Here is a 461,373-nt window from a genome sequence, read left to right as displayed (position 1 = left end):
GCTGTTGCTGGCGCTGGCCAAGTCGATGGTCCCGGCATTGTTCAGGGTGGCCAACTGGCCTGCGGTGTAGGGCCGGATACTGCCTTGGGTCACCGCCAGCACACTGCTGTTATCGATGGACAACACCCCGGTGCCGCTGGTGTTGTCCCCCAGGAACAGATCCTGCGTCAGGTCCAGGCGCGAGCCATTGTTGAGGTCGAAGGTTTCCCAGCCGATATAGCGGCCAGCATTGCCTGAGGTGGTGTTGTCGAAGGCCAAGCGATCATTGCCCAGGCCACCGTCAATCGAGGGGGTGCTGCCAAGCAGGGTTTCGTTGAGGTTGGCCAGCAATGCCGTGTCGTCACCGTCGCCCATCAGCACCGCAGACTTGATCACGCCGCCCGAACGCCACTCGAAGGTGTCGTTGCCGAGGCTGGCGCGGATCTCGCCGTTGATCACGCCGCCGCTGACGAGAAGGGTGTCGTTGCCGCCACTGACACTGATGTTGCCGCCAATGGTGCCGCCGGACACGCTGATCCGGTCGGTGCCAAAGCCAGTCACCAGGTTGCCGAGGATTGCGCCACCGGACAGGTCATAGATGTTGTTGTCCAGCTTCATGTCCACCCGGCCGATGGTCCCGGCGCTCTGGCTGGCCACATCGCCGTCTTCAAAGGCGCCGACGATGGTGCCGCCGGTCATGGTGAAGGTGTCGCGCCCATCGCCCTGGGCCAGGGACTGGATCTGCCCGCCGCCCATCACAAAGTCATCGATGCCGTTGCCCTGGGAGACTGCCCCGGTGACGGTCCCGGCGTTGATCTGGAAGCGATCGGCGCCGTCGCCCTGGGTCACCGAGCCGACGATGCTGCCGGAGTTCATCTGGACCCCATCGACGCCCGGCCCGAACAGCACATTGCCATTGACGGTGCCGGAGCCCCCCGTGGGCAGCGTCAGGCTGTTGTTGCCGGATACGTCGGTCAGGCCGCCTGCCGAGGTGCCGCTGTCGCAGGTATAGCTGTCGTCGCCACTGCCTGGGGTGAGGACGCATGCGGCCTGGGCAGGAGTCTGGAGTGAAAGAATGCCGACTACAAAAACGGCTGGCTTGAAAAAAGTCCGTTCATTGCTCATCGATCATCCCTGCCCATGTAGGAAAAATATACGTAACTAGGGTCTAGTACAGCCTGGGATGAATCGCAATGTTTAAGGCAAGGCTGAAAGCCACGAAATCCGTGGCCTGCAGTGATGGCACTGTGCAGTTATGCCTGTATCTAAGCGTTTAATTGCTGGCGATAGGGCAGGTCTGGCCCGGTCTTGCCACAGGTCAGCGCGGCGGCGCGAATGGCGAACTTGAGCATGCTGTCGATCTGTTCCCGGGCCAGCCCCTGCACCCCCTCAACCGAATCCAACTGCTGCTCGGTAAGCCAGGCGATCAAGGCCGCCTGGAAGGTATCGCCAGCGCCCACGGTATCGACCATCACCACTTTGACGGCCGGTGCCGACCAACTGCCATGCTGGCGGCTGAACACGCTCGCGCCATCGCCGCCACGGGTCAGGAACACCAGTTGGCAGCGCTGCTGCAACCAGCCTTGCAGCACGCTTTCGGGGGCCTGGCCTGGGTAGAGCAGGTGCAGGTCTTCATCGCTGACCTTGATCAGGTCGGCATGCTGCACCCACTCGGCCACGCGCTGGCGCCATACCTCGATATCCGGCTCGGGATTCAGGCGTACATTCGGGTCGAGACTGATCAGGCGCTTGCCGCTTTCCCGGCGGGCCAGGGCCAGCAGGCTATCGGCGACCGGCTGCACCACCAACGAAAACGAACCAAAATGCAGGCCGCGTACCTGCGCATCGAGGGCGGGCAAATGCTCGATCTGCAACTGCCGGTCGGCACAGCCTTCGCCCCGAAAGCTGTACTGCGGCGAGCCGTTGGCACCCACGGCGACCATCGCCAGGGTGGTCGGCGCGGCAAACTCCAACAGGTACTCGTCGCATACCCCTTCATCCTCGAGCACCTGGCGCAGGCGCTGGCCCAGGTAGTCGCTGGACAACCCGGCGAACAGCCCGGCCTCGATCCCCAAACGGCGCAGCCCCACCGCCACGTTGAACGGCGAACCACCCGCAAGCGCCTTGAAATTGACTTTGGAGGCCTGCCCGCTGGGATCCTCCTGGCTGAAAAAATCAAACAGCGCTTCGCCACACACCAGATACATAGTTATTCGCTCTTAAAGGGTTGCCACATGCTGTTGATAGCGTTCATAGGCCTGCTGGTACGCCCTGACGCTGGCGGCGACGGGCTGGGTGCGACTGGCCGGGTCGACACTCACGCAGCGCGTGCACAGCCCCTCCAGGCTTTCGCCGGACTGGCACCACGCGGCCTGGATCGCCGCGCCCAGGGCCGCCGCTTCGCTTTGTTCGGTACAGATCACTTCGGTGTCCATGATATCGGCGACCATCTGCCGCCACACCGGGCTTTTCGAGCCGCCGCCGATCAGGCGGATACTGTGGCTTTGCAGGCCGGTCTGGCGCAACAGGTCCAGGCCTTGGCGCAAGCCAAAGGTGGTGCCTTCGACCACCGCGCGGCACAGGTTGCCACGGGTCAGGTTGGTCATGGTCAGGCCGTGCAGGCTGCCGGTGGCGTGGGGCAGGGCGGGTACGCGCTCGCCATTGAGAAACGGCAGCATGCAGACGCCCTCGGCGCCAATCGGCGCCTGGGCCACCAGGGCGTTGAACGCCACCAGGTCCAGCTCGAACAGCTCACGGATGACCCCGGTGGCATTGGTCAGGTTCATGGTGCAGATCAGCGGCAGCCAGCCGCCGCTGGAGGAACAGAATGTCGCCACCGCGGCCTGGGCGCTGACAGTCGGCTGATCGGCAAACGCATACAGGGTGCCCGACGAACCGAGGCTCATGGTAAACACTCCAGGCTTGATATTGCCGGTGCCGATCGCCCCCATCATATTGTCGCCGCCGCCACTGGACACAATGGCCCCGGGGTTGATCCCCAGGCGCTTGGCGATGGCCGGCAGCACAGTGCCCAGCGCCTGATTGGCTTCTATCAGGGTTGGCAGCGCCGCTTCCAGGCGCCCGCTGGGGTCGATATGCCGCAGCAATGGCAGGTCCCATTGCCGGGTGCGGACATTGAAATAGCCGGTGCCCGAGGCGTCGCCATACTCGGCGCAGGCTCGGCCGGTGAGCCAATAATTGAGGTAGTCGTGGGGCAACAGGATATGGGCGACGCGTGCGAACACATCCGGGTGTTGCTCCAGGGTCCATAACAGCTTGGACACGGTGTAGCCCGGCGCAATCGCCACCCCGAGGCGCTCCAGGGAGCCGCTTTCACCGCCCAGGTAGTGCAACAATCGCAGGTTTTCGGCGCTGGTCTCGGTGTCGCACCACAGCTTGGCCGGGCGCAGCACCTGGCCCTGCTCATCGAGCAGCACCAGGCCATGTTGCTGGCCGGACACGCCGATGCCGAGAATGTCCTGGCCGTCCACACAGGCTTGCTGCAAGGCGCGGTGGGTGGCTTGGGTAAAGGCGTCCAGCCATTGCGTGGTGTCTTGCTCGCGCCGGCCATTGGCGCCGCTGATCAGGCTGTGGGTCGCGGCGCCCAGGCCCAGCACCCGGCCGCTGGCGGCGTCGAGGACGATGGCCTTGGTGCCTTGGGTGCCGCAGTCGATACCAAGAAACAGAGATTGGCGGGGCATGGTGGTTACTCAGCAGAAAACAGGGTGAAAACCCGAGCAATGTGGGGTTCTTCAGTCGGTAAGTCGTTTCAAGGTCTTTGTGACACCGTTATCGCGCAAACTGACAAAACACCGCTCGAACGCTGCCACAAACTCAGGCGAATTGGGAATCGCCGTGCCAAAAATCTCTTCCACACCCAACAAGCGCTGGCTGATCGAGGCGTCATCCGCCACCAGCGCCCGGCAGAAGTCGGCGCGGGGGTCGGGGATGCGGTAGCGCACGCCGTTCTCGTCGACGCCTTGCAGGTACAAAGCCCAGGCTGCCACCACCAGTGCCGCCCGCTCGGTGTCGCGGCCCTCGGCAATCAGGCGGTTGATGGTTGGCACGGTGAACTTGGGAAACTTCGAGGAGCCATCGGAACACACCCGCTCCAACTGGTCGGCAATCGCCTGGTTGGAGAAGCGGTCCACCAGGGTCTGCTTGTACTCGCCCAGGTCAATGCCCGGCACCGGCGCCAGGTTGGGGGTCACGTCCAGGTCCATATAGGCGCGCATATACGCGACAAACAGCGGGTCGTTCATGGTCTCGTGGACAAACCGGTAGCCCTTGAGAAACCCCAGGTAAGTCAGGGCCAGGTGGCTGCCGTTGAGCAGGCCGATCTTCATTTCTTCATACGGCGTGACGTCGTCGGTGAATTGCACACCCACCTGTTCCCAGGCCGGGCGGCCGTTGACGAACTTGTCTTCCAGCACCCATTGCACAAAGGGTTCGCACACCACCGGCCAGGCATCGTCGATGCCGTGTTCATCATGCAGTTGCAAACGGTGCGCGGTGCTGGTCATCGGTGTGATGCGGTCGACCATGGCGTTGGGGAAACTCACATGGTCCTTGATCCAGTCATGCAGCTCGGCATCGCGCAATGCGGCGAACGCCAGCAGCGCCTTGCGAGTCACGGCGCCGTTGTGCGGCAGGTTATCGCAGGACATCACGGTAAAGGCAGGCACGCCCGCCGCCCGGCGCTGGGTCAGGGCCGCGCAGATAAAACCGAACACGGTTTGGGGTGCGTCGGGGTGGGCCAGGTCATGCTGGATCTGCGGCAGGTGGGCCATGAACTCACCGTTGCTATCGTCGATGCAGTAGCCGCCCTCGGTGATGGTCAGCGAGACGATGCGGATTGCAGGGCTGGCCAGCTTGTCGATCAAGGCCTGGGCGCCGTCCTGTGCCAGCAGCATGTCGCTGATGGCACCGATCACTCGTACTTCGGTGTCGTCGGTATCGCCCAATTCGTAGAGGGTAAACAGATAATCCTGGCCGGCCAGGTCATCGCGCGCCTTGCGGTCTTCGGCCCGCAGGCCGATGCCGCAGATGCTCCAGTCCAGGCCGTCGCCGGTGTTCATCAGGGCGTCGGTGTAGTACGCCTGGTGCGCACGGTGGAAACCGCCGACGCCGATATGGGCGATGCCCTGGCGCGTATCGGCGATGGTGTAGGCGGGCAGGCGCACTTCGGGCGACAGCTGCGTGAGGTTTTGCTTATTGAGTTTCATCAGAAAATCTCGCGAAATCAGGCGGCAGCGCGCAGTGGGCGGGCCACGGCCACACCGTCGGTGTCAAACAGATGGCAGTGCGCCGGGTCCAGGTGCAGTTGCAGGGTCTCGCCATACTGGCTGGCCATGTCGCCACGGATCCGCATGGTCAGCGGCTCGCCGCTGGTGGTGAGCACATGGCAGAACGTGTCGCTGCCCAGGCGTTCGCCCACGTCGGCGGTGACGGTCAGGGTGGTATCGCCCGGCGCGGCCAGTTCCAGGTGCTCGGGGCGGATGCCCAGGGTCACCGCACTGCCCACGCGCAAGCTGGCGCTGCTCAAGGGCAGGCTGATCAGGGTGCCGGCGTCCAGTTGCACGTCGCAGCCCTGGCCCTCGATCCGGGTGACCTGGCCCTTGAGAAAGCCCATTTTCGGCGTACCCAGAAAGCCTGCGACAAACAGGTTGGCCGGCTGGTGATACAGCTCCAGCGGCGAGCCGACCTGTTCGATGCGCCCGCTGTTGAGTACCACCACCTTGTCGGCCAGGGTCATGGCTTCGACCTGGTCGTGGGTCACGTAAATCATGGTGGCTTGCAGTTCTTTATGCAGGCGCGCCAGTTCCAGGCGCATTTGCACGCGCAGGGCGGCGTCGAGGTTGGACAGCGGCTCGTCGAACAGGAAGATTTTCGGGTTACGCACAATCGCCCGGCCAATGGCCACGCGCTGGCGCTGGCCGCCAGACAGCTGCTTGGGCTTGCGCTCCAGCAGCGGGCCCAGCTCCAGGATGCGTGCCGCTTCACTGACTTTACTGTCGACGATTGTTTTGTCGACGCCGGCCAGGTCCAGGGCAAACGACATGTTCTTGCGCACGCTCATATGCGGGTACAGGGCGTAGGTCTGGAACACCATCGCCAGGTCGCGCTTGGCCGGGGTCACTTCGGTGATATCGCGGCCATCCAGTTCGATGGTGCCCTCAGTCACTTCCTCAAGGCCGGCAATCAGGCGCAGCAGGGTCGACTTGCCACAGCCCGACGGCCCGACGAATACCACGAACTCCTTGTCGTTCACTTGCAGGTCGATGCCCTTGATGATGGAGAAACCTTCGAAGCCTTTTTGCAGATTGGTGATTTTCAGGTTGGCCATGATGGGCCTCCTTTTTATAAGGGGTCGTTATTTCACTGCGCCAAAGGACAAGCCGCGCACCAGTTGCTTCTGGCTGATCCAGCCGAAGATCAGGATCGGCGCGCAGGCCAGGGTCGAGACGGCAGATAATTTGGCCCAGAACAAACCTTCGGGGCTGGAGTAGGAGGCGATCAGCGCGGTCAACGGTGCGGCATTCGAGGAGGTCAGGTTCAGCGACCAGAACGCCTCGTTCCAGCACAGGATCAGCGACAGCAACACGGTGGACGCCAGGCCGCCCTTGGCGATGGGCAGCAGCACCCGCAGCATTTCCTGCAACAAGGTGGCGCCATCCAGGCGCGCGGCTTCGAGGATGTCCTTGGGGATGTCCTTGAAGTAGGTGTAAACCATCCACACCACAATCGGCAGGTTGATCAGGGTGTAGATGATGATCAGCGCGATGCGCGTATCCAAAAGGCCCATGCTCTTGGCCAGCAGGTAAATGGGCATCAGCACGCCCACCGGTGGCAGCATCTTGGTCGACAGCATCCACAGCAACGTGCCCTTGGTGCGCTGGGTTTCGTAGAACGCCATGGAGTAGGCCGCCGGCACTGCAATCAGCAGGCACAAGGCGGTGGCGCTGAAGGAAATCACCACGGAGTTCCAGGCGAAGCTTAGGTAATTGCTGCGCTCATTGATGTGCAGGTAGTTCTCCAGGGTGGGCGTGAAAATGAACTGCGGCGGCGTGGCAAACGCGTCGATTTCGGTCTTGAAACTGGTGAGCACCATCCAGAAGATCGGGAAGAAAATCACGATCGCGATGGCCCAGGCCAGGGTGCCGAGCAACAGGCTTTGCAGGCGGCGGGATTGTTGAAGCGTCATGGCGCGGCCCTCAAGGCTTGTCAGTCAGGTTTTTGCCGAGCATCCGCACCAGGATGATCGCCGCGATATTGGCAATGACCACGGCAATCAAGCCGCCGGCCGAGGCCATGCCCACGTCGAACTGCACCAGCGCCTGGTTGTAGATCAGGTAGGCGAGGTTGGTCGAGGCGTAGCCGGGGCCGCCGTTGGTGGTGGTGAAGATTTCAGCGAATACCGAGAGCAGGAAGATGGTCTCGATCATCACCACCACGGCAATGGGCCGGGCCAGGTGCGGTAGGGTCAGGTGCCAGAAGATCGCAATCGGGCCGGCACCGTCCAGGCGCGCGGCTTCTTTCTGTTCCTGGTCCAGGGACTGCATGGCGGTCATCAGGATCAGGATCGCGAAGGGCAGCCATTGCCAGGACACAATGATGATGATCGACAGCAGCGGGTAGTGCGCCAGCCAGTCCACCGGCTGCGCGCCAAACAACTTCCACACCGCCGCCAGTACGCCGGACACCGGGTGGAAAATCAGGTTCTTCCAGATCAGCGCACCGACCGTGGGCATGATGAAGAACGGCGAGATCAACAACACCCGCACCAGCCCCCGGCCGAAAAACTCGCTGGCCTCCAGCAAGGCACTGATCAACACCCCCAGCACCACACTGATCAGCAGCACGCTGCCGACCAGCAACAGGGTGTTGGTGGCACCGGGCAAAAAGCCGGAATCGGTGACGAAGTAGGTGAAGTTCTCCAGGCCCACGAATTGGTTTTCGCCGGGGTAGAGCAGGTTGTAGCGGATCAGCGAAAAATACAGGGTCATGCCCAGCGGCACGATCATCCACAGCAGCAACAGGGCCACCGAGGGGCTGACGAGGAACCAGCCGGGGTTGAGCAGGCGGCTTTTAGACGTATTCATGACAATCAGAACCCATTGGAGGCAAACAGAATCAGCCTTGGAGTGCGGTCAATGTAGGAGCTGGCTTGCCTGCGATGGCGGCCTGTCAGTGGATAAATCAGTTAACTGATCGACCGCTATCGCAGGCAAGCCAGCTCCTACATTTACGAGGGTGAGCCTGGGCTATTTGGGGTAGCCGGCACGCTTCATTTCCCGCTCGGTGGTGGTTTGCGCGGCAGCCAGGGCCTGGTCGACTGTCTGCTGGCCGGTCAGGGCGCCGGCGAAGAACTTGCCCACCTGGGTGCCAATGGCCTGGAACTCGGGAATGGTCACCAACTGGATGCCGACATAGGGCACGGGCTTGAGGGTCGGTTTGGTCGGGTCTGCGACTTTCAACGACTCCAGCGTCATCTTGGCAAAGGGCGCGGCCTGCATGTATTGCTCGCTGTAGGTCGAGGCGCGGGTGCCTGGCGGTACGTTGGCGATGCCATCGGTCTTGGCCACCAGCGCGCCGTACTCCTTGGACGTCGCCCAGGCACTGAAGACCTTGGCCGCGTCCTTGGCCTTGGAACTGGTGGGGATCGCCAGCGACCAGGAATACAGCCACGAAGTGCCCTTGTCGGTGACCTGTTGCGGGGCAAAGGTGAAGCCGACATGCTCGGCGACCTTGCTCTGGGTCTTGTCGGTGACAAACGAACCGGCGACGCTGGCGTCCACCCAGATCGCGCACTTGCCGCTGTTGAACAGCGCCAGGTTTTCATTGAAACCGTTGCTGGAAGCGCCCGGTGGGCCGGACTTCTTCATGTTGTCGACGTAGAAATTCAGCGCATCCTTCCACTCAGGGCCATTGAATTCGGGTTGCCATTTCTCATCGAACCAGCGCGCGCCATAGCCATTGGCCAGGGTGCTGATCAGCGCCATGTTCTCCCCCCAACCGGCCTTGCCGCGCAGGCACAGGCCGTATTGCTCCTTGCTCTTGTCGGTGAGTTTTTCGGCAAACTGGCCAATCTGCACCCAGGTCGGATGCTCCGGCATGCTCAGCCCGGCGGCCTTGAACAGGTCGCTGCGGTAGTAGGTAATGGAGCTTTCGGCATAGAACGGCAGGGCGTACAGCGTGCCCTTGACGGACAGGCCGTCGCGCACTGATGGGAACACATCGTCCAGGTCGTAGGACGCCGGCAGGTCCTTCATCGGCTCCAGCCAGCCCTTGGCGCCCCAGAGTGCAGCTTCGTACATGCCGATGGTCAGCACATCGAACTGCCCGCCCTGGGTGGCGATGTCGGTGGTCAGGCGTTGGCGCAGCACGTTTTCTTCGAGCACCACCCAGTTCAACTTGATGTCCGGATGCTCGGCCTCGAAGGTTTTCGAGAGCTTTTGCATGCGGATCATGTCGCTGTTGTTGACGGTGGCAATGGTCAGGGTTTGTGCACCAAGGCTCACGGCGCTGAGGGTCATGCAGGTACAGGCAAGCAGGGCTTTTGCTGGGAACTTCATCGCGCACTCCGTATCTGCGCCCAGAGGGCTGCAGAAGGACAGTTATTGTTGTTGTGTCTTCCAGGGCAGCAGGAAGAGTGTGCATTGATTACAGCCTTGTGCAGGCCCGGTGACAAATCCTTGGACACACTTGCACTGATACTTTTTTGCACTGGTTGATAGGTGCCATGGGCGACCTGTTACTTTTGACAGTAGACGATCTAAAGGAATCAAGGGTTAATTGTTGTGCACAACCAACCGAGGATATGTTCATGAACTATTCCACCGTAAGACCCGACATTAACTGGCTCTACAAAGTTGCTCTTGGCATGGTCGTCGCACTGTTTGTCAGTGCATGCACAGGGCAGTCACCTTCTTCCGGTAATTTTGATGAATGCGTGCGTGAGGGTTATTTCAAAAGTGTCGAAATCGCCGGTGGGTATTACCGCTGCGTGTATAATTCAAGCACTAAGAAATATACGCTTTATCGCTACACTTGCCCGGCCGGCAAAGAGTTCAACGAAGCGACCAGACAATGTGAGTGAGCCCGTGTAAACCCACAAGGCCCCCAGTGTTTTCACTGGGGGCCTTGTGTTTTCAGGGGGTGAGTAGTAGATCAGTCGACCCCGTCTTCCTGCTCCAGGGTTATTTGACTTGGATAAGGCCGCTGCTGGATGATGATGTCGTCAAAATCGTAGATACCCTCGGTTGACGGATTCGTTATGGCAATTGACGCCTCAAATGGCTGGCCTGGCAAATATCCCATATACACATCGGCATACAACCACGTATTGATGCTGGGTATCGCCACGTTCTTGGTCAAGTTGCCTATATGAATAAACACACTGGTCGGCCCGCCGATATCCGCGAACTTGCTGATCCTGAAGCGCAAACTTACCCGATAGTAGCCCACTGCGGCGGGGGTGAAGGTTTTGTAAATCCTCACACCACTGCCGGGGTAGGGGGCGGCTTGCAGGTAGTAATTGCCGTTTGCCTCGCGGCGGATCCCGGTATTGGGCCACTGGCTGAGCCAACCATTGAGGAAGGAGCCGGTAAAGGTCGTCTCGTCGGTGATCATCCTGCTGCGGATGGTGTAAATGACCGGCGGGAACTCAATTGCCCGCGACTCTTCGGTGCTGTTGTTGAACGCCACCTTAAATTGCAGGGTCAGTTGGCTGTTGTTGCCCAGGTCCGACAGGTAGCTATTGAGGATGGTTTGCTGGTGATACCCAAGGCTCAACCAGCCAGAGGTCACCCGGTCGCCGTAGGAACCGTCCAACAGGGTCAGGTTGTGGGCCGCACCGTTGGGCCGGTTGCCGAGCAAGCGCAGCCAGACGGGCTGGTCCCTGGCAATAAGTGGCCAGGTACCTACGGTTGCCGTGGCGTTGCCGGCCAGTTCGCCCACATCCAGTACACCGCTGACGGCCTCGTCGATCCGCAGCACGGTTTTTTTCAGCTCAGTCACCGGAATGGCTTTGAGGGTCACGCTCAACACCGTTGACGAACGGCGCACGCCGTTGCGCAAGACGGAATACTGCACGGTGAACACGCTGTCGCGATTGTCCAGATTGGCGGCAATCAACGCGGCCGGCAGGCTGAAAGTCACCGTGCCATCGGCTTCGCCATTTTTCGGCCCCAGTTGCACCGACCCTGGCCCGCTGGCACCCAGTACCTCCAGGGTGAGGCTGTCGGTGGTGTACATCGGGCTGTAGGCCACCTCTACCGTCGCCCCGTTTTGCGCATTGAGCGGTGTCAGGGTTACCGCGGCTCCCGAACCCGTGGCCTCGAGCACTCGGGGCACTGGAAATTCGGCGGGAATGGCCTGCACGGTGTAACGGCGTTCCGGGAACCACAGTGCATTGGCCTGTTCGGTCGATTGGTCAAACGTCACCCCAAAGCGCATCACAAGTTGTGAGCCGTCCTTGAGCTGGCGCAATTGCGCCACCGGCGCCTGGGGGCGGATCCCGATCTGTTCGCCGTTGTAGGTCACCAGGTCACCGTCGTAGAGCACGGCAACAAAGGGCGTGTCATTGGCAGAGGTGCCGCGCAGTTCAAACCACATGCGTTGATTGCGGTTGATAAAGTTCCAGCGATCAACCATGGCGCGCTCGGAGCCGACCAGGTTGCTGAGATTCAGCACGCTGCTGGTATGGCCTTCGATATAGGGCAGGGGCAGTACCGGCGCCAACAGATTCAGGCTCAATACCGGCGAAGGTTTTTGGTGGGCACCCAGCAATACAAAGTACTGCACCTGAATGTAACGCCCGTATTCGCTGAGGTTGGCCCCGATGACCTCTGCCGGCACCTCGAAATGCAGGGTCCTGGAGGTGTTGCCATCCTTGGTTTCGCAATAGGTGCCCAATTGCGGGATACCGCTCCAGCAGGCCTGGATACGGTGGCTAGGCAGCATTTGCGGGTAGGTGACAGTGATGGTGGCACCGTTCAGCGCCGCCTCCGGCAACAGTTGGTCGGGGTAGCGCTGGGCTTGCAATACCTCTGGGCGCAACAGGTCCAGGGCCGCACCCACCGTGACCACTAACACGTCCGAGTAGAGCGTGGCGCCACCGCTTGCAGGCACCAGCGAATAGCTCAGGCGCAGCTCGCCATTTTCGCTGGCACGGATCAACGCCTCTTCCAGGGTGAATACCACCGGCTTGCCCGCTGTTGCATTGTTGAGGCGTATCTCATCGCCGGCAGTGCCGTTGCTGGTCGCGCCCAACAATGTCCAGCGCAGAATGTCGCCATTGGCGGTGCGCGTGTAGGGTAGGGTTACCTGCAACTGACCACCTTTGATGCGCGCCGGGTCCAGGTTGTTGAACTCATCGACATATTGCATCAGGGGCGATGGCAGATCGGCATAGCGGGGGCCAAAGGTGACTTCCAGCACCTCTGACATGCGCACTGTCTGAATGCTGGGGTTCAGGATGCCCAGGGTGCCGGTGTCGACCAGGTAGTACACCCGTACGGTGCCCAGCCCGACGAAGCGATCGAAATTTTCCTTGAGCACAATGCGAAAACGCTCCGGAGGCGGCTCGGCGCCGGCCAACAGGGTTTCTTCGTAGACCACCAGGCCGCCGCCTGGGCGCACGGCTTCCATGCGCAGGGTCACGCTGTAGTTGCGGTCGTATGGGGTATAACGCGGGAAAATCGCCTTGATAAAAGGATGGTCCGGGACAATGTTGCCGCCCTCGTTTTGCTCGATGATCATCGGCGGCATCGAGCTCCTGGTGCCGAACACCGTGATATTCAGGCGTCGGGAGGAGGCGAGGAACACGCCCGTGGCCGTGGTCAGCTTGTACTCGATTTGCAGGTGGCCGTTGAGCACCGCCTGCAGGTATTGGGGGTCCACGGCGACGGACGACGACAGGCCGATGCGTGCTGGAAACGCGGGCAGGGTCCTTTCGAACGGCAGGCCATCGGCATCGGCGCCTCGCAACGTCACTACGATCAACGCGCCTGCTGGGGTCGAGGTGCCATTGGGCAGGCGCCGCGGTACCACCATTTCGATATCGAAGTCGTTGTGGATGTCGAGGTTGACGTCGATAACGGAGTCCCCGTCCACTACAAAATGCGGAGCGTCGAGCAGGTAAGGGTCCAGGTCGCTGTCGACCGTGACCGCCTTCGACCATTGCTGGGTTTCCCCGGAGAAGTTGAACACCTTGTCGTAGGCCCGGAAGCGAATAGTCACTACCCCACTGCCGCCCAGCAGGATGATTGATTCCGGGACCAATACGGTGATCGGCTTGATGCCGGCGACATGCTCGGCATCAAGCCTCAAGGAAATGGGGTAACCGTTCCAATACACCTCGACGGTGTCGCCTTCGGTCAGGTTGGGGTAAGGGTCGATCGTCATTTCCACCCCTTCGGCGGCGCGATGGGGGTCTATCACGCCGCCTTCCAGGTCGGGTGGCAGGTGTATCACCAGTTCCGTGTGATACGCCAGCCCGGGATCTTTACTGACCCCGCCGGGGCGAGTGCGCTTGACATACCAGGTTTCGTAGGGCGAGCTGCTGGTGGTGCCGCTGCCCCTGCGGATGACCTCGTAAAAACACGGGTAGGTATAACCCAGTGGCACCAATGGCGGGAGAATCACCAACGCCACCGACGTCTTGTCCAGATCCTCATCGCGGATTTCCGTCGACACAAGGGCAAAGCGGTTGCTGCCCATGAAGAAGTTCAACCTATCGCCGACAGTCAATTGGGTCCAGCGCGGGAAATGCACGGTCAGCCACGGCTCGGTGTGGCGTATCCCCAGGCCGAGCACCGCGTCTGGCAGCGTGCGCACCGCATCGCTGACGTCAGGCGGGTCCAGGTCGTCGATAACGCTTGGGTCCGGGAGGCAGGGCAAAGTGCTCGGGTTGGATGACTCGGTGTTCTTCATCATGGGTGCTCCGTGTGCAGAGGTAACTGGCCACGGACATCACACACCCAAGGTGCTGCTGCATATAACTGTCAAAATTGACAGTGGCGACGAGTGGTCGCTGTCAGGCCAGGTTCTGTTCCGTCAGGCGCTGCACTGCCAAGCGCCGGTAGTGTGAGGGCGTCATGCCTTTGAGCTGCTGGAAGCGCCGGTTGAAATTGGAGATGTTGTTGAACCCCGACTCAAAGCACACATCGGTCACGGCCTTGTCGCCCACGGCCAGCAACTCGCAGGATTTGCTGATGCGCAGGCGGTTGACGAACTCGACGAAGGTGCGCCCGGTGGCCTGTTTGAACACCCGGGAGAAGTAGGTGGGTTTCATCCCCAGGTACTGCGCGACTTCTTCCAGGGACAGTTCGCGGGCGTAGTGGGCAAAGATGTAGTCCACCGCGCGGTTGGTCCGGTCGATGCTGTGTTCATCGGCCAACTGCGCTGTAGTCCCTCCTGACAGCACCAGGTAGTCCTCACAGGCACAGAGTGCTTCCAGCAATACAAAGAAGTGCCCCAGCCGCGCCATGCCCTGGGCATCCTCGATGCGTTGCATCAGGGTCATGGCCTGGGCGATGGTGTTCTTGCAGCGAAATTCGATGCCGTACTGCGCGCGCTCCAGCAAGGGCGCCAGGCTCTTGAACTCGGTGAAGACCTGGCTGCCGTCCTCCAGCAACTGATCGGTGAAATTCACCAGCATGTCGCGCTTGGTGATCACTTCGCCTTCCTCCACCTGGCTGATCCAGTTGTGGGGCAGGTTTGGACCGGTGAGGAACAGGCTTTGCGGGTAGAAGTTGCCGATATAGTCGCCGATAAACACCTTGCCGGAACTGGCGACAATCAAGTGCAGCTCATACTCCTTATGAAAGTGCCAGCGCACCAGGGGGCAGGGGAAACCATGCTGGCGATAGATGATGGACAGGCCGTTGTGGTCGTCCATCAACTCGTAGGAAGGGTCGGTGATGCGCGTTGCTCGGCTCATGCTGGCGTCGCTTTTATTGTGGTTGCGCAGCCGATAATGCCCCGTTGCACGTCACCTCGCCAGCGCCGCTGTTTAAACGGGGCGGTTTTTTGCCTCGATCCACTGCGCCATGTATTGGGTACTTTTGTGCAGATGGTGGCGCAGCATGCTGCCGGTAAAGTTGTCGCGCCGATGTTGCGCCAGCTCGCCCAGGCAGTGTTGCAGGCGCTCGACCAAGGCCGGGCCGTGGTTGTGCGGGGCATAGCGACGGGCCAGCAGTTGCTCGCCATGTGCCTGGGCCTCGGTCCAGGCTTGCCGATTTGCGTACAGGGCCACGGCAGCAGCGGCCAAGGCCGAGGCGCTCTGGGCGATCATCCCCGGCCAGGGTTGCCCGTCGCCCATGCCTTCGGCGCCGATGGGAGTGGTGATACTGGGGGTGCCGCAGAGCATGGCATCGGCCAGTTTGCCCTTGATCCCGGCGCCGAAGCGCAGCGGGGCCAGGCAGATGCGCGCCGCCGACATCACTTGCAGCGCGTCCTCGGCCCAGTTCATCACATGGAAGCCTTGCGCCGGGTTATGCAGCGCAGTGGCCTTGGGCGGCGTGTAGGCCCCATAGATATGCAGTTGGGCGCCGGGGAGCTGCTGGCGAATCAACGGCCAGAGGCTGTTTTTCATCCAGAGCACGGCATCCCAGTTGGGTGCGTGGCGAAAGTTGCCGATACTCAGGAAGTGCGCGCGGTCTTCATAAGGAATAAACGCCTGGCTGGGCGCCTCGATCATCAACGGGCACCAGTGGAGCAGGGCGGCCGGCACCTTGAAGTGCTCGGTGAGCAGTTGGATCTCGACGTCGGAAATCATCAGGCTGATATCGCAGCGGTAGATCGCGGCGATCTCGCGCTTGGCCAGGTCGGTGTCGGCCATCCTCTGGAACTCTTCGTCCAGAACCTGGGCGAATAGCGGGCTGAAATCGTCAGCATCCGGCTGATGCTTGAGGTAGTCCTTGAGGCGCTGCTGGCGGGCATCGCGCAGGCTCTGCAAATCCGAAGTCTCCAGCACGCGCAAGGCCTGCGGGCAATGCTTCTCTACGCGCCAGCCGAACTGCTCCTCCATCATGAAACGATCGAACAGCACGATATCCGGGGCCAGTTCACGGATAAAGTCGTCGAAACTGCGGTTATTGAGCTCGATAGCGCATTCGCGAATACCCAGTGCCGCGAGGTCGGCCTTGTGTTCACCGATAGCGGCTGGGCTGCTGAAGGTTACTTCCCAGCCTTGCGAAAGAAAGCTCTGCAAAATCTGCATCATATGTCCGCCAGCTGCCGAGGAGCGGGGCTCCGGCCAGACGTAACCGATGACCAGGACTTGGGTGGCAGGCTGATTCTTCAACGACGAACTCCTTCAAGGGCAGGGCAAAAGCGGCGCAATTAAACCACAGCCGTCGGCCCAGGCGCTGTCATGACAATTTGTGACGGCCATAGGTGTAAATCGAACTTTGTGGTTAACTTCTGCCTCTCGAATTCGTTTCATCCAACCCAGCATAAGGATTCCGTTCATGGCTCAAGTCACCCTCAAAGGCAACCCAGTCCAGGTTGAAGGCGAGTTGCCGCAAATCGGTACCCAGGCCCTCGACTTTTCCCTGACCGCAGGCGATCTGTCGGACGTCACCCTGGCGACTTTCGCCGGCAAGCGCAAAGTACTGAACATCTTCCCAAGCGTTGACACCCCGACCTGCGCCACGTCGGTGCGCAAGTTCAACGCCCAGGCCAACGAGCTGAACAACACCGTTGTACTGTGCATCTCCACCGACCTGCCATTCGCCCAGGCCCGTTTTTGCGGTGCCGAAGGCCTGGAAAACGTGAAGAACCTGTCGGACTTTCGCAGCGCCGATTTTGCCGTTGACTACGGTGTTTCCATTGCCGACGGCGCCCTCAAGGGCCTGACCGCCCGCGCCGTGGTGGTACTGGACGAAAACGACAAGGTGCTGCACAGCGAGCTGGTTGGCGAAATCGCCCACGAGCCAAACTACGAAGCGGCGCTGGCTGTACTGAAGTAATTGCGGCTGCGCGTTACTGTCGCTTTGCAGTAACACGTATGATGCATGCTTGCGGCCTGGCCTAGTCCAGGCCGTTTTTATTTGTGCTTCAGCGGTTTAGCTCAAATTGCTGACATTTCACTTCGAAAAGTAAATGTTTGTAAGCGCGAAGGTAAATAGCCGGTAAAGGCGCTTTTCTAAACGCGCCCCAGTGCTTATCTTTCAGCCTCCCACAGTAGAAGCCCTCGCATCCAATGGTTGATCAATCCATGCAATCGTCCCCCCGTAGTTCCCGCCGCTGGCTGTTTGGCTTGCTCGTCCTGTTGGTTGTTGCCGTGCTGTGCTGGAAGTTCTGGCCGACCGGCGCCGCCCAGAAAGAGGCCCCGGCAGCCCGGACCAGCAAGACGGGGATGATGCGTCCCGGCTTCGGCGGCTCAGGTGCTGCGGTGCCCGTGCGTGTCGCGCCCGCGATCACTGGGGATTTCCCGGTGTACTACAAGGCGCTGGGCACTGTGACGGCGCTGAACACCATCAATGTGCGCAGCCGGGTGGGGGGAGAGCTGGTCAAGATCGCCTTTGAAGAGGGGCAGATGGTCAAGGCCGGCGACCTGCTGGCAGAAATCGACCCGCGCAGCTACCAGAACGCCTTGCTCCAGGCCCAGGGCACGCTGCTGCAAAACCAGGCCCAATTGAAGAACGCCCAGGTCGACCTCGAGCGTTATCGCGGCCTGTATGAACAGGACAGTATCGCCAAGCAGACTTTGGACACCGCCGCTGCGCTGGTCCTGCAATACCAGGGCACGGTCAAGACCAACCAGGGCGCGGTGGATGACGCCAAGCTCAACCTGGAATTCACCAAGATCCGCGCACCGATTTCCGGGCGTGTCGGCCTGCGCCAGCTGGACGTCGGCAACCTGGTGGCGGCCAATGACACCACCGCCCTGGCGATCATCACCCAGACCCAGCCGATCAGCGTGGCATTCACCTTGCCGGAGAACAGCCTGCAAACCGTCCTGGCCCGCTACCGCAGCGGCAACAAGCTACCGGTGCAGGCCTGGGACCGTGGCGACCTGCAACTGCAAGCCACCGGCGTATTGCAGAGCCTGGACAACCAGATCGATGTCGCCACCGGCACCCTGAAATTCAAGGCCCGCTTCGATAACCAGGACCAGGTGCTGTTCCCCAACCAATTCGTCAATGTGCGCCTGTTGGCCGACACCCTGAAAAACGTGGTGCTGGTTCCCTCGGCGGCGATCCAGTTCGGCACCAACGGCACCTTTGTCTATGCCCTGGACGGTGACAAGAAAGTCAAGATCCGCACCCTGGTGATTGGGGAGACCGATGGCCAGAACACCGTGGTCAAGGAAGGCCTGGCCGCAGGCGATCGCGTGGTGCTCGAAGGCACCGACCGCCTGAAGGACGGCACCGACATCGAAGTGGTCAACGACAGCAACCTGGTCCCGACCACCCCAACCGAACATTTGCAGGGCAAACCCGCGGCGAAAGGCGAAGGCAGCCCGGCGGCTGACGCCGGCAAGGCGCAAAAGGCCGGCGCATGAACCTGTCACGGCTGTTCATCCTCAGGCCCGTCGCCACCACCCTGAGCATGCTGGCCATTGTCCTGGCCGGCCTGATTGCCTATCGCCTGATGCCGGTGTCGGCCTTGCCCCAGGTGGATTACCCGACCATCCGCGTCATGACCTTGTACCCCGGCGCCAGCCCGGACGTGATGACCAGCGCGGTCACCGCGCCCCTGGAGCGCCAGTTCGGGCAAATGCCCGGCCTCACGCAGATGGCGTCCACCAGTTCCGGCGGGGCCTCGGTGCTGACCCTGCGCTTTAACCTCGACGTCAATATGGACGTGGCCGAGCAACAGGTGCAGGCGGCGATCAACGCGGCCAGTAACCTGCTGCCCTCGGACCTGCCGGCGCCACCGGTGTACAACAAGGTCAACCCGGCCGATACCCCGGTCCTGACCCTGGCCATCACCTCCAAGACCATGCTGTTGCCCAAGCTCAACGACCTGGTCGATACGCGCATGGCGCAAAAAATCGCGCAGATCAGTGGCGTGGGCATGGTCAGCATCGCCGGCGGCCAGCGCCAGGCGGTGCGGATCAAGGTCAACCCCGAGGCCCTGGCCGCCAATGGCTTGAACCTGGCGGACGTGCGCAGCCTGATCGCCGCCTCCAACGTCAACCAGCCCAAGGGTAACTTCGACGGCCCGACCCGGGTGTCGATGCTCGATGCCAACGACCAGTTGGTATCGCCCGAGCAGTATGCCGAACTGATCCTGGCCTACAGCAATGGCGCACCGCTGCGCCTTAAAGACATCGCGCAAATCGTCGATGGCGCAGAAAACGAACGCCTCGCCGCCTGGGCCAATGAAAACCAGGCGGTGCTGCTGAACATCCAGCGCCAGCCGGGGGCCAACGTGATTGAGGTGGTGGACCGGATCAAGGCGCTGCTGCCAAGCATCACCGACAACCTGCCGGCTGGCCTTGACGTGACGGTACTCACCGACCGCACCCAGACCATCCGCGCCTCGGTCACCGATGTGCAGCATGAATTGCTGATCGCCATTGCCCTGGTGGTGATGGTCACGTTCCTGTTCCTGCGCCGTTTCAGCGCCACCATCATCCCGTCGATTGCCGTGCCGTTGTCCCTGGTCGGCACCTTTGGCGTGATGTACCTGGCCGGCTTCTCCATCAATAACCTGACCCTGATGGCCCTGACCATCGCCACCGGGTTTGTGGTGGACGATGCCATCGTGATGCTGGAGAACATCTCCCGCTATATCGAGGAAGGCGAGACGCCGCTGGCCGCCGCGCTCAAGGGCGCCAAGCAGATCGGCTTCACCCTGGTTTCCCTGACCCTATCGCTGATTGCGGTATTGATCCCGTTGCTGTTCATGGCCGATGTGGTCGGGCGCTTGTTCCGCGAATTTGCCATCACCCTGGCCGTGGCGATCCTGATTTCCCTGGTGGTGTCCCTGACCCTGACGCCAATGATGTGCGCGCGCCTGCTCAAGCGCGAACCCAAGGAAGAAGAACAGGGGCGCTTCTACAAGGCCAGCGGCGCCTGGATCGACTGGCTGGTCGCCGCCTACGGCCGCAAGCTGCAGTGGGTGCTCAAGCACCAGCCGCTGACCCTGCTGGTGGCCATCGCCACCCTGGGCCTGACGGTGGTGCTGTACCTGGTAGTGCCCAAGGGTTTCTTCCCGGTGCAGGACACCGGGGTGATCCAGGGCATTTCCGAGGCGCCGCAGTCGATTTCCTTCGCGGCCATGAGCCAGCGCCAGCAGGAACTGGCGAAGATCATCCTCGAAGATCCTGCGGTGGAAAGCCTGTCTTCCTACATTGGCGTCGATGGCGATAACGCCACCCTCAACAGTGGCCGCCTGCTGATCAACCTCAAGCCCCATAAAGAGCGGGACTTGAGCGCTGTCGAGGTGATTGCACGCCTGCAACCGACGCTGGACAAACTGGTAGGCATCCGCCTGTTCATGCAGCCGGTGCAGGACCTGACCATCGAAGACCGTGTCAGCCGCACCCAATACCAGTTCAGCATGTCCTCCCCGGATGCCGAGCTACTGGCCCTGTGGAGCGCCAAGCTGGTGCAGGCCCTGAGCCAGTACCCGGAACTCACCGATGTGGCCAGCGACCTGCAGGACAAAGGCTTGCAGGTGTACATGGTGATCGACCGCGATGCGGCCTCGCGCCTGGGGGTGTCGGTGGCCAATATCACCGACGCGCTGTATGACGCCTTCGGCCAGCGGCAGATTTCCACGATCTACACCCAGGCCAGCCAGTACCGCGTGGTGTTGCAGGCCCAATCCGGCGAAAGCCTGGGGCCGGACGCGCTGAACCAGATCCACGTGAAGACCACCGATGGCGGCCAGGTGCGCCTGTCGAGCCTGGCCCGCATCGAGCAGCGCCAGGCGCAGTTGGCGATTACCCATATCGGCCAGTTCCCGGCGGTGATGATGTCGTTCAACCTGGCACCCGGTGTGGCCCTGGGCAAGGGCGTAGAGCTGATCAACCAGGTACAGAAGGACATCGGCATGCCGGTCGGCGTGCAGACCCAGTTCCAAGGGGCTGCCCAGGCGTTCGAAGCGTCGCTGTCGAGCACCTTGCTGCTGATCCTCGCGGCGGTGGTGACCATGTACATCGTGCTTGGCGTGCTGTACGAGAGCTACATCCACCCGATCACCATCCTCTCGACCTTGCCGTCGGCAGCGGTGGGGGCCCTGTTGGCGCTGCTGCTCACGGGCAATGACCTGGGGATGATTGCGATCATCGGCATCATCCTGCTGATCGGCATCGTGAAAAAGAACGCGATCATGATGATCGACTTCGCCCTCGACGCCGAACGCAACCAGGGCCTGGACCCGCAGACCGCGATCTACCAGGCGGCGCTGCTGCGCTTCAGGCCGATCCTGATGACCACCCTGGCGGCATTGTTCGGTGCCGTGCCGTTGATGCTGGCCACCGGCTCCGGCGCCGAGTTGCGCCAGCCCCTGGGCCTGGTGATGGTCGGCGGCTTGCTGCTGAGCCAGATCCTCACGCTGTTTACCACGCCGGTGATCTATCTGTACTTCGACCGCCTTGGCCGTCGCTGGCGCAAGACCCCGGACGCGCTGGAGCCGGTTGAGCCATGAACCTGTCCGGACCTTTTATTCGCCGGCCGGTAGCCACCATGTTGCTGAGCCTGGCGATCATGTTGCTGGGCGGTGTCAGTTTCAGCCTGCTGCCGGTGTCGCCATTGCCGCAGATCGACTTCCCGGTGATTGTGGTCTCTGCCAGCCTGCCTGGCGCCAGCCCGGAAGTGATGGCGTCTACCGTGGCCACGCCGCTGGAGCGCTCATTCGGTGCGATTGCCGGGGTCACCACCCTGAGCAGTTCGTCCAGCCAGGGCTCGACCCGGGTGATCCTGGCATTCGACTCCGACCGCGATATCAACGGCGCGGCGCGAGAAGTGCAGGCCGCGATCAATGCCTCGCGCAACCTGTTGCCCAGCGGCATGCGCAGCATGCCCACCTACCGCAAGATCAACCCGTCCCAGGCACCGATCATGGTGCTGTCGCTGACCTCGGACGTATTGCCCAAGGGCCAGCTCTACGACTTGGCGTCCACCATCCTCTCGCAAAGCCTGTCCCAGGTGCCGGGTGTGGGCGAAGTGCAGATCGGCGGCAGCTCCCTGCCGGCGGTGCGTATCGAACTGGAGCCCAAGGCCCTCGACCAGTACGGCGTGTCCCTGGACGAGGTGCGCGACACCATCGCCAACGCCAACGTACGCAGGCCCAAGGGCTCGGTGGAAGATGGCGAGCGCAACTGGCAGATCCAGGCCAATGACCAGTTGGAAAAAGCCAAGGACTATGAGCCGCTGTTGATCCGCTACCAGGACGGCGCGGCGTTGCGCCTCAGTGACGTGGCCAAGATCAGCGACGGCGTCGAAGACCGCTACAACAGTGGCTTCTTCAACAACGACTCGGCGGTATTGCTGGTGATCAACCGCCAGTCCGGCGCCAACATCATCGAGACCGTCAAGCAGATCAAGGCCCAGTTGCCGGCGTTGCAGGCGGTATTGCCGTCCAGCGTCAAGCTCAACCTGGCCATGGACCGCTCGCCGGTGATCACCGCCACCCTGCATGAAGCGGAAATGACCCTGCTGATTGCCGTGGCCCTGGTGATCCTGGTGGTGTACCTGTTCCTCGGTAACTTCCGTGCCTCACTGATCCCGACCCTGGCGGTGCCGGTGTCGCTGGTGGGCACCTTTGCGATCATGTACCTGTATGGGTTTTCCCTGAACAACCTGTCGCTGATGGCCCTGATCCTCGCCACCGGCCTGGTGGTGGACGATGCCATCGTGGTGCTGGAGAACATCTCGCGGCATATCGACGACGGCATCGCGCCGATGAAAGCGGCGTACCTGGGAGCCAAGGAGGTCGGCTTCACCCTGTTGTCGATGAACGTGTCGCTGGTGGCGGTGTTCCTGTCGATCCTGTTTATGGGCGGGATTGTCACCAGCCTGTTCCGTGAGTTTTCCATCACCCTGGCGGCGGCGATCATCGTGTCGCTGGTGGTCTCGCTGACCCTGACCCCGATGCTCTGCGCGCGCTGGCTCAAGCCCCATGCCAAAGGCCAGCAGACCGGCTTGCAGCGCTGGAGCCAGAAGGTCAACGACCATATGGTTTCGGGTTATGCCAAAAGCCTCGACTGGGTGCTGCGGCACAAGCGCCTGACCCTGCTCAGCCTGTTCGTCACCATCGGGGTGAATATCGCGCTGTATGTGGTGGTGCCCAAAACCTTCATGCCGCAACAGGACACCGGGCAACTGATCGGTTTTGTACGCGGCGATGATGGCCTGTCATTCAGTGTCATGCAGCCGAAGATGGAGATCTTCCGCAAAGCCGTGTTGCAAGACCCGGCGGTGGAAAGCGTGGCCGGCTTCATCGGTGGCAGCAACGGTACCAACAACGCGGTGATGCTGGTGCGCCTCAAGCCGATCAAGGAACGCAAGTTGTCGGCCCAGGCGGTGATCGAGCGCCTGCGCAAAACCGTGCCGCTGGTACCCGGCGGCCGCTTGATGCTGATGGCCGACCAGGACCTGCAATTTGGCGGCGGCCGCGACCAGACGTCCTCGCAATATTCCTACATCCTGCAAAGTGGCGACCTGGCCGCCTTGCGCCTGTGGTACCCGAAAGTGGTCGCCGCGCTGCGCGAGCTGCCGGAACTGACCGCCATCGACGCCCGTGAAGGGCGCGGGGCGCAGCAGGTGACGCTGATTGTCGATCGCGACCAGGCCAAGCGCCTGGGCGTGGACATGAACATGGTCACCTCGGTGCTGAACAACGCCTACAGCCAGCGGCAGATTTCCACCATCTATGACAGCCTCAACCAGTATCGGGTGGTGATGGAGGTCAATCCGAAATACGCCCAGGACCCGATCACCCTTAACCAGGTGCAGGTGATTACCGCTGATGGCGCGCGAATTCCACTGTCGACCATCGCCCACTACGAAAACAGCCTGGCCGACGACCGCGTCAGCCACGAGGGGCAATTTGCCTCCGAAGACATCGCCTTCGATATGGCCCCCGGGGTCACGGTAGAGCAGGGCACGGCTGCCATCGAGCGGGCGATCGCCAAGGTCGGCTTACCGGAAGACGTGATCGCCAAGATGGCCGGCACCGCCGACGCCTTTGCCGCCACCCAGAAAAGCCAGCCGTTCATGATCCTCGGCGCGTTGGTGGCGGTGTACCTGGTGCTGGGGATTCTGTATGAGAGCTACATCCACCCACTGACCATTCTCTCGACCCTGCCGTCGGCCGGGGTCGGCGCGCTGTTGTCGATCTACGTGCTGGGCGGCGAGTTCAGCCTGATCTCGCTGCTGGGCCTGTTCTTGCTGATCGGTGTGGTGAAGAAAAACGCGATCCTGATGATCGACCTGGCGCTTCAACTGGAGCGCAAGGAAGGCATGCAGCCCCTGGAATCGATTCGCAGCGCTTGCTTGCTGCGCTTGCGGCCGATCCTGATGACCACCCTGGCGGCAATCCTCGGGGCCTTGCCCTTGTTGCTGAGCACCGCCGAAGGCGCGGAAATGCGCCAGCCCCTGGGCCTGACCATTATCGGCGGCCTGGTCTTCAGCCAGATCCTGACCCTTTACACCACCCCGGTGGTTTACCTCTATCTCGACCGCCTGCGCCACCGTTTCAACGGCTGGCGCGGGGTGCGTACCGATGCTGCCCTGGACACTCCGTTATGACCAACCCAACCTTTTGTAGCGGCCTGCGGTTTTTCGCGAGCAAGCTTGCGCCTACAGTTGTGTGCGCCATGCTCCTCAGCGCCTGTGCCATCGGCCCCGATTACCAACGCCCGCCAGTCGCCGAGCCTGCGCAGTACAAAGAAGCCCAGGGCTGGCGCCAGGCCGCGCCCAGCGATGCCCTGGCCCGTGGCGCCTGGTGGGAGTTGTATGGCGACCCACAACTCAACAGCCTGGTGGATAAGCTCAACAACGCCAACCAGACCGTGGCCCAGGCCGAAGCTCGCTACCGCCAGGCCCAGGCCACCGCCCGCAGTTCCCGTGGCGCATTCTTCCCCACCGTCGACCTGAGCGCCGGGAAAACCCGCGCCAGCCAGGGCACCGGCAGCAGCAATGCGAGCTTGAGCAGCTCCAGCAGCGGTATCCGCGACACCCTCAACACCCAGTTGGGCGTGAGCTGGGAAGCCGATATCTGGGGCAAACTGCGCCGTGGCCTGGAGGCCAGCAACGCCAGCGAGCAAGCTAGCGCCGCCGACCTGGCCGCCATGCGCCTGAGCCAGCAGTCGGAGTTGGTACAGAACTACCTGCAACTGCGGGTCATGGACGAACAGACGCGCTTGCTGCAATCCACCGTCGAGACCTACCAGCGCTCGCTGCAAATGACCCAGAACCAGTACCGCGCCGGCGTCTCCGGCAAGGACGCGGTGGCCCAGGCGCAGACCCAGCTCAAAAGCACCCAGGCCAGCCTGATCGACCTGATCTGGCAGCGCGCGCAGCTGGAAAACGCCATCGCGGTATTGATCGGCGAAGCGCCGGCCACGTTTAACCTTGCGGTGAGCAAGGACATCCCCGCCTTGCCGCAGATCCCCGCCAACCTGCCATCGCAACTGCTGGAGCGCCGCCCGGACATCGCCTCGGCCGAACGCGCGGTGATCGCCGCCAACGCCAATATCGGCGTGGCGAAAACCGCCTACTACCCGGACCTGACCCTGAGCCTGGCCGGTGGTTATTCCAGCAGCACCTACGCCGACTGGATCAGCCTGCCGAACCGTTTCTGGTCGGTGGGGCCGAAACTGGCGATGACCCTGTTCGACGGCGGGCAGCGCTCGGCCGAAGTCGACCGCGCCGAAGCGTCCTACGACGAAACCGTGGCCAAGTACCGCCAGACCGTGCTCGACGGTTTCCGCGAGGTGGAAAACTACATGGTCCAGCTCAAGGTCCTGGAAGATGAGGCGGGCGTGAGCAACGAAGCCCTGGAGTCGGCACGCGAATCCCTGCGCCTGACCCAGAACCAGTACAAGGCGGGCCTGATTGCCTACCTGGATGTGGTAAACGTCCAGGCCACGGCATTGAGCAACGAACGCACCGTGCTGACCTTGCTGCAGACCCGCCTGGTGGCCAGTGTGCAACTGATCGCAGCGCTGGGCGGCGGCTGGGATGGCCAGTTGGAGCCGCAAGAGAAACCCTGACCCTGTAGGCGATGGTCGTCAACGATAACGGATGAACAGCTGATAAACCCTCAGTTGTTATTACTGACGCCATCGCGGGCAAGCCCTAGTGCCAGTCAGTTAAGCGCAGATCCCTTGTGGGAGCGGGCTTGCTCGCGAAAGCAGTGGTTCAGTCAACATCAATGTTTGCTGGGCCGACGTCTTCGCGGCGATGCGGCGATCCGACAAGCCCGCTCCCACAGGGCGTAGTTTTGCCCCCCCAGGCCATACATTTTCAGTAATGGCCTTGTGACAATATTCCACCTGTACAAGAATTATTCTCGCTACAATCTGCGACTTTTCCACGGCATGGACGCCGTTCGTATCGTCAGCCACGAGAAGTCCCATGCTTACCGGCAGTTATTCCCCCGCACTGGTCCTGATCTCCCTGTTAGTGGCGATCCTCGCTTCCTATACTGCCCTGGACCTGAGCGGCCGTATCGCCACGGCCAAAGGTCGGACCGTGTACCTGTGGATGAGCGGCGGCGCCCTGGCCATGGGGATTGGTGTGTGGTCGATGCACTTTATCGGAATGCTGGCGTTTCGCCTGCCCATTACCCTGGGCTACGACATCGGCATAACGGCGCTGTCGCTGTTGATCGCCGTCCTGTCCAGTGGCTTCGCCCTGTGGCTGGTCAACCAACCGCGCCTGCCAGCCTGGCAACTGGGCTTTGGCGCCCTGATCATGGGCGCGGGTATCAGCACCATGCACTACACCGGCATGGCCGCCTTGCGCATGATGCCGGGGATCGACTACGACCCAACCCTGTTCGGCGTCTCGCTGCTGATCGCCGTCGGCGCTTCGGCGGCCGCCTTGTGGATTGCCTTCAACCTGCGGCGCAACACCCCCTATGTGCGCCTGGCACGGGGCGGGGCGGCGGTGGTAATGGGCGTGGCCATCGTCGGCATGCATTACACCGGCATGGCGGCGGCACGTTTTGCCGATGGCAGTTTCTGCGGGGCGGCGGTGGACGGCCTGAGCGGTAGCGGCCTGGATAATCTGGTGCTGGTGACCACCCTGGCAGTGCTGGCCATTGCCCTGTTGACCTCGTTGCTTGACGCCCGCCTGGAGGCGCGCACCGCGATATTGGCCGACTCCCTGACCCTGGCCAACCAGGAACTCACCCACCTGGCCCTGCACGACACACTCACCGGCCTGCCCAACCGCACGCTGCTGGCTGATCGCATTCAGCAGGCCACGCAACTGGTGGCGGAGCAGGGCGGCTGTTTTGCCCTGATGTTTATCGACCTGGACGGTTTCAAGCCAGTCAACGATGCCTTTGGCCACCATCTGGGCGACCAGTTGTTGCGCGAGGTGGGCCTGCGCCTGCGGGAAGACCTGCGCAGCCAGGACACCCTGGCGCGGATCGGCGGCGATGAGTTCGTGCTGCTGGTGCAATTGAGCCAACCCGACGATGCGCTGCGCCTGGCCGAGCGCCAGGTGGGGCTGATCAACCAATCGTTCCGGGTGGCCGAGCATGACTTGAACATCTCCGCCAGCGTCGGCATTGCCCTGTTTCCTGGAAACGGCGCAACCCCCCAGGAACTGTTGATGAATGCCGATGCGGCGATGTATCACGCCAAGAGCATGGGCAAGAACGGCTACAGCTTTTTCGATATGTCGATGAACACCAACGCACGCCGCCAACTGCAACTGTTGCAGGATCTGCGCAATGCGGTGGAAAAACAGCAACTGCGCCTGTTTTACCAACCCAAGTTCGACGCGCTCAGCGGCCGCGCCATCGGGGCCGAGGCCCTGTTGCGCTGGGAACACCCGCAACATGGGCTGTTGCTGCCGGACAAGTTCATCGAACTTGCGGAAAAGACCGGGGTGATCATCGCCATCGGCGACTGGGTGCTCAACGAAGCGTGCCGGCAAATGCAGGTGTGGTTTGCCCAGGGTTATCGTGACTGGCGCATCGCGGTCAACCTGTCCGCCCTGCAGTTCTGCCACGCGGGGCTGGTCGCCAGTGTGGCGAACGCCCTGCAACGCCACCAGTTGCCGGCCAATAGCCTGACCCTGGAAATCACCGAAACCACGGCCATGAGCGATGCCGATGCCAGCATGACGGTGTTGCAGCAGCTCTCGGAAATGGGCGTGGACCTGTCCATCGACGACTTTGGTACCGGCTACTCGAGCCTGATGTACCTCAAGCGCCTGCCGGCCAACGAGCTGAAAATCGACCGCGGTTTTGTGCGGGACCTGGAGCATGACAGTGACGATGCCGCCATCGTCTCGGCCATTGTCGCCCTGGGCCAGGCCCTCGGCCTGCGCATCGTCGCCGAAGGAGTGGAGACCGATGTGCAGCAGACCTTCCTCACGCGCCTGGGCTGCGACTCGTTGCAAGGCTACCACCTGGGCCACCCGCTGCCGCCGGATACCTTCATGAGCGCGATCGAGGCCAAGGAACGGCTCACCCGACCCTGAGATCAATTGACCCCGGTCCATGCAAAACCTGGCAGGCACAGGTATTCTTGGATCCAACAGCTCACGTTGAATGGGGAGTCAGCACACATGGACAAAGTCGTCATCATTACCGGCGGCAGTCGTGGGATCGGGGCCGCCACGGCCTTGTTGGCGGCCCGGCAGGGCTATCGCATCTGCATCAACTTCCAATCCGATGAACAAGCCGCGCTGGGCGTGCTGGAGCAGGTGCGCGCCTTGGGCGCCCAGGCCATTGCGGTGCGCGCCGACGTGAGCATCGAAGACGAAGTGATCAGCCTGTTCAATCGCGTCGACGCCGAGTTGGGTCGTGTCACCGCGCTGGTCAACAACGCCGGCACGGTGGGGCATAAGTCGCGGGTCGAGGAGATGTCCGAGTTCCGCATCCTGAAAACCCTCAGGACCAATGTGCTGGGGCCGATCCTGTGTGCCAAGCATGCGCTGCTGCGCATGTCGCCCAAGCATGGCGGGCAGGGCGGTAGCATCGTCAATGTCTCGTCGGTAGCCTCGCGCATTGGTGCCCCCGGCGAGTATGTCGACTACGCAGCGTCCAAGGGTGCGCTGGACAGCTTCACCATTGGCCTGTCCAAGGAAGTGGCGGGCGAGGGGATTCGGGTCAATGCGGTACGCCCTGGCTACATCTTCACCGACTTCCATGCCTTGAGCGGCGATCCGGATCGGGTCAGCAAGCTTGAATCGGGAATTCCCATGGCCCGTGGCGGGCGCCCGGATGAAGTGGCGGAAGCGATTGTCTGGCTGCTATCGGACAAGGCGTCCTATGCCACCGGGACCTTTGTTGACCTTGGCGGCGGCCGCTAACCGACGCCGTTGTTGGCAGGACGCCTCTGGCAAGCGGGGCGTCAATGCACCAGCCGCAACGTATTGCGCCCCAGGCCCTTGGCCTCGTACAGCGCGGCATCGGCCCTGGCAAGCAGGCTGGCGGTGGTATCAGCGTGCTCTGGCACTACACAACAAACCCCGATACTGATACGCAGTTCAATGCTTGCCCCCCCAAAATGCGCCGGCGCCTCGGCCAGGGAGGCGCGCAGTTGATCGAGGACACTGATGGCTCCTTCGGGGCTGGTGCCTGGCAGCAATAGCAAAAACTCCTCGCCGCCATACCGACCAATACTGTCGGAATGCCGAAGGCGCTGGGTCAGATGGCAGACACAGTGGCGAATCATCTCATCACCGGCCAGATGCCCATATACATCGTTGATCTGTTTGAAGTGATCTATGTCGACCATCGCCACCGCCAGGTAGGCATTGCCCAGGCGCGCACGTTCCAGTTCGGTGGAAAACTGCTCAAGGATGGCGCGACGATTGAGAATACCTGTCAGCACATCGCGCTGGGCCAGATGCTGAAGCAGTGACTCGCTGCGTTCTTTGGCCAGTAGCACCAACCCCAGAGAAATCATCATTGCGGTGAACGTGCCGATGCTGACCGAGATGGTTTGCTTGAGGTTGCTGACGTCATAACGCATCTGGGCAGCACCTCCGCCGAGCACAGCCACCACGCGCATGCCCAAGCCAATCAGGCTGATGCTCGAACCAATGATCAGCAACATCCTTGCACGGCCATGGGCCGGGATGTAGCGGCGCGTCCAGTGGATGATCAACGCGCACTGCACCATCAAAACCAGCGTGGCAGCGAGCATGCGCGGTTCCAGGGTTTCGATCAGGCTTGCCATCAGCACCAGCATCAACCCAGCGGGGGCGAATACCCGCCACCAGGGCACTGGCAGCTCAACGATGCGAAATAAACTCGCCCCATAAAAAGCCAGCGCCACCGCCAACAATGTATTGGCGGCACCGTAGGTAAACCACAATGGGGCATGCCCGTAGGAGCTGTAGCCAATGTAGGCCAAGGCATGGGCCAACAAACCGACGCCAATGGTGAGCAAGCCATCACGCTGGTTGAACTGGCCGACCAGAATCAGACAAAACGCCATGATCGTCGCCACTAACGCGACACAGGCAAAAAGCGTGGGGGTATGAGCGACCATGGAATCTCACACAGCGTTTCTAGAAGTGACTCTGTGCGCAAGTCTAGCTGAGCTGGCCGGCTGCCACTATGCGTTTGTCTCTGAAGTGCGCAAGTCCCGGCCAGCGCCTCAATAGCGGGCCACCCTTAGAAGGAGTGCAACACCGGGTAGCCTTTGCGGGCAAACTGGTCCAGGCGGTCAGCCTCCGAGTTGGGCAGGATGACCACACCCAAGTCGGAAAAACCGTCGATCTTGCCGTTGCGCTCCTCGCTGCCTTTGAGCTTGCACTCGTCCAGGTTGTCGATAAAGCGCAGCACCTTGTCCAGATCATAGGCTGCATTGGCGCGCGCATCCGGGTTGGGATTGGCGTGCGTCCAGTCACCCACGTGCCGTTTGAGGTCAAGCTCCAGTTGCCAGCGGTCGTTCCCCTCGATGTAGCACCTGAGCACCGAACTCTGTTCAATAATCCTCTCTGCCGAGCGGTGATCCCCGGCAGGGCGTCCCATTGGCGCAGTCAATTGGCGAACTTCGCGCTGCTCTGCGACACGCATGTAATGGGGCGGGATGGGCAGTGGAAAAGAAAAAAATGGCAGTAGGGTATTTTTCATGGCGCCTCTGTTCTTCAGGAAAAAGAGGCTGATCCTAAACTGCCGGAGGGTGCCTTCCTACGGCAGCGGCTGGCTGATCTATTTCAAGGTGTCTTTCAAAACGAACGGACAATCCGCCCTAGCGTCTCCATGGCCTTTTCCGCCGACTCGTCCCAAGGGCTGCCGTAGTTCAGACGGATGCAGTTACGAAAACGCTGGGTCGGTGAAAAGATCGGCCCCGGCGCAATGCTGATGCCCTGGGCCAGGGCCATCTGGAACAGCTTCAACGAGTCGGTCTGCTCCGGCAATTCCAGCCACAGGAAGTAGCCGCCGGCGGGTTGGCTGACCCGGGTCTGCGCCGGGAAGTAACGGCCGATGGCGGCGAGCATCGCGCTTTGCTGTTCTTCCAGGGCATAGCGCAGTTTGCGCAGGTGCCGGTCGTAGCCGCCGTGTTGCAAGTAGTCGGCAATCGCCGCCTGGGCCGGCATCGAGGCACACAGCGAGGTCATCAATTTCAAGCGTTCGATCTTCTGCGCATAGCGGCCCGCGGCCACCCAGCCGACGCGGTAGCCGGGTGCCAGGCTCTTGGCGAAGGAGCCGCAGTGCATCACCAGGCCTTCTGTGTCGAAGGCCTTGGCGGGTTTGGGCGCCTGTTGGCCGTAGTACAACTCGGCGTACACATCGTCTTCGATCAGCGGCACCTGATGCCCACGCAGTAACTCGACCAACTCCTGCTTCTTGGCCTCGGGCATGGTGGCGCCCATGGGGTTCTGGAAGCTGGTCATGCACCAGCACGCCTTGATCGGGTAGCGTTCCAGGGTCTGGGCCAGCACCTTGAGGTCAATGCCATCGCGCGGATGCACGGGGATTTCCACCGCCTTGAGCTTCAGGCGTTCCAGCACTTGCAGGCAGGCATAAAACGCCGGGGCCTCGATGGCTACCAGGTCGCCCGGTTCGGTAACGGCTTGCAGGCACAGGTTCAGCGCTTCGAGGGCGCCGTTGGTGATCAGCAGTTCTTCCATGGGCAGCATCAGGCCACCGACCATGTAGCGCAGGGCGATTTGCCGGCGCAGTTGCGGGTTGCCCGGCGACATATCGGTGACCACCATGCGCGGGTCCATCTCGCGGCTGGCGCTGGCCAGGGAGCGGGCCAGGCGTTGCAGGGGGAACAGCGTCGGGCTGGGGAAGGCCGAGCCAAAGGGCACGGTTTGCGGATCCTTGATCGAATCGAGCACCGAAAACACCAGCTCACTGACGTCCACCTCGGTGGATTCATGGACATGGGCGCTGACCGCCGGCTCCGAGAACGGGCTGGGCGCATGGGTATTGACGAAATACCCTGAACGCGGCCGCGCCCGGATCAGGCCACGGCGCTCCAGCAGGTAATAGGCCTGGAACACCGTGGACGGGCTGACGCCGTAAGTCTGGCTGGCATAGCGCACCGACGGCACGCGCTGGCCCGGTCCGAGGACGCCGGAGCGGATCAGTTCAGCGATGTCGTCGGCAAATTTCTCGTAGCGTTTCATCGTGATCCTAGGTTCTACACAGGTCAAAACGTGGGAGCGGGCTTGCCCGCGATGGCGGTGTGTCAGTAGCAGATAGTTTGACTGACACAGCGTAATCGCGGGCAAGCCCGCTCCCACAGGGGGGGCTTGCGGGCTCAGCGGTTCAGCGGCGCCACAAAACGGCTGTCGGCGACACTATAAACACTTGGTTCATCCCTATCCGTCACCTTGAAGCGGATGGTTTGCGAGCTGCTGGTCGGTTTGTCACTGGTCAGCGCCACCGACACCGGCACATCGGTGATTTCCCCGGGCGCCAGGCTGACTTCGGTCTTGCCTTGCAGCTCAAAGCCCTCGCCATCCACCAGTTCCAGGCGGTAGTCCTGGCGCTGTTGGGTCTTGTTGATGATCTTCAGGCTGTAGATGTTCTCGATCAGCCCCTGGCTGTTCTCGCGGAACATCCCGCGGTCCTTGGTCACGTCCAGCGACACCATCGGCCGCTGCACCAATGCCATCACCAGGGCCGCAATCATCACCAGCAGCACCGCACTGTAGCCGATCAAGCGTGGCCGCAGCAGGTGGGTCTTGCCGCCTTGCAACTGATGCTCGGAGGTATAGCCCACCAAGCCTCGCGCATAGCCCATCTTGTCCATGATCGAATCACAGGCATCGATACACGCCGCGCAGCCGATGCATTCCATTTGCAGGCCGTCGCGGATATCGATGCCGGTAGGGCAGACCTGCACGCACAACTGGCAGTCGATGCAGTCGCCCAGGCCAACGTCCGCCGGGTTCACCTCGCGCTTGCGCGGGCCACGGCTTTCGCCACGGGCAGCGTCGTAGGAAATGGTCAGGGTGTCCTTGTCGAACATCACGCTCTGAAACCGCGCATAGGGGCACATGTGCATGCACACCGCCTCGCGCAGCCAGCCGGCATTGATGTAAGTGGCGCCGGTAAAAAACAGCACCCAGAACAGGCTGACACCGCCCATCTGCCAGGTCAGCAGCTCTTCGGCCAAGGGCCTGATCGGCGTGAAGTAGCCGACAAAGGTCAGGCCGGTCAGCACACTGATCGCCAGCCACAGCGTGTGCTTGGCGGCCCGGCGCGCCAGTTTGTTCACGCCCCAGGGCGCGGCCTGCAGCTTGATCCTTTGGTTTCGCTCGCCTTCGGTGACCTTCTCGCACCACATGAACAGCCAGGTAAACGAACTTTGCGGGCAGGTGTAGCCACACCAGACGCGGCCGGCAAACACGGTGATCGCAAACAGGCCAAAGGCACAGATGATCAACAGCGCCGACAACAGGATGAAGTCCTGGGGCCAGAAGGTCGCGCCAAAAATATGGAACTTGCTTTCAGCCAAGTCCCACAGCACGGCCTGGCGTGAGTCCCAGTTCAACCACACAGTGCCGAAAAACGCGAGGAACAGAAAGCCTGCACCGCTTATGCGCAAGGTGCGGAACAGGCCGGTGAAACTGCGGGTATGGATCTGGTTGTCGCTGGATTTGGCCTTCATCTTCTTTGGATGTGCAGGCTCGAAATGTTCTACTAATCGGACGGGGATTCTATCGCTCATGGTCTTTCGCTCATCAGCCTCCATCAGGCAGATGAACTATGCGACGCGATCTGTTTGCATAACAGACTCAGGTAAATCGATAAAAAGCGGATCAGATGGGTTTTTGCGCCGGCGCTGCGACAATGTGCAGCACCCCGCAAGCCGTGGGGCCGGTGCCTGGATCAACAGTGCACGCGGCATGCTGATCCAGATCAATCAAATCACCGAATCACCCGCGCTGGCCTTGAGGTGCTTGCGCCCGTCAATGGCGCCGGCGACGGTCAGGGCGTCGGCTTGTGCCTCGGTGATGTAGATGCGCTGGCCGTCGATTTCGACTGCCGACATCGATTTTTCGCTGTCGGTAATCACCGTCACCTCCAGCACGCTTAGGCGTTGCTCTTCACCGCTGTCGTCGATCTTGAAGTAGCAGGTCTGGTTTTCGATACGTACGGGCATGGTCTTCTCCTGGTTGATCGGTGCTGTTCGTTAGGTGACGCACACGGGCCAATGGTTCGGCGCAACTGACTGGCGGTCGTTGCTGTCCATCCTTTATCCCCCCTACGAAAAGGACAGGACCATGGACGCCTGGTGGCAAGAAGTCTGGCAAACCCTGCAAAGCGAATTCGCCGATATCGGCGATGCGCGGCAACTCACGCAAATCACCGTGCGCCTGCTGATTGCCGCGATTCTGGGGGGCATCCTGGGGTTTGAGCGCGAACAAAAAGGCAAGGCCGCCGGCGTGCGCACCCATATGCTGGTGGCGATGGGTGCGGCCTTGTTTGTGCTGGTGCCGCAGATGGGCGGTTCCCAGGCCGACGCCATGAGCCGGGTGGTGCAGGGGGTGATCGCCGGCATCGGCTTCCTGGGCGCAGGGACGATCCTCAAGGGCAAGGAGGAAGAGGCCGGCCAGCACGTCAAGGGCCTGACCACCGCAGCCGGCTTGTGGATGACCGCCGCCATCGGGGTGGCGGCGGGGCTGGGCAAGGAGTCCACCGCAGTACTGAGCACCGTGCTGGCGCTCGCGGTGTTCAGCGTGATGCCAAGGATTGTGAAGCTGCTGGACAAGCCCTAGCTGCGGGCGCCTACACGATAACCGGCGGTATCGTTGTCGGCGGTTCTTCCTTTGCCGCAGGCACGCTTTGCGGCGGCTCCTGCTGAGGAATCGGCTCTGGCTCGGTCGGCGGCAAGGTAGGGTTATCAATGTTCGGGTCAGGGGTTTGGGCAGGAATCGGGATATTCATCGTGGTGGCCTCGTTTGTGCTTTGCTCAATCGGTGGACAACCGCCATGGCCGATTGATTCCCGCCCGGTGGCGGCACATCCATCTGAACTTTCCGTCGGCCACCGGGCTCGGACCTTATACGGCCCGCCCGGGAAGAGCCCGCCTGCTGCACAGACAATCAAGCACAAGAGCGTCCATGGGGCGTAAGGGGAGATGCTCGATGACGGCTGAAATACCCGTATTACCGCTGTCCCAGGCACTGTTGCTGCCCAGGATCGCCATTGAAGACACCATGCCGGTGATTGATGCCGGTGCATTCGCGGTCAAGGCCGTGCAAGGGCAAGCCATCCACGTTACCAGCAAGGTATTCGCCGACGGGCATGACCAGTTGGCCGTGTTGATTCGCTGGCGGTCGTTGAGTGAAGACAACTGGCACAGCGCGGTCATGGCAGACAAGGGCAACAACACCTGGGAAGGCACCTTTGGTGTAAGCCAGCAGGGCCCGCACCACTATTGCATCGAGGCCTGGATCGATCATTTCGCCAGTTTCTGCTATGAACTGGGTAAAAAACACACCGCCGGGGTTCCCGTCAGCCTGGAGCTGCAGGAAGGCCGCCAGCAGGTCCTGCAAGCGGCTGAACGCAGTGAAGGTGAGCTGCAGGAGCACTTGCAGCAACTGCATCACCAACTGTCCGGGCTGTTGGAAACCGAGCAGGTCGCGCTGTTTTTGCACGAACACAGTGCACAGCTGATGGCTCAGGCCGATTTGCGCCCCTACTTGAGTATCAGCCCGGTGTATCCACTGGATGTGGAGCGCCCCCAAGCGCTGTTTGCCAGTTGGTACGAGCTGTTCCCGCGCTCGATCACCGATGACCCGACGCGCCACGGCACGTTCAATGACGTGCATTCGCGCCTGGCGATGATCCACGACATGGGCTTTGACGTGCTGTACTTCCCGCCGATCCACCCCATCGGCCGCAGCCACCGCAAGGGCAAGAACAACTCCCTGAGCGCCGGCCCCGAGGATCCCGGCAGTCCCTATGCGATTGGCAGCGAGGAGGGCGGCCACGACGCGATCCATTCGCAACTGGGCACCCGCGAAGATTTCCGCCGCCTGGTAGCGGCCGCCGCCGAGCATGGCCTGGAGATCGCCCTGGACTTTGCCATCCAGTGCTCCCAGGACCACCCGTGGCTCAAGCAACACCCAGGTTGGTTCAACTGGCGCCCGGACGGCACGATCAAATACGCGGAAAACCCGCCGAAAAAATACCAGGACATCGTCAACGTTGACTTCTATGCCGCCGATGCGATCCCCAGCCTGTGGTTGGAGTTGCGCGATATCGTGCTGGGCTGGGTCGAGGAGGGGGTCAAGACCTTCCGCGTCGACAACCCCCACACCAAGCCGCTGCCATTTTGGCAATGGCTGATCAGCGATGTACGGGCCCAGCATCCCGAGGTGATCTTCCTTGCCGAGGCCTTTACCACCCCGGCGATGATGGCGCGCCTGGGCAAGGTCGGTTACTCCCAGAGCTACACCTACTTCACCTGGCGCAACACCAAGGCCGAACTCAGCGAGTACTTCACCCAACTCAACCAGTCGCCCTGGCGTGAGTGCTACCGGCCGAACTTTTTCGTCAATACACCGGACATCAACCCAGGCTTTCTGCATGAATCCGGGCGCCCGGGCTTTTTGATCCGCGCTGCACTGGCCACCATGGGCTCGGGCCTGTGGGGGATGTACTCGGGCTTTGAACTGTGTGAAAGCGCGCCAGTGCCGGGCAAGGAGGAATACCTGGACTCGGAAAAGTACGAGATCCGCCCCCGGGACTTCAGCGCCCCCGGCAACATCATCGCCGAGATCGCCCAGCTCAACCGCATCCGCCGGCAAAACCCGGCGCTGCAGACACACCTGAGCCTGACGCTCTACAACGCCTTCAACGACAACATCCTGTACTTCGGCAAGCGCAGCGAGGATGGCAGCAACTTCATCCTGATCGCCGTCAGCCTCGACCCGTTCAACCCCCAGGAGGCGCATTTTGAGTTGCCGCTGTGGGAGATGGGCCTGCCGGACGACGCCCAGGTGCAGGGCGAAGACCTGATGAATGGCCATCGCTGGACCTGGTACGGCAAGACCCAATGGATGCGCATCGAGCCCCATATGCCGTTTGGCATCTGGCGCGTCACCCAGTCTTGAGTCGGATGCAGATCAACTGTGGGAGCGGGCTTGCCCGCGATAGCAGTGTGTCAGTCACGTATCCATCAACTGATCCAGCGCTATCGCGGGCAAGCCCGCTCCCACATTGACCACGTCCTGTCTGTCAATTTTTTTGAATTTTCCAGGAGTTTCCAATGGCGAAGAAACCCAAGGCTGCCACCTTTATCAAAGACCCGCTCTGGTACAAAGATGCGGTGATTTACCAGGTTCACGTCAAATCCTATTTCGACTCCAATAACGACGGCATCGGTGACTTCCCCGGGCTGATCGCCAAACTCGACTACATCGCCGACCTGGGCGTGAACACCATCTGGCTGCTGCCGTTCTATCCCTCGCCACGCCGTGACGATGGCTATGACATCGCCGAATACCGTGGCGTGCACAGCGACTACGGGACCATGGCCGACGCCAAGCGCTTTATCGCCGAGGCGCACAAGCGCGGCCTGCGGGTGATCACGGAACTGGTGATCAACCACACCTCCGACCAGCACCCGTGGTTCCAGCGCGCGCGCAAGGCCAAGCCCGGCTCCAGCGCGCGGGATTTCTACGTGTGGTCTGACGACGAGCAGAAATACGACGGCACCCGCATCATTTTCCTCGACACCGAAAAGTCCAACTGGACCTGGGACCCGGTCGCCGGCCAGTACTTCTGGCACCGCTTCTATTCCCACCAGCCGGACCTCAACTTCGACAACCCGCAAGTCATGAAGGCCGTGCTGTCGGTGATGCGCTACTGGTTGGACATGGGCATCGACGGCCTGCGCCTGGACGCGATTCCTTACCTGATCGAGCGCGACGGCACCAACAACGAAAACCTCCCCGAAACCCACGATGTACTCAAGCAGATCCGTGCCGAGATCGACGCCAACTACCCCGACCGCATGCTGCTCGCCGAAGCCAACCAATGGCCGGAAGATACCCAGCTGTACTTTGGCGACCAGAAGGGCGACGACGGCGATGAATGCCACATGGCCTTCCACTTCCCGCTGATGCCGCGCATGTACATGGCTCTGGCCCAGGAAGATCGCTTCCCGATCACCGATATCCTGCGCCAGACCCCGGAAATTCCCGCCAACTGCCAATGGGCGATTTTCCTGCGCAACCATGATGAGCTGACCCTGGAAATGGTCACCGACAAGGAGCGCGACTATCTGTGGAACTACTACGCCGCCGACCGCCGCGCGCGCATCAACCTGGGGATTCGCCGGCGCCTGGCGCCACTGATGGAACGCGACCGGCGCCGCATCGAGCTGCTCAACAGCCTGCTGCTGTCGATGCCCGGCACACCGACCCTGTATTACGGTGATGAAATCGGCATGGGCGACAACATCTACCTCGGCGACCGCGACGGCGTGCGTACGCCGATGCAATGGTCCATCGACCGCAACGGCGGGTTTTCCCGTGCCGACCCGGCCAGCCTGGTGCTGCCACCGATCATGGACCCGCTCTACGGCTACCAGTCGGTCAACGTCGAAACCCAGGCCCAGGACCCCCATTCGCTGCTGAACTGGACCCGGCGCATGCTGGCGATCCGCAAGCAGTCCAAGGCCTTCGGGCGCGGCAGCCTGAAAATGCTCTCGCCGAGCAACCGCCGGATCCTGGCCTACACCCGCGAGTACACCGGCGTCGATGGCAAGCACGAAATCATCCTGTGCGTGGCCAACGTGTCGCGCACGGCCCAGGCGGCGGAGCTGGACCTGTCAGCCTTTGCCGGCATGGTTCCGGTGGAAATGCTCGGCGGCAACGCCTTCCCGCCCATTGGCCAGCTGAATTTTCTCCTGACCCTGCCTCCTTATGGCTTCTACTGGTTCGTGCTGGCTACCGAAAACCAGATGCCCAGCTGGCATGTGGAACCGGCCCAAAGCCTGCCGGACTTCACAACCCTGGTCCTGAAAAAACGCCTCGAAGAGTTGCTCGAAACGCCGTGCCGCACCACCCTGGAGCAGACCTCGTTGCCCAGCTGGCTGCCCAACCGGCGCTGGTTTGCCAATAAAGACTCGGCCATCGACCGCGTGCATATCGCCTATGGCGTGCGCTTTGGCGATGCCCAGCATCCGGTATTGCTCAGCGAGATTGAAGTGACCAGCGGCGGGCAGACCAGCCGTTACCAACTGCCATTCGGCTTGCTCGGCGAAGACCAGTTCACCAGTGCCTTGCCGCAACAACTGGCCCTGGCCCGGGTGCGCCGGGTGCGCCAGGTGGGCCTGATCACCGATGCCTTCAGCCTCGACAGCTATATCCGTGCCGTCATCGACGGCCTGCGCGCCCAAACGGTGCTCAGCAGTAGCGACGGCGAGATTCGTTTCGAACCCACCCCGCACTTGGCCGACTTGCCGGTAGGCGATGAGTTGCAAGTGCGTTACCTGGCGGCCGAGCAGTCCAACAGTTCAGTGGTGGTCGGCGAAAGCCTGGTGCTCAAGTTGATCCGCAAAGTCAGCGCCGGGGTTCACCCGGAACTGGAAATGGGCGCCTACCTGACCGCCGCCGGCTACAGGCATATCTCGCCATTGCTGGGCTCGGTGATCCGGCGCGATGCCGCGGGTGAGGACAATCTGTTGATGATTGCCCAAGGCTATCTCAGTAACCAGGGCGACGCCTGGGCCTGGACCCAGAACAACCTCGAGCGGGCGATCCGCGACGAGCTGGCCGAAGCGATCTCCGAGCAGGAGCAGCACTACAACGCCCTGGGTGAACTGGCAGATTTCGCCGGGTTGCTCGGCCAGCGGCTTGGGGAAATGCACCAGGTGCTGGCCGCGCCAACGGCCAACCCGGACTTCAAGCCTGAAGTCACCTCGGTCAAGGACAGCCAGGGCTGGGCCAAACAAGTGGGGGCGCAGATTGAACGCGCCTTGCAGTTGCTCAAACAGCATCAAACCCAATTGAACCCCGCCGACCAGGCGTTGGTCCCTCAACTGCTGGGGCAAAAAAAGGCGATTGCCAACCATGTGCAGGACCTGGCGAAAGCCACGGTGGGTGGTCTGCGCATCCGGGTCCATGGTGATTTGCATCTGGGCCAGGTGCTGGTGGTCAAGGGCGATGCCTACCTGATCGACTTCGAAGGCGAACCTGCACGGCCGCTGCACGAGCGCCGGGGCAAGCACAGCCCGTACAAGGACGTCAGCGGCGTACTGCGCTCGTTCGACTATGCCGGCGCCATGGCCCTGAATGTGCAAGGGCAGGGGCTGGATCACTCGGCCGACGCCGATGCGGCACGCCAGCGTGTCGCCGATCGTTACCTGAGTGAAGCGCGCCAGGCATTTATCCAGGCGTATCAACAGGCTACGTCTACACTGGCGCATGGCTGGCAGGATGCCAAAGGGGCGGATGCGGCACTGGCACTGTTCAGCCTGGAGAAGGCTGCGTATGAAGTGGCCTACGAGGCAGAGAACCGCCCGACCTGGTTGGCGGTGCCCTTACGCGGATTGCACGGGTTATTGCAAGGTTATTAATGACGTTCAGTCCAAGCGCGCGAACGTCAAGGTGGGAGAAACCATGAGCTTTACACATAAAGAACCGCTGCAATCGAAGTTCGCTGTCATGCCTGCGCCCAAGGATATCGAAGCCCTGGTGCGTGCCGAACATCCGGATCCTTTTGCGATCCTCGGCCCCCATGACGATGAGCAGGGCGGCCAGGTTATCCGTGCATTCCTGCCGGAAGCCTTGAGCGTCCTGGTGCTGGCCCGCGACAGCGGCGATGTGCTCGGCAGCCTCGACGCGACCCCAGTCCCTGGCTTGTTTATCGGGCATTTCTCCACGCGCCAGGGCTACCTGCTGAAGATCCAATGGGCCGGCGGCGAGCAGATCACCGAAGACCCCTACAGCTTCGGCCAGTTGCTCGGCGAGATGGACCTGTACCTGTTTGCCGAGGGCAATCACCGCGACCTGAGCAGTTGCCTGGGCGCCCAGGTAATGAGTGTCGAGGGTATCCAGGGCGTGCGTTTTGCCGTGTGGGCACCCAATGCCCGCAGGGTTTCGGTGGTCGGCGACTTCAATATCTGGGACGGGCGCCGCCACCCGATGCGCCTGCGGCATCCCGCCGGGGTCTGGGAGATCTTTATCCCGCGCCTGCAACCGGGCGCCGCCTACAAATACGAAATCCTCGGCGCCAGCGGCATCCTGCCGCTCAAGGCCGACCCCATGGCCCTGGCCACGCAGTTGCCGCCCGACACGGCGTCGAAAGTCGCCGCGCCGTTGCAAGTGGACTGGGCAGATGAAGCCTGGATGCGAACCCGTGGCGAACGCCAGGCGCCCAGTGCGCCGTTGTCGATCTATGAACTGCACGTGGGTTCCTGGCAGTGCGAGCTCGACGAATTGGGCGAAGTGTCACTCCAATACGGCTGGCGCGAGCTGGGCGAGCGGCTGATCCCCTATGTGCAGCAACTGGGGTTTACCCATATCGAACTGATGCCGATCATGGAGCATCCCTTCGGTGGTTCCTGGGGCTACCAGCCGCTGTCGCAATTTGCGCCCAGCGCGCGCTTCGGCTCACCGGATGAGTTTGGCGCCTTCGTCAACGCCTGCCACCAGGCAGGCATCGGCATCATTCTCGACTGGGTGCCGGCGCATTTTCCCACCGATACCCACGGCCTGGCCCAGTTCGACGGCACTGCGCTGTACGAGTACGGCAACCCGCTGGAAGGTTTCCACCAGGATTGGGACACGCTGATCTACAACCTGGGGCGCACCGAAGTCCACGGTTTTATGCTGGCCTCGGCGCTGCACTGGCTCAAGCATTTCCATATCGATGGGCTGCGGGTGGATGCGGTGGCGTCGATGCTGTATCGCGACTATTCACGCAAGGCCGGCGAGTGGGTGCCCAACCGCCACGGTGGGCGCGAGAACCTCGAAGCCATCGACTTCCTGCGGCATTTGAATGACGTGGTGGCCCTGGAAGCCCCCGGCGCCCTGGTGATCGCCGAGGAGTCCACGGCCTGGCCGGGCGTCAGCCAGCCGACCCAGCAGGGCGGCCTGGGCTTCAACTACAAATGGAACATGGGCTGGATGCACGATTCGCTGCATTACATCCAGCAAGACCCGGTGTACCGCGCCCATCACCACAATGAGCTGAGTTTCGGCCTGGTGTACGCCTGGTCCGAACGTTTTGTGCTGCCCATTTCCCACGATGAAGTGGTGCACGGCAAACACTCGTTGATCGACAAGATGCCCGGCGACCGCTGGCAGAAATTCGCCAACCTGCGGGCCTACCTGAGCTTCATGTGGATGCACCCCGGCAAAAAGCTATTGTTCATGGGCTGTGAATTCGGCCAGTGGCGCGAGTGGAACCACGACCAGCAACTGGACTGGTACCTGCTGCAATACCCGGAGCACCGCGGCGTGCAAAAACTGGTGGGCGATCTCAACCGCCTGTACCGCGAAGAGCCGGCGCTGCACGAGCAGGACGCCGCGCCCCAGGGCTTCCAGTGGCTGATTGGCGACGATGCGATCAACAGCGTCTATGCCTGGCTGCGCTGGAGCAAGGACGGCAAGGCGGTGCTGGTGGTGGCCAACTTCACCCCGGTGCCCCGCGAGGCGTACACGGTGGGCGTGCCCTTTGCCGGCACTTGGAAAGAGCTGATCAACAGTGATGCCGACACCTATTCCGGCTCCAACTACGGCAATGGCGGTGAAGTCTTTACCCAGGACGAGCCGCGCCATGGGCAGCCGGTGTCACTGGCGTTGAATCTACCGCCACTGGGGGTGCTGATCCTGGGCCAGGAATGAAACCCAAGGAGCCGGCCAGCCGGCTCCTTGGGATGATCTGACGAATGTTGTTACCAATCCTCTGGAGCATCTTCTTACAGGCGCTCCACACAAGGGTGTCTGTGTATCCTTGCCAGAGGCGAAAGGCCATGACGTCTGTCCACCTGAATGCCCCACCTCCCGCTGTCGCTCTTTCTCACGTGCAGCCGGCCAACGCCCAGGCCAGTTCCGGCCTGGCGCTAGTGCAGCCGACCACGCAAACAGCCGATTCTTACCAGGCGCAACTGCGCGGAAAACTGGCGGATCTGGACGAAATATCTCGGGTGCTACACCAACTCAAAACATCGGACGGCCCCGGCGACGGTCTGAATAAAAGCCTGTTCCTCAACAAAGATTCACCGTTGATCCCGCCCAACGGCTCCACCCAGCCAGGCACCAATCGGCTGGACAACATGCTCAGGTTCTATGGGGTTGTGCCGGCCGATCCGAAGACGCCTGCGCAAGTGCAGGCGGCGCTTGATGCCACGCAAGATGCCCGCAGCGAAATTGCCCTGGGCCTGGATGATGGGGCCACTGATGTGGACGGTTTACTGCAACCGAGCACTGAGCCCGCTATCGCGGCATGGGTCGCCAAGCAGGAGGCCACGTCTAAAAAGCCCCTGCTCAGCCTGTTGACCGAGGGCCTCTCGCCACAGGCCCTGGCCAAAGCCGAGGGCACGCCGGCCGCCGTGCTCGAGCTAATACTCAAATCCCCCCAGGCCAAGGCGCTGCTTGAACAGTTGTTGAGGCACCTGGGCGGTGCGCCGTTTCCCCTCGATGGGGTGATTGCTCCCCAGGTAAAGGTCAAGTTGCTGGTGAAGGCCCTGACCTTGAGCCTGGACCCATTGCACGGGCGCAAACCTGGGCATATTGCCGGTTTTGATCTGGCTTCACGTGACCTGGCGAACCAAAGCTATCCGGCGATCAAGACGCAATTTCGCCAGCACCTGGTCGACTCCAGGCAGTTGTCCGCCGACCAGGCGCATCTGGCGGCCTACGTTCTGCGCGCCCGGTTCCCGGCCGATTTTTCCGTACGTGATGTGCCCGCCGACCTTGCGTATCAGGGATCGGCAGTGTGGGTGAATTTCCAGCACGGCGTCAGTTTGGCGGAGGCGATCCGGCCCGGTTCGTCGCGCAGCATGGGCTTCCAGGAGTTGGTTGACCTGCCGGGCAAGTTCAGCGAACAAGCCACCACCGACGCCCAGTGGGCGCTTATCACATCGACCCGTATCCCGGCGACCCTGGATTGGGCGGTGGTGCAGGGGGTAATCGCGCACAAAGACAGCTATTTGCAGGAGGACATCAACAAGGCGGTCACGGCGTTTGATGCCCATCTTGATCGGGTGGTCGCGGCAACCCAGCAAATGGCAGCCGATGTGCCGATGCGCAAGGATTATTTCGAGCGCATGGAGAAGGGCACCTCGCGTACCGAACTGCTGAGCATGATCAGCCCGATTTTTGCCCTGTACCGGCACATGAGCGGTGAGAAAATCACCCCCTCGGACATCCGCTATCAATACCCTGTGTATGACGAAGACCAGTTCCAGGGCAAGTTTGACCAATACCTGGCCGACACCAAGGTTGCCTATTCACAACTTATCGGCAGCCAACTGACCCAGTTGCCCATAAAGGATCGCACAGCGCTTGAGCAGGGTGACGTCACGGTGTTTGCCCTGCGCACAAAGCCCGGCCCCGGCCATGAGACGGATGAAGAGAAACGGGCCGCCGTGACACGCCCGGCGTTTATTCTCAAGGCCGTGCATGACGGCCAGACAAACTACTACGAAATCAATCCGCTCAAGGGCATCGCCCGGCGCCGCGACGACTTGCAGCCGATCCTGGAGGCCTACAATCCTGCGGACAAAAGCTATGGCAAGGACTTCATCTCTGTTGAGCACGCCGCAGACGGCGTGCCTAGCGAAGAGTTGGTGGTGCGCAATACCCGCCCCGACAGCCGGGCCGAGTTCAAGCAGCAGTGGGCCGCCTACACGGCAGGCAAGGGGCCTAGACCCAAGAGTTTTTCGATCGTGGTGCCGCAACAGCTTGCGCACTTCGCCGCGACGGGAAACCCATCCAAAAGTTTGGTGCCGCGCACCTTTGACTCCGAGCGTTCGGTCGCCATTGCCAAGGCCATTACCACGGATCTGTTTTATGTCGATGAGGACACGCTCAAGCAATGGGCCGCGTCGGACCCCGCCCGGGAAAGCGCAGCGCATAAAAACGATGAAGCATTCTGGGAGCGGGTCAAAGGCGTCGGCCAAATGGTTATTCCGTTCTGGAGTGGTATTGAGAACCTGGTCAACGGCAACACCAAGCAGGGCATCATGGAGCTGGTGGTCGATGGGCTACTGACCTTCGCCAGCCCGGCGGGCAAGCTGGCAGCAGGCTCGGTGCGCCTGCTATCCCAGGCCGGCAAGATCGGCGTGCGCGCACTGCTGCCAAAATTTGCGCCGCTGGTGAAGAAGTTCGCGGTTTCCGTGGCGCGCAATCTCAACCCCCTGGACCCGGTGATGCCCGCGCTGAACAGCGTCGGGAGCCGTCTGATGAAGCACGGGAGCCTCCAACTCAAGGAGGTCCAGGCCGGCATTGCGAAATTCAGACAATCGGCCGCCCTTGAACTGCCTGGCAGAGGCCGTTACGACATCACCCAGCAAATCCCCCTGACCGCCAGGCCCCTGGCGCCAGGCCAGACTGTACGGGTGGCCGAAGGCATCACCAGTGACCAGGCCCGCGTCCTGCATCGGCGCACGCACAGTGATGTGGTGGTCGGTGATGACGTCTATCGTTATCGCCCGAAAAACCCCGAGAGCCTGATCAAACTGGGCGGCCCCAGCGATACCGAGCCCTTTGAAGGCTTCGTATTGACCTGTGGTGTCGGGGGCCGGCGTTTCAAGCGCGATCTGGGTGACCTGTGCTACACCAAGCAAATCGAACCTGGCGGCACTCCGATATTTCAGGACGCCCAGGCCCTGGAGCATCGCCGCCTGATTCCCGGCGCGGGCCCGGTGAAAGGGCCACGCACGGTGATTCACGAACACCGTCGCTACCGCGTCAACGAAGCAGGCAACCAGGAACTGCTGCCGATGGCCAGCACCCAGCCTGTCACCTACAAAAACCGTACCTCTGGCACCGTGGTCAATGAGCCGGACTTTGGTTACGACGACTTCGGCGTGCCCCGGGCGCTCAATCAGGAAACGCTGGTGATCAAAATGGATGCCATCAGCGATTTGAGCAACGATCAGCGCGTCGTCAGAGGGCTCAAGATCGACCATGCTGGCCAGCAATACGTGATGGTCGAGGGCGATACCGGGGTGTATTTCTTCGCGCCGCTGGACGGCACCGGCAAGCTGGACTTTCATCGCCTGACCCGCAGTGGCCCACTGGACCTGGAGTTCATCCGCCGGTACGACCACTACAAGGATGTCTACAGTTTTGTGGCGCAGGGACTGCCGGATAACCCGCTAGTGGTACTGCCCAGCCTTGAGACCCTGATCAAGAAAATTGTCGCGGACGAGCCCATGTCGCCTGCGGAAATCGACCACTTGGTCCAGGTCCTGCGCGCACTTCCCCCCGAAAAGCAGCGTGAAGTCTTGATGGGGGTGTATGCCGCCGGGAGCAACCCTGGGCATGTGGTGGTTGCGGCAAAACCGGTGCGGCTCTCGCCGATCAACAAACCCGCGGACTTCGCCCTGTTGCCGACCGAACAGCAGAACCATTTATATGCACAGGGCGGCAGCAAAGCGGTTGAGGAGCAGTTCCAGGCCACGGGCATAAGGTCGGCCAATCAACAGGTTCCCGGCCTTCCCGCAGAGGTCGTTCGCAGCCAGACAGCCACGGAGATGGTGGGCTGGCTCTACACCCGCACTGGGGCGCCCAACTATTCGCAAATGGTCCTCAAGACCGGTGCCGGCAATTGCGACCAGATGGCCAAGGTGGCGGTGGATACGATCAACGCCAGTGGCGGCAATGCGCGGATCGCCCAGGTCAAGGGGCATACATTCGCCGTGGTCGGCGGGCCGCCCGGCCAGCCGCGCAGCAAAGGCTTCACGGGGCCGGAATGGGACGAGGCGTGGGTGGTCGACCCGTGGGCCGGCATTTCGTGCAAGGCCGCGGACTATCCGGCCCAATTCAAGGCGCGGATGCAGGAGTGGAGCCAGTCGGGCCGGCGCATCCTGATCAGCGACGGGGGCACGCCGCCGCGCTCGGTGTGGAGCGACCCCATGGAGCCACGCTGGATCCGCGCCACCGTCGATGGCGAGGCGCAGGTGTTTCAATAGGACTGCGTAACGCCGTGTGGCGTGGTGCTCCAAGGCATTACAGAAACACAATCTCGTAGGGTACGCGCATGCGCTCCAGCAGCACCGGGGGCAGCATCGGCGCCAGGCCGATCAAAGGGTCGCCGAGCAACTGGCTGGCGTAGGCATGGGCCGCGTGGCGTTTGCGCGCCACGCTCCAGGTGTCGAGGCGTATCTTGCGCGCGCACTGCCAGGGCATGCGCCCGGCTTCGCGGGCGGGCCAGTGCCAGGCCCAGATCGGCAGCTCCAGCAGGCGCGCGCCGGTCAGCGCGCAGGCGATGGCGGTGGCACGGCCGACGGCATCGTGGTCGTCATTGCCATCATTGCGCCAGGTGGTGAATACGACGTCACCGGGTTGCAGGTAGCGGGCGATAAATTGGCTCAAGAGCTGTTCGCGGCCCGCCAGGGCGTTGTCGCAAAAGCCCCCGCGAATCCACTTCAAGCTATGCATGGGCAAGCCGAGGCGGCGCAGGGCCTCGACACTCTCCTGGGGCCGGAACACGCTCAAGCGCTGTGCCGACCACTGGTTGGAGCCCGGATGGCTGGCGCTGCCGTCGGTGATCGAGATCAGTTTCAAGGGATAGTCGAGGGCGCTGAGCAGTTGCAGCAAACCGCCACAGGCCAGCACTTCGTCACCCGGATGCGGCGCCACCACCACCACTCGCGAGCCAGGAGGCACCAGTAGGGAAGGGCTGATGGTGGGGATTTGCGCCAATTGCGGCGCGCTGTTCCAGATTTGCGCCGGCGTGCGGCGAACGTCGTTCAAAGTGGCGGGATTGATCAATGTTACGTCCTTGTCCTGGTAATGCAGGTCGTGCCCCGTGGCCGGGTCGACTCTCCTTTTTGTCGCGCCGGCCTCATGGCCGGTGCGGCACGCTGGCATTCCGAATCCTAAGATTGCCGTGCTTGAGTATTGTTCATCACCCGGATTTCGCCGGGCAAAGTTGTAAGTTTTTCAAGATGGCAACATCAGGCCTTTCAAATAGTCGCCAAAGCCTCCCTGTGCGCGGCAGTCCAAGCGGGCGCTGGTGATGACTTGTGGGGCATGGCTCCAGGCTATGGTTGCGCCGCAACGCTCCAGTTGGCGCACCAGTTGCACGTCCTCATGGCAGGCCAGGGGCTCAAACCCGCCAGCGCGCACGTAGGCGCCGGCGCTGACGCCGAGGTTGGCCCCATGAATGTGCCGGTGCCCGTCACTGGCCTGATAGGCCTGGTGGTAGCGGATCTGCGCCGCCTCGTCGAAACCGTCGCTCCAGGCATCCACCGTGACCGTGCCACAGACTGCATCCACCCCCAGGGCCAGTTGCGCCACCAGCCAATCGCCCGCCACGCGGCTGTCGGCATCGGTGCAGGAAATCCAGCGCGCGCCCTGGTTCAACAGATGCCGCGCACCGATTCCACGCACCTGGCCGACATTGCGTGCCGCAACGCTCAGGCTGTGTACCCCGAACGCCTCGGCAATGGCGGCGCTGCCATCGGTACAACTGTCGAGCACCACCAGTATCTGTACCTGCTCACCGAGCAGTCCCGGATGGCTGGCGGCGATCATCGCGGCTTTCAGGCACTCGGCCAGCAGCGCCTCTTCGTTATGCACCGGAATCAGAATGCCGATCATCGCAGCCCCTCAAGATGGGCGACCGAGGCGCTTTCGCGAGACCACAGGTCGAGTAGGAAATCGCTGTCAGCCACCTGCGCCACGCGCGACATGCCCAGGCGTTGGTGCAGCAGTTGGTGGACCTGTTCGGCGGTTTGCGGGCAACCGTCGATGGGCGCTCGCCAGTGGCAGGCCAGGACCTGGCCATCCGGGCTGAGTGCGCCCAGGGCCTGATCGATCAGCACGCACAAATCGTCATGATCAAGGTAGTAGCACCACTCGCTGAGGACGATCAGTTCGAACGAGCCGTGCGGCCACTGTGCAGGCAATCGCAGCCGCTCGACCTGGGCGTGGCCAAACTCCTGCAGGCGCGCTTGCGCGAGGGCTACCGCCGCCGTAGCGGTATCGCAGCACAGCAGGCGCTCACAGCGCGTTGCCAGTTCGGCGCTCAATTCGCCATTGGCGCAGCCGGGTTCGAAAATCGAGGCGTAGCGCGGCCGAGTCAGCAGCGCCAGGGTCAAGGCGCGCTTGCGCTGCTCGTACCAGCGCTGGCGGAAGGCCCAGGGGTCGTCGTTGTCGACAAACAGTTGGTCGAAGTAAGCCGTGGCCACACTCATAGAAACACCACTTCAAAAGGTTGCAACAGCCGCTCCAGCACATGGGGCGGCAAGACGGGCGGCAGGTCGACCTGCGGGTCGCCTTCCAGTTGGCTGGTGAACGCGTGCAGGGCGTGGCGTTTGCGGGCCACGGCCGCGGGTGCCAGGGCAATCTTGTGCGCGCGGTGCCAGGGTACCCGTGGGTCCTCGGGGGTTGCCCAGTGCCAGGTCCACACCGGTAGCTCGATCAGGCGCGCGCCGACTGCCCGGGCCGCCTGGGCGCTGGCGCGGCCAACCGCTTCGTGGTCGCAATGGCCGTCTTCGCGCCAGGTGGTGAACACCACGTCTTCGGGTTGCAGGTGCTGCTGGATAAACGCCGTCAGCGCAGGTTCGCGCGCCTGCACCTGGCTGTCGGAAAAACCGCCGCGCAACCAGCTCAGGCGTTGCTGCGGCCAACCCAGGCGCTGCAGGGCCTCGGCCGACTCACGGGGACGAACCTCGCGCAGGCGTTGCCTTGGCCAACGGGTTGAGCCCGGATGGCTGGCGCAACCGTCCGTGACTGAAACCAGCAGCAACTCGCGGCCCAACGCCGCCAAGCCTTGTAACAAACCGCCGCAGCCCAGTACTTCATCATCCGGATGGGGCGCGATGATCACCGCGCGGCAACCTTCAGGCACCAGTTGCGCCACGCTGATCAGAGGCAGGCCGGCGACACGGGCAGAGCCTTGCCAGGCGCGCAGGGGCGTGCCTTGGCCGACAATCGGGTTGGCTTTCATAGTTGCCATGTCCCGCCAGCTGCGCTCGACAGTTGCTCGCCGAGCGCTGCCAGGTCCCGCTCGGCATGGCTTTGGCGCAAGTACACCGGCAGGTCTGCGATCAATTGCGCGAAGTGCCGGTCCTGGCAATAGGGCCCGGCTCCCATGGCCCTGCCGACGTGATGGATGACTTCGTTGGCCGCCGCTTCAATCACTGCCCGCGTCCGGCGCGCCAGCAACTGGGCGTTGGCCTGGGGTTGCTCGTCGATCTGCCGCGCAGCGCTGCGCAGCACCGTGGCGGCGGCGAACAAGGCCATGTCCACCGCACCCAGATGGGCCAGGGCATGGGGTTCTGCACGACGGTCACAGTGTTCGCGCAGGGCCTCGGCCAAGCGCTGCGCCGCGCCGTACCAGCAGGCGGCGATGCCAACCCCTCCTTGCCAGAACCCTGGGCGTTGCAGGTAATCCCCTGGCTCGCCCACGGCCAGCGCCACGGCATTCTCGAACCGCACTTCGACACTGGCGCACGCGCCCATGCCCACGGCTTGCCAGCCTTCACCGGTGACCTGGACACCCGGCTGGTCCATCGACACTGCAACCAACTGCTGGCGCGCCTGTTCATCCCAGGCAGTCAACAACCCGTGGCTGACCACCGCCGCCCCGGAGCACCAGGCCTTGCGCCCATGCAGCAGCCACTGCGAGCCCTCACGCCGAACCTGCACCCGTGCCGTCGGCGGCTCGGCGGCCCACATGCCCCAGGTGCTACCGGCAGGTGGGGCCGGGCTGTCGAGCTCGGCCATGATCGCCAGTGCATCGGTGTGCCCTTCAAACAGCTTGCACAGGCTCAGGTCGTGGCCGGCCACCTGGGCCAGTTCGCTGAAGCGCAGCAGCGTCTGCCCGCTACCGGGGCGCGGCAATTGGTCGAGGCCCGCATCCACCAGGGCCCTCAGGGTCTGGCCAAGGCCTTGGGTGTCGGCCAGTCCCTGGGGATTGCGTTGCAAAAACCCGTGTAGAGCCATTTCACACCTCTTGCTCATGTTGCAGTTCAAATAGCAGCAACGAGCGCCCGGTCACCGCATATTCGTGGTCAAAATCGAAACGTTCCTGGCCGCGTACGGCCGGTTGGTTGGTGTCGACCATGCAGGTCCAGAAGCCGCCATCCGGTACCCGGGGCAAGCGGAAATTCACCAGGTCGTGGTGCGCATTCACCACCAGCAACAAGGTGGCGTCGGACCCGGGCCGGCGGATCCCGGTTTCCTGGGCGCGCCCATCCATCAACATGCCCAGGCAGCGGCCCTGGCTGTCTTCCCACTGTTCGATGGTCATTTCGTTGCCGTCGGGAGCCAGCCAGGTCACGTCCTTGACCCCGATGTCTTCGTTGTAGTCACCCACCAGGAAGCGCCCGCGCCGCAGGATAGGGTAGGCCAGGCGCAGCTTGATCAGGCGCTTGACGAACTTGAGCAGGGATTTGCCATCTTCATCCAGCTCCCAGTTGACCCAGCCGATTTCGCTGTCCTGGCAGTAGGCATTGTTGTTGCCGTGCTGGGTGCGGGCGAACTCATCCCCGGCCACCAGCATTGGCGTGCCCTGGGCCAGCAACAGGGTGGCGAAGAAGTTGCGCATCTGGCGCAGGCGCAGCGCGTTGATCTCGGGGTCTTCGGTCGGGCCTTCGACGCCGTGGTTCCACGACAGGTTGTTATTGCTGCCGTCCTGATTGTTCTCGTCGTTGGCCTCATTGTGCTTGTCGTTGTAGGACACCAGGTCGTGCAGGGTGAAACCGTCATGGGCGGTGATGAAATTCACCGAGCTGTAGGGCCGGCGCCCGCGCTGGTTGAACATCTCGCCGGAAGCGGTCATGCGCCCGGCAAAGTCGGCCAACTGGCCGTCATCGCCTTTCCAGAAGGCGCGCACGGTGTCGCGGAAACGGTCATTCCATTCCACCCAGCCCGGCGGGAAGTTGCCCACCTGATAACCGCCTGGGCCCACATCCCAAGGCTCGGCGATCATTTTTACCTGGCGCAGCACCGGGTCCTGGCGGCAGGCGACAAGGAAGCTGTGACGCTCATCAAAACCATCGTGATAACGCCCCAGAATGGTCGCCAGGTCAAAGCGGAAACCATCCACATGCATCTCCGTGGCCCAGTAGCGCAAGGAGTCGGTGACCATTTGCAGTACGCAAGGGTGGCTCAGGTCCAAGGTGTTGCCGGTGCCGGAATCGTTGATATAGAAGCGTTTGTCATCGGGCATCAACCGGTAGTAGGAGGCATTGTCGATGCCGCGCATCGACAGGGTCGGGCCCTGCTCGTTGCCTTCGGCGGTGTGGTTGTAGACCACATCGAGGATCACCTCCAGCTTGGCTTCGTGCAGGTGCGCGACCATTTCCTTGAACTCGGCGATCTTGCCGCTGGCCAGGTAGCGCGGGTCGGGGGCAAAGAAGGCGATGCTGTTGTAGCCCCAGTAGTTGGTCATGCCTTTTTGCAGCAGGTGCTGGTCATTGACGAAGGCGTGGATCGGCAGCAGTTCCACCGATGACACACCCAGTTGGCGGATGTGCTTGAGCACATCGTCGACCATCAACCCGGCGCAGGTGCCGCGCACCGCCTCGGGCACGGACGGATGGCGCATGCTGATACCGCGCAGATGGGTTTCGTAGATGATCGTGCGGTCCCACGGCGTGCGTACCGGCTGGTCGTTGCCCCAGGTATGGGCCGGGTCGATGACTTTGCATTTGGGCACGAAGGGCGCGCTGTCGCGTTCATCGAAACTGAGGTCGGCATCCGGGTGGCCGATGGTGTAGCCAAACAGCGCTTCGGACCACTTGAGTTCGCCCACCAACTGCTTGGCATAGGGGTCGATCAGCAATTTATGGTGGTTGAAGCGATGGCCATTGGCCGGGTCGTAGGCACCGTATACGCGGTAGCCATAAATCAGCCCCGGGTGGGCGTCGGGCAAGTAGCCGTGGAATGTCTCGTCGGTGTACTCCGGCAGTTCGATACGCTCCAGCTCGACTTCACCGGTATCGTCGAACAGACACAGCTCGACCTTGGTGGCGTTGGCCGAGAACAGTGCGAAATTGACCCCCAGACCGTCCCAGGTCGCGCCAAGGGGGAAGGGCAGCCCTTCACGAATCCGCGATGGCTCGGTATCGGGTGTCTTGCTCATGGTGTTGCTCCTGCAAAGTTTTTCCGGGCCGAACGGGGCCGTGCTGACATCAGGTCAGATCAATAATCGAGCATTTTTTGTAGCAGCCGGGTGGCCGGGGATAGCGTCTCGGGTGGTGCTTGATGGAGACCTATCGCCGGCAAGCCGGCTCCTACAGGTGGGGTCAGCCGGCGGGTTTGCGTGGGGCTCGAGGCTTTTTCGCGGCGGCGGGTTTTTCCGCTGGCGGCTTGGCCTTGGCCTTGGCGCCGGCCTTGGGTTTACTAGGCGTCAGAGCCTCGGCTTCAGCCAACTTGCGGGCCATTTCCCAATGGCGGGCTTCCTGGCCTTCGGGCTTACCTTCGGACTCCCAGATCTGATACGCGAATTCACGAACGCGCTTGTCTTCGGTGCTCATCGCAATGCTCCTCACAGAAAATTTCAGCTTTCTTGATCGTCAGAATGGATAAAGACATTCACCGGGAGATCCCCCAGGGCAGCGCTGATCAGTAGCTCCTTGTTGGGTGTGACTGCGCCTGTTTGCAAAAGTCCCTTCCAATTTCGCAGCGTGGCGTCGAACGGTAATGTGATCCGGGTATCGCCCCAAACCTGCGCATCCACCCGGGGCTGGGCGCTGTTTTCAAGCAGGGCGTGAGTCCAGCGCGGTACCACCACCAACAGCCATTGGCCCTGGTACTCACGGCTGAAGGCGACAACCCGTTGGGCGTGCCGGCCCAGCACTTGCAGCGGTACATAGCGCCCCCTGGCAAACAGCAGCGGGTGGGCCTTGCGCAGGTTCAAGACCTGGGCAATCAACGCCTGCTTGAGGTGGCCGTCACGCCAGTGCTCAAGCAAGGCATCGGGCGTTGCCGCCAGTGCCTGTTGCCGGGCACTGAAATCCACCGCCCGGCGGTTGTCCGGGTCCACCAGGCTCAAGTCCCAGAATTCGTCGCCCTGATACAGGTCTGGCACGCCTGGCACGGTGTTGCGCAGCAAGGATTGCGCCAGCCCGTTCAACGCGCCGGCAGGGGCGATGGCCTCGGCTGCCGCGTGGATCGCCGTGCGCAAGGTCAGACCGGCGGGATCGAGCAGCAAGCGGCTGAGGAAGGCTTCGACACCTTGCTCATAAACATCGTTGGGGGCGCTCCAGCTGCTGTGCAGCTTGGCTTCGCGCAGGGCCTTTTGTTGCCACTGCCAGAGGCGCTGCTGATAGTTGCCGGTGTTCTCAATGCCCAGGTCCAGGGGCCAACTGCCCAGCAGCACCTGATACAGGATCAGCTCATCGCCGGCCGAGGGGATGGCCGGATCGTCGCGCAGGGGCGCCGCCAGCCTGCGCCACTGCTGCACCTGCTCGGCATACCACGGTGCGCACTCGCTGAGCACCGCCAGGCGCGCGCGGCTGTCTTCGCCGCGCTTGTGATCGTGGGTGGCGGTGGCCAGCAGGTTATCGGGGAAGGTGTGCAGGCGCTGCTGGTTGGCGGCATGGAAGTCGGCCAGGGGCGCGCTGAACTGTTCGGTACTGAAGCCCACGTCATTGCGTGAGAGCAACACTGCCGAGCGGTAGAAGGCCGTGTCTTCCACCGCCTTGGCGGCTGCCGGCGAGGTCAGTTGCTGGAAGCGCACGCAGGCGTGCTTGAGGATCTTGCGCGGTTGCCCCACCGGGCGCTCGCGCCAGGGTTGCCCGCCGAGCCACTGTTGCAGGTAGTCGAGCACCGGCCAGTCAGCTTCGCTCAAGGTCCCACGGGCGCCGGCCAGGGCCTGTTGGAACACGCGCTCGTCCGGGGCGCTACGGCCACCTGCGCTGATATAGGTACGGTACACCGGGAAATGTACGACCAGTTCCTGCAAGGCGCGGCGGATTGCGCCCAGGGTCAGGTCGCGACTCATCACATCCGCGCGGGCCACTTGCAGCAGGGCCTGGGCCACGCTTTCAAAATCCCCGGCGAGGGAGCCGTTGAGGATTTGTTGCCGGGCCAGCCAGGCTTCCTCGATAAACGCCGAAGGCCGCTCGGTAGCCTCGCTCCAGAGCTGGGCCAAGGCCTCGAATCCCTGGGGATCGTGCTGCATCAGCGACACCTGGTTCATGAACTCGTAGCCGGTGGTGCCATCGACCCGCCAGTCTTCGCGCAGGGTTTCGCCGGCGCCGAGGATCTTCTCGACAAAAATCGGCAAGTGTCGGGTCGGCGACAATCCATCCACCCGGCGCCGCAACTTGCGGCAATAGCCCCGTGGATCGGCCAGGCCGTCGATATGGTCGATGCGCAGGCCATCCACCAGGCCTTCGCTGATCAGCTGGAAAATCTTGCTGTGGGTGGCCTCGAATACGGTGGTCCGTTCCACCCGCAGGCCACCGAGCTCGTTGACGTCGAAAAAGCGCCGCCAGTTGATGTCATCCGCCGCCGTGCGCCAACTGGCCAGGCGATAGGCTTGCTGTTCCAGCAGTTGATGCAGGCGCAAAAAACCTGCGCGCTGGCGCCCGTCAAACCATTGCAGGGCGTGCTCGATGGCTGCCAGGGTCAGTGGGTCGCGGGCCTGTTGTGCCAGTTGCTGTTTAAGCTCGCCCGCCAGGGGCCAGGCATCGGCCTGATAGGCCAGGGCGCTGAAGCGGTCGGCCAGCGCTTTGAGCGGGGCATGGGCGCGCAGGATATCGCCGTAGTCACTGGGGCAGATCGGGAAGCGGTGTTCGTAGTGCTCGACAAAAAAGCTGCCCTGGGCCGGGTCAAACCGCAGGGGCAGGTTGCCACTTTGCAAGGCTTCGCCGTAGTCGCTGCCAAGGAAGGGCATCAGCAGTTGGCCCTTGAGCAGCGGGTCCGGTGAATGCCACTGGATGTCGAAGAATTCGCTGTAGGGGCTCAGGCGCCCCCATTCCAGCAAGTCCAGCCACCAGGGGTTGTCGCTGCCGCCGACGGCCATATGGTTGGACACGATGTCCAGAATCAGGCCCATGCCGTGCGCGCGCAGGGCCGCTACCAGGCGACGCAAGGCGGGTTCGCCGCCCAGTTCCGGGTTGACGGTGGTCGGGTCGACCACATCGTAGCCATGCATCGAGCCGGCACGGGCCTTGAGCAGGGGCGAAGCGTACAGGTGGCTGATGCCCAGGCTGGCGAAATACGGCACCAGCGGCACCGCATCATCCAGGGTAAAACCCTTGTGAAATTGCAGGCGTTGGGTGGCCCGGAGCAAGACGGCGCTCATCGGTCACGCTCCAGGGCCTGATTGCGCGCCACCGCCAGCAACTCCAGGCGGCGCGCGGCGTTTTCATCGTCGAGCAGCTGCGCGGCGTCCCCCGGCAGGCGTCGGCGCCAGTTGGGGTGGGTGTCGATGGTGCCGGGCAGGTTGGCCTGTTCCTCGACGCCCAGGGCATCCTCCAGAGGCAGCAGTACCAGGGGCGCACGGGCGTGACCGAGGTAGCGCACGCTGGCATCGAGTATGTGGTCAGTTTCGTTGCGCAGCTCATCGCGAAAGTTCTGCGGGTCTTGCACCAAGGCCTGGCGCAGTGACTCGCGCTCGCGCTGGCGGTGCTCGCTCCATTGCTCCACCGTGGGCACGTCGATCAGCCCCAGTTGCACATTCCAGTCGATATCGCGGCTGTGCCACCAACCATTGAGTGTCGGCAGGTCGTGAGTGCTGGTGGTAGCCAGGGCGTTGTCCGGCCAGTCGAGGATCGGCGTGAAGCGCCCGCCATGGTCCTGCTCGAACAACAGCACGCGCATGCCGAGCATGGCACGGGCGCTGAGTTTTTCCCGCAGGCCCTCGGGCACCGTGCCCAGGTCTTCGCCCAGCACAATCGCCTGGTGGCGGCTGGACTCCAAGGCCAGCAGGCGCAGCAGGTCGTCTACCGGGTAATACAGGTACGCGCCTTGTTTGGGTGAAGCATCCCGGGGGATGACCCACAGCCGTTGCAGGCCCATCACATGGTCGATCCGCAGGCCGCCGGCATGGGCGAAGTTGGCCCGCAGCATTTCGATAAATGCGCGAAAGCCGTTGCGCTTCAGGCCTTCAGGAGAAAACGCGGAGATGCCCCAGCCCTGGCCGGCACGGTTGAGGATATCCGGTGGCGCGCCCACGGTCAGGTCGGCCAACAGCTCATCCTGACGGCTCCAGGCCTGGCTGCCGGCGCCATCGGCACCCACGGCCAGGTCGGCAATCAGGCCGATGCCCATGCCACTGCCGCGGGCGGCCTGTTGGGCGCGCGCCAGGCAGCGGGCGATCAGCCATTGGTTGAAGGCATAGAAACCGATCGCTTCGCCCTGTTCGGCGGCGAATTGCGCCAGCGCAGCGCTGGCGGGGTCGCGCCAGTCCTCGGGCCACTGGCGCCAGTCGAGGCTTTCACCGTTGGCGGCGCGCGCGGCCTGCAAGGCTTCGAAGCGGCAGTGGTTTTCCAGGGCCTCGCCACCGGCCTCGCGAAAACTGAGAAAGTCCGCCTGTTGCGGGTGCTCGCCCTGGCGAAAATCCTCGTACAGGGCGCGCAGCAGGCGTTGCTTGGCCTTGGCGGCGGCGGGCCAGTCGATCAGGCTTTGTTGTTCCAGTTCGTGCAGCTCGTCGGCCAGTCCCGTGGCCTCGATGGCGCTGTGCACGGCGCGTTCGCCGAGGATGCAACCGGGGGACGCATACAGGCTATTGAGAAACAGGCGGCTGGACGGCGAATAAGGGCTATAGCGCTCGGTATCGGCACTGAACATGGCATGCAGCGGGCTGATCGCCAGGGCGTCGACACCCCGCTCAGCGGCAGCGCGAGCCAGTTGTTCCAGGGCCTGGGTGTCGCCAAACCCACCGTCGCCACTGCGGCGCAGGGCATACAACTGGGCACTCAGGCCCCAGGCGCGGGCAGGCTGGCTGTCCACCGCCTCGGCGACAGTGAAACAACGTTCAGGGGCCACGGCCAGGGTGAAGGATTGATCGGCGATCTGCACCCGGTGATAGCCCACGGGCAACACGCCAGGCAGCGTGGCCTGGGCATCCAGCGCAAGGTCCCGGGTACTGCCGTCCTCCAGATGAGCCTGGCACGGCGTACCCGGAGCAAAGTAGGCGGCCAGGTCCAGGCCTGCGCCCACGTCCACGGTCAACAGCGGCGCCAGGTGCCGATCCTGCTGCACGCGCTCCAGCTCTTGCAGGCTGGCGGCGATGGCGGCGTCGGTGTCGGCGGGGTGGCCAAGGCCATGGAGCACGGCACGCAGCGCGTCGGCGCTGACATGTTGCGGCCGGCCGTTGGCGTCGATCCAGTCCACCGCCAGGCCCGCACGGCTGGCGAGTATTTCCAATTGCGCTTCGCTCAAGAGTGCTCTCCAACAGATGATGAGGTGTCACCCGGCGCCAAGCTGACGCGGGCAGAGAAGGGCGTGAGTAACGCGGGGTCGTTGCTGGTGCTGAACAGTTGGCCGATAGCGGCCGGGGGCTGCAGGGTGGCCGGCCCCAGGTTGAGGTCGATCTGCAATACGCTGCCATTGCCCAGGCGCCAGCGTGCAGACACCGCGCCCTGGCCCAGGACCTGGGCGCCGAGGGCGGTGCTGCCGGGCAGGTGCGGCACGATATGCTGCTGGCGCAGGCCCAGCAGTTGCCGGTATAGCGCAGCAGGTGCCTGGGTAAACCGGGGTATGGAGCGTTCGAAAGTCTGTAGCGCGTTGGGGTCGGGAATCTGCGCGCGGCGCTGGGGATCACTGAAGGCGGCAAAATCAGCAAATTCGTTGCGCCGGCCTTCGCGCACCGCCTCGGCCAGCTCGCCGTGATGGTCGGTAAAGAACAGGAAGGGCTGCTCGGCGTTGACTTCATCCCCCATGAACAACAGCGGGATCATCGGCGACATCAATAGCAGCACGGTCGCTGCCTGCAACGCCTGGGGCGAACACAACTGGTGCAGGCGCTCGCCGAGCGCACGGTTGCCGATCTGGTCGTGATTCTGCAAAAACAGCACAAAGGCACTGGGGGGCAAATGCCCGCTGGGCTCGCCGCGTCGGGTACCGTGGCGCGTGGTCTGGCCTTGGTAGATAAACCCTTCGCCCAGGCAGCGGGCCAGCTTGGCGGTGGGGTCGTCGGCAAAATCGGCGTAGTAGGCGTCGGTCTCGCCGGTCAACAGCACATGCAAGGCGTTATGCCCGTCATCGTTCCATTGCGCATCGAAGCCTTGCTGCAACAGGCTGGCCTGATTGAATTCGTTTTCCAGGACCAGCCATACATGGCGCGCCGGGTCGACCTGCTCACGCACCCGTTGGGCCAGCTCTTTTAGGAACGAGGGGTCGTTGATGGCATGCACCGCATCCAGGCGCAGGCCATCGAAGCGGTATTCGAGGAGCCACATCAGGGCGTTGTCGATAAAGAAGTCGCGCACTTCGCGGCGGCCAAAGTCGATCCCGGCGCCCCAGGGGGTGTGGGTGTCTTCGTGGAAAAAGCCCTTGGCGTACTGGCCCAGGTAATTGCCGTCGGGGCCGAAGTGGTTGTAGACCACATCGAGGATCACCGCCAGGCCATGCTCGTGGGCACTGTCGATCAGCTGTTTCAACTGCTCCGGCGTGCCCAGGGACGCTTGCGGTGCATAGGGCAGTACCCCGTCGTAACCCCAATTGCGCTCGCCGGGATACTGCGCCAAGGGCATCAGTTCGATGGCGGTGACGCCCAGTTCCGCCAGGCGCGGCAAGTGCTGCTCCACCGCGGCGTAGCCCCCGAGTATCCCCACATGCAGCTCGTAGATCACCGCTTCATGCCAGGGCCGGCCTTGCCAGGCGCCGTGGCGCCAGGGGTAGGCCAGGGGGTCGACCACCACGCTGTCACCCTGCACACCTGCGTATTGGAGGCGCGAGGCCGGGTCCGGCACATCCAGCTCGCCATCGATGTTGTAGTGGTAGCGGGTGCCAGCCCCACAGCGCACGTAGGCGACAAACCAGCCCTCTGCCTGGGGCAGCATGGGCACCGACTGACCCTCGTGCAGCTCGACGCTGACATAAAACGCGTCAGGTGCCCATAGGGCGAAGCGGGTGTGTTGCGCATCCTGCATGATCGCGCCGTGGGGCCATGTTTCCAGAGTCCGTAACGGCATCTATCCTGACCTCTTTATACTTTCCCTGATTTTCCCAGCGCTTTCGCTACCAGTTGCTCGTAAAGTTCGGCATAGGGTTCCACCGCCTGGCACCAGTTGAACGGCGCGGCCATGGCCCGGCAGCGCATGGCGTTGAGGAGGCCTGGGAAGGCAAACACCTTGAAGGCACGGGCGAGGGCGGCTTCGTAGCTTTGTACGGTGGATTCGTCGAACAGAAAGCCGGTCACGCCGTCTTCAATAGTGTCTGCCAGGCCACCGGTATTGCGCGCCACCGGCAGCGAGCCGAAACGCTGGGCGTACATCTGGCTCAAGCCGCAGGGCTCGTAGCGCGAGGGCATCAACAAGAAGTCGCTGCCGGCAAACATGCGGCGCGCGTCGGTTTCGTTGAAGCCGATGCGTACACCGATGCGGCCGGGGAATCGCAGGGCCAGGGCGCGCATGGCCTGTTCTTCTTCCGGCTCGCCGCGGCCGATAATGGCAATTTGCCCGCCGTTTTCCACGATAAACCCGGCGACGGCTTCGGTCAGGTCCAGGCCTTTCTGGTACACCAGGCGCGAGACCACGGCAAACAGGGGGCCGGTGGACTCGTCCAGGCCAAACAGCTTGCGCACATGGCTGGCGTTGACCGCCTTGCCTTGCCAGTCGCCGATATTGAATGGGTGATCCAGATGCGGGTCGGTGGACGATTCCCAGCTTTCATCGATGCCGTTGGGGATACCACTGAGCAGGCCTTGCTGGGTCTTGCTGGCGAGAAAGCCATCCAGGCCGCAGCCGAACTCGGGCGTGGTGATTTCCCGGGCATAGGTGGCGCTGACCGTGGTGATGTGACTGGAATACGCCATGCCGGCCTTGAGAAACGACATCTTGCCGTAGAATTCCATGCCTTCTTGTTGCAAGGCATGTTCGGGAATCCCCAGCTCCGGGCACGAGGCCAGGCTGACCACACCCTGGTAGGCCAGGTTATGGATGGTAAACAGCGTAGGGGTGCGTGACCCACGCCAGTGCATGTACGCCGGGGCCAGGCCGGCTGGCCAGTCATGGGCGTGCACCAGGTCCGGGCACCAATGGATTTGCGCAAGGTTGGCGGCAATATCGGCGGCGGCCAGGCCCAGGCGGGCGAAGCGGATGTGGTTGTCGGGCCAGTCGCGACCATTGTTGGCGCCATAGGGCGTGCCTTCACGCTCGTACAGTTCGGGGCAGATCAGTACATAGATGACCAGGCCGTCCTTGAGGTCCATGCGCCCGATCTTGCACGGTGGTAGCGCGGCATGCCCGCCCAGTTCGCCGATGATGTGGATCGGGTTGTCGCTGTCCAGCACCTGGCGGTAGCCCGGAATCAGCACCCGCACATCGTGCAGGTGGGCCATGGCACGGGGCAGGGCAGCGGACACATCGCCCAGGCCACCGGTTTTCACCAGGTCGGCCAACTCCGAGGTCACAAACAGCACTTTCTTGCGATTGGGGTTTTGAGACGAGACCGGCCGCACTGCGCCGGGCAGGTCAACCAAGGCGGTTGGCCCATCGACCGGCTGACTGAAACGCTGTCCCTGAATTCCCGAAGCGGCACTGATCATAGTTCTCTCCCATGTGGTGGTCAGCCGAGAGCCTGGCGCCCTCAGCGAAAGTCAACCGCGTCCTGCGGTCACGCGCACTAGCACTGCACAGACTGGCAAGGCTTATGCCAATTGCACCGAACTGATAAATAGATTGGATGGGCGGACGTCCGGCTGGCGCCGGTGGCGTGCGTCCTACCTTAAACCTGACCTACGGCAGAGTTGGAAAGTTTCGATTTATTGCGGGGGCTTTTGTTCTGATCGTGACCGATCGGTCATCAGTCTAGGACACAGCCCAGAGCCTGCAAGGCTTGTAGGATAATTTTGTAGGACAATATTATTTTTCAGGCAGGCGCCTCCCTTGCAGGAGCCGGCTTGCCGGTGATGGCGACCTTGGGGAGTGCGTCGCTGCTGAGGGCTTCATCGCCGGCAAGCCGGCTCCTACGGGGGGATCGCCTCTTGATGGGGCATCGGGGTTGGGCTGCTCGATAGTGGTGCGGGATGCTACTTAAAGTGATTTGTTAAGAGTTAATACCCATATAAATCAATATCTTGATGTATATATGTGAAGCTATTTATCATGTCAGGCTGCGCAAGACCCGCCCACTGGCCCACGCCTGGATATCCTCGATCATCTGCCCATAGAACTGCCGGTAGTTGCGCGCGCTGACATAACCCACATGGGGGGTGGCCAACACGTTGGGCAGATGGCGAAACGGGTGGTCGACCGGCAAGGGCTCCTGCTCGAACACATCCAGTGCCGCGCCCGCCAGTCGCCCATCGCGCAGCGCATCGATCAGGGCCGCCTCATCGACGATCGGCCCGCGCGCCGTGTTCACCAGGCGTGCGCCGGGTTTCATCCAGCCCAGGGCCTGGGCATCCACCATGCCGCGGCTGCGCTCGCTGAGTACCAGGTGAATCGACAGCACGTCGGCCTGTTCGAACAGTTCGCGCTTGCTGACCCAGGTCACGCCTACATCGGCGGCGCGTTGCGCAGTGAGGTTTTCACTCCAGGCGATCACGCGCATGCCAAACACCTGGCCAAACTGCGCGACACGCTGGCCGATACTGCCCAGCCCGAGGATACCCAGGGTCTGGCCATGCAGATCGCCGCCCAGCCCTTGCTGCCACTGGCCGGCACGCAAGGAGCTCGCTTCGGCCAGCAGATTGCGGGTGGAGGCCATGATCAGGGCCCAGGTCAGCTCCGGTGCCGCGTGTTTGTAGCTGTCGGTGCCACACACCTGGATACCCAGGGCCTTGGCGGCGCCAAGGTCGATGGCGGCATTGCGCATGCCGCCGGTGACCAGCAACTTGAGCCCCGGCAGCCCTTGCAGCAGCGCCTGGTCAAACACTGTGCGCTCGCGCATCACGCAAATCACCGCAAAACCCTGCAAGCGTGCGATCAAGGTGGCGGTGTCGGCAGGGTAGTCGTGAAGGAAACGCACTTGGCCGATCGCCTCCAGGGCGGACCAGTCCACCACGTCGCGGGCCACATCTTGCCAATCATCAATGACTGCGATCTGAACTGACATGCACGGTGCCTCGCTTAGTGGGAATTAGAGCGCCTTGAGCCCTTGCAGCAGCGCCTGGTGGAAGCGCGCGGGTTCTTCCATTTGTGGTGCGTGGCCCAGGCCCGGGAACTCCACCAGGGTCGAGTGGGGAATGAGCTTGGCCACTTGCTTGCCCAGTTCGTTGTACCGGCCGATCTTGGCCTTGACCTCGGGCGGCGCGCTATCACTGCCGATGGCGGTGATATCGGACGTACCGATCAGTAGCAGGGTCGGGACCTGCAGGTCCTTGAACTCGTAGTACACCGGCTGGGTGAAGATCATGTCGTAAATCAACGCCGAATTCCACGCCACCCGCTTATGGCCCGGGCCCTGGTTCAGGCCGACGAGCATGTCCACCCAACGCTCGTATTCAGGCTTCCAGCGCCCGTCGTAGTAGGTCTTGCGCTCGTACTCGCGCACGCCGTCGGCGCTCAGTTTCAGTTCGCGCTCATACCATTGGTCGACGCTGCGATAGGGCACGCCCAGGGCTTTCCAGTCTTCCAGGCCGATCGGGTTGACCAGCGCCAGTTGCTCGGTCTGTGTGGGGTAAAGCAGGGCATAGCGTGTAGCCAGCATGCCACCGGTGGAATGGCCGACCAGGGTCGCCTTGGGAATGCCGAGTTTTTGCAGGAGTTGATGGGTGTTGATTGCCAACTGCTGGAAGCTGTACTGGTAGTGCTCAGGCTTGGTGGAGGTGCAGAAGCCGATCTGGTCCGGTGCGATCACCCGGTAGCCGGCCTCGCTCAGGGCCTTGATCGACGCCTCCCAGGTCGCGCCGCAGAAGTTCTTGCCATGCATCAACACCACGCTGCGGCCATTGGCGGGGCCTTTGGCCGGCACGTCCATATAGCCCATTTGCACTGCTTGGCCCTGGGACTGGAAATCGAAATGTTCGACCGGGTAGGGGTATTGGAAACCTTGCAACTGCGGGCCGTAGCTTGGGTTTTGCGTGGCTGCCAAGGCAGGGAGGGCGCAGGTGGCCAGCAGGCCGGCAAGGAGAAACGAACGTGTCAGCGGCATGGGAAAGCTCCAGGGACGATGCTCCCGGATGCTGTGGCGGGGGGATTAAGCGGGGATTAACCCGCCGCCGCAGGCCCAGTGCAGCAACGCACATTGCTTACATCCAATGCAACGTAAGCATTGCCACCACCGCATACCGGGCCGCCTTGGCCAGGCTGACGATCAGCACAAAACGCCACAGCGGCTCCTTCATTACCCCGGCCACCAGGGTCAGCGGGTCGCCGATGATCGGCACCCAACTGAGCAGCAGTGACCAATGCCCCCAGCGGCGATAATGGCCGCGGGACTTTTCCAACTGCGCGGCGCTTAGTGGGAACCAGCGTCGATCCTTGAACAGCTCGACCGAGCGGCCCAGCAGCCAGTTGACCAGCGAACCCAGGACGTTGCCCAGGGTCGCGATCCCGAGCAGCAACCACACCGCGTAGTTGCCGTTGAGCAGCAGCGCGACCAGTACCGCTTCCGATTGCAGTGGTAACAGCGTAGCCGCGCCAAAGGCGCTGAAAAACAGCCCGGCATACCCAGCGAGCATTGATCAGTGGGCCGGGTATTGGGCTACCACTACATCTTTGCCTTCGCGGGTCAGGCCGATGACTTGATAGGCGTCGCTCATACCATCCATTTCCATGCCCGGCGAGCCCATGGGCATGCCTGGGGCGGCGATGCCCAACAAGTCGTCACGTTTGCGCAGGGCCAGCACCTGATCAGCAGGCACGTGGCCTTCGACGAATTTGCCGTCGATCACGGCGGTATGGCAGGACGCCAGGCGCGGCGCCACGCCCAGGCGCTGCTTGACCGAACTCATGTCCGCTTCCACATGGTCGTTGACCTTGAATCCGTTGCTTTCAAGGTGGCTGATCCATTTCTTGCAGCAACCGCAGTTGGCATCGCGGTGCACGTCAATCGGGATCAGTTCGGCGGCCTGGGCCAGGGTGGTCATGAACAGGGCGGACAGCAAAGTCAGGCGCAGGGTGGTTTTCATAGACAGGTCCCATCGGTTACGGAGTGCGCAAAGAGGGCGCATTGTCCGCGCTTTTGCGAATCAGGTGAGGTGGTTATGTTTCGAAATTATACGGACACGCGACAACCCCGCAGCTTAAGGTGCGCAGCTGTCAGCCAACTGAGGCAAAGATGACAATTTTGTCAGTTCAGGACGATTCCAGGCGCTGTTTGAGCTGGTCCATGGCCTGCTCCGACAGCTCTACCATGCGCGTTTGCAAGGTGCGCAGCTGCAGTTCGGTCTCATAGCTCAGCACCCGAGTGAACAAAGTGCCGCTACCTTGAGGCTGGAGTAAGTAATGAATGCTGCCATCGACCGCAAGGGAGGTGAACACGGTCTTGAATTCCCGGGGCGGCACGGCGATTTGCACCCGGTAGCTCATGGGTACACGTACCCCCAGTAGGTCGATCGTCTCGGTGAAGCGCTGACCGGCAGGCAGTGAACCGCTGGTGCCGGTGTCCGCGCCCAGGGACGTGGGATGCCATTCATGCCAGCGATCCGGCTGGGTCACGTAGTCGTAGACGGCTTCGATAGGGGCTTGGATGTAGCGTTCCTGGCTGATTCGCTCGACGCGGAGCGGGTGCTCGACTGCATTCATGACACACCTCCTGTGTGGCTAGGAACTGTCAGAATAGTCGCACTCCCGTACAACGCACGGGAGTCTTCAGGCTTTTTCGAAGGGTTCGCAGCAAGGCCTATAGCTGATAGTTCTTCAGCTCCCGAGCAATCACCAGGCGCTGGATCTCACTGGTGCCCTCATAAATCTGCGTAATCCGCGCATCCCGGTAGTAACGCTCCACCGGGTAGTCTTCCAGGTAGCCATAGCCGCCATGGATCTGCATCGCAGATGAGCAGACCTTCTCGGCCATTTCCGACGCGAATAGCTTGGCCTGGGAGGCTTCGGACAGGCACGGCTTGCCGGCACTGCGCAAGCGCGCGGCATGCAGGATCAGCAGCCGTGCGGCATTGAGGCGGGTCTGCATGTCAGCCAGCAGGTTGGCCACGCTCTGGTGCTCGATGATGGCCTTGTCGAACTGCACCCGGTCACGGGCGTAGGCCAATGCGGCTTCAAAGGCTGCACGGGCGATGCCCAGGGCCTGGGCGGCGATGCCGATGCGTCCACCTTCGAGGTTGGACAGGGCAATGGCCAGGCCCTTGCCGCGCTCGCCGAGCAGGTTGGCCTCGGGCACGCTGCACTGGCTGAGGGTTACCGCGCAGGTGTCCGAGGCACGGATGCCCATCTTGTGTTCGGTACGGTCCACGGTGAAGCCTGGGGTAGCGGTGGGCACCAGGAACGCCGAAATGCCTTTCTTGCCCAGCTCCGGGTCGGTCACGGCAAACACAATCGCCAGCTTGGCGCGTTTGCCGTTGCTAACGAACTGTTTAGCGCCGTTGATCACCCACTGGCCATCGCGCAGTTCGGCGCGAGTGCGCAGGTTGTGGGCTTCGGAGCCGGCCTGGGGTTCGGTCAGGCAGAAACAACCGATGGCCTGGCCGCTGGCCAGCTCGGCCAACCAAGTCTCTTTTTGCGCAGGTGTGCCGTAGTTGAGGATTGGGCCGCAACCCACTGAATTATGGATACTCATCAGTGCGCCTACTGCACCGTCACCCGCAGAAATCTCCTCGACGGCCAGGGCATAGGCCACGTAGTCCACATAAGTGCCGCCCCATTCTTCCGGCACCACCATGCCCAACAGTCCCAGTTCGCCCATCTTGGCTACCAGGCCGTCGTCGATCCAGCCGGCTTTTTCCCAGGCCTGGGCATGGGGGGCGATTTCGCCACGGGCAAAGTCGCGCGCCATGTCGCGGATCATGACTTGTTCTTCTGTAAATTCAATATCTTGCATGAGTTAGTTCCCGTTCTTCGCGAAGTCTTGGAAGAAGCTGTCGACATGGCGCTGGTCCAGTGCCGCCAACGTTGGCGGGTTCCAGCGCGGGGCTTTGTCCTTGTCGATCAACAATGCGCGTACACCTTCGATCAGGTCGCCACGGGCGAACCACTGGCGGTCCAGGTGCAGTTCCAGGGCAAAGCAGTCTTCCAGCGCCAGGTGCCGTCCCCGTCGCAGCATCTGCAGGGTCACCGCCATGGCCAATGGCGAGCGGGTGTGCATCAGTTGCGCTGTGCTCACGGCCCATTCATGGCTGTCGGCGACGGTGACTTGTTGCAGCTGTTCGACAATGCTCGGTACGTCGGGCTGGGCAAAGAAGTGGTCGATGGCCGGGCGCAGGGCCGCCAGCGGCGCATCCGGCAATTGTTGTACGGCGAGCTTGGCCAGCAGGCCTTGCAGGTCCTTGAGTGGCGAGTCGTGCCATTGCAGGTGGTCGAGTTTGTGGTCCAGCTCCGCCAGCCTGGCGCTGTCCAGGTACCAATCAGCCAGCCCGCAATACAAAGCGTCGGCGGCGCGGATCTGCACCCCGGTCACGCCCAGGTAAATCCCCAGTTCGCCGGGAATGCGCGGCAGGAAGTAGCTGCCGCCCACATCCGGGAAATAACCGATGGCCACTTCCGGCATGGCCAGGCGGCTGCGCTCGGTGACTACCCGCAGGTCGGCACCCTGGACCAGGCCCATGCCGCCGCCCAGGACAAAGCCGTCCATCAGGGCGAGGATCGGCTTGCGGTAGTGATGGATGGCCAGGTCGAGGGCATATTCCTCGACGAAGAAGTCTTCGTGCAGGGTGTCGCCGCTCTTGAAGCTGTCGTACAGCGAGCGGATATCGCCACCGGCGCAGAAGGCCTTTTCACCGGCGCCGCGCAACACCACGGCGTGCACCTCGGGCGCATCGGCCCAGGCGCGCAAATGCGCCGAGAGGCTGCGGACCATGTCCAGGGTGATGGCGTTGAGGCCGGCGGGGCGGTTGAGGGTCAGGTGGCCGATGTGGTTGCGTACTTCGGCCAGGACGCTGTCCTGGGAGGACTCGGTGCTGCGTGTCGCCTGGGACTGAGCCTGAGCAGTCATCTGTAACTCCCTGCTTTTATTGTTCTTTATCAAAGTGTTCGCGGGCGAACCATCTCCGGATCGTACCAGTGCAAATTTGCCCAGTACAAGCCGGAATCCTGCAGGTCATCTTTGCATTTATGCAGCGAGGCATTCGATAAAAAACTGGGCAGGCTTGGCTAGACCCGGCTGGCCAGCACCTGGCTGATACTGCGGCGGCGGGCATGGTCTTCGGCGATATGGATCAGTTCCTCCAGTTCGCTGGGGGTAACGTCAAAAAACTGCTCCATTTGCGCCAACGCTTGTTCCAGGTCTGCGGCGGTGATTTTTGCATCCACCTCTGGGGACGGCGTCGGCACCACCACTGGGGTTTCAGCCGGGCCCTTGGGGTAACGGGTGCGGGTCAGGTTGTTGTAGGCCAGGGCCGACAGCAGCAAGGTGCCAGCGCCGAGCATGACCGGGCCGACTTCCTGCCAGCCCAGGGCGATGGTGGCCGGGTCGGCCAGCACCAGGGTCATCGCCAATCCACCGGAAGGCGGGTGCAGGCAACGCAGCCAGCACATCAGGATCAACGCCATGCCCGCCGCGAGACAGGCGCTGCCCAGGGTCCGGCCCAAGACGCGGGCCACCAGCAAGGCCACCACACTGGCGCATAGATAGCTGCCAATAATCGACCATGGCTGGGCGAGGGCCCCCGATGACACCGCAAACAACAGCACGGCGGAGGCGCCCAGCGGGCCCAGCAGGTGCATGGCCACTTCCAGGCCATACACCTGGGCACAGAGCCATACGGTAAACAGGGTGCCCAGGGCCATGCCGATGGCGGCACGACTCCATTCGGCGGGACGGGTATTGATGGCAGCGGGGAACCAGCGAGCGAGCATTGCGGGGCAGTCCGATCTTGAAAGGCAAAAAAAGGGCTTTGCGGTTTCCCGTAAAGCCCTTCGAAAGTTCCAACATTTGGGGGAGGAACCGGCGCAGTGTGCCGATCAATTAACACTGGCGCCAATGCATATTAATGCAGGTTAAGTGCAGTAATTTTGCATCAAGCCCACCGGGGCCCTGAGCAGACCTTGCCCAGGACACGCTCGTGGTTCTCGGCATTGATCAGCGATTTGTGCACGCTTTCCCGCAACTGTGGGTCGCTGGCCAACGGCCCCTTGAGTGCGACCAGGGCGTCGCGCAGTTCCATCAGGCGGTCGAGGGTGGGCAGCGGGATATAGCCGACGTGTACAGGCTCGGCAGCAACAGGCAATTGCTCGTCAGGCACGGCAGCGGTCCTCTGAGGGCAGTAACGATGTGGCGCGAATGGTGGCGCAAATGTAAAACGAGTTTACCGGTGGGGTCAGAGAGCCGGTAGGGGAACCGCTACCGGCATTTACGGATACAAACGTAGGAGCTTTCTTGATGACTCACACTCAAGGCGCAAGCGGCTCCAGATGCAGCAGCACATAGGGGTTTTTATCGAACTGCCCGACAAGCACCGGCGTTAATCCGCGCCAGCGCGGCTCCTCCAGGCCATCGAATTGCGCCTTGTCCATCACCAGCCACGCCGGCGCCGGCAGCGCTGCGAGGTCGGCAGGTGCCTGGGTGAACAGCGGCACCCGGTCACACTCCACATTGACCATGAATTTGATGGCCTTGGCGTCTTTGCCCAGGCCATGCAACACCAGCGGCGCGGGGTCCTGGCGAATCAGCGCCTGCGCCTCGCGGGCAAAGGTGCGGGTGTCATACAGGCGGCGTTCCAGGGGTTCGACCACCAGGATGTACACGCTCCACACCGCCAGCACCGCGCAAAACGCCGGCCCCACAGGGCGCCAGCGCCACTTCACAAGCATCGCGACGGCAACGACCTGCAAGCCGATCAACAGGCCCAGCGCGCCCTGGAAATGCTCCACCTGCGCGCCAAAACGATGCCGGGCCACCAGCAGCGCGCCGACCAGTAAACCCGGAGCCAGTGCCCATAACCCCAGCATCAAGCGCCGTAGCCCCTTGAACAGGCGCCCATCCGCCCGATGAAACGGATACGCGGCGATGATCGCCACCATGGGCATCATCGGTAACACATAGCGGGCTTTCTTCGCCTCGGGGATCGACAGGCCCAGCATCACGATCAACCCCGCTGCGATGCATCCCAGCAGCAATTGCCAGCCGCTATCGGACGCGCGCCGGCCTCTTTGCAGCACCGCCAGCAGCGTCAACAGGGCCAGCGGGTACGCCGGGGCGTAATTGCCCAGGGAACTGCTGAAGTAATACAGCACGCTGCTGGAGCCTTCGCGGCCATCCATGCGTCCGAGGAACTGCATGCGGATCACGTCCTGCATAAAGGCCTCGCCGCCACTGAGCTTGGCCAGCAACAGCAGCAAGCCCACGCACGCCACCAGCAACGCCAGGGCCAGCAGGCCGAAGCTGAACAACGGCCGCCATTGGCGGTTGAGCAGGTAATAGCTGCACAACACCCCAGTGGGGATCACCAGGCCGATGGGCCCGCGAATGGCAAACCCCAGCAGCAACAGGAGCAACAGCCACGGCAGGCGCCGGGGGCTGGCGAAATGATCATGGGCATAGCCCAGGTAAAACACCGCCAGGGTCACCGCCGCCAGCATCTGGTCCAGGGAAACCGAGCGGGTTTCGCTGATAAACGTGCTGCTGAGCAACAGCAACGCGATGCTCAGCAGCGCCCAACGCCGGGAGTAGGGCGCCGTCAGGCGGTAGACCAGGGCAACGATGACCGCCGTAGCGATGGCCGTCGGCAGCCACGCACTAAGGCTGGTGACGCGCCCCAGGGGCAGCGACAACAGCCAGGTCAGCAGGGTCGAGGTCGAGAGGTAATCGGCATATGGCTGGCCATAGGTGGTGGGGAAAAACCCCGGCCCGTGGCGCAGCATTTCCTGGGCGAACAGCACGAAGCGCGAGTCGAAACCGATAATTGCCTGGTCCCAGTTACCGGCGACAAACAGCAACAGGGCCAGCAGCCCGACGCCCCAGGACTGGCGACGCAAGGCAGGCGCGAGTAGCGTGTCCACGCCTCAGGCCTCCAGCAACCGCGGCACCCACTGTTGCTGGGGGATCGGCAACTCGCAGGACTGCCCACGGCCCATGGGGAAGTAGTCAAAGCCCTTGCGCGCCAGGCGCTCGGCGTCATACAGGTTGCGCCCGTCAAAGATCACCGGCGCCTTGAGGCGCGCGTGCAGCAGGTCGAAATCCGGTGCCTTGAACTGCTGCCACTCGGTGCAGACGATCAAGGCGTCGGCGCCGCCCAGGGTCGATTCCGGGGTGCCCATCAGCATCAGGCGCGGGTCATCGCCGTAGAGCTTCTGGGTTTCCTGCATGGCCTCGGGGTCGAAGGCCCGTACGTTGGCCCCGGCGGCCCAGAGCGACTCCATCAGTACCCGGCTCGGCGCGTCGCGCATGTCGTCGGTGTTGGGCTTGAACGCCAGGCCCCACAAGGCAAACGTCTTGCCGCGCAACTCGCCCTTGTAGAACGCCCGGATACGCTCGAACAGTTTGCTTTTCTGGCGCTGGTTGATGGCTTCCACCGCTTCGAGCAGGTCGCTGGAGCAGTTGGCCTGGCGGGCACTGTGGATCAGCGCGCGCATGTCCTTGGGAAAGCACGAGCCGCCGTAGCCGCAACCAGGGTAGATAAAGTGGTAGCCGATCCGCGAATCGGCACCGATGCCCAGGCGCACCGACTCGATATCGGCCCCCAGGTGCTCGGCCAGTTCGGCGATCTGGTTGATAAAGCTGATCTTGGTGGCCAGCATGCAGTTGGCGGCGTACTTGGTCAGCTCGGCGCTGCGCACGTCCATGAAGATGATGCGGTCGTGGTTGCGGTTGAACGGCGCGTACAGGTCACGCATCACCTCGCGCACTTCCTCGCGCTCGCAGCCGATGATGATCCGGTCGGGGCGCCGGCAGTCAGCCACGGCAGAGCCTTCCTTGAGGAATTCCGGGTTGGAGACGATATCGAACACCAGGCTGCGCCCAGCCAGGGCCTTGTCGATATGGGCCCGCAGGGTGTCGCCGGTGCCCACCGGGACCGTGGATTTCTCCACCAGGATCACCGGCTCGACACGATGCCGGGCCACCGCATCACCCACCGACAGTACGTACTTCAAGTCTGCCGAGCCGTCCTCGTCCGAGGGCGTGCCGACCGCGATAAACAACACTTCACCATGCTCGACCGCGAGTTTTTCCTGGCTGGTAAAGGTCAATCGGCCGTTTTCCAGGTTTTCCCGGACCAGGCTGGCAAGCCCCGGCTCGAAAATGCTCACATGGCCCTGTTGCAGCAGACGCACCTTGTTTTCGTCAACGTCCATGCAGATCACATCGTGACCGACCTCGGCCAATACGGTGGCCTGTACCAGGCCAACGTAACCACTACCAAATACGCTGATTTTCATGGGGCATTCCTGGGGCTTGTATTGCCGATACGACGGGAGTTGATGGTCAAAACGCCGAGGATGACCAGTGCCACCCCCAAGGTCCGTGACAGGGAAAAGGGTTCGTTGAAGCCGGGCAGGCTGGCGGCCAGCAGGTACACCAGGACGTAGCTGATACTCAGCAACGAATAGGCGCGGCTCAGGGGCAGATGCGCCAGCGCACCGAGCCAGCACAGCATCGACAGGGCGTAGGCCACGATGGCCAGGGCCACCACGCCCAAGGCCACGGGATCAACCATGGGCGCGGTGAGCCAGTCGGCGGGCAATGGCAGGCGCGTCATGCTCCAGCGCATGCCCAGTTGGGCCGCGCTGACCAGCACCACGCTGGACAACGCCAGGGTGAAACCGCGCAACCGGCTCATACCTGGCCTCCCAGCAGCAGCACGCCGCCCATCACCAGGGCCACGCCGACCCAGTGGCGGCGGTCTACCGGCTCATGGAACACAAAGCGCGCCACCAGGGTGATCAGTACAAAATTCAGGCTGAGCATCGGGTAGGCAATTCCCACTTCCAGGCGTTGCAGCACCAGCAGCCACACCAGCAGGCCCAGGCCCAGGCACAGCAGCGCCAGCCACAGCCAGGGCGAGTGCAGTTTCACGCCCCAGCCCGCAGGCTGGTCCCGCCAGCCTTCCACGGCATACTTTTGCGCGATCTGGCCCATGCAGGTCAGCAGGCACGCGGCCAGGAGCAGCAGCAGGCTGATCAAGGCGCCACCTGCGGGAACACCAGGATCACCATGTTGCCTTGCTCGTAGCGCTGGCCATCGCTGGGCAGCAACTCGACTTCACGCACTTCACTCTCGCCCTTGACGCGCATCACCACGCCCACCGAGCCCTGTTTGCGGGCCTCGGTCATCCATTGCTGGACTTGTGTGGTGTCGACCCGGCGCGCGGCGCTGTCAGGGTAGGCCAGGCCGTATTTGACTTCGCCCAGGGTGTCGTAAAGCGTCACATCCGGGCGCTTGAGCCGCCACGCCAGGGCGGCCGCTGCGCCCAGGTCGTTGCTCAGCAAACGATTGGTACCTGCCAGTTCCTGGGCGTGATCAATAATGAACTGGTCCGGGGTCTTGTTATTCACCACCGAGTGCGGCAACGCCGCAGGCACCAGGGCCACCAGCAACCAACTGCCCAGGGCCGGCGCCGCCCACAGGCGCAGCGGGCGCGCCGCCTGTAGCAGATTGACGATAATCCAGCCCAGCAACACGATAAACACCAGCACCAGGCTCGACAGTTCCTGCTGGTGGGCATAGATCGGCTTTTTCAGCTGGAAATACACAATTGCCAGCAGGCCCAGCACCCCGAGGATCAGGTTGAGCCAGCCATTGACTTGCAACACCCGGCCACGGGCCTGGGCCAGTTTGTCGGCCAGGGTATGGCCCATCAGCAATGCCAAAGGCAGCAGGCACGGCAGGATGTAAGCCGGCAGCTTGCCCTTGCTCAGGCTGAAAAACGCCAGGGGCATCAGCAACCACAACAACAGGAAGCCAGTGGTGTGCGCACGTTTTTCCTGCCACGCCTGTTTCAGGGTGGAGGGCAACAGGGCCAGCCATGGCAGGCTGAATGCGGCCAGCAACGGCAGGTAGTACCACCAGGCTTCTTCGTGCTGGGCATCTTCACCGGCAAAGCGCTGAATGTGTTCGTGCCAGAAAAAGAAGTTCCAGTAGTCGGGCTCCTGGGCATGCACCATCAGCGCCCAGGGCAGGCTGACCACAATCGCCACAGCCACCGCCACCAGGCCGTAGGCCAGCAGCTCACGCAAGCGCTTTTGCCAGATCATGTAGGGCAGGGCGATCAATACCGGCAGCAGCCAGGCCAAAAAGCCCTTGGTCATGAAGCCCATGGCGCAGGCAAACCCCAACAGGGCCCAGGCGCCTAGGCGCGCCCGCCGGCTGTGGCTGTCGATGCACAGCCATAAGGCCACGCCGCTGAGGTTGACCCAGAAGCTGAACTGCGGGTCGAGGTTGGCGTAGCCCCCCGACATCGCCACGCTGACAAAACTCATGTAAAGCACGCTGCTGACCAGGCTCTTGCGTGGATCGTTCCACAGGCGCCGGGCCATGAAGTACACCAAAAGGATGCTCAAGCCCGTGGCCAGCGCAGAGGCCACGCGCACACCGAACAGGTTTTGCCCGAACAGGGCCTGGCCGAGGGCGATCATCCAGTAACCGGCCGCCGGTTTTTCGAAATAGCGGATGCCCATGAAGTGCGGCGACGCCCATTTGCCGGTCAGCAGCATTTCCTGGCTGATCTGCGCATAGCGGGTTTCGTCCGGGATCCACAGGCCATGGGTGACCATCGGCAGCAGGTAACACAGGCCGAAGGCCAGTAGGAGCAGGGGCAGGGCCCAACGTCGGATCATGCCTGTTGCACTCCCAGCCAGCCTTCGCGGCCACTGAGTACGCCGCGTGTCAGATGCGCCAGGGGCAAGCTCGCCGGATCGGCCGGCAACAGGTTGCCCAAGGGCTGGAATTGGATGCCGCGCTGCCCTGCCTGGGCAAGCAACTGGCGAAATTCATTAGCCATAAGAATCCCTTCGACTTCTGCGTGGATCGTATAGACGTTGAGTGTCGATTCGGTGAATCGATCAAGAATGAAGCCGTTGAAGTCCTTGGCCGCGACCTGAGGCCCGACCACTTCGTCGAAGGTCGGCAGGTCTACCGGGATCTGCGGCGTGCCGGCGCGGCCATCGGCGAGGATCGGACGGAACAGGCCGGTGCCGCGACAATCGCTGTTGTAACGCAAGCCAAAGCCTTGCTTGGCCTGCACCACCCGCTCATCGGCACGCCAGCCGGCGGCGGCGGAACACTGCACCGGGGCGCCGAGAATATCGCCCAACGTGTCGAGCCCACGGCGTACCTGCTCCACCAACTGCGCATCGCTCCAGCGCCCGGCATTGGCCTGCCAGCCATGGTGATCCCAGGCATGCAGGCCTACTTCGTGCCCGGCGGCCTTGGCCTGGCGCATCAGGTGCCCCAGGTCGCGGCCAATCGGCTTGCCCGGCCAGGCAGTGCCGGCCAGCAGGATGTCCCAGCCGTACAACCCGGCCGCGTTGGAGCGCAGCATCTTCCACAGGAACTGCGGGCGGATCAGGCGCCACAAATGCCGCCCCATATTGTCCGGACCGACACTGAAGAAAAACGTCGCCTTGATCCCGGCCTCATCCAGCAACTCCAGCAACCGTGGCACGCCATCACGGGTGCCGCGGTAGGTGTCGACGTCGATGCGCAGACCTGCCTTCATTATTTGCCTGCTTCGCTGGACTGGGCGATTTCCAGCATCGCTTCACGCAGGAAGAAGTCCAGGGTGTTGCCGATGGTCTCGCTCATCTGCACGCTCGGCTCCCAGTCCAGCAGGCGCTTGGCGTTGGCAATGCTCGGCTTGCGGTGCGCCACGTCCTGATAGCCAGTGCCATAGAACGCCTTGCTTTCGACATCACGGAACCCGGCGAATGGCGGGAAGTTACCGCGCAACGGGTGGGCCTCGAACTGACGCAGCAGTTCTTCGCCCAACTGGCGGATGCTCGCTTCGTTGTCCGGGTTGCCGATGTTGATGATCTGGCCGTTGCACGCGTCGTTATCGTTGTCGATGATCCGCGCCAGGGCCTCGATGCCGTCGGCAATGTCGGTAAAGCAGCGTTTCTGCTCGCCACCGTCAAACAGGCGGATTGGCGTGCCTTCCACCAGGTTGAGGATCAACTGGGTGATCGCCCGGGAGCTGCCGATACGCGCCGAATCCAGGCGATCCAGACGCGGGCCCATCCAGTTGAAGGGGCGAAACAGGGTGAAATTCAGGCCTTTGGCGCCATAGGCCCAGATCACCCGGTCCAGCAGTTGCTTGGAGACCGAGTAGATCCAGCGCTGCTTGTTGATCGGCCCCACCACCAGGTTGGAGGTGTCTTCGTCGAAATTCTGGTCCTGGCACATGCCATAGACTTCAGAGGTCGACGGGAAAATCACGCGTTTGTTGTACTTGACGCAGTAGCGCACCAGCTTGAGGTTTTCTTCAAAATCCAGCTCGAACACACGCAACGGGTTGCGGGTGTATTCGATTGGCGTGGCGATGGCCACCAGCGGCAGGACCACGTCGCATTTTTTGATGTGGTACTCGATCCACTCGGAGTGAATGCTGATATCGCCTTCCACATAGTGGAAGTTGGGGTGGCTGCGCAGGCGTTCGATGGCGTCGGAGCCGATGTCCAGGCCGTAGACCTCGTAGCGATCATCGCGCAGCAGGCGCTCGGACAGGTGGTTGCCGATAAAGCCGTTGACCCCCAGGATCAGCACGCGGGTGCGCCGTGGTTTACCGCCCGACTCGGCGCCGCGCAGGATCGAGCCGTCCACCAGGCCCAGTTCATCGGCCAGGGCCGGGCCGGTCAGGTACAGGCCGTGGTCATTGCGCTGGCCGAAGTTGATGACCAGGGAATCTTCACCGCAGGCAATGCGCAGCGGGTTGACGCTGATCACGCGACCCGGCGCCTGGCCTTCATTGCCCTTGAGCACTTCGGCTTGCCACACGATCAGCTTGTGCTCGCCCACCGCACAGAACGCGCCGGGGTACGGTTGGGTCACGGCACGCACCAGGTTGAACAATTCTTCTGCGGGCTTGCTCCATACGAGCTTGCCGTCTGCCGGGGTGCGGCGGCCAAAGCAGGTGGCCTGGCTTTCGTCCTGGGCGGTTTCGCTCAACTTGCCCTGGGCCAGTTGCGGCAGCGCGTCACGCAGCAACTGGGTGGCGGCCTCGCGCAGCTTGGCGTGGAGTGTCAGGCCGGTGTCGCTGCGTTCGATCATGACTTTTTGCTGGGCAAGAATCGCGCCGGCGTCGGCACGCTTGACCATGCGGTGCAGGGTCACACCGGTTTCGGTTTCGCCATTGACCAGCACCCAGTTGGCCGGCGCGCGGCCACGGTACTTGGGCAGCAGCGAACCGTGCAGGTTGAATGCGCCCTGGCGCGCGGTGGCCAACAGCGCTTCGCCCAGCAGGTTGCGGTAGTAGAACGAGAAAATGAAGTCTGGGTTCAGCTTCGCCACACGCTCGACCCACAGCGGGTGGTTGGCATCTTCCGGCGCGTGCACCGGGATGCCGTGGCGCGCGCACAGCTGGGCGACCGAGCCGTAGAAGGTGTTTTCCTTGGGATCATCGGCATGGGTGAACACGGCAGCAATCTGGTAGCCCGTGGCGAGCAGGGCTTCGATGCCTGCACAGCCAATGTCGTGGTACGCGAAGACAACAGCTTTTGAACTCATGACGAAACCTGACTGGAAGAGGAAGTGGACGATTGGGAAGAGGGCAGGCCATCAACGATGACCGCTGGCGCAGGGGCTGTCGGCTCGTTGCGCAGCACCTTTTCAATAAAGAAGCGTGGGCGGGCGCGCACATCGCTGTACATGCGCCCCAGGTATTCACCCAGCAGGCCCATGCCGATGAACTGCCCGCCAGTAAACACAAACAGCACGGCGAACAGCACGAACAGGCCATCGCCGGCCCAATCGGCACCAAAGACCAGGCGCATGACGATCAGGGCAAAGGCAAACAGCATGCCCAGGGCCGCCAGGCTGAAACCGACGATGGACAGCAGGCGCAGGGGCGTGGTGGTCATGCACGTCAGCAGGTCGAACATCAGGCTGATCAGGCGCATGGCGCTGTATTTGGATTCGCCGTGTTCGCGCTCGGCGTGGTGCACCAGGATTTCCGTGGTATGGCGCGCGAAGCCGTTGGCCAGGATCGGGATAAAGGTGCTGCGCTCACGGCAGGCGAGCATGGCGTCGACGATGGTGCGCCGGTAGGCACGCAGCATGCAGCCGTAGTCGGTCATGGCCACGCCGGTCGAGCGCTGCACGGCCAGGTTGATCAGGCGCGAAGGCCAGCGGCGAAAGGCCGAGTCCTGGCGATTGTTGCGCACGGTCGCGACCACGTCGTAACCCAGGGCGGCTTGCTCGACCAGGCGTGGAATCTCTTCGGGCGGGTTTTGCAGGTCGGCATCGAGGGTAATCACCACCTCGCCCCGGCATTGTTCAAACCCGGCCATGATCGCGGCGTGCTGGCCGTAGTTGCGATTGAGGATCACCGCTACCACATGGCTGCCGGGCTCGCTTGCCGCGTCTTCCAGCAGTTGGGCGGAACTGTCGCGGCTGCCGTCGTCCACCAGGATGATTTCGTACGCATAGGCCAACTGCTCGCATGCCGCACGGGTACGGCGCAGCAGTTCGGGCAGGCTCTGTTCTTCGTTGTAGACCGGGATAACGATCGACACGCAATGAATAGGGTAGGGTTTCAAAGATTCATGACCTCGGGTTAGAGCAACTTTGAGCGTAGAGATGACAACAAACAGCGGATGAAAGTGCAGGCAGTTCAATAAAAAAGAGCCGCGTGCAGAGCCACCCTGAGTAAAGCCCATAACGGCCAAAGGTAAAGCATTATCAAGGAGTTAGTCAGCAAAACCCGGCTTGCCCCAAGTATTGCGGCCAAGATTAAGCGCAAATTTGTCCAGCGAATATGAAAGGCAGATGAAAAACTCGTTTATTTGGTGGGCAGACAGCTAGTGTTCAGCTAGACAATAAAGAACGCAGACAAACGATAACTGTTTACACGTAGTCCTAATCCGTAAGTGCTTTAGTGCGTATTCGCGCTGATTTAACCGGGTTGGCAATCCATGGCGATTGAACAATCTTCTCAGCAACACCCTGCAAGTGCCGGTAAAGTAGGCGGTCTCTTGCCAGGGTAGTCGGATGAATAGCGTGCAGTTTTTACGGGGCCAGTTAAGGCCGGTGTTGATAGTGATGTGGATGACCCTGGGGGCTGCCCAGACTGCGGGCGCTGCCGAGCAAGTGAGCCTGACGCCGCTGGCCCAGGTTCCGCCCGGGGTCGAGGTGCAGGGCAAGCAAGTGGCAGCGTACAGCTGGGATGACCGCCAGGGTCATAACCTGCTGGTACTGGCCGAGCAGGAAGCAGGCGAGCGCGATGACGACGGCACGCAATCGGCGTCGATCTATGCCGCGCAGTACCTGTTGGAGGGGGATCGCCCCAAGCGCCTGTGGATGCTGCATGACGATGTGCAGCGCTGCGAGTTCGACGCCGGCCTGCACTTCGATAACGCCGCGACCCGCGTCACCGACCTGCTGGGTGACGGTCTGAGCCAGGTGACCGTGGGCTATTCACGCACCTGCACCAGTGATGTCAGCCCCCGTGAGTTCAAGCTGATCATGCACATCGGCAAGGCGCACAAGTACGGGCTGCGTGGGGTCGACCGCTATGGCGCCAGTTGGTGGGACGAGGAGGCCGGCGCGCTGCGCGGTATGCCGCTGCCCACCGATTGCACAGTTGCCGCGCAGCAGGCCCTGGTCAGTCAATACCAGGAGCAGGGCACCGACCTGCCATTGCCAGGCTGCTACAACGACGAGCAAGACTTCGCCAAGGCGCCCGCCAAGCTGCTGGTTTTCATGCGCCAGCAGTGGTTTGCGCTGATGCAAAAACAGGACGCCGACTGGAGCCAGCAGCAGAGCCCGGCACCGGCCGAGGATGAGCCCTAGTTTGGTATGCAGCGCCGACCTGCGTTAGACTCGGCGCTCGCCAAACCAATAAATACCGAGATTAAACATAGGCTTAGTCTCGATATTTAATCTCAAGGCTGATCTATTTTGACTGAGATTTCCCGCAACCCCCTGACCCTTTATCTCGCGCGCCTGGCGCCCTCCAGCCAATTGACCATGCGCTACGTGCTGCAAGACGCCGCCGACCGCCTGGGTTTCGAAGAGATCAACCTGGAAGATATCGACTGGCATCTGTTGCAACCCGAACACGTGATGGCCCTGGTCGCCGTGTTACGTGAAGACGGGTACGCGCCCAACACCTCATCGCTGTATGTCAACGCCGTGCGCGGGGTGATGAACGAAGCCTGGCGCATCAGCCTGATCAGCCAGGAACACCTGCTGAAGATGCGCTCGGTCAAAGCCACCGCCGGCACGCGCCTGAGCCAGGGACGCAACCTGCGCCGCACCTTGATCCGCGAACTGATGGACGTCTGCGCTGCCGATCCAAGGCCCCAGGGCCTGCGGGATGCGGCAGTGATCGCAATCCTCTATGGCTCGGGGATGCGCAAGTCAGAGTCGGTCAACCTCGACCTGGCCCAGGTGAACTTTGCAGAGCGCAGCCTGCGGGTGATCGGCAAGGGCAACAAGGAACTGGTCAAGTACGCGCCAGCCTGGGCGTTTGCCAAGTTGCAGGCCTGGCTGGAATTTCGCCGCGAGCATCTAAAGGACGGGGAACAGGACGATAGCTTCCTGTTCAACCGCATCCGCCGTGGCAGCCACATCACCCGCGAACGCATTACCAAACATGCGATTTACTACATCGCCCGCCAACGCGGCGAGCAGGTGGGCGTGAAGATCATGCCCCATGATTTCCGGCGATCATTCATTACCCGGGTGATCGAGGAGCATGACTTGTCGATTGCGCAGAAACTGGCGCACCACACCAATATCCAGACCACCGCCAGCTACGACGTGCGCGATGACAACGAGCGGCGGCGGGCGATTGATCGATTTGATCTTTGATTTTTCAGACTCAGGAAGTAAGCATGACTACAAGCATTAATGATTTCTGGTGGGCGACCCTGCTTGCACTGAGCGGCTGGGGTGCGATCGCCTTTTTGATCGGGTGGCGGGTACGTTCCGGCAAGGTCTTTAAGGGCATCACGGCGGCGAAACAGAATATCTACCTGGGGTTGATTCTGGTGGTTGTTTCTATGGTCCCGCCTGGTGTTTCGTGGTTCAAATACATGGATTTCAAAGAGCAGCGGCAAGCTGAGTCCCAAGAAACAGCGCAAATGAACCAGCGCCTGCAAGCCGATACCGACGAAAAAAAATGCGCTGCGCTCAAGGCTCAGAACCAGGAATGCGCGCAAAAAAAAGACCAGCAGAGGCAAGAGGATGATGGCGAAACGCTATACACCATCATGGCTAAAATTGTCGATATGATCGGCGTGTTTGTGGGCTTTCTCGGGGGTGCGCTGGGGGTCAATATCTTGTCTGAAGGCCTGTTCAGGAGAGACAAGACACTGCCTGAGCCCCTGGAGCCTTCGCCGATGTATGTGAAGCGAACCATCACCTACGAAGGCGGCAAAATACACCATGAGACCATCATGGAATATCGCCCATCCAAACCAGAGTAGGGGATAGGCACAACCCCGCAGATCAAGTGCAGGCGCTGTCGAGCCGCTATCGCAGATTTGAGCGGTGTCGCCCTCGACAAGGGCTACGGCTTATTGGCATGTCAATGCCTGGCGCTCGTAGTTCAACGCCCTGTTTTGCGCGGGCAGGGCGTACGGCGCCGTACATTGCTGGTCACCCCACTTGATCGTCAGGCTGCCCTGGTCTTCTTCAACCAGCACCAAGGCATTGCCGCTGGGGTCGGCGATGGCCAATTGCTTGCCGCTGGCGTCTTCCAGGGAGGCGCCAAACGTCATGCGCTGGTGCTGTGCATCAAACAGTTCAAACAGCACGCGCCGCCCGCTTTTGCCGCTGTAGCGGGCCAATACTACGGCCCCACGGCGTGGCACCAGTTGCTGCGTGGCTTGGGTGATTTCGATGTCGCCGCCCAGGTCGCGGGTGTCGAGGCTGATCCAGTTCACTCGATAAGGTTGTGTCGAGGGGATAACTGCATAGCCGTTGCGCCCGGTTTCAACCCCGCTGTAGCTGCTGATCTTTGCCCCGCTGATGCCCGGCACCTGGGCCAGGGCGAAGGTTTCGCTGACAGTCTGCCCAAGGTTGATACCACCGGCGTGGGCCACCACTGAACCGGCAACGTTAAGGTTTTGCGAGTCGTAACCGCGCCCCTGGCTGTACCCCAGGCTGATATCGGCCATGGAGGTGCGGCTGTTGATGTTGGCTGATCCCGATTGGCCGCCCGTACTGCTATGGCCGGCCTGCACCGAATAGAACACATCGCTGGTATCGGCCACATAACCGTTGATACCGGCCTGGGTGCTGGTATCGCCTCGCTGGGTGCTGCTGGTGACGAACGCGCGCGGCGCCCGGGGCTGGCTGCCCAAGGGGAACGAAACAGACAGGTTGAACTGCGTGTCGGAGTCGGGTGCGCCCCAACTGGCGATCTGTTTGGTGCGGGTCACGCCCAGGTTGTAGCTCAGGTCGCCCCAGTTGTTGTTGTAGCCAGCTGAAAAGCTCTGGGAGCCGCCACGGTTCCAATAGCGTTGGTCAGTGGCGTTCACGTAGAGGCTGCCGAACTCACGGTTGCGCCCCAGACTCTGGTTGATGGTCAGGTCGGTACGGGTTTTCGAGTTGCCGGTGCGCTTGACGGCCTCTTCGCTGGTGTCCTCGACGTGGTCGGTCAGGGTGCGGTAACCCTCGGTCGAGTAACGATACGCGGCGAGGGTGAAGTTGGTGTCGGTGCCGGCAAAGGTCTTGGCATACAACGCACGCACACTGTTGCCCTGGGTCGTTTGCCCTTGGGCGGCGCTCGACGAGTGAGTGACGTCCATGGACACGGCGCCCAGCGATGTGTTGCGGCCCACTCCCAGGGAGAACGCCTTGTAGTCTTCACTGGCTTGCAGGCCGACAATCGCGCTCAGGTTGCTGGTGAGGCCGTAGGCGAGGGTGCTGCTGACAAATTGCGGGCTCGCCAAGCCGTCAGCATTGCTGCTGAATTTACCGGCCGACACGCTGTATTTGACCTGGCCTTCACGCACCATGATCGGCAGGCTGGAGAACGCCTGGGTGCTCACGTGACGACGGCCGTCGGCCTCGATGATGGTGATTTCCAGGTCGCCGTTCGAGCCGCTGGGGTAGATGTCGTTGATCTCGAAGGGGCCGGGCGCGACGTTGGCGGTGTACAGGATGTAGTCGTTCTGGCGGATTTCTACGGTGGCGTTGGTTTGCGCTACACCACGGATCACCGGCGCATAACCGCGCTCGCTGTCGGCGCGCATGCCTTCGTCGGACGCCAGTTTCAGGCCACGGTAGCGCACGCTGTCGAACAGGTCGGTATCGGAAAAAATCTCGCCGGCACTGAACTGCCCCTTGAGCACAGTCACGTCATGCTGCACATAGCTGCGGTTGTTGGTGAAATTGCTCGGGCGCCCGGTACCGCTGCTCAGGTTCGACTCGTTACGCAGCCGCCAGCCCCCCACGTTGATGCCATTGCGCAGCCCCAGGTTGTTGTTGATGCGCGTTTCATAGTCGCCGCCTGTGCGGCTGCTGTTGAGTTGATAGTTGATAAACGCCGCCGGCACGCCGTCGTCCCAAAGCTCTGGGTCGACATAACCGCGCATGCCCCGTTGCATCGCGACCTGCGGAATGCTCGCCGCCAGGCGCAGGCGACTGGCGTCATAGCGCAAGGTCGCCTGGTCGATCAGCGTCGGCAGGTCGTAGCAGTCCTGGGGCTGGTTGGGGTCGAGCTTGCCCTGGGCCTGCAAGAGGGGCATGTCGATGCCCAGTTGCTTGAGCAGATCCAGGGTCAGGCAGGGATCGACCCGGCCGGTCTGCGGGTTGCGTTTGAAGTCGATGTCACGCCGGCCCACCAACACCTCATTGCTGTACAGGTCGACCCGGTAGTTGCCAGGCAGCACGCTGTTGGCCGAGAGCAGTTGCTGCAGGTCGACCGACGATTGTGCACCTTGCAAAAAAGTGGTGTTGAACACTTCCAGGGACGGTTCATCGGCAACGGCCCAAGCGGGCGAACCGGCAAGAATGGCCAGTGACAGCGTGCAAGTTGTCGACGCGCGTAAAGTGCGCTCGCTTGATATGTAATGATTGGGCCTGCTGCCTAAAAGAAAAAACATGCAATCATCCCTGCTTATCGGACAGGCGAGGCACGCGAGTACGCACTCGAATCGAACCTGAAGGGTTTAAGGGAAATGCTTATTGCTTGGTGCGCGCCTCAATGGCCTTGGCTGTCAGACGCGTGGAAAGTTGTGCGGTGTATTTATCTTGTGCGCCATAGTCGTTAATACTGGAAAAAGACAACTGCACAGCATCGTGACTATTGAGTTGTTTAACGCTGAACTGTTTTTCGGCACCCGGCGCAATCATTGTCGAGTCGGCAGCCAGTTCTGTTTGTTTACCGGCCTGCAGTTGTATGTCGGCCATGGACACGTGATACAGCGTCGGGTTCTTGACCGTCAGCAGCGAGTCAGCGCTGCGCTTTTGCAATTGCCACTGCAGTTGCGCGGGCGCCGACAGCGCGCTACCTGGCAACCCCGCTGGGCGGAAAAATACCTTGATGCGCTGGCGTACCGCCAACTGCAACGTGTTGTCGGAGGCGGCGGCCTGGGGAATCTCTTGCACATTGAGCCAGACCACGGACTCACGATCCGTTGGCATCCCGGCACCCTGGTAGAGGATTCGCAGCAACTGCTGCTCCTTGGCAAATATGCGTGCCAGTGGCGGGGTTACCGCGAAGGGTGCAGCACTGGCTTGCGCATCGTTGGTGTCGACCCAGGATTGAATCAATACGTCCTGGTTACCGTTGCGCACGGTGATATTGGCCTCCTTGTGATCGCCATCGAAGACGATACGGGTGGCACTCAGTGAAATGCTCGCGGCAGCCTGGGTCGCCATAAGCAGGGTCAGCAGCCCGAGGCATGCTGCAATGGAACGAGGCAACATGATGTCTACCGTTTGGTGGTCGAATAAATGGCGAGGCCCGAAGGCCTCGCGCGTGACAGGCGATGCGTGTCGTTTATTCGTATTGCAGGATGAACGGCAGGGTGGCGTCACCACGACCCGCGGTAGAGGCACCGGCTGCACCGGTGGTCACATAGGCTGCGGCAAAGCTCAAGGTTGCGTCGCCGCCTACGGCACCTTGGCCGTGCATGGCGCTTTCGATACGAGCGGTGGCCGGGGAGCTGAGGTCGATCAGCGCGCCGGTGCTGTCGAGTAGTGCGATACCGACGTTGCTTGCGCTGCCGTTACCAGGGGTCAGGGCGAGGACTTTTTTACCAGTCACCAGGCCTGAACCACCACTTTTGGCGTCAAAGATCATCGCCACTTTAGTGCCCAGGTTGCAGTTAACGCTGAGGTTGAAGTCCTTGGCGGTCACACGGCCCGAGGCCGGGTTTTCAGCGGTGCCCATGTCTTTGATGGAGACGGTGCCCATGTCGACGGAGATCACGCGATCAGCGTTGGCACCGTCAACCGAGCAAGCGTCGTTGTTGATCAAACCGGTGAAGGTGATTTTGCCGCCGCCGCCCGGGGTACCCGTACCCGGGGTAGTTTCGGCAAACGCACTGCCGCTGGCGGCAATAACTGACACAGCGATAAGGGCCAGGGAAAACTTCTTCATGATGATGTCCGTTAGTGTTGGTTGTAGAGACGGGTTGAAACTGCCAACGAACAATAGTGAATTTGTGCCTTAGAGAGAATAAGACGATTCTTATAAAGCACTACAGCGCGAGTTAGTTAAAAATGGCACTACTTGATAAAGTGCGAACTAGTTGAAAATATTCTGCTCCAGGCAATAAGTTAATAAATCCTGATCGCTGCTGACTTCAAGTTTGCGCATGGCCGAAATTTTTTGCGCACTGATAGTCTTTGAGCTTCTATTCTGGCTGCGCGCGATATCACTGACACTTTTGCCCGAAATGAATAAACGCAATATCTCGTACTCCTTCGGCGATAGCGTCGAGAAGCGTGCATCAATGGCAGTCATTGACTCGATCACCGAGGTCTTGGCCGGCTCCAGGCTGCGATACAGCGCCTGTTGCGCAATGGACTTGAGGGCGACCTGGATTTCGGTGTGCAACTGGCTTTTCTGGATCACCCCCACCACCCCCAACTCTTGCAGGCGGGTCAGGATCAGATGGTTGGAAATCATGGTCAGGATCAGAATCTGCACCTCGGGGAAGTGTCGCTTGAGGTACTCCACCAGTTTCAAGCCATCACCGTAGGGCGAATCGCCGGGCATGTTGTAATCGGTAATCACGATGTCGACAGGCTGCTGCTCAAGCAGGCCGATGAGGCCCGCCGAACAGATCGCTTCACCAACGACTTCAAAGCGCTCGTCTCGCTCGACGAGTTCTCGCACCCCCAGGAGCACGATGGGGTGATCGTCTGCAATAACCACAGTGAATGTTTTCATAAGGCGGGCCCGTAATGCTGGTTCAGTAAGTGAGGTGGTCCCACGCGCTTGCGCGCCAGGCGGTGCAATGCGCTCATAGCTGTGCCCCGAGCAAGGCTGACAGCCGAGTCATGACCTGTTTTGTCTCAAGCTCCAGCGTGGTACTGAGCCGGCCGCCGGCCAACTGGCTTTCCAGTTCGATACACGCCTGGGCCAGGTCGAGTGCCTGCACCGCCCCCAAGGCGCCGGCCACCGAATGCAAGGTTTCGGCCAGGCCCCGGCAATCACGTTGCTCGAGTGCGGCGCTGATGCGCTGCAGATCGTGCTGCACACTGCTGATAAACAGCGGGCGCATTTTGTCTGACATCTGCACCGTGTCAATTACCGCCGGCTCGGCGCGTACCGTGGGTTTGCACAGTTTGATCAACTGCGCACGCAGGGTTTGCAGGCTCAAGGGCTTGACCAGCCAGGCATTCATCCCGACCGCCAGGCAACGCTGGCCTTCCTCGCGCATGGCATTGGCGGTGACACCGATGATCGGCAGTTGCGGATCGTGCTCCCTGAGGGTGCGGGCCAGTTCATAGCCATTCATCAACGGCATATTGACGTCCGTCAGCACCAGGTCGAAGGCCTGGGGTTGCCATAGGTGCATGGCCTGCTCGCCGTTGTCCGCCAGGGTTACCGTGCAGCCCAACGCTTGCAGCTGTTCCTGGATGATGGCCTGGTTCACCGGGTTGTCCTCAGCCACCAGGATGCGCAGCTGCAACTGCCCGGCACTCTGTTGTTCGGCGTGCAGCACGGCCTCCTGTTTACCCCGTTGCGCCAGTGAAACCACCGCCGCAATGGCGCGCACGTCATGCATATCCACTTCCCAGCCTTGGGCGGTGTGCAGCGGCGGGCTGTGTGCCCCCGGCACACACAACACCCTTGGCCCGGACCAGGGCCGCGGCGGGCCTGCGGGCAGCATCTCGACCAGCACCGCTCGCTCGCTTTGTTGGGCCAGGGGCAGCGCTGCCACCGAGGCCTGGATGCCCAGGCGGCTGAGCCAGTCGCACAGCGACTCGGCCAACTCGCGCACGGGCGCCAGCACCTGCACCGGTGTGGTGCTTGGTTCAATGGGCGGCAGCCCCGGCAGCTCGCCACGGCCTGTCGGCAAGCTCATCTTCAGGGTGAAGCTGCTGCCCAGGCCGGGTTCGCTGACCACCTTGATCTGGCCATCCATCATCTCGGCCAGCCAGCGGCAAATCGGCAGGCCAAGCCCGGCGCCGCCTTGGCCGGCGGTGTCCGGGGCCTGGTAGAACAAGTCGAACAGCTTGGCCTGCTGCGCCTGGCTGATGCCCACGCCGGAGTCGGTCACTTGCCACTCCAGGTCGACGCGATCGTTGCCCCGGCGCAGCGCCCTGGCACGAATCACCACGCGGCCTATGTCGGTAAACTTGATGGCGTTGCTCACCAGATTGTTGAGGATCTGGCGGATACGCATCGGGTCGCCGACCACGCAATCGGGTAACTGCGCATCGATGCAGCCGTACAGTTGCAGGCCCTTGCGCTGGGCGAAGGCTGCGTAGGTGTGCAGGGTGTCTTCGAGCATGTCCAGTGGGCAAAACTCGATGGATTCGATTGCCATCTGCCCGGATTCGATTTTCGACACGTCGAGCACATCACTGATCAGTTGGAACAGCGTGGCAGACGAGCGCTGGATGGTGTGCAGGTAGGTTTTCTGGCGCGGGTCCAGGGGCGTCAACCCGAGCAGTTCCAGGGTGCCGAGCACCCCGTACAAAGGCGTGCGGATTTCATGGCTCATGGTGGCCAGGAACAGCGTCTTGGCTTCATTGGCCGCATCGGCGGCGCGCCGGGCGTCTTCCAGGGCCAGGGCGTCCTCGATGTGCCGGGTGACGTCGTTGAATGCATACAGGCGCACATCCTGGCCCTGGTAACGGGTGGAGACGAAGCCCACCTGCAAGTGCCGGCCCTCGATTTCCAGGTGGGTTTCGCCACTGTCGGAGCTGTCGTGGGAACGGCTGAGGGCCGCCACCAGCCTGGCGGTGCCGGGCCATTGCTGGGCGCGCTGGTTCTCGATCAATACCTGGCCATCCGCGCGGCCCACCACACACAGGCCGGTGGGCGCGGTGTCAATGATCACCCGGCTGAACGCCACGCTTTCGGCAATGCGCTCATGGGCTTGGCGCGCCGGGCGAATCACGTGCTTGCGGTACCAGCGGTTGCCCGCCCAGGCAATCGCCAGTACCGCACACACAAATAGCGCAAGGCTCGTCAGTGGCCACAGGGCATAGCGGAAAAAATGCTTGTAGCTGATCCCGTAGATCGCCGTCCACTGCGACTCAGCGTTGTGGGTGATCTTGAACTCCAGGCCTTCAGCACGAAAATTCAGCCCTTCGCCCAGGGACGACGCCATGGCCTGGGGGCCAGTCAGCGTCTGACCGGCCGGGGAGATCAGGGTGAACCGGTCATAGATGGACGACTCCATGGTGCGTTCCACATCGTTGACGTGCGCCATGTCCAGCAGGGTGGCAACCATCACCGGGTTATCGCCTTGACCGGCGCGCAATAGCTGAGGGTTGAGGGTCACCGCCACATACGCCAATAACTGAGGGGCCGCAGGGGGCGTGCCGGATGGGGTGTAGGCCTCCCAGTAAAGGCGCTCGTCCACTCGGTGCAACTGGCCGAGCCTTTGCCGCATGGCCTCGGCCTGCTCGGGGGACGGGCCGTTGAATGGGGTTTTGCCGCCTCGCTGGTAGCCGACCGCAGGCACCGCCATGTCGTAGTTGACCAGGCGGTTGAAGATAAAGACATGGGGCGAAGCGTAGGGCGACGATGACCAGAACGCACTGTAGTAGCTGGCCAGGTGCACGCCGAGGGCAAAGATCTTCTGCTGCTCGACGGGCGTGACCCGTTGTGCCTCGAACCGCGCGCTGAAGGGCACCGAAAACGCGAACTCGCGGCCTTCATAACGGGTGGTGTGGGCGTCCAGGCGTTGGCTCTGGAGGCTGGCCTGGACGTTCTTGTCGCTGGTCAACTCGCGTTGGATAGCCGGCTGCGCCAGGGTCCGGAGGAAGACTTCCTGTTCCTGGATGTTTTCCATCAGCCGCGCAAAATGAAAACCCACGGCAGCGTACTGTGCATCGATGATCCGCTGCAGTGCCCAGTAACTGGTGCCTGCCAGCAGCAACGCGACGCCGAGCACCACCATCAGCCCTTTGTTCAAGCGCAGTGAGCTGCGGGTGAATGCTTCGAGGATCGCGTTGTTGTGCTTCATGGAAGGTTTTCGCAGGCGGATGAAGAATCGGCGCTGGATGGAGTTTACTCCTTATACAGGTTAGACAAATCCAGGCCGCGGGCTAATGAGATGTCGCAGGGCCATCATTGTTCAACAGTTGCTGAAATTGTTCTGACGACACCGCGTGAGAGATCAGGAAGCCCTGGACCTGGGTGCAGTCGATTTTGCGCAGCAGCGCCAGTTGCTGGGGTGTTTCGACTCCTTCGGCGACGACGGTCAGCCCCAGTTTGCGGCCCAGTGCGATGATGCTGGCCAGGGCCGAAGCCATGCCCTCGTTATCATGGCAACCCTGCACCAGCGCCTGGTCGATCTTCAGTTCGGTAAACGGGGTCGAGACCAGGTTCAGGTAAGAGCTGTAGCCTTTGCCGAAATCGTCCTGGGACAGGCCAAATCCCTTGATCCGCAGGCGGCAGGCACCGGCGTAGAAGTTGCTGATGTCCTGGGGCACCGAGCATTCCATCAGCTCGAAGCAGATCATCCCCGGGATGCCCTGGTGCTCCAGGACAAACGCCAGCAGGCGGTCTGCCAAGTCATGGCTGTTGAGCAGGTGCGTCGGCAAGTTGATCGATACCGGAATCTCATACCCGCGCTGGCGCCAGCGCTCCTGGGCATGGATCGCTTGCTTGAGCACCAGCCACAACAGGCGCTCCTCCAGGTCGAAGGCCTTGATCGCCGGCAAAAACGCCGCGGGCAACAGTACCCCTTGTGCGGGGTGCATCCAGCGCACCAGCGCTTCGGCAGCGACGATCCGGCCGTTGGCCAGGGATTTTTTCGGTTGGAACCAGGCCTGGACTTGCCCGTTGCCCATGGCCTGGATGAGCGTATGCCGGTCAATCGCCGGGGCCGTCGCGGCCGGTGGGGAAGGGCTGCGGTCCTTGTGGTTGAGCTGGCTGACCAGGCTGCGCAGCGCATCAGCGGCGACCGGCTTGGAAATCAGCCCGATGACTTTCACATCGAGATTTTTCGCCACCAGGCTGGCCGCCATCAACATCCGCCGGGACGCGGCACTCATGATAGCCAGGGCGGGCTTGCAACGCAGGGTCGCCAGGCTCTGGATAAACTGCACACCGTCCATGCCCGGCATCAGCAGATCCGTCAGTACCAGGTCGAAATCACGCTGGCGCAGGCGCTCCAGCGCCTCGTTCCCATCCTGGGCAGCCTCCAGCAGGAAGTCACCCAATTCATTGAGCAGGTTCTGCAGGTACAGGTGCTGCAGGGGATGGTCCTCGACGATCAAAATACTATAGGGCTTCATGGGGGATCCGTGCGTAAGGCTCCAGGTAGTTGAAGAGGGCCCGCAACGCAAAGGGTTTGACCAGGCAATGGTTCATTCCGGCGGCCAGGCACAGGTCGGCCTCGCCGCGCATGGCGTTGGCAGTCGCGCCGATGATGGGCAGCGCGCAACCTTGGCTGCGCAACTGCCTGGCTAATTCGTAACCGTTGACTCTGGGCATATTCACATCCGTCAGTACCACATCGAAGTGTGAGGCCTTGCACAGCTGCAGCGCTTCATGACCATCGCAGGCCAATTCCACGGTGCACCCAAGTTCCTCAAGCTGATCGCGCAAAATCAATTGATTGATAACGTTGTCCTCGGCCACCAGCACATGCAGGTTGAGCTTGCGCAGTTCACGCTTTTGCGCCTGCTCATCGACCCGGGCGACCCACAATCCCTGGGCCTGGCTGACCGCCTGGTGAATCGCACTCAATTGGTTGAGGTTGGCGTGCCACGTACCGGTCTCGGGTTGCTGGCCATTGCCGCTGTTGCTACTGACCAGGATTACCGGCCCCGGCCAATCGGGCACCAGGGGTTGTTCGATGGCGCCGGGGTGCAGCTCCAGCAGCAGTTGGCCATCGGGGTGGGTCGGCTGGCCGGTCTGGGCCCGGGCGCCCCAGCGGCGCAGCCAGCCGCTGATCGATTGAGCGAGTTCGGGAATCGGCGAGACCACATAGACAGTCTCGGCAAGCAAGCTGCTCATGGGCGCACAGTGCGCAACTTCCAGTGGCAGGGTCAGGCTGAAACTGCTGCCCAGGCCCAGCTCGCTGACCATGCGGATATGCCCGTTCATCAATTGCGTCAGGCGCTGGCATATCGGCAGGCCAAGCCCGGTGCCGGCCACCACGTTGGTATTGCCTTCGCTTTGATAGAACGGCTCGAAAATCATCGCCTGGTCTTCCTGGGCAATGCCTTTGCCGGTGTCGGACACTTGCCACAGCACGCTGGAGCGCTCGTCATCGCGGTCAAGCAACTTGACCCGCAGAACCACGCGCCCGTAGTCGGTGAATTTCACCGCGTTGTTCAACAGGTTGTTGAGGATCTGCCGCAGGCGTGTGACATCGCCCATCAGCCGCTCGGGCAGCTTGGGGTCAAAGCAGGCGTAGAGCTGCAAACCCTTGCCCCTGGCGGCCGCGGCATAGCCCTGGATGATTTCATTGACCAGGTCCAGGGGCGAGAACTCGCTCAGCTCCAACGCCAACTGCCCGGCCTCGATCTTCGACACATCCAGCACATCGCAGATCAGTTGCAGCAACGTGGCCGAAGAACCCTCTATGGCATGCAGGTAGTCTTTTTGCTGGGCATCGAGCTGAGTGCGGGCCAGCAGCTCCAGGGTGCCCAGCACGCCGTACAGCGGTGTGCGGATCTCGTGGCTCATGGTCGCCAGGAACAGGGTTTTCGCGGCATTCGCCGCATCCGCTGATTGCCGCGCTTCTTCCAGGGCCGCTTCCACTTGTTTGCGCGCACTGATGTCGCTGAATGCACAAAACAGCACGTCCTCACCTCTATAGCGGGTGGGCGCGCTGCTGAGGTAAAGGTGGCGGCCGTCGAGGGTCTCGAAGTAATCCGAATGCCCGCAGGAGGTGCCATCGAAGGCCTGACGGATCCAGCCGGCGCACAGCGCTTCACGCTCCAGGCCGGTGCCCAGCCACTGCTGGGCCAGGGTGTTTTCCAGCACCACCTGGCCGTCGGTGCGACGCAGCACGCACAACGCCACCGGCGCGGTCTGGATCACGTCGCGCCCGAAGGCCTCGCTTTCGATCAGCGCCTGGATGCCATTGATCGACGGGATGATGAAGCGTTGATTGACCCGGCGCATCACCAGCCAGATCAGGGTCACGCTGAACAGGCAGAACACCAGCGAGCCAAGCAGTTCGCGCCATAATCCGCGCACCACATCACGCAAGTTGATCGAATACATCAGTTGCCAGTCCGACGACTTCAGTTGCTTGCGAATCACCAGGTGATCCGGCACCAGGCCACCGCCGACAAAACCGAAAAAATTCTCGCCCTTGGGCTTGAGCAGGGACTGATCCAGCCGTGGGTCGTGGCTATTGGTAAACACCAGCATGCCCTGGGAGTTGAGCATCATGAATTCGCCCGCACTCTGGTCATTGAGGGTCGTGGACACTTCATGGCTTTCCATCTCCAGGCCCAGCCAGCCGGAGTCGGGGTCGCGCTCATCCAGCAGAATGAACAGGTAGAGGTGGGAATGGCCTTCGGTCTGGTCGCTGAGCCAGAGTTCGCCGGGGTCCAACGGGTTGTGCTTCTTCAGCGCCCGCAGGCGATTGAGCATGCACTGGGAAAACGGCAGTACCTGAGGCGTGGAGTCGTAGAGCCGGGTCAGTTGCGGATCGGGGCCGGCGGTCACGTAGAGCAGGTTGACCTGCTTGGACTTCAGGTAACTGCGCATGCGCGAGGTCAGCCAGATGCTCCACTGATGGCTTGGCGTGTTGCCCAGCAGCAGGCGCTGCTCTTCGCCCACGGCCGGGTAGACCTGGGCCTTGGCCTGCGCGGATTTGCGCACCGCCGACAGGCTCAGGCTTTCAAGCAGCGCTTCACGGGTGGTGAAGAAGGTATGCGCCTCGGCAATGGCGCTGCTCATATAGCCGCGCCGCTGGGAGATGTCATTGTTGAAGGTGGAGAGCAGAAACGTATAGACACCGCTCAAGATGCCAACCAGCAATACGGTGGCGAAAAGACGAAGCAGCCTTCTGGCTGCTTCGGGTCGGGACAGGACGGGATTGATCTGCAACAGATAACTTTTAAATCGCATCGGCGGATTTTAATCGGCCGCCCAGCGCCTGGGCATAAGACGATCCTTAAAAGCGCCGGTGCCGTTACTTGTAGAACATATCGACCACGACCGCCGCATCGAACGCGCCGGGAATGGGCAGGCTGCGCCACTTCAAGTCCGCCCTGAAGTCTTGGCGGAAGGTCTGATTAGCACCATTCATTCGGGCCAGGGGGAACCATTCATTAAAGGGCAGATGCTGATTGGTATAGTCCCAGGCCAACGAAATGCCCACGGAACTGTTATTGGCCGGCACCAACAGGCCATTGATCACGTTCCCGCCGCCCGGGGTGGTGGCGAAGCGCGCGCTCACCGTATACGGGGTGTCGCAGGCTTTGCGCAGGCTCAAGCTGAAGGTGGCGGTGCTTGCCACCTCGCCGATCTGCGCCTTGCGCGAGGGCTTGGGAAAGTTCACCACGTTGGGCGTGATCGTCAGGTCTGGCGTGCAGGGCACGAAGCGGATGTCGTTGACGCCGGTGACGATGTAATTGAGGTTGCTGTTGGGGCGGTTGTTGAGCCCCGTAATACCGTCCAGTTGAAAGACCCGGTATTGCGACAGGGTACTGGCCTGGCCGTTTTGCGGCGTGGTACCAAATTTCTCGATAAACACGCTGAAGTTGAGGGTGAACCGGGCCTTGTCCCAACCGACGCAGTTTGACAAGTTGCAACCGCGGTCGGAGTAGAACCCAGTACCGTACTTGCCACTGCTTTGGGTGATCGGCACCGAGTTATAGCGAATCCCGGCACGAATGCCCTGACCGATACTGACGCTTGCCGGGTTCAGGTAAAAAAACACTTCTTCGCGGCCATGGTCAAAGTCATCCTTGCAAATCACGTTCACCGAGCGTGGGCCCGACTCCCAGATAATCGTGCCATCCGGCGCATCGGCCGCTACTGCCAATGCCGTGCCCAGGGGCGCGGTGTCAGCGACAGAACCGCTACCGTCCACCCGACAGGCCAGCGCATAGCTGGTAGCGGGGAGGGCGGCGCAGGCAAGCAAGGTGGCCAGGAGCAGGTATTTAAGGTGTGACATAGGTCGGTGTTCCCCACGAACCATCACTTGAGGGCCGCACGATGGCGGGCCTGCAAGCCGATATCGGTGATTTCGGTAAAGTTGATTTGGCTCCCGGCGCTGATGGGGGCCTTGGCACTGAAGACTTTGCGTTCCCCGGGCTTGAGCAATGCGTAGTCATCCAGCGCCTGAACCTGGCCGCCGGCGTCGATTTGCACATCGATCAGGGACAGGTGAAACGCACTCGGATTGGTGACCGCTATGGACTGCCCATCGGTGCGCTCCCACATCAAGCGGGGCACCGCCTCTGACGAGCTGCCGGCAAGCCCAGGCGGGCGATAGAACAGCTTGAGACGCTGGCGCACGGCAAATTGCACGCTGTCGGTGGCGTGCGGCTTCAGCGGGATTTCCATGACGTTGAGCAAGAACATCGATTCCACGTCGTCGGGCAAGCCTTCGCCGGCATACAGAATACGCAGCAGGTGATGCTGTTGAGCATCCAGGCGAACCAGCGGCTGAACCACGGCAAAGGGCACCGGCGAAGTTGCATCATCGTCCTCGCGGGTGACCCAGCTTTGCACCACCAGTTCGCCGGGGGACTGATTGACGATGTTGATGCTGGCTTCTTTATATTGGCCAAAGTAGATCAGGCGCGTGCCTTCAATCTTGACCGTCGCCTGCGCGCAGGGCGCCAGGGCCAGCAGCGCTGCAAGCAGCGCACTGATCCAGAGCAGGGACCGGCAGAATGGCAAATGCTTGAGTGGTGACATGAGGGCCCGCAGCTTCCCTGGATAGGTTTGGAATGGCTTCGGGGCTCATGTTAGGAGGTGGGCGCTGGGGATTCTCTCAGGCGATTCTTAAAAGCCACATTTGCAGGCTCAGGGCTGGGGCACGTTCTGCTTGTCTGCGCCGAAAGTGACGCTCTTGTTTGGGCGTGCCTGCCAATCGCGCAGCCATTGCAGGCCCTTGGATGTGTTGCCGCGCGGCCGGTATTCGCAACCCACCCAGCCGGTATAGCCCAGTTGGTCGATCAGTTCGAACAGATAGGGATAGTTCAGCTCGTTATGCAGGTCCGGCTCGTGGCGATCCGGCACGCCCGCGATCTGGATGTGGCCGATACCGGCGAAGTCCTGGCGCAGCTTCGTCACCACGTCGCCCTCGACAATCTGGCAATGGTAGATATCGAACTGGACTTTCAGGTTGGCATGGCCGACGGCTTTACAGATGGCGTGCGCCTGATGCTGGTGATTGAGGAAAAACCCCGGTATGTCCCGGGTGTTGATCGGCTCCAGCAACACGGTGACGCCGCTCTTGGCGGCTTGTGTGGCCGCGTAGCCGAGGTTTTCCAGGTAGGTTTGCTGGTGCCTGGCGCGATCCGCTTCGTTTGCCAGCAGCCCGGCCATTACGTGAATGCGGTCGTTGCCCAGGACGGCGGCATATTCCAGGGCCTGGTCGAAACCTGAGCGAAACTCCGATTCACGACCAGGCAGGGACACGGTGCCTTTCTCGCCCGCCGCAACATCGCCGGGCGGCGCGTTGAACAGGGCCTGGACCAGGCCATTGTCGTCGAGCCGTTGTTTCAACTGTTGCGCGGGGTAGGCGTAGGGGAACATGTATTCCACGGCCTGGAAACCATCGGCAGCGGCGGCGGCAAAACGGTCGAGAAAATCATGTTCGGGGTAAAGCATGCTGAGGTTGGCAGCGAAACGAGGCATGAAGACTCCAGGGGTGAACAATCAATCGTATGGCCGGTGTTACCACTGAACACCAAAGGCCGCGTGCAACTCATCCAGTGCCGACTGGGGCAGGGGAGCGGGGCGCGGATCGGTCATCAGCCACAGGCGTGCGGTTTCTTCCAATTCTTCCAGGGCATAGCTGGCTTTGGACACCGAGCTTTCCCAGATCACCGGCCCGAGGCGCTCAAGCATCACCCCGCGCACACGGTTGGCCAGCTGCGCCACCCGCTCGGCCACCTTGGGAGAGCCGGGCCGCTCATAGGCGATCTGCGGGATGCGCCCGACTTTCATCACTTGGTAAGGGGTCAACGGCGGCAGGATTGTATCCTCCTGCCAGACCCCGGCCAGCGTCAACGCCACCAGATGGGTCGAGTGGGTGTGGACCACGCCGCCCACCCCAGGGTTGCGATCGTAGACCTGACGGTGCAGGGCCAGGGTCTTGGACGGTTTGTCGCCGCTGACCCATTCCCCGGCCAGGTTGACCTTGGCAATCGCCGCCGGGTCGAGACGCCCCAGGCATGCGTCCGTGGGCGTGATCAACCAGCCGTCCTCCAGGCGCGCGCTGATATTGCCGGCGCTGCCCACCGTGTAGCCACGGGTGTACAACGAAGCGCCGACGTCACAGATCTCTTCACGCAGGGTATTTTCGTTGCTCATGTCCGAACTCCTGCCAGTTGCTTGAGGGCCTTGTCGAAGAAATCCACACCGCCGAAGTTACCCGACTTGAGCGCCAGTGCCAGGGGTTCCCCGGGCGTGCTGACGCAGGCGGGCACCCCTGGGTCGATTTGCGCGCCGATCTGCAATAGCTGGATATTCAGCGCCTGGACCACGGCGCCCGAGGTTTCCCCGCCGGCGACCACAAAGCGCCGCACACCGGCCTCGCGCAGCCCGCTGGCGATCCGCCCCATGGCTTGCTCCACCAGGTGCCCCGCACGCTCGGCGCCTAATTCGCGCTGGACCGCCTTGACCTCATCGGCCGTGTTGGTGGCGTAGATCAGCACAGTTTGCGCATGGTCGGCGGCGAAGGCCAGCGCCTCCTCGACCACCGGTTTTCCCGCCGCCAATGCCAGCGGGTCGATACGCAAGGCCGGGCGACCTGCCTGCAACCAATTCGCGACCTGCCCCCTGGTGGCCTGGGAAGCGCTGCCCGCAAGCACCACCTCAGCGCCTTTGACGGCGGGCACTTGTGTAGCGTCCAGCGTGCGCAATTTGCCGGCACGCCGAAAGTTGCCCGGCAAGCCCAGGGCCAACCCGGAACCGCCAGTGAGCAGCGGCAACTGCGCACAGGCCTCGCCCAGCAGATAGAGATCGGTATCGCACAGGGCATCGGCGACAGCCATGCTGACCCCGTCGGCGCGCAACTGAGCGATGCGCGCGCGGATGCTCTCGACGCCGCCGGCCACGCTGTCATAGCGCAACAGGCCGACCTTGCCTTGGGTCTGCGCCTGCAACACGCGAACCAGGTTGGCGTCAGTCATTGGCGTCAGCGGGTGATGCTGCATGCCCGACTCGCTGAGCAATTGGTCTTGCACGAACAAGTGCCCGCGAAACACCGTGCGCCCGTTTTCCGGGAACGCCGGGCAGGCGAGGGTGAAATCGCTACCCAGCGCGTCCTGCAAGGCGTCGCTGACCTGGCCGATATTGCCGGCCGCCGTGGAGTCGAAGGTCGAGCAGTATTTGAAAAATATCTGCTCGCAGCCACGCTCGCGCAGCCAGTGCAGCGCTTCGAGGGACTGGGCGACGGCATCGGCGGCCGGCACCGTGCGTGACTTGAGGGCAATGACGATTGCATCGGCGTCGAGCTGGCTGGCGACATCGGCAGCGGGTATGCCGATGCTCTGCACAGTACGCATGCCGCCGCGCACCAGCATGTTGGCCAGGTCCGTGGCTCCGGTGAAATCGTCGGCAATGCAGCCCAGCAGCGGCCGGGCAGGGGCGTTCAACATGGTGCGCTCCTCAATCGGGTTTAGCCGGGCTGGTATTCATGGATGAATTGCTCGATCACATCAGTGAAATGCTCGTCTGCGGTAAAGCCCAGGTCCCGGGAGTAGGTGGCGCAAAAGGCGCCGGGCCAGGAGCCGACAATGCGCTCGATCGCCTGGTTGGGCTCCATGCGAATCCGTTCGGCCACTTGCGCACCGGCGGTCTGGCGCAGGGCATCGATCATGCGTTCAACGGTGATCGACAGGCCCGGCATGTTGATCACCCGGCCCTGGACCAGTTGCTCGCCACCCAGTTCATGGCCATGAATCAGGTTGTCAATGGCCTGTGCCGGCGACATCAGCCACAGGCGGGTGTCGAGTGGTACCGGACACACGCTGGGTTGGCCGTTGAGCGGCTCGCGGATAATCCCGCTGGCGAAGCTGGAGGCCGCCAGGTTGGGTTTGCCTGGGCGCACCACGATGGTCGGCATGCGCAGGCTGCGACCATCGACGAAGGCGCGCCGGCTGTAGTCGGCGAGCAGCAAGTCGTTCATGGCTTTTTGCGTGCCGTAGGAGCTTTGCGGCGCCCAGACCTGATTATCCGGCACCTGTTCCGGCAACTGTCCGCCGAACACCGCGACAGAGCTGGTCATCACCCATTTGGGGCACGTACCGAGCTGGCGCACGCGCTCCAGCATGTTCTGGGTTGCGCTGAAGTTGATGCGCATGCCCAATTCAAAGTCGCCTTCGGCCTGGCTGGAAACCACCGCAGCCAGATGGAAGATGCTGTCTGTGTTGGCATCGATCAGGCTTTCCAGCACTTGCGCGTTGGCGATATCGCCACACACCACTTTGACCCGGGGATCAGCGATCCCTGTGAGTTCGACCATGTCGAAGGCGACGATCTGCCCGATGGGCCGCGACTGGCCAGTGCGGTCGGTGAGCGAACCACGCAGCAGCAGCGCTTCGATCAGGCGCCGGCCGAGGAAGCCGGCTGCACCGGTCACGAGAATATTCATGAGTTACTCCAAACGTCAGCGGTTGACGAGTTTTCCGGGAATTCTGAAGACCAGCAGGGCGCCGAGGAACAGGGCGCTCGCCATCACGTACATGCCGATTGTGGTGCTGTGGGTCAGGTCCTTGAGGAAGCCCATCAGGTACGGCGAGACAAAGCCCGCCAGGTTGCCCCAGGAGTTGATCAGCGCAATGCCGGCAGCGGCAGCCGTACCGCCGAGGAAGGCTGTCGGCAGGCTCCAGAACAAGGGCAGGGTGCTCATGGCCCCCATCGAGCCCAGGGTCAGGCCGATCATCGACACGGTAAAGTTGTCGCTCCAGGTGGCGGAGATGAACAGGCCGATACCCCCGAGCACGGCGGTCAGCGCCAGGTGCCAGCGCCGTTCGCGCAGCCGGTCGGCACTGCGTGAAACCACGATCATGGTGACTGCCGCGGCGGCGTACGGGATGGCGGTGAGCATGCCCACCTCAAACACATCGCTGACGCCGGCCTGGCGGATAAGGGTCGGCAACCAGAAACCGACGGTGTAGAACCCGGCGATCATGCAGAAGTAGATGGCCGTCAACAGCCAGATACGCGGTTGCAGGAACACCTCTTTAAGGCTGTGTTTCTGGTGGCCGACGGCTTCGGCGTCAATGCGTGCCTGTAGCAGGGTTTTCTCTTCGCGGGTGAGCCAGCCGGCGCTGGAGATCCGGTCGCTGAGGCAGAACACCACAAGGAAACCGACGGCAATCGAGGGCAGCCCTTCAAGGAAGAACAGCCATTGCCAGCCGGCATATCCATGCATACCGTTGAACGCGCTCATGATCCAGCCGGACAGCGGCGCGCCAATCAGCCCGGACAGCGGCACAGCGGTGGCAAACAGGGCATACATCTTGCCGCGGCGGTGGGTCGGGAACCAATAGGACAGATACAGGATGACACCCGGATAGAACCCGGCCTCGGCAATCCCCAGCAGGAAACGCATGATGTAGAAGGATGTCGGCGTGGTCACCAGGGCCATGGCCGAGGAGATGATGCCCCAGGTGATCATGATGCGGGCGATCCACAAGCGCGCGCCGACGCGATGCAGGATCAGGTTGCTGGGCACCTCGACGAGGAAGTAGGCAATGAAGAAGATCCCTGCACCAAGGCCGTAGACGGCTTCGGAAAACTGCAAATCGTCAGACATCTGCAACTTGGCGAAACCGACGTTCACCCGGTCCAGGTAGGCGACCAGATAGCACAGCAGCAACAGCGGCATGATCCGCCACGCCACTTTGCGATACGCCAGGTTCTCGAAGCGATCTGCGGGTACGGCAGTACTGGTTTGAATCACTGACTCAGTCATGTGTTTCCCCCATCCTTATTTTTATAGTGGGTGGCGTTGTGTGTGTCGGATTACATGATGGGGCGTTTTTTATCATAATACGTCATACGAATTCAACGACTAAATCCCCAGGGGACGCCGGGCATAAAATGCAGTACCTTTCACAGATTTGAGCCAGAGCTTTCTATGCCCACTGCTGACAAGTCTTCCTGTAGTGCCGATGCGCTGGGCATCCTCAAGGACGCCGCCAAGGGCACACTGTCCGACCAGGTGACGGCGGCCCTCAAGGCCTACATCGCCAACGGTGAAGCACTGCCGGGCGATCGCCTGCCCACCGAGCCCGTACTCGCCGAGCGCTTCGGCGTGAGCCGGACGGTTATCCGTGAGGCCATTTCGCGCCTCAAGTCAGCCGGCCTGGTGGAGGTGCGCCAGGGCAGCGGCACGGTGGTCAGCGAAGGTGCGCACATCAAGGCGTTCACCATTGACCTGGATGTGGGCGGGTCGATCGAGGCGGTGTTGCGCGTCACCGAACTACGCCGTGGCATCGAAGGCGAAGCGGCGGCACTGGCGGCGCAACGGCACTCACCGGCGCAACTGGAAGCGATCCACCAGGCGCTGAAGGCCATTGATACGGCCGAACAGGGGAGTCGCGACGGGGTTGAGGAGGACTTGGCGTTCCATCACTCCATTTCCAAGGCGACCGGCAATCCGCTGTATCCGTCATTGCACGAATTCATCGCGCAGTTCATCAAAGAAGCGATCCGCATCACCCGCTCCAACGAAGAGCGCCGCCGCGACCTGGCCAAGACCGTCCGGGCCGAGCACTTTGCGGTGTACGCCGCCATTGCCGCACGCGACCCGCAAGCCGCGCGCCAGGCGGCGCTGGAGCATATCAATAATGCGGTTGAGCGGCTCAAGAGTGCTGATCCTGCGTTTTGGCAGAGTCCGGGGGCGAGGAAGGGTTAGCATTTTAGCTTAGGAGTGTGAGTGGATTATTATAACTAAACTAAACAGTCATTTAGTTTAGTTATAGTCAAGAGCATAGCTAAACGTTTGGCATCATATAGGGACGATCTATATGCGGGGAAGGCTTACGTCAGGTCTGTGGGTGGCATGTTTCGTGATCAGTGCTACAGCGCTGGCGGATGAACTACCGCGTAGCGAGCAGTTGAAAGCATTCCGCGCTGCTGGATTTAACCAAGAGACGTCGGAGTGCGAAATCGAGACAACAGGTAGCTACACGCCGGTAACCATGGAATTGGTTGAGGACCTGAACGGTGACGGCCGGCCGGATGCGTTGATTACCGAAGGCAGCACTTACTGTTATGGGCAAGCGGGTACTGGATTTTATCTAGTCAGTCAGCAGTCTGACGGCCACTGGAAACTCATGCTCAAAGAAAGCGGCGCCGCTGAGTTTCTCGCTAGCAAAGGCAATAATGGTTGGCCTGATGTCAAGGTCGGCGGCCCGGGCTCTTGTTTCCCAGTACTGCGTTACGACGGGCAACGATATCGATTTCATCACAGTGTTGGTGAACGGTGTGCTGACTCGCCATAAACGTCAGATGGCCCAAGGCTCAAACGAAGGCAGGTCAACGCCGGCGACGGAGGCTGCTTTTGAATCTGGCACGCAGTGGTTCTAGGTCGCTTAGTGAAAAGCAGCCTCCAGAGCCCCCCAGGTCCGCATAGGACAGCGCTGAGAGAAGGTGACTTCGGAGCATGTTGCGTCAAGAAGTGCCCATGGAAATTGGGTTAGGTTGATAGTGCGATTAGAAGGTGTTGCTCAAATATGAGAAGGCATTTTGTTGCTGGAGTGCTGTTTCGAATACGCAACAGCACTAGCCTCTAAACACGACGCAACCGTCCGCCAGCGAGGACTATTGTTGCGTAAGAAATGTGGGAGATCTATGTCTTCTAAGGACATGGTGACGCACTCAATCTTGGTTCTGTCCATGATCCAGACCAAACGACGTTTTCCCAAATCATTCGAGTCGATGACCAAGTCGGCATCAGTCCCGGAGGATATCGTCGATTAGGCGGGTATTAAGGCTGCCCCAACGGCGGAGATAGGGATCTTTGCAGCGATTGGCACATCACTATCTGGTGCTTCTGGAAGGGCGTGTCTTCCATGCAGTTCCTTCAGACCCGGGGTCCGCCTATCATCGTGCTCTTCGGTTTCTGCCTTTACCAACGGACTCACAACGACTATGTCGTAATGCCAAATGACTGGAAACCGAAAGGAGAGGTGAATTCCGCTGCCTTCCTGCCAGTCATGGCTCTGACGGCCGTCGTTTTCACTATTATTTCCCAATTACGTATAAATGCACTGAACCTCTACTTGGGATCGATCGTCCCGTCCAACACCATGGACATTACCTCCAATGTATTCATTGCGCTTGCCAGAAGCGTAAAGAACAGCGAATATATGTGTCAAATGGCCAGCACGACGGATGTCCGAATGCATCATCGATGCTGGATCGGAATATGCGAGGCGTACAAAGGCATTTAAAATAATTTAATTATGCCCGTGAATTTAGAATCACTAATCAAGCCTCTGGTTCTCCAAATGAAACAAGGAAGTAAAAGTGAATATTGAAAGCCTGAGATTGGCGATACTTAATTATCAACAACTTATCGCCGAGTATCAGCTAGAGAGGCAGAAGCTTCTGTTCAAGTCGGCAGAAACCGAGCAAGAATTCGCGAGGCAAATTGAGCTCGCGACACGCGCCGAAGATGGCGGGCTTGCAGCTGGCCGAAAAATTGAGCTGCTTTCTGAAATGTTATCACGGAACCAGGGGGAGATTTCTGATTTCGACAAAAAAATACACACGGAGTCAGCTAAGTTATCCGGCCTTCAAAAAGAACTCGACTTATATTTAAAACAAAAACACCTTGAGGCACTGGGAGATGAGAGGGAGGCTCTTTCCTTGCAGGATAAACTCTTGAAAAAGAATTTCGAGAGCATTACGGCTATGCGAGAGGCTCGTAGCCATATAAGCCAGGGTGGTTTACTTGAAACATATGACGGTTACTCTATGCTGCCGCATCGGGGTAAGTTCCATATAATTACTGGCGTTAATGGCCTGGGGAAGTCTCGATATCTCAGGTTTCTCGCGCGCAACCGTGAAGTCCAAAATTACTGCCAGCGTATCATATGTCTATCCGGAACCATGTATGACCGTTTCCCGAGGGTAAGCGAGGCTAGTAAATATCTTTGCGAATATTTTTACTTTGGCAATAGAGTAAATAGTAATATCCTGTCCGAAAAAGCGCCCTTTCGTATACTTTCCTCTTTCATGCTGGGGGAGGGGTGCAATGGCCTTGCAGGCTCGATGGCGGGGAATATTCTCGAGGAAATGGGGTTCGCACGCCAAATCAGATTGATTTTTTCTCCACGATCTAAAACTAATACATTATCGGGAACCATTGCGCGCGCCGAAAGGACCGGATTAACTTTAGAGCTGACAAATACATTGGAACAATCCAGCGCGACAGAGGAGAACCTTGCAAAGCTACGGAATAAGGAAATACAGCTCCATGACATTGTATTTGAGAAGGGGCTCCGGAAGCTTGGGTTATCTGATTTAAGCTCGGGGGAGAGGCTCTATCTTCTTAGTACGCTGGCTCTCTGCTTTTGTGTGACGGAGCGTACGCTGGTTTTATTTGATGAGCCAGAGAACTCCCTGCATCCACAATGGCAAGCAAAAATCATCAAGGATATGGTAAGCATAGTCCGGAATATGGCTGATGAATGCACAGTAGTGATTGCTACGCACTCGCCGCTCATAGTTTCAAGCGCGCCAAATGATATTAGTTTTATTCGCGACCTTCCATCAGTTGAACCTTGGATGAAATCGGAGCTCTATGGTCGTAACGCTGATACAATCCTATCAGAGCAATTCGGTCTAACCTCTCCTCGATCCTTGACGGTTGCCTCTCTTATCCAAGACTGCCTCACGACACTAACAGATGTTAACAGTGAGCCAGAAAAATTCTTGGCAGCTGCAGATAATCTACTCGATCACAACATACAGCTGGACGCGGATGACCCTCTGTACGATACGATTAAACGTATCGCTGACTTGAGGGAGATGTATGCATGAGTTTCGGCCCTACTAGGCTTCAGCCATTGCATCGCGATATACTTAACCAGTACCCGGATCAAATCGCCAGTTTCGAGCGGGGAGATTTGGAATGGAGCAGCAATGAATTTACTGAGCTAAAGAAGTCATTGCGTCTATCTCTCAGGGCACAGCAAGAAGGGCGATGCATATATTGCAGACGAAAGATAACCGTTGAGCGAAGAAATGCCACGGAGGATATAGAGCATTTCCTCGACAAGTCCAAGGGCAAGTACAAGAAATGGGCTTTCACAGCTGTAAATTTGGCGCTTTCCTGCCATCCATGCAATATGCAAAAGTCCACCAGGGATATGGGGGATGCGGGTGTGTCGGGCGCTGTCGAGCTCACAGAGGCGTGCGGTGAATATTCATGGATACATCCATATTTTGATGATTATTTTGAGAATATAGAGATCATGGATGCTTGGCTTTATATAATTAAAAAAGATGCCCCGAAGCCCGAGCGCGCTAGAAAATTGATTCAAGATTGCCTGTTGGATCAAATAAAAACAATTGAGGCTGACAAGGTTGCGATAATGCATCGAATTGGTCGGCTACATAATTTGGCAGCACGGTGTGTACTGAAAAATCCAGAGCGAGCAAAAAAGATCTTGGATTACACCGGGAATTTTGTAAAAAATGGCTGGAAGTATGTTTAGTTTTGCTGACAAGGGCCTACACATCGCTACTACAAGTAGGAAACTTCGCTTTTGGGGCAGGACTCCGTCACTTCTGAGTGATTGACGCTTATCTCAAAAGTGCGCAGGATTGAAAGTAACGTGTGGTGTTGATAGTTGGTCTATTGTGGGCAAAAACAGGAAAAATTATAGCGTTCGATTTACCAGCAATAGCATAGGCCACCCGGCCTTGCGCCTGGCAATTTATCACATATCCGATTTTGGTTGTGGCGGTATCGGGAATGGGCACATTGATTTCAAGGCGCAATACGAAGTACTCATGGTTGGAGGCTCCCCTGGCGAGATAGCTATCGAGCCAGTTCTTCCTTTACTCAATCCGAGCACCGCGCCTAAGACGGATACCGATAAGCATGTGCGTGTCGCTAAGTGAAATGGATATGGGTGGGACCTGCTGGAATGCAAGAAGGTTAGCGCAGTGCCGAGCTATCGCCTCGGTGAGATGCCCTCAGCATTATGTCAAAGGGCATCAACAAGGAGGCTAGGCTACGACGCTCGAAGAGTGGCGGAGACGCTAGCTCAGTTGAATGGGTATTCTAAATTGGGAAAAACCGGCTCGGTTGATTACATCGTCGAGTGTGAGCATATAACATGCGGCCTCCAGTTTTGGGGTGATACTCACATGAAGCCCCAGGATATCTGACGCCATAAGGTAATGACCTTTAATAGCTTCTTCGACTGTTCCAGCAACGGTCCACTTCATTCTCTTGGCAAGTGTCTCGATGCTGGCCAGAGAAATACCAAGCCGAATATTGGCAGCAGGGTGACGGAAGTCGTCGTGCCCATTTGCCAGCATGTGCATCAAATGAAAAGCCGCGGAAGCCATTGCCCCATGGTGGTGCATGATTGCCTGGGGCTTGAGTTGATTCCACCAAACGTTAGTATTTATATAGCGGAACGTTACCACTGAAGCGTTAATCGCATAGGCGTCCGCTTCGCTCTCCAATGCCCTCCAAAAGCGCTTAGACTCTTCTTGGTCGGTATGCAAATGGATCAGCGGCGTTCGCTGATTGTTCACTTCGTGATAATCATTGCTGCCATTGCTCTTAATGTATTCCAGATGTCCATGGGTGACATGCGCTACCTCATGGAGCAGGATTAGCCAGCTTATGTAGTTGAAGGTGTATCCTATCGTTTCCGATTCACTGCAACCCGTCATTTCTTTTTGAAGACATGGGGCAATCGAGCTGGCTAAATTGAAGATCGCCCCGGTTAGAGTACGACCGAATGTGATTTTATAGGTGCTCTTCCCCGTGATCTTTGCTCGAGCAAGTATGGGACTGTATGAACATTCGAAATCTAACGACTCAATGGCAAAACCCTTCTTTACCACCTCGTCTATGAACTTTTCGGCGCTTTTTGCCAGGTGACATTCGAGCTCGTCTAACAGCACTAGATCGTTTGGGGGCCCCATCAGGAAGTCGAAGGTAATGGGCGATATCATGTCAGCGGCGTGCTCCTAAAATGCTAAAAAGTATCCGATACCGGACTCAGGACTTGCACCAGATTACGGCGCCATTGGTTATCCAAAAGTGGCATTTGCAGGCATTATGTTGGTGCACTGACGGTGCAATCGTTGGGCGTCCCCAGAAGTCCTGCTCTACAACCCAGCGAGGTCTCCGATCAGGACTCAAAGAAAGCGAGATGCTGGAATTGCATCCTCCTGGACATGTGAAGCAAGCCCATTTCCTCACCCCGTCATCGATTACCAACCACAGCTCGCCGACGGGGATCACGGTCTTGCCGGGGTGGCGAGGAACAAGCCTTATCAAGAAGTCGGACTTTAACCACCCAAGCCAACGCAATGTTTTAGTAAATAAGCTCCGCATATCATCACCCTATAACGCCCAAAAACGGATTGACGTCGCCGCGCCCCCAGATGGCACTGGTTGAGCACACCGGGCATCCTTGAATAGGTCTACAGGTCATGGAGCGATCCTCTACGCGATCAAACCGGCGAATCCGGTTGTGAACCATACCGTCACCACCCCGGAATCCCGTAAGTCCCTGGATTAGTTCATCCACAGCGGCGCACGCGATACTTGTGGTAAATGTCACAACAGCTGGGGCTGGATCGCCCCCACCGTCAACGTATGCTTCGGCCTTACGACGCTCATACTCGGCGGAATCATTACGCTGCAGCCCCTCTGCGGCTGCTCGTTGTACATTCACGACCCCAAGACACATTAGGCAGGGGACGCCAGGCCTAACTGTGGTAACCCGTCCTGTCATTTCATAATCGGCCGCACTTTTTGCTGACCGCATACGCAACCCCAAATCAACGAGTGGAATACCGTAAAAATGAGCGATGCGGTTCATTGTGAGCCGGCCTTGATTGTCGTCTGTGCATCCGAAGAGCACGTCACAGGATCTCAATACATCACGCAGCGATGGATCGCCTACCCATGCTTTCCGGGTAATCACGTGCGTACCTAGCCCCCACATCTCAATTTCACGAGCGAGAATGTCCACCTTGGCCAACTTCGCCGATACGTCGTCTGCTCGTGATCCATGAACGCGATTGAGATTGGTTGTGTCGATAGTGTCATTGTCGATTAGCGCGAGAAACCCGACACCCAAGCGCGCCAAAAGTGAAACCACCGCACTGCCTGTGCCCCCGCAGCCTATTACGCCAATACGTAGTGCTCGAACGATGGGGTTGAAGCTCGTACCAAAAAGTGCCGCTTGCCGATCAAGGATCTCAGACTTTTCATCGTGTTCCTGACGCTGCAGAATTTCGATTTTACTGCCAATGATGGAGATAGACGACGCGTCTGTAGTTGTAGTTACTGATGTCCAAAGGCGTCCAGCGATGGCTTCGTTCTCCCCGAACACCAAGCTTGCGAGACCCGCGCTCCGCTTGTTAAAGGCCGTGCGTGCCAACTCAGCCTCATTGCGATCATCTTGGTCAGAAAAAAAGGCGCCTGCGCGAGGATGGGTGTGGACCAAAGCGGGGATCAGATTACGCTCTTGTGCGATACCTAATAGCCGCATAAATCCCTTAGTGGACCACGTCACATGGACAGAAGAGGAGGAAATCACCTCGTCTGGAAGGATAGGAACTACTTCGTGTGAGATCAAACGGATGCGAGATTGTTTTGACCAAGGATCCTCATTGATTTCTGCCTTACCGAAAAGGACGTAGGCGGCAGCCTCTGAACCGTCCTCTCGGTAAAGCAGCGCGCGAAGCGCCGCTTCGTGAGAAGTAAGCAACGTAATATCTAGCGCTATGTTGGACATCACTTGGCCTCCATTAACGCATGCTCGATACGTTTGATCATGGTATGTAGGCCATCGACGCCAGGCCGCCAAGCACTATTGTGCCGGGACCACCGCTGCCAATTGCGCCCAGAGAATGCGTGTGGCTGATCTGCACACGTCGCGTAACGACCAACTGTCGTCAACTTCAACCACGGGTCGCAGAAGAACATGTCAGGCGCAACGTCAGGGTAGCCGGGTGGCAAGATCACAAGGATGTCTGCAGTAGAGTGGTCGAATTTATTCTCTGGAAGCTGTACCTGTTGCAGCACTACTCCTGTATGGGGTCCCTCGCAGACTACTTGCGCAGAAATTCCATGGCGTTGGAGATAGCGTTGGTCAACTTCCGGCAGAGAAGTCAGGCCCTCGGTGGTGTCGCGGATAAGAGTAATGAATCGCTCAATGCCGGGTTTACTCAAGTCAACCAGGTCAGAATCACGAATCAGCAAATCTTGCCCGCCGCGTACCTCAAGGTAAACATCATATGTTTCGGCTGGGACGCCGGACAAAGCCTTCAAAACCTTTCCACTGATTGAGGGTTTGCCCCACTCCATCGACTTCTCGTCGATGCTGAACTTGAACGAGCGATCTGTCTGAAAAATGATGAATTTCTCAGCGCCTCGCTCGCGCAGGTCATAGGTTTCGTCAAGCCGCAAATCCTCGAATTCACCGGACGGAAGAATCGCGTAAATACTGTATTCGTTTACCTGACGGATACCCGCGGCGGTGAGGATTTGGCGGCCTGTTGGCACTGGGTCACTCAGCTCCAAATAGCGCTCGTTGAGCTGGTCATCAGCAACAAGAATACTGTAAAGGTGGGCAGGTTTGAGGGGGCGCCCCTCACGGATTGCAGCGGCGACGTCTTCTACGGGAACACGATTTTCACTGTCTGGGTGTTGAGATTGCATATGGATTACCTCGGATAGCCGCTCGCATTTTGCGAGTTTTCTTGGCCTTCACTAGGTCAATCGCAGCATTGGAAGAAACCGGAAAGCCGATTTAATTATTTTTTCCAACGACAGTCCCATCTGGTAAATCACCACAGATGAAAAAATTGGGGCAAGAGGGGCAAACCCTCGCTTCACGCCTAGGGGCGAAGGCTCCCGACCTGATTTCGCTCAGCATCCGGGTGGTGTTTTCCCTTCGCGTGTTTAGCTTTCGGTCCGTGATGGACATCAGATCGGTAGTCTCGCTTGTGAGGTAAGTGACCTCAACTTTGGCCGAACTGCCATAGTTTTGAGTGACGGCCATGTGGAGCAGGGTGTACTCAATGTCGTCAAACTCATTGGATTTTGGCTTCCCTGTTTTCACTCGCCTTACGATGATCTGGCCACTATCGCTACGCGCAACGCTGTCTGGCTTAACGACGATGTCACCATGCACGCCGTCGATTGAAATCGGGACTGCGTGGATCAGAGTACCCTCGCTTCGGCTTTTGACGAGGTAGTCTACGAGCCGCCGTGCAATGACTCGGTAGTCCTCAGCGTAACCATGATCGACTGCACCTTCAGCCAACCATGCTGTATCGAAGGCTGCATCAATCTGGCTCTGACTCGGAGTTATACATTCACAGTCGGTTTTCAACCAATTCGAGACGGTCCTGACAGCATTGTGCATTTTGAGGAAAGCCGTTTCAGTGCGGCGCCCTCCAAGCCCCAGGACGTGTGAGTAAAGAAATCTACGCGGACAACGCTCAAACTGCGCAATCTGACTGTCATCCCAAATGGGCTTTTCCTCCCATAAGATATCCAGTCGAGGTTTAGGATGAACATCCGCCGCCAAAAGCGGTGGGTTGGTTGGTTGCGTTAAATGTTGTCGGATTGGGTCTATAAATTTAGATTGATTACGTTTTTTACCATCAGCTTGAAATGACGATGCGTATAGGAACAACTTGTCACGGGATCGGGAAAGGGCAACGAAGAAAAGACACTCTTCCTCTTCCTCGTGCCCGGATTTCACTGCCTCAAGGCCTGAAAGCCCTTCAGAACCATAGATTAGGCCGTCTGGAGGTACGCATCGTGGTGGCCTATTGTTGCGGGGTAAGCTTGCGGCCACCATCCCTGGCAGATGAACAGTCGGGAACTCTAGCCCTTTACTGCCGTGAATGGTCATCAGACGCACAGCATCGATTCCGCCAGCCGCCTTTGGCAGATGCCGAAGGCCACGATCACCAGAAATCAAAACCAATCGGCGAATCCGGTCGAGTAGACGAATGCACGGTAGCCCAGAACCAGAGGGTTGTTTGAGGCAAAAATTAAGGAATTGCCAAAGAGCCAGCCCTCTCATTTTGCTTTGCGCATCTGCTGCCAAATGAAGATTTTTTGCGAGGCCTAGACGGTCAATAACCCAATAGGCCAGGATATTCCACGGGTTTCCCCTCGGATTTAGCCCCTCAAAGAGCTGAGCGATAGATGACAATTTTACCTTGCTGTCCTCGGAGTATAGGGAAGGCCAACTCTCCTCACTCAGCCAATCTAAAGGTGCAGATTTACTTGCGCGAAGATGCCGGATTAGGTTGACGGTTTCCGGCATGGGCATCTCATAACCCGCCATCGCCGATACTCGGATCAGACCAATGGCTGAAGCGTCATTGAGTACGGAAAGCATTGCCAACAAGGTTTTTATCTCAGGCCGCTCAAAGATGCTTCCAAGGTGAAGCACAGGGATCCCTCTTGCCTCCAGACCTTCGGCAATTTCGCTCAACCGTGTATTTGACGCACATAAAAGTGCTTGCTCGCGATACGCAGTACCTGACTCACGCTGCTCCCGGATTGATGCGGCGACCGCAGCAATCTCATCCTCGGCTGATCCTACAACTCTATATTCAGGCTTGGCCCCGGCACTTCCTCGGTTAGCAGTTAGCGCCAAAGGTATCGCGCCCATCGACGCTTTCATCGTCGTAGAAAAAGTTGAGAAGGTATCGACTATCTCTTGCCTCGAGCGATAGTTGACGCCTAATTGTTCGGCTACTGCACCCGGGAAATCTGTACCAAACTGTGCCATATTAGAAGTCGAGGCACCGCGGAAGCGATATATGGATTGTCGAGCGTCACCAACCACCCAGAGGTTTTCGCCTTCTCCCACGATGGCTTTTAAGAGCCTTACCGACGATCGATTGACATCCTGGTACTCGTCGACCAGTACGTGCTTATGCCGCGTCTTTAAGGCATCCCGAACCTCTGAGTCAGCTTCAGCCAAGCGCACGGGAAGTGAAACAAGATCGCCAAAATCAACGAGTTGGCTGTCTCTCATCAAACGCTCATAGGTCTCATAAACGAGCGCGACTTCGAGGCATTTTTCGGCTCGGAGTGATGCATCTGTATCGCCTGAAGCGTTGATTACCATTGACTCGGCCAATGCGCGGTATCCGGCTGAGTCTATTGCCTCATCCTTCGCTCGCGAAATAGCGTTCAGAATGTCATTCAGATCGAGCGTCGGGTCCCACAAGTTTCGGTAGTGATGAAGTGAAAGTCGAGATACCTCGATTTCGAGTAACTCAATGCCTTCGACCCGGTCAATGAGGCGGGGGTCTGGCGGTAACTCCAGCTTCTGATGGAAACGCCGAATAATATCGAGACCAAAGGCATGGAACGTCCCGATCCACATTGCTGCTGCGGCCAATGGGTTAGTAGCTGCGATTCGCTCACTCAACTCATTTGCTGCTTTGTTCGAAAACGTCAACACTAAAATTGAGGTAGGGTCTACGCCATCCTGGATGAGACTTTCAACGCGCTGCACCAAGGTCCTAGTTTTCCCGGTACCAGGGCCGGCCTGTAACTGAAAGGGTGTATCGCGATGCGATGCGGCTACTTGCTGTGACGGATCGGAGCTAAAAACAGCCTGCTCAGTAACACGATCGTTGCCAACCGCCGAATGACTTGGCAGCAATAGAGCGTCTAGCAGTTGCTGTTGAACGATTGGGAGAGGCGCGCCTGTGCGCTGAGCAATTTCTGAAGAAGAACAGCCATTTTCGACATGAAGAGCACGCGCTACTGAACGCGGTAACAGGAACTCGCGTGCAAATAAGTCCATTTTAATTTCACGGCGTTCTCGGGCCCCATAATCCATCAAGCTTTCGGCACCGACTGGAGCATCCTCAATCGACCGTCCGGGTTGCGCATCGACCGTTACAACATCATCTTGGCCTCCTTCAAGCACTAAGTGTCCGAGTTCGTGGGCGACAAGAAATGCGCGATCAAACGCGGTCCCGAGATCCTGGTATAAAATTGCTCCTGCTTGGCTGTCGTATACCGCCTGGCCTCCTTTCAGCGCGGGATCACCCTTGGGCAGAGCATAAACATCAAGTTGGCGTCTATCCGCTTCTTTAATCGCAAATTCAAGCGGTCGCCATGGATCGCTGCCTTCCGCGACTGCCGCCAGATGAATTTTTTCAGCTTCTAATCGTGCCGCGTCCGTTGCGTCCATGTTTAGTCTCGAAGCGCTGCTAGCGCCTCCTCTTGAGCACGAGATAGCTGTGAAATTTCCGCTGCATGATCAAATGATATTTGCTCGCTTACCGTTGGCTTCACACTAGATCTAAAACTTTGGCTAGAAACTATAGTCGGAGGTCTCGCTAAGTACTCGAGCATACTATCAACTGAAGTTCCAAGCTCGCACGCAATTTTCTGAACAAATTTAATCGGATAAGTACTAGATTCAATCGTGCGATCCCTTACTCTTCCCAGAAACAAACTATTTACATTTAGTTTTTTTGCGACCTCTCGAAAGGCAGTAGAGCTTAGCTGCACGAAAGGGTTTACAAAGGATTTTTCTCTTGTGTCGCAAGGCATAGTGGCCTCGAATTGCTTCCAGGCTCGATCTACTGCGGTGTCAGATGAAAGTTTGTTATCTGATTCGGAATGTTCGGAGTCGAGAAAAAATTCGATAGAACAATCCACTAGTGCAGTTGTGTATTGCGGATACTGTTTAATGTACCGCTCCAACATTAAATGGTTATGCTGTTCTTCTACTGCGAAAGCTAATAAGACTTCCTCTTCAGTAGATATTGACTTGTCAGTACTCATTTTCCAACCTCCTCTTCAAGAGCGGCCTTGAGAGATTTAAGCGCACGGGCGCTTCTGTTTCGCACCGTACGGTCGTCACACTGAAGCATTCGTGCGATTGTCATGACGGAAGGGTCATTGGACTGTACGGGAATACCCTTCAGTCGAAGCCCGATAACCTGCCTCTGATCGTGTGGCAGTTGGTCAATCGCTGAAAATAGAGCGATCCGGAAAGCTGGATCATCAATTTTGCTCGATTCATCGCTGAGGTAATTGTCTAAAGTGGCTTCTACCTCAGCCGAGAGTGGCGCTCCGTCTATGTCCTGGTGATCAAATGGGACCAAAATAACGTCGCCAACCTCGGTGTAGAATTTGCGTAGAACAGAAGCCCGAATGGTACAAATAGCCCTGTCAAAACGGATTTCGTAAAAATCTAAAAGCCCCTTATCCGAGTTACAGTCATTAGTTATCAGCAGAACAAAGCGGCTGATAATTTCATCGCAAATGTCTGAAGCATTTCCAATATCTGAATCCCAAAGCCTTGAGCGCAGCGACCGGTCAACTCGCGCCAAGAGCAGTCGAAAGGTTTTCTCGAACACCTCATGGTCAGCCGCTCCCCAGGCCCTACGGAGGAAGTAGACCAAAACCTCAGAAGGTACGTAACTCAAGCTTTTTTTCGGTAGAGCGAACTGCGAAAGCCGTTCACCAGCATCCACCGTTTCCAGTTTTGAAATCCATACCTCAATTTCAGCTGGACGCTGGTAGGTAACACCTTGCTGATCCTTGCGCTTTAACGGTGCTGACATCGCTGCCTCCAGGTTGCATGAGGGGTAGAGCGGTGACGGTATGAAGGACAACTAACCCTAATTTAACAGTAGTCGACGATCAACATGCGGATCATCAGATCAGATTGAATCGAAGGACGCCCGATTGAGCTGCAGAAATTGGCGAGGCTCGACGCAGCTCATCAATCCATTTTTACAGTGGACGCCGTCGACCAAGGTAACGAAGATGCCTCAACAACGTCATTTACAAACCCTTTTTGGCAGGCAATTGAACTCATGACTTCAGACACGGACAGTCAAGCGACCTCAACAGAACTCACCGGCGGTGCGGGCTTCAGTTACGAAGACACGGTGGTTGCCTACTACCTGACGGCTCTTTTACTTGAAGGGCATGCCGCTGGGCTCCCGGGCGTGGTTCAGTCCGTGGCGGTGCAGCAGGCTGCGGATCAGCCGATGGACGACATCATAGTTGAAATAAATGATGTGGAGGGACGACGAGTCCTGGCCTTGCAGGTTAAACGTTCATTGCGTATCAGTGCCGCGGCGAGCAATACCGATTTTCTTGAAGTGATGTCGGCGTCTGTCGCCACGCGTAAGAGTCCACAATTTCAGCCAGGCAGAGATGCGTACGGGGTCATCACCGAGCACGTGGCCGTGGCGCCTTTCAGGGCCCTAAGCCGTCTCATTGAATGGGCCCGGGCGAGTCCGTGCGGGGCCGATTTTGCCAGGCGCTTTGAAGCGGGGGGTACGGCCGCGACCGCGGAATGTAGGCTCCGGCAAACACTCTATCCTTTAACTGGTGCCACAACGGAAGACGCCGAAGCAGATTTTTATCGTGACTTGGTGGCGCGAAAGATCGATGGATTGGACGAAGGCGGGGTGACCCGTGCGGGACTGGTGACACAGCTACAGGAGATGTTGGTTGAAAATGGTGCCGGCCAAGAGGACCTGTTGTTTGACCGTTTGTGTCGCATTGCCCGCGACGGCGCAGGCCATGCACGGAAATGGACGCGGACGACGCTGCTACAGCAACTGCGTGGCGTAGCGCGGCTTCGTACCGCCCCCAGCTATGCCCATGACCTGGACATCATCCATCGATTTTCGCGGGAGGGGTTGGCCGACGTCTCGGATAGCATCGATGATTTTCACGTTGAGCGACCTGCTTTGCAGGAGGCCATCGGCAAACGCCTAGCGCAGTGTCGTTTGGTCAACATCACTGGGTTGCCGGGTTGCGGAAAATCGGCCGCCCTCAAACAATATGCCTCCAGCGCGGCCACTCTGGGGCCAATTCTGTTCCTCAAATCTGATCGCCTGCTGGCCAGCAGTTGGTCAGCTTTCGCATCGACACTCGGGCTGCGGCATTCCCCTGAAGAGTTGCTTGGCGAAATCGGCGTGACGGGGACACCGGTATTGTTTATCGACGGGATCGACCGTGTTCGCCCGGATCAGAAGGGCGTGATCACCGATCTCCTGCGAGTTATTGAAAGCCATCAGGCATTGAGTTGCTGGAAAGTTCTCGCCAGCTCGCGCGACCAGGGACTTGAACCTTATCGTGCCTGGTTCCCCGCGAGTTTCTACCGCGACAACGGTATCGGCGACGTCACTGCGGGTCCCTTCACCGACGACGAAGCGGCCGTGCTGGCAATTGCGAAACCTCACCTGCGACCACTGTTAATTGATGCGCCCGCTGTTCGTGACATTGCGCGACGGCCGTTCTTTGCTGCCGTTTTGGCAGGTGGCTGGTCCCCAGGAGGCGCGTCCCCTCAATCAGAGATCGACCTGATTTCAGAATGGTGGTCTCGTGCGGGGCACGATGCCGGGCAGCCTGCGGCCCAGTTACGTAAGAGGGCGCTCATCGACCTGGCCGAGTCTGGTGTGCGAAATCTCGGCAAAAACATATCCGTGCGGCACCTGAAGGAGGGCACGATCGCCCAGATCGAAGCGCTCAAAACTGATCTGATTATCCGAGAGCAGGATGGTGGAGCCTCATTTTCGTTCACTCACGACATCTTTTTTGAGTGGGCTTTTTTCCGTCTTTTGATTGAACTCAGCCCCGATTGGCAGGTAGCGCTGAGCAACGCCGGGGAGGCTCCCCTACTTGGTCGCGTGATTGCGCTGCTCGCGCAGAACGCATTGGCTACACCCGGTAAATGGACTGAAGGCTATCGCGCACTGGAAGGCCAATCGCTGCGACCACAATGGCGGCGGGAATGGCTGACGGCGCCACCCTTTACTTCTGCCTTCAACAAAAATGAATCCAAAGTGGAGTTTGCAGCGCTGCTGCGTGAGAACGACTTCATTCTCTTGGAGAAGTTACTGGTTTGGTACCAAGCGCAGCACACCATCCCCAACCCGGTGGTCCTTCAACGACCTGATGAGGTCGGGGAGGGGGTTGAGAAAATTCGTGTTGCTCACTTGGTGGGCTGGCCGTCGGATGTCCGCAGTTGGGGGCGCCTGCTTGATTGGCTCTTGCCGCTCGCGCCTTCACTTCCAGTGCGCCTCGTCCCCCACGTACTCGAAGTCTTTAGCGTCTGGCAAAACATGTGGGCGAACCTTCAGAACGCTCGAAGTGCTGCGCTCGTACAACAGTGCAGCAGCTGGCTGCTTCAAATGGAGCGGTCCGAAGATTTGGAACCGGCCGATGAGGTGGGCCTCCAGTGGCAAGCGCTGAGGGGAGAAGCCAGCTCCAGTCTTGCCAGCTCGCTTCGCTATACAATCCTTCGCTCTGCGCGCACTTATCCTGAACCCGCTGTCGCGTTGTTGGCACGTGCTGCCGTCGATGCCGATGTGCGAGAGGCGGCGTACAACGATCTCATGGCATTTGCCCCGATGCTGAGCGAGATCGCCCCCGAAGCGGTCGTTGCGGTAACTAAGGCTGCGCTGATGGAGGAGCTGCCACAGGACAGGTTTGAGCGTCAGCAGCAGGAGGATGACGTGCACCTTCAGCGATTAAAAAAACTGCGCGCGATTCCGGAAGCAGAGCGCACGCCGCACGAACGCAACGAGCTGAATTCGGTTTTTTTCCCGATCGGCCAGGACCGCTATAGCCTGGATGACATTGGGATTAATCGACACCACCGCTATTACATGGACCCCTCGGCGCGGCACGAACCGTTTTCCAGCCTTTTTGACCATGCACCGGCATGCGCGCTTCAGCTAGTTCGCGATGTGAGCAACCATGCGGTGACCGGCTGGCGGCAAATTTATGCGCTTAATCGGCGCACCATGGGTACGCCACTTCCCGTTTTAGTTGAGTTCCCATGGGGAAAACAGTCATTTTGGGGCGATTGGCACGTCTACAGTTGGTCGCAAGGACAACTGGCGGCAGCACCGCTTGAATGTGCCTATCTTGCCCTCAGCTACTGGGCCTTTCAGGTGATTGATCAGGGCCGCCCCGCAGGCGAGGTCATCAAACTGATTCTCGAAGGAGGCAGCGAGTGTTATGCCTCTTTGGGGCTGGCGCTAGTTCTGGCACTTGAAACCTTGGAAGTCTCAGACGTGACGCTGGCTCTTGTGACCTGTCAAAAACTGTGGAGTCACGATATTGCGCGCGTGGTGCATGGGCCTTCCAGGGACATCGACATCCTAGGTTTGGGTTTCCTGTCTCGACTCACCGGGGCCAAGGCACTTGCCAAGGCTTTTTTGGATAAACGCGAAAGTCGGTTACGTAATGTGCACCAACTGGCCATGTCATTTGCGTTGAGCCGCGATGAACATCTACGTGCGCAGTTCAAGGCTGCTATCGAGGCGTTCCCCAGCAATTTGCCATATGAAATCGTGGAACTGCGGGATGATTCCAGCGAAACCGAGCACCTAGAGGAGCAGGCCAGGCGCTGGGCCGGTCTAGGCGACATAAAAAATTATCGGCAGACCGCAACATCGGATAACGGTGTGATGGTCACCTACCAGTCACCAGTACCACTCGCACCTAAACAGCAAAAGCGACTCGAAGAGGCCACTGCCTTCTTGCAGGCACAATGGGCCTTGGGATGGGCCACACAATCGCTCTCTGAAAACGCACCTCGGGCCGACTGGGATATAGCCAATGCCGTCGCGTTCGCCAAGGCCCATGACTCCGACTTAATGTTTGCGGTGCGCAGCGATGTCGGCGGTCATGCGGAGCAGAGTGCCATCTCAGCCATCGCCGCCTGTGTCATTCGTTTTGATTCGACTGCCAGTAACAGCCAGGAGTGGGCATGGGCCGTATTGGCTCGCGTCGAGGGTATGGACGAGCCAGAATCCTATCCAGGCGCACGAATATCGTGGCACCCCACGAATCATCTAATCGTCGCGCTGGTTCACCTACGCCGCTCGAGAATGGCCAACGATGACTCGACTGCACGTTTGCTCAAACTCACCATGCATCCACTGGACGACGTAGCCCACTTCGCTTTTCGGGGCCTACTGACGGATGCCGACGAACACGTACGTTGGGTCACTGCACAGTTGGCAATGGATCTGTCGATCTATTGGGGGCCGACTTACAGCGCACGAGGTGGTCAGGATAACTCAAGAAACCAGTTGGTTCGGGAAGAAGGGCTCGCACGCGCGCTGGTCCGTCTTGCCACCCCTACGGCGACGCCGTTTATTGATGTCCCTCCCGCGTGGACTGAGTCGACCTCAAGGCGCACCGATGACGAGGAGAGCTGGCAGGATTCCACCCCGTCGTTTGACGCCGAATTTGCCGCCAAAATTGTTCCGCTGTTTCCCATTGAAGAATGGTGTCAGCCCGGTTGCTATCGGGTGCATTGGCAAAATACGCTAGAGCAATTTGTGTCATGGACCGCCGATCGTTTGATGCCGCCCTGGATCAAGGAAAAGGCGCGCCGTTCCCATCAGTCTGAAATTTATAAGTGGCAATCCGCGCTGGGGGATCTACTTGCGCGTACCGCTCCCTGGCTGGAAATAGAGTGGATACGTCAGAAATGCGTTGAGCCTTTTCTCTCGGATGACGACAAGGCGTTATCGGTGCTTTCGCGATTTACTGATAGGACGGTGTGTCGCCATGTCATGGACTCTTTGGATGTTCCCAAAAACGTATTGGACCTGTTGGAGTTATGTGTGGAACGCGTCATCAGCGATCCTACTTTCATTAGGGGTAGATACCGTGCAGGCAAGGTTTATGGAAATGACCTGCCGGTTCTCATCGAGGCACTGCTGTTTGTTTCGGTAGAGAATGCGCCCGATGCCAAAAGATTTGCCAATGGAGATTGGTCGCAGATCGATATGGTCATGCCTTTGGTCACCAAACTCGTTTCTGCCGTAGGTTGGTCTGCTTACGTCATGGATAAATTTTTGACGCTATGTGAGCGCGCGGACGCCGCATACCCACTCGACAGTTTTATCCTGCAAGTGAATGCCGCCTTAGTGAAATTGGCCTCTGCGGAAGCAAGTTGGATTGGAACAACACTTGCGGCGCGCATGGCAGGAGTCGTTCAACGTCTTGCGGACAACAACTTCCCACTGCATACCGAACAAGCGCAAGGTTTACTGCGCATATTGGATACTCTCATTGACCTTGGTGATCGTCGAAGTGCAGCTTTAGAACAGACAGAGGCCTTCCGAGGTATACAGGGGCACTAGAGCCATAGCTTGTGGCTGAGGTGGGATAACCTTGCGATTCGAGGCCCAGTTAGCACCTGTTCTCTACGCGTCTGCTTCGTTCAGGCCGAGGTTTCGTCAGCTTTTATAGCGGCGTGGCATTAAGTGGTCCGTGAGCAGACGCTGCCCGAGTAATGGCAGGTGCCCTTTGCGGCACCTTGTTTTATCGTAGCCCAGGAGGAGGGCATCAGGGGGATTTTACTCGTTCCAATCCTAGTCGTTCTCGAGAATCCCAACTCCTATAAATACATTCAAACCGTTCAACCATGACATTAAGCACGCTGGATGCTTAAAAAACCATTCTTCCGTGGCCTAAACGATGCACCAGCGCCCAACCGTCTGCCGATCAAGTTCTAAGGTACCGGGAGTTTGTAGTCGAACACTGAGAGTCGGTTTTGCTTTTCAACAGTTGGTTCAGGCTGAAGGCGAAAGGACACCCTGAGCGGTATTTTTCACTTCCAGTGAGAGATAGCTGAAGCCGCTTGGATATTGGCCGCCTGTCAGACGAAAATGCTCCTTACCTCGCTTCGAGAAGACCTGGTGAGAGGGAACATCGGAAGCTCTTTGAGGACTGAGACTCATACTTGAATAAAGCAAAGCGAGACAATTGACTAGCGCGCTTTTTTTTGTGCCTCAATGCAGGTTGTTTTAAGCGTTTCACAGAAACTTGATAGATATCCGCTCAATTTCTTAGCACGATCGTCTTGGGCTTTGAATGGATTAGATGTCATTAGTCTCACGGAGGCCTCTATTTGCGCCTCTGTCTGTGCAGTTCCATATTCGATACAGCTGCTTTCAAAAAAAACAGTTCTCTGGTGAAGGACTTTAGATAGACCTTTATCAAAAGTTTGTCCAAGCAGCACTTGACTGGCCTTGCTCTGGTATTGGCTGTTTATATCGCAAAGCTGAAGCATGTCAATGTCACCCAATCCTCTTAAAACACCTTTCTTAGTAAAATCATTCATTGCTGCAAGTGATTCTGATAGCTCACCACTCATGATCGGCCGAGCTTCAATGTCTTGTTGAGACTGTTGCGCAATCAGTCGTTCCACTCGACTGGAAAGAACAAATTTAACATACCATGGGCTAAAGTACTGGAGTGGCAGGTTGTCAGGTATTTTAGAGAAAGCGATGCTTAGCGGGATTTTCACGCCAAATGGCGCTCGCAAATCAGTCTTCCAATCGGAAAATTCCACTTCTTTAAAATAATCGCTTAAGTACTTGTCATCTGTGGCTATTGCTTGGAGGTGCTGCATCAGTTCCGAAGAGTTTCTAAAACCGATCATCTTTATTTTTAGCCCTGTTTCTGAAAAATATTCAGATAGCTCAGCGCATGCCCTTTCTATTTGAGTTTTGGTGACTTGGTCAGGGCGCCCCAAGTGTTCGTAAATCGCCGCCGGCGATAGCGCCAAGTAAGTCTCGCGATCGCCCCATCCAGTCACAAAGCGGCAGAATGCAGTATATGCCAAAGCTTGTAACTCACGATGTGGCTGAGTACTCCTGTGCTTGTATGATTGTATAATACTGTTATCCAGCACTAAATGAATTGCACCTTCAAACTGATAGCCCGTACCGTAGGTTTCTCCTAAATCCAATACAAGATTGAAAAACTTAAGCGCCTGCTGTTCTGAAAACGCTGCGATTCTGTCCTTGAATTCGATAGCAAAACTCTCGTTTTGTTGGGTAGCGTCGCGCAAGATATACCTCAATTTTAATAGGTTAACTTCATAATCTCGTAGGTAAACTAGATTAGGTTTTTTCGGTCTAGTGCTGATGGCGCAAGAAATGATAGGATCACCGTAGCCGAATGTGACAACACTTCAGGTTTTAATGGAGCATTGCATCAAGGACCTCTGAGGCGCTATGTGCACTGCAAGAGCGTCCATTGACGTGCGCTTAGACAAGATCCCCTGACAGGAAAAGGGTGATTCCATAAAAAACCTGATAGGCATGTCACTGCTGGCCTGCGGTAATCGAATTTGATACATGCATCACTTGATATCGCTTGGTGGCTCAACGCTATATCTTATTACTTGTACATTCAAGCGTCACGGTGTCAGTACTGATGTGCTTTACCTGTGCTAATCGACAGGGCCAAAGATTGGACCTCGTTAAAATACATTTCTAGCCGCGGCCAGAACAGAGCCCTGCGTCACAGGCTTTGAGAGAGGTCAATCCCGCTGTAGATATCTGTATTCAGGTTGCTTCATTACCCCTGAGTGTTAACCTGAAAAACATCCCATTTGCTGCCTGCTGGAGCTGCTTTATGACTCGTAAGGTGATCCTGGAACTTGATCTGAACGAAAATGATTTTGAGGCTCTTACACGACTGATCGAGAATCCTGAAAGCGTTGCTCGAACCATTGCTCCAGATGACGCCAGGGTGCGGAGTCGCTTGATCGATCTGCTAGTACAAATTGGCGATGCCGTTGAGAGGACCCCAGCAGCCGTTGCCCAGTAACCGTGCTGGCCGGCACTTGCTAAGATGCATAGCGGCTCATCCCGCGCAAGGGTGGAGGTGGCGAGGTGGCGACTGCAATGAGTATTTATTGAGCGCCAGTAGCTGCGTTTAATGATCTTTCGATGAGTGCGGATATCTGAACCTGGTGCGGCTCCAGGTGCGGTTGCTGGCCGAAGCCTGGGGGATCACCCATCTTGTATAAGATTGTGCACTCCTGGATATTTAAAGGGAAAACCAGCGCGTCGTCGGTATACATGAATCCGGAGGTGACCTGGAAAATGTATTTCGTTCGTACGCGTCCACCCGGTGCCTGGAACCGCCCGTAGGCTATGGCTATGAGAGGTTGGACGACCCAACGGTCTGTAGCATTGAGCCAAGGCGGTAACGCCATCTGAACATCCACAATGCAAGACGGAGAGCCGTCGCGGTTGCAATCGTCTAAGAATCTCACCAATTCAGTGCTGCAATCAAAACCCTTTATCTGGACACGGGCGTCGCGATCCAACTCATCCAGCACTGCCACGTAGACACGAGCCGTCTCGGGCAAAGCGCTTTTCGTATTTGCTGGCTTAACCATAATCAATCCTCAATGAGCCCTATAGATTGTAGTGCTATAGGATTCAAAAAGGCTTCATCGTTCCTTTTGCATGGTGAGCAAAATGGAATTGAAGGAAGCATTCGCAGAGGCCCTACGGAATATGAGATTACGCAAAGGGCTCACGCAAGAAGACTTTGGCCTGGTCAGCAGCCGAACCTACATCAGTAGTTTGGAGCGAGGTATGAAGGGCGTAACCTTGGAAAAGGTGACTCAGCTCGCAGACAGGATGGAGGTTCACCCCCTAAGCCTGCTTGTAGAATGTTTTAGGGTTCAGTCAGGCGATACGCTGGAAGAGCTTTTTGAGACGATTCGAGGGCAGTTGACTGAAGCAATATGATGGGGCTGTGATGATCAAGGCATTGTGAACGTTAAACGCCCCTTTTGAGCCTATGTCAAAGTTGTCGCCTTAATTGCAGCGCGCCGGATGGGAGGAGGGGGGGGGTAGCTAAGTCGAACCAGGCTTATGCTCTTCAAGATCGGGCAGGACCATCAGCGTGTGTTCATCGTAATGCGGAAAAAACCGCTGCCATGCACGAAGTCCACCCAATTCACCTACGGCCAAGATTATTGCCTTGTGAGAGGCTGTCAGCAAAGCGACTTGCCGCTCTAAGTCCGCTATACGCTCATCTTTCATCGCAAGAGTGGTTATCAAGTGTTGTTGAGAGTTTTTTTTCGCTCGTTCGACCCACTGGTTTCGGACCACTTGCAATTGCTGGTACTGCGCAATCAAGCCGCTGCGATAGGTGTCCCGGGTGAGACTGGAAACGGCACCTAGATTCTCGATTTTACGCACAATGGCATGGGCGGTTATTTTCTCACCGCTGTCCAGCATGGCTTCGAGAACGCGAACGAGATCATCATCAAGCTGACCCGCACTGACGGTGCGGCGGACAGGTTTGCTCAGCACTGACATAATTTCTCCGCTAGTCAGGTAACAGGGCAGCAGCGTGAAGGTAACTAGCCTTCGAACAAGTCTACTTGATGGACCTGTACCGACAAATCTGGACCATCCGGAAAAGGTTTTTCACCCGGTCGGCACGCCAATGCTCGATCAATATTCTCTAAGGTTTTCTTGGCATGATTCAATTGGTTTGTTCTACCAATACTGTCGCTCACGCGAGCCTCAATTTTGTTAACGGCTAATGCAATTTTTTCACGAAGCCCCACCAAATTTTGCTGATGTGTTTGCAAGTCGGTAACACAAAGATGACGGCAACCGCCGTAACACTCTAAGTGTTTTGGACACGGATTGGTTACAAAACTGTTGATGCAAAACCCATAAGGCGTAACGTGAAATCCATCAGCTTCTCCCGCCAGATAGAGAAATGCTGCCTCATCGCCCATTGTTTTCTGAATCTCTCGAAACTCATCAACAACTGGACCGGAAACCTTTCCACTCAGAACCATCGCTAGCACCTGCGAACTGCCTGCCGACAATAAGTCTTGCGCAGCGTGGGGTAAATCCATCGAGGCAAGTTCCTCGAGCAAACTGCGATGATCGTACTGGTACGACTGCTCAACGCTACGACGGCCATAACGTTTAGTTATGATCGTATCAGCCACACCCATCCTAAAGAGTTCACTGTTTTGAACGTGTCGCAGAGAATGACTATTGATGGTAAGGCCTTGATTTTCTTCATCACGCCCATACCGTTGAAAAAATGTGGTGTTTGCACTCTGACTTTTATAATAGTGGTTTCGCAAATCGACCGTATCGAGAATGCCAATAAAACAGTATTTACGAATATCGCACAGCCCGTCATTTCGCCCCTCTGATAGCGCGCGTATGGGCGCAAGAAATAACAGGTCATATGGCGGTATCGAACCTGCAGTGGTGCGCAACGGTTTTAGGGGGGAGAGCTTGGACGGCATTTTTAATCTCACCAGTTGCTCCATCTCCGAGATCTTAAAGTACCCAGTCCTAAAGTTTACCTTACAAGGCGCGCCGGATACTGTGCGAAAAGGGGTAAGCGATTCATAGCCTTTACGCAGCACAGCGAAATATTGACGAACAACATTCTTCAGTTTTCCGCCATGCTCTTTTAATAACAACTGCCGACTTTCAATTTCATCCAGGACACCAATATCGTAATTTTTCCTGTACTGCGCAATCAGTCGAGCTTCCTGGTCATCTTCAAAAACAAACGGGTTGCCGGTCAAACACGGATAGAGGTCCGCAGCAGCCACCAGTTCGTCCGGTTGAAAATCAGCAAAAATCCGATTGAATTCATACTGTTTCTTAAGAGTGGTGCGGAGCGGTTGGGTAAGCAAAAGCACCCGTCCCAGGAACTGAATAATAATCTCTCTGAACATCTCGGGAATGTGCTGGATATCTGGATACAAGAGCTTGCCGTCTTTATCCGAAATACTTCTTTTTTCCACAAAATATTTAAGAGCGATCGATGAGGAAATACCACCATACTCACCTGCGGAAATGCCCTTTTTACTCAGATAAGAAAACTCCTGGCACCAATCGGCTGGTATGAGTGGTGTTTCGCCCATCCGCAGACCACAGAGCACCAGAATTTTGGCTTGCGCAAACCTCAACTCGTCATAAAATGTCTGTGGCTCTTCGGTAAAAACAATCCGGATCAATTCCCAGAATGCATTGTAATCGGGAAGACGTTCAGAGCGTTTGCGCTCCGAAAGGTTTTGTCGAAAATTAGAGATGTCGTCGCGATTGTTTCGGCGTTTAACGCTCACTGCAGGCAGCAAAGGAGTGCGGTCAGTCAGACAATTAAAGTCCAAAACATTTTGTACCGAATTGCTAATTCCTCTGGCCAGCTGGCCGGAAGGCTGTAACAGTGATGCGAATTTAAGTGCAGACGCAATGTGATCAACGCTCAGCTCCCACGGCTCAGCGTTACCGCAACAAGATGCAATGACACGAATGGTTCGCACGATGTACTGACTGGCATGCGCTGCGGATGCACCTTTCACATAAATATAATGAATAGCGCATGCTTTGATTAAGTCTTGCCACGCGTTCGACAGCATCGTCCTTGTGATGGGGGGCAGCCCTTGTGTGCTGCGTTCCGCGTTGATCAACGCCAGGGTTTTTATATCGGTCCCTAAGTCCGCAAGCCAATAAGGGATTCGGGGATTGCCCGCCATACGGAACAGCGGCCATCCTTCACCTTTTTTTACGGTTCCATCAGGTGCAGTGGGGATGTCCCAGTTGACGCCTTTGGAGATGGCGAGCGTTTTATTTTTTTCAATAAAATATCTAAAGTTATTATTCATTATCAACGCCGCCGTTCAGCTCATCAATGACATGTTCTACCCGCTCGAGGACATCTTGCAGTTGCGAATAAGCAGGGGAGTAGCTCTCGCCTCTTGATGCGTTGTAAAATTGCAGTACAACAGGGCGCAAACCGTCACGAACCTCTTCATGAATCTTGGAATTCTGGACCGCCAGGAAACGATCACAGCCATAACATGACAATACCGGATTTTTTGCACATAACCCTTGACCAAGGGTACACATGCCAATTCCCGCTATGGGTATTCCGTGTGGCATACCGCCTATTTGGTGCGCGGGTAGTGCGTTCGATAGGTCCTCCGTACTGATCGTTCGGCTTCTGGCAATACGCTCAATTTTGCTATATATCGGGGAAATGGCCAGAGCGCGATTTACCCGCTCGGCCTGCGTCGGTGATGATTCAAAATAAACCAGCCCAGTCATTGACCAGCTGTGCCCCATGTATTCAGCGAGTTCTTCCTGGGTGGCACCTGCATCCACCATACGCTGCGCAGCGCTGTGCCTGAAATCAGTGCTACTACGTCCATCCAACCCCAGTTCTGCGGTGAGTCTTGCCAGCGATGTGACGACGCCTGCTGGCGTCAGGCCAAACAAGGAATCGGCTAGAGCACCGGGTGATTGGGGGAACGCTTGGCCCGTGGTTCGCCGTCGATGCAACTCTACAAAGAGATTGGTCCACTCGCGTTTTATCTTTCTTAACATCGGTATAGGTGCCGTGCTCTTGCGTTGTTTCCCTCGAAAAAATCGCAACTGCACACTGGCGGTATTTTCAAAATTAAATATCTTCAGATGTTCCACTTTAAGTTTGGCGATCTGCTTGGGGCGCATCGCAAACTGATAGCAAATACACAAGATACAAGCACTAATTAAAAGAGGTGTTTTGGTATGAGCCAGATCATGGCTTGAGGCGTCATTGAGCGTATCCAAAAAATCAATAATTTTCCGGTCTTCATATAGATCAAGAAATACATCACCACTCCGGACGCGGGCGTATTTATCCACGGGATGTTGACGAAGTGATGCAATTCGAGGCCTGGAATCGTTGCTCAGAAACCCCACGCTTTGACCACAACAAAATAACAGCAGCGACTTGAGTGCGTTAAGTTGATGATTGCCACATACTGGAAGTATTTCGTGCTCCCATTTATCAGTCAAGCCAAGTGGCGGAATCGTTGAGAAATCCAACACCGTTAAAATAAGCCTTTGATCAAGTCTTTTCAGTGAGTGAAAATACATACTAAATGTCATGCATGCTAACTCAGAAGTGCAACCAATCAGCCACAACTTAATTAGCTTTACTATTTCTTTATCAAAACAACTGAATTCAAACTCAAGGTGGACACCATTAATGTCCAAGGACCATACATTTTCCTCTGGATTTCTTATGGTTCTCCAGCAGTCTGCAAAATCATCCCAATAACGGATTACGGAGGGCAGGGGAGGCAGGGGGGCCAACGCCTCTAACAGTCTCGCGTCTCCAGGAAAGCCCGACTGACTCCGCTGCATGCGTTACTCCTTCATCTGCCCTTTTTAGGAGCGCAGATGGCTGACATGGACGTCAAATGCATGATTCCAAACGGTGGCTAAGCGATCCTCAAAAAAAGCTCGTGCGTACCGTCGTGGCATATCCGAGGTGCGGGCCCAGCCAAAAAAAGCTCGCAGTCTCTGGATTGCCATCTCGATGTCATCGCCATTTTCTACAAATTGATGAAGCCTAATGGTCGCACACGTATGCCGCATGTCGTGCGGTGTAATACAACCGGCCCCGCGATACTGCTGAAGTGTTTGGCGTGCCTCGGCGGTGAGCTCACGTGTGATCGTGACAAAAATACCATTGACCTGGCGTAATGATAGTGGATTGCCTTCCAGCGAGGAAAATAAGTAACTGTGTCGGGTCGAGGGTCGGTAGCTCTCGACAAAGGTCCTGATGAGGCTGGCCAACGCTTGCGGTACGGGTAGCTGCCGGGCGGCATTGTTGTTTTTTAAGCTAGGTTGTTCCGGGCGTGGATCTCGCTGATACGGATTGTCGCCGACATTCAACCAGTTCACGGTTCCCACAGTTGGGGTGAAGCGCTTTTCGCTTTTTAATGCATCCATCGGCAGCACCAGGGTTTCACCGCGACGTAATCCAAGATGCAACATGAGTAGACATAATACGTAGTTACGCCAGCGTAACGTGTTGTTTCTAAAGGGGTTGCGTACCGAATACGGATCAATGATCTGGTAAAACTCATCCAGCACAGGACTTGGCAAGGCTCGGACAATCTCAGCCGGCGGTGCGGGCGCTATCCCCAGCGAGTCAAACAGCTTCTCCAGGCGCTCCAGACGCATGCTCAGCCGCCAAAGCATGTCGGGATCAGCATGACTCTTCACCAGGCGTTGAACACAACTTTTGACGAAAACGTAGGCCACACGCCAGTTGGGATGGTAGTTGGCTGCAGTCTGGGTGCCATGATTCCTGGCCGTGATGAAAAACGTCTCAAGACAGGCTTCCAGCTCATCGAATTTGAGCTCCGCAATCAAGCGATCAAGGCAGTCAGCCTGGTACAGCCGTTTGGCCGACTGGTACAGCTGTTCGATGACGGACAGCTGGGTTCGTAGTGTGGACGGCGCCAAGCTGGCACCGTCCAGTGAAGACCAGACTGTCGACCAATAGCGCGGTCGTCCACGGTCATCGGTCAGCAACCAACCAATGAGTCCGGATGGCACGGAATTGTCTTTCAAACGAACAATGGGCATAAGCGCAACAGCTGAAGCTGCTCCTTACGGTAGGACGCGTTGCAGTTGAGCCTAGGTAATTTCCTGTGTAACGCAACACTCACGAACAAGCCTTCCCTTCGCATAATGTATATTATGTTAAATCAAGTGGCTGTCGATGAAACTGATTCAATGCAGGTTCTCTTCAGGTCAACGACTACCGCTGCTTGTACAAGCCTAGAGCGGCGCTTTGAGAGCCATATCATCAATGCTCGTTCCGACCGCACTCGTTACCGCAGCCTGACAGATACGCAACTCCAGATCGTTCGCACGCTGAACGTTGCGCACCGAAGGTGAACTGAACGGGACGCCCTTGTTGATCACTTAAACAACGAAACCGCTGCAGTTGGGCCCTTGCGCTCTTGGGTCAGGATAAACAACACACCGACGATAGGAATAATCGCCGCCGCAAATGGAATCGCTTGTGCACCGAAATGGCTGTCAATGACTGCGCCACCAATCATTCCACCCAGGGCGTTGGCAACATTGAACGCCGAGATATTCGCCGTGGCTGCCAACTCCGGCGCTTTACCGCCGTAGTTCATCACCCGCATCTGCAGCGTCGGGACATTGGCAAATGAGGTTACACCAAAGGCAAAAACAGCCAACAGAAACGCGTATGGGTTGCTCGACACTAGGTACGCCACGACCAGCGACGCGATCATCGCCAAAGGCCAGCCAATCAGCGACAGACGCAGGTTGGCATCGGCGGTCCTGCCACCCAGGCTATTGCCGATGACCAGGCCAATCCCAACGATCATCAACACCCACGTGACGTTACCGCGATCGATGCTTGCAACTTGCTCGGCAAAGGGCGCCACGTAACCGTAGAACGTCATGAAGCCAACCCAACTGAGAACGGTAATCAGCAGGCTCGCCAACAAGTTACGGTCACGTAGCCCAGCCAGTTGCCCCATCACGGAGACGGCCTTTTCCTGTCCTTGTCGCTCGATGTTAGTGGCAATCGCCACGGCTGCCACTGCCCCCAATGCCGCGACCACAAAAAACGCTGCGTGCCACCCCAGCGCATTGCCAATCCACGCCCCTGCCGGCACACCCAGTACATTGGCCAGGGTCAGGCCAGCAAACATTTGGCCCACGGCACGCCCCGCCATCTGCGGCGCGACCAAACGCGTGGCAACTACCGCGCCGATCCCATAAAACGGGCCTTGGGTCAGGCCGGCCAGGACACGGCTGATCAGCAGCACGGTGTAATCCTGGCTGAGCGCGGTGATCAGGTTGGCGACGATAAACAGCACCATCAACCCCAGTAACACATTGCGTTTCTCAAAGCGCGATAGCCACAGGGTCAGCAAAGGCCCCCCCACGACAATGGATAGGGCATAGGCAGTGATCAACGATCCTGTCTGGCCTTCGCTGATCGCCAGGCTTTCAGCCACTTGCGGCAGGATACCGGCGATCACAAACTCCGCCGTACCAATGGCGAACGCCGCCAGCGTGAGGATCCATACTTGAAAAGGCATTTTGGTTGAGTCAGTCATCGGTGTTTCTCCACGGGTGCGGTTGGGGGGCTACCAGCTGTTTTCAGAAGAGGGGCCAGGGAAAACGGTCTCTAGCAACTGCCCGCCCGGGGTGCGCAAAAAAATCCGCTGCCACGGATTTCGTGGGGGCGAGTGCCCTCCTCCAGGTCAAAGACTTGAATCAGGAAGTCGCGGATAGCGCGAAGGTCGCGGGTTCGTAGGGTGACGTGATCGATATGCACGATGTCGTTCCTCAAGAGTGAATGCAGAAACGATATCCTTGAAGCCCAAGGCGTAGAATCCATTCAAAAGCACAATCATATTCAGGGAAATCCGGATAATGCTCTTCGAGAACCTCGCGCTGTTTTTATTGATTGTCGAGAAAGGCGGATTGTCGGCGGCAGGCCGCGAGGTCGGACTTTCGCCCACGTCTGTGTCGGAACGGCTCGGGGCTCTGGAAAGGCACTACGGCGCAACCCTGCTGACCCGTACGACACGTTCGATCAGCCTGACGGACGAAGGACGGATGCTGATGGAGGGCGCCCGGCGCCTGCTCGCCGAAGCTGAAGACATCGAGAGCAATATCAAACTGGGCACCGAAAGGATCTCGGGCCTGATACGCCTGAGCGTCCCCGTCGACCTGGGCCGCAACCGCATCGTGCCGATCCTTGATGACTTTCTGCAGGCGCATCCCAACGTCAGCCTCGACCTGAACCTGACCGATGGCTACCTGGATCTCGCGGGGCAAGGGATTGATTTCGCCATTCGATATGGCGCCCTGTCCGACAGCACCCTGCGCGTCAGAAAGCTCAGCGAGGGCCGTAGGGTCGTGTGTGCATCCCCCGCTTATCTCACGGCCCACGGCACGCCCCAACACCCATCGGACCTGGCGCAACAGCAGTGCATCCTGATGCGCTTTGGCAGCAGCATCCACCGTGAATGGCAGTTCCGCGCCGATGGTCGTACATTCAAGGTTCTGGTGTCGGGCAGGCGTATTGCCAATGACGGTGATCAGGTGCGCCAGTGGTGCCTGGCCGGTCACGGCATCTGTATCAAGTCCTACATCGATGTGCGTGATGACTTGGACGCAGGCCGACTGGTCGAGGTGCTGGAGAGCTACTCTCTGCCGGGCGTGGACTTGCAGATTGTCTACCCTTCCGGCCACGTAGTGCCGCGCCGGGTCAAACTGCTGATGGACGAAATCTCCTTGAAGCTGGCAACTTGAGCGCGCTCCAAGGAGATGTTTCAGAGTTGACCTGAGAGCTTGCGCCCTACTGAGCCCAGGCGGAAAAATCCGAGTAGCCACGTTCGGTACCGCCAAATAGCTCGGCACCTTCGAGACCCGCTAACGGGTACCCCTTCTCCAGCCGCAGAGGCAGATCCGGATTGGCGACAAACTTGCGTCCGAAGGCGACATAATCTGCGTAGCCTTTTTCCAGGACCCATTCTGCGAGTTCCAGGTCGTACTTACCGGCCACCACAATCGCATTGCGAAAGCGCTCGCGCACGGCTTGGCGGAAGTCCTCGGGAAACTTGGGGGCATCATCCCAGTCCGCTTCGACCAGGTGCAGGTAGGCAATGCCCTTGCCTTGCAAATAGCTGGTTGCTTCCAACAAGGTGGGCAGAATGTCCGGGCACGCCATGCCACGTGCCGTGAGAAACGGCGCAACGCGGATCGCCGTACGGGCGGCTCCCACTTCATCAATCACTGCATCCATGACTTCCTTGAGAAAGCGCAGGCGGTTCTCGCGCGATCCGCCGTACTCATCTGTACGAACATTAGACGTGGTACGTAGGAACTGGTCGATCAGGTAGCCGTTGGCCCCATGCACTTCGACACCGTCGAAACCCGCGGTCATGGCATTACGCGCAGCCTTACGATAATCGTCGACGATGGCGTGGATTTCGTTACGCTCCAGCGCCCGTGGTGTCGGGCACGGGGCCATGCTGCCGACAGCCGATTCGGCGTCCACTTTCCAGATGCTACCGTCAAACGCAATTGCAGACGGCGCGACCGGCAATTGGCCATTGTGGAAATCAGGGTGCGACATACGCCCTACATGCCACAACTGCAGGAAAATTCGCCCGCCAGCGGCATGCACCGCATCGGTCACCAGGCGCCAGCCGGCGACCTGTTCGTCACTGTAAATACCTGGGGTGAATGAATAGCCCTTGCCCTGGGGCGAGATCTGCGTGGCTTCAGTAACAATGAACGCGGCCGACGCCCGCTGTGCGTAATACACCGCGTTCATGGCGTTCGGCACATCGCCAGGCTGGGTACTGCGCGAGCGAGTCATGGGCGCCATGACTACACGGTTGGGGGTGTGCAGTTGGCCAACAACGCCAGGGGTAAAAAGTGTGGACATCAGTGTCTCCTCGTAGATAGTCGGTGGTGCCAATGACCACAGAATATCTATGAGGGGATTTCTTGATAATCGACTCAGTTCGGGAAATATATTCCGGTGAATCCGGATAATGCGATGGTAGGCAGACGCAAAGCCAGCATGATCAAAAGAAGGTGGGTAACTCAAGCGCCAAAATTAAAGGCAATAGAAATACGCGGACGCGTCCCTTCAAAACGTCTTACGGAATGCATCAGCCACGACGGGAACATAATGAACGTTCCGCTGGTAGCGGCATAAGTCGTACTAAAACCGGCGGTAAGACAATCTTCCACTCTCATGCGCAACGCAGGATTGTAGGTCGATGCAACCATACCGCGTGGGTCGATAAACTCCAGGTCACCGCCAACAGCCGGATCCTCCTCTCGCCCGCCCGCATCCACCCAATAAACCCCCGACCAAAATGCCCCCGGGTGGCCATGCAACGCATTGCTGTGGCCCGCCTGGTTAACGTTTACCCAGGCATTGAGTTTCCATGCAAAACTCGGTTCAGTTAAGCCGTACTGCTCGCTATGCACCGCCGTCAGTTGAGTGGCGAACTCCTTGGCAAAGCCGACCAACGCATCGCAGGCCTGCCCGCCCCATTCCGGGAAGTCGCTGGCCGACTGCCAGCCGCCGTCGTTACTACGCTGCGTGCCGCCCTGATCGCTCGCCATGCGACAGGTGATCAGGGTTTTGAGCTCTGCATTGAGTTCTTCTGCATCGGGGTACTGGAGACAGGCCAGGGGAGTTGCAAACAGTCGCCTGATGTTTATCAGCTCAGGGTTTACCGGGTTATTGCTGGAGTGCATTGAGCGTCGACCAAGTTGCGTTAATTGCAGCAGACCTTACCTGACGAACTAAAGCACATATGTAAACCTTTGTTAAAAATTTATGGACTTCAGTCAAACTACATAAGTTGATCAGCTTTCATCCCGCGGCTAACGATCACGCCTCAATCGCGCGAAGTTCGCAGGTAATTATCAACAGAAACAAGACCGGCTCCCGTGTTAACCCGGCAAACACCACAAAATACTCTGGATACGGTAAACCTATACTTCCAAAGTAATCACGAGACACTAAGTACTCTATAGATCTCAGCAACCACCTGCCTTGTTGCGTCTTCGATCGATCCTTCATTCCGACATAAAACCCAACCGTGATTCGCAACCGCTCGCTCGAACGCCTCGGTACACGCCACATGTTCTTCCAACCTATGGATCACCGTGCTGCTCAGCCCACGCCGTCGCGCCGCAGCCCTCGCCCATGAAACCCCAGGTGCGGTGACAATCCCCACATGCAAGTCCGGTACTTGCACGTTTCGGTCAATGTTCAATTGCAGAACCTCTGCAAACGGCACTATGCGGCGAAACGCTGCATCGGATGGGTACCAGCGATCAATCAACACAATGCTACCGGGTAGCTGTTTAGCCAGGACGTGTTGAGAAATCCACGCACGGCTGTCCGCGAGGCGTTCACAAATCTCCCACTCCAGGTCCCGCGAGGGATTTCTGACCAGCGTGTTAACGAGGGCCATTGTTTCCCGTCTAAAGGGATCGCTTTTTTTCTCGCACAGTCGGATGACCTTTTTGTTGTCCGCCCTTAGTGCTTTGGTAACGGCTTCCAACAGTGTGGTTTTGCCGGTGCCCTTGGGCCCATCCAGAGCAACAAACAGCAGACGATTCATTGCTGCAGTTCAACCAACCGCTGCTTGTAACTGTCGCGCACGCAGGCCTGTTTGTCGTCAGCCTTCCAGCAGTCGTTGCGGCCCTTGATCCAGCCACGTTGTTCGGCCTTGAGCATCTTGGCCTGGCTACCGGCCTTTTTCAGCGCGGCGCTGTAGGTGCTCGCCATTTGGCGATCAAGGGCGCTAAGCGCTTCGCTGGCGCAGATCAGCGTCTCTATTGAGCTGCTCAAGTTCGCGCTGCACTTGAACGAAGGTCCCGTCTGGGCGTGTGCGTCGAGGACAAAAATGGCCACTGGCAACAGCGCCGCTCGGATAAATAAATGCATGAGGGGGTTCCTAACGGTATTTGGTTCGCCTACTAGGATAAGCCTTGATGGATAATGTTTAACCGTCATGTCTTTAAAGCTCCAATGTCCAGGCCAGCAAAGTACTTGTGCGCAATAGTGGCATTTTAGCCAGCCGCTTTCGACATCATCTAACTCTCAAATCAGCTGTGGCACACGTTGCCCCCGGGTAAACTGCCGGCCTGATCCACTTCTTGAATAAAAGAGCCCCCATGAGCCACCTAGACTACACCCCCGACCTCGACCCCGACTCCATCTCATCCGACGTGATCGGCTTCAACGGCATCCTGGTCTCCACCCAAATCCCCGTGCGTGCCGATGGCAGCCTGGAGCTGGGCGATATCACCGTGCAAAGTGAATGCACCTTGCAAGCCCTCAAGGTCGCCCTTGAACGTGCAGGCAGCTCCATGGACCGGGTCATGCACTTGACCATCTACCTCACTGACATGGCCGATCGCGCCGCATTCAACGAGGTGTACAAGCGCTTCTTCGCCCAACCCTGGCCGGTGCGTGCGGCTATTGGCGTGGCCGCATTGGCGGTCGAAGGCATGCGCGTGGAAGTCACGGCGATGGCCGCCAAGGGCTGAGCCCGGCAGGTTATTGGGCATCCAGCGGGTGCCGGTCAGGCGATTCACGGCTACAATGCGCACCTCAACCGTGACAAGCCTGACTAAAAAAACTATGTCCTTGCCCAAGCATCATCTGGAATTGCTCAGCCCTGCCCGCGATGTCGCCATCGCGCGCGAGGCTATCCTGCACGGCGCCGACGCTGTGTATATCGGCGGCCCGAGCTTCGGTGCGCGCCACAACGCCTGCAACGACGTGAGCGAGATCGCCCAACTGGTGGAGTTCGCCCGTCGTTACCACGCCCGCGTGTTCACCACCATCAACACCATCCTGCATGACGACGAACTGGAGCCAGCGCGCAAGCTGATCCACCAGTTGTACGATGCCGGGGTTGATGCGTTGATCGTCCAGGACCTGGGCGTGATGGAGCTGGATATCCCGCCCATCGAGCTGCATGCCAGCACCCAGACCGACATCCGCACCCTGAACCGGGCCAAGTTCCTCGACCAGGCCGGGTTCTCCCAACTGGTGCTGGCCCGCGAGCTGAACCTTCAGGAAATCCGTGCGATTGCCGATGAAACCGATGCCGCCATCGAGTTCTTCATCCACGGCGCGTTGTGCGTGGCGTTCTCCGGGCAGTGCAATATTTCCCACGCGCAAAACGGCCGTAGCGCGAACCGTGGCGACTGCTCCCAGGCCTGCCGCCTGCCCTACACCCTCAAGGATGACCAGGGCCGCGTCGTCGCCTTTGAAAAACACCTGTTGTCGATGAAAGACAACAACCAGAGCGCCAACCTGCGCGCCCTGGTGGATGCCGGCGTGCGCTCGTTCAAGATCGAGGGCCGCTACAAAGACATGGGCTATGTGAAGAACATCACCGCCTATTACCGCCAGCGCCTGGACGAAATCCTCGAAGACCGCCCGGACCTGGCCCGCGCCTCCAGCGGCCGCACTGCGCATTTCTTCCTGCCAGACCCGGAAAAGACCTTCCACCGCGGCAGCACCGACTACTTCGTCAGCGACCGCAAGATTGATATCGGCGCCTTCGACACCCCGACCTTTACCGGCTTGCCGGTAGGTGTGGTGGAAAAAGCCGGCAAACGCGACTTGCAGGTAATCACCCACGAGCCGCTGTCCAACGGTGACGGCCTGAACGTGCTGATCAAGCGCGAAGTCGTAGGTTTTCGCGCCAATATCGCCGAGCCTAAAGGCGAGTTCGAAGAAGACGGCGAAAAGCGCTACCGCTACCGTGTCGAGCCCAACGAAATGCCGGCGGGCCTGCATCAACTACGACCGAATCACCCGCTCAACCGCAACCTCGACCATAACTGGCAGCAAGCGTTGCTCAAGACCTCGGCCGAGCGCCGGATTGGCGTGTCCTGGCAGGCGTGCCTGCGCGAAGACCAACTGCAACTGACCGCCACCAGTGAAGAAGGCGTGAGCGCCAGCACCACCCTGCCCGGCCCGTTCGGCGTGGCCAACAAGCCGGAACAGGCACTGGACACCCTGCGCGACCTGCTTGGCCAACTGGGCACCACCCAGTATCACGCCACGGCGATCGAGCTGGATGCGCCGCAGGCGTACTTCATTCCCAACTCGCAACTCAAGGCCTTGCGCCGCGATGTGATCGAAGCGCTGACCGTGGCCCGTGTCGAGGCCCACCCCCGTGGTGGTCGCAAGGCCGAAACCACACCGCCGCCGGTGTACCCGGAATCGCACCTGTCGTTCCTGGCCAACGTCTACAACCAGAAGGCCCGCGATTTCTATCACCGCCACGGCGTGAAGTTGATCGACGCAGCCTACGAGGCCCACGAAGAAACCGGTGAAGTGCCGGTGATGATCACCAAGCACTGCCTGCGTTTCTCCTTCAACCTGTGCCCCAAGCAGGCCAAGGGCGTGACCGGCGTACGGACCAAGGTCGCGCCGATGCAGCTGATTCATGGCGACGAAGTACTGACCCTGAAATTCGACTGCAAGCCTTGTGAAATGCACGTGGTGGGCAAGATCAAGGGCCATATCCTCGACCTGCCGTTGCCGGGCAGCGGTGTGCAGCAGCAGGTCGTGGGGCATATCAGCCCGGCGGACCTGCTCAAGACCATCCCCCGCGCACCGCACTGACCCACGCCCTTGTAGGAGCCGGCTTGCCGGCGATGGCGATCTGGAAGGCGCTATCGCCGGCAAGCCGGCTCCTACAAGGGGCGCCTGGATGGCGGCAGATCGTGTTCAGCACGCCACCACCAGCCTCGCTGCAACCCCGCCGCCGCTAGCAATATTGCCGCAACCCCCAGCCATTGGGCCCAGCCCAGACGATGCCCGTAGGCCATCCAGTCAACCAGAATCGCCGCAATCGGGTAGATGAACGACAGCGCCCCGGTCAATGCCGTCGGCAGCTTTTGAATCGCACCATAGAGCAGCACATACATCAGGCCGGTGTGCACCACCCCCAGTGTCAACAGCGCCGCCCAGGCATCAACCGGCGCCCAAAGGCTGTGCCACGAAACCAGCGGCACCAACAGCACCGCACCGGTACTCACTTGAATCAGCGCCAGAAGATGGGGCGGCACAGCCTTCAGGCGCTTGATGATCAGTGCGGCGATGGCATACAAAAGGGCCGCGCCCAGCGCCTGGGCCACACCCCACAGGTATTGATCACCGCTGCCCTGCTGCTCGCCATGGGCGGTGACGATAGCCAACATGCCCATGAATGACACGCTCAGCCACGCCAGGTTCTGTACGGTGATTTTTTCGCCAAGCAACAGCGCCGCGAGGATCACCAGCATAAATGGCTGAACGTTATAGACCGCCGTGCTGATGGCAATCGACGCCTTGGCATAGGACGCAAACAGCAACAGCCAGTTACCCACGATGGCCACGCCGCTCAACATGGCCCAGCCGAGTGTTGAATAACTCAGCCATGTACTGCGCAAATACCCCAGGCGCCAGCACACCAGCAACAGGGTCAAGGCGCCAATGACGCAACGCCAGAACACCACCTCAATGACCGACACGCCAGACACCAGCACGAACCAGCCGATCGTGCCGGAGATCAGCATGGCGCCGACCATTTCCCATGAGCCGCGACGTATGGATGTGTCCATGATTAAGCTCCTCGAATGAGGCTAAATTATGGCAATCTGCGTCGATCAGGCTCCAGCGCCTGAATAAGGCCAAAGGTAGTCAGCGCCTATTCTTATTAGGTGAAATAGCAGGTTTGGTTAAGGAGCCCAGGATGATTGATGTTATTGACCAACAACTGATTGCCGCCCTGATGGACGACTCGCGCTGCACGCTCAAGACCCTGGCGGGGATTACCGGCCTGTCCTCGCCCAGCGTTGGCGAGCGATTGCGACGCCTGGAGGAACGCGGTGTTCTGAAGGGCTATACGGTGGATATCGACCCCAAACACTTCGGCTATTTGCTGCAAGCCATCGTGCGCATCCGCCCCCTGCCCGGCCAATTAGAGGAAGTGGAGCGGCAGATCCAGGCAATACCGCAGTTTACCGAGTGCGACAAAGTCACCGGCGACGACTGTTTTATCGCACGGCTGCACGTACGCACCATGGACCAGCTGGATACCTTGCTTGACCGGCTCAACGGCTATGCCGAGACCAACACCGCCATCGTCAAGAAAACCCCGGTCAAGCGTCGGTTGCCGCCCTTGGATGGCGCGTAGAAGGCGGTACAGCTCAATCGGAGCTGACCTCTTCTGGGGCGTCGTCCCCATCAACCAGCGGCACCTGCGCATCATCCATCAACGATCCGGGGTCTTCATTGCCCGGGTCATTGATCGGCTCCTCTTCGGTTGGGGTATGCATGGCCCTAGCCGCCCTGGGTATCAATGTCAGCGTCGGTCTTGGGCTTGGGTTCGCGTTCGGGCTTGAAGTCCGGGCTGTACTCGTTGTCCCTGGCCACCTTGTCGGTGGCGGGTTGCGGGTCCTTGGGAGCCGTGGCCCCGTTGCTTGGAGTGGGCACTTTGCGGGCATCGTCAGCGATGGCTGGATCGTTCCTGCCGCTGGTTTGCAGGTCTTGGCTGTCATTAGTGCTCATGGGAACCTCTTTATTCGTTGGTGTAAGGTTAAGGTGCCGCGCGGCGGGATGAAGTTCAGTGCGCAGGCCCCATGCTGATCAATGGTCACCCCCCCGGGTTGTCTACCTGGATATAGAACGCAAACGCTGCCAGCAGCATCCAGAACACGGTGAACAACCACGGCGTGCGCACGGAAAACAGCAATGACTTGCGATAGCCCTTGTGCGACGACTCGGTCTCGCAGAACAGCGGCGACTCATCGTAGGCCAGGCCCATCACCGGCTCGCTGCGCAACAGTTCGCTCTGCTTGAAGTGCCAGTGGTCAATGATGTCGTAGGCCGCCCGGATGCCCGGCCAGGCATTGAGCGAGCTGAACACGCCAAGCATCGACAACATCAGCGGCACCACCAGGGTAAACAGCTTGCCCCACTCCGGGTTGAGGTTGCCCATGCAGGACACAAAGGCAATCACCAAAAACGACTGCGCCGTCAGGTAGGCATCGGTACGGTTGGCGAGGATGGTGGTTTCGTACTGGATTTCCCGACGATAGAAATCCAACCGGTCCTTGGGCGAGCCGAAGATCTTCGCGTTGTGTTCGGTGTGGTCGGCCAGCGCCGATTCCGGGCTGTGCGGGGAGATGATCCTGGGCACAATCGATATTCCTCAGAGTGCGTAATCCACTTAGAAGAACCGGCGGTGCGCGAAGTTCAGGTCAATCGCCTGCACCGTTATGAAGCAAATGCTGCGCCTATCACGCACCACGCTTGCCCAGGCCGCTCCAGTAACGGGCTGATACACCGTGTAATCCCAATAAACACGCTTGCGGCACAGCCATTGCTTTACTCCTGCTACTCCCTACTTGCCAGGGTGAACACAGGAGCAACTGTTACCCCCCGACTCAGAGCCGACTCCACAAGAAAGTAAGGACAAGGTCCGTTGGCGCCAAAAGCCACGGGCTCATAACAATGCGTTTTCTAAAGCGGCAGTGCCTGCAGCGTTTTACCCGGCACTGACAAGGTAATTGGAATGGCTCGATCTTTCTTCGATGAAATGAATGACGCAAATGGCGTGTGCCGTGCGCACTACCAGGATTTTTCCCGCTGGCTGGCCAACACGCCGCCGGAACTGCTGGCCCAGCGCCGCCGCGAGGCCGACCTATTGTTCCACCGCGCCGGGATCACTTTCACCCTGTACGGTGACGAGCAAGACACCGAGCGCCTGATTCCCTTCGACATCATCCCGCGCAGCATTCCCGCCAGTGAGTGGAGGGTGATCGAACGCGGCTGTATCCAGCGGGTCAATGCGCTGAACATGTTCCTCGCCGATATCTATCACGACCAGCGCATTATCAAGGCCGGGATCATTCCCGCCGAGCAGGTGCTGGGCAATGAAGGCTATCAAAAGGCCATGATCGGCCTCGACCTGCACCGTGATATCTATTCGCACATCTCCGGTGTCGACCTGGTGCGCGATGGCGACGGTACGTATTACGTCCTCGAAGACAACCTGCGCACCCCCAGCGGCGTGAGCTACATGCTCGAAGACCGCAAGATGATGATGCGCCTGTTCCCGGAAGTATTTGCCAAGCAGCGCATCGCGCCGGTGGACCACTATCCCAACCTGCTGCTCAAGACCCTGAAAAGCGCCAGCCGCCTGGACAGCCCCAATGTGGTGGTGCTGACCCCCGGGCGCTTTAACAGCGCGTTTTTCGAACACGCGTTCCTCGCCCGGGAGATGGGCGTCGAGTTGGTCGAAGGTGCCGACCTGTTCGTGCACGACCTCAAGGTGTTCATGCGCACCACCGACGGCCCGAAACCCGTGGATGTGATCTACCGGCGCATCGACGACGCCTTCCTCGATCCCCAGGCCTTCAACCCCGAATCCATGCTCGGCGTGCCCGGCCTGGTGGCCGCCTACTGCGCCGGCAATGTGGTGCTGGCCAATGCCATCGGCACCGGGGTGGCCGACGACAAATCCATCTACCCCTATGTGCCAGAGATGATTCGCTTTTATCTGGATGAGGAACCGGTGTTGCAAAACGTACCCACCTTCCAGTGCCGCAAACCCGATGAACTGTCCCACGTACTGGCGCACTTGCCCGATCTGGTGGTCAAGGAAACCCAGGGTTCCGGCGGCTACGGCATGCTGGTGGGCCCAGCCGCCTCGGCGGCCGAGATCGAGGACTTCCGCCAACGCATCAAGGCCCGGCCCCATGCCTATATCGCCCAACCGACCCTGAGCCTGTCCACCTGCCCGACCTTTGTCGAAAACGGCATCGCGCCACGGCATATCGACCTGCGCCCGTTCGTGCTGTCGGGCAAGGAGACCCGACTGGTGCCAGGCGGCCTGACCCGCGTGGCATTGCGTGAAGGCTCATTGATCGTCAATTCGTCGCAAGGCGGCGGAACCAAGGACACCTGGGTGGTGGAGGGCTGAGTATGCTGAGTAGAACCGCCGCAGATCTGTATTGGATGTCGCGCTACCTGGAACGCGCAGAGAACCTGGCGCGCATGCTGGAGGTCAGCTATTCGCTGTCGCTGATGCCCCAGGCCGGGCGCAGTGATGGCCTCGATGAACTGGCGATGTCGCTGCTCAGCAGTGGCACCCTGGACAACTACCTGGAGCGCCATCAACAACTGGACGCCGAGCGCATGCTGCACTTTTTCGCCCTCGACGAAGAAAACCCGGCCAGTATCTACAACTGCCTGCGCGCCGCCCGGGGCAATGCCCATGCGGTACGTGGGCGGATCACCGCCGACATGTGGGAAAACCTCAACGCCACCTGGCTGGAAATGCGCAGCATCGCCGCCGGCGGACTGGCCCGCCATGGCATCAGCCACTTCTGTGACTGGGTCAAGCAGCGTTCGCATCTGTTCCGGGGGGCCACGTCCGGCACCATCATGCGCAACGATGCCTATCGTTTTATCCGCCTGGGCACCTTTGTCGAGCGCGCCGACAACACCTTGCGCCTGCTGGATGCGCGTTACGAGATGTTCGGCGAGGAGTCCGAAGAAGTCAGCGACCTGTCCGCCCGCGGCTACTACCAGTGGAGCGCCCTGCTGCGTGCCTTGTCGTCGTTCGAGGCCTACACCGAGCTGTACCCCAATGCGCTGAATGCGCGTTCGGTGTCGGAGTTGCTGCTGCTGCGCAGCGATGTGCCGCGCTCATTGCATGCGTGTATCGAGGAGTTGAGCCATATCCTCGCCGACCTGCCGGGCAGCTACGGCCGCACGGCCCAGCGCCTGGCGGCGGAGTTTGAAGCGCGGCTGCGCTACACCGGTATCGATGAGATTCTCGAAGAAGGCCTGCACAGCCGGCTGACCGAGTTTATCGACACCGTGCGCGAACTGGCGCGGGCGATCCACAGCTCCTACCTGGAGGTGGTGTAACCCCCACATCCCCCCAGCCTGACAGCCGTGCGCGTTCTCCTGTGGGAGCTGGCTTGCCGGCGATGGCGGCAGGTCAGCCAATAGATTTATCGACTGATACACCGCCATCGCGGGCAAGCCCGCTCCCACAGGCGCGATGTTTGTTCCAGGCATATAACTGTCAGTTTGGATCATTGATCCCATCTCGCGGCTGCTCTTATGGTTGCCAGACACTCATAAGAACAGGTACAGACCATGTCCGAAGCTCTGCAATTATCCAGCCCGGCCGCCCATACCCTAAAGCGCTGGCACACCATGCTGGCCACTGCCGACCTCAAAGCCCTGCCCGAACTGCTGGCGCCGGATGCCGTGTTTCGCTCGCCCATGGCGCATACCCCCTACCCCGGCGCACCCGTGGTGTCGATGATTCTCAACACCGTGTTTACCGTGTTTGAAGACTTCCAGTACCACCGCGAACTGGCCAGCGCCGACGGCCACAACGTGGTGCTGGAGTTCAGCGCGCGGGTGGGCGACAAGCAGCTCAAGGGCATCGACCTGATCCGCTTCAACGAACAGGGGCAAATCATCGAGTTTGAAGTGATGGTCCGCCCCCTGAGCGGGCTACAGGCCCTGGGTGAAGAAATGGGCCGGCGCCTGGCGCCGTTCCTGGCCAAGGCCAAGGGCTGACCTTCAGCGCCCGAGGAACTCCAGCAGCCGGGCGTTGACCTGCGCGCCCTGCTCCACCTGGATCCAGTGCCCGCAGTTGGCCAGTACCTGCTGCTGCAACTGCGGCACCACCTGGGGCATGCGCTTGAGCGTATGGGCCTCAAACACTCCCACAGGATCACGGTCGCCGATCAGGAACAACGTCGGTTGCAGCACCTGCCGGCCCGCCAGGAACTCGGTGCGCTGCCAGTTGCGCTCAAAGTTGCGGTACCAGTTCAACGGCCCGCGAAAACCCTTGGCGAAGGTTTGTACATAAATATCCAGGTCGTGCTGGCTGCACCAGGCGGGCAAGGCGCCAGGCAATGCAACACCTTCCAGCAAGGTGGCCGTGGCCGGTTTCTGCTGCAGGAATACATCCTGGTCCTGCATAAACAGGCGCAAGCTGCGCTCGATATCCGCCTCCAGCTCCTGTTCGGCCACGCCGGGCTCCTGGAAATACAGGATGTAGTTGAACCGCTCGGCATACAGCTCGCGCATGATCTCGATCACCGGCCTGCGGGAACGACCGGCGAAGGGCACCGACATCGTGACCAGGGCGCTGATGCGCTGCGGCTCCAACAAGGCCAGGTGCCAGGCCACCACCGCGCCCCAGTCATGGCCGACCATCACCACCCGGTGATGCCCGAACAGGTCCATGGCACCCTGGATATCCGCGCACAGGGTCAGCAGGTCGTAGTCGGCAATGGCTGCGGGGGCGCTGCTGTGCCCGTAGCCGCGCATCTGCGGCACGAACACGCGATAGCCAGCAGCAGTCAGCGCCGGTATCTGCTGGCGCCAGGAGTGCCAGCACTCGGGAAAGCCGTGGAGCAGCCACACCGGCGGGCCGCTCTCGGGGCCGGCGATGTGCAGGCACAATTGAATACCGTTGACCTGGATCGTCTGTTGTTCGATAGCACTCATCGCACCGCTCCATCAGGGGACTGCTGCAGACTGCCCCAGCGGTACGGCCTGCGCCAGCATCATTGATGGGGCAAATACCTCAGGTCACCGACCACCAGCGCGGCAGCAGTGGCCGCACCTTGGGTTCGGCAAAACGGTCATCGATCAGCATCACTACCCCTTGGTCCTGCTGGGTGCGAATCACCCGGCCGGCCGCCTGTACCACCTTCTGGATCCCGGGATACAGGTAGGTGTAGTCGTACCCCGCACCGAAGATTGCGCCCATGCGCAGCTTCATTTGCTCGTTGACCGGATTGAGTTGCGCCAGGCCCAGGGTGGCGATAAAAGCCCCGATCAGGCGCGCGCCCGGCAAGTCGATACCCTCACCGAACGCCCCGCCCAGCACGGCGAACCCCACGCCCTGGCTGTGCTGGGTGAACTGGTCAAGGAACGCCTGGCGTTCGGCCTCGGTCATGCCCCGCGATTGATGCCAGGTTGGGATCGACGGATGCCGCTCGGCCAGTAATTGCGCCACTTGCTGCTGGTAATCGAAGCTACTGAAAAACGCCAGGTAGTTGCCCGGCGTGCGTTCAAACTGCTCGGTGATCACTGCGACGATGGGTGCCAGGGACGCCTGGCGATGCACAAAGCGCGTGGAGATGCGGTCGATGATGCGCACCTGCAACTGTGCGGCATCGAAGGGCGATTCCACGTCGACCCACGCGGTATCCGCCGGCAGGCCCAGCAGGTCGGCGTAGTAATGCCGGGGGCTGAGGGTCGCGGAAAACAGCACGCTGCTGCGGGCGGCCGTCAAGCGTGGGCGGATAAACTCGGCCGGCACCACATTACGCAGGCTCAAGCGCGAGAAGCGACGCTTGGCCAGTGGATCGCGCTGGCTGATATCAAAAATAAACTGCTCGTTGAACAGCTCCGCCACCTTGGCGAACTGCAAGGCCTCGAAGTAAAAGCCTTGCAGCTCGCCCGTGAGCGCCTGCGGGTGATCGTTGAAATACTCGCCCATGGCGCTGGTGCACAGGGCCAAGGCCTGCAACAGCTTGTCCGGTTTGCTCGGATAGGCCTGATACACCGTGACCTGCTCTTTGTGCAGCGCGTTCCATTCACGGTTGAGCCGCTGCAACGGTTTGCGCAACGGCTCGGGTGCGCTGTCGCGCACGGTCTTCAGGGCAAATTGATCGAGGTCGGCGCTGTACATCGCGCGGCCCCGCTCCACCAGGTTATGGGCTTCGTCCACCAGCACCGCGACCCGCCATTGGTTGAGCTGGGCCAGGCCAAACAGCATTGCGCCAAAATCGAAGTAATAGTTGTAGTCGGCGACCACCATGTCGCACCAGCGCGCCATTTCCTGGCTCAGGTAATACGGGCACACCCCATGGGCCAGTGCCACCTCGCGCAAATGGCGCTGGTCCAGCAGCCGCACCTGGGCTGCCGCCTCGCGCGCGGCGGGCAGGCGATCGTAAAAGCCCTTGGCCAGCGGGCAGGAATCGCCATGACAGGCCTTGTCCAGGTGCTCGCAGGCTTTGTCCCGCGCCACCAACTCCAGCACGTGCAACGGCAGGTCGGCACTTGCGTGCAGTATCTGCACCGCGTCCAGCGCCAGTTTGCGGCCAGGGGTCTTGGCCGTGAGAAAGAACAGCTTGTCCAACTGCTGCGGCGCCATGGCCTTGAGCACCGGGAACACCGTGCCAATGGTTTTACCGATCCCCGTGGGCGCCTGCGCCATCAGGCAGCGTCCGGTGCTGACGGCCTTGTACACCGACTCGGCGAGGGTCCGCTGGCCCAGGCGAAAGCCCGCGTGGGGAAAGGCCAGGGCCTTGGTCGCGGTATCGCGGGCCAGGCGCCGCTGTGCCTGTTGCTCGGCCCAGTCGAGGAACAACCCACACTGGCGATTGAAGAACGTCTCCAGCTCATCAACCGCACACACCTGGCGGATCACGGTTTCGCGCTCGCTGACGATATCGAAATACACCAGCGCCAGCTCGATCTCAGGTATCCCCAGCTTGCAGCACATCAGCCAGCCATAGACCTTGGCCTGGGCCCAGTGCAGTTGCCGGTGGTTGGCCGGTTGCGCATCCAGGTCGCCACGGTAGGTCTTGACCTCTTCCAGCACATTGCGATCCGGATCATAGCCATCAGCGCGGCCGCGCACGGTCAACTGTTGGTAGAGACCTTCCAGGGCCACTTCACTCTGGTAGTGCGCACTGCGTCGGGAGGCCACGGTGCGATGGCCGAGCATGCCTTCCTGGGCACTGGGCGAGGGGGTAAACCGCAGATCGAGGTCACCCACCTTGGCCGTGAACTCGCACAGTGCCCGTACGGCAACGGTGTAGCTCAAGCGCCCTGCTCCGCCCAGCGTACGTAACACACGGTGACCGGCATCTGGTGTTCGCTACAGAACTCCAGCCAGCGCAATTGGTTGTCCTGCAGGCGGTCGCCCGGGCCTTTGACTTCGATCATGCGATAGGTTTTTTGCGCCGGCCAGAACTGGATCAGGTCCGGCATCCCGGCGCGATTGGCGCGGATATCCAACAACAACCGGTCGAACCAGTGCCGCAGGTGCGCGGCGGGCAGGCAATCGAGCGCCTGCTCGAGCAGCTCTTCGCTCAACACATTCCAAAATACAAAGGGCGACTGGATCCCCCACTTTTCGACGTAGCGCTGGCGGATCGTGGTTTTGTAGCGCTCGTCGTGCAGTTGGTCCAGGCACGCGGCAAATAGCTCGGCGCGGCGCTGCTGGAAGTCCTCACTGTGCAAATCCACCGGCCCGCGCTGGAACGGGTGAAAGAACGAGCCGGGCAACGGCGCGAAGATCGCCGGCCAGCACAACAGCCCGAACAGCGAGTTGACCAGGGTGTTCTCCACGTAGTGCACCGGCCCCTCTTCATCTCCCAAATGCGCCTGCACGCAGAACTCCACGGCCGCCAACGGTTGCGGGAACGGCAGTTCCAGGTCCAGGCGCTGGATCACCTGGGGTTTGGGCTTGGGCAACGCCGGCTCGCCCAGCTTGCGCCGCAACCGCGGCAAAACCCGCAACAGGTGCTGCTGCTCGGCCGCGCTTTGTGGCGCGACCTGGGCCTCCAGTGCCAGGGCCATGGCCTGGGCGAAATCCTCCTGGCGCTCCAGTACGCGGATCAGCCGTGCACGAGCGCCGGGGTAGGCACAATCGCGGTAGATCACCTCGGCCAGGGCCAGTTCGGCGAGCCGCTCGCAATGCTGGCCAACCTGGAACAACAGCTTGGCCCGACGTTTTTCCAGCCAGGGGTTATCGGTGGCCAAGGTGGCTATTTGCGCCAGCACAGCCTCCAACGGTTCGCCCGCCTCGAACGTCTGCTGGCATTGGTGCAGGAACAGCAGGCCAGATACATCGTCGCGATGGCGCAGCCCGCGGGATTCGGCGCAGAACTCGACCTTTTCGTAGGTGTAGATCCCCAGGTCCGCCAAGACAAACTCCGACCAGTCCTGGTACAGGTTGCCGAAGAACATCAGGCGCAGGCGCTCACATAGATCCATCACCGTGAGGCTGTACAGGCGCTCGTCCAGCTGCGGGGACCACTGCGCAAACGTACGCGGCTCGGTGAATTGGCTGGACAGGCCGGGCAGCCAATCGGACTTCTTGCCCCTGGGCTGCTCGATCCATGGCTTGAACGCTTGCAGTACCTCGCCTTTTTGCAACTGCCCCCACAGCTCATCAAGCGACAGCAGCCCCTGCTCGCTGACCCAACCGTAAGCCAGCAACGGCTGCACGGCCACGTCAACCGGGCCGATCTCGCCGTAGTTGAGCTTGCTCGCCCGAAAATGCACGCCCTTGCGCATCACCATGCGCACCAGCAACGCCTGGGCCGGTTGCGGCAACTGGGCGAACTGCGCCATGAAGCGCTGCTCCTGTTCGTCCAGCACATCGGCATAGCGCTGCCCCAGCCAGTCGAGCACTTGCCGGAAGTTATGCAGGTAGTAGAACGGGTCTTCGAGGGGATTGGACATGACGGGCACTTGGACAAACACTGGTTATGCATACAGAGTGCCGTCCCAAGGCTTGCGTTGCAATGGCTAATAGATCAGTGGCGCACGCAACTTTTTGCATAAAAGTGATCAGATGGGGGTGGATCCGCGTAACATTTGTTGCCCGCAGCCGTTGAGCACGGGGTTTTCGAAGGATGAGAGTAAGGGTTATGAACATGAAGAACTGGGGCCTGCCGCTGGCCGTACTGACGTTTCTGGCATTGGCCGGTTGCTCGACGCCGACCGTCGTGACCTTGCAGAACGGTACTCAGTACCTGACCACAGACACGCCGAATGCCAAGACACCCGATGGTTTCTACGAATTCACCGATATCGCCGGCAAGCGCGTACGGGTCAAGGCGGCGGATGTCGCAACCGTGCGCAAGGAAGACTGACCGCATAACCGTAGGAGCCGGCTAGCCGGCTCCTACGGGTTGTTTCAGGTGATGACGAACGCCTCTGCCGACAGGCTGCCAAGCCCGACCCCCACCAACGTCACCGAGTTATCGCCAAACGTCAGCAACGTATCGCTGCCCACTGCTTTGGCATGGTCGAGGTAGTTGTACTGCCCGTCCACCCCCGCCACCCCCATGAACACCAACTTGTCTGTCGACTGGTAGCCCAGGATCCGGTCCTGGCCAAAGTCGCCGTCGAACAGGAAGGTATTACGCCCGCCGCCCGCTTCCAGCAGGTCATTGCCAGCCCCGCCGACCAGCACATCGTTGCCTTTGCCGCCGATCAGATGGTCATTGCCGTCCAGGCCAAACAACCACTGCCCGCCATCGCCGGCCTTGAGCACATTGGCACCGGCATCGCCCTTGAGCGACGCCGCGTAGGCCGTCAGGTCCTTACCCGCCAGCAACCCCTTGTCGGTCACGCTGTGGGTCACCTCCTTGCTGAACAGCAACAGATAGCTTTCCTTGCTCACTATCGCGCCCATGTCACGGGTCATGCTGATGCCGCCTTGGCCGTCGCGGACATACAGGGTGCCTGCACCGTCGTTGGCCACCTCGACGTTTTTCAGTGACTGCTGCAGGTCCAGGGTGTTGAACCCCTTGCCGCCCAACATGATGTTGTAGCCACCGCCATCACGGAAAGTATCGTTGCCTTCGCGGCCTTCCAGGTAGTCGTTGCCCCGGCCGCCCTGGATCAGGTCATTGCCGTCGCTGCCGATGATGAACGTGCTGCCCTTGTGCGCTTCGGCATTGCGGTTGAGGTCTTGCACCCAGGTAGTGGCGCGCGCCGGGTCCGACAGGTTGGCGACGATGATTGTCGAATCACGGCTGGTCAGGTCATAGAACTTGGATTCAAGGATGCGGCTCATGCCATCGCCATAACCGGTGGGTAAATGGGAGATCCATGTCGGCAGGTTGAGGATGGAAAACGGCAGGATGTTCCACAGCGTCGAGGCGTAGTGGTCGTTGAAGCTGACGATGTTATCGGCGCTGGATTCGTGGGGTTTATCGTGGGCCCAAAGCGAGGCCCCCGTGAACGAGGAGCCGTCGAGGGCGCGATAGACCGGGTCGTTTTCGTAGCCGATGTTCAGCACCTTGTCGCCGCTGCTCTGGGTCGGCGAGGCATAGGCCACGTAGTTGGCGTCCTGGTAGAACCCCGCCCAGTTGTCGTTGCTCAAATCCGCCATGCTGTTGACTGCCAGGCCACCGAGGCTATGGCCGCTGACCACCACATCCTGGCCGCTGAGCCCCTGTGCACTGGCATACGCGGCGACTTTGCCAAGCAAGCTGCCAAACGCTTGGCCCGCGTAGTTTTTTGCATAGTCCGCAGGACCGAACGCTGCCAGCAAGTCACTGATCACATCGCCGATGGAATCAAGGATCAGGTTTTCCCTGGGGCCCGAAGTCCCACGGAAGGCGATGCCGATTTCCAGCAGTTTGCCGGCGTCATCGTACTTGCCCAGGACCTCGACCTGGGCGCTGGTATAACCGGCTTTTTCGCCAAAGAACGTGCCCCGGGCGTCGACCTTGCCGCCATACTCAAGGGTGCTGGCGCTGATGGGCGTCCAGCCGGCCTTTTGCACGGCGTCGAGGGCGGCCTTTTCCGAGTCGGGGTTCCACGGGATCCCGGGAATCACGCCTTGGGAATGGGTGCTGCCAATCAAGGCCTGCACCAGGGTGGCCGGCAAACCCAGGCCCAGGCCGTGCTGCTGGTACCCCACGGCAAAGCCGTTATCCAGGTTGTGGTAGGAATACAAGGTGATCGCCATGGCATCGGCGAACAGTGCTTTGGAGTCCTCGGTAGTAAGGTTTTTGTAGTCATAGACACCCATGGTATTGCCTCTCTTTTGTTGGAATTGTCGAGAAAGCCAAAACAGTTGGAATGCTGTAACGGTGGGAGCAAACCTGCTCCCACCGTTTGGAGCTGCGGTGTTTAGAAGGCCCAGTCGAGGCTCAAGCCCACGCCGTGGATTTTCTCCTTGCTGGCCAGCAGGCCGTTGTAGTCGAAGTTCACCCGCGCATCCTTGGTCAGCGCCAGGCTGGCGCGCGCGCCGACCAAGGCCGCGTCGCGCACCATCGGCGAGCTTTCCACGGCAAACGCGGTACTGCCTGAAGCAAACGCCAGGTGGCGCTCGGAATCGGTGGTGCTGAGGTTGTGCTGCCAGCCCAGGGTGCCGGAAACGTCCAACGCCTGATGGTCGCTGAGGTTGAAGGTCTTCAACGCCCGCACGCCGAGGGTGCTGAGCACCAGGTCGCGGGTGTCATCGCCGCCCTTGAGCGCTGCTGCATCGCCTTTCTCGCTGAAGCCGTCGCTGTCCAGATGCACATAGGCCAGGTTGGCGAACGGCTCCAGCGCCAGCGGTTGCAGGTTCAGGCGATAAGCCGCTTCGGTGAAGAGCTGGGTGCTACGGGCATCGACCTTGGCTTTCTGCTTGCCGGCGACTTCGCCGTATTGCAGCTCACGTTTCACATCAGCGCGGTGCCAGCTGTAGGTCGCCCCGCCGCTCAGGCGCCAGGCGCCGATGTCGTGACCGGCATAGGCGCCAAAGTGGTAGCTGTCCACCGATGCCCGCGAATGGGTGCCATCGCCCATGTTCAGCGAGGTATCGCTGTAACCGGCGACCAGGCCCAGGCGTGTATCTTCGTCCAGCGCACCGTCCACACCCGCCAGCAGGCCGCCGATGGAGGTGGTGTAGCCCGCCGTATCGCTGGCGCTGTCGGTTTTACCCCAGGCGCCAAGGGCCTTGACCCAGACGTTGCCGCGCGTGTCGATGGTTGGTGGCGAGGAGCCCATTTCACCCTGTTGCAGGCGCTCGCCCACCGCTTCACGCAGGTAGCGGTTGTCATTGACCAGCGCGGTTTCCAGGGCTGGGTAGATTTCCCCCGACAACTGTTGGAACGCCCCTTGCGCCGAGGCCGCACTCGGTGCCAGCAGCAGGCTTTCATACACCCCGTTACCCGCGCCCAGTTGCTCGGCAGCCGCCGCCACCGCGCGTTGGTTATCGGTCGCCGCGACGCTGGCGAAGCTGTTGGCCGTGCGCGCAACATCCAACTGCACGCCGTTGGCGCCGTAGTTCAGGTTGCCGCCGACAAACAGGTAGTTGGGCAGTACCGAGGCAAAGCTGCCGGTAATTCCCCCGGCCGCCTGCAGGATGTTGTACTGGCGACCGATCAGGCTTTGCGCCTCGGGCTGGCTGAGCAAGGTCGGGCTGTTTTCCAGGGCCAGGGTCACGGTGCCGCCGTTGAGGGTGGCCTTGCCACCGGCGACGATGCGGTCGCTGCTGATAGTGGACAGCTCCACCGCATAGGTAGAACCCGCGTCGAAGTTGACATCCCCAGCCACGTTCAAGGTGCCGATGGAGTTACCCGGCGCGACCGTACCGCCGCTTTTCGCGTGCAGCGCGCCGATGCTGCCGGAGCCGCCCAACACCCCGCTGTTACTCACCGTGACTTGCGATGCCAGCGAGCCATTGACCGCCAACAGGCCTTGATTGACCACGGTTGGCCCGCTGTAGGTGTTGTTGCCGGTCAGCACCAGCGTCCCAATGCCCTGCTTGGTCAAGCCGCCGTGACCGGCAATGTCATTGCTCCACACATCCCGCCCGCAGTGCACATCGTCACACACGCGCTGGGTGGGCTTGCCGGCGTCAACCACCGCCCCAACCCCCGGCAAGTCCGCAACAAACTGGCCGCTGCCATAGCCACCGTCGATACGGAACTGGGCCGGGATATCCTCGGCGGTGATAAACATTCCCGGTCCGCTGACCGCCTTGCCCAGGTTGATCATGCCCCAGCCGTACAGTGCGTCGATGCCCGGTGCGCCAAGGTCGGTGGCGGTGGTCTTGAGCAGCGTGGAAATCTGCTCGCCGCTCATGTACGGGAAACGCTCCATCAACACGGCGGCCGCGCCTGCCACATGGGGCGCAGCCATAGAGGTGCCGTTTTTGTTGTTCCAGCCCAGGGTCATGTTATCGACCGTGGTACCCACCATCACCGAGCTGTAGATCGCCGTGCCCGGCGCCGACACGCAGAAGCTGGCGGCATAGCCACAGCGCGACGAGAAGGTGCTGATCACATAGGGGTTGGGGCTGTTGGCATCCGGGTTGCGTTGCAATGCGGCCACCGACAGCCAATTGGGCGCGATCTCGGGCACAAAATACGCCAGGCCGGAGATCGCATCGGGGTTGTTCAGGTTGTAGTCGTTGCCGGCTGCGAAGATCGTCAGCACCCCGCTGCGCGCCGCGTTGATCGCCCCGGTATAAGCCCCGCCTGGTGCGGTGCCCAACAGCGGCTTGATCTGGTCGAACTGCGCCTGCGCATCGCTGAGAGCAAAATGGGGGAACGCCGGGTCCTTGCCGCCCTTGGCAAACTGATCGCCAATGCCGATGCCCCAGCTGTTATTGATGATGCGTGCGCCGTTGGCCACCAGGCTGTCCCAACCGGCCTGGTACACCGCACCGTCGTTACCCAGGATGATCCCGTCTTCGGGGCCGGGGTCGCCGTTTTCGGCGCTGAGGATCTGTGCGTTGTAGGCCACGCCGTGCATCGGCCCGCCGTTACGGTCGCCGGCGGCAATGCCCCCGACATGGGTGCCGTGGTCGCCCAGCTTGCCGTTGGAACCCAGGGACGGTGTGCCGTCGTAGCGGAACGGGTCACCGGCCTTCACCGGGATATACGGGTCGGTGTACTGGCGGATCCCTTCAGTGACCAGGGTCTGTACCTTGCCCGGGCTGGAGAACTCAGGATGCAGGGCGTATACCGGCTGGTCGAAAATCCCCAGCTTCACGCCCTTGCCGCTGTAACCGGCGGCATATGCCACATCGGCATTGACTGCGCCCAGGCCCCAATCGGCCTTGAACTCATTGCTGCGCCAACTGGCGACATCCCCCAGCTTGCCGGTTTCGACGTAGGGTGCGGCCTGGGCGGTACCCAGGCTGGCCAGGCAACACAGCAACGCGCCGTATGGCACGCGACTCAAGGCCTTGAGCGGGTAGCCCGGGCCTGTTGGGATGGCGGAGTGAAACCCTCGTTGTTTTGCGTTCACGGTGACCTTCCTTAGTTTCATTGCGTTTGTTGTTCTTTTTGTTGGCGCGCTTCAGAACTGCCAGTCGAGGCTCAGGCCCACGCCCTGGTTGCTCTCCTTCGCACCCAATTGGCCGCTGTAGTCGAGGTTGACCCGTGTGGTGTCGCTCAGTGCCAGGCTGGCCTTCAAGCCCACCAGCGCGGCATCGCGCTGAAGCGGTGTGCTGCGCACGGCAAACGAGGGGCCGCCTGCGACGAACGCCAGGTGTTCCTCGGATTCAACCGGCGTGAGGCTGTGCTGCCAGCCGAGCGAGCCGGAGAGTTCCAACTGCTGGCGGTCATTCAGAGGCAGGGTCTTGAGAGCGCGCAGGCCCAGGGTGCCGAGGGTCGCGTCGCGGCGATCACTGCCCCGTTGCAGGGCGGCGCCATCGCCTTTCTCATGGAAACTTTCGCTGTCCAGGTGCACATAGGCCAGGTTGGCAAACGGTTCCAGGGCCAGCGCTTGCAGGTCCAAGCGGTAGGCCGCCTCGGTGAACACCTGCAGGCTGCGCGCATCCAGCTTGGCTTTTTGCTTGGCGCTGACGTCAGCGTATTGCAGGTCGCGCTGCACATCGCCGCGATGCCAGCTGTAGGCGCCGCCCACACTCACACGCCAGTTGCCCAGCTCACGCCCGGCATAGGTGCCCAGGTGATAGCTGTCGACATCGGCCGACGCATGGGTGCCATCACCCATGTTCAGCGAACTGTCGCTGTAGCCCGCCATCACACCGACGCGGGTCTGTTCGTCCCATTGACCATCGACCCCCAGCAGCATGCCGCCGATAGAGCGGGTGTAACCAGCATATTCACTGCTGCTGTCGGCCTTGCCCCAGGCGCCGAGGGCCTTGATCCACAGGTTGCTTTCGCCGGTGGCAGGCACATGGCGCAGGCGCTCACCGACGGCATCGCGCACATGGCGGCTGTCATTGATCAACATCGCGCCGACTGCCGGGTAGATCTCGCCGGACAACTGCTGGAAGGCCTGGCGGGCCACCACACTGGAGTCGGCACTCAGCACGCTTTCATACACCGGGTTGCCGGCCCCCAACTGCTCGGCTGCAGCGGCCACGGCGCGCTGATTGCGGGTCGCCGCGACGCTGGCAAAGCTTGCGTCATTGCGCGCGATGGCCAGTTGCACGCCATTGGCGCTGTAGTCGAGGTTGCCACCGAGGAACAGGTAGTTGGGCAATACCGCACCGAAACTGCCGGTGACCCCACCCGCCGCCTGCAGGATGTTGTACTGGCGACCGACCAGGCTTTGTGCTTGGGGCTGGCTGAGCAAGGTCGGGCTGTTTTCCAGGGCCAGGGTCACGGTGCCGCCGTTGAGGGTGGCCTTGCCGCCCGCGACAATGCGATCACTGCTGGCATTCGACAGCTCCACCGCATAGGTGGACCCGGCGTCGAAGCGCACATCCCCAGTCACATTCAAGGTGCCGATGGAATTGCCCGGCGCAATCACGCTGCCGCTATTGGCCTGCAACGCGCCGATACGCCCGGAGCCGCCCAAGGTCCCGCCAGGGTTGACCGTGACCGCCGAGGTCAGCGCACCCTCGACCTTCAACACACCGCCATTGACCGTGGTCGGGCCGCGATAGGTGCTGTCGCCGCTGAGCACCAGGCTACCGGCGCCGGACTTGATCAAACTGCCTTGGTAAATGCGCTGGGCCGCCGCCGCATCCCGGGCCATACCCACTGCGTAGTCGGTCTGTTCCTGCTGGCTGGCGCCGACCCCCGGACCATTTCCCCAGCCCTTGTCCTGCACGGTCTGTTGCCAAGCCAGGCGCTCGGCGCTGTCTTCGGCCTGGCGTTGCAGCAGCGCCTTGTCGGAGATGCCATTGCTCCACACATCGCCCTGCCCGGCCGCCAGATTGACGTCCATGGCACCCAGCAACTGCCCCGGCCCATGCATCGCCCGGCCAAGGTCCGGCACGCCCCAGCCGACCTTGGCGTTCGGCGCGTCGGTCACCGAACCGTCCAGCTGCGTGGCCGTCGTCAGCAACACCTGCAAGGCCTGCTCGTTGTTCAGGTACGGGTAGCGTTCCATCACCAGCGCCAACGCACCAGTGGCGTGGGGTGCCGACATCGAGGTGCCGGACTTGATCCCATAGCCGCCGCCAGGAACGGTGCTGTCGATCAGCGCCCCCGGGGTGGCAATACACCAGTACTTGGCGATGCCGCACTGGTTGTATTTCTGGTTATTGGCCTTGTCCAGGCCGGACACCGCCAGCCAGTGGCCTTCCAGCTGCGGTTCAAAGTAAGGCAAGGCCGAGCGCACGCTGGCGTTGGCATAGCCGCTGTTGCCGGCGCTGAACACATTGATCACCCCGGCGCGGGCCACATCGGCGGCGGCGTCCAGCCAGGTGCCCTGGTTAAAGTGCTGGGCGTAGGCCGCGTGCAGGTCGCCCAGGGTCTGGTAGCTGACATCCTTGGGCTGGCTGCCCCAGCTGTTGTTGATCGCGCGCACCCCGGAATCGACCATGGCGCTGTACACCGCCTTGAAGTACTGGGGGTCGGGCGTCGGGCCAAACAGGAAGCTGTCGTTGGCGTTGGTGTTGCCCACATAAATCTGCGCGTTGTAGGCCACGCCATGCATGCCGCTGCCGTCCCGCGCCGCCCCCATGGTGCCGGTGACGTGGGTGCCGTGGGAGTCGTTGTTGGGGTTCAGGGCGCCGGTGGTGGAAAACGGGCTGCCATCCACATAAGTGCCGCTGGCGGTCACCGGGTGGAAGCGCTCCGGGGAGGCTTGCGGGTGGCTGGCATCAAAGCCCGAGTCCAGCGCACCGATCTTCACCCCGGCACCGCTGATCCCCGCGGCGTAAGCCTGATCGGCCTGCATGCGCCCCAGGCCCCAGTCCCGCTGGTATTCCGTCGAGCGCCAACTGGCGGGGTCGCCCAGCTTGCCGGTCTCCACATAGGGCGCGGCCTGGGCGGTACCCAGGCTGGCCAGGCCACACAGCATGACGCAGTGATAGCTTCGTTGTTTTGCGTTCACCCAGACTTCCTCTTTTTATTGTGTTTATCAGCCTGTAGGAGCGCGCGTGCCGGCGATGGCGGGCTCAACGGCCTTATCGCCGGCAAGCCGGCTCCTACAGGGTCAGCGTTGGGCCGGGCCGAAGGCTTCGTCGACCTTGGCCAGGTCGGTGTCGCGCAGGTTGCCCGCGTAGTAGTGCAATTTGGTCCAGGCCATCAAATAGTCGTAACGGGCCTGGGCCAGGTCGCGACGGGTGCTGTACAGCTGCTGTTCGGCGTTGAGGGCATCGAGGTTGACCCGCTCGCCACCCAGGATGCTTTGCTTGGTCGACACCACCAGCGCTTCGGCAGAGGCCAGGGCCTTTTGATAGGCGCGCAGCTTGCTCACCCCCGACAGGCAGGCGCTGAACTGGCGCCGCAGCTCGATCAGGGTCTCGCGGGTCTTGCCCTCCAGCTCATATTCGGCCTGCTCCATGGAGCGGCTGGCCTGGCGGGTGGACGCCGCGACGCCGCCACCGGCATACAACGGCACGCTGACTTCAATGCCGATGGTGTTGGTGTCGTAGCGCTGGTTGTAGGTGTTGCCGCTGTCGGACTCCTGCTGGCGCGAACTGGCGTACGCGGTGATGCGCGGCAAGTGCCCGGCGCGGTTGCGTTCCACCTCATAGCGCGCCACCTCCACGGCCTGGCGCTGGGAGGCCAGGGTCGGGTTGTTGGTCAGCGCCAGTTCGTGCCAGCTGTCGTAGTTGGCCGGGGCCAGGGTGAAGGCAGCAAAGTCGTGGTTCAGAGGCGCCAGGTCGGCAATATCGACGCTCTGTACGCCGAGCAGCGCCCCCAGTTCGCGCAGTGACGCATCCTGCTCGTCGAGCGCCTGGATTTCTTCGGCGGTGGCCAGTTCGTAACGGGACTCGGCCTCCAGAATATCGGTACGCGTGCCCTCGCCTTGCTGGAACAGGTGCTGGTTCTGCTGGAACTGTTGCTCGTAGGCCTTCTTTTTGGCCCGGGCGATGTCGATCTGGTCCTGGGCGAACAGTGCCTGGGTGTAATAGGTCAGCACCCGCACCAACAGCGCCTGGCTCTTGTCGCGAAAACTCTCGTCGGCAAACAGCGCCTGGGCCACGCCCTTGCGGTAGTTGGCATAGGCTTCGTAGTCGAACAGCGGCTGTTGCAGGGTGAAGGTCGAGCCGAAACTGTTGTAGTTGCGGTCGTCGTGATAGTGGCCGCCACGGCCATCGGGCAGGTTGGCCTGGGAGTTGTTGCGGCCCTTGTTGTAGTTGTACGACAGCCTTGGCAACAGGCCGGCGCGGCCGATGGTGCGGTTTTCCAGGCCGGCGTCACGCTCCTTGATTGCACCGAGGAACACCGGATCGTTGCGCAGCGCCTGTTCATACACATCGAACGGGCCCATGGCGGCCTGGGCGCTGCTGCACGCCATAAGCAAGGCGATGAACACTGGTTTCATGCTCATTCCTCGGTCAACGCCGAGCCGGCACGGTCGAGCAGCGGCTTGAACAGGTAGTTGAGCAGCGAGCGCTCGCCGGTGCGCACAAACATCTCGGCGGGCATGCCGGGCTTGATCACCAGGCCCTGGAGTTTTTCCAGGGCGACATCGCTGACCGTGGTGCGCAGCACGTAATACGGCGCACCGGTTTTTTCGTCGAGCAACTGGTCGGCGGAGATCAGGCTCACCTCCCCCGGCACCCGGGGTGTACGGCTCTGGTTGAAGGCGGTGAATAGGATATCGACCGGCAGATGGCTGCCGACCTTGTCCACCAGGTTCACCGGCAGGCGCCCTTCCACTTCCAGGCGCGTGTCCTGGGGCACGATTTCCAGCAGGGTCTCCCCGGCCCGCACCACCGCACCGATGGTATGCACGCCGAGGTTGACCGCAATGCCATCGGCCGGCGCGTTGATTTCACTGTGTTGCAGGTCAAAGCCAGCAGAGGTCAGTTGCTGCTCCAGGGTCAGGCTGCGCAGTTGCGCGTCGGCCAACTGGCTGCGGACCTCCTTCTGGTACTCCTCGCTGTGCTGTTGCAACTTGAGGCGCGATTCGAGGATGCCCTGCTCCAGGCGCCCGCTTTCGCCGCTGTTCTGCGCCAGGTCCTGCTGCACCTGGGACAGTTGGCGCTGGTACTCCAGCAGGCGGTTGCGCGGGATATAGCCGTTGTCGGCCAGGGGTTGCAGGTTGGCCAGTTGATCACGCAGAGATTGCGCCTGGGCGCTGAGGTCGGTGCGGGCGCGGCGCATGCCGTTGAGCTGGGCGCTGGCGCCTTCGATACTGGCGCGGATCCCGGATTGCTCGCGGGCAAAGGCGTCGCGCCGGCTGCTGAACAGCTGGCGCTGGCCTTCGAGCACCAACGCCAGCGCAGGATCGGGGGCGCTACTCAGTTCAGCCGGAAAGGCCACCGCCGGCAAGCTGTCGCGCTCGCTCTGCCAACGGGCGACGCTGGCCCAGGCCATGCGGTATTGGGCTTGCAGGGAATGCACGTCGGCCTGGCTTTGGGTCGGGTCGAGGCGAAACAACGGCTGGCCCTGTTTGACCACCTCGCCTTCGCGCACCAGGATCCGGCTGACCACGCCGGGGCTCAGAGTTTGCACGGCCTTGCGCTTGCCGGACACCACCACCGTGCCCTGCACCGGGATCCCCTGGTCCAGCGGCGCGAGGCTGGCCCAGAGGAAGAATCCGCCGGCGCCAACCACCGTCATCACCCAGCCCAGGCGGGAGAAAAAGCGCGCATCGCGCTCGGGAAAGGTCTGCTCGAGTGGCAGGCTGTTATCGGTATTCATTGGCCTGGATTCCTTGCCGCAGGATATTGACGGTTCAAGCTGACGCCGGCCTTTTCACGGGGTGGCTCCGCTTGCCCGGACAGCGCCCGCAGCACCTCCTGGCTGGGGCCAAACGCTTGCAGGCGGCCTTCGTTGAGTACCAACAGCTTGTCGGCCTGGGCCAGGGCCGAGGAGCGGTGGGTCACCAGGATCACGCTGCTGCCCTGGGCTTTCATCTGCATGATGGCGCTGGCCAGGGCGGCCTCGCCCACGGTGTCGAGGTTGGAGTTGGGTTCGTCGAGCACGATCAGGCGCGGCCCGCCATACAGTGCGCGGGCCAGGGCCACCCGTTGTTTCTGCCCACCGGACAGGCCGCTGCCGTCGTCGCCCAACACCGTGTCGTAGCCCTGGGGCAAACGCAGGATCAGGTCATGCACCCCGGCTTGCTGCGCGGCTTGCACCACCCACTCGGGGTCAGCCTGGCGAAAGCGCGCGATGTTGTCGGCGATGCTGCCGCTGAACAGCTCGATGTCCTGGGGCAGGTAGCCGACATAGGGCCCGAGGTCGTCGCGGTCCCAGCGATGGATATCGGCGCCGTCCAGGCGCACCGTGCCCGCCAGGGTCGGCCACACGCCCACCAGCACTCGCGCCAACGTCGACTTGCCGGACCCGGAGGCCCCCAACACCCCCAGTACTTCACCGGCCGCAAGGTTGAAGCTGACCTGATGCAAAGTCGCCACCCGCCGCCCTGGCGGCCCGGCACTGACCTGTTCGAAACTCACCTGGCCCTTGGGCGCCGGCAACGCCATGGCCTGTGCCCCGGGCGGGAACTCCTGCAACAGCTCATCGAGGCGTTGATAGGCCAGCTTGGCCGAACTCCATTGCTTCCACACCGCAATCAACTGGTCGATCGGGCTCAACACCCGGCCCATCAGGATAGTGCCGGCAATCATCATCCCGGCGGTCATCTGGCCCTTGATCACCAGCAACGCACCCAGCCCCAACACCAACGACTGCAGGAGCAGGCGCAGGGATTTGCTCAGGGAGCTGATCACCGAGCCGGTGTCGCTGGCCTGGTTCTGCAAGCCGAGAAACCGCGAATGCACCTGGAACCAGCGACTGCGCAGCTCCCCCAGCATGCCCATGGCCTGGATGGTCTCGGCGTTGTGCAAGTGGCTGGTGGCCAATTGGGTGGACTGCTGCGAGTAGCCGCTGGCTTCGCGCAAGGGTTTTTTGGTCAGGTATTCGTTCAGGCATGCCAGGGCGATCAACAGCACGGCGCCGGCCGTGGCCAACACCCCCAGCCACACGTTGAACAAAAAGATCACCAGCAAATAGATCGGGAACCACGGCGCATCGAAGAACGCAAACAACGCCGGCCCGGTGAGGAACTGGCGGATATGGGTCAAATCCCCGAGCGATTGCCCAGCATGGCCTTCGCCCCGTTGCAGGTTGCGCTCGAAGGCGGCCTTGTATACCTGCAAGTTGAAGCGGCGCTCCAATTGGCTGCCGATGCGGATCACGATAAAGCTGCGCACCACTTCCAGGGTGCCGATAAAAGCAAAGAAACCTACGACCATCAGGGTCAACATCACCAAGGTGGTTTCGTTCTGCGATGACAGGACCCGGTCATACACTTGCAGCATGTAAATGGACGGCACCAGCATCAACAGATTGATCAGCGCGGTGAAGCAACCGACGCTGATCAGGATACTTTTATAATCGCCGAGGGCTTTAAACAGTGGTGCAGTGGGAGTGGTCTTCGCCATGTTGCCTGATCTTCCCTGGGCTGGAATACGCGCGATAGTCTGCCGGGCGCCCCAATGGATGGGGCGGGCAACTATTTCAATAGTGTTTAATGCGCTGGAAGTGACAGGTGGATATAGGTCACGACCAACAAACAGCTCTATACCTGGTAGTTATAAGCATATAACCGTAATAGTTAATTATTGTGTGCGTTGCAGTAACAGCTCTAATCCCGAAGCAGAACGCGCGGTATATTCGCCTTCTTTCTGCCGATTCAAATGAGTAATACCGGTGCCCTCGGCATTCATTAGCCAGATGCCATCCGGGGTGGGCAGCCACGTCAGGGGTTTTTGCCCCAGCCACTGTTGCGCGCACTCAATATCACCCGCCAGGCTATTGGGCTGGGCGATCAGATCCAGCTCGCACACCTGCTCCTGCTGGTGTAGTTGCCAGTGCCCAGCCAGTTGCGCGGTGCTGGGTAAAACAAGACTGCTTGCCATTGCGTTGGCTCCTGCCGACACGAGCAATGCCGGGATCACCCAGGCGATTGCATTGCGAAAAATAGTCATCACCATTACCCGTTTACGGGACTGTTGCAAGGAAAGAGCGGCGCCGGGGCGCCGCCCTTCGTTACGCCTTGATCAAGCCACGATGTCGCTATAGGCCGCCTGGCCCACGGTGGTGACGAGGAAATCCGCCACGCCGTGCCCGGAGAAGTCCACCGCCAACGTGCCCAGGTTGGTACCCGAGGCGTAGGTCAGCACGGCATCACCGGCAGCGCCGGTAAAGGCGTTGACGAAATGCAGGCCGCTGCCCTTGGTGATGCCGGTCAGGTCGATCTTGTCCGAACCTGAGGTGAAGTCGAGGATCTGGTCCGCCGCACCTGGCCGGGAGTCAGAGCTGGCACCGAACACAAAGGTGTCCGAACCCGCACCGCCCCACAGTTTGTCGGCACCGCCACCGCCGTAGATCAGGTCATTGCCGGCACCACCCTTGAGGGTGTTGGCCACTGCGTTGCCGATCAGCAGGTCGTTGCCCGAGCCGCCGAAGGCGTTTTCCACGGTCACGCCCTGGGCGATCGACACGTTACCCACCAGGCCGCCCACGTCGGAGAACGAAGTCTCGTTGAGGTTGATTTTCTGGTTCTGGGTAAAGCCGGAGAAGTCCAGGGTGTCGTTGCCACCGCCGTCCCACACCGAGAACACCAGCTTGTCGGCATTGGACGTGGCGCTGAGGTGATCACGCCCGGTGTTGGAGTTGAAACCGTAGGTGGTGTCACCGGCACGGGTGTTGAAGTTGGCGCCGTAGAGCTTCTGGATCGCCGCGATATCGTCGATCAGTGGGCCGGACGCATAAGCCTCGACCCCGCCTTTGGTGAAGTTCTGGTTGGTGTTGTTTTCACCCCAGTAGCTCATGACGCTGTAGCCACGGGTGTCCTGGCCGTAGTCCGCGTCCTTGTAGGACGGGTTGCCGGTCCCGGCGTTGTAGTCGCCAGGGTGATCCAGGCCCAGGGTATGGCCGATCTCGTGGGTCAGGGTCTGGCGCCCGTAGTTGTTCAGGCCAGGGTTGATGTTGGCGGTGTAGCTGTTGTTGATCAGGTACCACGAGGTGCCATCCGTGCCGCTCGTGTAGTACTTCTCATTGGTGCCGGGCAGGTAGGCAAAGGCCGCGGCGCCGTCCTGGCCTGCGCTGTAGTTGCCGAAGGTCATGTGGAAGTCGCCGCCCGAGGCTTTCTCGGTGAAGGTGACATTGGCCACATCGGCCCAGGATTGCATGGCCAGTACGGCCTGGCCTTTTTGCAGGTTGCTGAACTGGCTGAACCCGGAGATACCATGCTTGTTCATGGTCGCCGAGGAAGCCTGGGTCAGGAAGGTGTAGGTCAGATCGATCCTGCCGTTGCCGTCAACGTCCCGGTATGCCGCGTTTTCGCGCAGCAAATGGTCGGCTGCCTGGTCGACAGAGAACGAAGGTTTGCCATTGACCGTGAGGTTGCCGCCACGGTCATACAAATGGCTAAAGCTATCGATTTGTGAATAGGCACTACTTGCTTGAGCTGCCGAGACAATAGCTTTGTCTTTTACTTTCGACATAAACGTACTTCCTTGTTTGCAAGTGGAACAGTTTTTGTCCGATATGACGCTCTCGGGCGAGATCGTCCTATCACTCGCCTCTTATGAAGGCGAAAGAAAACTGACACAATTCGAAATCACACGTCCAGTGATTTTTTTGTTGGAAAAGTTCATGGACGGAATAACGGCTGCAAACATTGGGAATTAAGTGTTTATATTCTTTGTTTTGGGGCGAGTGACGGAGAATCGGCTATTTAAATATTAAATAGTGCTAAATAATTAAATGCCAGACGGGTCACACTTATTGCGTAATGGATCCAATATATTGATTGGGCGGCACTTTAAAAGTGCCACCGTGTCATTCGCAAATATTAAATAGCCACTGTTTTATTATTGACAGCCAGCGCCGGCAAGCCGGCACCTACAAGGTGATAGCGGCCTCAAGCTTACCCACGCCAGCCCGTCTGGCGCAGCGCCTCCAGCAGCGTCTGCCCATCCAGCCCCGGCACCAGCACGCCATCGGCGGTGGTCATGTCTTCCCCGGCGAGGATCGCGTTGATGATCGCCTCTTCCACCGCCTCGGCCGCGGCGCTGAACAAGGGCGAAATATGATCGTTATTGACCATGCTCAAGGTTGTGCTCAGGGGCAAGTCCTTGCGCCCGTAATCTGCCGGCGGCAGGTGGTGATTGCCGGTGGCAAACGCCAGGAACAGATCGCCACTGGAGTCCTCGGTGCCGCCGCCGGTGCGGGCAATGCCGATGGATGCGCGTTGCGCCAGGCGCTGGCACTGGTGCGGCAGCAACGGTGCATCGGTGGCGATAATCACCACGATCGAGCCCATGCCCGGGGTGCCCCGGTCGGCAAACGGCGAGGCAATGTCCATCAGGTGGCGCCCCACCGGATAGCCATCCACCCGCAGCTCCTGGCGCTTGCCGTGGTTGGCCTGCACCAGCACGCCAACGGTCCAGCCGCCCTGCTCCACCGCCAGCTTGCGCGAGGCGCTGCCGATGCCGCCCTTGAACTCATGGCAGATCATCCCGGTGCCGCCGCCCACGGCGCCCTCTTGCACCGGGCCGGACTCCGCGCTCGCCATGGCTTGCAGCACATGTTCGGGGCCGATGTGCTGGCCCCAGATATCGTTGAGCAGGCCGTCGTAGGTTTCCATCACCACTGGCATGCACCAGTACACCGCCGGGTCCGCCAGGCTGTCGCGCTCCAGGGCAATCAGGGTGTCGCGCACAATGCCGATACTGTGGGTGTTGGTGATCGCCAGGGGCGTGGTCAGCAGCCCGGCTTCGCCGATCCACTCAAGGCCCGTGGCGTCGCCGTTGCCATTGAGCACGTGGTACCCGGCAAAACACGGTTGTAGCCGCGCCGCACCGGCCCGCGGCTGGATCAATGTGACCCCGGTGCGCACCTGCTTGCCGTCGATCTGCTCCTTGAGCGTGCTGTGGCCGACCCGAACCCCGGGGACGTCGGTAATCGCATTCAATTCGCCGGGCGTGCCCAACCCCAACGTAATGCCCAATTGACGTGCGCGCATAACCACTCCTTACAGTTTCTGAAACGCCGGACTCGACCGGCCGCTGATGCAATAGAGGATCACCGACATTGCCAACAGGCCGATGATAATCATGATGTCGCGCATGGAGGCCGCGATAAACAAGGTAAACAACAGATAACCCGCGCCCGCCACGGCCAGCAACGCCGGCACCGGCCACAGGGGCATGCGGTACGGGTGCTCGCGGTCGCGCAACAGCACCCGGCTCATCAGCGCGCTCAGGGCCACGATCAGGTACACCAGCATGATCAACAACACACTGAAGGACGTCAGGTCTGCCAGGTTGGAGCTGAAGCTGAGCAGTGCCGAAGGTATCGCCAGGAACAGCGTGGCCAGCCATGGCGAATCCCAGCGCGGGTGGATGCGGGTGAACAGTTTGTTGATGGTCGGCGTCCACAGCGCATCGCGACCACTGCTGAACACCACCCGGCCGATCTGAATCACGATGGCGACGATGGCGTTGAACACCGAGAGGAAGATCCCGGCGCTGACCAGGCGTGACAGGGTTTCATTGCCATGGCTGGTCAGCAGGTAGCCGATCGGGTCCGGGCTGCTGATCATCTCGCTCAGGGAGGGCGCGCCGATCAACAGCGCGGTGATCGGCACCAACTCGATCACCACCACCAGGCCCAGGGACCACAGGACCGCCTTGTGCACGCCCTTGCCGCCGCATTTCATGTCTTCGGCCAGCAGCACCGCCGGGCCGTAGCCGTTGAACGAGAACAGACCGATGCCCACCGCGCCGATCACCAGCGCCCAGGGCGCCAGGTGCAGCACGCCGTTTTCGACGATCTGCGGTTGGAACAGCACACTGGCCGGCTGCACCGGGTTGCCGAAGCCAATAAATACGATCACCAGCAACGCCGCCACTTCCAGCAGCAGGCAGGTGCCGGTGATCCAGGCGTTGAGCTTGATGTTGAGAATGCCCAGGGCGTAACTGCACACCACAATCACCAGGGCCACGGTTTGTGAATCGAATGTCGTGCCCAGGGCGTTGTTGAGGTAGGTCGCCGCGCCGGTGGCCAGCACCGGCGGGATAAACAACAGCATCACCAGCACTGTCAGGAAGGTCGCGTAGCCGGCCATGCCGCCGAACACGCGCTTGGCATACACATACTCGCCACCGGCACTGTTATGGGCGCGCCCAAGCTCCGCGTAGCAAAAGGCGAACATCAGCGCCAGCAGCCCAGCCATCACAAACGCCAGGAACACCCCGCTGCCGGCTTGCTGGATCGCAAACGGTGCAATCACAAATACGGAACTGGCCGGAGTTACCGCCGAAACGGTAATGGCCACCACATCGAACACACTCAAGGTAGGTTTCAGCACGCCATCGGGTGCGGGGGTTGCGCTCATGTCGTTATCCTCATGGTTATTCTTTTTATTGGAAAGCTGGTTGAGGCAGAAACGAAAAAGGGAAAGCGGGTGCGGGATATGTTTCCCGCTGAATGCCAGGGAATCTAGGCGCTGTGCCGGCGCCCGCCAATTCCCCTATTGGAGTACTCCCCTTGACGGGCTCGTGCAAAAGCCGAACCCTTGGCCGATCTTTCAGCCATCGGAACCCATCACATGAGCCTGTTCAGGGAAATCGGCATGCATGCGGGCCTGGGTCGCACCGTGTCGCAAATTGGCACCGAGCGTTTCTGGAAGCAACTGGTGTTGCTGCTGCACCAGAACCTGGCCTTCGATAACGCCCTGGCGATCTTCTACCCGATGGATGGGCCGCCCCAGGCGCTGGAGGAATACGACGCGCAGCCCACCAGCAAGCCGGCGTCGATGCTGGTGTACCTCAATGGCCTGTACTTGCTCGACCCGTTCTTCCAGGCCTGCCGCGAAGGTTACGCCAGTGGCGTGTATCGCCTCGAAGAGGTGGCGCCGGACCATTTCCGCCAGAGTGAGTACTTCCTCAATTACTTTCACGACAACGTGCTGGAGGATGAGGTGCAATTCATCCTGCAACTGCCCGGGGTGGGCACCTTGTCGTTGTCGTTGGGGATGCAGCGCGTGTTTACCGCCACGGAAACCGGGCTACTGACACTGCTGGCGGCGTGGGTGCTGCCCTTGATGCAGCAACATTGGCAGCAGAGCACCCAGCGCGCACCGGCCGGCGCGGCCATGGCCAGCCAGATCCGCGATGCGTTGAGCCATTTTGGCAGTGGGGTGTTGTCCGAGCGCGAACTGGAAATCGCCCGCCTGGTATTGCGCGGGTTCTCGTCCAAGGCCATGGCCGAACGCCTGAGCATCTCGCCGGACACGGTCAAGGTGCATCGCCGGCACCTCTACGCCAAGCTGGATATCTCGTCGCAGCCGGAGCTGTTTTCGTTGTTTATCCAGTCGTTGGGGCATGACCTGGATAACCCATAGGGAGGCCATGTATCGGCTGGTCCACCGCTATCGCAGCGATGCGGCGACCCGACAAGCCAGCTCCCACAGTTGGTGTGTGGTATGTGCAAAGTCCTGTGCCCAACCGAGATCTCGTGTAGGAGCGGGCTTGCCCGCGATGGCGGTGGGTCATGTAAGGATGTGTTGACTGGCCTACCGCTATCGCAGCGATTCGGCGACCCGACAAGCCAGCTCCTACAGTTGGTGTGTGGTGTGCAAAGTCCTGTGCCCAACCGAGATCCCCTGTAGGAGCGGGCTTGCCCGCGATGGCGGTAGATCAGTCACAGGTATCTAGCGCCCGGTACGGATGGTGTTCCAGATCCGCGTACGAATGCGGTCGATCTTCATCGGCATGGCTTCAAGGGCGAATAACTTGCCCATCATTTCTTCGCTCGGGTACACCTTGGTGTCGCTCTTGATCACCGGGTCTACCAGGCTGTCGGCGGCGCTGTTGCCGTTGGCGTAGTGCACGAAGTTGGTGATGTCGGCCATCACGTCCGGGCGCAGCAGGTAGTTCATGAAGGCATAGCCGGCCTTTTCATCCGGGGCGTCGGCGGGCATGGCGACCATGTCGAACCAGATCGCAGCGCCTTCCTTGGGAATGTTGTAGCCAATCTTCACGCCATTCTTGGCTTCCTTGGCGCGGCTTTCGGCCTGCAGCACGTCACCCGAGAAGCCAACCGCCACGCAGATGTCGCCGTTGGCCAGGTCGCCGGTGTATTTCGAGGAGTGGAAGTAGGCAATGTACGGCCGCACCTTGATCAGCAGCGCCTCGGCTTTTTTATAGTCCTCGGGGTTCTTGCTGTGATGGGGCAAGCCCAGGTAGTTCAGGGCGATCGGCAGCAGTTCCGGGCCGTTGTCGAGGATCGCCACCCCGCATTTGCTGAGTTTTTCCATGTATTGGGGCTTGAAGATCAAGTCCCAGGAGTCGACCGGCGCATCCTCGCCCAACACAGCCTTGACCTTGTCGATGTTGTAGCCGATGCCAGTGCTGCCCCACAGGTACGGGAAGCCATGCTCATTGCCCGGGTCGTTGGTTTGCAGGGCCTTGAGCAGCACCGGGTTGAGGTTTTTCCAGTTCGGCAACTGGCTCTTGTCGAGCTTTTTCAGGGCCCCGCCCTGGATCTGCCGGGCCATGAAGTGGTTGGACGGGAACACCACGTCATAGCCCGAGTTGCCGGTCATCAACTTGCCGTCCAGGGTCTCGTTGCTGTCGTACACGTCATAGCTGAAACCGATCCCGGTTTCCTTCTGGAAGTTCTTGGTGGTGTCCGGCGCGATGTAGCTCGACCAGTTGTAGATTTTCACCGTTTCGGCGGCCTGGGTCAGGGAGGCCACTAACATCAAGGGCAACAGGGCAATGGGTCTCATGGTTCGATTTCCTGGCGGTTATAGGGCTGTTTTTATGGCAGGCGATCAAGGATCAAAAGATTAGAGGATCAATACATAGGTCTTGCGCACGGTCTCCTGGATATCCCAGATCCCCGTGCTGTTGGCCGGCAACATCAGTGCATCGCCGGCTTCGATATGCAGGGTTTCGCCGTCATCGGGGGTGAACGTGCAGCGGCCCTGGATAAAGTGGCAAAACTCCTGCGCCACGATCTGGCGCCGCCAGCGGCCCGGGGTGCATTCCCAGATGCCGGTTTCGACGCCATCATTGCGTTCCACACTGAGGGTGGAGGCCACGGCGACCGGGGTGCCCAGGGGCACGGCGACCGGACTTGAGTCCGGCAGGTGGCGGTTTAGTGTGTCTTTGAACTGGGTAATGCTCATGGTCATACCTGTGGTGAATGAAGCGACTTAGTGCATGAAACCTTCCATGAAGCCGGCCATCCCGCTGGCCAGCTTGCGCCGCCAGGGCGCGGTGTTCGGGTCGGCGAGGGTCTGGTCCTCATGGACAAAGCTGCGGATGATGGCGTTGTAGCCCAGCCAGCGGCATGGCTCCGGCTCCCAGCCCTTGAGCGCCGTCAGGCCGCCATCACGCAGCACCCACGGCTGCCGGACCAGCGGCGTGTCACGCCCCAGGATCAGGTCGGCCAGGGTCCGCCCGCCCAGGTTGCTGGCGCCCACGCCCTCCCCGCCATACCCGCCGGACAAGGCGATGCCGCTCTGCTGGTCGCACAGCATGTGCGGCCGAAAGCGCCGCGACATACCGAGGTTGCCGCCCCAGGAGTGGGTCACGCGCACGTGCTTGAGTTGCGGAAACAGCTCGCAGAACAGGTAGCGACGCAGTTCCACTTCGCTGTCGGTGAGGTCGAAGTTGTGGCGCAGCTTGCCGGCAAACTGATAGCCGCCGCGGGCACCGAATACCAAGCGGTTATCGGCGGTGCGCTGGCCGTAAGTGACCTGGCGGCTGCTTTCACCAAAGGCCTGGCCCTGGTTCAGGCCGATTTCTTCCCAGGTACTGGCCGGCAGCGGTTCGGTCGCCACGATCAGGCTCTGCACCGGCAGTTGATAGCGCCCCAGGGGCTTGAGCGTCGGCGCATAGCCTTCTACCGCCGGCACCACCCACGAGGCCCGGACCTGGGCTTTGTCGGTGCGCAGGCTGCCGGACTGCCAATGGGTGACCGGGCTGTTTTCGTAGATCGCCACGCCCATGGCCTCGACCACCCGCGCCAACCCGCGCACCAGCTTGGCTGGGTGGATCGTCGCCACATGGGGCGTGTAGACCGCGCCATAGGCCGAGGCAATGCGGATCTGCCCGGCCAGTTGCTCGGGGCTGAGCCAGCGGTAGTCATCGTCGGTCAGGCCTTGGCCGTGGAGCTTGGCCAGGTATTCGCGCAGGCTGGCTTCCTGCTCGGGGTAACGGGCGGCGCAGTGCAGGGCCCCGCCCTTGCGGTAGTCGCAGTCGATGCCTTCGCGCTGCAACACCTGCCCGACTTCATCGGGGATGCCGTGCAGCAGATCAAACGAGGCCCGGCGCTGCTCGGCAGGCAACCCCGCCAGCAAGCGGTCTTCGCCCAGGAGGTTGCCCATCAGCCAACCGCCGTTGCGCCCGGAGGCTCCGAAGCCCGCGGTCTGTGCCTCGACGATCACCACCTTGAGCTGCGGTGCATGGCGCTTGAGGTAATAAGCGGTCCACAACCCGGTGTAGCCGGCGCCAATAATGGCCACATCGACATCCAGGTCCTGCCCGAGGGACGCACGCGCCTCCAGCGGCTCTTGCAGCTGGTCCATCCATAAACTGATCTTGCGCCATGCCGGCATGCTGAAACTCCACCACCAAACGTCGATGGCGTGATCCTAGTGCCTGGCTTCAGTCGTCGTCTTGCGCGCGTGCACGCAGGGAAATTTGTTTGACGTAGGCCTTGGGCGACAGGCCCGTGTGCTGGCGGAAACAGCTGTAGAACGCCGACAACGAGTTGAAACCGGCGGCAAATGCCAGTTCATCGATGCGGATCGGCGGCGTGGCGCCATCCAGAGCCGCCAGCAAATGTTGTAGGCGGGCCTGGTTGACGTAGCGGTAGAAGCTCTGCCCCAGCACCTGGTTGAGCAGGTAGGAAATCTGGTTGCGGCTGTAGCCACATTCCTTGGCCACCCGTTGCAGGTCCAGTTCGGGGTCGAGATAGGGTTGCTGGCGCTGGAAGTACTGCTGCAAATCGTTGGCCAGGTAGCTCAGTTGCTGGGGCGACAGGCCCAGGCGGCTGACGGTCGGCCGTGTGGCCTGGGACTGGGAACGGCTGGTGGCGGGCTCGTGCACCAGGGACGCGTATTCGTTGACGCGCCAGATCAGCCCGTCGCGCACGGTAATCGCCTCACTGGTGCGAAACGACACCAGGCCCTGGCCACCGCGCAAGGTCACGCGATACTGGATAAATGCGGTATCGCCGTCGGTGCGGATGCGATCGGTGTGCTCAATCGCCTCGTCGGGGTCGCGCGGCATGCTGGCTTGCAGGTACTCACGCAACTGGTCGAAGCACACTACGCGGTTCTGGAAGAAGTCGTGGTACTGGATATCCGGGTGATAGTGCGCCATTACCCCGTCCAGGTCGCGGTGCTTCCAGCACAAGTGATGGCGCAATACCACGTCGGCAGTCGCTTGGGTCTGTTGCGGGCAATCGGCCGGGACGGTCTGTGGCATACAACACTCGAAAACGGCTAAAGCCTGGAGCTTGCACAACTTTACCGGGTGCTTCAATGGCCAAGTGACAGTTTTAAGTAATGGCCTTTTGCCTAAGCATTTGTAAGACATGACCCACGTCAAACTTCTCGCAAGGAAGCGCCGAACGGACAGAAAAAACCCCGGTACTTATTGCCAGTGAGTGCTATTTTTTAAGCTTCACCGTCAGGACTATTGATGGACCTGACGCCCTTGCCGCGAGCTAAAGGAAGTGCTCAATGAACAAGGTTGGCAACATGAACAAAGTGACGTTCCCCAATGCATGCCAGTTGATGCGCTGGCACTTTCACCCGGTTGGCTTTGAAGGCAGCATGGACGCGCCTGGCAGCATGATCGCGCGATTGTTTGACCGAGAGAGTGGCGAAACCCTGATTGCCATCGCCGGCATTCCTTGCGCCACGGTGATGAACGCCACGGATGTGGAGCGGATTATCGAGGCAATCGAGGCTGAGCTGGACTCGTTTGTGCGCCCGCAACTGCGGCAGGCCTGAACTGCGTAGGGGCTGCTTCGCTTCGCGAGGCAGCTCCTACAGGGATCTAACGGCGGCGGTCATCGAAGAACGCCTTGCTCCCCACCACCCGATCCGACGCCTTCGGCGCATTCGTGCCCTGGCCATCCTGCCCTTCGACATACCAATAGCAATGGCTCACCGCCCGGGTAATCCCGACATAGGCCAGGCGCAGCACCTCGTCTTTTTGCGCATTGTCGTAGGGCTCGGCATCACCGTCCTTGCCCAGGCCCGCCATGCGGTACACCTGGTTCTTGTACGGCGAGCGGGTCAGGTGCTGGCAATCACCGAGCAGAAACACCGCATCCGCCTGTAGGCCCTTGGCACTGTGGTAGGTCAGTTGCTTGAGGCGACGCATGGCGGGCGGTAAGCTAGAATCAAGATTAACTACAGATTGAATATGCTCTTGAATCAATAACTTATCACTACCTTTTCGATACAACATCAATACCGATTCGCCACGCTGATAGTGCGCCAGCAACTGCTGGGCCAAGGCTGCCTCGTCGCGATCAAGCACCTGTACCGGCACCAATGCCCGATCTACGCCGCTGGCCTTGGCCTTTTTGCCGCTGATCGCCGGTGCGGCTTTAACGATGTGTTCGGCAGCATCGATGATGTGCTGGTGACTACGAAAGTTCTCCCCGAGCATCACCCTAGTGGTGGCCGGTGACGGGAACTCCTTGTTGAACTCCATGAAGTATTTGGGCGAGCTGCCGCGCCAGCCATAGATCGACTGCCAGTCATCACCCACGCAGAGCAGCGAGGAATGCTGGGCACCGCGCCCCACATGCATCGCCGGCCCACGACTGCGGATTTCGCGCAGGCTGGCGCGGATCCACGAGACGATCTGCGGCGAGACATCCTGGAATTCGTCGATCATCAAGTGCGACAGCGGGCGCAACAGCCCATCGTTGAGCAACTTGAGGTTTTCCGGGGTGTTCTCGCCAAACAGCGAAAACATGCGGTTATAGGTCATGATCGGCGGCGACTGGTCCAGCAGGTGATCTTCCAGGGCCTTCCAGAAAATACCCAGGGCCTCGAAGAAGCCGCGATCCGGGTCATCCTTGGCAAAGCTCATCTGGCCCACAGCCGTGGGCACGTCCAGGCCGAGGTTTTCGATAAACCCGGCGGCGGTGACGAAACAATCCAGCAGCGGCGCCGAAGCCAGTTCACCCTTGACCTTGTAATCAAACCCCGGCCCCGAGGTGGTATCTGCGGCCAGGCTGCTCAACAGGCGCCTGGATGACTCGTAGCTATCTATCCATATCAATGGCTTACGACAGAAAGCTTGAAACAAGGTGCGCTTGACCGCCCATTCCGCGCGTACCGACAGCTTGGCCCCGGGGCGAGCAATCTGCGGGTTTTCCCGGGAGTCGAAACCCAACACCACCCAGGCATCCAGTTCGGCGCAGTAGCCATGGCAATGGAACGACGCACCATTGATTTCAACGCTCTGGCGGTTTGGCTCGATGCCCTGGATCGGCCATGCGCCGGCGCGCAACCACAGGTCCTCGATCACATCGCACAGCTCTTCGTCGCGCTTGGCTGCCAACTCGGTAACCGCCACGCGCTTTTGTACATCCGGGTGGTCGCGCTCCAGCTCCTTGAGCTGCAGGGCGTGGCGGGCCATGGGCGTCATCAGCTCGCGAAAGCGCGCATGCCGGCCATGGAGCCCGTGATAACAGGCGTTGAGTTGCTGGCGTTGGGCATCGTTGATGCGCAGGTCGAAGGGGTTGCTATCGGCCTCCTCGTCGTAAGTGCCGTGGTGCAGGTTCTCGAACGCCTGCAACCGCTCAAAGCCCGGCAGGCTGCGGACCATGGGCAGGATGCGCGAGTGAAAGGTGCGCACCACAGCCTGGGCTTCTTTCAAACCAAGGGGTTGGCCCCACAGCTGGAGAATCTGCATGAGCTTGTTGATGAAGTCCTTGCGCGATTCACGGGTGAAGGTCACCACGGTCATGGAGCTCAGCTCAAAGCCCAGGTAATGCGTCAGCAGCAGGATCCGCAGGACCAGCGACGTGGACTTGCCGGCACCGGCACCGGCAATCACCGAAGTGGACGGGGTGTCGCTGAAGATCATCTTCCACTGGGCTGCGCTGGGCTGCGCATGAGCCGGTAGCAGGCGGGCCACATCGGCCTTGATACGTTTTTTCAGCTCCGCGGTCAGTGGCAGGCGCCAATCGTCGAACAGGCTGTCGTCGACACCCGGGACGCGATGCTCATCGCTGCGATAATCACGGATCAACAGGACCTGGCGCCCTTCCTCGATGCCATCGCGCCTGCCCTCCTGGTAGCCATACTCCACGCCCGCCTCATGCCCGCTGCGAAAACCGTCGGCCTGGCCATGCAGCCACGAAAAACGATGCTGGGCCCGCAGGCGCGTTAAACCATGGCCAAACAGCCGGGCAGCCAGGCGCTTGAATAGCGGCATTTGCGCCAGCGGGCGCAGTTCGGGGGGCAGATCGGGAGTGTGTTGCGGCACGCGGACTCCTGCGGGGGCTTGAGCGGACAGAAACGCTATGGTCGCCGGAAACCTCCGACAGTTCCAGCCAATTGCTTTGGCTTCATGTGGTTAGGCGATGAAGTGAAGATCGGGTCGAGTTTTCGCGACCACAAACCAATCGAATAATTTGATTGAAATAAGGCATTTTTTACGCTTTTTATCGATGATGACCTGATAGAAGATAGGCCCATCAACAGGAGACGATCATGCTTGAACTTCGACCTTTTACCTCCCTGGGCGGTGCCAATCACGGTTGGCTGGATGCCCATCACCACTTTTCATTCGCTGAATACCATGACCCTAAGCGTATGCACTGGGGCAACCTGCGGGTGTGGAACGACGACATCATCGCGCCCGGTACCGGTTTCCCCCAGCATCCGCATCGGGATATGGAAATCATCACCTATGTACGTGAAGGTGCCATCAGCCACGCGGACAACCTGGGCAATAAAGGCCGCACCGAGGCTGGCGACGTACAGGTAATGAGCGCGGGCACCGGGATAGCCCACAGTGAATACAACCTGGAAGCCACGGCAACCAAGATTTTCCAGATCTGGATCATTCCCAATGAAGCGGGTTTGCCCCCTTCCTGGGGTGCCAAGCCGTTTCCCAAGGGCGAGCGCGAAGGCTTCGTGACCTTGGCCAGTGGCAAGCACGGCGACAATCAAAGCCTGCGGATCCGTGCCGACGCGCGCCTGGTGGCGGCCAACCTGAAGGCCGGGGAAAGTGCCGAGTATCACCTGGATGCAGGACGCCGGGCGTATCTGGTGCCGGCCACTGGGGTGATCGATGTGAATGGCTTGCGAGCGCAGGCGCGGGACGGCGTTGCGGTAGAGGATGAACGCGTGCTGCGAGTGACCGCGCTCGAAGACAGCGAAGTAGTGCTGGTGGACCTGGCCTGATCCCAAGCCTGGCACTAAACACACTGTGGGAGCGGGCTTGCCCGCGATGGCGTTGGGTCAGTCACCGATTCATTGACTGATCCACCGCCATCGCGGGCACGCCCGCTCCCACATTTTTTACAACTGTGTGTCAGTTCGGGGTGATGGCGCCGTCCACCAACACCTGCGCCTCTTCCACCAGGCGCTTGAGGTGATCTTCGCCAATGAAACTCTCGGCATAGATCTTGTAGATATCCTCGGTGCCCGATGGCCGTGCGGCAAACCAGCCGTTTTCGGTCATGACTTTCAACCCGCCAATCGCCTGGTCGTTACCCGGCGCATGGCTGAGGATCTGCTGGATGCTTTCCCCGGCCAACTGCGTGGACGTGACCTGCGCCGGCGCCAGCTTGCCCAGTAGCGCCTTCTGCGCCGGCGTGGCCTTGGCATCCACACGAATGGCGAAGGGTTCGCCCAGGGCGTCGGTCAGGCCTCGGTAGATCTGGCTTGGGTCCTGGCCTTTGCGCGAGGTCATTTCCGCGGCCAGCAAGGCCGGGATCAAGCCATCCTTGTCCGTGCTCCAGACAGTGCCATCCTTACGCAAAAACGAAGCCCCCGCGCTTTCTTCGCCGCCAAAGCCCAGCGAGCCTTCGAACAGGCCATCGGCAAACCACTTGAAGCCCACCGGCACTTCGTACAGGCGCCGGCCAATGCGCGCGGCCACGCGGTCGATCAAGCCACTGCTGACCACGGTCTTGCCGACGGCAGCATCAGCACGCCACTGGGGACGGTTCTGGAACAGGTAGTCGATGGACACGGCCAGGTAGTTGTTCGGCGCCAACAGCCCGCCCGACGGGGTAACGATGCCGTGACGGTCGTGGTCCGGGTCGCAGGCAAATGCCACGTCGAAGCGGTCCTTGAGGCCGATCAGGCCTTGCATCGCATAGCTGGAGGATGGGTCCATGCGAATCTGGCCGTCCCAATCCACGCTCATGAAGCGGAAAGTCGGGTCGACTTCGGTGTTCACCACCTCCAGGTTCAAACGGTAGTGCTCGGCGATGGCCGACCAGTAGCGCACCCCGGCTCCGCCCAGCGGATCCACGCCCAGGCGCAGATCGGCACTGCGGATGGCGTCCATGTCGATCACATTGATCAGGTCGGCCACGTAGGTGTTGAGGTAGTCATGGCGGTGGGTGGTGTCGGCTTTCAACGCTTGCGCGTGGGTAATGCGCTTGACCCCGGCCAGTTTGGCCACCAGCAGCTCGTTGGCCTTGGCCTCGATCCACTTGGTGACATGGGTATCGGCCGGGCCACCGTTGGGCGGGTTGTACTTATAGCCGCCGCTCTGGGGCGGGTTGTGGGACGGGGTGATGACAATGCCATCCGCCAGCCCGCTGGTGCGGCCACGGTTGTAGCAGATGATGGCGTGGGAAATCGCCGGGGTGGGTGTGTATTCATCGCCCTCGGCGAGCATTACATGCACGCCGTTGGCCGCCAGTACTTCCAGCGCACTGGCGCCCGCCGGGGTGGACAGCGCATGGGTGTCGAGGCCGACAAACAGCGGGCCATTGATACCTTGCGCCTCGCGGTACAGGCAAATGGCCTGACTGATGGCGAGCACGTGCCATTCGTTGAAGCTCAAGTCAAAAGAGCTGCCACGGTGCCCGGAGGTACCAAATGCCACGCGCTGAGTGGAGATTGCTGCATCGGGCTGGCCGGTGTAATAGGCCGTTACCAGTCGCGGGATGTCCACCAGCAATTGAGCCGGTGCCGGTTTGCCCGCAAAAGGACTGAGAGTCATGCAAAAACCTCTGAAAAGAAGGATTCGGAAAAGGAATGCAGTTTACTGGGAGTTCGACCGCCATGCGACGGTATCTATCCCACAATAATTAGGGATATTTCCCGCAACACCAAATCATCCATTCTGCCCCTGCTTGAGTGCCCGCGCCAACTCTTCCAGGACCAGGTCCAGGCTATGGTGGGAGCTGAACACATGACTCAAACGAAAGTGCTGCTGGTACAGGCCACTGACACTGAACAACTCACCAGGGGCGATCACCACCTGGCGCGCCAGCATGTTCTGGAATACCCGGCGCATATCCACAGCCTCGGTCGAGCGCAACCAATAGGTGGCGCCTGCCTGGGGCTGGCGGTATGTCACGCGCTCGCCCAGATGCTGCTCCAGACGCTTGTGCATCGCTGCCGCGTGTTCCTTGAGCAGTGCGCGCAGCTCCAGCAAGTGCTGGTCCAGGCGGCCATTGTGGTCCAGCCGGGCAATCGCCCGCTGGCGAATGGACGACAAACGAAACGCGCGCAACAGGAACTGGCGCTGCAATTGCGTGCTCATGTGCCGCGACAGCAGGTAACCATAGGGCGCTTCCGGGCCCATGAGTTTCTCGAAGGTAGAAAACACCATCAACCGCTCAGGATTCACCAGGTCCCGCAAGTAGCCGGCGCACGCCTCGAATTCCAAGCCGCCATGGATGTCGTTCTCCAGCAGCCAACAGCCATGTTGCTCCAGCAACCCTGCCAGTTGCGCCTGCTCGGCCAGGGTCAAGGCTTTGCCGGTGGCCAGGCCGGGGGTCGAGGATAACAATGCCAGTTGCACGCCCTCGCTACGCAACTGCTGCTCCAGATACGCAAGGTCCAGCCGTCCCTGCTCGTTGCACGGCCACTCGATCACCCGCACTTCGGCGTCTTGCAGCAGCCGCAGCACGAGCCAGTCACACGGCGACTCCACCAGCACCGCCGCCCCTTTGAGGGCCAGGACTTCGATCAGGATGGCCAGCACGCCCCGCAGGTCAGCGCCGATATAGACGTCATCCGCTTGCCAGCATCGTGTAGGCGAACGGGTGTAGCGCGCCGCCAAAGCCGCACGCAGCTCCCAGATACCACAGGGCTGGGAATAGGGCTGCAACTGGCGCGGGTACTGGCGCACCAGCTCACGCTCCAGTTGCAGCAATGGGCCGTCCAAGGACAGCAGTTGCGCCGGCTCATCGGCACTGAGCACCAACATCCCCGGCCTGCGCGCCCCGGCATACAGGCGCTCGAGCAAATCACCGGCGGTGCAGCACGGGGTAGTGCTGGCAATGGGCAAGGCGTAGTAACCGGACTTGGCCACCGAGTACACCCTGCCCTCCTTTTCCAGCAGTGAATAAGCGTATTGAATGGTGGAAATCGACACGCTCAAACGCTCGGCCAGGTGTCGCAACGACGGCAGCTTGACCCTCGCCTCACCGCCCACTTCATTGATCAGGTTGATCATGTAGCGATACACGGCCTGATAGGCGAAGTCTGCCTGTTTGTCCTCACTCATGACGTTTTCTGCCGTCGCACACCCACCTTCAGCGTCCTGGCACGCCGTGCGGCCCTGTGACCGGCTCCTCGCTGTTGATGCAGGCGGCATTGGCCGCCACATCGTTGCGGTACAAATGCTGCAACAACGCCAGCGGCAAACCGCTGGTATCGACAATCCAATGCTGGATCAATTCGGCCGACGCCTTGCCCTCCAGGGCTTTGTGCAGTTCGGGCAGCGCCACCAGCATGCCGGGGTGGCAGCGGCGCAAGAACGCTTCCAGCCGCTGGCCTTGTTGGATAAACGGTGAAAACAACAGGCAGACCAATTGGCTTTCTTCCAGGCCAAAAAACTCACGCGCATAGGTCGTCGCCAGCATGCGCCCGTCCGGAGTACCGGCTTGGGCAATCAGCAGTTCGGGGATTCTTTTGCGACGCATAAAACCGATGGCCTGTTCGATAAACCCCCTGACGCCCTGCTGATAGTCAATGCCCAGCAACACTTCGGCGTGCAGGCCATGCATGTGCGCCATCATCAATGGGTTGGCGTAGGCCGGGGTGCTGAACTGAAAGGCAAACTCATCTTGCTTGTAACCCATGAAATCGTTGAGCAATGCGGTGCAGTCCAGCTCCCCGGTGCATAACAGGTCGGCGACGCCGATGTAGGCCAGGTGGCGATGCACTTCCTTGGAAGATGCATCCTGTGCCGCATAGTGCTCGCCATACACATCGCGGTAATAGCCAACGCTGCAATCGTCCATGCGAGTAAACAGGGCGGTGAGCGCCAGGGGCCGGCCAGAGTGACCTTTCATGCCCGCCGCGCGGGTAGTCTTGACCAGCCACGCCAGGTATTGGTTTTGCTTGCGCGGCGAATCACTGCTGACCAGGGCGTGTACCCCACCGTCCCAGGCGGTAATGCGCCGATAGAAATCCCCCAGGGACAAGTAGCCGTCGTTACACAGGCTAGTGCGAATATCCCCGCAACTCCTATGCCCGACCATCAACATATTGCGCCGGCCGATATCCTGCCCAGTTGTCGAAGCCGGACGCAGGTGGTTGAAGGGCAAGACCTCCTGGTTTTCCACCATCATCAGCTCGACCCGGGGGTCGTCATGGAAAAACAATGCGCTGTAGCCACGATGAATGCTGTCCAGCGCGGCTTGCGTCATTCCCGTATGCCGCAGGGTTGCGACGCGCAACTGGAAACTCCTCGGCGCCCGGCCGGCGATGGTCAATTGGGCGGCACGCAGGAAGGCCAATGCATAACTGCTGCCTCTGCCGCCCCCATGGGCGACCAATACTTTGTAGTCACCGATCTGTTCGATGCCGCCTGCCGCCACAATCAACCGCTGAATCAATAATTGAAGTGCAGTTCGCTCCGCTCGCGAGAAGTAGCCCTGTAAGCGTTGCAATACTTGCTGGTAAACATAATTCATGGCTTGTTCGTGAATAGCGCTCATAGCTTTACTACCTGAAGTTAACTGTCAGTTCCGGGCAAGCAGTTAGGCGTGCCTGTCCGTCCTGCGGTTTGCTTGGAGTTGGCGCCTGTTGCGACTAAGGCTGATAGCTAAATGTTAGCACCGCACAACAAAGCGCCAGTCGGAACATCCCTGCGAAGATGCCATCAGCTGTTGAAGAAAGCCCCTACACCGGCCTGCTGGCCAGCCTAGGAACGGTCTTACAGCTTCCTAGTGGAATTTAACTCAGACAATCAAGAATGGTCTGACATATACAGCGCAGGGAAACTACCGGATTTAGTTCGCACTCTATCTACCGACCAACATCCTTTGCCCGGCATACAAGGCGACTTACTAGTTACAGCGAACCGCTGTTGTGATTTGTTTTCTGCAATCATTGCTCAGTCCTTGAGATGAAAGTGACCGGGCAATTATCAGCGCTTGCTTGATGATTAAAAGATACAGACTCAGCGTAAAAACCAGTGCAGATCAACAGCTTGGCACTTGTTGCGGGGCCCACGCAAAACGCCGCGGCTCTGGGATTCAGGGCGGCGGCGGCTTAAAAGGCAGGTTTTACAGGGGGGAACCGGTGACAGTCCTGGTGCCAAGGGCGTAGGTACTGTCCTTTCAAATGGCGTATTTGCCCCATGGGCAGCGTAGGCGGAATGTCCGATTACGAACATTCCCACAGATCAAACGGCTTCAACCTGCAACGCCACCCGCTCGCGACATGGGCATTCGTCCATATAGCGGTGTGCATCGACAAATTCGCTGAAAGCAAATACCCGGGTCTTGAGGGGTATCAGCAGCCCGTCGGCAGTCAATTGGTTGATCTCACGTAGCGCCCGTTGCAGCGCAGCCTGGTCCTGGGCGATGCCCAGCTCCGGCTTGCCAGTGAAGTTGCCGATGCAGTGCACAAAGAACTGGATGTTCTTCTGGAACGCGGCGCAGGCCGGGAATGGCGTCTGGTTGCCGCCTTGCAGGCCATACAACACCAGGCTGCCACGTGGCGCGAGCACATCGCCCAGCAGCGACATCTGCGGGCCACCCAGGCCGTCGAACACCACATCCACGCCGCGCCCATCGGTGAACTTGTTGATTTGCATCAGCAAGTCCTGCTCTTCAGTGACGATGACCTTTTCGGCGCCCAGGGACAGCAGGTACTCGCGCTCGTCCGGTGATTTGGTGGCCGCGATCACCCGCACCCCCAGGGCCTTGCCCAATTGCACGAACGAAGGCCCGGCACAATGGCTGGCATCGGTGACCAGGGCGAACTGCCCAGGCTTGGCCCGCGCCAGGTCGATATAGGCAAAGTAGGCAATCAACAGTGGCGTGTAATGCACGCTGGCCTGCACCGGGCTCAATACGTCCGGGTAACGGGTCAGGGCCGAACGGGGCAGCACAATCAACTCGCCATATACCGGGTAATCATTGGGGCTTTCGGCCGGGAAGCTAGCGACCTTGTCGCCCACCGCCAGGTCCTCGACGCCCTCGCCCAACGCCACGACCACCCCGGCCATTTCATGACCAAGGCCCGAAGGCAGCCGGGCGTGGGACGACGCCAGGTTCTGGCGCCAGAGAATGTCGTACCAACTGATGCCAATCGCCTCGACACGCACCTGCACTTCGCCCGGTGCGGGCAACGTGGCTTCATGCTCTTCGCACTTGAGCACCTCGGCCGGACCAAACTTGTGAAAACGGATCGTGCGGGACATCGCAAACCTCGCCAAAGTAACCTCTAATGCCATGAACTTTATCTGGGCTTTCGGGGCAAGGCCACCGGTCGCCATTAATAGTCGTCATGTCTGTCATTGATTCCACCGCCTAGGAAAAAACACCAGGCAGCGTAGGAAATCTGAATTAGCCGGTGCAGAGTACCAGCCTTTCCCCGTAAGATTCACGCCGGCCATTGTTATCATGTGGCCGTTCACGTCAAGTTCGCTGAATCTGCCAGGACACAAGATGAACCGTAACGACCTGCGTCGTGTCGACCTGAACCTGTTGATCGTATTCGAAACCTTGATGCATGAGCGCAGTGTGACCCGCGCGGCCGAGAAATTGTTCCTCGGCCAGCCGGCCATCAGCGCTGCCTTGTCGCGCTTGCGCGGGCTGTTCGATGACCCGCTGTTTGTGCGGACCGGGCGCAGCATGGAGCCCACGGCCCGAGCAGTGGAGATTTTCGCCCTGCTGTCGCCGGCCCTGGATTCGATTTCCACCGCCGTCAGCCGCGCCGCCGAGTTCGACCCGGCCACCAGCACCGCAGTGTTTCGCATCGGCCTGTCGGACGACGTCGAGTTCGCCCTGCTGCCGCCACTGCTCAAGCGCCTGCGCGCCGAAGCGCCGGGCATCGTGCTGGTAATCCGTCGCGTCAACTACATCCTGATGCCGGGCCTGCTGGCGTCCGGGGAGATCTCCATTGGCGTCAGCTACACCGCCGACCTGCCGGCCAACGCCAAGCGCAAACTGCTGCGCCGCAGCCTGCCCAAACTGCTGCGCGCCGACAGCGTACCCGGCGCCCTGAGCCTGGACGACTTCTGCGCCCGCCCCCACGCCCTGGTCTCGTTTGCCGGCGATCTCAGCGGGTTTATTGATGAAGAGCTGGAGAAACTTGACCGCAAACGCCATGTGGTGCTCGCGGTCCCGCAATTCAACGGCCTGGGCACCCTACTGGCCGGCACCGACATCCTGGCGACCGTCCCCGACTACACCGCCGAAGCCCTGACCGCCGCCGGCGGCCTGCGCGCCGAAGACCCGCCGTTGCCGGTGCGCAGCTTTGAACTGCACATGGCGTGGCGCGGCTCCCAGGATAATGATCCGGGGGAGCGGTGGTTGCGGTCGCGGATTCAGATGTTCTTTGGCGACCCCGATAGCCTGTAATGCAATTCCACTAAACTCCATAAAAGCGTTTTATAACAACGACTTATTGATAATTTAAGTCTACTTCCGTCTGTCTAAATCCGATGGATTCCACGACTCATGGGGCATAACTGGGGGCAAATTCCGGCTCCTTAAAAGGATGCCCCCACCGACGCTCCAGATAATGCGGTTGTTTTCAAACGAAAACTCAGCGATGCCTTGATCCGCTTGCTGACCGAACCCGGCAAACACGCCGATGGCGAAGTCCCTGGGCTCTACTTGGCGGTAAGGACGTCGAGCAAGGTCGGCAAATCCCCTTCCAAGGTTTGGCGACTGAAGTATCGCCTGCATGGAAAGGAAAACCGCTTCTCCATCGGCGCTTATCCCTACATTGGTCTCAAATAGGCGCGCGACATTGCCCGCGGTGCACGCCGCGATCATTACCGAGCTGCGCCGCCAGCGCACACTGGCGATGGCCCGGCGTGTGCGCACCATCATCCGCGCCGTCCTGGGGTTTGCTGAAGGGCGCGGCTGGATTGACCGCAACGTAGCGCTCAGCAACATTGAGGAATTGAAGATCCGCCATGTCGTCACCAGCAATCCGGCGATCGAACGGCCGGCCGATCTAGGCAGGTTTCTTCTACGCCTTGATGACTGCAACGACGGCAGCGTTGCCGCCGCAATGCGCCTGCTGGTCATGTTACCGGTCCGCCCAGGCGAACTGGTTCAGATGCGCTGGGAAGATGTCGACTGGGTGGGCGCCGATTAGCGTTATGTGGTGAGCAAGACCAAACACCTGGACAAAAGCAAACACATAGTGCCGTTGCCTGAGCAAGCCTTGGTTCTGTTACGCGAGCCACATAGAATCCGCGTGGTGGGTGAAGAAGGCAAAGGCTGGGTGTTCGTCTCACCGGTTTACTTACCGAAAGACTTAACGGACATCTGAAGAGGCGTGGGAGCTGTGCAGGTTACTCAGATAAGTCTCGTTATCGCGAAAGTCAGCAGGGCAGATCCGGTACAAACTGAACACACGGCTTTCTGGCGTTTTGCGCAGGGGCGTTCGTAAGTTTCTGTTTCTAATAGCCCCCCCGCGCCACGAGTTCAAGCATCCGCAGGCCTATGAGTAAAAAAGAAAAACAGCAGACCTGATATCGCCAGGCATGCCAGGCCTGCGCAGATCATGACGAGACCAAAGCCACCCGCCATCGCTGACCTGTAAAGATCGACAATCCAGGGCTGAGTCGACGGAAAAACATGGTCCACTATCGCTCGTCGAGCCAAATAAGCTCCATGACTTGGCCCACTGTCTTGTATTTCAACAGTAAGCCTATTGACCGCATAAACACTCATGGTGCTACCTAAAATAGCGATTCCCAAAGCCATTCCGGTCTGCCTCAAGGCGTTCATTGTCGCGGATGCAATGCCGGCACGTTCAGGCGGGACGCAGCCCATGACCATCATGCCGGTTGCGGGTACTGATAACCCTGTTCCAAAACCCAGTACGGCAAGGATCAATCCAATCCCGAGATAGGGAGTCCATGGATTGAAAACGACCATGGCGCACAAGGCCAGACCTATCAGCGCATAACCTGTGACCATCAGGAACTTCATCGAGAACCGCGCCACGAATCGCCCGAAAAACAAGGAGGCCAGTGCCATCATGACGAACTGCGGCATTAGTTTCCAACCAGTAATCTCCGGGCTGCTCCCCTGTACTTGCTGGAGAAAAAGGGACAAAAAGAAGAGGCTGCTGTAACTGGAGAAGCCGAGAATAAACGACGCCAGATTGGCCAGCACCAGCGGGCGACTACGGAATAATTTGATCGGAAACAGAGGCCGTTTGACGCGCAACTCAACCCATACGAATGCGATGAAGCCCACTGCGGCAGTAAGCAAAGGGATTAAAACCCTATCGGGCGAACTGCCATGTTCCCCGATTCCAATGAGGCCATAGCTGAGGGCCCCCAGCCATAGCATGCTAAGCGCCTGCCCTGCTGGATCGAACGCCGCGTGATCGAGATGCTTGCGCTCGGGAATACCATACGCACCCAGCACAGTTGCCAGAATGCCAAGCGGGACATTGACCAGGAAAATGCTCTGCCACCCGACACGCTCGACCAATATCCCCCCCACTAACGGCCCGCAAATCAACGCGAGTGCGCTAAAAGCGGACCACCCGCCAATCGCCCGCGCCCGCTGGCCGGGATCAGGGAATGCGTGAGCCAGAATCGGCATTGCCCCCGGTATAAGCATAGCGCCGGCAACGCCTTGGACAGCTCGCCCCCACAAAAGCATCGGCAGTTGGCTAGCCAGCGAGCAGATGACCGATCCAACCACAAAGAGCAAAACGCTACCAAGCCAAACCCGTTTGTGCCCATAGCGATCACCAAGAGGTCCGGCAGATAGCATCACCGCGGACAATGCGACTGCATAGATGTTGACGACCCATTGAAGACCCGCCAAGTCAGTTTGTAACGCTGTCTGAAGGGTAGGCAGTGCGACGTTGACGATGCTGATGTCCAGCGTCGCGAGAAATGTTCCGAGATAGGCGGCAGCGACCAAGGCGTGAATTCGATATTTGCGCATCGGAGTCCAATTTACGTTAAGGAACTTACCTTGATCCTATCCACTGACTGACAGTCAGTCAATAAGAAGACTTCGCTTGATGGCGTCGCCAAGATACAATTGACCGACCGATAGTCAGGGCTGAAAGGCTCGTACAGATGCCTCTTCCTCTCCTAGCCAGTCAACTTTTATGCAGGGCCCCAAACAGCGATGAAATATAAGAAAAGCCAAGTCGAGCCACCTACCTCGAAAACGCCGCGAACCAAGCCTGCGCACATACGCCTCGATGAATTGATGGCCGCCGCAGAAACGCTGTTTTTAGCGCAGGGCGTCGAAGCCACTACCATTGACGGGATCGCCGAACTGGCGCAGGTAGCGAAGGGTACTTTTTATATTTACTTTTCTTCCAAAAATGAGTTGCTTGAAGCGATGGGGCAACGTTACACCGCGCAGTTCCTGCGTCGTCTTGAGGAAGAGGTGGATAAGTGCGCTCCCGGAGATTGGCTGGCGCGCCTGCGCACCTGGATCCATACAAACGTTATTGCCTATGTCGAAACGTATAGAACGCACGACATCGTTTACACAAACCACCATCACCATAATCGTAGCAATCAAGAAAAAAATGCCATCCTGGAACAGTTGCAAGACATTCTGCTGGGAGGCAACGAAGCAGGCACCTGGCGATTTGATCAGCCCCGAATCACGGCCTTGATAATCTATGCCGGCGTGCATGGGGTCACCGATGATGCGATCGCTAATGAGGGCACCGACTGTGAGCAATTTGCTCGTGATGTTACCTCCGTATGCCTTCGCCTGATTAACGTGGCTGAGGAGTCCAACTGAAAGCCCGGCCGCTGATGTTGAAAATCAGTGGCAAGCGTTATCTCCAAAGCGGCACCTATCGACTCCGCTTTAACCCCGGTGGCCGCCTCTTCCCTGACCTAGCGGAACGTTACGTGATCCTTTTATCGGCGTCAGTGGCGTTTTTCCGCCCAGGCGATTCAGGTTCGTCGCTGCGTCCGCCCCCATATCCAGCGTCAATTCGTCGTTCTCGTGCCCGTCGGGCGTTGCAGCGATCCGCGTTAACTCCAGTCCTCGCCGATTCGCTGTAATCGCGACCTACATTAACGCTCGTCCCAGGCTCAAGGCGCAGCACTTGCCTGCGTACCACTTCGCCTTCTTCGGTAGAACTCACAAAAGCCGCGAATCCTGTGTTGCCCCGTTCATTTCCTGCGACCCAAAAAAACTCATAAACACCCTGTTGACTGACCGGCAGTCATGAGTTAATAATTCTCATTAAGGATTAATCTGGAGTTCAAGGAATGACGTCGACACAGGTAATTGTGCTGCTGAAGGAAATAGGGTTACCGCCCGAGCTGCTCGCGTCAGCCGCCGGTGACTGGAGGCTGCGCACTGATCTGGGCCTGAGCTCGGCGGAAACGCTGGAGCTGCAACTGATGCTGGAGCAGTTGGGATGTGGCGGATTTTCGCTTTGGGATACGCATGACCATACCTTGCGAGAGCTTGAGCGACTGATCGAGTCAGCACACGCAACTGACGGCCCTCGTGCCGGGGGTACGAAATGAGTCCTCATCCTGCATCACTGAACGAACAGTTGGCCGTGGTCCTAAACAAGGGCGGAGATGCACCTGCTTTAATTGCCGATGGCGAAATTATTTCCTATGCGCAATTGAAGTCGCGAGTTGCCTCTACAGCCGCACGGCTGCGAGCCCTAGGCATCTCGAAAGGCGATCATGTCGCGTTTCAGTTACCCAACTGCGCCGATGCTGTCATCTTGATGCTTGCGACGCTGATAACCGGCGCGGCTCCAGTGCCACTCCTTCCCGCCTATCGCGAACAAGAATTGCGACACGTCCTGAAAATGGTCAGGCCTCGTGTCATGGCCATGACCAAAGGTAACCGTCGCTTCAGCGCAGTGGGTGTGGCCAGCACTGTCAGTCGTGAAGAAGGTTTGGACGTGGTGCTGGGCCTTATTGATGAGCCTGACAACGGCGACAATTCAGACTGGCTAGCGCTCAGGGAATTCTGCTCAGCGTCATGTGACAACGCGTCAGCGCATGAACTGCGCGCGACACAGATGGGTGCAGAAGATACAGCGATGATGCTGCTGTCGAGCGGGACGACAGGACTCCCGAAGCCCATCGCTAGAAAAAACGCAGGCTACAGCTACATGATCGCTGAAGCTTGCCGGGTATTCGAACTCAGTCACTCCTCCTCCTATCTGGCGGTGCTGCCCATATCTCACGGTTTTGTCATCAACTGCCCAGGCATTCTCGGCACCCTCCTTTGCGGGGGAACCGTGGTTCTGTCCCCGGACACGTCCGCGCAAACGGCTTTGAGACTGATCACAAACCATGAAGTAACACATTCGACGCTGGTTCCAGCATTACTGGCCCAGTGGCTTGATCGAGTGAATCAGCAAGGGATTGCACCTCAGACATTAAGGCACATTCAAGTCGGTGGGTCGCGCCTGCCTGCTGATCTCGCAGCCCTTGCTGAATCAAGGTTAGGGATGCGTATCCAGCAGTGCTACGGGATGAGCGAAGGGCTTCTTTGCTTCACCCGCGGGACTGATTCGGACAGCGTCCGATTCAACTCACAGGGCCGCCCGTTGTCCGAGCAAGATGAGGTCCTGATTGTGGACAGCGACGGCACGCCGGTCCCGCCTGGCCAATCAGGTGAATTAATCACCCGCGGCCCCTACACCATATCTTCGTATTTCAACAATCCGCTGGCGACTTCCCGCGCCTTCACGCAAGACGGGTATTACCGAACCGGCGACATGGCCCACCTTGATTCGGCGGGCAACGTCTATATCGATGGGCGACTGACCGACTCTATCAATCGCGGTGGAGAAAAATTCAGCCCGGAAGAGATTGAAGCGCTTACTAAACAGCACGCGAAGATCCAGGACGTCGCGGTGGTGGGTATATCCGACCAGCGCTTCGGCGAAGTGCCTTGCCTGTTTGCCGTAGTGCACGAAGGAGAACAGCTTTCGTTATCCGAAGTCCGACGGCACCTGGAGATTGTTGGTATAGCGCAATTCAAACTGCCGGAGAGGCTAGTCCTGATAGAGGCGATTCCGCGCAAAGGCATCGGCAAAATTGACCGCGCGTCTCTACGCGCTCAAATCTACGGCGAGCGCCAAAGCGAAGCACAAGCATCCGGGTCGGGTGAGCTATGAAGCTCATACAAGCCCAGGCCGAAGGTGCCATTAGATTTAGCTTCGCGGCCTCAGTGCCTGTGCGACATCAACTGGTTGTGTTCCCTCACGCTGGCGGTAGTTCCGAGTTCTATAGAGCGTGGCGAGACCACCTGCCTGCGGACGTGGACCTCGTAATAATGCAATACCCTCAACCAGGCACGAGCAACGCGACAGTGAACTGGAGCGACCCACACGCAGCTATCCAACGCTGCATGAGGGGGTTGGCCAGTCTTCTTGGCATCGCGCCCACCACACTCTTTGGGCACAGCATGGGCGCCTTGCTCGCACTGCATATAGCGTCCTCCCTGGCATCGTCGAGATTCAGGGTGGCTCAACTCATCCTGTCGTCTCAGATGGCACCGGTGTCGCTGCAGACAATCCTTCAATCACAGCAGGATGTCGACCAGCTTGCAGAGCGTGCGATGGGGCTTGGCGAAGTGCCCGAGTTGAGCACCTCCGCTGACACCGCTCAGACGGTTGTTGCTTCAGCTGTTCGTCAAGACCTGGCGCTTCTTCAAAAGCTTGCGAAGTTGCCGGTGGGTGACTTACCCACGACCCGCCTATTCGCGGGCGACAACGATCCGTTGATCGACAGAAAGCAGTTCTTCGAGTGGTCTCAATTGCTGCCCAAACATCCAGTGCTAGAGGTTTTTCCAGGCGGACACTTCTACTTTCTCGGCAATGAGCCGTTGGTAGTGGACACCATCCTGGGCCCCTCTCGTACGGCGTGACCTCTACGTTCATTCAACCCAAACGCGTAATGGGAAATTTGTCATGGATTTCGACCTTTTCAATGCTCAATCAGCAGCTCCCAGCCCTGCCAAAGCGCTGGATATGTTTCCCCAACTCAGGGACTTCAGTGCGTCGCTGGGAAACACCCCGCTCGTGGAAGTGCCGGGGCCACAGAACGGAGGTCGAATCTTCGCCAAGCTGGAGTCGAAGAACCCTTCCGGGTCGATCAAGGATCGCGTGGCCTTCGGCTTGTTTTGTGATGCGATCAATGCTCACGACTTTGATCAGGGCCCGCTCAAGCTTCTTGATTCGTCGGGTGGCAACATGGCCAAGGCTTTAGCTCATTTGGGGCATCTATGCGGCCTGCCCGTGCACGTGGTGATACCCGACTCAGCGCCAGAGGTATTGCTTCAATCCTTGAGCGATAGCAACGCGATTGTCACGAAGGTGGACAGCAGCCATTTTCTGCTTGGCATCATCGCCCGCAGCCAGCAGATCGCCTGCACGGAGCCAGGCTGGACCTTGCTATCCCAGCATCTGAACTTGGTAAACACATCGGTGCATCAGTATCACACCGGCGCCGAGATCTGCCGTCAGCTCGACGGCCGACGCCCCGATGCCTGGGTAGCAGCCATCGGCACTGGAGGTACGCTTGCCGGCGTATACGCAGCGCTGGCGCAGCAAAACCAGGACCTGCGCGTCGTCGGGTGCACGCCTCGCGAACTGCCATTTGGCACGATGGAACCTCCAAACCGAACTGCCAGATTCGCAGGCGCAGGAGGATTTGGTTTCGGGTTCCGGCAACCGTTTGTCTCGTTGATTCCCTACGAAGTGCCGTTCCAGACCGTCTCACACGAGGAGTCTCTCAAAGCCATGTTCCGGTTCTTCGAGGAAACCGGCATCCCAATTGGCGGTTCGGCCGCGGCCAACTGGATCGTCGCGTGTAACGTCGCCTCTGAACTCGACAAGGAGGCCAGTGTAGTCACCATCTTCCCCGACGCCGGCAGCGACGCCGACCGCGAGCGGGGCCGGCAGTTGCTCGATAACGAGCGTCAAACGACAAGGAGCTAATGCTATGCCCATTAATGAACAAGACATGATGTCAAATCTGGTGAGCCTGGCCGATCTGGCCAGAGCTCAGTTGGACCTTCCCGACGGGCTCAACAAAGCCCGGCAGATTGTTGCAGAGCGCATAGGCACCGATCGCTTCGTCATGCTGCCACTGCTTGAACTCAGCGATATTCAGTTCAAGGCACAGGCTGACGACAGGCCCACTGTGGGCGATGTCAACTCGCATATTGATCGATGGATCGGGGATGATGGCGTCGAAATCGGCACCATCAGCGGCGAAGGTTGGAAGATCGCAAGCCTGGATAAAGACGTGATCTCCTATTATCGGGAAACCGCAGATACACGCTTGGGCAGAATCGAGACAGCGGGGGTCTGGAATTCATCCGCCATTTGGCAAGGGCGATGGCAATCATTGTTTGCCACCGGTGTCACCGGTGAGGTGACCGGGATGATTGGGGTACGGCAACTGTATCAAGAGGTCCCGCGCGAGCGCTATCGGGCCTTTGTATTGCTGATTCCGATCGAAGCGGCCGACGAAGCGATTCAGGGCCGGGTACGCCGCGGATACACGACTGATTGAATTCGGAGGTCGCATGTACGATCAGCACGTGGACCGCGACATTGCAGTCATTGGTATGGCTTGCAGGTTTCCTGGCGCCAACACCCTTGAGCAGTACTGGCACAACCTGGTGAACGGCGTCGAGTCGGTAATCGAACTCGGTGATACCCCTACCGATGCGCAGACCATGCCATTTGCCGCACCGTTGAATGACAACGTACTGTCATTCGATGCCACGTTTTTTGGCGTGGGTCATCGTGATGCAGCCTTGATGGACCCTCAGCACCGACTATTCCTCGAGTGCGCGTGGCATGCGCTCGAGCATAGCGGTATCAAGCCCGGGCAAATGCCCGACACCGGTTTGTTTGCCGGCTGCAGTAGCTCAGCCTACCTTGGCCACTTGCAAGCGTCCGACCTCATGGAAAAATTCCAGCCGTCAGGGTTCGAGCTGCAAATTACCAATGATAAGGACTACTTGGTCACGCGGGCGGCGTGGCACCTGGGCATAGAGGGGCCGGTACTCGGTGTGCAGGCAGCCTGCGCTACATCGCTCGTCGCCGTCGCAGAGGCCGTCGAGGCCTTACGCGCAGGGCGATGTCGAGTAGCGCTGGCCGGTGGATGCACGTTGCGGTTTCCGCAACGTGCGCCTTACCGGACTCAGCGAGGCATGATCTACGCACAGAATGGCCACTGCATGCCTTTCTCCAGCAAAGCGACAGGGACGGTGTTTGGCAGCGGTGTCGCGCTAGTGGTTCTGAAACCGTTATCCCTGGCGCTCGCTGAGGGGCAACGCGTGTTAGCCGTAATCAAAGGCTGCGCCGTCAACAACGATGGCGCCCGCAAGGTGGGTTTCACCACCACCAGCGTCGACGGACAACGACGCGTGATCAGCGCGGCCATGCTCGATGCCCATCTCACGCCCATGGACATGCGGGCGATGGAGGCGCACGGGACCGGGACAATTGCCGGTGATCCCATTGAGTTCAACGCATTGAACGACCTGTTTGCAATGCCCGGGAAAGGACACAACTCCTGCGCACTTGGCTCAGTGAAGGCCAACGTAGGGCACCTGGAAACATGCGCGGGCATGGCAGGGCTGATCAAGGCCGTGCTCCAGATCCAGCATGGTTTCATAGCGCCACAGATCCACATGGACGAGGTAAACCCTTCGATAGCATTGGATACCAGCCCGTTTTACTTTCCCGCAATCGCTGAGCCGTGGCATACAACGGATAGTCGCAGTGCCATTGGGGTCAGTGCTTTTGGAATCGGCGGGACAAATGCGCACGTAGTGCTGGCGCGTTCGCCACAAGCTCTCGATGAGACGACGACCGCCGCGACCGATTTTCCTTCAGTCATTCCCGTAACCGGGCAAAGCGAGGCTGCCTGCCACAGGTTGATACGGGCCTACCGCGCAGAACTCGCCGGGCTCCCCGCGGACCGCACGGCGTGGAGCGCCCAAACCACGCGTCGAGCGCTCAGGTATCGCGCAACCTTGTGTGCGGACAAGGACGGCGCACTGCAGGTCGCTGACCCGGTACGCGATACCGGCCGCCGCAAGCCGGACATCGTTTTCCAGTTCCCGGGCCAGGGCAGTCAGTTCCTCGGCATGGCCACCGGCCTGGCCGAGTCGAACCGACATTTCGCAAGTGATCTTCATGCCTTGGTACGTCTGCTGCGAGAACAAGCGGATGTCGATGTCTCCTTCCTGCTGGATGGAAATGCTGACACCGACCTGACCGATACCGCGGCGGCACAGCCCGCGCTCGTTGCAGTTCAAATCGCGATGGCCCGGTTCCTCATTCGGCACGGCGTCGTACCTGACGCAATCGTCGGTCACAGCGTGGGCGAAATAGCAGGCGCCTGCATCGCCGGAATGCTGACCGCCGAAGAAGCACTGCTGTTCGCTGCTCGACGGGGCAGGTTGATGTCTGAATTGCCAGCTGGCTCCATGCTCGCCGTCTCCATGAGTGAGCAAGCCTGCCGGGATTGGCTCGCGGACGACGTTTCGCTAGCCGCCGTCAACGCCACAGAGGCCTGCGTTCTCTCCGGTACCAAGGCCGCGATCGAGCGCATACAGCGCTCATTGACCAGCCTCGGCATACGTTGCCGTAGTTTGACGGTATCCCATGGGTTTCACTCGTCCATGATGGCCCCCATCCTGGACGAACTGGCAGCCGCCGCGCCGACCGCCAAGGCGGCGCCTTCGGATATTCGCTTCCACTCGACCCTGCACGGCACAGCATTCGACTCGTCAGACCGCCTCGACGGAGCCTACTGGGCGCGGCACGCGCGTGAGCCGGTGAGATACCTGGAGGCGCTTACGTCCATTGCGGTTCGTGAAGGGACGTTATTTGTCGAAGTGGGCCCCGGCACGACCTTGACGGCCTTGACAATGGCGCTGCGGCCGCGAGATACCGCGATTCGCACGATGCGTGGCGAGCGAGACAAATCGCCAGAGCATGAGGTGTGGCATACCGCGCTTCAGAAAATCTGGATGGCCGGTGTGGACATTGACTGGCGCCCGTCGTGGAACCTGCCAGCCAGAACCATCCCGTTAACGCCCTACCCCTTCGACCGACAACGTCACGGCGTGACGCTTGAGACGCAGGGCAGCACACCTCGTACGGCCGAACCCGCACAGCAGCTTGAGTCGCGAAGGTACAACAGCGTTGCACAGGCCGCTGCCGCACTTTGGGAGAAGGTCACCGGGACGCCTCCATCCAGCCAGTATCAGTTGTTCAGTGACGATGGCGGGGATTCCTTGGCGGCGTTCCAACTGATTGCATTTGCAGACTCCGAACTCGGGGTCGTGTTGAACGTATCTGACTTCCTGGCTGATCCCACACCGTCGGGCCTATGTACATGCCTGACGGATGCCGGCGCCGCTAACAGCATTCACATTCATCCTAAAGAAGGGAACGCATAGTCATGGCAACCATCACTCATCCAACGTTCGGTGTCTATGAAGTCGAAACTGTAGTGGTAGACAGTCAGAGTTCATTCACCATCGCCTGCTCGCCCCACCGGCATGCGATGCCCAGCAATGGAGGTATCCGTTGGAGTCGATATAAAACACTGTCACATCAAAAAGATGAAGCAATCATGTTGGCAAGTGCGATGGATCTGAAACATGGTTTTTATCGAACCGGCTTCAGCGGCGGGAAAATCGTCGTAAATAGCAGTGCGCTACCTGATGAGGCCCCACACGTATTCGATGCCATCGGAGAAACCCTGAACCGCTATGCCGGCTCGATGTACACAGGGTGTGACATCAATACAAGCAGTGCGCATATGACGTACCTGAGAAAATCCACCCCGTGGATTCTGGATGCCATGGACAGCCCTCAGATCAGCACGTCAATTGCCACCGGATTTGGTGTCTGGAGTGCCCTGAAGGCGGTACTGAAGTGCTCTCCGAGAATCAACGGAACGCCTCTTGTAGCCATTCACGGCATGGGCAAGGTGGGCTTTGAAGTTGCCAGGCAATGTCTCGCCCATGGGTACAACGTGATCGGCTTCGACGTAAAGCCCATTAGCGATATTCCGGCCGGCCTGTGCATGTTGAGCGAGGAGGATTTCTGGTCAAGCGCCCCGGATGTACTGTGCATTGCGTCCCTCTCCAGAATCCTTGATCTGCCCACGGTTGAACGTATACGCGCGCGCTGGGTTATCAGTAGCTCCAACACACCGTTTGACAGTACTCAAGCAGAAGCGAGGCTTCTGGCGCGTGGGGTTGGTTATGTTCCTGATTATGTAAGCAACGCCGGAGCGGTTATCTGTGACAGCATCGAGCGATCGTTCCCTGATGTTTTTCGTGCGATGACACAGGATCAGGCAAACAACTATACAGGGGCATTGATCGGTACCAAGACCGGCGAATTGATCAAACGGGCAGAACTGCTGGGATGCAATATTCCCACACTGTTATCGCGAACCTATTTTCATGCCGGAAATAATGTAGACCTCGACGTATCCCAACGGCACGATCCGTCTATCCACGCTGATATAGACGCGCGCAGCTTCGCGGTTTAGACATAAGAGGACAATGAAGGGGATAGCTGTGGGTTTGTTATAACTTGGCCGCACCGCTGGCCCATCACAAGCATTTAAACTTTAAAGATCTCGCACATACCCAACTTATCTGGAAGAGCCATTCTTCCAACGTATTTAATTTGCTTGACGCGTCACGCAGTAACCGGGATCTCCATTACAACCGAGTCACTACGACCCACGCGCGTATAACGCCGCTCGATTACCTGACGAACCCCAAAATATAACTAATTGCAGTGACGTTTTTTGTCGCCCACTCTAATTATCAGGAAGATACGATGCCCCCCAACACGCCAGAGACACACTACGATGTATTAATCATCGGCGGAGGAATACTCGGTCTCGCCAGCGCTTACTATGCGACAGCCAGAGGATTAAAAACATTGATTGTCGATCAGTACGGAATAGGCAACGACACCAATAGTTCCAAAGGCCTGGAGCGAATGTTCCGCTTGATGCAAGACAACGAGTCCGAAGCCCGACTGGCCGAAGCGTCACTTGCAATATGGACAGAACTGCAGCGCGCGAGCGGAAAAACCCTGCTTGCGTCGGACGACCTTATCTTCTTTGGCCATCGGGATGCGCCGATGACTACCGAAGGTAACGTGCAACACATCAAACACACCATGGATAGCATGGGCATGCCCTACGAATACCTGGACTCCCCCGCCGCTATTCACAAAAGATTTCCGATGTTCAATCTGGCAGCCATGCCTGACGACTACGTAGGCCTGGTGCAAGCGGCAAGCGCGTCCATCAACGTGCAGGAAGCGGCCAGGACTTTTCTATTCGCCGCCCGGCAGACGGACCTCCTGCACGTATTGGATAAGCATGCCGTGATCCAGGTCGCCCCTCTTAAGGACCAGGCTGGCTATACGCTGCTGACTGAGGCTGATGGTCGCTCCGTGACCGTCCACGGAAAACATTTGATCACTTGCCCGGGAGTATGGGCAGATTCGGTGTTGAAGGGCTTTGGTCTCAAGCAAGCGCCCGGTTGGAAGATCTGGAAGATGAGTTACGCCTATTGGCCACTCAAGGAAACCCCCCCGAAGATTCCTATCTGGTTTGAGTTCGGGAATATCGATGCAAGCGACCAAGGTACGTTTTACGGCTTCCCACCGCTGGACTTCTCGCCAGACCGGCACAACATGGTAAAAATGAGCGCCGACTACACCTACGACACTTACGATGCGCCATCAGCAATTCAACCGGGCGTGAACCCGAGATTGATGGAGGAACTCGTTGCGCACCTGGATCAACTGATTGCCCCCAATGCCGTCGACGCCACTCAATACCAGCATGCGGGGACGTGCCTTTACTCGATGAGCCCGGACGGCAAGCTGGTGATCGGGCGTATCCCGATTGCACCCGGCCAGCAGTCATTCCATGCCGGCGCCTCGATGTGCGTAATGGAGTCAGGCCGAGCCTTCAAATACGCGCCATTGTTTGGACGTATATTGGTTGAACTGGCTGTCGATGGGCACACCCGGTATCAGCACGACCTGGATGTATTCTCGTCCACTCGTGATGGGCTGTTCGAACCTTCAACGTAACAGCGCTAAAACGGGGCCCACTACGAAGCGCGGTTTGTGCTCTCCCTTTCGTCTGCGCATCGTCAACACCGGTAGGTGCCCTGCTTCCAGGCAAGGGCACCGTTCACCCTGCACGCCAACAGCCCCTGAAGTACCGCCCAAAGAACAACCAGGCTACGGCTTGACCAGGCCCAGGTTTTCCCGGAAGCAGCGTCCTTCGTAACGCCTTCTGAGCAGCCCGCGCTTCTGCAGGAGCGGAACGACCTGCGCCACGAACTCGCTCGTGCCTCCCGGTAGGTGGGAGAACATGACGTTGAATCCATCGGCGGCCTCCTGCTGCAGCCACAGTGCCATCTGGTCAGCGACCATTTCGGCGGTCCCCACCATTTCCAGGCCCTGGTAACCGCAGACCCGCCTTGCCAACTCAAGAACGCTCAAGTTTTTCCGCGCCGCGAGCCGCACCACACGATCACGGCCGCTCTTGCTCGCATTGCTCTCGGGTATTTCAGGCAGTGGGCCTGCCGGATCGTAGGCAGAAATGTCGTGCCCCAACGCAATGGAGAGCGTCGCGAGGCAACTCTGATCATCTACCAGCTCATCCAGCCTCGATCTTTTGCGTTGCGCCTGCTCAAGATTGTCGCCTAATACGACAAGGACTGCGGGAACGATTTTCACCGCATCCGTGCGGCCTGCTGCCATAGCTCGTGATCGCATGTCAGCATAGAAAACCTGCGCAGATGCAAGATCGGTCTGATAAGTAAAAATGACTTCGGCCGTCTCTGCCGCAATCTGCCGCCCCGCTTCGGACGCACCGGCTTGTACTATGACGGGGCGCCCCTGAACAGGTCGAGCTACATTGAGCGGGCCTTTCACCGCGAAGTGAGGGCCTTGGTGATTGAGTGTATGCAGCTTGGCAGGATCAAAGTAGATGCCATTGGCTGCATCCATGCAGAAGGCATCCGCCTCCCAGCTTTCCCAAAGCCCCTCCATCACCTGCGAGAACTCTCGGGCGCGGCGGTACCTTGCGCCATGCTCAAGGTGGGACTGCGCGCCGAAGTTGGCTGCCTCGTTCGGATTACTCGACGTGACCAGATTCCACCCAGCCCTACCTGCACTGATGACATCCAGTGAGGCCAGGCGGCGCGCGAGCATGTACGGTTCGTTATAGGTGGTACTGGCGGTTGCGATCAGCCCGATGTGCCGCGTCACTGCCGCCAACGCCGGAAGCAGCGTCAATGGATCAAGCGTAACTACGCTGGAGCTTCGCATGAGCGTGTCGACGGAACCTGCGCGAACCGCAAGTGAGTCAGGCAGAAAGAGCCCATCAAACCGACCCTTCTCAAGGGTTTTGGCGAACCACTTCATGTGCTCGAAGCGTCTGTGGAAGTCGGGTATGGCACCCGGATAGCGCCAAGCGCCGGCATGAATGCTGGGCATGGCCAACAGGATGAGTTTCTTGAGTGGTCTGGTCATTGTAGGGTGCTCGACATGGAATTCGGTGCTCGCAAAGACCGATCCACAATCAGGAATGGAGCCCCTTGCGAGCAGTATTCGAGGCGCGCTTGCACGCCGTAGACTTTTTCCAGCAACGCCGGTGTCAGGACATCGAGGGGGCGGCCGGTGGCATGCACCCGCCCTTGATGAAGGACCACCACGTGGTCCGCGAAGCGCAATGCGTGATTGATGTCGTGAATGGCCATGACGACGCACATCGAGCGCGCTCGCGCCAACCGACGCAATAAATCGAGCACATCGAACTGGTTTTGCAAATCCAGTGCGCTCGTGGGCTCATCCAGTAACAAGACACTGGGTGCGCGGATCATTGCCTGGGCAATCGATACAAGTTGCCGTTGGCCGCCGCTCAATGCGGCCAGCTCGCGGTCGGCGAGCACGTTAATCTCCAGCGTCTGGAGCATACGGGTGACCTCATCCAACTCACTGCCGTCAACGCCCCAGCCGCTGCCCTGCTTGCTCGCAAGCAGCACTGCTTCAAACACTCGCAGCGAGGAGTTCATGGAAATATCCTGGGGGACGTGTGCGGGGCGGTTGCGATGATGAATGGACCAGGTCTCGACAGCCTGCCCTGCCACAGTCACGGTGCCTGCGCCACCCAGCTCGCCCGCAATCCGGCGCAGCAGCGTGGACTTACCGGCAGCGTTCGAACCCAGCAGCGCCGTGATGCTACCCGCTGCCATGGGCCCGAAGCTGACGCTCTGCAATACCGTATGGCCGTCGAAGGCTACCGACACGTCAGCGATGTTGAGCAGTGCAGTCATCGCGTCTTCGCTCGCAGAATCAACGCAAAAAACAAGGGCACGCCCACCAGGGATGTCACTATTCCAATCGGCAGGGTTTGCCCGGCGACCAGCGATTTGCTCAGTACCGAGGCCGCCGACAGCATGCATGCCCCACATAGCGCAGAGGCCGGAAGGAGAAAGCGCTGGTCCTCGCCTACCAGCATTCGGGCAATATGCGGCCCCACCAATCCAACGAACCCGATGGTGCCCACAAAAGAGACGCAGATAGAGGCGAGCAGACTGCTGAGCAGAATGCCGCGCAGGCGCAGGCGCGCTACGGGAATCCCCAAAGCCGTCGCCCGGGCCTCTCCGAGTTGTAATGCCGTCAACGCCCAGGACTGGCGGGCGAACGTAAACGATACGATCACGAGAATGACACTCATGATGCCGAGCTTGGGCCACGTAGCACGCGAAAGACTGCCCATTGTCCAGAAGACGACAGCAGACAGCGCCTGTTCGGGACCGATGTACTGCAGCGCCTCCAGCAGTGCCGAGAACGTGAAGACCAGGGTCGTGCCCAACAGTATGATCATTTCGGTGGTGATACCGCGTTTGCGACTCAGGCGATGAATGAACAAGGCCGCTGCCATCGAAACGAGGAACGCATTGACGGGGATGGCGTAGGCGACAGCCGAAGCAGGCAGAACGCTTACCCCCAATATCAGACCGAGTGCGGCGCCAAAACTCGCCGCGGCCGACAAGCCCAAGGTGAACGGGCTCGCCAGGGGGTTGCCGAGCACTGTCTGCATTTGCAAACCCGCAATCGACAGACTCGCGCCGACGACCAGAGCCGATAGCGCCACGGGTAGTCGGATGTCCCAAAGTATCACGCTCACCTGGCTCGACGACGCGTCTTGCATCAAGACGGACAGCAGCTCCATCAACCTGTAATGCGCCGGGCCTATGGAAAGGTCGATCATGAAAAACACAAGGGTAAGCAGGCCAATGCCGACGATCATGCTCAAGCGGCGTTTCGCCAGGCGGCTGTATAAGCTCCGCCCGCGGGTGAGTTCGGCCTGTGTGCCGATGGCTTGCTTCGTCATAGTGATGCTCCATCCAGGCTCAGCCAATAACCGGGCTGATAAGGAACCGGAAGAAAACGCGCGTGGAACTCGCGAAACGTAGCGTCCGGATCCAGCGATGCGAAGAGTTCGGGATGAAGCCACTTTGCTATCCGCTGCAGTGCGACAAAGTAATACGGATTGTCATAGAAGGGATGCCAGATGGCGTGGACCCTCCCCGCCTTCACCGCCGACAACGAACGATATGCCGGCCGGCGCATCAACCGGCGCAAACGCGCGAGCCCTTGCGCGGAGTCGGCGCCGGGTCCGAGGTTGACCCAGTCTCCCGCAGGCGAATAAAGCGACCAATTTGCGCCGGTCACCAGGATGACATCCGGGTCGCTGGCAATAACCTGCTCGGGATGCAAGGTACCAAAAGTACTGTGCAGGAAATGAGAACCGAGGTTGTCACCTCCAGCGACTGTCACAAGCTCACCGAAATTGCCTTCGCCGTAAGTCAGGCAGCAGTCGTCATACAGACCTGCGGCACGCTCGACCATTACACGAGGCCGCATTCGAACGTTTTCCAATGGCACCGTGACACGTTCGATCTGCTCTTGGCGAAAACGCAGGAATTCGTCGGCACGATCGGTTCGCCCAAGCAGTGCACCGAGGATCTGCACGCTTCGCACGGTGTTATCAAACATCTTGGTGCGAAAATCAACGAACACGATCGGAATGCCCACCTGTGTCAACCGTGCCATCAGGCCCGACGACTCGGCGGCGGCCTTTGAACTGAGGTTCATGATCACCACGTCCGGCGCCAACGAAATCGCTAATTCGCTACCAATGGAGTCGAGCGTCGCGGCCGGAAACGATGGAATGCGGCCCATCTCGGGAAACTTCCGCAGATATGCCCGATAGCCATCCAGGTCCGCAGCCTTGAAGTTCTCGCCCCAACCCACAACATCAGCAAATGGCCGGTCCGGAAGCAGCACCGCCAAGACGTAAGCCAGCGTGCCGTCCCCCAGCAGCACCCGCTTTACAGGTCGATCTATGTGTACATCACGGTCAGCAACATCCTTGAATGACACACGTGCGGGCGCAGCGGTGAGACTTCGAGAAAGGCTGATCAACATTCCAGCCGCCATCAGGCGCCCCAGAACACGGCGCCTTGAATACAGAACATCGCCCATTTGGCTCACCAGCGGTAAGTGAGAGAAGTGGTGGCCGTGCGATCCTGCCCGACAAAGCAATACAGGGCCGAGGTACAACTTGCGACGTATTCCTTGTTAGTCAGGTTGCTGACATTGAGCGCCAGCGAAGCGCCTTCAAGCGAAGGCGCAATTGAACCAAGTTCATAGTTCAACGCCAGATCAAAAAGCGTGACCGCCGGAACCTTGAACGTGTTCGCTGGATCGCCGTACGACGCGCCCAGGTAACGCGAGCCTGCTCCGATTTTCAGGCCGGACAAAGATCCGCGCCCTATGAGGTAATCAAGCCACAGGGCAGCGCTGTGTCGGGGGGTTTGTGTCAGGCTGTTGCCTTGGTAGGTCGTATCCTGGACCAAGGCGTTATCCAGGTAACTGTAACTGGCAAGCAGATTAAGATTTTCGACCAGCTCGGCAGTGGCTGAAAGATCGACACCACGGCTGCGCACCTTGCCCGCCTGGGTGTTGAACCCCAGATGGGCCGCATCGGCGGTTTTGACGTTGGTTTGTTCCAGATTGTAAATGGCGGCCGTCAGCAATGTTCTGGAGTCGGCGGGGTGAAACTTGATGCCTATCTCCGTTTGTGTCGTTTCAGTCGGGACGAACGCACTCCCGTTGTAACCGCTGCCTATCAACGGATTAAAAGACGTGGCATAGCTCACATAGGGAGAAATGCCGTTGTCAAACTGGTAACTCAGGCCTGTTCGCCCCGACCACTTCCCGTTGTTCATCTTGGTGGAGACCGAAGTAGGGGAATAACTTCGCGTCACGTCGTCTGTTTCGGATTTATCGTAGCGTGTGCCCAACGTCAGACGCCATCGGTCATAAGAAATCTGATCCTGTACATAGACGCCCAAGCGATCGAACTCCTGTTTCTCGGACCAAGGTGCTGCGCGGCTTGCCGTGAAGTCTGGTTTGACATGCGGGCGATAGTCCGAGCCGTAGGGGTCAACAAGATAAGGGCCACTGCTATAGAGGGCACTGGTTACAGTGCCCGAGGCAAAATCGGCACCCACGATAACGTCGTGCTTAGTAGGCCCGAGCTGGAGGCTGCCACTGACATAGTTGTCCATCGAGAACGTATTGGAACTGGAAGGGGAAATCTCATAAGTGTTTTTTAGCAGTGGCTTGCCATTGACCACCGAATACCCGTAGACAACGCTTCTTTGCAAATCCGAGGCGATATGCATGTAGCGCATAGTGCTCGTCACCTTCCAGTCGTTGTCGAAAGAGTGGGTGAAGTTGGAGCTGATGTAATTCTGTTCACGGGACGAGTCATCAAACGACATATCCCGGTAGTTCCTGTCCCGATCTATTGATGGATAGGGACTTTTATTCAGCCCAAGCAGATTGGCTGGCAAAGAGTTGTAGTTCGGTATTTCGGGCTCCCGAGAGTGAACAAGCTGGACAGTCCAAGCGGTTTGCTCCGTCGGCTGCCACGTCAGCGAAGGCGCAAGATAGAGCCTTTTGTGGTGTACATCTTCGATCTGGTCATTCGCCTTCAACCCTGTCGCGGTGAAGCGATAGAGCAGCGTCCTGTCACTGTCGAGTGGACCGGTTGAATCCACGCCAAGAAACGTACGGCCGAAGCTGCCAAATTGTGTCGTGACCTCATGCGACTCCACCTCTTGGGGCTTGCGAGTTACCTGGTTGACTATGCCTCCGCCGGTTGATTGCCCATAAAGATAGGACGACGGTCCTCGCAATACTTCGACACGCTCCAGTGTGTAGGGATCGACCTGGGGCGACCAACTGCCAGGGTTACTGATTAAGCGCAGCCCGTCCAAATAGTAATCGGCTTCGACGCCGCGGATTTTTGTGAAGTCGAGCTGATCTCCGAAGGCCCCGTATTTTTCGCTATTGGCGCCTGCCGTATAGCGCAGTGCCTGGCTGGTCGTTTTTATTTGCTGGGTATCCATCTGCTCGCGCGTGACTACCGACACGGATTGAGGAATTTCCAGGATCGAAGTGTCGGTCTTGCTGCCCAACCCGGATTGTTCCGCAACATAACCGTGTACGAGACCGGATTCGCCTCCCTTGGTGCTCACCCCAGTGACACTGGTGGCCGGCAAGGTGACCACACCTGCAACGGGTGGGATTGGATCATTCTCGGTCGTGCGCTGCGCAAGGTCATCAGCGTGAGCCATTTGATAAGCACACAGGGTTAGCGCAGAGGCGATCACCGCACACTGCTGGGCGGTGCGGCGAAAGTAGTTTGGTTTCGAGCTTGGGGAGGGATGAATCAGCGGCCAGTTGTTCATTCTGTACACGGCGTCAAGCGGATTGGGAGGCAAATCCTATCCACTGACTGACTGACAGTCAATGTAAATGAGAAGTAACATTGACTGTGCCTTGCGTGCTTGTGTAACCACTGCAGCTCAATTACCGGGCGGGACTTGTATGGACCCTTGCAACGAGGGTGCTGCCGCGCCTGCGCAAACCGCTAGTAGCCAAACAACGACTTACTCTCCAGATACTCATCAAACCCACACTCCCCCCACTCGCGGCCGTTGCCCGACTGCTTGTAGCCGCCAAACGGTGCAGCCTGGTCGGCGCGGGCGCCATTGAGGTGGACCATGCCGGTACGCAGTTGACGGGCAATCCCCAGGCTGCGTTCAAGGCTGGCCGAGGTGACGTAACCGGACAGGCCGTAGGGGCTGTCGTTGGCGATGGCGATGGCCTCGGCTTCGCTGTCATACGGGATGATTGCCAGGACCGGGCCGAAGATTTCCTCACGCGCCACCAGCATGTCCGGGGTGACATCTGCAAATATCGTCGGCTGCGCGTAGTAGCCACGCTCAACGCCTTCAGGCCGACCTGGCCCCCCGGCGACCAATCGCGACCCTTGGGCAATGGCCTGGGCGATCATGTGCTGTACCCGTTCGTACTGCATGGCGTTGGCGATAGGGCCAATGGCCGTGCTCGGGTTGCTGTCGTCGTAACACATCTGCGCGAGCACGTGCTGGGCAATCTCAATCACCGTCTGCTGCTGTGCACGCGGCACCAACAGGCGTGTCGGTGCATTGCACGATTGGCCGCTGTTACGCATGCAGCCCAACACCCCATGGCGCACTGCGCTGGGCAGGCTGGCATCGTCGAGCAGGATGTTGGCAGATTTGCCGCCCAGCTCCTGGGACACACGCTTGACCGTCTGTGCCGCCGCCTGGGCCACTGCAACGCCGGCGCGGGTGGAGCCGGTGAAAGACACCATGTCCACCTCTGCATGGCGCGCCAGCCCAGCGCCCACCCCCGGGCCGTCGCCGTTGACCAGGTTGAATACCCCTGCGGGCACCTCGGCCTCATGCAGCACCTGGGCAATGATCCGGGCTGACAACGGCGCACGCTCGCTGGGTTTGAGCACCACGGTGCAGCCCACCGCCAGCGCTGGCGCGAGCTTGCAGGTGAGTTGATTGAGTGGCCAGTTCCAGGGCGTAATCAGGCCGCACACGCCGATGGGCTCGCGCACCACTAGGGTGTTGCCCAGGCGCCGTTCGAAGCGGTACTCGCGCAACACTTCCAATGCCTGCATCAGGTGGCCCAGGCCAGCCGGCACATGGGCGCTGCGGGCCAGGGACAGCGGCGCGCCCATCTCCAGGTGAACCGCTTCGATCAACGCTTCGCTGTGGCGCTCGTAGGCTTCGATAATGCGTTGCAGCAGTTCGATACGCGCCTTGAGCGAACTGGCGGCGAACCCCGCAAACGCTTGCCTGGCCGCGCCGACCGCACGCTCCAGGTCATGGCTGTCGCCAAGGATGATGCGCGCTACCACCTGCTCGGTGCGCGGGTTTACCACGGATTCGATGGTGGTGCCGTGGGGCTTGACCCAGGCGCCGTCAATGTAGAACTCAAACAGATCCGACATCCCTTGCACTCCCTTCAGGCAACGTGTTTCAGGACGCTGCCCAGGGTGTCGAACACCAGGGCAATCTCCTGCGGGCTGATGAGCAGTGGCGGCGAAATCACAATTGTGTCGCCCGAGCCGCGCACCAGTACGCCATTCTCGAAACACCACTGCGCAACTTCGCTGCCCCGTGCGCCTGGAAACCCTGGGCGCGGCTCGAGTTCGACGGCGCAGAGCAGGCCGATAGCACGTACGTCCAGCACCGCGCCGACGCCCTGCAGCGCAAGTGCACTCGACTGCCACAGCCCACTCACGGCGTTGACGTGTTGGTTGAGGCCCAATTCGCGATGCACCTCAAGGGTCGCCAACCCGGCTGCGCACGCCAGCGGGTGCGCTGAATAGGTGTAGCCGTGCATCAGTTCGATGACAGTGGCCGGCCCGGCCATGAACGCCTCATACACCGCACCGCTGACCAGTACGCCGCCCATGGGCACCGCGCCGTTGGTCAGGCCTTTGGCCGTGGTGATCAGGTCCGGGAGCACGCCGAAGGCTTGCGCGGCAAAGGGGGCGCCGACGCGGCCAAAGCCGGTGATCACCTCGTCGAAAATCAGCAGCACGCCGTGCCGCGTGCAGATCTCGCGCAAACGTTGCAAATAGCCCAGGGGCGGCGGATAAACGCCGCCGGAGCCGGTCACTGGCTCGACGATCACGGCGGCCACGGTGCTCGGGTCCTGGATATCCAGCAACTGTGTCAACGCGTCGGCGTAACTGGCGCCCTGTTGCGGCTGCCCGACGCTGAAACGCATGCCGGCGTCATAGGGCAACGGCAGGTGCGAGACCTCGCCCAGCAGTGGGCCAAAGTCACGCTTCTGACGGCCGATACCAGAGACCGACAGCCCACCGAAGCCCATGCCATGGTAGCCCTTGGCGCGCCCGATAAACTTGGTCCGGCGGCAATCGCCACGCGCCTGGTGATAGGCCCGCGCGATCTTCAGCGCGGTGTCCACCGCTTCAGACCCTGAGTTGGTGAAAAACACCTGCTCCATGCCGGCGGGGCTGACGTCGATCAGGCGCTCGGCCATCTCCAGGGCCTGGGGGTGGCTCATCTTGAATGACGAGACAAAGTCCAGGCGCCCCGCCGCTTCGCGAATCGCCTCGACGATTTTCGGCTGGCCGTGCCCGGCATTGACGCACCACAGCCCGGCCATTGCATCGAGTACACGGCGCCCGTCGGTGGTGGTGTAGTACATGCCATCGGCGCTGGCGAACATCATCGGCTGTTGCTGGAACTGGCGCATCGGCGTGAATGGCGCCCAGAACCCGCGATTCACGCGCTCTGAAGGCTGGGAAAGATCGTTCATAGAGACTCCTGCAAAGCAATGATGGGATGGCCGGTCAGCGTCGGGCGCTGCAACGGGCCTGCGTTAACGTTGACGCTGCGGTCCACAGACAACCTGCCGTGTTCGATACGGCAGGTGACCCGGTCACAAAACGCCGTCTCGACAAACTGCCAGGTCATGCTCAACACCCCCGCTTCGGTCCAGCGCGCCTGCGCCACCACCGGGGTGAGCTCCGGCTGGTATTGGTGATGCAGATAGTGGCCGGTCATGCTGGTCCGGCTTTCGATGCCGGCCACAAGCCCGGCACGAATGCAATGGGTGCCACGGGGGTCGGTGAGGTAGAAATCACAATGCTCTGGGCCAAACTCCAGGCGCACTTCGCTGACCTGGTCTTCGTTGGCCTGCATGACGAACGTGCCACTGAATTCGGCCTGGCGCGGCGAACTCGCGGCGCCAGACATGACGGGCCGCTGTTGCCGCGCCAGCAGCGCCGCCAACCCGGCATCCGTCGCGCCGTCGGTGGGCACACCCAGCGCCGGCACCAGATGCTCCCACAGCAGGCTGTGCAAGCGCCGCTCGCCCAGCGCCAGCCCGGCGGTGAAGGCAATCACCGCGTTATGGCGCGGCAACACGATGCACTGCTGGCCAAACACTCCGGAGGCGTAGTAACCACCGTGCAGGGTCATCCACCACTGGTAGCCGTAGCCTTCGCGGCGCGTGACAGCCGCGTCGCTAGACTCGTCACGGCCCAGGTAGCGCTTGCCATCGAAGGCGCCCATCCATACATCGTCGACATGCCCACGGGTCGCGTCGGCCACCCATTCCCGGGACAGCAATTGCTGCCCCTCCCAATGGCCTTGTTGCAAGTGCAGCACGCCGAACTTGAGCAAGTCCTCGGTGCGGCAACTGAGGCCGTTGCCCCCGGTGTTGAAGCCGCCCGGTGCAAGGTCCCACTCGATGGGCCCCATGCCCATGGGCTGGAAGATGCGCGCGTTACACAGGGCGTACGCCGTCTGGCCGCTGACCACACTGACAATCGCCGAGAGCATGAAGCTCGACGCACTGCTATAGATGAACCGCTGCCCTGGCGGGTCTTCGACCGGCTCATTGAGGAACAACCGCACCCAACTGTCAGTGCGCCCGCGCCAGGCGCCACCGGAGATGCCCTGGCGATGCCCGGTGCGCATGGTCAGCAGATCCCGTACGGTCATGGCCGCCAGGTTAGCGCTGATGGAGGCCGGGCAATCGGCGGCAAAAAAGTCCACCACCTTGGCATCCAGCGACAACACACCGTCATCCACCAACAGCCCGACCGCCATGGACACCCAGCTTTTGGTCGCCGAGTGCTGAACATGCAAGCGTGCGGCGCTATAAGGCGCCCAGAACGCTTCGGCCACTACCGCGCCATCGCGGTACAGCATGAAACTGTGTAACTCCAGGCCCGCAGCGTTCACCGCATCGATGAAATCACTCACGCCACGCGCCGATACACGTTGTTGACTGGGCAGTGCCCGGCGCAACGGCAAACTCGTCATCTGATCTATCCCCTCATTTGCACTGCTTGGGCGTGCAACAGGCTGCTGTTGCACGCCATTACCGCTACCAGAGCGCCACGGTGTAGCCCAGGATCACTCGGTTTTCGTTGGTGTCACGGGCGAAGTTGCTGGTGGCGCTGGCGTTCTGCCAACGCAGCGATACGTCCTTGAACGTACCGCTCTGCACCACATAGCCCAGGCTCAAGTCCCTCTCCCACTCGCGCCCTTCGCCGTCAAAGCCGATGACCTTGGCGTTATCGCCCTTGGCGTAACGCGTGGAGAACAGCAGGCCCGGAATGCCCAGCGCAGCGAAGTCATAGTCGTAGCGGGCATGCCACACGCGCTCACGGGTCTGGGAGAAGTTGGCCAGTTGGTACTCGCTGAACAGGTAAGTGTTGGTACCGTCCACATAGGTGAACGGCGTCGAACCGTACTGCTCCTGGTAACCGCCACTGAGGTTGTGGCCGTACAGGCCATAGCCGATGCGCGTGCTCAGCGCCCGGTTATCCACCTTGCCGGCCAGGGCGGCGGCGTCTTCGCTGGCGCTGAAGTAGCGGATGTCCGTCTTCAGGGTGCCCGGGCCCCACTTGAGGCTGTTTTTCAAGCCCAGGTAATGCTGTTGGTACAGGCTTTCCAATTGTGCGTACTGGTAAGTCACGAAGGTCGTCGGCGTGAGTGCGTATTCGCCGCCGGCGAAGCGGAATTCATCGCTCTTGGCGCTGCTTTTGTAGGCGCCGTATTGGCTGGTAAGCCCCATGTCCTCGTAGTGGGTCGAGTCGCGCTGCTTGACCTGGTCCAGTTGACCGGCGGTCAGGGTCAGCTTGTCGATGTCCTTGGAGGTGAGTGCCGTGCCGCTGAAACTCTGCGGGAACAGGCGGCTCAGGTTCGGCTGCAGGGTCGGCAGGTCTGGCACCATGTAACCCACGCGCAACTCGCTCTTGGCCAGGCGCGCCTTGCCGGTGAGGCCAAGTTTGGAGTAGTTGTCATGGGCTCGGCGGGCGTAGCTGGGAGCGCCGGGCTCGGCCATGCTGGAGCGCGCCAGCAGCCCGGTGCCGGAGTTGTCCGGGCTCGAATCGAGCTTGATGCCCAACATCCCGACCGCGTCCAGGCCAAAGCCCACGGTACCGTCGGTAAAACCCGACTCGAGCTTGAGGATAAAACCCTGTGCCCATTCGGCACGCTTGTTCTGCCCGCTGGATTCGCGGTAGTCGCGGTTGAAGTAGTAGTTCTTCAATTCCAGCGCGGCTTTGCTGTCGGCGATGAAGTCGGCCTGGGCAAACAGGGGCATGAAACCGGCCCCCATGACGCTGGCACTGGCGACGACTTTGTTGATGCGGTTATTCATGTGTAGGTTCCTGGCAGACAGGTTGAGTGGAGTTGTTTTTGTTTTCTTCGGCCATGGCTTCGCCCGCTTCGCAAATCGGCGATTTGCGAAGGGTTGGGTTTTGATGCCGTGGCCTGGGGTGCAGCAGTACCTAAATCACACTGGCACGGAGGCGGTAGCTGCCGTCCGCGCGTTTCTCCAAGGGGCTGGCCGCCGCAAGTAGCCGGCGGGTGTAAGGGTGTTGCGGGGTGTCGAAAATCGTGTCACGCGGGCCCATTTCGACCACCTCGCCCTGGTTCATCACCGCCACGCGGTGGGCGATGCGCTCCACCGCCGAGAGGTCGTGGGAGATGAACAGGCAGGCAAAGCCATATTGGCGTTGCAGACGCTCGAACAGTTCGAGGATCTGTTTCTGGATGGTCATGTCCAACGCCGAAATCGGCTCGTCGGCAATCACCAGCTTGGGCCGGCGCACCAGCGCCCGGCCGATCGCCACGCGCTGGCGTTGACCGCCGGAGAGTTGATGGGCAAAGCGCTCGCGAAACTGTTCGGGCAAGCCCACGTCGACCAGGGTGTCGGTGACCCGCTGGCGTTTTTGCGCGGCCGTCAGGGCCGGCTCATGGCGCAGCGGCTCGGCGAGGATCTGGCCGACCGTCATGCGCGGGTCGAGGGACGAATACGGGTCCTGGAAGATCATCTGGCATTGCAGGCGATGCGCGCGGTTGGCGGCGTTGAGGATATCCACGCCCTGGAACAGAATCGCCCCGGCGCACGGGTTGACCAACCCGACGACCGCACGCCCCAGGGTGGTCTTGCCCGAACCGCTGCCACCGACCAGGGCCAGGGTCTCGCCCGGCGCAATGCTCAGGTTCACCGAGTGCACCACGCGCTTGGGCACGCTGCGCCCCCAGAAACTCCGTGGCCCCGGGTGCTCGATACACACATCCCGGACCTGCAGCAACGGGCTGTCGGCCGCCGGCAATGGCCCCAGCGTCCCACGCCGGGGCAGCGCTTCGAGCAACTGCCGGGTGTATTCAGCCTTGGGGGCAAAGAGGATGTCTTCGATACGGCCCTGCTCCACCGCCTTGCCCGAGCGCATCACCACCACTTTATGGGCATACCGCGCCACCAGGGACAGGTCGTGGCTGATGAACAGGATCGCGGTGCCCTGCTCGCGGGTCAGCTCCAGCATCAACTCGATCACGTCCAGTTGCGCCAGGCAGTCCAGGGCCGTGGTCGGTTCGTCGGCGATCAGCAGCGCCGGGCGCAGCAACATCACCGAAGCCAGCATGATGCGTTGGCGCATGCCGCCGGAGAATTGGTGCGGGTAGGATGCCAGGCATTTTTCGCCGTCCTTGATGCCGATGCGTTGCAGCATGGCGATGCAGCGCCCGTGGATCGTCGCCGCATCCAGCGCGGTATGCAGCTTGAGCGCCTCGCTCATCTGCCGGCCAATGGTCAGCGCGGGGTTGAGCGAGACCATCGGCTCCTGGAACACCATGCCGATCCGCGCACCACGCACCGCACGCATGGCCTTGGCATCACTGCTGTCCAGCGCTTGCCCCTGGAACAGGATGCGCCCGCCGCACACTTGCATGGGGGCCGGCAGCAAGCCAATGGCGGCGCGGGCGGCCATGGTCTTGCCACTACCCGACTCGCCCACCAGGGCGACGATTTCGCCAGGGGCCATGGTGAAGCTGAAGTCGTCGACGGCCAGCGGACCGTCCACGCCAACGCGAATCTGCAGATTTTCAACGGCCAGTAAAGGCACTGGAGCGCTCATGCTCATTTCCTCATGCGCGGGTCGAGACGATCACGCAAGGCATCGCCGAACAGATTGATAGCCAGCAACGTCAGGCTGATAAAGATGCCCGGGAAGATCCCCAGCCACGGCGCCGTCGAGATATAGGTGCGGCTTGCCGAGAGCATGCTGCCCCAGGTCGCGGCCGGCGGTGGCACCCCGAGGCCGAGGAAGCTCAACGCGCTCTCCGAGAGCAACGCCCAGCCAAACATGCTGGTGGCCAGTACACACAGGGGCGCCAGGCAGTTGGGGGTGATGTGGCGGAACATGGTGTACAGCTCGGAGTTGCCGATCACCCGCGAAGCCTCGATGAACTCCAGCTCACGCAGTGACAACACGCTGCCGCGCACCACCCGCACCACCGATGGGGTGTAGGCGATGCCCAGGGCGAGCACGATGCCGTACTGGCTGGCGCCGACAATCGCCATGATGCCCAGGGCCATGAGGATGCCGGGGAACGCCAGCAGCGCGTCGTTGAGCATCATCAGCACCCGGTCGGTCCAGCCGCGCAGGTAACCGGCGAGCATGCCGATCACCGTGCCGCAGATCACCGCCACGCTGACCGAGAGCAGGCTGATCCACAGGCTGGTACGCGCGCCAATGATCAGGCGGCTGAACACATCGCGGCCAAACTCGTCGGTGCCAAGCCAATGCACGGCACTCGGTGCGTGCAGGCGTGAGAGCAGGTCCAACTTGAGCGGGTCGTAAGGCGTCCACACCACGCCGAGCAATGCCAGTAACACCAGGACCGCGAGCAAGCTGCCGCCGATCAGGGCATTGAGCGGCGGGTAACGCCGGCGCCGCCGAGGCGAGATCACCGCCACGGTGGGCACGGCAGGAGTCTTGAGGTTCATAGCTTCACCCTTGGATCGAACAGCGGATACAGCAGATCCACCAACAGGTTGACCAACACATAGATGCAGGTGACCAGCAGCAGGCACCCCTGCAGCACCGGGTAGTCGCGGGAGAAGATCGCATCGACCATCAACCGGCCGATGCCGGGCAAGGTGAACACGGTTTCCAGCACCGCAATGCCGCCGAGCAGGTTGCCCAGGATCAGGCCAATCAAGGTCCAGGTCGGCGCAAATGCGTTGCGCAAGGCGTGTCGCCACAGCACCGCGCTTTCCGACAAGCCCTTGGCCCGGGCATGGGCGATGTACTCCAGGCGTAGCACCTCGATGGTGCTGGCCCGGGCCATCCGGGCAATGGCGCCGAACTCCACCAGCGTCAGGGTGATGATCGGCAGCAGCACATAGGTCAGCGCCTTCATAGGGTCGGTGGCGAAGCCGACGTAACCGATCACCGGCAACCAGCCCAACTGAATGCCGAAGACATACAGCAGCAGCAAGCCCAACCAGAAGCTCGGCACCGACAGCAACAACGTTGCCGTCGCCACCAGCCCCAGGTCCATCGCACTGTTTTGCTTCCAGGCTGCGAGCAAGCCCACCGGCACCGCGAGCAGGGTCGCCAGCAACACCGCCACCAGCACCACGGTCGCACTGACGCTGAAACGCTCGACCAGCAACTCCAGCACCGGCTGACGGCTGCTGATGGACACCCCAAGGTCGCCACTGAGCACCGACTTGATCCAGATCAGGTACTGGGTCACCACCGAGTGGTCCAGGCCCAGGCTGCTGCGCATGTCGGCCAGGCTTTGCGGGTCGGCCATGTCGCCCAGCATCAACAGCGCCGGGTCGCCGGGGATCAGGCGGATCAAGGCAAATACAATCACCGAGATCAGCAACAGGGTCGGCACCGCCATGCCGAGCCTGTGCAATATGAATCGAAACATAGCGCTACGCCTTACTTGGAAGTGTCGGCCAGCTTCACGCCCCACAGGCGCGGCTTGGCAACGGGCCAGGAACGATAACCCTCAACGCGCTTACCCATGGCGCCGATGGCAGTGCCGTTGTAGATGACCACCATGGGCACATCCTTGAGCATCAGCGTGTGCAGCTGGTCGAACAGTGGCCGGCGCTTGGCAGGGTCAACTTCCCGCTGGGCCTCGCGCAAAATCGCCAGGGCCTGGGGGTTGTCCCAGACTTTACGCGGCTCCTTGTCCTTGTCGCCGATCACCGATTCGTAGCTTTGCGCCGCATCGAAACGCCCCGAATAGGAGAACGACATCATTTGGTAGCTACCGCTCTGGTAACGCTCCAGCTGCGTGCCCCACTCCAGGGTTTCCATCTCGATGTTCAGCCCTGCTGCCTGGGTCATGGCCTGGCTGAGCAAGCCCATGTCGAACATCTGCGGGTAGCGCTTGTTGACCAGCATGCTGATTTTTTCCCCGCGGTAGCCGGCCTCTTTCAACAAGCGCCGGGCCTCGTCGAGGTTGTAGGTGTAACCCTGCTGCGCGATGCCGTCGTAGTAAGGGCTCGCGGTGGGAATCACTGAGTTGTTGACCACCGACAAGCCATCGGACAACGCCGCCACCATCTGCGCGTAATCCAGGGACAAGGCCACCGCGCGCCGGATGCGCACATCCTTGAGCAGCGGGTCGCGGGTCTGGAACAACAGGCCGCTGATGGTCATGATCGGGCTGACCTGGATCTGCAGGTTCTTGACCTGCTTGAGTTGCGCGGCATCCATCGCGGTCACGTCCGGCAGCAGGTCCACGCCACCTGACAGCAGCGCGGCCTTGGCCGAGGCTGCATCGGGGATCACCTGGAAGCGCACGGTGTCGACAAACGCCTGCTTATTGCCGGTGTAACCGTCCGCCTCGCCTTCGGCACGCGGGGTGTATTGCTTGAAGCGATCCAGCTCGACGTACTGGCCCTTCTGCCATTTGCCCAGGGTGAACGGGCCGGTGCCAATCGGTGCGCGCCAACTGCCATCGGCGGCCAGGGAGTCTGGGTGCAAGATGCCGCTGCCGGCACAATCCGGACGGGCCATGGCGGCCAGGAACAAGCCATTGGCCTGGTCCAGGGTGAACACCACGGTTTTCGGGTCTGGGCTTGAGACATCGACGATCTTGGCCGCGCCGCGCCCATCGAACTCCGCCAGGCAACGCCACTGGGTCTTGGGATCGAGGTAGCGCTGCCAGGTCCATTGCACCTGCTTGGCCGTCAATGGCTGGCCGTTCTGGAAGAGAACGCCGTCGCGCAGGGTAAAGGTGTAGCGCAGGCCATCGGCCGAGACGGCAACCGCACTGGCCAGCATCGGTGCGATGCTGGTGTCTTCGCGGTATGCCACCAAGCCTTCGACGATATGCATCATCACCGCGTCGGTATTGTCGTCACGGTTGACCCCTGGGTCGCTGCTGCGGATATCACCGTTGATGCCGACACTGATGACCTGGTCTTGGGCAACGGCCATGGAAAAGGCGCACGCCGACATCGCAACGGCCACTGCCGTCTTTACGTAACTATTCACGGGAGAAAGACTCCTTGAAGAAATTTTCCGGTCAGTGGCGAGGGCCAAGGCAGGACCGGCATCAGAATGAGTGAATCCTTGGTTATTGTTATACGGTCTGTTCTGAGTGCATCTACCTACGGTGTATCAGCCCAGGCTGCGCTTGTGGCGCAACACCTTGGCAAAAAAGTCCTGGGCGGCCGGCATGGCCTTGACGCCCTGGTGCGCGACGTTGGGCAGCAAGTCAAAGTGCACCTGCACGCCGGCGGCTTCGAAGCTCGCCTTCAAGGTGGCCAGGCGCTCAGGTCGCGTGCGCCCGGCAGCGTTGGCACCGGCCATGTAATGTTTGCCACCTTCACGGTGGGTGATTTCCCAGGTTTCGAGGTCTGAATCACCCACCACCATGTGCACCGGCAAGCGCTGCAAGGCTGGCAGGTTCAGCGGCTTGCCGAAGCGCGTGGCAAAGTCCCGCACGCCGACCCACCAGTCCTGATCGGCATCGAGCAGGGTCACCGAGCCCGGTGCGCCGATGGACGCCGCCCAGAGTTTCTCGGGGTGCAGGTAGCAGAAGCGATGGGTGAATTGCCCCCCACCGGAATAGCCGAACAGCGCGAAGGTTTCAAAGCGGCGGCCGTAACGCTTGCCGACACTGGCAATCATGTCGAGCAACACCTGGTCGTAGCGGATATCGCCTTCGACCATCTGCTTGTAGCCATCGCCATTGCCGTCCCCCAGCACGCCGACCGGGAACAGCGGCGACAGGATCACGCAATCGTTCCAGCGGCCAAATTCGGCGAAGCCATTGCGGTAAATCTCCATCGCACGGGTTGAACCGTGCAGCGACACCACCAGGTCGACTGGCCGGGTGCTGTCCTCGATGGCTTCAGGCACATAGAGGGTATAGGCAAACCGGCTGTCCCCATGATGGGAGTACACGGTGGTCGCGCCGAGGTGATACACGTTCTTTGCAGCACGCAATGCTGCGTGTTCAGGGCTGATATCTGGATTGCTCATTGGGTAAGTTCGCCGAGTCAGTTCGGGCTTGAGTATTGGCCGGGCCCTATAAAAAGAAAAACTAATTTAACTTTAACCTGAGCAAACAAAACCTTTACGATTCAGGCACACCCATGACCACGGGCCTGCCCATGAGCAACATTCGCTTCTTCAAGACGTTTATCGCCGTCGCCGAATACGGCAGTTTCGCCGCCGCCGCCGACCGGGTGGCCCTGACCAATGCCGCTGTCGGCCAGCAAATGCGCGCCCTCGAAGAAGAGATGCGCCGGCCACTGTTCGACCGCAGCCAGCGACAGATCAAGCTCAGCCGCGATGGCGTATTGTTGCTGCCCAAGGCCAAGCGCCTGTTGGCGGACTACGAGCAAATGATCGCCGAGGCGCCCGATGGCATGGCCATGGAGGGCGAAGTGTCCATCGGCGGTATTACCTCCGGCATGGGTCTGCTCGCCAATTGCCTGGTGCAACTGAAAAAGCTGCACCCGCGCATCTCGGTCAACCTGATGACTGCCCGCTCCGAAGAGGTGGTCAACCTGGTACACGCCGCCAAGCTCGACGCGGCGTTGTTGATCGAGACGGCGCGGCAAAACTTCGACGGCTTGAGCTGGACCCTGCTCTACAACGAGCCCATCGTCATGCTCGCCAACACCGCGCAGACCGCGGGTATCAACGACGCCGTGGAATTGCTCAGGACCCAGCCGTTCATTCGCTATGACCGGTCCACCGCCGTAGGCCGCAAGGTGCAATCGATCATCAAGAGTGAATCGGTCGAGCCGCTGGAAATCCTCGAATTGAACTCGATCATCGGTATCGCCGACCTGGTCCGCCAGCAAGTCGGTGTGGCAATCGTGCCGCTGTTGAAGAACTTTGACTGGCACAAAGACCCCAGCCTGCGCGTACTGCCGCTGCCTGGAGACTTGGCGGTACGCCGGGTGGGGATTCTGGAGCAAGGCACCAAAAGTGCGATTACCGGGGAGATTCGCAAGTTGCTGATGCAGGCAGTGGCGAAGTGAGCCTTACCTGGCAGATTGCCGAGCGTGGCCGCCCCTAAGGCTCACGCTCGGCCAGTTCTTCCAGCAGATCCGCGGACGGCACAAAAAACAAGCCACCGGTGACCGCCGTACTGAAATCCAGCAGCCGGTCATAGTTGCCGGCAGGCCGGCCGACAAACATGTTCTCCAGCATCAGCTCCAGCGGCTGCGGCGTGCGCGCATAGCCGATGAAATAGGTGCCGAACTCCCCCGCTCCCGGCCGGCCGAAGGGCATGTTGTCGCGCAGGATCTTCACTTCCTCGCCATCCTCGGTGATGGTGGTCAAGGCACTGTGGGAGTTGCTCGGCTTGGCCTCATCCGCCAGTTCGATATCCGCCAGTTTGGTACGCCCGATCACCCGCTCCTGGGCCTCGGTGGACAACGCGTTCCAGGCACCCATGTTGTGCAGGTACTTTTGCACCAGCACATAGCTGCCGCCACTGAACGCCGGGTCTTCGTCAGCGACGATGGTGAAACCGACAGCCTTGCGCCCGGTCGGGTTCTCGGTGCCATCGACAAACCCGATGATGCTGCGCATGTCGAAATTGCGAAATCCCTGGACCTCATCCACCACGACCACCGCATCCCCCAGGGCCGCCATGATTTGCGTGGCCAGTTCAAAACACAGGTCCATGCGCTCGGCGCGAATGTGCAGCAACACATCCCCAGGCGTGGCAACCGCCATGCGCCCCGCTACGCCAACTGCCTGAAACGGATGCAGGGACGCCGGGCGTGGGTTGCCGAACAGCGCGTCCCAGGCCGTCGAGCCGAAGCCGCAGACACAGGTCAGGCTACCGTCGGGCACGCGCTTGCCCACGGAGCGCGTAAGGGCGGCGATATCGCCGCACCACTGGCGTACCGTCCTGGCCGCATCGCTACCGGGAGCAAGTGTGGCGACCATGAAAATGGCCGCGCGGGTGATCGGAGTGCACACAGCCTGAGGTTCAATATTCGGGTTCATCGTGACGGATTCCACACGCAGCTCCACGGTTAAAGGAGAGAGTAAAAAATCCTACACCCATTACTAAACGATATAAACGACTGTGAGATTTGACAGTTACGTGCGCGTTCGCCGTCGCGTAGTTTTTGAACAGGGTAAAAATCAAGGAGAGGATGATGGCGCACAACCCCATGGGCACCGACCCAACCGACGACGAAAACGATCCGATCTTCAATGCCACCACGCAAAAGCGCAATGTCGTGGACCCACGCACGGGGTTGTTTGAGGTTTACGTGCCCTTGCCGTCGCTGACGGGCAATGCCGGCAACGGGCCGGTGATCGAAATGAGCCTGCACAATACGCCCGTGGTCAATAACGAGGCAGCGCTGGGGGATGGCTGGTTCTATGCCATGACCACCTACAGTGAAAAGCACAAGAAGCTCACGATGCATTCCGGTGAAGTGTTGACGGTGGAAAAGGATAAAGATTTGAAGCAATCCGCCGTGATTGCGCAATGGAACAACGGCAAGTTGACCGTGCACCGCAAAGGTGGCCGCAAGGAAGTGCTGGTACTGCTGCCAGATACCGGCATCTACGTCCCCGAGTCCCTGACCACCGATGGTTACAACAGCGTGACCCTGAGCTGGATGACCACCGCCCATGTGATCGGCGGCGCAACCTACTACCAGATCCAGTTGACCGAAATCCGCGACGCCACCCGCAGCCTGCTCAAGGTGCAATACACCCCAGGGGACCCGGCCGCCACGCCGGTCATCAGTTCGGCCACGTTGACGTTCTGGCCCGACGACGCCGCCGAAACCCTGAGCTACAGCCTGGCCATCGAGAATTACGCCCTTAAATCCGTCAGCCTCGCAGCAGATATCAAAAGCAGTTTCGAGTACCTCGATCACCCGACCTGTGGCTGGCTGCTGACCAACATCACCAGCTTTGACGGGCTGCAGGAGCAGGTGGAGTATCAGGACAACGGACTGACCTTCCCGGACAACCCCAAGCTATCTGCCCTGCCCTGTGTTAGCACCCATACCCTGACGCCCAATGGCGGCGGGACACCGGTGGTGACCACCTATGTGTACCAGCGCCAGGACCCGGATCACTACCGCACGATCATGAGCGAGGGCGTGCCGGCCATTCGCACCACGACCTATAACTACAATGAACAGCACAACGTCACCTCCGAAGTGCTCGTACAAGGGGCGGCACAAACACAAAAAAAATACACGATGACTGTGCAAGAAGAACTACTAAGTCGCACGACATCGACGATATACAGCAAGGCCGGCAAGAGTCGGGAAGAGAAAAACGAAAACCGCTTCAATACCCACTCTGCACTTGTCAGAAATCGACAAGAAAGAGTAACTACAGTAGTGGACTACATACCTGCCCCAGAAAAAGGTGAAATTAAATCTACTGAGAGCGAGACTACCTTAACAAACTTGCTGAATCAGATCGCATTAACTTCCGAGCAGCAGACCGACAAAGAGCCTGATGAATCATGGACGCCTATCCTGACACTCCCCACCCAGCTGTTTCCTTCCACTTACGTTGATACTGAAATCGTCGACGATCCAGGGCTGCTGGCAATAATTCCAGAACTGCTGCCAGGGACATTCCCCCAACTATTAAATATTTTCACCTTTAAATACCACGCCTATAAACAAATACCCAATCTAAGCGAATCTAAAATCATCAGTACCTTACAAGGTAGTCTCGCCAGCGAACTGAACTACAATGCAGCACTCATCGGCCAGCTTATCGAATACTTCGAAGGTGACGACTTTCGCAAGGGTCGCGTGAAGACCCTTACCCAGAGCACCCTGGGGACCAAGGACCGGCGCCCCGTGCAGACCGATCCAATACGCACCTTTGACTACACACTGGGAGGGGTTGGTAACACCGAACTGACCACCACGACCACCGACACCGACACAACCGGCAAGACCCGTACGTCTTCACAAACCCAAAGCACCCTCAGTGGCCGCCTCCTGCGCCAAGTCGACGCTGATGGCAATCGCACCGAGTTTACCTATAGCCAATACGGGCAGTTACTCAGCCTGACCGTCTGCGCGCACAGCACCACGTATCGCCAAGTCACCGCCTATGCCTACCCCGCGCCCGGGCAAGTGAAAGTCACCGAGCCCAACGGAAAAACCCACTTGACCCAATACGACGGCCAGGATCGGCTGGTGAGTGAATACTTGCTGGAAGGTAACCTGCGTAAGCAAACCAAGGCCGTTACCTATGACAGCCTGGGACGTGAGCTACGGACATCAAGTTTTGATTATGACCGGCACGGGACCCAGCTCATCCAATGGCAAGAGATGCGATACGACGACTGGAATGAAGTCAGCAGCCAGCACTACAGCGATGGCCGGGAAGACTTCAATCAATATGACCCCGTCGCCATGACCCGTACGCAATGGACCGGCAAGGCCGCCGACAAGCACACCACCGTGACGACGTACAACTCGGATGAAACCATCAAGAAAATTCAATGGAAAGGCCAGAACGGCGCCGTCTTTCAAACCCAGACAGCCAGTTACAATCGGGCCAAGCAAATTAAACAGTTGGTTACCGACAGCGAGTTCGGAATTATCACCATCAACTACATCTACGATGCCAATGGTCGCCTGCTGAGTGAACGGCGCAGCGAAAAAGGCCGTGGGTTGCTCGACGTGCCCTTCATCTATACCTACCACTACACCTACCCGCAGCACTGGCTATTCAGGGACGCCACACAAATCGAGCTTGAGTCCGGTGGCAAACGGCAGGTCCTGGGCAAGCGCAGCTTCGACACTTGGGGCCGGGTAACCTCGCTGACACGCGGCTCTTGCACCGAGACTTACACCTATAGCGGCACAAGCACAGTACCCGCGACCACTGCTACCGCCGACGGCCGCGTGCTCAAGCATGACTACATCAAGGAGCTGGGCAATCGCCTGGCCAAGACCAGTACCGCAGATGCCAGCGCGCAAAACACCTTTACCTACGCCTATGGCACACAAGGTATTGCCACGGCGACCGAGGGCCAACAGTTCCTCCAGTACAACCATGACCTCTATCTCAGTATCACCCGGCAACAGGTGCAAACCGAGCCAGGTCAAAGCAAGGAAGTGCTCTATACCCACTCAATGAATGGGCGCTTGCTGGACAGTACCGACGTACTCAGTAACCAGACACTGTTTCTCTACAAGACTAACGGGCAGCGCTATGCCAGCAATAACTTTCACTACACCACTGACCACATTTACGATGATCAAGGGCTGTTTCAGGAGGAAGTCGTTGCCGGCCCCTACAACCTTGAGCCCACTTCCCCCATCACATTCCATGTGAAGTACACCCACGATCCGCAACAACGTGAGACCAGCCGCCAATTCATACTCCCCGGTAAAGTTGACCTCCTGCTGGAGCAAACTTATTACGCCGATGACAAATTGAAATCGGCCCAATTGAAACAGGGCGCCACCCTCCTCGGCTCCCGCAGCCTGACCTATACGCCGGGCGGCCGGGTCAAGTCCTGTACCACCACTGGCGTCTGGCGGCCAAGGACGCCGAAGAACAAGGAGATCGACAAACAGGAATTTACCTACGATGCACTGGGTAACGTGCTTACCTGCATCAGCACCATCGGCACCGCGAAAAACACCGCAACCTATACCTACGACGCTGCCAATGGCTACCGCCTTACAACAGTCAAGAACAGCCACGCGGACTACATCGCGTCTGCCAGCTTGAGTTATGACGCAGCGGGACGGGTAACCCAGGACCAGACGGGCAAAAAATACAGCTATGACTGGCTCGGGCGGCTCATCCAGGCTGGCAGTGCGCGTTATAGCTATGACCCGTCCAAACGCCTGATGACCCGTAATGGCGGTGACGAGCCAAGTCAAGTGATCTACGACGGCCTCAAGGCTTGCGGGGATTACGCCACCGCCAGTAACGACAACAGCCGCAACCTCAACCCCGGCAGCGCCGCCTGTACGGTCCAACAAATCAAGCGCTCCGGGGTCGACAGAACACTGTTTGAACTGCGGGATCTCAACGGCAGCGTGTTGGTCAGCTACGATGTCCAGGCCCAGACCCTCAAGCATCATGCCTATACCGCCTACGGCGAGCATTTTTCGGATGAGCCCGACTCGGTACTGGGCTTCAACGGCCAATACCGTGACAGCACCACCGGCCAATACCCGCTGGGCACAGGCGAACGCTGGTATGACGCATCCAGCATGCAGTTTCTTACCCAGGATGACCTCAGCCCGTTCGGTAAGGGTGGACCCAATCTGTATGGCTATTGTGCCGAAGGGGACCCGGTCAATTATCAGGACCCCACCGGGCATTTTTCCGTGGATAAGCAATTACGGGCGATTTGGGGGGACGACCTGCCTGGCCCGGAGGGTTTGGGCGAAGGAGGATCTTTGATTCATACGTACCTGTGGGGCGCGGTCGGTGTATTGACCGCCGTGATGACAGGAGGGACGGCACTGTTACTGACGGCGGCGATTGTTGGGCTCGCCGCCACTTCGCTCGCGACCGGTATTGCCTCAGTGGTTATCCAGGACACCAATTCCGCGGCTTCCGGCATCCTGGCCTGGATATCCCTGAGCACCGGAGCAGCAGCAGGGCTGACCACGCTGGCAGCCAAAGTTGTGAGGGTTGGCGCGTATCTGGGGCGGTCTCTCCCAGCAGTCGCCAGGAACCTCATGAGCAAGACATCCAACGCCGTGACCGGCACCCTCAGGCAGTCGCGGCTAATCCGAGGAATGGAGCGCGTCTGGGCAAAATCATTCCCCCGCCCAACCGTGAATTGGCAGGTCCGCTACAACGATGCGTCACTACTGCACCCCCGGGGGACTTCGAGTCTGTTCGATACCGGTGATGTAAATACGCTTTCGTTCGTGACCTCGGGGGTCCTGGGAGGTCTGGGGGTCCTCGAGTCTGAGCCCGCTCAGTTTGCCGATACATTCATCGGTGATATTACTTGGTTGCCCTTCGGCAGTTTCAGGGGGTTGTGGTTGACCAGTAAAGGTAGATGATTCGGTACACCCTGCGCCTTGCAAAAAACTGACCGAGCAAGGCCTGGGGCTCTGCTCGGTCAGGGTTTAAAGCTGCGTCCAGGTGTAACTGAGATCCAGCCGGTTCTCATTGAGGTCGCTGCGGTAGTTTGAGCGCGCCGTCACATTGCGTATTCGAATGCCCAAGCCAGTGGCACGGCAGACCCTGCAGGTAAAAGGCAAATCAACCAAGGTCGCCCCCTCCTACCGGCAAGGTCACGCCGGTGATGTAGGAGGCTTCGTCAGAGGCCAGGAACAGGATCGCGCCCACTTGTTCGTCGATGCTGCCGTAACGCTTCATCGGGCTGCTATCCAGGGTCTGGTCGACGATTTGTTGGTACCACGCGCGCTCCTGCGCGCTCTGCGGCTGGTTATTGCGCGGGATGCGCCGGGGCGGTGCTTCGGTGCCGCCGGGTGCGGTGGCGTTGACGCGGATGCCGCTGCCGGCGGTTTCCAGGGCCAGGCAGGCGGTCAAGGCATTCACTCCACCCTTGGCCGCGCCATACGGCACGCGATTGACCCCCCGTGTGGCGACCGACGACACATTGACGATGGCGCCACTGCCCTGCTCCAGCATGTAGGGCAGCACGCAATGGCAGCACCACAGCGTGGGGAACAGCGAACGGCGCACTTCGGCCTCGATTTGCGCCTCGGCGTAATACTCGAAGGGCTTGGCCCAGATGGTCCCGCCGACGTTGTTGATGAGGATATCGATGCGCCCGAAACGCACCTTGGCGGCGGCCATCACCTGGGCACACTCGGCATGCTGCTCCAGGTCGGCGATGAGGGTCAGCACCCGGGCATGCTGCAACTCGTGCACCAGTTCCGAGCGATCGATTGCGACCACCCAGGCGCCCTCCGCCAGCAAACGCTCGGCGACGCGCCGGCCGATGCCCTGGGCGGCGCCGGTGACCAGCGCAACCTTGCTATCAAAACGTAGATTCATGCTGGTTTCCTCAGGCGGCATCGCAGTTGGCCATGGCATTGGCGGTGAATTTTTCGTAATGGAAGCTGGCCGGGCTCACGCCCTGGTGCTTGAAGTGCTCGCGCACCGCATCGACCATCGGCGGCGGCCCGCACAGGTAAACGTCGACATCACCATCGTTGAGAACGTCGCCGGCCATATGCTGGGTGACATACCCCTGGCGCGGGTGCGCGGTCTGCGGATCGGCCACGCAGGTGACAAGCGTGAGGTTGGGCAACCGCACAGCGAAGGCCTCCAGGGCCTCGACCAACACCAGGTCCTGATCCCGCGTCACCCCATAGATCAGCGTGATCGGCCGGCTTTCCCCCCGCAGGGCCAGCACTTCAAGCATCGACAGGAACGGCGCCAGGCCGGTGCCACCGGCCAATAACAGCAGCGGCCTTTGCACCTCACGCAGGTAAAAACTGCCCAACGGCCCGGTCATCGGCACGCTGTCGCCCGGCTGGGCGCGCTCCAACCAACTGCTCATCAACCCGCCCGGTACATGCTTGATCAGAAAACTGGCGTGCGTGTCGCCAGGGCGGCTGCTGAATGAATAGGAGCGCGTCTGCCCGCTGTCGGGCACGCCGATGTTCACGTACTGGCCGGGTAGAAACACCGGAGCCTGATCCAGTTCGAAACTCACCTGCAGTGCGGCATCGGCGTGGCGGGTGATGCTGGCCAGCGTCGCGACGAACTGCGTGGTGCCGGTCTTGCACGCGCTGGACGGTACCGGCACGGCAATCACGCAATCGGACTGCGGCACCATCTGGCAGGTCAGTACCTGGCGCTCCTGGGCTTCATTCGCGCTCAGGGCGTCTTCGATATAGTCGTCGCCCAAGTCATAGGCGCCGGTTTCACAACGGCACTTGCACGTGCCACAGACACCGTCCGAGCAGTCCATGGGCAGGTTGATGCGTTGGCGGAAAGCAGCATCGAGCACCTTCTCCCCTACCTCGCAGTCGATAAAACGGGTAACCCCATCTTCGAAGTTCAGGGCAATGGCATACGTCATGGCGGTGTCCTCAGATGTGGTAGATGTCGATGACCTGGTGGATGTAATCGTTTTTCAGCACCACCTTCTTGTGCGTGATCAGCGCCTGCTCGCCGCGGATGTCCAGGCTATAGAAGGAGGTGCCGAAATAACTGTCGGTGGTCTTGTAGCGGTGGCTGAGGGTGTGCCAGTTGAAACGCAGTTGCACCTGGGCGCCATCGTCGGCCAGCACTTCGAGGTTGCAGAGCAAGTGCACGGTGCGCGGCTCGGGCGTGCTGGCGCTGGAGCGTTCGGTCTTGATCCGGAAGATGCGGTCTTCCAAGCCATCGCGGCTGGGGTAGTAGATCAGCGAGATTTCGCGTTGCGGGTCTTCGGTGAGGGTGTCGTAGTCGTCCCAGGCGGGCATCCAGAATTGCACCTTGGGCGAATAACACGCCAGCCACTCATCCCACTGGCGGTCATCCAGCAGGCGCGCCTCGCGGTACAGAAAGTCCAGCAGGCAGTCACGGGACAGGCTCATGGCTGCACCTCCCGGTCGCTGGCGATCAGGCCTTGCTGTTCACGTTCTATTGCACGCTGCAGGCTTGCGGCCCAATGCGCATGCTGGCGCACGAACAAGCCTTCGTCTTCGGTTTTGCCCCCGCTCAATTGCGGGTGCATGCCCATGGCCCTGGCGTTGTCGTCGGCCCCTTCCACCCACTGCTTGGCGCCACGGCTCAGGTCATTCCACAGGGTGGTCGCGCCCTGGTAGCCGGTCTGGCAGGCGCGGAACTCTTCCAGGTCATCCGGCGTGCCCATGCCGCTGACGTTAAAGAAGTCTTCGTACTGGCGGATCCGCGTTGCCCGCTCCTCGGCACTTTCGCCAATCGGCGCCATGCAATAGATCGTCACTTCGGTCTTGTCCACCGCGAGGGGCCGCACCACACGGATCTGCGTGGAGAACTGATCCATCAGGTACACATTGGGGTAGAGGCACAGGTTGCGGGTCTGGTCGACGATAAAGTCCGCACGCGCCTGGCCCAGGCGCTCGGCCAGTGCTGCGCGGTGGGCATGCACCGGGCGCACCTCGGGGTTGAGCAGGCGCGTCCACAGCAGGATATGCCCGTGATCGAAGGCGTAGACGCCGCCCAGGCTTTTCGACCAGCCATTGGCATCGACCGTGCGCGTGCCTTCGGCCTCGTAGTTGCGCCGGCCCATGGTCGCCGAGTAGTTCCAGTGCACGGAGCTGACGTGGTAACCGTCTGCGCCGTTCTCGATCTGCAGCTTCCAGTTGCCGTCGTAGACATACGAGGAACTGCCGCGCAGCACCTCCAGGCCCAGGGGGGCCTGGTCGACCATCTGGTCGATGATGACCCGGGTCTCGCCCAGGTAATCACTCAGTTGCGGCACCGCCTCGCTGAGGCTGCCGAACAGAAAGCCACGGTAGTTTTCAAAGCGCGCCAGGCGCGTGAGGTCGTGGGAGCCGTCGCAGTCGAAGCTGTCCGGGTAGGCGCCGGTCTTGCCGTCCTTGACCTTGAGCAGCTTGCCGGCGTTGCTGAAGGTCCAGCCGTGGAATGGGCAGGTAAATGAGCCCTTGTTGCCCTGTTTGCGCCGGCAGAGCATGGCGCCACGGTGGGCACAGGCGTTGACCAGGCCATGCAAAGTACCCTGTTTGTCGCGGGTGATGACCACCGGCTGGCGGCCGATCCAGGTGGTGTAGTAGTCGTTGATTGCCGGCACCTGGGTTTCATGGGCCAGGTACAGCCAGCCGCCTTCGAAGATGTGCTGCATCTCCAGGGCGAACAGGTCGGGGTCGGTAAAAATGTCGCGGCGGCAGCGAAATACCCCGGTAGCGGGATCTTCCTGAACGGACTCGCGCAATTGTGCAGCGAGGCGGTCGAGTGTAGTGGTCATGGGGCAGGCCCTCCGTTGTTCTTGTATCAGGCGCCCTCACCGTACGTGCTCCTCCCACTCCTCAATATCCGCTTCCTGCACATCAGTATCCGGCTGGCGCGAGCCGCTTAGCGATGGCGCTTCCAGGTCTGCGAAGGCAGCTCGCCAAAGCGTTTGCGATAGGCCTCGGAGAACCGCCCCAGGTGCATGAAGCCATGGTCCAGCGCCACTTCCGTCACACTGCGCGCACTGCTCAGTTGCAAACGCGCATGCACCCGCTCCAGCTTGCGCCGGCGCACATAATCACGGGGCGACAGGCCGACCTGGCGCGCAAACAGGCTATACAGCGACCGCTCGCTGACCTTGGCCACCGCCATCAATTGCTCGATACCGATGTCCTCGCCCAGGTGCTCCTCGATAAACTCGCGCACCGCCTCGAAACCACCGCCATGCGCCGCCTGGGGCACCACCCGCAACACATTGCTGGCCAGCAGCGCCAACAGCTTGTTGGCGACAATCCGCTCATACAGGTCCTGCACTTGCGGCTCGACGGCGTTTTCCGCCTCATGGCAGATCAGCCCCAGTAACTGCAGAAAACCGTCCATTTCACTCAGCGCATGGCGCGCCGTCGCAAAACGAATACCCGGTTGTGGCAGCGTCCAGTGCTGCGCCAGGCAAGCATTTTCCAGCAGGCGCACCGGCAACTTGATGATGAATTTTTCGCAGTCGGCGGAATAGGTCAGGTCCACCGGGTCATCCGGATTGATCAGCAGGATCTCCCCCGGCCCGAAGACCTGCGCGTTGCCCCGGGAATTGGAGCGGCAGTGCCCGCTCAGCAGGATCTGCAAGTGATAGATCGTTTCCAGCGCCACCGACGTCACCTGCACCGGCGCCCCATAGCTGATACGGCACAGGTCCAGGCTGGAAAAGGTCCGGTGGCTGATACTCGCCATGGGCCGGCCCTTGGGCGGCAGACGGATACAGTGGTTGCCCACGTGCTGGTTGACATAGTCCGACACGGCGTAGGCATCGGCGCCCTGGAAAATCTGGCTGCGCTCACTCAATAGCACGGTCATGGTGCGCCTCTTTATAGTTATTGGCCTCAGGCTGAGGCGTGATGTCGCGAGCGTCCAATATGGATAAGGTCTACATGGATACCCTTAAGGTATGGTGAGCTTTTCGCGACTCGGTAGTCCGCACCAGGCCGGCGATCACGCAGCGCATGCAGTCTATTGTTACTGTTTCATCAATAATGCTTTTCTACCTTGAGTATTTATCCGGAAAAACCCTGCGCCTAAACTGCGCGCAATTTCCAGGCAGCCATAACGCGCTATCGCTTATAAGGCGATCCAACGCCAAACTCCCTTTCCTAGAGCCCTCGGCGGCGCCCGCGTCGATTGACTACTCCCTCCCTGCCAGCCCCGATCAGCGCGACTGCCTGCTGCCGATTGAATGCCTTGCCCCCTGCACATTGATTGCGTGCACTTTCCATTGACTAACGGAACGTATTAAAAAAATGACGGATGATCATCAACCCAAAACTCGCAAAGTTGCACTTGGCACGACCGCGAGGGTGCTGTTTTGCTTGCTTGTGCTGCTCGTAGCGCTGGCAATGATTTACGGCGGTTTCAAACTGGTTGCGCTGGGCGGCTCGAGTTACTACTTGATCGCGGGGCTGGCGTATTTGCTGCTGGCGGCGCTGATGTTCTTGCGCAAAGGGATAGGCCTTGCCCTTTCAGTCATCATCGCCTTGGCAACCTGTGCCTGGGCGTTTTACGAAGTGGGCCAGTTCAGTTACTGGGAACTGCTGCCGCGCCTGGTCGTTCCGGCAATTGTCCTGGCGCTCAGCCTGTGGGTCGGCGCTACGTTCCCAACCACTTCATCACGCGCCCGGCGTTTGGCCAACGGCATGGGGCTCGTTGTGTTTGCGGGGCTGATCGCAACGTTTGTGGCGGCGTTCTATCCGCACGGTGCGATTTCCAATCCAGTCGCCGCGAAGGCTGCGCCCGCACCCACGGAGCCCGCCTCGGCGTCCGAAAACTGGGCATCCTTTGGCCGTAGTGCATCAGGCACCCGCTTTGCGCCGTTCAACCAAATCACCCCGCAAAACGTCAAGGACCTGCAAGTTGCCTGGATCTACCGAACCGGCCGCAGAACCACAGGGGGCGGCGCCGGTGTGGACGAAAACACTCCGCTGCAGATCGGCAACGTCTTGTATTCGTGCACGCCGGAAAACCTGATCACCGCCCTCGACGGCGATACTGGCAAGCCGATCTGGAAGTTCGATCCCCATGCCAGCAGCGCAGAGCACGTAACTTGCCGTGGCGTGGGCTATTACGACATCGATAAGGACGACAGTCTGAGCGCTGAAGTCAAAACGTCGTACGGCGACCAGCAACAATGCCGTCAGCGCATTCTGGTGTCGTCTGTGGATGCCCGTTTGTTTGCCCTTGATGCGCACACCGGCAGCCTGTGCGCGAACTTTGGCGACAAGGGTTACGTCGACCTGAAAAAAGGCATGGGCCCGACCGAGAACAGCAAGCGCTATCACCCCACATCCCTGCCGGTGGTCATGGGCCATCTCACCGTGGTCGGCGGCTGGGTGCGTGACATCGTCGCCAAAGAGCCTTCTGGCGCTGTGCGTGCCTTCGACGTGCTGACCGGCGCGCTGGTGTGGGCATGGGACATTGGTGCGCCTGAGGGCCAGGATGCAACCGCTGGCGACCAAGAGTTCACCCTGGAAACCCCCAATGTCTGGACCATTCCTACCTACGACAAGGCATTGAACCTGGTCTACCTGCCCACCGGTAACGGTCCGCCTGACTATTGGGGTGGCGACCGCAACCAGGCCAAGGAAAAGTATGGCTCGGCTGTCGTCGCCGTCGATGCTTCGACCGGCAAAACCCAATGGGTTTACCAGACCGTTCACCATGATGTGTGGGACTACGACCTACCCTCCCAACCTGTGCTGTACGACATCAAGAACGCCCAGGGCGAAAAAACACCGGTGCTCATCCAGACCACCAAAACCGGCAATATCTTTGTCCTGGATCGCCGCACCGGCCAACCGGTCACTGAAGTTCAGGAGCGGGCGGTGCCTACTTCGCCAGCGGCCGAAGGCGAGCACCTGTCGCCGACGCAACCCCATTCGGTAGGCATGCCGGTGATTGGTGCCGAGCCACTGACCGAAAAGTCCATGTGGGGCGTAAGCACCTTCGACCAACTGTACTGCCGGATCATGTTCAAGGACTCCGTTTACGTAGGGCCCTTCACCCCGCCAACTGAAAAGCCCTACATCGAATGGCCGGGCTTGCTGGGCGGCATGAACTGGGGTGGCATCTCTATCGACGAAAACACCGGCATGATGTTCGTCAACGACATGCGCGTCCCTTTGCGCATGGCGCTGGTTACCAAGGAAAACACCAAGAAGTTCAAAGTCTCGACCGATGAAGTGCCTGGCTTCATGGGCACCATTCGCCCACAAGTTGCCGGCATCTATGGTGGGGTGAAAATCGACATCCTCCAGTCGCCCCTGGGCGTGCCGTGCAACACCCCGCCATTTGGCAGCATGAGTGCCATCGACCTGAACACGCAGAAACTGGTCTGGCAGGTTCCGTTGGGCACCGTGCAGGATACCGGCCCGCTGGGTATCAAAACCCACCTGCCGATCCCGCTGGGCATGCCAACGCTGGGGGGCCCGACCTCGACGGCCTCGGGGCTGGTGTTCTTTGCCGGCACCCAGGACTACTACCTGCGGGCTCTTGAGTCGGCCACCGGTAAAGAGGTGTGGAAAGCCCGCCTGCCAGTGGGTGCGGTTGCGGCACCGCTGATCTACAAGTCACCGGCCACCGGCAAGCAGTATGTGGTGATCTCGGCGGGTGGCATGAGCCATTCGCCGGATGTGGGTGACTACATCATTGCGTATGCGCTGCCAGAGAGCGCCGATAAACCATAAATCGTTGGTTAGTGCCGTCTAAAAATAATCCCCGGTTTCGGGGATTATTTTTGCTGGCTGGGAGGCAGGCCTGGACACTACTCAACCATAAGCCCGCGACGCACTCGCCCTGCCCTTTTATAGGCTCTGACCACCGTGTTGGTCTCACAAGAAATGATCCCCTCCAGGGACCCCATCCGCGCCGTTGAAACGGCCCACAGATCATGAATATCACGACACAACACATGCCAAAACAACTGCGAACGTCCGCTGGTACCGAACAGGCAACGCGTGTGCTCATCCTTTGCCAGCTCCAGGGCAATGCCATCTGCCGCACCCGGTCGGGTTTGTAACGACAGGATCGCCTCTACCCCATAGCCAACCAACAGCGGTTCGAGCTCCACACGAAAGGTCAGGGCATTACTGTCGACCAGCCCACTCAGCATCCGCTGAACCTTCGGTTCACTGACGCCACAGGTTTGGGCAAGCACGCCCAGGCTAGCCCTTCCATCGAGCATTAACGCGCCCAGTAGCCGCATCTCATCGGCATTCAGGCTCACAGGCCCGGCCAGCACCGGTTCAGTAGGCACCGAACCGTCAATCCGCCAGCGACTCGCTCGTCGGAACGATCTGAGCACCACCTGCGATTGAACCTGCCTTACTCCCGGCACCAGCGGCAACGCTCGCACCACCATGTCAGACAGCGCTTCCACATTCGGCAAATTGATCTCGGTGAAGATGTCGAACTCTCCAGTTGTCGCCATCACCACCTGCGTCTGTGCCAGTTGCGCCAAGTGCTCCGCTACTTCCTTCTGCCGCCCGTCGGCTACCCGAATCCACGCATGCAGCACCGGGCCACTCCCGACGACAACCGGATCAAGCTCGCCGATCACCCGGATATATCCACTGTCCATCAAACGTTGCAGGCGACGCGAAAGCGTCCGCTCGGCCACATCGCAGCACGCACTCAAATCCCGCCAAGTGCCACGGGGGTTTGCCTGTAGTGCAACCAGGCAGGCCAGATCGGTTTCATCCAGCGCAAAATGTCTTTTTTCATCCGACTCAACGGTTGACGAGACCATATTCTTACAATACCTTCACTCAAGTGGCCAAATTAAAACAAAACAAACCAGCAAATGTCTAAAAATAATTACAATTCAAAAACCAAAGGCACAAGCCAATGAATTATGCGACTCAAACGTCCCAAGCGGTAAAGCCGCAGGTATCAATCGCGCGCAAAATTGCGGCTGGCAGCATTGGGAACGCGGTGGAGTGGTTCGACTGGACGATCTATGCGTCGTTCGCGGTGTTCTTTTCTACACAGTTTTTTCCGAAAACTGACGAAACGGCGTCCCTGCTGGCGACTTTCGCTATTTTCGCCGTAGGTTTCTTCATGCGTCCCATCGGCGGTTGGGCGCTGGGGATCTACTCTGATCGCTATGGCCGCAAATCAGCATTGGGCGTCACCATCATGTTGATGGCTGGCGGCTCACTGATGATCGGCATTACCCCCACCTATGAGCAGATCGGGCTGCTAGCGCCGGTGTTGCTGGTGGTTGCACGACTGATGCAGGGTTTGTCGTTGGGCGGTGAATACGCGTCGGCCTCTACTTACCTGGCCGAGTTAGCGCCAGACCACCGTCGCGGCTTCTTTTCCAGCTTTGTCTTCTTCAGTTCCGCCGCAGGCATTCTGACCGCATCGGCGATCGGCTGGGCCCTTACTACCCTGCTCACCGACGAACAAATGAGAGAGTTCGGCTGGCGCATTCCGTTCTTGCTCGGTGCCTTGGGCGGTGTCGCTGGTATTTGGCTGCGTATGTCGGTGCCTGAAACCGAAGCCTGCACCTCGCAACCGGCTAAAAAGGTAGAGAAGCAACCTCTACGCACCCTGCTACGGGATTATCCGCGCGAGACCCTGCGAATTGTCGGCTTTTCGATCCTCAGCACATTTGCCTTCTACCTGTTCGTTATCTACATCCCCACCTATGCCATCCGAGCACTGCACGTGGAGTCCTCGACAGCCTTTGCGGCAAATACGGTTGCCATGGTTGCGTTCATGTTCGTGCACCCACTGTTCGGCATGCTCTCAGACAAGTTCGGGCGCAAGCCGCAACTGATCGTTTTTGCCCTGGGTTACCTGCTGTTCTTCTACCCGATTATCACCAACATGCAGCCGACGTTCTCGTCGATCCTGATGGTGGAGCTGTTCGGCCTGTTGCTCTACGCGCTTTATACCTCGATCGCCCCAGCCATCATGTCTGAACAATTCCCGAGCAGCGTTCGCGCCGTCGGTATTGGTGCGCCCTACAACCTGATGGTGGCCTTGCTCGGCGGTACTACGCCATACCTGCTGACCTGGCTGCAGAGCCACGGCCAAGAGAGCTGGTTCTTCTATTACGTGCTCGCAGGCGCCGCGCTCACCCTTCTGACCTTCATCAAAATGCCAGAGACCGCCGGAAAACCACTGAAATAGGCACTGGCTCGAACAACGCGATGCGATCCCCGTCAACGCCCGTCGAACACGGGGATACCGACTCACAAATCTTAGAATCCAGAAATTATGTGCGAACGATCCCAAGCCCTTTGTTTCCAGACTGCCCTGCAAATTGCCCATCTGATCGCTACCCGGCAGATCACCTCGCGCGCCGTCACGCAATACTTTCTGGACCGTATTGCACGCAGCAGCGCGCTTAACGCCTTCACCATAGTGTTCGCAGAGCAAGCCTTGGCGGCCGCCGATGCCGCCGACAGTGCACTCGATACAGGCCAACCCTTGAGCCCATTGCATGGCGTGCCGGTTGCCATCAAAGACAACATCGAAATCGCCAACACCCTGGCCTCGGCAGGTTCGTTAAGCCGCCTGACCACTATCAGTTCCGCGACCAGCGCCGTCGCGCAACGTTTACAGGCGGCGGGAATGGTTATCGTCGGCAAGACCCAGATGACCGAATTTGCCTTCGGCTTATCCGGGCAGAACCCGACCCGAGGCACGCCCTGGAACCCCTGGGACGCCAAGTTGCATCGCGCCCCGGGCGGGTCCTCTTCAGGCGCGGCGGTTGCAGTTGCAGCAGGACTGGTACCGATTGCCGTCGGTGGCGATACCGGCGGATCGATACGAGCTCCCGCATCGCTTAATCATTTGGTTGGCTTCAAACCGTCCAGCGGCCTCATCAGCCTGGACGGTGTCGTTCCACTGGCTCCCAGCCTGGATGTGCTGGGCCCAATCGCCCGCGACGTAAACGACGCGCATGCGCTCACCGCCATCATTGCCAGCCCGTATACGGGCAATGGGTTGAAGGTTCAGGCTGAACTTGCCAGTGAGTGGGTGCCCACCAAGCCGGGCACCGTATTTGTACTGGACCAGAGTGCGTTCCCCAGTGCGCTGTCCATTGGCACCCGCCGGGTATGGGACCAGGCCTTGGGCAATCTGAACGCGGCCGGCTGGACGCTCGAAAGCTGGGTTCCCAATGATGAGTTGGATATCGCTCAGCTTTCCGAATGCAACTCGATGATCATTGCTTATGAGGGCTATCGCGAGTTTGGGCACCTGGCCCATGACCCCGCGCAGCTACTCTGGAAGGTGGTGCGCAATCGAATCCTGGCGGGTGCGGATATCAGCCGTGATGCCTACGAACACGCCGTTGCGCAGCGTGCAACGGCAGCCGCGGCATTCACCCGCGCGATCGGCTCATTTGGGGTGTTGTTGATGCCTGTCAGCAGCCACGGTGCCTTGCCCCTGGATGACGAGGACGTCAATCACGCCAGTATTGGCAAGTTCAGCCGAGCCAGTAATTACCTGGGCACTCCGGCAATCGCCCTGCCCGCCGGATTCGATGAGGCCCAGATGCCGATTGGCGTGCAGCTGCTAGGCCCGGTATTTACAGATATGCACTTGCTGAAAACAGCGAGCGCCATGGCGCCTTCGCTTTTACTTGACGGGCGCACGCCTGAGCTTGAGCGATGGGGGCTTTAAACCAGGTACAAACAGCAATCGCCCAAGACGACCAGTCCCAGTCACAGGCCGATCGAGATGGCAGCCCAAGAAAAGATTGTTAATGCGAAGCACTATCATTAAAGTGCAGGACTTTCCTCTGCGTGATCTCTGCTAATGTCGAGCATGACCACCGAAGAGCTTGAGGTGGCGTTTCGGGCCCATGCCACCGAGTTGCGTTCGTTTCTTCATCGTCAGTTGCGCAATCCTGAGACTGCGGCCGATCTGACCCAGGAAACCTACCTGCGCCTGCTCCGCCAGCCACCCCGCAAGCCGGTGCTCAATCTACGCGGCTTTATCTTTAAAGTTGCGCGCAACTTGGCGATTGATCATGCGCGCAGCAGGCAGACGCGAGAGCGCCTCGACGAAGGCACCGCCTACCTCTACGAGGTGACCGGCGAGAGCCCGGCGCTGTTCGATGTGGTGGTCGCGCAACAAGAACTGGCCGCGATGGCTCACGCACTGCACCGCTTGCCTACCCAGTGCCAGGAGATATTCACGCTGTGTCGGCTGCAAAACCTGCCCCACAAGGAAGTGGCCCTGCAACTGCAGGTCTCGGTCAGTACGGTGGAAAAACAATTGGCTATTGCTCTCGACTTTCTCAGCCAATGCCTGCAACGATAGCCGGTATGCACGATCAACCCCACACCACGCCATCCCTCAGCGAAATCCAGCGCACTGCCCACGCGTGGGTGATTCGCCTCACCTCGGGTTCGGTGCAGCCATCGGATGTGGCGGCGGCGCGGGCATGGTGCGAACAGGCGCCGGAGCATCAGCAGGCGTTTGTCGAAGCGCGTCGGATGTGGAGCTTAAGTGCGCATCTGGCCCAGCCTGCTGCTTCGGCACGGCCGTCCGCGCGTCGCCTGTGGGCAATGGGTATCGCGGCGTCGTTGGTGCTCGGGCTCGGCGTGACATGGGCGCAACGAATGGCATTGGATGCCGACTATTACACCGGCACCGGTGAACGTCGACAGGTCGTGCTAGCTGATGGTTCGCAGATCACCTTGAATGCCAACAGCGCCGTTGATGTGAAATTCACTGACGATGGGCGGCGCATTACCCTGCGCAAAGGCGAGGCCGTGTTCGACGTGAAGCCGGACCCGCAGCGGCCCTTCAGTGTGCAGGCGGGAGCCTTGAGCGCGACGGCCCTGGGCACGATCTACGCCGTGCGCCGTGATGCAGAGCACGTGGATGTCACGGTGCGCCGCGGGCTTGTGGCCGTCACGGGCGAGCCTGACAAGGTGACGCTCGGCGCTGGCGAGACCGTTGGCGGGCGTGCCGATGGCCTGGGCGCCAAGCAGCGTGTGGACGTCGACACGATGCTGGCCTGGGAGCAAGGTCGCCTGGTCTTCGAGCTGACACCGCTGGCGCAGGTGCTTGAGCAACTCGAACGCTATCGTCCGGGAATCATAGTGCTGCGGGACTCGCGCCTGGGCGCACTCAAGGTCAGCGGCACCTTTCAGCTCAACGACCTGGACGAGGGCCTGACGACGCTGGAGAACGTCTTTGCCCTCAAGATCGAGCGCTACACCGACTATCTGCTGGTGATCTCCTCCAAGACTTGACTATTTTTACGGGTGTTGGCGTGTCAGCCGTCTTCCTTCCCTAGAACGATAATGCTTCGTATTAGGGAGACCACTGATGCACCATCCGTTACCTGAAGGGCTGCACATAAAATCGTTGTCCGCCGCCCCGCTCGCCCTCTTGTGCGTGCTGATATCCGGCCTGGCAGTGGCTGCCCCTCACTCTTTCAACATTGCACCGCAACCCCTGGCGAGCGCGCTGAACCGCCTGGCTGCTCAAAGCGGTTTACAGGTGATTTTTGATGGCACGCTGGTAGTCGGCAAGAACAGCCTTGGAGTCGTCGGCCCCAAAGAGCCAGAAGCGGCACTGGCTGACGTCTTGAAAGGCAGCGGCCTGACCTGGCGCGCGACCGGCGCAAACAGCGTGATGCTGGAAAAGGCCCCCGAATCGAGCAGCACCCTGCAATTGGGGGAGACGGCAATCGTCGGCCAGCAGATGGGTGAAACCACCGAGAACACCGGCTCCTACACCACCGGGTCCATGCAGACCGCCACCAAGCTCCCCTTGACCTTGCGGGAAACACCGCAGTCGGTCAGCGTGGTCACGCGCAAACGCATGGACGACAAAGCCATGACCACCATCAGCGATGTGGCCCAAAGCGCGCCGGGGTTTTTCCTGAATAACTCCGGCGGCGTTGGGCGACCCACGTTCAGCGCGCGCGGGTTCGACGTCGACACCATTATGTACGACGGCTTTCCCACCAGTTTCCTCACCTACCTGCCCAGCAGCGAAGCCAATCTGGCCATGTATGACCGGGTGGAAATCGTGCGTGGCGCCACCGGCCTGGCCCAGGGCGCGGGCAGCCCGGCTGGGGCGATCAACCTGGTGCGTAAGCGCCCGACCCACAAATTCCAGGCCGTGCTCACCGGCAGTGCCGGCAGTTGGGACGATTACAGCAGCACCCTGGACATTGGCGGCCCGCTCAACGAAAGCGGCACCTTGCGTGCCCGTACGGTGCTCTCGCGGCAGGACTCGAAAAGCTTTCGCGAGTCGGTAGAGAGCGACGCCGATCTGTACTACGGCGTCGTGGACGCCGACCTGACGGATACCACCACGCTGACGCTGGGGGCCTACCGGCAGAAGGACTACACCAACTACGTCTGGGGCGGGTTGCCCATGGCCCGTGGCGGTGGTCATCTAGGACTGCCCCGGGACACGTTCCTGGGGCATGACTATGAATACATGGACAACCGCACCACCGGGTATTTCGCGACCCTGGAGCATGGTTTCGCCAATGACTGGAAGCTGCGCATGGCAGCCATGCAGTCGATGACCAACACCGACGTGCTGGCCTCCTCCATATGGGGATACAACCGCCACTATCTATGGACGCAAGCCATGGAGCAGAAAGAGAAAGGCTATGACCTGGCCCTCAGCGGCCCCTTCCAGCTACTGGGCCAGGAACATGACTTCACCGTGGGCGTCAGCAAGCGCCAGCTGGATTATCGTACCGGTAAGATTTGGGAAAGGTTCATCGACAGCAACGTCGATCTGTTCGCGTGGGACCCGCGTGGCCACACCAAGCCCACTATCGTCAAAGGCCCCGACGGCCGTCTCGAGACGACGACTCAGGACAGCCTCTATACCAGCACCCGCCTGCGCTTGACCGACCCGCTGTCGTTGATTCTCGGCGGCCGTCTGGACTGGTACGAATTCCAAAGCAGGGCCAACCCTGCCAGCAGCTACAAGGTCACGCGCAATCTGACCCGCTATGCTGGCCTGGTCTATGACCTGGACACCAATCACTCGGTCTATGTCAGCTACACGGATATCTTCAAGCCACAGACCGAAAAAGGCCTCGGTGGACAAGTGGTGGTGCCTATCGTGGGCGAAAACTACGAGGTGGGTATCAAGGGCGAATACTTTGATGGCGCACTGAACGCCAGCCTGGCGGTTTTCCAGATTGACCAGAAGAACCGCGCCCAGCAATTGCCGGATGTCAAAGGCTGCGGTGCAACCGCCAACAGTGAGTGCTATGAGTCTTCCGGCCTGGTGCGCAGCCGCGGTGTGGACCTGGAAATCCAGGGCGCCCTGAGCGAAAACTGGCAACTGGCCGGCGGGTACACCTACACCCAGACGAAGTACGTCAACGACGCCACTGCAACCCTGGAAGGCCAGGACTTCAACCGCCGGCTGCCGCGCCAGCTATTCAAGCTGTCCACCCTCTACACCCTGCCCGGCGACCTGCAACGCTGGCGCATTGGCGGTGATGTTTATCAGCAGAGCCAGATCCGCACCGCAGGGGGCAGCGGCACCAGTGCATGGCACAACCGGCAGGGCTCGTACACCGTGGCCGGCCTGGTGGCAGGCTACAAGGCCAGCGAGCAACTGGATTTGCAGGTCAACGTAAACAACCTGTTCGACCGTACCTACTACGTCAGCATCGCCAACGGCGGCTATGAACCGTACGACGTCTACGGCGACCCGCGTAACTTCAAACTGACTGCCCGCTACAGCTTCTAAGAAGCGGCTCGACGCTCATGTCCAAGGACGGACATGAGCAGGATAGATAGAGCGCAGGTTTGTCGACCTTATCCTCAAGTGACGAGCTGCAAAGGCAACTGATAAATGAACGCCCCTTCAAAGCGCCGCATAAACAAGCGCGGATAGCCGGCCAGGACGCGGATCAATCATCGTATGGCTCCCCGAGGTCGTGGTGACAAAACCAAAGCTCACGCGACTGTCGGGATCGGCAAAACTCACCGGGCCGCCAAGGCCCAGATGACCAAAGGCGCGGGGGCCCATTGCAAGGGAAGCCGTTGGGTCGACTTGCTGCTCCAGCATGCAACCCAGGCCGTAGCGCATTGGGCGCATCCATGAGCGATCCATGCCGTGACTGTGCTCTTGGGTGAACTCACGGAGCATTTCGCGCCCGATAAAGTTTCCCGCCAGCAATGCACTGTAGAAACCGGCGAGGCCGTGAGCGGTACCGTGTCCACACACAGCCGGTTGGCGATAGGCCCACCAGCGAGGGTCGCTGGTGCGTCTGGGCACCATTCCGGGATTGGTGAAGGCATATGTCGCGATGTGCGATGGCTGGTTTTTCAGCACTGCTCGCAACGCTTGCGAGTAAGGATCGCCGACTCGCCCGGTGGCACTGTCGAACCGGGCGATACGATGAAAGTGCTGTTCGTCCACGCCAAGGTGAACGTCCAGGTCATGAGGGTCCAGAATCTCGTCATGGATAAAGACGCAGGCATCGCGGCCGTCCACCCGACGAATCAACTCACCGAGTATCCAGCCAAAGGTGGTGGTGCCGTACCCCAGGTCGGTTCCCGGCTCCCACCACAGCGGCTCGGCCTCCAGCACCCGTATCATGTGTTCCCAGTCAAACATCATGGGGTTGTGGTCGGGGGCGCGCAGCGCCGGCAGGCCCGCGGTGTGATTCATCACCTGACGCAAGGTCACCCGGGCTTTGCCGCTCTGGGCGAACTCAGGCCAGTAACGGGCCACGGGTGCATCCAGCTCCAGCTTGCCCTGCTCGACCAACATCAGCACCGCCACCGCCACATAGGGCTTTACTACGCAAAAGGTATTGGCCAATGTATCGCGCGTCCACGGCTGGGTGCCCTCTTGATCCGCCATACCGGCCCACAGGTCGACGACCATCTCCCCGCCTACCTGCACGCAAAGCCCGGCTCCACGCTCCTGCGGATCATCAAACATCTGCTCGAAAGCCTGCTTGACCGCTTCGAACTGTTTTGCACACATCCCTTGTGCCTTCATACCTCAGACTCCTCGCATTTGAAGTATTGCTATTGAGCATTAACAAAGTTGTCAGGCGACAAGAAACATGCCGCCTGGCAGCCCCATTTACGGATTACGGCTGGGCCGTAACTATCAGCTGATAATACTTTTCGCGAACTTCACCCGCGCGACCGTGTTTGCGAGTGATCCAGGGAAAAACGGTTCGCACGCTTGTATGTGCCGAAGTCATTGAACCTGACACCTGCCTGCGCCATGACTTTATGGGCATAAGGCGCCGTCATCTGACGCAGATAGAACGGGTCCCTCACAACGAAGTGATGAATACTGTGCGTGCTGCCAAAGTTAAAACAGAACATCTGGAACGGCCACAACCACCAAGGGTTCATTACCTGGGTTTGTTGTAACGCATTACGCGGGGCGACGTCGCCATAGTAATGCATATTTGAACTTACAAAGAACAGGCAGAACTGCCTTATCAGGTTTGGAGCGATAAGAATGACGACTACATTATTGACCACCTCCATTAGCGCCAGCGTTGCCGCAGAACTATGAACCTGCGCCCCGCTGATTGACCCAAGCCAGACATACAGGTGGTAGCCGAGGAACACATACCAGCACCCCCAGTACACAAGGCCGAAAGGTGTGTTGAGTCGAATGATTTTGCCTAACAATCTTACCTTTTGCCGCCATCCCGGAGCAAAAACCGCGTTTAGGAAACCAAAGACAAATCCATCCATCAGTTTCAACAACCGCAGGATTCCCCAAGGGCTACCACTGGTAGTGATCCAGGCCTCGACATCCGAGTCAGTTCCGGATTCTTTATGGTGATGAAAGTGCAGGCTGCGTCTTAACCACGGGCTGGGCATTCCCGGTCGCGCCAACCAGCAAAAAAACATCATGGCATTATGGGCCAGCGGTTTTTTTCTGAAATAAAGCCGATGAATCAAATCATGTTCGATTTCATGAATAAAAGAAGTCAGCAGCGCGTTAATAAAAATACACATCCAGCCAGGGATAAAACCCTTGATATAGAGCCCTCCCGTGACCACCATGCCTACCAGGGAAAACACCATGACACTCGCTCCCAGAGCATCCTGATGCTGCAGGATCGGGTAGCGCTTGCGTAGGTCGTTCCCATGTTCGGTAATGCGCCGGGTTACATGATCAATCTTTTCCTGATCGGTATTTAGGCGATCAATTTCGATGGCTTCTTCCAAGACCTTCATCCATTCATCCTCTGCTTGCATCGGGGAATTACCAGCTTCGTCAAGCCGGTCACATCAATTGTTTGAGCGATAAAACAGTAGACATTCAAATTCACTGCGCGAATTCACGCGCACCGCTCAATAAATATGAAATCGACTGTTTACGGAAAACTTGTTAGGATCATTCCAAGCTTCAAAATGATAAGATAAGTTCAATTCTTTGCAACTGTGTATTTTGGGCGAGCTCAGTGTTACAGGAATTTGTGTAAGTTTTAATAATTTAGTTACAGTTTGTACAAGGATAAAACAACTGCGTACAAGTATTGCCAAGGAGGCACTATGAGATTGCATCGCATCAAATATTTCCGGCTCTCTCTACAAGAATCCGAGGGTAGCGCGGAGAAAAAAACGAGCCATGATGTATTTGACGCAGTGTTTTGCGATGAGGCTGCAGACAATGCCGCAAATCGCCCAGGCCTTGAACGGCTGATTCGCTATACACAGTGCGGGGATACCGTGGTTGTCGACAGCATGGCAGCGCTCACCTCCAGCATCGAGCAACTGTGTACCCTGATTCGCCGGTTGATTGAAAAGCAGGTAAACCTGGAGTTTTTGAGCGAAAACCTGGTTTTCCGACACGACTGCCTTGAAGTTATGGAGCCCATCATTGCGGTAATGGAGATGATCGCAGAGTTCGAACGCACTGCGACGATGGAAAGACAGGCAATAGGCATTGCCCGCGCAAAGATGCGGGGAGTTTATAGAGGGCGCAAGAAAAAACTGTCCGACAATCAGGTTGTAAGTTTAATTGACCGTGCCTGTGCGGGAGAAAGTAAATCTAAACTAGCGCGCGATTTTGAAATCAGTCGCCAGACACTTTATCGGTACTTGAGATCTACATAGCGGACTTGTCAGTCACATAATGAAGAGTCCATGGCATGTCCCTTAGATGACCGGCTCCAGGGCTATTTGCGAAACCGCATGCAGCACATCCGCAACCATGTGCTCGGCAGCGCTCTCCCCGTTGATAGGCAACACCGGCACCACCTGCCTTGAAATCCACGCCTCATGCCGCGCTCGATTGCGTCCGCTAAAAAGTGGGTCGTCATACTGCGAGGCCCACTCGCGAAAGGCGATATGTATTTCATGCATATCGCCACCTTGGGCAATACGTTCGCCAAAACGCGCCTTTTCACGCAGGTCCAGGCGCTGTAGGCGCACAGGTGTTGGTGTCGTCACAAAGACGATCAGGCTGGCATGGCTGATAAGCGCTTCTCCCCAGCCATCAGCAGAGCCGGTCAACACCCAGCCTTGATCGCCAAGTGTTCGCTTGATCAAACAGACGCGCTCGTTGGGTGGTCGCTTGGTTGTGAAAGGCGGATCGGTGGGTAACCAGTAAAAGTCGTCCACATCGACATGGGGTACGCCCAACGACGCTGCAAGGGTTTGCCCCAAGGTCGTGACGCCTGCACACGAAGCGCCGGTGATATAGATGCGCACTGTTCTCTCCATGAATGTAAGCGGCTTTGGAGTCTACGAGTTTTATCCACGCAGCGGGAATGGGGGCGGATCTGTTTAATTAAATGGATCTATCCCCTTTTGTTCTTGCTGAACCCCGTCGCCCCGCACTAAGATGCGACAAATTCTCAAATGCATTCAGTTATCGCGCGGAGGCTTTTCGTGTCGTCGCCACCCACTCCTTCAGCCCCTCACGCCGATATCCGCGCGCTGTACATCGATCATCACGCCTGGTTGCTGGACTGGTTGCGCAAGCGACTGCGTCACGGCGACAACGCTGCCGACCTGGCCCAGGACACCTTTGTGCACATCCTCGGCAAGCCGCAGCGGTTGCAGGAGTTGCGTCAGCCACGGGCGTGGCTGAGCACAGTGGCCCATGGGTTGCTGGTGGATCGCGTGCGCCGCCAACGGGTCGAGCGGGCTTACCTGCAAGCCATTGCCCACCTGCCGGAAGCTGGGGTGCCGTCGCCGGAATCGCAACTGATTCTGTTGGAAACCCTGGTGCGCGTCGACGCCCTGCTCGATGGCCTGCGGCCCAAGGTGCGCATGGCCTTCCTGATGTCGCGGCTCGAAGGCCTCAGCTACAAGGAGATCGCCGAGCGCCTGGCGATCAGCCTCAGCTCGGTGGAGAAGTACATGGCCACTGCCATTCGCCACTGCTACCTGGCGCAACGATGAGCGTTCCTGATGGCGTGCTCGATCAGGCGATCGGTTGGTTGGTGCGGATCGAATCCAGCGGCGCCACCCCCGAGGTCCTGGCAGCCTGCCAACGCTGGCGCCAGGCCGATGCGCTGCATGAAACCGCCTGGCAAGCGCTGCAAAAAATCGACGCGCCCTTCCAGAGCCTGGCCGCGCTGCCCGGCAGCGTGGCACTGGACACGCTGGAGCGCCTGAACAGCGGGCAGCGCAGCCGGCGCCAAGCGCTCAAGTTGCTGGGCATGGGGCTGCTTGCCAGCGGCGTTACCGGCTGGTCGCTGCGCGACAGCACGCTGGTGCCCTGGGGCGCGGACTATGCCACTGGGGTCGGCGAACGACGCCAGTTCCTGCTGGCTGACGGCACCCGCCTGCAACTGAACACCGCCAGTACGGTGGATGTGCAATTCAGCGCCCAGCGCCGGCTGATCACCCTGCGGCGTGGCGAGATTTTCATCGACACCGGCAAGGACAGTGCCGCACCCGGCGGGCGCCGCAGCTTCTGGGTCAGCAGCCGGCATGCACAGCTGCAAGCCATCGGCACCGCCTTTGCGGTGCGTGACGAGCCGCATGGCACGCGCCTGCGGGTCGAGGAGGGCGTGGTGGCCATTCATGGAAAAGGCGAGCCGATCCAGGTCGCTGCCGGTGAGCAATACCTGATTGATGCCAGCGGCAGCCACCGTGTCGAAGCCAGCCCCCTCAACGCCAGCGCCTGGACCCGTGGGCAGTTGGTGGCCAAACGCATGCGCCTGCACGACCTGACCGCCGAACTGGCGCGTTATCGCCACGGCTGGTTGCACTGTGACCCGGCCGTCGCGCAGTTGGAGGTGTCGGGCGTGTTCCAGCTCGACGACATCGACCGTGCCTTGAGTGCCCTGGGTGATTCGCTGCCGGTGCGCATCGAGCGCTTCACCCCGCTTTGGACCCGTGTCCTCGCTCGTTAAGCCGGATGAGAAAAAATCGCAAAAACTTTTACGGGTTTTGCCAAGCCCTTCGACAGACAGGCAATACACCTCGTGTTTAGGAGTGAGATAAATAGGAGGGGGTGTGCGAGATAATCATGGGATATTCCGGGGGAAACCGGGAGAAGATGATCAGGAATTGCAATTCTATTGCAGTGTGAACAACGCTCCTATGAAAGCTTGCCAAGTCCGTTTGGCTCCTGCCAGCCCCCGCCTACTGCCCATCATCCGATGCAAACAGATCACCTTGGTTGCGAGCAATTACAGCCAGCCGCATCCTCTTTACCACTTTGTAGACAAACTGCACCGAGAGATTATGTTTCATGGCGATCTCGCGTTGGTTGTGCCCTGTCCACTCATCAAAAATTTGAAGGTGTAGCTTCGATGCCTGCATGTGGACACCTTTCGGTATATAGAGTACCTGGCCTCCCCACACAGCGGCCATATGCATCGCCACTTCATTACCATGCGCCTCGGCAAGCTCGGAGCTGAGGCGCAATGTATCTCTAGCAGACTCAGCCACATGGGCGGCTAAAGCTTGAAGAAGCTCGCCTGGAGCGCTGCAAGGATCTTTCATACATCCTCCTTATTAGTCACCCGGTTATGCCACTGTTTCAGGTTTTCAATGACTCGGCTTGCCTGTGCTGTGTTGAGCCATTGCAATGCTGAGACCCGAGTCATGCCCAATACAAACTTGGCCAGCGCTGCCTCAGATGGATCTCGCACGACGCCGAGGTCATGCAGTGTCAACCAGAGCGAACGAATCTTTTTCGACTGCTCGTCGCCCGCTGGCGGCCGCTTTCCTGCCTTATTTGGACGAGGCTTAAAACCCTTCTGTTTGAGCTGTTCCAAAACCTTAAGCAGGTTTGGAACGTTCAAATCAGCGGTCGACGTTGCGCCGTCCAAACCTTTCATGCCAGCCAGCATCAGGCGATAGGTGTCGGCATCCATGCGCAGTTCTCGACGGGCGACATGTATCAACTTGATCAAGCGAAGGCGGTCCTGGTTGGAAGGCGCAGCTTTCATTGAGCACCTCCAACTGGCGAGTAGGCGTTGATGTGATTGAGGCGTTCTACGGCGTCAATGGCAGCATTCCAACCAGCGCCGAACTCACCTAACGAGCTTCCAGGCGGGTCACGTTCGGGTAGTACCACTGTTACTGGTTTCAATTTTCTCCCGATGCTACCGAGGCACAGCTCCATCACAGCACGTACTCCACCGCGCATGTCGTATGACTGCTTACATGCTGTCGCTTCGAACAAGCGAAATGCCTCATCGAGTGACACTGGCGCGACCTGGCACCGCTCCACATAGATCACTGGAACCCAGAGCGGACAGTTCAGAGGTTTTTCACCTGCTGCCATACGGCGCATATCGTTTGCAAAGTCAAAATGATTTGCCGCACTCGCACTTGCCAAGTTCAGACGATCCCATTCGCGCTGGCCCGGCTGACTGAGACCGTACTCATTTATTGCTTCTTGGGCCGCATCCCGTTCCGCCTCCCAGCTTTTGACTATAGCGTCATGGTAGGCCGCGGCCTGCAGCAGACCCGACAGTAGGTCTGTTGGCGGACTTTCTTGATCCAGGCTGCAACCGTTCGTGCAGCCGCCGCAGGCTCCGCAAGATTTAGGCGTAGCGAGCAAGTTACGCAGCTCATCGCGTTCTTCTTTGAGGGCATGCACCCAGTCGATGAACTTGCCCAGGTCGACAGCGTCGACCAATTCACTATGAGTCATGCCCATTGTTGGCGCTCCATCAACTCAATCGCTGCCTGTTGCGGATCTTCAACGTCGCCGTAGGACAACTCACGAATGAAGTCATCCATTTCGAGCTTCTCGTCGAGGGCGTGACCCGAAGACCACGCGGCCACTCGCAGTTCGCCGATTACCCGAGGGACTTCGTTGCCCATGCCTTCAACTACCAGGGTGTCGTACTTCGTTTCTATGACGTTCATTTCAAACCCCCATCGTCAAACGGGCGCGAGGCTGATGATTAACAGCCTGGTGCAGTTGAGCTGATTTACCCGCCTGATACCCCGCATCGGCAGAGCCCTCATCACGGGACTTGAGCTTACGGCGCTTCAAATCGACCGTTTTCAGTGACGGGTAGTTTTTGGCCATGTAAGCCTCAATTGCTTCCGCAATTTCGTCCTCAACACCAGCGAACTCTTCTACCTTTAGGGCCACAGCGTCGATCCAACCATGGGCAAAGGCATCGCCACGTGCAATTTTGGTGGACCGTTTGCACCGTTTTTGAGTAGCCAAGTAATCGCGCCGAGCTTTCTGGCACTGGCGCTCAAGCACCTGGTATGCATACCCCGATAGTTCAGGCGCGGCGCTGCAACCTATGAAGGTGAACACCGCTCTGGACCATGCTGGTGTGCTGTAGATTAAGTGTGTTCCGAATGCCGTAGCGCAGACCTGTGCTAGACGGACTCGCCAGGCCGGAGGCTCACCGTCCGATCCTGCTGGCACCTTTGACTCGCCAGCCATGCTGGCAAGCACATCACCCATCTCCAGGTTGTACAGCTCCATTAGCTTATGAGCCTGGCGCAGTGCAGTTTCAGCCTCATTGGGATTGCTGGTTTTGGACTTGGCCATCTCCAGGCACTTTTTGATTTTTTCCAGAGTGCGGTTGTTGTCCATGTCACTCTTCCTCCGAATCTATGTCTCGGCTGACGTTCTTCGTCACCGTGAGTGGGAACTTGCCAAACAGATCAAGGGCTGTGGCGCACCCCGCCTTGAAGCCTTTGCGCTCGTCGCCCACCAGCAGGACTTGCTGCCCATTTGCGCCGCGTAATACCAACTCGCTATCCGCTGGCGCCTGCACAATCATCTGCAGTTTCTGGACACGACCGGAATGCCACTGTTGGAGCAAGTTGATGATTTCCACGACTTCAGGGTCGTGGGTGTTCGCAGTCACTTGATCGGCCATGTCAGACACCCTCCAGAGGGGTGATACGCCACTTGCTATGCAGGCTCCCGACCGGGGCGCATGGCAGGCGTTCAACTTCAGCGGACACGCCTGGAAAGAGCTTTTCAGCCAGGCGCTTCACTGGGTATTCATAGTCATGGGTGCAGGACACACGCTTGCCCCGCACAGTACCGGTGACGTAGCCATCACCGTCCTGGCGTACCGAAACCTCCACCGGTACCAGCGGTTGTATCGAACGCACCGGGTACTTAATGCATTGGTCACGGGTATCCCCAGCGCGGAGAAACTCCACCAAACTGCCCACCTTAAGGTTTGCCAGGTTTACGACTCTTACTCCAGTCCATAGGCTGGAGTGGTAAGGCCAGCTTCCGGTGACGATGCCAGCCTCATCGACGGTCCACACCAGGAAGTCCTGATGGTGATCCTGAAACTCAATTAGCGTCTGGCTCATATCAGATGCTCCTGTCCACGGGACTTGGCATGACAAGTTCGATCTGTTCGACGGAGCAACCAAAATCACTCAGCGTCAGCACCAGTTCGAGCCCCTGGTTAAGGGCTAGGAGCGACCACCAGGCGCAGAAACAGAACCAAACGCTTTTCGGTATTTTGTGCAAAACGATAGTGGGACCATCTTTAGATATATGCATGTCACACCACCGCCAGGTCGAGAGGGATTGCTTTGTAGTTGTCCGAGTCGCCGATCCGCTCATACACACGGATATACACAGCACTTTCCAAGACCATGATTGAGTCTTTAACTGCCTGCATGGCAGCCTTCCAGTTGGCGTCATCGATCTCCAGCCGCAGCAGATCCAGTACGTCAGCGGTTTTGATCTGGCCGTTGCGGTTAGGGCTGAATGTGCGGTCGACAATAGCCATCAGATGGCCGTCAGCACCTTCGCTCCAGGCGCGAATGCAGCCGTAGACCAAGACCTTGGCGACTTCCATTTCTTCCGTGAACGTCAGACGGTCCGCATATGAACGTTGCACCTTGAACTTGCCGTCATAGGTCGCGATAGTGACGTTGCCTTTCTTGCCGCCCATCTGAACGCCGTAACGCTCACCGGCAATGCTGATCAAGTCGGCTACATCACCGAGCGCTTTCTTCTTGAAATTCTTCAGCGCTAGACTCAGTGCTTTGGCTTCATCAGTAAGCTGGCGTGCAACCTGGTCGCGAAGCTTGTCCTGGTCACGCACTTGGTCGAAAGGCACCAGGTGACCGACTGCGTTGCGGACAAAACCTTCTGGAATATTGATCTCAGACATTGGGCTGCTCCTTTTGGGCAAGCGCTGCTGCGCGGTCGATACGGTCAATTTCTGCAAGGACTAGCGCGCCAGCCTTGACCAGGTTGGTACGTCGGTCTCCGGGCTTCCAGCACTTGGCGTCCCACGGCCAAAGGACAAACCAATCAGTCAGGCTCTGTGGCATGGCGTAGCAAGCAGCTGCCTGTGCAAGCGACTCATCGGAATGCTCGTCATCGTGTTCCGGGTAAAAACACTCAACCTGGATCTGACGGATGCGCTCTGCCAGAACACTTTGCAGCGATGCTGGCGCCCCTTGGGCGTATTCCGTGGCGTTGAAGGACGCTTGGTCGGCAGCGATCAGTCGGTAGATGTCACGAATAAGGTTTGCATCGTCATGCATACCATCGAACAACTGGTCGAGTATCCAGGCATGCAAGTGGTTGTTAATTTCAGCTGGCATATTCATCAATGCACCTGCCTTGCGGATTGAGCCGCTTTCTGTTGCTGGTAGTGAGCCGCGAGGCGCTGCAGTTCGCTGTGGACATCGCTTAGATTGCCCGCGATCTGCAACTGGGCCAGCTTGACCAGGATGTTGTCCAACTGACGGGCGTACTGTTTTAGCTCAATGATCTGCAGATCCTTGTTGAACAGCTCGGTGGTAGCGCGCTTGAGTTCTTCACGTACCTGTTGGTCAGTGAGGAGGTCCGGGTTACACAGGGTCGAGCAGGCGTGAACAATGACTTCGCTCATTGACCCTGCTCCTTCACCAGTTCGAACCACACCACGTCAACACCACGAATGGTTACGGTGCTGTAGGTGAACGCCCCTTTGGTGCTGTAACGGATTGCCCGCAGTTCGTGCCCAAACCGCCGAGACAGCAAGTCGACGCTGTCCGGGCTGATAAAAATCTTGTTGTCCGACAAGACTGCGGATTGAGGCTGGATGCCAGCCTCGCGCAGGCTGCGGTTCAGGTCGTTGAAAGAGGCCAACTTTTCGGCGAAGTCGCCGCCGAGCGTGCCGGAACCGCCCTGTGTTGGTTGTACAGATGCACTCATCTCACACCCCCATCACAAATTCTGCGGTGACCAATGGGGCCCCCAGGTTGGCCGCAAGGTTCATAGCAGCAATCACCAGGTTGCCAATTGCCAGCGGGTACAAATACGAGATTGTTTCGTCTCTGCCCGCTTGGCGTGTTGACTGCGAAAGACGAGTTGCGACGGCCTTGATGCCGGATGCGTCAATGACTTCTCCGAGTGCTTTGCCTGCCCGCTCAAAACGAAACTTCAAGAACTCTTCCAGCCTCGCACCCTCGACCGGAGGGAGCTGTATGCGCTCGCAACGTTGAGCCACTTCGCGTACATCGGCATTACGCGAACTCAATTTCACCCCAAGCTCGGGCTGGCCGATAATGATGATGCTGACCAACTTGGTGAATCCCACCTCCAGCTCCAGGATGCGTTTGAGGTGCTTGAGTGTCGAAATTGGAAGGCTGTGAGCCTCTTCAATAAGTAGGCAATGGCGGTATCCAGCGGCATGCGACTCTTTAAGTGCCTTGTGCAGCTGGGCGAAACGAGCCTCTGGGCTACTCTTGGGCTTTGCCAGTGGCGCGACAGCGGCCATCATGGACTCAGCGATGTGAGTGCTTTTCAGCGCTTTGCCTCTGGATTCGTTGTCTTCGGAAGCCAGGACATAGGGCTCAATGATGATTACCGGGTCATTTTTCTCAGCCAAGCGGTTCACCAGGTCACGGCGCAGAGTGCTTTTACCGGCCCCGGATTCCCCCTCGACAGCAAGAAATCCTCCGTGTCTGGCGGTCTGATACATAGCTTCCCGGACATAGCGAATGTCGGGGCTGGTCCACATGTCCTGGGCGCAAGAAAGATCATCAAAGGGGTCGCGGAACAGGCCGAAGGCCTTGCGGGTAGGTGGCAACAGTGTTTGTTTTGGCAGTAACATAGGTTCGTCCTCCCCGGACGGCTCTTCTTTAAGGGCCGGAACTGTCGTGTTAGCGCACGGCAGGTCCACTTCTTCAAAGGCGCTAGCGATATCGGTATCGTTCGCGCCGGACTCGACCAGGAACACACGAATGCGCCCCTGTAATTCAGTACTGTTCAGGCTGCGCGGCCATAAGCTGTGGTTCAGCAACTGCGCGACTGCGGCCTCGCTGATCCCGAGTGAATCGGCCAAGGCCGATTGAGCCCGGCCTACCCCCTGCAACAAACGCTTCAGTTTCAACATCACTCACCTCCAACCGCTGACAGCACCAGGCTGAACGGTTTGCGAATGGCCTCGGCAGGTCGTTTTAGCTCGGCCTCGATGGCCTCAAGCTGTTCTTGGGAAATTCCTTGTGGGTACTGCTGCTGCAACCAACTGAAGGTTTCCGGCGTCCAGAGGTTGTCCAGGCGTGGGCGTAGGATCTTCGCGGCTTCAACATGGGTGAGCGGAACAAGCTCAACCGTAGGCACGTTGACGTTCAGCGACGTGCCCCTGCGCGGCATGTAGGCAGGCAGCAAGGTATCGGTCACATGTTTGTGCGGATCGATCAGGCCACCGAAGGAAGCTTTTTTTGCCTTGCGAGCAGACTCTGCGTCGGCTTGGTTTGTGGTGCCGGTGGCGATCTGCTCCAGCACCTTGCGTGATACCTGCGCAGGCGTTTCGGCATGGCTTTTGTGTTGCGTCCCAATCTGTGCGGCGGTTTCGGAGAAACCATACTGGTCGATGTTGATACGCTCGATGACGTGGTACTGCTCCCGACCGTCCGCGCCCACCAGGACCGCGATTGCGGAGTCCTGATCGCGCCAGCAGTTGCGGGTGATCAGCAGCTTCTCGCCGACCATGACATCGGGCACTGTGCTGACATCAAACTGGGCGCCTCGAAACGAAACCTGCAGCAGGTTGCTGACCTTACGTTCTTCTGGCGTGCTGACGGCCAGCTCGCGGCAAACGGCAATGCTGGGGGCCAGGCGCAGCTGATCCGCCTGAATCAGCTGCCATACGCCGTAGCGTGTGCGCTGCGTGCGGCTGTGAATCGAGGTTGCATTGAAGAACCGCATCCACTGGCCAGCCCAGTCGTTGATCTGTTCCAGCGTTTCCGCCGCCTTGAACTTCAAGGCACTTTCAAATTCGCGCTCAACGATGTTGTGCGCCTGCTCAACCTGACCCTTGGCGCGTGCGTTGCCGACCTGGTTGATAATCAGGTTGATGGACATGGCGCGGCACAAGTTGCGAAAGATGCTGCTGGTCATGGCCGCACCGGGGTCGGTCATCAACATCCAGGGCACGCCGTGGAATGGGTCCGCCTCATGGCGCTTTTGCATGGCGTTGATTAAGACGCTGCTGAGATTCTCTGCGGACTCCGCACCCAGGACATACTCCAGGTACAACGTGCCGCTGGTGTGGTCGGTGATCACGTAACGCCACAAACGCTGGCGCTCTATCTTCTTCAGGTTGGCGGGTTTGCCATCGTAGAAAACAGCCTTGTCCATCGCCTTGGCGCCGTCATCGGCCAAATAGAACTGAGTGGAGATTGAGGCGTCGACCTGCCAAACGTGGTTCGGATGGTTGCTGGCCAGCGACACTGCCGGGGCGTCATGCAGCAGTTGATCCGGGTGCAATTTGTAGCTGCGCAGAGCCTGGGCTATCGCGCTATTACTCAGCGGGAGAAACTCCCCCGTCTCTTCATTAATGCGACCTGCCAAGATCAACTTGTTACTGCGCAGCCGCTCAACCGCCCGCTCGATGGTGGACAGTTGCTTGCCATTGGCACGGATAGACTCCAGAAGTACAGCCGATATTTGCTGTGCCTCTTCCAAAGGCAGAGAGCTGCAGCCCGCATCACTTCGGCGTTTGCGTTGCTTGGGCACTGAGACCTCCTTTAGCTTGCGCTGTAGGGTTTGAATGGAAATACCCAGCTCGGCAGCGCCAGCCTTGTAAAGAGCGGTACGCTGACCGTGCGGTGTGATGGCTGCTCGCTGGGCGATCTGCGCCAGTTGTTGAGCTTGCACAGGGTTCATGCTCAAGCCTCGTCTTTAGCCATCCAGACGGGGTCTTCGTTTTCCCGGTGTTCAGGCAGGTGAAAGTCGCTGCGCAGGGTTGCCAGGGCCAGCTCAAGTTGGCGAATCAGGTCGGCTTGATAGAAGCGATGGTCTTGGCCATGTTCTGCGCCGTGTTCGGCCATCTGGTTGAAGCCTTCGCGTAGCTTGCCGAGCACAGTCAGCTCGAAATCCGTTGCTAGGGAATGCACCTCGACGCGAAGGTCTTTGATGACCTCGTCAGGGGTGGCGAATTGGATACGTTTGCGGGTTTTGTTCAGCTCCTGCTCGACGGTATTCAGCTCTTTGCGTTTTTCCGCCAACACTTCGCCCTGGGCCTCATAATCGGCGTTAACATCGTCCAGCTGCTGGCTGAGCTTTGCGTTGCGCGCCAGAATCTCTTCGGCCAGGTCGACAAAGGCTTCTTTGTCGCCAGTCTTGGCGACCTCGATCAGGGCGGCTTGTGCGTCTTCAGGCAGGCGGCGGTATTGGCGCATTTCCCGGTAGCCGATGCCCATGCGGGACATGGATTCGAGGGCTTCTTCGCCGAAGGCGCGAAGGTTGGCGATATCTCTATCCGTATGCTCGACTGAGCGCCCAAGCTGGTTGCAGAACTCTTCCCATGAGCCGCTCAAAATTCCGTCACCGTGTGGGTTTTTCTTTCCCTTTAAAGCCCGATACAGCTTGTTTTCCTTAACATATGCGAGCTTGGAAGCCGTCACCGTGACGGAAAATTTTGCGAATGCGTCAGACATTTGTGCTTGCCCCATGAGCTGATTGAGCAGGTCGCGCTCATCGCTATGGGAAGCAAGCATTGTTGCCATTGCGTTCTGGTCGGCTGTCAGTGCTTCGCCATTCAAGGCGGGCAGATCTATAGCATCAGCGGTTGGATTTTTGGTGCGTGCCATGGTGTTCCCCTTAGATCATTGAGCCTGCGGCAATGCGTTGATTGGTTTCCTGCATGCGGTTATGCAACTTGGACATGTGTTCGGCGTGTGCCTGGGCGATCTGCAGCATGGCCACAGAGTGGGCAAACCGACCGTTATCCAACTTCACCGCCAACCCTTCTTCAATCAGGGTCTGCATAGCGCGGGTGATGTTGCTCGGGCTGTCCTCGGTGAGGTGAGCCAGCTCCGCGTTGCTGAGGCCGGTTATGGTGTGGCCCTTCAGTGCTTTCAGCACGCCAAGTACGCGGGCTGCTCCCGTGGCCGTGCGGCTCATGGCTGCCCCTCCAGTTCAAGTTGTGGGTGCTGGGTTTGGCTGACGTTGCCCCGGTGCCAGGCAAGCCCTTCCATGGCGGCCTGAATGGCTGCAAGCGTTTCGTCGGCTTCACTGTTCTTGGCATAGAAAGCAAGGAGCTTTCCGGCCGCTGTTGTCAGCAGTTCTTGGAGGACCTGTGTGTCCTGAGCAGTGCAATTGCGCCCGGTTGGTATCTCGATGGTGATGCGGCCCGCACTAGCAGCGATCCAACGGGTGACGTAATCGCAGTTGCACGCCCGCTCGTATGGACGAATTAAGTTGGCTGGCATGCGACCAGTTTGTAACCATTTATATAGGGCCCAGTGGTCAGACAGGCCCATTTCAACGGCAATACGCTCTACGCTCGCGTTCTGCGCCTCTTTTGCAAAGTCTTTGCACAGCTCTAGGGCGTGGCGCAGAGAGGTGGGTTGAAGGTTCTTCCAGCGGCGACGATTCATTGGATACCCCCAAAAAAGCGGCCTTCCAAACAAAAACATTTTTTGCAGCTAGCCAAACGGGTTGCGCCAGTTGCAAAGTTTTGCGGTACATTCGCAAACAGAGACATGGCTATGACCGACCGTATTGATGCGCTTGAGGCGCAAGTGAATGCATTGGCACAGGGCTGGTTACGCCTTGCGGCAGTTCTTGAGATCGAAGGTTTTGTAACCGGTGATGGGTTGGAGCAAGCATTGCGGCAGATACGTTGGCCTGGGCAACCGATTGAGGTTGAAGCCACAAAGACGTTGGCCTGGTTGTGCGATCAATTGGCAGAGGCGCGTATGTCTCGCCAACTTTCGGCGCAGCCGACAGGAATCCGAAACGGTCGGTGCTGATTTGTAAGGCGGCCATTACGCTGCCAACGCCGATGAAGGTTTCAGCCCAAGTTTCACCGCAATATCGTGGGCCCTTCCGTAATGGGCTTTGTCTTGCCCATTGAGAACGCGGTACACCGAAGTACGGCTGTAGCCGTTTTCGATAGCCCATTGAGTGATCGTTTTGCCGACGCGCCGGAAGTTTTCTTTCACCTGGTCGGCGGTTAGGGCTTTGGCATGGGTGGCCATGGTGGTGGCTCCTGTGATGCAAAGATGATTAGTGTTTGTGTAGATTATTTTGGTGGGATATATACACCGTGTCAACAGATTTGGTGGAATTAATACACGTTCGCCTGCGCGAAGAAATCGACCGCTGCGGTATGTCGCTGGCGGCGGCGTCTCGCGCCGCAAACGAAACAAGCTCGCAAAGGCTCAAGGATGTTGTTTCTGGAAGGCAGAAATGCCCAGCTGACCTGATAGCGAAACTCATGGGCATCGGCGTTGATGCCATGTATGTCCTCACGGGAGATCGCTCTCTGTCTGTATCGAGTAAATTGGCTCCGGACGAAGAAGTGCTGCTCGACGAGTATCGATCTCTTGATACCGCAAGCAAAAAGCGCGCACTCACCTCCCTACTGATTGGCGAAGGTACCGCTACGGAAGGGGTCAAACAGGGGATACACACAAGTAAGCAAACCGTTTCCGGATCTAATCACCGAGTAGCTGGGCGAGATTTCATTACGAAGGAGTGATAGGAAATGGGGATCAATGGGGATAACAATCGTGTAGCCGGGCGCGACTATTACGAGCTGAACGCGGTTTTGAAATTGACGCCCGAGCAGCTTCGGCAGGTATCTATCAAACCCTGTGCCCGATGCGAAGATCGAATTGTTAGCTCTGATGCAACCATTTGTAATCAATGCCGTAGCGAGCTTGAAACGAAGGCCGAAAATGAGCGCTTGCAGCGCTATGGCGTCCTAATCCTGTTCGTTTGGGGACTGCTGACAACTTGGTTGAATGCGCACCCCCCTGGAGTATCTCCGCAAGTTTTTTTTGCGCTAGGAGCCGCCTCTGTAATGATTGTTGTAATTGGGGCCGTGGTTTGGCACGGGCTTCGAAGATCGTTCAACGGCAGTTAGGCTTCGCGCCTTGTAGGGAAGCTACTTGTAAAACTGTTCAAAAGGAGTAGCCAATGAACGGGCGCAGTAAGAAGTATCAATTTTTGGCGCTCACCCTGTTGCTATCATCAGCGGTGAGTGCATCATCATTTACAGGGCCTAGCCCAGAAGCACTTAAGAGAGCGACATCACAGATGGACGCCCTAGATAAGGCCATGGTCGACGGTGTCAAAGTGTTGAAAGCAGGAGACCTGAAATCCATTGGGGCACATAGCGGGCATTTCATTTCACTAGTAAATTCTGGCAAAGCTTTGTTTGGACCGTCGGTCCTAGATCCTTTGGGACGCTGCAGTTCCGCAGGTATCTATGCGCAAAGTTGGTGGGCCGCTCAAGTGACCGCCGCGCAAAAAGGCGGCGTAGAGTCTATCTCTGGCTCAATTCAAGACACCTTGGAGCGGTTCAAAGGAGACCGGGCGGAATGCCTAAAGTCTGCGGACCCAATAGTTTCAGCGAAAATAGAAGCCGAAAGTGACGCAGAGCTACAGACGAGGTTTGGTGGCGGTCGAGAATGTCTCAAGTCATACAAAATTGATCCTGTAACAAAAAAAACAATTGAAATACCAAGGGCCGCACACTGTAAAAACGGTCCCACATAAATCTCTTTAAACCCGATTAAAAGCCTTCCTGGCACACGCCGCCCATCATGGCGGCGTGTGTATTTCTGGCGCCTGGAACCTACGGCGCCTTTACAGGAGGCGTCCCATGCGACCCGAAAACCCTCGCGGCATCCGCAACTTCAACCCCGGCAACATTCGCCACGCCAAGGGTGTGCGCTGGCAAGGCATGGCTGTTGCCCAGGACGACCAAGCCTTCGTCCAATACACCGCCCCCCGCTGGGGTATTCGCGCCATTGCCCGCGTACTGATCACCTATCAGGACAAGCGTCGAGCGGCTGACGGCAGCCGAATCGACACCGTGCGCGAGATCATCGAGCGCTGGGCGCCGCCCTCCGAAAACAATACCAACGCCTACGCAGCCAGCGTGGCCCGCGCCTTGGGACTCGATCCTGACCATGAAGGTGTGGACGTTTACGACTTCGATGTCATGCGCACACTGGTGCTGGCGATCATTCGCCACGAAAACGGTGCTGGGCCGCTGCCCGGTGGTCAGTGGTATGGCGAATCGATTATTGCTGATGGGTTGACTCTCGCGGGCATTGAGCGCCGCACCAAGCACGGTCAGGCCAGCGGGAGTGCAGCATGAAGGGAGTCAAACCCATCTGCGACTGGCGCTGCTGCTACCGGCTTTACAGCGTCCAGATCACCATTCTGATCGCGTTTCTGGGGCTCGCTCAGTTGGAGTTGCTACCAATGTGGCAAGCACAGCTCTCGCCACGCGCTTATGCCGTCCTGAACAGTGGTCTGGCGGTAGTCTTGTTCTTCGCCCGACTGATCAAACAAGGCCCGCCCGAGGAGACGTTGCCATGAGACTCAACCTCTTCAGTCAGCTTTTCTCCGCGCTGGTGGCCGGGGTCACCTGGTGGAACCGTCTGGCGTCACCTCACCCCGTTTCTGGAAGCTGGATCAGGGCTTCAGTCATTCCGCCTCTGCGAAGAGGCAAGACCGGAATCGTTGCGGCCAAGCGTCGAGCGCGAAAATCACGAAACCGCCAGAGGCACCTCCATGGGCGCGCTTGACCAACTGACCTGGCCGCTGCCCGCGCGCCTGGCCGCCGTGGCACTTGCCTGTGTGTTGAGTGCCTCGGCAGCGGGCTCAATCGCGTATGGCTTCGGCTTTCGATATGCCAACGCCCTGGGCACAACAGCGCTATCAGACCTCAAATCCAAACACGCCGAGCAGGCACTGGCGGCTGAAAGCGCCAACCGTCTGCAACTGCTCCAGCAAGTCACCAGGGCCAACGAAAGCGAGTCTCTGCTGTTCAACCTGATGGAGCAGTACGCCAATGAAAAACAACTGCTCCAGGAGCGCATTCCCCATGTCACGACCCAATACCGGCCTGCGCCTGGCGCAGTTACTCAGCCTATCCCTCGTTGCGTGTTCACTGCTGGCTGGCTGCGCGACTTCAACACCGCCCTCGGTGTGCCCGCCCCAGGACCAGGCGCCACTGCCGCCCAACCTGCGCAAGCGCCCTGGGCCACCCCCGGCACTGACGCCGAACTATTGGAAAGCGGCGTCACTCCCGCAGACATTCTTGCCCATGCCCAGGACTACGGCCTGTGGGTACGCGGAAACCTCGCCCGACTCAATGGTTTGCTTGATCTACAGGAAAAGGACTGACGCTCTATGGATGTAGCCGAACACGCTACAGAGCAGGACGACGATGAGTCGGCGGCACGTATGTATAGCCACGGATTGCAGCGACGCTCAGGCCCTTCGGCCTATCGCTGTGAGGCTTGCGGTGACGCGATCCCCGAGGACCGTCGCCAAAACGAACCGGGTACCGAACACTGTTTCGACTGCACGGATGCTTTGAAACACATGAACAGACGGGGTTTTCGATGAACCTGGAACAACTGAATTTCAGCTTTTCCGCCATGCAGTGGGTAGTCCTCACGGTGATTGGTATCTACACGTGGTTCACCAACCGCCAGGCGGCTAGCGCTCAGGAGTTGTTGGCGCTGCGCACACGCATTATCGCCCTGGAAGAACACATCAGACACCTGCCCGACCAGACCGCTGTCACCGATCTGTTAGGTGACATGAAAGCCGTGCGGGCCGAGCTGTCGGGGGTTAAAGAGGCACTTGGCCCTTTGGCCCGTTCGCTGGACCGGATCAATGATTACTTGTTGCGAGAGAAGACATGACCCAATACGCCGCTTTTTTGCGTGAAGACTATCGCCTGGTCATTCTGCGCCTGCTGGCCGAAACCACCGGCTACCGCGCTAACAGCTCCGTGCTGGCCATGGCACTGGAGAGCTTTGGCCACACCCTCAGTCGTGATCAGGTTAAAACCGAGATGCATTGGCTGGCTGAACAAGGTGCGGTGACAGTTACCGATGTTGGCCCAGTGCTGGTGGCCACACTCACCGAACGTGGTCAGGATATCGCCGCAGGGCGCGCTCGCGTTCCGGGCATTAAACGTCCGGGGGCATAACCATGGCGGGCAAGTCATCTATCAGCCGCCTGCCGCCAGTGGTCAAGGCGTACATCCAGAAGCTTTTGCGTGAAGATCGCATGACGCTGGATGACATGATCAGCGATATCCAATCGCGGTTTCCTAATGAAAAGGTGCCCAGCCGAAGTGCGCTGGGCCGCTTCAAGGCTGGCTTTGAACAACTGACAGAAAAAACCCGACAGCACCGGGAGCAAGCCGAGGCCTTTGTCGGCGCGTTTGGCGAAGACTCCAGCGACAAGACTGGCGCGCTGCTGGTCGAGGCCATTTCCACTCTGGCTTACCAGGCCGCGATGGGCGCCCATGAGAAGGATGAGGTCACCACCAAGGAAGTGGCCGACCTGGCCAGGGCAGCAAAAAATACAATGCAGGCCCGAACACTCAGCATGAAAGAGCGCCAGGCGGCTGAACAGGCAGGCCGTGACCGCCTGATTCGCGAACAGTCCGCTGAGCTGGATAAGGCAGTCAAGGCCAAGGGGTTGTCCGAAGAGCAAGCCATGTACTGGCGCCAGAATTTCTTGGGCGTGAAGCAATGAAGCCATCTTCCAGCACTGTCCGTGTCATCGAATGGGACGAACTCCCGCCCAGCGTTCGGCAGATCCCAGAGGGGTGCGACCCCATTGCCGAAGGCATCTTGATGGCTCACCAGGTGGACTGGTTGAAAATTCGGGCGCAAATCAAACTCTGCGAAAAGGGTCGTCGCACGGGAATCACATTCGCCGAGGCCCTGGACTCAGTCATCACCGCCGCCTCGCAGAAGTCTGCAGGTGGCATGGACTGTTTTTACATCGGCGACACCAAGGAAAAAGGCTTAGAGTTCATTGGCTACTGCGCCAAGTTCAGCCGTGTGATGGCTGAGGCTCAAGCTTCGGGTGTCAGCGAAATTGAAGAGTTCCTGTTTGAAGATCAGGACGAGTCGGGCAACACACGACAGATCAACGCTTACCGCATACGGTACGCCTCGGGCTTCAAAATCGTCGCGCTGTCGAGCAACCCAGCCGGTATTCGCGGCCTGCAAGGCAAGGTGATCATCGACGAGGCCGCGTTCCACCGTGATGTATCTGCCGTGCTCGATGCTGCTACGGCCTTGCTGATCTGGGGCGGTCGAATCGTCATCATCAGCACCCACAACGGCAAAGCCAATCCGTTCAACCAGATGGTCAATGACATCCGGGACAAGCGTTATGGCGACAGCGCCGAGGTCTACAAGGCAACGTTTGACGACGCCGTTGCCAATGGCTTGTATGAGCGCGTGTGTTACATGGCGGGTGAACAGCCTACCGCCGAAGGCAAAGAAGCCTGGTACAAGAAAATTCGTAACGCCTACGGCCCGCGAAAGTCGCAGATGCGCGAAGAGCTGGACGCCATCCCCCGTGACGGCAATGGCGTCTGCATCCCTGGTGTGTGGGTTGACGAGGCTATGCGCCCAGGTCGCGAGGTACTGCGCCTGGCGCTGGATGCGGACTTTGTCCACCAGGCTCTATATCGCCGCGAAGCCTATGTAAATGACTGGATTGACCGCTACCTGGCGCCAGTCATCTCAGAGCTTGATCCTGATCTGCGCCACTTCCTGGGCATGGACTATGCGCGTCACCGCGACTTTTCAATCATTTGCCCAATGTCGGTGGATATGTCCCGGCACCGTGACGTGCCGTTTGTGATGGAAATGCACAAGGTACCGACCCGCCAGCAACAGCAGATCCTGTTTTATATCTTGCGCGGCCTGCCACGGTTTGTCGGTGCCGCCCTGGACGCCACGGGCAGCGGCGAAACCCTTGCCGAGGACACAGCAGACGAATTCGGTCACAACCGAATTCACCAGGTGAAGATCAGCCGCGCCTGGTACGGCGCCTGGATGCCCAAGTTCGTGCAGCTGTATGAAGACGGCGCTATCACCATGCCCAAGGACGACAACCTGCACCAGGACGTGCGCGCCATTGAAACCGTGGAGGGCATTCCGATGATCGTGAAAGCCCGCTCACAAGACCTTAAAGACCCGGACCTGTACCGCCATGGTGACTTCGCGGGGGCCGGAGCGCTGGCCAACTTCGCCACGCTGGAAGTGGCTTCAGGCCCAGTTGCCGCTAAATCACGCCGCCCACGACAGGGCCGCCGAATTACCCAGGGGTATGCATGAACAATAAAGGCGTGTGGGTCAGCACCACCGAATTCGTCAATTTTGCCGATGCCAAGCGCGATAGCCTGCTTGGTCGGCACATTGCCACCCGCGACCGCTCCAGCGGTGGCGCCTTTGGCGGCGCCAACTTGCCCAACCCTGACCCGATCCTAAAAGCTCAGGGCAAGGACATCACGGTCTACCGCGATCTACGCAGCTCAGCACTAGTCGGTGGCAACATCCGCCGCCGCAAGGCCTCGGTGCTTGCCCTGGAGCGCGGTATCAAGCGTGGAAACGCTCCGGTCAAGGTCGAACGGTTTGTTCGCGACTGGCTGCTCGATCTGGACCTGGACCGCATCATTCGCGAGCTGCTCGATGCGCCGTTGTTTGGGTACCAGCCGGTTGAGTTGATGTGGCAGCCAGTCGGCGGGTACTTGATGCCCTCTGATCTGCTCGGCAAGCCCGCCGAATGGTTCTTCTATGACAAGGACAATCAACTGCGCTTTCGCTCAAAGGAAGGCGGTCAAGACGGCGAGCTGTGTGACCCGCAGCGTTTCATTGTGGCGCGTCAGGACGCGACCTACGCCAACCCCTACGGTTTTCCTGACCTCAGCATGTGCTTCTGGCCCGCCATGTTCATGAAGGGTGGTCTGAAGTTCTGGGTGCAGTTCACCGAGAAATACGGCAGCCCCTGGGTGATTGGTAAACACCCCCGTGGCGCCACTGACGCCGAGACCGACTTGCTGCTCGATAGCCTGGAGGCCATGGTGCAGGACGCCGTCGCGGCTATTCCTGACGACTCCAGCATTGAAATCAAAGAGGCATCCGGCAAGGCAGGCAGCGCCACGGTCTATCGCGAATTGTTGGAGTACTGCCGCAGCGAAATCAACGTGGCCATGCTCGGGCAAAATCAGACCACTGAAAAAGAGAGCAACCGCGCCAGTGCCGAGGCAGGCGCCGAAGTCACCAAGGATATTCGTGATGGTGACGCCGGGATCGTGGCCACGGCGATCAACGCCATTATCCGTCGCATCGTTGATATCAACTTTGGCGAACATATTGTGGCTCCCGTGTACGAGCTGTGGGAGCAGGAAGAGATTGATAAGGTCCTGGCCGAGCGAGACAAGAGCCTCAGTGAGTCGGGTGTGACGTTCACACCGCAGTACTTCAAACGCACCTATAACTTGCAGGACGGCGACATCGTCGAAACAGCACCAGGTGATACCGGGCCTGCTTTTGCTGAGCCCACGTTGAAACCAATCCTCGACCAGGTCGCGCTCGATCAGGCTATTGGCAAACTGTCCGCCGAGCAGCTCCAGGAGCAGAGCGAAAGGCTTGTCGCACCTGTATTGGAGGCCCTGCAGCGCGGGCGCTCTGATAGCGAAGCCCTCGGCCTGCTAGCCGAAATCTACCCGCAGATGGATGACCAGTCTCTGCAGCAGAACCTGGCGCGCTTGCTGTTCATAGCTGATGCCTGGGGCCGGCTGAGTGTCAACGCGGATCGGGAGGACTGATATGGCCAGCGCCAAAGCACCCAACCCCGCAGACCTCAAGGCTATCTTTGGACTGGAACCCGAACAGGCCGTCGCTTACCTGAAGTCCAAGGGCTACGCCATCACCTGGAACTGGCAGGAAATGCTCGACCAGGCTCATGACCAAGCTTTCACAGTGGCCAAGGCCATGCGCCTCGATCTGCTGTCTGATATTCGCGGCGCACTGGAGACCGCGCTGCAGGACGGGCAAACCCTCAAGCAGTTCATCACCGCGTTGCAGCCGACCCTGGAATCTCAGGGCTGGTGGGGGCAACAGGTGATCGTCGGCAGCGATGGCGTGGGCGAGCTGGTCCAACTGGGCAGCCCCCGTCGCTTGAAAACGATCTACCAGACCAACCTGCAGAGCGCTTACATGGCCGGTCGCAAGGCCGCTATGGAGGAAACCACGGAAACACATCCGTACTGGATGTACGTGGCCATCCTCGACGGCAAAACACGGCCCAGTCATCGCGCCTTGAATGGTCAGGTGTTCCGTCACGATGACCCGATCTGGTCCTCGATCTTTCCACCAAACGGTTTCAATTGCCGTTGCCGCGTCGTTGCCTTGACCGAGGCTGCGGTCAAGCGCCGGGGGCTCAGAATCGTTTCGAGCGAAGGCCGTATGTTCACAGAAACGATTGAAACCGGAGTGAACAAGCGTACCGGCGAGATTCGCACAGCAGAGGTCACAGGCTTGCGCACCAGCGATGCCGCAGGAAAATCCGTAACGTTCCGAACAGACCCAGGCTTCAACCACGCACCTGGTGCGGGCCTGGCTGAGATGCTGAAGCGCAAGCAAACAGCGGCATAGGGGATTCACCATGATTACTATCGAACTGGACCACCAGCGCCTGCAGGACGCTTTACGCCAGGTAGAGTGGGCAGTGGGTGATGTTGCACCGTTGATGCGTGGCATCGCCGCCGAGCTGCTCAGTCAGACCGAAGAGAACTTCGCCGAGGAAGGTCGGCCCGACTGGGCGGATCTGTCGGATGCCACCACCGAGCGTCGGGCGAAGAGCGGTAACTGGCCGGGTCAGATACTGCAGGTCAGCGCTGCCGGACTGGCGGCCTCGATCACCAGCCGCGCCGATGACAGCACCGCCTTGGTCGGCAGCAACAAGCCCTATGCCGCCATGATGCACTTCGGCGGTGACAAGTCTGACTTCCCGCACTTGTGGGGTGACATTCCAGGTCGTCCGTTCCTGCCGATGGATACCGAAGGTCAGCTGCAGCCCGAAGCAGAACAGTCGATCCTGGAATTGGCCATGCATCACATCGAAAAGGCCGCTCGCCTGTAAGGCCCTCAGAGGCCCATGAGCTGCGATGCTGCTGCGGTTCACCGAACAGTAGGGGTGAACACCGTTGTAAACGCTTTATAAAGCCGACTCGCCTCACTCTTTGCCTGCGGCGCGGGTGCCAAATGCACCCGCGCCGCCTCGGCCCTTGATTTGAAACTCTTTAAACTCGATTAAAAGCCTTGAGCCGATCAGGGGTTCAGTCTGTGCGTATCACTTCCACGCAGCGCACAGCTCATGAAACCACTGCACATCTTCAGGTCAGGCACTCACATCACAATGGGCGGTGACAGTCTCAACTTTAGCGAGTCGGACTTGGCCGCTACGGTAAAAGCCTACGACCCGGCACTGCACGAAGCACCATTGGTGTTCGGTCATCCGAAACACGACTCCCCAGCCGGTGGTTGGGTAAAGTCTTTGTCCTTCGCAGATCACGGCCTTGTCGCCGAAACCCAGCAGGTAGATGCCAACTTCGCCGAGCAAATTGCCAAGGGCAGTTATAAAAAAATCTCGGCTTCCTTCTATCACCCTGACGCCGCCAACAATCCAGTGCCTGGTGTGTATTACCTGCGCCATGTCGGTTTTCTAGGCGGCCAGCCACCGTCTGTCAAAGGCCTGCGCCCCATTGAGCTGGCTGAAGACGAAGAAGGCGTCGTCGAGTTTGGCGATTTTGGCAACAGCGTCTCCGCTGGCATTTTCCGCAAGTTGCGCGAGTGGCTGATCGGCCAATTCGGGCAAACCGTCGCCGACCAGGTCGTGCCCAATTGGGAAGTCGAAACCCTCGCTGCGGAGTCACGCCGTGAAGACGTGCCAACCGCATTCAGCGACCCCGCCACCAAACCCACTACCGAGGTAACCGCCGTGACCGAAGCAGAAGCTGCTGCCATTAAGGATGAAAACGAACGCCTGCGAGGCCAGATCGACAAGCGCCAAAAGGATGATCTGAAAACCAAGCAGGAAACCACTCACGCCAAAAACGTCGAGTACGCCGAGCAGCTCGTAACAGCAGGCATGAAGCCTGTTCACGTAGACGCCATTGTCGCGGCGTTGGACTTCGCCGAGGGCGGTGCAAAACCCGTTGAATTCGGTGAAGGCGACGAACGAGAGCCCCTGAGCGAGGGGCTCAAGAAGGTGTTCAACACCCTGGCCGGTTCGGTCAGCTTCAGCGAACAGGCCTCCAAGGAACGGGCAGGCAAAATTTCCAAACAATCCGCAAACCCACTGCTGGCCGACGCTGAAGCCCGCAACCAAAAATAGGAGGCCGCATGGCCATTTTTACCCAACCCAAAGACTTGGGTGACGTGCTGCTGGTTGAAGTCAGCGAAGGCTGGACCAAACAGAAAGGCATCTTGCTCGCTGGTACCAAGTATTTGCTGGGCCAGGTGCTAGCCAAGGTGGCCGGCAAGTACCAGGTACTCGACCCAGCCGGAGAGGCCGCCGCCAAAAAAGCGGTCGCGGTGTTGGCCGAAGATGTGGACGCCACTGACGGTGACCGGCCCGGTGTGCTGATCGCTCGCGGCGCCGTTGTCGATCCGAATGAACTGGTGTGGCCTGCTGGTTTCACTGACGCCCCAAAAGCAACCGCCCTGGGCGAACTTGAAGCCCTGGGCATTGTTGCCCGTGCGGCCCTCTGATTAGGAGTACTCCATGAATTTGCCAGACATGTTCAGCATTGCCAACCTGACGGCAGCCGTCAACAAACTCCCTGCCATACCAGGCAAGGTCGGCGCCATGGGACTGTTCGATGAAAAAGGCGTCACCAGTACCAGCGTCGTGATAGATGAGCGCGAGGGCCGACTGGTCCTAGTACCCAACACTTCACGCAATGATGACCCAGCACCGATCAAGGGAAGCAAGCGCAAGCGCAAAACCTTCGAAACCTTGCACCTACCGGTCAGTCGACCTCTTCTGCCAAATCAGCTCCAGGGTATTGCAGCCTTTGGTCAAGAAGATGCGGCAACACCGGTTGTCACCGTGATCAACGACAGCCTTCAAGAGCTGAAAAATAGCGTTGAAGCCACTCGCGAGTTCCAGCGTGTGGGCGCACTACGCGGCAAGCTGCTCGACTCTGACGGCACCGTCATCACCGACCTCTATAAAGAGTTCGAGGTGACACAGAAAAAAATCAACGTCGCCCTGGGTAGCAAAGACACCAATGTGCGCAAGGCTTGCCTGGACGCCAAACGCTATTCCGAGTCCAAACTCGGCGGTGTGATGGTTGCAGGCTTTCGCAGTCTGTGCGGGCCGGGTTGGCTTGACGCTTTCGTTGAGCACGAAAAAGTTAAGGCGGCCTTTGCCAACTACCAAGAAGCTCAGGATCGTCTCGGTGGTGATGTGCGTTCGGGTTTCACATTCGGCGGTATCGAATTCATCGAATACGATGTGACCGTCAGCGGTCAACGCTTTATTCCTCTGGACATTGCCCAAGTGTTCCCTGTCGCCAAGGGCGTGTTCCGCATGTTCAACGCCCCGGCCAACTACAACGAGACCGTCAACACCCTGGGTCAGCCGTTCTACAGCAAGGCCGAGGAGCGCAAGCTGGGTAAGGGCTGGGATCTGGAAGTCCAGGGTAATCCGTTGGCCATGTGCTTGTTCCCTGAGGCCCTGGTCGAACTGAAGATAGGTTGAGCCATGCGTTACTGCACCCGTGCGGATATTGGCAGTGCCATTCCTGAGCGCACGCTAATCCAGCTGTCCAACGACGATCCCGCCGCGAGACAGCCCAACGAAGCCGTGATCGAGGACGGTGTGCGCCAGGCCGAGGAGTTGGTAGACGGTTTTTTGCGAGGCCGTTACAACCTACCACTCGATCCTGTGCCGACCGTTCTGCGGGATGCCGCGATGTACCTGGCGCGATATTGGTTGTACCAGCGCAGGCCCGAAGGCACGGTACCGGATGCGGTTAAGGATAGCCGCAAAGACACCATCAAGCTCCTGGAGAGTATTCGCGATGGCGTAGTGACGCTTGGCATGTCTACCGGCGAGGCGGCGCCAGAGCCTGGAGAAATTCGGGTTCGCGCTCGTCGCCATCAGTTCAGTGATGACCAATGGAAGCGCTACTAATGGTCGGGGACAAACCGAAAACGCAAACCGAGCAGCTGCTCGATGCCTTTATCAGCAGGCTGCAGGTGGCGTTTGATCTTGAGCTGGCCATCGAGTTGTTTCCTGAAAACCCAGTGATTTATCGGCTCAACCATGCCGTTGGCGCGATCCTGGTGGCTTATGGCAAATCTACCTTTGGAGCGTCGGAGGCCACTGACGCAGTGTTTCAGGCCCGCAACATGAACTTTCAGTTGACCCTGATTTTTCGTCAGCTACACGGCGTCGATGGTGCCACCAGTTACCTGGACCGGATTCGTGAGTGCCTGACCGGCTGGAAACCGCCGCACTGCGACATGGCGTGTCGCCCTACGGCTGAGTTCTTCATTGGTCAGGTGCAAGGAGTTTGGCAATACGGCTTAACCATCGCCACCCGCGCCGTCCAATTGCAAACCATGGGGCCTGAATCCGGCCCGCTGTTAGCAGATGCCCAATTCGAGGAATACCCATGAAACTGACCGAATACCTTTACACCGGTCCACAGAGTGGCGCCTCGCTGCGTGTGGACGGTGAGCTGCTCGATGTGCAGTTGCAGCCTGGCAAACCGGTTGAGCTGCCTGCCGATCACGAATACACCCAGGTGCTGTTGGAATTGAAGCTCCTGGTGCCATCGGCCAAAAAGGTCGCAGTTGAAACAGCGCCCGTAGAATTGCCCGCGCCGGAACCTGTTGTGGCCCCCACGACCGAAGGAAAAAAGGGAGGTAAAGGCTGATGGGCGCCTCCATTGACCGCGAGTTCATCGCCCGCCAGCGGGTCATCCGTCGCGCCATTCTCGCCGTGCTGTATGAGAAACGCAGGACCGGGCAGAACGGATACTGGCCTGACTTGACCTATGCGCTAGGGCATGCCTCTGAAGAGTGTTCGTTTGCTCTTGAGTTTCTGGAAGAGCTGGAGCTTGTCCACCGCGACCCTAAAAGCTGCCGGATCACCGCGCAGGGCATCAATCACTTTGAGCAGGAGACACCGGCATGACTGCCAATTTCTTACATGGTATTGAGACCACTGAGGTCGAGCGTGGCCCTCGGGCCATTCGTGTGGTCAAGTCGGCGGTCATCGCCCTGGTCGGTACTGCCCCCATTGGTCCGGTCAACGAGTTGACACTGTCGTTGAGTGAAGTGGACGACGCAAAGTTCGGCCCGGATCTGCCAGGCTTCAGCATTGCCGAAGCGCTTGCGGGCATTCACGCCTTCGGCGCCGGGACGGTACTGGTGGTCAATGTGCTTGATCCCGCAGTTCACCGCACTGAAGTCTCTGGCCAGCCCCGCCAGTTCGGTGACAACGACCTGCTGCAGCTGGAGCATGGCGCATTGCTGCACTTGGTGCTGAAGTCTGAGGACGGCACCAACACCTTTGCTGAAAACGCAGACTATTCGGTAAACATGCTGACAGGCCGTGTCACGCGTATTGCTTCAGGCGGTATTCCGGCCAAAGGCAAAGTTAAGGCTGACTACACGTACGCAGATCCGAGCAAGGTCACGGCTGCCGATATCATCGGCACAGTCACCCAGGCCGGTCGACGCACCGGTCTGAAGGCTTTTCCAGACAGCTATAACCTGTTTGGTTTTTTCCCCAAGATTTTCATTGCGCCAGGCTTTAGCACCCTGAACGCAGTGAGCGTCGAACTGATCGCCTCGGCGACCCAACTGGGAGGCGTCACCTACATCGATGCGCCCATCGGGACCACGGTGCAGCAGGTGATCGCGGGGCGTGGCCCAATGGGTTCCATCAACTTCAATACCAGCAGTGACCGGGTGCGCCTGTGCTACCCACACGTGAAGGTCTACGACGCGCGTACCAACGGTGAGCGCCTGCAACCGCTGTCTATCCGGGCAGCCGGTTTGCGGGCAAAGATGGACAACGATGCCGGGTATTGGGCTTCCAGCTCCAACCAGGAACTGGTGGGTGTCATCGGCCTGGAGCGACCCTTGACGGCGCGGGTCGATGACCCGAACAGCGAAGTGAATCTGCTCAACGAAAACGGTATCACCACCGTGTTCAATTCGTTCGGTACCGGCTTGCGTCTCTGGGGCAATCGGACAGCGGCCTGGCCGACCGTAACCCACATGCGCAACTTCGAAAACGTGCGCCGAACCAAGGACGTGGTCGACGAATCCATTCGCTACAGCTCGTTGCAGTTCGTCGACAAACCGATCACCAACTCGTTGATCACCAGCATCACCGAAAGCGTTAACCAGTTTTTCCGCAAGCTGATTGGTGACGAAGCTTTGCTGGGCGGCGAGTGCTGGTATGACCCGACGCGCAACCCCCAGACACAAGTCGAGTCGGGGCATTTGCTGTTCAACTACAAACTGACAGTGCCTCTGCCATTTGAACGCGGCACCTTTGAAACCGAAATCACCGGGGAATACCTGGTCAACCTGGGAGCCGCATAAATGGCCGGTTTTAGCGCACATCGAATCGCCAACGCGGCGATCTACCTGGACGGCAATAGCTATTTTGGCCGGGCCGAAGAGATTGAGCTGGGCACCATAAAGGCAGTGATGTCAGACCACCAGGGGCTTGGCCTGGTCGGCCTGATCGAGCTGCCTGATGGTATCGACAAACTGGAAGGCAAGATCGTTTGGAACAGCCTCTACTACGATGCGGCCAAAAAACTGGCCGCACCGTTCAAGAGCGTACAGTTGCAATGTCGTTCGAACGTCCAGGTGTTCAACAGTGCTGGCCTGGTCGACGAGATCCCGCTGGTGACCGTCATGACGGTTACTTTCAAGGAGTACGCCCTGGGCAGCTTCAAGCCACGTGACCCCAGCAAGTTCGAAACGCCATTCTCAGCCACTTATGTGCGCCAGTTGCTCAACGGTGAAGAGATTGTTCTGCTGGACTATCTGTCCAACATCTTCAAGGTTGGCGGCGAAGATCAGTTGTCCAAGTACCGCAAGAACATCGGCCAGGCATAAGGCTGATAGGAATCGCTCCAACGGATTGGAGCCGCCAGGACGGCAAACCAGAAGCCCCGCCATCGTGCGGGGCTTCCCTTTTAGCAGGACTAAAAGCTAACACTTTGAGAGATGTACTTGCATCCCAAAGACAGAGCTTCATTGACGGTTGATCGTAGTAATGCCGTAGCTCCACTTTTTGAAGCACCCAGTAGCTGATCCCCGATAGACGGCCCGGCAGTCAAACTTGATGGATAGGCTTTGAGAACCTCAAGCCCTTTACTCGTTAAAACGACGTTAATGAAGGCAGAGCTGGTTCGATGCCCGGCTTGAGCGAATCCGGCGCTGACCAGCCAACTTACGGTATGGAGAAAAAATCTCTCATCCTCATCATCTCTATCGACAATCTGTCCGACGCCTCCTGGCCCTTCAACGACTTCACACGCGGTATTTATGCCAATGAGTTCTGCGTCAATGATGGTTGGTACAGGAAAGCGTGCGTAGAGATGTCCAAGCACCGTTCCGACGATGTCGTTGAATTTTTCAATGTTTTCACTCTTCATATCTTTCTCCCCCGGTTTGATACGGGAAGTATCTCTCAGCCGATTGTGAATTGAGAAACTGCTTGTCGGGTTTTCTTTAAACTCGATTAAAAGCCAACACCCCGGCCAGGCGCGACACTCAGGGCTCTTTTAGAGCAATCAATCAACCTGGAGTAATGACCGTGGCCGAAGTACTTAGCTTGCCCCTCAAATTCCCTTTCACCTCCGCCGCTGGCGTGCTGATCAGCTCGTTGCCAATCAATCGCCTCAAGCGCAAAGATGTTAGCGCCGCACAAAGCGGCACGAATGATCAAAACCTTCAAGAAGACATGCTCGCGGCCAAGATGCTGGGCATTACCCTGGAGGATTTGGGCGAGTTCGACATTGCCGATGCCAAGTCGGTCACCGACTTAATGAACGCGATGATGAACGGTAAAAACCTCGCTGACGTCTTGGCCAAAATCATTGCCAATATTGGCACCGCCGCTCCAGCCCCCCCTGCCGATGTCTTTCGGGACGGAGTGGCTGAAAAAGAGCCTGATGGATTCCTGGGACGAAGCGCTCCTCATGGTCCTTCGGATGCAACCATCTGAGATCGAGGCGCTCGACATGGAGCGGTACTGGTTTTGGGCCGATGTATGCCGCCAGGAGATTGCCCGCCGTAACGAGGCGATTGAGCGGATGAACCGGTGATCTTCTTCAACTAGTACCGCAACTGCCAGCCCCTTTTGTACCTCCTGGATCTTCGGGCGGCACACCTTTAATCAGTCGAAAAAAACAGAGCGCGCCATGGCAAATGAAGTGCTGGTCGGTTTAAGAATCGGCGCCGCCGTATCAGGCAGTTTGAGTGCTGCATTCAGTTCGGCCAAGTCGACGGTAGGCCAACTGGGGCGCGCTACAGATGGCCTGACCGCCAAGCAAAAACTGATTGGCAGTGAGTTGTCCGCGTCCATCGCACGCGGCGGTACCGGGGTAGAACGGCTGCGCCGCCAGTATGACCAGGTCGGGCGCGCCATCGATCAGCTCAAGTCAAAGCAAGAGAACCTCAACACCAGCATTGCTCGGGGTGAAACCTTAAAAAACGAGCGCTCTGAGCTTCGCAGTGAGGCCATGGAGACGATTGGGACGGCTGCAGTTGTTGGTGCTCCCATTGCCCAGGCGACGAAGATCGCCATCGAGTTCAAGGACCAGGTACGCGATACCGCCATCACGGGTGGATTCAATGACGCCCAAGAAAAAGGCCTCAGTGATGTTTTGCGCGAATCGTCACTGAGGTGGAATCAGACCCAAACTGAGCTGGCAAACGGTATTGGAGTGCTGATTGCTGGCAACATTTCGGAGGTAAAAGAGCTGGAGGCTTACTCGCCCATATTGGCTAAATTCGCTACCGCGACACGCGCAAGCATGAATGATTTGGGTGCCGTAGCGCTCGCGCTCAACGATAGTCTCGGCATTACCTCGGCTGGGTTCGAACGCTCCATGAACATGCTGTCATATGCAGGCAAAAGTGGTCAGTTCGAACTTGCCGATATGGCAAAATGGCTTCCAAAACTTGCTCCGCAGTTCGCCGCATTAGGTATTACTGGTGAGCGTGCTGTTGCGGAAATAGGTGCATCGCTACAAATAGCTCGTAAGGGGGCTGGCAGCAACGACGAGGCTGCTAACAACTTCCAGAACTTTCTGAACAAACTAACTGCTCCTGAAACAATTGCTGCATTTGCAAAATCAGGCATTGACCTTCAATCCGCAATGAAAAATATGGTCAGTGAAGGCCTTTCCCCAGCAGACGGGATGATTCGAATAATCACTGCCCATTTAGGCACTGAGGCCCCTGCAGCAGCCGCAGGGTATCGAAAGGCGCTGGACATTAAGGATAAGCAAGAACGAGATATGGCGCTGGCCCGCCTGGACGAGGCTTACAAGCTCGGAGCGCTGTTTGCGGATCAGCAAGTTCTGGGGTACGTACGCCCGGCGTTAGTCAACCAGAATGAAAACACCAGTATTCAACAAGGTAGTAAAGGTGCCGCAGATAAAGGTGGGGGCGATACCGACTGGGCCATGCGAATGGGCAGCGCCAAAGAGCAGTTAAAGGCGTTGACAATAGGCCTCACGGACCTGGGTATTACGGTTGGCAGTATTCTTCTGCCATCGCTCGTTGGACTGACTCAGGCTGCAGTGCCGGTAGTGCGGTCATTCTCCATATGGGCTGAAAACAATGCCGGATTGATCATCGGTACGATCAAACTGTTGACCGGTTTTGTCGCGCTGAAACTAGGCATCATTGGCATTAAATATGGTCTCAACCTCGGCGCCACGGCGCTTAACGGTTTCGGCACCATGCTTTCGTTGGCCTCTGGTCGCATCGCTCTGTTCAACAGCGCACTGCTATCAGCACGGCTGGCCCCCTTCATTGCCGGTGTGACAGGCCTGACGGCAGCGATACCTGGATTGTCTGGAGTTCTCGGCGTTCTCGGCGGTGTCATCGCGGCAACACCGATAGGTTGGATCATTGCAGGGATCGCGGGCATCGTCGCGGCGGGCTTCCTCATTTATAAGTACTGGGAACCAATAAAGGCCTGGGTAGGCGGTTTCTTCGACGGCCTGACGGAGGGGCTGGCGCCTATTAGCGGTGCATTTCTAACAGCCTTTGCTCCGTTAAGGCCGCTACTGTCGGCATTGGGCGCGCTGCTCAAACCCGTTATTCAATGGTTCGGCGAACTGCTCAGTCCGGTGGAAATGTCTGGCGAAGCCCTTGAGGGAGTCGCCAGCTCTGGCGTGACGTTTGGCCGTGTGGTCGGCGGTGCCATCAGTGCAATTCTGACCCCGCTGCGCTGGCTGTTGGAAGGAGTCAGTGAAATCCCGAAAGCCTTCAACGGCGGCTTGGCGGGTGTCACAACATTGCTAGCCAACTTTTCACCTGTTGGCCTGTTCTACCGTGCCTTTGCCGGGGTAATGAGTTACTTCGGGGTCGAGCTGCCGAGCAAGTTCACTGAGTTCGGCGGGATGCTGGTGACAGGTTTGATCAGCGGCATCACCAACATGGCCGGATCACTCAAGGACAGTGTTGTAGGTATTGGTACCTCGATCAAAGGTTGGTTTACCGGCGACCTAAAGATCAACTCACCCAGCCGCGTGTTTGCAGGTTACGGCGCGAACATTAGCCAGGGTGCGGCCATTGGCATCACCTCCCAATCCGATCTGGTGCGCAAGGCGGCGCTGGGGATGGCCGCTCAATCGAAGGTTGACCTGGCTGCACCCACCCATGCAGCGCCAAATCCTGCTGATGTGTCCAGGGCAAGCATGATGGGAGGTTTTGGGGGTGGTCCAGGCGCTGCACCTGGTGCGGGCGCGGCGCCTATTATTCAATACTCCCCGCAAATCAATGTGACTGGCGGACCCAATGTGCGGGAGCAGGTCACGCAAGGGCTGCAGGCTGGGTATCCCGACTTTGTGAAGATGATGGACCGCTACTTCCACGATAAACGCCGCCGTAGCTACGGCGCACCTGGTGAGGGGATTGCCTGATGTTCGCCATCCTGGGTGATATCGAATTCACGGTCGCGGGTGGTCTCACTGGCCTGGAGCAGAACAGCACCGCCGACTGGGCGGAACATGCGCGCATCCAGGGCAAACCGCTGCTGGAGTGGATTGGCGAGGGCTTGGACACCTGCAACCTGACGATGGACCTGCATCCGATGTTGGGTGACCCCGAGGCGCGCCTGCGAGCGTTGCGAGAGGCCAAGAGCAAGCGCGAACCACTGGCCTTCGTCATGGGCAGTGGCGAGTACCTGGGCGCCTATGTCATCACCGATATCGGCAACACATTGCGCCGTGGCACGGCTGTAGGTCAGATCGCCGCCGCGACTGTCCAGGTCAGCCTGAAAGAGTACACCGGCGTGTTTAATCGCAAGGTTTTAAGGCCGGGCATGCTCGATCCCGCCCTGAGCGGAACACCTGCAGCGGGCATGGGGTCACCTGGTCTGATATCCAAGGTAACGGCACCGGCCAGCCCAACTCAGATGGCCATCCGTCATGCAAAAACGGTTGGCAACGTGTTGCGAGCGGCAAAAAACACATACGACTCGGTCAAGAGCGGCAGCCCATCCATGATCCTGGGCCAGGTGCCGCAACTGTTGAACGTCACCTCACGCGCCATCGCGCCACTTCAGGGTTTCAAAGCTGTTGCGGGCTTGCTCGATGACGGCGCCGACCTGTCACGCCTGAGTGACGATGTGTTGGGGAGCGTGATGGGTTCCCGATCCAGTCTTGATCCGGTGGATTTGGGCAACATCGTCGACCGCTTCGCCAGTTCGCGCGATTCACTCAGCCAGGCCGCGACCACCCTGAACAATGCCGGTACTCGCCTGGCAGGGCTGGCAGCACAAGTGCTGACCCGGAGAGCCTAATGTTTATCACCCACGTGACAACCGAGGGAGAGCGCTGGGACCAGTTGGCCTGGCGTTACTACGGCGATGCTCATCGTTATTTACCGATCGTTGAAGCCAACGCGCATGTGCCCATCACCGCAGCATTGCCTGCAGGACTGACGCTGGCCATTCCCATGTTGGAGCCGGTGACAACCACAGAGGATCTGCCGCCATGGATGCGTTGATTCCCGAGCATGTACCTGAAGCCCGGTTTGTGCTGACCTACCAGCAACGCAACATCACCCGCGATATCAGCCAACACCTGCTGTCTTTGAGCTATTCAGACTTCTTGACCGGTCAGGCCGACAGCCTGGACATCGAGCTAGAAGACACCGAGGGCAAGTGGCGGGACGCCTGGTACCCAGGGCACGGCGACACCCTGACCCTGTCTATTGGCTGGGAGGGCAAGCCGCTGCGGGCGGTCGGCAGTTTTGAAATTGATGAGGTGGAGCTGAACTGTCCGCCCTCAACGATCAGCATTCGCGCCCTTGGCGCCGGTATCCAGACATCTCTGCGCACCACCGAACACAAAGCCTACGAGAACATAACCCTGGACGCGGTGGCCAAGGAAATTGCCAGTCGCCAGGGATTGGAGCTGATAGGCCGCATCGAGCCGATCATGCTCGACCGTTTAACCCAGCAGGAATCTGACCTGACGTTTCTGCGCAATCTTGCTGGCGAATACGACTATGCCTTTAAGGTGACCGGTCGACGCATGGTCTTTCACGCACTCAGCGAACTGGCAAAAGGGAGGCCGGTGGCCAGCCTGTTGCTCAAGGATCTTGGCAACGTTCGACTGCGCGACCAGATCACCCAGGTGCCCAAGGCCGTCGAGGTGAAACACAAAGATCCGGTCCAGAAGCGGCTGATCACCTACAAGATCGTCAACGACGAAACAGTTGCTGTGCCCAGCAGCTCTAGCCAGGCCACCACCAGCGCGGACACCACGAAGCGACGTGGCCGCAGTACCACGGCGGAGGAAGCCAAGGCCAAAGGCAAGGCCGAACTTGCCAAGGCCAATCGGGAGCGCACCACGGGCAGTTGGACCAGCATTGGTCGCCCTGAACTGGTGAGCGGCAACATCGTCACTCTGGTGGCCGCTGGAAAACTTGGTGGTAACTATCTGATCACGGCCTCACACCATCGCGTGACCCGCAGCGGTTACACCGTAGATAAAGAGGTCTGCCGTGTCTCTGGCCCCTCGATCAACTTAACCCTGGCCAACGCCAAACCCGACCTAGCGCTGTCCACCTACGGCATTCAGCATGAAGTGGTGGCGTGACAATGAAGAGACCACCTGATGGGCGTTGAATTGGAGTATGGCGTGGTCAGCGCCGTGGATTACCTCACCTGCCGCATTCGCGTACGGCTGGATGACCGCGACGGAGTTGAGAGCTATTGGCTCAATGTGCCTCAACGCAACACCCAGGGCACGAAACGCCGACCGTTAATGCCCGAACTGGGGGAGCAGGTCGCGGTGCTGCTCGATGCTGATGGTGTTGGAGGCGTGTACCTGGGCGGGATCTACTCGACAGCAGAGCCGCCCCCTGTAGTGGATGAAGACACTGACTATGTGCGCTTCAGCGATGGCACCTCCATCACGTATGACCGTAAAGAAAGTGAGATGGTGTTGGATTGTGTGGGGGCTACCACTCTCAAGTGTGCAAGGAACCTGACGGTTGAGTCCGGTGAGCCTGTCTTGGTCAAGGCACCCTCGGCAACGCTGGATATCCCGGATGTCGCCGTAAATGGCAACTTGAAGGTCCTGGGCAACCTGAACGTGGGCGGCAACATCGACGCGGCAGGAACCATCATGGATGCTGGTGGCAACTCGGCCAACCACAAACATTAATAACGCCGTCATCCGGCAAAGCACTGGCCTCTGAATCGGCAGAGTTTCTTTAAACTCGATTAAAAGCCAGCAGCACTCTGCCTATCCATCATGGGCACATGACAACGCCCACTCCTTATACCAGCATCACCGCCGCCCACTGGCAGCCCGCCCTCGGTACATCCGGTGAGGTGGTCGAGGGCCTGCGCGACATTGACCAGGCCATCCGCATCATCCTGACCACACCCAAGGGCAGCGATGCCCATCGGCCCGAGTTTGGCAGCAACCTACATCTATACATCGACTGGCCCATCAACCGGGTCACGCCGCACCTGGTGCGCGAAGCCGTTGATGCCATCCGCCGCTGGGAAACCCGCGTATCAGTCGTCCAGGTGCAAGTCAGTATCGACGGCTCGCATGTCACTGTGCGGGTGCAATGGCGCGTCGCAGATGGCGTACCTCAACTGACTGAGGTGCCGTATGCGCGAGCTGCCTAAACCCGAATTCGTCAAGATCGATCCTGCTGCCATCGAGGCCGAGCTGATTGCGCGGTACGAACAGGAATCCGGTAAATCGCTGTTTCCGGCGCAGATCGAGCGCTTGTTCATTAACCAGGTGGCCTATTCAGAGGTTCGTATAAAGGCTGCGATCCAGAACGCTGGCGAAAAGCTCCTGGTGCGATTCAGTAGCGGCCCGATCCTGGACTACCTTGGCGACCTGGTCGGAACGCCGCGTCTGCTGGCGGTGGGTGCAGTTTGTGGCCTGGAGTTCATGGTCACCGGACCTGGGCCGCAGGATCGCCTGATTCCGGCTGGTACTCGGGTCACTTCCCAAAACGGCGCGGTGGCATTTTTGACCCGGCAGGAGGCCACCCTTAAAGCTGGCACCATGACGGTTCAGGTGCGTGCCCTCTGCGAGGCGGTGGGCGTTATTGGCAATGGCTGGGCTATAGGTCAGATCAATACCTTGGTTGGCCCACCATTCGTTGGCCTCTCCGTCAGCAACGTCACGGTGCCTGCGGACGGGTTTGAGGACGAGTCGGACGAGCGATACATAGAACGCATCATCCTTGCGCCCGAGGCGTACACGACTGCGGGTAGTCGCGGCGCTTATCGGTATCACGCCCTGTCTGTCCACCAATCCATCATCGAGGTGGCGGTACGCGGGCCGGATGACGGCACGCCAGACGGCGAGGTGTGGATCTACCCGCTGACTGAAACGGGTATGCCGACTGCCAATCTCCTGGAGCAGGTCGAGAATCGTCTGAGCGGGGAAAAGCTGCGCCCGCTGTGTGACACCGTCAAAGCGTTGATGCCAGTGCGGGTCGAGTGGGCTATCAAATCCCGCATCACGTTGTACCCCTGGGCCGACAGAGAGCCCGTCATGGCGGCAGTGCGCAAGGCTGCTGATGCCTACGCGCAAGAGCTACGCGTCGGACTTGGCATCGACATTGTGCCGGAACAGCTCAACGCCAGGCTTCAGGTCGCGGGCGTATACCGCTCAGTCCTGGAGCAACCAGCCGCGCCTCTTGAATTGCAACGCCATAATTGGGCGGACTGCACCGGCATAGACATTCTTTATGCGGGGACAGCAGATGGTTGACCTAACCCTGCCGCCCGCACTGGCGGGTGATGAGCGTTTTGCATTGCTGTGCAAATTGCTCGATGAGCGCCACGCGGCCATTGATCTCAACCCCATGCTGGTCTACCTCGTCGACCTGGTGAAAGCCCCCTTGCTTCCCGTACTGGCGGACCAGTTCAGTCTCCTCGATGAGGCCGTGTGGATGCTGGCCGAGTCCGAGGACGCTCGTCGAAACCTGATCAAAAACGCGGTCGAGCTGCATCGGTACAAAGGCACGCCATGGGCCATTAGAGAAATCATCCGCCTGCTGGGCTTCGGTGAGGTCGAGCTGCAGGAAGGACTCGGCGGGCGCACCTATGACGGCAGCATCGCGTTCAATGGCCTTTATGTGTATGGCGATGCCCGCGCCTGGGCAGCCTACAGGGTGATTTTCAATGAGCCGATCACCAACGACCAGGCGGACCTGATCCGCCGCATGTTGTCCTCAATTGCGCCTGCTGGGCGCCGTCTTGCCTCGCTTGAGTACCAAGCCGTGGCCATCCGCTACAACGGCGCCGCTCGCTATGACGGGCTGTACAACCATGGGAGCAGTGTTTGATGTCTAACTTGCCGGAAACAGAAGACTATGCGGACGGTACTTATCAGATCGAAACATCTGATCGCGTTATTGGCGGTCCTGGTGGCATCGCAAACAAACAGGCCGAGCAGCTCGGAAACCGTACTGCGTGGTTGAAAGCAGCGCTCACCAAGATCATTGACGGCACTACCTCCATCGGTAAAGCCGCTCGACTGGCGACCGCACGCACCCTTCGATTCAAGGGCGCCGTCAGCGGGAGCGGCACATACGATGGCAGTGCAGACACCGAAATCACGCTGACATTGGCCGACAGTGGTATTGCCGCAGGCGCCTACACCAAGGTCGAGTTCAACGTAAAAGGTATCGCAGTGTCCGGGAGTAATCCCGACACCCTCGCAGCAGCGGGTATTAAAGACGCGTACACCGTTACGCAGACAAATAATTTACTGAATCAGCGAGTCGCGGCGGATTCGATTGTTTCGGCGGGTGTGGTGAGTGGCGACCCAAACCTACCTTACTTCCTGTTTAGGAAGCCTGACGGCACTGTGGGCCACATCATTAACCTTTCACTGTCTTCTCACGGGCATACGTTTGAAAGCTTGACTGCAAAGCCTACAACCCGCGACGGTTACGGCCTGACTGATGTGTACACCAGCTCCACTACGGACAAGTTGCTCAATCAGCGAGTCGCGGCGGATGCGATTATCGCGGCAGGTGTAGTAAGTGGAGACCCGAGTCTGCCTTACTTCAGGTTCATGAAGCCTGATGGCACTGCGGGACACATCATTAACCTGTCGCTGTCTTCTCACGGGCATACGTTTGAAAGCTTGACTGCAAAGCCCACAACACGAGACGGCTATGCCCTCACTGATGTATTGACAGCGAGCGAAACCAGAGCCGGTTTTGTTGCATCGGGTTCACAAAATAGAATTACCCTTTCCTGGGCTGCGGAAGGGCTAAAAGCTGCCGTCGATGTCACCGACCTCGGGGCGTTATGGCTGACGTCAAACTTCAATCCTGATACGAAAGCAGACAAGTCCAACACCTACACCATCGGGCAAACAGATGTGCGCTTAGCCCAGCGAATTGTCAGTGACTGGATTAGCCACGCAGGATTGGTATCGGATAACCCGGACCTTCCTTATTTTATGCAGGCCTCGACAGGCAATATTTTGCAACTTGCTCGCCGAGTGCATCGGCATGCATTTTCCGATCTGGATTGGCTTCCGAATACCGCTGTTGGGCATGGGATCTACGACGTCTACTCCGTATCTCAGTCGGATGTGAGGCTGAATCAGAAGTTGACCCGTGATGCGATTAGCGTGGCTGGATTATGGGGTGGAGACATCAACCTTCCGTACTTCAGGAGGGCCGTCGACGAACAGCCAGTTTACTTCATCACCCAAACCACCCTGCCGAAAAACACCTGTCAGAAGGGTATCCCTGGCTGGTGGAAATGTGCCGATACCGGCCTGCTACGGCAACGGGTCTCTATCTTTATTGGCGACGTATCTACCGCATGGGCGGGTGCTGTTACTTGGCCCGTCGCTTTTCCTGGGCAGGCGGATTCAGTGAAACTATCGTTTCTCCATACCAATGGCTCTCCAGCAACCGTCTCATGTGCGTATGCCGACCTGACCCGCACAGGGTGCAATTTGCGCGTAGATGAATGGGGGTTAAATCCGCAGTACGGGCTGACACTGATCGTAGAAGCGGAGGGTTATTAAGATGAGCGCTTTTTTTCACGCAAAGAGTGTCGGGTTCTATACCGATGAGGTCCACGGCCCGCGTACCATTTTTGTACCCGATCCCGACTGGGTACGCCCAAAGATACAAATTTCAGATCCAGACTGGATGCCATCTGAGGCGGGCGAGGATAAAGAAGCCCCGCTGATAGATGTTGATGACTCTCAGGCGCTCGCACCTCAAATTGAAGTGCCAAACCCTAAATGCTCTTTTCCTCCGGTTTCAGAGTTGGTTGAAGTCACCCAGGCCAAGTACCTGGCCCTGCTGGCTGCTCAATCCGAAGGTAAGGTCATTCAGGCTAATACCAAAGGCTTGCCTGTAGCAATTGAGCCGCCCCCGCCCAGTGATGCAGAGTTAATTCGCCGTGAGCGCCTTTGGCGCGACCGCACTTTAGCCGGGACCGACTCGCTGGTTGTCCGGCACAGAGATGAACTAGAAGCGGAGCGTGCTACGACTTTAACCGCTGACCAATACCGAGAGCTGCAGACGTATCGCCTGGCATTGCGCGACTGGACTCAGTCGCCAATGTTTCCAGCCAATGAGCACCGCCCGAGCCCACCGATCTGGCTCGCTGCGCTCACTCAGCAGGTTGGGACATGAAATAGCAAATTGACGATTTGAAGTTGTATACGCGACAAAAGAGGGCGATTGACCCCAGTGCTAGAGACACTGGGGCCAACCGCCAACTGGCAGATAAAGCCTGCAAGCCAGCCAAGGCCCTCCCGCTCACGTGAGCTGGGGAAGCCTAGCAGAAGTGCAAAAGGTTTGCAGATGATGCAAGAGATACGTTGCGGCCAATGTGGTCGGAAGCTCGCCGCTGTAAGTGGATTCATTGAATTACAGATCAAATGCCCACGTTGTCGAACACTCAACCATTTGAAGGCCGAGAGCCTCCTGATATCGCCATCGAGCGCCCAAGGCCTTCAGGAGGCAACATGTACGCTCAACCGATCATCCCCTGGATAGGTGGCAAACGCCGTCTTGCCGACAGGATTTTTCCGCTGTTTCCCGCGCATAGCTGCTACGTCGAACCGTTCGCGGGAGGCGCAGCACTATTCTTTCTCCGGCCGGTACCGGCAGAAGTTGAGGTGCTTAATGATGTCAACGGTGACCTGATCAACCTCTACCGTGTAGTGCAGAACCACCTTGAGGAGTTTGTCAGACAGTTCAAGTGGGCTTTATCGAGCCGTCAGGTGTTCAAGTGGTTACAGATGACCAGGCCTGAAACTCTCACCGATATCCAGCGGGCAGCCAGGTTCTATTATCTGCAGCAATCCGCCTTCGGTGGTCGTGTTGATGGGCAAACCTACGGCACGGCGACCACTACGCCTCCAGGACTCAACCTGTTGCGGCTGGAAGAGACATTGTCAGCAGCGCATCTACGCCTTAGCAGCACCTATATAGAACACCTGGGCTGGCAGGAAGTAATGAAGAAGTACGACCGTGAACACACGTTGTTTTACTGTGATCCACCGTATTGGCAGACCGAGGGCTACGGCGTTCCCTTTGGGATAGAGCAATATGAGGCCATGGCCAAGCTCCTGGGCGAGATCAAGGGAAAGGCCATCATCAGCCTCAATGACCACCCGGACATTCGCAGGGTGTTTGCTGGCTTTCACATGGAGTCCACCGATATCAAGTACACGGTCGGAGGTGGCAAAGGGAGTGATGCGAAGGAGGTGCTGATCTTCAGCTGGGACATTCAGGCCGAACCTGCCGGTCTGTTTTGATATTCTGTTGCAACCGGTGCAAAAAAAACTGAAGCCATTTATCTCAGATTAGAGCGCGAGTTTTTCGCGCTCGGCATCAACCTCGTCATTCGAAAGGAGCTTACCGTTCATGTCCCACCCTTTGAATCCCCCCCGGCCCCTGCAACGCAGCGTTCTTGCGCTCACCCTCCAGAGCATTTTGCTGGGTGGCATGAGCAGCCTGGTGCTGGCCAGCTTTGCCGTGCAGGCCGAACAGGCCGATAGCCGCCACTACGACCTGGCCGCGGGGGCGCTGGAAGAGTCGCTCAACAGCTTCGCCCAGGTAGCCGGGATCACCCTGCCCTTTGATCCGGCCCTGGTGCAGGGCAAGCGCGCGCCGGCGCTGCGGGGTGACTTTGGGGTGCATGAGGGTCTGGACCGCCTGCTGGTTGACAGTGGTCTGGCCGTTACGCGCAATGCCAGCGGCAACTACCTGCTGATACCGCGCAGCCAAGCCACCGGCGCTGTTGAACTGGGCGCGACCACCGTCAGCGGCCTGGCCCTGGGCTCGACCACTGAAAACAGCGGTTCCTACACCACAGGGGCGATGCAGACTGCGACCAAGCTGCCGTTGTCCCTGCGCGAGACGCCGCAGTCGGTGACGGTGATCACCCGCCAGCGCATGGACGACCAGGGCATGCGCAGCCTTGACGATGTGGTCCAGGCCACGCCCGGGCTGCGCTTGTCGGCCTCGCGCCCGGCCAACAGCGAGTATTTCGCCCGTGGTTTCCCCATCACCAACCTGATGTTTGACGGCCTGCCCACCACTTACAACGCCGACTGGGTCGCCACTGCCGACCTGGCCCCCTACGACCGCGTCGAAGTGGTGCGCGGCGCCACCGGCATGATGCAGGGCGCCGGCAATCCGTCGGCCGCCATCAACATGGTACGCAAACGCCCCACCAAGGAATTCCAGGCCAGTATCAGTGGCAGTGCCGGCAGTTGGGACAACTACCGCAGCGAGCTGGATGTTTCCGGCCCGGTCAATGCCAGCGGCACGGTACGCGGGCGCTTTGTCGGCGCCTACAACGACAAGGACAGCTATCAGGATTACGCCGGGCGCGAACGCGGCGTGTTCTACGGCATCAGCGAGTTCGACCTGAGCGACAGCACGACCCTGACCGTGGGGGCGTCCGACCAGAACGACAATAACAACATCAACTGGGGCGGCTTGCCGGTGAACACCGACGGTAGCCACATGGGCTTCTCGCGCTCCAAGACCTTCGGCTATAGCTGGTCGCACCAGGACGTCGACAATAAGACGGTGTTCGTCGAACTGGACCAGCGCTTCGACAACGACTGGCGCCTGCACCTGGGCGCCTCGAAGAACTGGTCGGAATTCAAGATGATGGGCGCCGTCCTCGAACGCAACAACGACGCCACCTACCGCCAGCGCGTCTTCAACCAGGGCCGTGATTTTGATCAGTCCACCTATGATTTTTTCGCCAGCGGACCTTTCTCGCTGCTAGGTCGCCAGCATGAATTGGTGGTGGGCGCCAGCAAGCGCCAGCTCAAGACCGAGGCCACCGGCGGCCACGTGTTCATCAGCGTGCCGGACATCAACGGCTTCAGCCCCAAGGGCCTGGCTAGACCGACCGTTCCGGACGTTTACTCCCTCAATGACAAAGTGGATCAGGAAGGTCTCTACCTGACCACCCGCTGGAACCTGGCCGACCCGCTGAAAGTCATTCTCGGCGCGCGCCTGGACTGGTACGACGCCACCTCGATCTATGACCAGACCAACGACCAGTACTACACCTCGGGCAAAACCCGGGAAGTGCGCCACGTCACCCGCTATGCCGGGGTTATCTATGACCTGGACGACAACCACTCGGTGTATGCCAGCTACACCGACATCTTCCAGCCCCAGACCGAGAAGAACGGTGAAGGTGCCGGAATCAAGCCGATCACCGGCGAAAACTACGAAGTGGGCATCAAGGGCGAGTACTTCGGCGGCGCGCTGAACGCCAGCGCTTCGCTGTTCCAGATCGACCAGCTCAACCGTGCAGCGGAAGTGGCCGACGCCAGTGTCTGCCGAGTGATCCCCGCCGGCAGCTACGGCTGCTATGAAGCCGCCGGCAAGGTGCGCAGCCAGGGCCTGGAGCTGGAAATCAACGGTGCCCTGACGCCCAACTGGCAAGTGGCTGCCGGCTACACCTTCGCCCAGGCCAAGTACGAAAAAGATGCGGACAAGAGCAAGGAAGGCAGCCTGTTCGACACCGACGTCCCGCGCCATATGTTCAAGGCCAATACCACCTACCATCTGCAAGGCGACATGAGCCAGTGGCGCATCGGCGCCAACCTTTATAGCCAGAGCGCAACGTTCAACAAAGGCAGCAACGTGTTTGGCAAGTTCCATATCGAACAGGATGCCTACGCCTTGGTCGGACTGATGGCGGGTTACCAGGTGAATAAACATCTGGATACCCAACTGAACATCAATAACGTCTTCGACAAAAAATACTACCAGGGTATCGCCAGCAACTCGACCTGGAGCCCGTACGACGTGTTTGGTGACCCGCGTAACTTCACGGTAACGGCCAAATACTCCTTCTAAGCACCAGCAGGAGAATTCGCACAGACCCCAAGCTGGATTGCCTGCAATGGCGGTCTACCACGAACCACCGCCATCGCGGGCAAGCCCGCTCCTAAAGGGGGCGCGGCAGGGCTGAGAATCTACGCCACATCACCAATCAAATGTAGGAGCCGGCTTGCCGGCGATAGCGGTCTACCAGCCACCGCATGCTGCGGCTGAACCACCGCCATCGCGGGCAAGCCCGCTCCTACAGAGGGTGCGGCAGGGTTGAGAATCTGCGCCACATCACCAATCAAATGTAGGAGCTGGCTTGCCGGCGATAGCGGTCTACCAGCCACCAGATGCAGCGGCTAAACCACCGCCATCGCGGGCAAGCCCGCTCCTACAGGGGGCGCGGCAGGGCTGAGAATCTGCGCCACATCACCAATCAAATGTAGGAGCTGGCTTGCCGGCGATTTGCGGTCTGCCAGCCACCATCAGCGCACATTACGGTACAGCATCAACCGCGCGCTTTCATGCAGGCCCCGGGTCAGGTCGACCAGGCGTTGGAATTGCTCGGGGTTTTGCGCCGCTACATTCCCTGGGGCAGATCGCGCAGGATCCGGTCGCTTTCCTTGAACAGGTCCAGATCGGAGATGCCCCACACATCCACTCGCGGCGACTGCCAGTCGCGTTCTTCATACAAGCGCACGCCATCGATACTTTGCTGGATCAACGCATTGATATTGGCCCACCCGGCGTTACCGCCAATCATGTACAGCTTCTGGTAATCGGTGAAAGCGTTGATCAGCGTGTGCTGGCGAGTGATCAGAGGGTGGCGGGTCGCCGTCTCCTGACGCGTGACATCCGGTACGCCCGTGATGCTCGCCCACACAGTCTTTGCGGTGCCGGTGACCGGCACATAGAAATGCTTGAAGAACCAGCTCTGGCTCGCCAGCCGGTCAAGGTTTGGCGTCGGGTCCAGGGGGTTGCCATAGACGCCGACCGCACTGGTGCCAAGGGATTCAAGCATCACAAACATCACGTTCGGCGTGGTGCCAAGCCGGTACGGCTGCGCCTTTTGCTCACGCGCGAACGTCAGGCTTTGCGGGTCTGGGCGGTCCACGCCCAGGTAATGGGCAACCACCGGATAATGCTCGCGCACCTGCTGCTCATCGAACTGCGCCTGCCCGGCCTTGAGCGTGTCGTAGAAAAACAGATCTGGGTGGGCGAGCGGGATGACATCCGCCAGGACCTGATCCAGCGCATCGTCGGCCATACGCTGTGGCCCAGTGTGATTGGCGTGCCGCTGTTGGCCGCCTTGATCTGGCTGACCATCGGTTGGGGGTTGCAGCCGTTACGCGCAATGGCCCACACCATCCGTGGCCGCAATACCGAAACCCTCAAGCCGCTCAACCTGCGCCCCCTGCCCCACGACCTGGAGCCCATGCAGACCGCGCTCAATCGCCTGTTGCAACAGATCGACAACCTGCTGGCGCGGGAGCGCCGTTTTATCGCCGATGCGGCCCACGAATTGCGCACGCCCCTGGCGATCCTGCGGATCCATGCGCAGAACGCCCAGTTGGCCAGCACCCCACAACAACGGGAGGAAGCTCTCGAGTTCCTGGTCAGCGCCGTCGACCGCGCCACACGCATTGCCAGCCAGTTGCTGACCATGGCGCGTATCGAGCCGCGCCTGGCCAACCCCGATCGATGCGATGTGGAACTGACCGCGCTGGTGCGTGAGGAACTGGCCGAACCGACGCCCCTGGCGCTGGCAAAGGGTATCGAGTTGATCCTCGACAGCGACCACCACTGCCTGGTCAAGACCGACCCCGTCGCCCTGGCGATCGCCCTGCAGAATCTGGTGACCAATGCGCTGAACTTCGCCCCACCCGGCAGCGAGGTTCGCGTGCAGGTGCAACCGCAGGCGTCGGGGGCGGTGTACATCAGTGTCGAGGACGCCGGCCCGGGTATCGACGAAGGTCAATATGCGCGCCTGTTCGAGCGGTTCTACAGCCAGGGGCATGCCAATGGCGCCGGGCTGGGCCTGGCGATTGTGCAGATGATCGTCAGCAAGATCGGCAGCACCTTGCAGCTGTACAACCTGCCCCAGGGCGGGCTGTGCGCTGAACTGCGGATCAACGAGGGCGCGCCGCTTCCTAAAGGTTGAGCAGCCCGCGGGGCGGTTTTGACGTTTTTTTCATGTTTGCCCGCATAAGATCCCGCACCTCGTTGGGGAGTAGCCTGCTTGCGAGTCTTTCGCAAGCGTTCGTATCAACATTCTCGGCAACCTGCCGTGGTACGAACACCTTTTGGTTGGTGAGACCAGCGACACATCCATGCCTAAAGTCGGGCGTGTGGTTGTGTCGTTGACTCATAGCCCGACTGGAAGAGCGCCCGTGAATCCTGTTTCCCTCATTCTCCTGGCCCTGGCCATGTCCACCGACGCCTTTGCCGCCGCGATCGGCAAAGGCTCCAGCCTGCACAAACCACGCCTGTCGGAAGCGCTGCGTACCGGTTTGATTTTCGGCGTCATCGAAGCGATCACCCCGATTATCGGCTGGCTGATCGGCCAGGCCGCCACGCGCTGGGTGGCAGACTGGGACCACTGGATCGCCTTCACCTTGCTGGTGGTACTGGGCCTGCACATGATTTACAACGGCCTCAAGCACGAAGACGAGGCCGAAGAGAAAAGCGCCCAGCACTCCTTCCTGGTCCTTGCCGTCACCGCATTTGCCACCAGCATCGATGCCCTCGCGGTGGGCGTCGGCCTGGCGTTTGTCGATGTGAACATCTGGGTGGCCGCTGCCGCCATCGGCCTGGCGACCATGACCATGGTCACCATTGGTGTGATGCTCGGCCGGGTCCTCGGCACGATGTTCGGCAAACGTGCAGAGATCGTGGGCGGGGTCGTGCTGATGATTGTGGGTGCAACGATTTTGTATGAGCACCTGTCGGTCTAATCCTCCATCTTTCCTATAGAAAGGGACCGACTGCCCCTTTCTATAGGTGACTTATAACAACTAGCCAACACTAAAATTACACTTTGGCAATATGAGCCACTTCAAACATCTTTTTCACATTTGCACATTCATGAGTCGTTAAAGTCAGCACCATACAGACTCTTGAATACGTGTAACTCTCTCGATGACAGCCCCTGCGTCCCACAACACCTGCGCGCGACTACCTTGTTATTTAACAGTTGGAGTACTTGCCACCGGCGCTCACTACCTAACACTTTTGTTATTGTCGTTGGCGCTACCGGCATTAATAGCGACTTTACTGGGCGGACTAATCGGCACCGCCGTAAGTTACCAAGGCAACAAACGCTGGACGTTCACACCCCCCCGCCCACCCGATACTTATCAATGGTTGCGCTTTTGCATCACGGCCCTCGCCTATAACGCGGCAAACCTGGGGCTGATGGCCTTGCTGCTGGCGCTCTGGCCCCAGCACCTATGGCTGATGCAAGGGCTGACCACCCTCGCCCTGACGTTGCTCACATACCGAATCAATCAGCACTGGAGCTTTCGCCATGAACCCATCAAGACCTGAGCGCCCTCTGCGCCCGCTGCTCAGTGTGGTTGTCTGCTGTTATAACGAAGCCAAGGTACTGCCACTCTTTCATAAACGATTAATGGCTGTGCTGGACACATTAACCATTCGCCATGAAGTGTTGTATGTAAACGACGGCAGTCGCGATGAAACACTGGCGCTGCTGGCGGGTTATTGCCGGGTACCGGGGGTTCGCTGCCTAAACCTGAGCCGCAACTTCGGCAAGGAAGCGGCGATGGTCGCCGGTATTGATTATGCCGGTGGCAATGGGTTGTTATTTATTGACGCAGACCTGCAAGACCCACCCGAACTTATTCCATTAATGGTTCATCATTGGCTGACTGGCAGCGATATCGTCAATATGCAGCGCCGCACTCGACTGTCTGATACGTCAAGCAAACGGATCAGTGCCCATCTCTACTACAAACTGATGAACTTCCTGGCCGACAAGTTTGATGTGCCTGCCGACGTCAGCGACTTCCGTCTGATTGGCCCTGCCCCCCTGGCAGCGCTGCGATGCATGCCCGAGCGCACACGGTTCATGAAGGGCCTGATCAGTTGGCTGGGGTTCAATACTATCGAGCTGCCCTACGACCGTGAACCACGCAGCGCCGGCCTCAGCAAATGGGGGCCGCTGGCGCTGATCGACCTGGGTATCGAAGGTGTATTGGCCCTCTCGCGCAAGCCGTTGCGCTGGTTCAGCCTGCTCAGCCTGGTGATTTTCATCGCGACCCTGGTCCTGATCATCTATCAGGTCAGCGTCAACACCTTCAGTTCCCATCACGTGATCATGGGCATCGCCGCGTTCATCGCCCTGGGCATCGCGATGATCGGCGAATACCTGGGCGCGACGTTGAGCGAGGTCAGGCAGCGTCCCATCTACCTGCTCGACAGGCTGCTCGGCGAAACCCCCGAACGCCCGGAACACACCTGCCCCACACACCCTCGCGAACAAGAAAACCGCTGATGACTATGACGACCCGTACGCTATGGCTGCTATTGATCGCCATTTTGGGCCTGCGCCTGGCAAGCCTGGGGCTCTACCCGCTGATGGACACCTCAGAGGCCCGCTATGCAGAAATGGCGCGCAAGATGCTGGTACTCGGTAACTGGGTAACCCCGCTGTTCGAGGTGGATCTGCCGTTTTGGGGCAAGCCGCCGCTGTCGTTCTGGAGCCAGGCGCTGGCCATGCAGTGGCTGGGCATCAATGAGTTCGCGATTCGTGTTCCCGCGTGGCTGTTTCATGTGGCCAGTTGCCTGATCATCATTCGTTTTGCCCGTGAGCAAGCGGATGAAAAAACCGCCGTGCTGGCGGCGATTATCTTTTCCAGCTCGACCCTCGGCCTGCTGTCAGCGGGGGTGGTGCTGACTGATCCGGCACTGAGTTTCTCGGTCCTGCTGGCCACCTACGGCTTTTGGCGCGGCGTGGCACAAGGCGACCGGCGGTGGGCGCTGGCAGGATTCGCCGGCCTGGGTCTTGGCCTGTTGGCGAAGGGGCCATTGGCAGTGGTCTTGGTCGCCATTCCCGCGTTCGCCTGGACCGTTGGTTATCGCCAGTGGCGCGCTTTTTTGCGCTTGCCCTGGCTCACCGGCGTTTTGCTGATGCTGCTGATCGCCGTGCCCTGGTACCTGCTTGCCGAACAACGCACCCCCGGCTTTCTTGATTACTTCCTCGTGGGCGAGCATTGGAAGCGCTATGTCGTCAGCGATTGGGCCGGCGACTTGTACGGCAGCGCCCATGCCCGGCCAATCGGTGCCATCTGGCTGGATCTGCTGCTGGCGTTTTTCCCGTGGACCCTGCTGCTACCCGCGCTCTACATTGGCTTTCGCCGCTCGGTGCTGTCGGGACGCTACTACGCGTTCATCACCCTGTGGGCCCTGGCAACCCCGGCCTTTTTCACGTTCTCCGGCAATATCCTGTGGACTTACCTGTTGCCGGCCCTACCGGCCTGGAGCCTGTTACTGGCAGGGGCGCTCAATCAGGCGCGCTGGAGCACCGGGAAAATAGTCACTGGACTGATGCTGGCACTGCTCTTGCCCGTGTGGCTGCCGATTGCCGCAATCGATGGCCGTGCCTTTGATCGGCCCAACAACCAGCGCGACCTCGCCTACGCCTGGCAGCAACTGCAAGCCAGCGCGCCGGGAAGCCTTTACTACTGGGGCCGCCGCTCCTATTCGGGAGAGTTCTACACAAAGGGCCAGGCGCGCCAGATCGACGACTTGAGCAGCCTGCCCGATGACCGGACGTTCTACATCGCCCGCCGCGAACGTGACCTCAAGCGCGGTCTCCAGGGGTTGCTGCCGTTGAACTGCGTCGAACAATTGCGGGCCAGCCAGAGTGTGTTGTTTAAGTGCGGTACAGGATCTGTAAATGCCATACAAAATGTACCAAGCAGTTAATTAGCTTGCTATCATTACTCCCCTGGACCATCACCCTCGGGTTTTTCGACATGAAACACACACCCCGCGCCGCTGGCGCCTCTCGATTCCTGTTGCTGGGCTTGGGCGTAATCATCGCCCTGCTCGGCGTGGCGTTGGCCGTCGGCGGCGCAAAACTGCTGAGCCTGGGCGGCTCCGGCTACTTCCTGATCGGCGGCGTGGCCATGGCCATTTCCGGCCTGTTGATTGCCAAGCGCAAACGAGCAGGTGCCTGGTTGTTCGCCGCATTTTTGCTTGGCACTGCCGTGTGGGCTGTGGTGGATGTAGGCCTGGTGTTCTGGCCACTGTTTTCGCGGTTGTTCATGTTCGCCGCCATTGGTCTTGCGGTGGCGCTGGCCTATCCGTTGCTGGCACCGGGCACCCGCCGTGGCGCCTTCAGCGTGGCGGGCGTGCTGGCGCTGGCATTGGCCGTGGCGGCGGGCAATATGTTTGTCGCCCACCCCAGTGTCGCGCCCAACGGTAAAGGCCCGGGCTTGACCCCCGTGGCCCCGGCAGAGGCGCAGAAGGACTGGGCGCACTACGGCAACACCGAAGGCGGCAGCCGTTTTGCAGCGCTGGACCAGATCAATCGCACCAACGTCGACAAGCTTAAAGTGGCCTGGACCTATCACACCGGTGATGTGGCCATCAGCGACGGCAATGGCGCCGAAGATCAACTCACACCCTTGCAGATCGGCAACAAGGTGTTTATCTGCACGCCCCATAACAACCTGATCGCGCTGGATGCCGACACCGGCAAAGAGCTGTGGAAGAACACCATCAACGCCCAGTCGGCGGTGTGGCAGCGCTGCCGTGGCATGGCCTATTTCGATGCCACCGCACCCATCGCCCAGCCAACCCAGGCCAACAGCTCGCCGATCATTGCCGCCAGCGTGCCGGCCGGTGCGCAGTGCCAGCAGCGCCTGCTGACCAATACCATCGATGCTCGATTGATTGCAGTGGATGCCGATACCGGCGAGTTCTGCGAGGACTTTGGCAACCACGGCCAAGTGGATTTGAAAGCCGGCCTGGGCAATGTGCCGGACAGCTATTACCAGTTGTCCTCCGCGCCATTGATCGCCGGCACCACCGTAGTAGTTGGCGGGCGCGTCGCCGATAACGTCCAGACCGATATGCCGGGCGGCGTGATCCGTGGTTTTGATGTGATCAGCGGGCAGATGCGCTGGGCATTCGACCCGGGCAACCCTGAAGACAAGCAGGCCCCCGCTGCCGGCAGCACCTATGTGCGCAGCACCCCCAACAGCTGGGCGCCGATGTCCTATGACCCGCTGATGAACACGGTATTCCTGCCGATGGGCAGTTCGTCCACCGATATCTATGGTGTGGAGCGCACCCAGCTCAATCACAAGTACGGCGCCTCGGTGCTGGCACTGGACGCTTCCACCGGTGCCGAAAAGTGGGTGTACCAGACCGTCCACAATGACCTCTGGGACTTCGACTTGCCGATGCAACCGAGCCTGATCGACTTCCCCCAGGCCGACGGCAAGACCGTACCCGCCGTGGTGATCGGCACCAAGGCCGGGCAGATCTATGTACTCGACCGCGCTACCGGCAAGCCGTTGACCGAGGTACAAGAGGTACCGGTCAAGGCTGCGGACATTCCCAATGAACCGTACTCGCCCACCCAGCCAAGGTCCGTGGGCATGCCACAGATCGGCGCGCAGACCCTGGGCGAAGCGGACATGTGGGGCGCAACCCCCTATGACCAGCTGCTGTGCCGCATCGACTTCAAGAGCATGCGCTACGACGGCCTGTACACCGCACCGGGCACCGATAAATCACTGAGCTTCCCCGGCTCCCTGGGCGGAATGAACTGGGGCAGTATCTCCACCGACCCGGTGCATGGCTTTATCTTCGTCAACGACATGCGCCTGGGCCTGTGGATCCAGATGATCCCCTCGCAAAACAAGGCCCAGGCCTCCTCCGGTGGCGAGGCGTTGAACACCGGCATGGGCGCGGTGCCGCTCAAGGGCACGCCTTACGCGGTGAACAAAAACCGCTTCCTGTCGGTGGCCGGCATTCCGTGCCAGGCGCCACCGTTCGGCACCCTCACCGCCATCGACATGAAGACCCAGCAGATTGCCTGGCAAGTACCGGTCGGCACCGTTGAAGACACCGGCCCGCTGGGTATACGCATGCACCTGCCGATCAAGGTTGGCCTGCCGACCCTGGGCGGCACCCTGTCGACCCAAGGCGGCCTGGTGTTTATCGCCGGCACCCAGGACTTCTATCTGCGCGCCTTCAACAGCGCCAATGGCGAAGAAGCCTGGAAAACCCGCCTGCCCGTGGGTAGCCAGGGTGGGCCGATGACCTATGTGTCGCCAAAAACCGGCAAACAGTATGTGGTCATCACTGCGGGCGGCGCGCGCCAATCCACCGACCGTGGCGACTACGTGATCGCCTACGCCCTGCCTTGAGCCCCGCGCGGCGCTGATGCGCCGCCATTTGAATGGGGGAGCCGGGCTGCACGGCTCCCACAGGTATCGTGATTTTTCCAGGAAGACCCCGCATGTCCCCCGCGTTTAATACTCTGTCTCTGCGCCTGCTCGCCAGCCTGCTGCTGGGCGCCACGCTGCCCGCCTACGGCAGCCCCCTCACCGGCGACTGGGGTGGCCTGCGCCATCAGCTCGACGAGCAAGGCATCAAGTTCACCGGCGACTACAGCGGCGAAACCGCCTATAACGCCAATGGCGGCCAGCATCGTTCGGCGCGCTACTCGCAAAACATCAAGCTTGGCGTGCAACTGGACCTGGGCAAATTGTATGGCCTGCACAACGGCGACAAGATCCAACTGACGATCAACGACCGGCGTGGCAACAGCGCCTCCGAAGACCTGGTGGGCAACCGCCTGCCGATCCAGGAAAACTACGGCGGGCTCTACACCCGTCTGACCGAACTGAGTTATGAGCGCACCCTGTTCACGCCCGCCCTGAACCTCAAGCTCGGCTACATGGCCATGGGCAACGACCTGGGCGGCCTCGACAGCGGGATCCTGTGCAACTTCATGAACGCCGGTTTCTGCGGGCACCCCCTGAACATGTCCGGCGGCAGCGGTTGGACCAACTACCCCAACGCTCACCTGGGCGCACGGGTGAAGTATGACTTCTCGCCGGCCTGGCAATTACGCGTGGCGGCGTTCAATGTTGACCCGCAAAGCAACGGCAACTCCAGCCGCGCCTGGCACCTGGGGCCCAAGCACACGACCGGCACCGTGGTGCCCATCGAGCTGGTCTACAAGCACGCCAGCGATCTGCCCGGCGAATACAAGCTTGGCTACTACTACGACAGCTCCAACGTGCAGCGCATCGGCAGCGCCAAGTACGTCAGCGGGCGCGGCGGCCATTATCTGCTGGTCGACCAGGCCCTGTGGAACTCCCAGGCCTCAGAGGGCCGGACCTTGCATGCGTTCGGCCAATACTCGGCCGCCAGCAAGGCGGCCTCGCCGTTCACTCGCTGGTATGGCGCCGGCCTGGTGCTGTACAAGCCGTTCGCCAGCCGACCATGGGACACCGTAGCCCTGGGGTACGGCCGCGCCGTACCCAACCCGCGCAGCCGCGATGTGCTGCAGCAGGCCGCCCAAGCCCAAGACAGTGCCTTGCCAAACCTTGACAGTGCCGAACAGTTGCTCGAACTGAGCTACGGCTACCAGGCCACGCCCTGGCTGACCCTGCGCCCGGATGTGCAATACATCATTGAGCCAGGGGCGTTCGCCGCAAAGAAGATCGACAACGCGCTGATACTGGGATTGCAGGTGAAGGCGACGTTCTGAAGTGCTGACTTCCAGGCAGTTGGATCGAGCTTGATCTGGGTTGCCAGGTTGGCACACGATGGCGGTCCTCAATCGTTGACGAAAGGACTGCCGTTATGTTCCCCCTGGATATCTGGCTGACCTATACCGCTGCCTGCCTGTTACTGGTGCTCTCCCCCGGCCCGGACAACCTACTGGCCATCGCTAGGGGGCTGAGCCAGGGACGCCTGGCGGCGGCCGTTTCCGGAGTTGCGTCGGGCACCGGCATTCTGTTTCACGTGGCGACGGCATCGCTGGGCCTGACTCTGCTGATGCAGACCTCCGCCGTGGCCTTCTGGGTGGTCAAAGTCATCGGCGCCAGCTACCTGCTGTGGCTGGGCATCAAGGTCTTGCGCTCGCGCAGCCTGATCAACTTCAAGCCGGCGGCGCGCCAACCGCTCAAAAGCATCTTCCTCACCGGCTTCCTGTCAGCGGCGCTGAACCCCAAGCCGGGGCTGTTTGTGCTGGCGTTCATTCCGCAGTTCGTCAACCCGTCATTGGGCTCGGTCACCTTGCAAATGATGGTCTATGGCGCCTGGTTCGCCGCATTGACCGCCCTGGGTTTTGCGCTCATGGGGATTTTTGCGACGCGCCTGTCGACATGGCTGCAGCGCAAGCCCAAAGTCGTCAATGGCCTGAATGTGGGTGCCGGACTGACCTTCGTCGCGTCCGGGCTTTCGGTGGCGGCACTCAGTCAAAAATGAGTGCCTGGTTTCGGTTACCCTGCACGGCGCGCACAGCCCCCCGTGACAAGGACACCCCGTGACCCGAGAACAACTTGAGCAGAACCAGATCCCCGTCTACCTTGTCGCCGTCATCGGCGCCGCGCTCGGTGGCCTGCTCGCCCCGCAGGCCGCAGCGGGGCTTGGCGCCCTGGTAACCCCGGCAATCGCCGTGCTGATGTACGCCATGTTCCTGCAGATCCCGTTTCTGCAACTGCGCCAGGGGCTGGCCAATAAACGCTTTATGGCGGCGCTGCTGATCGCCAACTTCGTGTTGATCCCGCTGCTGGTCTGGGGCTTGACCCGTGGTTTGAACGAGCGCCCGGCCATCCTGATCGGCGCGTTGCTGGTGCTGCTGACGCCGTGCATCGACTACGTGGTGGTGTTTACCCACATTGGCAAAGGCGACGCGCGGCTGACGCTGGCCGCCACCCCGGTGTTGCTGTTGCTGCAACTGGCCCTGCTGCCGTTGTACCTGGCGCTGATACCTTCCGGTGACGCCGCGGTGGCGATCTCAATCGGCCCGTTTGTCGAGGCCTTTTTGCTGCTGATCGTGGCGCCACTGCTGCTGGCGGTGCTGACCTGCGCGGGCGCCCGGCACTCGCGCCTGCTCGAGCGCTGGAACGATGGCTGGGCATGGATGCCGGTGCCGGCCATGGCGGCGGTGCTGATCGTGGTGATTGGCTCGCAGATCGCGTTTGTCGCGCAGCAGATCGAGCAGTTGTTGCCGGTGGTGCCGGTTTACTTAGGCTTTATGCTGTTGGCGCCAGTGGTCGGGGCACTCACGGCGTGGGCCTTTCGCTTGCCGGCAAGCACCGCGCGCGCGGTCACGTTCAGCAGCGCGACCCGCAACTCACTGGTGGTCTTGCCGCTGGCGCTGGCCCTGCCGGAAGATATCCGCGCCCTGGCCGCCGCCGCCGTCATCACCCAGACCTTGATCGAGTTGGTGTTCGAGCTGGTCTATATCCGGGTGATCCCGGCCCTGGTCTGGCGCAGCCGCTAGGGTTGCGCCCGTGTCGCGTGCCAGCACACCAGCGAGCCCGCGGTCACCAGCACCGCACCCTGCCAGAACTGCGGGGTGAGGTGAGCGCCCAGCCATAGCGCTGCAAAGGCCGACGACAGCACCGGCGCGCCATAGGACGCGGTCGCCAGCAAGGTCAGGTTGCCGCGCAGGATACCGATATTCCACAGCGCATAGCCGCCCGCCATGGCGATGCCCGTGGCGAGCAATTCCAGGCTGCTCCCCAAGGTAAAAGCCGGCAGCACTTGGGCACTGAAGGCGAATTTTGCCCATAGCAGCGCCGCCGTCAGGATGAAAAACAACACCACCAGGTTCTGCCCGCCGGCGTAGCGCCGCGTGACGTTGCAATACAAGGCAAAGGTGATCGCACAGCCCAGGGCCAGGCTGTAGCTCAGGGGGTTGGATTGCACATTGGCGACGATGGTTGCCAATGCCAGGCCATCGCCACTGACCACCCACAGGATGCCAAACAGCGCCAGCGCCGAGCCTGGCACGATAATCCAGCGCGCTCGCTGGCCATTCATGACGATTGCCAACAACACCGTCAGACACGGCCAGAGGTAGTTCACCACCCCCAGCTCAATCGCCTGGTTGCGGTTGCTGGCAAAACCCAGGGCCAGGGACAGGCAGACCTCGTAGGCCACGAACAACCCGCTGCCCATGATCAGGTAGCGCCAGGACGTGGCGCGCAGGCGCGGCCGTCCCAGCCAGGCCAGCAGCAGTATCGCGCCTACCGTGTAGATCAGCGCCGCGCCCCCCAAGGGCCCGAACAGTTCACTGACACTGCGGATCAAACCGGCGGCGGTGCTCCACAAAACAATCGCGACCAAACCACACACCGTCGCGGCCCGCTCCCCCCTGATCTGCATGGATGCCTCTCTGAGAATGTCCACAGCCACAGCACCTGCGGCACAAAGGCCGCAACGGTACACGCTGGGGTATTGCTTGTCTCCTTGTGGGAACCACAACCAAGCAATCTCATTGAGAGCAGAAATCATGACCACGCCACACATCAACTGTAGGAGCGGGCTTGCCTGCGATGGCGGTGGGTCAGCCGCCACATCCTTACTTGACCTACCGCCATCGCGGGCAAGCCCGCTCCCACAGTGGGATCACTTTAGGGCAAGGCTGTTTGGTTGGTTGCAGTTCGCGCAACAGTGTCTTGTCATTAACGGGATTGATAGCACCCTAACGAAAGCCCCATGCTAGAGGGCTTGGCTGGCGCTTATATCATTCCGAATGATAGTTACCTTTGTTTCATTCGATTCGTGAGATAGCACACTGCCGAGCATGATCCGCCCATCTCAAATACATTGGCGGATGCACCTCATGGAACAGTCACTCAAACATTTGCGCTATCCCCTGGCCCTTTTGGCCGTGCTGGTGATGAGCGCATGCGGCAAGGCCCCCGAGCAAGCGGCCGCCATGCCCGCCAGCAAAGTCAGCGTTGCCAAGGTCCTGGAACAACCGGTCAATGAATGGGACGAGTTCACCGGCCGCCTCGAAGCCCCGGAAACCGTACAGATCCGCCCGCGTGTATCAGGCCAGATCGACCAGGTCGCCTTCACCGAAGGCGCGCTGGTAAAAAAAGGCGACCTGCTGTTCCAGATCGACCCGCGTCCATTCCAGGCTGAAGTGCGCCGCCTGGAAGCCCAGCTTCAACAAACCAAAGCCGCTGCTTCGCGCAGTGACAATGAAGCCCAGCGTGGCGAGCGCCTGCGCCAGAGCAATGCGATTTCTGCCGAGTTGGCCGACTCGCGTACCACCGCCGCCCAGGAAGCCCGTGCTGCCGTGGCCGGAATCCAGGCGCAACTGGACCTGGCCCGCCTGAACCTGAGTTTCACCCGTGTCACCTCGCCCATCAGTGGCCGTGTCAGCCGCGCCGCGATCACCGCCGGCAACCTGGTCACCGCCGATGTCACCGAGCTGACCAGCGTGGTCTCCACCGACAAGGTCTACGCCTACTTCGACGCTGACGAGCGCGTGTACCTCAAGTACACCGAGCTGGCGCGCCAAGGCCGTCGCGGCGCCACCACCCCGGTGTACCTGGGCCTGTCCAATGAAGACGGCAACCCGCACCTGGGCCAGATGAACTTTGTCGACAACCAGGTCAACCCCGCCACCGGCACCATCCGTGGGCGCGCGGTGTTCGACAACAGCGACGGGCGTTTCACCCCCGGCCTGTATGCGCGCCTCAAGTTGGTCGGCAGCGGCACCTACTCCGCCGTGCTGATCACCGACGAAGCCGTGGGCACTGACCTTGGCAAGAAGTTTGTGCTGGTGATGGACGCCGACAACAAGTCCGCCTACCGCGCCGTGGAACTGGGGCCGAAGATCGAAGGCTTGCGCATCGTGCGCAGCGGCCTGAGCAAGGACGACACCATCATCGTCAAGGGCTTGCAGCGGGTGCGCCCGGGTTCGCCGGTTGCCCCAGAAACCATCCCGATGGCCAGCCAGGCAACCCTCGCCGCCCTGGCCCAACAACGACAAGCGCTTGAAGCCAGCAACCTGGAGCAAGTGGCACCGGATAAAACCGCGCCCAAGCTCGCCAGTGTCGCGACTCCACGCGGTTAAGGGACTACACACCAGATGAATTTTTCCAAGTTCTTCATATCGCGGCCGATCTTCGCAGCGGTGCTATCGCTGCTGATCCTGATCGCCGGCGCAATCTCGCTGTTCCAACTGCCGATCAGCGAATACCCGGAAGTGGTACCGCCGACCGTGGTGGTGCGCGCCAACTTCCCCGGCGCCAACCCCAAGGTCATCGGTGAAACCGTGGCCTCGCCGCTGGAACAGGCGATCACCGGCGTCGAGAACATGCTCTATATGTCCTCGCAGTCGACCGCCGACGGCAAGCTCACCCTGACCATCACCTTCGCCCTGGGCACCGACCTGGATAACGCGCAGGTGCAGGTGCAAAACCGTGTGACGCGCACTCAGCCCAAACTGCCTGAGGAAGTGACACGCATTGGTATCACCGTGGACAAGGCCTCCCCCGACCTGACCATGGTCGTGCACTTGACCTCCCCGGACCAACGCTACGACATGCTGTACCTGTCCAACTACGCGATCCTCAATATCAAGGATGAGTTGGCGCGGCTGGGCGGCGTGGGTGATGTGCAGCTGTTCGGCATGGGCGATTACTCGCTGCGGGTGTGGCTGGATCCGAACAAGACCGCCTCGCGCAACCTGACCGCCACGGATGTGGTAACCGCGATTCGCGAACAAAACCGCCAGGTCGCCGCCGGTGCCCTGGGCGCGCAACCTGCGCCCAACGACACCAGCTTCCAGTTGTCGGTCAATACCCAGGGCCGCCTGGTCACCGAGGAAGAGTTCGAAAACATCGTGATTCGCGCCGGCGACAACGGTGAGATCACGCGCCTCAAGGACATCGCCCGCGTTGAGCTGGGCTCCAGCCAATATGCCCTGCGCTCGCTGATCGACAATCAGCCGGCGGTGGCGATTCCGATCTTCCAGCGCCCGGGCTCCAACGCCATCGACATCTCCAATGATGTGCGCAGCAAAATGGCCGAGCTGAAAAAGAGCTTCCCCGAAGGCATGGATTACCGCATCGCCTACGACCCGACCGTGTTTGTGCGCGGCTCGATCGAGGCGGTGGTGCACACCTTGTTCGAGGCGTTGATCCTGGTAGTGCTGGTGGTGATCCTGTTCCTGCAGACCTGGCGTGCGTCGATCATCCCCCTGGTCGCAGTGCCGGTGTCGCTGATCGGCACCTTTGCGGTGATGCACTTGTTCGGCTTTTCCCTCAATGCGCTGTCGCTGTTCGGCCTGGTGTTGGCCATCGGGATCGTGGTGGACGACGCCATCGTGGTGGTGGAGAACGTCGAACGTAACATCGAGCTGGGCCTGGAGCCCTTCCCGGCCACGGAAAAAGCCATGAGCGAAGTGACCGGGCCGATCATTGCCACGGCGCTGGTGCTGTGTGCGGTGTTTATCCCGGCCGCCTTTATCAGCGGCTTGACCGGGCAGTTCTATAAGCAGTTTGCCTTGACCATCGCCATCTCGACCGTGATCTCGGCATTCAACTCCCTGACCCTGTCGCCGGCCCTTGCCGCAGTCTTGCTGCGCAGCCATGACGCGCCAAAAGACCGGTTCTCCAGGTTCCTCGACAAGCTCTTCGGTGGCTGGCTGTTCCGCCCGTTCAACCGCTTCTTTGAAAAGGCCAGCCATGGCTATGTCGGCACCGTGCGCCGGGTGATCCGTGGCACCGGTATCGCGCTGTTCGTGTATGGCGGCCTGATGGTGCTGACCTTCTTCGGGTTTGCCCACACGCCCACCGGTTTCGTACCGGCCCAGGACAAGCAATACCTGGTGGCCTTCGCCCAACTGCCGGACGCCGCCAGCCTGGACCGCACCGAAAACGTGATCAAGCGCATGTCTGACATCGCCTTGAAACAGCCCGGCGTCGAAAGCGCCATCGCCTTCCCGGGCCTGTCGATCAACGGGTTCACCAACAGCCCCAACAGCGGCATTGTGTTCGTGACCTTGAAACCGTTCGGCGAGCGCAAGGACCCCAGCATGTCCGCCGGGGCGATTGCCGGGGCGCTGAACGGCAAGTACGCCGACATCCAGGAAGCCTACATGGCGATCTTCCCACCGCCGCCGGTACAGGGCCTGGGCACCATCGGTGGGTTCCGCCTGCAAGTCGAAGACCGTGGCAACCTGGGCTATGAAGAGCTGTACAAAGAAGTGCAGAACGTCATCGCCAAGAGCCACAACGTGCCGGAACTGTTCGGCCTGTTCACCAGCTACACGGTCAACGTGCCCCAGGTCGATGCTGCTATCGACCGGGAAAAGGCCAAGACCCACGGCGTGGCGATCAGCGACATCTTCGACACCCTGCAAATCTACCTCGGCTCGTTGTATGCCAACGACTTCAACCGCTTTGGCCGTACCTACCAGGTCAACGTGCAGGCTGAACAGCAGTTCCGCCTGGACCAGGACCAGATCGGCCAGTTGAAAGTGCGCAACAACAAGGGCGAGATGATCCCGCTGGCGACCTTCATCAAGGTCAGCGACACCTCGGGGCCGGACCGTGTGATGCACTACAACGGCTTTATCACCGCCGAGATCAACGGCAACGCCGCCCCCGGCTACAGCTCGGGCCAGGCGGAGGCGGCGATCGAGAAACTGCTCAAAGAAGAACTGCCCAACGGCATGACCTACGAGTGGACTGACCTGACGTATCAGCAAATCCTCTCGGGCAATACCGCGCTGTTCGTGTTCCCGCTCTGCGTACTGCTGGCGTTCCTGGTACTGGCCGCCCAATACGAAAGCTGGAGCTTGCCACTGGCGGTGATCCTGATCGTACCGATGACCCTGCTGTCGGCCATCACCGGGGTGATTCTGTCCGGTGGCGACAACAACATCTTTACCCAGATCGGCTTGATCGTACTGGTGGGCCTGGCCTGTAAGAACGCGATCCTGATCGTCGAATTCGCCAAGGATAAACAGGAAGAAGGCCTCGACCCGCTGGCTGCGGTGCTGGAAGCCTGCCGCCTGCGTTTGCGGCCGATCCTGATGACCTCGTTCGCTTTCATCATGGGCGTGGTGCCCCTGGTGTTCTCCAGCGGCGCCGGTGCCGAGATGCGTCATGCCATGGGTGTGGCGGTGTTCTCCGGGATGATCGGGGTGACCTTCTTCGGCCTGTTGCTGACGCCGGTGTTCTACGTGTTGATCCGCCGCTATGTGGAGCGCAGCCAAGCGCGCAAAGCGGCCAAGGCCTTGCAGCTGGAGACACAGCAATGAATGTGAAAGTGTTCCTGCCGAGCCTGTTGGTATTGGCGCTCGCCGCCTGTGCCGTGGGCCCGGACTATAAAACCCAGCAACTGGAGGCGGCCAACATCACGGCCGCCGCCGATGCCAAGCAATACGACCACGCCAAGTTCGAAGGTATCTGGTGGCAGCAATTCGAAGACCCGATCCTCAACCAGTTGGTCAGCCAATCGTTGAGCGGCAACCGGGACCTGCGGGTCGCGTTTGCCCGCCTGCGGGCCGCCCGGGCGATTCGCGATGACGCCAGCAATGACGCGATGCCGACCATCACCAGCCGCGCCAGCAGCGACTTGGCCAAGGGCCAGATCCCTGGCCAGACCACACGCCGGGTCAATAGCGAGCGCTATGACCTGGGCCTGGACATGGCCTGGGAATTGGACCTGTTTGGCCGCATCCAGCGCAATCTCGAAGCCAGCGACGCCGACCAGCAAGCCGCCGAAGCCGACCTCTACCAACTGCAAGTCAGCCTGATTGCCGAACTGGTAGACGCCTACGGCCAACTGCGCGGTGCGCAACTGCGGGAAAAAATCGCCCTGGCCAACCTGAAGAACCAGCAGGATTCGCGCACCATCACCGAAAGCCTGCGCGATGCCGGCGTCGGCGACCAACTGGACGTGGTACGTGCCGATGCGCGCCTGGCAGCGGTCGAAGCCAGCGTGCCGCAATTGCAGGCCGAGCAAGTGCGCGAGCGCAATCGCATCGCCACCCTCCTCGGCCAGCGCCCGGACAAACTCAGCGTGGACCTGAGCCCAGCCAACCTGCCGGCAATTGCCAAGGCCTTGCCGATTGGCGACCCGGGGCAACTGCTGCAACGGCGCCCGGACATTCTCAGTGCCGAACGCAAACTGGCAGCGGCTACCGCACGTATCGGCGTGGCCAAGGCCGACTTGTTTCCACGGGTCAGCCTCAGTGGTTTCCTTGGGTTTACCGCTGGCCGTGGCTCGCAGATCGGTTCCTCCGCCGCCAACGCCTGGGCCCTGGGCCCGAGCATCACCTGGGCGGCCTTTGACCTGGGCAGCGTACGCGCCCGCCTGCGCGGCGCCGATGCCGAAGCCGACGGCGCCCTGGCCACCTACGAGCAGCAAGTATTGCTAGCGTTGGAAGAGTCAGAGAATGCCTTCAGCGACTACGGCAAGCGCCAGCAGCGCCTGGTCTCGCTGATCCGCCAGAGCGAATCCAGCCGTGCCGCGGCCGACCTGGCCGAAATCCGCTACCGCGAAGGCACCGCCGACTTCCTCGTACTGCTCGACGCCCAGCGTGAACGCCTGCTGGCCGAAGACGCCCAAGCCCTGGCCGAAGTGGACCTGTATCGCGGCATCGTGGCGATCTACAAGGCATTGGGGGGTGGCTGGCAGCCGGAGACCGTGGTCGCCAGCGCAAAGTGATGTAAAGAGCTCCTTTGGTTGGTCGCATCCAGCCAATTTTTAGCCCCGTGGTCCATTCGGTCACGGGGCTTTTTTTGTTTGGCGCGTCCTAAAATATTGAAAGTTATTTCTGTAAGTTAAACAAGAAGTCCCTGGTAAGTAATTTCCTAGTACCGTGCAGCACTTGGCTGCAAGGTAAAAATTCTTATTATTGCTGCGCTCAAATCGAAGCTGCCAGTTCTCCCATTATCATGACTTGGCCAGCTTTTTCAGCATTTAGCAAGAATCACCCCTTCAAAAGGAGATGTACGCCCCTTAAGCTTCAAGACTTTTGAATTAAAAGACAGGCGTTCAAATAAAAATGGGCTCATTCAATTTTTTAAAAAATAAAAACGACAACTTATATTATTCATTGTCGATATTTTTGAATCTGGATGTTCAGAGAAGCTTATTTGTGCTCTACCTATTGCAACTTGGAATCACACAAGGAGAAATAGGTATTCTTCAATCTTTTTTATTCTTCTCTTCTGTCGCATTGGAAATCCCATCTGGCTTACTCGCAGATCGATACGGTCGTAAATTTTCGCTTATAATAGGCTTCTTAGGATTATTTATAAGCGGCGTTGGCTTTTTACTGTTCTCTTCCTTTATTCCTTTCGCAATTATATTTTGCCTATTCGGTGCCAGTATTGCCATGAGCTCCGGTTCAGACAGGGCATTATTGTATGATAACTTACTGGCAGAAAATCGAGCTGAAGATTACCCCAAGATATTATCTCGCGCCCGTGCCATTGGTGCGGTTTCATTAGGCTTGTCCATGCTTCTTGGCGGTGTACTACAAGACACATGGTCTTGGAACTGTGTTTATATTTTTTTTGCAATATCAAAGCTTATTGGAGCGCTGACTGTAACATTAATCCCCGAAATCAAACTTCCACCTGTCTCACTGAACACCAATAAAGAAAGGGGCATGAGCAGTAAAAATACAGAGGGTCTTTTTACTGCGCTAATTAATTTCTTCCGCTCTAAAAACGGCGCTTTTCTTATACCTTTATTTATTGGATATGCTTTATTCGAGCTTTCAACGATTCCGTTGTTTATCTATGGCCAACCTTTTTTCTCCATTCAGGGCTTAGAAGTACCTATAATTGCCGGCATCTATGCTGGAGTTGAAGCCATATCAGCAGTAATGTTCATGGGCGCTGGCTTTATTTGCGCCAGGTTTTCTCTCGGTGCAATTGCCTTCATTACCACCCTTGCCGTTACTTTTCTTCTTTTCATTTTATCATTGAATATCGGAACGACCACTTCAATCGCAAGCTTTCTTCTAATTATGTCGCTCCCAGCCATATATGAGACGTCATATGAAACGTATATCCATGATAATGTCGAGTCACGCATCCGAGCATCTTGCCTCTCTGTTGCCAATCTAGTCAACTCGGTGATTATCGGTATCTCCTATACTGTTTTCGGCGGACTATTAGATGCATATGGTTTCTCATTGACTTTAATTATAGTTGCGGCAACCTGTTTCTTTGGTTTACTGGGTGTATGTACCACATTGCTGATAGGCGGCCGAAAAACCCGTTTAAATAACCAGAAGATTGAATCACCCTAGATTTCCTAGAGCCTCTGCAGGCTCACTATTGAAAGCCGGCTTGGAGTTTTAACTGAGCCTTATCCGCCCCCTTACGCCCTATGTAGCATCATTAAGAATCAAGCTGCGGTAATGCCCGGGATTGGAGCCCGACCATTTGCGAAAGGCCTTGTAGAACGAACTCACATCGGCGAAACCCAGGCGGCTGGCGATCTCGGCGAAGCTGATATCGGCCTCGGCCAGCCACACAACCGCCAGTTCCTTGCGCACGCTGTCCTTCAGGCCCTGGTAGGTTTGCCCTTCTTCCGCCAGGCGCCGGCGCAGGGTCGAGGCGGACATGCACAACACCTGGGCCAGGCTTTCGGTTTCCGGCCACTGTTGGGCCGGGCGTCGGCGCAGGTCATGCTTGATGCGCATCGCCAGGCTGTCGGGGTCGCGGTATTTGACCAGGATGTTGGCCGGCGCCTGGGCTAGGAAGCGCTTGAGTTCCTCGGGGCTGCGCTTGACCGGCAGGTCGAGGCAGTCGGCAGAAAAGATCATGCGTGTACGCGTGCGATCAAAGCGCAGGTTGTCAGAGAACATCACCTGGTAGTCGTCGCAGAAGTCCGGTTGCGGGCAGCGCAATTCAATGGCCAGGATCGGGATGCGTCGCCCGGCCAGCCAGCAGGCGACGCCGTGGACGATCATCCAGTAGCAAAAATAGGTGAACGCCCGTCGCGGTTCGGGTTCGGGCTCCAGCAAGACGATTTCCGCCAGGCTTTGCTGGCGCACCAATTGCGCGGGCAGGTGCTCGAGCATCAACGACAGGAAGCCCAGGCCGGTTTCCAGGGCCTCGCCCAGGGTAGGCTGGGCCATGGACGCGCGACACAGGAACCCCAGGCTGCCGGACTTGAGCTTGCGCGGGTCCATGCCAAAAAACTCATCATCCCGACGCCGCGCCAGCAAGCGCCAGAGCCGCGCGTACGCCAGCGCCGGGACGCGGGCGGCAGGCTGCTCCAGCAAGGCAGGCTCGATCCCGACCTTGTTCAGGGCCTCCCGCGTCGCCGCACCGGGGGCGCAACTCTGCAACAGGGCTTCACGAACCAGGTGGATGGAGATTGTGTCTTTTTCCGACATGGGCCAGGGCTCAATCTTGTAGGTCGGCCATTGTAGGAGCGTGTTGGCTTGATAAGGAACACATACCCCACGCTGCAACGACTTAGGCGGCTGTTCAGGCCGTGTTCAGAAAACGTCAAGATCCGCTGTTTAGTAATGAGTATCATTATGTTACAACTTAGCACCCTAACTAATTACGTTGCGGTGCCCGATGCTCGTCCCCTTTCTCATCATGCTGCGCGAAGGCATTGAAGCCGCATTGATCGTCGGCATCATCGCCAGCTACCTGCAACAGACCGGCCGTGGCCAATGGATGCCGGCGGTGTGGATCGGCGTATTTCTGGCAGCCGCCCTGGCCCTGCTGGTCGGCGGTGGGCTGGAGTTGGTCAGCGCCGAGTTCCCGCAAAAGCAGCAAGAACTGTTCGAAGGCATTGTCGGCCTGGTGGCCGTGGGCATTCTCAGTTCCATGGTGTTCTGGATGCGCAAGGTCGCGCGCTCGATCAAGCATTCCCTGCACCAATCCCTGGATCACGCCCTGGCCGGCTCGCGCAATCAGGTGATTGCGCTGATTGCCATGGTGTTTTTCGCCGTAGCCCGTGAAGGCCTGGAAACGGTGTTCTTCCTGCTGGCAGTGTTCCAGCAGAGCGAAGGCCCGGCCGCGCCCATCGGCGCCCTGCTCGGCCTGGTGCTGGCGATTGTTGTGGGATTCTTGATCTACAGCGGCAGCATGCGCCTGAACCTTGGTGCGTTCTTTCGCTGGACCGGGCTGTTCATCCTGGTGGTAGCCGCCGGCATCCTCGCCAACTCGGTGCAGGCCCTGCATGAAGCCGGGGTGTGGAACCACTTGCAGACTGTACTGTTCGATTTCAGCGCGACGCTACCGATGGATGGCCCGCTGGGCTCGGTGCTGGCCGGCATGTTCGGCTATCAGGACGCGCCGACCGTCAGCACCCTGGGCGCCTACCTGATTTACCTGGTGCTGGCGCTGGTGATGTTCTTCATGCCCGCCGCGCCGGCCACCCCCACTTCCGTTTCCAGCCAGTAAGGTCGTCCCTTGCCAAACCAAGCCCCTGCCTCGCCACCCCGCGCCTTGCGTTGGGCGGTCGCCGGTTCGGTGATCGTGATGATCGCCGCCGGCGGCCTGTTCTACTACGCCTCGCAATTGGCCGCGGCCAAGCGCCAGGTCAATCACAACGAAATCGCCGTGATCATCCATGCCCATGCCTGCGAGCCCAACGCCCTGACGGTGCCGGCAGGCCGTGCGAGTTTTCGCATCATCAATCGCTCGGATCGCGCGGTGGAGTGGGAAATCCTCGACGGCGTGCTGGTGGTCGAAGAGCGCGAAAACATTGCGCCGGGCTTGAGCCAGGTGATCAACGCCAACCTGCTGCCGGGCGACTACGCCATCACCTGCGGCCTGTTGAGCAACCCGCGCGGCACCCTGCACGTAACGCCGACCGCCGAGTCCGACGCCCAGGCCAAAGCCAAGCCGTCGATGGTGGCCTTTGTCGGCCCGCTGTCGGAGTTTCGCGTGTATCTGAACACCCAGGGTGGCGCCTTGATCAAGACCGTCAGCGCCCTCCAACAGGCGATTGCCGCAGGCGACCTGAGCCAAGCCCAGGCCCTGTACCTGCCGGCTCGCGAGGCTTACCAACGACTGGCCCCGGCCGCCCAGCGCCTGGCCGAGTTGGACAACGCGATCAATGCCCGCGCCGATTACTTCGAAAAACGCGAACAGGACCCGGCCTTCAGCGGCTTCCATCGCCTGGAGTACAGCCTGTTCGCGCAACACAGCCTCGAAGGCCTGGCACCGATTGCCCAGCGCCTGCTGGCCGATGTCACCACCCTCAAGCAACAGCTGCTCGCGCAGTCGCTGCCGCCCGAGCAACTGGTGAGCATCCTGGTGCGCAACCTCAACAGCCTGGCCGACGTGCGCGCCGCCAGTGGCGAAGAGGAGCGCTACAGCCACCTCGACCTCAATGGCTTTGCCGCCAACCTTACGGTGACGCGCAAAGTGTTGGACCTGATGCGCCCGCTGCTGGGCAAGTCCGCCGCCGACCTGTTGCCGGGGATCGATAGCGCGATCAACGCTTTCGCCGCGCAACTCGACGGCCTGCAGGTCGATGGCCACTACCCCACCTATGACAGCGTTACCGCCGATCAGCGCCAGCAGATCGCCGACAAGGCCAAGGCTCTGGCCGCCGCACTCGATGGAATCGACCCAGCCCTTGGCCTCTCCGGCCTTAAGTGAAGACGACCAAATAGATGAGTGATTCAGAACAGTTCAACGCCCAGCGCCGCCGTGTGTTGCTGGGCATGGCCGCCACCGGCGCGGCAATTGCCGGCAGCAGCCTCAGTTGCCCGGCGATGGCGGCCGGCGCGGCCCAGGTCACCGCTGCCCCCAGCAGCGAAAAAACCCAGGACCACCATGCCTTCCACGGCAAGCACCAGAGCGGTATCGTCACCCCGCGCCCGGCCTGCGGCATGCTGGTGGCGTTCGATGTATTGGCCAGCGACCGCGAGGACCTGGAGCGGTTGTTTCGCACGCTCAACGAGCGCATCAGCTTTTTGATGACCGGTGGCAGCGTGCCGCAAGTCGACCCGAAACTGCCGCCCACCGACTCCGGGATCCTCGGCCCGGTGGTCACCCCGGATAACCTGACGATTACCGTGTCGGTGGGCGCGTCGTTGTTCGACGAGCGTTTCGGCCTGGCCGCCGCCAAGCCCAAGCGCCTGACCCGCATGGTCGGCTTCCCCAACGATGCCCTGGAACCGGCGCAGTGCCACGGCGACCTGAGCCTGCAGTTGAGTTCCAACACCCCCGATACCAATATCCACGCCCTGCGCGATATCGTGAAAAACCTGCCGGACCTGCTACTAGTGCGCTGGAAACAGGAAGGCAGCGTACCGCCCCAGGCCCCTGCCCGCGCCGGGCAGCCGGCACAGAGTGCGCGCAACTTCCTGGGCTTTCGCGATGGCTCGGCCAACCCGGACTCCAACGACGCCAAGGCCATGGACCAACTGGTCTGGGTCCAGCCCGGCAGTGACGAGCCCGCCTGGGCCGCCCATGGCAGCTACCAGGCGGTGCGGATCATCCGCAACTTCGTCGAGCGCTGGGACCGCACGCCCTTGCAGGAACAGCAGAGCATCATCGGCCGGATCAAGACCAGCGGCGCGCCCATGGACGGTCACAGCGAAGCCCAGGTGCCCGACTACAGCAAGGACCCAGAAGGCAAACTGACCAAGCTCGATGCGCATATCCGCCTGGCCAACCCGCGCACAGCGTCGACCCAGGCCAACCTGATCCTGCGCCGGCCGTTCAACTACTCCAATGGCGTCAACAAGAACGGCCAGCTGGACATGGGCCTGTTGTTTATCTGCTACCAGGCAGACCTGGAGAAAGGCTTCATTACTGTGCAAACCCGGCTCAATGGCGAGCCTCTGGAGGAGTACCTCAAGCCGGTGGGCGGCGGCTACTTCTTCACGCTGCCGGGGGTCACCGGGCCCAAGGACTTTATCGGCCGCACCTTGCTGCACACCACTGCCAACACCTAACCCCCTCCCCACAGCGGAAACCGTCCCATGAAAAAGTCGTCTCTTGCGTTGTTGTTGACCCTTTCTCCGCTCGCAGCCTTTGCCGCGACGGCGCCCCTGGACCTGGTGGGCCCGGTGTCGGACTACAAGATTTATGTCACCGACAAGATCGATGAACTGGTGACCCAGACCCAGGCCTTTACCGACGCGGTGAAAAAAGGCGACCTGACCACCGCGAAAAAACTCTATGCGCCGACCCGTGTGCACTATGAGGCCATCGAGCCGATCGCCGAGCTGTTCAGCGACCTCGATGCCTCGATCGACTCACGGGTCGACGATCACGAAAAAGGCGTGAAGGCCGAGGATTTCACCGGTTTCCACCGTATTGAATACAGCCTGTTCGCCGAGAACAGCACCCAGGGCCTGGGCGCCCTTGCCGATGGCTTGAACAAGGACGTCAAAGACCTGCAAACCCGCGTTGCCGGCCTGACTTTCCCGCCGGAAAAAGTCGTCGGCGGCGCTGCCGCGTTGCTCGAAGAAGTGGCCGCCACCAAGATCTCCGGCGAAGAGGACCGCTACAGCCACACCGACCTGTATGACTTCCAGGGCAACATTGACGGGGCGAAGAAGATCGTCGACCTGTTCCGTGGGCAGATCGAACAGCAGGACAAGGCGTTTTTGGCCAAGGTCGACAAGAACTTCGCCACGGTGGACACCATCCTGGCCAAGTACAAGACGGCCGATGGCGGTTTTGAAACCTATGACAAGGTCAAGGAAAACGACCGCAAGGCCCTGGTCGGCCCGGTCAATACCCTGGCCGAAGACCTGTCTACCCTGCGGGGCAAGCTGGGGTTGAACTGATACCTCGACGGTAGCGGCTCTGAGCCTGACACACCGCCATCGCGGGCAAGCCCGCTCCCACAGGGGGTCTCAGCGAGCAGAAAATATTCGCCACACCGCCAATCAAATGTGGGAGCTGGCTTGCCTGCGAGGGCGGTGTGTCAGTCACCGGAAACAGTGGCTGAACCACCGCGATCGCGAGCAAGCCCGCCCCCACAGGGGATGTTCGTCGGGGCTGAAACTTGGGCCACACCGCAAATCAAACGTGGGAGCTGGCTTGCCTGCGATGGCGGTGTGTCAGTCATCCAAGATGGGTGGCTGAACCACCGCCATCACAAGCAACCCCACTCCCAAAGCTGTAGATCCCTATCATCTAGGTTAATCGCGCTGTGCGTTTAACCGTCTTACCTATAACGTTCCATTGATCCCACTCACGGAAGATTCCCCATGCCCGATTCAGCCACTAGCATCGATGCCGCCTTGCCCACCTCTGTGTCGTTCAACCTGCGTCCCCTACTGATCGCCAACATGGCCTGCACCATGGCGATGATGGCGTTTGTCTCGCTGATTGGCCCCATCGCCCGGGTGCTGGGGCTGGCGACGTGGCAGGCGGGGGCGGCGGTGACGGTGTCCGGGGTGATCTGGATGTTGCTGGCGCGGCCTTGGGGCCAGGCCAGTGATCGCCTGGGGCGCCGGCGCGTACTGTTGCTGGGCACCGGGGGCTTCACCCTGGCGTACTGGGCGCTGTGCGTGTTTATCGACGCTTCCCTGCAATTACTGCCCTCGGCCATGCTGGCGTTTATCGGGCTGGTGCTCGGGCGCGGGTTGATCGGGGTGTTCTACGCCGCAATCCCGGTGGGCGGCTATGCGTTGATCGCCGACAATATCGAGCCGGCCCACCGCGCCAAGGCCATGGCCTCGCTGGGGGCGGCCAACGCCTGCGGCCTGGTGCTAGGGCCGGCGGTTGCCGCGCTGCTGGCCCGCTACAGCCTGAGCCTGCCGTTCTATGCCATGGCGCTGTTGCCGATGCTCGGCTTCCTGGTGTTGCTGGTGAAACTGCCGCGCCAGGAACTGCACCTCAAGCAACCACCCAAGGCCGTCAACCTCTCTGACCCACGCCTGCGCCGGCCCCTGGTGGTGGCCTTTGCCGCCATGCTCTGTGTGTCTATCGCCCAGATCACCGTGGGCTTTTTCGCCCTCGACCGCCTGAAAATGAACCCGGCCGATGCCGCACAAACCGCCGGGATTGCCCTGACGATGGTCGGCCTGGCCTTGATCTGCTCGCAATTGCTGGTGCGCAAGCTCGAATGGCCGCCATTGCGGATGATCCGCGTCGGCGCCACTGTTTCCGCCCTGGGCTTTGCCGGCAGTATGTTCGCCGATACCGCGTGGATCCTCTGGCTGTGTTTCTTCGTCTCGGCGGCCGGCATGGGCTGGATCTTCCCATCGTTCGCCGCCCTGGCGGCCAACGCAGTGGAAGCCTCGGAACAAGGCGCTACTGCCGGGTCGGTGGGTGCCGCACAAGGCTTGGGCGTGGTGGTCGGGCCCCTGGCCGGGACTCTGATCTATGCCGTTGAGCCGCGGCTACCGTACCTGGTGGCCGCTGCCCTGCTGCTGCTCATAGCGATCTGGCCGGCACCGCGCCACTAGAGAATCCGATACAACAACCGCTCGACCCGTACCCGGCTGACCCGGCGCAAAAACTTGCCGACGGCCTCGGGGTAATCCACCAGCGTCTGCAACTGCTGGTAGCCCTGGATCCGCGTGGTGTGCTGGAAAATCTGCGCAAGCTCGCCACGCCGTGGTGCCATCCACTGGCCCTGGGGATCGTCGATCAGCAAGGCGTTTTCCAGGTCCAGGCGAAAGGCCCGGGGGTTGAGGTTGTTGCCGGTGAGCAAGGTATAGCGTTCGTCGACCCACATGCCCTTGAGGTGATAGGTGTTATCCCCGTCGCGCCACAGATGCAGGTTGAGCTGGCCGCTGTCGATCATGCGCTGGTGGCGCTTGGCAAAGCGGCGCAGGCTGATCTCGTAGAGATACGGCAGCGCGGCGATGATCCTGAAGGGTTCGCTGGGCGGGATGTAGAAGTCGTTGGCGGTCTTGTCGCCGACGATGATGTCGATCTTCACCCCCCGGGCCAGCGCGCGGTTGATTTCCCGGGTGACTGGCAGCGGCAGGTTGAAATACGGGGTGCAGATGGTCAACTGCTGCTGGGCACTGGCGATCAGCTCGCAGATCACCCGGCTCAGCGGGTTGTTCTTGCCCACCCCCAGCAGCGGGCTGACCGACAACCCGCCAATGCCCGCCTGGCCGGCGGTGGTGTCATAGGTCGCGTGCTTGAGACGGCTGCGCAGGTCGCCGATGTCATTGCGCAAGCTGCGGGTACTGGGCAGGTTGGGCAGGTCCAGGCGGTGCACCGCCTTGGACGCCACCAGGCCATGTTCCACCAGGTGTTGCAGGGAGTCGGCCAGGGGCTTGCTGTGGATCAGGTGATAACGGTCGAAGCGGTATTTGTCGAACTTGTGCAGGTACACATTGTTCAAGCTGGCGCCGCTGTACAGCACACTGTCGTCGATCACAAAACCCTTTAGGTGCAGCACGCCGAACAGCTCGCGGGTCTGCACCGGCACGCCGTACACCGGCACTTGCGTCGGGTGTGACTGGGTCATCGCCTGGTACCAGGCGCTATTGCCCGGCTGCTTGCCCGCGCCGATCAGCCCGCGCTGGGCGCGCAGCCAGTCGACCATCACCACGATATCCAGCCCGGGCCGTGCGGCCTTGGCGGCATGCAGCGCGTCAAACACCTCCTGGCCCGCTTCGTCCTGTTGCAGGTACAGGGCGACGATGTAGATACGGTGCTGGGCCTGGGCGATTTTCTCCAGCAGGCAGCGGCGAAACTCGGCAGCGCCAGACAGCACCTCGATCGCATCGGTGCTCAGGGGAAAACCGCGCAATTTGGGCAACAGGGAACGTTTGAATAACGACGGCATAGGGCTCGCAATGATCGAATCCGAAGAGCCCGAGAGCTTACACCATGGGGGTCCCCAGGTCTGCCCACGGGCCGCTGAAAATAATTGATTGACCAAGAAGAACGATCGTTCTACTGTTCGCAACATGAACGATATGACCAACAATGAAACCCGCGAGATTATCCTGGACGTCACCGAAAAGTTGATCTACCGGCATGGCATTGCAGCCACCGGCATGGATCTGCTGGTGAAAACCGCCGGTGTCTCCAGGAAGAGTATCTACCGCTACTTTGCCAATAAGGACGAACTGGTGATCGCCGCCCTGCAGCGGCGCGACGCGCGTTGGCTGCTGTGGCTGCGCAGCGAGGTCGAGCAATACGCCGGCAGCGGCGCCCGTTTGCTCGGCGTGTTCAGCGCCCTCAAGGCCTGGTTCGGCTCTGCGGACTTTCGCGGTTGCGCCTTTATCAATACCAGCGGCGAGACCGGCAACCCGCAAGACCCGGTTCGCTTACTGGCCAAGGCGCACAAACAGAAACTGTTCGAGTACCTGCTTGAACTGTGCAAGGCCCATGGCACGCCGGCCCCGGAGAAGCAGGCCGCGCAACTGCTGATCCTGGTCGATGGCGCCATTACCATCGCCCTGATCATGGGCGATGTCACCGCCGCTGATAATGCGCAATGCATGGCGCAGGACTTATTGGCACTTTGAAAGTTGTCTGGGTTTAACAACTAACGATCCAAAGGAGCAGTCAAATGACCGCCAATGTACACGTGCGTCCGCCCTTACCGCCCTTTACCGAGCAATCGGCCATTGAAAAGATCCGTCTCGCCGAAGACGGCTGGAACTCCCGCGATCCGCAGCGCGTGTCGCTGGCCTACACCCTGGACACAAGGTGGCGCAATCGCGCCGAGTTCGCCCATAACCGCGAGCAGGCCAAGGATTTTCTCACCCGCAAATGGGCCAGGGAACTGGACTACCGCTTGATCAAGGAGCTATGGGCGTTTACCGGCAACCGCATCGCGGTGCGTTATGCCTATGAATGGCACGACGATTCCGGTAACTGGTTCCGCTCCTACGGCAACGAGAATTGGGAGTTTGACCAGGACGGCCTGATGTCCAATCGGCATGCGTGCATCAATGACATGCCGATCAAGGAAAGCGAACGCAAATTCCACTGGCCCCTGGGACGGCGCCCGGATGATCATCCGGGGCTGTCCGAACTGGGGCTGTAGGAGCCGGTCAATCCTGCTTCAAGCCCACCTGATACAACACGCCATCATCCTCATCCGTGAGTACGTACAGGAAGCCATCCGGGCCCTGGCGTACATCGCGGATGCGCGCCTTCAACTCGCCCAGCAGGCGCTCTTCGTGGACCACCTTGTCGCCGTCGAACTGCAGGCGGATCAGCTCCTGGCTGGCCAGGGCGCCGATAAACAGGTTGTGCTGCCAGGCCTTGAAGCGGTCGGCGTCGTAGAACGCCATGCCGCTGATGGCCGGTGACTTTTCCCACACATGATGGGGCCCGACCGTGCCTTCGGCCGTCTTGCCCTTGGCCTCGGGAATCGGCAGCAAGGAATAGTTGATGCCATGGGTCGCCAAGGGCCAGCCGTAGTTCTTGCCACGTTCGATGATATTGATCTCATCACCGCCGCGTGGGCCATGTTCGTTTTCCCAGAGGGTGCCGGTCCACGGGTTCAGCGCAGCGCCCTGGGGGTTGCGCTGGCCATAGGACCAGATTTCCGGCCGCGCTCCTGGCTGGCCGACAAACGGGTTGTCATCCGGTACGCGGCCGTCGGGGTAGATCCGCACTACCTTGCCCTGCAACTTGTCCAGGTCCTGGGCCGTCGGGCGATCATTGTTCTCGCCCAGGGTCACAAACAGGTAGCCATCGCGGTCAAACACCAGGCGCGAGCCAAAATGGTTGCCGGTGGAGAGCTTGGGCTCCTGGCGCAGGATCACCTGGAAGTCCTTGAGGCCGCTCAGGTCGTCACTCAAGCGGCCACGTCCTACCGCCGTGCCGGCCGTACCGCCCTTGCCCCCCCCTTCGGCGTAGGACAGGTAGACCAAGCGGTCCTCCTTGAAATCCGGTGACAACACCACATCCAGCAAACCGCCCTGCCCCTTGGCCCAGACTTGCGGCACGCCACTCAGCGGCGCGGACAATTTGCCATCACTGCTCACAAAACGCAGCGCGCCCGGCCGTTCGGTGACCAAAAAGCCCTGTTTGTCGGGTAAAAACGCCACCGCCCATGGGTGGTCCAGGCCTTTGACAATCGGGGTCGCGGTGATGCTGCCTTGCTCGCTGGGGAACTGCCGGGTCTCGGCGGCCAACGCGGGCAGCGCGCTTGCCAGGGCGCTAGCGCAGCAGGTCGCTAAAAGAGTTGTGCGTAGAAACATACCGTGGGGTTCCTTGCGTTCAGGGCCGGCGATTGCCATTGGCATCTTGCGTCGGGGCTGAAGGTTGGGTGGCGGGACGTGCAGGTGCTGCATCACGTTGCGGATAGCGGTTGCCGATACCGCCATTTTCCAGGGTCGGCGGCCGAGGCACCGGCGCGGTGTAGGTACCGCGGGTGGCGGGCGTATTGGGCTGGGTGCCCTGCATGCTGTTGGGATTGGCCCGTTTGATCGGGCTGTTATACGGGTTGTTGTTGCCGGGCAGGTTCTGCGCCTGCGCCCCGCCACTCAAGGCAAGGCCCAGGGCCAGCACTACAAGGCTGCGCGTACGGCTGTTCATGACAAAACCTCTGTAGGGTGAGGAATACCTGCATTCGATAACACGCTACGCCCTGGGTTCGGATTTGGTAACCAAATACTTTCCATGCAGGTGTAACACGGCTTTTCGAATGCCCCTACGCCAACCGGCAGCGGCTCAGCAAGAAGATAGGGCAGAAACTGGGGACCCAGCCGCCTGAGTAGCCCCCGCCAGTGGCAAGGGGCCTTACTCTCAGATCAATATGAAAATCACTGCCAAACCAGCAAAGATCGCCCACTTCTCCAGGTAATACCGGGTGCGGTTACGCTTTTTCAGCTCCTTGCCGCGCAGGCGGATCTTGTACAGGCGGGTAAAGGCGCGGTTCAAGCCGCCGGTCTTGTCCCCGGCATCATTGGGCGAGCCGGCGGCGGCCATGACATTGCGGCTGAACCAGCGATTGAACGCCGCAGCCCAACGGTATTTCATCGGTCGCTCAATATCGCAGAACAAGATGATGCGGTTTTGCTGGGTGGTGTTTTCGGCGTAGTGAATGTAAGTCTCGTCAAACATCACCGCCTCGCCGTCGCGCCAGTGATAGTTTTCACCGTCCACGTTGATATAGCAGCCTGGATCGTTGGGTGTATCCAACCCCAGGTGGTAACGATAGGAGCCAGCATAAGGATCGCGATGGCGCACCAATTTCGAGCCTGGAGGCAGTTCGGCAAACATCGCGGCCTTGATCGAACCGATGCTTTGCACAAGCTCCGTAGTACGCGGGCACAGCTTCATGGCCGAGGGATGGCTGTCGCCGTACCACTTGAGGTAGAAGCGTTTCCAGCCCGATTTGAAAAACGAGTTGAAACCCACGTCGTTGTATTGGTCCGAGCGCTTGATCTCACCGGCGCGCATCAGGTTCTGGCCCTCCTCGCGAATCTCCTGCCAGTGCTCCTGGAGCGGGCTCAGGTCGGGGAAATCGCTGGGCGAGAGATACGGGCGGCCGGGCAGTTTGGAGAATAGGTAAAGGAAGCAATTGACCGGGGCGAGGAAGGTCGAGTGGTCGCTTAATTGACGGCCCAGCTTATGTCGCACCCGGCCACGCAGATGGACATACGCGATGGAGACAACGTAGAGAGCAACAATGATGAGTTTCACGGGAATTCGTCACATGTCAGAAGAGTACAGGCTGCTCCTCCAGGCCGGGCCAGGGAGGGAAAATGCAGCACCTGAAATCACAATTCGTTAACAGCCCACGAGTGCCTTGGAGACAGTTCGGATAGTGGCCAATGGCAGTTATTTTAGCCATAGATTGTAACCAAAGGTTAACTAAGAATTGTGAAAAGGTGTCTTCCAACTGTATAGCCGCGCCACCTCGGACGCGGGGTGGCGGGTCTTGCGGGCTGCGACGCAGCCCGGCAAACGAGCGGCGTGACTCAGCCCAGTGGCTGGTCATCCTTGCGTTCGCGCTTGGCAAAGCGGTCGTCGTCCAGGGGCGAATAGGCCACTGGCTTGCCGCGTGCCAGCACCAGATGGCGAACCAGCGCGATCAATATCCCCAGCAGCAAACCGCCCACCAGGCTCAACGCAACCACCAGGATTTTCTTCGGCTTGACCGGGCTCAGGGGCTCCTGGGCGCGCCGGTCAATGGTCACCAGTTTCAAGGCGCTCATATCGATATTCAGGCTACGCAGGCGCGCCACTTCAGCGCGCAAGGGCTCGACATCCTGCAGGAAAATATCTTCATTGCCCCGACGCTTCATCACCTCGACCTGGCGATTGACCTCCAGCAACTGCAGTTCCTTGCCGATTTCGGCGACACGGCTGTTGGTGAAGTCATCACTGGTACGCTGCTGCAGGGCCGTGCGCTCGGCTTCCAGGGCGTCGGTGCCGAGGAAGTACAGGGGAATCTGCTGGTTGTTGACCTCGGTGCGCATCACCTGGCTCGTGCCACTACGCCCAGCATCGGCCATGGACGACGGCGTGGTCGGGTTCTTGATGCCCATGGACTTGGCAATCGAGATGGCCTCGTTCAACTCTGCCAGGCGGTTGGAACGCTGCATTTTCATCTGTAGGCGCAGGGCGCTGAGTTCGTCTTCAAGCTGTGCGCGCTTGAGCTTGTCGCCTTCCAGCAGCTTGGCGATCTTCGATTCCTTGTCGGTTTCATAATTGGCGCGCGCCGCGTCAATCTTGCCCTTGAGCTCGGTAAGGCGGTTGTTGACGATCACCTTGAGATCGGCGCCCACTTGCTCGCGCTCGGCTGCAATGGCGTAGTCGACAAAACCGTTGAGAATCGCGACCCCGTCCATATCCGTGGGGTATTGCAGCTCAAGACGGATATAGCTACTGAGGGAATCTGCTTTCTTCGGATCGGGCAGGATCAGCTTGATCGAGTTGCGGTTGAACGCTTCGAAACTCTGCTCAAGGCTGCGGCCCGGCTCCTGAAACGCCTGGAACAACGCCGGGTTGGCTTTGAAGAAGCTCAGTCGCGCGTCGTACGAATCCAACTGCGCGCCCACTTTGGCCAGCGCGTCCGCCGGTGGCAACTTGTAGACCTCGGAGCGATTGAGTGCGTCCAGTTCATTGATAGCTGCCGGCCTCAGCACGCTGCTGACCTGGTACTCACGGGGAGCGAGCAGCGCGTAGCCAACACCAAGCAGGCCGGCAAAGAAGGTACAGCCGATGACCAGTTTCTTCTGCCGCCAAATCGAGTGAAACAGCTCAAATAAATCAATTTCGTCAGACACCACGGGGGCGTGCACCTGGGGAGTTCTATTCAAAATGGGGACACCCTTCAAAAAATGGACGCTGGCTGTCCACTACACGATAGATCTGAATAACCAACTGAAAATGCAGGGACAACGCCCTGTATATGGCTCGTACGACACGAGGCAACGGTCATCCGACCATTTAGCCACTGAAAAAATCCCTATCGCATGGAGTTTGTTTTCCTTCACAAAAATCAATGTCATCCATGACATTGATCAGCGTAGACGACATATCGAGCAGCATCGTTCTTACGATATGTCAAAATCGCTGCTTGCAAGGGGGAGAACTCAACTACTTGGCTTTTTTGAGACATTTCCTGCAGAAAGCTCCATGCCAGTTTTTAAAAAAATTGGCTGGTAGACAAACCGCCCTGCCCGGCCCATCAATAAAAGGAGCTTTTGATGCCATCACCCATATCGAGCCCAACGCAACTGGATAGACAGGCCCTGCAAGGCACCTGGGAGCAAATTGCCCTGGAAGACAGTGGTGTCATTAATCCACCGGACGAGCACAGTGCACCAGGTGCGCTGACCACGATTGACGGTGATCGATTCCGGGTCGAGACCGTCGACGGCAACGTACTGCTAGAGGGGTGTTTTAGCCTGGACGCCAGCACCACGCCCAAAAGCATCACTTGGATAGATTCCATAGGGGCCGACGCCGGCAAATGCCTGCCGGCCAGCTACACCTTGGATGACAGGCACTTCGTGTTCATCGCAGCGGATGAAGGCATGCCCCGGCCAACGCGTTTCAGTACGACGCCAGGGCAAACCATGCGCACGTTTGTGCGCAGGTCTTGAGCAGGCAGGTTTTTGCGACAGGATTTTCACAAAGTGTTCACCTTTGACGCGTTAGGTTAAACCCAACTCCTCAGATGAATCCCTTGGCCCGCCGCCCCAGCGGGCCTTTTTTTGCCTTCAGGCCGAGCGTTTTACCGCAGTCAGCGTGTAGCACATGGGCAATTGCGCGGCCTGGTTTTCGTACCGGTCGTACAGCTCTTCGCGATTGGAGTGCGGGTATTCCTGCAAATGACTGATCTGCAGCCCTGCCGCGATGGCCGCGCTGACAGTCTCCCCCAGGGTATGCACAAACCAGTAGGACGTGGCGGCGGCACTTTTGCTGGTGCCTTCATAGACGATTGCCTCGTTCTGCACAAAAGGCTCGCGGCGAAAGTAGGAGGTGGCCGGCAGCATCGGGTTGGCCGCTTCGGGGTCGAACACTTCCAGGAATGGATGGGTCTCGTAGATCACCAGCGTGCCCCCCTCTTTCAGGGTGCTGGCAACATGCCGCATAAACAGCCCGATATCTGGCATCCAACCCAGCACGCCGATGGTGATCAGGGCGATATCAAACCGCCCCAACACACCCTCGGGCAAATGATGAACATCGGCTTCGATAAATTCAGGTGCATGCGGCGAGCGGCTGGCCAGTTCCACCGCCTGCGCCAGAAACGCATCGGACTGGTCGACCCCGACCACACTGCGGGCACCAAGCCCATACAGCGACAGGCTCTCACGGCCGTTGTTGCAGCCCAGTTGCACGGCGTCCCGACCCTGTATGCCCACCTGCAACAACACTGAGGTCAGGGTGGGATCCAGGCAGCTGAAGTCGGGCTCGCCGACGCCGGCGAGCAGGCCTTGCCAGTGCTCGGTGGTTTTATGGTGTTCGGCGGATTCGTTCCAGGCGGCCTTGTTACTGGCGATCGCCTGTTGAGCAGACAGCGTGTCCATTGCGTCTCCAAACCATTGAGCGTGCGCAACAGGATGGCAATGAGCGCCGTCAAAAAAAGAAGGTGGTTCGCCCCGCACCGACAGCCTCGCCATCCTTGAACCGGTAAAGAGCCATCACTGCAGGGCGAACGGTGGAAACTTAATCCACGGCCATTGGATGTTCAACTGTTATCAACCACAAACCTGACAATCGATACAATTTCGATACAACTCGATGAATTTTGTAGAATTTCCCGCCAGAACAGACCCGCGCCGCACTTCTTGGCGCCGGACAAGACTGCCTGTCATATAACTCGCGCCTCACATATGCGACAATGCGCGCCAAATTCCAACATGCACCCCATATTTTCTGCTCGGCGACTGGGCTTCACGCCTTGATGTCGCTGTTGACGCATGCCCGTTGGCCCGGGCTCCGAATGGGTCCCGGCCCAAATAAGCGCACCCCAAGCTATTGATAGGTAAAGTAATTGATCTCCACAGCTAACATCACCATGCAGTTCGGCGCCAAGCCGCTGTTTGAGAACGTCTCGGTCAAGTTCGGCGCCGGCAACCGTTATGGTTTGATCGGTGCCAACGGTTGCGGCAAGTCGACCTTCATGAAAATCCTCGGTGGCGACCTCGACCCGTCCGGCGGCCAGGTCATGCTGGAACCGAACGTGCGCCTGGGTAAACTGCGCCAGGATCAGTTCGCCTACGAAGAATTCAACGTGATCGACACCGTGATCATGGGTCACGAAGAGCTGTGGAAGGTCAAGGCCGAGCGCGATCGCATCTACTCGCTGCCGGAAATGAGCGAAGAAGACGGCATGGCCGTGGCCGAGCTGGAAACCGAGTTCGCCGAAATGGACGGCTACACCGCCGAATCCCGTGCCGGTGAACTGCTGCTGGGCCTGGGTATCGGCATCGAGCAGCACTTCGGCCCGATGAGCGAAGTGTCCCCAGGCTGGAAGCTGCGCGTACTGCTGGCCCAGGCGCTGTTCTCGGATCCGGAAGTGCTGCTGCTCGACGAACCGACGAACCACCTGGACATCAACACCATCCGCTGGCTGGAAAACGTCCTGACCCAGCGTAACAGCCTGATGATCATCATCTCTCACGACCGTCACTTCCTGAACAGCGTGTGCACGCACATGGCTGACCTGGACTACGGCGAGCTGCGCCTGTTCCCGGGCAACTACGATGAGTACATGACCGTGGCCACCCAGTCCCGCGAGCAATTGCTGTCGGACAACGCCAAGAAGAAAGCGCAGATCTCCGAACTGCAATCGTTCGTCAGCCGTTTCTCGGCCAACGCCTCGAAAGCCAAGCAGGCCACTTCCCGCGCCAAGGCAATCGACAAGATCCAACTGGCCGAGGTCAAGCCTTCGAGCCGTGTGAGCCCGTTCATCCGCTTCGAGCAGACCAAGAAGCTGCATCGCCAGGCGGTCATCGTCGAGCGCATGGCCAAGGGCTTTGACGGCAAGACCCTGTTCAAGGACTTCAGCTTCCAGGTTGAAGCGGGCGAGCGCGTGGCGATCATCGGCCCGAACGGTATCGGCAAGACCACCCTGCTGCGCACCCTGGTCAACGAACTGACCCCGGACGCCGGCAGCGTGAAGTGGACCGACGCGGCTGAGCTGGGCTACTACGCCCAGGACCATGCCCACGACTTCGAAGACGACGTCACCTTGTTCGACTGGATGGGCCAGTGGGCCCAGGGCGAACAAGTGATCCGCGGCACCCTCGGCCGCATGCTGTTCTCCAACGACGAGATCCTCAAGTCGGTCAAGGTCATCTCCGGTGGTGAGCAAGGTCGCATGCTGTTCGGCAAGCTGATCCTGCAAAAGCCCAACGTGCTGGTCATGGATGAACCGACCAACCACTTGGACATGGAATCCATCGAGGCGCTGAACCTGGCGCTGGAGAACTACCCGGGCACGCTGATCTTCGTCAGCCACGACCGTGAGTTCGTATCGTCCCTGGCCACTCGCATCATCGAGCTGAGCCCAAGCGGCGTGATCGACTTCAGCGGCACCTATGACGACTACCTGCGTAGCCAGGGCGTGGTGTTTTAAGGGCAGCCAATAGCGGCTGGCTACACGCTGCAAGTAAAAGCCCCGTCAGCAGTGACGGGGCTTTTTGCATTTCCAGGCTCGACCAACGGAGCGTCAAGCCAATGATTGTTAGCCTGCTTCCTTTTCTCCCCAGCCCTTGCCATGATGGGTTCACCGCCCTGCCGCGAATGAGCCTCCATGCCTGCCGCCCCCAGCTCCCTGTCGATCACCCTGCAGATCGTCTCCATCGTCTTCTATACCTTTATCGCGTTTATCTGCATCGGCCTGCCGATTGCGGTGATTCCCGGCTACGTCCATGAACAACTGGGCTTCAGTGCGGTAGTGGCGGGCATCACCATCGGTTCGCAGTACCTGGCCACCCTCCTCAGCCGGCCCATGGCCGGGCGCATGTCGGACAACGTCGGCACCAAGCGCGCGATTGTGCTCGGCTTGAGCGGCATCCTGCTCAGCGGCGTCTTGACCCTGTTCGCCACTGCGCTGCAAAGCCTGCCCAATCTGAGCCTGGGAATTCTGATTGTCGGCCGAGTGCTGCTGGGCGTGGCCCAGGGCCTGATCGGTGTCGGCACTATCAGTTGGTGCATGGGCCAGGTCGGCGCCGAACACACCGCCCGCTCGATCTCCTGGAACGGCATCGCGTCCTACGGCGCCATAGCCATTGGTGCGCCGCTGGGTGTGGTGATGGTTGCGCAATATGGCTACAACAGCCTCGGTATCGCGCTGGCGGTGCTGGCCGGGCTGGGCCTGGTGCTGATCCGCAAAAAGCCCTCGGTGCCGGTGGTGCGCGGCGAGCGCCTGCCGTTCTGGGCGGTGTTCGGGCGGATTGCACCGTTTGGCGCCAGCCTGTGCCTGGCATCCATTGGCTACGGCACCCTGACCACCTTCATTACCCTGTTCTACCTGAGCCGCGGCTGGACCGGCGCCGCCTGGTGCCTGACGGTGTTTGGCATCTGCTTTATCCTCTCGCGCCTGCTGTTTATCTCCAGCATCAACCGTTTTGGCGGGTTTCGCGCAGCGATTGCCTGCATGACCCTGGAAACCCTCGGCCTGGCCCTGCTATGGCTCGCACCCTCTCCCGCCATCGCCCTGGTCGGCGCCGGCCTCACCGGCTTTGGCCTGTCCCTGGTGTACCCGGCATTGGGCGTCGAAGCCATCAAACAGGTGCCCAACAGCAGCCGGGGCGCGGGGCTGAGTGCCTATGCGGTGTTTTTTGACCTGGCGCTGGCGATTGCCGGGCCGTTGATGGGCGCGGTGGCGTTGAACCTGGGCTACTCGTGGATTTTCTTTTGCGCGGCGCTACTGTCCGTCACAGGCCTGGGCCTGACCCTGCTGCTGATGCGCCGGGCCTATTGATCGGCGGTCTGTAGGCCGGCTCGCGAGTGCTGGCCAAGGGTGCGCCCGAAAAAACGCCCGGCCTCGGAAATCAGGTCACGGTGAATGCCCTCGCGGTCCACCCCATCGGCATCCGTACACAGCGCCGGCATCAGCGCCAACTGCTCATCATCGCAAGGGGCCATGAAGATAAAGTGCCCGGCCCCGGCCAACAGCTTGAAATCCGGCGGCTGCGGCAGCTTGCGCGCCAGGGCGGCGGCGTTTTTATCCACGGCCACCAGCTTGTCACCGTCGCCGCTATACAGCAGCACCGGCACATGCACGTCGCCCAGGGTGTGCCGACCAAACATCAGGCTCAGCGGGGCCATGAGCATCAACGCATGGATCCGGGAGTCGGCCTGGGGTTGCAGGTCATCGCGGTCGACCACCAGCTCGCCCTTGGTCGTGCAAGCGTCACGGTCTTCGGGGCGTTCCATGCAATAGCGGCGCAAACGCTCGAAATCCGGCTTGGCCCCGGCCAGGATCAGCGCCGTCTCGCCGCCTGCCGAATAGCCGATCACGCCCACCTGGTCGACATTGACGAACGGCGACAGCATTGGGTCGCCCAAGGTGGCGCTAATCGCTGCCGAAATCTGGATCGGGCGGCCATACAGGTTGCTCAAGGTGCCCAGGCGGCTGTGGTCCTTGTAGTTGTCGCCAGGATGCAGCACCGCCACCACCACAAACCCCTTGCGCGCCAGCGACGTCGCCAAATCGTGCAAGGCCAGGGGCGTGCCGGTGTTGCCATGGGACAACATCAACAGCGGGAAGCGGCCAATGGCGACCTTGGCATCCTCGGTGGCGGCGACGCGATAGGCGCCCACCTGGCTGATATGTTCGCGGCCGGTGGACGGATAAAAGGCGATGGCTTTCATCGGCTGCGAATCCAGCGGGTCGAGAAAGCTCATGCGGTGATAGCCCACGCTCCAATGGGGGTGCGGGGCCACGGCAGCGTGCACTGGAACGAGGCCGCCGAACAGGGAAACCAGCAAGACTGCACAAAGACGCATCATGGGGATGTCCACCTGTGCTGCGTGACGCCTGCGAGTGGGCGGTATGGCCCTGTGTTGCATAACCTGCGCCAGATTCGCCCACCCAAAACAAAAAACTCCGTAATCCGCTGGTTTTCAGGCCAGCAGAATACAGAGTTTAGGCGCCTCGAATCAGATTGATAGCGAGCCGCGGTGAAATCTCTTACGCAGCGACGAACAGTTGCTCGCTGATCTGCGCATTGGCGTCGTTCAGCGCCTTGCTGCGTGCTTCGTCACCATAGGCCAGGCCGTGGGCACGTACGAACTCAACGTCGGTAATGCCGAAGAAGCCCAGCAGCACCTTCAAGTAGTCCTCGTGCGCCACACCGGTCGGCTGACCCACATGCAGGCCACCGGCGGTGGAGACCACGATGACTTTCTTGTTGCCGCACAAGCCTTGCGGGCCGGCTTCGGTGTAGCGGAACGTCTGGCCGGCAACAGCAATGCGGTCGATCCAGGCCTTGAGTTGGGTGGGGATGGTGAAGTTGTACATCGGCGCGGCGATGACCACCGCGTCGGCCGCCAGGAACTCGGCCAGGGTCGAGGCGCTCAGGTCGGCTTCGTGCTTCTGCACCGCATCACGCAGTTCGGCAGCGGTGCCCAGGGCGCCCAGGGTGATCCCGGAAAAATGGTTGATCCCTTCGCTGGCCAAGTCGCGGTAGGTGACTTCCACACCCGGCTCGGCCGCTTGCCAGGCCTTGACCACTTCGCGGCTCAACTGACGGGATACCGAGTTGTCGCCGAGGATGCTGGAATCGATATGCAAGAGTTTCATGTGGGATCTCCAAGTGAGGACCGCCACCGGGCGATCTGATGGAGAGAATCCTACAGATCAACCCAATAGCCGATTAGCCGGTTAAAATGCGATAGTTCGTCCCACTGACAGGACAATAGGCCCAACATGCAAGACCTCAATGACCTCTACTATTTCGCCAAGGTGGTGGAAGCCGGTGGCTTCGCGGCCGCTGGCCGGCTGCTGGGGATCCCCAAGTCGCGGCTGTCACGGCGCATTGCCGAACTGGAGGAACGCCTCGGCGCCCGCCTGTTGCAGCGCACCACCCGGCAACTGACCCTGACCGCCGTCGGCGAACGCTACCTGGGGCATTGCCAGGCGATGCTGCTGGAAGCGGAAATGGCCGACGAAGCCGTGGCCAACATGTCCAGCGAGCCCCGTGGCCGCCTGCGCGTCAGTTGCCCGGTGGGCCTGGCCCACGAAATCCTGCCGACGGTGGTGGCGCAATTTCTCGCAGCCCACCCGCTGGTGCAATTGGAGATGATGCTGATCAATCGCCGCGTCGACCTGGTAGCCGAGGGCGTGGACGTGGCCCTGCGCGTGCGCGAACTGGGGGACGAAGACCCGCTGCTGGTGACCCGCCGCCTGCGTCAGGCGCAGACGGCCATGGTCGCCAGCCCCGAGTTTGTGCGTGGCCATCAGATCAACACCCCGGCCGACCTCAAGCACCTGCCGGTATTGGGCGCCCTGGAAGCCGACCGCATGGTCCACCTGCGCATGCTCGACCCTGCCGGCAATGCCACCGACCTGGCCATGGAGGCACGCCTGGGCATCGACGACTTCCTGGTGCGCAAGGCCAGCGCCCTCGCCGGCCTGGGCTTCACCGTGCTGCCGATGATGTATTGCGAGCAGGAGTTGGAAACCGGCCAACTGGTGCAATTGCTACCCGAATGGTCACTGCCTGGCGGCTGGCTGCAAGCGGTGTACCCGCACCGACGCGGCGTATCCCCAGCGGTGCGCGCCTGGATCGACTTTTTGGCCCACGCCTTCAACAATTGCGGAGATCGCCTGCTATGAACACCCGGATCATGACCGAAGACGACGTCGCCCAGTTCTGCCTGGGCCTGCCCGGTGCGCGCGAGGATTACAAATGGGGTGGAGTGCGGGTGTTCTCGATTGCCGGCAACAAGATGTTCGCGTTGCAGAACCTGCGGGGTGACTCCCTGGCGTTCAAGGTCGACAAGGAGCTGTTCCTCGGCCACGTGGACCGCCCGGGCATCCACCCGGCGCCGTACCTGGCACGCGCGCAGTGGATCATCATGCAACTGCCCTACCCGCTGGGCGGCGAGGAGTTGCGCGGTTTGCTGCAGCGCTCCCACCAGTTGGTGGTGAGCAAACTGCCCAAGCGTACGCAGATCGGCCTGAGGCTGGACGAGTAAGCCAGTCCAGGTCGTCTTGCACACAACTTGATCATCGAGACATGCACATACCCCTGTGGGAGCGCAGCTTCGCTCCCAAGCCCCACACAGCTAGAAGACCGCCAGCAGCGTGCCACCCAGAAACAATTGATCGATCCAGAACACCTGGTGCAGCACCACGATCAACCAGAACACCACCTGATACGACACCTTGCGCGTCTTGTGGCGAAACACCTGCTGTGCCACCAACGCACCGGGCCAGCCACCGGCCAGCTCCATCGCGTGCAGGATCTTTTCCGGGGTGCGCCAGCTGTCGCTCTGGGCCTTGCGCTTGTCGCTCCAGTACAAGCAAAACGTCACCACACTGACCAGCCCATAGGCCGCCAGCGGGATCAGCGACACCCCGCGATACGCCAGCAGTGCCGCGCCAAACAACGGCACGGCACACAACAGCACAAACACCAGGGCCTTGAAGCGCGGATGCTGGATGGTCATCACGCCTTGGCCGCCGCCCAGTCAATCCAGCCGAACTGCCAGGTGGCCAGGATCAGCAAGCCGAACGCAATGCGGTACCAGGCAAACACTGCGTAGCTGTGGCTGGCGATGAACTTGAGCAGACCGCGCACCGCAATCATCGCGAAGATGAACGAGACCACAAAGCCGAGGGCGAACACCGGCAGGTCCGCAGGCTGGAACAGCTCACGGTACTTGTAGCCCGAATACACCGCCGCGCCGACCATGGTTGGCATTGCCAGGAAGAACGAGAACTCGGTCGCCGTCTTGCGCGACAGGCCGAACAGCAGGCCGCCGATGATGGTCGAACCGGAACGCGACGTGCCCGGAATCATCGCCAGGCACTGGGCAAAGCCGACTTTCAAGGCGTCTTTCCAGGTGATGTCATCGACGGTTTCGGCATGGATGACATGCTCGCGGCGCTCGGCCCACAACATGATCACCCCACCGATCACCAGCGCAGTGGCCACGGTGATCGGGTTGAACAGGTATTCGTGGATCAGGTCGGCAAAAATCACCCCCAGCACCACCGCCGGCAGGAAGGCGATCAGCAGGTTGATGGTAAAACGCTGGGCGTTGCGCTGGGTCGGCAGGCCGGTCACCACGTCAAGGATCTTGCGCCGGAACTCCCAGACCACCGCCAGGATGGCGCCCAGTTGAATGATGATGTTGAACGCCATGGCGCGTTCGCCACCGAAGTCGAGCAAATCGGCGACGATAATCTGGTGCCCGGTACTGGAGATCGGCAAGAACTCCGTCAGCCCTTCGACAATGCCAAGTATCAGTGCCTGAAAGGCGGTCCAAAGATCCATTATTCCCCCAAAAGGTCATGCGACGGCATGCCTCGTTGATATTTTCTAGGTGTTCACTAACGATGAGCACGCTGCAAGGCCGCGCGCAGGATCAAGGCTGAACTGCAAAAATTCTGTGAAAAATCAGGCAGCACTCAGGTTTTTTGATTCCGGGCCGAAAGCCTATCAGACAAGCCCGGATTTCGCTTCGCGTTATCACTGGCTGATCAACGCAGCACCGAAAATTATAAGAACGCGGAGTGACAAGACTATGAATAGTTTGCGCAATATGTCGATCAGCCGGCGCCTCTGGATGATCCTGATAGTCGCCGTGTTGATGTTGCTGACCCTGGGTTTGCTGATGCTCAAGCAGATCCACGACGACCTCTACCAGGCCAAGAGCCAGCAGACCCAGCATGTGGTACAGACCGCCAGCGGGATTCTGAATTTTTATCACAGCCTCGAAACCACCGGCGTACTGACCCGCGAAGCCGCGCAGAAGCAAGCCCTGAGCGTGGTGCGCGGGCTGCGCTATGACCAGGATGACTATTTCTGGATCAATGACCTGACGCCGGTGATGATCATGCACCCGGCCAACCCCAAGCTTGACGGCCAGAACCTCTCGGCCATCCGTGATCCGGACGGTTTTGCGGTGTTCAACGAATTCGTCACCCTGGCCAAGGCCAAGGGCGCCGGCATGGTCGATTACCGTTGGCCGAAACCTGGCGCGGCTGAGCCCGTGGCCAAGACCTCTTATATCCAGTTGTTCGAACCCTGGGGCTGGATCATCGGCTCCGGCGTCTATGTAGATGATGTGCAGGCACAGTTCCGTGGCCAGGTGTGGGAAGCCTCGCTGATCGGCCTGGGCATTGCGCTGATCATGGCCCTGCTGGTGGTGCTGATTGCCCGCAGCATCGTGCGCCCGCTGCAAGAAGCGGTGCATGCCATGGCCAACATCGCCAGCGGTGAAAGCGACCTGACCCGCAGCCTCGACACCCATGGCCAGGACGAGGTCACGCAACTGTCGCGGCACTTCAACACCTTCACTGCCAAGCTGCGCCAGGTGGTCAGCCAGTTGCAGGTGTGCGCCAATGCCCTGGGCCAGTCGTCCGCCGAACTGGGCAGCAACGCCAGCCAGGCCCATGACCGCAGCCAGCAGCAGTCCCAGCAGATGGAGTTGGTGGCCACCGCTATTAACGAAGTGACCTACGGCGTGCAGGACGTGGCCAAGAATGCCGAACACGCCGCCAGCGAAATGCGCGATGCCCAGACCCAGGCCGAACAGGGCCAGGTCAATATCGACGGCAGCCTGCAACAGATCGACGCGCTGTCCGGCACCATCAGCCAGGCGGTGGAAGTGATCCGCACCCTGTCCACCGAAAGCACGCAGATTGGCGGGGTGCTGGAGGTGATTCGCTCGATTGCCGACCAGACCAACCTGCTGGCCCTCAACGCCGCCATCGAAGCCGCCCGCGCTGGCGAACAGGGCCGTGGTTTTGCCGTGGTTGCCGATGAGGTGCGCCTGCTGGCCCAGCGTACGCAAAAGTCCACCGCCGAAATCCAGAGCATGATCGAACGCCTGCAAGGGCATTCCGAAGCAGCGGTCAAGGTGATCAGCGACAGCCACCAGGCCTCGCAACTGACCATCGAACAAGCCGGCCAGGCGGGCGCCAGCCTGAATGCCATCGGCCAGGCCCTGCGCAACCTCAACGGCCTCAACGCCTCGATTGCCAGCGCAACCCTGCAACAGGCCCATGTGGTGGAAGACATCAACCAGAACGTGACCCAGGCGGCCGGCCTGTCCCACAGCACTGCGCTGGCAGCCCAGCAGTCGAGTGTGGCCAGCGTGCACCTGAAGGATTTGAGCGAAGAGCTCAACGGCCTGCTGCGCCAGTTCAAGGTCTAACGCCCACTGTGTAGGGGCTGGCTTGCCAGCGCCTACAGGGGTTCTGCATTTGCCTGGGAGGTTGGGTACAATCGCCCTCCTCTTCGACTCTTCCAAGGAATCCCATGTCCGGGCTTGAACTGTTTGCCGCCGCGCTGGGGGTGATTGCCGTCTGGCTGACGGTCAAGCAGAACCCATGGTGCTGGCCGATCGGCCTGGTCATGGTGCTGCTGTACACCTGGGTGTTCTTCGAAGTGAAGCTGTATTCGGACATGCTGCTGCAAGTGGTCTACGCCGGCCTGCAAGTCTACGGTTGGTGGCAGTGGACCCGCGCCGGCGAGGTCAAGCAAGGGCGCCAGGTCACCCGTCTTGGCGGCCAGGCCATCCTCCTGAGCCTGACCATTGGCGCCGTGGGCAGCCTGTTGCTGGGCGCCGCCATGGCCCACTGGACCGATGCCGCGCAACCGTGGCTGGATGCCGCCCTGACCGGTTTCAGCCTGGTGGCGCAGATGTGGATGGCGCAAAAACGCGTGCAATGCTGGGCGCTGTGGATTGTGGTCGATGTGATTTTTGTCGGCCTGTTTGTCTACAAAGGGCTGTACCTGACAGCCGCGCTCTACGCCTTGTTCACCGTGATTGCCGTGCAAGGCTGGCGCGAATGGCGCGCCGACCCGGCGTTGCGCACATGAAGGTGCTGGTGATGGCAGGCCCCGAGTCCAGCGGTAAGAGCTGGCTGGCCGAGCAGCTGCAAGCGCATTTCGGCGCGGTGCTGGTGGGCGAATATGTGCGCTATTTCATCGACCATTACCAGCGAGACACGACCCTGGCCGACATCCCGGACATCGCCCGTGGCCAACTGGCCTGGGAAGATGCCGGCCGCGCCCGGCAGCCGCAACTGTTGATCCTCGACACCCACTTGCTGACCAACAAGCTCTGGAGCCTGACCCTGTTTGGCGATGCCCCGGCATGGCTCGATGAGGCGCTGCTGGCCCGCCACTACGACCTGCACCTGCTGCTGTCGCCCGAAGGCATTGGCTGGACCGCCGATGGCCAGCGCTGCCAGCCGGACCTGGCTGACCGCCAGGCCTTCTTCCAGGCCAGCCGCGACTGGCTGGAGCAGCATCACCAGCCCTTCAAGGTGATTGGCGGGGATTGGCAGGCGCGGCATGACCAGGCCTTTGCCGCCGTGACGCGCCTGCTCGCCGACTAAATCCCCTACTCGTGGATCACCTGCCGTTGATACTGCGGATCAGCCTTGATCTGCTGCTCGGTAAACGGCAACGGGCTGAGCTTTTTCGCGGAGAACGCCTGGGTCTGATCCTTGAAGTGGGGCGACGCCGGATCGCTGGACAGCGAGAACGCCAACACGCCTTCGGCCTTGGGCCCCTGGTCGTCGAAAGTGACAATCTGCAAGTAACTGCTGCCGCTGACCACCTCGCGCTTGCCATCTGCCCTCGGCACGCTTTGCATGGCGTTGTAGATGCCCAGCTCCTGCGGCCCACCATGCATCGGCGTGCTGCCCGAGACCTGGATATCGCCCCAGCGCGCGCCCTCCTGCAAGCCCGACTCGCTCACTTGGGCGATTGACGCCAGCATCGCCTCACGCAATGCCTTGGTCACCTGCGGCTGTTCGATGAGCAAGCCGCGTGGGGTGGTTTGCGCGTGATCCGGGTCGAACGCAACGCGCCACACATCCGGCACTTGCTGCATGTGCTCCATGACCTGGATGAAATGCACCAGGCCCAGGCCGCTGTCGAGGTTGGCTTTCTGGTCCCAGTCCTTGAGGCGGGTGCACAGAGGTTTCAGGGGTTCATCCGTCTGTTGCGCGCAGAACTTGAGCAAATCCGGCATCACCTGGCCGGCCAGGTACACCTGGTTGTCCAGCACCATATGTTGCAGGTCGGCGATGGTGATCGGCTGTTTGTCCAGGTCCTGCAAGCGCTGCAAGGCAAAACGCGAACGGGCGCCCAGGGCTATGTGATCCTGGCTGATCACCGGCGAGAAGCCGGCCAGCGGCGCCTTGGGGTTGGCCATCCAGGCCGAATCATTGGAGTGCTGTACGTAATCCCGGCGTTCCAGCTGCGGCAGTTGATCAGCGGCGAAGATCCCCGGCTGCGCCGCGCGCGGGTCGATATCCCAGGCGCAGGCACTGTGGGCACCGTCGAGCATGATCATCTGCAGGCCGGCACGCGGGTCGCTGCATTGCTCGAGTTTTTTTGCACTGACGTTCGGCACCACCGACAGGTTCATGTACAGGCTCTGCCCCTGATCGTCCGCTGCCAGGGTGTTGACCCAGGGAATGCCTTGCAGGCGGTGTACCGAGACTTGCAAGTCCTTGAGGCTGCGAGCCTGGTTCATCGCGTACCACTGCTGCAGTACGCGGTCATTACCCAGGTTGGCATCACGCAGGCTGAAAGCGTATTGCCCGTTCCAGTCGAGCTTGCCCGGCCATTGCACCACCGGCCCGAACTGCGAACTGTAGACCGTCTGGGTGTGGGGCTCGGCGCCCTTGACCTGCACGGTCACCTGGGTTTTCTGCAGGGGGATCGACTTGCCGTCAAGCAAGTAGCGGGTCGGGTCCTTCGGGTCGAGGGTCAGGCGATACAGGGTGAAATGTTTGGATGTGTCCACCGTATGGGTCCAGGCCACATGCTGGTTGAAGCCGATATTGACCACCGGCAGGCCCGGCAAGGCGGCGCCCATTACATCCAACTGGCCAGGGATGGTCAGGTGCATCTGATAAAAGCGCATGCCGCCGATCCATGGAAAGTGCGGATTGGCCAATAACATGCCGCGCCCATTGAACGAGCGCTCGCTGCCCACCGCCACGGCGTTGCTGCCGCGATCCAGGGCAAAGCGCTGCTGCTTCAAGGTGGCGACCTCAAACCCTCGCGCATTGCCCTGCACCGCCACGCCTGGCTGGGGCGGTGTCGCCCCCGCCAAGGCCTCGGCAAATTGCCCCACGCCACCTTCCACCAACAACCTGCGGGTCAGCTTGACCAGGTCATTGGTAGTGATTGGCCGCACCCAGGCGCCCTGGCACTGCATCGGCCGGTCCTTTGTCCCGCGTTCTTGCAGGTAACGGTTGTACCCCGCCACATAACCTGCAAGACGCTGCTGCATCTGCGGGGTCTGAGCCTTCCAGAATGCCGTCACTGCTTCGGGCGTATTGAGCCAAGTAAAGAACACATCGCTGGTCAGGTTGTTGCGCTCTTCCAGGGTCGCCTGCTCGGCACCGAAGTAGCGAGCGCGCTGGCCATTGACCGTCACCACTTCGTTGGCCAACAGGCACAGGTTGTCCTGCGCGTAGGCATAGCCGATGCCATACCCCAGGCCTCGCTCATCGTTGGCGCGGATATGCGGGATACCAAACCCGGTGCGGCGGATATCGGCGCTCAGCGCACCCGCCTGCACGTCGCTCACCTGGCGGGCCGTCGCACACAGGCTCACCCCCAGCAACACACCCGCCACGCAAACCCTGGACAACCCGTTGGAAATAATCACGCAGACCCCATCATCAAGCCAAATTGAACGCCCAAGGCGGGGCCGACTCGCCAATGCCAGCCCATGGATAGAGACGTAGAAATCCGCAGAAATTTAGGCCGCGCGCGGCTTATTTACCGGCGCCAGGAATGTGACAGACGTGATACTGACAAAATTTATACAGGTTGGACTTCATGATTTGCGCGACTCATACGTCTTATTAACTAAGAGCACCATCATTTTCCTGATCAGGCTCTGATAAGGAGTTTTTGCATGTACAACCCGCAACTGCCCACGGACGGACATTTTATGGCACACGACGCCGCTTTCGGCGCGGATACCCAAGCCTTCGCCAAGGCAACCGAGCATCAAGGCAACCAACGCATCCGGCATCTGCTCAAGTGTTTTGGGTTGCGCACCAGCCTGATCCGGCTGAAAGTCATCGACGCCCTGCTCACGGCAGCCGACAACGGCCGCTCGCTGGGGGTACGGGGCGTGCACAGCCATTTGCTGGAACTGGGCATCCCGTTATCGTTTCTCAGTGTGCGCGAGGTGCTCAAGCGCCTGTGCAGCGAGGGCTTGATCACCCTCAACAGCGATAAAAGCTACAGCCTCCATGAAGAGGCTGTGAAGGTCCTGGATTCCGGTGCCTGACTTACAGGTTGGGCTTGACCTTGCGGCGCATGATGCCGTTGATCACCACCACAATCACTGCCACGGCAATGGCGATGTACTGGAACGTCTTCTCACTGATGGCGCCGATGTTCTGCAAATAGGACAGGCCAAACATCGTGCCGAGGACGACCAGGGAAATTAGAATCGAGTAAATCAAGCGTTGCTTCTGGGTCATGACGGGTTCCTGAAACCTGAAAGTTGTATCCACTGTTTATCGCAAGCCATGCCAAGGGCATACCCTATTTCGGGGATGACTCAGGGTGGGCGTGAATTCATGTTACAGGCGATCAGCCACTTTGGCTTGTCTTGCACCCGATCACCTGCCAGTTATCTCTGTTGACAATTCACCGTGGGATAAATCGGACTAGCTTCGCCACTTAGCCTGGGAAAACTGAAGGCCTGAATGCTTTCAGAAGTGTCGTCCCACACAGGTGAACCGCGATGCCCCCAATTGCAGTAATACCTTTCACTCCAGGTTTTGCGACAAACGGAATATCCCCTTCCCCCAGGGCGCTCCAGGCAGCGGTTGAGCCATCAACCGTCGTGCACAACACGCCACCTACCCAGGCAGAAACCCGCAGCCCCGACCTGAAGCGGGCCCTTGGGGACCAGCGTAACTGGCAATCCCTGACGCAGCTTCTTGACCAGGCGGCCCAAGGCCTGGCACCCGAAGCCGACGCGCAAGCCGTGGCGTCAGCGTTGGCCGGGGTGACGTTTACCCCTGACGTCGACTCTTCGTATGTTCAGCAACAACCTTCCCGGGATACAACCACCGTCGACCTTGAACGGTTCTTGATAAAGAGCGACGTCAGACTGCCGCGTACCCGAACCGAATTATCGGACCTGGCTAAAGCTATGACAATTCAGGCGTTGCAGCCGCCATACGGCAATTACGGTGGTGGACTGTCCTGGCCTTTACCCCTGAGCGTTTCGCAACAGCAGTCTGTCCTTACGCTCTTCACGACCAACTCGGCAGGCTTATCAGACCTCCCCTTGATAGACCATCGCGCCGGGCCGCTGGGTTATCTTGCCGACGCCGTGCCGTTGTCCGGGGCCGAACTCCAGGACCCCGGCCAGGCGCTGGAAAAACTTATCCAGTCACCCCGCGGGCAAGCGCTGGGGCAGGCAATCCAAACTCATCTTAACGGTGTCCAGACACCAAGCAGCACCCGCGACTACGTGTTGACAGCAATCAACCTGGGGCTCGATTCAGAATCCATCAGCCACCCCCAGAGAAATACAGTCGCAGGCTTTGACCTCGCCCAGGAGCAACATTGGGGCAAGTCGCCCTCCTCTATTGTCAACGCCCTGCGCAACCATCTGGTCACGACCGGCAAGGCCACCATGGCGACCGCTCAACTGGGAGCGCATCTGTTGCTGGCGCGTCTTGCACCTCAGTTCCTGGTCAAGGATATCCCTGACAAAGTGACCTATGGCAGCCAGTCCTGGGCCAGCTTTCACCTGGCGGTGGCAAAGATAGAAGCCAGCACACCAGGCGTTACGCCACAGATGAGTTACGCCCAGGTCATGAGCGTCGCCGATGCCAGCGATGCATCTGTTTACGATGCAACCCAAACGGCTGTGTTAATTGACTGGGCGGTTGCCAACGGCGTTCTCGATAAAAAAGATGACAGCCTTTACAGCAGCGCTGAAATCGAACGCGCCCGCAGCGACTTCAACCAGCAACTGGATGAGCGGGCAACTGCTTCGAGCCAGCTGCGCACGCCAATACCCGACCTGAAGCAAATCGCGCTGGCCAAACTTGAGCAACAATTTGGCAAAGGCATTCCCTTCGAAGAAAAATGCATCAAGGCTGATTATTACTTTCGCAGCGCCAAGATTCATCAGGGCACCTACTCGATGCTGGACATCGCGATGATGGACCATCACGACGTTCCCAAATGGAAAACGACGGACAGTCGTATCCCGATCGACAGCCTTAACGCGCGCGAGAAAGTCAACGTATTCGACAGTTTCAAAACAGCATTCGACGACACTATCAGCATACAAAAACAAGGCATTAAAACCGCGATAAAACACATGATTGCCCAGTTACCGTTAGCCGATCGTAAAAACCTTGAGTCGGGGGAGATCCACTTCTATCAAGAAAGGACGTATACCATCGCGACGGATTTTTTTTCGCCGCCCGCCCTCACTTCAAAAAGCAAAAAAATGCTGATCAAAGTCGGACGCGATAACCCTCCAATCGTGTATGAAGTTGATCTGGCAAAAGGTGCTATCGCCCGGGGAAAACTGTCGCTGACAGAGTTCCGTAACGCCAACAGGCTCCATAGAACAGAGGAGTTCAACATCGGCGATGCCGAACGCCCAGCGCGGTTGGACGCAACTCCCGGCAGTGCGTTGCCACCACAGAGTTTTTCCAGCGTCAGGACGCAGGATATCGCCGATGCGTTTGTCGAGGCCTTTGACCTGGATAACGCAGACGTGCTCAAACAGGCGCGGGGGGTCACCACCTTTGACGAGGAGCAAGCCTCGCGAGACAAGGTCAATGAATTGCTGTTGAACCTGATTCCGCTGAGATCGGCCATTGTCAACTTTCAACAGGGCAACTACGCCGACGGCGTGATGGATTTGGGGCTGGACCTGCTGGGTTTTCTGACCGCAGGCGCGGCAACGTCTGCCAGGGCAGGGAAAGTGGTATCGACGGCAACGTCCAGCACGGCCAAGGCACTGGGACTGGCAAGAGCGATTGGCGTCAGCGCTATCGAGGCCCTGAACCCTCTGAGCGGCGTAGGAGACTTGCTGATGGGCACAGCGCGACTCGCCAAAACGGGCGCCAAGGGAGCAGCCCATAAGATACAAGCGCTGCGGGGCAGCGCAGACAGCTATGACTTGGTGGCCGCCAGCCAAAAATACGACGCTGCAGCAACAGGCACATTCAAGTACGCCGACCAATCCGGCGACACGCTCGCGGTGCAGCAACAGGGCAAATGGTACGCCTACGATGAAGGTGCCCAACAGGCCTATGGCAGCCCTCTTGAAGATTTCACCCCCTTGAACACGTTGATGCCAGTCAATCGTGATTGGCTCACCCTGCATCATCCACACTCTCGGCGCTACAACCCGCTGCAACGAATCTGGCGCAAGGTCTACCCAGCGGCCCCACCACCGCCGCCAAAAGCACTACCCACTGGGGATTACGCACTCAGCATGAAGGGAAAATGGCAGGGTGAGCACTTCTCAAGCCAAAATGCGTTAGTCGATACCGCGTTGAAATTTGAGAGCGATATGCATGCCTACTTCAACTCGGCAAATGCAGGCAACATCCCACCACGGCCTGCGATTCCATCTATCCCCACCCCCGTTCCATCATCAGAGGTAATCACCAAAGGATTACAGGCATCCGATGGCCTGGTGTTTGGAGAGAACCATGGAGAAAGGGCCAGCTTCCAACTCCTCTACGACAACATGGATTTATTCGTTCGGCAAAAAGTAAAAAGGGTCTATATCGAAGGCGTGGCGGATTACCCTTCAGGCATCAGGGACGACGGTATTGGCTGGCTTGGGGATACAAACCAGAAACGCACCCAACCGAACTTTGAAGAACTTAAACGCAAGTTCGAAGAAAATGGCATAGAGGTGCTTCCTCTGGACCATGTCTATTTAACACAACGATATAACCCAACACTCTCCACAAAAGAATACAGCGTTGCTGATGCCAAGGAGCGGCTCGAACGATTCAACTATTACGCCGCACAAACCATCAAGGCAACCAGCGGCGGTGAGAAGTGGATCGCCTTGGTCGGCCGGTTCCATACAAATACCCAGTTGGGGGTGCCCGGCATGGCTGAATTGACTGGAGGCCTGAGCATCGGCATTTTTCCAAAAAAAATGACCGGTCCCAGCGATGGATTGACCAATACGTTTGTTGTGCCACCGGGCCACGTACCGGGTCCGACGACTCCGATGGGAGACCTGACAATCTCGTTTCAGGTCAGGCACCCCCAGCCTTGATCAGCATATAGATATGAAACACAGGTCCTACGCCGGACCTGTATTTCAGATGATTCTACCCGCGCATTACTTGTCCTTGAACTCTGGAGTGCGCTTGGCCACGAACGCGGCCATGCCTTCCTTCTGATCCTGAGTGGCAAAGGCTGCGTGGAACACCCGGCGCTCAAAACGCACACCTTCCGAAAGGCTGACTTCAAAAGCGCGGTTCACGCTTTCCTTGACCATCATGCTGATCGGTACCGATTTGCTGGCGATCAGCGCCGCAACCTTGAGCGCCTCGTCCAGCAGTTCGTCCGCCGGCACAATCCGCGCGACGATGCCGCAACGCTCGGCCTCCACCGCATCGATAAAACGCCCGGTCAGGCACATTTCCATGGCCTTGGCCTTGCCCACCGCACGGGTCAGGCGCTGGGTGCCGCCCATGCCCGGCAGGACGCCGAGGTTGACTTCCGGCTGGCCGAACTTGGCCGTATCGCCGGCCAGGATAAAGTCGCACATCAACGCCAGTTCGCAGCCGCCACCCAGGGCAAAACCGTTGACCGCCGCGATGATCGGCTTGCGGCGGTTGGCCACACGGTCGCTGTCGCTGAACAGGTCGTCGAGGTAGATCTGCGGGTAGGTCAGCTCGGCCATTTCCTTGATATCGGCGCCAGCGGCAAAGGCTTTCTTGGAGCCGGTCAACACGATGCAGCCGATCTCGGGATTGGCTTCCAGGCTGTCCAGGGCCTGGTTCACTTCGCTGACCAATTGCGCGTTCAAGGCATTCAGCGCCTGGGGGCGATTGAGGGTAATCAGCCCGACACGGCCTTGAACGTCGAGCAAAATGGTTTCATAACTCATTGATCCGTTCCTCTTCAAAGATTGCGCGAAATGACCATGCGCTGAATATCACTGGTGCCTTCATAAATCTGGCAGACCCGCACATCACGGTAGATCCGCTCCAGCGGGAAGTCGCTCAGGTAACCGTATCCGCCCAGGGTTTGCAAGGCGGCAGAACAGACTTTCTCAGCCATTTCCGAGGCAAACAGCTTGGCCATGGACGCCTCCACCAGCGCAGGCTTGCCGCTGTCGCGCAGGGCGGCGGCGTAGTGCACCATCTGCCGGGCCACGGCGATCTGGGTGGCCATGTCCGCCAGGCGAAACGCCACGGCCTGATGCTCGATCAGCGGCTTGCCGAAGCTTTCCCGCTCGCGGGCGTAATCACGGGCCGCTTCAAACGCGGCGCGGGCCATGCCCACCGATTGCGAGGCAATGCCCACGCGACCGCCCTCAAGGTTAGCCAGGGCGATTTTGTAGCCTTCGCCCTCCTCGCCCAGGCGGTTGGCGACCGGCACCTTCACATCCTCAAACAGAATCTGGCAGGTGTCGGATGCATGCTGGCCAAGCTTGTCCTCGACCCGCGCGACGGTGTAGCCAGGCGAGTCGGTGGGCACGATAAACGCGCTGATCCCACGCTTGCCGGCCGCAGGATCGGTCACGGCAAACACAATCACCACCCCGGCGTTCTGCCCGGAGGTGATGAACTGTTTGCAGCCATTGAGCACGTAGTGATCGCCCTCCAGGCGCGCGCGGGTCTTCAGGCTGCTGGCATCGGACCCGGCCTGGGGCTCGGTCAGGGCAAACGCACCGAGCATCGCGCCGCTGGCCAGGGGCTTGAGGAATTGCTCTTTCTGCTGGTCATTGCCGAACTTGAGGATGGGCACGCAGCCCACCGAATTGTGCACGCTCATGATGGTCGAGCAGGCGCCATCACCGGCCGCAACCTCTTCCAGGGCCATGGCATAGGCCAGGTACCCAGTGTCGCAGCCGCCCCACTGTTCCGGCACGAGCATGCCGAAAAAGCCCAGCTCGGCCATCTCAGCGATAGCCTCCCTGGGGAAGCGATGCTCGCGGTCCCACTCGGCAGCGAAAGGTTTGAGCCGCTCCTGGGCGAATTGCCGGGCCGCGTCGCTGATTTGCAGTTGTTCGTCATTGGGCAACATATAGCTTCCTTAATCCAGGCACTCGACGGCCATGGCCGTGGCTTCACCGCCGCCGATGCAGATGGCGGCAACGCCGCGCTTGAGGCCCCGCTGGCGCAGCGCCGAAAGCAGGGTCACGAGGATCCGCGCACCGGATGCGCCAATCGGATGCCCCAGGGCGCACGCGCCACCGTGGACGTTGACCTTGTCGTGGGGGATTTCCAGCTTGCTCATGGTCACCAGGCTGACCACGGCAAAGGCCTCGTTGATCTCGAACAGGTCGACGTCACCCAGGCTCCAGCCGGTCTTGCTCATCAGCTTGCGAATCGCCCCCACTGGCGCCACCGGGAACAGCCCCGGCTCATCGGCAAAGGCCGCGTGGCCGTGGATCACTGCCAGGGGCTTGAGCCCGCGCTTTTGCGCTTCGGACTGGCGCATCAAAAGCAAAGCCGCCGCACCGTCGGAGATCGAGCTGGAGTTGGCCGCCGTCACCGTGCCGCCTTCGCGGAACGCCGGCTTCAAGGTGGCGATCTTGTCCAGGCGCGCCTTGGGCGGCTGCTCGTCGTCAGTGATGGTCTTTTGTTCCTTGCCCACGGTGACCTGCACCGGGACGATCTCGGCGCTGAAGCGCCCGGCACTGATCGCCTGCTGCGCGCGGGTCAGCGAGGCAATGGCAAAGGCATCCTGGGCTTCGCGAGTAAAGCCATTGGCTTCGGCACAATCCTCGGCAAAGGTGCCCATCAGGCGGCCCTTGTCATAGGCGTCTTCGAGGCCATCGAGGAACATATGGTCCAGGACCCGGCCATGGCCCATGCGGTAGCCGCTGCGCGCACGGTCCAGCAGGTAAGGCGCGTTGGACATGCTCTCCATGCCGCCTGCAATCACCACCTGCACGCTGCCGGCCAGCAGCGAGTCATGGGCGAGAATCGTCGCTTGCATGCCCGAACCGCACATCTTGTTGAGGGTGGTACAACGTGTCGATTTATCCAGGCCGGCCCCCAGCGCCGCCTGGCGTGCCGGCGCCTGGCCGAGACCTGCGGGCAGCACGCAACCGAACAGCACTTCATCCACGGCGTCGTGGGCGATACCGGCGCGCTCGACGGCGGCGCGAATCGCGGCGGCGCCCAGTTGCGGCGCGGTCAGGCCCTTGAGTTCGCCCTGGAAGCCGCCCATGGGTGTACGTACGGCGCTGACAATAACAATCGGGTCGTGGAGCTGAGTCATGACAAATCCTCCTTACTTGGCCGCCATGCGCAAGGCACCGTCAAGACGGATCACCTCGCCATTGAGCATGCTGTTTTCAATGATGTGCCGGACCAGCGCGGCGTACTCGGCCGGCTTGCCCAGGCGTGGCGGGAACGGCACACCGGCGGCCAGGGCATCGCGAACTTCCGGGGTCATGCCGGCCATCATCGGCGTTTCAAAGATGCCCGGGGCGATGGTCATCACGCGGATGCCGAAGCGCGCCAGTTCACGGGCGGCCGGCAGGGTCAGGCTGGCAATCGCGCCCTTGGACGCCGCATACGCAGCCTGGCCGACCTGCCCGTCGAAGGCCGCCACCGAAGCGGTGTTGATGATCACGCCGCGCTCACCGTCGGCATCGGCCGGGGTTTCGGCAATCGCCGCTGCCGCCAGGCGCAGCAGGTTGAAACTGCCGACCAGGTTGACGTTGATCACCTGGGCAAAGCTGGCCAACCCATGCGGGCCGTTCTTGCCGAGGATTTTCTCGCCACGCACCACGCCCGCGCAGTTGACCAACCCATGCAGGCCGCCAAACGCTGCAACCGTTGCTTGTACTGCCGCTTCGGCGGCGGCTTCCTGGCTGATATCCGCCACCACGCTGCGCGCCTGCGCGCCCAGCTTTGCAGCCTGGGCCGCCACGGCGTCGGCGTTCAGGTCCACCAGCATCACCTTGGCGCCCGCCGCCACCAGCATCTGGGCAGTGGCCGCGCCGAGGCCCGAAGCGCCACCGCTGACCATAAACACCTTGTTTTCAATCTGCATCATTGTTTCCTTGAAGAGGGATCAAGCCGTGGTCGCTGCCTGGACCTTGGCGATTTCCTGGTTACGCAAAATAAACCGTTGCAGCTTGCCGCTCGGGGTCTTGGGCAAGTCGCTGACAAATTCGATTTCCCGTGGGTAGGCGTGGGCCGCCAGGCGCTTGCGCACATGCTGGCGCAGTTCTTCGGCCAACTCGGCATCGGCGCGGTACTGGCTGTTGATCACCACGAAGGCCTTGACCAACTCGGTACGCTCGGCGTCCGGCTTGCCGACCACCGCGGCTTCGATCACTGCCGGGTGCTCGACCAAGGCGCTTTCCACATCGAACGGCCCCACGCGGTAGCCGGAAGTGGTGATCACATCGTCACTGCGCCCGACAAAACTGATGCTGCCATCGGGGTTCAACTCCACGGTGTCGCCGCTCAAGTAGTACTTGCCGACGAAGGCCTTGGTCTTGACCCCGTCGTAGCCTTCGAACCAGCACATGGGTGACTGCTCCCGGTCGATCGCCAGGATGCCCGGCTGGCCGGCTGGCAATTCCTGGTGGTTGTCGTCCAGCACCACGATGCGGTGCCCCGGCGAGGCAAAGCCGGCCGAGCCGACATGCACCGGGTGTTCCAGGCCGTGGTGGTTGCACAGGACCATGCCCAGTTCGGTCTGGCCGTAGTGGTCGTGGATAGTCACACCCAGGTTATCGGCAAACCAGCGGATCACTTCCGGGTTCAACGGCTCGCCAGCGCTGCTGACAATGCGCAACCGGCCCTTGATCGAGCGTGCGAACTGCTCGCCACCGGCAATCAGCAGGCGGTAGGCCGTGGGCGAGCCGGTCAGGTTGGTGATCCCGTATTTGTTGATGACCCGGCAGGTGCTTTCCAGGGTGAACGGGCCATCGTAGAAGGTGATCGGATGCCCCATGGACAGCGGCCCGGTCACACCGAAGTAGATGCCATAGGCCCAGCCCGGATCGGCGACGTTCCAGAACGCATCTTCGGGGCGCAGGTCCACCGCGTCACGGGTGTAGCTCTGGAACGCGACCAGGGCCTTGAGCGGCACGGCCAGGGCCTTCGACGGGCCGGTGGTGCCAGAGGTGAACATCAGCAGGAACGGATCGTCTGCGCCCAGCAACACCGGTTCGCACACATTCGAATAGTTGGGCAACTCGGCCCAGAAGCTGAAATCGCCGCGCACAATGCCTTCGCCCTTGGCGCCGGCCACGGTGACGATGGTCGGGCAGTCGGTGACTTCGGCCAGCTTGCTGCGGTTGACCGCGTCGGTCACCACCAGCGCCGCGCCGGAGCTGTTCAAGCGGTGTTCGATGGCCTTGGGGCCGAACGCGGTGAACAGCGGCTGGTAGACCGCGCCGATGCGCCAGGTGGCAAGCACCGTCACCAGCAATTCAGCAGTGCGCGGCAACAGGCCGGCCACCTTGTCGCCACGCTTGACGCCCTGGGCCAGGAGGAAGTTGGCCAAACGCGCGGCCTGATCTTGCAACTCGCTGAAGGTGACGGTGGCGCTGCGACCATCCTTGCCCTCCCAGAACAAGGCAATGCGCCCCGGCAGCACGTGCCGGTCACAGCATTCGACGCAGGCATTGAGCCCTTGCAGGTGGCCGGCCAGTGCGGCCTCGACGGTTTGCTGGTAGTTGAACTGGGTGGTCGCAGCCAAATAATCGCGCATCGTGGCAAATCCCTGTGTCTTTTGTTGTTTTGGGGGGCGTGCTTTTGCGGGGTGAAGCTGCGCAAATAGTGGCGCCAGAGCGGCGCATGGACAATGGTCAAAGCTTTCAATGTGGCTGACTGGTTTGGCCAATGGCGCCGTGGAACAAACCGTTGCGTCATAGAGGCCAACAATCAGCCGGTCAACCCAAGCGATTGGACGCCCCGCCCACCAGCTTCTAATCTGAGGGCCTGCGCCACCGAAGAAGCCCCCTCGATGATTGTTCGCCCCAAACCCAACCTGTTCGGCATCCTGTTCTCCCTCAAGGGCTCGATTGCCAAGCGCATTGCCCTGCGCAGCCTGCTGGTCACGCTGCTGGCCTCGGTGATCGTGTTGGTGGAAACCCTGCACCCGGCCTATTTCTCCAAGGTCAACGCCACGCCGTTCACCCTGCTGGGGCTGTCGCTGTCGATCTTCATGAGTTTTCGCAACAACGCCTGCTACGACCGCTGGTGGGAAGGCCGCAAGCAATTGGGGCAGATGGTCATTGAAATCCGCTCGCTGATCCGTGAGAGCCAGGTTTTTACCCTGCCCGGCGAGCGCGAAGGCCTGTTGCGCGGCCTGTGCGGCTTTGCCCACGGCCTGGTGGCGCGCCTGCGCCTGGAAGACGAAGCCAGTGCCATCAAGCCGTGGATCAACGTGGAACCCCGCCACCCGAACCCGCCCGACCGCATCCTGCAAACCCTCGGGGCCCACTGCTCGGACGCCGCGCAACAGGGGCGGATCAGCGACTGGCGCTACACCCAGCTGGAAACCCGCCTGGTCGGCCTGAGCCAGGTACAGGCTGCCTGCGAGCGGATCAAGAGCACGCCGCTGCCCTTCCCCTACACCTTGCTGCTGCACCGCACCATCTATCTGTTCTGCATCCTCCTGCCGTTTGCCATGGCCGAGCCCCTGGGCTGGCTAACGCCGATTTTCACCGCCATTGTCAGCTACACCTTCTTTGGCCTGGATGAGATCGGCGACGATCTCGAAGACCCTTTTGGCTTCGATGAAAACGACCTGCCGTGCAATGCCATCGTGCGTACCCTGGAGCGGGAGATCCTCGCGGCTCTCGGCGAAACCACCCTGCCGGCGCCCCTGGAGCCCGTGGACTACGTGCTGACGTGACACAGGTTTGACACTCGTCGGTGTCTGACCGAAGCTGACCACTTTGCACTAGCTGCCCAGCTTTCGGACGCCTGCATGTCAAAGTCACGCCGTTACGCGATCATCGGCCTGAGCGCCCTGTTGTTTGTCGCACTGATCTTTTGGTATTTCTCCCGCACCCCCAGCGTGTCCGTCCCGCCGGCTGTTGCCCACGGTTACTCCAAGGCCCTGAAACAGGCACATAACGGCGAGCCTGGCGCCGCGCGCGTGTTGTATCAGCAACTGGGCCGGCCGGACCTCTCCGACATCCGCCGCGCCGCCCTGCACGGCGAATTGCACAACTACCCAAGCCCCCAGGCCTTGAAGCTGGCGGACAAGGACCTGAGCCACGAATCCCCCCTGGTGCGCCAGGCGGCCATCGCCAGCATCGTCGGCCTGGTGCCCAGCGGCCAGCGCACCCTGTTGCTCGGCCCATTGCTCGATGATGACGAACAAAGCGTACGGTTTGCCGCCGCCAATGCCCTGCTGGGCCTGTCGCCCGACACCCTGGGCCTGTACTTCGGCCCCTTGCAACTGGTGCTGGATGAATATGTGAAGTACCTCAAGGCCCAGCCTGAAAGCCCCGAAGGCTGGATCCAGCTGGCACGCCTGTACATTCACAGCGCCCTGCTGCCCGAGGCGCAACATGCGCTGGAACAGGCATTGCGCCTGGATCCGCAGAACCTGCCGGCAGTGGTCGCGCGCATCGAGCTGCTGGACAAACAGGGCAAGGTCGATGACTCGCGCCAGGTGCTCGCCACCCAGTTGCAAGCCCACCCCGAGTCAGCCTACCTGCAACATGCCCTGGGCATGTGGCTGCTGCACCATGGCGAGCGCGAGTACGCGCTGCTGGGCCTGTCCAAGGCGGTGGAGCTGGAACCCGACAACCAGGATTACCGCTACGACCTGGCCACCACCCTGCACGACCAGGAGGAACTGGAAGCCGCCCAGCGCCAGTTGGAAGAAATCGTCCAGCGCCACCCGGCCAACCGCAAGGCGCGGGTGCTGTTGATCAACTATTGGAAAGAAAGCGGCCAGTTGCAGAACGTGCAGGTGCTGTTGGCCCAGCTGGAGCAGCAAAACCCGGACGATCCGGCCCTGCAACAAGGCCTGTGACGCGCGCCAGGCATTGAAATCTGTGGACTGCCTTGCACAAAAACAAGAAAACGTTGAACCGCCCCACAGCCCAACGGTCAAGTGAATATGGCGCGCCTTGACCGGCGCGCCCCTCAACTTATACGTGACCCGAGGGCACTTCTTGTCTACATCCAAAGAGCTGTTCACAGCAAAGGCGGCCACCGGCATCGAAGGTCTTGATGACATTCTTGCCGGGGGGCTATCGCGTAGCCATCTGTTCCTGCTCGAAGGTGAGCCCGGCACCGGCAAGACCACCGTGGCCCTGCAGTTTCTCCAGGCCGGCGCCAAGGCCGGGGAACGATCGCTGTATATCACCCTGTCGGAAACCGAGCGCGAGCTGCGCCAGGGCGCCAAGTCCCACGGCTGGGACCTGGATGAGCACATCCATATCTTTGAACTGACCCCACCTGAAAGCCTGCTCAATGCCGAGCATCAGCAAAGCCTGCTGTACTCCTCCGACCTCGAGCTGGGCGAGGCCACCCGGCAGATCTTCGAGGTGGTAGAACGGGTCAAGCCCACCCGCGTGGTGATCGACAGCCTCTCGGAAATCCGCCTGCTGGCCCAAAGCTCGTTGCGCTATCGAAGGCAGATCCTGGCGATCAAGCACTACTTTGTGCGCTACGAAGCGACCGTGCTGCTGCTGGACGACCTGACCACCGAATCCCTGGATAAAACCGTACACAGCGTGGCCCACGGAGTGATCCGCCTGGAAGAACTGACCCCCAACTACGGCGCGGAACGACGCCGGGTACGGGTGGTGAAGTACCGTGGCCAGAAGTACCGGGGGGGCTTTCACGACTTCACCATTATGGAAGATGGCGTGCATGTGTTCCCCCGCCTGGTGGCGGCCGAGCACCGCAGCGGTTACAGCCGTCAGACCCTGACCAGCGGCATTCGCGAGATGGATGCGCTGCTCGGCGGCGGGATCGAGACCGGCTCCAGCACCCTGATCCTCGGCCCTGCCGGTACCGGCAAATCCTTGATCTCGATGATCTTCGCTGCCGCAGCAGTGGCCCGTGGCGAAAAGGCCGCGCTGTTTATCTTCGATGAAGAGCTGGGCCTGCTGTTCGACCGCATGAAAAACATGGGCATTGACCTGGCCGCCCTGCAAGCCACCGGCAACCTGCTGATCGAGCAGGTGGATGCCGCCGAGCTGTCGCCCGGCGAGTTTTCCCACCGGGTGCGGCGTTGCGTGGATGAGCGCCAGATCAAGACCGTGGTCATCGACAGCATCAACGGTTACCAGGCAGCGATGCCTGAGGAAAACGCCCTGGTGCTGCACATGCACGAGCTGTTGCTGTACCTCAACCGCCGTGGCGCAGCGACCTTCATGACCGTGGCCCAGCACGGCCTGGTCGGCGACATGCAAGCGCCGGTGGATATCACCTACCTGGCAGACACGGTGATCCTGTTGCGCTACTTCGAAGCACTGGGCAAGGTACGACGGGCAATTTCCATCATCAAGAAACGCACCGGCAGCCATGAATCGACCATCCGCGAATACCGCATCGCCAGCCGTGGCATGACCATCGGCGAACCCCTCGAAGCCTTCCAGGGCGTGCTGCGCGGAGTGCCCACCTACATGGGTGCCGGCAAGCCGCTGCTCAAGGATGAGAGCTTGTGAGTAGCCTGCCGGCCGTTTCCGAGCGCGCGATCATTCTCGCGCCCTTGGGACGGGACAGCTCGCTGGCGCTGATGATGCTCAACGAGGCAGGTTTCAGCGGTATCGCCGCCCCCAACCTGCCCATGCTCTGCGACGAACTGGAACAGGGCGCGGGCCTGCTGATCATCGCCGCCGAAGCCTTGCACGGGGCCGCCTGGACGACCTCGACAGCCTGATCGACCTGGGCGTGACCTCGGCCAACCGCGCCGCCGGCCTGACCCACCGCCTGCTGGCGTTTTCCCGCCGCCAGTCGCTGGACTCCAAGCCGGTGGAGATCAACCAGTTGGTGACGTCCATGGGCGAATTGCTGCAACGCAGCCTCAACGAAAGCATCGTGCTGGAGATGCAATTGAGCGGGCAGCTGTGGACCGCCGAAGCCGACCCCAACCAGCTGGAAAGCGCCCTGCTCAACCTGGCGCTCAATGCCCGCGACGCCATGCCTGACGGCGGTCGACTGGTGGTCGAAACGCGCAATCGCCACCTCGATAACGTGTTCACCGCCGCCTACGGCACCCTGACCCCGGGCGACTACGTGGAGCTGAACGTCAGCGACACCGGCTGCGGCATGCCGGAAAACGTGATCAGCCGCGCCTTCGACCCGTTCTTCACCACCAAACCCATCGGCCAAGGCACCGGCCTGGGCCTGTCGATGATCTACGGCTTCGCCCGCCAGTCCCGTGGCCATGTGATCATCCACAGTGAGGTCGGCAAAGGCACCACGGTGAGCCTGTTCCTGCCCAGGTTTGTCGGTGAAGTCACTGCCGATGCCCCGCAGGACCCGGCCTTGCTGCCGTTTGCCAACGCCGGCGAGTGTGTGCTGATTGTCGAGGATGACCCGGCGGTACGGGTGTTGGTGAGCCAGGTACTGAGTGAGCTGGGCTATGCCTTTGTCGAGGCGGGAGATGCCGACAGTGCGCTACCGATTATCGAATCCAGTCAGCGCATTGACCTGATGATCAGCGATGTGGGCTTGCCGGGCATGAACGGCCGCCAATTGGCGGAGATCGGCCGGCAGATCCGTCCGGACCTGAGGGTGTTGTTCATTACCGGCTATGCCGAGCACGCGGCGGTGCGCGGCGGGTTCCTGGACCCGGGCATGCAGTTGATCACCAAGCCCTTTACCTTCGACCTGTTGACGGCGAAGGTGCGGGAGATGATTCAGGCCTGACATGCGGGGGCATTTGCAAAAAACGCTCCCGCATCGCTGCACGGTCAGGGCCTGCCAGCACGCGCCTGAAGCCTCAGGCCAGCAGCCGCTGGATATGCTCATGCAGCGTATCCAGATCAAACGGCTTGGCCAGGATCGGCGCGTTACGGGTGATCGGGCTGTTGCAGTCGAGGATCTCCTGCGGATAACCGCTGATAAAGATCACCTTCAATTCCGGCCGCAGCTTGATCGCAGGCTCAGCGATCTGCACCCCGGAAATCCCGCCAGGCAGTCGATAGTCAGTCACCATCAGGTCCAGGTGCGGCTTGGAAGCGAGGATTTCGAAAGCCTGCTCGCCGTCGATGGCCTTGAGAACCCGGTACCCAAGGCCCGCGAGGTACTCGCCCAGCACGAACATGATCGACTCGTCATCCTCGACGATCAGTACAACATCTTGCGCATCTTCACTCATGGGAAGCCTTTGTCCGGTCAATTGCTGCTGATACGACCATAGGGTCACGCAGAGGTTGCGTCGGGGTGACGATTGATTTCACGCCCCGGCCCCCAGGGGCAGGCACACACGGAACAATGCGCCCTCTCCTATCTGGCTCTCGACTTCAATCGTGCCGCCGTGGGCCGCAACGATCTGTTCGGAGATAAACAGCCCAAGGCCAAGCCCGGCCACCGCATGGTTGGCCGATACGCGCTCGAACTGCTGGAAAATCCGCTTCTGGTTGTCTTCGCTGATACCGATCCCGCGGTCCCGGACTTCCACCCTGGCCTCGCCATGTTCGGCATACACCCGTACCGCCACCGGGCTCTTGGCGCCGTAGCGCAGGGCGTTGGTCAACAGGTTGGACACCACCTGCTCGATGCGAAACTCATCCCACTTGCCCTCCACCGGCTGCGGCGCATCCAGTTGCACCGACGACTCGGCCGCCGCCACTTGCGGGGCAAAGTTCTCCAGCAGGTTACGCACCAACTGCGCCAGGTCGAACTGCCCCGGGCGGATCGACAGCTTGCCGGTGCGGATCCGCGACACATCGAGCATGTCTTCGATCAAGCGGATCAGGCTCTGGATCTGCCGTTCATCGCGATCGACCATGGCGTGCATCTTGTCCAGGGTAAAGGCAGCGGCGTTGTCCCGAGCCAGGTGCATCTTGCGCAACTGGGTCTCCAGGATCAGGCCGTTGAGGGGCGTACGCACCTCATGGGCGACGATGGACATGAAGTCATCGCGCATGCGCACCGCCTGCTCCAGCTCGGCCTGGGTCGCCTGCAGGCGGTTGAGCAACAACTCCTGCTCGCGCCGGCTTTGCTCCAGGGCTTCGACCTGCTGCTTCATGGCCTTGCTCTGGCGGTGCAGGTCGACGAATACATTGACCTTGCTCTTGACCGCGTGGATGTCCAGGGGCTTGTGCAGGAAATCCACCGCGCCACTCTCGTAGCCCTTGAAGGCGTAATTGAGCTCACGACCGGCGGCACTCACAAACACGATGGGAATGTTCTTGGTCTTTTCGGTACCACGCATCATCTCGGCCAGTTCGAAGCCGTTCATGCCGGGCATCTGCACGTCGAGAATAGCCATGGCGAACTCATGCTCGAGCAGCAGCGACAAGGCTTCGTCCGCGCTCAATGCCTTGTAGACCTGGCGGTCCTCGCGCTTGATCAGTGCCTCAAGGGCCAGCAGGTTTTCCGGCAGATCGTCGACGATCAGCAGTTTGGCCTGGATAGTACTTAACATGGGGAAGATTCCAGGGAAGCCAGCAAAGCGCCAATCCGGCTCAAGGTAAGAATTTGGTCAGGTGCATGCAGCGCCAACGCCGCCTTGGGCATCACCGCCACCCGGGCCTCGGCAGGGTCCTGGACCACGGTGGTGCCGCCACGCAGCTTGACGTGGGCCAGGCCACGCGCGCCGTCCTGGTTGGCGCCGGTCAAAAGGATCGCCAGCAGATGCGGGCCATAGGCATCGGCGGCCGACTCGAACAGATAGTCAATGGCCGGGCGTGAGTGATGCACGCGCTCTTCCTGGCTCAAGGACAGGCTGCGGTCCTGCTCCACCGACAGGTGGTAGCCGGGGCCGGCAAAATACAGGGTGCCGGGCTGGATCATCTCCTTGTCCCGCGCCTCCACCACATGCATTGCCACGCGCCGGTCAAACACCTCGGCCAACTGGCTGCGCCGCTCATCCGGCAGGTGCAGCACGGCAATGATCGGCAGGTCGAACCCAGGCGCCAAGGCCCCGAAAATACTCAGCAACGCCTCGACCCCACCGGCGGATGCGCCAACGACAATGGCTTGGACACCCGACACACGGGCCGGGCTGGCAGTTGCTTGGTTCATGATTTGCGGTAGATCCGTTCTTGCTTGACCAGGGGTTCGAATTGCTTGCTGTAGGCGGAGAAATCCAGGGTTTCCTTACTGCCCAGCACCAGGAAGCCGCGATGACACAGCGACTCATGAAACAACCCAAACGCCCGATCCTGCAATTTTTTATTGAAATAAATCAGCACGTTACGACATGAAATCAATTGAGTTTCCGAAAATACGCTATCGGTCGCCAGGCTGTGGTCGGCGAACGTTACGTTCTCACGCAGGGTCTTGTCGAAGATCGCGTAATCGTAGGCTGCCGTGTAGTAGTCGGCAAACGAACGCTGCCCTCCGGCCTGCTGGTAGTTGTGGGTGTAGGCACGCACGTTTTCCAGGGAAAAGATCCCCTGCTTGGCCTTCTCCAGCGAAGTGGGGTTGATATCGGTGGCGTAAATGATAGTGCGTTCCAGCAAGCCTTCCTCGCGCAGCAGGATGGCCATCGAATACACCTCCTCCCCGGTGCTGCAGCCGGCGATCCAGATCTTGATCGACGGGTAGGTCTTGAGCAGCGGCACCACTTCCTGGCGAATCGCCAAAAAGTGCGACGGGTCGCGAAACATCTCGCTGACCGGGATGGTCAGGAACTGCAGCAACTGCATGAACGCCGTGGGATCGTGTAGCACCCGCTCCTGCAAGGCCGAGATGGTCTTGCAGTCGAACTGGCGCAAGGCGTGGGCCACACGGCGCTTGACCGAAGCCCCGGAATAGTCGCGAAAGTCATAGCTGTACTTGAGGTAAATCGCCTCGATCAGCAAGCGCAGTTCAATATCAGTACTTCGATCCACTTAGTGTATTTCCACTTAAATGCGTTCCATCTTGGGCAACCACACCCGGATCAGCGAAAACAGCCGGTCCAGGTCAATTGGCTTGGCCAGGTAGTCGTTGGAGCCCGCCGCGAGGCAGCGCTCCTGATCGTCCTTCATGGCCTTGGCCGTCACTGCGATGATCGGCAACTTGCGCCAGCGCGGGTCCTGGCGGATCAAGGCGGTGGCCTCGTAGCCGTCCATCTCCGGCATCATCACGTCCATCAACACCAGGTCGATATCCTCGACCTCATTGAGCCTCTCGATCGCCTCACGGCCGTTGCGGCCAATGACCACAATCGCGCCCTTGTGCTCCAGGGCGCTGGTGAGGGCGAAGATATTGCGCACATCATCATCCACCAGCAGCACCTTGCGCCCCTCGAAGACCTTGTCGCGGCTGCGGGCGGTCTTGAGCATCTTCTGTCGTTCCTGGGACAGCTGGGATTCGACTTTGTGCAGAAAGAGTGTCACTTCATCCAGCAACCGTTCCGGCGAACGGGCGCCCTTGATGATGATCGAGCGTGAATACTTGCGCAGTTCTGCCTCTTCGTCGCGGGTCAGGTTGCGCCCGGTGTACACAATCACCGGCGGGAACGAGCAGATATCCTCGGTGGCCATGCGCTTGAGCAACTCGTTGCCGAGCATGTCCGGCAGCTTGAGGTCGATGATCATGCAGTCGTACACCGTGCTGCGCAGCAGGTCCAAGGCCTCCTGGGCGAAGCCAACGGCGGTGATTTCGATGTCGTCATCACCGATCAGGCGCGCGATGCTGTCGCGCTGCAAATCATCGTCTTCCACCAGCAGGATGCGCTTGACCTTCTGCGTCAGCTTGGCCTCCAGGCGCGCAAATACGTCCTTGAGCTCTTCGCGGGTGGTGGGCTTGACCGCATAGCCGATGGCGCCCATGTGCATGGCGGCTTCCACGCGATCCTCCACGGAAATCACATGCACCGGGATATGCCGGGTCTCGGCGTGTTCCTTGAGGCGTTGCAGCACGGTGAGCCCGGAGTGGTCAGGCAGGCGCATGTCCAAGAGGATCGCGTCGGGCAGGTACTGTTCGGCGAGGCTATAGCCCTCGTCCGCACCATGGGCCACCAGGCAGTGGTAACCCAGCTCATGGGCCAGGTCGAAGAGGATGCGCGCAAAGTTCGGCTCATCTTCCACCACCAGGATGCAACGGGTAACGAACGGTGCCTGCTCGCGGTCGTCGGCAAAGCGCGGGATCAACGCTTCATCCGCCACCGGCAACGGTGAAACCCGTACCGGCGCCACAGGGGCCGGGGCGGCCACCATGGCCCGCGGCTGCTCGATAAGCGGCGCGTCTTCGTCGCGCTCCACGTACTGCTCTGGCAGCACCAGGGTAAAAATGCTGCCCTGGCCCGGCTCGCTGGTGACGTTGATGTAGCCGCCGAGCAAGGTCGCCAGGTCGCGGGAAATCGACAGCCCCAGGCCGGTGCCGCCATAGCGGCGGTTGGTGGTGCCGTCGGCCTGGCGGAAGGCTTCGAAGATGCTTTGCTGCTGGTCGGGCGCGATGCCAATGCCGGAATCGCGCACGGTAAAGGCAATGCCCTCCCCCGGCTGGCGGGAAATGGTCAGGCTGACCTGGCCCTTCTCGGTGAACTTGACCGCGTTGGACAGCAGGTTCTTGAGGATCTGTTCCAGGCGCTGGCGGTCGGTGAACAGCATCAGCGGCGCGCCGGCCTGCACTTCCACCTGGAAACCCAGCTTGCGGTCGCGGGCCAAAGGCTCGAACATCCCGCGCAGGCCCTCTACCAGGCGTGCCACGCTGGTGTTCTCGGGACGCATATCGAGCTTGCCGGCCTCGACCTTGGCAATGTCCAGGATGTCATTGATCAGGTTAAGCAGGTCGTTGCCCGCCGAGTAAATCGACTCGGCAAACTTGACCTGTTCGGCACTGAGGTTTTCCTCGGAGTTTTCCGCCAGCAGCTTGGCCAGGATCAGCGAACTGTTGAGCGGCGTGCGCAGCTCATGGGACATGTTGGCGAGGAACTCGGACTTGTACTTGCTGGAGCGCTGCAACTCGTCGGCGCGGTCCTCCAGCTCGACCTGCACGCGATTGAGCTCGACGTTCTTGCGGTCCATGGCGTCGCGCTGGTCGGCAAGGATCTGGGTCTGCTCGGCCAATTGCTCGTTGGTCTGCTCCAGCTCCGCCTGCTGGGTTTCCAGGTGCGCCTGGGATTCCTTGAGAATGCGCGACTGCTCTTCGAGTTCCTCGTTGGCGGTCTTGAGCTCTTCTTGCTGCACTTGCAACTCTTCGTTGAGCTGCTGGGTCTCGGCCAGCACTTCCTGCAAGCGCTGGCGATAGCGCGCCGCCTCGATGGAGGTGCCGATATTGCCCGCGATCAGCTCCAGCAGCTCCACATCGCGGTCGTCCAGGGGGCGCAAGAAGCCCAGTTCGATCACCCCATTGACCCGGTCATCATCGCTGGTCGGCACCACCAGCACGCTACGCGGCGCGCCATCACCCAGGCCCGAGCTGACCTTGAAGTAATCCACCGGCACATCGTCCAGGCGAATCAAACGGTGCTGCTGTGCCGCCTGGCCGACGATCCCCTCATCGCGGTGGATCGCCTGCTCCTGCTGCTCCTGCTCCCGGGAAAAGCCATACGCGGCCACGCGCTTGAGGCCGCCGTGTTCTTCGCGCACATACAGCGCAGCCACCACCGAGCCCATGTACTGGGCACAGAATTGCAAAATATTGCGCCCCAGCAGGTTCAGGGTCAGTTGGCCAAGCACCTGTTCGGCCAGCTCGGTCTGCCCGTTGCGCAGCCAGGCCTGCTGTTCCAGGCGCTTGGCGATCTTCATCTGCGAGGCCAGGTTGGCGCTGTAGCTGTCGGAAAGCACCATCAGATTCTTTCTGCCGACGTAGGCCAGGAAACCACTCAGGCCCAGCACAAACAGCAGGTAGAAGGTCACGCTCAGGACTGTGGTGCGAGTCACGTCCTCATTGCGGTCGATGCGAAACTGCTGCTCCATGGCAACCGCGGCGTCGTATTCCTTGCGAATCTCGTCGGTCAGGCGCTTACCCCTCCCGGCTTTCACCGCGCCACGGTAATCACCGTTCTGCCGTTGCAGGTCAATCATCGTCTGGGCGTAGTTGTTCCACTCCAGTTGCAGCGACTCCAGGCGCTTGAGTCGGTCCACTTGCTGGGGGTTATCCGCCACCAGGGCCTGCAAATTGCGCAGGTCGGAAATGATCCGTGGCTTGGCCACTTCGTAGGGGTCGAGAAAATGCTCATCCCCGGTAATCAGGAAACCGCGCATGCCGGTTTCCTGGTCGACGGTCAGTTTCGCGGTTTCATTGAGGTTATTGATCACCCGATCGGTGTGCTCCACCCACTGGATCACCGATAGCAGGTAGGTGATCAGGCACACGAAAAACACCGCGCTGAGCACACCCACGCCCAATGGCAAGGCCACGTTACGGCTCAGGAGTTTGCGGAAACTGTTTTCATCGACGGACGATGCGGGAGTCATGGGCGTGCCTTGGCCAAGAGCGGAAAAACCGGGAGTTTGCCCCAAAATCGTCGGTAAGGGCTACGTTTATGACGTATTTCAACGACACACTCAGGACATTGCGCCGGATTATCGGCACAATACCCACCCCGCTTGGGGAACTTGCCGGGATCGACGCAACTCACTAGAGGATGGTCTCGTTAACACCATCATCTGGGAACCCTCATTATGTCCGCTGCCTCCACCATCCTTGTCGTCGAAGACGATGCCATCGTGCGCATGTTGATCGTCGATGTGCTCGAAGAACTGGAGTTCAAGGTGCTCGAGGCTGAACACGCCGAAGCCGCCCTGGTATTCATAGAAGACAACACCCGTGTGATCGACCTGATGATGACCGACTGGGGCCTGCCGGGCATGAATGGCAAGGAGCTGGCGCAGCGAACACGCACATTGCGCCCAAGCCTGCCCATCCTGCTTGCCAGTGGCTATGCCGAAAACATTGAGCTGCCCGCAGGTGTGCAGATGATTGCCAAGCCATTCTCCATCGATCAACTGCGCGATAAAGTCAAAAGCATGCTGGGTTGACTCACCCCCCCTGTATCCCCGCAAACAAACCGTGATTGCCCCCACACAAAGTCATTAATTCGTTCGAATGACTAGCGAGTCTGAATTTAACTGCTAGCTTCAAACGACATGTCCTACCAGGCTTTCGAATAAGGACTACCGGCAGCCCTACGAAAGCGCTATCGGGTCAGTGACCAAGGAACTGGGGAATCATCATGTTCACAGCACCGCGACTTCCAGCATGTATGTTGGCCGCTTTACTGTTGCCCGCGTGTTCTGCCCAGGCCGATAACGCCGAAACCGCCAACAAGAGCAACAACCCGCTCAACATGGCACCCGGCGCCAACTTGCAGGACTACTACACCCCCAGGCTGTACGACACCAATGCCCATACCAATGACGTGTTGCTGCGCGGCACCCTGCCCATTGCCCCCTCGGACTTTATCGGCGTGCCCCAACTGCTGCGCGCCACCCTGCCCCTGAGCACTCGCCCCGATCCCCATAGCGGCTACAGCACCGGCATCGGTGACCTGAACCTGTTCGATATCTTCCTGCTCAAGACCGAAGGTGTGCAGTTGGGCATCGGCCCGCAGCTCACCGCGCCGACTGCCGAGCACGATGAACTGGGCACCGGCAAATGGCAGGCCGGCCTGGCAGCCGTGGCCATCGACGCCTCGCCCCGTGGCCTGCTGGGCGCGCTGGTGCAGTACCAGAGCTCGTTCGCCGGCGACCGCGACCGGGCCCACGTGGAAAGCGCGACCTTCCAGCCCTTCATCATCCATAACCTGCCCAAGGGCTGGTACCTGCGCTCCACGGGCACCTGGACCTTCGACCTGAAGAACGACACCCACTACATCCCCATCGGCTTTGGTGCGGGCAAGGCCTGGAAAGCCGGCAGCAATATTCTCAACGCCTACGTCGAGCCGCAGTGGACGGTGGCGCGCAAGGGCGATGGCCTGCCGCAGTTCACCCTGTTCGCCGGGATCAACGTGACTTTCGGGAAATAAGGACGATTTATGCAGGCCCTGATGCGCAATGCCGGCTTCACCCTCCTGGCTCTGTCCGCCAGTTGTGGCGTGGGCGTGCACGCCCAGACCCTCGACACCCGCATCGGCCCGATCACCATGGAGGGCGAATTGCCCGCCCACAGTGAAATCGCCAAGCTGTACGGCGAGCTGGATTTCCAACAGGCCACCCAGAGTTTTCTCTGGGCTCTGCCGCTGGTGTCCTACGCCCAATGGCAGGACGAATTCAGTACCAAGCTCGGCGCGCGCAGTGGCGACCTGATGGTGCTCACCACCTACGAAGACAAGCTCGGGGTGATCACGGCCAATGCCACCACCCCGTATATCCTGGGGTTTGTCGACCTCAACGAGACCGGCCCGCTGGTGATCGAGTTGCCACCGGGGCCTACCGCCGGCGGCATTGGCGACTTCTGGCAGCGCGCAATCATCGATATGGGCCAGACCGGCCCGGACCAAGGCAAGGGCGGCAAGTACCTGGTGCTGCCACCGGGCCACGAACCGCCCGCCGATGCGGGCAAGTATTACCTGGCCAAGTCGCAAACGATGAACGTGCTGGTGGGCTTTCGCGTGCTCGACCCCGACCCGGCCAAGGGCAAGGCCCTGGTCGAGCAATTTCGCATGTACCCCTACGCCCAGCGCGCCAACCCTGGCAAAACGCGCTTGCTGTCACCCGCTGGCAAGCCGTGGTCCGGCACCCAGCCGCGCGGCATGGCGTACTGGGAGCGCCTGCACGGGATCATCCAGAAGGAGCCAGTCAACGAGCGCGACCGTTTCTACATGGCCATGCTCGCCAGCCTGGGCATTGAGAAAGACCGGCCGTTCAACCCCAACGAGCACCAGCGCCAGGCCCTGGAGCAAGGTGCGCAGATGGGCGAGTTGATCGCCAAGGCCAACGCCTTCGCCAAGCGCTTCCCCCAGGCCCAGTACTGGCCGGACCGCCAGTGGGATACGGTGCTGAACATCGCCGACCCCTCCCAGCGCGTGACCTTCTACGACCAATTATGGGAGCGCAGCGCCTGGTTCTATGAAGCGGTGACCAACACCAAGGGCATGGTCTCCAAGACTCCGGGCCTGGGCCAGACCTATCTCGGCGCCTACACCGACCAGAAGGGCCAATGGCTCGATGGCGCCAAGCACTACAAACTGCACGTGGGCGCCAACCCACCGGCCAAGCAGTTCTGGTCGATGACGGTGTACGACATCGACAGCCGCTGCCTGATCGACAACCCGCAACGCAAGGCCGACCTGTCTTCTCGCCAGGACCTGAAGAAAAATCCCGACGGTTCGGTGGATTTGTACTTTGGCCCCACCGCGCCAAAAGACTTCGAGAACAACTGGGTGCAAACTCTGCCGGGCAAACACTGGTTCAGCTACTTCCGCTTGTATGCCCCTACCGAGGCCTACTTCGACAAGCGCTGGAAGCTCGACGACATCACCCCTGTTCCCTGACGGTTTGAAGGAAGGACGCACCAACATGATTGGAAAACCGACGCGCCTGCTGCTGGCGAGCCTCTCGATACTGCTGAGTACCGGCGCCTGGGCGGACTTTACCGCCTCCCCCGGCGAAGCCCGGGCCATTGCCAAGGAAGCGTACCTGTATGGCTTCCCGGTAGTGGAAATGTACAAGACCCTCTACACCCAGGCGGTGGACAAGGGCGGCGCCAACTTCAAGGCGCCGTTCAACCACATCGGCAACACCGCCAAGGTTTTCACCCCCAAGGACACGGCCTTCGTCACCCCCAATTCGGACACCCCCTACTCCTTTGTCTGGCTGGACCTGCGCCGCGAGCCGATGGTGCTGACCCTGCCGAAAATCGAGGACAACCGCTATTACTCCGTGCAGTTGATCGACCTCTATACGCAGAACTTCGCCTACCTGGGCACCCGCAGCACCGGCAACAATGGCGGGCACTACATGGTCGCCGGGCCCGACTGGAAGGGCCAGCAACCGGTGGATGTGGACCGTGTGGTCTACAGCGAAAGCAATATCGCCTACGCCCTGTATCGCACCCAGTTGTTCGATGACAAGGACCTGGCCAAGGTCAAGCAGATCCAGGCCGGCTACAAGGTCCAGCCCCTGAGCGGCTACGTCAAACAGGCAGCGCCGGCCAAGGTGGCGAAGATCGAGTGGCCCAAGCCGGTCGCCGAGATGAGCGACAGCCCGCAGTTGTTCCGCTACCTGAACTTCATGCTGGCCTTCGCCGCGCCCCAGGACAGTGAAAAAGAGCTGCTGGCGCGTTTTGCCAAGATCGGGATCGCCCCTGGCGCGCCGTTCAAGGTTGCCCAGTTGAGCGCCGAACAACGCAGGGCCCTGGAAGACGGGATCGCCGATGGCAAGGCCGAGTTCGCCACCTTCAAGAAAGACAAGGTCGACACCCATCAAGTGGCCAGCGGTGACCTGTTCGGCAGCCGCGACCACCTGCAAAACAATTACCTGTACCGCTACGCCGGTGCCGACATGGGGATTTTCGGCAACTCCACCGATGAGGCCGCCTACATGGGCTACTTCGTCGACAGCGAGGGCAAGCCGGCCAACGGCGCCAAGCACAGCTACACCCTGCACTTTGCCAAGGGCCAACTGCCGCCCGCCGACGCGTTCTGGTCACTGACCATGTACAACGGCAAAAACAAGCTGTTGGTGGCAAACCACAAGAAACGCTACCTGATCAACTCGCGGATGTTGCCCCAGCTCAAGCTCGATGCCGATGGCGGCCTGACGCTCAAGGTCCAGCATCACGAACCGCCCAAAGCCGAACAAAGCAACTGGCTGCCAGCACCACCCGGTCCGTTCTACGCCGTACTGCGCATTTACCTGCCCAAGCCTGAGGTGGGTAACGGCCAGTGGAAACTACCGGCGCTGACCCCGGTGAAATAACCGCCCCGACACCCCTGACATCAGGCCCAGACAAGGAGTAGCGCCATGGTTTCACGCAGTCGACTGAGTGCATTCGCCGCCGCCACGCTGGCGCTGGTGCCAGGGATAAGTGTTGCGGACAATGCCAGGGATTGGCAGAACACCCCTACCGACCTGAATATGCTGTTCGGCTACTACAACCGGGTGGACACCAACACCCCCATCGACACCACGCTGCCCATCGATGGCCTGTCGCTCAACGCCGATGTGTACCTGTTGCGCTACGCGCGCTCGTTTGGCATCGACGGGCGTAACAGTGCCATCCAGTTTATCCAGCCCTATGCCGATGTTTCGGCGTCCTTCGATAACGCGCGCTTCTTCGATGGCACCAAGCACAACGGCGGCATGGGCGATGCCCAGGTGGTGTTCGCCCATAACATCTTCGGCGGCCCGGCCCTCACGGCGGCGGAGTTCGCCAGCTGGAAACCCGAGACCTTCCTGACCGGTGCCCTGTGGGTCACCGTGCCCACCGGTGACTATGACAAGGACCGCGTGATCAACATCGGCGCCAACCGCTGGGTGGTCAAGCCAGAACTGGGCTTCGGCACGCCGTTGGGCCCCACTTGGCTTGAGATCAATACCTGGGTCTCGCTGTTTGGCGACAACGACGAGTACCACGGCGACAGCAAGCTGGAGCAAAAGCCGCTGTACGCCATCGAGGGTCACTACAGCTACACCATCAATCGCGCGCTCTGGGCCTCGCTGGATGCCACCTACAGCCGGGGTGGTGAAAGCAAGATCGACGGCATCTGGCAGGACAACAAGCAGGAAAACGGCCTGTTGGGGGCAAGCCTGGGCTTTATGCTCACGCCGCAATTCGGCGGGTTGCTGGCCTATTCCGACACCATTGCCGAGCGACGCGGCTCGCCCGACGTGAACACCTGGACCTTGCGCATGCAATACGTCTGGTAATCGCATTCGTGAGGTACGCCATGTCGCGCTTTCATCGTATGTTGCTGGGCCTGCTGCTCGTCAGCGGCGGTGCGGTGGCCGGCGAACTGGAGCCCAAGGCCCTGGCCGCCCTGGAGCAGATGGGCAGCTATCTGCGCAGCGTGCAGCAGTTACGGCTCGATACCGACAGCCGCACCGACCAGGTCCTGGAGGACGGCCAGGTCATCGAGTTCAATCACCAGACTCACCTGCAGGCCAGGCAGCCCGACAAGCTGCGGGTGCAGGTGGAACGCAATGGCGAGCGCCGCAGCCTGTTCTATAACGGCCAGCGCTTCACACTCTACGACAGCCGCAGCGGCTACTTCACCGAGCAGGCCGCTCCCACGGATATCGCCAGCCTGCTCGCCCAATTGAGTGAACGGTACGGCATCGAACTGCCCCTGGCCGACCTGTTCCGTTGGGACGCCACTACCGCCAAGGCCGCCGGGCTGAGCGACGCACTATGGATCGACAGCCAGACCCTCAATGGCCAGGTATGCGATCACTACGCCTACCGCCAACCGGACATCGACTGGCAACTGTGGGTGCGCCAGGGCCCGCAGCCGCTGCCGTGCCGCCTGGTGATCAGCCGTCGCGACAGCGCCGGGCAGCCGCGCCACAGCGTCGACTATCGCTGGCAGCTGGACGCCCCGAGCAACGACCGCGACTTTGAATTCACCCCGCCAGCCGGTGCCCGGGCAATCCCCCTGGCCCCCGCAGGAGCACAACCATGAAGCCCATGGCGGCGGTGCTCACTGCCAGCTTGCTGCTGACCCTGTTCAACCCGCTGACCGCCCACTCCTGGCAGATGCGCGGCGGTGGTGGCGCACGGACCTTCGTCGTGCCCCATGGCGGTGGCGGTTTCCATCCACCGCCGCCGCACCCGATGCCGGCGCCCCGGCCCATGCCGCCTCATCCCGAGCCACACCCGCAGCCGGGGCCGCATCCGTATCCAGGGCCGCCGCCCGGCCCGCATCCGCCGCCGTATCCAGGGCCGGAACCAGGGCCTGGGCCGCATCCTTACCCGATGCCGCCACCGCCGCCACCACCGCCGCCGGATGATTGGTATCACCCCTGGGCCACGGCCGCCGTGATCGGCGCCACCACCGCGACGATCCTGGCCATCGGCACGCGGGTCAACACGGTGCCGGTCGATTGCGTGTCGGTCATCGCCAATGGCGTGGCCTACCAGCATTGCGGGCCGACCTGGTACCAACCGCAGTACGTCGGCAGTTCCGTGCAGTACATCGTGGTCGCCGCACCCTGGTGATCCAATGCTTCAAGGATGATTGTGATGACAGCGCTCAACGATCTTAACGCCCTGCAAGCCAGCATCGCCGAAAGCGTGCTGGGCCAGGACCAGGTTATCCGGCAGATCCTCCTGGGCCTGCTGGCCAACGGTCACCTGCTGTTGGAAAGCCTGCCGGGGCTGGCCAAGACCCGCACGGTCAAGGCCCTGGCCAGGCACCTCGACGCGCAGATGAGCCGGATCCAGTTCACCCCCGACCTGCTGCCTTCGGACATCACCGGCGCCGAGGTGCTGCACCAGGTGGACGGGCAGAACCAGATCCGTTTCCAGCCCGGCCCCTTGTTCGGCAACCTGATCCTGGCTGATGAAATCAACCGCGCCCCGGCCAAGGTCCAGGCCGCCCTGCTCGAAGCCATGGAAGAGCGGCAAATCACCGTGGCCGGCGCCAGCCACGCGCTGCCCGAACTGTTTATCGTGGTCGCCACCCAGAACCCCATCGAACAGGAAGGCACCTACCCACTGCCGGAAGCGCAGATGGACCGCTTTTTGCTAAAAATCCTCCTCGACTACCCCAGCGCCGACGATGAAAGCCAGGTGCTGCGCTTGCTGCGGGCCGAAGAACAGGCAGGCGACGCCCCTGTCACTCAGGGCTTCAACCTGGCACAAGAGGTGATCTTCGCCGCCCGCCGGGAAGTCAGCGCCGTGCAGGTCGCGCCGGCCATCGACCGCTACCTGATCGACCTGATCAACGCCACCCGCCATCCCGGCGACTACGACCCGGACCTGGCACGCTGGATCAGCCTCGGCGCCAGCCCCCGTGGCGGCATCGGCCTGGACCGCTGCGCACGCGCCGATGCCTGGTTGCAGGGCCAGGCATTCGTCACCCCGGCCAACGTGCAAGCGGTGGTGCATCCAGTACTGCGCCATCGCCTGCAACTGAGCTACGACGCGGTGGCCGATGGGGTCAGTGCCGATCAGGTGCTCGACCGCCTGCTGGCCAAAGTGGCGATCCCGGCATGAACGCCGACGGTCAGGTCTACGTGTCCCTCGGGCAGTTGATGGCCCTGCAGTTCCAGGCACGGGGCTTGAGTTTTGTGGCACGCCAGCCCCACGGCAGCATCCTGGCGGGCAACCATGCGTCACGCCTGCGCGGGCGCGGCCTGAACTTCGATGAACTGCGGCGCTACCAGCCCGGTGACGACCTGCGCCACCTCGACTGGCGCGCCTCGCTGCGCACCGGCAAGCCGGTGGTGCGCGCCTTTACCGAAGAGCGCGACCGCCCGGCCTTGATCGTGGTCGACCAGCGCATGTCGATGTTCTTTGGCTCGGTGCGCAGCTTCAAATCAGCCGTCGCCGCCGAACTGGCGGCGCTCGCCGCGTGGATGGTATTCAACGCAGGCGACCGGGTCGGCGGCGTGGTGTTCAACGATGAGCGCATCGACGCCGTGGCCCCGTTGCGCAGCCGCAAGCGGGTCGAGGCCCTGTGCAGCCGTATCGTGCAGCACAACCAGGCGCTCAATGCGCGCAATCCGGACCATGAGGGCGACGGGCAACTGGACAAGGTCTTGCAGCATTGCCTGGCGCTGGCCGGGCATGACCATTTGATCTGCATCGTCAGCGACTTTGCCGGCGCCGGGCCGCGCACCCTGCAACTGCTGCGCCAGCTGTCGGCCCATAACGATGTGCTCGCCTTGCAGGTCTACGATCCGCTGGCCCTCAACGTGCCCAAAAGTGGCCAACTGCGCGTGACCCAGGGCCAGTTGCAGGTGGAATTGGCCGTGCAACAACAGCAGGTGCGCCAACCCCTGGGGGATTTTCTCGGCGGCCGCCTCAAGGATGTCGCCAACCTGTTGCGGCGCAGCCAGGTGCCCGTGCTGATGTTCAGCAGCGCCCTGCCCGCCGCCGAGCAATTGCGCGACGAACTGGGCAGGCGCCGTTGAACGCCCAGGTGCCGAGCATCGAACAGCTGCAAGAGCTGGGCTTACCCGCGCCCGTCAGCTACTGGCCGCAGACCTGGGGTTGGTGGCTGCTGCTCGGCCTGCTGATCCTCGGCCTGCTGGTGTGGGCGGCCAGGGCCTGGCTTGCGTGGCGCCGCAATGCCTATCGCCGTGAGGCCCTGGCCCGCCTGGATGCGCTGGAGGATCTACGGGAACTGCCGGTGTTACTCAAGCGCGTGGCGCTGTCGATGCCCCTGGCCCCCGAAGAGCTGCAACGCGTGCCGACCTTGAGTGGCGCCGACTGGCAAGCCTTCCTGCAACGCCATGGCGCTGGGCAGGTGCCGGCAGACCTCAGCCGGCAACTGGCCGAACTGGCTTACGCGCCGCCCGAGGCGCTGGGCGCCGAACAGCGTGCACGCCTGCTGGCCCAGTGCCGAACCTGGGTGGAGGGGCATCATGTGGCAGCTTGATTACCCTTGGTTGTTGCTCCTGCTGCCAGCGCCCTGGCTGGCCTGGCGTTACCTGCCCGCCTACCACGAGGCGCGCAGCGCGGTGCGGGTGCCGTTTTTCGCCGGGATGAGCCGCGCGGTGGGGCAAGCCCCGGCAGCCAGCGGCAGCCGCAGCAATCGCGGGCAATTGCTGCTCAACCTGCTGGTCTGGGCCCTTCTGGTGCTGGCCGTGGCGCGCCCGGTCTGGGTAGAAAAACCTATCGAACGCCAACAGCCGGTGCGCGACCTGATGCTGGCCATCGATATTTCCCAGTCCATGCAGACCCAGGACTTCACCGACGCCAGCGGCCAGAAGATTGACCGCCTGGCCGCAGTCAAACAGGTGGTGCAGGGGTTTATCCAGCGGCGCAAGGATGACCGCCTGGGCCTGATCCTGTTTGGCAGCGGCGCCTACCCCCAGGCACCGCTGACCCTGGACCATGCCAGCCTGGCGCTGCTGCTCGATGACAGCGGCATCGGCATGGCCGGGCCCAACACGGCCATTGGCGATGCCATCGGCCTGAGCCTGAAGCTGCTGGACGCGGCCCACGAGCAGGAGAAAGTGCTGATCCTGCTCACCGACGGCAACGACACCAGCAGCGCAATCACCCCGGACCACGCCGCCAGCATGGCTGCGGTCAAAGGCGTGGTAATCCATACCATCGGCATTGGCGACCCCGGCGCGTCGGGCGAGGCCAAGGTCAACCTGGGCGCCTTGCAACAGATTGCCGACGCCACCGGCGGGCGCTATTTCCGTGCAGAAAACCGCGACACCCTGGACCAGATCTACAGCACCCTCGACCAGCTCACCCCCCATCAGGTCCAGACCCTCAGCCACCAACCCAAGCGCGATCTGTTCTGGCTGCCCCTGGGCGCAGCCTTGAGTGTGTTCGCCGTATACCACCTGATCGCTGCAGCATGGCCGTACCGCACCAGACGGGAGGTGCCGGATGGCGTTCAACCTCAGTGACTTGCACTTCCTGCGCCCCGCCTGGCTGCTACTGGCCTTGATCGGCGTACTGCTGCCCCTGCTCTGGCGGCGTAACCGCGACCTGCAACGCCGCCTGCGCGGCAATATCGCCCCGCACCTGTTGCCGCACCTGTTGCTCACGCCCAGCGATCCCCATCGCCTGCGCCCGGTGCACCTGGCCAGTGCGTTGCTGGTGCTCGGCGCCCTCGCCGCTGCTGGGCCGACCTGGGAGCAGGACCGACCGGCCTTCCTGGAGAATCGCGCACCGTTGATCATTGCCCTCGACCTGTCCCCGTCCATGGACAACATCGACGTGCCGCCCACCCGCCTGGAAGCGGCCAAACAAAAGGTGCATGACCTGGTTGCGCGGCGCAAAGGCGCAAGAACCGCACTGATCGTCTACGCCGGCAGCGCGCACCTGGTGTTGCCGCCCACCGATGACCCGGCGCTGCTGGACAGCTTTATCCAGGCCCTCGCCAGCGACCTGATCACACGGCCGGGCAAGGACGTGGCTGCGGTCATCGAGCAAGCCAGGCGCCTGCTCGACGCAGAAAAGTCCCCCGGCACCCTGCTGCTGCTCAGCGACGGGGCCGACGTCACCCAACTGCCGCGGCTCAAGCCCCTGTTGGCCGACAGCCCGCTGCAAGTGTTGGTCCTGGCGGTGGGCAGCAACCCCAGCAGTTTCGACGCCCCGGCCTTGAAGCAACTGGCCGCCGCCACCGATGCGCCGCTGGGCAGCTTGACCCTCAATGACGACGACCTGGACTGGGTGGAGCTGCACGCGCAGCAGCACTTCCAGGCGGCCGATGAACAACAGCGCGCCCTGCAATGGAAAGACGAAGGCTACTGGCTGTGTTGGCCGCTGTTGCTGGTGGCACTGTTCGGCGTGCGCCGGGGCTGGAGCCTGAATTGGGCCGCCGTGGTGATGCTGGGCCTGTTCCTGCAACCCGCGCCGGCCCAGGCCAACGGGCTGGCCGATGCTTTTCTGACAGCCGATCAACAAGGGCGCTGGGCCTTCGAGCACCACCACTACCCCGCCGCCGCCCGCCTGTTTGTCGACCCCTACTGGAAAGGCATCGCGGCCTATAACGCCGCCGACTACGATCTGGCCCAGGCCACCTTCGCCCAACTCGACAGCGCGCAGGCGGCGTTCTACCTGGGCAATATCCATGTGCGCCGCTTCAAGTTCGACCAGGCCATCAGCGCCTACCAGCAAGCCTTGCAGCGCCAGCCACAGTTCCCCGAGGCCAGTGCCAACCTGGCATTGGCCATGGCCCTGAAAAAAGACACCGAAAGCGCCGCCGACAACGCCCCTGAGGTCAAGCCCGACGCGATCAAGTTCGATAAGACGCCCGGCAAGGGCCAAACCAAGGCGGTGCAGACCGAACAAGCCAGCAGTGACGCCCTGTGGTTGCAGAACCTGACCACCTCGCCGGCCAACTTCCTGCGGCGCAAATTCAGCCTGCAAGACCAGGGCGGCGCCCATGAATAAGCCCGCCCTGCTCGGCCTGCTGTTCTGCACACAGCTCATGGCCGGCGAGCCGCAACTCAAGGTGCACGTGCAACTGCTGCCCGGCCCGGCAGTGATGGTGGGCGAGCAAGCGCAGTTGCAGGTGGACGTGCTGACCGACACCTGGTTCACCGCCGCCGCCAGCCTGCCCGCCCTGCAATTGCCGGGCGCCCGGGTCGAGGCACCGGGGGGCGAGGCCGAGCACCTGACCCAGGTGATCGACGGCCAGAACTTCTATGGCATGCGCTATCGCTACCGCATCACTCCCAACGTGGCACAGCAGTTCAACGTGCCGTCCCTGGCCGTCAGCGCCCAACCCGGTCAGGCCAGCGCCCCTCTGACTGCGCACAGCGCGCCACTGGCGTTCAAGGCCACGCTGCCACCCGGATTCAACCCCGGCGAGAACCTGCTGGTGGCCGAAGGGGTGCGCCTGAGCCAACACCTCAGCACCTCGGCCACACCGCTGAAGGTGGGCGACAGCCTGACCCGCACCCTCACCCTGCAAGCCGACAACACCCCGGCGCTGTCCTTGCCGGCGCCGCCTCAAGCCTCGATCGAAGGCCTGCGCGCTTACCCGCAGGCGGCGCTGATCAGCAACCTGGACGACGGGCGCGGTACTGTCAGCGGCGGCCAGCGCGTGGACCGTTGGGTATACCGGGTCGAACAGGGCGGCCATTACCAGTTACCGGCCATCAGCGTGAAATGGTGGGACAGCCGCAACCATCGCCTGCAAGTGGCGCAGTTGCCCGCCATCAGCGTCGAAGCCCTGGCTGGCAGCGACTACCGCCCGACCTTTTCGATCGCCCAGGACCTCAAGGACTTGGGCCAACACACGCGCTGGCAACTGTCGCGCCACGGCCTGGCCTGGAGCGCGGCGCTGGTGCTGCTGCTATTGGCCGGCTACCTCGGCCACTCGCTCTGGCCACGGCTGCCAGCACTGTGGCGCCGCGCCTGGGCGACATTGCGCCGGGTCTGCCGTCGACTACGCTTGCTACCACTGAACCCCCGTCGCGAAAAGGATTTCCCATGACGTCTCTGCGCCGCTCCCTGCCCCTGCTGCTGTGCCTGAGCTTTCCCGCATGGGCCAGCGACCCGCTGCCATCATGGAATGAAGGACCGAGCAAACAGCACATCATCGAATTCGTCCAGGCCGTGACCGCCGAAGGTTCGACGGACTACGTCAAGCCCGCCGAGCGCATCGCCGTGTTCGACAACGACGGTACCCTGTGGACCGAGCAGCCGGCGTACTTCCAGGTGCTGTTCGCGTTCGATGAAATCAAGCGCCTGGCGCCCCAGCACCCGGACTGGAAAACCACCCAACCGTTCAAGGCCGTGCTGGAAAACGACCACCAGGCCCTGGCCCAGAGCGGCATGGACGGCCTGCTGAAAATCATCGGTGCGACCCATACCGGGATCAGCACCGAGACCTTTATCGCCAATGCCAAGGCCTGGCTGACCCAGGCCCGCCATCCGAAAACCGGCAAGCCCTACACCGAGATGATCTACCAGCCGATGCTGGAAATGCTCGACTACCTGCGCAGCCAGCAATTTAAGACCTACATCGTGTCCGGCGGCGACACCGCCTTCATGCGCGCCTTTGCCGACGTGGTCTATGGCGTACCGCCGGAACAGGTTATCGGCAGCAGCTTCGTCACGCAGTTCCAGATCAACGACGGCAAGCCGCAGATCCTGCGTACCGCCAAGCTGGCCCATAACGACGATGGCCCGGGTAAGCCGGAAAGCATCGATGCGGTGATTGGCCGGCGACCGATCCTCGCCTTCGGCAACTCCGACGGCGACTTGCAGATGCTGCAATGGACGGCGGCAGGCGCGGGGAAACGTTTCATGGGGCTGGTGCACCACACCGACGCTGCGCGGGAGTGGGCGTATGACCGCAACTCTTCGGTGGGGCGCCTGGACAAGGCCCTGGACGAGGCCAATACAAAGGGTTGGACCGTGGTCGATATGGCCGCCGACTGGCGGCGTATCTATCCGTTCGAGCCGGTTGTGCAAAAGCAGGTGCAATAAGCAAAGACGTCGCGATGGACTGTAGTAAACGTTGGTCGCAGCAGTGCGACTCAAGCCGATAAAGGAGCAGGTCTCATGACTCGCATATGCAAGTGGCTACCGAAACTGGCCCTGGTGGCGGTTTCAGTGATGGGGGTCGGGGCGACAGCCCTGGCCGCCGAAAAGCCGAATATCCTGGTGATATTCGGCGATGACATCGGGCAAACCAATATCAGCGCCTATTCCATGGGCGTCGTGGGCTACAAGACCCCGAACATCGACCGTATCGCCAAGGAAGGCATGATGTTCACCGACTATTACGCGGAGAACAGTTGCACCGCCGGGCGCTCGTCCTTTATTACCGGCCAGACGCCGTTGCGCACTGGCTTGTCCAAGGTCGGCATTCCCGGTGCACCGGTAGGCCTGCAAAAGCGCGACATCACCATCGCCCAGGCGCTCAAGTCCCAGGGCTACGCCACCGGGCAATTCGGCAAGAACCACTTGGGCGACCGCGATGAGTACCTGCCCTCCAACCATGGTTTCGATGAGTTCTTCGGCAACCTGTACCACCTCAATGCCGAAGAAGAGCCGGAACGTCCTTACTGGCCCAAGGACGACGCGGCCTTCGTCAAGGCCAACACCCCACGTGGGGTGATCCACAGCTTTGCCGACGGCAAGATCGAAGACACCGGCGCCTTGACCACCAAGCGCATGGAAACCATCGACGACGAAACCACCGCCGCCGCCCAGGCGTTCATCAAGAAACAGGCCGAGGCCGACAAGCCGTTCTTTGTCTGGATGAACACCACGCGCATGCACGTGTTCACCCACGTGCGCGACTCGATGAAGGGCCAGAGCGGCATGCCCGGCAACGAGTACGCCGATGGCATGCTGGAGCACGACGGTGACGTCGGCAAACTCCTGCAGACCCTCGACGACCTGAAAATCGCCGACAACACCATCGTGGTCTACACCACCGATAACGGGCCCAACCAGTTCTCCTGGCCGGACGCGGCAACCACGCCGTTTCGCAACGAGAAGAACTCCAACTGGGAAGGCGCCTACCGGGTGCCGGCGATCATTCGCTGGCCGGGCAAGATCAAGGGCGGCGAAGTCTCCAACGAAATGCTCTCGGGCATGGACTGGTTCCCGACCCTGCTCGCGGCGGCCGGCGATACCGAGGTCAAGGACAAGCTGCTCAAAGGCTGGGCCCCGGTCGCGGGCGGCGCCAACTTCAAAGTGCACCTGGACGGCTTCAACCAACTGCCCTACCTGACCGGCCAGCAACCTAAAGGCGCACGCAACGAGTTCTACTACTTCAACGACGACGGGGTGCTGGTATCGATGCGCTTCGACAACTGGAAAGTGGTGTTCTGCGAACAGCGCCAGCCTGGCGGTTTCCGGGTCTGGAGCGAGCCGTTCGTGTGCCTGCGGGTGCCGAAGATCCTCAACTTGCGCATGGACCCGTACGAGCGGGCGGACGTGGTGTCTGACCAGTATTACGACTGGAGCACCAAGAACGTATACCTGGCGGGCGTCGCGGTGACCAAATCGGCGGCCTTCCTCGAAACCTTCATCGAGTACCCACCCAGCCAGAAACCGGCGAGCTTCAGCATCGACCAGATTCGCGCGGCGGTGGATGCGAAAATCGCCGAGAAAATGAAGGCAGCGCCGGCGCAGTAAAAGGTCGGAGCAGGCTTGTGTGGGAGCGGGCTTGCCCGCGATAGCGGTGGGTCAGTCATCTAATGCATTGATTGACACTGCACTATCGCGGGCAAGCCCGCTCCCACACTAAACCCGGTTTGCACCGGGCATCTTCGCCAGTTTTGAAATATTTGTTCCCTTTGAACAAGGCAATCTGCAATGTCTTCACGCACTGCCAGCCAACCCCTGGCCCGTCTCCAGACCTCCACCCTGCTGATCCCCGCCCTGCTGCTGTTCATCTCCGGCAGCGCCGCTCTGGTGTACCAGGTGCTCTGGATCAAGCAGCTGTCACTGGTGGTTGGGGTCGAGGTCTATGCCATCACCACCGGGATCAGTGCCTTCTTTGCCGGGCTGGCCCTGGGTAGCTGGCTGTTTGGCCGCTGGGCCGATCGGCTCGCACGGCCGCTGGTGCTTTACGCCGCTCTGGAAATTCTCGTCGCCGTGCTCGGAGTCAGCGCCACGCTGGCCCTGGGCATGGCCGCCAGCCCGTTTGCCTGGCTGGAACAACGCATCGGCCTGTTGGCCTGGGTCCTGCCTTTCGCCCTGGTAGGCCTGCCTGCGCTGTTGATGGGCGGCACGCTGCCGGTGCTGGTGCGCGCCCTCAACGTCGATGCCAAGGACCTGGGCCAGGCCGGTGGCCGGCTGTATGCGGCCAACACCGCCGGGGCCATCGTTGGCACCCTGCTCACGGCCTTTGTGCTGATCGCCACCTTTGGCGTGCGCGGCAGTGCCCTGGTGGCCGCCTTGCTCAACCTGCTCGCCGCCGTCGGCGCCTTGTTGTACGTGCGCCATCGCGCAACGTCGGTCAATGCCCCGTCCAAGACCCAACCGGCGCGCCTGGCGCTGGTGCTGTATGCCATCGCCGGCGGCGTGGCCCTGGGTTATGAAGTGGTCTGGTCGCAGTCCATCGTGCAATTCATGAGTACCCGCACCTATGCCTTTGCCGTGGTGCTGGCCACCTACCTGGCCGGGCTGTTTATCGGCAGCCAACTGATGGCGCGCCGGGTCGCACGCATTCGCGATCCGTGGGGCGTCTTCGGTCTGCTGATTGCCGGTGCCGGGTTGGTGGCCCTGCTGGAAATCGCCCTGCTGGGCCGTTGGCTGGTGCTCCTGCAAACCCAGGCTGAAGCGTTGGTACTGAGCTTCGGTGGCAGCGAATTGCCAGGCATGAGCGCACGCTTTGCAATGGCCGCCTTGTGCATTGTGTTTGTGCCCACCTTGTTGCTCGGCGCGGCGTTTCCCCTGGCGCTGCGCCTGAGTGTGGGCGGCGCGCAGGTAGGCCGGGACGTGGGCGCGGTGGTGGCGTTCAACACCCTGGGCGGGATTGTCGGGGTGATGCTCTGCGGCTTTGTGCTGATCCCCTGGCTCGGCCTGGTGCGCACCCTGGGCCTGCTGGCGGTGATTGCCGGCGTGGTGGGCTACATCGCGGTGCGCCGTGGCCATGGGGTGAAAAAAGGTCGCCGCCAGGCCGTGGCGGCCATCGGCCTGCTGTCATTGGCCGTGGCCCTGCTGACCCCGGTGGACCGCCTGGCCAACCTGCTGCCCGGCGCACGCAATGCCAGCCTGGCGTTTTACCAGGAAGGCCGTGGCGCGACCGTCGCGGTGGTCACCCAGGGCAAGGGCACGCGGGCCTTTCAGCGCCTGTACATCCAGGGCGTGTCCAACACCGGCGACGCCATGCCGTCCCTGCGCTATATGCGCATCCAGGCCCTGCTGCCGTTGCTGATCCATAACGCCGAGCCCCGTGCGGCGCTGGTGATCGGCTTTGGCACCGGCATCACCGCCGGCGCACTGTTGCGTTATCCGGGACTGGAGCAACGGGTCGTCGCAGAACTGCTGCCTGCTGTGGTGCAGGCGGCGCCGCTGTTCAAGGGCAACTACAACGCTGCCAGCGATTCCGGCGTGCAGGTGCGCTTGCGCGACGGTCGCCAGGAACTGCTGCGCAGCCCCCAGGCCTATGACTTGATCACCCTGGAACCACCACCGCCCTCCGCCGCCGGCGTGGTCAACCTGTACTCGCGCGACTTCTACCAACTGGCCGCGCGGCGCCTGGAAAAACACGGCCTGCTGGCCCAGTGGCTACCGCTGCCGACGCAGAACATCGAAGACTCGCAATCATTGGTGCGCAGCTTCCTCGACGTGTTCCCCTACGCCACGCTGTGGACCAGCGAGTTCCACGAGATGCTGTTGGTGGGCTCCATGGAACCGATCGAGCTGGACGCCGCGCGTATTCGCCAGCGCTTCGAGCAAGCCCCGGTGCGCAGCGCCCTGGCCGAGGTTGGCATTGATTCGGCCGCGACCCTGCTGGCGACCTGGGTTACCGATCGCAACGGGCTGGAGCGCTTTGCCGGGCAAGCCCTGGCCGTCACCGATGACCAGCCGCGTATCGAATATGCCCCGTGGGTGCGCAGCCAGGAGATCAAGCGGGTGTTGCCGGCCTTGCTCGACTTGCGAGTGCCTGCGCCCTTGCAGAATGCCGATGGGGCATTGCTGCGCACCCTGGAGGCCGAACAACAACGCCTGATGCAGTTCTACCGCGCCAGCCTGCACGCCTATGACGGTGATCGTGCGGCCTGGGGCCGGGATATCCGCCAGGTGTTGCAGGAGGATGGGGCCAATCCGTATTACCGGTGGTTTGTCGGGGATTGATGGGTGGGGGCTGGCTTGCCGCCCATGAGCATGAGTATCTACACAACTGTGTAGTGGTTCTTGGGCTTGTGCACATATCCATTGCTGCGATAACGGCCACTCATGGCAGTGTCGCGGCTACCCCGGTATCCATGCCGGGGCGCCCAAGATCAGGATCAAAAGCAGAGCTGGAGCGCGAAGCCCCATTCCCTGTAGGCGTTGGGTGGGTTACTTGGCCTTGAGCTTGAGGTAGGACTGGTGCAGGTCCGCCGCCCAGCCATCCATCACCGCCTTCACATCCGCCGCTTTCATCACCTGGGTATCGTTGTCCAAAGGCTTGCCCGTGCCTTTGCGCACGACCTGGGCGATCACCCGGCCACTGTCGCCATCGAGAAACTGCGCCTCGGTGCCCAGGGTGGTTTCCTGGTCACGAATCCCGGTGCCGGTGCTCACCGCTGCTGCCACCAGGGCGACCGGAATGTACTCGTACGGTTTGAGGCTTTCGGTCTTGCGGCTGACCGCTGTGATCGCCGCCCGCACCACAATCACCCCAGGTCCCGGGGCGTTGGCCAATGGCAGGGACTTGACCAGCTCACGCTTGAGCGCCTGGTTGTAGTACTCGTTGATGCTGCGCAAGGTGTCTTCGGGGATTTGCGCGGTGGCCTGGGGCTTGGGGAAAAATTGAGTCGGCTCGATATACACCGAGGTGTAGCGGTTCAGATTGAGCTTGGGATCGACCCAGCGCATCACCTCTGCGCCCGACGGCGACTTGGCTTCGCGCAACTGGCTGTAGTCGGAAAGAAATCCCGAATACTCATCCGGCTGCGGGACTTTACTTGCACACCCGGTCACCCCGAGTGAGGCAATACACAGCGTACTGATCATGAGCCCTAGCTTCATGGCGCAACTCCTTGGCGTTTATCGTCGAAACGTGAAGTAACAGGTATAGCCAACTCTGGAAAAATATCCTACTACTGGCACATAAGTGCGGCTTATTTCACACCCCTGATTTGACAGGACCCTGACCTGCGTCAAAGCTGCACACAGCTTAAGCACGCCATAGAGCGTCAATGCATCGGACATCGGAAGTCGCATGCCCAAGGTCAGCCACCGTGATTCATCCCGTCGTTATCTCTACCCACTGTTGATTGCCGTTTTGCTACTGGCGATAGCCGCGATCTGGCTGTTCCTCCAGGCCAGTACGCCCAAGCTGCCGCTGCCGGCGCCCACACCGGTGGCTGTTGTGGCTAAACCGCCGACGCCGCCTGCGCACATGGTGGACGAACAGCAATGCCAGGGCTGCCATCAACCCCAGGCCAAGGACTGGCAAGGTTCTCACCATCAACTGGCAATGCAGCAGGCAACCCCCCAGACGGTACCGGCCGATTTCAACAATGCCTCGTTCCAGGGCGAAGGCGAAACCACTCGCTTCCTGCGCCGGGGCGATGAGTTCTGGGTCAACACCCCGGGGGTCGATGGCAAGCCTGCCGACTTCAAGGTCGCCTACACCTTCGGCATCGCCCCTTTGCAGCAGTACCTGATCGAGGTCGGCGACGGACGCTTGCAGGCCTTGGGCGTAGCCTGGGATACCGAAAAAAACCGCTGGTTCCACCTCTATCCCGGCCAGGGCGTGAACTTCAAGAACCCATTGCACTGGAGCAAGCCGAGTCAAAACGCCAACTTCATGTGCGTGGAATGCCACACCACCGGCTACCAGCGCAATTTCGATGCGCCCAACAACCGCTTCGACAGCCAGTGGAACAGCCTCGGTGTCGGCTGCCAGGCCTGCCATGGCCCGGCCTCGAACCATGTGCAATGGGCAGCGAAGAAAGGCGACCTGTTGCATGCAGGCTTTGCCGTGGACTTGAAGGACAAGGACGCCACCGTCGAGCTCGAAACCTGCGCCCGCTGCCATGCACGCCGCGCCCCACTGGGTGACGGCTATACCGTGGGCAAGCGCCTGATGGATGACTACCTGCCCAGCGTGCTGACCCGCGAGTTGTATGCCCTGGACGGCAAGATCAAGGACGAAGTGTTTGAGCATGGCTCCTTCGCCCAGAGCAAGATGGCCGACAAGGGCGTGCGCTGCACCGACTGCCATAACCCCCATAGCAACCAGTTGAAAGCCCCCGGCAACGGTGTGTGCCTGCAATGTCACAACACGGCGGGCAAGACTGCGGTTGCCTCGGTAGATGGTCGCGGGTTGCAGGCCAGGAATTACGAAGCGCCGGAACACACGCGCCATGTCGCCGGGCAGCCTGGCTCGTTTTGCGTCGATTGTCATATGCCCGGCAAGTTCTACATGGGCAACGACTTTCGCCATGACCACAGCTTCAGCATCCCCAACCCCGAGCGCGCCGCCAGGCTCGGCACCCCGGACGCCTGCCTGAGCTGCCACCAGGGCAAGGCCGGCGACAAGATCAGCGCACAATTCAAACTGTGGGACCACAGCCAGACACTCCAGGCCCCACGCTACGACGAAAGCCTGGCGCTGATTCGCGGCGGCCAGCCGGGTGCGGCACACGCGTTGTATGAGCAATTGGCGCGCAGCAACCTGCCGGCGATCCAACGCGCCACGCTGCTGGCCGAGTTGCCCAACTACCCCAGTGAGCAGGCGTTGAAGCTGGCGACCAAAGACCTGGGCCACCCTGCCCCACAGGTGCGCGAGAGTGCGCTTCGGGCGGTCAGCGCCTTGCTGCCGCCTGCCGAGCGCGTGGCGCTGTATCGCCCCTTGCTCAAGGACCCGGTGCGGGCGGTGCGCATTCTCGCCGCGCGGGATCTGCTCAGCGTCGCAGCGCAAGGCCTGGGCCCGGCCTGGGAACAGGCCATAGGTGAATACGAGAACGTGCAACGGAGCCTGCAAGAGCGCGCCGAAGCCAACCTCAACCTGGCCATGCTGTACCAGGCCAGCGGGCGCGCCGGCCTGGTCGAAGCCCAACTGCGCACGGCGCTGCTGCGCGACCCGGACTTCTACCCGGCGCTGGTGACCCTCGCACAGTGGCTGGAGGCCAATGGCCGGGGCGAAGAAGCCCGCCGCCTGGTTGCCGAAAACCTCAAGCAACATCCCGAGGCCGCGCTGCTGCAACATACCCAAGGGTTGATGCTGATTCGCCAGGGCCATACGCCGTCGGCGCTGACGCACTTGCGCGAAGCCGCCCGCCTGGAACCGGGCAACGGGCAGTACAGCTTTGTGCTGGCGGTGGCGTTGCACGACGGTGGTCAGGTCGACAAGGCCTGCCAGCAGTTGGAAGCACTGCTCCAGCGCCAACCGTATAACCGTAACGCGCGGCTGTCGCTGATCCAGTACTACCTGGAGAACAATCAGGAACCCAAGACGCAAGTGGTGATGCAGGGCTGGAAAAAACTCAATCCTGGCGACCCGGCATTGAAGTAAGCACCTGCCGCCGCCGAAACAGCGGCCGCGGCTCAATCACCGAGCGACCATAGCTCACGCTCATGCCCGCCAGGCCCTTGAGTGCGTCGACGGCCGACTTGTCCTCGCGCACGGCGAACCCGTCGAAACCACACTGGCGCATATGGCTCAGTTGGTCGCGCAGCACATCCCCCACCGCCCGCAACTCGCCCTGCCAGCCCATGCGCGTGCGCAGCAGATAGGCCTGGCTGTAGGCCCGGCCATCGCGAAAGCTGGGGAAGTCCAGGGCAATCAGCGGCAACACCTCCAGCCACGGCTGCAGGTGTTCGACTTCATCGTCCGGGCCGAGCCACACCGCGTCCTGCGGCGGCTCTGGCACAATACGCCGGCTCAGCCACAGGGCCAGCGGCAGGATCAACGGGCCAGCGGGCAGCGGTACGGCGGCGTCGCGCACCAGGGTCCAGGGGTCATCCTGCTTGATACGGGCCACGCCCTGTTCCAGGCTCAACAGATTGTTCATACCGGTTGCACCACGCTGCCATACACCCGCTCCTTGAACGGCTCCAGGCCGATGCGTTGCACGGTGTCGATAAAGGGTTCGTCGCTCTCCCGGTAGCGGACGTAGGTGGCGATCAGGCGTGAGATCACATCCGGGATCTGTGCGGCGCTGAACGAAGGGCCAATCACCTTGCCCAGCGCACTGGCCTTGCCCTGGGCGCCGCCCAGGGTGATCTGGTACCACTCGCTGCCATTTTTATCGACGCCCAGGATGCCGATATTGCCGATGTGGTGATGCCCACAGGCATTGATGCAGCCGGAGATATTCAGGCTGATATCGCCCAGGTCATGCAGGTAGTCGAGGTTGTCGAAGCGCTGCTGGATCGCCTGGGCGATGGGGATCGACTTGGCGTTGGCCAGGGCACAGAAGTCGCCGCCGGGGCAGGCGATGATGTCGGTCAGCAAGCCGACATTGGCGCTGCCCAGGCCCTGCTCGCAGGCCAGGGACCACAACGCATGCAGCCACGCCTTGGGCACATCCGGCAGTACGATGTTCTGTTCATGGGCGATGCGGATTTCGCCAAAGCCGAACTGCTCGGCCCACTGCGCCACGGCGTTCATCTGCTCGGCCGTCACGTCGCCCGGCGGCGCGGCAATCCCCGGCTTGGTGGACAGCACCACACTGCTGTAGCCCGGCACTTTGTGGGGCTGCACGTTGCGTGTCACCCAGCGCGCGAACGCCGGGCTGTCGGCCATGTGTGTGCCAAAGTCCAGGTCGGTGTCGGGCAGCGCCTGATAATGCGGTGGTACAAAGGCCGAGGCCACGCGCTGGTACTCATCCTCGGTCAATTGCGCCGGGCCGTCGCGCAGGTGTTGCCACTCCTCCTCCACCTCCCGGGAAAACGCCTCGATGCCCAGGGCCTTGACCAGGATCTTGATCCGCGCCTTGTACTTGTTATCGCGCCGGCCATGGCGGTTGTACACGCGCAGCACCGCCTCGACGTACGACAGCAGGTGCTGCCAGGGCAAGCCGTCGCGAATCTGCAAGCCGAGGATCGGCGTGCGCCCAAGGCCGCCGCCTACCAGCACGCGCAACAGCATGTGGCCGCCGGCGTCCTGGTAAAGATAGAGGCCGATGTCATGCATCATGATCGCCGCCCGATCCTGGCGCGCCGAGCAGATGGCGATCTTGAACTTGCGCGGCAAGAACAGGAACTCGGGGTTGATGGTCGACCATTGCCGCAGGATTTCCGCGAGCGGGCGCGGGTCCAGCAACTCGTCGGCGGCCACCCCGGCAAAGGCTTCGGTGGTGATGTTGCGCACGCAGTTGCCGGAGGTCTGGATCGCATGCATGTCGACTTCGGCCAGGCGCTGGAGGATGTCAGGCACCTGCTGCAACTCGATCCAGTTGAACTGCATGTTCTGGCGCGTGGTGAAGTGGCCGTAGCCGCGATCGTAGTCCCGGGCAATGCTCGCCAGGGTGCGCAACTGCTGCGCACCGAGGGTGCCGTAGGGGATCGCCACCCGCAGCATATAGGCATGTTTTTGCAGGTACAGGCCGTTTTGCAGGCGCAGCGGCAGGAATTCTTCTTCGCTCAGGTCGCCAGCGACAAACCGTTCGACCTGATCACGAAACTGCGCCACACGCTCGAAGACCAGGGCCCGGTCGTACTCATCGTACCGATACATCTCGCTACCTCATCATGGCTGACCGCGCTCGACGGCAGCGGTTTCTATGGGAGCGACTATGCACTTACAGCTCAATGCGTCACAGATTCAGCTAAAAACTAAAAAACCATATCAGCCGTGCAATACCCCATGTTTTAAGGGATAAATTCTGATCCGTATTAATGTAGTTTTTCTGAGCCTGTTTTGTTTTTCATGGATTTCCTACAGTGCCCGGGACTTGAAACCGTGGAAGACTGACCATGAGCACAGCATCAACCGGGCAGGCCTATAACTATAAGGTTGTCCGTCAATTCGTCATCGCCACCGTGGTATGGGGCGTTATCGGCATGGCCATGGGCGTATGGATCGCCTCCCAACTGGTGTGGCCGGACATGAACCTGGACCTGCCCTGGACCACCTTTGGCCGCTTGCGGCCACTGCACACCAGCCTGGTGATTTTCGGCTTTGCCGGCAGCGCGCAATTTGCCGCCAGCTACTACGCGGTGCAACGTACCTGCCAGGTGCGCCTGTATAGCGACTGGCTCGCAGCCTTTACGTTCTGGGGTTGGCAGTCGGTGATTGTGATCATGCTGATCACCCTGCCCCTGGGCTACACCACCACCAAGGAATACGCCGAGATCGAATTCTCCGGCGCGGTGTGGATGACCGTGGTGTGGGTGGCCTACGCCATTGTGTTCTTCACCACCGTGGTGCAGCGCAAGACCCAGCACATCTACGTCGGCAACTGGTTCTTCGGCGCGTTTATCGTGGTGATCGCCATGCTGCATGTGGTCAACCACCTGTCGATCCCGGTGGACTGGTTCAAGTCCTACCCGGTGTATTCCGGCGCCACCGACGCCATGGTGCAGTGGTGGTACGGGCACAACGCGGTGGGGTTCTTCCTGACCACCGGGTTCCTGGGAATGATGTATTACTTCGTGCCCAAGCAGGTCGGGCGGCCGGTGTATTCCTATCGCCTGTCCATCGTGCACTTCTGGGCGCTGATCACCCTGTATATCTGGGCGGGGCCCCACCACCTGCACTACACCGCGCTGCCGGACTGGGCGCAGTCGTTGGGCATGGCCATGTCGCTGATCCTGCTGGCACCCAGCTGGGGCGGCATGATCAACGGCATGATGACCCTGTCGGGCGCCTGGCATAAATTGCGCACCGACCCGATCCTGCGCTTTCTGGTGTTGTCGTTGGCGTTCTACGGCATGTCGACCTTTGAGGGGCCGATGATGGCGATCAAGACGGTCAACGCCCTGTCCCACTACACCGACTGGACCATCGGCCACGTTCACGCGGGTGCCCTGGGTTGGGTGGCGATGATCACCTTTGGCTCGCTGTACCACATGATCCCGAAAGTCTTCGGTCGCGAGCAGATGTACAGCGTGCCGCTGATCAACCTGCACTTCTGGCTGGCAACCATCGGCACGGTGCTGTACATCGCCTCGATGTGGGTCAACGGCATCACCCAGGGCCTGATGTGGCGGGCGGTCAACGACGACGGCACCCTCACCTACTCGTTCGTAGAGGCCTTGCAGGCCAGCCACCCGGGGTTTGTGGTGCGGTTTGCCGGTGGGGTGTTCTTCCTTGGCGGCATGTTGCTGATGGCCTACAACACCTGGCGCACCGTACGGGTGGCCGACCTGAAGGTGGCGCACAATGATGCGCAGATCGCCTGATGTGGGAGGTCATTTTCAACCTGGCGGCGGTGATCTGCCTGTATGGCGCCGTGGAGTACTGCCTGCGCGGGCAATCGGGGGAAACCTTGGATGAGGCGAGCTTGATTCCGTTTGCCGACGACCCGGAAGTGGCGCGGCGGGTGGAGCTGGCGACAGGCAAACAGGTCAAGGCGGTGGCGCCTGAGGAGGCCAAGCCGGGCTGGGGTAATGTCGAGCTCTAAAGCTCGGTGTTGGGCTTTTTGGGGGAGCGGGCTTGTGTGGGAGCGGGCTTGCCCGCGATGGCCATAGGTGTCTACACAACTCGCTCTTTTTTTGTAGTTGGGTGTGAGTACATATCCGTTGCTGCGGTCATGGCCGTGTCGCGGCTACCCCGGCATCCATGCCGGGGTGCCCACTGCGCAATACCTGCCTGCGGCCATCGTAGTTTGACGGGGCACCTAAGATCAAAAGCCAGATCAAAAGCAGAGCAACAGCAACAGCAACAGCAACAGCAGAACCAGAGCGCGAAGCTGCGTTCCCCTGTAGGAGCTGGCTTGCCTGCGATGACGCCCGAAAGAACACATCAGAGTATCTGGTATTCATTCGTCATCGTTAACGACCATCGCAGGCAAGCCAGCTCCTACAGGGGTACGCGCACGCCTTGACGATCAGGTCGGCTGTCAGGCCGCTTTACTTGTGATTTTGATCTTAGGCGCCCCGTTAAACCACGCTGCCCGTCATCCGAGCCTGGGCGAGGTGCCGAGTGGTGGGGCAAGAGCCCTTTTGGTTACTTTTGGCTGGGCCGGCACTCCGGGCTCTTTTCCAAAAGTGACCCGCCGTAAGGGCAGAACCAATAGCCGCCGTGACCGCAGCAACGGATATGTACACAAACCCAGAAAAGAGTGGTGTAAATACTCATGCCGCGATGGCGGTATATCAGGTCAGGAATACTTGCCTGACACACCGCTATCGCGGGCAAGCCCGCTCCCACACAAGCCCACACAAGCCTGCTCCCACATTTGCCTGGGGATCAGCCGCGCTCGCGGGGAATCAGGCTCTGCAACTGCAAGGCCAGGAAGTTGGCATCGAAGGCAAAGGTGTCCGGGTCTTTCAAGCCATTGGTTTTCTTCCACAACCAATCATTGGACCCCGGCAGCAGCACGAGGGATATGCTGCCGTAACGGGCCGCGGTCAGCCCCATGACCGACAACGAAATCAACCCACCCGCCCCCATCACATCCGGCACAAACTCCACCGGTTTGCCCGCGATATGAATGGTCAGTTTCTCAGTCTTGAAGGTCGAAGTCTCCACCGGCACGCTTGGGCCAGACGCCACATAAGCCTCACGCTGCACCTCCAGCAAACCATCACTCTTGACCGGCGCCAACCACTGCTCGATCTCGCCGTACAGCTCAGTGATTTTCTGGGTCCAGCGGGCTGACTGCACCTCGAACTGCTGGCGCTTGTGCGCTTCGCTGTCGGCGTAATGACGAAGCATCTCGCCCAATTGCTGTACATCGTCCATTGCGGTGTTCCTCGGGGGCTGCAAACAACGATCATGGCAGATGCTGCACCGGCGCGTATGACTAACGCTCGCGTGTTGGGTAAGGTGTAGCTTTCGCCCAACAGCTTGAGGAGCTTTGCATGCGCACCATCGGCCTTATCGGCGGCATGAGCTGGGAGTCCAGCGCCGAGTATTACCGGATCATCAACCAGCAGGTACGCGACCGGTTGGGGCCGCTGCGCTCGGCACAAATCCTGCTTTACAGCGTCGACTTCGGCCCGGTGGAACAAGCCCAGCACGCCGGGCGCTGGGATGACGCCGCGCTGATCCTGCAAGACGCCGCACGCCGCCTGCAAGCCGGTGGCGCGGACTGCATCGTGCTGTGTACCAACACCATGCATCTGGTGGCGCCGCAGATCGAAGCTGGCGTGTCGGTGCCGTTCCTGCACATTGCCGATGCGGCGGGCGCGGCGGCGGTCAAGGCCCAGACCCTGACCGTTGGCCTGCTGGGCACGGCGTTTACCATGGAACAGGATTTTCTCAAGGCGCGCCTGGCAGCCCAGGGCTTGCACGTGCTGGTGCCCGACGCAGCAGAACGCCACGCCGTGCACCGGATCATTTATGAAGAGTTGTGCGTCGGAGTGATCAACGAAGCCTCACGCCAGGTTTACCAGCAGGCCATCGCCAACCTCGCGGCCCGTGGCGCCCAGGCGATTATCCTGGGGTGTACCGAGATCGGCCTGCTGATCAAGCCCGAGCACAGCGAGCTGCCGCTGCTGGACACCACCTTGCTGCATGCGCAGGCTGCGGTGGCGTTTGCCCTGGGCGATCAGGCGGTCTGACGCAGGCGGGCCATGCTCAGGGCATCGACAAATACGCCGTCGCGCACGGCGTAATCGCGCAGCCGGCCTTCAGTCTCGAAACCGAACTTGCGGTACAACGCCTGGGCCGGCTCGTTGTCGACATACACCGTCAGTTCCACCCGGTGCAGGTTCATCCAGTTGTCGGCCACCTCCAGCGCCGCGCCCAGCAACTGGGTGCCCACCCCCTTGCCCTGCCAGGCCACCGCCACACCCATGCCGATGCTACCGACATGGCTTTGCCGACTGCGCGCGTACTGCTCCAGGGTGCAACTGCCAAGCACCTCACCCGCCTGCACCGCCACCAGCCTGAGCAGTCGCTCATTGGTATCGGCCAGGCGCTTGCGCCACACCTCCAGCGACTGGAACGGCATCTGCAGCACCTGACGGCACACGGCCGGATCGTTGTAGAGCGCATGCATGCCTTGAAGATGGCTTTCGGCAAAGCGCTGGATCACGATATTGGTGTCATGTGTAGGCATTGTGTTTCATCCTTTGAAAGACAAGTGGCCGATCAGTGTAGGCGGCGATAACAAGCGCTGTCATCCGCCACTGCGCTGCGCGCCCAAGCGCCACACTCGCGCAATGTCCGCCGCCCGCTCACGCAGCAACCGCGGCGCTTCGCTGCAGGCCTGCTCCAGGCTCATCGGCCCGCCAGGCAAGGCAAACGCGGCGTCGACGCCATGGGCATACATCTGCTCGTAGCCCTCGCCCAGCGTGCCGGCGATAACGATCACCGCAACACCCTGTTGCTTGGCCACCCGCGCCACGCCAAACGGGGTTTTACCGCGCAGGGTCTGGGCGTCGAAGCGGCCTTCGCCGGTGATCACCAGGTCGGCGCCGCGCATGGCGTGTTCCAGGCCCACCAGGTCGGCGACCACCTCCACGCCCGCACGAAACCTAGCGCCGAGGAAGGCCTTGGCGGCAAAGCCCAGGCCACCGGCCGCGCCGCTGCCCGGCTCGTCGCGCACGTCCCGGGGCAAGACTTCGGCGCAGTGGTCGGCGAAGTGTCCGAGGGCCTGGTCCAGCTGCTCGACCTGGTGTGGGTTGGCGCCTTTTTGCGGGCCGAAAATCGCCGAGGCACCGTGGGGGCCGCACAGGGGGTTGTTGACGTCGGCGGCGATATCGAAACGCACCTGGGCCAGGCGCGGGTCCAACTGCTCAAGATTGATCCGTGCCAGGCGCGCCAGGGCCAGGCCGCCACGCGCCAGGCTGTGGCCTTGGGCGTCGAGCAGTTGCACGCCAAGGGCCTGCATGGCACCGGCGCCGCCGTCATTGGTGGCACTGCCGCCAATCGCCAGGATGATCCGCCGGGCCCCGGCATCGAGGGCGGCGCGGATCAGCTCACCGGTGCCAAAGGTGCTGCTGGAACAGGCATCGCGCTGCTCCCGCGGGACCAGTTGCAGGCCGCTGGCTTCGGCCATTTCGATGATTGCCGTGGCACTTTCGGCCAACCAGCCCCAGCGCGCCTGCACGGTGCCGCCCAACGGGCCTTGCACGGTGCAACTGCGCAACTGGCCATGGCAGGCCGCGAGCACCGACTCCACCGTGCCTTCACCGCCGTCCGCCATCGGGCACTGGATCAATTCGGCCTGCGGCCAAACCTCAGCCAGGCCTTCGGCAATGGCCTGGGCCACGCCTTCGGCACTCAGGCTGTCCTTGAACGAGTCGGGGGCGATGATGACTTTCATGGGCTTTCTCCGGTTTTTATGACGCCCATGCTGCCAGTTGGCACCGGCAATGACGCCTGTCCGATGCACAAGCGCGGCTGGGGTTTGTTGTTCATTTCTACAAAAGCGCCTCCTAAGGGGTTTGGGGCAGCAGTTGCACGCCCAGGTACAGCGCGAGCATGCCATCCAAGGTCAACGGGTCGACACCGCTCAATTCGGCGATGCGCTCCATGCGGTAGCGCAGGCTGTTGCGGTGGATGCCCAATGCATCGGCACAGGCCTGGCTTTGCCCGTCGTGCTCACACCAACTGCGCAGCGTCGCCTGCAGTTGGCCGTTGGCGTCCTTGGCCAGGACCTTGCGCAATGGGTTAAGCAGTTCGTCGAGGGCATCGTCGTTGCGATGGCGCCAGAGCATCACCGGCAACCGGTAGCGATTGAGGGTCAGCAGGCGCGACTGCGGCAGCACGTCACGGCCATAGGCGAGCAAGTCCGCCACCCGCCGATAACAGCGGCGCAAGCCTGCCAATCCGTCGGCCTGGCCACCGACGGCCACCCGCAGGATGTTCCAGCCCGAGGCCTCGAGTTTTTCCAGCAGGCGCGGGTTGTCCATCGGCACCGCTGCCGGGCGACACCACAGCAACGAAAACTGTGCGCTGCTGACGCACCAGCTGTCCGGATAACGCGAAGCCAGCCAGGCAGCCAGGGCTTCGGCGGTCTGGCCCGGGCCCAGCTCAAACAGATAGGGGGTTCGCGGCAACTGCGGCTTGAGCCCCAGTTGCTGGGCCTCGTCCACCAGGCGCGGCGACTCGCCGCTGTCGGCCAGCAGCAACGCCAGCAGATCATCACAGCGTTGGCGCCGCCACTGCTGCTCCGCCTGCTGATGGCGCTGGCTGACCAGCATCTCGGCAGTCATGCGCACCAGTTCGGCATAAGTGCGCAGCAACTGCGGTTCACCGCTGATGCCCAGCACCCCGATCAGGCGCTGGTCATGCAGCAGCGGCAGGTTGATCCCCGGCGCCACGCCCTTGAGGTGCTTGGCGGTCTGGCTGTCGATTTCCACCACGCGACCGTTGGCCAACACCAATTGCGCGCCTTCATGACGGGTATTGATGCGCTCCGGCTCGCCGCTGCCGAGGATCAGGCCCTGGCTGTCCATGACGTTAACGTTGTAGGGCAAAATGGCCATCGTGCGATTGACGATATCCTGCGCCAGGTCATGATCGAGTTCGAACATGGGGCTAAATTCCTTGAAAGCGCTGCATTAAGCGATTGTTCAAAGGCACAGCGCAATGGATGGATCGCTGTGCGGGGGCACAAAGACACGACACCGTCCCGTGACCGAGACTCTTGGGGCGATCAACGTTACCCTCGCATCGCGAAAAATCATAATAAAGAGAGAACGCCATGTCACAGAGCGCCGCCGCTACCCTGGCCAACGATGACGACAAAAACGCCGTCTACAAGCGCATCACCCTGCGCCTGATCCCCTTCATTTTCATCTGCTACCTGTTCAACTACCTGGACCGCGTCAACGTCGGCTTTGCCAAGCTGCAGATGCTCGACGCCTTGAAGTTCAGCGAGACCGTGTACGGCCTCGGCGCCGGGATTTTCTTTATCGGCTACGTGCTGTGTGGCGTGCCGAGCAACCTGGCGCTGACCAAGTTCGGTCCCAGGCGCTGGATTGCGCTGATGATGATCACCTGGGGCACCCTGTCTACCTGCCTGCTGTTTGTGACCACACCGACGCACTTCTACACCTTGCGCCTGTTTACCGGTGCCGCTGAAGCGGGCTTCTTCCCGGGCGTGGTGCTGTACCTCTCGCAGTGGTTCCCGACCTTCCGCCGTGGGCGGATCATGGCGCTGTTCATGTCCGCGATCCCGGTGTCGGGCCTGCTCGGCAGCCCGTTCTCCGGCTGGATCCTCAACCACTTCGCGGCGGGCCAAGGCGGCCTCGCGGGCTGGCAGTGGATGTTCCTGCTGCAAGGTGTGCCGACGGTGATCCTCGGTGCCCTCGCCTACTTCCTGCTCAGCGACAGCTTCGCCAACGCCAAGTGGCTGACCGCCCATGAGCGCGCAGTGCTCGAGGCCGACCAGGCCACCGACCTGGCCAACAAGCCCAAGACCACCACTGATTCGCTGCTGGAAGTATTCAAGAACCCGGCGATCTGGGCGTTCGGCCTGATCTACTTCTGCATCCAGAGCGGCGTGTACGCCATCAACTTCTGGCTGCCGTCGATCATCAAGAACATGGGCTTTAGCGATAACCTGGTGATCGGCTGGCTCAGTGCGATCCCCTATTTGCTGGCGGCGGTATTCATGCTGCTGGTGGGCCGCTCTGCCGACCTGCGCAAAGAGCGCCGCTGGCACCTGGTGGTGCCGATGCTGATGGGCGCTGTCGGCCTGATCATCGCGGTGAACTTCGCCACCACCCCGGCCATTGCCATCCTTGGCCTGACCATCGCCACCATGGGCGCCCTCACCGGCCTGCCGATGTTCTGGCCGGTGCCTACCGCCATGCTCAGCGCCGGCGCGGCCGCGGGCGGCCTGGCATTGATCAACTCCATGGGCCAGATGGCGGGCTTTTTAAGCCCGTATGTGGTGGGGTTTGTGAAGGATGCGACCGGCTCCACCGACCTGGCGCTGTACCTGCTGGCGGCGGTGATCGTCGCGGGTAGTGTGCTGGCGCTGCGCATGACCCGTACCCTGAAGGCCTGACACGACACAAAAAATGTGGGAGCGGGCTTGCCCGCGATAGCGGTGGATCAGTCAGCCTATGTATTGACTGACACGCCGCCATCGCGGGCAAGCCCGCTCCCACATTGGGTTCAGTGTTTACAGCAACCCACCGCCGTCGATATCGATCACGCTGCCAGTGATAAAGCCATTCTCCATGGCCATCAAATAACCCGCCGCCACTTCCTCCGCCTGCCCCACCCGCCCTACCGGCAACGCCCCGCCCACCTTGGCGAACATGCCCTGACGCTGTTCCTCAGGCATCCCCGCGTATGCCGGCGTGTCGATCACCCCAGGGCTGACCACGTTGACCCGCCGTGGCGCCAGTTCCTTGGCCAACTGCTTGCCCAACGCTTCGGTCGCGGCATTGATGCCGACCTTGATAAATTGCCCCGGCACCAGCTTGCGCCCCAACTGCCCCGAGGTCAGGACGATGCTGCCGCGCTCGTCGAGAAAAGGCAGCGCCTGTTGGATTGCGCGCAAGGCGCCCCAGAGCTTCACATTGAAGTTGTCCTGGGCCAGTGGCAGGTCGGTGTCCTGCAGGTGTTTGGCCTGGACCGCAGGGCCCGAGGTGAACACCAGGTGGTCAAAACGCCCCACCGCTTCGAACAGACGTTGCAGGGAGGCGCTGTCGGTGACGTCCACCGGCTCGCTGCGCACGCCGTTGTCGACCGTCGACGCCAGGCGTCGCCCGGCCAGTACCACCTGCGCGCCACGGGATGCCGCCTGTTGGGCGACTTCGGCGCCAATGCCGCTGCTACCGCCAATCACCACCACGGTTTTGCCCTTGAGGGGAGATGTCATGGGAACTGCCTCGTGCGGAAAAATGAGCGTTCATCTTCCCAGCTTGGCAATCGCGGAAAAATCCCGGTAAAACGACAGGATCTTTAAGGGTTTTTTACAAATGAGCTCAATCCTCGACCTGGAAGTGTTTGTACGCACCGCCGACAGTGGCAGCCTCTCGGCGGCCGCCCGCAGCCTTAACCTGACCCCGGCCGCCGCCAGCATTGCCCTCAAACGCCTGGAAACCCGCCTGGGCATGCGCCTGCTGGCCCGCTCCACTCGCAGCATGCGCCTCACCGAAGAAGGCCGGCGCTACCTGGACAGCGTGCGGGTGGCCCTGGAAGCCCTGGCGGAAGGCGAACAGGCGATCAAGCAACACGGCCAGAGCCTCAGCGGCTTGCTGCAACTGTCCGCGCCCTCGGATTTCGGGCGCAATGTACTGCTCGGTTGGCTGGATCAGTTCAAGCGCGAGCACCCGAATATCCGCCTGCAATTGCTGCTTAACGACAGCAACGCCGACCTGTTCCGCGAAACCGTGGACATCGCCCTGCGCTTTGGCGTGCCAAGGGATTCAAGCCTGGTGGCGCTGCCGGTGGTCGCCGATCACCGCCGTATCGCCTGCGCCAGCCCCGCGTACCTGGCGCGCCACGGCACACCCCAGGTGCCGGCCGAGCTGGCGCAGCACAGCACTCTGCGCTACATGCGCCAGGGCCGGCCCAACAGCACCTGGTATTTTCGCCAGGGCACGCTGCTTGAGGAGGTCGAAGTGGGCGGCGATTACCTCAGTGATGACGGGGAAATCGTGCGGCGCTGGGCCCTGGCCGGCCACGGTATTGCCTACAAGGCGAACCTGGATGTGGCCGGCGATATCAAGGCCGGGCGCCTGGTGCCGTTGTTCGGCGAATGGCAAGGCGAACCCACGCCCTTCAACCTGATGTGCCCCCATCGCCTGCAAGTGTCGGAGCGGGTCAAAGTCCTGCATCGCTTCTTGCAGGCACGCGCTGGCGAATTGCTCGCCGAATCAGCGCAACACAGGGCAAAAACGCTCTAGCGCGGGCCCCTCGGCACTGTTCAAAATCCAACAGCAGTTCAACACAGGTGTGGTTTTTTGGCATAAGAGACCCGCTGATTAAAACCAAATACCCCGCAAAAACCCGCTTTGGCGCTTGGCATGCTTTCTGCTCTATCCCTGCCAGAGATTGACTATACGAATAGAAACTCGCCTCCACTCGTAGCCAATCACAGGGAATGCACAATTGAAGTTGATCTCAAGGCCTCTGCCGCCACTCGCCTCCAGTTCGTTTAAAACCGTCAGCGCCCTAACCTTGATCCTCGCCGCCCAATGGGCCCACGCCGAAGATTCGCGCCTGCAGACCGTAACGGTGCAGGCCAGCAAGGTCACCGCCAGCGAAGAAGCCCAGCTCAAGCTCGACGAGGTGGCCGGCGGCGTCAGCCTGGTCAAGGCCGCTGACGTCGAACGCGGCCGCTCGGCAACACTGGAAGACACCCTCGCCTATCAGCCCGGCGTGTATGCGCAGTCGGCGGGTGGCAACGATGCAATCAAGATTTCCATCCGTGGCTCCGGGGCCAATACCTCGCCGGGGTATTTTCGCGAAGGCACCAAGTTCCTGTTCGACGGCCTGGCCCTGACCGGCTCCGGCGGCACGCCGTATGAGCTGCTGGAAACCCAGGGCCTGGACTACACCGAAGTGCTGCGCGGGGCCAATGCCTTCCAGTACGGCGCGCTGTCGTTGGGTGGCGCGATCAATATGGTGACCAACTCCGGCCTGACTGCGCCGGGCAATCACGTGCGCTTGGAGGCCGGCAGTTTTGGCTGGCGCAAGCAACAACTGAGCACCGGCGGCGTGGTGGACAACGGCGACTACTACGTCAGCCTGAGCAACTCCGAACGCGACGGTTACCAGGACTGGACCTTCACCAAGGCCAAGGGCGTGGTCACCAACTTCGGCTACCGCTTCAACCCCAAGCTGGAAACCCGCCTGTTCGTACGCTACCGCGAGGAGTATCACGAAAGCTCCGGCACCCTGACCAAGGCCCAGCTCAAGCACGACTCGTCGCAAACCAACCCGGTGGCCCTGGCCAGCCGCGATGATTCGACCAAGCGTGGTTCGACCTGGGTCGGCAGCAAGACCACCTATACCTTCGACGATGACGCCACCCTGGATTTTGGCCTGGTCTATCACAACTATCCCCAGGTGCTGTACCGCAAGAGCACGGTCAACCCCAACTACTGGGACTGGCGCGACCTGAACCTGTCGCTGACCTATAACCGCAGCGACCAGATCCAGGGGCACACCAGCAACACCTCCCTGAGCCTGACCAGCACCCAGCACCTGCAGGCCGGGGTCAAGACCTACAACGGCAACCCGGCCTCCAGCACCTACGGCGCCTTGCAGAAACAGGCACGCTACACCGGCTCGTTCGACCGCGTGTTTGCCGCCGGCAATGACCTGCAACTGACCGACCGCCTGTGGCTGTCCACCGGCCTGTCGTTGAGCCAGATCAAGCGCGATATCGAGGTGCGCTACTCGGACCGCGCCAATACCTCGCCCTACCCGGACCACTACGACTACGACAGCTGGAACGTCGCGCCGCGCCTGGGCCTGCGCTACGAGATCACGCCGGACTTCCAGGTGTTCGGCAACGTCAGCCGCTCCATCGACCCGCCCAGCAGTTGGTCGTCGTCGGGCTCCGGGGTGGCCAGCAACTACGCCAAGACCCTCACCGAGCAGAAGGCCAATACCGTTGAGTTCGGCGTGCGCGGCAAAGCCGGGATTTTCGATGGCAGCCTGGCGGTGTACCGCTCGTGGATCAAGGATGAACTGCTCACCGTCGAAGTGATTCCGGCCACCCGTACCACGGCGGCGGTCAACTCCACGTCCAACGCCAGCCCGACCATCCACCAGGGCATCGAAGCCGGCCTGGATACCGCGCTGTGGCAAAGCGCGCGCGGCGAAACCGTCAGCCTGCGCCAGGCCTACACCCTCAACGACTTCTACTACCGCAACGACGCGCGCTTTGGCTCCAACGAGCTGCCGGGGCTGCCCAAGCACGTGTACCAGGCCGAGCTGCAATACCACCATCCGGACGGGTTCTACGCCGGGGTCAATGTGCGCTCGGTATCGAGTACCGCCGTGGACTACGCCAACACCCTGTATGCGCCCTCCTACACGATTTTCGGCGCCAAGCTGGGGTATGAGGCCCCGAGCAAGAAATGGCAGGTGTACCTGGACGTGAAAAACCTCACCGACCAGAACTACGTCACCGCCATCCAGCCGATCTATGACGCCCAGGGCAAGGACGTTGCCGCGCTGTATCCGGGGGACGGCTTTGGCGCATTCACCGGCGTGGCGTTCAACTTCTAAGGTGGGAGCCTTCACGATGCCGATCAATCACTGGAGCAGGTACGCCCTGCTCCTGGGGTTGCTGCTGGTGGGCGCCTGCTCGCCGGACGCCCCACCGCCCAGCTCGGTGCAGCGGGTGGACGGCCACCTGGACGCCCAGGGCCTGCTCAGCTACGACCCCAGCGACTACCACGAAACCCGCCAGGGCACGTCGGGCGGCACCTTGCGCGTGTCAGCCGCGCTGGATACCGGCACCTTCGATGTGCATTCCAGCTACCACGGCAACGTGCAATGGCTGGCGCGCATCGTCTACGACTGCCTGCTGTACCAGGACGAAAACGGCAAGCTCTCGCCCTGGCTGGCCAAGTCCTGGGACGTCTCAGAGGATGGCAAGACCTACACCTTCCATTTGCGCGACGACGTGACCTTCAGCGACGGCGAAAAATTCAACGCCCAGGCGCTGCGGGCCAACCTGGAACATATGCGCGACCCGGCCACCAAATCACCGCTGGCGGCGGCGTACATCGCGCCCTACGTCGATGGCCGGATCATCGACGACTACACCTTTGAGGCGCACCTGCGCGAGCCTTACTCGCCGTTTTTGTATGTGCTGGCGCAGTCGTGGCTGAGCATGGTCTCGCCCAAACAGATCCGCGAAGCGCCCAAGAGCATCGCCGAGCACCCCATCGGATCCGGGCCGTTCGTGCTGCAAAGCTATACCCGCGAACAAGGCGCGACCTTTATCAAGCGCGCCGATTACCACTGGGCACCGCCGGTGACCCGGCACATCGGCCCGGCCTACCTGGACCGTATCGAGCTGAGCATCGTCCCCGAGGCCATGACCCGCTACAGCACCCTGCAATCCAAACGCTCGGACTTCACCCTGGATGCACCGGCGCAAAATACCGCGGCGATGCGTGCTTCGCAGAACCTGGTGGTGCGCAACCGGATCCGCATGGCCAGCCCTTACCGCAGCCTCACGTTCAATACCCTGCGCTTTCCATTCGACGATGTACGGGTGCGCAAGGCCATCGCCCAGGCCATCGACCGTGACGGCCTGGCCTGGATTGCCGGGTTCGGTGAGTTCTTGCCCAAAAGCGATTACCTGGCGGTGAACACGCCGTTCTATGACCCGTCCTACCGCGACGTATTGAAATACGACGTCGACGCCGCCAACCGCCAGCTGGACGACGCCGGCTGGACCCAACGCGATGCCGAGGGCTATCGGGTCAAGGACGGCCGGCGCCTGTCGGCGCACTTGCTGGGTTTTGAAAGCCCGCCGTTCCCCAGCAGCGTCGCGGTGGCGGTGCAGGCGGATGCCAAGAAAGTCGGCATGCAGTTCATCATCGAAATGATGCCCCTGGCCCAGCTCACCGACCGCCGCACGGCGGGCAACTACGACGCCATCGGCGGCGGCTATTGGCACACCAACACCCCCGACGGCCTGTACATCCTCTACCACAGCGACTCGCGCGCCTCGCCAAGCAAAAGCGGCAACAACCTCAGCAACCTCAGCGACCCGCGCCTGGATCAGTTGCTCAGCGACGCCCGCCGCTCCCATGACCCGGTGCAACTGCAAGCCCTGTACAGCGCCGCGCAACAACGCCTGACCGAAGTGGTGCCGGCGGTGCCGGACTTCGAGAGCCAGGTGCTGATTGCCTATCGCACGGCGGTCAAGGGCTTGATTTTCGACACCGTGCACAACACCCCATTTTTTACCAGCGTCTGGCTGGACCAGGAGGCACCATGAAACGTCTTGCCGCTCGACTACTGGCCGGTGTGGGCGTGCTGTGGGGCGCGGCCACCCTGACCTTCGTTGCCATCCATTTCAGTGCCGGCGACCCGGTGCTGGCGATTCTCGGCGGGCCGGACGCCATCCCCACCCCGCAGCAACTGGCACAGGTCCGCGAGGAATACGGCTTTGACCAACCGTTGTGGGTGCAATACGGGCGCTATGTGGGGCGGATCGCCCACGGTGATTTCGGCGAGTCGTACCGCTTGCGCATTCCCGTCACCGAGGCCATCGGCAAGCAGATTGGCGCGACGCTGCAACTGGCCCTGAGTGCCGCCCTGCTGGCTATCGGCCTGGCGCTGGCCAGCGCCGTGCTTACCGCCAAGCGCAATCCCTGGGTGCGTCGCGTGGCGTCGGCCAGCGAGCTGGTGCTGTCGTCATCGCCGTCATTCGTGCTGGGGATTTTGCTGTTGCTGGTGTTTTCGTTCCAGTGGCCGGTGTTGCCGCCAGCCGGCTCCAACGGCTGGCAAACCCTGATCCTGCCGACCCTGGCCCTGGCCCTGCCGATTGCCGGGATGCTCAGCCAGGTACTGCGCCAGGAACTGGAAGACATCCTCGAACAACCCTTTATCGCCATGGCCCGTGCCCGCGGCCTGTCGCAGACCGCCGTGCGCCTGCGCCACGCATTGCGCCATGCGCTGGTGCCGCTGGTGACCTTGTCCGGGTTCATCTTCGCCAGCCTGCTGGGGGGTGCGGTGGTCACGGAAATGCTGTTCGCCCGCCAGGGTATCGGGCGAATGATGCTTGATGCAGCCGTGGCCAAGGATGCGCCGGTGGTGCTGGGGATCACCTTGTTGGCGGCACTGGTTTATGTGGTGGTGAACCTGTTGGTGGATGTACTCAACGGGTTGATTGATCCACGGGTTAAACCGCGATGACGGCTGATTCACACAGGCTGCTTTATGTGGGAGCGGGCTTGTGTGGGAGCGGGCTTGCCCGCGATGACGGTGTATCAGTCAACTATTTATCAACTGACCCTCCGCTATCGCGGGCAAGCCCGCTCCTACAGTGGATCACCGACAGCTTCAGATACTGTATTCAAGTAAGGAATCGAACATGAGCGACACCCCACTGCACGAACGCTTCGCCCCGGTTTTCCAGCGTATTGCCCAGGGCGCGGTGCAACGCGAGCAAGAACGCACCCTGGCCTTCGACGCCGTCGATTGGCTGAAAACCGCAGGTTTCGGTGCCCTGCGCGTGCCCCGCAGCCAGGGCGGCCTGGGCGCCAGCCTGCCGGAGTTGTTCGCCCTGCTGATCGAGTTGGGCAGCGCCGACTCGAACCTGCCACAAATCGTGCGCGCGCATTTTGGCTTCGTCGAGGGCCGGCTGGTGAGCCAGGACCCCGAGTCCCAGGCGTACTGGTTCCCCAAGGTGGTCGCCGGGCAATTGTGGGGCGCAGCCATGGCCGAGCGCAGTGACACCACCACCAACTCGGTGACGCTCAAACCCACCGCCGAAGGCTGGCAACTGGACGGCCAGAAGTACTACTGCACCGGCACCTTGTATGCCGACTGGATCGCCGTGGCCGCCGCCGACGGGCCCGACTTTATCAGCGTGGTGGTGCCCACCGATGCGCCCGGCGTGACCCGCGTGGATGACTGGGACGGTTTTGGCCAGCGCCTGAGCGGTAGCGGCACCACGCGCTTTGAGCAGGTGGCGGTGCCCGAGCATCAGGTACTGCGGCGCTTCAAGCCCGGCGAGCTGCGCGCCGAGTCGTATATCTCGGCGTTTTACCAGCTGTTCCACCTCGCGACCCTGGCCGGGATCGCCCGCGCCGCGTTGCGCGACGCCGTCGATTTTGTCCAGGGCCGCACCCGCGCGTTTGGCATCCCCGGGCAATCCAGCCCGCGCCTGGACCCGCTGGTGCAGCGGGTGATCGGCAAGCTGTCGAGCCTGTCCTATGCCGCCGACAGCCTGGTACAGGCCACCGCGCAGGTGCTGCAAAGCACCCATGAGGGGGTGCTCGACGGCTCCATCAGCGAGGCGCAATACGTCGATGCGGATGTGCGCACCTACCAGGCACAGCAAGTGATCCTGCCGCTGGTGCTGGAGGCCACCAGCCTGCTGTTCGAAGTGGGCGGCGCCTCGGCCACCAGCCAGGTGCGCCGCCTAGACCGGCATTGGCGCAATGCCCGCACCCTGGCCTCGCACAACCCGGCGATCTACCGCGAGCGGGCCCTGGGCGACTTCTACCTCAACGATGTCAGCCCCGCTGCCGCCTGGCGCGCCGCCCAGGAACAGGCCGTGGCCGACCACCCCGAGCATGCCAGCGCCCGCGATGAAGCCAGCGCCGTCTAACCCCAGGAACCTGCATGAAAAAGCACATGAGCATTGGCATGAACATCCTCGGTTTCGGCGCCCACGCGGCGGCCTGGCGCGTCGGCGAAGTGCCGGCCGATGCCTACCTGGATGTGGAGTACTACCGCACTATCGCGCGCATCTCGGAACGTGGCTGCCTGGATGCGATCTTCCTCGCCGACGGCCCGGCCCTGGCGGGCGATGTGGCCACGCAACCGGTAGGCCGCCTGGAACCGACCCTCCTGCTGACCGCCGTGGCCCTGGCCACGCAGCACATCGGGGTGATCGCCACCGCCTCCAGCACCTACAACGACCCCTACAACCTGGCGCGGCGCTTCGCCTCCCTGGACCATATCAGCGGCGGCCGCGCAGCCTGGAACGTGGTGACCAACGCCACTGACGCCGCCGCGCAGAATTTCGGCCTGGCCAACCAGTTGCAACACGGGGAGCGCTACGCCCGCGCCGAAGAATTCATCGACATCGCGTGCAAGCTCTGGGACAGCTGGGAAGACGACGCGATCATCGGCGATGCCGGCAACGGCCGCTACGCACATCCCGACAAGATCCACAGCCAGGACTTTGTCGGCCGGCATTTTTCCATCAAGGGCCCGCTGAACCTGCCCCGCTCGCCCCAGGGCCGGCCGGTGCTGGTGCAGGCGGGCTCATCGGAGGGTGGCAAGGCCCTGGGTTCGCGGTATGCCGATGCGATTTTCACCACCCAGACCAGCCTGGAAGATGGCCAGTACTTCTACCGCGATATGAAGCAGCGCGCGCGCCAATGGGGGCGCAACCCCGAGCACCTGAAAATCATGCCGGGCCTGTCCACGGTGATCGGCAGCAGCGAGGCCGAAGCCCATGCGCGCTTTGATCAACTCAATGCCTACCACGGCGAACATGGCCTGATTCAGCAAGTGGCCGCGCGGATCGGCATCCCCGCCGAGGAACTGCAGTTGGATGCGCCGCTGCCGTGGGCGCGGATCGGTGAAGTGGGCACCTATGAGAAAGGCTCCCAGGGGTTTCTCGAAGCCCAACTCAACCTGGCCCGCCGCGAAGGCCTGACGGTGCGCGAACTGTCGCGGCGCATCCTGGTCGGCCATCGCCTGCTGGTGGGCACCCCGGAACAGGTGGCCGACACCCTCGAACACTGGTTCCTCGCGGGCGCCGCCGATGGCTTCAACATCATGCCGGACATGTTTCCCTCGGGGGTCGAGGTATTTGTCGATGAAGTGGTGCCGCTGCTGCGCAAGCGCGGGGTATTTCGCCATGAGTACAGTGGCAGCACGCTGCGTGAGCACTTGGGGTTGCCGTACCCACAGAGTCAGTATGCGAGGAGCCGGGCATGAGCACCTATACCCTGCCCTGGCGCTTGCCCTTGGCGCTGCCGAGCACCTTTCGCCCCGGCCTGTCACTGGCCTGGCTGTTTGTGATCGGCTTGTTGATCGCGGCGCTCGTGCCGCATTGGCTGACCGGCGTCGACCCCCTGGCCGCCGCCGCCCGCAACGCCTACCTGCCACCCAGCGCCAGCCACTGGCTGGGCACCGATGAAAACGGGCGCGATGTACTCGCCCGCTTGATCCACGGGGTGCGCCCTTCACTGTTGATGGGCCTGGTGTCCACGGCCATCGGCCTGGGCGCCGGGATCATCCTCGGCTTGGCGGCCGGCCTCGGCCCGCGCCTGGTAGATGGTGCGATCATGCGCCTGATCGACGTTTTGCTGGCCTTTCCCGACCTGCTGTTGGCCCTGGTGATCATCACGTTCTGGGGCCAGGGCCTGTGGATCACCCTGATTGCAGTGGGCGTGGCAAGCATCCCGCGCTTTGCGCGAATGGTGCGCGCGCAGACCCTGGTGGTGCGCGATGCACCCTACGTCGAAGCCGCTACCACCCTCGGCCGGCATCGCGCAGCCGTGGTGTTGCGGCATGTGCTACCCAATGCGATCAAGCCGATCCTGATCCTCGCCACCATTGGCATCGGCCACAACATCATCACCGGCGCGGCGCTGAGCTTCCTCGGCTTTGGCGCCTCGCCGCCCGCGCCGGAATGGGGTTCGATGCTCGCCATGGGCCGCAACTACCTGGCCAATGCCTGGTGGCTGGTGGCCTGGCCGAGTGTGGCGATCATCCTGACGGTGGTGTCGATCACCGCCCTTGGCCGGGACTGGCTGGCGCGCAGCGAGGGTAAATCCCGATGAGTACGTTAGTGGAGGTACAAGACCTGCGGGTACAGTTTGGCCACACGCCGATTATCAAGGGCATATCGTTCAGCCTGGCCGCCGGTGAATGCCTGGCGCTGGTGGGCGAGTCCGGCTCGGGCAAGACTGTCACCTCGCGCACCCTCAGCGGCCTGAGCGGCGCCGGCTCGCGCGTACAGGCCGCGCGCCTGGCGTTTGCCGGCACCGACCTGCGCCAGTTGGACGACCGCGCCTGGCAAACCTTGCGCGGTGCGCAGATCGGCTTTGTGATGCAGGACGCCCTCGGCTCCCTCGACCCGCTGCGCCCGGTAGGCAAGGAAATTGCCGAACCGCTGCGCCTGCACACGCCACTGGGTCGCGATGAGCGCCAGGCACGGGTCATCGAACTGCTGCGCGCGGTCGGCGTGCCGCAGCCCGAGTTGCGCGCCTTGCAGTACCCCCATCAACTGTCGGGCGGCCTGCGCCAACGGGCGCTGATCGCTTCGGCGATTGCCGCCGGCCCGCGCCTGCTGATTGCCGATGAACCGACCACGGCGCTGGACGCCACGGTGCAGGCCCAGGTCCTGGCGCTGTTGGAGTCCCTGCGTTCCCAGGCCATGGCGATGCTGGTGGTCAGCCACGACCTGGCGGTGGTGTCGCGCCTGGCGGACCGGGTGGCGGTGATGCATCACGGGGTGATTGTCGAGCAAGGCCCGGTGGAGGCGATCCTGCATGACCCGCAGCATCCCTACACCCAGTCGCTACTGCGGGCCGGGCGTGCGGTGCATTTCCAGCGCCCGGCCCTGGCGGCGCCGAAAGTGGCCAGCGCCGAGCGCTTCGACCTGCCGTTGATCGAGGCGCGCAACCTGCAAAAAACCTTTATCGGCCCCGACGGCCAGCCCCATGTTGCAGTGCACAACGCCAGCTTCAGCCTGCGCGCCGGGGAAACCCTGGGAATTGTCGGCGAGTCCGGCAGCGGCAAGACCACCCTCACCCGCATGCTGTTGGGCCTGGAGCGCCCGGACGCCGGCGATGTGTGGCTCAACGGCCGGCCCTGGAGCGCCCTGAACGATCAACAACGGCGCCAACTGCGCCAACGCATCCAGGTGGTGTTCCAGGACCCGCAAAGCTCGTTCGACCCGCGCTACACCGTGGCCCGCGTGCTTAACGAGGCGTTGCAGGTGGCCGGCCTGCCCCGCCGCGAATGGCCGGCGCGCACCCTGGAGCTCCTGCAACTGGTGCGCCTGGACGCCAGCGTGCTCGAGCGCCGCCCCCTGGAGCTTTCCGGCGGCCAGCGCCAACGCATCGCCATTGCCCGGGCGCTGGCGCCCAACCCCCAGGTGCTGGTGTGCGACGAGCCGGTGTCGGCCCTGGATGTGTCGGTGCAGGCGCAGATCCTCGCGTTGCTGGCCGACCTCAAGTCACGCCTGAAACTGGCCTGCCTGTTCATCTCCCACGACCTGGGGGTGATCAACCAGGTCAGCGAACGGGTGCTGGTGATGAAGGACGGCGAGGTGGTGGAAAGCGGCCCTGTGCGCGATGTGTTTGACCACCCGCAGCATGCCTACACCCGCGCCCTGCTCGATGCCATCCCGCAGATCGACCGGCCCGCCCCGGTGCCCGAGCACCACTTCATTACCTACGCCATTGCCATATAAGGATTGTCATGAGCTTTTTGTCCGTGCCAGAGCTGTTGCAGCGTGCCGCTGTGTTATTGCCGCAGATCGCCGAGGGCGCCGCCGAACGCGAGCGCACCCGGCAACTGCCCCATGAGCAGATCCGCCAACTGGCCGCAGCGCGCCTGCTGACCCTGCGTATTCCCCAGCGCTACGGCGGCAGCGAGTCCAGCGTGCGCGAGGTGGTGCAGTTCGTCATCGACCTGGCGGCGGTGGACTCCAATATCGCCCAGTCCCTGCGCCCCAGCTTTGCCTTTATCGAAAGCCTGCTGGTGCAGCAGTCCGAAGCCGAGCGCCAGCTGTGGTTTGCCCACTACTTGCAGGGCGAGGTGTTCGGCAACGCCGGCTGGGAAATCGGTGGCGCCAACGGCCAGGTCAGCGCGCGGATTGTGCCCCAGGGCGAGCACTTTCGCGCCAATGGCAGCAAGTACTACAGCACGGGCGCGTTGTATGCCGACTGGGTCAGTGCGGTGGCACTGGATGAAAACGACGAGCCAGTGTCGTTCGTGGTGCCCCGCGACCGCGAAGGCCTGGAGCTGGTGGATGATTTCGACGCCATGGGCCAGCGCCTGACCGCCAGCGGCACCACGCGCCTGAACAACGTGCTGGTGCGCCGCGAGGAAATCCGCACGCGGGTGGTGGAGGAAGGCCAGCGTTCGATCATCACGCCGTTCCTGCAACTGTTCCTCGGCGCGGTGCAGGCCGGCATCACGCGCAATGCCTTGAACGATGCGGTGGCCTTTGCAAGGGACCATGCGCGGCCGATCAAGCACAGCAGCGCCAGCCGCTCGGTGGACGACCCCTATGTGGAGTTTTCCGTGGGTGAGATCTCGGCCCGTGCGTTTGCCGCCGAAGCGGTGGTGTTGCGCGCCGCCGACACCCTCGACGCGGCCTGGGCCGAGGAGTTGAGCCATGAGGCCGTGACCCGCGCAGCCATCGATGTGGCCCAGGCCCAATACATCGCCGCCGAGTCGGCACTCAAGGCTGGCGAGCTGCTGTTCGACGTCGGCGGCGCCTCCACCACCGGGCGCAGCCATAACCTCGACCGGCACTGGCGCAATGCGCGCACCGTGGCCAACCACAATCCCCGGCACTGGAAAGCCGCGGTGGTCGGCGCCTATCGGCTCAAGGGCACCGAGCCACCGACGTCGGGCTTGTTCTAGAGCCTTGCTCTCTGGTATTGCATAGCAACTGTCTGCGCTTTTGAGGAGTTCACCATGATTTACCGCACACTGGGCCAGTCCGGGCTCAAGGTCAGCGCACTGACCCTGGGCACCATGATGTTTGGCGAACAGACCAACACCGAAGACTCGCTGCGTATCATCGACAAGGCCTGGGACCAGGGCATCAACTTCATCGATACCGCCGACGTCTACACCGGCGGGCGCTCCGAGGAAATCGTCGGTGAAGCCATCAGCCGCCATCGCGCCGACTGGGTCGTCGCCTCCAAAGTCGGCTTTGGCCCGCCGGACGGCCTGCCCAACCGCAGCGGCCTGAACCGCAAGCGCATTTTCAACGCGCTGGAAGCCAGCCTCACCCGGCTCGACACCGATTACCTGGACATCTACTACCTGCACCGCGAAGACCACGACACCCCACTGGAAGTCACCATTTCGGCGATCGGCGACCTGATCCGCCAGGGCAAGATCCGTTACTGGGGGCTGTCCAACTATCGCGGCTGGCGCATCGCCGAAGTGGTGCGCGTGGCCGAGCGCCTGGGGGTCGACCGGCCGATCATCAGCCAGCCGCTGTACAACATCGTCAACCGCCAGGCCGAGGTGGAGCAGATCACCGCGGCGGCGGCCTACGGCCTAGGCGTGGTGCCCTACAGCCCACTGGCCCGTGGCGTGCTCAGTGGCAAGTACGCACCGGATATCAGCCCCGAAGCCGGCAGCCGCGCCGCACGCCAGGACAAACGCATCCTGGAAACCGAATGGCGCGTGGAGTCACTGCGCATTGCCCAACAGATCCAGCAATACACCCAGGGCCGTGGTGTGGGGATTGTCGAGTTTGCGATTGCATGGGTCTTGAACAACCAGGCGGTCAGCTCGGCGATTGTCGGGCCGCGCACCGAGGCGCAGTGGGATGCCTATACCGGGGCGCTCGATGTGAAGATCAGTGCGGAGGATGAGGCGTTTATTGACTCACTGGTGACGCCGGGGCATGCGTCGACACCGGGGTTCAATGATGTGGGGCACTTTGTCTCGGGGCGCATTCACCGCCCCTGACCCCCTGTGGGAGCTGGCTTGCCTGCTCCCACATCAACCCAGCGGCACATCCAGGCTGACCTTGACCCGGTCCATCACCACGATGCTGCGAAACCATTTGATATTGCGGTTCTCGTAGAACAGCGTGCGGGCCAGGGTTTCGTAGGCCTTCATGGTTTCCACCACGATCACCAGCATGAAGTCGGCATCGCCGGTGACGTAATAGCACTGCTGCACCTCGGGGATCGACATCTGCACCTTGAGCACATCGAGGTCTTCGATATGGGTGCGCTCGGCGTGCACCTCCACCAGGATCGTGATCGGCTTGCCCACTGCATCCTGATTGATCACCGCCGTATTCGCGATGATCGCCCCACTCTGCTCCATGCGTTTGATGCGCCGCTGTACCGCTGCGGTCGACAGGTTGACCTGCTCGCCAATCACCCGCAGTGCGGTGGTGTTGTCGCGTTGCAGGTGCTTGAGAATCGCGCGGTCGAAATCATCCAGGGGCGGCTGGGGGCTGACGGGCATGCTGGCGAACCTTGGGCGTGAGAAAATTTCCCATAAGATGCCGCAAAACAGAGCAAACGTCTCACCTCAAAAGCAATATATTCCCACCTGAAATTCCCCCCTCTTTTGTTTGAATCGGTTTGGCGAGGACTGCGTGTCTAAAGGCGTTGTTTTATCGGTAGCGGCCTCGGTGTTGTTTGCCGTGATGTATTACTTCACATCACTGCTCACGCCATTGAGTGGCCTGGAGATTTTCGGTTGGCGCATGTTGCTGACCGTGCCGTGCATGACCGTGTTCATGGTGGTCAGCGGTGAGTGGCGCCAAGTGTGGGAATTGCTGCGATTGCTCGCGGGCAAGCCACGACTGATCGGTGGGATTGTGCTGTCGTCGGTGCTACTGGGCGTGCAACTGTGGCTGTTTATGTGGGCGCCGCTTAACGGCCGCAGCCTGGATGTGTCCCTGGGCTACTTCCTGCTGCCGCTGACCATGGTCCTGACCGGGCGCCTGGTGTATGGCGAAAAGCTCTCGCGGCTGCAACTGATCGCGGTGGTGTTCGCGGCGATTGGCGTGCTCAACGAGCTGTACCAGGTGGGTGGCTTCTCTTGGGCCACGCTGCTGGTGATCATCGGTTACCCCATCTACTTCGTGCTGCGCAAACGCCTGGCGACCGACCACCTGGGCGGCCTGTGGCTGGACATGGCGCTGATGCTGCCGGTGGCGCTGTGGTTTGTCCAAAGTGGCGAACAGGGCTTCGCCGTGCTGGATGCACACAAAGGGCTATATGGGTTGATCCCGATGCTCGGGCTGATCAGTGCTTCGGCGTTGGTGTGCTACATCATCGCCAGCCGCTTGTTGGCGTTCAGCCTGTTTGGCCTGCTCAGCTACGTGGAGCCGGTGCTGTTGCTGGGGGTGGCGTTGCTGCTGGGGGAAAGCATCGGGCCGGGTGAATGGCTGACCTACATCCCGATCTGGCTGGCGGTGATGGTGCTGGTGTTCGAGGGGTTCAAGCACCTGATGCGCCAGCGTAGAGCCTGACCCAATAACTGCAGGAGCGAGCTTGCTCGCGAAGGACTCAAAGACACCGCGCCACCTCAGGCAGTACGCGTTATCGTTGACGTCCATCGCGAGCAAGCTCGCTCCTACAAAAAGCCATGTCAGTCGGTGGTCAACACACCACGACGGACCTGGTCACGCTCGATGGATTCGAACAGGGCCTTGAAGTTGCCTTCGCCGAAACCGTCATCACCCTTGCGCTGGATGAATTCGAAGAACACCGGGCCCATCAGGGTTTCCGAGAAGATCTGCAGCAGCAGGCGCTTGTCGCCGGCCACGGACGAGCCGTCCAGCAAGATACCCCGCGACTGCAACTGCTCCACCGGTTCGCCGTGGTTTGGCAGGCGGCCTTCGAGCATTTCGTAGTAGGTGTCTGGCGGCGCAGTCATAAAGCGCATGCCGATCTTCTTCAACGCGTCCCAGGTCTTGATCAGGTCGTCGGTGAGGAACGCCACGTGCTGGATGCCTTCGCCGTTGAACTGCATCAGGAACTCTTCGATCTGGCCTGCGCCCTTGGACGACTCCTCGTTCAACGGGATGCGGATCATGCCATCCGGGGCGCTCATGGCCTTGGAGGTCAGGCCGGTGTATTCGCCCTTGATGTCGAAGTAGCGCGCTTCACGGAAGTTGAACAGCTTCTCGTAGAAGTTGGCCCAGTAGACCATGCGCCCGCGATAGACGTTGTGGGTCAGGTGGTCGATGACCTTGAGGCCGGCGCCCACCGGGTTGCGGTCCACGCCTTCGATAAACACGAAGTCGATATCGTAGATCGAGTTGCCTTCACCGAAACGGTCGATCAGGTACAGCGGCGAGCCGCCGATGCCCTTGATGGCCGGCAGGTTCAGTTCCATCGGGCCGGTTTCGATATGGATCGGCTGGGCACCGAGTTCCAGGGCGCGGGTGTAGGCCTGTTGCGAATCCTTGACGCGAAACGCCATGCCGCACACCGACGGACCATGCTCGGCGGCAAAGTACGAAGCGATGCTGTGGGGTTCGTTGTTGAGGATCAGGTTGATCGCGCCCTGGCGGTACAGGTGCACGTTTTTCGAGCGGTGGGTTGCCACCTTGGTGAAGCCCATGATCTCGAAGATCGGCTCCAGGGTGCCCGGGGTCGGCGATGCGAATTCGATAAATTCAAAGCCCATCAGGCCCATTGGGTTTTCGTATAGATCTGCCATGATTTGGCGCCTCATCATCTTTTTTAGAATTAAGTAAATTAATTGCCAGCAAGGATGAGGTGGGCAGGTGGCGCACAGGAAATGCCCCGCACGCTGCGGGCGAGGAAGTCACCGTAGATGAGTTGGAACCCGAGTAGCTTCATGGTTGAGTCATTCTCTTACGGGCGTCTCTGACGGACGAGGCCTGCATGGAAACAGGCGCTTATTCTTGTATGCGTAAACGGATTCTACACAGCGTAAACAGCTTTGTCCGTATTCCTTATCAAATCCTTATGCCCGTACGGACGCAAGGGGTTTATTGCACAGTGTGCGCTACATGAGTGCGGGTGTTGCCATGGTCGTCCAGGGTGGTGAAGTGCACCAGCGCCGCGACCGACGCCTGCCCTGGCGCGCCATGCAAGGTAACGATTGCACTGGATCGGGGGGCAAGCATCGGCGGGTCATCGTTGCGGTACTGGCGCCCCTCGCTCCCCAGCACAATGCTGGTCAAGCTCACATGGTAGGCACTGGCGTTGTGCACATGCAGAGTGCCCGCCTTGGGCAAGCGCCACTCCAGGCCTTCGACGGCATCCTCCGCTCGCCCTGGCAACAGTGGCGGGCGCAGGAACAGTTTGATGCGGCTGCGCAAGGCGAACTGCACGCTGTGGGACACATCCGTCTGCGGCGGGATACCCAGTACGTTGAGCCAATACACCTGCTCCACGCCCCCCTGCGCCGGCTCGCCATCATAGGCCACGCGCAACGCCTGGGCCTGGCCGGCGTCCATGCGCAGGATCGGCGGGGTCACGGTGAACGGTACGTCACTGTATTCAGGGCGCACCAGGGGGTCGCCTGCGTCAATCCAGACCTGTACCAGCCGTGGGTTATCCGCCTCATTGCTCAGGTTGAGCGTGACCTGGCCCACGGCTGCGGGGTAAATCAGGCGGGTGCGGTCAAGCACGATTTCCCCATGGGCACTCCAGGCCAGCAGCCAACCCAGTACGCCCGCTGCCAGACGTGCCCAGGCCCCGCTCATCGGTAGCTCAAGGTAAAGGTGGCCAGTCCCTTGGCCGTGCCGGGATGCACGGTAGGCTCGGTTTGCAGGTACCGCGCCGTCAGCGGTATGCGAACCGTGCCATTGCCCGTACTGCCGGCCGACCATTGGTTGGGGTTGCCAATACCACTGGCGTCCGGCCCGTAGCTGACGACGGCGTTGCCGTGCAGCAGTTGCAGGGCGAGGCCACGGGCGGTGGAATCTTGCGTCAGCGTCAGGCGCTCGCCACGGTTGGCCGGTTGAGTTTGGTCGGTGAGTGTCACCCACACATCCAGCCTGCCCCCTGTGCCGCCCGCGCACTGCAACTCAATCTCGCGGCTAGCACCACCGGCGACGCTGCCCACGCCGGTGAACGCGGTGGCTGCCACGCTGCCCAGATCGATCGGCACCGAGGGTGTGGATACCGAACAGGTAGGTTTCAACGGCGGCCCCACCACCACGGTGGCGAAGGTGAACAAATGGACCGCGTGAAAATCAGGATGGACCCTGAACTCTGCAAAGGGCTGCGCGAATACCACCCCACCCTGGATCGCACCGGTGACAAAAAACACCACGCGCACGCGCACGCCCCAGGAGGCCAGGCCGGGACGTAGCGGCCCGCGCAGGATCGACACGCCTTGATTGATGCTTTTCCATTCACCGCCATCGCGGTCCTGTGCCATCAAGCCATAGCCCACACCTTGCAGGCCGGTGGTAAAGATCGGCAGCGATAACCCGGAGAGGCCAAAATACTTGCCAGTAAAGCGCATGTTCCTTGCCACGCTGATATACGACCAATGATCCACGCTCACGCCCACGCCATAGGTGCAATCCTGCGCGTCTGGGGATTGCAGCGCATAGCCCTGGGGGTCGCCCAGCACTTGGCCCACCCGGGGGTTAGCCGGCACGCTGATGGAGGCAATCGAAAGCGCCACGGGGGGCGCGGGCGTGCAACTGGCATTGGCGTGCACCTCGGCGGCGGCCAGCAGCGCGAGCAGGCCAAGAAGGCATGCCTTGGCGCTCATCGTGCGGTCACCTCGCGCCCGGCCGCCACGCCTACGCATTGCCCTTGCAACAGGTCGGCGTGGGCTTGGCGCCGCGTTGCCTGGGGTTGCAGGCGATAGTGGATGTAGCAACGGTCAGCGGCGGTCTCGCTCCACTTCACAGTGAGCGTGCCCTGCTCGGCAATGCCCCTGACAAAGGCCTTGCTGGCCTGGCCAATCACCCCGACTTCGCTGCCGTGCTCATCAAACACCTGGGCGGCGAATGGCAACGGCTTGCCGTTCTCGCGCAGGGCCTTGACCACCACTGCCCGCCCGACCACCGTGGCAAAGCGCAAGCGGGCGATGGCCCCGGCGGTGGGCACGATGCGTTGGCTGGTCTCTTGCAGTTCCACGTCATAGGCGCTGCCCTCGGGGTCGATACCCACGGTATTGGCCTGGAACGCCCGCAGCGACGGCACCACGGCGTAGCCGTTGCGTTCGACCCGCAGGTGATTGCCATTGCTCAACCGTGCACCCTGGGCAGCGGGCACATGGACCAGGGCGGCCGCCTCGCCGAGGTAGTGCGAGAACGTCAGGCCGTCTGCATGGGCCACCAGGCCGCCGTCGGCGCTCAATGAAAGCTGGCTGCTGTCGCGGTTCTGCCCATACCCCAGCCGCAGGGCGGCCGTGCTGGCGTTGTACCCGGCATAGGCATTGAAACTGCCCTGGCTCGCCCCCTCGGCCGAGGCGGGGGTGCCGGCGATGCCGTAGTTGAGCGTGGCGTCATCATCGAGCATGCCGTTGATGCCCAGTTGTTGCTGGCTGCCGCGACTGCCTCCGGTACTGCGAATCAAGGTGCTGGTCAGGCTCGGTGCGCGCGGGCTGCTGCCCAGGGGCAGGGACACTGTCAGCATCACGCGATTATCGACGTGGCCGGCGTTATCCGAACGGGCCAGCAATACCGGCGCGTGTTCGTCTTGATGATTGCTCCGGTCTGGGGCTTGGACCCGCGAACGCTGGGCGCTGAGGTTCCAGTTGAGGCGGCGCCAACTGGCGCCATAACTCAGGTGATACGCGGTTTCGCGCCCCAGGCGCGGGCCCCAGTATTGGGTCGAACTGGCATAGAACCCCAGGGTGCCCGCCCCCGCCTGCTGGCTGATGGTCAGGTCCAGGCGCGTCTTTTGCCGGGCGTAGCTGCCAATATCCTGGCCCCGGCGCCCCAGCTTCCGCACATTGACTGCGTCGGTGAGGTTCAGGTAGCCCTCGGTGGAAAAACGATAGGCGCCCAATACCAGGTGCGTACCGGTTTGCGACAGTTGCCGGTCGAAGCCCAGGCCGACGTTCTGCCCCGACAGCACCCCCTGCCCAGGGACATGCGTGCGCGAATCGGTGGCGTCCAGCGAAAATGCACCCAGGGTGGTATTCAGCGCCACACCCGCTTTGCCCTGGGCGTAACCTTCAGAAAAACTGCTGCCGCCATACAGCGTCAGGTCGTCCAGCAGACCATGCTGGAGTGTCCCTTCAAACGCCAGGGGGGCCCGGCCCTCGACGCCATTCTGGCGGACCTGGCCCAGGGTCATGCCGTACCGGCTGGCGCTGCGCCGCAGCAGGTGCGGTGCCACGGAAAACGGCACGCTGTAACTGTATTGGCGACCGTCGACTTCCTTGACGCTGACGCTCAGGTCGCCGCCACCTGTGGGGTACAGGTCGTTGATCACAAACGGACCGGGGGCCACGGTGGTTTCGTAGAGCGTATAGCCGTTCTGACTGACGGTGACGGTGGCATTGCTGTCGGCCATTCCTCGCACCACTGGCGCATAACCCTGTTGCGAAGGCGCCAGCATTTGCTCGTCGGTGCCCAGGCTGAGGCCACGCATGCGGGTACTCTCAAGGATCTGCCCACTGCTGAAGCTGTCGCCCAGGGTCAGGCGCGATTGCCAGGCCGCGAGGCTGCGTTGCACATAGATCGCGCTGCTCTGGTAGCGCTCGGCACCGCTTCGCGAGTTCCAGGCCTGCGCGCCCTGGTGGCGCAAACGCCAACTGCCGAGGTTGAGGCCGGTGTTGAGCCCCAGGTAGGCCCGGTCTTCGCCACTGCCGGCGGTCATGGTCGAGGCGCTGAAGTTGTAGCTGAGCAAGCCGGCATTGATGCCTTCGTCCCATTGGCGGGGGTCGATGGCATCACGGGCCGTCGGGGTCAGGTAGAGCTGGGGCACGCTTAGGGCCAGCTGCAGCGCACCGCTATCGACGCTGCTGGAGGCCATGGGGATCCATTGGCCAAGATCCCCGCACAATGGGCCTGGGGAGACGGGCTGGTTTGGCACCACGCCCAGTCGGGTCAACAGCGGCCAGTCCAGGCACGGCACGACGTCGTCGTGCACCGCAATAAAGTCCAACGCATGGCGCCCAGCAGGCGCGCCGTTGAGCGTTACATCGACCCGGTACTTGCCGGGCGCCAGGGTGTCGTGGCGGTTGAAGCGGGAAATATCCACGCCCGCTGCAAGGCCACTGGAAAACGCCTCAAGGTCGAAGGTGACCGAAGCTGCCAGGACCTCGGGGCAGATCAAGGCCACCACCATTGCGGGAAAGTACAGGGCACGCAGGGCAATCCCCCCCCGCGCCCACAGTTGCAGGTAAAAAAACATAAGTCAGGCTTCGCGTTACTAAAGAGGCGCCCAGCGCGGCACGGAGAAACCACCGAAATCGTCGATGTACTGGAATTGCACCCGGGCGTCGGCGGGCACCGTCTGCACCAGAGGAGGCAGGGCAAGGTCGAGGCTGGCATAGGGCGCGACCATGCCTTGCTGTTCGGTGGGCACCGCTTGGCCACCCATCACCAGCGCGACCTCATGGAATGTCACATGGAAGGGCGACGGGTTGGTTACCCGCAGCACCGCCGGCTTGCCGGTATGCAAGGTCCAGGTCAGTTGCCCCGGCGCATCATGGGCGTTGCCCGCCAGGCCCCGGGGCCGGAAAAACACCTTGGTGCGAATGCGAAAGGCAAACCGCAGCTGGTTCTGGCGCTCCTCCTCGGCCTCGGTTTGCGCCGGTTGGGCCTGGGGCGGCACCTCCAGCACGTTGAGCCAGAACAGCGACTCCCTGTCCCCGGCCAGCGGCTCCCGGGTATAGGCCAGGCGTATGGACTGGCTCTTGCCCGGGTCCAGGCGAAACACCGGCGGGCTGATACTGAACGGTACCTCACTGTGTTCCGCCAACTGCCGTGCATCACCGTCGTCCATCCACACCTGCACCAGGCGTGCGGCCTGTTGATCATCGTTGCGCACCTGTACGGTGATTTCCCTGCGCACCTCGGCGTAGACCTGGCGTGTACCACTTAGGATCACCCCGGCCTGTGCCTGCGCGAAGGCCAGGCACAGGCACAGCGCAACCTTTAGGCGTGATAGGCAACCCATGCTGCGTACCCTCGGTTTTTCAGGCGATCAGGGAAAGATCACCGAGTACTGCACCGCCGTAGTCACCAGCCCGACTCCCGCCGCGCCGCCGGTGGCGATATAACGTGCCGCAAAGGGCATGGTCGCCAGCCCGCCGGTGACCGTGGCCGTGGTCGAGGCGTGGCCGCTGCGCAAATCCATGGGCCTTTGGGTTGCACCGTCGACAATTTGCACTTCCACTTTGGCCGCCGCAGTCTTGGGCGCGGTATTGCGCAAATTGCCCGTGGCCGGGTTGATGGCCGGGCTGGTGCTCTCATACAGCACCGCCACTTTGGTCGCATCTGCGCAACTGGCGCCGCCGCCCACGTAGATAAAGAACGGTTTGGAGCTGGCGGTTGCCCCCGCCGTGGACAGGGCGCTGGCCTGGACCTTGTCGAGGACTACCGGGAAGTTCGCCCCGGAGCCTGGGGCACCGCCGGTTCCACCGCTGATGGTGCAGGTGGTGCCGGTGATTTCGCCGGTCAGGGTGATGGTGCCGTCGGCAGCAGAGGCCGTAGGTATGACGAAACCACAAGCAAGCAGCAGGGCAATGGCCAGGACATTATTTTTCATTACGCACGTGTTCCTATGTGTTAGATCGAGCCCCGCTCAAACGCCACGCAGGCATAAGCCCGCCCGCGCAATTTGGGCTTGATGACGCGAAAGAGTTGGTTTTTGAATGCAGCGTCTATATGGGGCTGCAGTTTTTTTGACAAGCATTGATCCAGGCAATAACGCAATAGACCAATCAGCTTTTCCTCGTCAAAATATGTTGCAAAGTTTGGCAAGGTTGAAAAACACGCACAACTGGCCAAGTAGCTAGGTCAACGCGTTTAAAGTGCTTATTTCCATAGGGCAACTATCATTTCATTCGTGTATCTGACGCCTCGCCTGTAGCCGTTGCCAGGCCCCTCCCTCATTCTGCTACAGGCCGCGTAAATGCCACTCACCATCAAAGGCCCGCGCAAGCGCGCCGCCCGCTACTTGATCACGGTCCTGTGCGGCATGCTGCCGATTCTGCTAGGGGTGGTGATCCTGTACCTGCAGGCCCAGCGCACCCTGGAAAACAGCACCGCGCAGACGGCTATCGAGGCCGTGCGCCAATTCGACCTGATGCTCGACAACACCGCCCTCGCCGCCCAGGACCTACTGCCGCTGGCGGGCCAGGACTGTGACAATGCGGCAAAACTGGCGCTGCGCGAGCAAGTCACCCGGCGCCCCTTTGTCCGCGCAACCACCCTGTCGTTTAAAAAGTCCATTTATTGCAGCTCTTTGTTTGGCGGCGACTATGTGTCACCGGTCAACCCAGACGATTACGTCAATGGTCGCCTGTGGCTGATGAAGGGCAACCCCGTCACCCCCGATACCGCCTTGTTGGTTTATCGGCTGGTGGACGGCGACAAAGCGGCGTTTGCCTCGATTGACGGTTACCACCTGACAAACGCCCTGCGCCTGATCAGCCGTTATGCCGACCTGGTATTGCAGGTCGGGCCCAATTGGCTGGGTAGCGACGGCAAAGTGCGCGACACTGCGCTACCGGTGTTTGCCGTGGCCCATCACCACCTCGACTCCCAGCGTTACGCCTACAGCGTGGAGGCCGGCATGCCCGAAGGGGAAGTCTGGCGTTACATGCAAGCCCGCTACCCGCCACTGTTCAGCCTGCTGGTGTTTTTCGGCGTATTGGCCGGCGTGCTCGCGCACTGGCTGCAAAAGCGCTCCAGCGCACCGACCCATGAACTGCAGCGGGCGCTGGGCGCCAATGAATTCGTGCCCTATTACCAACCGGTGGTGCGCGGTGACAACCTGCAATGGGCCGGCTGTGAAGTGCTGATGCGCTGGAAGCATCCAAAAGAAGGCCTGGTTCGCCCGGACCTGTTTATTCCCCTGGCCGAGCATTCAGGGCTGATTGTGCCCATGACCCGGGCATTGATGCGCCAGGTGGCCACACAGCTTGCACCCCATGCCGATCGCCTGGGCGGTAATTTCCATGTGGGGATCAATATCACCGCCCGGCACTGCCAGGACCTGGAGTTGGTGCAGGACTGTCGGGAATTTCTCGCGGCCTTCCAGCCCGGGCAAGTCCTGTTGACCCTGGAGCTGACCGAACGCGAACTGATCGAGCCCACCGACGTGACCCGCCAGCTGTTCCAGGCCCTGCACGAACTGGGGGTGATGATCGCCATTGATGACTTCGGCACCGGCCACTCCAGCCTGGGTTATTTGCGCAACTTCAATGTTGACTACTTGAAGATTGATCAAAGCTTTGTGGCAATGATCGGGGCCGATGCTTTATCGCGGCATATACTCGATAGCATCATCGAGTTATCGGGCAAGCTTGACTTGGGCATCGTCGCCGAAGGCGTGGAAACCCAAGAGCAATGCGATTATCTGGCAGCGCAAGGCGTGGACTTTTTGCAAGGTTACCTGTTTGGCCGCCCAGTGCCTTTTGACGCATTCATTAAGTCTTTGCGTGGTGCTTGAATATCGATCTAGCATCATCATGAAATATTGTTATTTATACAAAGGACATGATTTACTCGTGGCTCATTAACTACTACAATTTTTCCTGCCTGTGCTGAATCGGCAGGAGAGCCACTTTTACCGAGTCATGCTGAGGCTCTTGGCTTATAGCTTTGTTTACAGTTGGTATCAGCCAAATACACTATTGGAGTAAATATTTTGTCCAGACTCGCCGAATTTCGTGCCGCAGAAAAAGCCCTTCAAGAGCAGCTCGCCCAGCTGGAATCCCTGAAGAACGATGCTGGCTTGAAGAAAGAAATCGAATTTGAAGAAAAGCTTCAAGGGCTGATGAAAACCTACGGCAAGAGCCTGCGTGACATCATCTCCATCCTTGATCCAAACCCGGGCAAATCGGGAATCCAAGCGGCAGCCGCACCTAAAACCCGCCGCGCACGCGTGGTCAAGGTGTATCACAACCCACACACTGGCGAACTGATTGAAACCAAGGGCGGCAACCACCGCGGCCTGAAGGCCTGGAAAGAACAGTATGGCGCAGCCACTGTAGATTCCTGGTTGCGCGGCTAATACCGGCGCACTAATAAAAAGCCTCGCAGATGCGGGGCTTTTTTGTTTGTGCACTGCGATTTCGCGGCCCGTGGCTTTGGAACGTGGACTTCTAAACACATTCCACTTGGTACAAATTCACCGACCAGTGGCTGTACGCTGCGCCCTTATAGTTATGTGTTTTTTTGTAACTGCGCCATGTCAGGCATCTAGCCATCGCCCATCAAAGTTTCAGGCTTGCACGTACCTCACTGACTTCTTCCTTGCTCGACTCATAGGCTTGAGCTTGCCCGGCGTATGAAAAAACATAGGCCTTATTCGCATCAACAGCGCCTATCAGTGTTTGCGAGAGCACATGCCGACCATTCTCGGTAATCACGCAGGTAGTTTCCAGGGCCTCAAGATGACTCAAGGTAGTCGGGTGCATCTTGTTGCAGACACTTTGATAACCACTGCGGGCAAAGTCCTTCTGGATGGACTTGCGCATTTCCAGCAGCACACCTTGCAGATTGACCACATGCCCAGGCTCGATCGGGGTGCCCGTCAGCTCCATGACCATCTGTGTCTCGCCGTTTTCGTTGTTCTTTATCGCACGTTGGCGAGATACCGGCGACGGTGTGGCCGGTGCATCGGCATCCGCCACCACTTCCTCCACCTGCCAGCCGCTGGGCCAGTGAATCTCGGGATCTGCCGCCAGCACAGCAGTACTGGCCAAGATCAGGCACACGGTGCTCAACAGCGGTTTGTTCAGTCGGCTCATTGCAAAAAACACTCGGAGTTCAAGCCGCAAAGTTTGAGCCTGCACGTAGGATAGTCGCAAGGCCCGTGTCAGCTTTTTCATTTGGCGTGGCTGGCGCGGCTTGCGTATCATGGCCCGGCTGCACGGATGCCTGTCAGCCGCAAGCCAAAGGACCGCTCAAGTCACGAGCCGCGTCTGCCCCATTTTTTTCTGGAGGGCCCATGAGCCTGCACGAATTGAACACCTTCCCGGGCGTCACCGCCCAACCCGACACCGCCACTGCGAACTTCGTGTTCAACCACACCATGCTGCGGGTCAAGGACATCACCAAGTCGTTGGACTTCTACACCCGCGTCTTGGGTTTTTCCCTGGTTGAGAAGCGCGACTTCCCGGAAGCCGAATTCAGCCTGTACTTCCTCGCCCTGGTCGACAAGGCGCAGATCCCAGCCGATGCCGCCGCACGTACCCAGTGGATGAAGTCGATCCCGGGCATCCTGGAACTGACCCACAACCACGGCACCGAGAACGATGCCGACTTTGCCTACCACAATGGCAACACCGACCCGCGCGGGTTTGGCCATATCTGCATTTCGGTGCCGGATATCGTGGCGGCCTGCGAGCGGTTTGAAGCGTTGGGCTGTGACTTCCAGAAGCGCCTGACGGATGGGCGCATGAAAAGCCTGGCGTTTATCAAGGACCCGGACGCGTACTGGGTTGAGATCATCCAGCCAGCACCGCTGTAAACCGGCTTGATGCCCCAGCAGGAGGGTATCACCGTGGTGTTTGCCTGCACCGCAGGCAAACCAGCGCCCACAAAAGCAACGGCCACAAAAAACCCATGATCTCTCATGGGTTTTTTAGTTTCAGGCCTTACGCTCGGATCAGGTGATCAAAAGCACTCAAGGAAGCCTTGGCGCCCTCGCCCACCGCAATCACGATCTGCTTGTACGGCACCGTAGTCACGTCACCTGCGGCAAACACGCCTGGCAGTGACGTCTCGCCACGGGCATCGACAATGATCTCGCCACGGGGCGACAACTCCACCGTGCCCTTGAGCCAATCGGTATTGGGCAGCAAACCGATCTGCACAAAGATGCCTTCCAGGTCGATGGTCTTGAACTCGCCAGTATCGCGGTCCTTGTAGGCCAGGCCGGTGACTTTCTGGCCATCACCCTTGACCTCGCTGGTCAGCGCACTGGTGATCACATCAACGTTCGGCAGGCTGTAGAGCTTGCGTTGCAATACCGCGTCGGCGCGCAACTTGCTGTCGAACTCGAGCAACGTGACATGGCTGACAATACCGGCCAGGTCGATGGCCGCTTCAACACCGGAGTTACCGCCGCCGATCACCGCCACGCGCTTACCCTTGAACAGCGGGCCATCGCAGTGTGGGCAGAAACACACACCCTTGGCCTTGTACTCCTGCTCGCCCGGCACGCCCATTTCGCGCCAGCGCGCACCGGTGGCCAGGATCACGGTCTTGGACTTGAGGGTCGCCCCGCTCTCGAAGCGAATTTCGTGCAGCTCACCGGGATTTTTCGCCGGGATCAGGCTGCTGGCGCGCTGTAGGTTCATGATGTCCACGTCGTACTGACGCACGTGGGCTTCCAGGGCGCTGGCCAGTTTCGGGCCTTCGGTTTCCTGTACCGAGATAAAGTTCTCGATGGACATGGTGTCCAGCACTTGCCCACCAAAACGCTCGGCGGCCACCCCCGTGCGGATACCTTTACGCGCGGCGTAGATAGCCGCGGCAGAACCTGCCGGGCCACCACCGACGACGAGTACATCAAAGGCGTCCTTGGCGCTGATTTTCTCGGCCGCTTTTTCGATACCGCTGGTGTCGAGCTTGGCGAGAATTTCTTCCAGGCCCATGCGGCCCTGGCCGAAGTTCACACCGTTGAGGTAGACGCTGGGCACTGCCATGACCTGGCGCTCGTCGACTTCAGCCTGGAACAGTGCGCCGTCGATAGCGACGTGGCGGATGTTCGGGTTGAGCACAGCCATCAGGTTCAGCGCCTGGACCACGTCCGGGCAGTTCTGGCAGGACAGCGAGAAGTAAGTCTCGAAGCTGAACTCGCCTTTAAGGCTGCGAATCTGCTCAATCACTTCGACACTGGCCTTCGACGGGTGGCCACCGACTTGCAGCAGGGCCAGCACCAACGAAGTGAATTCATGACCCATGGGGATGCCGGCAAAACGCAGGCTGATATCGGCACCCGGGCGGTTGATGGAGAACGATGGCTTGCGCGCGTCATTGCCATCGGTTTTCAGGCTAATCAGCGTGGTGAGACTGGTTACGTCCTGCAAAAGGGCAAGCATTTCCTGGGATTTCGCACCGTCGTCGAGGGAGGCGACGATCTCGATCGGCTGGGTGACCCGTTCCAGGTATGACTTCAACTGAGCTTTAAGATTGGCGTCCAACATACGGGCGATTTCCTATTTCAAATCAATTCGGTAAAAAAAAACGCCCGAGCGAATCTCGCCCGGGCGTTTTTGAGGGCGGTGCGGCTTACTTAAGGTGCGGCAATCCGCCCTTGATACTTCACAGACTTAGATCTTGCCGACCAGGTCCAGGGACGGAGCCAGGGTAGCCTCGCCTTCTTTCCACTTGGCTGGGCACACTTCGCCTGGGTGGGCAGCAACGTACTGGGCCGCCTTGATTTTGCGCAGCAGTTCGGAAGCGTCACGACCAACACCGCCGTCGTTCAGCTCAACGATCTTGATCTGGCCTTCAGGGTTGATCACGAAGGTGCCACGGTCTGCCAGGCCAGCTTCTTCGATCAGCACGTCGAAGTTGCGGGAGATGGTCAGGGTCGGATCGCCAATCATGGTGTACTGGATCTTGCCGATGGCTGGCGAGGTGTTGTGCCAGGCAGCGTGGGCAAAGTGGGTGTCGGTGGACACGCTGTAGATCTCGACGCCCAGTTTCTGGAATTCGGCGTAGTTGTCAGCCAGGTCTTCCAGTTCGGTTGGGCAGACGAAAGTGAAGTCGGCTGGGTAGAAGAACACGACAGACCACTTGCCTTTCAGGTCAGCGTCCGACACGTCTACGAAGTTGCCGTTTTTGTAAGCGGTGGCTTTGAACGGTTTTACTTGGCTGTTGATGATAGGCATCGTTGACTCTCCGTCAGGGGTTAGTAAGTTGATGGGTGAATCCTACCCAGTCTCATCGCCGATGGCTCATTGGCAAACCTGATGCTTGCGATTGGTTTTGGCTATCAACCAGCTGTATTAATAGAAGAAATCTTAAAGCAGCGGGTCGCGGGCCTGAGTCATGCCAAGAAAGGGCGTCGCTTCAACATAGCGCATGGCTGACTTCATGTCCTTCCAGCCGACATACGTCATCAGCGACTTCAAATCCCAGCCGCTGCGATGGGCCCAGGTGGCAAAGCCACGGCGCAGGGAGTGGCTGGTGTATTGCTCGGCGGCAATGCCGGCCCGCCCGAGGGCCTGGCGCAGCAGCGGGATCACGCTGTTGGCATGCAACCCCTCCTCACCCAGGTTGCCCCAGCGATCGATCCCGCGAAACAGCGGGCCGCGCACCAGGGCCGAGGCACTCAGCCATTCGCTATAGGCCTGTACCGGGCACAGGCGCAGCAGCGCCGGGGTTTGATAGGTCTGGCCGAGGTTCTCGCGGTCGCTCTTGCTGCGCGGCAGGTACAGGGTGATGCCCGCGCCTGGTACCGCCTGGACATGCTCGATCTGCAAACGGCACAGCTCATCACTGCGAAAGCCGCGCCAAAAGCCCAGCAGGATCAAGGCCGTGTCGCGCTTGGCACGCAGCCAGCGCGGTCGATCGCCCTCTGCCCGCGCCTGCTCGGCATCGCGCTCAAGCCAGCCGACCACCTGCTCCAGATGCTGGAGCTGCAAGGGTTCGGCCTGTTTTTCCTGGGCCGGGTGCAAGGCGCGAATGCCCTTGAGCACCTTGCGCACCACCGGCGCCTTGGTCGGATCGGGAAAACCCTGGCTGGTGTGCCATTGCGCCAGCGCCGAGAGCCGCAGTTTCAGCGTATTGACCGCGAGCATCCCGGCATAGGCCACCAGGTATCGGGCCACGCTGTCGCTGGTGGCAGGCAGGAAGCCGCCCCAACTCACCTCAAAGTGCTCGATGGCAGCGCGATAGCTGCGACGGGTGTTATCGCGGGTGGCGGCGTTCAGGTATCGATCTAGTTCACTCATGCCGCGATCGCCGGCAAGCCGGCTCCTACAGAGGTTGGTGTACGGGGACTGCGCCCGGAGAGGGTCCGGCAAGTCATGACACGGGATAATACGCCAATATCCCATCTGTTAAATGGTGAATTTCAACGCGTTTTAATTCGTGATATAGTATGTATATACATAATACATACCACAGTATCAAATCGACGGAGACCCTATGGCTCGCGGTGGCATCAACAAAGCAGTAGTTCAGACGGCACGCCTGGCAATTCTCGCCCGCGGCGAAAACCCCAGCATTGATGCGGTGCGCATCGAAATGGGTAATACCGGCTCGAAAACCACCATTCACCGCTATTTAAAAGAGCTCGACGAGAGCGAAACCCGCCTCACCATCACCGAAGCCCCCATCGACGACGAGCTCGGCGAACTGGTGACACGCCTGGCCCAGCGCCTGAAAGAGAAAGCCCAGGAGCCCATCGACCTGGCCCTGGCCCAGTTCGAACAGCAAAAAAGCGCCCTGCTCGCCCAGGTAGAAGCGCTTGAAGCCGCACACAGCCAACTCCAGCAGCAATTTGATATCCAGGGCACCGCCCTCGCCGAAGAAAGCGCCGCGCTGCAAACCGCCAGCACCAGCCTGCAGACCGAGCAAACCCGTAACGCCGGGCTTAGCCAGGCGTGCAGCGACTACGAGCTACGGCTCTCGGACAAGGACGAACAGATTCGTTCGCTGGAAGAAAAGCACCTGCACGCCCGCGATGCCCTTGAGCACTATCGCAATGCCATCAAGGATCAGCGCGAGCAGGAGCAGCGCCGTCACGAAGGCCAGTTGCAACAACTGCAGGCTGAATTACGCCAGGCACAACAGAGCGCCCTGGTGCGCCAGGACGAGATCACCCAACTGCATCGCGACAATGAGCGGCTATTGATTGAACACCGGGTTACGGCGAAGGAATTGGCTGCCCTGCAGGAGCAAAGCCGCAAGGCTCAGGCCCAGCAACTCAAGCTGAGCGAACAGGTGAGCGTGATCGACAGCGAACGCACCCTGCTCCAGGAGCGCCTGCGGGTAGCGGTGCTGGACAGCCAGTCACGCCAGGAGGCACTGGCCGAGCAACAGCACAGCTACAAAGCCGTGGAACTGGACCTGATCAAGGCCCAGGCCACCATCGAGGCGCTGCGCCTGGCTGCCGTCGTTGCAACGACGCCAGAGGCAGCGGCCCAGGCCTGATCAGCCAGCCACTGGCGTGCGCATGGTGACGAATTCTTCCGCCGCCGTAGGATGCACGCCGATGGTCTCGTCGAAATGCTGCTTGGTCGCCCCCGCCTTGAGGGCGATCGCCAGGCCCTGGACGATCTCGCCCGCATCCGGCCCGACCATGTGGCAACCCAACACCTTGTCGGTGTCGGCATCGACCACCAGCTTCATCAGGGTGCGCTCCTGGCACTCGGTCAGGGTCAACTTCATCGGCCGGAAGCGGCTTTCGAAGATCTGCACGTTATGCCCATCGGCCCTAGCCTGCTCTTCGCTCAAGCCTACGGTGCCGATGTTCGGCAGGCTGAACACCGCCGTCGGGATCATCGCGTAGTCTACCGGGCGGTATTGCTCCGGCTTGAACAGGCGACGCGCCACGGCCATGCCTTCGGCCAATGCCACAGGCGTCAACTGCACGCGACCGATCACGTCGCCAATGGCCAGGATCGAAGGCTCGGCGGTCTGGTACAGGTCGTCGACCGCGACAAAACCACGCTCGTCCAGCTTGACCCCGGTGTGCTCCAGGCCCAGGTTATCCAACATCGGGCGCCGCCCGGTGGCGTAGAACACGCAATCGGCCTCCAACACACGACCGTCCTTCAGGGTGGCCTTGAGGCTGCCACCGGCCTGTTTGTCGATACGCGCGATATCGGCGTTGAATTGCAGGTCCAGGCCGCGCTTGGTCAGTTCTTCCTGCAAATGCTTGCGCACCGCACCATCGAAGCCACGCAGGAACAGATCGCCGCGATACAGCAGCGATGTCTGTGCGCCCAGGCCATGGAAAATCCCGGCAAACTCCACCGCAATATAACCGCCGCCCACCACCAGCACACGCTTGGGCAGCTCTTTAAGGAAGAACGCCTCATTGGAGCCAATAGCGTGCTCGTGCCCCGGAATCTCGGGAATCTGCGGCCAGCCGCCAGTGGCGATCAAGATATTCTTGGCGGTGAAGCGCTCTCCATTGATCTCGACCTCGTGCGCCCCGGTCAGGCGCGCGTGGCCTTCGTGAAGGGTCACGCCACTGTTGACCAGCAGGTTGCGGTAGATGCCATTGAGGCGATTGATCTCGCGGTCCTTGTTGGCTATCAGCGTCGCCCAATCAAAGTCCGCCTCGCCCAGGGACCAGCCAAAACCGCTGGCCTGCTCGAAGTCTTCGGCAAAGTGCGCGCCATAGACCAGCAGCTTTTTCGGCACACAGCCCACATTCACACACGTCCCGCCCAGGTAGCGGCTTTCCGCCACGGCGACCTTCGCGCCAAACCCTGCGGCAAAGCGTGCCGCCCGAACGCCACCGGAACCGGCGCCAATTACATAAAGATCAAAATCGTAGGCCATTTCACTCTCCTCGGCAGGGCATCAGGATACCCGCTTGTACCCAAAAAACCAGAAAGCCACCCGAAGGTGGCTTTCTTGAGACTCAACAGGCCATGCTTAATCAGTAAGCCTTGCCAGTCTTGTAGAAGTGCTCGTAGCAGAAGTTGGTCGCCTCGATGTAGCCTTCGGCGCCACCGCAGTCAAAACGACGACCCTTGAACTTGTAGGCAATGACGCAACCGTCCTTGGCCTGCTTCAACAATGCGTCGGTGATCTGGATTTCGCCGCCCTTGCCTGGCTCGGTTTCTTCGATCAGCTTGAAGATATCCGGGGTCAGGATGTAGCGACCGATGATCGCCAGGTTCGACGGGGCATCTTCCGGCGCTGGCTTCTCGACCATGTCGCGCACACGGATCAGGCCATCGCCAATATCGTCGCCAGCGATCACGCCGTACTTGTTGGTTTCCGAAGGATCGACTTCCTGCACTGCAACGATGGTGCAGCGGTATTTCTGGTACAGCTTGACCATCTGGGTCAAGACGCCGTCGCCTTCCAGGTTCACGCACAGGTCGTCCGCCAGGACCACGGCAAACGGTTCGTCACCGATCAGCGGGCGACCGGTGAGGATGGCATGACCAAGACCTTTCATCTGGGTTTGACGGGTGTAGGAAAACGAGCACTCGTCGAGCAGCTTGCGGATACCGACCAGGTATTTTTCCTTGTCGGTGCCCTTGATCTGGTTTTCCAGTTCATAGCTGATGTCAAAGTGGTCTTCCAGGGCGCGCTTGCCACGACCGGTGACGATGGAGATTTCGTTCAGGCCGGCATCCAGTGCCTCTTCGACGCCGTACTGGATCAGTGGCTTGTTTACCACCGGCAGCATTTCTTTAGGCATGGCCTTGGTCGCTGGCAGGAAGCGAGTGCCGTAACCGGCTGCTGGGAACAAGCATTTCTTGATCATATAAGTCCTTAATAAGGGCTGTGCGTACGAAATTCGGCGCAGTCTAATCAGGCCGCAGCCACCTTACAATGGGCGCTGCTGGCGTTGCGATGTCAACATAGAGAAAAAATGTCGGCGTTAGTTCCGCCCATGTTCAAACAAGCGGCCCCAACGGCACCGGAGAAAACCCAGCATCCCCTGATTTCAAAGGGCCATATCCTTTTTAGCACGCTTTATGGGGTTCGGCACTGACCTGCAACAACTTACGCGCCCCCATGGCATTTGGCGCTATCATTGCCAGCTTGAACACCAGACCACGAGATTGTTAATAGATGTCAGAACCCAAAGGCGTAAACGGCTACCTGATCACCAAGCGAGCAGACGGCTGGCACCTGATCAACTTTCACGGCGACAGCGTTGCCGGCGTATTCGCCACCGAAAGCCAGGCGATTGCAGTAGCCGAAGTATTTGTGGATGAAGCCGGCCACGCGTCAAGCAAGCGACCAAAGGGCAAGTAAGCCTCTGCGGTTGCGCATGAAGCCCCGGTGAACGGGGCTTTTTTGTGATTGTCTGTACCTTGATGGCCGTTCGCTATAATCTCGCTGAAACGCCCCACAACAGTGTCAGCGCGCCCCTTAACACTTCTCAACGACGAACTTTACATGAACAAGATCCTGGCACTGACCTCGGTACTGGCGCTCGCCGGCTGCACCACCACTTCCGACATTTACCTGAAAAACGGCGAACAAGGCCTGACCATTGACTGTTCGGGCGAGGCCAATTCCTGGGCCAGTTGCTACGAAAAGGCCGATGCCTCCTGCGCCGGCACCGGTTACCGCATCGTCGGCACCGAAGGCACGCCAGCCTTGAAGGAAAGCGACAAGACCCTGGGCGCCGATGTGGGCAACTTCAAGGGTCGCAGCGTAGTGGTGGTCTGCAAGTAAGCTAGGCGGCTACATGTGAATCTCGGCGAACTTGATGCCGAGGCTGCGAATGGTGTCGATCAGGTCATCGAGTTTTTCAAAGGATTCGACCTCGTCCTGGTCATCCACCAGGAAAAAGCTGCGCCCGCCGCTTTTCTTGAAAAACACGATCCACTCCCCTGAATTGGCCGGATTTTGAATCACATGGGTCGCAGAGATATGACCCTCTGCATGCCGCTCTTTGACGCGCTCACGTTTCATAATTGCTTTTCCAGAATGACAATGCCGCTCAAACCCCGGGGTTTGAGCGGCATTTTTTGTGTTCAGGCAACAGTTTAACGGATGCCTTGGCCAATCAGCACGCCGTCTACCGTTTGCCCGTACAGGTTCACCCCATCATTGGCATGGAACTTCACGCGGGTTTTCTCCACCGAGCCATCTACCAGGCGCGGATCCTGCGGGCGCTCATGGCGGTTGACATAGGCCGCTACGTCCCAGGCCTGCTGGTCGCTCAAGCTGCCGCCCTTGCCCAGCGGCATGTTGTGCTTGATGAAGGACGCTGCGGTGTTGACCCGATGCATACCGGCGCCCCAGTTGTAGGAATCCTTACCCCACAACGGTGGCATCACGTAGCTGTCGCCCACCTTCTGCCCCTGCCCTTCGGCGCCATGGCACACCGCACATTGCGCCTTGTACACCTCGGCACCCTGCGCGAGGTTGTAGCCTTTGGCCGGTTGTGGGACCTCCGGGTAACCACGCCCCGGCAACTCCACGCCCAAGGGTGCCTTGCTCGCCAGCCAGTAGGCATAGGTCGACAGCGCAGCAATCTCATGGCTGTCCGCTGCCGGTGGCGTGCCGCCATCCATGCTGAACTGGAAACAGCCCTGCAGGCGCTCGGCGAAGGAATTGACCTTGTCATTCTTCTTACGGTACGCCGGGTACATGGGGTACGCCCCCCACAGAGGCGTGGAATTGGCCAGGCGCCCCTGATCCAGGTGACAGTTGCTGCAATTGAGGCCGTTGCCGACAAACTGCGGCGCCAGGCGCTTGGTATCGACGAACAACGCATAGCCCTGCATCACCAACTTGCCGTAGGCGTTGTCAGGCAGTTCGCTTTCCTGGGGCGGCTGGAACGCCTTGGCGGCGGGCACCGCAGCCGGCACCTGCAGTTGCGACTGATCTTCCATGGCAATCGGTGCGGCCAACGCCGGCACACTGATCAACGCGGCCAACACGGGTGCAAATGACAGATTCTTCATGGCTTGACCTCCTGGCCAGGCAAGGAGGCGAAGTAATTGGCGATACCCTGCACTTCGTCATCCGTCAGGGATTTGGCCACGTGCCCCATCAGGTCATTGGGGTCGTTGTGCCGAGTGCCACCGCGCCAGGCATTGAGCTGGGCAGCCAGGTAGGCCGCGGACTGTCCGGACAGCGGCGGGAACGCCTCGCCAACCCCCACGCCCGAGGGGCCATGACAGCTGACGCACGCCGGAATCTGCCGTTCCCAGGCGCCTTGCAGCGCCAGTTTTGCAGCGGGACTGTTCGGCGTAGCACTACGATGGCCGACGGCCACGGCAGGTGCCGGCATCGCCGCCAGTGTCTGGGTCACCGCCGCGATTTCTTCCTCGGTAAGCGCCTTGGCCAGCGACGTCATCACCGGGTTGCTGCGCGTGCCACTCTTGAAATCATGCAGTTGCTTGCTCAAATAAGCCGCCGGCAACCCCGCAAGCCTCGGAAAACCCGCAGCAGCCAACCCCAGGCCATCCGCCCCGTGGCATGCCATGCACGCCGCTGCGCCAGGCTGCGCGCCACCTTCACTGAATATCTTGTTGCCCTCCAGCGCCTGCGCGCTGCCGAGCATGAGTAGCAAGGCGCCACCCATCAACACTCTCTCCACAGACATCATCACGACTCCATTTTTATAGTTATATGCTTAGACCTACAATGCATAAGCCTACAAATGGTAGGGTAATGAGCCGACAGTCACAACCGCCATGTAAGAAATTGCCGACAATAAAAAGCCCGGCACTGCAACCGCAGGCCGGGCTTTTTGATCGGAGTTGATCGCGTATGAGCGGCGTCGTGGACTCAGCCGGAAATACAGTCTTCCGCAGCTTTTTTCACGTCACCCGGACGAATCGGCACATTGGACATGCTCTCGTAGAGCTTGATGCTGCTTCCGCTGGAGCGGTCTTCAATCTCGAAAATGGCCGACGGGTCAGCCGAAAACTTCTGCGGCACAATCACCCGCACACCTTCCTTGTGAGGCTCGATCTGCGACGGACGACGGGTCGACGACAGTTTCTGCACCACACACGCCGCGTATTCCTGCGGTTTTTTCCCGGAGATAACCGCCAGGGTTGGCGGTGTCTGCTTGATGTCTGAAACCGAAGCACATCCACCTATTGCCAGGGCCAGAACCAATACACTCCACTTCATACAAAACCTCCGATAAAGACCCTACGACAGCGGAGATGGTATTTTTCTCCCGCCCACGTAGGATTTATCCCTGATATATCGGTAAATAACTGTTTTAAATTGTCGAAGACGTCGACGACGACCCGATAATAAACGTGCTGGGGCTGATAAACTCCATCTTAACCTACGTATCGTTCTGATTTTTCAGAAAAAGCCCTTCTGGAGACACCCCCCCCATGAAATTCATCCACCAGCGCGAACACTTGAACGAAGGGGATATTGTCGTCATTGAATGCTCCCAGACCTGCAATATCCGCCTGATGAGCGATGCGAATTTTCGCAGCTTCAAAAATGGCGGTCGCCACACTTATCACGGTGGCGCCTTCGACAAGTTCCCGGCCAAGATCACCGCGCCAAGCACCGGGTTCTGGAACATCACCCTGGATGTGGTGACGCGCCGTGCCATTAGCGTTACCCGCAAGCCAGCGTTGTCCCATAAGATCCGCATTGTTCGCCGCACCAGCACCAAACTCAGCTGATTGCCACCCAAGCCACAGGAATCACCGTGACTCAAACCACCAAATACGTCATCAAGTACAAACTCAACGGCGAACGCCGCTTCGAATTTGCCCAACTGCACGCGGCGAGCATCGAAGAGGCCCAAGAGGCCTTGGCGAAAATTCACGATGCCAGTGACGAAATCACTGAGATCACCGTGAGCAAGGCCCTGTAAAACCACGACCAATACCGGAGTGATTGTGCAACCTGATTCCACGGGCGACCTGTTCAGCGACGAGGCCTTGCAACAACCGGCCCGTCGCGAGCAAATCGGCGAACAATCCTACGTCCTAAGGGGCTATGCCCTGCCCTGGCTTGAGCGTGTATTGCCCGAGCTTCGTGCCGTCCTCGCCCAGTCACCGTTCCGGCAGATGGTCACCCCCGGTGGCTTTACCATGTCGGCGGCCCTGAGCAGTTGCGGCGAACTGGGCTGGACCACCGACCGCCAGGGCTATCGCTACAGCCCTCTGGACCCCGAGCGCCAACAACCCTGGCCGAGCATGCCGGCCGTGCTACGTGAACTGGCGATCGACGCGGCCAGGGCTGCCGGCTTCGACGGCTTTGCACCCGACGCCTGCCTGATCAACCGCTATGTACCCGGCGCCAGAATGTCCCTGCATCAAGACAAGAACGAGCGCGACTACAGCGCCCCGGTGGTCTCGTTGTCCCTGGGGCTGGCGGCGGTGTTTCTGTTTGGCGGCCATCAGCGCAGTGACAAGACACAGAAGATCTCGCTGTTCCATGGCGACGTAGCGGTCTGGGGCGGCGTCGATCGCCTGCGCTTTCATGGCGTGCTGCCGATCAAGGAAGGCGTGCACCCGCGCATGGGGCCGCAACGGATCAACCTGACGTTTCGCAGGGCCGGCTGACCCCGGTGAATTCCACCGCAAGCAACGGAGTGCCCGGGCGCCCGCGGTTTATTATCCTGGCCACTGATCCATTGCCGAGCTATTGCCATGAGCACTGAAGATGATCTGCGCTGGGCAGCCATTGTCGCCCGCGACGCCACGGCCGACCTGGCCTTCGTCTACGGGGTCAAGACCACCGGCGTGTATTGCCGCCCCAGCAGCAGCGCACGTCAGCCACTGCGCAAGAATGTCGAGTTTTTCGACACACCGCAGCAAGCCGAAGCCGCCGGGTACCGCCCCAACAAACGCACCTCGGCCGACCAGACCCAGGTTGCGCAACGCCATGCGCACCTGGTTGCCGCCGCTTGCCGTCATATCGAACAGGCCCAGACCCTGCCCGCCCTGGAAGACCTGGCCAACGGCGCCGGCTTGAGCCCGTTCCACTTCCACCGCGTGTTCAAGACCCTGACCGGGCTGACACCCCGGGGCTATGCCCGCGCCCATCGCTCACGCAAGGTCAGGGCGCACCTGCAGGACAGCCAGTCGGTGACCGATGCGCTGTACGACGCGGGTTTCAACTCCAACAGCCGCTTCTACGCGTCAGCCGACCAGTTGCTCGGCATGAAGCCCAGCGACTACAAAGCCGGTGGCATCCATAACGATATTCACTTTGCCGTCGGCGAGTGTTCCCTGGGGGCGATTCTGGTGGCGCAGAGCAATCGCGGGGTCTGCGCGATCCTCCTGGGTGACGACCCGGACCAACTGGCGCGCGACCTGCAAGACCAGTTCCCGCAGGCCAATGTGATCGGTGCCGACCCCGGATTTGAGCAGTTGATTGCCCAGGTGGTGGGGTTTATCGAGGCGCCTGCCCTGGGCCTGAACCTGCCCCTGGACCTGCGCGGCACCGCCTTCCAGGAGCGGGTCTGGCAGGCACTGCGGGAAATCCCGGTGGGCAGCACCGCCAGCTACGCCGAGATTGCCAAGCGCATCGGCGCACCCAGCGCCTTTCGCGCCGTTGCCCAGGCGTGCGGCGCCAACAGCCTGGCCGTGGCGATTCCCTGCCACCGCGTGGTACGCAGCGATGGCCATCTATCGGGTTACCGTTGGGGCGTGGAGCGCAAACAGCTGTTGCTCCAGCGCGAACGCCACACCCCGCATGAACCACAGCCGGCGTCCAGTGAATAATACAGACTGGCCTTGCCCCGGCCGGCCCTGTTAAAAGGGCCGGGCAGCCCTTCCTGAGCGTTCCATCATTGGAGAAGCGATCCATGAGCACCTGGCCAGACACCCGCATTCTCGACCTGCTGGGCATTGAATTGCCGATCATCCAGGCGCCCATGGCCGGCAGCACCAGCCCCGAGATGGTGATCGCCGCGAGCCAGGCCGGGGCGCTGGGCTCGATGCCCACGGCCACACTCAGCATCGAGCAACTGCGCCAGGCGTTGACCACCATTGCCCAGGCCAGCGCCCGCCCCTTGAACGTCAACTTCTTCTGCCACCGGCCACCGGCCCCCAACCCCGAGCGGGATCGCCAGTGGAAGGATTTGCTGGAGCCCTACTACCGTGAGCTGGGCGCAGATTTTGACGCGCCCACCCCGCTCTCCAACCGCGCACCATTCGACAATGCCAGCTGCGAGGTGGTGGAAGAATTCCGCCCGGAAGTCGTCAGCTTCCACTTTGGCCTGCCGGAAAAAGCGCTGCTGGACCGGGTCAAGGCCACAGGGGCGAAAGTGCTGTCGTCCGCCACCACCGTCGAGGAGGCGATCTGGCTGGAGCAGCACGGCTGCGATGCAATCATCGCCATGGGGTATGAGGCCGGGGGGCATCGCGGGATGTTTCTCAGCGACCGCCTCACCAGCCAGATCGGCACAATGGCCCTGGTGCCGCAGATCGTCGATGCAGTCAGCGTGCCGGTAATCGCCGCCGGCGGGATTGGCGATGCGCGGGGTATGGTTGCCGCGTTCGCCCTCGGCGCCTCGGCGGTGCAGATCGGCACGGCCTATCTGTTCACGCCCGAAGCCACTATCACCCCCGCCCACCATCAGGCATTGCACAGCGCCCAGGCCAGCGAAACGGCACTGACCAACCTGTTCACCGGCCGCCCGGCGCGGGGGATCATCAATCGCGTGATGCGCGAACTTGGGCCAATCAATCCCACCGCCCCGGCGTTTCCCTTGGCCGGTGGTGCATTGCTGCCGTTGCGCGCCCTGGATGCAGCCGACTTCAGCAGCCTGTGGGCCGGCCAGGCGCTGCGCCTGGGGCAAGACCTGTCCACCCGCGAGCTGACCCTGAGCCTGGCCCGCCGGGCGCTGGCGCAACTCAACAAGGGCTAGACCCCTGAGACAACTTTGCACTGTACCGACGATGGCGAACCGCTATATATTCCCATACATAGCGATTAACTATAACAAGCCGCCACGTCGGCACCCCAAGGAGCTGCTTCATGATGATTCGCGCCCAACGCCTGGCCCCCACCGGCCTGGCCACCCTGATCGCCCTCTTCACCTTGGGCGCAGCCCACGCCGATGAAGTGCAAGTGGCCGTCGCCGCCAACTTCACCGCGCCGATCCAGGCGATCGCCGCCGACTTCGAAAAAGACACCGGGCACAAACTGGTCGCCGCCTACGGGGCCACCGGGCAGTTCTATACCCAGATCAAGAACGGCGCGCCGTTTGAAGTGTTCCTCAGCGCCGACGACACCACCCCGCAAAAGCTCGAAAGCGAAGGCGACACCGTCAAGGGCTCGCGCTTCACCTATGCCGTGGGCACCCTGGCGCTGTGGTCGGCCAAGGAAGGTTATGTAGATGCCAAGGGCGCGGTGCTGCAAAAAAATGAATACCTGCACCTGTCCATCGCCAACCCGAAAGCCGCACCCTACGGCCTCGCGGCTACCCAGGTCCTGGCCAAGCTGGGCCTGACCGACAAGGTCAAGAGCAAACTGGTCGAAGGCCAGAACATCACCCAGGCCTATCAGTTTGTGTCCACCGGCAATGCCGAGTTGGGCTTTGTCGCCTTGTCGCAAATCTATAAAGACGGCAAAGTCAGCAGCGGCTCGGCGTGGATCGTGCCGGGCGAGATGCATGACCCAATCAAACAGGACGCCGTGATCCTCAACAAAGGCAAGGACAACCCGGCTGCCAAGGCACTGGTTGACTACCTCAAGGGGCCGAAAGCCGCTGCCGTTATCAAATCCTACGGTTATCAACTGTAAATGCCACTATCGAATGCCGATTTTTCCGCGATCTGGCTGACCCTGAAACTGGCGTCGCTGACCACCGTGATTCTGCTGATTATCGGCACTCCCATCGCTCTGTGGCTGTCGCACACCCGTTCCTGGTGGCGCGGGCCGATTGGCGCGGTGGTCGCCCTGCCCCTGGTGCTGCCGCCGACGGTGATTGGCTTCTACCTGCTGCTGACCATGGGTCCCCATGGCTACCTCGGGCAGTTCACCCAATGGCTGGGCCTGGGCACCCTGACCTTCAGCTTCGCCGGCCTGGTGATTGGCTCGGTGATCTATTCCATGCCGTTTGTAGTGCAACCGCTGCAAAACGCGTTCTCGGCCATCGGCAGCCGTCCCCTGGAAGTTGCCGCGACGTTGCGGGCCAATCCCTGGGATACATTTTTCACGGTGATCCTGCCGCTGGCCCGCCCCGGCTTTATCACCGCGTCGATCCTCGGCTTCGCCCATACCGTGGGCGAGTTTGGCGTGGTGCTGATGATCGGCGGCAATATCCCCGACAAGACCCGCGTGGTCTCGGTGCAGATCTACGACCACGTCGAAGCCATGGAATACGCCCAAGCCCACTGGCTGGCCGGGGCCATGGTGGTGTTTTCTTTCCTGGTGTTGCTGGCGCTCTACTCCAGCCGTAAAACCAAAGCGGGTTGGAGCTGATGTCGATGATTGAGGTGCGCCTGCAACTGCACTACTCCGGATTTGCCCTGGACGTGGACCTCAAGCTGCCAGGGCGCGGCGTCACCGCGCTCTACGGGCATTCGGGTTCGGGCAAGACCACGTGCCTGCGCTGCATTGCCGGGCTGGAACGGGCCGGCGATGGATTTGTGCAAATCAACGATCAGGTCTGGCAAGACAGCCGCAACGGCGTGTTTGTGCCGCCGCACAAGCGCGCCCTGGGTTATGTATTTCAAGAAGCCAGCCTGTTTCCCCACCTGTCGGTGCTGGCCAACCTGGAGTTCGGCCTCAAGCGGATCCCCAAGGCCCAGCGTCGCGTGGACATGGCCCACGCCACGCAATTGCTGGGGATCGGCCACCTGTTGGATCGCCACCCCCAGCATTTGTCCGGCGGTGAGCGCCAACGCGTAGGCATCGCCCGCGCCCTGCTCACCAGCCCGCAGCTATTGCTGATGGACGAACCCCTGGCCGCCCTCGACAGCCAGCGCAAAGGCGAGATCCTGCCCTACCTGGAACGCCTGCACGATCAACTGGAAATCCCGGTGCTGTACGTCAGCCATGCCCAGGATGAAGTGGCGCGCCTGGCCGATCACATTGTCCTGCTCAGTGAGGGCAAGGCCCTGGCCAGCGGGCCGATTGGCGAAACCCTGGCGCGGCTCGACCTGCCGCTGGCCCTGGGCGACGATGCCGGCGTGGTGATCAACGGCACGGTCAGCGAGCATGACGCCCATTACCAACTGCTGACCCTGCAATTGCCCGACAGCCCACTGCAAATGCGCGTGGCCCACGCGCCGCTGGAGCTGGGCAAACACTTGCGGTTCAAGGTGCAGGCCCGGGACGTGAGCCTCAGCCTGCAACCTGGGGAGCACAGCAGTATCCTCAATTGCTTGCCCGTGACCGTGACCCAGGAGATCCCTGCCGATAACAGTGCGCATGTGCTGGTACGGCTCGACGCGGCGGGTACGCCGCTGCTGGCGCGCATCACCCGTTATTCCCGGGACCAGTTGCAAGTGCATCCCGGCCAGGCGTTATGGGCACAGATCAAGGCGGTCGCCGTACTGGCTTGAACGCACGGCCCGGTGCTGCGGTCAATCAGGCATACCGGCCTGATTTGTTGCCAAGGACTCTGCCATGCCCGACTCCACCCTGCCCGTCGACCTGCCCCGTGACCTGCACTACGTTGACGACAGTCAGCCGGGCCTGAGCCGCCGTAAACTGCGGGGCAAGTTCCAGTACTTCCAGAGCGACGGCCAACGCATCAGCGACGCCGACGAAATCCAGCGCATCAACGCCCTGGCCATCCCGCCGGCCTATACCGATGTGTGGATCTGCGCCGACCCCAAGGGCCATCTACAGGCCACCGGCCGCGATGCCCGCGGCCGCAAGCAATACCGTTATCACCCACGCTGGCGTGAAGTGCGCGACAGCGACAAGTATTCGCGCCTGCAGCAGTTCGGCAACGCGCTGCCCAAATTGCGCAAGCAGCTACAAGCGCAAATCGATGCGCCGGGTTTCAACCGCGAGAAGGTCCTGGCCACCGTCGTGCTGTTGCTCGATGCCACGCTGATCCGCGTCGGCAACAGCCAATACGCCCGCGATAACCGCTCCTATGGCCTGACCACCCTGCGTACCCGCCACGTGGATATCAAGGGCAGCGAAATCCAGTTCCAGTTCCGTGGCAAGAGCGGCGTCGAGCACCAGGTCAGTATCAAGGACCGGCGCCTGGCCACCGTGCTCAAGCGCTGCCTGGAGTTGCCGGGGCAGAACCTGTTCCAGTACCTGGACGAGAACGGCGAGCGGCATACCGTCAGCTCCACCGACGTCAACGCCTACCTGCACAGCCTCACCGGCGCCGACTTTACCGCCAAGGACTACCGCACCTGGGCCGGCAGTGCCCTGGCCCTGGCCGTGTTGCGCGAACTGGCATGGCAACCGGAGTCGGATGCAAAAAGGCATGTGGTGGAGATGGTCAAGAATGTCGCCCGGCAACTGGGCAATACCCCGGCGGTGTGCCGCAAATGCTACATCCACCCGGCCGTGCTGGAGCACTTCAGCCTGGGCGGCCTGGCGAAACTGCCCCGGCCCAGGGTGCGCAAGGGCTTGAAAGCCGAAGAAGTGGGGTTGGCGATGTTTCTTGAGCAACTGTAGGCACTGACGCCACCGATGTAGGAAAAATGACTGAACTGCGCTAGGCTACCAATCCCTCCCGACTGCAGGACGACCGCCGACGTGAACAACTAAGCCTTCCAACATGTAAACGCAACGAGCCGCCTGGCGCGCTTGTTGGCTTGTGCCACATTGTTCTGGAGGTGCTGATGACTGACGTCAACCGGCTGCCTGTACTTGTTTCCTTGCATCACCTGGGTTTTCAGTTCGCCGATGGCGAGACTTTGCTGGAAGACCTCAACCTGTCCATCGATTGCACCCCGACCGGGATTGTCGGCCGTAATGGCATGGGCAAGAGTGTGTTGGCGCGCCTGCTGGCCGGCGTGCTTGAGCCATCCCATGGGGTTATCAAATCCTCGGCGCGTGTCGCCTATGTCCCACAAAGCATTGAGCTGTTACCGGGGCAGACTGTGGCCCAGGTCTGCGGTTGCGCGCCTATTCTGGCGGCACTTGAGCGCCTGGCCGCGGGCCGCGCGCAGGCCGACGACCTGGAACTGATCGATGATCGCTGGGACCTGGCCGAACGCCTGCGCCAGGCCCTGGACGGCGCCGGTCTGGCCGAGATCGACCCCGATCAGCCCGCCGGCCAACTCAGCGGTGGGCAACTGGCCAGGATCGCCCTGATTGGTGGCCTGCTGGGCGCGCCGCAGTTGCTGATCCTCGACGAACCCACCAACCACCTCGACAGTGCCGGCCGCGATTGGCTGCTGGCGACCCTCGGCGCCTGGCGCGGCGGCCTGGTGGTGGTCAGCCACGACCGACGCCTGCTCAATACCCTGGGGCGGATCATCGAACTGTCGCCCCTCGGGGCCCGGCTCTATGGCGGCAACTACGATGACTATCGGGCGCAGCGTGATGCCGAGCAACAGGCCGCTCAGGCCGCCCTGGAACATGCCCGGCTGGATCGGCGGCGCGAGCACCAGCGCCTGAAAAAGGCTATCGACAGTTTCCAGCGCCAAGCCGCCAGTGCCCGTAAACATGCAGAGACCGCCAATGTCGATGCCTTCACCAAATCCCGCTGGAAAGGCGCCGCCAATGAAATCGTCAGCAACGTGCGCAGCGCCCATGTGCAGCACAAGCAGGCCCTGAACGAACGCGTGCGCACGGCCCACGAACGGGTGGTGGACGAAACGCCGACCTTCCTTGCCTTGCCCGGCACACCCCTGCCGGCTGGCCGCCAAGTGCTAACCCTGATCGACTGCCAGTTGCCCTGGCTCGATCCCCGCGCGCCGAGCACCCTGATCAACGCGAGCCTGTGCGGGCCGGTCCGGGTTGCGGTCCACGGGCCCAATGGCTGCGGCAAGTCCACCCTGCTCAAGCTGCTGGCGGGGCATTGGCAACCTGTCAGCGGCGCATGCACGGTTCATGTACCCAGCGCCTATCTCGACCAGCACTTGACCCTGCTCGATGACCAGCAGTCGATCGTCGAACAACTGAAATTGATGGACACGCCACTGGCCGAAGCCGAACTGCGCACCCGTCTGGCGCTGTTGCAACTGGATGCATGGCGCGTCACCCAGCCCATCGGCCAGCTCAGCGGTGGCGAGCGCTTGAAGGCTGCCATGGCGATTGCCTTGTGGCGCAAGGTTCCCGCGCAATTGCTGCTCCTGGATGAGCCGACCAACCATCTGGACCTGGAGTCGGTGATGGCCTTCGAACAGGCTTTACAGGGATTTACCGGGGCGCTGATTGCGGTCTCCCATGACGCAGCGTTTCTCAAGGCACTGGCGCCGACTCACGTTCTGAGCTGGGACGTCATGGGCTGGCGCTTGGAAGTGAACTGAAGGATGTGCCAAGTCATTGCAGTCAACCGGAAAGCGTCCTACGGTAGTGGCCGGATAATCTCATAGAGGAACCTCTCGCCGTGCTGCCCTCTTCCCCTAAACCCATGGTCAATACCGCCCTGCAGCACCAGCACAAATGGCGGGGGCGCATCGGCCTGACGCTGGTGGCCAGCCTTTCGGTGCTGGCCGGCATGACCGACGCCATCGGTTTCATGGCCAGTGGCGATTTTGTCTCGTTCATGAGCGGCAACACCACGCGGCTGGCGGTGGCAATCAGTGAGGGTGACCTGGGGCTGACCGGGCGCCTCACCCTGTTGGTGGCAACGTTTATCCTGGGCAATGCGCTGGGGGTGATCATCAGCCGCGTGAGCAAGCGCCATGCGCTGCCGTTGTTGCTGTGTATTGCCACACTGTTGTGCGGCGCCGCGGCGTGGCCGATGGCCGAGCAGTTGCCGGCAGTACTGGCTGCGATCATTGCCATGGGCATGCTCAATGCGGCGGTGGAACAGGTCAATGGCTTGCCCGTGGGGCTGACTTACGTGACCGGCGCGTTGTCGCGTTTCGGTCGCGGCCTGGGGCGCTGGATACTGGGGGAGCGCCGCAATGGCTGGCGCGTGCAGTTGATTCCCTGGGCCGGGATGTTTGTCGGCGCGGTGATCGGTGCTGTGCTGGAGCACCAGATGGGGATCCGGGCACTGTTGGTCAGCGGCCTGCTGTCGGCGCTGCTGGGCCTGGTGTCGCTGAAGATTCCGCGGCGCTGGCACCTGGGCTATATGCCACGTTGAAAAGGTGCTTGCCCGACATTTAGGCCTCGACATCCATGTACTGGTAAAGAGCCATCATGTCGGGCAAGCGCTGGCATTTTAAGACAAAGCCGGCGCAGTGTCCGCTGGGCATTTCTGAAGATTTCTAAAGAAACAACCTACAGGCAGGTCGCCAAGGCGGCCAGACGGCGCTTGGCGGCCCAATTGTCCTGCACCGCGTAGTAACTGACCGTGGTGCTGGTACCGGCGCTGCGCACATCGACAAAGTAGTCACCGCCCGTGGTGTACACCGTATGGCCACCGCCTTGCGCAGGCTCCATGAAGCCGCCGGCGTCGACGCCGAATACCGCCTCGTCCTGCCAGCCAAACTGGATGCATTGGGCTACGACCAGGGCCGCCTTATCAGACGCCAGGGTTTTATAGGGCGCGCCAGCGCGTGCGTCTTTCATCTTCGAACCTGCGCAACCGGCCAGCGCCGCCAGGACCAACGCACCTATCACCACCTTCCGCATGCCATCGCTTCCTTGAAAAAAACGCGACTGTACCACTGCCTACAACAACCAGCGAAACAGATAGAACAGCGCCATGCTCAACAGCACCGTGGTCAACACGCTGCGGGTCCAGAACATCAGGGCCACCGCACAGATCCCGGCCAGCAGGTAGGGGTTGGTGGGGCTCAGGTTGAGCTTGTGCTCGGCGAGGAAAATGATCGGCCCGCAAATCGCCGTCAACATGCCGGGTACCGCGAACCCGAGAAACTCCCGGGCGCCACGGTTCAGGCGCACCGGCAAGCGCGGTTCAAGAAACAGATAACGGTTGAAAAACACCGCCAGGCCCATGCCGATAATCATCACAAAAATCATCGCTGCCCCACTCCCAAGCGTTTGCAGGCATACCCTGCGCTCATCCCCAACAACCCCGACACCACCACCGCCGACTCCCAGTGCCAGTAGCTGAGCAGCACCGAAAACAGCAGGGCCACTGCCACGCACACCACCGTCGGCACATCACGCACAACCGGGGTGATCAAGGCGATGAAGGTCGCGGCGATGGAGAACTCCAGGCCCAGTTGATCGAGGTTGGGGATGCTCTTGCCGAGCACGATGCCGGCCAGGGTGAACAGGTTCCAGGCCACGTAGAACGTCAGGCCCACGCCCAGGGCATACCAGCGGTTGAAGGTCTGGCGGTCGTATTGGCTGACCAGGGCGAAGAATTCGTCGGTCAGCAAAAAGCCCAGGCTCATGCGCCAGCGCGCCGGCAAGGGCGACAGGGTGCTACGCATATGCATGCCATACAGCAAGTGCTGGGAGGTCAGCAGCAAGGTGGTGAGCAAAATGGCGATCAGGCTCGCGCCGCTCTTGACCATGCCAATCGCCACCAACTGTGCGGCACCGGCAAACACAATGGCCGACAGGCCCTGGCTTTCCAGCGGGGTGAATTGAGCGTCAATCGCCAGGGAACCGGCGAGCAGGCCCCACGGGGCGCACGCCAACGACAGGGGAATAATCGCAATCGCGCCACGGGCGAAGGCGTAATGCGGCAAGGCAGTAGGCATGGACAACAGGCTCATCGACAGACAGTCGGCAAGCATGGCAGCGCCAAACAGGATTGTCTTGAACGATCTTGCAGGCAACACCCCGACGCCAGGAAGGAATGTTGCCTGCCTGATTTATGGCTGCAGGGCCGTGGCGGCCTTGTCGATAAATGCCGCCACTTCGCCTGCCCTGGAGGCCAGCGAGGCGTGACTGGCGTCCAGCGTGAGAATCTCCCGGGGCTTGATGCGCTCGGCCATGCGTACCTGGTTATCGGGGTGAATCATGTGGTCCTGGGTGGACACCTGATACCACGACGGCTTGTTCTTCCAGGCCGGATTGCTCACTTCATCGCCAAAGGTACTGGCCAGGGGCGCCTTCTGCGTAATTCCCAGCACGTCGCCCTCTGACTGCGGCAAGTCCTGGCAGAAGCTCTCATGGAACAACTCGGGCTTGACCCACAGGTAGCCATCGCTGTCCGGCACCAGGTTGGCGGCGGCCTCGGGCAGGTGTTGCTGGGTGATTGCGCCCGGACTTTCCCCCGCATCCGGGGCAAACGCGGCAATAAACACCAGGCCCTGGACGTTGGGCTCGTTGCCTGCCTGGGAAATGACCGCGCCCCCATAGGAATGCCCGACCAACAACACCGGCCCCTTGACCTGGGCCACCATCTTGCGTGTGCGTTCGGCGTCGTCGGCCAATGAAGTCAGGGGAATTTCCACCGCGTGCAAGTCGCGATAGCCCTTTTTCTGCAGTTCGACGATCACTCGGCTCCAATGGGCTGCGCCGCCCCAAAAGCCGTGTACCAGGACAATTGCCGGTTTTTCACTCATTCGATGACTTCCTGTGGATTGAGCATGGGGTCTTGCGGACAACCGCGACCATGCCCAGTGTCAGCGCAGCCGGCTCGATCGTCACCCCCCAATCGCCGAACGGCTACGTGCCATTATCAGGCCAGCTTGACCGACACCCGCTCTACCGCATCCCGGGCCTCACGCAGTTCATGGGCATCCTGGTTAAGGCGGTGAATGGTGTTGAGCAGGCGCTGACGCAGCACTTCATCGCTGAGTTTTTCGACGGCGCGCATCAAGTCAAAAGCCGCGGTTTCGTTGTTGTCCGCGACAGAATCGAGGGTCTTGCGCAGGTTGCGAGTGGCACGGGTCACACCGTTACTTCCTTTATCACCAATGGCGGGCACTTTAGGACAGTTGTGTTTCATTTTAATTTCAACCACTTGGCACAGAACCTCGGTACCTTGTCACAGGTCAATCAAACGTCGAATCCCCCCCACAGAGAATGCCTTGATGCTTGCTGCCCTCGCCATCTTCCTGTTCACCATTGTCCTGGTCATCTGGCAACCCAAGGGTCTTGGCGTAGGCTGGAGTGCAACCATGGGCGCGATCCTCGCCCTGGCCTGTGGCGTGATCAGCCTGGCGGATATCCCGGTGGTGTGGCAGATCATCTGGAACGCCACCGGCACCTTCGTCGCCCTGATCATCATCAGCCTGATCCTCGACGAGGCCGGCTTTTTTGCCTGGGCCGCGTTGCATGTGGCGCGCTGGGGACGGGGCCGGGGCCGCCGGCTGTTTGCCTATATGGTGTTGCTGGGGGCGCTGGTCTCGGCGCTGTTCGCCAATGACGGGGCGGCCCTGATCCTCACGCCGATTGTCATGTCGATGCTCCTGGCCCTGCGCTTCTCACCCGCTGCTACCCTGGCCTTCGTGATGGGTGCAGGGTTTATCGCCGACACCGCCAGCCTGCCGCTGGTGGTCTCCAACCTGGTGAATATCGTTTCGGCAGACTATTTCAACATCGGCTTCAACCAGTACGCAGCGGTGATGGTGCCGGTCAACCTGGTCAGCGTCGCCGCGACCCTGGCGGTGCTGCTGTGGTTCTTCCGGCGCGATATCCCGCACAGTTATGACCCCGCCGACCTGCCCGAGCCGGCCAGCGCGATTCATGACCCGGCAACCTTCCACGCTGCCTGGTGGGTGCTGGGCATTCTGCTGGTCGGCTGCTTTGCCCTCGAGCCCCTGGGCATTCCCATCAGTGCCATCTCGGCCGCCTGCGCCCTGCTCCTGCTGGTGATCGCCGCCAAAGGCCACAAGATCTCCACGCGCAAGGTACTCAAGGAAGCGCCCTGGCAGATCGTGATTTTTTCCCTGGGCATGTACCTGGTGGTGTACGGCCTGCGCAATGCCGGGCTGACCACGTACCTGGCCACCTGGCTCGACGCCTTCGCCAATTACGGCGTGTGGGGCGCCGCCCTGGGCACCGGCTTGCTGACGGCGCTGCTGTCTTCGGTGATGAACAACCTGCCGACGGTGCTGATCGGCGCGCTGTCGATCGAGACCAGCCATGCCGCTGGCGTGGTCAAGGAGGCAATGATCTACGCCAATGTGATCGGCAGCGACCTGGGGCCTAAAATCACGCCCATTGGGAGCCTGGCAACCTTGCTCTGGCTGCATATCCTGGCGCGCAAGGGCATCCGGATCACCTGGGGCTATTACTTCAAGGTCGGCATCGTGCTGACGCTGCCGGTGCTGCTGGTCACCCTGGCCGCGCTGGCCCTGCGCCTGAGTATCTAAACAGGTATGCTTTGCCGCACCCGCCGCCACTGAGCCCACCCCATGAGTTCCCCGCACCACGCCTGGCTGGGCCATTACGAAATCAGCAGCACCACCTGCAGCGGCCTGACGTTTGCCCGCCATAGCCACGACGAATGCGTGATTGGCGTCAACCTGGTGGGCGCCGAACAGGTGTGGCTGGACCGCCGCACTTTCGAGGCCGGGCCCGGCAGTATCACCCTGTACAACCCTGGCCAGATCCAGGGCGGCGGTGCGGCCGAGGGGGCGCCCTGGCACTTTGTCAGCCTGTACGCCGGTGCCGATCGCCTGGCCGACGACCTGGGGCTGGCGCACCTGGAGTTTGATCGCGCGCTGTGTTTTGCCCCTGCCCTGGCGGCGCAACTGGCGCACGCCGCCAAGGGCGCGCTGAGCGCCGACCCGCTGCTGCGGGGGCTGAACGAAGATGCCCTGGTGGTGCTGCTGGGCGAGGTGGTCAAGCTCAGTGGTGTGCGCCTGCCGGGTGGCGCCAGCGCCGGGTCACGGCTCGTCGCCCAGGCCCAGGAGTTACTCGCCGCGCAGTTGCATCAGGGTGTGGCACTGGACGCCCTGGGTGACGAGTTGGGCCTGTCGAAATTCCACGTACTGCGCACCTTCCAGAAAGAAACCGGCCTGAGCCCCCGCCAGTGGGCCATGCAACTGCGTACCCGCCGCGCGAAAGGCTTGCTGCGCAGCGGCCTGAGCGCCGCCGAGGTTGCCCATGACCTGGGCTTTGCCGACCAGAGCCATCTCAACCGGCACTTCCGTGCGGCGTACGGGATTACCCCTGGCCGCTATCAGAGCGCAATCTGGTCCAAGACCCCTGCGTGCCCCCAGCCTCAGACTGACCTGTAGGAGCCGGCTTGCCGGCGATGGCATTTATGGGGATGGCGATGTTGACGATCTTTTTTTGCGCACTGGTATTCGGCTTTGTGTTTTGCCTGTCCCCTGGCGCGGTGCTGGCGGAAACCCTGCGCCGCGGCCTGTTGCATGGGTTCACCCCAGCGCTGCTGGTGCAAATAGGCTCGCTGGTGGGCGATGCGACCTGGGCGGTAATCGGCCTGACCGGCATGGCCCTGCTGATCCAGCACGAAGCGGTACGTGTGCCGCTGACCGCCGTTTGCGCGCTGTACCTGGCCTGGCTCGGCCTGCGCAGCCTGCAAGATGCCTGGCAGTTGCCGCAACCCGACAGCGCACCGCCCAGCACCGGGCGCAATGCGCTGATGGTGGGGGCCGCCATCTCGTTGGCCAACCCCAAGAACATCGTGTATTGGGGCGCCCTGGGCAGTGCCTTGTCAGGCATCGTCGGCGCCACGCCGAGTCATGGCCAGACCCTGGTGTTCTTCGCCGGTTTTATGCTGGCCTCGATCCTGTCGTGTTTTTTGATTGCAGGCTTGGTCAATGTCTTGCGAAAGAACGCCTCGGCAACTTGGCAGCGGGTCAGCCATGGTGCCTGCGGCTTAGTACTGATTTATCTCGCATTATTGGCCGCATACAGTCTATGAACTTATATAGCCAATCAGGCCAATCTGAATAAAGTCTGAACGAACAACAAACAAGTTCATTACAGATTGACATCCCCTGCCTGCCTGAGTAAATTGCCCGTGCCTGCAACTAGGGCCTTTTTTTCAACCTCACAAAAGAAGCCAATGGACACAGTATCTAGTCGCTGTCCGCTCCCCGTGAATACAGGGGTCGGGCGCCAAACCCAGAGTAATGACGGGACTCGCCTTCCAGGCCGGGTAAGCTGCGCTAGAGCTTGATGCTCCAACGTAACTGCCTTGAGCCGGCGCAGTCCGGTCCCGAGGTGTGTTATGAATTTCCAGACCCTTGTTCTACCTGATGTACGCACGCTGGCCTCAGCCCTGCGTGCCAAGCTGTGCCGTGCTTCCATGGGCGTTGCCCCGGTGCGCCTGGCCTTGGCTTCCCCCTCCCCGCGTATCAATGTGCAACACCTGCAGGCGCACTGGCGCCTGTGCCCCACCACCGGCCATCTGGTCCAGCATTGGGACCATGCCGACCCTCAAGATCCGCAGAGACGGAACGTTTCCAGCCGGCTTGCCCAAGTGCGCCTGAGCCTGAGCGCGCGCGCGGCATAAGCCGACTGGAAACAGCAACTTCCTGATTATTGGTCAATTAATTAACTGGCGTTCCTTGCGAACTAAGCCAGCCGTAGTTTTCTGCGCGCCCGTTAATTAACTCGCCTCGTTAAAGTTATTAGACCCGATCGCAAAAACTGCGACTCGGCGTGCCTGTGTTCGCCTGCCTGACGGCAAGTAACGGGTATGTCGACAGGAGTAAAAATCATGAGCGCCGTAAAAACCACGCAACTTGCAAACAAAAACAGCACCGCCCACGACAGCAAATTGTCGATGCGTGCCGCCCGCGAAGCGCAAAACGGCCTGGCAGCGACCCTGGCCAATGTCCGGGCGACCAAGGACGGCCTGACCGAACTGGATGCCAGCGCCCGCCTGCAACGCGAAGGCTATAACGAGGTGGCCCACGACAAGCCGCCCCACGCGGTGGTGCAGTTCCTCCAGGCCCTGAACAACCCGTTTATCTACGTACTGCTGACCCTTGCAGTGATCAGCTTTGTCACCGACTACTGGCTGCCGCTGCGCGCCGGTGAAGAAGTGGACCTGACCAAGGTCATTATCATCATGACCATGGTCGCCCTGAGCAGCCTGCTGCGCTTCTGGCAGGAACACCGCTCGGCAAAATCCGCCGAAGCCCTCAAGGCCATGGTACGCACCACCGCCACCGTGCTGCGCCGCGAGCAGGTCGGCGCCAAGCCCACCCTGCGTGAAGTGCCGATGCGTGAACTGGTGGCCGGCGATATCGTGCAACTGTCGGCCGGCGACATGATCCCGGCCGACATCCGCCTGATCGAGTCCCGCGACCTGTTTATCAGCCAGGCCGTGCTGACCGGCGAAGCCTTGCCGGTAGAAAAGTACGACACCCTGGGCGACGTCACGCAAAAATCCGCCACGCTTCAAGCGCCAGACCAGAGCAACCTGCTGGACCTGCCCAACATCTGCTTCATGGGTACCAACGTGGTCAGCGGCCGCGCCCAGGCGGTGGTCGTGGCGACCGGGCCGCGTACCTATTTCGGTTCGCTGGCCAAGGCCATCGTCGGCTCCCGGGTGCAAACCGCCTTTGACCGTGGGGTGAACAGCGTCAGCTGGCTGCTGATCCGCTTCATGCTGGTGATGGTGCCCATCGTGTTTTTCCTCAACGGCTTTACCAAGGGCGATTGGGGCGACGCGTTCCTGTTTGCCCTGGCGGTGGCCGTGGGGCTGACCCCGGAAATGCTGCCGATGATCGTCAGCGCCAACCTGGCCAAGGGTGCGAATGCCATGGCCAAGCGCAAAGTGGTGGTCAAGCGCCTCAACGCGATCCAGAACTTCGGTTCGATGGACGTGTTGTGCACCGACAAGACCGGCACCCTGACCCAGGACAAAATCATCCTCGAGCACCACGTCAACGCCTTCGGCCAGCGGGACGACCAGGTGCTGTCCCTGGCCTGGCTCAACAGCCATCACCAAAGCGGCATGAAGAACCTGATGGATCAGGCGGTGCTCGCGTTCTCCCAGCACAACCCCAAGTTCCAGGTGCCGTTTGCCTACAGCAAGGTCGATGAACTGCCCTTCGACTTTGTGCGCCGGCGCCTGTCGATTGTGGTCAAGGACAGCCACGGCGATCACCTGCTGGTGTGCAAGGGCGCCGTGGAAGAAATGCTCGGCATTGCCACCCATGTGATGGAAGGCGCTAGCGCCCTGGCCCTGGACGAGGGTCGTCGCCAGGAATTGCTGCGCACCGCCAACGAGTTCAACGAGGACGGTTTCCGCGTGCTGGTGGTGGCCACCCGCAATATTCCCAAGGCCCTGGCGCGCCAGCAGTACACTCCCGCCGACGAACGCAACCTGGTGATCCACGGTTTCCTGACCTTCCTCGATCCGCCGAAGGAAACCGCCGGCCCGGCGATTGCCGCGCTGCAAGAGATCGGGGTCGCGGTCAAAGTGCTGACCGGCGATAACGCCGTGGTCACCCACACCATCTGCCGCCAGGTCGGCCTGGAACCCGGCGAGCCACTGCTGGGTGTGGACATCGAAGCCATGGACGATGCCACCCTCAAGCAGCAGGTCGAACAACGCACGGTGTTCGCCAAGCTGACCCCGCTGCAAAAGTCCCGGGTGCTCAAGGCCTTGCAGTCCAATGGTCACACCGTGGGCTTCCTCGGCGACGGCATCAACGATGCACCCGCCCTGCGCGATGCCGACGTCGGCATCTCGGTGGACAGCGCGACTGATATTGCCAAGGAATCGGCCGACATCATCCTCCTGGAAAAGAGCCTGATGGTCCTCGAAGAAGGTGTGCTTAAAGGTCGCGAGACCTTCGGCAATATCATGAAGTACCTGAACATGACGGCCAGCTCCAACTTCGGCAACGTGTTCTCGGTGCTGGTGGCCAGTGCGTTCATCCCTTTCATGCCGATGCTGGCGATCCACCTGCTCCTGCAAAACCTGATGTACGACATCTCCCAACTGGCCCTGCCGTGGGACAAGATGGACAAGGAATACCTGGCCAAGCCACGCAAGTGGGACGCGCAGAACATCGGGCGCTTCATGATCTGGATCGGACCGACCTCGTCGATCTTTGACATCACCACCTTTGCCCTGATGTGGTACGTGTTCTCGGCCAATAGTGTGGAAATGCAGACCCTGTTCCAGTCCGGTTGGTTCGTCGAGGGGCTGCTCTCCCAGACCCTGGTGGTGCACATGCTGCGCACCCGCAAGATCCCGTTCTTCCAGAGCACCGCCGCCTGGCCGGTGTTGCTGATGACCAGCCTGGTCATCGCCCTGGGGATCTATGTGCCCTTCTCGCCCCTGGGCACGATCGTGGGCTTGCAGCCGTTGCCGTGGGCGTACTTCCCTTGGCTGGTCGGCACCTTGCTCGCCTACTGCTGCGTGGCACAACTGATGAAGACGATCTACATCCGCCGCTTCAAGCAGTGGTACTGAGCCGGAGCATAATCCCATGCACAAACACACCTTCCTGGCTGCCTTCGAGTGGCTGCCGGCGTCGCGGCAACGAGCGCTGCGCCGCAACCTGGTCTTTATCGGCGCGACCCTGGCCGTTGGCCTGGTGTCCAAGGCGTTCGCCGCAGGCGGTTCCTACGTGGTCGATGATGGCGCCATCAACGCCCCCGGCGAATGCAATGTCGACGCCGGCTACACCCGTTCAACACAGCGCACCACGTTCTCTACAGCCTGTACGTCGAGGGCATTGCCCAACCTGCAATGGGGCACGGCCCTCGAGGATGACCCTGAGCAGACCCAACTCAGCCCGCAACTCAAGGGTTCATTGTGGGCCTGGCAGGATGCGGGCGTGGAGATCGCCTGGGCGGCGGCGGCGCATATCGCGCTGGACCGCCGGCATCCGTTCGACGGCGCCGACCTGGGCCTGCCGCTGACCTGGCAAGCGTTCGAGACACTGAGCTTGAACCTCAATGCCGGCTGGGCCCATGCCTATGACAATGGCGAACAAAACCACCGACTGACCTGGGGCACAGGCCTGGAATACCGCTTGGCGGACTCATTGACGCTATTGGCAGAACGCTACGGCCAGCAAGGCGGCGACCAGGCCTGGCAAGCCGGGCCGCGAGTGCATCTGGGTCAGCAAGTGGATGTGGACCTGGTGGTCGGGCACAACCTGACCGGGGATCGCGACCGCTGGCTGACGACGGGGGCTACCCTGCGGTTCTGAAACACCGGAGGGAAATCAATGTAGGAGCTGTCGAGCCCCAGCGAGGCGGCGATGGCGGCGGTATGGCTGGCATTGATGTTGGCTGAGCCACCGCTTTCGCCGCCTCGCTAAAGCTCGACAGCTCCTACAGGGTTCATCGGGGTTTGCGGGTTCTGCGGATCCTCGACGCTGGCGACCTACAGCGAACACGTCATGCCAGCCGGGCAAAAAATAATGTAGGAGCTGTCGAGCCCCGGCGAGGCTGCGATGGCGGCGGCATGGCTGGCATTGATGTTGGCTGAGCCACCGCTATCGCAGCCTCGCGAAGGCTCGACAGCTCCTACAGGGTTCATCGGGATTTGCGGGATCTGCGGATCCTTGACGCTGGCGGCCTACAGCGAACACGTCATGCCAGCTGGGCAAAAATAATGTAGGAGCTGTCGAGCCCCGGCGAGGCGGCGATGGCGGCGGTATGGCTGGCATTGATGTTGGCTGAGCCACCGCTATCGCCGCCTCGCTGGGGCTCGACAGCTCCTACAGGGTTCATCGGGGTTTGCGGGATCTGCGGATCCTTGACGCTGGCGGCCTACAGCGACCACGCCATGCCAGCTGGGCAAAAATAATGTAGGAGCTGTCGAGCCCCGGCGAGGCGGCGATGGCGGCGGTATGGCTGGCATTGATGTTGGCTGGGCCACCGCTATCGCAGCCTCGCTAAAGCTCGACAGCTCCTACAGGGTTCATCGGGATTTGCGGGATCTGCGGACCCTTGACGCTGGCGACCTACAGCGAACACGTCATGCCAGCCGGGCAAAAAATAATGTAGGAGCTGTCGAGCCCCAGCGAGGCTGCGATGGCGACGGTATGGCTGGCATTGATGTTGGCTGGGCCACCGCTATCGCCGCCTCGCTAAAGCTCGACAGCTCCTACAGGGTTTGTGCTGCACTCAAAATCTACAACCGGGCAGATCCATGGGGGAGCTTGCCTGCGACAGCGGTCTACCAGCCGGCAAAAATGGTAACTGCACCACCGTCATCGCGGGCAAGCCAACGCTTACACTGCCTGGGCTATCGCGCTATAACGGCAAAGGCTCCCGCGAGCGCAGTAACATGCCCTGCGCCGGCACTCGCGCATGCCATTTCACCACGCCCTGCGCTTCGACACGGTACTGGCTGCGAAACCGCTGGCCATCCAGGTCGATGTCCAGTTGCAGCAGGAAGTGGTCACCATTGAGCTGCAGACCTTCGCTCAAACGCTCAAACATCGCGTCATCCATCGCCCCCAGCGCCTGGCGCAGTTCGCCTGCATCGCGATAGCCCCCCGCCGGGCGGGCGCTGACCAGGCGGGTCAGCACCGAACGCGACACTTCGCCCTCGTACAACGCATCCAGCAGCGGCAGCATTTCCAGGTTCAGCGCATTGGCGTTCAGGCGCCAGCCGGCGGTCTCGTCCAGGCTGCATAACTGCGGGTAGCGCAACGCCCGCAGTGGGTCGGGCAGCGCCAGCAGGTTCAGCTCGCTGATATCGCGCATGCGTTGATTGGCCGCCAGGCGCGGTGGCGACTGGCGCAGGTATTCGTTGCTTTCGGCACCTTGCAGGCGGGTCTGCTGGTCGGCGTCGAGCCAGTCGGCCAGGGTCTGGGCCAGGCGTTCGGCGGCCATGTCCGCCCCCAGCAAATGCACCAATTGACGCTGGGCACGCTCGGCTTCAGGGCCGATCAGCGCGTTGACGTTGAAGCAGGTGTGCAGGTCGCGAATCTGAATGCTCGCCTTGCCCCCCTTGAAGTCATAAGCCAGCGGCTGCCCGCGCATGGCCTGCCAGAACAACGGGCTGGCGCGCCACAACGGGTCTTGCAGGGCCTGCTCGGTAAAGGCCAGCGCCGCCCGCTCGATCGCCCGCGCCTGCACGCGCTGCTGCACCAGACGCACGCTGTCGACCTGCTGGCGCCCCTGCTCGACCATCCAGGCCATGCCGCCCGCCAGCATCGCCAGGGCCACCAGCACCATCAACAACGCCGCCCCCTGCTGCCGATTTCTGTCCATTGCCCAGCCACCTTTTATGTAGATCCTGGCGACAGTCAACACAGTGGATGTTTCAACCAGGTGGCAGGCTCACACAATTCCCGCAAAAACGTCACCGCGCCGTCATAAAGCCTCGGCAAACTGCGCCTTCATATTTCAAATCAATGGCTTGGAGTGGCGTTATGGGTGGTATAGGGATTTGGCAACTGGTCATCGTGCTGCTGATCGTGGTGATGCTGTTCGGCACCCGGCGCCTCAAGGGCCTGGGCAGTGATGTGGGTGAGGCCATCAAGGGCTTTCGCTCCTCCATGGGCAACGAACCGGGCGCCCAGGCGGCGCAAAAGACCAGCCTTGAGGTGCAAGGCGAACCTCAGCGACCTGCAGACAGCAAACACTGATGTTCGATATCGGGTTTAGCGAACTGCTGCTGGTGGGCCTGGTGGCTCTGCTGGTGCTGGGCCCCGAACGCCTGCCGATTGCCGCGCGCAATGCCGGGCTGTGGCTGGGCCGGGCCAAGCGGGCGATGAATACGCTCAAGGCCCAGGTCACCCAGGAACTGGACCACGAGCACCTGTTGCAAAGCATCGACCAGCAACCCTTGCGGCAACTGGAGCAGCAACTGCGCGACGGTATCCGCCTGGAGGCCCCGCCGCCAGCCACCACCACCTCCCCAGGACAACCTGCCCCATGAGCGACCTGCCCTTGCCTGCCCCGCGCCTGTCGGTGACCGGCCACCTGACCCGGCTGCGCTCGCGCCTGGTGCGCTGCGTCCTGGCGATCCTCCTGGTGTTTTGCGCGTTGTTCCCCTTTGCGCAGCAGCTCTACAGTTTCGTCTCGCAGCCGTTGCGCGATTTCCTGCCCAGCGGCGCAACCATGATTGCCACCGGGGTGACCTCGCCGTTTCTGGCGCCGCTCAAGCTGACCATGATGATCGCCCTGTTCATCAGCATGCCGCTGTTGCTGCACCAGGCCTGGGGCATGATCGCACCGGCGGTGTATCGCCAGGAACGCCGCACCGCCGCCTGGTTGCTAGCCGCCAGCGTAGTGCTGTTTTACGCGGGCATGGCGTTCGCGTTTTTCCTGGTGTTCCCGATGATGTTCGGCTTCTTTACCAGCGTGACCCCGGACGGCGTGGCGATGATGACCGATATCGCCCTGTACCTGGACTTCATCCTCGCGCTGTTGCTGGCGTTCGGCTTGGCCTTTGAAATCCCGGTGGCCACCTTCTTGGTGATCTGGGCCGGGATTACCGATGTCCAGACCCTGCAAAAGAGCCGGCCCTATGTGATCGTCGGCTGCTTTGTGGTGGGCATGCTGCTGACCCCGCCCGATGTGTTTTCGCAAACCATGCTGGCGGTGCCGATGTGGATTCTGTTCGAGCTGGGGCTGCTGGCCAGCCGGTCGGTGAGCAAGCCGCGCACCGAGGTGACGTAGGGGCCTCACGGCGCATGGGAGCGCCGCACCAATGAGGCGCTACGCCATGATCACAACGGTAGCGGACGGTCCTGGATCACCCGTTTCATCACCAGGGTCGAAGTCAGGCGCTGCACGTTGGGCAGTGTCGACAGGCTCTCATCGTAGAGCCGTTGAAAGGCCGGCAGATCCTGGGTGATCACATGCAGCAGGTAATCCGGCTCGCCGAACAGGCGCTGGGCATCCACTACCTGGGCAATTTCCAGCAACGCCGCTTCAAAGGCCGCCACTGCGGGCCGGTCGCCTTCGCGCAGGGTGACAAAGACCATTGCCGAGAAGTTCAGGCCGACTGCGCCGGGGTCCAGCAAGGCGCGGTAGCCGAGCAGTACCCCGGACTCCTCCAGGGCCTTGACCCGTCGATGGCACGGGGAAAGGCTCAGCCCCACACGGTCGGCAAGCTCGGTGACCGACAGGCGCCCGTCTTTTTGCAGCTCGCAGAGAATCTTTCGATCAATTCGGTCCACTTAGAAGATTCTCCCAATTCAAGGCCTTGCGCCAGGTATCTTTGAAAGCAAATTCTAACTGAATTTCATTATTCTTCCTGCACATTCCTACAGGGAGAACAAAACAATGACGTGGACCGCTGTGCTTGCCTTTTGGGCAGTGTCGATTCTGTTTGTGCTGACGCCCGGCGCCGATTGGGCCTACGCGATTGCGGCGGGCTTGAAGGGGCGCAGGGTCATCCCCGCAGTGGCTGGGCTGCTGTGCGGCCACTTACTTGCCACCCTGGTCGTGGCGGGCGGCGTGGGTAGCCTGGTGACCCGTCACCCTGCTGCGCTGTCAGTGCTGACGGTTGCCGGGGCCGGCTACTTGCTGTGGCTCGGCATCAATATGCTGGCCCACCCTGCCACACCCCATGCGCACGCCAGCCGGGAGGCCAATAGCTGGCAGCGCTGGATGCTCAAGGGGTTGTGCATCAGTGGACTGAACCCCAAGGTTTTCCTGCTGTTCCTCGCGCTGTTGCCCCAGTTCACCGAGCCTGGTGCCACCTGGCCGGTGTCGCTGCAGATGGTGCTGCTAGGGCTGATTCATACCCTCAGCTGTGCGGTGGTCTACCTGCTAGTGGGGTTTGGCGCGCAGGCCGTGTTGCAGGCACGTCCGGTTGCCGCGCGCTATGTCAGCGGCGTTTCGGGCGCGGCAATGATCGTGATTGCCGGGGTGCTGCTCGGCGAAGAACTCCTCGGTTGAGCGCGGTCAGTAGTTGCCGGCCACTGACAATGCTCGCCCAAAAACTGGCATCCGCCTCAAACATACTCACTGTGGTTTTGCACCACAAACCTTGCCGATCGAAGCGCCCTGCCCCGTGCTTGCAACGAAGAATAAACAAAATGTTGACTTAGTAAGGCACCAAGATAAACTGCGCCTTATGAATATTTTAGAGAACAAACACCACATCATGCTGCGCGAGCTTGACGGGGTGCCAGCCGAGGTCAGGGACAGCGTCAAGCTGTGCTTCGAGCTGCTGTCGGCTGCGGCCGCGATCAATCGTGTGTGTGCCATCCGCCTGGCCCGCTACAACCTGTCGGAGGGCCGCTTCGTCATCATGCTCACCCTCAAGAGCGCCGGCGGGAAACTGTCGCCACTGGAATTGGCGACGCGCCTGTCGATCACCACCGGCACCGTGACCGGCTTGCTCGATGGCCTGCAGGGCGACGGCTTTATCAAGCGCAAGACCGACCCTACCGACCGGCGCAAGCTGATCATCAGCCTGACCGCCGACGGTAAGCGCGTGGTCGATGAGGTGTTTGCCGAACACACCGATTGGATCAGCGGCATCATCCAGGGCTTGAGCCTTGAACAGCGCCAGGCGTTGTCCGAGTCGATCTATTGCATCTCGGCCAGCCACGCGCTGTCCCAGCAACTACCGGATGGGCATTAGGCCCGGGCGTCAATTGCTTCAATCGCGGTAGTCACACAAGGAGGTGTTTGATGCTGCACAGTCAACGAGTGATGACCAATTTCGGCAGGAAGCCACGCATTCACAGTGGCGTCGATGTCATCCGCCACAGCATGGTTTCCCTGGAGCGCTACATTCCCCCGGCGCTGTATCGGCGCCTGTTTATCCAGCGTATCGCCCGCCATCCCCTGGCCATCGAAGGCTTTGAGTTTCGCCCGGTGCAAAGCCTGTTCGAACTCGAAGAGGCGTTGCGCCTGGTCAACGACAGCTATGCGCGGCGCGGTATCTCTACGGTGTGCCGGGCCGGCATGCGCTTTTGCGCGTTTCATCTGCTGCCCAGCACTACCACCTTCGTGGCGATCAAGGACCGACAGATCGTCGGCACGGTGTCGTTGATCGAAGACTCCATGCTCGGCCTGCCCCTGGAAGAGGTGCATGGCAATGAGGTGGTGCTGCAACGCCTGGCGGGCGGGCGGCTGGCCGAGGTCGGCACCCTGGCCGTGGCCGCCGGGTATCGCGGCAATGGTGTGCCGTTGATGCTCTACAACGCGATGTTTCGCTGGGCCATGCATTTTCGCGGGGTGCAGCGGCTGCTGATCGCCGTGCACCCACGGGCGGGGGCGTTTTATCGCAATGTGCTGTTCTTCTCGCCCATGGGCCGGGTGCAGCCCTACACCAAGCTCAACAACGCCTTGTCGCTGCCCCTGTCGCTGGACCTGGGCGATGCGCCGGCGATATTCCAGCAGGCCTATCAGCGTCCCTCCCTGGGGTTTGCCGTGGAAGGCCAGCGCACGCACTTCTTCGATTTTTTCTGCCGCAGCGACTACGCCCACATCCGCCTGCCCGCCACCGGCAGCGTACGCCACTGGGACGCGCACGAAGTGCTGACCCATATGGCCCGCTGCGGCGTGCATGGCCGCAACCTGTCGCCACGGATCCAGCGGGCGCTGGCCCTGGCGTAAGCACGTTCAAACGTCATTTCATGGAGGAAGCAGTATGGACAGCGGATTGCTGCGCGCGATATTCAGAGAAATAACGATCAAGCAGCCCTTCGAGCGTATACCCGAGCCTGCGTTGGTCATGGAACAGCAGCAGAGTGTGGCGTCCTACGCCGACAGCGCCGCCCAGGGCCAGGCCTTGTCCGGCACCCACCTTTATCACTGTGCGCAGATGTGCGCGCTGATCAAGCCCGGCGACGTGGTGCTGGACATCGGCTGCGGCCCGGCGGCCCTGTTGCTGCAAGTGGCACGGCTCAACCCACGGGCCGAATTCATCGGCATGGACCTGTCGCAGAATATGCTGGAGGTGGCCCGTGAAGCGTGCCACCAGCAAGGCATCGACAACGTCCAGCTGATTGCAGATGACATGACCCGGCTCGCCACGATCGCTGACCGCAGCGTGGATGTGGTGATCTCGTCGATGGCCCTGCATCACCTGGAAAACCTCGGCCAGTTGGAAGGCACTTTTCGCAATATCTCCCGGGTGCTGCGCAATGACCGGGCGATCTACCTGAATGACTTCGGGCGCCTGAAAACCATCGAGTCCGTCGACTACTTTGTCGAGCGCGCCAGCGACGGCGCAGACGCCGAAACCCTGCTGGACTACCGCAATTCGCTGCTGGCCGCGTTCTCCCTGGAGGAATTCCAGACCCTGGCCGCCAGCTACCTGGGCCCTTGCGCCAAGGTCTACAGCACCGCGTTCAGCCCGTTGATGATGGTGATCCGCACGCCCAAGCGCCGTTGCGTCAGGGTGCTCAAACCCGAGTTCCGCCGCCGCTACAGTGCGCTGCCCGCCAGTCGCCAGGCGGATGTGAACCAGCTGCGCCTGTTCCTGCGCCTCGGAGGCTTGGCCAGTGCCTTTTGAATCCGCCCACCTGACGCTCGCCCAGCAGCAGTGGCGCGAGGTGCTCGGTGACGCGGGGGTGCGCGTCGACGCGGCAAGCATCGAGCGCTTCCAGCAAGACACCATGTGCTCCGCCGCGTATGCCAGGGTGGTGATTGCGCCACGCTGCACCGAGCAAGTTTCGGCGTGCATGGCGATCGCCCGGCGCTATGGAGTTGCCGTGCACCCGATCAGCACCGGGCACAACTGGGGCTACGGCACCGCTTCGACCACCGACGCCCGCTGCGTGCTGATGGACTTGAGCGCAATGAACCGGATTCTGGCGTTCGATGAGGCGCTGTCGGTGGTGACCCTGGAGCCTGGGGTGACCCAGGGCGACCTCGCTCGCTACCTGCAGGAGCACAACCTGCCCTGGATGACGCCAGTCACCGGCGCCGGCCCGACCTGCAGCGTGCTCGGCAATGCCCTTGAGCGTGGCTTCGGCATCACCCCCCATACCGACCATTTCCAGGCGGTACTGGGCCTTGAAGCGGTGCTGGCAGACGGAACCTTGTACCGCTCGCCCATGGCCCTGGGAGGCAGCGCGCCCTGTTTCAAATGGGGTGTGGGGCCGTACCTCGACGGCCTGTTCAGCCAGAGCGGGCTGGGCGTGGTGACGCAAATGTCGATTGCCCTGGTGCGCAAGCCCGAGGTTATCCAGCCGTTTTACTTCTGGGTGGATGAAGAACAAGGGTTGGAAGCAGCCCTGGCGGGTATCAAGCGCATGCTTGACCTGGCCCCCGGGCAGATCGGCGGCATCAACCTGATGAACCGTACGCGGCTGCTGACCATGGCCAGTGAAGACACCCAGGTGGTGGGCATGAGCGAAGAACAGCAACGGGCCGCCGCCGATGCCCTGGGCCTGCCCGCATGGATGGGCGTGGGTTCGATCTATTGCCAGAAGGCGCAGCACGCCTCGCTCAAACGCATGATCAGCATTGAGCTTGAGCCCTTCGCCAGCAAATCGCTGTTCAAGACCCGGGGCCAATTGACTGCGGCACGGCGCCTGCTGGGGTATCTGCCCGGTGGCTGGTCCCGGCGCTGGCAACTGACCCTGGGCAAAATGCTGCAAGGCATCGACCTGATGGAAGGCCAGCCCAGCGAAGTGGCCTTGCCGCTGGCCTACACCGCCGGCGCCAAGCCGCTGCCGGATGCGCCGCTGAACCCGGCACGGGATAACTGCGGGCTGATCTGGTACGCGCCGATCCTGCCGCTCAAGACCCAGGAAGTCGCCGACTTTGTGCGCACCCTGCAGCGTCGGTGCCGCCAACAGCAAATGCCTTGCCCGGTGACGCTGACCAGCCTGTCGAGCCGTGCCATTGACTGCACCGTGCCGCTGCTGTTCGACCGCACGCACGCCCAGGCCTCGGCCCGTGCCCACGAGTGCTATCGCCAGCTGTTTGCCGAAGGCAAGGCGCTGGGTGTGTTGCCGTATCGCGTGCCCGCCAGCTTCATGCACCTGTTGACTGACTCCCAGGGGCCCGCCTGGCAACTTGGGGCGCGGATCAAGGCGGCACTGGATCCCGACAACCTGCTTTCCCCGGGGCGCTATTGCGCCGCCAGCCCAACACCTGAACAGCCCACGACCGCGTCGGTGGTATCGATATGAGTGAAGAACGCAAAGACCTGATTGACCAGGGCCGCCTGGCCACGCGCAACCTGGGCGAATGCCTGGCCGTTGACCAGGTGGCGCTGGCGCGCGCCATTGCCCCGCAGTTGGAGCCTACCCTGGCCCAAACACTGCTCGGCGCAGCCCAGGCCAGCCAGGCGCTGGGCATTTCCAAGAAAGTCGCCGGCCTGGGCCTGGCGCTGGGGCAGTGGCTGGAAAGCACCGCCCTGCCCTTGCGCGAGCAGACCTGGCGCCTGCTGCTGGAGCATCCTTCGGACACCGTGCGCAGTTGGGCGGCCTTCGCCAACGCTTATTGCGAACGCCACAGCGAGCTGGAACAGGCCTTGCTGAGCCAGTTCCAGTTCGCCACCGACCCGCACTTTGGGGTGCGCGAATGGGCCTGGATTGCCTTGCGACCGCTGCTGGCCCAGGACCTGGCGGCGGCGCTGGTGCTACTACGCGGCCATGCCCGCAGCGACGACCCGCTGATCCGCCGTTTCTGCGTGGAAATCCTGCGCCCGCGCGGGGTTTGGTGCGAACACATCGCCCAACTCAAGAGCGAGCCGCAAATCGCCGAGCCACTGCTGATTGCCATGCTCGATGAAACCGACAAATACGCCCAGGACTCGGTGGCCAACTGGATCAACGACGCCAGCAAGACCCGCCCGGACTGGGTGCGGGATTTGTTCGAGCGCTACCCACCCAGCGGCAAAGCCGCCAGCAGGATTTTTACCCGGGCTACCCGCAGCCTCTCTCAATAGCCGTGAACAGGAGTCACCCATGTCGCTCAAGGAAAAGCTACAAACCGTCAAGGACCAGATGGCCCAGCTGCCTGCCGAGGTCCTGCACAAGTTCCAGGCATCGCTGCAGACGCTGCTCGACAGCCATCTGGACGACAAGGCCCTGAAGGCCAACGACAAGGCGCCCCTGGCGGTGCTCAAGGATGCTGATGAGCAGGATGTGGACCTCAATCAACTGCTGAAAAAAGGCCCGCTGGTGCTGGTGTTCTACCGAGGCCTGTGGTGCCCCTTCTGCGGGCAGGCGTTGACGGCCTACCAGCAAATGGTCGCGGACCTGGCGGCCTCGGGCGCCACCCTGGTGGCGGTGTCGGCGCAGACCCCGCAGTTCTCGCGCAAGACCCGTGAAGCCCTCGGCCTCGACTACCTGTTGCTCAGCGATGCCGACAACCAGTTGGCGCGCCAGTACGGCATCGTGTTCAAGCTCGAAGACGAGCTGGATGAGGTCTACCGCTCCCTGGGCGCCGACCTCAAGCTGTTCAACGGCTCCGACGCCCTGACCCTGCCGATGGCCAGCGCCTTTGTGATCGGCCAGGACGGGCTGATCCGCGCCGCCTTCGTCAACGTGGACTACTCGCAACGGGTAGAGCCACAGGTATTGATCACGGCCGCCAGCCGCGCATAACCGGCAACGCTCGCCGAAGGCACCCACGCCTTCGGCGATCCCACTTGTTCAGGGACTGACGACATGAAACGAATCGCAATCATGGGGGCCGGCGTCGCCGGTCACCTGGCCGCGCTGTACTTCAAGAAAAGGCTACCGGGTGTCGAAGTCATCCTGATCGGGCGCCCGGACCGCAAGCGCCCGATCGTCGGCGAGTCCACGGTCGAGTTGACCACCCACTTCTTCAAGGGCCTGGGGCTGGGGCGCCTGCTGGAAGAAAAGCACTACCACAAGTACGGCCTGACCTATTACCTGAAGCTGCGCAACAACCCCGAGTGCCGCAACTACGTGGTCCACGAGGCACCCGGCGTGATCCGCATGCCGGCCTACAACCTCAACCGCTTCAGTTTCGACAAGGACCTGCGCCAGATCGTCGGCGAGCATCAAGTAGACATGATCGAGGCCGACGTCACCGCCGTCGACCTCAACGCCGGCGAGCACGCCACCCATCTACTGACCCTGCGCAGCGCCGCCGACGAGCAACAGCAACTGACCGCCGACTGGGTGGTGGACGCCACAGGCCGCAATCGCTTCATGGCAAAAAAGCTCAAGCTGCACAAAGAGGCGACCTACCAGCGCAGTACCTTCTGGCTCAGGCTCAAGGACTTCGACCGCAGCATCTTGTCCAGCATCACCGCGCACAAGGACAAGCATCACTGTTACGACCCGTACTACGTGACTCACCATTTCTACGGCAAGGGCTACTGGATCTGGATGATCCCGATGCGCAGCGATGATGGCAACGAGATGATCAGCATCGGTATCACCTACCGCCCAGACATGATCGAGGAAAAAATCAGCACCCTGGAGGCCTTCAAAAACAAGGTCATGGCCGACCACCCGGTCATCACCGAGCTGATCGAGTCGGGCCAGTTGGTCGATACCCAGGCCATGCACAACTACATGTACGAGGCGCGGCAGTACTACTCGACCGAAGGCTGGTTCCTGCTGGGTGACGCGGCCTTTACCTTCGACCCGGCCAACAGCGCCGGGCTGGCCTATGTGGCGCAGCAGATCCCGCAGGTGGCGGCGATGATCGAGAAGGACATCCATGGCAGCCTCACGCCCGCCTACGTCAACTGCCTGGAATCGCATATCCAGGCGCAACTGGCCCTGCAGGACACCTGGAGCAAGTGGTACGAGGTGATGGACGACCCGTTCATGATGGGCTGGACCCTGCTGTTCGCCAACATGGCGTACTTCCATGTGGTGCTGCCGATGTACATGACCGGGGACTTTCTCGATGGTCACCAGGCCCAGCAGTTCGCCGACCTGCTGCCGCGCTATACCCGCGAGATGCAACCCTCGCCGCTGCCGTTTGCCTGCCTGCTGCAAGAGATCCGCCGCTCCAACCCGGGCTTGAGCCCGACGATGATGCCCAACCTTTACTCGCGCACCATCAACTTCGACCTGTACAAGGCCGAAAACCGCGCACGGCCGATCTACGCATCCAACTATTACCTGCGCTCGGCACTGCTGCGGGTGCGGCTGATGAAAATGGTCAAGTGGTCGCTGTCGGCACGTCACCTCACGTTGCTACTGCGCCATGGCTGTGGCGCCGTGCAGGACCTGGCACGGGCGGCGGTCCTGCGCCTGCGGCCTTCGCTGTTCTACAAATATGGCGAGTCGCCGGAGCTGCTCAAGTCGCCGTTTGGCAAGGAAGGTGGCTTCCTCGACCTGGTACGTCGCGGATGAACGGCATGGCGCAGGTTGGGGCAGACCTGTTGGAACTGAGTGCCGTGCAACTGGCGGGGTTGATCCGCGGCAAACAGATTTCCCCCGTGGAGCTGATCGAGCAATGCATTGCGCGCCTGGAGCAGGTCCAGCCACTGTGCAATGCGATGGCGGTCGACCTGTTCGCGGCGGCCCGCGACGCCGCTCGCCGGGCCGAAAATGATGTGCTTGAGGGGCGGCCGCTGGGACGCTTGCATGGCGTGCCCTTCTCCATGAAGGAGGGCCTGGGCCTTGCGGGGCAGCCCAAGACCTGCGGCTCACGCCTGCGCCGCAACACCCGCGCCCACAGCACCGCCACGGTGGCCGCACGGCTGATGGCCGCCGGCGCCATCCCCCTGGCCCTGGGCAATCAGGCCGAAATGGCCCTGTGGCCCGAGACGGACAACCTGGTATATGGCCGCACACTCAACCCCTACGACACCTCGCGCACCGCCGGTGGCAGCAGCGGCGGCGACTCGGTGCTGGTGGCCAGCGGATGCGTGCCCTTTGCCCTGGGCACCGACGGTGGCGGCTCGATCCGGATCCCGGCGGCGTTCAATGGGATCTTTGGCTTGAAGCCATCGCGGGGGCTGGTGCCGCTGAGCGGGCATCTGCCGCTGGACGAACACCGCGTGTCGCTGCCGGTGTCCCAGGCCGTTGCCAGCCACTTTGCGGCCGGCCCGTTGTGCCGCTACGCAGAGGACCTGGGCGCCGTGCTGGAAGTCATCGCGGGCAGCGACGGGATCGACCGCAATATCCACTCGGACTATCAACAACCGGCCCGGGCGACAACGCTCAAGCGCGTGTTCGTGTGCCTGCCGGACCCTCTGAAGTGGGGTACGCCACTCTCGCCCGCCGTGACGGCGGCGGTGATCGAGACCGGCCAGCGCTATGCAGACCAGGGCGTGGATGTGCAAGCCTGGAATGAGGGGTGTTTTGCCAACGCCTTTTTTATCTGGCTGGCCGTACTCAAGTGCGAGACCCGCATCCACCTGGCCGACTACCTCGGGGATGGGCAGCCACTGAATTATCCACGGGCGTTGTATGCCGCCCTCGCCGGCAAGCCGCAGTTTTCCCGGGGGCCACTGCTCGCCAGCCTGATGGACAGTTGCGGCGATCGGCTAGGCAACCCCGGGCTCTCGCGGTTCCTCAAGCAGCGCGATCATTTGCAGCAGGCCCTGGCCGGGCTGTTCGACGGCCAGAGCATGCTGGTGCTGCCCGCCACGCCGACCGTGGCACCGGCGCATGGCAGTGCCCTGAAGCGCCCGTTCGATATTGGCTATTGCGCGCTGTTCAATGTGCTCGGTTTCCCGGCCCTTTGCGTGCCCATGGGGCGCCTCGACGAGGGCTGCCCGGTGGCCGTGCAACTGGTCGCCGGGCTGGGACAGGACGCGTTGTTACTGGAAGCCGCGCGCTTTCTGGAAATGGAATTCGGCGGCTGGCGCAAGCCCCCGCTCTGACACCTCAAGTACTAGGACATCCCCATGCAAACCAACACCAGCGCTATCACGCTACAAGCCCCTGCGCCTGCGGGCGGGCAATCGGCCGTGGGTTCCCAGGCCGAGCATTTGACCCTGTTGTTCCTGATCCAACTGATCGTGATTTTCAGCGCCAGCCGCCTGATTTCCTGGCTCAGCACCCGCTGCCTGGGGCAAACCCCGGTGGCCGGGGAAATTCTCGCCGGGCTGGTCCTGGGCCCGAGCCTGCTGGGCTATTTTTTCCCGGAGCTGCTCAGCAGTATCTTTGTGCCGCAAACCTCCACCGCCTTTGTCGCCACGGCCCAGGTCGGCCTGATTCTGTTGATGTTCCAGGTGGGCCTGGAATTTGAATTCGGCGCCCACCTCAAGGGGCGTAAACGCTCGATCATGGCGATCAGCCTGGGTGGGCTGCTGGTGCCGTTTGCCAGTGGCTTCCTGGTGGCCGAGTATTTCTGGCAACAGATCGTCGGCGACAAGCCCCCGCTGCTGGCCTTCCAGCTGTTTTTTGCCACGGCGCTGTCGATCACCGCCCTGCCGATCCTCGGGCGGATCTTCATGGAACTGGGGCTGTCCCGCTCCCGCGTGGCCACCCTGACGATTGGCGCGGCCGCCATCGATGATGTGTGCGGCTGGCTGATCCTCGGTGGGGTGACGTCGATCATCGCGTCCAACTTCAGCGTGTGGGCCTCCCTGGGCAGGATCCTTGCGCTGGCCGTGTTTATCGTGCTGGTGCTGTGGGTGGTGCGGCCCTTGGTGCTGCGCTGGATCATCGGCGACCTGGAGCGCAAACCGCTGTCGGCCCAGGGTATTTCCCTGATGCTGATCGTGCTGTTTGGCAGTGCGGTGATTACCAACCTGATCGGCGTATTTTCGATTATTGGCGGCTTTATCATCGGCGTCGCTTTGCACACCCACCGACCCTTTGTCACACAGTGGAATGCCAAGGTCAGCGGCCTGGTCAATGCGTTTTTCCTGCCGGTGTTCTTTGCCTACACCGGCCTGCGCACCGACATCGGCTCGCTCAACGGCGACACGGCGCTGCTCAATTGCTTTTTGGTGTGCCTGGTGGCGTTCGCCAGTAAATTCTTCGGGGCCTACGGCGCCAGCCGCTGGCTGGGCGAGACAACGCGCAACAGCGCGCTGATCGGCGTGTGCATGAACACCCGGGCGCTGATGGAACTGGTGGTGCTCAACGTGGGCTATGACCTGGGCGTGTTGCCCAAGGAGTACTTCACCATGCTGGTGATCATGGCCATCATCAGTACCTTTATCGCCTCGCCCCTGATCCGCCTGCTGACGAGCGAGGAGCGTCGCGTGCCGGTGGGCCAAGCTGCGGTGAAATAAGAGACCTGACACCCGGCGTCATCGTTGACGATTTTCGCCGGCAAGCCGGCTCCTACAGGGTCAGATGAGCCCCGGCTTTTTGTAGGAGCTGGCTTGCCGGCGAAAAACGCAAACTGGCTGCGTTTCTGCAGGTTGCCCGCATTATCGTTGACGATTTTCGCCGGCAAGCCGGCTCCTACAAGGTCAGATGAGCCCCGGCTTTTTGTAGGAGCTGGCTTGCCAGCGAAAAACGCAGACTGGCTGCGTTTCGGCAGGTTGCCCGCATTATCGTTGACGATTTTCGCCGGCAAGCCGGCTCCTACAGAGTCAGATGAGCCCCGGCTTTTTGTAGGAGCTGGCTTGCCAGCGAAAAACGCAAACTGGCTGCGTTTCTGCAGGTTGCCCGCATTATCGTTGACGATTTTCGCCGGCAAGCCGGCTCCTACAGAGTCAGATGAGCCCCGGCTTTTTGTAGGAGCTGGCTTGCCAGCGAAAAACGCAAACTGGCTACGTTTCTGCAG

General features: G+C 60.5%; 392 protein-coding genes, 5 pseudogenes and 1 riboswitch (1 of these 398 only partly in view). Of the genes and pseudogenes, 196 read left to right on the top strand and 201 right to left on the bottom strand.

Annotated elements, in window-relative coordinates; genetic code table 11:
- From HBO05_RS01980 to HBO05_RS01945, 8 genes are all read right to left on the bottom strand, one after another.
- A protein-coding gene (locus tag HBO05_RS01980; protein WP_172311466.1) for an autotransporter outer membrane beta-barrel domain-containing protein crosses the window boundary here: on the bottom strand, positions 1-1,104 show its start. The gene continues 1,551 nt to the left of window position 1, outside the view; the window shows 1,104 of its 2,655 coding nt (coding positions 1-1,104); it begins with the start codon at positions 1,102-1,104; its stop codon lies off the left edge, out of view.
- A gap of 140 nt (positions 1,105-1,244) precedes the next feature.
- Positions 1,245-2,186 (bottom strand): carbohydrate kinase, encoded by a 942-nt coding sequence (locus HBO05_RS01975; protein ID WP_172311464.1) that lies wholly within the window; start codon positions 2,184-2,186, stop codon positions 1,245-1,247.
- Between the two features lie 12 nt (positions 2,187-2,198).
- Positions 2,199-3,680, bottom strand: a complete 1,482-nt coding sequence (gene xylB / locus HBO05_RS01970; protein WP_172311462.1) for a xylulokinase — start codon at positions 3,678-3,680, stop codon at positions 2,199-2,201.
- Between the two features lie 51 nt (positions 3,681-3,731).
- Positions 3,732-5,204, bottom strand: coding sequence for a mannitol dehydrogenase family protein (locus tag HBO05_RS01965; RefSeq protein ID WP_170041360.1), 1,473 nt, complete (start codon positions 5,202-5,204; stop codon positions 3,732-3,734).
- Between the two features lie 17 nt (positions 5,205-5,221).
- A complete protein-coding gene (ugpC, locus tag HBO05_RS01960; RefSeq protein ID WP_169951818.1) occupies positions 5,222-6,325 on the bottom strand; it encodes a sn-glycerol-3-phosphate ABC transporter ATP-binding protein UgpC in 1,104 nt (367 codons plus the stop codon).
- A 27-nt stretch (positions 6,326-6,352) separates the two neighbouring features.
- Positions 6,353-7,183, bottom strand: a complete 831-nt coding sequence (locus HBO05_RS01955) for a carbohydrate ABC transporter permease (RefSeq protein ID WP_170041361.1) — start codon at positions 7,181-7,183, stop codon at positions 6,353-6,355.
- Positions 7,184-7,193: 10 nt separating this feature from the next.
- Complete coding sequence (locus HBO05_RS01950; RefSeq protein ID WP_051903031.1) at positions 7,194-8,081, bottom strand: sugar ABC transporter permease; 888 nt, start codon at positions 8,079-8,081, stop codon at positions 7,194-7,196.
- A 162-nt stretch (positions 8,082-8,243) separates the two neighbouring features.
- Positions 8,244-9,554, bottom strand: a complete 1,311-nt coding sequence (locus tag HBO05_RS01945; RefSeq protein ID WP_172311460.1) for a sugar ABC transporter substrate-binding protein — start codon at positions 9,552-9,554, stop codon at positions 8,244-8,246.
- A 251-nt stretch (positions 9,555-9,805) separates the two neighbouring features.
- Between HBO05_RS01945 and HBO05_RS01940 the strand changes: the two genes are divergently transcribed.
- Positions 9,806-10,078, top strand: coding sequence for a chitin-binding domain-containing protein (locus HBO05_RS01940; protein ID WP_170041362.1), 273 nt, complete (start codon positions 9,806-9,808; stop codon positions 10,076-10,078).
- 71 nt (positions 10,079-10,149) lie between these two features.
- Here HBO05_RS01940 and HBO05_RS01935 read toward each other — a convergent pair whose 3' ends face one another.
- The 3 genes from HBO05_RS01935 to HBO05_RS01925 all read right to left on the bottom strand — a co-directional run bounded on the left by HBO05_RS01935 (position 10,150) and on the right by HBO05_RS01925 (position 16,288).
- Positions 10,150-13,917: a hypothetical protein gene (locus HBO05_RS01935; protein WP_172311458.1), complete on the bottom strand. Its 3,768-nt coding sequence runs from the start codon at positions 13,915-13,917 to the stop codon at positions 10,150-10,152.
- A gap of 100 nt (positions 13,918-14,017) precedes the next feature.
- A complete protein-coding gene (locus tag HBO05_RS01930; protein ID WP_169951808.1) occupies positions 14,018-14,923 on the bottom strand; it encodes an AraC family transcriptional regulator in 906 nt (301 codons plus the stop codon).
- 72 nt (positions 14,924-14,995) lie between these two features.
- Positions 14,996-16,288 (bottom strand): glycosyltransferase, encoded by a 1,293-nt coding sequence (locus HBO05_RS01925; protein WP_172311456.1) that lies wholly within the window; start codon positions 16,286-16,288, stop codon positions 14,996-14,998.
- 166 nt (positions 16,289-16,454) lie between these two features.
- On the opposite strand from HBO05_RS01925, the gene tpx reads away from it, so the two are divergent.
- The 7 genes from tpx (at position 16,455) to HBO05_RS01890 (ending at position 29,441) form a co-directional block, all read left to right on the top strand.
- On the top strand, positions 16,455-16,955 hold the full coding sequence (tpx, locus tag HBO05_RS01920) for a thiol peroxidase (protein WP_169951804.1): 501 nt from the start codon (positions 16,455-16,457) through the stop codon (positions 16,953-16,955).
- Positions 16,956-17,188: 233 nt separating this feature from the next.
- Positions 17,189-18,493 carry an MdtA/MuxA family multidrug efflux RND transporter periplasmic adaptor subunit gene (locus HBO05_RS01915; RefSeq protein WP_170041365.1) on the top strand — a complete coding sequence of 435 codons (1,305 nt, stop codon included), beginning with the start codon at positions 17,189-17,191 and terminating at the stop codon, positions 18,491-18,493.
- Positions 18,490-21,591: an MdtB/MuxB family multidrug efflux RND transporter permease subunit gene (locus HBO05_RS01910; RefSeq protein ID WP_172311454.1), complete on the top strand. Its 3,102-nt coding sequence runs from the start codon at positions 18,490-18,492 to the stop codon at positions 21,589-21,591. The genes HBO05_RS01915 and HBO05_RS01910 overlap by 4 nt, the downstream gene beginning before the upstream one ends.
- Positions 21,588-24,695 carry an efflux RND transporter permease subunit gene (locus HBO05_RS01905; protein WP_172311452.1) on the top strand — a complete coding sequence of 1,036 codons (3,108 nt, stop codon included), beginning with the start codon at positions 21,588-21,590 and terminating at the stop codon, positions 24,693-24,695. Before HBO05_RS01910 ends, HBO05_RS01905 begins: the two co-directional genes overlap by 4 nt.
- A gap of 68 nt (positions 24,696-24,763) precedes the next feature.
- The gene (locus HBO05_RS01900) at positions 24,764-26,161 is read left to right on the top strand and encodes an efflux transporter outer membrane subunit (protein WP_262380989.1); all 1,398 of its coding nucleotides are present in this window, start codon (positions 24,764-24,766) and stop codon (positions 26,159-26,161) included.
- Positions 26,162-26,525: 364 nt separating this feature from the next.
- Entirely contained in the window at positions 26,526-28,607 is a 2,082-nt protein-coding gene (locus HBO05_RS01895) for an EAL domain-containing protein (RefSeq protein ID WP_172311450.1), read from the top strand.
- Positions 28,608-28,694: 87 nt separating this feature from the next.
- Entirely contained in the window at positions 28,695-29,441 is a 747-nt protein-coding gene (locus HBO05_RS01890) for an SDR family oxidoreductase (protein WP_170041369.1), read from the top strand.
- Between the two features lie 41 nt (positions 29,442-29,482).
- On the opposite strand, the gene HBO05_RS01885 is transcribed toward HBO05_RS01890, so the two are convergent.
- The 5 genes from HBO05_RS01885 to HBO05_RS01865 all read right to left on the bottom strand — a co-directional run bounded on the left by HBO05_RS01885 (position 29,483) and on the right by HBO05_RS01865 (position 34,705).
- The gene (locus tag HBO05_RS01885) at positions 29,483-30,628 is read right to left on the bottom strand and encodes a GGDEF domain-containing protein (protein WP_169951790.1); all 1,146 of its coding nucleotides are present in this window, start codon (positions 30,626-30,628) and stop codon (positions 29,483-29,485) included.
- A 125-nt stretch (positions 30,629-30,753) separates the two neighbouring features.
- The gene (locus HBO05_RS01880) at positions 30,754-31,215 is read right to left on the bottom strand and encodes a hypothetical protein (RefSeq protein WP_262381363.1); all 462 of its coding nucleotides are present in this window, start codon (positions 31,213-31,215) and stop codon (positions 30,754-30,756) included.
- Between the two features lie 95 nt (positions 31,216-31,310).
- Positions 31,311-32,720, bottom strand: coding sequence for a GntR family transcriptional regulator MpaR (gene mapR / locus HBO05_RS01875; protein WP_169951788.1), 1,410 nt, complete (start codon positions 32,718-32,720; stop codon positions 31,311-31,313).
- Positions 32,721-32,854: 134 nt separating this feature from the next.
- A complete protein-coding gene (ccoG, locus tag HBO05_RS01870) occupies positions 32,855-34,270 on the bottom strand; it encodes a cytochrome c oxidase accessory protein CcoG (RefSeq protein ID WP_172311448.1) in 1,416 nt (471 codons plus the stop codon).
- A 195-nt stretch (positions 34,271-34,465) separates the two neighbouring features.
- Positions 34,466-34,705 carry a DUF3203 family protein gene (locus HBO05_RS01865; protein WP_169951784.1) on the bottom strand — a complete coding sequence of 80 codons (240 nt, stop codon included), beginning with the start codon at positions 34,703-34,705 and terminating at the stop codon, positions 34,466-34,468.
- Between the two features lie 121 nt (positions 34,706-34,826).
- On the opposite strand from HBO05_RS01865, the gene HBO05_RS01860 reads away from it, so the two are divergent.
- The 5 genes from HBO05_RS01860 to HBO05_RS01840 all read left to right on the top strand — a co-directional run bounded on the left by HBO05_RS01860 (position 34,827) and on the right by HBO05_RS01840 (position 47,701).
- Entirely contained in the window at positions 34,827-35,321 is a 495-nt protein-coding gene (locus tag HBO05_RS01860; protein ID WP_170041372.1) for an MgtC/SapB family protein, read from the top strand.
- A 369-nt stretch (positions 35,322-35,690) separates the two neighbouring features.
- The gene (locus HBO05_RS01855) at positions 35,691-37,664 is read left to right on the top strand and encodes an alpha-1,4-glucan--maltose-1-phosphate maltosyltransferase (protein WP_172311446.1); all 1,974 of its coding nucleotides are present in this window, start codon (positions 35,691-35,693) and stop codon (positions 37,662-37,664) included.
- Between the two features lie 155 nt (positions 37,665-37,819).
- Entirely contained in the window at positions 37,820-41,134 is a 3,315-nt protein-coding gene (gene treS / locus HBO05_RS01850; protein ID WP_172311444.1) for a maltose alpha-D-glucosyltransferase, read from the top strand.
- A 43-nt stretch (positions 41,135-41,177) separates the two neighbouring features.
- A complete protein-coding gene (gene glgB, locus HBO05_RS01845) occupies positions 41,178-43,406 on the top strand; it encodes a 1,4-alpha-glucan branching protein GlgB (protein ID WP_172311442.1) in 2,229 nt (742 codons plus the stop codon).
- Between the two features lie 128 nt (positions 43,407-43,534).
- On the top strand, positions 43,535-47,701 hold the full coding sequence (locus tag HBO05_RS01840; RefSeq protein WP_172311440.1) for a hypothetical protein: 4,167 nt from the start codon (positions 43,535-43,537) through the stop codon (positions 47,699-47,701).
- Positions 47,702-47,738: 37 nt separating this feature from the next.
- On the opposite strand, the gene HBO05_RS01835 is transcribed toward HBO05_RS01840, so the two are convergent.
- The 28 genes from HBO05_RS01835 to arnC form a co-directional block, all read right to left on the bottom strand.
- Entirely contained in the window at positions 47,739-48,500 is a 762-nt protein-coding gene (locus tag HBO05_RS01835; protein WP_169951973.1) for a PIG-L family deacetylase, read from the bottom strand.
- Positions 48,501-48,674: 174 nt separating this feature from the next.
- Positions 48,675-49,334 carry a glycosyltransferase family A protein gene (locus HBO05_RS01830; RefSeq protein WP_169951772.1) on the bottom strand — a complete coding sequence of 220 codons (660 nt, stop codon included), beginning with the start codon at positions 49,332-49,334 and terminating at the stop codon, positions 48,675-48,677.
- A complete protein-coding gene (locus HBO05_RS01825) occupies positions 49,331-49,930 on the bottom strand; it encodes an SAM-dependent methyltransferase (RefSeq protein ID WP_170041378.1) in 600 nt (199 codons plus the stop codon). Before HBO05_RS01825 ends, HBO05_RS01830 begins: the two co-directional genes overlap by 4 nt.
- Positions 49,927-50,685: a PIG-L family deacetylase gene (locus HBO05_RS01820; protein ID WP_169951971.1), complete on the bottom strand. Its 759-nt coding sequence runs from the start codon at positions 50,683-50,685 to the stop codon at positions 49,927-49,929. The genes HBO05_RS01825 and HBO05_RS01820 overlap by 4 nt, the downstream gene beginning before the upstream one ends.
- Positions 50,682-51,683, bottom strand: a complete 1,002-nt coding sequence (locus HBO05_RS01815) for an acyl-CoA dehydrogenase family protein (protein WP_169951768.1) — start codon at positions 51,681-51,683, stop codon at positions 50,682-50,684. Before HBO05_RS01815 ends, HBO05_RS01820 begins: the two co-directional genes overlap by 4 nt.
- Before the next feature lies 1 nt (position 51,684).
- A complete protein-coding gene (glgX, locus tag HBO05_RS01810; RefSeq protein ID WP_172311438.1) occupies positions 51,685-53,826 on the bottom strand; it encodes a glycogen debranching protein GlgX in 2,142 nt (713 codons plus the stop codon).
- Between the two features lie 163 nt (positions 53,827-53,989).
- Positions 53,990-54,220, bottom strand: a complete 231-nt coding sequence (locus HBO05_RS01805) for a DUF2934 domain-containing protein (RefSeq protein ID WP_169951764.1) — start codon at positions 54,218-54,220, stop codon at positions 53,990-53,992.
- A 23-nt stretch (positions 54,221-54,243) separates the two neighbouring features.
- Positions 54,244-56,997 carry a malto-oligosyltrehalose synthase gene (locus HBO05_RS01800; RefSeq protein WP_172311436.1) on the bottom strand — a complete coding sequence of 918 codons (2,754 nt, stop codon included), beginning with the start codon at positions 56,995-56,997 and terminating at the stop codon, positions 54,244-54,246.
- Positions 56,994-59,078, bottom strand: coding sequence for a 4-alpha-glucanotransferase (gene malQ / locus HBO05_RS01795; RefSeq protein WP_172311434.1), 2,085 nt, complete (start codon positions 59,076-59,078; stop codon positions 56,994-56,996). Before malQ ends, HBO05_RS01800 begins: the two co-directional genes overlap by 4 nt.
- Positions 59,075-60,832, bottom strand: coding sequence for a malto-oligosyltrehalose trehalohydrolase (gene treZ / locus HBO05_RS01790; protein ID WP_170041381.1), 1,758 nt, complete (start codon positions 60,830-60,832; stop codon positions 59,075-59,077). Before treZ ends, malQ begins: the two co-directional genes overlap by 4 nt.
- Before the next feature lie 14 nt (positions 60,833-60,846).
- Positions 60,847-62,406 (bottom strand): glycogen synthase GlgA, encoded by a 1,560-nt coding sequence (gene glgA, locus HBO05_RS01785; RefSeq protein WP_169951756.1) that lies wholly within the window; start codon positions 62,404-62,406, stop codon positions 60,847-60,849.
- Between the two features lie 557 nt (positions 62,407-62,963).
- On the bottom strand, positions 62,964-63,917 hold the full coding sequence (locus HBO05_RS01780) for a D-2-hydroxyacid dehydrogenase family protein (RefSeq protein WP_170041382.1): 954 nt from the start codon (positions 63,915-63,917) through the stop codon (positions 62,964-62,966).
- A gap of 24 nt (positions 63,918-63,941) precedes the next feature.
- Positions 63,942-64,955: an alpha/beta hydrolase gene (locus tag HBO05_RS01775; protein WP_169951750.1), complete on the bottom strand. Its 1,014-nt coding sequence runs from the start codon at positions 64,953-64,955 to the stop codon at positions 63,942-63,944.
- A gap of 97 nt (positions 64,956-65,052) precedes the next feature.
- Positions 65,053-65,484, bottom strand: a complete 432-nt coding sequence (locus HBO05_RS01770; protein WP_169951748.1) for a YqaA family protein — start codon at positions 65,482-65,484, stop codon at positions 65,053-65,055.
- 3 nt (positions 65,485-65,487) lie between these two features.
- Positions 65,488-65,934, bottom strand: a complete 447-nt coding sequence (locus tag HBO05_RS01765; protein WP_170041383.1) for a DUF411 domain-containing protein — start codon at positions 65,932-65,934, stop codon at positions 65,488-65,490.
- Between the two features lie 166 nt (positions 65,935-66,100).
- Positions 66,101-66,550, bottom strand: coding sequence for an SRPBCC family protein (locus HBO05_RS01760; RefSeq protein ID WP_169951744.1), 450 nt, complete (start codon positions 66,548-66,550; stop codon positions 66,101-66,103).
- Between the two features lie 97 nt (positions 66,551-66,647).
- On the bottom strand, positions 66,648-67,799 hold the full coding sequence (locus tag HBO05_RS01755; protein ID WP_172311432.1) for an acyl-CoA dehydrogenase family protein: 1,152 nt from the start codon (positions 67,797-67,799) through the stop codon (positions 66,648-66,650).
- Positions 67,800-67,802: 3 nt separating this feature from the next.
- Complete coding sequence (locus HBO05_RS01750) at positions 67,803-68,909, bottom strand: enoyl-CoA hydratase/isomerase family protein (protein ID WP_169951740.1); 1,107 nt, start codon at positions 68,907-68,909, stop codon at positions 67,803-67,805.
- Positions 68,910-69,067: 158 nt separating this feature from the next.
- Positions 69,068-69,772: an HPP family protein gene (locus tag HBO05_RS01745; RefSeq protein WP_169951738.1), complete on the bottom strand. Its 705-nt coding sequence runs from the start codon at positions 69,770-69,772 to the stop codon at positions 69,068-69,070.
- 161 nt (positions 69,773-69,933) lie between these two features.
- Positions 69,934-70,101 (bottom strand): type VI secretion system contractile sheath small subunit, encoded by a 168-nt coding sequence (locus tag HBO05_RS01740; protein WP_262376917.1) that lies wholly within the window; start codon positions 70,099-70,101, stop codon positions 69,934-69,936.
- Positions 70,102-70,306: 205 nt separating this feature from the next.
- Entirely contained in the window at positions 70,307-71,914 is a 1,608-nt protein-coding gene (locus HBO05_RS01735) for a glycosyltransferase family 39 protein (protein ID WP_172311430.1), read from the bottom strand.
- Positions 71,915-71,917: 3 nt separating this feature from the next.
- Positions 71,918-73,291 carry a UDP-glucose/GDP-mannose dehydrogenase family protein gene (locus HBO05_RS01730; RefSeq protein WP_169951734.1) on the bottom strand — a complete coding sequence of 458 codons (1,374 nt, stop codon included), beginning with the start codon at positions 73,289-73,291 and terminating at the stop codon, positions 71,918-71,920.
- Positions 73,288-73,692, bottom strand: a complete 405-nt coding sequence (arnF, locus tag HBO05_RS01725; RefSeq protein WP_170057319.1) for a 4-amino-4-deoxy-L-arabinose-phosphoundecaprenol flippase subunit ArnF — start codon at positions 73,690-73,692, stop codon at positions 73,288-73,290. Before arnF ends, HBO05_RS01730 begins: the two co-directional genes overlap by 4 nt.
- The gene (gene arnE, locus HBO05_RS01720; protein WP_172311428.1) at positions 73,689-74,036 is read right to left on the bottom strand and encodes a 4-amino-4-deoxy-L-arabinose-phosphoundecaprenol flippase subunit ArnE; all 348 of its coding nucleotides are present in this window, start codon (positions 74,034-74,036) and stop codon (positions 73,689-73,691) included. The genes arnF and arnE overlap by 4 nt, the downstream gene beginning before the upstream one ends.
- Complete coding sequence (gene arnT / locus HBO05_RS01715; protein WP_169951729.1) at positions 74,033-75,688, bottom strand: lipid IV(A) 4-amino-4-deoxy-L-arabinosyltransferase; 1,656 nt, start codon at positions 75,686-75,688, stop codon at positions 74,033-74,035. The genes arnE and arnT overlap by 4 nt, the downstream gene beginning before the upstream one ends.
- Positions 75,685-76,572, bottom strand: coding sequence for a 4-deoxy-4-formamido-L-arabinose-phosphoundecaprenol deformylase (arnD, locus tag HBO05_RS01710; protein ID WP_172311853.1), 888 nt, complete (start codon positions 76,570-76,572; stop codon positions 75,685-75,687). The genes arnT and arnD overlap by 4 nt, the downstream gene beginning before the upstream one ends.
- Positions 76,569-78,572, bottom strand: a complete 2,004-nt coding sequence (gene arnA / locus HBO05_RS01705) for a bifunctional UDP-4-amino-4-deoxy-L-arabinose formyltransferase/UDP-glucuronic acid oxidase ArnA (protein WP_169951727.1) — start codon at positions 78,570-78,572, stop codon at positions 76,569-76,571. The genes arnD and arnA overlap by 4 nt, the downstream gene beginning before the upstream one ends.
- Positions 78,569-79,603, bottom strand: coding sequence for an undecaprenyl-phosphate 4-deoxy-4-formamido-L-arabinose transferase (gene arnC / locus HBO05_RS01700; protein ID WP_172311426.1), 1,035 nt, complete (start codon positions 79,601-79,603; stop codon positions 78,569-78,571). The genes arnA and arnC overlap by 4 nt, the downstream gene beginning before the upstream one ends.
- A 451-nt stretch (positions 79,604-80,054) precedes the next feature.
- Between arnC and HBO05_RS01695 the strand changes: the two genes are divergently transcribed.
- The 3 genes from HBO05_RS01695 to HBO05_RS01685 all read left to right on the top strand — a co-directional run bounded on the left by HBO05_RS01695 (position 80,055) and on the right by HBO05_RS01685 (position 82,495).
- Positions 80,055-80,855: a hypothetical protein gene (locus HBO05_RS01695; protein ID WP_170041391.1), complete on the top strand. Its 801-nt coding sequence runs from the start codon at positions 80,055-80,057 to the stop codon at positions 80,853-80,855.
- Positions 80,856-80,963: 108 nt separating this feature from the next.
- Complete coding sequence (locus tag HBO05_RS01690; RefSeq protein ID WP_169951721.1) at positions 80,964-81,878, top strand: tyrosine-type recombinase/integrase; 915 nt, start codon at positions 80,964-80,966, stop codon at positions 81,876-81,878.
- A 23-nt stretch (positions 81,879-81,901) separates the two neighbouring features.
- Positions 81,902-82,495: a hypothetical protein gene (locus HBO05_RS01685; protein ID WP_170057322.1), complete on the top strand. Its 594-nt coding sequence runs from the start codon at positions 81,902-81,904 to the stop codon at positions 82,493-82,495.
- A gap of 90 nt (positions 82,496-82,585) precedes the next feature.
- Here the strand turns inward: HBO05_RS01685 and HBO05_RS01680 are convergent, their stop codons facing one another.
- From HBO05_RS01680 to HBO05_RS01615, 14 genes are all read right to left on the bottom strand, one after another.
- A complete protein-coding gene (locus HBO05_RS01680; protein ID WP_172311424.1) occupies positions 82,586-85,120 on the bottom strand; it encodes a fimbria/pilus outer membrane usher protein in 2,535 nt (844 codons plus the stop codon).
- A gap of 79 nt (positions 85,121-85,199) precedes the next feature.
- Entirely contained in the window at positions 85,200-85,946 is a 747-nt protein-coding gene (locus HBO05_RS01675) for a molecular chaperone (protein WP_172311422.1), read from the bottom strand.
- A gap of 73 nt (positions 85,947-86,019) precedes the next feature.
- Positions 86,020-86,622, bottom strand: a complete 603-nt coding sequence (locus HBO05_RS01670) for a fimbrial protein (protein ID WP_169951714.1) — start codon at positions 86,620-86,622, stop codon at positions 86,020-86,022.
- Positions 86,623-86,769: 147 nt separating this feature from the next.
- Complete coding sequence (locus HBO05_RS01665) at positions 86,770-87,417, bottom strand: response regulator (RefSeq protein WP_172311420.1); 648 nt, start codon at positions 87,415-87,417, stop codon at positions 86,770-86,772.
- Between the two features lie 73 nt (positions 87,418-87,490).
- Entirely contained in the window at positions 87,491-90,673 is a 3,183-nt protein-coding gene (locus tag HBO05_RS01660; RefSeq protein WP_172311418.1) for a hybrid sensor histidine kinase/response regulator, read from the bottom strand.
- An 82-nt stretch (positions 90,674-90,755) separates the two neighbouring features.
- A complete protein-coding gene (locus HBO05_RS01655) occupies positions 90,756-91,949 on the bottom strand; it encodes an EAL domain-containing protein (protein ID WP_169951708.1) in 1,194 nt (397 codons plus the stop codon).
- Entirely contained in the window at positions 91,936-94,746 is a 2,811-nt protein-coding gene (locus tag HBO05_RS01650; protein ID WP_172311416.1) for an ATP-binding protein, read from the bottom strand. Before HBO05_RS01650 ends, HBO05_RS01655 begins: the two co-directional genes overlap by 14 nt.
- Positions 94,747-94,810: 64 nt before the next feature.
- Positions 94,811-95,797, bottom strand: coding sequence for a fimbrial protein (locus HBO05_RS01645; protein WP_170041398.1), 987 nt, complete (start codon positions 95,795-95,797; stop codon positions 94,811-94,813).
- 23 nt (positions 95,798-95,820) lie between these two features.
- Positions 95,821-96,546 (bottom strand): molecular chaperone, encoded by a 726-nt coding sequence (locus HBO05_RS01640; protein ID WP_172311414.1) that lies wholly within the window; start codon positions 96,544-96,546, stop codon positions 95,821-95,823.
- Between the two features lie 108 nt (positions 96,547-96,654).
- Positions 96,655-97,491, bottom strand: coding sequence for a 2-oxo-tetronate isomerase (gene otnI, locus HBO05_RS01635; RefSeq protein ID WP_172311412.1), 837 nt, complete (start codon positions 97,489-97,491; stop codon positions 96,655-96,657).
- Between the two features lie 39 nt (positions 97,492-97,530).
- Positions 97,531-98,169 (bottom strand): aldolase, encoded by a 639-nt coding sequence (locus tag HBO05_RS01630; protein WP_170057331.1) that lies wholly within the window; start codon positions 98,167-98,169, stop codon positions 97,531-97,533.
- Positions 98,166-99,458: a 3-oxo-tetronate kinase gene (gene otnK, locus HBO05_RS01625; protein ID WP_172311410.1), complete on the bottom strand. Its 1,293-nt coding sequence runs from the start codon at positions 99,456-99,458 to the stop codon at positions 98,166-98,168. The genes HBO05_RS01630 and otnK overlap by 4 nt, the downstream gene beginning before the upstream one ends.
- A 20-nt stretch (positions 99,459-99,478) precedes the next feature.
- Positions 99,479-100,453 (bottom strand): D-erythronate dehydrogenase, encoded by a 975-nt coding sequence (denD, locus tag HBO05_RS01620; RefSeq protein WP_172311408.1) that lies wholly within the window; start codon positions 100,451-100,453, stop codon positions 99,479-99,481.
- A gap of 15 nt (positions 100,454-100,468) precedes the next feature.
- Positions 100,469-101,779 (bottom strand): MFS transporter, encoded by a 1,311-nt coding sequence (locus HBO05_RS01615; protein ID WP_169951690.1) that lies wholly within the window; start codon positions 101,777-101,779, stop codon positions 100,469-100,471.
- Between the two features lie 165 nt (positions 101,780-101,944).
- On the opposite strand from HBO05_RS01615, the gene HBO05_RS01610 reads away from it, so the two are divergent.
- The 5 genes from HBO05_RS01610 to HBO05_RS01590 all read left to right on the top strand — a co-directional run bounded on the left by HBO05_RS01610 (position 101,945) and on the right by HBO05_RS01590 (position 106,944).
- Positions 101,945-102,724, top strand: coding sequence for a FadR/GntR family transcriptional regulator (locus tag HBO05_RS01610; RefSeq protein WP_172311406.1), 780 nt, complete (start codon positions 101,945-101,947; stop codon positions 102,722-102,724).
- Between the two features lie 154 nt (positions 102,725-102,878).
- Positions 102,879-103,313 carry a hypothetical protein gene (locus HBO05_RS01605; RefSeq protein WP_172311404.1) on the top strand — a complete coding sequence of 145 codons (435 nt, stop codon included), beginning with the start codon at positions 102,879-102,881 and terminating at the stop codon, positions 103,311-103,313.
- Positions 103,314-104,340: 1,027 nt separating this feature from the next.
- Complete coding sequence (locus HBO05_RS29465; protein WP_172311402.1) at positions 104,341-105,858, top strand: AAA family ATPase; 1,518 nt, start codon at positions 104,341-104,343, stop codon at positions 105,856-105,858.
- On the top strand, positions 105,855-106,535 hold the full coding sequence (locus tag HBO05_RS01595) for a hypothetical protein (RefSeq protein WP_172311400.1): 681 nt from the start codon (positions 105,855-105,857) through the stop codon (positions 106,533-106,535). Before HBO05_RS29465 ends, HBO05_RS01595 begins: the two co-directional genes overlap by 4 nt.
- A 109-nt stretch (positions 106,536-106,644) precedes the next feature.
- On the top strand, positions 106,645-106,944 hold the full coding sequence (locus HBO05_RS01590; RefSeq protein ID WP_172311398.1) for a hypothetical protein: 300 nt from the start codon (positions 106,645-106,647) through the stop codon (positions 106,942-106,944).
- 141 nt (positions 106,945-107,085) lie between these two features.
- Here HBO05_RS01590 and HBO05_RS01585 read toward each other — a convergent pair whose 3' ends face one another.
- The 6 genes from HBO05_RS01585 to HBO05_RS01560 all read right to left on the bottom strand — a co-directional run bounded on the left by HBO05_RS01585 (position 107,086) and on the right by HBO05_RS01560 (position 115,638).
- Positions 107,086-108,015, bottom strand: coding sequence for a hypothetical protein (locus HBO05_RS01585; RefSeq protein ID WP_172311396.1), 930 nt, complete (start codon positions 108,013-108,015; stop codon positions 107,086-107,088).
- Positions 108,016-108,404: 389 nt separating this feature from the next.
- Complete coding sequence (locus HBO05_RS01580) at positions 108,405-109,811, bottom strand: ThiF family adenylyltransferase (protein ID WP_172311394.1); 1,407 nt, start codon at positions 109,809-109,811, stop codon at positions 108,405-108,407.
- On the bottom strand, positions 109,811-110,737 hold the full coding sequence (locus HBO05_RS01575) for a multiubiquitin domain-containing protein (protein ID WP_172311392.1): 927 nt from the start codon (positions 110,735-110,737) through the stop codon (positions 109,811-109,813). Before HBO05_RS01575 ends, HBO05_RS01580 begins: the two co-directional genes overlap by 1 nt.
- A 91-nt stretch (positions 110,738-110,828) precedes the next feature.
- Entirely contained in the window at positions 110,829-114,254 is a 3,426-nt protein-coding gene (locus HBO05_RS01570; protein WP_172311390.1) for a UvrD-helicase domain-containing protein, read from the bottom strand.
- A 2-nt stretch (positions 114,255-114,256) separates the two neighbouring features.
- Positions 114,257-114,853, bottom strand: a complete 597-nt coding sequence (locus HBO05_RS01565; protein WP_108184583.1) for a hypothetical protein — start codon at positions 114,851-114,853, stop codon at positions 114,257-114,259.
- Positions 114,850-115,638 carry a sigma-70 family RNA polymerase sigma factor gene (locus HBO05_RS01560; RefSeq protein ID WP_172311388.1) on the bottom strand — a complete coding sequence of 263 codons (789 nt, stop codon included), beginning with the start codon at positions 115,636-115,638 and terminating at the stop codon, positions 114,850-114,852. The genes HBO05_RS01565 and HBO05_RS01560 overlap by 4 nt, the downstream gene beginning before the upstream one ends.
- Before the next feature lie 138 nt (positions 115,639-115,776).
- On the opposite strand from HBO05_RS01560, the gene HBO05_RS01555 reads away from it, so the two are divergent.
- The gene (locus HBO05_RS01555) at positions 115,777-121,200 is read left to right on the top strand and encodes a hypothetical protein (protein ID WP_172311386.1); all 5,424 of its coding nucleotides are present in this window, start codon (positions 115,777-115,779) and stop codon (positions 121,198-121,200) included.
- Between the two features lie 629 nt (positions 121,201-121,829).
- Here HBO05_RS01555 and HBO05_RS01550 read toward each other — a convergent pair.
- Positions 121,830-122,915, bottom strand: a complete 1,086-nt coding sequence (locus HBO05_RS01550; protein WP_172311384.1) for a hypothetical protein — start codon at positions 122,913-122,915, stop codon at positions 121,830-121,832.
- Positions 122,916-123,484: 569 nt separating this feature from the next.
- Here HBO05_RS01550 and HBO05_RS01545 point away from each other — a divergent pair.
- Together HBO05_RS01545 and HBO05_RS01540 are read left to right on the top strand one after the other, a co-directional pair.
- On the top strand, positions 123,485-123,679 hold the full coding sequence (locus tag HBO05_RS01545; RefSeq protein WP_108182702.1) for a hypothetical protein: 195 nt from the start codon (positions 123,485-123,487) through the stop codon (positions 123,677-123,679).
- 698 nt (positions 123,680-124,377) lie between these two features.
- A complete protein-coding gene (locus HBO05_RS01540) occupies positions 124,378-124,614 on the top strand; it encodes a helix-turn-helix transcriptional regulator (RefSeq protein WP_262381371.1) in 237 nt (78 codons plus the stop codon).
- A 108-nt stretch (positions 124,615-124,722) separates the two neighbouring features.
- On the opposite strand, the gene HBO05_RS01535 is transcribed toward HBO05_RS01540, so the two are convergent.
- From HBO05_RS01535 to HBO05_RS01515, 5 genes are all read right to left on the bottom strand, one after another.
- Positions 124,723-125,109 carry a hypothetical protein gene (locus HBO05_RS01535; RefSeq protein ID WP_108184391.1) on the bottom strand — a complete coding sequence of 129 codons (387 nt, stop codon included), beginning with the start codon at positions 125,107-125,109 and terminating at the stop codon, positions 124,723-124,725.
- A gap of 125 nt (positions 125,110-125,234) precedes the next feature.
- Positions 125,235-127,520 carry a hypothetical protein gene (locus HBO05_RS01530; RefSeq protein WP_172311382.1) on the bottom strand — a complete coding sequence of 762 codons (2,286 nt, stop codon included), beginning with the start codon at positions 127,518-127,520 and terminating at the stop codon, positions 125,235-125,237.
- Complete coding sequence (locus HBO05_RS01525) at positions 127,513-129,045, bottom strand: site-specific integrase (RefSeq protein WP_172311380.1); 1,533 nt, start codon at positions 129,043-129,045, stop codon at positions 127,513-127,515. The genes HBO05_RS01530 and HBO05_RS01525 overlap by 8 nt, the downstream gene beginning before the upstream one ends.
- Before the next feature lie 24 nt (positions 129,046-129,069).
- Positions 129,070-130,278: a tyrosine-type recombinase/integrase gene (locus HBO05_RS01520; RefSeq protein ID WP_172311378.1), complete on the bottom strand. Its 1,209-nt coding sequence runs from the start codon at positions 130,276-130,278 to the stop codon at positions 129,070-129,072.
- Positions 130,279-130,616: 338 nt separating this feature from the next.
- On the bottom strand, positions 130,617-131,798 hold the full coding sequence (locus HBO05_RS01515) for an MFS transporter (protein ID WP_172311376.1): 1,182 nt from the start codon (positions 131,796-131,798) through the stop codon (positions 130,617-130,619).
- Positions 131,799-132,117: 319 nt separating this feature from the next.
- Here HBO05_RS01515 and HBO05_RS01510 point away from each other — a divergent pair, with 319 nt between their 5' ends.
- Positions 132,118-133,002, top strand: a complete 885-nt coding sequence (locus HBO05_RS01510; protein ID WP_169951618.1) for a LysR family transcriptional regulator — start codon at positions 132,118-132,120, stop codon at positions 133,000-133,002.
- Between the two features lie 46 nt (positions 133,003-133,048).
- On the opposite strand, the gene HBO05_RS01505 is transcribed toward HBO05_RS01510, so the two are convergent.
- The 4 genes from HBO05_RS01505 to HBO05_RS01490 form a co-directional block, all read right to left on the bottom strand.
- Positions 133,049-134,143: an alkene reductase gene (locus tag HBO05_RS01505; protein WP_170041417.1), complete on the bottom strand. Its 1,095-nt coding sequence runs from the start codon at positions 134,141-134,143 to the stop codon at positions 133,049-133,051.
- 161 nt (positions 134,144-134,304) lie between these two features.
- Complete coding sequence (locus HBO05_RS01500; protein ID WP_169951614.1) at positions 134,305-134,970, bottom strand: TIGR02466 family protein; 666 nt, start codon at positions 134,968-134,970, stop codon at positions 134,305-134,307.
- 257 nt (positions 134,971-135,227) lie between these two features.
- Positions 135,228-135,845, bottom strand: coding sequence for a dTMP kinase (locus HBO05_RS01495; RefSeq protein WP_169951612.1), 618 nt, complete (start codon positions 135,843-135,845; stop codon positions 135,228-135,230).
- Positions 135,842-136,171, bottom strand: a complete 330-nt coding sequence (locus HBO05_RS01490) for a lysozyme inhibitor LprI family protein (protein ID WP_169951610.1) — start codon at positions 136,169-136,171, stop codon at positions 135,842-135,844. Before HBO05_RS01490 ends, HBO05_RS01495 begins: the two co-directional genes overlap by 4 nt.
- A 230-nt stretch (positions 136,172-136,401) precedes the next feature.
- Between HBO05_RS01490 and HBO05_RS01485 the strand changes: the two genes are divergently transcribed.
- Together HBO05_RS01485 and HBO05_RS01480 are read left to right on the top strand one after the other, a co-directional pair.
- A complete protein-coding gene (locus HBO05_RS01485; RefSeq protein WP_170041419.1) occupies positions 136,402-136,776 on the top strand; it encodes a RidA family protein in 375 nt (124 codons plus the stop codon).
- Between the two features lie 94 nt (positions 136,777-136,870).
- A complete protein-coding gene (locus HBO05_RS01480) occupies positions 136,871-138,874 on the top strand; it encodes a U32 family peptidase (RefSeq protein WP_169951605.1) in 2,004 nt (667 codons plus the stop codon).
- A 71-nt stretch (positions 138,875-138,945) separates the two neighbouring features.
- Here the strand turns inward: HBO05_RS01480 and HBO05_RS01475 are convergent, their stop codons facing one another.
- On the bottom strand, positions 138,946-139,854 hold the full coding sequence (locus tag HBO05_RS01475; RefSeq protein WP_172311374.1) for a DMT family transporter: 909 nt from the start codon (positions 139,852-139,854) through the stop codon (positions 138,946-138,948).
- A gap of 131 nt (positions 139,855-139,985) precedes the next feature.
- Between HBO05_RS01475 and HBO05_RS01470 the strand changes: the two genes are divergently transcribed.
- Entirely contained in the window at positions 139,986-140,429 is a 444-nt protein-coding gene (locus tag HBO05_RS01470; RefSeq protein WP_172311372.1) for an Lrp/AsnC family transcriptional regulator, read from the top strand.
- 13 nt (positions 140,430-140,442) lie between these two features.
- Here HBO05_RS01470 and HBO05_RS29160 read toward each other — a convergent pair whose 3' ends face one another.
- The 3 genes from HBO05_RS29160 to HBO05_RS01460 form a co-directional block, all read right to left on the bottom strand.
- A complete protein-coding gene (locus HBO05_RS29160) occupies positions 140,443-140,571 on the bottom strand; it encodes a hypothetical protein (RefSeq protein ID WP_262380996.1) in 129 nt (42 codons plus the stop codon).
- Between the two features lie 4 nt (positions 140,572-140,575).
- Positions 140,576-140,803 carry a hypothetical protein gene (locus tag HBO05_RS01465; RefSeq protein WP_172311370.1) on the bottom strand — a complete coding sequence of 76 codons (228 nt, stop codon included), beginning with the start codon at positions 140,801-140,803 and terminating at the stop codon, positions 140,576-140,578.
- Between the two features lie 85 nt (positions 140,804-140,888).
- Positions 140,889-141,434: a hypothetical protein gene (locus HBO05_RS01460; RefSeq protein ID WP_169951596.1), complete on the bottom strand. Its 546-nt coding sequence runs from the start codon at positions 141,432-141,434 to the stop codon at positions 140,889-140,891.
- A gap of 375 nt (positions 141,435-141,809) precedes the next feature.
- Here HBO05_RS01460 and HBO05_RS01455 point away from each other — a divergent pair, with 375 nt between their 5' ends.
- The 3 genes from HBO05_RS01455 (at position 141,810) to HBO05_RS01445 (ending at position 144,838) form a co-directional block, all read left to right on the top strand.
- Complete coding sequence (locus HBO05_RS01455; RefSeq protein WP_170041423.1) at positions 141,810-143,219, top strand: circularly permuted type 2 ATP-grasp protein; 1,410 nt, start codon at positions 141,810-141,812, stop codon at positions 143,217-143,219.
- A gap of 2 nt (positions 143,220-143,221) precedes the next feature.
- Positions 143,222-144,172, top strand: a complete 951-nt coding sequence (locus HBO05_RS01450; RefSeq protein WP_169951592.1) for an alpha-E domain-containing protein — start codon at positions 143,222-143,224, stop codon at positions 144,170-144,172.
- A 234-nt stretch (positions 144,173-144,406) separates the two neighbouring features.
- The gene (locus tag HBO05_RS01445; RefSeq protein ID WP_170041424.1) at positions 144,407-144,838 is read left to right on the top strand and encodes a nuclear transport factor 2 family protein; all 432 of its coding nucleotides are present in this window, start codon (positions 144,407-144,409) and stop codon (positions 144,836-144,838) included.
- A gap of 3 nt (positions 144,839-144,841) precedes the next feature.
- Here the strand turns inward: HBO05_RS01445 and HBO05_RS01440 are convergent, their stop codons facing one another.
- The 3 genes from HBO05_RS01440 to HBO05_RS01430 form a co-directional block, all read right to left on the bottom strand.
- On the bottom strand, positions 144,842-145,777 hold the full coding sequence (locus HBO05_RS01440; RefSeq protein WP_170041425.1) for an alpha/beta hydrolase: 936 nt from the start codon (positions 145,775-145,777) through the stop codon (positions 144,842-144,844).
- Between the two features lie 79 nt (positions 145,778-145,856).
- Complete coding sequence (locus HBO05_RS01435; protein ID WP_172311368.1) at positions 145,857-148,109, bottom strand: ATP-dependent DNA helicase; 2,253 nt, start codon at positions 148,107-148,109, stop codon at positions 145,857-145,859.
- Positions 148,106-149,755 carry a VRR-NUC domain-containing protein gene (locus HBO05_RS01430; RefSeq protein ID WP_172311366.1) on the bottom strand — a complete coding sequence of 550 codons (1,650 nt, stop codon included), beginning with the start codon at positions 149,753-149,755 and terminating at the stop codon, positions 148,106-148,108. The genes HBO05_RS01435 and HBO05_RS01430 overlap by 4 nt, the downstream gene beginning before the upstream one ends.
- Before the next feature lie 188 nt (positions 149,756-149,943).
- Here HBO05_RS01430 and HBO05_RS01425 point away from each other — a divergent pair, with 188 nt between their 5' ends.
- Positions 149,944-150,168, top strand: coding sequence for a YgdI/YgdR family lipoprotein (locus tag HBO05_RS01425; RefSeq protein WP_076960938.1), 225 nt, complete (start codon positions 149,944-149,946; stop codon positions 150,166-150,168).
- 44 nt (positions 150,169-150,212) lie between these two features.
- On the opposite strand, the gene HBO05_RS01420 is transcribed toward HBO05_RS01425, so the two are convergent.
- The 10 genes from HBO05_RS01420 to HBO05_RS01375 form a co-directional block, all read right to left on the bottom strand.
- Positions 150,213-152,060, bottom strand: coding sequence for a polyurethanase (locus HBO05_RS01420; RefSeq protein WP_172311364.1), 1,848 nt, complete (start codon positions 152,058-152,060; stop codon positions 150,213-150,215).
- A gap of 101 nt (positions 152,061-152,161) precedes the next feature.
- Entirely contained in the window at positions 152,162-155,293 is a 3,132-nt protein-coding gene (locus HBO05_RS01415; RefSeq protein WP_172311362.1) for an autotransporter serine protease, read from the bottom strand.
- 30 nt (positions 155,294-155,323) lie between these two features.
- Entirely contained in the window at positions 155,324-158,248 is a 2,925-nt protein-coding gene (locus tag HBO05_RS01410) for an autotransporter serine protease (protein WP_172311851.1), read from the bottom strand.
- Between the two features lie 135 nt (positions 158,249-158,383).
- Entirely contained in the window at positions 158,384-159,721 is a 1,338-nt protein-coding gene (locus HBO05_RS01405; RefSeq protein ID WP_169951577.1) for a TolC family outer membrane protein, read from the bottom strand.
- Positions 159,722-159,723: 2 nt separating this feature from the next.
- On the bottom strand, positions 159,724-161,046 hold the full coding sequence (locus tag HBO05_RS01400) for an HlyD family type I secretion periplasmic adaptor subunit (RefSeq protein WP_169951575.1): 1,323 nt from the start codon (positions 161,044-161,046) through the stop codon (positions 159,724-159,726).
- The gene (locus HBO05_RS01395) at positions 161,043-162,794 is read right to left on the bottom strand and encodes a type I secretion system permease/ATPase (RefSeq protein WP_172311360.1); all 1,752 of its coding nucleotides are present in this window, start codon (positions 162,792-162,794) and stop codon (positions 161,043-161,045) included. Before HBO05_RS01395 ends, HBO05_RS01400 begins: the two co-directional genes overlap by 4 nt.
- Positions 162,795-162,971: 177 nt before the next feature.
- Positions 162,972-163,346: an AprI/Inh family metalloprotease inhibitor gene (locus HBO05_RS01390; RefSeq protein ID WP_169951571.1), complete on the bottom strand. Its 375-nt coding sequence runs from the start codon at positions 163,344-163,346 to the stop codon at positions 162,972-162,974.
- 66 nt (positions 163,347-163,412) lie between these two features.
- On the bottom strand, positions 163,413-164,861 hold the full coding sequence (locus HBO05_RS01385) for a serralysin family metalloprotease (RefSeq protein WP_172311358.1): 1,449 nt from the start codon (positions 164,859-164,861) through the stop codon (positions 163,413-163,415).
- 425 nt (positions 164,862-165,286) lie between these two features.
- On the bottom strand, positions 165,287-166,384 hold the full coding sequence (locus tag HBO05_RS01380) for a P1 family peptidase (RefSeq protein WP_170041432.1): 1,098 nt from the start codon (positions 166,382-166,384) through the stop codon (positions 165,287-165,289).
- Positions 166,385-166,393: 9 nt separating this feature from the next.
- Positions 166,394-167,758: an APC family permease gene (locus HBO05_RS01375; protein ID WP_170041433.1), complete on the bottom strand. Its 1,365-nt coding sequence runs from the start codon at positions 167,756-167,758 to the stop codon at positions 166,394-166,396.
- 213 nt (positions 167,759-167,971) lie between these two features.
- Here HBO05_RS01375 and HBO05_RS01370 point away from each other — a divergent pair, with 213 nt between their 5' ends.
- Positions 167,972-168,766, top strand: coding sequence for a helix-turn-helix transcriptional regulator (locus HBO05_RS01370; protein ID WP_169951562.1), 795 nt, complete (start codon positions 167,972-167,974; stop codon positions 168,764-168,766).
- Positions 168,767-169,075: 309 nt separating this feature from the next.
- On the opposite strand, the gene HBO05_RS01365 is transcribed toward HBO05_RS01370, so the two are convergent.
- The 4 genes from HBO05_RS01365 to HBO05_RS01350 are packed head-to-tail and all read right to left on the bottom strand — an operon-like array spanning position 169,076 to position 172,865.
- Positions 169,076-170,155 carry a polyamine ABC transporter substrate-binding protein gene (locus HBO05_RS01365; RefSeq protein ID WP_169951560.1) on the bottom strand — a complete coding sequence of 360 codons (1,080 nt, stop codon included), beginning with the start codon at positions 170,153-170,155 and terminating at the stop codon, positions 169,076-169,078.
- 60 nt (positions 170,156-170,215) lie between these two features.
- Complete coding sequence (locus HBO05_RS01360) at positions 170,216-170,557, bottom strand: cupin domain-containing protein (RefSeq protein WP_169951558.1); 342 nt, start codon at positions 170,555-170,557, stop codon at positions 170,216-170,218.
- Between the two features lie 27 nt (positions 170,558-170,584).
- Positions 170,585-171,991, bottom strand: a complete 1,407-nt coding sequence (locus HBO05_RS01355) for an FAD-binding oxidoreductase (protein WP_170041434.1) — start codon at positions 171,989-171,991, stop codon at positions 170,585-170,587.
- Between the two features lie 49 nt (positions 171,992-172,040).
- The gene (locus tag HBO05_RS01350; RefSeq protein ID WP_169951553.1) at positions 172,041-172,865 is read right to left on the bottom strand and encodes a helix-turn-helix domain-containing protein; all 825 of its coding nucleotides are present in this window, start codon (positions 172,863-172,865) and stop codon (positions 172,041-172,043) included.
- A 257-nt stretch (positions 172,866-173,122) separates the two neighbouring features.
- Here HBO05_RS01350 and HBO05_RS01345 point away from each other — a divergent pair, with 257 nt between their 5' ends.
- Positions 173,123-173,395: a DUF1652 domain-containing protein gene (locus HBO05_RS01345; RefSeq protein ID WP_169951551.1), complete on the top strand. Its 273-nt coding sequence runs from the start codon at positions 173,123-173,125 to the stop codon at positions 173,393-173,395.
- Positions 173,396-173,441: 46 nt separating this feature from the next.
- Here the strand turns inward: HBO05_RS01345 and HBO05_RS01340 are convergent, their stop codons facing one another.
- On the bottom strand, positions 173,442-175,895 hold the full coding sequence (locus HBO05_RS01340) for a UvrD-helicase domain-containing protein (protein WP_172311356.1): 2,454 nt from the start codon (positions 175,893-175,895) through the stop codon (positions 173,442-173,444).
- 227 nt (positions 175,896-176,122) lie between these two features.
- Here HBO05_RS01340 and HBO05_RS01335 point away from each other — a divergent pair, with 227 nt between their 5' ends.
- Entirely contained in the window at positions 176,123-176,818 is a 696-nt protein-coding gene (locus tag HBO05_RS01335; protein WP_170041437.1) for a pirin family protein, read from the top strand.
- 130 nt (positions 176,819-176,948) lie between these two features.
- On the opposite strand, the gene pgm is transcribed toward HBO05_RS01335, so the two are convergent.
- The 4 genes from pgm to HBO05_RS01315 form a co-directional block, all read right to left on the bottom strand.
- Positions 176,949-178,595 (bottom strand): phosphoglucomutase (alpha-D-glucose-1,6-bisphosphate-dependent), encoded by a 1,647-nt coding sequence (gene pgm / locus HBO05_RS01330; protein WP_170041438.1) that lies wholly within the window; start codon positions 178,593-178,595, stop codon positions 176,949-176,951.
- Positions 178,596-178,709: 114 nt separating this feature from the next.
- Entirely contained in the window at positions 178,710-180,110 is a 1,401-nt protein-coding gene (locus HBO05_RS01325) for a PLP-dependent aminotransferase family protein (RefSeq protein ID WP_170041439.1), read from the bottom strand.
- Between the two features lie 28 nt (positions 180,111-180,138).
- On the bottom strand, positions 180,139-181,548 hold the full coding sequence (locus HBO05_RS01320; protein ID WP_262381361.1) for a hypothetical protein: 1,410 nt from the start codon (positions 181,546-181,548) through the stop codon (positions 180,139-180,141).
- 689 nt (positions 181,549-182,237) lie between these two features.
- Positions 182,238-183,260, bottom strand: a complete 1,023-nt coding sequence (locus HBO05_RS01315) for a zinc-dependent alcohol dehydrogenase family protein (protein WP_169951539.1) — start codon at positions 183,258-183,260, stop codon at positions 182,238-182,240.
- A gap of 247 nt (positions 183,261-183,507) precedes the next feature.
- Between HBO05_RS01315 and HBO05_RS01310 the strand changes: the two genes are divergently transcribed.
- Both HBO05_RS01310 and HBO05_RS01305 read left to right on the top strand, forming a co-directional pair.
- The gene (locus HBO05_RS01310; protein WP_262376887.1) at positions 183,508-184,422 is read left to right on the top strand and encodes a LysR family transcriptional regulator; all 915 of its coding nucleotides are present in this window, start codon (positions 183,508-183,510) and stop codon (positions 184,420-184,422) included.
- 198 nt (positions 184,423-184,620) lie between these two features.
- Positions 184,621-185,320: pseudogene (locus HBO05_RS01305) on the top strand (integrase family protein); the annotation flags it as partial.
- A gap of 182 nt (positions 185,321-185,502) precedes the next feature.
- Here the strand turns inward: HBO05_RS01305 and HBO05_RS01300 are convergent.
- A complete protein-coding gene (locus tag HBO05_RS01300) occupies positions 185,503-186,987 on the bottom strand; it encodes a DHA2 family efflux MFS transporter permease subunit (RefSeq protein WP_170057353.1) in 1,485 nt (494 codons plus the stop codon).
- Positions 186,988-187,176: 189 nt separating this feature from the next.
- On the opposite strand from HBO05_RS01300, the gene HBO05_RS01295 reads away from it, so the two are divergent.
- The 9 genes from HBO05_RS01295 (at position 187,177) to HBO05_RS01255 (ending at position 198,160) form a co-directional block, all read left to right on the top strand.
- Entirely contained in the window at positions 187,177-187,809 is a 633-nt protein-coding gene (locus HBO05_RS01295) for a TetR/AcrR family transcriptional regulator (RefSeq protein WP_169951535.1), read from the top strand.
- A 479-nt stretch (positions 187,810-188,288) separates the two neighbouring features.
- Positions 188,289-188,552 carry a hypothetical protein gene (locus HBO05_RS01290; protein ID WP_170041442.1) on the top strand — a complete coding sequence of 88 codons (264 nt, stop codon included), beginning with the start codon at positions 188,289-188,291 and terminating at the stop codon, positions 188,550-188,552.
- On the top strand, positions 188,549-190,171 hold the full coding sequence (locus HBO05_RS01285; RefSeq protein WP_170057354.1) for an AMP-binding protein: 1,623 nt from the start codon (positions 188,549-188,551) through the stop codon (positions 190,169-190,171). The genes HBO05_RS01290 and HBO05_RS01285 overlap by 4 nt, the downstream gene beginning before the upstream one ends.
- Positions 190,168-190,923, top strand: coding sequence for an alpha/beta fold hydrolase (locus tag HBO05_RS01280; protein WP_170041444.1), 756 nt, complete (start codon positions 190,168-190,170; stop codon positions 190,921-190,923). Before HBO05_RS01285 ends, HBO05_RS01280 begins: the two co-directional genes overlap by 4 nt.
- A 43-nt stretch (positions 190,924-190,966) precedes the next feature.
- Positions 190,967-191,995: a pyridoxal-phosphate dependent enzyme gene (locus HBO05_RS01275; protein ID WP_169951527.1), complete on the top strand. Its 1,029-nt coding sequence runs from the start codon at positions 190,967-190,969 to the stop codon at positions 191,993-191,995.
- A 4-nt stretch (positions 191,996-191,999) separates the two neighbouring features.
- Positions 192,000-192,575 carry a hypothetical protein gene (locus HBO05_RS01270; protein ID WP_169951525.1) on the top strand — a complete coding sequence of 192 codons (576 nt, stop codon included), beginning with the start codon at positions 192,000-192,002 and terminating at the stop codon, positions 192,573-192,575.
- 13 nt (positions 192,576-192,588) lie between these two features.
- Complete coding sequence (locus HBO05_RS01265) at positions 192,589-195,483, top strand: beta-ketoacyl synthase N-terminal-like domain-containing protein (RefSeq protein ID WP_172311352.1); 2,895 nt, start codon at positions 192,589-192,591, stop codon at positions 195,481-195,483.
- A 2-nt stretch (positions 195,484-195,485) separates the two neighbouring features.
- Positions 195,486-196,589, top strand: coding sequence for a Glu/Leu/Phe/Val dehydrogenase (locus tag HBO05_RS01260; RefSeq protein WP_169951521.1), 1,104 nt, complete (start codon positions 195,486-195,488; stop codon positions 196,587-196,589).
- Between the two features lie 296 nt (positions 196,590-196,885).
- Positions 196,886-198,160, top strand: a complete 1,275-nt coding sequence (locus HBO05_RS01255; RefSeq protein ID WP_172311350.1) for an FAD-dependent oxidoreductase — start codon at positions 196,886-196,888, stop codon at positions 198,158-198,160.
- Positions 198,161-198,313: 153 nt separating this feature from the next.
- On the opposite strand, the gene HBO05_RS01250 is transcribed toward HBO05_RS01255, so the two are convergent.
- From HBO05_RS01250 to HBO05_RS01185, 14 genes are all read right to left on the bottom strand, one after another.
- Complete coding sequence (locus tag HBO05_RS01250; RefSeq protein ID WP_172311348.1) at positions 198,314-199,612, bottom strand: LLM class flavin-dependent oxidoreductase; 1,299 nt, start codon at positions 199,610-199,612, stop codon at positions 198,314-198,316.
- On the bottom strand, positions 199,609-200,415 hold the full coding sequence (locus tag HBO05_RS01245) for an ABC transporter ATP-binding protein (protein WP_172311346.1): 807 nt from the start codon (positions 200,413-200,415) through the stop codon (positions 199,609-199,611). The genes HBO05_RS01250 and HBO05_RS01245 overlap by 4 nt, the downstream gene beginning before the upstream one ends.
- Positions 200,412-201,479 carry an iron ABC transporter permease gene (locus HBO05_RS01240; RefSeq protein ID WP_169951512.1) on the bottom strand — a complete coding sequence of 356 codons (1,068 nt, stop codon included), beginning with the start codon at positions 201,477-201,479 and terminating at the stop codon, positions 200,412-200,414. Before HBO05_RS01240 ends, HBO05_RS01245 begins: the two co-directional genes overlap by 4 nt.
- On the bottom strand, positions 201,476-202,633 hold the full coding sequence (locus HBO05_RS01235; RefSeq protein ID WP_172311343.1) for an ABC transporter substrate-binding protein: 1,158 nt from the start codon (positions 202,631-202,633) through the stop codon (positions 201,476-201,478). The genes HBO05_RS01240 and HBO05_RS01235 overlap by 4 nt, the downstream gene beginning before the upstream one ends.
- A gap of 5 nt (positions 202,634-202,638) precedes the next feature.
- Entirely contained in the window at positions 202,639-204,909 is a 2,271-nt protein-coding gene (locus HBO05_RS01230) for a TonB-dependent siderophore receptor (RefSeq protein WP_222932556.1), read from the bottom strand.
- Between the two features lie 182 nt (positions 204,910-205,091).
- Positions 205,092-206,510 (bottom strand): aldehyde dehydrogenase family protein, encoded by a 1,419-nt coding sequence (locus HBO05_RS01225; RefSeq protein WP_172311341.1) that lies wholly within the window; start codon positions 206,508-206,510, stop codon positions 205,092-205,094.
- 14 nt (positions 206,511-206,524) lie between these two features.
- Entirely contained in the window at positions 206,525-207,850 is a 1,326-nt protein-coding gene (locus tag HBO05_RS01220; RefSeq protein ID WP_172311339.1) for an aminotransferase class III-fold pyridoxal phosphate-dependent enzyme, read from the bottom strand.
- On the bottom strand, positions 207,847-209,364 hold the full coding sequence (locus HBO05_RS01215) for a serine hydrolase (protein WP_169951504.1): 1,518 nt from the start codon (positions 209,362-209,364) through the stop codon (positions 207,847-207,849). The genes HBO05_RS01220 and HBO05_RS01215 overlap by 4 nt, the downstream gene beginning before the upstream one ends.
- Before the next feature lie 64 nt (positions 209,365-209,428).
- Positions 209,429-210,709 carry an OprD family porin gene (locus tag HBO05_RS01210; RefSeq protein WP_169951502.1) on the bottom strand — a complete coding sequence of 427 codons (1,281 nt, stop codon included), beginning with the start codon at positions 210,707-210,709 and terminating at the stop codon, positions 209,429-209,431.
- Positions 210,710-210,839: 130 nt separating this feature from the next.
- Positions 210,840-212,471, bottom strand: a complete 1,632-nt coding sequence (locus HBO05_RS01205) for an ABC transporter ATP-binding protein (RefSeq protein ID WP_170057365.1) — start codon at positions 212,469-212,471, stop codon at positions 210,840-210,842.
- 2 nt (positions 212,472-212,473) lie between these two features.
- On the bottom strand, positions 212,474-213,343 hold the full coding sequence (locus HBO05_RS01200; RefSeq protein ID WP_169951500.1) for an ABC transporter permease: 870 nt from the start codon (positions 213,341-213,343) through the stop codon (positions 212,474-212,476).
- Positions 213,340-214,281 carry an ABC transporter permease gene (locus tag HBO05_RS01195; RefSeq protein ID WP_172311337.1) on the bottom strand — a complete coding sequence of 314 codons (942 nt, stop codon included), beginning with the start codon at positions 214,279-214,281 and terminating at the stop codon, positions 213,340-213,342. Before HBO05_RS01195 ends, HBO05_RS01200 begins: the two co-directional genes overlap by 4 nt.
- 11 nt (positions 214,282-214,292) lie before the next feature.
- On the bottom strand, positions 214,293-215,861 hold the full coding sequence (locus HBO05_RS01190; RefSeq protein WP_172311335.1) for an ABC transporter substrate-binding protein: 1,569 nt from the start codon (positions 215,859-215,861) through the stop codon (positions 214,293-214,295).
- 126 nt (positions 215,862-215,987) lie between these two features.
- Complete coding sequence (locus tag HBO05_RS01185) at positions 215,988-216,854, bottom strand: alpha/beta hydrolase (protein ID WP_170041455.1); 867 nt, start codon at positions 216,852-216,854, stop codon at positions 215,988-215,990.
- Positions 216,855-216,967: 113 nt separating this feature from the next.
- Here HBO05_RS01185 and HBO05_RS01180 point away from each other — a divergent pair, with 113 nt between their 5' ends.
- Positions 216,968-217,864 carry a LysR family transcriptional regulator gene (locus HBO05_RS01180; RefSeq protein WP_262381360.1) on the top strand — a complete coding sequence of 299 codons (897 nt, stop codon included), beginning with the start codon at positions 216,968-216,970 and terminating at the stop codon, positions 217,862-217,864.
- A 34-nt stretch (positions 217,865-217,898) separates the two neighbouring features.
- On the opposite strand, the gene HBO05_RS01175 is transcribed toward HBO05_RS01180, so the two are convergent.
- Positions 217,899-218,843, bottom strand: coding sequence for a Dyp-type peroxidase (locus HBO05_RS01175; RefSeq protein WP_169951960.1), 945 nt, complete (start codon positions 218,841-218,843; stop codon positions 217,899-217,901).
- A gap of 155 nt (positions 218,844-218,998) precedes the next feature.
- On the opposite strand from HBO05_RS01175, the gene HBO05_RS01170 reads away from it, so the two are divergent.
- Positions 218,999-223,873 carry an RHS repeat-associated core domain-containing protein gene (locus HBO05_RS01170; protein WP_172311333.1) on the top strand — a complete coding sequence of 1,625 codons (4,875 nt, stop codon included), beginning with the start codon at positions 218,999-219,001 and terminating at the stop codon, positions 223,871-223,873.
- Positions 223,874-224,075: 202 nt separating this feature from the next.
- Here the strand turns inward: HBO05_RS01170 and HBO05_RS01165 are convergent, their stop codons facing one another.
- The 5 genes from HBO05_RS01165 to HBO05_RS01145 form a co-directional block, all read right to left on the bottom strand.
- The gene (locus tag HBO05_RS01165) at positions 224,076-224,837 is read right to left on the bottom strand and encodes a 1,6-dihydroxycyclohexa-2,4-diene-1-carboxylate dehydrogenase (RefSeq protein ID WP_172311331.1); all 762 of its coding nucleotides are present in this window, start codon (positions 224,835-224,837) and stop codon (positions 224,076-224,078) included.
- A 10-nt stretch (positions 224,838-224,847) separates the two neighbouring features.
- Positions 224,848-225,870 (bottom strand): benzoate 1,2-dioxygenase electron transfer component BenC, encoded by a 1,023-nt coding sequence (gene benC / locus HBO05_RS01160; protein WP_172311329.1) that lies wholly within the window; start codon positions 225,868-225,870, stop codon positions 224,848-224,850.
- Positions 225,871-225,880: 10 nt separating this feature from the next.
- The gene (benB, locus tag HBO05_RS01155; protein WP_172311327.1) at positions 225,881-226,369 is read right to left on the bottom strand and encodes a benzoate 1,2-dioxygenase small subunit; all 489 of its coding nucleotides are present in this window, start codon (positions 226,367-226,369) and stop codon (positions 225,881-225,883) included.
- Complete coding sequence (locus HBO05_RS01150; protein WP_172311325.1) at positions 226,366-227,742, bottom strand: Rieske 2Fe-2S domain-containing protein; 1,377 nt, start codon at positions 227,740-227,742, stop codon at positions 226,366-226,368. The genes benB and HBO05_RS01150 overlap by 4 nt, the downstream gene beginning before the upstream one ends.
- A gap of 107 nt (positions 227,743-227,849) precedes the next feature.
- Positions 227,850-228,797: an AraC family transcriptional regulator gene (locus HBO05_RS01145; protein WP_172311323.1), complete on the bottom strand. Its 948-nt coding sequence runs from the start codon at positions 228,795-228,797 to the stop codon at positions 227,850-227,852.
- 440 nt (positions 228,798-229,237) lie between these two features.
- On the opposite strand from HBO05_RS01145, the gene HBO05_RS01140 reads away from it, so the two are divergent.
- The gene (locus HBO05_RS01140; protein ID WP_169951478.1) at positions 229,238-231,676 is read left to right on the top strand and encodes a membrane-bound PQQ-dependent dehydrogenase, glucose/quinate/shikimate family; all 2,439 of its coding nucleotides are present in this window, start codon (positions 229,238-229,240) and stop codon (positions 231,674-231,676) included.
- Positions 231,677-231,753: 77 nt separating this feature from the next.
- On the opposite strand, the gene HBO05_RS01135 is transcribed toward HBO05_RS01140, so the two are convergent.
- The gene (locus HBO05_RS01135) at positions 231,754-232,737 is read right to left on the bottom strand and encodes an Lrp/AsnC family transcriptional regulator (protein WP_169951476.1); all 984 of its coding nucleotides are present in this window, start codon (positions 232,735-232,737) and stop codon (positions 231,754-231,756) included.
- A gap of 98 nt (positions 232,738-232,835) precedes the next feature.
- Between HBO05_RS01135 and HBO05_RS01130 the strand changes: the two genes are divergently transcribed.
- The 5 genes from HBO05_RS01130 to HBO05_RS01110 all read left to right on the top strand — a co-directional run bounded on the left by HBO05_RS01130 (position 232,836) and on the right by HBO05_RS01110 (position 239,693).
- A complete protein-coding gene (locus HBO05_RS01130) occupies positions 232,836-234,128 on the top strand; it encodes an MFS transporter (RefSeq protein WP_172311321.1) in 1,293 nt (430 codons plus the stop codon).
- Positions 234,129-234,215: 87 nt separating this feature from the next.
- A complete protein-coding gene (locus tag HBO05_RS01125) occupies positions 234,216-235,628 on the top strand; it encodes an amidase (RefSeq protein WP_172311319.1) in 1,413 nt (470 codons plus the stop codon).
- Positions 235,629-235,763: 135 nt separating this feature from the next.
- On the top strand, positions 235,764-236,270 hold the full coding sequence (locus HBO05_RS01120; RefSeq protein ID WP_169951470.1) for an RNA polymerase sigma factor: 507 nt from the start codon (positions 235,764-235,766) through the stop codon (positions 236,268-236,270).
- Positions 236,255-237,211, top strand: a complete 957-nt coding sequence (locus HBO05_RS01115; protein WP_262381359.1) for a FecR family protein — start codon at positions 236,255-236,257, stop codon at positions 237,209-237,211. The genes HBO05_RS01120 and HBO05_RS01115 overlap by 16 nt, the downstream gene beginning before the upstream one ends.
- A 76-nt stretch (positions 237,212-237,287) precedes the next feature.
- Entirely contained in the window at positions 237,288-239,693 is a 2,406-nt protein-coding gene (locus tag HBO05_RS01110; protein ID WP_172311317.1) for a TonB-dependent receptor, read from the top strand.
- A 117-nt stretch (positions 239,694-239,810) separates the two neighbouring features.
- On the opposite strand, the gene HBO05_RS01105 is transcribed toward HBO05_RS01110, so the two are convergent.
- Together HBO05_RS01105 and HBO05_RS01100 are read right to left on the bottom strand one after the other, a co-directional pair.
- Complete coding sequence (locus HBO05_RS01105) at positions 239,811-240,956, bottom strand: serine hydrolase domain-containing protein (protein ID WP_169951464.1); 1,146 nt, start codon at positions 240,954-240,956, stop codon at positions 239,811-239,813.
- Between the two features lie 140 nt (positions 240,957-241,096).
- Positions 241,097-242,164: a fatty acid desaturase gene (locus tag HBO05_RS01100; protein ID WP_169951462.1), complete on the bottom strand. Its 1,068-nt coding sequence runs from the start codon at positions 242,162-242,164 to the stop codon at positions 241,097-241,099.
- 318 nt (positions 242,165-242,482) lie between these two features.
- Between HBO05_RS01100 and HBO05_RS01095 the strand changes: the two genes are divergently transcribed.
- Complete coding sequence (locus HBO05_RS01095; protein ID WP_170041467.1) at positions 242,483-243,046, top strand: recombinase family protein; 564 nt, start codon at positions 242,483-242,485, stop codon at positions 243,044-243,046.
- A gap of 42 nt (positions 243,047-243,088) precedes the next feature.
- On the opposite strand, the gene HBO05_RS01090 is transcribed toward HBO05_RS01095, so the two are convergent.
- Positions 243,089-243,643: an adenylate kinase gene (locus HBO05_RS01090; protein WP_172311315.1), complete on the bottom strand. Its 555-nt coding sequence runs from the start codon at positions 243,641-243,643 to the stop codon at positions 243,089-243,091.
- A 180-nt stretch (positions 243,644-243,823) separates the two neighbouring features.
- Here HBO05_RS01090 and HBO05_RS01085 point away from each other — a divergent pair, with 180 nt between their 5' ends.
- Complete coding sequence (locus HBO05_RS01085) at positions 243,824-244,339, top strand: sigma-70 family RNA polymerase sigma factor (protein ID WP_172311313.1); 516 nt, start codon at positions 243,824-243,826, stop codon at positions 244,337-244,339.
- Entirely contained in the window at positions 244,336-245,298 is a 963-nt protein-coding gene (locus HBO05_RS01080) for a FecR family protein (RefSeq protein ID WP_172311311.1), read from the top strand. Before HBO05_RS01085 ends, HBO05_RS01080 begins: the two co-directional genes overlap by 4 nt.
- A gap of 232 nt (positions 245,299-245,530) precedes the next feature.
- On the opposite strand, the gene HBO05_RS01075 is transcribed toward HBO05_RS01080, so the two are convergent.
- The 16 genes from HBO05_RS01075 to HBO05_RS01000 all read right to left on the bottom strand — a co-directional run bounded on the left by HBO05_RS01075 (position 245,531) and on the right by HBO05_RS01000 (position 255,223).
- Complete coding sequence (locus tag HBO05_RS01075) at positions 245,531-245,893, bottom strand: Mor transcription activator family protein (protein ID WP_172311309.1); 363 nt, start codon at positions 245,891-245,893, stop codon at positions 245,531-245,533.
- Positions 245,890-246,342, bottom strand: coding sequence for a regulatory protein GemA (locus tag HBO05_RS01070; RefSeq protein WP_172311307.1), 453 nt, complete (start codon positions 246,340-246,342; stop codon positions 245,890-245,892). Before HBO05_RS01070 ends, HBO05_RS01075 begins: the two co-directional genes overlap by 4 nt.
- On the bottom strand, positions 246,339-247,058 hold the full coding sequence (locus HBO05_RS01065; RefSeq protein WP_172311305.1) for a hypothetical protein: 720 nt from the start codon (positions 247,056-247,058) through the stop codon (positions 246,339-246,341). The genes HBO05_RS01070 and HBO05_RS01065 overlap by 4 nt, the downstream gene beginning before the upstream one ends.
- Positions 247,049-247,270: a hypothetical protein gene (locus tag HBO05_RS01060; RefSeq protein ID WP_172311303.1), complete on the bottom strand. Its 222-nt coding sequence runs from the start codon at positions 247,268-247,270 to the stop codon at positions 247,049-247,051. The genes HBO05_RS01065 and HBO05_RS01060 overlap by 10 nt, the downstream gene beginning before the upstream one ends.
- Position 247,271: 1 nt before the next feature.
- Entirely contained in the window at positions 247,272-247,961 is a 690-nt protein-coding gene (locus HBO05_RS01055) for a DUF2786 domain-containing protein (protein ID WP_172311301.1), read from the bottom strand.
- A 1-nt stretch (position 247,962) separates the two neighbouring features.
- Positions 247,963-248,250, bottom strand: a complete 288-nt coding sequence (locus HBO05_RS01050) for a hypothetical protein (RefSeq protein WP_172311299.1) — start codon at positions 248,248-248,250, stop codon at positions 247,963-247,965.
- Between the two features lies 1 nt (position 248,251).
- The gene (locus HBO05_RS01045; RefSeq protein WP_172311297.1) at positions 248,252-248,701 is read right to left on the bottom strand and encodes a hypothetical protein; all 450 of its coding nucleotides are present in this window, start codon (positions 248,699-248,701) and stop codon (positions 248,252-248,254) included.
- A 197-nt stretch (positions 248,702-248,898) separates the two neighbouring features.
- Positions 248,899-249,516: a DUF3164 family protein gene (locus tag HBO05_RS01040; RefSeq protein ID WP_172311295.1), complete on the bottom strand. Its 618-nt coding sequence runs from the start codon at positions 249,514-249,516 to the stop codon at positions 248,899-248,901.
- Positions 249,509-249,961, bottom strand: a complete 453-nt coding sequence (locus HBO05_RS29150) for a hypothetical protein (RefSeq protein WP_172311293.1) — start codon at positions 249,959-249,961, stop codon at positions 249,509-249,511. Before HBO05_RS29150 ends, HBO05_RS01040 begins: the two co-directional genes overlap by 8 nt.
- Positions 249,961-250,245: a hypothetical protein gene (locus HBO05_RS01030; protein ID WP_172311291.1), complete on the bottom strand. Its 285-nt coding sequence runs from the start codon at positions 250,243-250,245 to the stop codon at positions 249,961-249,963. The genes HBO05_RS29150 and HBO05_RS01030 overlap by 1 nt, the downstream gene beginning before the upstream one ends.
- The gene (locus tag HBO05_RS01025) at positions 250,242-250,550 is read right to left on the bottom strand and encodes a hypothetical protein (protein ID WP_172311289.1); all 309 of its coding nucleotides are present in this window, start codon (positions 250,548-250,550) and stop codon (positions 250,242-250,244) included. Before HBO05_RS01025 ends, HBO05_RS01030 begins: the two co-directional genes overlap by 4 nt.
- Position 250,551: 1 nt before the next feature.
- Positions 250,552-251,733 carry an AAA family ATPase gene (locus HBO05_RS01020; protein ID WP_172311287.1) on the bottom strand — a complete coding sequence of 394 codons (1,182 nt, stop codon included), beginning with the start codon at positions 251,731-251,733 and terminating at the stop codon, positions 250,552-250,554.
- Positions 251,733-253,508, bottom strand: coding sequence for a DDE-type integrase/transposase/recombinase (locus HBO05_RS01015; RefSeq protein WP_172311285.1), 1,776 nt, complete (start codon positions 253,506-253,508; stop codon positions 251,733-251,735). The genes HBO05_RS01020 and HBO05_RS01015 overlap by 1 nt, the downstream gene beginning before the upstream one ends.
- 2 nt (positions 253,509-253,510) lie before the next feature.
- Positions 253,511-254,434 carry a hypothetical protein gene (locus HBO05_RS01010; RefSeq protein ID WP_172311283.1) on the bottom strand — a complete coding sequence of 308 codons (924 nt, stop codon included), beginning with the start codon at positions 254,432-254,434 and terminating at the stop codon, positions 253,511-253,513.
- A gap of 10 nt (positions 254,435-254,444) precedes the next feature.
- Positions 254,445-254,747: a helix-turn-helix domain-containing protein gene (locus HBO05_RS01005; RefSeq protein WP_172311281.1), complete on the bottom strand. Its 303-nt coding sequence runs from the start codon at positions 254,745-254,747 to the stop codon at positions 254,445-254,447.
- On the bottom strand, positions 254,744-255,223 hold the full coding sequence (locus HBO05_RS01000; RefSeq protein ID WP_172311279.1) for a hypothetical protein: 480 nt from the start codon (positions 255,221-255,223) through the stop codon (positions 254,744-254,746). The genes HBO05_RS01005 and HBO05_RS01000 overlap by 4 nt, the downstream gene beginning before the upstream one ends.
- A 111-nt stretch (positions 255,224-255,334) precedes the next feature.
- Here HBO05_RS01000 and HBO05_RS00995 point away from each other — a divergent pair, with 111 nt between their 5' ends.
- Complete coding sequence (locus HBO05_RS00995; protein ID WP_222932555.1) at positions 255,335-255,598, top strand: hypothetical protein; 264 nt, start codon at positions 255,335-255,337, stop codon at positions 255,596-255,598.
- Between the two features lie 15 nt (positions 255,599-255,613).
- Here the strand turns inward: HBO05_RS00995 and HBO05_RS00990 are convergent, their stop codons facing one another.
- On the bottom strand, positions 255,614-255,826 hold the full coding sequence (locus HBO05_RS00990) for a DNA-binding protein (protein WP_172311275.1): 213 nt from the start codon (positions 255,824-255,826) through the stop codon (positions 255,614-255,616).
- A 68-nt stretch (positions 255,827-255,894) separates the two neighbouring features.
- On the opposite strand from HBO05_RS00990, the gene HBO05_RS00985 reads away from it, so the two are divergent.
- The 22 genes from HBO05_RS00985 to HBO05_RS00880 all read left to right on the top strand — a co-directional run bounded on the left by HBO05_RS00985 (position 255,895) and on the right by HBO05_RS00880 (position 270,787).
- Positions 255,895-256,329 carry a hypothetical protein gene (locus tag HBO05_RS00985; RefSeq protein ID WP_172311273.1) on the top strand — a complete coding sequence of 145 codons (435 nt, stop codon included), beginning with the start codon at positions 255,895-255,897 and terminating at the stop codon, positions 256,327-256,329.
- Positions 256,330-256,769: 440 nt separating this feature from the next.
- Complete coding sequence (locus HBO05_RS00980; RefSeq protein WP_172311271.1) at positions 256,770-257,351, top strand: hypothetical protein; 582 nt, start codon at positions 256,770-256,772, stop codon at positions 257,349-257,351.
- 106 nt (positions 257,352-257,457) lie between these two features.
- Positions 257,458-257,958: a structural protein gene (locus HBO05_RS00975; RefSeq protein ID WP_172311269.1), complete on the top strand. Its 501-nt coding sequence runs from the start codon at positions 257,458-257,460 to the stop codon at positions 257,956-257,958.
- Positions 257,955-258,182, top strand: a complete 228-nt coding sequence (locus tag HBO05_RS00970; protein ID WP_172311267.1) for a hypothetical protein — start codon at positions 257,955-257,957, stop codon at positions 258,180-258,182. Before HBO05_RS00975 ends, HBO05_RS00970 begins: the two co-directional genes overlap by 4 nt.
- Before the next feature lie 195 nt (positions 258,183-258,377).
- Positions 258,378-258,992 carry a lysis protein gene (locus tag HBO05_RS00965; RefSeq protein ID WP_172311265.1) on the top strand — a complete coding sequence of 205 codons (615 nt, stop codon included), beginning with the start codon at positions 258,378-258,380 and terminating at the stop codon, positions 258,990-258,992.
- Positions 258,993-258,998: 6 nt separating this feature from the next.
- On the top strand, positions 258,999-259,217 hold the full coding sequence (locus HBO05_RS00960) for a TraR/DksA C4-type zinc finger protein (RefSeq protein WP_172311263.1): 219 nt from the start codon (positions 258,999-259,001) through the stop codon (positions 259,215-259,217).
- Positions 259,214-259,519, top strand: coding sequence for a DUF2730 domain-containing protein (locus tag HBO05_RS00955; protein ID WP_172311261.1), 306 nt, complete (start codon positions 259,214-259,216; stop codon positions 259,517-259,519). The genes HBO05_RS00960 and HBO05_RS00955 overlap by 4 nt, the downstream gene beginning before the upstream one ends.
- Positions 259,516-259,809: an ArsR family transcriptional regulator gene (locus tag HBO05_RS00950; protein WP_172311259.1), complete on the top strand. Its 294-nt coding sequence runs from the start codon at positions 259,516-259,518 to the stop codon at positions 259,807-259,809. The genes HBO05_RS00955 and HBO05_RS00950 overlap by 4 nt, the downstream gene beginning before the upstream one ends.
- Before the next feature lie 2 nt (positions 259,810-259,811).
- Positions 259,812-260,363, top strand: a complete 552-nt coding sequence (locus tag HBO05_RS00945; RefSeq protein WP_172311257.1) for a phage protein Gp27 family protein — start codon at positions 259,812-259,814, stop codon at positions 260,361-260,363.
- Positions 260,360-261,964 carry a hypothetical protein gene (locus HBO05_RS00940; protein WP_172311255.1) on the top strand — a complete coding sequence of 535 codons (1,605 nt, stop codon included), beginning with the start codon at positions 260,360-260,362 and terminating at the stop codon, positions 261,962-261,964. The genes HBO05_RS00945 and HBO05_RS00940 overlap by 4 nt, the downstream gene beginning before the upstream one ends.
- Entirely contained in the window at positions 261,961-263,457 is a 1,497-nt protein-coding gene (locus tag HBO05_RS00935; protein WP_172311253.1) for a DUF935 family protein, read from the top strand. Before HBO05_RS00940 ends, HBO05_RS00935 begins: the two co-directional genes overlap by 4 nt.
- 1 nt (position 263,458) lies before the next feature.
- Positions 263,459-264,286, top strand: a complete 828-nt coding sequence (locus HBO05_RS00930) for a phage minor head protein (RefSeq protein ID WP_172311251.1) — start codon at positions 263,459-263,461, stop codon at positions 264,284-264,286.
- Positions 264,287-264,296: 10 nt separating this feature from the next.
- Positions 264,297-264,773 (top strand): phage virion morphogenesis protein, encoded by a 477-nt coding sequence (locus HBO05_RS00925; protein ID WP_172311249.1) that lies wholly within the window; start codon positions 264,297-264,299, stop codon positions 264,771-264,773.
- A gap of 234 nt (positions 264,774-265,007) precedes the next feature.
- The gene (locus tag HBO05_RS00920; protein ID WP_172311247.1) at positions 265,008-266,027 is read left to right on the top strand and encodes a peptidase; all 1,020 of its coding nucleotides are present in this window, start codon (positions 265,008-265,010) and stop codon (positions 266,025-266,027) included.
- Positions 266,028-266,035: 8 nt separating this feature from the next.
- A complete protein-coding gene (locus HBO05_RS00915) occupies positions 266,036-266,404 on the top strand; it encodes a head decoration protein (RefSeq protein ID WP_172311245.1) in 369 nt (122 codons plus the stop codon).
- A 13-nt stretch (positions 266,405-266,417) separates the two neighbouring features.
- Positions 266,418-267,398: a major capsid protein gene (locus HBO05_RS00910; RefSeq protein ID WP_172311243.1), complete on the top strand. Its 981-nt coding sequence runs from the start codon at positions 266,418-266,420 to the stop codon at positions 267,396-267,398.
- Between the two features lie 3 nt (positions 267,399-267,401).
- Complete coding sequence (locus HBO05_RS00905; RefSeq protein WP_172311241.1) at positions 267,402-267,833, top strand: DUF1320 domain-containing protein; 432 nt, start codon at positions 267,402-267,404, stop codon at positions 267,831-267,833.
- The gene (locus HBO05_RS00900) at positions 267,818-268,321 is read left to right on the top strand and encodes a Gp37 family protein (protein ID WP_262381358.1); all 504 of its coding nucleotides are present in this window, start codon (positions 267,818-267,820) and stop codon (positions 268,319-268,321) included. Before HBO05_RS00905 ends, HBO05_RS00900 begins: the two co-directional genes overlap by 16 nt.
- Positions 268,318-268,581, top strand: a complete 264-nt coding sequence (locus HBO05_RS00895) for a hypothetical protein (protein ID WP_172311099.1) — start codon at positions 268,318-268,320, stop codon at positions 268,579-268,581. The genes HBO05_RS00900 and HBO05_RS00895 overlap by 4 nt, the downstream gene beginning before the upstream one ends.
- Positions 268,581-268,841, top strand: a complete 261-nt coding sequence (locus HBO05_RS00890) for a hypothetical protein (RefSeq protein WP_172311239.1) — start codon at positions 268,581-268,583, stop codon at positions 268,839-268,841. Before HBO05_RS00895 ends, HBO05_RS00890 begins: the two co-directional genes overlap by 1 nt.
- Entirely contained in the window at positions 268,838-270,262 is a 1,425-nt protein-coding gene (locus HBO05_RS00885) for a phage tail sheath subtilisin-like domain-containing protein (RefSeq protein WP_172311237.1), read from the top strand. The genes HBO05_RS00890 and HBO05_RS00885 overlap by 4 nt, the downstream gene beginning before the upstream one ends.
- Positions 270,263-270,787: a phage major tail tube protein gene (locus tag HBO05_RS00880; protein WP_172311235.1), complete on the top strand. Its 525-nt coding sequence runs from the start codon at positions 270,263-270,265 to the stop codon at positions 270,785-270,787.
- A gap of 89 nt (positions 270,788-270,876) precedes the next feature.
- On the opposite strand, the gene HBO05_RS00875 is transcribed toward HBO05_RS00880, so the two are convergent.
- Entirely contained in the window at positions 270,877-271,329 is a 453-nt protein-coding gene (locus HBO05_RS00875; RefSeq protein WP_172311233.1) for a hypothetical protein, read from the bottom strand.
- Between the two features lie 161 nt (positions 271,330-271,490).
- Between HBO05_RS00875 and HBO05_RS00870 the strand changes: the two genes are divergently transcribed.
- The 14 genes from HBO05_RS00870 to HBO05_RS00805 all read left to right on the top strand — a co-directional run bounded on the left by HBO05_RS00870 (position 271,491) and on the right by HBO05_RS00805 (position 285,775).
- Positions 271,491-271,901, top strand: a complete 411-nt coding sequence (locus HBO05_RS00870; protein ID WP_172311231.1) for a phage tail assembly protein — start codon at positions 271,491-271,493, stop codon at positions 271,899-271,901.
- Between the two features lie 196 nt (positions 271,902-272,097).
- On the top strand, positions 272,098-274,833 hold the full coding sequence (locus tag HBO05_RS00865) for a phage tail tape measure protein (protein WP_172311229.1): 2,736 nt from the start codon (positions 272,098-272,100) through the stop codon (positions 274,831-274,833).
- The gene (locus HBO05_RS00860; protein WP_172311227.1) at positions 274,833-275,714 is read left to right on the top strand and encodes a phage tail protein; all 882 of its coding nucleotides are present in this window, start codon (positions 274,833-274,835) and stop codon (positions 275,712-275,714) included. Before HBO05_RS00865 ends, HBO05_RS00860 begins: the two co-directional genes overlap by 1 nt.
- The gene (locus HBO05_RS00855) at positions 275,714-275,920 is read left to right on the top strand and encodes a tail protein X (RefSeq protein WP_172311225.1); all 207 of its coding nucleotides are present in this window, start codon (positions 275,714-275,716) and stop codon (positions 275,918-275,920) included. The genes HBO05_RS00860 and HBO05_RS00855 overlap by 1 nt, the downstream gene beginning before the upstream one ends.
- Entirely contained in the window at positions 275,908-277,017 is a 1,110-nt protein-coding gene (locus HBO05_RS00850) for a contractile injection system protein, VgrG/Pvc8 family (protein ID WP_172311223.1), read from the top strand. Before HBO05_RS00855 ends, HBO05_RS00850 begins: the two co-directional genes overlap by 13 nt.
- Positions 277,018-277,035: 18 nt before the next feature.
- Positions 277,036-277,587, top strand: coding sequence for a phage baseplate assembly protein V (locus HBO05_RS00845; protein ID WP_172311221.1), 552 nt, complete (start codon positions 277,036-277,038; stop codon positions 277,585-277,587).
- A gap of 98 nt (positions 277,588-277,685) precedes the next feature.
- A complete protein-coding gene (locus tag HBO05_RS00840; protein ID WP_172311219.1) occupies positions 277,686-278,063 on the top strand; it encodes a GPW/gp25 family protein in 378 nt (125 codons plus the stop codon).
- A complete protein-coding gene (locus HBO05_RS00835; RefSeq protein WP_172311217.1) occupies positions 278,047-279,168 on the top strand; it encodes a baseplate J/gp47 family protein in 1,122 nt (373 codons plus the stop codon). Before HBO05_RS00840 ends, HBO05_RS00835 begins: the two co-directional genes overlap by 17 nt.
- Complete coding sequence (locus HBO05_RS00830) at positions 279,161-279,745, top strand: phage tail protein (protein WP_172311215.1); 585 nt, start codon at positions 279,161-279,163, stop codon at positions 279,743-279,745. Before HBO05_RS00835 ends, HBO05_RS00830 begins: the two co-directional genes overlap by 8 nt.
- Positions 279,745-281,451: a hypothetical protein gene (locus HBO05_RS00825; protein WP_172311213.1), complete on the top strand. Its 1,707-nt coding sequence runs from the start codon at positions 279,745-279,747 to the stop codon at positions 281,449-281,451. Before HBO05_RS00830 ends, HBO05_RS00825 begins: the two co-directional genes overlap by 1 nt.
- A gap of 1 nt (position 281,452) precedes the next feature.
- On the top strand, positions 281,453-282,070 hold the full coding sequence (locus HBO05_RS00820) for a phage tail assembly chaperone (protein ID WP_262381357.1): 618 nt from the start codon (positions 281,453-281,455) through the stop codon (positions 282,068-282,070).
- 171 nt (positions 282,071-282,241) lie between these two features.
- On the top strand, positions 282,242-282,436 hold the full coding sequence (locus HBO05_RS00815) for a Com family DNA-binding transcriptional regulator (protein WP_172311211.1): 195 nt from the start codon (positions 282,242-282,244) through the stop codon (positions 282,434-282,436).
- Positions 282,406-283,200: a DNA adenine methylase gene (locus HBO05_RS00810; RefSeq protein WP_172311205.1), complete on the top strand. Its 795-nt coding sequence runs from the start codon at positions 282,406-282,408 to the stop codon at positions 283,198-283,200. Before HBO05_RS00815 ends, HBO05_RS00810 begins: the two co-directional genes overlap by 31 nt.
- 109 nt (positions 283,201-283,309) lie before the next feature.
- On the top strand, positions 283,310-285,775 hold the full coding sequence (locus HBO05_RS00805) for a TonB-dependent siderophore receptor (RefSeq protein ID WP_172311203.1): 2,466 nt from the start codon (positions 283,310-283,312) through the stop codon (positions 285,773-285,775).
- Between the two features lie 512 nt (positions 285,776-286,287).
- Here HBO05_RS00805 and HBO05_RS00800 read toward each other — a convergent pair.
- Positions 286,288-286,961: pseudogene (locus tag HBO05_RS00800) on the bottom strand (sulfatase-like hydrolase/transferase); the annotation flags it as partial.
- On the opposite strand from HBO05_RS00800, the pseudogene HBO05_RS00795 reads away from it, so the two are divergent.
- The 8 genes and pseudogenes from HBO05_RS00795 to HBO05_RS00755 all read left to right on the top strand — a co-directional run.
- Positions 286,953-287,906: pseudogene (locus HBO05_RS00795) on the top strand (ATP-binding protein); the annotation flags it as partial. The pseudogenes HBO05_RS00800 and HBO05_RS00795 sit on opposite strands and share 9 nt — an antisense overlap.
- Before the next feature lie 52 nt (positions 287,907-287,958).
- Positions 287,959-288,128, top strand: a riboswitch (yybP-ykoY riboswitch).
- A gap of 7 nt (positions 288,129-288,135) precedes the next feature.
- A complete protein-coding gene (mntP, locus tag HBO05_RS00790) occupies positions 288,136-288,699 on the top strand; it encodes a manganese efflux pump MntP (RefSeq protein WP_170041471.1) in 564 nt (187 codons plus the stop codon).
- Positions 288,700-289,271: 572 nt separating this feature from the next.
- Positions 289,272-290,258, top strand: coding sequence for a glycosyltransferase (locus HBO05_RS00780; protein ID WP_262381004.1), 987 nt, complete (start codon positions 289,272-289,274; stop codon positions 290,256-290,258).
- Positions 290,258-291,691 carry a glycosyltransferase family 39 protein gene (locus tag HBO05_RS00775; RefSeq protein ID WP_262381356.1) on the top strand — a complete coding sequence of 478 codons (1,434 nt, stop codon included), beginning with the start codon at positions 290,258-290,260 and terminating at the stop codon, positions 291,689-291,691. The genes HBO05_RS00780 and HBO05_RS00775 overlap by 1 nt, the downstream gene beginning before the upstream one ends.
- Positions 291,692-291,741: 50 nt before the next feature.
- Positions 291,742-294,147 (top strand): glucose/quinate/shikimate family membrane-bound PQQ-dependent dehydrogenase, encoded by a 2,406-nt coding sequence (locus HBO05_RS00770; protein ID WP_172311199.1) that lies wholly within the window; start codon positions 291,742-291,744, stop codon positions 294,145-294,147.
- A 92-nt stretch (positions 294,148-294,239) separates the two neighbouring features.
- On the top strand, positions 294,240-295,499 hold the full coding sequence (locus tag HBO05_RS00765) for a carbohydrate porin (RefSeq protein ID WP_172311197.1): 1,260 nt from the start codon (positions 294,240-294,242) through the stop codon (positions 295,497-295,499).
- Between the two features lie 95 nt (positions 295,500-295,594).
- Positions 295,595-296,221 (top strand): LysE family translocator, encoded by a 627-nt coding sequence (locus HBO05_RS00760; protein WP_170041475.1) that lies wholly within the window; start codon positions 295,595-295,597, stop codon positions 296,219-296,221.
- A gap of 58 nt (positions 296,222-296,279) precedes the next feature.
- Positions 296,280-297,242 carry an arsenic resistance protein gene (locus tag HBO05_RS00755; protein WP_169951439.1) on the top strand — a complete coding sequence of 321 codons (963 nt, stop codon included), beginning with the start codon at positions 296,280-296,282 and terminating at the stop codon, positions 297,240-297,242.
- On the opposite strand, the gene yddG is transcribed toward HBO05_RS00755, so the two are convergent.
- Positions 297,239-298,129, bottom strand: a complete 891-nt coding sequence (gene yddG, locus HBO05_RS00750) for an aromatic amino acid DMT transporter YddG (RefSeq protein WP_169951437.1) — start codon at positions 298,127-298,129, stop codon at positions 297,239-297,241. The genes HBO05_RS00755 and yddG overlap by 4 nt on opposite strands.
- Positions 298,130-298,589: 460 nt before the next feature.
- Between yddG and mexE the strand changes: the two genes are divergently transcribed.
- From mexE to HBO05_RS00730, 4 genes are all read left to right on the top strand, one after another.
- Positions 298,590-299,834 (top strand): multidrug efflux RND transporter periplasmic adaptor subunit MexE, encoded by a 1,245-nt coding sequence (mexE, locus tag HBO05_RS00745; protein WP_169951435.1) that lies wholly within the window; start codon positions 298,590-298,592, stop codon positions 299,832-299,834.
- A 15-nt stretch (positions 299,835-299,849) separates the two neighbouring features.
- Positions 299,850-303,029, top strand: coding sequence for an efflux RND transporter permease subunit (locus HBO05_RS00740; protein WP_170041477.1), 3,180 nt, complete (start codon positions 299,850-299,852; stop codon positions 303,027-303,029).
- Positions 303,026-304,441 (top strand): TolC family protein, encoded by a 1,416-nt coding sequence (locus HBO05_RS00735; RefSeq protein WP_169951431.1) that lies wholly within the window; start codon positions 303,026-303,028, stop codon positions 304,439-304,441. Before HBO05_RS00740 ends, HBO05_RS00735 begins: the two co-directional genes overlap by 4 nt.
- Positions 304,442-304,781: 340 nt before the next feature.
- Positions 304,782-306,038 carry an MFS transporter gene (locus HBO05_RS00730; RefSeq protein WP_172311195.1) on the top strand — a complete coding sequence of 419 codons (1,257 nt, stop codon included), beginning with the start codon at positions 304,782-304,784 and terminating at the stop codon, positions 306,036-306,038.
- A gap of 78 nt (positions 306,039-306,116) precedes the next feature.
- On the opposite strand, the gene HBO05_RS00725 is transcribed toward HBO05_RS00730, so the two are convergent.
- Entirely contained in the window at positions 306,117-307,133 is a 1,017-nt protein-coding gene (locus HBO05_RS00725; RefSeq protein WP_169951426.1) for an AraC family transcriptional regulator, read from the bottom strand.
- A gap of 190 nt (positions 307,134-307,323) precedes the next feature.
- Here HBO05_RS00725 and efeU point away from each other — a divergent pair, with 190 nt between their 5' ends.
- The 5 genes from efeU to HBO05_RS00700 all read left to right on the top strand — a co-directional run bounded on the left by efeU (position 307,324) and on the right by HBO05_RS00700 (position 313,136).
- Positions 307,324-308,157, top strand: coding sequence for an iron uptake transporter permease EfeU (gene efeU / locus HBO05_RS00720; protein WP_170041480.1), 834 nt, complete (start codon positions 307,324-307,326; stop codon positions 308,155-308,157).
- 78 nt (positions 308,158-308,235) lie between these two features.
- Entirely contained in the window at positions 308,236-309,363 is a 1,128-nt protein-coding gene (gene efeO / locus HBO05_RS00715; protein WP_172311837.1) for an iron uptake system protein EfeO, read from the top strand.
- A 14-nt stretch (positions 309,364-309,377) separates the two neighbouring features.
- Positions 309,378-310,667: an iron uptake transporter deferrochelatase/peroxidase subunit gene (efeB, locus tag HBO05_RS00710; protein ID WP_169951421.1), complete on the top strand. Its 1,290-nt coding sequence runs from the start codon at positions 309,378-309,380 to the stop codon at positions 310,665-310,667.
- Between the two features lie 27 nt (positions 310,668-310,694).
- On the top strand, positions 310,695-311,507 hold the full coding sequence (gene efeO / locus HBO05_RS00705; protein ID WP_172311193.1) for an iron uptake system protein EfeO: 813 nt from the start codon (positions 310,695-310,697) through the stop codon (positions 311,505-311,507).
- 426 nt (positions 311,508-311,933) lie between these two features.
- Entirely contained in the window at positions 311,934-313,136 is a 1,203-nt protein-coding gene (locus tag HBO05_RS00700) for an MFS transporter (RefSeq protein WP_169957290.1), read from the top strand.
- Here the strand turns inward: HBO05_RS00700 and pssA are convergent.
- Positions 313,133-314,476 (bottom strand): CDP-diacylglycerol--serine O-phosphatidyltransferase, encoded by a 1,344-nt coding sequence (gene pssA / locus HBO05_RS00695; RefSeq protein WP_170057393.1) that lies wholly within the window; start codon positions 314,474-314,476, stop codon positions 313,133-313,135. The two genes, HBO05_RS00700 and pssA, sit on opposite strands and share 4 nt — an antisense overlap.
- Positions 314,477-314,600: 124 nt before the next feature.
- On the opposite strand from pssA, the gene HBO05_RS00690 reads away from it, so the two are divergent.
- Together HBO05_RS00690 and HBO05_RS00685 are read left to right on the top strand one after the other, a co-directional pair.
- Entirely contained in the window at positions 314,601-315,164 is a 564-nt protein-coding gene (locus HBO05_RS00690; protein ID WP_170057394.1) for a TetR/AcrR family transcriptional regulator, read from the top strand.
- Between the two features lie 44 nt (positions 315,165-315,208).
- Complete coding sequence (locus tag HBO05_RS00685) at positions 315,209-315,688, top strand: nuclear transport factor 2 family protein (protein ID WP_170057395.1); 480 nt, start codon at positions 315,209-315,211, stop codon at positions 315,686-315,688.
- A 7-nt stretch (positions 315,689-315,695) separates the two neighbouring features.
- Here HBO05_RS00685 and HBO05_RS00680 read toward each other — a convergent pair whose 3' ends face one another.
- The 4 genes from HBO05_RS00680 to HBO05_RS00665 form a co-directional block, all read right to left on the bottom strand.
- Positions 315,696-316,853 carry a PQQ-dependent sugar dehydrogenase gene (locus HBO05_RS00680; protein WP_170041485.1) on the bottom strand — a complete coding sequence of 386 codons (1,158 nt, stop codon included), beginning with the start codon at positions 316,851-316,853 and terminating at the stop codon, positions 315,696-315,698.
- Between the two features lie 19 nt (positions 316,854-316,872).
- Positions 316,873-317,190, bottom strand: a complete 318-nt coding sequence (locus HBO05_RS00675) for a hypothetical protein (protein ID WP_170041486.1) — start codon at positions 317,188-317,190, stop codon at positions 316,873-316,875.
- Between the two features lie 210 nt (positions 317,191-317,400).
- Positions 317,401-318,300, bottom strand: coding sequence for a lipid A hydroxylase LpxO (gene lpxO, locus HBO05_RS00670; protein ID WP_169957305.1), 900 nt, complete (start codon positions 318,298-318,300; stop codon positions 317,401-317,403).
- 278 nt (positions 318,301-318,578) lie between these two features.
- A complete protein-coding gene (locus HBO05_RS00665; protein WP_172311191.1) occupies positions 318,579-319,922 on the bottom strand; it encodes a Wzz/FepE/Etk N-terminal domain-containing protein in 1,344 nt (447 codons plus the stop codon).
- 390 nt (positions 319,923-320,312) lie between these two features.
- Here HBO05_RS00665 and HBO05_RS00660 point away from each other — a divergent pair, with 390 nt between their 5' ends.
- Positions 320,313-320,711 (top strand): TIGR03067 domain-containing protein, encoded by a 399-nt coding sequence (locus HBO05_RS00660; protein WP_169957309.1) that lies wholly within the window; start codon positions 320,313-320,315, stop codon positions 320,709-320,711.
- Positions 320,712-320,828: 117 nt separating this feature from the next.
- Here the strand turns inward: HBO05_RS00660 and HBO05_RS00655 are convergent, their stop codons facing one another.
- Positions 320,829-321,641, bottom strand: coding sequence for a class I SAM-dependent methyltransferase (locus tag HBO05_RS00655; protein ID WP_172311189.1), 813 nt, complete (start codon positions 321,639-321,641; stop codon positions 320,829-320,831).
- 467 nt (positions 321,642-322,108) lie between these two features.
- Here HBO05_RS00655 and HBO05_RS00650 point away from each other — a divergent pair, with 467 nt between their 5' ends.
- The gene (locus tag HBO05_RS00650) at positions 322,109-323,695 is read left to right on the top strand and encodes an ABC-F family ATPase (RefSeq protein ID WP_082445592.1); all 1,587 of its coding nucleotides are present in this window, start codon (positions 322,109-322,111) and stop codon (positions 323,693-323,695) included.
- A 177-nt stretch (positions 323,696-323,872) separates the two neighbouring features.
- Positions 323,873-325,045 (top strand): MFS transporter, encoded by a 1,173-nt coding sequence (locus tag HBO05_RS00645; protein ID WP_172311187.1) that lies wholly within the window; start codon positions 323,873-323,875, stop codon positions 325,043-325,045.
- On the opposite strand, the gene HBO05_RS00640 is transcribed toward HBO05_RS00645, so the two are convergent.
- Both HBO05_RS00640 and HBO05_RS00635 read right to left on the bottom strand, forming a co-directional pair.
- Positions 325,039-326,076 (bottom strand): dienelactone hydrolase, encoded by a 1,038-nt coding sequence (locus tag HBO05_RS00640; RefSeq protein ID WP_169952457.1) that lies wholly within the window; start codon positions 326,074-326,076, stop codon positions 325,039-325,041. The genes HBO05_RS00645 and HBO05_RS00640 overlap by 7 nt on opposite strands.
- A 181-nt stretch (positions 326,077-326,257) precedes the next feature.
- Positions 326,258-326,869: an FMN-dependent NADH-azoreductase gene (locus HBO05_RS00635; protein ID WP_169952460.1), complete on the bottom strand. Its 612-nt coding sequence runs from the start codon at positions 326,867-326,869 to the stop codon at positions 326,258-326,260.
- A gap of 126 nt (positions 326,870-326,995) precedes the next feature.
- On the opposite strand from HBO05_RS00635, the gene HBO05_RS00630 reads away from it, so the two are divergent.
- Together HBO05_RS00630 and HBO05_RS00625 are read left to right on the top strand one after the other, a co-directional pair.
- Positions 326,996-327,904 carry a LysR substrate-binding domain-containing protein gene (locus HBO05_RS00630; protein ID WP_170041490.1) on the top strand — a complete coding sequence of 303 codons (909 nt, stop codon included), beginning with the start codon at positions 326,996-326,998 and terminating at the stop codon, positions 327,902-327,904.
- 11 nt (positions 327,905-327,915) lie between these two features.
- Positions 327,916-328,266, top strand: a complete 351-nt coding sequence (locus tag HBO05_RS00625) for an MmcQ/YjbR family DNA-binding protein (protein ID WP_057440098.1) — start codon at positions 327,916-327,918, stop codon at positions 328,264-328,266.
- A gap of 90 nt (positions 328,267-328,356) precedes the next feature.
- Here the strand turns inward: HBO05_RS00625 and HBO05_RS00620 are convergent, their stop codons facing one another.
- The gene (locus HBO05_RS00620; RefSeq protein WP_169952859.1) at positions 328,357-328,740 is read right to left on the bottom strand and encodes a DUF1294 domain-containing protein; all 384 of its coding nucleotides are present in this window, start codon (positions 328,738-328,740) and stop codon (positions 328,357-328,359) included.
- A complete protein-coding gene (locus HBO05_RS00615) occupies positions 328,740-329,570 on the bottom strand; it encodes an undecaprenyl-diphosphate phosphatase (protein ID WP_169952464.1) in 831 nt (276 codons plus the stop codon). The genes HBO05_RS00620 and HBO05_RS00615 overlap by 1 nt, the downstream gene beginning before the upstream one ends.
- A 250-nt stretch (positions 329,571-329,820) precedes the next feature.
- On the opposite strand from HBO05_RS00615, the gene HBO05_RS00610 reads away from it, so the two are divergent.
- The 3 genes from HBO05_RS00610 (at position 329,821) to HBO05_RS00600 (ending at position 332,644) form a co-directional block, all read left to right on the top strand.
- Complete coding sequence (locus HBO05_RS00610) at positions 329,821-331,455, top strand: methyl-accepting chemotaxis protein (protein WP_170041491.1); 1,635 nt, start codon at positions 329,821-329,823, stop codon at positions 331,453-331,455.
- Positions 331,456-331,559: 104 nt separating this feature from the next.
- A complete protein-coding gene (gene pnuC, locus HBO05_RS00605) occupies positions 331,560-332,123 on the top strand; it encodes a nicotinamide riboside transporter PnuC (protein ID WP_169952469.1) in 564 nt (187 codons plus the stop codon).
- Positions 332,120-332,644 (top strand): AAA family ATPase, encoded by a 525-nt coding sequence (locus HBO05_RS00600; RefSeq protein ID WP_170041626.1) that lies wholly within the window; start codon positions 332,120-332,122, stop codon positions 332,642-332,644. Before pnuC ends, HBO05_RS00600 begins: the two co-directional genes overlap by 4 nt.
- A gap of 5 nt (positions 332,645-332,649) precedes the next feature.
- On the opposite strand, the gene HBO05_RS00595 is transcribed toward HBO05_RS00600, so the two are convergent.
- Positions 332,650-334,938, bottom strand: coding sequence for an acylase (locus HBO05_RS00595; protein ID WP_172311185.1), 2,289 nt, complete (start codon positions 334,936-334,938; stop codon positions 332,650-332,652).
- A 252-nt stretch (positions 334,939-335,190) separates the two neighbouring features.
- Here HBO05_RS00595 and HBO05_RS00590 point away from each other — a divergent pair, with 252 nt between their 5' ends.
- Complete coding sequence (locus tag HBO05_RS00590) at positions 335,191-335,571, top strand: fe2+ zn2+ uptake regulation protein (protein ID WP_169952473.1); 381 nt, start codon at positions 335,191-335,193, stop codon at positions 335,569-335,571.
- 1 nt (position 335,572) lies between these two features.
- Here HBO05_RS00590 and HBO05_RS00585 read toward each other — a convergent pair whose 3' ends face one another.
- A complete protein-coding gene (locus tag HBO05_RS00585) occupies positions 335,573-335,767 on the bottom strand; it encodes a hypothetical protein (protein ID WP_057440092.1) in 195 nt (64 codons plus the stop codon).
- Positions 335,768-336,033: 266 nt separating this feature from the next.
- Between HBO05_RS00585 and HBO05_RS00580 the strand changes: the two genes are divergently transcribed.
- The gene (locus tag HBO05_RS00580) at positions 336,034-339,567 is read left to right on the top strand and encodes a membrane-targeted effector domain-containing toxin (protein ID WP_172311183.1); all 3,534 of its coding nucleotides are present in this window, start codon (positions 336,034-336,036) and stop codon (positions 339,565-339,567) included.
- A gap of 66 nt (positions 339,568-339,633) precedes the next feature.
- On the opposite strand, the gene HBO05_RS00575 is transcribed toward HBO05_RS00580, so the two are convergent.
- The 5 genes from HBO05_RS00575 to HBO05_RS00555 are packed head-to-tail and all read right to left on the bottom strand — an operon-like array spanning position 339,634 to position 345,206.
- Positions 339,634-340,407 carry an enoyl-CoA hydratase gene (locus tag HBO05_RS00575; RefSeq protein WP_169952477.1) on the bottom strand — a complete coding sequence of 258 codons (774 nt, stop codon included), beginning with the start codon at positions 340,405-340,407 and terminating at the stop codon, positions 339,634-339,636.
- A gap of 14 nt (positions 340,408-340,421) precedes the next feature.
- The gene (locus HBO05_RS00570; protein ID WP_115128144.1) at positions 340,422-341,549 is read right to left on the bottom strand and encodes an acyl-CoA dehydrogenase; all 1,128 of its coding nucleotides are present in this window, start codon (positions 341,547-341,549) and stop codon (positions 340,422-340,424) included.
- 9 nt (positions 341,550-341,558) lie between these two features.
- Positions 341,559-342,752: an acetyl-CoA C-acyltransferase gene (locus tag HBO05_RS00565; RefSeq protein WP_172311181.1), complete on the bottom strand. Its 1,194-nt coding sequence runs from the start codon at positions 342,750-342,752 to the stop codon at positions 341,559-341,561.
- Positions 342,753-342,764: 12 nt separating this feature from the next.
- Positions 342,765-343,532: an SDR family NAD(P)-dependent oxidoreductase gene (locus HBO05_RS00560; RefSeq protein WP_172311179.1), complete on the bottom strand. Its 768-nt coding sequence runs from the start codon at positions 343,530-343,532 to the stop codon at positions 342,765-342,767.
- 21 nt (positions 343,533-343,553) lie between these two features.
- On the bottom strand, positions 343,554-345,206 hold the full coding sequence (locus HBO05_RS00555; RefSeq protein WP_169952483.1) for an AMP-binding protein: 1,653 nt from the start codon (positions 345,204-345,206) through the stop codon (positions 343,554-343,556).
- Positions 345,207-345,461: 255 nt separating this feature from the next.
- Here HBO05_RS00555 and HBO05_RS00550 point away from each other — a divergent pair, with 255 nt between their 5' ends.
- From HBO05_RS00550 to HBO05_RS00535, 4 genes and pseudogenes are all read left to right on the top strand, one after another.
- The gene (locus tag HBO05_RS00550; RefSeq protein WP_170041497.1) at positions 345,462-346,355 is read left to right on the top strand and encodes a bestrophin family protein; all 894 of its coding nucleotides are present in this window, start codon (positions 345,462-345,464) and stop codon (positions 346,353-346,355) included.
- A gap of 75 nt (positions 346,356-346,430) precedes the next feature.
- Positions 346,431-347,489, top strand: a complete 1,059-nt coding sequence (locus HBO05_RS00545) for a tetratricopeptide repeat protein (RefSeq protein WP_172311177.1) — start codon at positions 346,431-346,433, stop codon at positions 347,487-347,489.
- Between the two features lie 142 nt (positions 347,490-347,631).
- Positions 347,632-349,134, top strand: a complete 1,503-nt coding sequence (locus HBO05_RS00540; RefSeq protein WP_169952490.1) for an ATPase domain-containing protein — start codon at positions 347,632-347,634, stop codon at positions 349,132-349,134.
- A pseudogene (locus HBO05_RS00535) lies at positions 349,131-350,341 on the top strand (ATP-binding protein). Before HBO05_RS00540 ends, HBO05_RS00535 begins: the two are co-directional and overlap by 4 nt.
- 73 nt (positions 350,342-350,414) lie before the next feature.
- On the opposite strand, the gene HBO05_RS00530 reads toward HBO05_RS00535, so the two are convergent.
- From HBO05_RS00530 to HBO05_RS00510, 5 genes are all read right to left on the bottom strand, one after another.
- Positions 350,415-350,792, bottom strand: a complete 378-nt coding sequence (locus tag HBO05_RS00530; RefSeq protein ID WP_029290496.1) for a response regulator — start codon at positions 350,790-350,792, stop codon at positions 350,415-350,417.
- 78 nt (positions 350,793-350,870) lie between these two features.
- The gene (locus HBO05_RS00525) at positions 350,871-352,064 is read right to left on the bottom strand and encodes a hybrid sensor histidine kinase/response regulator (protein WP_169952496.1); all 1,194 of its coding nucleotides are present in this window, start codon (positions 352,062-352,064) and stop codon (positions 350,871-350,873) included.
- Positions 352,058-352,663 (bottom strand): chemotaxis protein CheB, encoded by a 606-nt coding sequence (locus HBO05_RS00520; protein ID WP_169952498.1) that lies wholly within the window; start codon positions 352,661-352,663, stop codon positions 352,058-352,060. Before HBO05_RS00520 ends, HBO05_RS00525 begins: the two co-directional genes overlap by 7 nt.
- Positions 352,660-353,475: a protein-glutamate O-methyltransferase CheR gene (locus HBO05_RS00515; protein ID WP_170057407.1), complete on the bottom strand. Its 816-nt coding sequence runs from the start codon at positions 353,473-353,475 to the stop codon at positions 352,660-352,662. The genes HBO05_RS00520 and HBO05_RS00515 overlap by 4 nt, the downstream gene beginning before the upstream one ends.
- 15 nt (positions 353,476-353,490) lie before the next feature.
- Positions 353,491-356,991, bottom strand: a complete 3,501-nt coding sequence (locus HBO05_RS00510) for a response regulator (protein WP_172311175.1) — start codon at positions 356,989-356,991, stop codon at positions 353,491-353,493.
- A 207-nt stretch (positions 356,992-357,198) separates the two neighbouring features.
- Here HBO05_RS00510 and HBO05_RS00505 point away from each other — a divergent pair, with 207 nt between their 5' ends.
- The 16 genes from HBO05_RS00505 to HBO05_RS00430 all read left to right on the top strand — a co-directional run bounded on the left by HBO05_RS00505 (position 357,199) and on the right by HBO05_RS00430 (position 374,917).
- Positions 357,199-357,555: a response regulator gene (locus tag HBO05_RS00505; protein ID WP_170057409.1), complete on the top strand. Its 357-nt coding sequence runs from the start codon at positions 357,199-357,201 to the stop codon at positions 357,553-357,555.
- Positions 357,556-357,779: 224 nt separating this feature from the next.
- Positions 357,780-358,541 (top strand): hypothetical protein, encoded by a 762-nt coding sequence (locus tag HBO05_RS00500; protein ID WP_169952507.1) that lies wholly within the window; start codon positions 357,780-357,782, stop codon positions 358,539-358,541.
- A 9-nt stretch (positions 358,542-358,550) separates the two neighbouring features.
- Entirely contained in the window at positions 358,551-360,008 is a 1,458-nt protein-coding gene (locus HBO05_RS00495; protein ID WP_170041504.1) for a DUF1254 domain-containing protein, read from the top strand.
- 25 nt (positions 360,009-360,033) lie between these two features.
- Positions 360,034-361,434, top strand: a complete 1,401-nt coding sequence (locus tag HBO05_RS00490) for a DUF1254 domain-containing protein (protein ID WP_172311173.1) — start codon at positions 360,034-360,036, stop codon at positions 361,432-361,434.
- A 45-nt stretch (positions 361,435-361,479) separates the two neighbouring features.
- Positions 361,480-362,385, top strand: a complete 906-nt coding sequence (locus HBO05_RS00485) for a transporter (RefSeq protein WP_169952514.1) — start codon at positions 361,480-361,482, stop codon at positions 362,383-362,385.
- A 20-nt stretch (positions 362,386-362,405) separates the two neighbouring features.
- Positions 362,406-363,137 carry a DUF2092 domain-containing protein gene (locus HBO05_RS00480; RefSeq protein ID WP_170057412.1) on the top strand — a complete coding sequence of 244 codons (732 nt, stop codon included), beginning with the start codon at positions 362,406-362,408 and terminating at the stop codon, positions 363,135-363,137.
- Positions 363,134-363,673 carry a hypothetical protein gene (locus HBO05_RS00475; RefSeq protein WP_172311171.1) on the top strand — a complete coding sequence of 180 codons (540 nt, stop codon included), beginning with the start codon at positions 363,134-363,136 and terminating at the stop codon, positions 363,671-363,673. The genes HBO05_RS00480 and HBO05_RS00475 overlap by 4 nt, the downstream gene beginning before the upstream one ends.
- A gap of 24 nt (positions 363,674-363,697) precedes the next feature.
- Positions 363,698-364,672, top strand: coding sequence for a MoxR family ATPase (locus HBO05_RS00470; RefSeq protein WP_169952518.1), 975 nt, complete (start codon positions 363,698-363,700; stop codon positions 364,670-364,672).
- A complete protein-coding gene (locus HBO05_RS00465; protein ID WP_172311169.1) occupies positions 364,669-365,592 on the top strand; it encodes a DUF58 domain-containing protein in 924 nt (307 codons plus the stop codon). Before HBO05_RS00470 ends, HBO05_RS00465 begins: the two co-directional genes overlap by 4 nt.
- A complete protein-coding gene (locus tag HBO05_RS00460) occupies positions 365,589-366,059 on the top strand; it encodes a DUF4381 domain-containing protein (protein ID WP_169952520.1) in 471 nt (156 codons plus the stop codon). The genes HBO05_RS00465 and HBO05_RS00460 overlap by 4 nt, the downstream gene beginning before the upstream one ends.
- On the top strand, positions 366,046-367,047 hold the full coding sequence (locus HBO05_RS00455; protein ID WP_172311167.1) for a VWA domain-containing protein: 1,002 nt from the start codon (positions 366,046-366,048) through the stop codon (positions 367,045-367,047). The genes HBO05_RS00460 and HBO05_RS00455 overlap by 14 nt, the downstream gene beginning before the upstream one ends.
- On the top strand, positions 367,028-368,539 hold the full coding sequence (locus tag HBO05_RS00450; protein WP_172311165.1) for a VWA domain-containing protein: 1,512 nt from the start codon (positions 367,028-367,030) through the stop codon (positions 368,537-368,539). The genes HBO05_RS00455 and HBO05_RS00450 overlap by 20 nt, the downstream gene beginning before the upstream one ends.
- Positions 368,532-369,587: a BatD family protein gene (locus HBO05_RS00445; RefSeq protein ID WP_172311163.1), complete on the top strand. Its 1,056-nt coding sequence runs from the start codon at positions 368,532-368,534 to the stop codon at positions 369,585-369,587. Before HBO05_RS00450 ends, HBO05_RS00445 begins: the two co-directional genes overlap by 8 nt.
- Positions 369,584-370,585, top strand: a complete 1,002-nt coding sequence (locus HBO05_RS00440) for an HAD family hydrolase (RefSeq protein ID WP_169952524.1) — start codon at positions 369,584-369,586, stop codon at positions 370,583-370,585. The genes HBO05_RS00445 and HBO05_RS00440 overlap by 4 nt, the downstream gene beginning before the upstream one ends.
- A gap of 75 nt (positions 370,586-370,660) precedes the next feature.
- On the top strand, positions 370,661-372,247 hold the full coding sequence (locus tag HBO05_RS00435) for an arylsulfatase (protein WP_172311161.1): 1,587 nt from the start codon (positions 370,661-370,663) through the stop codon (positions 372,245-372,247).
- A 180-nt stretch (positions 372,248-372,427) separates the two neighbouring features.
- Positions 372,428-374,917 (top strand): fused MFS/spermidine synthase, encoded by a 2,490-nt coding sequence (locus tag HBO05_RS00430; RefSeq protein ID WP_172311159.1) that lies wholly within the window; start codon positions 372,428-372,430, stop codon positions 374,915-374,917.
- A 207-nt stretch (positions 374,918-375,124) separates the two neighbouring features.
- Here the strand turns inward: HBO05_RS00430 and HBO05_RS00425 are convergent, their stop codons facing one another.
- Positions 375,125-375,796, bottom strand: coding sequence for a DUF3313 domain-containing protein (locus tag HBO05_RS00425; RefSeq protein ID WP_169952527.1), 672 nt, complete (start codon positions 375,794-375,796; stop codon positions 375,125-375,127).
- Positions 375,797-375,989: 193 nt separating this feature from the next.
- Here HBO05_RS00425 and HBO05_RS00420 point away from each other — a divergent pair, with 193 nt between their 5' ends.
- Positions 375,990-378,290, top strand: a complete 2,301-nt coding sequence (locus HBO05_RS00420; RefSeq protein WP_172311157.1) for a cytochrome c3 family protein — start codon at positions 375,990-375,992, stop codon at positions 378,288-378,290.
- Here the strand turns inward: HBO05_RS00420 and HBO05_RS00415 are convergent.
- Positions 378,262-378,789 (bottom strand): DUF934 domain-containing protein, encoded by a 528-nt coding sequence (locus HBO05_RS00415; RefSeq protein ID WP_170057417.1) that lies wholly within the window; start codon positions 378,787-378,789, stop codon positions 378,262-378,264. The two genes, HBO05_RS00420 and HBO05_RS00415, sit on opposite strands and share 29 nt — an antisense overlap.
- Complete coding sequence (locus HBO05_RS00410) at positions 378,786-380,456, bottom strand: nitrite/sulfite reductase (protein ID WP_172311155.1); 1,671 nt, start codon at positions 380,454-380,456, stop codon at positions 378,786-378,788. The genes HBO05_RS00415 and HBO05_RS00410 overlap by 4 nt, the downstream gene beginning before the upstream one ends.
- A gap of 239 nt (positions 380,457-380,695) precedes the next feature.
- Here HBO05_RS00410 and ccoN point away from each other — a divergent pair, with 239 nt between their 5' ends.
- Both ccoN and HBO05_RS00400 read left to right on the top strand, forming a co-directional pair.
- Positions 380,696-382,123, top strand: a complete 1,428-nt coding sequence (gene ccoN, locus HBO05_RS00405; RefSeq protein WP_169952531.1) for a cytochrome-c oxidase, cbb3-type subunit I — start codon at positions 380,696-380,698, stop codon at positions 382,121-382,123.
- Positions 382,123-382,344: a cbb3-type cytochrome c oxidase subunit 3 gene (locus tag HBO05_RS00400; protein WP_169952532.1), complete on the top strand. Its 222-nt coding sequence runs from the start codon at positions 382,123-382,125 to the stop codon at positions 382,342-382,344. The genes ccoN and HBO05_RS00400 overlap by 1 nt, the downstream gene beginning before the upstream one ends.
- A 788-nt stretch (positions 382,345-383,132) precedes the next feature.
- On the opposite strand, the gene HBO05_RS00395 is transcribed toward HBO05_RS00400, so the two are convergent.
- Positions 383,133-383,627, bottom strand: coding sequence for a hypothetical protein (locus HBO05_RS00395; RefSeq protein WP_169955882.1), 495 nt, complete (start codon positions 383,625-383,627; stop codon positions 383,133-383,135).
- Between the two features lie 119 nt (positions 383,628-383,746).
- On the opposite strand from HBO05_RS00395, the gene HBO05_RS00390 reads away from it, so the two are divergent.
- Complete coding sequence (locus tag HBO05_RS00390; RefSeq protein WP_169955880.1) at positions 383,747-384,448, top strand: aspartate/glutamate racemase family protein; 702 nt, start codon at positions 383,747-383,749, stop codon at positions 384,446-384,448.
- Here HBO05_RS00390 and HBO05_RS00385 read toward each other — a convergent pair.
- The 3 genes from HBO05_RS00385 to HBO05_RS00375 all read right to left on the bottom strand — a co-directional run bounded on the left by HBO05_RS00385 (position 384,436) and on the right by HBO05_RS00375 (position 387,370).
- Positions 384,436-384,948, bottom strand: a complete 513-nt coding sequence (locus HBO05_RS00385; protein ID WP_169955878.1) for a GNAT family N-acetyltransferase — start codon at positions 384,946-384,948, stop codon at positions 384,436-384,438. The genes HBO05_RS00390 and HBO05_RS00385 overlap by 13 nt on opposite strands.
- A gap of 60 nt (positions 384,949-385,008) precedes the next feature.
- Positions 385,009-386,157 (bottom strand): glycerate kinase, encoded by a 1,149-nt coding sequence (locus HBO05_RS00380; RefSeq protein ID WP_172311153.1) that lies wholly within the window; start codon positions 386,155-386,157, stop codon positions 385,009-385,011.
- A gap of 112 nt (positions 386,158-386,269) precedes the next feature.
- Positions 386,270-387,370: a sugar diacid recognition domain-containing protein gene (locus tag HBO05_RS00375; RefSeq protein WP_169955874.1), complete on the bottom strand. Its 1,101-nt coding sequence runs from the start codon at positions 387,368-387,370 to the stop codon at positions 386,270-386,272.
- A gap of 170 nt (positions 387,371-387,540) precedes the next feature.
- Between HBO05_RS00375 and HBO05_RS00370 the strand changes: the two genes are divergently transcribed.
- Positions 387,541-388,851 (top strand): MFS transporter, encoded by a 1,311-nt coding sequence (locus HBO05_RS00370; RefSeq protein ID WP_032860575.1) that lies wholly within the window; start codon positions 387,541-387,543, stop codon positions 388,849-388,851.
- Between the two features lie 117 nt (positions 388,852-388,968).
- Here HBO05_RS00370 and HBO05_RS00365 read toward each other — a convergent pair whose 3' ends face one another.
- Entirely contained in the window at positions 388,969-389,673 is a 705-nt protein-coding gene (locus HBO05_RS00365) for an SDR family oxidoreductase (RefSeq protein WP_170041518.1), read from the bottom strand.
- Between the two features lie 100 nt (positions 389,674-389,773).
- Between HBO05_RS00365 and HBO05_RS00360 the strand changes: the two genes are divergently transcribed.
- From HBO05_RS00360 to HBO05_RS00315, 10 genes are all read left to right on the top strand, one after another.
- Positions 389,774-390,703: a LysR family transcriptional regulator gene (locus tag HBO05_RS00360; RefSeq protein ID WP_172311151.1), complete on the top strand. Its 930-nt coding sequence runs from the start codon at positions 389,774-389,776 to the stop codon at positions 390,701-390,703.
- Positions 390,704-390,908: 205 nt separating this feature from the next.
- Complete coding sequence (locus HBO05_RS00355; RefSeq protein ID WP_262381355.1) at positions 390,909-393,038, top strand: TonB-dependent receptor; 2,130 nt, start codon at positions 390,909-390,911, stop codon at positions 393,036-393,038.
- A gap of 16 nt (positions 393,039-393,054) precedes the next feature.
- On the top strand, positions 393,055-394,767 hold the full coding sequence (locus tag HBO05_RS00350) for an ABC transporter substrate-binding protein (RefSeq protein WP_172311149.1): 1,713 nt from the start codon (positions 393,055-393,057) through the stop codon (positions 394,765-394,767).
- On the top strand, positions 394,764-395,687 hold the full coding sequence (locus HBO05_RS00345) for an ABC transporter permease (protein ID WP_170060411.1): 924 nt from the start codon (positions 394,764-394,766) through the stop codon (positions 395,685-395,687). The genes HBO05_RS00350 and HBO05_RS00345 overlap by 4 nt, the downstream gene beginning before the upstream one ends.
- Positions 395,688-395,865: 178 nt before the next feature.
- Complete coding sequence (locus HBO05_RS00340) at positions 395,866-397,107, top strand: acyl-CoA dehydrogenase family protein (RefSeq protein ID WP_172311147.1); 1,242 nt, start codon at positions 395,866-395,868, stop codon at positions 397,105-397,107.
- A 14-nt stretch (positions 397,108-397,121) separates the two neighbouring features.
- Positions 397,122-398,450, top strand: a complete 1,329-nt coding sequence (locus tag HBO05_RS00335) for an LLM class flavin-dependent oxidoreductase (RefSeq protein ID WP_169955860.1) — start codon at positions 397,122-397,124, stop codon at positions 398,448-398,450.
- The gene (locus tag HBO05_RS00330) at positions 398,447-399,298 is read left to right on the top strand and encodes an ABC transporter permease (RefSeq protein ID WP_170041523.1); all 852 of its coding nucleotides are present in this window, start codon (positions 398,447-398,449) and stop codon (positions 399,296-399,298) included. Before HBO05_RS00335 ends, HBO05_RS00330 begins: the two co-directional genes overlap by 4 nt.
- Positions 399,295-400,935, top strand: a complete 1,641-nt coding sequence (locus tag HBO05_RS00325; protein WP_172311145.1) for an ABC transporter ATP-binding protein — start codon at positions 399,295-399,297, stop codon at positions 400,933-400,935. Before HBO05_RS00330 ends, HBO05_RS00325 begins: the two co-directional genes overlap by 4 nt.
- An 8-nt stretch (positions 400,936-400,943) precedes the next feature.
- Positions 400,944-402,116: an acyl-CoA dehydrogenase family protein gene (locus HBO05_RS00320; protein WP_172311143.1), complete on the top strand. Its 1,173-nt coding sequence runs from the start codon at positions 400,944-400,946 to the stop codon at positions 402,114-402,116.
- Between the two features lie 54 nt (positions 402,117-402,170).
- On the top strand, positions 402,171-403,181 hold the full coding sequence (locus tag HBO05_RS00315; protein WP_170041526.1) for an aldo/keto reductase: 1,011 nt from the start codon (positions 402,171-402,173) through the stop codon (positions 403,179-403,181).
- Between the two features lie 33 nt (positions 403,182-403,214).
- Here the strand turns inward: HBO05_RS00315 and HBO05_RS00310 are convergent, their stop codons facing one another.
- On the bottom strand, positions 403,215-403,691 hold the full coding sequence (locus HBO05_RS00310; protein ID WP_169955850.1) for an Lrp/AsnC family transcriptional regulator: 477 nt from the start codon (positions 403,689-403,691) through the stop codon (positions 403,215-403,217).
- Positions 403,692-403,824: 133 nt separating this feature from the next.
- On the opposite strand from HBO05_RS00310, the gene rarD reads away from it, so the two are divergent.
- On the top strand, positions 403,825-404,706 hold the full coding sequence (gene rarD, locus HBO05_RS00305; protein WP_169955848.1) for an EamA family transporter RarD: 882 nt from the start codon (positions 403,825-403,827) through the stop codon (positions 404,704-404,706).
- Between the two features lie 119 nt (positions 404,707-404,825).
- On the opposite strand, the gene hppD is transcribed toward rarD, so the two are convergent.
- From hppD to HBO05_RS00275, 6 genes are all read right to left on the bottom strand, one after another.
- Positions 404,826-405,902 (bottom strand): 4-hydroxyphenylpyruvate dioxygenase, encoded by a 1,077-nt coding sequence (hppD, locus tag HBO05_RS00300; RefSeq protein WP_057440066.1) that lies wholly within the window; start codon positions 405,900-405,902, stop codon positions 404,826-404,828.
- A 295-nt stretch (positions 405,903-406,197) separates the two neighbouring features.
- Positions 406,198-406,917, bottom strand: a complete 720-nt coding sequence (locus HBO05_RS00295; protein ID WP_169955846.1) for a molecular chaperone — start codon at positions 406,915-406,917, stop codon at positions 406,198-406,200.
- Positions 406,914-407,939: a fimbrial protein gene (locus HBO05_RS00290; protein WP_169955844.1), complete on the bottom strand. Its 1,026-nt coding sequence runs from the start codon at positions 407,937-407,939 to the stop codon at positions 406,914-406,916. The genes HBO05_RS00295 and HBO05_RS00290 overlap by 4 nt, the downstream gene beginning before the upstream one ends.
- Positions 407,936-410,539, bottom strand: coding sequence for a fimbria/pilus outer membrane usher protein (locus HBO05_RS00285; RefSeq protein ID WP_172311141.1), 2,604 nt, complete (start codon positions 410,537-410,539; stop codon positions 407,936-407,938). Before HBO05_RS00285 ends, HBO05_RS00290 begins: the two co-directional genes overlap by 4 nt.
- Before the next feature lie 18 nt (positions 410,540-410,557).
- Positions 410,558-411,307, bottom strand: a complete 750-nt coding sequence (locus HBO05_RS00280; protein WP_172311139.1) for a fimbria/pilus periplasmic chaperone — start codon at positions 411,305-411,307, stop codon at positions 410,558-410,560.
- Between the two features lie 27 nt (positions 411,308-411,334).
- Positions 411,335-411,898, bottom strand: a complete 564-nt coding sequence (locus HBO05_RS00275) for a fimbrial protein (RefSeq protein WP_169955840.1) — start codon at positions 411,896-411,898, stop codon at positions 411,335-411,337.
- Between the two features lie 366 nt (positions 411,899-412,264).
- On the opposite strand from HBO05_RS00275, the gene HBO05_RS00270 reads away from it, so the two are divergent.
- Together HBO05_RS00270 and HBO05_RS00265 are read left to right on the top strand one after the other, a co-directional pair.
- Positions 412,265-413,806, top strand: a complete 1,542-nt coding sequence (locus HBO05_RS00270) for an EAL domain-containing protein (protein WP_169955839.1) — start codon at positions 412,265-412,267, stop codon at positions 413,804-413,806.
- A gap of 198 nt (positions 413,807-414,004) precedes the next feature.
- Complete coding sequence (locus tag HBO05_RS00265) at positions 414,005-414,370, top strand: histone-like nucleoid-structuring protein, MvaT/MvaU family (RefSeq protein WP_038441053.1); 366 nt, start codon at positions 414,005-414,007, stop codon at positions 414,368-414,370.
- A 202-nt stretch (positions 414,371-414,572) separates the two neighbouring features.
- Here the strand turns inward: HBO05_RS00265 and HBO05_RS00260 are convergent, their stop codons facing one another.
- Positions 414,573-415,109, bottom strand: coding sequence for a DUF4946 domain-containing protein (locus HBO05_RS00260; protein WP_262376899.1), 537 nt, complete (start codon positions 415,107-415,109; stop codon positions 414,573-414,575).
- A 200-nt stretch (positions 415,110-415,309) separates the two neighbouring features.
- Here HBO05_RS00260 and gloA point away from each other — a divergent pair, with 200 nt between their 5' ends.
- Positions 415,310-415,831: a lactoylglutathione lyase gene (gloA, locus tag HBO05_RS00255; RefSeq protein ID WP_169955837.1), complete on the top strand. Its 522-nt coding sequence runs from the start codon at positions 415,310-415,312 to the stop codon at positions 415,829-415,831.
- A gap of 127 nt (positions 415,832-415,958) precedes the next feature.
- On the opposite strand, the gene ahpF is transcribed toward gloA, so the two are convergent.
- From ahpF to HBO05_RS00240, 3 genes are all read right to left on the bottom strand, one after another.
- The gene (gene ahpF / locus HBO05_RS00250; protein ID WP_169955836.1) at positions 415,959-417,512 is read right to left on the bottom strand and encodes an alkyl hydroperoxide reductase subunit F; all 1,554 of its coding nucleotides are present in this window, start codon (positions 417,510-417,512) and stop codon (positions 415,959-415,961) included.
- Positions 417,513-417,638: 126 nt separating this feature from the next.
- A complete protein-coding gene (gene ahpC, locus HBO05_RS00245) occupies positions 417,639-418,202 on the bottom strand; it encodes an alkyl hydroperoxide reductase subunit C (RefSeq protein ID WP_010210361.1) in 564 nt (187 codons plus the stop codon).
- 132 nt (positions 418,203-418,334) lie between these two features.
- Positions 418,335-419,267 carry a site-specific integrase gene (locus HBO05_RS00240; RefSeq protein WP_172311137.1) on the bottom strand — a complete coding sequence of 311 codons (933 nt, stop codon included), beginning with the start codon at positions 419,265-419,267 and terminating at the stop codon, positions 418,335-418,337.
- A 196-nt stretch (positions 419,268-419,463) separates the two neighbouring features.
- Here HBO05_RS00240 and HBO05_RS00235 point away from each other — a divergent pair, with 196 nt between their 5' ends.
- Positions 419,464-420,471 (top strand): DNA-binding protein, encoded by a 1,008-nt coding sequence (locus tag HBO05_RS00235; protein WP_170058064.1) that lies wholly within the window; start codon positions 419,464-419,466, stop codon positions 420,469-420,471.
- On the opposite strand, the gene gorA is transcribed toward HBO05_RS00235, so the two are convergent.
- On the bottom strand, positions 420,472-421,830 hold the full coding sequence (gorA, locus tag HBO05_RS00230) for a glutathione-disulfide reductase (protein ID WP_172311135.1): 1,359 nt from the start codon (positions 421,828-421,830) through the stop codon (positions 420,472-420,474).
- A 100-nt stretch (positions 421,831-421,930) separates the two neighbouring features.
- Entirely contained in the window at positions 421,931-422,770 is an 840-nt protein-coding gene (galU, locus tag HBO05_RS00225) for a UTP--glucose-1-phosphate uridylyltransferase GalU (protein WP_029294645.1), read from the bottom strand.
- Between the two features lie 311 nt (positions 422,771-423,081).
- On the opposite strand from galU, the gene HBO05_RS00220 reads away from it, so the two are divergent.
- Together HBO05_RS00220 and HBO05_RS00215 are read left to right on the top strand one after the other, a co-directional pair.
- Positions 423,082-423,267, top strand: a complete 186-nt coding sequence (locus HBO05_RS00220) for a hypothetical protein (protein WP_076960784.1) — start codon at positions 423,082-423,084, stop codon at positions 423,265-423,267.
- Between the two features lie 144 nt (positions 423,268-423,411).
- Positions 423,412-423,693, top strand: a complete 282-nt coding sequence (locus HBO05_RS00215) for a hypothetical protein (protein WP_169955832.1) — start codon at positions 423,412-423,414, stop codon at positions 423,691-423,693.
- 9 nt (positions 423,694-423,702) lie between these two features.
- Here HBO05_RS00215 and HBO05_RS00210 read toward each other — a convergent pair whose 3' ends face one another.
- The 4 genes from HBO05_RS00210 to HBO05_RS00195 form a co-directional block, all read right to left on the bottom strand.
- Positions 423,703-423,933 carry a hypothetical protein gene (locus HBO05_RS00210; protein ID WP_169955831.1) on the bottom strand — a complete coding sequence of 77 codons (231 nt, stop codon included), beginning with the start codon at positions 423,931-423,933 and terminating at the stop codon, positions 423,703-423,705.
- 74 nt (positions 423,934-424,007) lie between these two features.
- Entirely contained in the window at positions 424,008-424,931 is a 924-nt protein-coding gene (locus HBO05_RS00205) for a c-type cytochrome (RefSeq protein WP_169955830.1), read from the bottom strand.
- Positions 424,928-425,578 carry a c-type cytochrome gene (locus tag HBO05_RS00200; RefSeq protein WP_172311133.1) on the bottom strand — a complete coding sequence of 217 codons (651 nt, stop codon included), beginning with the start codon at positions 425,576-425,578 and terminating at the stop codon, positions 424,928-424,930. The genes HBO05_RS00205 and HBO05_RS00200 overlap by 4 nt, the downstream gene beginning before the upstream one ends.
- Before the next feature lie 182 nt (positions 425,579-425,760).
- The gene (locus HBO05_RS00195) at positions 425,761-426,111 is read right to left on the bottom strand and encodes a hypothetical protein (RefSeq protein WP_029294633.1); all 351 of its coding nucleotides are present in this window, start codon (positions 426,109-426,111) and stop codon (positions 425,761-425,763) included.
- Positions 426,112-426,326: 215 nt separating this feature from the next.
- On the opposite strand from HBO05_RS00195, the gene HBO05_RS00190 reads away from it, so the two are divergent.
- The 11 genes from HBO05_RS00190 (at position 426,327) to HBO05_RS00140 (ending at position 436,141) form a co-directional block, all read left to right on the top strand.
- Positions 426,327-426,629 (top strand): DUF1883 domain-containing protein, encoded by a 303-nt coding sequence (locus HBO05_RS00190; protein WP_003173824.1) that lies wholly within the window; start codon positions 426,327-426,329, stop codon positions 426,627-426,629.
- Between the two features lie 26 nt (positions 426,630-426,655).
- The gene (locus tag HBO05_RS00185; RefSeq protein WP_169955827.1) at positions 426,656-426,823 is read left to right on the top strand and encodes a hypothetical protein; all 168 of its coding nucleotides are present in this window, start codon (positions 426,656-426,658) and stop codon (positions 426,821-426,823) included.
- 25 nt (positions 426,824-426,848) lie between these two features.
- Positions 426,849-427,517, top strand: a complete 669-nt coding sequence (alkB, locus tag HBO05_RS00180; protein WP_172311131.1) for a DNA oxidative demethylase AlkB — start codon at positions 426,849-426,851, stop codon at positions 427,515-427,517.
- An 87-nt stretch (positions 427,518-427,604) separates the two neighbouring features.
- Entirely contained in the window at positions 427,605-428,681 is a 1,077-nt protein-coding gene (ada, locus tag HBO05_RS00175) for a bifunctional DNA-binding transcriptional regulator/O6-methylguanine-DNA methyltransferase Ada (protein ID WP_172311129.1), read from the top strand.
- Positions 428,682-428,764: 83 nt separating this feature from the next.
- A complete protein-coding gene (locus HBO05_RS00170; RefSeq protein WP_172311127.1) occupies positions 428,765-429,829 on the top strand; it encodes a nitronate monooxygenase in 1,065 nt (354 codons plus the stop codon).
- A gap of 110 nt (positions 429,830-429,939) precedes the next feature.
- The gene (modA, locus tag HBO05_RS00165) at positions 429,940-430,707 is read left to right on the top strand and encodes a molybdate ABC transporter substrate-binding protein (RefSeq protein WP_172311125.1); all 768 of its coding nucleotides are present in this window, start codon (positions 429,940-429,942) and stop codon (positions 430,705-430,707) included.
- Entirely contained in the window at positions 430,708-431,388 is a 681-nt protein-coding gene (gene modB, locus HBO05_RS00160; protein ID WP_172311123.1) for a molybdate ABC transporter permease subunit, read from the top strand. It abuts the gene before it with no gap.
- Entirely contained in the window at positions 431,388-432,473 is a 1,086-nt protein-coding gene (modC, locus tag HBO05_RS00155; RefSeq protein ID WP_172311121.1) for a molybdenum ABC transporter ATP-binding protein, read from the top strand. The genes modB and modC overlap by 1 nt, the downstream gene beginning before the upstream one ends.
- Before the next feature lie 64 nt (positions 432,474-432,537).
- Complete coding sequence (locus tag HBO05_RS00150) at positions 432,538-433,554, top strand: DNA topoisomerase IB (protein ID WP_169955820.1); 1,017 nt, start codon at positions 432,538-432,540, stop codon at positions 433,552-433,554.
- A 167-nt stretch (positions 433,555-433,721) separates the two neighbouring features.
- A complete protein-coding gene (locus HBO05_RS00145) occupies positions 433,722-435,356 on the top strand; it encodes an ABC-F family ATP-binding cassette domain-containing protein (protein ID WP_172311119.1) in 1,635 nt (544 codons plus the stop codon).
- 80 nt (positions 435,357-435,436) lie between these two features.
- Positions 435,437-436,141, top strand: a complete 705-nt coding sequence (locus HBO05_RS00140) for a YoaK family protein (protein ID WP_172311117.1) — start codon at positions 435,437-435,439, stop codon at positions 436,139-436,141.
- Between the two features lie 137 nt (positions 436,142-436,278).
- On the opposite strand, the gene HBO05_RS00135 is transcribed toward HBO05_RS00140, so the two are convergent.
- The 5 genes from HBO05_RS00135 to HBO05_RS00115 all read right to left on the bottom strand — a co-directional run bounded on the left by HBO05_RS00135 (position 436,279) and on the right by HBO05_RS00115 (position 438,817).
- Positions 436,279-436,632, bottom strand: a complete 354-nt coding sequence (locus tag HBO05_RS00135; protein WP_170041544.1) for a hypothetical protein — start codon at positions 436,630-436,632, stop codon at positions 436,279-436,281.
- A 39-nt stretch (positions 436,633-436,671) separates the two neighbouring features.
- Positions 436,672-436,983 carry an AzlD domain-containing protein gene (locus HBO05_RS00130; protein WP_169955816.1) on the bottom strand — a complete coding sequence of 104 codons (312 nt, stop codon included), beginning with the start codon at positions 436,981-436,983 and terminating at the stop codon, positions 436,672-436,674.
- Entirely contained in the window at positions 436,980-437,675 is a 696-nt protein-coding gene (locus HBO05_RS00125; protein WP_057440118.1) for an AzlC family ABC transporter permease, read from the bottom strand. The genes HBO05_RS00130 and HBO05_RS00125 overlap by 4 nt, the downstream gene beginning before the upstream one ends.
- Positions 437,676-437,789: 114 nt before the next feature.
- The gene (locus tag HBO05_RS00120; protein WP_169955815.1) at positions 437,790-438,485 is read right to left on the bottom strand and encodes an alpha/beta hydrolase; all 696 of its coding nucleotides are present in this window, start codon (positions 438,483-438,485) and stop codon (positions 437,790-437,792) included.
- A gap of 116 nt (positions 438,486-438,601) precedes the next feature.
- Positions 438,602-438,817, bottom strand: coding sequence for a hypothetical protein (locus tag HBO05_RS00115; protein ID WP_003212603.1), 216 nt, complete (start codon positions 438,815-438,817; stop codon positions 438,602-438,604).
- A gap of 139 nt (positions 438,818-438,956) precedes the next feature.
- Here HBO05_RS00115 and HBO05_RS00110 point away from each other — a divergent pair, with 139 nt between their 5' ends.
- The 6 genes from HBO05_RS00110 to HBO05_RS00085 all read left to right on the top strand — a co-directional run bounded on the left by HBO05_RS00110 (position 438,957) and on the right by HBO05_RS00085 (position 446,021).
- Entirely contained in the window at positions 438,957-440,240 is a 1,284-nt protein-coding gene (locus HBO05_RS00110) for an arsenic transporter (RefSeq protein WP_172311115.1), read from the top strand.
- Positions 440,241-440,282: 42 nt separating this feature from the next.
- On the top strand, positions 440,283-441,110 hold the full coding sequence (locus HBO05_RS00105) for an AraC family transcriptional regulator (RefSeq protein WP_170058053.1): 828 nt from the start codon (positions 440,283-440,285) through the stop codon (positions 441,108-441,110).
- Positions 441,111-441,148: 38 nt separating this feature from the next.
- Positions 441,149-441,760 (top strand): LysE family transporter, encoded by a 612-nt coding sequence (locus HBO05_RS00100; RefSeq protein ID WP_169955812.1) that lies wholly within the window; start codon positions 441,149-441,151, stop codon positions 441,758-441,760.
- A 309-nt stretch (positions 441,761-442,069) separates the two neighbouring features.
- Positions 442,070-442,354: a hypothetical protein gene (locus HBO05_RS00095; protein ID WP_170058051.1), complete on the top strand. Its 285-nt coding sequence runs from the start codon at positions 442,070-442,072 to the stop codon at positions 442,352-442,354.
- Between the two features lie 207 nt (positions 442,355-442,561).
- Positions 442,562-445,276 (top strand): magnesium-translocating P-type ATPase, encoded by a 2,715-nt coding sequence (mgtA, locus tag HBO05_RS00090; protein ID WP_172311113.1) that lies wholly within the window; start codon positions 442,562-442,564, stop codon positions 445,274-445,276.
- A 16-nt stretch (positions 445,277-445,292) separates the two neighbouring features.
- A complete protein-coding gene (locus HBO05_RS00085; protein ID WP_172311111.1) occupies positions 445,293-446,021 on the top strand; it encodes a hypothetical protein in 729 nt (242 codons plus the stop codon).
- Between the two features lie 385 nt (positions 446,022-446,406).
- Here HBO05_RS00085 and HBO05_RS00080 read toward each other — a convergent pair whose 3' ends face one another.
- Together HBO05_RS00080 and gspK are read right to left on the bottom strand one after the other, a co-directional pair.
- Positions 446,407-446,547, bottom strand: coding sequence for a hypothetical protein (locus HBO05_RS00080; protein ID WP_172311109.1), 141 nt, complete (start codon positions 446,545-446,547; stop codon positions 446,407-446,409).
- 525 nt (positions 446,548-447,072) lie between these two features.
- Complete coding sequence (gene gspK, locus HBO05_RS00075) at positions 447,073-448,038, bottom strand: type II secretion system minor pseudopilin GspK (RefSeq protein ID WP_169955808.1); 966 nt, start codon at positions 448,036-448,038, stop codon at positions 447,073-447,075.
- A gap of 161 nt (positions 448,039-448,199) precedes the next feature.
- Here gspK and tatA point away from each other — a divergent pair, with 161 nt between their 5' ends.
- Genes tatA through tatC form a run of 3 tightly spaced genes read left to right on the top strand, consistent with a single transcriptional unit; the run spans position 448,200 to position 449,451 of the window.
- Complete coding sequence (gene tatA / locus HBO05_RS29460; protein WP_346266504.1) at positions 448,200-448,415, top strand: twin-arginine translocase TatA/TatE family subunit; 216 nt, start codon at positions 448,200-448,202, stop codon at positions 448,413-448,415.
- Positions 448,415-448,708 (top strand): Sec-independent protein translocase protein TatB, encoded by a 294-nt coding sequence (gene tatB / locus HBO05_RS00065; RefSeq protein ID WP_172311107.1) that lies wholly within the window; start codon positions 448,415-448,417, stop codon positions 448,706-448,708. The genes tatA and tatB overlap by 1 nt, the downstream gene beginning before the upstream one ends.
- The gene (tatC, locus tag HBO05_RS00060; RefSeq protein ID WP_169955806.1) at positions 448,705-449,451 is read left to right on the top strand and encodes a twin-arginine translocase subunit TatC; all 747 of its coding nucleotides are present in this window, start codon (positions 448,705-448,707) and stop codon (positions 449,449-449,451) included. The genes tatB and tatC overlap by 4 nt, the downstream gene beginning before the upstream one ends.
- A 50-nt stretch (positions 449,452-449,501) precedes the next feature.
- Here tatC and HBO05_RS00055 read toward each other — a convergent pair whose 3' ends face one another.
- Positions 449,502-449,954, bottom strand: a complete 453-nt coding sequence (locus HBO05_RS00055; protein ID WP_169955805.1) for an Lrp/AsnC family transcriptional regulator — start codon at positions 449,952-449,954, stop codon at positions 449,502-449,504.
- Positions 449,955-450,060: 106 nt separating this feature from the next.
- On the opposite strand from HBO05_RS00055, the gene HBO05_RS00050 reads away from it, so the two are divergent.
- From HBO05_RS00050 to HBO05_RS29070, 11 genes and pseudogenes are all read left to right on the top strand, one after another.
- Positions 450,061-450,678 carry a LysE family translocator gene (locus tag HBO05_RS00050; RefSeq protein WP_170058049.1) on the top strand — a complete coding sequence of 206 codons (618 nt, stop codon included), beginning with the start codon at positions 450,061-450,063 and terminating at the stop codon, positions 450,676-450,678.
- A gap of 178 nt (positions 450,679-450,856) precedes the next feature.
- On the top strand, positions 450,857-451,369 hold the full coding sequence (locus HBO05_RS00045) for a MarR family transcriptional regulator (protein WP_038441617.1): 513 nt from the start codon (positions 450,857-450,859) through the stop codon (positions 451,367-451,369).
- A gap of 50 nt (positions 451,370-451,419) precedes the next feature.
- Positions 451,420-452,349, top strand: a complete 930-nt coding sequence (locus HBO05_RS00040; protein WP_172311105.1) for a GNAT family N-acetyltransferase — start codon at positions 451,420-451,422, stop codon at positions 452,347-452,349.
- Between the two features lie 34 nt (positions 452,350-452,383).
- Complete coding sequence (locus HBO05_RS00035; RefSeq protein WP_169955802.1) at positions 452,384-453,250, top strand: class I SAM-dependent methyltransferase; 867 nt, start codon at positions 452,384-452,386, stop codon at positions 453,248-453,250.
- The gene (locus HBO05_RS00030) at positions 453,240-454,877 is read left to right on the top strand and encodes an FAD-binding oxidoreductase (RefSeq protein ID WP_170058048.1); all 1,638 of its coding nucleotides are present in this window, start codon (positions 453,240-453,242) and stop codon (positions 454,875-454,877) included. Before HBO05_RS00035 ends, HBO05_RS00030 begins: the two co-directional genes overlap by 11 nt.
- A complete protein-coding gene (locus HBO05_RS00025; RefSeq protein WP_169955800.1) occupies positions 454,874-455,638 on the top strand; it encodes a hypothetical protein in 765 nt (254 codons plus the stop codon). Before HBO05_RS00030 ends, HBO05_RS00025 begins: the two co-directional genes overlap by 4 nt.
- A gap of 19 nt (positions 455,639-455,657) precedes the next feature.
- The gene (locus HBO05_RS00020; protein WP_169955799.1) at positions 455,658-456,299 is read left to right on the top strand and encodes a peroxiredoxin-like family protein; all 642 of its coding nucleotides are present in this window, start codon (positions 455,658-455,660) and stop codon (positions 456,297-456,299) included.
- A gap of 63 nt (positions 456,300-456,362) precedes the next feature.
- Entirely contained in the window at positions 456,363-458,033 is a 1,671-nt protein-coding gene (locus HBO05_RS00015; RefSeq protein WP_170058047.1) for a tryptophan 7-halogenase, read from the top strand.
- Between the two features lie 5 nt (positions 458,034-458,038).
- Positions 458,039-459,511, top strand: a complete 1,473-nt coding sequence (locus tag HBO05_RS00010) for an amidase (protein WP_262381354.1) — start codon at positions 458,039-458,041, stop codon at positions 459,509-459,511.
- A 24-nt stretch (positions 459,512-459,535) separates the two neighbouring features.
- A complete protein-coding gene (locus HBO05_RS00005; protein WP_172311101.1) occupies positions 459,536-460,873 on the top strand; it encodes a cation:proton antiporter in 1,338 nt (445 codons plus the stop codon).
- 93 nt (positions 460,874-460,966) lie between these two features.
- A pseudogene (locus HBO05_RS29070) lies at positions 460,967-461,373 on the top strand (hypothetical protein); the annotation flags it as partial.

This window comes from Pseudomonas sp. WS 5079 (genome assembly GCF_012985465.1).
Lineage (GTDB): Bacteria > Pseudomonadota > Gammaproteobacteria > Pseudomonadales > Pseudomonadaceae > Aquipseudomonas.
This window is presented reverse-complemented; position numbering and strand designations above follow the sequence as displayed.

Coding starts and splice junctions, on each gene's coding strand:
- HBO05_RS01695 (WP_170041391.1), top strand. CDS start 80,055: ATGAATAGCGTGCAGTTTTTACGGGGCCAGTTAAGGCCGGTGTTGATA.
- pgm (WP_170041438.1), bottom strand. CDS start 178,595: ATGACTCTCAGTCCTTTTGCGGGCAAACCGGCACCGGCTCAATTGCTG.
- HBO05_RS00945 (WP_172311257.1), top strand. CDS start 259,812: ATGGCGGGCAAGTCATCTATCAGCCGCCTGCCGCCAGTGGTCAAGGCG.
- HBO05_RS00525 (WP_169952496.1), bottom strand. CDS start 352,064: ATGTTAAGTACTATCCAGGCCAAACTGCTGATCGTCGACGATCTGCCG.
- HBO05_RS01640 (WP_172311414.1), bottom strand. CDS start 96,546: ATGTCACCACTCAAGCATTTGCCATTCTGCCGGTCCCTGCTCTGGATC.
- HBO05_RS00125 (WP_057440118.1), bottom strand. CDS start 437,675: ATGCCTACTGCCTTGCCGCATTACGCCTTCGCCCGTGGCGCGATTGCG.
- HBO05_RS00015 (WP_170058047.1), top strand. CDS start 456,363: ATGAAACGAATCGCAATCATGGGGGCCGGCGTCGCCGGTCACCTGGCC.
- HBO05_RS01440 (WP_170041425.1), bottom strand. CDS start 145,777: ATGAGTGCTATCGAACAACAGACGATCCAGGTCAACGGTATTCAATTG.
- HBO05_RS01900 (WP_262380989.1), top strand. CDS start 24,764: ATGCTCCTCAGCGCCTGTGCCATCGGCCCCGATTACCAACGCCCGCCA.
- HBO05_RS00660 (WP_169957309.1), top strand. CDS start 320,313: ATGCCATCACCCATATCGAGCCCAACGCAACTGGATAGACAGGCCCTG.
- HBO05_RS01145 (WP_172311323.1), bottom strand. CDS start 228,797: ATGACCGTGCTATTGAGTGAGCGCAGCCAGATTTTCCAGGGCGCCGAT.
- HBO05_RS01280 (WP_170041444.1), top strand. CDS start 190,168: ATGAAGCTCATACAAGCCCAGGCCGAAGGTGCCATTAGATTTAGCTTC.
- HBO05_RS00440 (WP_169952524.1), top strand. CDS start 369,584: ATGACGTCTCTGCGCCGCTCCCTGCCCCTGCTGCTGTGCCTGAGCTTT.
- HBO05_RS01275 (WP_169951527.1), top strand. CDS start 190,967: ATGGATTTCGACCTTTTCAATGCTCAATCAGCAGCTCCCAGCCCTGCC.
- HBO05_RS00085 (WP_172311111.1), top strand. CDS start 445,293: ATGCACAAACACACCTTCCTGGCTGCCTTCGAGTGGCTGCCGGCGTCG.
- HBO05_RS01485 (WP_170041419.1), top strand. CDS start 136,402: ATGAGCCACCTAGACTACACCCCCGACCTCGACCCCGACTCCATCTCA.
- HBO05_RS01370 (WP_169951562.1), top strand. CDS start 167,972: ATGAGCCTGTTCAGGGAAATCGGCATGCATGCGGGCCTGGGTCGCACC.
- HBO05_RS00375 (WP_169955874.1), bottom strand. CDS start 387,370: ATGTTCGAACTCGATCATGACCTGGCGCAGGATATCGTCAATCGCACG.
- HBO05_RS00495 (WP_170041504.1), top strand. CDS start 358,551: ATGCAGGCCCTGATGCGCAATGCCGGCTTCACCCTCCTGGCTCTGTCC.
- HBO05_RS01105 (WP_169951464.1), bottom strand. CDS start 240,956: ATGAAGGCACAAGGGATGTGTGCAAAACAGTTCGAAGCGGTCAAGCAG.
- HBO05_RS01475 (WP_172311374.1), bottom strand. CDS start 139,854: ATGGACACATCCATACGTCGCGGCTCATGGGAAATGGTCGGCGCCATG.
- HBO05_RS00260 (WP_262376899.1), bottom strand. CDS start 415,109: ATGAGCCGACTGAACAAACCGCTGTTGAGCACCGTGTGCCTGATCTTG.
- HBO05_RS01010 (WP_172311283.1), bottom strand. CDS start 254,434: ATGGCACGCACCAAAAATCCAACCGCTGATGCTATAGATCTGCCCGCC.
- HBO05_RS01770 (WP_169951748.1), bottom strand. CDS start 65,484: ATGCTCGCTGGGTATGCCGGGCTGTTTTTCAGCGCCTTTGGCGCGGCT.
- ada (WP_172311129.1), top strand. CDS start 427,605: ATGAGCACTGAAGATGATCTGCGCTGGGCAGCCATTGTCGCCCGCGAC.
- ugpC (WP_169951818.1), bottom strand. CDS start 6,325: ATGGCCAACCTGAAAATCACCAATCTGCAAAAAGGCTTCGAAGGTTTC.
- HBO05_RS01860 (WP_170041372.1), top strand. CDS start 34,827: ATGGACGCCTGGTGGCAAGAAGTCTGGCAAACCCTGCAAAGCGAATTC.
- HBO05_RS01670 (WP_169951714.1), bottom strand. CDS start 86,622: ATGAAGAAGTTTTCCCTGGCCCTTATCGCTGTGTCAGTTATTGCCGCC.
- HBO05_RS00270 (WP_169955839.1), top strand. CDS start 412,265: ATGCCACTCACCATCAAAGGCCCGCGCAAGCGCGCCGCCCGCTACTTG.
- HBO05_RS00455 (WP_172311167.1), top strand. CDS start 366,046: ATGTGGCAGCTTGATTACCCTTGGTTGTTGCTCCTGCTGCCAGCGCCC.
- HBO05_RS01465 (WP_172311370.1), bottom strand. CDS start 140,803: ATGAGCACTAATGACAGCCAAGACCTGCAAACCAGCGGCAGGAACGAT.
- HBO05_RS00675 (WP_170041486.1), bottom strand. CDS start 317,190: ATGAACAGCCGTACGCGCAGCCTTGTAGTGCTGGCCCTGGGCCTTGCC.
- HBO05_RS29150 (WP_172311293.1), bottom strand. CDS start 249,961: ATGAATATGCCAGCTGAAATTAACAACCACTTGCATGCCTGGATACTC.
- HBO05_RS01765 (WP_170041383.1), bottom strand. CDS start 65,934: ATGAAAACCACCCTGCGCCTGACTTTGCTGTCCGCCCTGTTCATGACC.
- efeO (WP_172311193.1), top strand. CDS start 310,695: ATGAAAAAGTCGTCTCTTGCGTTGTTGTTGACCCTTTCTCCGCTCGCA.
- HBO05_RS01425 (WP_076960938.1), top strand. CDS start 149,944: ATGAACATGAAGAACTGGGGCCTGCCGCTGGCCGTACTGACGTTTCTG.
- HBO05_RS01420 (WP_172311364.1), bottom strand. CDS start 152,060: ATGGGTGTCTATGACTACAAAAACCTTACTACCGAGGACTCCAAAGCA.
- HBO05_RS01630 (WP_170057331.1), bottom strand. CDS start 98,169: ATGAGCAACGAAAATACCCTGCGTGAAGAGATCTGTGACGTCGGCGCT.
- HBO05_RS00050 (WP_170058049.1), top strand. CDS start 450,061: ATGACGTGGACCGCTGTGCTTGCCTTTTGGGCAGTGTCGATTCTGTTT.
- HBO05_RS00970 (WP_172311267.1), top strand. CDS start 257,955: ATGAAGGGAGTCAAACCCATCTGCGACTGGCGCTGCTGCTACCGGCTT.
- treS (WP_172311444.1), top strand. CDS start 37,820: ATGGCGAAGAAACCCAAGGCTGCCACCTTTATCAAAGACCCGCTCTGG.
- HBO05_RS00995 (WP_222932555.1), top strand. CDS start 255,335: ATGACCGACCGTATTGATGCGCTTGAGGCGCAAGTGAATGCATTGGCA.
- HBO05_RS00730 (WP_172311195.1), top strand. CDS start 304,782: ATGGGCTCATTCAATTTTTTAAAAAATAAAAACGACAACTTATATTAT.
- HBO05_RS01375 (WP_170041433.1), bottom strand. CDS start 167,758: ATGAGCGCAACCCCCGCACCCGATGGCGTGCTGAAACCTACCTTGAGT.
- HBO05_RS01745 (WP_169951738.1), bottom strand. CDS start 69,772: ATGCTCGCTCGCTGGTTCCCCGCTGCCATCAATACCCGTCCCGCCGAA.
- HBO05_RS01255 (WP_172311350.1), top strand. CDS start 196,886: ATGCCCCCCAACACGCCAGAGACACACTACGATGTATTAATCATCGGC.
- modC (WP_172311121.1), top strand. CDS start 431,388: ATGTCGATGATTGAGGTGCGCCTGCAACTGCACTACTCCGGATTTGCC.
- HBO05_RS00980 (WP_172311271.1), top strand. CDS start 256,770: ATGAACGGGCGCAGTAAGAAGTATCAATTTTTGGCGCTCACCCTGTTG.
- gloA (WP_169955837.1), top strand. CDS start 415,310: ATGAGCCTGCACGAATTGAACACCTTCCCGGGCGTCACCGCCCAACCC.
- HBO05_RS00005 (WP_172311101.1), top strand. CDS start 459,536: ATGCAAACCAACACCAGCGCTATCACGCTACAAGCCCCTGCGCCTGCG.
- HBO05_RS00950 (WP_172311259.1), top strand. CDS start 259,516: ATGACCCAATACGCCGCTTTTTTGCGTGAAGACTATCGCCTGGTCATT.
- glgB (WP_172311442.1), top strand. CDS start 41,178: ATGAGCTTTACACATAAAGAACCGCTGCAATCGAAGTTCGCTGTCATG.
- HBO05_RS00570 (WP_115128144.1), bottom strand. CDS start 341,549: ATGTTGCCCAATGACGAACAACTGCAAATCAGCGACGCGGCCCGGCAA.
- HBO05_RS01510 (WP_169951618.1), top strand. CDS start 132,118: ATGCTCTTCGAGAACCTCGCGCTGTTTTTATTGATTGTCGAGAAAGGC.
- HBO05_RS00635 (WP_169952460.1), bottom strand. CDS start 326,869: ATGAAACTCTTGCATATCGATTCCAGCATCCTCGGCGACAACTCGGTA.
- HBO05_RS00145 (WP_172311119.1), top strand. CDS start 433,722: ATGACTGACGTCAACCGGCTGCCTGTACTTGTTTCCTTGCATCACCTG.
- HBO05_RS01940 (WP_170041362.1), top strand. CDS start 9,806: ATGAACTATTCCACCGTAAGACCCGACATTAACTGGCTCTACAAAGTT.
- HBO05_RS01585 (WP_172311396.1), bottom strand. CDS start 108,015: ATGATATCGCCCATTACCTTCGACTTCCTGATGGGGCCCCCAAACGAT.
- HBO05_RS00545 (WP_172311177.1), top strand. CDS start 346,431: ATGTCAAAGTCACGCCGTTACGCGATCATCGGCCTGAGCGCCCTGTTG.
- HBO05_RS00235 (WP_170058064.1), top strand. CDS start 419,464: ATGGCTCGCGGTGGCATCAACAAAGCAGTAGTTCAGACGGCACGCCTG.
- HBO05_RS01760 (WP_169951744.1), bottom strand. CDS start 66,550: ATGAATGCAGTCGAGCACCCGCTCCGCGTCGAGCGAATCAGCCAGGAA.
- HBO05_RS01575 (WP_172311392.1), bottom strand. CDS start 110,737: ATGCAATCTCAACACCCAGACAGTGAAAATCGTGTTCCCGTAGAAGAC.
- HBO05_RS01655 (WP_169951708.1), bottom strand. CDS start 91,949: ATGAAGCCCTATAGTATTTTGATCGTCGAGGACCATCCCCTGCAGCAC.
- modB (WP_172311123.1), top strand. CDS start 430,708: ATGCCACTATCGAATGCCGATTTTTCCGCGATCTGGCTGACCCTGAAA.
- HBO05_RS01470 (WP_172311372.1), top strand. CDS start 139,986: ATGATTGATGTTATTGACCAACAACTGATTGCCGCCCTGATGGACGAC.
- HBO05_RS00110 (WP_172311115.1), top strand. CDS start 438,957: ATGCTTGCTGCCCTCGCCATCTTCCTGTTCACCATTGTCCTGGTCATC.
- HBO05_RS00310 (WP_169955850.1), bottom strand. CDS start 403,691: ATGCCCGTCAGCCCCCAGCCGCCCCTGGATGATTTCGACCGCGCGATT.
- HBO05_RS01580 (WP_172311394.1), bottom strand. CDS start 109,811: ATGTCCAACATAGCGCTAGATATTACGTTGCTTACTTCTCACGAAGCG.
- HBO05_RS01405 (WP_169951577.1), bottom strand. CDS start 159,721: ATGAAACCAGTGTTCATCGCCTTGCTTATGGCGTGCAGCAGCGCCCAG.
- HBO05_RS00195 (WP_029294633.1), bottom strand. CDS start 426,111: ATGAAGTGGAGTGTATTGGTTCTGGCCCTGGCAATAGGTGGATGTGCT.
- arnF (WP_170057319.1), bottom strand. CDS start 73,692: ATGAGCCGGTTGCGCGGTTTCACCCTGGCGTTGTCCAGCGTGGTGCTG.
- HBO05_RS01250 (WP_172311348.1), bottom strand. CDS start 199,612: ATGACCAGACCACTCAAGAAACTCATCCTGTTGGCCATGCCCAGCATT.
- HBO05_RS01945 (WP_172311460.1), bottom strand. CDS start 9,554: ATGAAGTTCCCAGCAAAAGCCCTGCTTGCCTGTACCTGCATGACCCTC.
- HBO05_RS00325 (WP_172311145.1), top strand. CDS start 399,295: ATGAGTACGTTAGTGGAGGTACAAGACCTGCGGGTACAGTTTGGCCAC.
- otnK (WP_172311410.1), bottom strand. CDS start 99,458: ATGTTGAACGCCCCTGCCCGGCCGCTGCTGGGCTGCATTGCCGACGAT.
- HBO05_RS00815 (WP_172311211.1), top strand. CDS start 282,242: ATGATGCAAGAGATACGTTGCGGCCAATGTGGTCGGAAGCTCGCCGCT.
- HBO05_RS01805 (WP_169951764.1), bottom strand. CDS start 54,220: ATGAGCACCGAAGACAAGCGCGTTCGTGAATTCGCGTATCAGATCTGG.
- HBO05_RS01890 (WP_170041369.1), top strand. CDS start 28,695: ATGGACAAAGTCGTCATCATTACCGGCGGCAGTCGTGGGATCGGGGCC.
- efeU (WP_170041480.1), top strand. CDS start 307,324: ATGCTCGTCCCCTTTCTCATCATGCTGCGCGAAGGCATTGAAGCCGCA.
- HBO05_RS00120 (WP_169955815.1), bottom strand. CDS start 438,485: ATGAGTGAAAAACCGGCAATTGTCCTGGTACACGGCTTTTGGGGCGGC.
- HBO05_RS00760 (WP_170041475.1), top strand. CDS start 295,595: ATGTTCCCCCTGGATATCTGGCTGACCTATACCGCTGCCTGCCTGTTA.
- HBO05_RS00205 (WP_169955830.1), bottom strand. CDS start 424,931: ATGAAGAATCTGTCATTTGCACCCGTGTTGGCCGCGTTGATCAGTGTG.
- galU (WP_029294645.1), bottom strand. CDS start 422,770: ATGATCAAGAAATGCTTGTTCCCAGCAGCCGGTTACGGCACTCGCTTC.
- HBO05_RS01230 (WP_222932556.1), bottom strand. CDS start 204,909: ATGAACAACTGGCCGCTGATTCATCCCTCCCCAAGCTCGAAACCAAAC.
- HBO05_RS00875 (WP_172311233.1), bottom strand. CDS start 271,329: ATGAAGAGTGAAAACATTGAAAAATTCAACGACATCGTCGGAACGGTG.
- HBO05_RS00425 (WP_169952527.1), bottom strand. CDS start 375,796: ATGAAGCTAGGGCTCATGATCAGTACGCTGTGTATTGCCTCACTCGGG.
- HBO05_RS00585 (WP_057440092.1), bottom strand. CDS start 335,767: ATGACCCAGAAGCAACGCTTGATTTACTCGATTCTAATTTCCCTGGTC.
- HBO05_RS00610 (WP_170041491.1), top strand. CDS start 329,821: ATGAATAGTTTGCGCAATATGTCGATCAGCCGGCGCCTCTGGATGATC.
- HBO05_RS00285 (WP_172311141.1), bottom strand. CDS start 410,539: ATGTTTTTTTACCTGCAACTGTGGGCGCGGGGGGGGATTGCCCTGCGT.
- HBO05_RS01480 (WP_169951605.1), top strand. CDS start 136,871: ATGTCCTTGCCCAAGCATCATCTGGAATTGCTCAGCCCTGCCCGCGAT.
- efeO (WP_172311837.1), top strand. CDS start 308,236: ATGATCGCCGCCGGCGGCCTGTTCTACTACGCCTCGCAATTGGCCGCG.
- mexE (WP_169951435.1), top strand. CDS start 298,590: ATGGAACAGTCACTCAAACATTTGCGCTATCCCCTGGCCCTTTTGGCC.
- HBO05_RS01345 (WP_169951551.1), top strand. CDS start 173,123: ATGAACAAGGTTGGCAACATGAACAAAGTGACGTTCCCCAATGCATGC.
- glgX (WP_172311438.1), bottom strand. CDS start 53,826: ATGAGCAAGACACCCGATACCGAGCCATCGCGGATTCGTGAAGGGCTG.
- HBO05_RS01955 (WP_170041361.1), bottom strand. CDS start 7,183: ATGACGCTTCAACAATCCCGCCGCCTGCAAAGCCTGTTGCTCGGCACC.
- HBO05_RS00025 (WP_169955800.1), top strand. CDS start 454,874: ATGAGTGAAGAACGCAAAGACCTGATTGACCAGGGCCGCCTGGCCACG.
- HBO05_RS01545 (WP_108182702.1), top strand. CDS start 123,485: ATGACTCGTAAGGTGATCCTGGAACTTGATCTGAACGAAAATGATTTT.
- HBO05_RS00685 (WP_170057395.1), top strand. CDS start 315,209: ATGACCGCCAATGTACACGTGCGTCCGCCCTTACCGCCCTTTACCGAG.
- ccoG (WP_172311448.1), bottom strand. CDS start 34,270: ATGAGCGATAGAATCCCCGTCCGATTAGTAGAACATTTCGAGCCTGCA.
- HBO05_RS01570 (WP_172311390.1), bottom strand. CDS start 114,254: ATGGACGCAACGGACGCGGCACGATTAGAAGCTGAAAAAATTCATCTG.
- HBO05_RS00445 (WP_172311163.1), top strand. CDS start 368,532: ATGAATAAGCCCGCCCTGCTCGGCCTGCTGTTCTGCACACAGCTCATG.
- HBO05_RS00855 (WP_172311225.1), top strand. CDS start 275,714: ATGTTTATCACCCACGTGACAACCGAGGGAGAGCGCTGGGACCAGTTG.
- HBO05_RS01730 (WP_169951734.1), bottom strand. CDS start 73,291: ATGAAAATCAGCGTATTTGGTAGTGGTTACGTTGGCCTGGTACAGGCC.
- HBO05_RS01175 (WP_169951960.1), bottom strand. CDS start 218,843: ATGAACCCGAATATTGAACCTCAGGCTGTGTGCACTCCGATCACCCGC.
- HBO05_RS01240 (WP_169951512.1), bottom strand. CDS start 201,479: ATGACGAAGCAAGCCATCGGCACACAGGCCGAACTCACCCGCGGGCGG.
- HBO05_RS00645 (WP_172311187.1), top strand. CDS start 323,873: ATGCCTGCCGCCCCCAGCTCCCTGTCGATCACCCTGCAGATCGTCTCC.
- HBO05_RS01295 (WP_169951535.1), top strand. CDS start 187,177: ATGAAATATAAGAAAAGCCAAGTCGAGCCACCTACCTCGAAAACGCCG.
- HBO05_RS00095 (WP_170058051.1), top strand. CDS start 442,070: ATGAATTTCCAGACCCTTGTTCTACCTGATGTACGCACGCTGGCCTCA.
- HBO05_RS01200 (WP_169951500.1), bottom strand. CDS start 213,343: ATGAACCTCAAGACTCCTGCCGTGCCCACCGTGGCGGTGATCTCGCCT.
- HBO05_RS01245 (WP_172311346.1), bottom strand. CDS start 200,415: ATGACTGCACTGCTCAACATCGCTGACGTGTCGGTAGCCTTCGACGGC.
- HBO05_RS01260 (WP_169951521.1), top strand. CDS start 195,486: ATGGCAACCATCACTCATCCAACGTTCGGTGTCTATGAAGTCGAAACT.
- HBO05_RS00630 (WP_170041490.1), top strand. CDS start 326,996: ATGCAAGACCTCAATGACCTCTACTATTTCGCCAAGGTGGTGGAAGCC.
- HBO05_RS00530 (WP_029290496.1), bottom strand. CDS start 350,792: ATGAGTGAAGATGCGCAAGATGTTGTACTGATCGTCGAGGATGACGAG.
- HBO05_RS00940 (WP_172311255.1), top strand. CDS start 260,360: ATGAAGCCATCTTCCAGCACTGTCCGTGTCATCGAATGGGACGAACTC.
- HBO05_RS00510 (WP_172311175.1), bottom strand. CDS start 356,991: ATGACTCCCGCATCGTCCGTCGATGAAAACAGTTTCCGCAAACTCCTG.
- HBO05_RS01310 (WP_262376887.1), top strand. CDS start 183,508: ATGAACCGTAACGACCTGCGTCGTGTCGACCTGAACCTGTTGATCGTA.
- HBO05_RS00130 (WP_169955816.1), bottom strand. CDS start 436,983: ATGATTTTTGTGATGATTATCGGCATGGGCCTGGCGGTGTTTTTCAAC.
- HBO05_RS00560 (WP_172311179.1), bottom strand. CDS start 343,532: ATGCAGATTGAAAACAAGGTGTTTATGGTCAGCGGTGGCGCTTCGGGC.
- HBO05_RS01445 (WP_170041424.1), top strand. CDS start 144,407: ATGTCCGAAGCTCTGCAATTATCCAGCCCGGCCGCCCATACCCTAAAG.
- HBO05_RS01935 (WP_172311458.1), bottom strand. CDS start 13,917: ATGATGAAGAACACCGAGTCATCCAACCCGAGCACTTTGCCCTGCCTC.
- HBO05_RS01525 (WP_172311380.1), bottom strand. CDS start 129,045: ATGCAGCGGAGTCAGTCGGGCTTTCCTGGAGACGCGAGACTGTTAGAG.
- HBO05_RS01270 (WP_169951525.1), top strand. CDS start 192,000: ATGCCCATTAATGAACAAGACATGATGTCAAATCTGGTGAGCCTGGCC.
- HBO05_RS01355 (WP_170041434.1), bottom strand. CDS start 171,991: ATGCCGGCATGGCGCAAGATCAGTTTATGGATGGACCAGCTGCAAGAG.
- HBO05_RS00825 (WP_172311213.1), top strand. CDS start 279,745: ATGTCTAACTTGCCGGAAACAGAAGACTATGCGGACGGTACTTATCAG.
- HBO05_RS00935 (WP_172311253.1), top strand. CDS start 261,961: ATGAACAATAAAGGCGTGTGGGTCAGCACCACCGAATTCGTCAATTTT.
- HBO05_RS00215 (WP_169955832.1), top strand. CDS start 423,412: ATGAACAAGATCCTGGCACTGACCTCGGTACTGGCGCTCGCCGGCTGC.
- HBO05_RS29160 (WP_262380996.1), bottom strand. CDS start 140,571: ATGCATACCCCAACCGAAGAGGAGCCGATCAATGACCCGGGCAATGAA.
- HBO05_RS01165 (WP_172311331.1), bottom strand. CDS start 224,837: ATGAATCTACGTTTTGATAGCAAGGTTGCGCTGGTCACCGGCGCCGCC.
- HBO05_RS01195 (WP_172311337.1), bottom strand. CDS start 214,281: ATGTTTCGATTCATATTGCACAGGCTCGGCATGGCGGTGCCGACCCTG.
- HBO05_RS00620 (WP_169952859.1), bottom strand. CDS start 328,740: ATGACCATCCAGCATCCGCGCTTCAAGGCCCTGGTGTTTGTGCTGTTG.
- HBO05_RS01680 (WP_172311424.1), bottom strand. CDS start 85,120: ATGTTTTTTCTTTTAGGCAGCAGGCCCAATCATTACATATCAAGCGAG.
- HBO05_RS01045 (WP_172311297.1), bottom strand. CDS start 248,701: ATGAGCCAGACGCTAATTGAGTTTCAGGATCACCATCAGGACTTCCTG.
- treZ (WP_170041381.1), bottom strand. CDS start 60,832: ATGCCGTTACGGACTCTGGAAACATGGCCCCACGGCGCGATCATGCAG.
- HBO05_RS00925 (WP_172311249.1), top strand. CDS start 264,297: ATGATTACTATCGAACTGGACCACCAGCGCCTGCAGGACGCTTTACGC.
- HBO05_RS00335 (WP_169955860.1), top strand. CDS start 397,122: ATGAAAAAGCACATGAGCATTGGCATGAACATCCTCGGTTTCGGCGCC.
- HBO05_RS01315 (WP_169951539.1), bottom strand. CDS start 183,260: ATGTCCCGCACGATCCGTTTTCACAAGTTTGGTCCGGCCGAGGTGCTC.
- HBO05_RS01050 (WP_172311299.1), bottom strand. CDS start 248,250: ATGGCCGATCAAGTGACTGCGAACACCCACGACCCTGAAGTCGTGGAA.
- HBO05_RS00135 (WP_170041544.1), bottom strand. CDS start 436,632: ATGCGGAAGGTGGTGATAGGTGCGTTGGTCCTGGCGGCGCTGGCCGGT.
- HBO05_RS00900 (WP_262381358.1), top strand. CDS start 267,818: ATGGAAGCGCTACTAATGGTCGGGGACAAACCGAAAACGCAAACCGAG.
- HBO05_RS00290 (WP_169955844.1), bottom strand. CDS start 407,939: ATGAGCGCCAAGGCATGCCTTCTTGGCCTGCTCGCGCTGCTGGCCGCC.
- HBO05_RS00500 (WP_169952507.1), top strand. CDS start 357,780: ATGTTGGCCGCTTTACTGTTGCCCGCGTGTTCTGCCCAGGCCGATAAC.
- pnuC (WP_169952469.1), top strand. CDS start 331,560: ATGTCCGGGCTTGAACTGTTTGCCGCCGCGCTGGGGGTGATTGCCGTC.
- HBO05_RS01455 (WP_170041423.1), top strand. CDS start 141,810: ATGGCTCGATCTTTCTTCGATGAAATGAATGACGCAAATGGCGTGTGC.
- HBO05_RS00835 (WP_172311217.1), top strand. CDS start 278,047: ATGCGCGAGCTGCCTAAACCCGAATTCGTCAAGATCGATCCTGCTGCC.
- HBO05_RS01000 (WP_172311279.1), bottom strand. CDS start 255,223: ATGAATCGTCGCCGCTGGAAGAACCTTCAACCCACCTCTCTGCGCCAC.
- HBO05_RS01500 (WP_169951614.1), bottom strand. CDS start 134,970: ATGCACTCCAGCAATAACCCGGTAAACCCTGAGCTGATAAACATCAGG.
- HBO05_RS01825 (WP_170041378.1), bottom strand. CDS start 49,930: ATGAGTGTGGCCACGGCTTACTTCGACCAACTGTTTGTCGACAACGAC.
- HBO05_RS01905 (WP_172311452.1), top strand. CDS start 21,588: ATGAACCTGTCCGGACCTTTTATTCGCCGGCCGGTAGCCACCATGTTG.
- HBO05_RS01390 (WP_169951571.1), bottom strand. CDS start 163,346: ATGGTGATGACTATTTTTCGCAATGCAATCGCCTGGGTGATCCCGGCA.
- HBO05_RS00845 (WP_172311221.1), top strand. CDS start 277,036: ATGGGCGTTGAATTGGAGTATGGCGTGGTCAGCGCCGTGGATTACCTC.
- HBO05_RS00105 (WP_170058053.1), top strand. CDS start 440,283: ATGAGTTCCCCGCACCACGCCTGGCTGGGCCATTACGAAATCAGCAGC.
- HBO05_RS00365 (WP_170041518.1), bottom strand. CDS start 389,673: ATGACATCTCCCCTCAAGGGCAAAACCGTGGTGGTGATTGGCGGTAGC.
- HBO05_RS01515 (WP_172311376.1), bottom strand. CDS start 131,798: ATGACTGACTCAACCAAAATGCCTTTTCAAGTATGGATCCTCACGCTG.
- HBO05_RS01135 (WP_169951476.1), bottom strand. CDS start 232,737: ATGGTCTCGTCAACCGTTGAGTCGGATGAAAAAAGACATTTTGCGCTG.
- HBO05_RS00220 (WP_076960784.1), top strand. CDS start 423,082: ATGTCAGAACCCAAAGGCGTAAACGGCTACCTGATCACCAAGCGAGCA.
- HBO05_RS00035 (WP_169955802.1), top strand. CDS start 452,384: ATGGACAGCGGATTGCTGCGCGCGATATTCAGAGAAATAACGATCAAG.
- HBO05_RS00330 (WP_170041523.1), top strand. CDS start 398,447: ATGAGCACCTATACCCTGCCCTGGCGCTTGCCCTTGGCGCTGCCGAGC.
- HBO05_RS01615 (WP_169951690.1), bottom strand. CDS start 101,779: ATGACTGAGTCAGTGATTCAAACCAGTACTGCCGTACCCGCAGATCGC.
- HBO05_RS00615 (WP_169952464.1), bottom strand. CDS start 329,570: ATGGATCTTTGGACCGCCTTTCAGGCACTGATACTTGGCATTGTCGAA.
- HBO05_RS01350 (WP_169951553.1), bottom strand. CDS start 172,865: ATGCCACAGACCGTCCCGGCCGATTGCCCGCAACAGACCCAAGCGACT.
- HBO05_RS01755 (WP_172311432.1), bottom strand. CDS start 67,799: ATGCAAGATATTGAATTTACAGAAGAACAAGTCATGATCCGCGACATG.
- ccoN (WP_169952531.1), top strand. CDS start 380,696: ATGAGCACAGCATCAACCGGGCAGGCCTATAACTATAAGGTTGTCCGT.
- HBO05_RS00295 (WP_169955846.1), bottom strand. CDS start 406,917: ATGAGCGGGGCCTGGGCACGTCTGGCAGCGGGCGTACTGGGTTGGCTG.
- denD (WP_172311408.1), bottom strand. CDS start 100,453: ATGAATATTCTCGTGACCGGTGCAGCCGGCTTCCTCGGCCGGCGCCTG.
- HBO05_RS00965 (WP_172311265.1), top strand. CDS start 258,378: ATGGGCGCGCTTGACCAACTGACCTGGCCGCTGCCCGCGCGCCTGGCC.
- tatC (WP_169955806.1), top strand. CDS start 448,705: ATGAGCGACCTGCCCTTGCCTGCCCCGCGCCTGTCGGTGACCGGCCAC.
- glgA (WP_169951756.1), bottom strand. CDS start 62,406: ATGATCAGTGCCGCTTCGGGAATTCAGGGACAGCGTTTCAGTCAGCCG.
- HBO05_RS00920 (WP_172311247.1), top strand. CDS start 265,008: ATGAAACCACTGCACATCTTCAGGTCAGGCACTCACATCACAATGGGC.
- HBO05_RS01800 (WP_172311436.1), bottom strand. CDS start 56,997: ATGAGCGCCGTCTTGCTCCGGGCCACCCAACGCCTGCAATTTCACAAG.
- HBO05_RS00780 (WP_262381004.1), top strand. CDS start 289,272: ATGAACCCATCAAGACCTGAGCGCCCTCTGCGCCCGCTGCTCAGTGTG.
- HBO05_RS01685 (WP_170057322.1), top strand. CDS start 81,902: ATGACTACAAGCATTAATGATTTCTGGTGGGCGACCCTGCTTGCACTG.
- HBO05_RS00775 (WP_262381356.1), top strand. CDS start 290,258: ATGACTATGACGACCCGTACGCTATGGCTGCTATTGATCGCCATTTTG.
- HBO05_RS01750 (WP_169951740.1), bottom strand. CDS start 68,909: ATGACTGCTCAGGCTCAGTCCCAGGCGACACGCAGCACCGAGTCCTCC.
- HBO05_RS00040 (WP_172311105.1), top strand. CDS start 451,420: ATGCTGCACAGTCAACGAGTGATGACCAATTTCGGCAGGAAGCCACGC.
- HBO05_RS01025 (WP_172311289.1), bottom strand. CDS start 250,550: ATGAGTGCATCTGTACAACCAACACAGGGCGGTTCCGGCACGCTCGGC.
- HBO05_RS01450 (WP_169951592.1), top strand. CDS start 143,222: ATGCTGAGTAGAACCGCCGCAGATCTGTATTGGATGTCGCGCTACCTG.
- HBO05_RS01395 (WP_172311360.1), bottom strand. CDS start 162,794: ATGGCGAAGACCACTCCCACTGCACCACTGTTTAAAGCCCTCGGCGAT.
- HBO05_RS01410 (WP_172311851.1), bottom strand. CDS start 158,248: ATGCTGTGTGGCCTGGCCAGCCTGGGTACCGCCCAGGCCGCGCCCTAT.
- HBO05_RS01495 (WP_169951612.1), bottom strand. CDS start 135,845: ATGAATCGTCTGCTGTTTGTTGCTCTGGATGGGCCCAAGGGCACCGGC.
- HBO05_RS01180 (WP_262381360.1), top strand. CDS start 216,968: ATGACCACGGGCCTGCCCATGAGCAACATTCGCTTCTTCAAGACGTTT.
- HBO05_RS01865 (WP_169951784.1), bottom strand. CDS start 34,705: ATGCCCGTACGTATCGAAAACCAGACCTGCTACTTCAAGATCGACGAC.
- HBO05_RS01065 (WP_172311305.1), bottom strand. CDS start 247,058: ATGGGCATGACTCATAGTGAATTGGTCGACGCTGTCGACCTGGGCAAG.
- HBO05_RS01530 (WP_172311382.1), bottom strand. CDS start 127,520: ATGAATAATAACTTTAGATATTTTATTGAAAAAAATAAAACGCTCGCC.
- HBO05_RS01895 (WP_172311450.1), top strand. CDS start 26,526: ATGCTTACCGGCAGTTATTCCCCCGCACTGGTCCTGATCTCCCTGTTA.
- HBO05_RS01880 (WP_262381363.1), bottom strand. CDS start 31,215: ATGAAAAATACCCTACTGCCATTTTTTTCTTTTCCACTGCCCATCCCG.
- HBO05_RS00045 (WP_038441617.1), top strand. CDS start 450,857: ATGAATATTTTAGAGAACAAACACCACATCATGCTGCGCGAGCTTGAC.
- HBO05_RS00420 (WP_172311157.1), top strand. CDS start 375,990: ATGCCCAAGGTCAGCCACCGTGATTCATCCCGTCGTTATCTCTACCCA.
- HBO05_RS01415 (WP_172311362.1), bottom strand. CDS start 155,293: ATGAAACTAAGGAAGGTCACCGTGAACGCAAAACAACGAGGGTTTCAC.
- benC (WP_172311329.1), bottom strand. CDS start 225,870: ATGACGTATGCCATTGCCCTGAACTTCGAAGATGGGGTTACCCGTTTT.
- HBO05_RS01100 (WP_169951462.1), bottom strand. CDS start 242,164: ATGAAGGTCTTGGAAGAAGCCATCGAAATTGATCGCCTAAATACCGAT.
- HBO05_RS01150 (WP_172311325.1), bottom strand. CDS start 227,742: ATGACCACTACACTCGACCGCCTCGCTGCACAATTGCGCGAGTCCGTT.
- HBO05_RS00740 (WP_170041477.1), top strand. CDS start 299,850: ATGAATTTTTCCAAGTTCTTCATATCGCGGCCGATCTTCGCAGCGGTG.
- HBO05_RS01210 (WP_169951502.1), bottom strand. CDS start 210,709: ATGAATAACCGCATCAACAAAGTCGTCGCCAGTGCCAGCGTCATGGGG.
- HBO05_RS00810 (WP_172311205.1), top strand. CDS start 282,406: ATGTACGCTCAACCGATCATCCCCTGGATAGGTGGCAAACGCCGTCTT.
- ahpF (WP_169955836.1), bottom strand. CDS start 417,512: ATGTTGGACGCCAATCTTAAAGCTCAGTTGAAGTCATACCTGGAACGG.
- HBO05_RS00350 (WP_172311149.1), top strand. CDS start 393,055: ATGCCGATCAATCACTGGAGCAGGTACGCCCTGCTCCTGGGGTTGCTG.
- arnA (WP_169951727.1), bottom strand. CDS start 78,572: ATGAGTTCAAAAGCTGTTGTCTTCGCGTACCACGACATTGGCTGTGCA.
- HBO05_RS00360 (WP_172311151.1), top strand. CDS start 389,774: ATGAGCTCAATCCTCGACCTGGAAGTGTTTGTACGCACCGCCGACAGT.
- HBO05_RS01780 (WP_170041382.1), bottom strand. CDS start 63,917: ATGTCAGTTCAGATCGCAGTCATTGATGATTGGCAAGATGTGGCCCGC.
- mapR (WP_169951788.1), bottom strand. CDS start 32,720: ATGAAACGCTACGAGAAATTTGCCGACGACATCGCTGAACTGATCCGC.
- HBO05_RS00100 (WP_169955812.1), top strand. CDS start 441,149: ATGTTGACGATCTTTTTTTGCGCACTGGTATTCGGCTTTGTGTTTTGC.
- HBO05_RS01020 (WP_172311287.1), bottom strand. CDS start 251,733: ATGTTGAAACTGAAGCGTTTGTTGCAGGGGGTAGGCCGGGCTCAATCG.
- HBO05_RS00485 (WP_169952514.1), top strand. CDS start 361,480: ATGGTTTCACGCAGTCGACTGAGTGCATTCGCCGCCGCCACGCTGGCG.
- HBO05_RS00765 (WP_172311197.1), top strand. CDS start 294,240: ATGTCCCCCGCGTTTAATACTCTGTCTCTGCGCCTGCTCGCCAGCCTG.
- HBO05_RS01185 (WP_170041455.1), bottom strand. CDS start 216,854: ATGAGCAATCCAGATATCAGCCCTGAACACGCAGCATTGCGTGCTGCA.
- HBO05_RS00435 (WP_172311161.1), top strand. CDS start 370,661: ATGACTCGCATATGCAAGTGGCTACCGAAACTGGCCCTGGTGGCGGTT.
- HBO05_RS00340 (WP_172311147.1), top strand. CDS start 395,866: ATGAGCGACACCCCACTGCACGAACGCTTCGCCCCGGTTTTCCAGCGT.
- HBO05_RS01030 (WP_172311291.1), bottom strand. CDS start 250,245: ATGAGCGAAGTCATTGTTCACGCCTGCTCGACCCTGTGTAACCCGGAC.
- HBO05_RS01140 (WP_169951478.1), top strand. CDS start 229,238: ATGACGGATGATCATCAACCCAAAACTCGCAAAGTTGCACTTGGCACG.
- HBO05_RS00020 (WP_169955799.1), top strand. CDS start 455,658: ATGTCGCTCAAGGAAAAGCTACAAACCGTCAAGGACCAGATGGCCCAG.
- HBO05_RS00820 (WP_262381357.1), top strand. CDS start 281,453: ATGAGCGCTTTTTTTCACGCAAAGAGTGTCGGGTTCTATACCGATGAG.
- HBO05_RS01080 (WP_172311311.1), top strand. CDS start 244,336: ATGAGCGTTCCTGATGGCGTGCTCGATCAGGCGATCGGTTGGTTGGTG.
- HBO05_RS00475 (WP_172311171.1), top strand. CDS start 363,134: ATGAAGCCCATGGCGGCGGTGCTCACTGCCAGCTTGCTGCTGACCCTG.
- HBO05_RS01220 (WP_172311339.1), bottom strand. CDS start 207,850: ATGAACGATCTTTCCCAGCCTTCAGAGCGCGTGAATCGCGGGTTCTGG.
- gorA (WP_172311135.1), bottom strand. CDS start 421,830: ATGGCCTACGATTTTGATCTTTATGTAATTGGCGCCGGTTCCGGTGGC.
- arnT (WP_169951729.1), bottom strand. CDS start 75,688: ATGATCCGACGTTGGGCCCTGCCCCTGCTCCTACTGGCCTTCGGCCTG.
- HBO05_RS00640 (WP_169952457.1), bottom strand. CDS start 326,076: ATGATGCGTCTTTGTGCAGTCTTGCTGGTTTCCCTGTTCGGCGGCCTC.
- HBO05_RS00990 (WP_172311275.1), bottom strand. CDS start 255,826: ATGGCCACCCATGCCAAAGCCCTAACCGCCGACCAGGTGAAAGAAAAC.
- HBO05_RS01060 (WP_172311303.1), bottom strand. CDS start 247,270: ATGAACGTCATAGAAACGAAGTACGACACCCTGGTAGTTGAAGGCATG.
- HBO05_RS01815 (WP_169951768.1), bottom strand. CDS start 51,683: ATGGCTCTACACGGGTTTTTGCAACGCAATCCCCAGGGACTGGCCGAC.
- HBO05_RS01490 (WP_169951610.1), bottom strand. CDS start 136,171: ATGCATTTATTTATCCGAGCGGCGCTGTTGCCAGTGGCCATTTTTGTC.
- HBO05_RS01965 (WP_170041360.1), bottom strand. CDS start 5,204: ATGAAACTCAATAAGCAAAACCTCACGCAGCTGTCGCCCGAAGTGCGC.
- HBO05_RS01595 (WP_172311400.1), top strand. CDS start 105,855: ATGAGTTTCGGCCCTACTAGGCTTCAGCCATTGCATCGCGATATACTT.
- HBO05_RS00010 (WP_262381354.1), top strand. CDS start 458,039: ATGGCGCAGGTTGGGGCAGACCTGTTGGAACTGAGTGCCGTGCAACTG.
- HBO05_RS00465 (WP_172311169.1), top strand. CDS start 364,669: ATGAACGCCGACGGTCAGGTCTACGTGTCCCTCGGGCAGTTGATGGCC.
- HBO05_RS01095 (WP_170041467.1), top strand. CDS start 242,483: ATGAGATTGCATCGCATCAAATATTTCCGGCTCTCTCTACAAGAATCC.
- HBO05_RS00735 (WP_169951431.1), top strand. CDS start 303,026: ATGAATGTGAAAGTGTTCCTGCCGAGCCTGTTGGTATTGGCGCTCGCC.
- HBO05_RS01645 (WP_170041398.1), bottom strand. CDS start 95,797: ATGTCACACCTTAAATACCTGCTCCTGGCCACCTTGCTTGCCTGCGCC.
- pssA (WP_170057393.1), bottom strand. CDS start 314,476: ATGCCGTCGTTATTCAAACGTTCCCTGTTGCCCAAATTGCGCGGTTTT.
- HBO05_RS00170 (WP_172311127.1), top strand. CDS start 428,765: ATGAGCACCTGGCCAGACACCCGCATTCTCGACCTGCTGGGCATTGAA.
- HBO05_RS00590 (WP_169952473.1), top strand. CDS start 335,191: ATGTACAACCCGCAACTGCCCACGGACGGACATTTTATGGCACACGAC.
- mgtA (WP_172311113.1), top strand. CDS start 442,562: ATGAGCGCCGTAAAAACCACGCAACTTGCAAACAAAAACAGCACCGCC.
- HBO05_RS00150 (WP_169955820.1), top strand. CDS start 432,538: ATGCCCGACTCCACCCTGCCCGTCGACCTGCCCCGTGACCTGCACTAC.
- HBO05_RS01650 (WP_172311416.1), bottom strand. CDS start 94,746: ATGCGATTTAAAAGTTATCTGTTGCAGATCAATCCCGTCCTGTCCCGA.
- HBO05_RS01560 (WP_172311388.1), bottom strand. CDS start 115,638: ATGTCAGCACCGTTAAAGCGCAAGGATCAGCAAGGTGTTACCTACCAG.
- HBO05_RS01265 (WP_172311352.1), top strand. CDS start 192,589: ATGTACGATCAGCACGTGGACCGCGACATTGCAGTCATTGGTATGGCT.
- HBO05_RS01855 (WP_172311446.1), top strand. CDS start 35,691: ATGACGGCTGAAATACCCGTATTACCGCTGTCCCAGGCACTGTTGCTG.
- HBO05_RS00960 (WP_172311263.1), top strand. CDS start 258,999: ATGGATGTAGCCGAACACGCTACAGAGCAGGACGACGATGAGTCGGCG.
- HBO05_RS01365 (WP_169951560.1), bottom strand. CDS start 170,155: ATGAGACCCATTGCCCTGTTGCCCTTGATGTTAGTGGCCTCCCTGACC.
- HBO05_RS00805 (WP_172311203.1), top strand. CDS start 283,310: ATGTCCCACCCTTTGAATCCCCCCCGGCCCCTGCAACGCAGCGTTCTT.
- HBO05_RS01830 (WP_169951772.1), bottom strand. CDS start 49,334: ATGATCGGCATTCTGATTCCGGTGCATAACGAAGAGGCGCTGCTGGCC.
- HBO05_RS00080 (WP_172311109.1), bottom strand. CDS start 446,547: ATGAACCCTGTAGGAGCTGTCGAGCCCCAGCGAGGCGGCGATAGCGGT.
- HBO05_RS00830 (WP_172311215.1), top strand. CDS start 279,161: ATGGTTGACCTAACCCTGCCGCCCGCACTGGCGGGTGATGAGCGTTTT.
- HBO05_RS00320 (WP_172311143.1), top strand. CDS start 400,944: ATGAGCTTTTTGTCCGTGCCAGAGCTGTTGCAGCGTGCCGCTGTGTTA.
- HBO05_RS00390 (WP_169955880.1), top strand. CDS start 383,747: ATGCGCACCATCGGCCTTATCGGCGGCATGAGCTGGGAGTCCAGCGCC.
- HBO05_RS01950 (WP_051903031.1), bottom strand. CDS start 8,081: ATGAATACGTCTAAAAGCCGCCTGCTCAACCCCGGCTGGTTCCTCGTC.
- HBO05_RS01675 (WP_172311422.1), bottom strand. CDS start 85,946: ATGTTGCCTCGTTCCATTGCAGCATGCCTCGGGCTGCTGACCCTGCTT.
- HBO05_RS00550 (WP_170041497.1), top strand. CDS start 345,462: ATGATTGTTCGCCCCAAACCCAACCTGTTCGGCATCCTGTTCTCCCTC.
- HBO05_RS01820 (WP_169951971.1), bottom strand. CDS start 50,685: ATGAAAGCCAACCCGATTGTCGGCCAAGGCACGCCCCTGCGCGCCTGG.
- HBO05_RS00240 (WP_172311137.1), bottom strand. CDS start 419,267: ATGAGTGAACTAGATCGATACCTGAACGCCGCCACCCGCGATAACACC.
- HBO05_RS01385 (WP_172311358.1), bottom strand. CDS start 164,861: ATGTCGAAAGTAAAAGACAAAGCTATTGTCTCGGCAGCTCAAGCAAGT.
- HBO05_RS01840 (WP_172311440.1), top strand. CDS start 43,535: ATGACGTCTGTCCACCTGAATGCCCCACCTCCCGCTGTCGCTCTTTCT.
- HBO05_RS00905 (WP_172311241.1), top strand. CDS start 267,402: ATGCGTTACTGCACCCGTGCGGATATTGGCAGTGCCATTCCTGAGCGC.
- benB (WP_172311327.1), bottom strand. CDS start 226,369: ATGAGCCTGTCCCGTGACTGCCTGCTGGACTTTCTGTACCGCGAGGCG.
- HBO05_RS00275 (WP_169955840.1), bottom strand. CDS start 411,898: ATGAAAAATAATGTCCTGGCCATTGCCCTGCTGCTTGCTTGTGGTTTC.
- HBO05_RS00770 (WP_172311199.1), top strand. CDS start 291,742: ATGAAACACACACCCCGCGCCGCTGGCGCCTCTCGATTCCTGTTGCTG.
- HBO05_RS00575 (WP_169952477.1), bottom strand. CDS start 340,407: ATGAGTTATGAAACCATTTTGCTCGACGTTCAAGGCCGTGTCGGGCTG.
- HBO05_RS00725 (WP_169951426.1), bottom strand. CDS start 307,133: ATGTCGGAAAAAGACACAATCTCCATCCACCTGGTTCGTGAAGCCCTG.
- HBO05_RS01430 (WP_172311366.1), bottom strand. CDS start 149,755: ATGTCCAATCCCCTCGAAGACCCGTTCTACTACCTGCATAACTTCCGG.
- HBO05_RS01915 (WP_170041365.1), top strand. CDS start 17,189: ATGGTTGATCAATCCATGCAATCGTCCCCCCGTAGTTCCCGCCGCTGG.
- HBO05_RS00415 (WP_170057417.1), bottom strand. CDS start 378,789: ATGAACAATCTGTTGAGCCTGGAACAGGGCGTGGCCCGTATCAAGCAG.
- yddG (WP_169951437.1), bottom strand. CDS start 298,129: ATGCAGATCAGGGGGGAGCGGGCCGCGACGGTGTGTGGTTTGGTCGCG.
- HBO05_RS01665 (WP_172311420.1), bottom strand. CDS start 87,417: ATGAAAACATTCACTGTGGTTATTGCAGACGATCACCCCATCGTGCTC.
- HBO05_RS00395 (WP_169955882.1), bottom strand. CDS start 383,627: ATGGACGATGTACAGCAATTGGGCGAGATGCTTCGTCATTACGCCGAC.
- HBO05_RS00280 (WP_172311139.1), bottom strand. CDS start 411,307: ATGGGTTGCCTATCACGCCTAAAGGTTGCGCTGTGCCTGTGCCTGGCC.
- HBO05_RS00555 (WP_169952483.1), bottom strand. CDS start 345,206: ATGCGCGATTATTTGGCTGCGACCACCCAGTTCAACTACCAGCAAACC.
- hppD (WP_057440066.1), bottom strand. CDS start 405,902: ATGGCAGATCTATACGAAAACCCAATGGGCCTGATGGGCTTTGAATTT.
- HBO05_RS01055 (WP_172311301.1), bottom strand. CDS start 247,961: ATGGACAACAACCGCACTCTGGAAAAAATCAAAAAGTGCCTGGAGATG.
- HBO05_RS01610 (WP_172311406.1), top strand. CDS start 101,945: ATGCCCACTGCTGACAAGTCTTCCTGTAGTGCCGATGCGCTGGGCATC.
- tatB (WP_172311107.1), top strand. CDS start 448,415: ATGTTCGATATCGGGTTTAGCGAACTGCTGCTGGTGGGCCTGGTGGCT.
- HBO05_RS00860 (WP_172311227.1), top strand. CDS start 274,833: ATGTTCGCCATCCTGGGTGATATCGAATTCACGGTCGCGGGTGGTCTC.
- HBO05_RS00385 (WP_169955878.1), bottom strand. CDS start 384,948: ATGCCTACACATGACACCAATATCGTGATCCAGCGCTTTGCCGAAAGC.
- HBO05_RS00850 (WP_172311223.1), top strand. CDS start 275,908: ATGGATGCGTTGATTCCCGAGCATGTACCTGAAGCCCGGTTTGTGCTG.
- HBO05_RS01775 (WP_169951750.1), bottom strand. CDS start 64,955: ATGCCGCTGACACGTTCGTTTCTCCTTGCCGGCCTGCTGGCCACCTGC.
- HBO05_RS00690 (WP_170057394.1), top strand. CDS start 314,601: ATGAACGATATGACCAACAATGAAACCCGCGAGATTATCCTGGACGTC.
- HBO05_RS00380 (WP_172311153.1), bottom strand. CDS start 386,157: ATGAAAGTCATCATCGCCCCCGACTCGTTCAAGGACAGCCTGAGTGCC.
- HBO05_RS01380 (WP_170041432.1), bottom strand. CDS start 166,384: ATGCGCGCACGTCAATTGGGCATTACGTTGGGGTTGGGCACGCCCGGC.
- HBO05_RS01320 (WP_262381361.1), bottom strand. CDS start 181,548: ATGAGCGCTATTCACGAACAAGCCATGAATTATGTTTACCAGCAAGTA.
- HBO05_RS01005 (WP_172311281.1), bottom strand. CDS start 254,747: ATGAGCCGCACGGCCACGGGAGCAGCCCGCGTACTTGGCGTGCTGAAA.
- modA (WP_172311125.1), top strand. CDS start 429,940: ATGATGATTCGCGCCCAACGCCTGGCCCCCACCGGCCTGGCCACCCTG.
- HBO05_RS00210 (WP_169955831.1), bottom strand. CDS start 423,933: ATGAAACGTGAGCGCGTCAAAGAGCGGCATGCAGAGGGTCATATCTCT.
- gspK (WP_169955808.1), bottom strand. CDS start 448,038: ATGGACAGAAATCGGCAGCAGGGGGCGGCGTTGTTGATGGTGCTGGTG.
- HBO05_RS00700 (WP_169957290.1), top strand. CDS start 311,934: ATGCCCGATTCAGCCACTAGCATCGATGCCGCCTTGCCCACCTCTGTG.
- HBO05_RS00910 (WP_172311243.1), top strand. CDS start 266,418: ATGAATTTGCCAGACATGTTCAGCATTGCCAACCTGACGGCAGCCGTC.
- HBO05_RS01360 (WP_169951558.1), bottom strand. CDS start 170,557: ATGAGCATTACCCAGTTCAAAGACACACTAAACCGCCACCTGCCGGAC.
- tpx (WP_169951804.1), top strand. CDS start 16,455: ATGGCTCAAGTCACCCTCAAAGGCAACCCAGTCCAGGTTGAAGGCGAG.
- HBO05_RS00655 (WP_172311189.1), bottom strand. CDS start 321,641: ATGGACACGCTGTCTGCTCAACAGGCGATCGCCAGTAACAAGGCCGCC.
- HBO05_RS01205 (WP_170057365.1), bottom strand. CDS start 212,471: ATGAGCGCTCCAGTGCCTTTACTGGCCGTTGAAAATCTGCAGATTCGC.
- HBO05_RS01400 (WP_169951575.1), bottom strand. CDS start 161,046: ATGAATACCGATAACAGCCTGCCACTCGAGCAGACCTTTCCCGAGCGC.
- HBO05_RS01215 (WP_169951504.1), bottom strand. CDS start 209,364: ATGACGAGTTTGCCGTTGCGCCGGGCACTGCCCAGTCAACAACGTGTA.
- HBO05_RS00505 (WP_170057409.1), top strand. CDS start 357,199: ATGTCCGCTGCCTCCACCATCCTTGTCGTCGAAGACGATGCCATCGTG.
- HBO05_RS00490 (WP_172311173.1), top strand. CDS start 360,034: ATGATTGGAAAACCGACGCGCCTGCTGCTGGCGAGCCTCTCGATACTG.
- otnI (WP_172311412.1), bottom strand. CDS start 97,491: ATGCCTCGTTTCGCTGCCAACCTCAGCATGCTTTACCCCGAACATGAT.
- HBO05_RS01300 (WP_170057353.1), bottom strand. CDS start 186,987: ATGCGCAAATATCGAATTCACGCCTTGGTCGCTGCCGCCTATCTCGGA.
- HBO05_RS01015 (WP_172311285.1), bottom strand. CDS start 253,508: ATGAACCCTGTGCAAGCTCAACAACTGGCGCAGATCGCCCAGCGAGCA.
- HBO05_RS01290 (WP_170041442.1), top strand. CDS start 188,289: ATGACGTCGACACAGGTAATTGTGCTGCTGAAGGAAATAGGGTTACCG.
- HBO05_RS01505 (WP_170041417.1), bottom strand. CDS start 134,143: ATGTCCACACTTTTTACCCCTGGCGTTGTTGGCCAACTGCACACCCCC.
- HBO05_RS00315 (WP_170041526.1), top strand. CDS start 402,171: ATGATTTACCGCACACTGGGCCAGTCCGGGCTCAAGGTCAGCGCACTG.
- tatA (WP_346266504.1), top strand. CDS start 448,200: ATGGGTGGTATAGGGATTTGGCAACTGGTCATCGTGCTGCTGATCGTG.
- HBO05_RS01975 (WP_172311464.1), bottom strand. CDS start 2,186: ATGTATCTGGTGTGTGGCGAAGCGCTGTTTGATTTTTTCAGCCAGGAG.
- xylB (WP_172311462.1), bottom strand. CDS start 3,680: ATGCCCCGCCAATCTCTGTTTCTTGGTATCGACTGCGGCACCCAAGGC.
- HBO05_RS01565 (WP_108184583.1), bottom strand. CDS start 114,853: ATGAGTACTGACAAGTCAATATCTACTGAAGAGGAAGTCTTATTAGCT.
- HBO05_RS01170 (WP_172311333.1), top strand. CDS start 218,999: ATGGCGCACAACCCCATGGGCACCGACCCAACCGACGACGAAAACGAT.
- HBO05_RS00600 (WP_170041626.1), top strand. CDS start 332,120: ATGAAGGTGCTGGTGATGGCAGGCCCCGAGTCCAGCGGTAAGAGCTGG.
- HBO05_RS00200 (WP_172311133.1), bottom strand. CDS start 425,578: ATGATGTCTGTGGAGAGAGTGTTGATGGGTGGCGCCTTGCTACTCATG.
- HBO05_RS00520 (WP_169952498.1), bottom strand. CDS start 352,663: ATGAACCAAGCAACTGCCAGCCCGGCCCGTGTGTCGGGTGTCCAAGCC.
- ahpC (WP_010210361.1), bottom strand. CDS start 418,202: ATGCCTATCATCAACAGCCAAGTAAAACCGTTCAAAGCCACCGCTTAC.
- HBO05_RS00190 (WP_003173824.1), top strand. CDS start 426,327: ATGAAATTCATCCACCAGCGCGAACACTTGAACGAAGGGGATATTGTC.
- HBO05_RS00955 (WP_172311261.1), top strand. CDS start 259,214: ATGAACCTGGAACAACTGAATTTCAGCTTTTCCGCCATGCAGTGGGTA.
- HBO05_RS01930 (WP_169951808.1), bottom strand. CDS start 14,923: ATGAGCCGAGCAACGCGCATCACCGACCCTTCCTACGAGTTGATGGAC.
- HBO05_RS00890 (WP_172311239.1), top strand. CDS start 268,581: ATGGGCGCCTCCATTGACCGCGAGTTCATCGCCCGCCAGCGGGTCATC.
- HBO05_RS00885 (WP_172311237.1), top strand. CDS start 268,838: ATGACTGCCAATTTCTTACATGGTATTGAGACCACTGAGGTCGAGCGT.
- HBO05_RS00865 (WP_172311229.1), top strand. CDS start 272,098: ATGGCAAATGAAGTGCTGGTCGGTTTAAGAATCGGCGCCGCCGTATCA.
- HBO05_RS01110 (WP_172311317.1), top strand. CDS start 237,288: ATGCACCATCCGTTACCTGAAGGGCTGCACATAAAATCGTTGTCCGCC.
- HBO05_RS00580 (WP_172311183.1), top strand. CDS start 336,034: ATGCCCCCAATTGCAGTAATACCTTTCACTCCAGGTTTTGCGACAAAC.
- HBO05_RS01225 (WP_172311341.1), bottom strand. CDS start 206,510: ATGTCGGATCTGTTTGAGTTCTACATTGACGGCGCCTGGGTCAAGCCC.
- HBO05_RS00915 (WP_172311245.1), top strand. CDS start 266,036: ATGGCCATTTTTACCCAACCCAAAGACTTGGGTGACGTGCTGCTGGTT.
- HBO05_RS00975 (WP_172311269.1), top strand. CDS start 257,458: ATGCGACCCGAAAACCCTCGCGGCATCCGCAACTTCAACCCCGGCAAC.
- HBO05_RS00370 (WP_032860575.1), top strand. CDS start 387,541: ATGTCACAGAGCGCCGCCGCTACCCTGGCCAACGATGACGACAAAAAC.
- HBO05_RS01040 (WP_172311295.1), bottom strand. CDS start 249,516: ATGTCTGAGATCAATATTCCAGAAGGTTTTGTCCGCAACGCAGTCGGT.
- HBO05_RS01120 (WP_169951470.1), top strand. CDS start 235,764: ATGTCGAGCATGACCACCGAAGAGCTTGAGGTGGCGTTTCGGGCCCAT.
- HBO05_RS00625 (WP_057440098.1), top strand. CDS start 327,916: ATGACCGAAGACGACGTCGCCCAGTTCTGCCTGGGCCTGCCCGGTGCG.
- HBO05_RS01540 (WP_262381371.1), top strand. CDS start 124,378: ATGAGATTACGCAAAGGGCTCACGCAAGAAGACTTTGGCCTGGTCAGC.
- HBO05_RS00450 (WP_172311165.1), top strand. CDS start 367,028: ATGGCGTTCAACCTCAGTGACTTGCACTTCCTGCGCCCCGCCTGGCTG.
- HBO05_RS00565 (WP_172311181.1), bottom strand. CDS start 342,752: ATGACTCAGCTCCACGACCCGATTGTTATTGTCAGCGCCGTACGTACA.
- HBO05_RS01910 (WP_172311454.1), top strand. CDS start 18,490: ATGAACCTGTCACGGCTGTTCATCCTCAGGCCCGTCGCCACCACCCTG.
- HBO05_RS01115 (WP_262381359.1), top strand. CDS start 236,255: ATGCCTGCAACGATAGCCGGTATGCACGATCAACCCCACACCACGCCA.
- HBO05_RS00400 (WP_169952532.1), top strand. CDS start 382,123: ATGTGGGAGGTCATTTTCAACCTGGCGGCGGTGATCTGCCTGTATGGC.
- HBO05_RS01335 (WP_170041437.1), top strand. CDS start 176,123: ATGCTTGAACTTCGACCTTTTACCTCCCTGGGCGGTGCCAATCACGGT.
- HBO05_RS00880 (WP_172311235.1), top strand. CDS start 270,263: ATGGCCGGTTTTAGCGCACATCGAATCGCCAACGCGGCGATCTACCTG.
- HBO05_RS00680 (WP_170041485.1), bottom strand. CDS start 316,853: ATGTTTCTACGCACAACTCTTTTAGCGACCTGCTGCGCTAGCGCCCTG.
- HBO05_RS01130 (WP_172311321.1), top strand. CDS start 232,836: ATGAATTATGCGACTCAAACGTCCCAAGCGGTAAAGCCGCAGGTATCA.
- HBO05_RS01535 (WP_108184391.1), bottom strand. CDS start 125,109: ATGCTGGACAGCGGTGAGAAAATAACCGCCCATGCCATTGTGCGTAAA.
- efeB (WP_169951421.1), top strand. CDS start 309,378: ATGAGTGATTCAGAACAGTTCAACGCCCAGCGCCGCCGTGTGTTGCTG.
- HBO05_RS01125 (WP_172311319.1), top strand. CDS start 234,216: ATGTGCGAACGATCCCAAGCCCTTTGTTTCCAGACTGCCCTGCAAATT.
- HBO05_RS01520 (WP_172311378.1), bottom strand. CDS start 130,278: ATGCCCATTGTTCGTTTGAAAGACAATTCCGTGCCATCCGGACTCATT.
- HBO05_RS01070 (WP_172311307.1), bottom strand. CDS start 246,342: ATGAAAGCTGCGCCTTCCAACCAGGACCGCCTTCGCTTGATCAAGTTG.
- HBO05_RS01285 (WP_170057354.1), top strand. CDS start 188,549: ATGAGTCCTCATCCTGCATCACTGAACGAACAGTTGGCCGTGGTCCTA.
- HBO05_RS01325 (WP_170041439.1), bottom strand. CDS start 180,110: ATGAGTGAGGACAAACAGGCAGACTTCGCCTATCAGGCCGTGTATCGC.
- HBO05_RS00410 (WP_172311155.1), bottom strand. CDS start 380,456: ATGTATCGGTACGATGAGTACGACCGGGCCCTGGTCTTCGAGCGTGTG.
- HBO05_RS01235 (WP_172311343.1), bottom strand. CDS start 202,633: ATGGGCGATGTTCTGTATTCAAGGCGCCGTGTTCTGGGGCGCCTGATG.
- HBO05_RS01660 (WP_172311418.1), bottom strand. CDS start 90,673: ATGAAGCACAACAACGCGATCCTCGAAGCATTCACCCGCAGCTCACTG.
- HBO05_RS01075 (WP_172311309.1), bottom strand. CDS start 245,893: ATGAAAGATCCTTGCAGCGCTCCAGGCGAGCTTCTTCAAGCTTTAGCC.
- HBO05_RS01885 (WP_169951790.1), bottom strand. CDS start 30,628: ATGGTCGCTCATACCCCCACGCTTTTTGCCTGTGTCGCGTTAGTGGCG.
- HBO05_RS00480 (WP_170057412.1), top strand. CDS start 362,406: ATGTCGCGCTTTCATCGTATGTTGCTGGGCCTGCTGCTCGTCAGCGGC.
- HBO05_RS00895 (WP_172311099.1), top strand. CDS start 268,318: ATGAAACTGACCGAATACCTTTACACCGGTCCACAGAGTGGCGCCTCG.
- HBO05_RS00840 (WP_172311219.1), top strand. CDS start 277,686: ATGACAACGCCCACTCCTTATACCAGCATCACCGCCGCCCACTGGCAG.
- HBO05_RS00345 (WP_170060411.1), top strand. CDS start 394,764: ATGAAACGTCTTGCCGCTCGACTACTGGCCGGTGTGGGCGTGCTGTGG.
- HBO05_RS00930 (WP_172311251.1), top strand. CDS start 263,459: ATGGCCAGCGCCAAAGCACCCAACCCCGCAGACCTCAAGGCTATCTTT.
- HBO05_RS00430 (WP_172311159.1), top strand. CDS start 372,428: ATGTCTTCACGCACTGCCAGCCAACCCCTGGCCCGTCTCCAGACCTCC.
- HBO05_RS00470 (WP_169952518.1), top strand. CDS start 363,698: ATGACAGCGCTCAACGATCTTAACGCCCTGCAAGCCAGCATCGCCGAA.